This window comes from Bradyrhizobium sp. UNPA324, assembly GCF_006658635.1.
Lineage (GTDB): Bacteria > Pseudomonadota > Alphaproteobacteria > Rhizobiales > Xanthobacteraceae > Bradyrhizobium > Bradyrhizobium nanningense.
This window is the reverse complement of sequence record NZ_LFJD01000004.1, coordinates 4,700,715-5,152,818: the sequence shown is the minus strand read 5'-3', so window position 1 is coordinate 5,152,818 and position 452,104 is coordinate 4,700,715. Positions and strand designations below refer to the sequence as shown.

General features: G+C 64.1%; 420 protein-coding genes, 3 tRNA genes, 5 pseudogenes and 1 riboswitch (1 of these 429 running past the window's edge). Of the genes and pseudogenes, 208 read left to right on the top strand and 220 right to left on the bottom strand.

What is annotated here, in order from left to right; translation table 11 throughout:
• The 5 genes from UNPA324_RS24770 to UNPA324_RS24750 all read left to right on the top strand — a co-directional run.
• A protein-coding gene (locus UNPA324_RS24770; protein ID WP_128916819.1) for an avidin/streptavidin family protein crosses the window boundary here: on the top strand, window positions 1-352 show its 3' portion. 29 nt of this gene lie to the left of the window's left edge; the window shows 352 of its 381 coding nt (coding positions 30-381); its start codon lies off the left edge, out of view; its stop codon occupies window positions 350-352.
• 126 nt (window positions 353-478) lie between these two features.
• Window positions 479-1,726, top strand: coding sequence for an MFS transporter (locus tag UNPA324_RS24765; RefSeq protein ID WP_128916818.1), 1,248 nt, complete (start codon window positions 479-481; stop codon window positions 1,724-1,726).
• 31 nt (window positions 1,727-1,757) lie between these two features.
• Complete coding sequence (locus tag UNPA324_RS24760; RefSeq protein ID WP_128916817.1) at window positions 1,758-2,951, top strand: M20/M25/M40 family metallo-hydrolase; 1,194 nt, start codon at window positions 1,758-1,760, stop codon at window positions 2,949-2,951.
• A 93-nt stretch (window positions 2,952-3,044) separates the two neighbouring features.
• A complete protein-coding gene (locus tag UNPA324_RS24755) occupies window positions 3,045-4,133 on the top strand; it encodes a mandelate racemase/muconate lactonizing enzyme family protein (protein WP_141936422.1) in 1,089 nt (362 codons plus the stop codon).
• Window positions 4,134-4,409: 276 nt separating this feature from the next.
• A complete protein-coding gene (locus UNPA324_RS24750; RefSeq protein WP_181769675.1) occupies window positions 4,410-5,558 on the top strand; it encodes an amidohydrolase in 1,149 nt (382 codons plus the stop codon).
• A 1-nt stretch (window position 5,559) separates the two neighbouring features.
• Here UNPA324_RS24750 and UNPA324_RS24745 read toward each other — a convergent pair whose 3' ends face one another.
• Window positions 5,560-5,775 (bottom strand): hypothetical protein, encoded by a 216-nt coding sequence (locus UNPA324_RS24745; protein WP_128916814.1) that lies wholly within the window; start codon window positions 5,773-5,775, stop codon window positions 5,560-5,562.
• Window positions 5,776-5,867: 92 nt separating this feature from the next.
• Between UNPA324_RS24745 and UNPA324_RS24740 the strand changes: the two genes are divergently transcribed.
• Window positions 5,868-6,590 (top strand): DUF72 domain-containing protein, encoded by a 723-nt coding sequence (locus UNPA324_RS24740; RefSeq protein ID WP_128916813.1) that lies wholly within the window; start codon window positions 5,868-5,870, stop codon window positions 6,588-6,590.
• A 2-nt stretch (window positions 6,591-6,592) separates the two neighbouring features.
• On the opposite strand, the gene UNPA324_RS24735 is transcribed toward UNPA324_RS24740, so the two are convergent.
• Window positions 6,593-7,780: a CaiB/BaiF CoA transferase family protein gene (locus UNPA324_RS24735; RefSeq protein WP_141936418.1), complete on the bottom strand. Its 1,188-nt coding sequence runs from the start codon at window positions 7,778-7,780 to the stop codon at window positions 6,593-6,595.
• Between the two features lie 269 nt (window positions 7,781-8,049).
• Here UNPA324_RS24735 and UNPA324_RS24730 point away from each other — a divergent pair, with 269 nt between their 5' ends.
• The gene (locus UNPA324_RS24730) at window positions 8,050-8,526 is read left to right on the top strand and encodes a hypothetical protein (RefSeq protein WP_246667210.1); all 477 of its coding nucleotides are present in this window, start codon (window positions 8,050-8,052) and stop codon (window positions 8,524-8,526) included.
• A gap of 71 nt (window positions 8,527-8,597) precedes the next feature.
• On the opposite strand, the gene UNPA324_RS24725 is transcribed toward UNPA324_RS24730, so the two are convergent.
• From UNPA324_RS24725 to UNPA324_RS24705, 5 genes are all read right to left on the bottom strand, one after another.
• A complete protein-coding gene (locus UNPA324_RS24725; RefSeq protein WP_141936416.1) occupies window positions 8,598-10,883 on the bottom strand; it encodes a heavy metal translocating P-type ATPase in 2,286 nt (761 codons plus the stop codon).
• 33 nt (window positions 10,884-10,916) lie between these two features.
• On the bottom strand, window positions 10,917-11,348 hold the full coding sequence (locus UNPA324_RS24720; RefSeq protein ID WP_502705458.1) for an EF-hand domain-containing protein: 432 nt from the start codon (window positions 11,346-11,348) through the stop codon (window positions 10,917-10,919).
• Between the two features lie 249 nt (window positions 11,349-11,597).
• Window positions 11,598-11,792, bottom strand: a complete 195-nt coding sequence (locus tag UNPA324_RS24715; protein WP_100179269.1) for a DUF2783 domain-containing protein — start codon at window positions 11,790-11,792, stop codon at window positions 11,598-11,600.
• Entirely contained in the window at window positions 11,789-13,426 is a 1,638-nt protein-coding gene (locus tag UNPA324_RS24710) for an FAD-dependent oxidoreductase (protein ID WP_141936414.1), read from the bottom strand. The genes UNPA324_RS24715 and UNPA324_RS24710 overlap by 4 nt, the downstream gene beginning before the upstream one ends.
• 27 nt (window positions 13,427-13,453) lie before the next feature.
• Window positions 13,454-13,996 (bottom strand): VOC family protein, encoded by a 543-nt coding sequence (locus UNPA324_RS24705; RefSeq protein ID WP_141936412.1) that lies wholly within the window; start codon window positions 13,994-13,996, stop codon window positions 13,454-13,456.
• A gap of 123 nt (window positions 13,997-14,119) precedes the next feature.
• On the opposite strand from UNPA324_RS24705, the gene UNPA324_RS24700 reads away from it, so the two are divergent.
• The gene (locus tag UNPA324_RS24700; RefSeq protein ID WP_164935941.1) at window positions 14,120-14,611 is read left to right on the top strand and encodes a MarR family winged helix-turn-helix transcriptional regulator; all 492 of its coding nucleotides are present in this window, start codon (window positions 14,120-14,122) and stop codon (window positions 14,609-14,611) included.
• Here UNPA324_RS24700 and UNPA324_RS24695 read toward each other — a convergent pair.
• Window positions 14,608-15,147, bottom strand: coding sequence for an Lrp/AsnC family transcriptional regulator (locus UNPA324_RS24695; RefSeq protein ID WP_141936410.1), 540 nt, complete (start codon window positions 15,145-15,147; stop codon window positions 14,608-14,610). The two genes, UNPA324_RS24700 and UNPA324_RS24695, sit on opposite strands and share 4 nt — an antisense overlap.
• A 138-nt stretch (window positions 15,148-15,285) precedes the next feature.
• On the opposite strand from UNPA324_RS24695, the gene hppD reads away from it, so the two are divergent.
• Together hppD and UNPA324_RS24685 are read left to right on the top strand one after the other, a co-directional pair.
• On the top strand, window positions 15,286-16,389 hold the full coding sequence (gene hppD / locus UNPA324_RS24690; RefSeq protein ID WP_141936408.1) for a 4-hydroxyphenylpyruvate dioxygenase: 1,104 nt from the start codon (window positions 15,286-15,288) through the stop codon (window positions 16,387-16,389).
• Window positions 16,386-16,781: a Rieske (2Fe-2S) protein gene (locus UNPA324_RS24685; RefSeq protein ID WP_210246767.1), complete on the top strand. Its 396-nt coding sequence runs from the start codon at window positions 16,386-16,388 to the stop codon at window positions 16,779-16,781. The genes hppD and UNPA324_RS24685 overlap by 4 nt, the downstream gene beginning before the upstream one ends.
• 41 nt (window positions 16,782-16,822) lie before the next feature.
• On the opposite strand, the gene UNPA324_RS24680 is transcribed toward UNPA324_RS24685, so the two are convergent.
• From UNPA324_RS24680 to hpaE, 3 genes are read right to left on the bottom strand one after another with little or no spacing between them, the layout of a single operon-like run.
• Window positions 16,823-17,692 carry a fumarylacetoacetate hydrolase family protein gene (locus tag UNPA324_RS24680; RefSeq protein WP_141936405.1) on the bottom strand — a complete coding sequence of 290 codons (870 nt, stop codon included), beginning with the start codon at window positions 17,690-17,692 and terminating at the stop codon, window positions 16,823-16,825.
• A gap of 37 nt (window positions 17,693-17,729) precedes the next feature.
• Window positions 17,730-18,710: a 3,4-dihydroxyphenylacetate 2,3-dioxygenase gene (gene hpaD, locus UNPA324_RS24675; protein WP_141936403.1), complete on the bottom strand. Its 981-nt coding sequence runs from the start codon at window positions 18,708-18,710 to the stop codon at window positions 17,730-17,732.
• A gap of 29 nt (window positions 18,711-18,739) precedes the next feature.
• Complete coding sequence (gene hpaE, locus UNPA324_RS24670) at window positions 18,740-20,257, bottom strand: 5-carboxymethyl-2-hydroxymuconate semialdehyde dehydrogenase (protein ID WP_141936401.1); 1,518 nt, start codon at window positions 20,255-20,257, stop codon at window positions 18,740-18,742.
• Between the two features lie 744 nt (window positions 20,258-21,001).
• On the opposite strand from hpaE, the gene UNPA324_RS24665 reads away from it, so the two are divergent.
• Window positions 21,002-21,316 (top strand): hypothetical protein, encoded by a 315-nt coding sequence (locus tag UNPA324_RS24665; protein WP_141936399.1) that lies wholly within the window; start codon window positions 21,002-21,004, stop codon window positions 21,314-21,316.
• Between the two features lie 223 nt (window positions 21,317-21,539).
• On the opposite strand, the gene UNPA324_RS24660 is transcribed toward UNPA324_RS24665, so the two are convergent.
• Window positions 21,540-21,830 (bottom strand): DUF1488 family protein, encoded by a 291-nt coding sequence (locus UNPA324_RS24660; RefSeq protein WP_232208627.1) that lies wholly within the window; start codon window positions 21,828-21,830, stop codon window positions 21,540-21,542.
• An 855-nt stretch (window positions 21,831-22,685) separates the two neighbouring features.
• Here UNPA324_RS24660 and UNPA324_RS24655 point away from each other — a divergent pair.
• Together UNPA324_RS24655 and UNPA324_RS24650 are read left to right on the top strand one after the other, a co-directional pair.
• On the top strand, window positions 22,686-23,069 hold the full coding sequence (locus tag UNPA324_RS24655; RefSeq protein ID WP_141936397.1) for a response regulator: 384 nt from the start codon (window positions 22,686-22,688) through the stop codon (window positions 23,067-23,069).
• Between the two features lie 89 nt (window positions 23,070-23,158).
• Complete coding sequence (locus UNPA324_RS24650) at window positions 23,159-23,935, top strand: sensor histidine kinase (protein WP_141936395.1); 777 nt, start codon at window positions 23,159-23,161, stop codon at window positions 23,933-23,935.
• A gap of 51 nt (window positions 23,936-23,986) precedes the next feature.
• On the opposite strand, the gene UNPA324_RS24645 is transcribed toward UNPA324_RS24650, so the two are convergent.
• Window positions 23,987-24,187, bottom strand: a complete 201-nt coding sequence (locus UNPA324_RS24645; protein ID WP_039153451.1) for a hypothetical protein — start codon at window positions 24,185-24,187, stop codon at window positions 23,987-23,989.
• 424 nt (window positions 24,188-24,611) lie between these two features.
• On the opposite strand from UNPA324_RS24645, the gene UNPA324_RS24640 reads away from it, so the two are divergent.
• From UNPA324_RS24640 to UNPA324_RS24605, 7 genes are all read left to right on the top strand, one after another.
• The gene (locus tag UNPA324_RS24640; protein ID WP_141939005.1) at window positions 24,612-25,631 is read left to right on the top strand and encodes a fatty acid desaturase; all 1,020 of its coding nucleotides are present in this window, start codon (window positions 24,612-24,614) and stop codon (window positions 25,629-25,631) included.
• 107 nt (window positions 25,632-25,738) lie between these two features.
• Entirely contained in the window at window positions 25,739-26,245 is a 507-nt protein-coding gene (locus UNPA324_RS24635; protein WP_141939003.1) for a hypothetical protein, read from the top strand.
• A gap of 151 nt (window positions 26,246-26,396) precedes the next feature.
• Window positions 26,397-26,750, top strand: a complete 354-nt coding sequence (locus UNPA324_RS24630) for a CsbD family protein (protein WP_141936393.1) — start codon at window positions 26,397-26,399, stop codon at window positions 26,748-26,750.
• A gap of 48 nt (window positions 26,751-26,798) precedes the next feature.
• Complete coding sequence (locus tag UNPA324_RS24625) at window positions 26,799-27,047, top strand: hypothetical protein (RefSeq protein WP_141936390.1); 249 nt, start codon at window positions 26,799-26,801, stop codon at window positions 27,045-27,047.
• Window positions 27,048-27,174: 127 nt separating this feature from the next.
• Window positions 27,175-27,915, top strand: a complete 741-nt coding sequence (locus UNPA324_RS24615; RefSeq protein ID WP_502705470.1) for a DUF1236 domain-containing protein — start codon at window positions 27,175-27,177, stop codon at window positions 27,913-27,915.
• A gap of 226 nt (window positions 27,916-28,141) precedes the next feature.
• Window positions 28,142-29,026 (top strand): transglutaminase family protein, encoded by an 885-nt coding sequence (locus tag UNPA324_RS24610; RefSeq protein WP_038959674.1) that lies wholly within the window; start codon window positions 28,142-28,144, stop codon window positions 29,024-29,026.
• Between the two features lie 135 nt (window positions 29,027-29,161).
• Window positions 29,162-29,971 (top strand): transglutaminase-like domain-containing protein, encoded by an 810-nt coding sequence (locus tag UNPA324_RS24605; RefSeq protein WP_141936388.1) that lies wholly within the window; start codon window positions 29,162-29,164, stop codon window positions 29,969-29,971.
• Window positions 29,972-30,187: 216 nt separating this feature from the next.
• On the opposite strand, the gene UNPA324_RS24600 is transcribed toward UNPA324_RS24605, so the two are convergent.
• The gene (locus UNPA324_RS24600; RefSeq protein ID WP_228749543.1) at window positions 30,188-30,391 is read right to left on the bottom strand and encodes a hypothetical protein; all 204 of its coding nucleotides are present in this window, start codon (window positions 30,389-30,391) and stop codon (window positions 30,188-30,190) included.
• 416 nt (window positions 30,392-30,807) lie between these two features.
• Here UNPA324_RS24600 and UNPA324_RS24595 point away from each other — a divergent pair, with 416 nt between their 5' ends.
• The 6 genes from UNPA324_RS24595 to UNPA324_RS24570 all read left to right on the top strand — a co-directional run bounded on the left by UNPA324_RS24595 (window position 30,808) and on the right by UNPA324_RS24570 (window position 34,598).
• Window positions 30,808-31,209, top strand: a complete 402-nt coding sequence (locus UNPA324_RS24595; protein WP_141936385.1) for a hypothetical protein — start codon at window positions 30,808-30,810, stop codon at window positions 31,207-31,209.
• Between the two features lie 27 nt (window positions 31,210-31,236).
• Window positions 31,237-31,608, top strand: coding sequence for a signal transduction histidine kinase (locus UNPA324_RS24590; protein ID WP_181769505.1), 372 nt, complete (start codon window positions 31,237-31,239; stop codon window positions 31,606-31,608).
• Between the two features lie 121 nt (window positions 31,609-31,729).
• A complete protein-coding gene (locus UNPA324_RS24585) occupies window positions 31,730-32,086 on the top strand; it encodes a response regulator (protein WP_035632832.1) in 357 nt (118 codons plus the stop codon).
• An 86-nt stretch (window positions 32,087-32,172) separates the two neighbouring features.
• Window positions 32,173-32,571 (top strand): low affinity iron permease family protein, encoded by a 399-nt coding sequence (locus UNPA324_RS24580; RefSeq protein ID WP_039153463.1) that lies wholly within the window; start codon window positions 32,173-32,175, stop codon window positions 32,569-32,571.
• Window positions 32,572-32,685: 114 nt separating this feature from the next.
• Complete coding sequence (locus UNPA324_RS24575) at window positions 32,686-33,477, top strand: alpha/beta fold hydrolase (protein ID WP_141936381.1); 792 nt, start codon at window positions 32,686-32,688, stop codon at window positions 33,475-33,477.
• A 29-nt stretch (window positions 33,478-33,506) separates the two neighbouring features.
• The gene (locus tag UNPA324_RS24570) at window positions 33,507-34,598 is read left to right on the top strand and encodes a PAS domain-containing sensor histidine kinase (RefSeq protein ID WP_502705457.1); all 1,092 of its coding nucleotides are present in this window, start codon (window positions 33,507-33,509) and stop codon (window positions 34,596-34,598) included.
• Window positions 34,599-34,661: 63 nt separating this feature from the next.
• Here the strand turns inward: UNPA324_RS24570 and UNPA324_RS24565 are convergent, their stop codons facing one another.
• Together UNPA324_RS24565 and UNPA324_RS24560 are read right to left on the bottom strand one after the other, a co-directional pair.
• Window positions 34,662-35,840: an AI-2E family transporter gene (locus UNPA324_RS24565; RefSeq protein WP_141936375.1), complete on the bottom strand. Its 1,179-nt coding sequence runs from the start codon at window positions 35,838-35,840 to the stop codon at window positions 34,662-34,664.
• An 83-nt stretch (window positions 35,841-35,923) separates the two neighbouring features.
• Complete coding sequence (locus tag UNPA324_RS24560) at window positions 35,924-36,928, bottom strand: alpha/beta fold hydrolase (protein WP_038959683.1); 1,005 nt, start codon at window positions 36,926-36,928, stop codon at window positions 35,924-35,926.
• Between the two features lie 172 nt (window positions 36,929-37,100).
• Here UNPA324_RS24560 and UNPA324_RS35300 point away from each other — a divergent pair, with 172 nt between their 5' ends.
• From UNPA324_RS35300 to UNPA324_RS24535, 5 genes are all read left to right on the top strand, one after another.
• Complete coding sequence (locus UNPA324_RS35300; RefSeq protein WP_181769504.1) at window positions 37,101-37,265, top strand: hypothetical protein; 165 nt, start codon at window positions 37,101-37,103, stop codon at window positions 37,263-37,265.
• A gap of 487 nt (window positions 37,266-37,752) precedes the next feature.
• Entirely contained in the window at window positions 37,753-38,136 is a 384-nt protein-coding gene (locus UNPA324_RS24555) for a hypothetical protein (protein WP_181769503.1), read from the top strand.
• A 182-nt stretch (window positions 38,137-38,318) separates the two neighbouring features.
• Window positions 38,319-38,996: a Crp/Fnr family transcriptional regulator gene (locus tag UNPA324_RS24550; protein WP_141936368.1), complete on the top strand. Its 678-nt coding sequence runs from the start codon at window positions 38,319-38,321 to the stop codon at window positions 38,994-38,996.
• A gap of 975 nt (window positions 38,997-39,971) precedes the next feature.
• Entirely contained in the window at window positions 39,972-40,973 is a 1,002-nt protein-coding gene (locus UNPA324_RS24540; protein WP_181769502.1) for a sensor histidine kinase, read from the top strand.
• A 387-nt stretch (window positions 40,974-41,360) separates the two neighbouring features.
• On the top strand, window positions 41,361-41,654 hold the full coding sequence (locus tag UNPA324_RS24535; protein WP_246667208.1) for a hypothetical protein: 294 nt from the start codon (window positions 41,361-41,363) through the stop codon (window positions 41,652-41,654).
• Between the two features lie 60 nt (window positions 41,655-41,714).
• Here the strand turns inward: UNPA324_RS24535 and UNPA324_RS24530 are convergent, their stop codons facing one another.
• The 5 genes from UNPA324_RS24530 to UNPA324_RS24510 all read right to left on the bottom strand — a co-directional run bounded on the left by UNPA324_RS24530 (window position 41,715) and on the right by UNPA324_RS24510 (window position 47,315).
• Window positions 41,715-43,013, bottom strand: coding sequence for a glycoside hydrolase family 130 protein (locus UNPA324_RS24530; RefSeq protein ID WP_141936361.1), 1,299 nt, complete (start codon window positions 43,011-43,013; stop codon window positions 41,715-41,717).
• A 32-nt stretch (window positions 43,014-43,045) separates the two neighbouring features.
• Window positions 43,046-45,331: a glycosyltransferase family 4 protein gene (locus tag UNPA324_RS24525; RefSeq protein WP_141936357.1), complete on the bottom strand. Its 2,286-nt coding sequence runs from the start codon at window positions 45,329-45,331 to the stop codon at window positions 43,046-43,048.
• Window positions 45,328-46,266, bottom strand: coding sequence for a class I mannose-6-phosphate isomerase (locus UNPA324_RS24520; protein ID WP_141936354.1), 939 nt, complete (start codon window positions 46,264-46,266; stop codon window positions 45,328-45,330). The genes UNPA324_RS24525 and UNPA324_RS24520 overlap by 4 nt, the downstream gene beginning before the upstream one ends.
• Window positions 46,267-46,462: 196 nt before the next feature.
• Complete coding sequence (locus tag UNPA324_RS24515) at window positions 46,463-46,897, bottom strand: hypothetical protein (protein WP_141936351.1); 435 nt, start codon at window positions 46,895-46,897, stop codon at window positions 46,463-46,465.
• 238 nt (window positions 46,898-47,135) lie between these two features.
• A complete protein-coding gene (locus UNPA324_RS24510; RefSeq protein WP_141936349.1) occupies window positions 47,136-47,315 on the bottom strand; it encodes a hypothetical protein in 180 nt (59 codons plus the stop codon).
• Between the two features lie 904 nt (window positions 47,316-48,219).
• Here UNPA324_RS24510 and UNPA324_RS35295 point away from each other — a divergent pair.
• The 3 genes from UNPA324_RS35295 (at window position 48,220) to UNPA324_RS24495 (ending at window position 50,570) form a co-directional block, all read left to right on the top strand.
• Complete coding sequence (locus tag UNPA324_RS35295) at window positions 48,220-48,447, top strand: transcriptional regulator (RefSeq protein ID WP_155256740.1); 228 nt, start codon at window positions 48,220-48,222, stop codon at window positions 48,445-48,447.
• A 961-nt stretch (window positions 48,448-49,408) separates the two neighbouring features.
• Window positions 49,409-49,801, top strand: coding sequence for a hypothetical protein (locus tag UNPA324_RS24500; RefSeq protein ID WP_141936347.1), 393 nt, complete (start codon window positions 49,409-49,411; stop codon window positions 49,799-49,801).
• A gap of 538 nt (window positions 49,802-50,339) precedes the next feature.
• Window positions 50,340-50,570, top strand: coding sequence for a hypothetical protein (locus tag UNPA324_RS24495; protein WP_141936345.1), 231 nt, complete (start codon window positions 50,340-50,342; stop codon window positions 50,568-50,570).
• Window positions 50,571-51,059: 489 nt separating this feature from the next.
• Here the strand turns inward: UNPA324_RS24495 and UNPA324_RS24490 are convergent.
• Window positions 51,060-51,134, bottom strand: a tRNA-Gln gene (locus UNPA324_RS24490).
• A gap of 254 nt (window positions 51,135-51,388) precedes the next feature.
• Between UNPA324_RS24490 and UNPA324_RS24485 the strand changes: the two genes are divergently transcribed.
• The 9 genes from UNPA324_RS24485 (at window position 51,389) to UNPA324_RS24445 (ending at window position 62,904) form a co-directional block, all read left to right on the top strand.
• Window positions 51,389-53,167, top strand: a complete 1,779-nt coding sequence (locus UNPA324_RS24485) for an acyl-CoA dehydrogenase family protein (protein WP_128916804.1) — start codon at window positions 51,389-51,391, stop codon at window positions 53,165-53,167.
• 361 nt (window positions 53,168-53,528) lie between these two features.
• On the top strand, window positions 53,529-54,287 hold the full coding sequence (locus tag UNPA324_RS24480; protein ID WP_141936343.1) for an enoyl-CoA hydratase-related protein: 759 nt from the start codon (window positions 53,529-53,531) through the stop codon (window positions 54,285-54,287).
• Window positions 54,288-54,566: 279 nt separating this feature from the next.
• Window positions 54,567-56,222 carry a bifunctional metallophosphatase/5'-nucleotidase gene (locus UNPA324_RS24475; RefSeq protein ID WP_141936341.1) on the top strand — a complete coding sequence of 552 codons (1,656 nt, stop codon included), beginning with the start codon at window positions 54,567-54,569 and terminating at the stop codon, window positions 56,220-56,222.
• A gap of 132 nt (window positions 56,223-56,354) precedes the next feature.
• Window positions 56,355-57,284 (top strand): histone deacetylase family protein, encoded by a 930-nt coding sequence (locus UNPA324_RS24470; protein ID WP_141936339.1) that lies wholly within the window; start codon window positions 56,355-56,357, stop codon window positions 57,282-57,284.
• Between the two features lie 74 nt (window positions 57,285-57,358).
• Window positions 57,359-57,610, top strand: coding sequence for an exodeoxyribonuclease VII small subunit (locus UNPA324_RS24465; RefSeq protein ID WP_008132970.1), 252 nt, complete (start codon window positions 57,359-57,361; stop codon window positions 57,608-57,610).
• Window positions 57,611-58,195: 585 nt separating this feature from the next.
• Window positions 58,196-60,124: a 1-deoxy-D-xylulose-5-phosphate synthase gene (gene dxs, locus UNPA324_RS24460; RefSeq protein ID WP_128916800.1), complete on the top strand. Its 1,929-nt coding sequence runs from the start codon at window positions 58,196-58,198 to the stop codon at window positions 60,122-60,124.
• A gap of 211 nt (window positions 60,125-60,335) precedes the next feature.
• Entirely contained in the window at window positions 60,336-60,890 is a 555-nt protein-coding gene (locus UNPA324_RS24455; RefSeq protein ID WP_141936337.1) for a nucleoside 2-deoxyribosyltransferase, read from the top strand.
• Between the two features lie 39 nt (window positions 60,891-60,929).
• On the top strand, window positions 60,930-61,664 hold the full coding sequence (locus UNPA324_RS24450; RefSeq protein WP_164935906.1) for a TlyA family RNA methyltransferase: 735 nt from the start codon (window positions 60,930-60,932) through the stop codon (window positions 61,662-61,664).
• Entirely contained in the window at window positions 61,657-62,904 is a 1,248-nt protein-coding gene (locus UNPA324_RS24445) for a class I SAM-dependent RNA methyltransferase (protein ID WP_141936335.1), read from the top strand. The genes UNPA324_RS24450 and UNPA324_RS24445 overlap by 8 nt, the downstream gene beginning before the upstream one ends.
• A 3-nt stretch (window positions 62,905-62,907) precedes the next feature.
• On the opposite strand, the gene UNPA324_RS24440 is transcribed toward UNPA324_RS24445, so the two are convergent.
• Genes UNPA324_RS24440 through UNPA324_RS24420 form a run of 5 tightly spaced genes read right to left on the bottom strand, consistent with a single transcriptional unit; the run spans window position 62,908 to window position 67,842 of the window.
• On the bottom strand, window positions 62,908-63,759 hold the full coding sequence (locus tag UNPA324_RS24440; protein WP_141936333.1) for an ABC transporter permease: 852 nt from the start codon (window positions 63,757-63,759) through the stop codon (window positions 62,908-62,910).
• Window positions 63,760-63,761: 2 nt separating this feature from the next.
• Window positions 63,762-64,610: an ABC transporter ATP-binding protein gene (locus tag UNPA324_RS24435; RefSeq protein WP_141936331.1), complete on the bottom strand. Its 849-nt coding sequence runs from the start codon at window positions 64,608-64,610 to the stop codon at window positions 63,762-63,764.
• Window positions 64,607-65,653 carry an ABC transporter substrate-binding protein gene (locus UNPA324_RS24430; RefSeq protein WP_141936329.1) on the bottom strand — a complete coding sequence of 349 codons (1,047 nt, stop codon included), beginning with the start codon at window positions 65,651-65,653 and terminating at the stop codon, window positions 64,607-64,609. The genes UNPA324_RS24435 and UNPA324_RS24430 overlap by 4 nt, the downstream gene beginning before the upstream one ends.
• 42 nt (window positions 65,654-65,695) lie before the next feature.
• Window positions 65,696-66,910, bottom strand: a complete 1,215-nt coding sequence (locus UNPA324_RS24425) for a CaiB/BaiF CoA transferase family protein (protein WP_141936327.1) — start codon at window positions 66,908-66,910, stop codon at window positions 65,696-65,698.
• Entirely contained in the window at window positions 66,907-67,842 is a 936-nt protein-coding gene (locus UNPA324_RS24420; protein WP_141936326.1) for a hydroxymethylglutaryl-CoA lyase, read from the bottom strand. Before UNPA324_RS24420 ends, UNPA324_RS24425 begins: the two co-directional genes overlap by 4 nt.
• A 90-nt stretch (window positions 67,843-67,932) precedes the next feature.
• Here UNPA324_RS24420 and UNPA324_RS24415 point away from each other — a divergent pair, with 90 nt between their 5' ends.
• On the top strand, window positions 67,933-68,841 hold the full coding sequence (locus UNPA324_RS24415; RefSeq protein WP_246667206.1) for a GntR family transcriptional regulator: 909 nt from the start codon (window positions 67,933-67,935) through the stop codon (window positions 68,839-68,841).
• Between the two features lie 85 nt (window positions 68,842-68,926).
• Entirely contained in the window at window positions 68,927-70,027 is a 1,101-nt protein-coding gene (locus tag UNPA324_RS24410) for an Acg family FMN-binding oxidoreductase (protein ID WP_141936323.1), read from the top strand.
• Here UNPA324_RS24410 and UNPA324_RS24405 read toward each other — a convergent pair.
• Window positions 70,024-70,641 (bottom strand): hypothetical protein, encoded by a 618-nt coding sequence (locus tag UNPA324_RS24405; RefSeq protein ID WP_141936321.1) that lies wholly within the window; start codon window positions 70,639-70,641, stop codon window positions 70,024-70,026. The genes UNPA324_RS24410 and UNPA324_RS24405 overlap by 4 nt on opposite strands.
• A 200-nt stretch (window positions 70,642-70,841) precedes the next feature.
• Between UNPA324_RS24405 and UNPA324_RS24400 the strand changes: the two genes are divergently transcribed.
• Window positions 70,842-71,057 (top strand): hypothetical protein, encoded by a 216-nt coding sequence (locus UNPA324_RS24400; RefSeq protein ID WP_181769501.1) that lies wholly within the window; start codon window positions 70,842-70,844, stop codon window positions 71,055-71,057.
• A 3-nt stretch (window positions 71,058-71,060) separates the two neighbouring features.
• On the opposite strand, the gene UNPA324_RS24395 is transcribed toward UNPA324_RS24400, so the two are convergent.
• Window positions 71,061-71,696 carry a hypothetical protein gene (locus UNPA324_RS24395; RefSeq protein WP_141936319.1) on the bottom strand — a complete coding sequence of 212 codons (636 nt, stop codon included), beginning with the start codon at window positions 71,694-71,696 and terminating at the stop codon, window positions 71,061-71,063.
• Between the two features lie 165 nt (window positions 71,697-71,861).
• Window positions 71,862-72,725 carry a DUF1194 domain-containing protein gene (locus UNPA324_RS24390; protein WP_141936317.1) on the bottom strand — a complete coding sequence of 288 codons (864 nt, stop codon included), beginning with the start codon at window positions 72,723-72,725 and terminating at the stop codon, window positions 71,862-71,864.
• Between the two features lie 271 nt (window positions 72,726-72,996).
• Window positions 72,997-73,074, top strand: a riboswitch (Fluoride riboswitch).
• Between the two features lie 101 nt (window positions 73,075-73,175).
• Here UNPA324_RS24390 and UNPA324_RS24385 point away from each other — a divergent pair.
• The 6 genes from UNPA324_RS24385 to UNPA324_RS24360 all read left to right on the top strand — a co-directional run bounded on the left by UNPA324_RS24385 (window position 73,176) and on the right by UNPA324_RS24360 (window position 76,898).
• Window positions 73,176-74,387, top strand: a complete 1,212-nt coding sequence (locus tag UNPA324_RS24385) for an MFS transporter (protein WP_128916786.1) — start codon at window positions 73,176-73,178, stop codon at window positions 74,385-74,387.
• Window positions 74,384-74,794, top strand: a complete 411-nt coding sequence (gene crcB / locus UNPA324_RS24380; RefSeq protein ID WP_181769500.1) for a fluoride efflux transporter CrcB — start codon at window positions 74,384-74,386, stop codon at window positions 74,792-74,794. Before UNPA324_RS24385 ends, crcB (UNPA324_RS24380) begins: the two co-directional genes overlap by 4 nt.
• 146 nt (window positions 74,795-74,940) lie before the next feature.
• Window positions 74,941-75,366 carry a fluoride efflux transporter CrcB gene (gene crcB / locus UNPA324_RS24375; RefSeq protein ID WP_128916785.1) on the top strand — a complete coding sequence of 142 codons (426 nt, stop codon included), beginning with the start codon at window positions 74,941-74,943 and terminating at the stop codon, window positions 75,364-75,366.
• A 2-nt stretch (window positions 75,367-75,368) separates the two neighbouring features.
• A complete protein-coding gene (locus UNPA324_RS24370) occupies window positions 75,369-75,710 on the top strand; it encodes a DUF190 domain-containing protein (protein WP_128916784.1) in 342 nt (113 codons plus the stop codon).
• 43 nt (window positions 75,711-75,753) lie between these two features.
• A complete protein-coding gene (clpS, locus tag UNPA324_RS24365) occupies window positions 75,754-76,059 on the top strand; it encodes an ATP-dependent Clp protease adapter ClpS (RefSeq protein WP_141936315.1) in 306 nt (101 codons plus the stop codon).
• A 77-nt stretch (window positions 76,060-76,136) separates the two neighbouring features.
• On the top strand, window positions 76,137-76,898 hold the full coding sequence (locus UNPA324_RS24360) for a hypothetical protein (RefSeq protein WP_181769499.1): 762 nt from the start codon (window positions 76,137-76,139) through the stop codon (window positions 76,896-76,898).
• 28 nt (window positions 76,899-76,926) lie between these two features.
• Here UNPA324_RS24360 and UNPA324_RS24355 read toward each other — a convergent pair whose 3' ends face one another.
• From UNPA324_RS24355 to UNPA324_RS24345, 3 genes are all read right to left on the bottom strand, one after another.
• Window positions 76,927-78,117 carry an adenylate/guanylate cyclase domain-containing protein gene (locus UNPA324_RS24355; RefSeq protein WP_181769498.1) on the bottom strand — a complete coding sequence of 397 codons (1,191 nt, stop codon included), beginning with the start codon at window positions 78,115-78,117 and terminating at the stop codon, window positions 76,927-76,929.
• A gap of 134 nt (window positions 78,118-78,251) precedes the next feature.
• Complete coding sequence (locus tag UNPA324_RS24350; RefSeq protein ID WP_128916782.1) at window positions 78,252-78,677, bottom strand: hypothetical protein; 426 nt, start codon at window positions 78,675-78,677, stop codon at window positions 78,252-78,254.
• A gap of 22 nt (window positions 78,678-78,699) precedes the next feature.
• Entirely contained in the window at window positions 78,700-79,134 is a 435-nt protein-coding gene (locus tag UNPA324_RS24345) for an ester cyclase (RefSeq protein WP_141936311.1), read from the bottom strand.
• Between the two features lie 175 nt (window positions 79,135-79,309).
• Here UNPA324_RS24345 and UNPA324_RS24340 point away from each other — a divergent pair, with 175 nt between their 5' ends.
• The gene (locus UNPA324_RS24340) at window positions 79,310-79,858 is read left to right on the top strand and encodes a TetR/AcrR family transcriptional regulator (protein WP_210246766.1); all 549 of its coding nucleotides are present in this window, start codon (window positions 79,310-79,312) and stop codon (window positions 79,856-79,858) included.
• A 40-nt stretch (window positions 79,859-79,898) separates the two neighbouring features.
• Here the strand turns inward: UNPA324_RS24340 and aroC are convergent, their stop codons facing one another.
• The 3 genes from aroC to fabI form a co-directional block, all read right to left on the bottom strand.
• Window positions 79,899-80,987 (bottom strand): chorismate synthase, encoded by a 1,089-nt coding sequence (aroC, locus tag UNPA324_RS24335; RefSeq protein ID WP_128916780.1) that lies wholly within the window; start codon window positions 80,985-80,987, stop codon window positions 79,899-79,901.
• 184 nt (window positions 80,988-81,171) lie between these two features.
• Window positions 81,172-81,765 carry a histidine phosphatase family protein gene (locus UNPA324_RS24330; protein WP_128916779.1) on the bottom strand — a complete coding sequence of 198 codons (594 nt, stop codon included), beginning with the start codon at window positions 81,763-81,765 and terminating at the stop codon, window positions 81,172-81,174.
• A gap of 20 nt (window positions 81,766-81,785) precedes the next feature.
• The gene (fabI, locus tag UNPA324_RS24325) at window positions 81,786-82,601 is read right to left on the bottom strand and encodes an enoyl-ACP reductase FabI (protein WP_128916778.1); all 816 of its coding nucleotides are present in this window, start codon (window positions 82,599-82,601) and stop codon (window positions 81,786-81,788) included.
• Between the two features lie 173 nt (window positions 82,602-82,774).
• Here fabI and UNPA324_RS24320 point away from each other — a divergent pair, with 173 nt between their 5' ends.
• Both UNPA324_RS24320 and UNPA324_RS24315 read left to right on the top strand, forming a co-directional pair.
• A complete protein-coding gene (locus UNPA324_RS24320) occupies window positions 82,775-83,263 on the top strand; it encodes an RNA polymerase sigma factor (RefSeq protein ID WP_028144186.1) in 489 nt (162 codons plus the stop codon).
• Window positions 83,264-83,369: 106 nt separating this feature from the next.
• Window positions 83,370-84,140 (top strand): anti-sigma factor family protein, encoded by a 771-nt coding sequence (locus tag UNPA324_RS24315; protein WP_128916777.1) that lies wholly within the window; start codon window positions 83,370-83,372, stop codon window positions 84,138-84,140.
• Window positions 84,141-84,540: 400 nt separating this feature from the next.
• Here UNPA324_RS24315 and UNPA324_RS24310 read toward each other — a convergent pair whose 3' ends face one another.
• Together UNPA324_RS24310 and UNPA324_RS24305 are read right to left on the bottom strand one after the other, a co-directional pair.
• Window positions 84,541-85,503: a DnaJ C-terminal domain-containing protein gene (locus tag UNPA324_RS24310; RefSeq protein ID WP_128916776.1), complete on the bottom strand. Its 963-nt coding sequence runs from the start codon at window positions 85,501-85,503 to the stop codon at window positions 84,541-84,543.
• A gap of 109 nt (window positions 85,504-85,612) precedes the next feature.
• Window positions 85,613-86,176, bottom strand: coding sequence for an RT0821/Lpp0805 family surface protein (locus tag UNPA324_RS24305; RefSeq protein WP_128916775.1), 564 nt, complete (start codon window positions 86,174-86,176; stop codon window positions 85,613-85,615).
• Between UNPA324_RS24305 and pdxH the strand changes: the two genes are divergently transcribed.
• Entirely contained in the window at window positions 86,134-86,775 is a 642-nt protein-coding gene (gene pdxH / locus UNPA324_RS24300) for a pyridoxamine 5'-phosphate oxidase (RefSeq protein WP_141936308.1), read from the top strand. The genes UNPA324_RS24305 and pdxH overlap by 43 nt on opposite strands.
• 50 nt (window positions 86,776-86,825) lie before the next feature.
• Window positions 86,826-87,578, top strand: coding sequence for an SDR family NAD(P)-dependent oxidoreductase (locus UNPA324_RS24295; RefSeq protein ID WP_128916773.1), 753 nt, complete (start codon window positions 86,826-86,828; stop codon window positions 87,576-87,578).
• Between the two features lie 144 nt (window positions 87,579-87,722).
• Here UNPA324_RS24295 and UNPA324_RS24290 read toward each other — a convergent pair whose 3' ends face one another.
• Both UNPA324_RS24290 and UNPA324_RS24285 read right to left on the bottom strand, forming a co-directional pair.
• Entirely contained in the window at window positions 87,723-87,941 is a 219-nt protein-coding gene (locus UNPA324_RS24290; protein WP_128916772.1) for a hypothetical protein, read from the bottom strand.
• A gap of 206 nt (window positions 87,942-88,147) precedes the next feature.
• Window positions 88,148-89,125: a magnesium transporter CorA family protein gene (locus UNPA324_RS24285; RefSeq protein ID WP_128916771.1), complete on the bottom strand. Its 978-nt coding sequence runs from the start codon at window positions 89,123-89,125 to the stop codon at window positions 88,148-88,150.
• A 335-nt stretch (window positions 89,126-89,460) separates the two neighbouring features.
• On the opposite strand from UNPA324_RS24285, the gene UNPA324_RS24280 reads away from it, so the two are divergent.
• On the top strand, window positions 89,461-90,147 hold the full coding sequence (locus tag UNPA324_RS24280) for a L,D-transpeptidase (protein ID WP_128916770.1): 687 nt from the start codon (window positions 89,461-89,463) through the stop codon (window positions 90,145-90,147).
• Window positions 90,148-90,185: 38 nt separating this feature from the next.
• Here the strand turns inward: UNPA324_RS24280 and UNPA324_RS24275 are convergent, their stop codons facing one another.
• Complete coding sequence (locus UNPA324_RS24275) at window positions 90,186-91,283, bottom strand: extensin family protein (RefSeq protein WP_128916769.1); 1,098 nt, start codon at window positions 91,281-91,283, stop codon at window positions 90,186-90,188.
• Between the two features lie 65 nt (window positions 91,284-91,348).
• Between UNPA324_RS24275 and UNPA324_RS24270 the strand changes: the two genes are divergently transcribed.
• Complete coding sequence (locus UNPA324_RS24270) at window positions 91,349-92,977, top strand: fatty-acid--CoA ligase (RefSeq protein ID WP_141936306.1); 1,629 nt, start codon at window positions 91,349-91,351, stop codon at window positions 92,975-92,977.
• A 227-nt stretch (window positions 92,978-93,204) separates the two neighbouring features.
• Window positions 93,205-94,059, top strand: coding sequence for a DUF1499 domain-containing protein (locus UNPA324_RS24265; RefSeq protein ID WP_128916767.1), 855 nt, complete (start codon window positions 93,205-93,207; stop codon window positions 94,057-94,059).
• Window positions 94,060-94,131: 72 nt separating this feature from the next.
• On the opposite strand, the gene UNPA324_RS24260 is transcribed toward UNPA324_RS24265, so the two are convergent.
• From UNPA324_RS24260 to UNPA324_RS24245, 4 genes are all read right to left on the bottom strand, one after another.
• The gene (locus UNPA324_RS24260; RefSeq protein ID WP_141936304.1) at window positions 94,132-95,049 is read right to left on the bottom strand and encodes an MBL fold metallo-hydrolase; all 918 of its coding nucleotides are present in this window, start codon (window positions 95,047-95,049) and stop codon (window positions 94,132-94,134) included.
• 134 nt (window positions 95,050-95,183) lie between these two features.
• The gene (locus UNPA324_RS24255) at window positions 95,184-96,398 is read right to left on the bottom strand and encodes an acyl-CoA dehydrogenase (protein WP_141936302.1); all 1,215 of its coding nucleotides are present in this window, start codon (window positions 96,396-96,398) and stop codon (window positions 95,184-95,186) included.
• 127 nt (window positions 96,399-96,525) lie between these two features.
• Window positions 96,526-97,602 (bottom strand): 3,4-dihydroxy-2-butanone-4-phosphate synthase, encoded by a 1,077-nt coding sequence (ribB, locus tag UNPA324_RS24250; RefSeq protein WP_128916764.1) that lies wholly within the window; start codon window positions 97,600-97,602, stop codon window positions 96,526-96,528.
• 176 nt (window positions 97,603-97,778) lie between these two features.
• A complete protein-coding gene (locus tag UNPA324_RS24245; RefSeq protein ID WP_141936300.1) occupies window positions 97,779-99,509 on the bottom strand; it encodes a cation:proton antiporter domain-containing protein in 1,731 nt (576 codons plus the stop codon).
• Between the two features lie 67 nt (window positions 99,510-99,576).
• On the opposite strand from UNPA324_RS24245, the gene UNPA324_RS24240 reads away from it, so the two are divergent.
• Window positions 99,577-100,104 (top strand): DUF3124 domain-containing protein, encoded by a 528-nt coding sequence (locus tag UNPA324_RS24240; RefSeq protein WP_164935904.1) that lies wholly within the window; start codon window positions 99,577-99,579, stop codon window positions 100,102-100,104.
• An 88-nt stretch (window positions 100,105-100,192) separates the two neighbouring features.
• Window positions 100,193-101,425 carry an aminotransferase-like domain-containing protein gene (locus tag UNPA324_RS24235; protein WP_128916761.1) on the top strand — a complete coding sequence of 411 codons (1,233 nt, stop codon included), beginning with the start codon at window positions 100,193-100,195 and terminating at the stop codon, window positions 101,423-101,425.
• Window positions 101,426-101,434: 9 nt separating this feature from the next.
• Here UNPA324_RS24235 and hpaD (UNPA324_RS24230) read toward each other — a convergent pair whose 3' ends face one another.
• Window positions 101,435-102,289, bottom strand: coding sequence for a 3,4-dihydroxyphenylacetate 2,3-dioxygenase (gene hpaD, locus UNPA324_RS24230; RefSeq protein WP_141936299.1), 855 nt, complete (start codon window positions 102,287-102,289; stop codon window positions 101,435-101,437).
• Window positions 102,290-102,307: 18 nt separating this feature from the next.
• Window positions 102,308-102,580: a helix-turn-helix domain-containing protein gene (locus UNPA324_RS24225; RefSeq protein ID WP_128916759.1), complete on the bottom strand. Its 273-nt coding sequence runs from the start codon at window positions 102,578-102,580 to the stop codon at window positions 102,308-102,310.
• Window positions 102,581-102,739: 159 nt separating this feature from the next.
• On the opposite strand from UNPA324_RS24225, the gene UNPA324_RS24220 reads away from it, so the two are divergent.
• Both UNPA324_RS24220 and UNPA324_RS24215 read left to right on the top strand, forming a co-directional pair.
• Window positions 102,740-103,192: a hypothetical protein gene (locus UNPA324_RS24220; protein ID WP_128917159.1), complete on the top strand. Its 453-nt coding sequence runs from the start codon at window positions 102,740-102,742 to the stop codon at window positions 103,190-103,192.
• A 95-nt stretch (window positions 103,193-103,287) separates the two neighbouring features.
• Window positions 103,288-103,515 (top strand): hypothetical protein, encoded by a 228-nt coding sequence (locus tag UNPA324_RS24215; RefSeq protein WP_128916758.1) that lies wholly within the window; start codon window positions 103,288-103,290, stop codon window positions 103,513-103,515.
• A gap of 66 nt (window positions 103,516-103,581) precedes the next feature.
• Here the strand turns inward: UNPA324_RS24215 and UNPA324_RS24210 are convergent, their stop codons facing one another.
• The 5 genes from UNPA324_RS24210 to UNPA324_RS24190 form a co-directional block, all read right to left on the bottom strand.
• A complete protein-coding gene (locus UNPA324_RS24210) occupies window positions 103,582-104,400 on the bottom strand; it encodes an aldo/keto reductase (RefSeq protein ID WP_141938987.1) in 819 nt (272 codons plus the stop codon).
• A gap of 217 nt (window positions 104,401-104,617) precedes the next feature.
• The gene (locus UNPA324_RS24205) at window positions 104,618-106,192 is read right to left on the bottom strand and encodes an alkaline phosphatase D family protein (protein WP_141936297.1); all 1,575 of its coding nucleotides are present in this window, start codon (window positions 106,190-106,192) and stop codon (window positions 104,618-104,620) included.
• A 249-nt stretch (window positions 106,193-106,441) separates the two neighbouring features.
• Complete coding sequence (locus UNPA324_RS24200) at window positions 106,442-106,861, bottom strand: hypothetical protein (RefSeq protein ID WP_141936295.1); 420 nt, start codon at window positions 106,859-106,861, stop codon at window positions 106,442-106,444.
• Between the two features lie 109 nt (window positions 106,862-106,970).
• Window positions 106,971-107,972 (bottom strand): NAD(P)H-dependent flavin oxidoreductase, encoded by a 1,002-nt coding sequence (locus UNPA324_RS24195; protein ID WP_141936292.1) that lies wholly within the window; start codon window positions 107,970-107,972, stop codon window positions 106,971-106,973.
• 63 nt (window positions 107,973-108,035) lie between these two features.
• Window positions 108,036-108,773, bottom strand: a complete 738-nt coding sequence (locus UNPA324_RS24190) for an SDR family oxidoreductase (RefSeq protein ID WP_141936290.1) — start codon at window positions 108,771-108,773, stop codon at window positions 108,036-108,038.
• A gap of 160 nt (window positions 108,774-108,933) precedes the next feature.
• On the opposite strand from UNPA324_RS24190, the gene UNPA324_RS24185 reads away from it, so the two are divergent.
• Window positions 108,934-109,398 (top strand): winged helix-turn-helix transcriptional regulator, encoded by a 465-nt coding sequence (locus tag UNPA324_RS24185; protein WP_141936288.1) that lies wholly within the window; start codon window positions 108,934-108,936, stop codon window positions 109,396-109,398.
• A gap of 194 nt (window positions 109,399-109,592) precedes the next feature.
• Here the strand turns inward: UNPA324_RS24185 and UNPA324_RS24180 are convergent, their stop codons facing one another.
• From UNPA324_RS24180 to UNPA324_RS24170, 4 genes are all read right to left on the bottom strand, one after another.
• A complete protein-coding gene (locus UNPA324_RS24180; protein ID WP_141936286.1) occupies window positions 109,593-111,212 on the bottom strand; it encodes a DHA2 family efflux MFS transporter permease subunit in 1,620 nt (539 codons plus the stop codon).
• Window positions 111,209-112,360, bottom strand: coding sequence for an HlyD family secretion protein (locus UNPA324_RS24175; protein WP_141936284.1), 1,152 nt, complete (start codon window positions 112,358-112,360; stop codon window positions 111,209-111,211). The genes UNPA324_RS24180 and UNPA324_RS24175 overlap by 4 nt, the downstream gene beginning before the upstream one ends.
• Window positions 112,361-112,556: 196 nt before the next feature.
• Window positions 112,557-112,715: a hypothetical protein gene (locus UNPA324_RS35290; protein WP_164935903.1), complete on the bottom strand. Its 159-nt coding sequence runs from the start codon at window positions 112,713-112,715 to the stop codon at window positions 112,557-112,559.
• A 46-nt stretch (window positions 112,716-112,761) separates the two neighbouring features.
• On the bottom strand, window positions 112,762-113,136 hold the full coding sequence (locus UNPA324_RS24170) for a PRC-barrel domain-containing protein (protein ID WP_128916750.1): 375 nt from the start codon (window positions 113,134-113,136) through the stop codon (window positions 112,762-112,764).
• 138 nt (window positions 113,137-113,274) lie between these two features.
• Between UNPA324_RS24170 and UNPA324_RS24165 the strand changes: the two genes are divergently transcribed.
• From UNPA324_RS24165 to UNPA324_RS24140, 6 genes are all read left to right on the top strand, one after another.
• Complete coding sequence (locus UNPA324_RS24165; RefSeq protein ID WP_141936282.1) at window positions 113,275-115,062, top strand: thiamine pyrophosphate-requiring protein; 1,788 nt, start codon at window positions 113,275-113,277, stop codon at window positions 115,060-115,062.
• 8 nt (window positions 115,063-115,070) lie between these two features.
• Window positions 115,071-115,298, top strand: coding sequence for a hypothetical protein (locus UNPA324_RS24160; RefSeq protein WP_128916748.1), 228 nt, complete (start codon window positions 115,071-115,073; stop codon window positions 115,296-115,298).
• 86 nt (window positions 115,299-115,384) lie between these two features.
• On the top strand, window positions 115,385-115,936 hold the full coding sequence (locus UNPA324_RS24155) for a DUF4142 domain-containing protein (RefSeq protein ID WP_141936280.1): 552 nt from the start codon (window positions 115,385-115,387) through the stop codon (window positions 115,934-115,936).
• 148 nt (window positions 115,937-116,084) lie between these two features.
• Window positions 116,085-116,672, top strand: a complete 588-nt coding sequence (locus UNPA324_RS24150; RefSeq protein WP_128916746.1) for a phosphatase PAP2 family protein — start codon at window positions 116,085-116,087, stop codon at window positions 116,670-116,672.
• On the top strand, window positions 116,669-117,016 hold the full coding sequence (locus UNPA324_RS24145; RefSeq protein ID WP_141936278.1) for a DUF3147 family protein: 348 nt from the start codon (window positions 116,669-116,671) through the stop codon (window positions 117,014-117,016). The genes UNPA324_RS24150 and UNPA324_RS24145 overlap by 4 nt, the downstream gene beginning before the upstream one ends.
• A complete protein-coding gene (locus tag UNPA324_RS24140) occupies window positions 117,016-117,498 on the top strand; it encodes a DUF3147 family protein (RefSeq protein WP_128916744.1) in 483 nt (160 codons plus the stop codon). The genes UNPA324_RS24145 and UNPA324_RS24140 overlap by 1 nt, the downstream gene beginning before the upstream one ends.
• On the opposite strand, the gene UNPA324_RS24135 is transcribed toward UNPA324_RS24140, so the two are convergent.
• Together UNPA324_RS24135 and UNPA324_RS35285 are read right to left on the bottom strand one after the other, a co-directional pair.
• The gene (locus UNPA324_RS24135; protein WP_128916743.1) at window positions 117,469-117,663 is read right to left on the bottom strand and encodes a hypothetical protein; all 195 of its coding nucleotides are present in this window, start codon (window positions 117,661-117,663) and stop codon (window positions 117,469-117,471) included. The two genes, UNPA324_RS24140 and UNPA324_RS24135, sit on opposite strands and share 30 nt — an antisense overlap.
• Window positions 117,647-117,805 carry a hypothetical protein gene (locus tag UNPA324_RS35285; protein WP_164935902.1) on the bottom strand — a complete coding sequence of 53 codons (159 nt, stop codon included), beginning with the start codon at window positions 117,803-117,805 and terminating at the stop codon, window positions 117,647-117,649. The genes UNPA324_RS24135 and UNPA324_RS35285 overlap by 17 nt, the downstream gene beginning before the upstream one ends.
• A gap of 170 nt (window positions 117,806-117,975) precedes the next feature.
• Between UNPA324_RS35285 and UNPA324_RS24130 the strand changes: the two genes are divergently transcribed.
• On the top strand, window positions 117,976-118,224 hold the full coding sequence (locus UNPA324_RS24130) for a hypothetical protein (protein ID WP_141936277.1): 249 nt from the start codon (window positions 117,976-117,978) through the stop codon (window positions 118,222-118,224).
• Between the two features lie 256 nt (window positions 118,225-118,480).
• Here UNPA324_RS24130 and UNPA324_RS24125 read toward each other — a convergent pair whose 3' ends face one another.
• The 3 genes from UNPA324_RS24125 to UNPA324_RS24120 form a co-directional block, all read right to left on the bottom strand.
• Complete coding sequence (locus UNPA324_RS24125) at window positions 118,481-118,702, bottom strand: hypothetical protein (protein ID WP_128916742.1); 222 nt, start codon at window positions 118,700-118,702, stop codon at window positions 118,481-118,483.
• A 70-nt stretch (window positions 118,703-118,772) separates the two neighbouring features.
• The gene (locus UNPA324_RS35980) at window positions 118,773-118,904 is read right to left on the bottom strand and encodes a hypothetical protein (RefSeq protein WP_283810264.1); all 132 of its coding nucleotides are present in this window, start codon (window positions 118,902-118,904) and stop codon (window positions 118,773-118,775) included.
• A 117-nt stretch (window positions 118,905-119,021) separates the two neighbouring features.
• Window positions 119,022-119,216: a hypothetical protein gene (locus tag UNPA324_RS24120; protein ID WP_128916741.1), complete on the bottom strand. Its 195-nt coding sequence runs from the start codon at window positions 119,214-119,216 to the stop codon at window positions 119,022-119,024.
• A gap of 93 nt (window positions 119,217-119,309) precedes the next feature.
• Here UNPA324_RS24120 and UNPA324_RS24115 point away from each other — a divergent pair, with 93 nt between their 5' ends.
• Window positions 119,310-119,822, top strand: coding sequence for a DUF4142 domain-containing protein (locus UNPA324_RS24115; RefSeq protein WP_128916740.1), 513 nt, complete (start codon window positions 119,310-119,312; stop codon window positions 119,820-119,822).
• Between the two features lie 5 nt (window positions 119,823-119,827).
• Here UNPA324_RS24115 and UNPA324_RS35280 read toward each other — a convergent pair whose 3' ends face one another.
• The gene (locus UNPA324_RS35280; RefSeq protein WP_164935900.1) at window positions 119,828-120,121 is read right to left on the bottom strand and encodes a hypothetical protein; all 294 of its coding nucleotides are present in this window, start codon (window positions 120,119-120,121) and stop codon (window positions 119,828-119,830) included.
• A gap of 280 nt (window positions 120,122-120,401) precedes the next feature.
• Between UNPA324_RS35280 and UNPA324_RS24105 the strand changes: the two genes are divergently transcribed.
• A complete protein-coding gene (locus UNPA324_RS24105) occupies window positions 120,402-126,698 on the top strand; it encodes a HAMP domain-containing protein (RefSeq protein ID WP_128916738.1) in 6,297 nt (2,098 codons plus the stop codon).
• A gap of 13 nt (window positions 126,699-126,711) precedes the next feature.
• Window positions 126,712-128,202, top strand: a complete 1,491-nt coding sequence (locus UNPA324_RS24100; protein WP_128916737.1) for an HWE histidine kinase domain-containing protein — start codon at window positions 126,712-126,714, stop codon at window positions 128,200-128,202.
• Window positions 128,203-128,301: 99 nt separating this feature from the next.
• Here UNPA324_RS24100 and UNPA324_RS24095 read toward each other — a convergent pair whose 3' ends face one another.
• On the bottom strand, window positions 128,302-128,523 hold the full coding sequence (locus tag UNPA324_RS24095; RefSeq protein WP_128916736.1) for a hypothetical protein: 222 nt from the start codon (window positions 128,521-128,523) through the stop codon (window positions 128,302-128,304).
• Between the two features lie 142 nt (window positions 128,524-128,665).
• Here UNPA324_RS24095 and UNPA324_RS24090 point away from each other — a divergent pair, with 142 nt between their 5' ends.
• Both UNPA324_RS24090 and UNPA324_RS24085 read left to right on the top strand, forming a co-directional pair.
• On the top strand, window positions 128,666-128,923 hold the full coding sequence (locus UNPA324_RS24090; RefSeq protein WP_141936272.1) for a hypothetical protein: 258 nt from the start codon (window positions 128,666-128,668) through the stop codon (window positions 128,921-128,923).
• Between the two features lie 97 nt (window positions 128,924-129,020).
• Window positions 129,021-129,269 (top strand): hypothetical protein, encoded by a 249-nt coding sequence (locus UNPA324_RS24085; protein ID WP_128916734.1) that lies wholly within the window; start codon window positions 129,021-129,023, stop codon window positions 129,267-129,269.
• Between the two features lie 96 nt (window positions 129,270-129,365).
• On the opposite strand, the gene UNPA324_RS35775 is transcribed toward UNPA324_RS24085, so the two are convergent.
• Window positions 129,366-129,575: a hypothetical protein gene (locus UNPA324_RS35775; RefSeq protein WP_128916733.1), complete on the bottom strand. Its 210-nt coding sequence runs from the start codon at window positions 129,573-129,575 to the stop codon at window positions 129,366-129,368.
• A 19-nt stretch (window positions 129,576-129,594) separates the two neighbouring features.
• Complete coding sequence (locus tag UNPA324_RS24075; protein WP_141936270.1) at window positions 129,595-129,816, bottom strand: hypothetical protein; 222 nt, start codon at window positions 129,814-129,816, stop codon at window positions 129,595-129,597.
• Window positions 129,817-129,931: 115 nt separating this feature from the next.
• Between UNPA324_RS24075 and UNPA324_RS24070 the strand changes: the two genes are divergently transcribed.
• Together UNPA324_RS24070 and UNPA324_RS24065 are read left to right on the top strand one after the other, a co-directional pair.
• On the top strand, window positions 129,932-130,126 hold the full coding sequence (locus UNPA324_RS24070) for a DUF3072 domain-containing protein (RefSeq protein WP_128916732.1): 195 nt from the start codon (window positions 129,932-129,934) through the stop codon (window positions 130,124-130,126).
• Window positions 130,127-130,205: 79 nt separating this feature from the next.
• Complete coding sequence (locus tag UNPA324_RS24065) at window positions 130,206-130,481, top strand: DUF6496 domain-containing protein (protein ID WP_128916731.1); 276 nt, start codon at window positions 130,206-130,208, stop codon at window positions 130,479-130,481.
• 12 nt (window positions 130,482-130,493) lie between these two features.
• On the opposite strand, the gene UNPA324_RS24060 is transcribed toward UNPA324_RS24065, so the two are convergent.
• Both UNPA324_RS24060 and UNPA324_RS24055 read right to left on the bottom strand, forming a co-directional pair.
• On the bottom strand, window positions 130,494-130,856 hold the full coding sequence (locus tag UNPA324_RS24060) for a hypothetical protein (protein ID WP_128917156.1): 363 nt from the start codon (window positions 130,854-130,856) through the stop codon (window positions 130,494-130,496).
• A gap of 276 nt (window positions 130,857-131,132) precedes the next feature.
• On the bottom strand, window positions 131,133-132,680 hold the full coding sequence (locus UNPA324_RS24055) for a Do family serine endopeptidase (RefSeq protein ID WP_181769497.1): 1,548 nt from the start codon (window positions 132,678-132,680) through the stop codon (window positions 131,133-131,135).
• Window positions 132,681-132,893: 213 nt separating this feature from the next.
• Between UNPA324_RS24055 and UNPA324_RS24050 the strand changes: the two genes are divergently transcribed.
• Window positions 132,894-133,730 carry a universal stress protein gene (locus UNPA324_RS24050; protein ID WP_164935898.1) on the top strand — a complete coding sequence of 279 codons (837 nt, stop codon included), beginning with the start codon at window positions 132,894-132,896 and terminating at the stop codon, window positions 133,728-133,730.
• A gap of 15 nt (window positions 133,731-133,745) precedes the next feature.
• Here UNPA324_RS24050 and UNPA324_RS24045 read toward each other — a convergent pair whose 3' ends face one another.
• The 10 genes from UNPA324_RS24045 to UNPA324_RS24000 all read right to left on the bottom strand — a co-directional run bounded on the left by UNPA324_RS24045 (window position 133,746) and on the right by UNPA324_RS24000 (window position 143,976).
• Window positions 133,746-133,958, bottom strand: coding sequence for a hypothetical protein (locus tag UNPA324_RS24045; RefSeq protein WP_128916729.1), 213 nt, complete (start codon window positions 133,956-133,958; stop codon window positions 133,746-133,748).
• 228 nt (window positions 133,959-134,186) lie between these two features.
• Entirely contained in the window at window positions 134,187-134,924 is a 738-nt protein-coding gene (gene rpe / locus UNPA324_RS24040; RefSeq protein WP_128916728.1) for a ribulose-phosphate 3-epimerase, read from the bottom strand.
• A complete protein-coding gene (gene cbbX / locus UNPA324_RS24035; RefSeq protein ID WP_141936266.1) occupies window positions 134,921-135,853 on the bottom strand; it encodes a CbbX protein in 933 nt (310 codons plus the stop codon). The genes rpe and cbbX overlap by 4 nt, the downstream gene beginning before the upstream one ends.
• A 97-nt stretch (window positions 135,854-135,950) precedes the next feature.
• Window positions 135,951-136,358 carry a ribulose bisphosphate carboxylase small subunit gene (locus UNPA324_RS24030; RefSeq protein ID WP_128916726.1) on the bottom strand — a complete coding sequence of 136 codons (408 nt, stop codon included), beginning with the start codon at window positions 136,356-136,358 and terminating at the stop codon, window positions 135,951-135,953.
• A gap of 11 nt (window positions 136,359-136,369) precedes the next feature.
• Window positions 136,370-137,830: a form I ribulose bisphosphate carboxylase large subunit gene (locus tag UNPA324_RS24025; protein WP_128916725.1), complete on the bottom strand. Its 1,461-nt coding sequence runs from the start codon at window positions 137,828-137,830 to the stop codon at window positions 136,370-136,372.
• 39 nt (window positions 137,831-137,869) lie between these two features.
• Window positions 137,870-138,955 (bottom strand): class II fructose-bisphosphate aldolase, encoded by a 1,086-nt coding sequence (gene fba, locus UNPA324_RS24020; protein ID WP_141936264.1) that lies wholly within the window; start codon window positions 138,953-138,955, stop codon window positions 137,870-137,872.
• A gap of 32 nt (window positions 138,956-138,987) precedes the next feature.
• Window positions 138,988-139,995 carry a type I glyceraldehyde-3-phosphate dehydrogenase gene (gene gap / locus UNPA324_RS24015; protein WP_141936262.1) on the bottom strand — a complete coding sequence of 336 codons (1,008 nt, stop codon included), beginning with the start codon at window positions 139,993-139,995 and terminating at the stop codon, window positions 138,988-138,990.
• Window positions 139,992-142,022 (bottom strand): transketolase, encoded by a 2,031-nt coding sequence (gene tkt, locus UNPA324_RS24010; RefSeq protein ID WP_141936260.1) that lies wholly within the window; start codon window positions 142,020-142,022, stop codon window positions 139,992-139,994. The genes gap and tkt overlap by 4 nt, the downstream gene beginning before the upstream one ends.
• Window positions 142,023-142,050: 28 nt before the next feature.
• Entirely contained in the window at window positions 142,051-142,926 is an 876-nt protein-coding gene (locus UNPA324_RS24005; protein WP_128916721.1) for a phosphoribulokinase, read from the bottom strand.
• Between the two features lie 12 nt (window positions 142,927-142,938).
• A complete protein-coding gene (locus UNPA324_RS24000) occupies window positions 142,939-143,976 on the bottom strand; it encodes a class 1 fructose-bisphosphatase (RefSeq protein ID WP_141936257.1) in 1,038 nt (345 codons plus the stop codon).
• Between the two features lie 120 nt (window positions 143,977-144,096).
• On the opposite strand from UNPA324_RS24000, the gene UNPA324_RS23995 reads away from it, so the two are divergent.
• Window positions 144,097-145,074: a LysR family transcriptional regulator gene (locus tag UNPA324_RS23995; protein ID WP_128916719.1), complete on the top strand. Its 978-nt coding sequence runs from the start codon at window positions 144,097-144,099 to the stop codon at window positions 145,072-145,074.
• Window positions 145,075-145,316: 242 nt separating this feature from the next.
• On the opposite strand, the gene UNPA324_RS23990 is transcribed toward UNPA324_RS23995, so the two are convergent.
• From UNPA324_RS23990 to UNPA324_RS23980, 3 genes are all read right to left on the bottom strand, one after another.
• Window positions 145,317-145,514, bottom strand: coding sequence for a hypothetical protein (locus UNPA324_RS23990; protein WP_141936255.1), 198 nt, complete (start codon window positions 145,512-145,514; stop codon window positions 145,317-145,319).
• A 150-nt stretch (window positions 145,515-145,664) separates the two neighbouring features.
• Entirely contained in the window at window positions 145,665-146,084 is a 420-nt protein-coding gene (locus tag UNPA324_RS23985) for a DUF4118 domain-containing protein (protein ID WP_141936254.1), read from the bottom strand.
• A 681-nt stretch (window positions 146,085-146,765) separates the two neighbouring features.
• The gene (locus UNPA324_RS23980; protein ID WP_141936252.1) at window positions 146,766-147,722 is read right to left on the bottom strand and encodes an N-carbamoyl-D-amino-acid hydrolase; all 957 of its coding nucleotides are present in this window, start codon (window positions 147,720-147,722) and stop codon (window positions 146,766-146,768) included.
• A gap of 272 nt (window positions 147,723-147,994) precedes the next feature.
• Between UNPA324_RS23980 and UNPA324_RS23975 the strand changes: the two genes are divergently transcribed.
• Both UNPA324_RS23975 and UNPA324_RS23970 read left to right on the top strand, forming a co-directional pair.
• Complete coding sequence (locus UNPA324_RS23975; protein ID WP_128916715.1) at window positions 147,995-148,219, top strand: hypothetical protein; 225 nt, start codon at window positions 147,995-147,997, stop codon at window positions 148,217-148,219.
• Between the two features lie 227 nt (window positions 148,220-148,446).
• A complete protein-coding gene (locus tag UNPA324_RS23970; protein WP_128916714.1) occupies window positions 148,447-148,773 on the top strand; it encodes a hypothetical protein in 327 nt (108 codons plus the stop codon).
• A 31-nt stretch (window positions 148,774-148,804) separates the two neighbouring features.
• Here UNPA324_RS23970 and UNPA324_RS23965 read toward each other — a convergent pair whose 3' ends face one another.
• The 4 genes from UNPA324_RS23965 to UNPA324_RS23950 all read right to left on the bottom strand — a co-directional run bounded on the left by UNPA324_RS23965 (window position 148,805) and on the right by UNPA324_RS23950 (window position 153,846).
• A complete protein-coding gene (locus UNPA324_RS23965; RefSeq protein WP_141936250.1) occupies window positions 148,805-150,076 on the bottom strand; it encodes an MFS transporter in 1,272 nt (423 codons plus the stop codon).
• A gap of 283 nt (window positions 150,077-150,359) precedes the next feature.
• A complete protein-coding gene (locus UNPA324_RS23960; protein WP_141936248.1) occupies window positions 150,360-151,718 on the bottom strand; it encodes a sigma-54-dependent transcriptional regulator in 1,359 nt (452 codons plus the stop codon).
• Window positions 151,715-153,502 (bottom strand): sensor histidine kinase, encoded by a 1,788-nt coding sequence (locus UNPA324_RS23955; RefSeq protein WP_141936246.1) that lies wholly within the window; start codon window positions 153,500-153,502, stop codon window positions 151,715-151,717. Before UNPA324_RS23955 ends, UNPA324_RS23960 begins: the two co-directional genes overlap by 4 nt.
• A gap of 267 nt (window positions 153,503-153,769) precedes the next feature.
• Window positions 153,770-153,846 (bottom strand) — tRNA-Pro (locus tag UNPA324_RS23950).
• 68 nt (window positions 153,847-153,914) lie between these two features.
• Between UNPA324_RS23950 and UNPA324_RS23945 the strand changes: the two genes are divergently transcribed.
• The 6 genes from UNPA324_RS23945 (at window position 153,915) to UNPA324_RS23920 (ending at window position 159,710) form a co-directional block, all read left to right on the top strand.
• Window positions 153,915-154,904 (top strand): L-threonylcarbamoyladenylate synthase, encoded by a 990-nt coding sequence (locus tag UNPA324_RS23945; protein WP_181769496.1) that lies wholly within the window; start codon window positions 153,915-153,917, stop codon window positions 154,902-154,904.
• Between the two features lie 23 nt (window positions 154,905-154,927).
• Window positions 154,928-156,355, top strand: coding sequence for an FAD-binding oxidoreductase (locus UNPA324_RS23940; RefSeq protein WP_128916709.1), 1,428 nt, complete (start codon window positions 154,928-154,930; stop codon window positions 156,353-156,355).
• Window positions 156,352-156,798, top strand: coding sequence for a GNAT family acetyltransferase (locus tag UNPA324_RS23935; protein WP_141936242.1), 447 nt, complete (start codon window positions 156,352-156,354; stop codon window positions 156,796-156,798). The genes UNPA324_RS23940 and UNPA324_RS23935 overlap by 4 nt, the downstream gene beginning before the upstream one ends.
• A 9-nt stretch (window positions 156,799-156,807) precedes the next feature.
• Complete coding sequence (locus tag UNPA324_RS23930; RefSeq protein WP_128916708.1) at window positions 156,808-157,389, top strand: NUDIX hydrolase; 582 nt, start codon at window positions 156,808-156,810, stop codon at window positions 157,387-157,389.
• Window positions 157,390-157,550: 161 nt separating this feature from the next.
• Window positions 157,551-158,480, top strand: coding sequence for a glycine/sarcosine/betaine reductase selenoprotein B family protein (locus tag UNPA324_RS23925; RefSeq protein ID WP_141936240.1), 930 nt, complete (start codon window positions 157,551-157,553; stop codon window positions 158,478-158,480).
• A gap of 36 nt (window positions 158,481-158,516) precedes the next feature.
• Complete coding sequence (locus tag UNPA324_RS23920; protein WP_141936238.1) at window positions 158,517-159,710, top strand: CaiB/BaiF CoA transferase family protein; 1,194 nt, start codon at window positions 158,517-158,519, stop codon at window positions 159,708-159,710.
• A 107-nt stretch (window positions 159,711-159,817) separates the two neighbouring features.
• Here UNPA324_RS23920 and UNPA324_RS23915 read toward each other — a convergent pair whose 3' ends face one another.
• Window positions 159,818-160,582 carry an SOS response-associated peptidase gene (locus tag UNPA324_RS23915; RefSeq protein ID WP_141936236.1) on the bottom strand — a complete coding sequence of 255 codons (765 nt, stop codon included), beginning with the start codon at window positions 160,580-160,582 and terminating at the stop codon, window positions 159,818-159,820.
• A 63-nt stretch (window positions 160,583-160,645) separates the two neighbouring features.
• Here UNPA324_RS23915 and UNPA324_RS23910 point away from each other — a divergent pair, with 63 nt between their 5' ends.
• The 4 genes from UNPA324_RS23910 to UNPA324_RS23895 all read left to right on the top strand — a co-directional run bounded on the left by UNPA324_RS23910 (window position 160,646) and on the right by UNPA324_RS23895 (window position 162,452).
• Window positions 160,646-161,146 (top strand): hypothetical protein, encoded by a 501-nt coding sequence (locus UNPA324_RS23910; protein WP_128916704.1) that lies wholly within the window; start codon window positions 160,646-160,648, stop codon window positions 161,144-161,146.
• Between the two features lie 17 nt (window positions 161,147-161,163).
• Window positions 161,164-161,598, top strand: a complete 435-nt coding sequence (locus UNPA324_RS23905; RefSeq protein WP_141936234.1) for an NUDIX hydrolase — start codon at window positions 161,164-161,166, stop codon at window positions 161,596-161,598.
• A gap of 46 nt (window positions 161,599-161,644) precedes the next feature.
• Window positions 161,645-162,022 carry a TIGR02301 family protein gene (locus UNPA324_RS23900; RefSeq protein WP_128916702.1) on the top strand — a complete coding sequence of 126 codons (378 nt, stop codon included), beginning with the start codon at window positions 161,645-161,647 and terminating at the stop codon, window positions 162,020-162,022.
• A gap of 163 nt (window positions 162,023-162,185) precedes the next feature.
• Window positions 162,186-162,452, top strand: a complete 267-nt coding sequence (locus tag UNPA324_RS23895; RefSeq protein ID WP_128916701.1) for a hypothetical protein — start codon at window positions 162,186-162,188, stop codon at window positions 162,450-162,452.
• 57 nt (window positions 162,453-162,509) lie between these two features.
• Here UNPA324_RS23895 and UNPA324_RS23890 read toward each other — a convergent pair whose 3' ends face one another.
• The 5 genes from UNPA324_RS23890 to UNPA324_RS23870 form a co-directional block, all read right to left on the bottom strand.
• On the bottom strand, window positions 162,510-162,830 hold the full coding sequence (locus UNPA324_RS23890) for a cupredoxin domain-containing protein (RefSeq protein ID WP_128916700.1): 321 nt from the start codon (window positions 162,828-162,830) through the stop codon (window positions 162,510-162,512).
• 10 nt (window positions 162,831-162,840) lie between these two features.
• Window positions 162,841-163,374: a DUF4142 domain-containing protein gene (locus tag UNPA324_RS23885; RefSeq protein ID WP_128916699.1), complete on the bottom strand. Its 534-nt coding sequence runs from the start codon at window positions 163,372-163,374 to the stop codon at window positions 162,841-162,843.
• Between the two features lie 88 nt (window positions 163,375-163,462).
• Window positions 163,463-164,152, bottom strand: coding sequence for an RNA polymerase sigma factor (locus tag UNPA324_RS23880; RefSeq protein ID WP_164935896.1), 690 nt, complete (start codon window positions 164,150-164,152; stop codon window positions 163,463-163,465).
• Between the two features lie 290 nt (window positions 164,153-164,442).
• Entirely contained in the window at window positions 164,443-165,312 is an 870-nt protein-coding gene (locus UNPA324_RS23875) for a sulfurtransferase (RefSeq protein WP_141936232.1), read from the bottom strand.
• 154 nt (window positions 165,313-165,466) lie between these two features.
• Entirely contained in the window at window positions 165,467-166,801 is a 1,335-nt protein-coding gene (locus UNPA324_RS23870; protein WP_128916696.1) for a dihydroorotase, read from the bottom strand.
• 101 nt (window positions 166,802-166,902) lie between these two features.
• Here UNPA324_RS23870 and ygfZ point away from each other — a divergent pair, with 101 nt between their 5' ends.
• From ygfZ to UNPA324_RS23835, 6 genes are all read left to right on the top strand, one after another.
• On the top strand, window positions 166,903-167,778 hold the full coding sequence (gene ygfZ / locus UNPA324_RS23865) for a CAF17-like 4Fe-4S cluster assembly/insertion protein YgfZ (protein ID WP_141936230.1): 876 nt from the start codon (window positions 166,903-166,905) through the stop codon (window positions 167,776-167,778).
• Window positions 167,775-168,401 (top strand): DNA-3-methyladenine glycosylase I, encoded by a 627-nt coding sequence (locus UNPA324_RS23860; RefSeq protein ID WP_128916694.1) that lies wholly within the window; start codon window positions 167,775-167,777, stop codon window positions 168,399-168,401. The genes ygfZ and UNPA324_RS23860 overlap by 4 nt, the downstream gene beginning before the upstream one ends.
• Window positions 168,398-169,012, top strand: coding sequence for a YfbR-like 5'-deoxynucleotidase (locus tag UNPA324_RS23855; RefSeq protein WP_141936228.1), 615 nt, complete (start codon window positions 168,398-168,400; stop codon window positions 169,010-169,012). The genes UNPA324_RS23860 and UNPA324_RS23855 overlap by 4 nt, the downstream gene beginning before the upstream one ends.
• Before the next feature lie 215 nt (window positions 169,013-169,227).
• Window positions 169,228-169,734 carry a tyrosine phosphatase family protein gene (locus UNPA324_RS23850; RefSeq protein WP_141936227.1) on the top strand — a complete coding sequence of 169 codons (507 nt, stop codon included), beginning with the start codon at window positions 169,228-169,230 and terminating at the stop codon, window positions 169,732-169,734.
• A 220-nt stretch (window positions 169,735-169,954) separates the two neighbouring features.
• Window positions 169,955-170,923, top strand: a complete 969-nt coding sequence (locus UNPA324_RS23840; RefSeq protein ID WP_128916690.1) for an NUDIX hydrolase — start codon at window positions 169,955-169,957, stop codon at window positions 170,921-170,923.
• A gap of 49 nt (window positions 170,924-170,972) precedes the next feature.
• Window positions 170,973-173,693, top strand: coding sequence for a DUF2339 domain-containing protein (locus UNPA324_RS23835; RefSeq protein ID WP_141936225.1), 2,721 nt, complete (start codon window positions 170,973-170,975; stop codon window positions 173,691-173,693).
• 3 nt (window positions 173,694-173,696) lie between these two features.
• Here the strand turns inward: UNPA324_RS23835 and UNPA324_RS23830 are convergent, their stop codons facing one another.
• Window positions 173,697-175,385 carry a methyl-accepting chemotaxis protein gene (locus tag UNPA324_RS23830; protein WP_181769495.1) on the bottom strand — a complete coding sequence of 563 codons (1,689 nt, stop codon included), beginning with the start codon at window positions 175,383-175,385 and terminating at the stop codon, window positions 173,697-173,699.
• On the opposite strand from UNPA324_RS23830, the gene UNPA324_RS35270 reads away from it, so the two are divergent.
• Window positions 175,360-175,599 carry a hypothetical protein gene (locus UNPA324_RS35270; protein WP_164935894.1) on the top strand — a complete coding sequence of 80 codons (240 nt, stop codon included), beginning with the start codon at window positions 175,360-175,362 and terminating at the stop codon, window positions 175,597-175,599. The two genes, UNPA324_RS23830 and UNPA324_RS35270, sit on opposite strands and share 26 nt — an antisense overlap.
• Before the next feature lie 68 nt (window positions 175,600-175,667).
• Here UNPA324_RS35270 and UNPA324_RS23825 read toward each other — a convergent pair whose 3' ends face one another.
• From UNPA324_RS23825 to UNPA324_RS23800, 6 genes are all read right to left on the bottom strand, one after another.
• Window positions 175,668-177,638 (bottom strand): methyl-accepting chemotaxis protein, encoded by a 1,971-nt coding sequence (locus UNPA324_RS23825; RefSeq protein ID WP_128916687.1) that lies wholly within the window; start codon window positions 177,636-177,638, stop codon window positions 175,668-175,670.
• A gap of 198 nt (window positions 177,639-177,836) precedes the next feature.
• Window positions 177,837-179,579: a methyl-accepting chemotaxis protein gene (locus UNPA324_RS23820; RefSeq protein ID WP_164935893.1), complete on the bottom strand. Its 1,743-nt coding sequence runs from the start codon at window positions 179,577-179,579 to the stop codon at window positions 177,837-177,839.
• Between the two features lie 230 nt (window positions 179,580-179,809).
• Window positions 179,810-180,043 carry a DUF6894 family protein gene (locus tag UNPA324_RS23815; protein ID WP_128916685.1) on the bottom strand — a complete coding sequence of 78 codons (234 nt, stop codon included), beginning with the start codon at window positions 180,041-180,043 and terminating at the stop codon, window positions 179,810-179,812.
• Between the two features lie 166 nt (window positions 180,044-180,209).
• Window positions 180,210-180,809 (bottom strand): hypothetical protein, encoded by a 600-nt coding sequence (locus UNPA324_RS23810; RefSeq protein ID WP_128916684.1) that lies wholly within the window; start codon window positions 180,807-180,809, stop codon window positions 180,210-180,212.
• Between the two features lie 113 nt (window positions 180,810-180,922).
• The gene (gene acuI / locus UNPA324_RS23805) at window positions 180,923-181,909 is read right to left on the bottom strand and encodes an acrylyl-CoA reductase (NADPH) (protein ID WP_141936221.1); all 987 of its coding nucleotides are present in this window, start codon (window positions 181,907-181,909) and stop codon (window positions 180,923-180,925) included.
• 42 nt (window positions 181,910-181,951) lie between these two features.
• The gene (locus UNPA324_RS23800) at window positions 181,952-183,205 is read right to left on the bottom strand and encodes an MFS transporter (protein WP_128916682.1); all 1,254 of its coding nucleotides are present in this window, start codon (window positions 183,203-183,205) and stop codon (window positions 181,952-181,954) included.
• A 339-nt stretch (window positions 183,206-183,544) separates the two neighbouring features.
• Here UNPA324_RS23800 and nadA point away from each other — a divergent pair, with 339 nt between their 5' ends.
• The 3 genes from nadA to nadC all read left to right on the top strand — a co-directional run bounded on the left by nadA (window position 183,545) and on the right by nadC (window position 187,335).
• A complete protein-coding gene (nadA, locus tag UNPA324_RS23795) occupies window positions 183,545-184,651 on the top strand; it encodes a quinolinate synthase NadA (protein ID WP_128916681.1) in 1,107 nt (368 codons plus the stop codon).
• A 192-nt stretch (window positions 184,652-184,843) separates the two neighbouring features.
• On the top strand, window positions 184,844-186,448 hold the full coding sequence (locus UNPA324_RS23790) for an L-aspartate oxidase (protein WP_141936219.1): 1,605 nt from the start codon (window positions 184,844-184,846) through the stop codon (window positions 186,446-186,448).
• Between the two features lie 11 nt (window positions 186,449-186,459).
• A complete protein-coding gene (gene nadC, locus UNPA324_RS23785) occupies window positions 186,460-187,335 on the top strand; it encodes a carboxylating nicotinate-nucleotide diphosphorylase (RefSeq protein ID WP_141936217.1) in 876 nt (291 codons plus the stop codon).
• Window positions 187,336-187,460: 125 nt separating this feature from the next.
• Here the strand turns inward: nadC and UNPA324_RS23780 are convergent, their stop codons facing one another.
• From UNPA324_RS23780 to UNPA324_RS23765, 3 genes are all read right to left on the bottom strand, one after another.
• A complete protein-coding gene (locus UNPA324_RS23780; RefSeq protein ID WP_181769494.1) occupies window positions 187,461-188,915 on the bottom strand; it encodes a cell wall hydrolase in 1,455 nt (484 codons plus the stop codon).
• 605 nt (window positions 188,916-189,520) lie between these two features.
• Window positions 189,521-192,457: a pyruvate, phosphate dikinase gene (ppdK, locus tag UNPA324_RS23770; protein WP_181769493.1), complete on the bottom strand. Its 2,937-nt coding sequence runs from the start codon at window positions 192,455-192,457 to the stop codon at window positions 189,521-189,523.
• Between the two features lie 96 nt (window positions 192,458-192,553).
• Window positions 192,554-192,709 carry a DUF3096 domain-containing protein gene (locus tag UNPA324_RS23765; RefSeq protein WP_018648785.1) on the bottom strand — a complete coding sequence of 52 codons (156 nt, stop codon included), beginning with the start codon at window positions 192,707-192,709 and terminating at the stop codon, window positions 192,554-192,556.
• Window positions 192,710-192,936: 227 nt separating this feature from the next.
• Here UNPA324_RS23765 and UNPA324_RS23760 point away from each other — a divergent pair, with 227 nt between their 5' ends.
• Window positions 192,937-193,290, top strand: a complete 354-nt coding sequence (locus UNPA324_RS23760; protein WP_128916675.1) for a DUF1236 domain-containing protein — start codon at window positions 192,937-192,939, stop codon at window positions 193,288-193,290.
• A 291-nt stretch (window positions 193,291-193,581) separates the two neighbouring features.
• On the opposite strand, the gene glyS is transcribed toward UNPA324_RS23760, so the two are convergent.
• The 6 genes from glyS to UNPA324_RS23730 all read right to left on the bottom strand — a co-directional run bounded on the left by glyS (window position 193,582) and on the right by UNPA324_RS23730 (window position 199,222).
• Window positions 193,582-195,681 carry a glycine--tRNA ligase subunit beta gene (glyS, locus tag UNPA324_RS23755; RefSeq protein WP_128916674.1) on the bottom strand — a complete coding sequence of 700 codons (2,100 nt, stop codon included), beginning with the start codon at window positions 195,679-195,681 and terminating at the stop codon, window positions 193,582-193,584.
• On the bottom strand, window positions 195,681-196,619 hold the full coding sequence (locus UNPA324_RS23750; protein ID WP_128916673.1) for a glycine--tRNA ligase subunit alpha: 939 nt from the start codon (window positions 196,617-196,619) through the stop codon (window positions 195,681-195,683). Before UNPA324_RS23750 ends, glyS begins: the two co-directional genes overlap by 1 nt.
• Before the next feature lie 196 nt (window positions 196,620-196,815).
• Window positions 196,816-197,007, bottom strand: coding sequence for a hypothetical protein (locus UNPA324_RS23745; RefSeq protein ID WP_074122886.1), 192 nt, complete (start codon window positions 197,005-197,007; stop codon window positions 196,816-196,818).
• A gap of 104 nt (window positions 197,008-197,111) precedes the next feature.
• Window positions 197,112-198,020: a S49 family peptidase gene (locus UNPA324_RS23740; RefSeq protein WP_128916672.1), complete on the bottom strand. Its 909-nt coding sequence runs from the start codon at window positions 198,018-198,020 to the stop codon at window positions 197,112-197,114.
• A 214-nt stretch (window positions 198,021-198,234) separates the two neighbouring features.
• Window positions 198,235-199,002 carry a tRNA1(Val) (adenine(37)-N6)-methyltransferase gene (locus tag UNPA324_RS23735; RefSeq protein ID WP_128917154.1) on the bottom strand — a complete coding sequence of 256 codons (768 nt, stop codon included), beginning with the start codon at window positions 199,000-199,002 and terminating at the stop codon, window positions 198,235-198,237.
• Window positions 198,995-199,222 carry a putative signal transducing protein gene (locus tag UNPA324_RS23730; protein ID WP_126260423.1) on the bottom strand — a complete coding sequence of 76 codons (228 nt, stop codon included), beginning with the start codon at window positions 199,220-199,222 and terminating at the stop codon, window positions 198,995-198,997. Before UNPA324_RS23730 ends, UNPA324_RS23735 begins: the two co-directional genes overlap by 8 nt.
• A 132-nt stretch (window positions 199,223-199,354) precedes the next feature.
• On the opposite strand from UNPA324_RS23730, the gene UNPA324_RS23725 reads away from it, so the two are divergent.
• The 5 genes from UNPA324_RS23725 to UNPA324_RS23705 all read left to right on the top strand — a co-directional run bounded on the left by UNPA324_RS23725 (window position 199,355) and on the right by UNPA324_RS23705 (window position 204,144).
• Window positions 199,355-200,362 (top strand): polyprenyl synthetase family protein, encoded by a 1,008-nt coding sequence (locus UNPA324_RS23725; RefSeq protein WP_128916671.1) that lies wholly within the window; start codon window positions 199,355-199,357, stop codon window positions 200,360-200,362.
• 428 nt (window positions 200,363-200,790) lie between these two features.
• Window positions 200,791-201,306 (top strand): winged helix-turn-helix transcriptional regulator, encoded by a 516-nt coding sequence (locus UNPA324_RS23720; RefSeq protein ID WP_141936210.1) that lies wholly within the window; start codon window positions 200,791-200,793, stop codon window positions 201,304-201,306.
• Window position 201,307: 1 nt separating this feature from the next.
• Entirely contained in the window at window positions 201,308-202,570 is a 1,263-nt protein-coding gene (fabF, locus tag UNPA324_RS23715; RefSeq protein ID WP_141936208.1) for a beta-ketoacyl-ACP synthase II, read from the top strand.
• 58 nt (window positions 202,571-202,628) lie between these two features.
• Window positions 202,629-203,261: a LysE family translocator gene (locus tag UNPA324_RS23710; RefSeq protein ID WP_141936206.1), complete on the top strand. Its 633-nt coding sequence runs from the start codon at window positions 202,629-202,631 to the stop codon at window positions 203,259-203,261.
• 7 nt (window positions 203,262-203,268) lie between these two features.
• A complete protein-coding gene (locus tag UNPA324_RS23705) occupies window positions 203,269-204,144 on the top strand; it encodes an alpha/beta fold hydrolase (protein WP_141936204.1) in 876 nt (291 codons plus the stop codon).
• A 107-nt stretch (window positions 204,145-204,251) separates the two neighbouring features.
• Here UNPA324_RS23705 and UNPA324_RS23700 read toward each other — a convergent pair whose 3' ends face one another.
• The 3 genes from UNPA324_RS23700 to UNPA324_RS23690 all read right to left on the bottom strand — a co-directional run bounded on the left by UNPA324_RS23700 (window position 204,252) and on the right by UNPA324_RS23690 (window position 208,984).
• Window positions 204,252-205,136 (bottom strand): 4-(cytidine 5'-diphospho)-2-C-methyl-D-erythritol kinase, encoded by an 885-nt coding sequence (locus UNPA324_RS23700; protein ID WP_164935890.1) that lies wholly within the window; start codon window positions 205,134-205,136, stop codon window positions 204,252-204,254.
• Window positions 205,137-205,220: 84 nt separating this feature from the next.
• A complete protein-coding gene (locus UNPA324_RS23695; RefSeq protein ID WP_141936202.1) occupies window positions 205,221-207,017 on the bottom strand; it encodes a tetratricopeptide repeat protein in 1,797 nt (598 codons plus the stop codon).
• Window positions 207,018-207,322: 305 nt separating this feature from the next.
• Window positions 207,323-208,984 (bottom strand): electron transfer flavoprotein-ubiquinone oxidoreductase, encoded by a 1,662-nt coding sequence (locus UNPA324_RS23690; protein WP_128916664.1) that lies wholly within the window; start codon window positions 208,982-208,984, stop codon window positions 207,323-207,325.
• Window positions 208,985-209,120: 136 nt separating this feature from the next.
• On the opposite strand from UNPA324_RS23690, the gene UNPA324_RS23685 reads away from it, so the two are divergent.
• Entirely contained in the window at window positions 209,121-209,927 is an 807-nt protein-coding gene (locus UNPA324_RS23685; protein ID WP_141936201.1) for a uracil-DNA glycosylase, read from the top strand.
• A 151-nt stretch (window positions 209,928-210,078) separates the two neighbouring features.
• On the opposite strand, the gene UNPA324_RS23680 is transcribed toward UNPA324_RS23685, so the two are convergent.
• The 4 genes from UNPA324_RS23680 to UNPA324_RS23665 all read right to left on the bottom strand — a co-directional run bounded on the left by UNPA324_RS23680 (window position 210,079) and on the right by UNPA324_RS23665 (window position 214,402).
• Complete coding sequence (locus tag UNPA324_RS23680) at window positions 210,079-211,587, bottom strand: glycosyltransferase family 39 protein (protein WP_128916662.1); 1,509 nt, start codon at window positions 211,585-211,587, stop codon at window positions 210,079-210,081.
• Between the two features lie 248 nt (window positions 211,588-211,835).
• A complete protein-coding gene (rnhB, locus tag UNPA324_RS23675; RefSeq protein ID WP_128916661.1) occupies window positions 211,836-212,684 on the bottom strand; it encodes a ribonuclease HII in 849 nt (282 codons plus the stop codon).
• A gap of 73 nt (window positions 212,685-212,757) precedes the next feature.
• Window positions 212,758-213,213, bottom strand: a complete 456-nt coding sequence (locus UNPA324_RS23670; protein ID WP_128916660.1) for a VOC family protein — start codon at window positions 213,211-213,213, stop codon at window positions 212,758-212,760.
• Window positions 213,214-213,235: 22 nt separating this feature from the next.
• A complete protein-coding gene (locus UNPA324_RS23665; RefSeq protein ID WP_128916659.1) occupies window positions 213,236-214,402 on the bottom strand; it encodes a PA0069 family radical SAM protein in 1,167 nt (388 codons plus the stop codon).
• A gap of 220 nt (window positions 214,403-214,622) precedes the next feature.
• Here UNPA324_RS23665 and UNPA324_RS23660 point away from each other — a divergent pair, with 220 nt between their 5' ends.
• The 4 genes from UNPA324_RS23660 (at window position 214,623) to UNPA324_RS23645 (ending at window position 221,862) form a co-directional block, all read left to right on the top strand.
• Window positions 214,623-217,037: a phosphoketolase family protein gene (locus UNPA324_RS23660; RefSeq protein WP_141936198.1), complete on the top strand. Its 2,415-nt coding sequence runs from the start codon at window positions 214,623-214,625 to the stop codon at window positions 217,035-217,037.
• Window positions 217,038-217,039: 2 nt separating this feature from the next.
• A complete protein-coding gene (locus tag UNPA324_RS23655; RefSeq protein ID WP_141936196.1) occupies window positions 217,040-218,230 on the top strand; it encodes an acetate/propionate family kinase in 1,191 nt (396 codons plus the stop codon).
• Window positions 218,231-218,312: 82 nt separating this feature from the next.
• A complete protein-coding gene (locus UNPA324_RS23650; protein WP_141936183.1) occupies window positions 218,313-220,241 on the top strand; it encodes a hypothetical protein in 1,929 nt (642 codons plus the stop codon).
• A gap of 10 nt (window positions 220,242-220,251) precedes the next feature.
• On the top strand, window positions 220,252-221,862 hold the full coding sequence (locus UNPA324_RS23645; protein ID WP_141936181.1) for a PEP/pyruvate-binding domain-containing protein: 1,611 nt from the start codon (window positions 220,252-220,254) through the stop codon (window positions 221,860-221,862).
• Here UNPA324_RS23645 and UNPA324_RS23640 read toward each other — a convergent pair.
• Complete coding sequence (locus UNPA324_RS23640) at window positions 221,856-222,695, bottom strand: RMD1 family protein (RefSeq protein ID WP_141936177.1); 840 nt, start codon at window positions 222,693-222,695, stop codon at window positions 221,856-221,858. The two genes, UNPA324_RS23645 and UNPA324_RS23640, sit on opposite strands and share 7 nt — an antisense overlap.
• Before the next feature lie 322 nt (window positions 222,696-223,017).
• Between UNPA324_RS23640 and UNPA324_RS23635 the strand changes: the two genes are divergently transcribed.
• Both UNPA324_RS23635 and UNPA324_RS23630 read left to right on the top strand, forming a co-directional pair.
• On the top strand, window positions 223,018-223,593 hold the full coding sequence (locus tag UNPA324_RS23635) for a glycosyltransferase family protein (RefSeq protein WP_128916653.1): 576 nt from the start codon (window positions 223,018-223,020) through the stop codon (window positions 223,591-223,593).
• 62 nt (window positions 223,594-223,655) lie between these two features.
• The gene (locus tag UNPA324_RS23630; protein WP_141936174.1) at window positions 223,656-224,585 is read left to right on the top strand and encodes a bifunctional helix-turn-helix transcriptional regulator/GNAT family N-acetyltransferase; all 930 of its coding nucleotides are present in this window, start codon (window positions 223,656-223,658) and stop codon (window positions 224,583-224,585) included.
• A gap of 238 nt (window positions 224,586-224,823) precedes the next feature.
• On the opposite strand, the gene moaB is transcribed toward UNPA324_RS23630, so the two are convergent.
• A complete protein-coding gene (moaB, locus tag UNPA324_RS23625) occupies window positions 224,824-225,387 on the bottom strand; it encodes a molybdenum cofactor biosynthesis protein B (RefSeq protein WP_141936170.1) in 564 nt (187 codons plus the stop codon).
• 217 nt (window positions 225,388-225,604) lie between these two features.
• Window positions 225,605-226,546 carry a KPN_02809 family neutral zinc metallopeptidase gene (gene ypfJ / locus UNPA324_RS23620; RefSeq protein ID WP_141936167.1) on the bottom strand — a complete coding sequence of 314 codons (942 nt, stop codon included), beginning with the start codon at window positions 226,544-226,546 and terminating at the stop codon, window positions 225,605-225,607.
• Window positions 226,547-226,971: 425 nt separating this feature from the next.
• Here ypfJ and UNPA324_RS23615 point away from each other — a divergent pair, with 425 nt between their 5' ends.
• From UNPA324_RS23615 to UNPA324_RS23605, 3 genes are all read left to right on the top strand, one after another.
• Complete coding sequence (locus tag UNPA324_RS23615) at window positions 226,972-228,102, top strand: site-specific DNA-methyltransferase (RefSeq protein ID WP_128916649.1); 1,131 nt, start codon at window positions 226,972-226,974, stop codon at window positions 228,100-228,102.
• Between the two features lie 180 nt (window positions 228,103-228,282).
• Entirely contained in the window at window positions 228,283-228,609 is a 327-nt protein-coding gene (locus UNPA324_RS23610) for a hypothetical protein (RefSeq protein WP_141936163.1), read from the top strand.
• A gap of 125 nt (window positions 228,610-228,734) precedes the next feature.
• Window positions 228,735-229,421: a glutathione S-transferase family protein gene (locus UNPA324_RS23605; protein ID WP_128916647.1), complete on the top strand. Its 687-nt coding sequence runs from the start codon at window positions 228,735-228,737 to the stop codon at window positions 229,419-229,421.
• A gap of 58 nt (window positions 229,422-229,479) precedes the next feature.
• On the opposite strand, the gene UNPA324_RS23600 is transcribed toward UNPA324_RS23605, so the two are convergent.
• The 4 genes and pseudogenes from UNPA324_RS23600 to UNPA324_RS23585 form a co-directional block, all read right to left on the bottom strand.
• Window positions 229,480-231,489 carry a HAMP domain-containing methyl-accepting chemotaxis protein gene (locus UNPA324_RS23600; RefSeq protein WP_181769491.1) on the bottom strand — a complete coding sequence of 670 codons (2,010 nt, stop codon included), beginning with the start codon at window positions 231,487-231,489 and terminating at the stop codon, window positions 229,480-229,482.
• A 213-nt stretch (window positions 231,490-231,702) separates the two neighbouring features.
• A pseudogene (locus UNPA324_RS23595) lies at window positions 231,703-231,936 on the bottom strand (response regulator); the annotation flags it as partial.
• Between the two features lie 17 nt (window positions 231,937-231,953).
• The gene (locus tag UNPA324_RS23590) at window positions 231,954-232,109 is read right to left on the bottom strand and encodes a YjiS-like domain-containing protein (protein WP_128916645.1); all 156 of its coding nucleotides are present in this window, start codon (window positions 232,107-232,109) and stop codon (window positions 231,954-231,956) included.
• Window positions 232,110-232,174: 65 nt separating this feature from the next.
• Window positions 232,175-232,618: a nuclear transport factor 2 family protein gene (locus UNPA324_RS23585; protein WP_141936158.1), complete on the bottom strand. Its 444-nt coding sequence runs from the start codon at window positions 232,616-232,618 to the stop codon at window positions 232,175-232,177.
• A 92-nt stretch (window positions 232,619-232,710) separates the two neighbouring features.
• Between UNPA324_RS23585 and UNPA324_RS23580 the strand changes: the two genes are divergently transcribed.
• A complete protein-coding gene (locus UNPA324_RS23580; RefSeq protein WP_128916643.1) occupies window positions 232,711-233,634 on the top strand; it encodes a LysR family transcriptional regulator in 924 nt (307 codons plus the stop codon).
• Between the two features lie 297 nt (window positions 233,635-233,931).
• On the opposite strand, the gene UNPA324_RS23575 is transcribed toward UNPA324_RS23580, so the two are convergent.
• Window positions 233,932-234,552 carry a glutathione S-transferase family protein gene (locus UNPA324_RS23575; RefSeq protein ID WP_141936156.1) on the bottom strand — a complete coding sequence of 207 codons (621 nt, stop codon included), beginning with the start codon at window positions 234,550-234,552 and terminating at the stop codon, window positions 233,932-233,934.
• Window positions 234,553-234,678: 126 nt separating this feature from the next.
• Here UNPA324_RS23575 and UNPA324_RS23570 point away from each other — a divergent pair, with 126 nt between their 5' ends.
• The gene (locus UNPA324_RS23570) at window positions 234,679-235,953 is read left to right on the top strand and encodes a flavin-dependent oxidoreductase (protein ID WP_141936150.1); all 1,275 of its coding nucleotides are present in this window, start codon (window positions 234,679-234,681) and stop codon (window positions 235,951-235,953) included.
• A 201-nt stretch (window positions 235,954-236,154) separates the two neighbouring features.
• Here the strand turns inward: UNPA324_RS23570 and UNPA324_RS23565 are convergent, their stop codons facing one another.
• On the bottom strand, window positions 236,155-236,574 hold the full coding sequence (locus UNPA324_RS23565; protein ID WP_141936149.1) for a PaaI family thioesterase: 420 nt from the start codon (window positions 236,572-236,574) through the stop codon (window positions 236,155-236,157).
• A 52-nt stretch (window positions 236,575-236,626) separates the two neighbouring features.
• A complete protein-coding gene (gene mutY, locus UNPA324_RS23560; RefSeq protein ID WP_141936145.1) occupies window positions 236,627-237,745 on the bottom strand; it encodes an A/G-specific adenine glycosylase in 1,119 nt (372 codons plus the stop codon).
• A 161-nt stretch (window positions 237,746-237,906) separates the two neighbouring features.
• Between mutY and UNPA324_RS23555 the strand changes: the two genes are divergently transcribed.
• The 9 genes and pseudogenes from UNPA324_RS23555 to UNPA324_RS23515 all read left to right on the top strand — a co-directional run bounded on the left by UNPA324_RS23555 (window position 237,907) and on the right by UNPA324_RS23515 (window position 248,220).
• Window positions 237,907-238,404 (top strand): DUF721 domain-containing protein, encoded by a 498-nt coding sequence (locus UNPA324_RS23555; protein WP_128916638.1) that lies wholly within the window; start codon window positions 237,907-237,909, stop codon window positions 238,402-238,404.
• A gap of 138 nt (window positions 238,405-238,542) precedes the next feature.
• The gene (locus UNPA324_RS23550; protein ID WP_128916637.1) at window positions 238,543-239,214 is read left to right on the top strand and encodes a DsbA family protein; all 672 of its coding nucleotides are present in this window, start codon (window positions 238,543-238,545) and stop codon (window positions 239,212-239,214) included.
• A 219-nt stretch (window positions 239,215-239,433) separates the two neighbouring features.
• Entirely contained in the window at window positions 239,434-242,898 is a 3,465-nt protein-coding gene (smc, locus tag UNPA324_RS23545) for a chromosome segregation protein SMC (protein WP_141936143.1), read from the top strand.
• A gap of 149 nt (window positions 242,899-243,047) precedes the next feature.
• A complete protein-coding gene (locus UNPA324_RS23540; RefSeq protein WP_128916635.1) occupies window positions 243,048-244,028 on the top strand; it encodes a small ribosomal subunit Rsm22 family protein in 981 nt (326 codons plus the stop codon).
• A 138-nt stretch (window positions 244,029-244,166) separates the two neighbouring features.
• Complete coding sequence (locus tag UNPA324_RS23535) at window positions 244,167-244,727, top strand: LemA family protein (protein ID WP_128916634.1); 561 nt, start codon at window positions 244,167-244,169, stop codon at window positions 244,725-244,727.
• Between the two features lie 153 nt (window positions 244,728-244,880).
• Window positions 244,881-246,112, top strand: a pseudogene (locus UNPA324_RS23530) (M48 family metallopeptidase).
• A 206-nt stretch (window positions 246,113-246,318) separates the two neighbouring features.
• Window positions 246,319-247,071 carry a P-loop NTPase family protein gene (locus UNPA324_RS23525; protein ID WP_128916632.1) on the top strand — a complete coding sequence of 251 codons (753 nt, stop codon included), beginning with the start codon at window positions 246,319-246,321 and terminating at the stop codon, window positions 247,069-247,071.
• A gap of 62 nt (window positions 247,072-247,133) precedes the next feature.
• Window positions 247,134-247,802 (top strand): P-loop NTPase family protein, encoded by a 669-nt coding sequence (locus UNPA324_RS23520; protein ID WP_164935888.1) that lies wholly within the window; start codon window positions 247,134-247,136, stop codon window positions 247,800-247,802.
• 85 nt (window positions 247,803-247,887) lie between these two features.
• Window positions 247,888-248,220, top strand: coding sequence for a GIY-YIG nuclease family protein (locus UNPA324_RS23515; RefSeq protein WP_128916630.1), 333 nt, complete (start codon window positions 247,888-247,890; stop codon window positions 248,218-248,220).
• A gap of 13 nt (window positions 248,221-248,233) precedes the next feature.
• Here UNPA324_RS23515 and UNPA324_RS23510 read toward each other — a convergent pair whose 3' ends face one another.
• From UNPA324_RS23510 to petA, 6 genes are all read right to left on the bottom strand, one after another.
• A complete protein-coding gene (locus UNPA324_RS23510) occupies window positions 248,234-248,773 on the bottom strand; it encodes an adenine phosphoribosyltransferase (protein ID WP_018323310.1) in 540 nt (179 codons plus the stop codon).
• 9 nt (window positions 248,774-248,782) lie between these two features.
• On the bottom strand, window positions 248,783-250,948 hold the full coding sequence (locus tag UNPA324_RS23505) for an anthranilate synthase component I (RefSeq protein ID WP_141936142.1): 2,166 nt from the start codon (window positions 250,946-250,948) through the stop codon (window positions 248,783-248,785).
• A gap of 237 nt (window positions 250,949-251,185) precedes the next feature.
• The gene (locus tag UNPA324_RS23500) at window positions 251,186-251,473 is read right to left on the bottom strand and encodes a hypothetical protein (RefSeq protein WP_128916628.1); all 288 of its coding nucleotides are present in this window, start codon (window positions 251,471-251,473) and stop codon (window positions 251,186-251,188) included.
• A gap of 103 nt (window positions 251,474-251,576) precedes the next feature.
• The gene (locus UNPA324_RS23495) at window positions 251,577-252,251 is read right to left on the bottom strand and encodes a dienelactone hydrolase family protein (RefSeq protein WP_128916627.1); all 675 of its coding nucleotides are present in this window, start codon (window positions 252,249-252,251) and stop codon (window positions 251,577-251,579) included.
• 276 nt (window positions 252,252-252,527) lie between these two features.
• Window positions 252,528-254,600, bottom strand: a complete 2,073-nt coding sequence (gene fbcH / locus UNPA324_RS23490) for a cytochrome b/c1 (protein WP_141936140.1) — start codon at window positions 254,598-254,600, stop codon at window positions 252,528-252,530.
• A gap of 62 nt (window positions 254,601-254,662) precedes the next feature.
• On the bottom strand, window positions 254,663-255,193 hold the full coding sequence (gene petA, locus UNPA324_RS23485; RefSeq protein ID WP_128916625.1) for a ubiquinol-cytochrome c reductase iron-sulfur subunit: 531 nt from the start codon (window positions 255,191-255,193) through the stop codon (window positions 254,663-254,665).
• 278 nt (window positions 255,194-255,471) lie between these two features.
• Here petA and UNPA324_RS23480 point away from each other — a divergent pair, with 278 nt between their 5' ends.
• The 7 genes from UNPA324_RS23480 to UNPA324_RS23450 all read left to right on the top strand — a co-directional run bounded on the left by UNPA324_RS23480 (window position 255,472) and on the right by UNPA324_RS23450 (window position 260,610).
• Window positions 255,472-255,930, top strand: a complete 459-nt coding sequence (locus UNPA324_RS23480; protein ID WP_128916624.1) for a tRNA (cytidine(34)-2'-O)-methyltransferase — start codon at window positions 255,472-255,474, stop codon at window positions 255,928-255,930.
• Window positions 255,931-255,949: 19 nt separating this feature from the next.
• Window positions 255,950-256,582, top strand: a complete 633-nt coding sequence (gene queE / locus UNPA324_RS23475) for a 7-carboxy-7-deazaguanine synthase (RefSeq protein ID WP_128916623.1) — start codon at window positions 255,950-255,952, stop codon at window positions 256,580-256,582.
• A 133-nt stretch (window positions 256,583-256,715) separates the two neighbouring features.
• Window positions 256,716-257,603, top strand: coding sequence for an oxygen-dependent coproporphyrinogen oxidase (gene hemF / locus UNPA324_RS23470; protein ID WP_128917153.1), 888 nt, complete (start codon window positions 256,716-256,718; stop codon window positions 257,601-257,603).
• A gap of 5 nt (window positions 257,604-257,608) precedes the next feature.
• Window positions 257,609-258,352 carry an HAD family hydrolase gene (locus UNPA324_RS23465; RefSeq protein ID WP_181769674.1) on the top strand — a complete coding sequence of 248 codons (744 nt, stop codon included), beginning with the start codon at window positions 257,609-257,611 and terminating at the stop codon, window positions 258,350-258,352.
• Window positions 258,353-258,653: 301 nt separating this feature from the next.
• The gene (locus UNPA324_RS23460) at window positions 258,654-259,703 is read left to right on the top strand and encodes a hypothetical protein (protein ID WP_128916621.1); all 1,050 of its coding nucleotides are present in this window, start codon (window positions 258,654-258,656) and stop codon (window positions 259,701-259,703) included.
• Between the two features lie 151 nt (window positions 259,704-259,854).
• Window positions 259,855-260,355, top strand: a complete 501-nt coding sequence (locus UNPA324_RS23455) for a GNAT family N-acetyltransferase (RefSeq protein WP_181769490.1) — start codon at window positions 259,855-259,857, stop codon at window positions 260,353-260,355.
• Window positions 260,356-260,403: 48 nt separating this feature from the next.
• Window positions 260,404-260,610, top strand: coding sequence for a YodC family protein (locus UNPA324_RS23450; RefSeq protein ID WP_128916619.1), 207 nt, complete (start codon window positions 260,404-260,406; stop codon window positions 260,608-260,610).
• Window positions 260,611-260,764: 154 nt separating this feature from the next.
• Here UNPA324_RS23450 and UNPA324_RS35265 read toward each other — a convergent pair whose 3' ends face one another.
• The 6 genes from UNPA324_RS35265 to UNPA324_RS23425 all read right to left on the bottom strand — a co-directional run bounded on the left by UNPA324_RS35265 (window position 260,765) and on the right by UNPA324_RS23425 (window position 264,801).
• Complete coding sequence (locus UNPA324_RS35265) at window positions 260,765-260,935, bottom strand: hypothetical protein (RefSeq protein WP_164935885.1); 171 nt, start codon at window positions 260,933-260,935, stop codon at window positions 260,765-260,767.
• Window positions 260,936-261,203: 268 nt separating this feature from the next.
• Window positions 261,204-261,974, bottom strand: a complete 771-nt coding sequence (locus tag UNPA324_RS23445) for a sulfite exporter TauE/SafE family protein (protein WP_128916618.1) — start codon at window positions 261,972-261,974, stop codon at window positions 261,204-261,206.
• Window positions 261,971-263,239 carry a CCA tRNA nucleotidyltransferase gene (locus UNPA324_RS23440; protein WP_128916617.1) on the bottom strand — a complete coding sequence of 423 codons (1,269 nt, stop codon included), beginning with the start codon at window positions 263,237-263,239 and terminating at the stop codon, window positions 261,971-261,973. Before UNPA324_RS23440 ends, UNPA324_RS23445 begins: the two co-directional genes overlap by 4 nt.
• Before the next feature lie 10 nt (window positions 263,240-263,249).
• Window positions 263,250-263,513, bottom strand: a complete 264-nt coding sequence (locus UNPA324_RS23435) for a DUF6111 family protein (RefSeq protein WP_128916616.1) — start codon at window positions 263,511-263,513, stop codon at window positions 263,250-263,252.
• A complete protein-coding gene (locus UNPA324_RS23430) occupies window positions 263,510-264,181 on the bottom strand; it encodes a CoA pyrophosphatase (RefSeq protein WP_128916615.1) in 672 nt (223 codons plus the stop codon). Before UNPA324_RS23430 ends, UNPA324_RS23435 begins: the two co-directional genes overlap by 4 nt.
• Entirely contained in the window at window positions 264,178-264,801 is a 624-nt protein-coding gene (locus tag UNPA324_RS23425; RefSeq protein ID WP_141936136.1) for a DUF1285 domain-containing protein, read from the bottom strand. Before UNPA324_RS23425 ends, UNPA324_RS23430 begins: the two co-directional genes overlap by 4 nt.
• A 258-nt stretch (window positions 264,802-265,059) precedes the next feature.
• Between UNPA324_RS23425 and UNPA324_RS23420 the strand changes: the two genes are divergently transcribed.
• The 6 genes from UNPA324_RS23420 (at window position 265,060) to UNPA324_RS23395 (ending at window position 275,114) form a co-directional block, all read left to right on the top strand.
• A complete protein-coding gene (locus UNPA324_RS23420) occupies window positions 265,060-266,058 on the top strand; it encodes an AAA family ATPase (RefSeq protein ID WP_128916613.1) in 999 nt (332 codons plus the stop codon).
• Window positions 266,058-267,002 carry a DUF58 domain-containing protein gene (locus tag UNPA324_RS23415; RefSeq protein WP_141936134.1) on the top strand — a complete coding sequence of 315 codons (945 nt, stop codon included), beginning with the start codon at window positions 266,058-266,060 and terminating at the stop codon, window positions 267,000-267,002. The genes UNPA324_RS23420 and UNPA324_RS23415 overlap by 1 nt, the downstream gene beginning before the upstream one ends.
• Window positions 266,999-269,809, top strand: coding sequence for a DUF4159 domain-containing protein (locus UNPA324_RS23410; protein ID WP_128916611.1), 2,811 nt, complete (start codon window positions 266,999-267,001; stop codon window positions 269,807-269,809). Before UNPA324_RS23415 ends, UNPA324_RS23410 begins: the two co-directional genes overlap by 4 nt.
• A 142-nt stretch (window positions 269,810-269,951) precedes the next feature.
• The gene (locus tag UNPA324_RS23405; RefSeq protein ID WP_128916610.1) at window positions 269,952-272,015 is read left to right on the top strand and encodes a hypothetical protein; all 2,064 of its coding nucleotides are present in this window, start codon (window positions 269,952-269,954) and stop codon (window positions 272,013-272,015) included.
• A 153-nt stretch (window positions 272,016-272,168) separates the two neighbouring features.
• Window positions 272,169-272,585, top strand: coding sequence for a DUF2946 family protein (locus tag UNPA324_RS23400; RefSeq protein WP_128916609.1), 417 nt, complete (start codon window positions 272,169-272,171; stop codon window positions 272,583-272,585).
• A 147-nt stretch (window positions 272,586-272,732) separates the two neighbouring features.
• On the top strand, window positions 272,733-275,114 hold the full coding sequence (locus UNPA324_RS23395) for a TonB-dependent receptor (RefSeq protein WP_141936132.1): 2,382 nt from the start codon (window positions 272,733-272,735) through the stop codon (window positions 275,112-275,114).
• A gap of 165 nt (window positions 275,115-275,279) precedes the next feature.
• On the opposite strand, the gene UNPA324_RS23390 is transcribed toward UNPA324_RS23395, so the two are convergent.
• Window positions 275,280-275,795 (bottom strand): GNAT family N-acetyltransferase, encoded by a 516-nt coding sequence (locus UNPA324_RS23390; RefSeq protein ID WP_128916607.1) that lies wholly within the window; start codon window positions 275,793-275,795, stop codon window positions 275,280-275,282.
• A 149-nt stretch (window positions 275,796-275,944) separates the two neighbouring features.
• Window positions 275,945-276,436: an NUDIX domain-containing protein gene (locus UNPA324_RS23385; RefSeq protein ID WP_128916606.1), complete on the bottom strand. Its 492-nt coding sequence runs from the start codon at window positions 276,434-276,436 to the stop codon at window positions 275,945-275,947.
• Between the two features lie 92 nt (window positions 276,437-276,528).
• On the opposite strand from UNPA324_RS23385, the gene UNPA324_RS23380 reads away from it, so the two are divergent.
• Window positions 276,529-277,410, top strand: coding sequence for a metallophosphoesterase family protein (locus tag UNPA324_RS23380; protein WP_141936130.1), 882 nt, complete (start codon window positions 276,529-276,531; stop codon window positions 277,408-277,410).
• Between the two features lie 101 nt (window positions 277,411-277,511).
• On the opposite strand, the gene UNPA324_RS23375 is transcribed toward UNPA324_RS23380, so the two are convergent.
• The 3 genes from UNPA324_RS23375 to UNPA324_RS23365 form a co-directional block, all read right to left on the bottom strand.
• A complete protein-coding gene (locus tag UNPA324_RS23375) occupies window positions 277,512-278,066 on the bottom strand; it encodes a hypothetical protein (protein WP_128916604.1) in 555 nt (184 codons plus the stop codon).
• A 183-nt stretch (window positions 278,067-278,249) separates the two neighbouring features.
• Window positions 278,250-278,459 carry a DUF4170 domain-containing protein gene (locus UNPA324_RS23370; protein WP_028134831.1) on the bottom strand — a complete coding sequence of 70 codons (210 nt, stop codon included), beginning with the start codon at window positions 278,457-278,459 and terminating at the stop codon, window positions 278,250-278,252.
• Between the two features lie 30 nt (window positions 278,460-278,489).
• Window positions 278,490-280,124: an isocitrate lyase gene (locus UNPA324_RS23365; protein WP_141936127.1), complete on the bottom strand. Its 1,635-nt coding sequence runs from the start codon at window positions 280,122-280,124 to the stop codon at window positions 278,490-278,492.
• A 229-nt stretch (window positions 280,125-280,353) separates the two neighbouring features.
• Between UNPA324_RS23365 and UNPA324_RS23360 the strand changes: the two genes are divergently transcribed.
• Window positions 280,354-281,799: a helix-turn-helix domain-containing protein gene (locus UNPA324_RS23360; RefSeq protein WP_141936125.1), complete on the top strand. Its 1,446-nt coding sequence runs from the start codon at window positions 280,354-280,356 to the stop codon at window positions 281,797-281,799.
• Window positions 281,800-281,975: 176 nt separating this feature from the next.
• Here UNPA324_RS23360 and UNPA324_RS35260 read toward each other — a convergent pair whose 3' ends face one another.
• Entirely contained in the window at window positions 281,976-282,269 is a 294-nt protein-coding gene (locus tag UNPA324_RS35260) for an antibiotic biosynthesis monooxygenase (protein WP_014497428.1), read from the bottom strand.
• 381 nt (window positions 282,270-282,650) lie between these two features.
• On the opposite strand from UNPA324_RS35260, the gene UNPA324_RS23350 reads away from it, so the two are divergent.
• On the top strand, window positions 282,651-283,451 hold the full coding sequence (locus tag UNPA324_RS23350) for a hypothetical protein (protein WP_164935884.1): 801 nt from the start codon (window positions 282,651-282,653) through the stop codon (window positions 283,449-283,451).
• Window positions 283,452-283,614: 163 nt separating this feature from the next.
• Window positions 283,615-283,968: a hypothetical protein gene (locus UNPA324_RS23345; RefSeq protein WP_128916600.1), complete on the top strand. Its 354-nt coding sequence runs from the start codon at window positions 283,615-283,617 to the stop codon at window positions 283,966-283,968.
• Window positions 283,969-284,129: 161 nt separating this feature from the next.
• On the opposite strand, the gene UNPA324_RS23340 is transcribed toward UNPA324_RS23345, so the two are convergent.
• Window positions 284,130-284,771, bottom strand: a complete 642-nt coding sequence (locus UNPA324_RS23340; protein ID WP_181769489.1) for a tetratricopeptide repeat protein — start codon at window positions 284,769-284,771, stop codon at window positions 284,130-284,132.
• Between the two features lie 135 nt (window positions 284,772-284,906).
• Window positions 284,907-285,854, bottom strand: coding sequence for a zinc metalloprotease HtpX (htpX, locus tag UNPA324_RS23335; protein ID WP_141936123.1), 948 nt, complete (start codon window positions 285,852-285,854; stop codon window positions 284,907-284,909).
• A 387-nt stretch (window positions 285,855-286,241) separates the two neighbouring features.
• On the opposite strand from htpX, the gene UNPA324_RS23330 reads away from it, so the two are divergent.
• The 4 genes from UNPA324_RS23330 to UNPA324_RS23315 all read left to right on the top strand — a co-directional run bounded on the left by UNPA324_RS23330 (window position 286,242) and on the right by UNPA324_RS23315 (window position 289,698).
• Complete coding sequence (locus tag UNPA324_RS23330; RefSeq protein ID WP_141936121.1) at window positions 286,242-286,469, top strand: hypothetical protein; 228 nt, start codon at window positions 286,242-286,244, stop codon at window positions 286,467-286,469.
• Window positions 286,470-286,503: 34 nt separating this feature from the next.
• A complete protein-coding gene (locus tag UNPA324_RS23325; protein ID WP_502705469.1) occupies window positions 286,504-287,808 on the top strand; it encodes a lytic murein transglycosylase in 1,305 nt (434 codons plus the stop codon).
• A gap of 109 nt (window positions 287,809-287,917) precedes the next feature.
• Window positions 287,918-288,421, top strand: a complete 504-nt coding sequence (locus UNPA324_RS23320) for a DUF1993 domain-containing protein (RefSeq protein WP_141936117.1) — start codon at window positions 287,918-287,920, stop codon at window positions 288,419-288,421.
• A gap of 176 nt (window positions 288,422-288,597) precedes the next feature.
• Window positions 288,598-289,698, top strand: a complete 1,101-nt coding sequence (locus tag UNPA324_RS23315) for an alkene reductase (protein ID WP_141936115.1) — start codon at window positions 288,598-288,600, stop codon at window positions 289,696-289,698.
• Window positions 289,699-289,887: 189 nt separating this feature from the next.
• On the opposite strand, the gene UNPA324_RS23310 is transcribed toward UNPA324_RS23315, so the two are convergent.
• The 7 genes from UNPA324_RS23310 to glpD all read right to left on the bottom strand — a co-directional run bounded on the left by UNPA324_RS23310 (window position 289,888) and on the right by glpD (window position 297,601).
• Window positions 289,888-291,630: an ABC transporter substrate-binding protein gene (locus UNPA324_RS23310; RefSeq protein ID WP_164935934.1), complete on the bottom strand. Its 1,743-nt coding sequence runs from the start codon at window positions 291,628-291,630 to the stop codon at window positions 289,888-289,890.
• 130 nt (window positions 291,631-291,760) lie between these two features.
• Entirely contained in the window at window positions 291,761-292,090 is a 330-nt protein-coding gene (locus UNPA324_RS23305) for a DUF2160 domain-containing protein (RefSeq protein WP_128916593.1), read from the bottom strand.
• 10 nt (window positions 292,091-292,100) lie between these two features.
• Window positions 292,101-292,907, bottom strand: coding sequence for a carbohydrate ABC transporter permease (locus UNPA324_RS23300; RefSeq protein ID WP_128916592.1), 807 nt, complete (start codon window positions 292,905-292,907; stop codon window positions 292,101-292,103).
• A complete protein-coding gene (locus UNPA324_RS23295; protein ID WP_128916591.1) occupies window positions 292,907-293,881 on the bottom strand; it encodes a carbohydrate ABC transporter permease in 975 nt (324 codons plus the stop codon). Before UNPA324_RS23295 ends, UNPA324_RS23300 begins: the two co-directional genes overlap by 1 nt.
• Window positions 293,881-294,966 (bottom strand): ABC transporter ATP-binding protein, encoded by a 1,086-nt coding sequence (locus UNPA324_RS23290; protein WP_128916590.1) that lies wholly within the window; start codon window positions 294,964-294,966, stop codon window positions 293,881-293,883. Before UNPA324_RS23290 ends, UNPA324_RS23295 begins: the two co-directional genes overlap by 1 nt.
• A gap of 11 nt (window positions 294,967-294,977) precedes the next feature.
• Window positions 294,978-296,054 carry an ABC transporter ATP-binding protein gene (locus tag UNPA324_RS23285; RefSeq protein ID WP_141936113.1) on the bottom strand — a complete coding sequence of 359 codons (1,077 nt, stop codon included), beginning with the start codon at window positions 296,052-296,054 and terminating at the stop codon, window positions 294,978-294,980.
• Window positions 296,051-297,601: a glycerol-3-phosphate dehydrogenase gene (glpD, locus tag UNPA324_RS23280; RefSeq protein WP_128916588.1), complete on the bottom strand. Its 1,551-nt coding sequence runs from the start codon at window positions 297,599-297,601 to the stop codon at window positions 296,051-296,053. The genes UNPA324_RS23285 and glpD overlap by 4 nt, the downstream gene beginning before the upstream one ends.
• A gap of 229 nt (window positions 297,602-297,830) precedes the next feature.
• Here glpD and UNPA324_RS23275 point away from each other — a divergent pair, with 229 nt between their 5' ends.
• Window positions 297,831-298,115, top strand: coding sequence for a type II toxin-antitoxin system Phd/YefM family antitoxin (locus UNPA324_RS23275; RefSeq protein WP_128916587.1), 285 nt, complete (start codon window positions 297,831-297,833; stop codon window positions 298,113-298,115).
• On the top strand, window positions 298,112-298,537 hold the full coding sequence (locus UNPA324_RS23270) for a type II toxin-antitoxin system VapC family toxin (protein ID WP_128916586.1): 426 nt from the start codon (window positions 298,112-298,114) through the stop codon (window positions 298,535-298,537). Before UNPA324_RS23275 ends, UNPA324_RS23270 begins: the two co-directional genes overlap by 4 nt.
• 3 nt (window positions 298,538-298,540) lie before the next feature.
• On the opposite strand, the gene UNPA324_RS23265 is transcribed toward UNPA324_RS23270, so the two are convergent.
• Together UNPA324_RS23265 and UNPA324_RS23260 are read right to left on the bottom strand one after the other, a co-directional pair.
• A complete protein-coding gene (locus tag UNPA324_RS23265; RefSeq protein ID WP_128916585.1) occupies window positions 298,541-299,386 on the bottom strand; it encodes a DeoR/GlpR family DNA-binding transcription regulator in 846 nt (281 codons plus the stop codon).
• A gap of 92 nt (window positions 299,387-299,478) precedes the next feature.
• A complete protein-coding gene (locus UNPA324_RS23260) occupies window positions 299,479-300,153 on the bottom strand; it encodes an HAD family hydrolase (RefSeq protein WP_128916584.1) in 675 nt (224 codons plus the stop codon).
• Window positions 300,154-300,307: 154 nt separating this feature from the next.
• Between UNPA324_RS23260 and UNPA324_RS23255 the strand changes: the two genes are divergently transcribed.
• Window positions 300,308-300,757, top strand: coding sequence for a nuclear transport factor 2 family protein (locus UNPA324_RS23255; RefSeq protein ID WP_128916583.1), 450 nt, complete (start codon window positions 300,308-300,310; stop codon window positions 300,755-300,757).
• A 121-nt stretch (window positions 300,758-300,878) separates the two neighbouring features.
• Here UNPA324_RS23255 and UNPA324_RS23250 read toward each other — a convergent pair whose 3' ends face one another.
• The 10 genes and pseudogenes from UNPA324_RS23250 to UNPA324_RS23205 form a co-directional block, all read right to left on the bottom strand.
• Window positions 300,879-301,070 (bottom strand): hypothetical protein, encoded by a 192-nt coding sequence (locus UNPA324_RS23250; RefSeq protein WP_128916582.1) that lies wholly within the window; start codon window positions 301,068-301,070, stop codon window positions 300,879-300,881.
• Between the two features lie 290 nt (window positions 301,071-301,360).
• Window positions 301,361-301,792: an acyl-CoA thioesterase gene (locus UNPA324_RS23245; RefSeq protein WP_128916581.1), complete on the bottom strand. Its 432-nt coding sequence runs from the start codon at window positions 301,790-301,792 to the stop codon at window positions 301,361-301,363.
• Between the two features lie 209 nt (window positions 301,793-302,001).
• Window positions 302,002-302,625, bottom strand: a pseudogene (locus UNPA324_RS23240) (fatty acid desaturase CarF family protein); the annotation flags it as partial.
• 57 nt (window positions 302,626-302,682) lie between these two features.
• Window positions 302,683-304,779 (bottom strand): 3-hydroxyacyl-CoA dehydrogenase NAD-binding domain-containing protein, encoded by a 2,097-nt coding sequence (locus UNPA324_RS23235; RefSeq protein WP_181769487.1) that lies wholly within the window; start codon window positions 304,777-304,779, stop codon window positions 302,683-302,685.
• 2 nt (window positions 304,780-304,781) lie between these two features.
• Entirely contained in the window at window positions 304,782-306,065 is a 1,284-nt protein-coding gene (locus tag UNPA324_RS23230; RefSeq protein WP_141936109.1) for an acetyl-CoA C-acetyltransferase, read from the bottom strand.
• Window positions 306,065-308,332: an acyl-CoA dehydrogenase gene (locus tag UNPA324_RS23225; RefSeq protein WP_181769486.1), complete on the bottom strand. Its 2,268-nt coding sequence runs from the start codon at window positions 308,330-308,332 to the stop codon at window positions 306,065-306,067. The genes UNPA324_RS23230 and UNPA324_RS23225 overlap by 1 nt, the downstream gene beginning before the upstream one ends.
• Before the next feature lie 290 nt (window positions 308,333-308,622).
• Window positions 308,623-309,246: a flavin reductase family protein gene (locus UNPA324_RS23220; protein WP_128916576.1), complete on the bottom strand. Its 624-nt coding sequence runs from the start codon at window positions 309,244-309,246 to the stop codon at window positions 308,623-308,625.
• A gap of 177 nt (window positions 309,247-309,423) precedes the next feature.
• Entirely contained in the window at window positions 309,424-310,023 is a 600-nt protein-coding gene (locus UNPA324_RS23215; RefSeq protein ID WP_128916575.1) for a TetR/AcrR family transcriptional regulator, read from the bottom strand.
• Between the two features lie 34 nt (window positions 310,024-310,057).
• Window positions 310,058-313,195, bottom strand: coding sequence for an efflux RND transporter permease subunit (locus UNPA324_RS23210; RefSeq protein WP_128916574.1), 3,138 nt, complete (start codon window positions 313,193-313,195; stop codon window positions 310,058-310,060).
• A gap of 288 nt (window positions 313,196-313,483) precedes the next feature.
• The gene (locus tag UNPA324_RS23205) at window positions 313,484-314,590 is read right to left on the bottom strand and encodes an efflux RND transporter periplasmic adaptor subunit (RefSeq protein ID WP_141936105.1); all 1,107 of its coding nucleotides are present in this window, start codon (window positions 314,588-314,590) and stop codon (window positions 313,484-313,486) included.
• A gap of 167 nt (window positions 314,591-314,757) precedes the next feature.
• Here UNPA324_RS23205 and UNPA324_RS23200 point away from each other — a divergent pair, with 167 nt between their 5' ends.
• Window positions 314,758-314,988: an antitoxin MazE family protein gene (locus tag UNPA324_RS23200; protein ID WP_141936103.1), complete on the top strand. Its 231-nt coding sequence runs from the start codon at window positions 314,758-314,760 to the stop codon at window positions 314,986-314,988.
• Between the two features lie 153 nt (window positions 314,989-315,141).
• Window positions 315,142-315,495, top strand: a complete 354-nt coding sequence (locus UNPA324_RS23195) for a type II toxin-antitoxin system PemK/MazF family toxin (protein ID WP_141938985.1) — start codon at window positions 315,142-315,144, stop codon at window positions 315,493-315,495.
• Window positions 315,496-315,567: 72 nt separating this feature from the next.
• Here UNPA324_RS23195 and UNPA324_RS23190 read toward each other — a convergent pair whose 3' ends face one another.
• Window positions 315,568-316,908, bottom strand: a complete 1,341-nt coding sequence (locus UNPA324_RS23190; protein WP_141936101.1) for an MFS transporter — start codon at window positions 316,906-316,908, stop codon at window positions 315,568-315,570.
• An 81-nt stretch (window positions 316,909-316,989) separates the two neighbouring features.
• Here UNPA324_RS23190 and UNPA324_RS23185 point away from each other — a divergent pair, with 81 nt between their 5' ends.
• Window positions 316,990-317,418 (top strand): ribosomal maturation YjgA family protein, encoded by a 429-nt coding sequence (locus UNPA324_RS23185; RefSeq protein WP_164935881.1) that lies wholly within the window; start codon window positions 316,990-316,992, stop codon window positions 317,416-317,418.
• 84 nt (window positions 317,419-317,502) lie between these two features.
• Here the strand turns inward: UNPA324_RS23185 and UNPA324_RS23180 are convergent, their stop codons facing one another.
• The 3 genes from UNPA324_RS23180 to UNPA324_RS23170 all read right to left on the bottom strand — a co-directional run bounded on the left by UNPA324_RS23180 (window position 317,503) and on the right by UNPA324_RS23170 (window position 319,401).
• Window positions 317,503-318,669, bottom strand: coding sequence for a winged helix-turn-helix domain-containing protein (locus tag UNPA324_RS23180; RefSeq protein ID WP_141936099.1), 1,167 nt, complete (start codon window positions 318,667-318,669; stop codon window positions 317,503-317,505).
• Window positions 318,670-318,784: 115 nt separating this feature from the next.
• Window positions 318,785-319,036 carry a hypothetical protein gene (locus tag UNPA324_RS23175; RefSeq protein ID WP_128916568.1) on the bottom strand — a complete coding sequence of 84 codons (252 nt, stop codon included), beginning with the start codon at window positions 319,034-319,036 and terminating at the stop codon, window positions 318,785-318,787.
• Window positions 319,037-319,155: 119 nt separating this feature from the next.
• Entirely contained in the window at window positions 319,156-319,401 is a 246-nt protein-coding gene (locus UNPA324_RS23170; RefSeq protein WP_128917151.1) for a hypothetical protein, read from the bottom strand.
• Window positions 319,402-319,896: 495 nt separating this feature from the next.
• On the opposite strand from UNPA324_RS23170, the gene UNPA324_RS23165 reads away from it, so the two are divergent.
• The gene (locus tag UNPA324_RS23165; RefSeq protein WP_128916567.1) at window positions 319,897-320,538 is read left to right on the top strand and encodes an OmpA family protein; all 642 of its coding nucleotides are present in this window, start codon (window positions 319,897-319,899) and stop codon (window positions 320,536-320,538) included.
• Between the two features lie 52 nt (window positions 320,539-320,590).
• Here the strand turns inward: UNPA324_RS23165 and UNPA324_RS23160 are convergent, their stop codons facing one another.
• Window positions 320,591-322,021: a phospholipid carrier-dependent glycosyltransferase gene (locus UNPA324_RS23160; protein ID WP_128916566.1), complete on the bottom strand. Its 1,431-nt coding sequence runs from the start codon at window positions 322,019-322,021 to the stop codon at window positions 320,591-320,593.
• Window positions 322,022-322,072: 51 nt separating this feature from the next.
• Here UNPA324_RS23160 and UNPA324_RS23155 point away from each other — a divergent pair, with 51 nt between their 5' ends.
• Together UNPA324_RS23155 and UNPA324_RS23150 are read left to right on the top strand one after the other, a co-directional pair.
• Entirely contained in the window at window positions 322,073-322,774 is a 702-nt protein-coding gene (locus UNPA324_RS23155) for a FecR family protein (protein ID WP_164935880.1), read from the top strand.
• Between the two features lie 2 nt (window positions 322,775-322,776).
• The gene (locus UNPA324_RS23150; protein ID WP_164935879.1) at window positions 322,777-323,931 is read left to right on the top strand and encodes a hypothetical protein; all 1,155 of its coding nucleotides are present in this window, start codon (window positions 322,777-322,779) and stop codon (window positions 323,929-323,931) included.
• A gap of 121 nt (window positions 323,932-324,052) precedes the next feature.
• Here UNPA324_RS23150 and UNPA324_RS23145 read toward each other — a convergent pair whose 3' ends face one another.
• The 3 genes from UNPA324_RS23145 to UNPA324_RS23135 all read right to left on the bottom strand — a co-directional run bounded on the left by UNPA324_RS23145 (window position 324,053) and on the right by UNPA324_RS23135 (window position 325,639).
• The gene (locus UNPA324_RS23145) at window positions 324,053-324,541 is read right to left on the bottom strand and encodes a VOC family protein (RefSeq protein ID WP_128916563.1); all 489 of its coding nucleotides are present in this window, start codon (window positions 324,539-324,541) and stop codon (window positions 324,053-324,055) included.
• Window positions 324,542-324,582: 41 nt separating this feature from the next.
• Window positions 324,583-325,011, bottom strand: a complete 429-nt coding sequence (locus UNPA324_RS23140) for a VOC family protein (RefSeq protein WP_141936097.1) — start codon at window positions 325,009-325,011, stop codon at window positions 324,583-324,585.
• A gap of 115 nt (window positions 325,012-325,126) precedes the next feature.
• Entirely contained in the window at window positions 325,127-325,639 is a 513-nt protein-coding gene (locus UNPA324_RS23135) for a cupin domain-containing protein (RefSeq protein WP_080137629.1), read from the bottom strand.
• 128 nt (window positions 325,640-325,767) lie between these two features.
• Here UNPA324_RS23135 and UNPA324_RS23130 point away from each other — a divergent pair, with 128 nt between their 5' ends.
• Window positions 325,768-325,986, top strand: a complete 219-nt coding sequence (locus UNPA324_RS23130) for a CsbD family protein (RefSeq protein WP_128916560.1) — start codon at window positions 325,768-325,770, stop codon at window positions 325,984-325,986.
• A gap of 168 nt (window positions 325,987-326,154) precedes the next feature.
• Here UNPA324_RS23130 and UNPA324_RS23125 read toward each other — a convergent pair whose 3' ends face one another.
• The 5 genes from UNPA324_RS23125 to ggt form a co-directional block, all read right to left on the bottom strand.
• Window positions 326,155-326,619, bottom strand: coding sequence for an FKBP-type peptidyl-prolyl cis-trans isomerase (locus UNPA324_RS23125; protein ID WP_018323238.1), 465 nt, complete (start codon window positions 326,617-326,619; stop codon window positions 326,155-326,157).
• 61 nt (window positions 326,620-326,680) lie between these two features.
• Complete coding sequence (locus tag UNPA324_RS23120; protein WP_141936095.1) at window positions 326,681-328,972, bottom strand: xanthine dehydrogenase family protein molybdopterin-binding subunit; 2,292 nt, start codon at window positions 328,970-328,972, stop codon at window positions 326,681-326,683.
• Between the two features lie 2 nt (window positions 328,973-328,974).
• On the bottom strand, window positions 328,975-329,991 hold the full coding sequence (locus tag UNPA324_RS23115) for an FAD binding domain-containing protein (RefSeq protein WP_141936093.1): 1,017 nt from the start codon (window positions 329,989-329,991) through the stop codon (window positions 328,975-328,977).
• Between the two features lie 4 nt (window positions 329,992-329,995).
• The gene (locus UNPA324_RS23110; RefSeq protein ID WP_141936090.1) at window positions 329,996-330,610 is read right to left on the bottom strand and encodes a (2Fe-2S)-binding protein; all 615 of its coding nucleotides are present in this window, start codon (window positions 330,608-330,610) and stop codon (window positions 329,996-329,998) included.
• Between the two features lie 166 nt (window positions 330,611-330,776).
• On the bottom strand, window positions 330,777-332,363 hold the full coding sequence (gene ggt, locus UNPA324_RS23105; protein ID WP_141936088.1) for a gamma-glutamyltransferase: 1,587 nt from the start codon (window positions 332,361-332,363) through the stop codon (window positions 330,777-330,779).
• A gap of 196 nt (window positions 332,364-332,559) precedes the next feature.
• Between ggt and trhO the strand changes: the two genes are divergently transcribed.
• Both trhO and UNPA324_RS23095 read left to right on the top strand, forming a co-directional pair.
• Window positions 332,560-333,327, top strand: a complete 768-nt coding sequence (trhO, locus tag UNPA324_RS23100) for an oxygen-dependent tRNA uridine(34) hydroxylase TrhO (RefSeq protein WP_128916555.1) — start codon at window positions 332,560-332,562, stop codon at window positions 333,325-333,327.
• Window positions 333,317-333,535: a SlyX family protein gene (locus tag UNPA324_RS23095; protein ID WP_128916554.1), complete on the top strand. Its 219-nt coding sequence runs from the start codon at window positions 333,317-333,319 to the stop codon at window positions 333,533-333,535. Before trhO ends, UNPA324_RS23095 begins: the two co-directional genes overlap by 11 nt.
• A gap of 21 nt (window positions 333,536-333,556) precedes the next feature.
• Here UNPA324_RS23095 and UNPA324_RS23090 read toward each other — a convergent pair whose 3' ends face one another.
• Both UNPA324_RS23090 and UNPA324_RS23085 read right to left on the bottom strand, forming a co-directional pair.
• Window positions 333,557-335,461 (bottom strand): sensor domain-containing diguanylate cyclase, encoded by a 1,905-nt coding sequence (locus UNPA324_RS23090; RefSeq protein ID WP_141936086.1) that lies wholly within the window; start codon window positions 335,459-335,461, stop codon window positions 333,557-333,559.
• Between the two features lie 172 nt (window positions 335,462-335,633).
• The gene (locus UNPA324_RS23085; RefSeq protein WP_181769485.1) at window positions 335,634-335,849 is read right to left on the bottom strand and encodes a hypothetical protein; all 216 of its coding nucleotides are present in this window, start codon (window positions 335,847-335,849) and stop codon (window positions 335,634-335,636) included.
• Between the two features lie 106 nt (window positions 335,850-335,955).
• Between UNPA324_RS23085 and hemE the strand changes: the two genes are divergently transcribed.
• Entirely contained in the window at window positions 335,956-336,990 is a 1,035-nt protein-coding gene (gene hemE, locus UNPA324_RS23080) for a uroporphyrinogen decarboxylase (RefSeq protein WP_141936082.1), read from the top strand.
• A gap of 256 nt (window positions 336,991-337,246) precedes the next feature.
• Here the strand turns inward: hemE and hemC are convergent, their stop codons facing one another.
• The 3 genes from hemC to UNPA324_RS23065 are packed head-to-tail and all read right to left on the bottom strand — an operon-like array spanning window position 337,247 to window position 340,522.
• Entirely contained in the window at window positions 337,247-338,227 is a 981-nt protein-coding gene (hemC, locus tag UNPA324_RS23075) for a hydroxymethylbilane synthase (RefSeq protein ID WP_141936079.1), read from the bottom strand.
• A gap of 24 nt (window positions 338,228-338,251) precedes the next feature.
• Window positions 338,252-339,877, bottom strand: a complete 1,626-nt coding sequence (locus UNPA324_RS23070) for a GMC family oxidoreductase (RefSeq protein ID WP_141936077.1) — start codon at window positions 339,875-339,877, stop codon at window positions 338,252-338,254.
• Between the two features lie 54 nt (window positions 339,878-339,931).
• Window positions 339,932-340,522, bottom strand: coding sequence for a TetR/AcrR family transcriptional regulator (locus tag UNPA324_RS23065; RefSeq protein ID WP_128916548.1), 591 nt, complete (start codon window positions 340,520-340,522; stop codon window positions 339,932-339,934).
• A gap of 100 nt (window positions 340,523-340,622) precedes the next feature.
• Here UNPA324_RS23065 and UNPA324_RS23060 point away from each other — a divergent pair, with 100 nt between their 5' ends.
• Window positions 340,623-340,988, top strand: coding sequence for a nuclear transport factor 2 family protein (locus UNPA324_RS23060; protein ID WP_141936076.1), 366 nt, complete (start codon window positions 340,623-340,625; stop codon window positions 340,986-340,988).
• Window positions 340,989-340,994: 6 nt separating this feature from the next.
• Here UNPA324_RS23060 and UNPA324_RS23055 read toward each other — a convergent pair whose 3' ends face one another.
• A complete protein-coding gene (locus tag UNPA324_RS23055; protein ID WP_128916546.1) occupies window positions 340,995-341,237 on the bottom strand; it encodes a hypothetical protein in 243 nt (80 codons plus the stop codon).
• A 24-nt stretch (window positions 341,238-341,261) separates the two neighbouring features.
• Window positions 341,262-341,549 carry a hypothetical protein gene (locus UNPA324_RS23050; protein ID WP_128916545.1) on the bottom strand — a complete coding sequence of 96 codons (288 nt, stop codon included), beginning with the start codon at window positions 341,547-341,549 and terminating at the stop codon, window positions 341,262-341,264.
• 372 nt (window positions 341,550-341,921) lie between these two features.
• Here UNPA324_RS23050 and UNPA324_RS23045 point away from each other — a divergent pair, with 372 nt between their 5' ends.
• Complete coding sequence (locus UNPA324_RS23045; RefSeq protein WP_141936074.1) at window positions 341,922-343,883, top strand: putative bifunctional diguanylate cyclase/phosphodiesterase; 1,962 nt, start codon at window positions 341,922-341,924, stop codon at window positions 343,881-343,883.
• Between the two features lie 201 nt (window positions 343,884-344,084).
• Here the strand turns inward: UNPA324_RS23045 and UNPA324_RS23040 are convergent, their stop codons facing one another.
• The 4 genes from UNPA324_RS23040 to pgm form a co-directional block, all read right to left on the bottom strand.
• Window positions 344,085-345,065, bottom strand: a complete 981-nt coding sequence (locus UNPA324_RS23040) for a PDR/VanB family oxidoreductase (protein ID WP_141936072.1) — start codon at window positions 345,063-345,065, stop codon at window positions 344,085-344,087.
• Between the two features lie 11 nt (window positions 345,066-345,076).
• Window positions 345,077-345,829, bottom strand: a complete 753-nt coding sequence (locus UNPA324_RS23035) for a GntR family transcriptional regulator (protein WP_128916542.1) — start codon at window positions 345,827-345,829, stop codon at window positions 345,077-345,079.
• 3 nt (window positions 345,830-345,832) lie between these two features.
• Window positions 345,833-346,882, bottom strand: coding sequence for an aromatic ring-hydroxylating dioxygenase subunit alpha (locus tag UNPA324_RS23030; RefSeq protein WP_128916541.1), 1,050 nt, complete (start codon window positions 346,880-346,882; stop codon window positions 345,833-345,835).
• Between the two features lie 289 nt (window positions 346,883-347,171).
• Window positions 347,172-348,818 (bottom strand): phosphoglucomutase (alpha-D-glucose-1,6-bisphosphate-dependent), encoded by a 1,647-nt coding sequence (pgm, locus tag UNPA324_RS23025; protein WP_141936070.1) that lies wholly within the window; start codon window positions 348,816-348,818, stop codon window positions 347,172-347,174.
• A gap of 227 nt (window positions 348,819-349,045) precedes the next feature.
• On the opposite strand from pgm, the gene UNPA324_RS23020 reads away from it, so the two are divergent.
• The gene (locus UNPA324_RS23020; RefSeq protein ID WP_128916539.1) at window positions 349,046-350,182 is read left to right on the top strand and encodes an alpha/beta hydrolase family protein; all 1,137 of its coding nucleotides are present in this window, start codon (window positions 349,046-349,048) and stop codon (window positions 350,180-350,182) included.
• A gap of 49 nt (window positions 350,183-350,231) precedes the next feature.
• Window positions 350,232-351,008 carry a lytic transglycosylase domain-containing protein gene (locus UNPA324_RS23015; protein WP_141936068.1) on the top strand — a complete coding sequence of 259 codons (777 nt, stop codon included), beginning with the start codon at window positions 350,232-350,234 and terminating at the stop codon, window positions 351,006-351,008.
• Between the two features lie 10 nt (window positions 351,009-351,018).
• Here UNPA324_RS23015 and UNPA324_RS23010 read toward each other — a convergent pair whose 3' ends face one another.
• Window positions 351,019-351,855: a response regulator transcription factor gene (locus UNPA324_RS23010; RefSeq protein ID WP_141936066.1), complete on the bottom strand. Its 837-nt coding sequence runs from the start codon at window positions 351,853-351,855 to the stop codon at window positions 351,019-351,021.
• A gap of 314 nt (window positions 351,856-352,169) precedes the next feature.
• Here UNPA324_RS23010 and UNPA324_RS23005 point away from each other — a divergent pair, with 314 nt between their 5' ends.
• Window positions 352,170-353,312 carry an acyltransferase family protein gene (locus tag UNPA324_RS23005; RefSeq protein ID WP_246667204.1) on the top strand — a complete coding sequence of 381 codons (1,143 nt, stop codon included), beginning with the start codon at window positions 352,170-352,172 and terminating at the stop codon, window positions 353,310-353,312.
• Window positions 353,313-353,399: 87 nt separating this feature from the next.
• Window positions 353,400-354,248, top strand: a complete 849-nt coding sequence (locus UNPA324_RS23000) for an MBL fold metallo-hydrolase (protein ID WP_141936063.1) — start codon at window positions 353,400-353,402, stop codon at window positions 354,246-354,248.
• A 49-nt stretch (window positions 354,249-354,297) separates the two neighbouring features.
• Here the strand turns inward: UNPA324_RS23000 and UNPA324_RS22995 are convergent, their stop codons facing one another.
• Window positions 354,298-355,173, bottom strand: a complete 876-nt coding sequence (locus tag UNPA324_RS22995) for an aldose 1-epimerase family protein (protein ID WP_141936061.1) — start codon at window positions 355,171-355,173, stop codon at window positions 354,298-354,300.
• Between the two features lie 187 nt (window positions 355,174-355,360).
• Between UNPA324_RS22995 and UNPA324_RS22990 the strand changes: the two genes are divergently transcribed.
• The 7 genes from UNPA324_RS22990 (at window position 355,361) to UNPA324_RS22960 (ending at window position 367,705) form a co-directional block, all read left to right on the top strand.
• Window positions 355,361-356,464, top strand: coding sequence for a glycosyltransferase family 4 protein (locus tag UNPA324_RS22990; RefSeq protein ID WP_141936059.1), 1,104 nt, complete (start codon window positions 355,361-355,363; stop codon window positions 356,462-356,464).
• A 218-nt stretch (window positions 356,465-356,682) separates the two neighbouring features.
• A complete protein-coding gene (locus tag UNPA324_RS22985) occupies window positions 356,683-357,864 on the top strand; it encodes a glycosyltransferase (RefSeq protein ID WP_246667203.1) in 1,182 nt (393 codons plus the stop codon).
• The gene (locus tag UNPA324_RS22980) at window positions 357,864-359,201 is read left to right on the top strand and encodes a hypothetical protein (protein ID WP_128916532.1); all 1,338 of its coding nucleotides are present in this window, start codon (window positions 357,864-357,866) and stop codon (window positions 359,199-359,201) included. Before UNPA324_RS22985 ends, UNPA324_RS22980 begins: the two co-directional genes overlap by 1 nt.
• Window positions 359,202-359,231: 30 nt before the next feature.
• Window positions 359,232-360,509: a glycosyltransferase family 4 protein gene (locus tag UNPA324_RS22975; RefSeq protein ID WP_141936058.1), complete on the top strand. Its 1,278-nt coding sequence runs from the start codon at window positions 359,232-359,234 to the stop codon at window positions 360,507-360,509.
• Window positions 360,506-361,897, top strand: coding sequence for a hypothetical protein (locus UNPA324_RS22970; RefSeq protein WP_141936055.1), 1,392 nt, complete (start codon window positions 360,506-360,508; stop codon window positions 361,895-361,897). The genes UNPA324_RS22975 and UNPA324_RS22970 overlap by 4 nt, the downstream gene beginning before the upstream one ends.
• Before the next feature lie 519 nt (window positions 361,898-362,416).
• On the top strand, window positions 362,417-366,325 hold the full coding sequence (locus UNPA324_RS22965) for an RHS repeat protein (RefSeq protein WP_141936053.1): 3,909 nt from the start codon (window positions 362,417-362,419) through the stop codon (window positions 366,323-366,325).
• Between the two features lie 255 nt (window positions 366,326-366,580).
• The gene (locus tag UNPA324_RS22960; RefSeq protein ID WP_128916528.1) at window positions 366,581-367,705 is read left to right on the top strand and encodes an acyltransferase family protein; all 1,125 of its coding nucleotides are present in this window, start codon (window positions 366,581-366,583) and stop codon (window positions 367,703-367,705) included.
• A gap of 27 nt (window positions 367,706-367,732) precedes the next feature.
• Here the strand turns inward: UNPA324_RS22960 and UNPA324_RS22955 are convergent, their stop codons facing one another.
• On the bottom strand, window positions 367,733-369,094 hold the full coding sequence (locus UNPA324_RS22955; RefSeq protein ID WP_245508866.1) for a polysaccharide pyruvyl transferase family protein: 1,362 nt from the start codon (window positions 369,092-369,094) through the stop codon (window positions 367,733-367,735).
• A gap of 19 nt (window positions 369,095-369,113) precedes the next feature.
• Window positions 369,114-370,571, bottom strand: coding sequence for a lipopolysaccharide biosynthesis protein (locus UNPA324_RS22950; RefSeq protein WP_128916526.1), 1,458 nt, complete (start codon window positions 370,569-370,571; stop codon window positions 369,114-369,116).
• Between the two features lie 290 nt (window positions 370,572-370,861).
• Between UNPA324_RS22950 and UNPA324_RS22945 the strand changes: the two genes are divergently transcribed.
• A complete protein-coding gene (locus tag UNPA324_RS22945; protein WP_246667202.1) occupies window positions 370,862-371,959 on the top strand; it encodes a glycosyltransferase family 4 protein in 1,098 nt (365 codons plus the stop codon).
• Window positions 371,960-371,977: 18 nt separating this feature from the next.
• On the opposite strand, the gene UNPA324_RS22940 is transcribed toward UNPA324_RS22945, so the two are convergent.
• The 4 genes from UNPA324_RS22940 to UNPA324_RS22925 are packed head-to-tail and all read right to left on the bottom strand — an operon-like array spanning window position 371,978 to window position 376,738.
• Entirely contained in the window at window positions 371,978-373,069 is a 1,092-nt protein-coding gene (locus tag UNPA324_RS22940) for an acyltransferase family protein (RefSeq protein ID WP_141936049.1), read from the bottom strand.
• Window positions 373,066-374,172 (bottom strand): acyltransferase family protein, encoded by a 1,107-nt coding sequence (locus UNPA324_RS22935; protein ID WP_141936047.1) that lies wholly within the window; start codon window positions 374,170-374,172, stop codon window positions 373,066-373,068. Before UNPA324_RS22935 ends, UNPA324_RS22940 begins: the two co-directional genes overlap by 4 nt.
• 9 nt (window positions 374,173-374,181) lie before the next feature.
• The gene (locus tag UNPA324_RS22930; RefSeq protein ID WP_128916522.1) at window positions 374,182-375,519 is read right to left on the bottom strand and encodes a hypothetical protein; all 1,338 of its coding nucleotides are present in this window, start codon (window positions 375,517-375,519) and stop codon (window positions 374,182-374,184) included.
• A gap of 7 nt (window positions 375,520-375,526) precedes the next feature.
• Window positions 375,527-376,738 carry an acyltransferase family protein gene (locus UNPA324_RS22925; protein WP_245471568.1) on the bottom strand — a complete coding sequence of 404 codons (1,212 nt, stop codon included), beginning with the start codon at window positions 376,736-376,738 and terminating at the stop codon, window positions 375,527-375,529.
• A gap of 613 nt (window positions 376,739-377,351) precedes the next feature.
• Between UNPA324_RS22925 and UNPA324_RS22920 the strand changes: the two genes are divergently transcribed.
• The 3 genes from UNPA324_RS22920 (at window position 377,352) to UNPA324_RS22910 (ending at window position 380,973) form a co-directional block, all read left to right on the top strand.
• Entirely contained in the window at window positions 377,352-377,918 is a 567-nt protein-coding gene (locus tag UNPA324_RS22920) for a hypothetical protein (RefSeq protein WP_246667201.1), read from the top strand.
• A gap of 31 nt (window positions 377,919-377,949) precedes the next feature.
• Complete coding sequence (locus tag UNPA324_RS22915; RefSeq protein WP_128916521.1) at window positions 377,950-380,181, top strand: Wzz/FepE/Etk N-terminal domain-containing protein; 2,232 nt, start codon at window positions 377,950-377,952, stop codon at window positions 380,179-380,181.
• A gap of 501 nt (window positions 380,182-380,682) precedes the next feature.
• Complete coding sequence (locus tag UNPA324_RS22910) at window positions 380,683-380,973, top strand: hypothetical protein (protein WP_128916520.1); 291 nt, start codon at window positions 380,683-380,685, stop codon at window positions 380,971-380,973.
• 42 nt (window positions 380,974-381,015) lie between these two features.
• Here UNPA324_RS22910 and UNPA324_RS22905 read toward each other — a convergent pair whose 3' ends face one another.
• Entirely contained in the window at window positions 381,016-382,446 is a 1,431-nt protein-coding gene (locus UNPA324_RS22905) for an undecaprenyl-phosphate glucose phosphotransferase (RefSeq protein ID WP_128916519.1), read from the bottom strand.
• A 613-nt stretch (window positions 382,447-383,059) separates the two neighbouring features.
• Between UNPA324_RS22905 and UNPA324_RS22900 the strand changes: the two genes are divergently transcribed.
• Entirely contained in the window at window positions 383,060-383,797 is a 738-nt protein-coding gene (locus UNPA324_RS22900) for a metallophosphoesterase family protein (RefSeq protein ID WP_128917147.1), read from the top strand.
• A gap of 178 nt (window positions 383,798-383,975) precedes the next feature.
• On the opposite strand, the gene UNPA324_RS22895 is transcribed toward UNPA324_RS22900, so the two are convergent.
• The gene (locus UNPA324_RS22895) at window positions 383,976-384,254 is read right to left on the bottom strand and encodes a hypothetical protein (RefSeq protein WP_246667200.1); all 279 of its coding nucleotides are present in this window, start codon (window positions 384,252-384,254) and stop codon (window positions 383,976-383,978) included.
• A 581-nt stretch (window positions 384,255-384,835) separates the two neighbouring features.
• Here UNPA324_RS22895 and UNPA324_RS22890 point away from each other — a divergent pair.
• Window positions 384,836-385,099 (top strand): hypothetical protein, encoded by a 264-nt coding sequence (locus tag UNPA324_RS22890; protein ID WP_128916517.1) that lies wholly within the window; start codon window positions 384,836-384,838, stop codon window positions 385,097-385,099.
• A 302-nt stretch (window positions 385,100-385,401) separates the two neighbouring features.
• On the opposite strand, the gene UNPA324_RS22885 is transcribed toward UNPA324_RS22890, so the two are convergent.
• Complete coding sequence (locus tag UNPA324_RS22885; RefSeq protein ID WP_181769484.1) at window positions 385,402-396,117, bottom strand: VCBS domain-containing protein; 10,716 nt, start codon at window positions 396,115-396,117, stop codon at window positions 385,402-385,404.
• Between the two features lie 1,011 nt (window positions 396,118-397,128).
• Here UNPA324_RS22885 and UNPA324_RS22880 point away from each other — a divergent pair.
• On the top strand, window positions 397,129-398,229 hold the full coding sequence (locus tag UNPA324_RS22880; RefSeq protein ID WP_141936041.1) for a helix-turn-helix transcriptional regulator: 1,101 nt from the start codon (window positions 397,129-397,131) through the stop codon (window positions 398,227-398,229).
• Between the two features lie 1,665 nt (window positions 398,230-399,894).
• Here UNPA324_RS22880 and UNPA324_RS22870 read toward each other — a convergent pair.
• Window positions 399,895-401,346: an OpgC domain-containing protein gene (locus UNPA324_RS22870; protein WP_141936037.1), complete on the bottom strand. Its 1,452-nt coding sequence runs from the start codon at window positions 401,344-401,346 to the stop codon at window positions 399,895-399,897.
• 437 nt (window positions 401,347-401,783) lie between these two features.
• Here UNPA324_RS22870 and UNPA324_RS22865 point away from each other — a divergent pair, with 437 nt between their 5' ends.
• On the top strand, window positions 401,784-402,446 hold the full coding sequence (locus UNPA324_RS22865) for a response regulator transcription factor (protein WP_128916512.1): 663 nt from the start codon (window positions 401,784-401,786) through the stop codon (window positions 402,444-402,446).
• On the opposite strand, the gene UNPA324_RS22860 is transcribed toward UNPA324_RS22865, so the two are convergent.
• Both UNPA324_RS22860 and UNPA324_RS22850 read right to left on the bottom strand, forming a co-directional pair.
• The gene (locus UNPA324_RS22860; protein WP_181769483.1) at window positions 402,441-404,561 is read right to left on the bottom strand and encodes an MASE1 domain-containing protein; all 2,121 of its coding nucleotides are present in this window, start codon (window positions 404,559-404,561) and stop codon (window positions 402,441-402,443) included. The two genes, UNPA324_RS22865 and UNPA324_RS22860, sit on opposite strands and share 6 nt — an antisense overlap.
• A gap of 1,436 nt (window positions 404,562-405,997) precedes the next feature.
• Window positions 405,998-406,660 carry a phytochelatin synthase family protein gene (locus tag UNPA324_RS22850; RefSeq protein ID WP_141936035.1) on the bottom strand — a complete coding sequence of 221 codons (663 nt, stop codon included), beginning with the start codon at window positions 406,658-406,660 and terminating at the stop codon, window positions 405,998-406,000.
• Between the two features lie 205 nt (window positions 406,661-406,865).
• Between UNPA324_RS22850 and UNPA324_RS22845 the strand changes: the two genes are divergently transcribed.
• The 4 genes from UNPA324_RS22845 (at window position 406,866) to UNPA324_RS22830 (ending at window position 408,250) form a co-directional block, all read left to right on the top strand.
• Window positions 406,866-407,081 carry a dodecin family protein gene (locus tag UNPA324_RS22845; protein ID WP_126255636.1) on the top strand — a complete coding sequence of 72 codons (216 nt, stop codon included), beginning with the start codon at window positions 406,866-406,868 and terminating at the stop codon, window positions 407,079-407,081.
• A gap of 161 nt (window positions 407,082-407,242) precedes the next feature.
• On the top strand, window positions 407,243-407,554 hold the full coding sequence (locus UNPA324_RS22840) for a hypothetical protein (protein WP_141936033.1): 312 nt from the start codon (window positions 407,243-407,245) through the stop codon (window positions 407,552-407,554).
• A 148-nt stretch (window positions 407,555-407,702) separates the two neighbouring features.
• Entirely contained in the window at window positions 407,703-407,918 is a 216-nt protein-coding gene (locus tag UNPA324_RS22835; RefSeq protein ID WP_128916508.1) for a hypothetical protein, read from the top strand.
• A gap of 8 nt (window positions 407,919-407,926) precedes the next feature.
• Window positions 407,927-408,250 (top strand): GcrA family cell cycle regulator, encoded by a 324-nt coding sequence (locus tag UNPA324_RS22830; protein ID WP_128916507.1) that lies wholly within the window; start codon window positions 407,927-407,929, stop codon window positions 408,248-408,250.
• A 352-nt stretch (window positions 408,251-408,602) separates the two neighbouring features.
• Here the strand turns inward: UNPA324_RS22830 and UNPA324_RS35975 are convergent, their stop codons facing one another.
• The 6 genes and pseudogenes from UNPA324_RS35975 to UNPA324_RS22810 form a co-directional block, all read right to left on the bottom strand.
• Window positions 408,603-408,728 (bottom strand): hypothetical protein, encoded by a 126-nt coding sequence (locus UNPA324_RS35975; RefSeq protein ID WP_283810263.1) that lies wholly within the window; start codon window positions 408,726-408,728, stop codon window positions 408,603-408,605.
• Window positions 408,729-408,763: 35 nt separating this feature from the next.
• Window positions 408,764-408,997, bottom strand: coding sequence for a DUF6894 family protein (locus UNPA324_RS22825; RefSeq protein WP_128916505.1), 234 nt, complete (start codon window positions 408,995-408,997; stop codon window positions 408,764-408,766).
• 856 nt (window positions 408,998-409,853) lie between these two features.
• A pseudogene (locus UNPA324_RS22820) lies at window positions 409,854-410,885 on the bottom strand (IS110 family RNA-guided transposase).
• Between the two features lie 153 nt (window positions 410,886-411,038).
• Complete coding sequence (locus UNPA324_RS22815; RefSeq protein ID WP_246667199.1) at window positions 411,039-414,206, bottom strand: ATP-binding protein; 3,168 nt, start codon at window positions 414,204-414,206, stop codon at window positions 411,039-411,041.
• 75 nt (window positions 414,207-414,281) lie between these two features.
• Window positions 414,282-414,407: pseudogene (locus UNPA324_RS36200) on the bottom strand (double zinc ribbon domain-containing protein); the annotation flags it as partial.
• Between the two features lie 1,010 nt (window positions 414,408-415,417).
• Window positions 415,418-415,603 carry a hypothetical protein gene (locus UNPA324_RS22810; protein WP_141936028.1) on the bottom strand — a complete coding sequence of 62 codons (186 nt, stop codon included), beginning with the start codon at window positions 415,601-415,603 and terminating at the stop codon, window positions 415,418-415,420.
• A gap of 336 nt (window positions 415,604-415,939) precedes the next feature.
• On the opposite strand from UNPA324_RS22810, the gene UNPA324_RS22805 reads away from it, so the two are divergent.
• Window positions 415,940-416,287 carry an ABC transporter substrate binding protein gene (locus tag UNPA324_RS22805; RefSeq protein ID WP_141936027.1) on the top strand — a complete coding sequence of 116 codons (348 nt, stop codon included), beginning with the start codon at window positions 415,940-415,942 and terminating at the stop codon, window positions 416,285-416,287.
• 209 nt (window positions 416,288-416,496) lie between these two features.
• Here UNPA324_RS22805 and UNPA324_RS22800 read toward each other — a convergent pair whose 3' ends face one another.
• Together UNPA324_RS22800 and UNPA324_RS22795 are read right to left on the bottom strand one after the other, a co-directional pair.
• Entirely contained in the window at window positions 416,497-417,252 is a 756-nt protein-coding gene (locus UNPA324_RS22800; protein ID WP_128920935.1) for an alpha/beta fold hydrolase, read from the bottom strand.
• A 37-nt stretch (window positions 417,253-417,289) separates the two neighbouring features.
• Window positions 417,290-418,426, bottom strand: a complete 1,137-nt coding sequence (locus UNPA324_RS22795) for a hypothetical protein (protein WP_128920934.1) — start codon at window positions 418,424-418,426, stop codon at window positions 417,290-417,292.
• Between the two features lie 307 nt (window positions 418,427-418,733).
• On the opposite strand from UNPA324_RS22795, the gene UNPA324_RS22790 reads away from it, so the two are divergent.
• Together UNPA324_RS22790 and UNPA324_RS22785 are read left to right on the top strand one after the other, a co-directional pair.
• On the top strand, window positions 418,734-418,979 hold the full coding sequence (locus tag UNPA324_RS22790; RefSeq protein WP_007602543.1) for a zinc-finger domain-containing protein: 246 nt from the start codon (window positions 418,734-418,736) through the stop codon (window positions 418,977-418,979).
• A gap of 19 nt (window positions 418,980-418,998) precedes the next feature.
• Complete coding sequence (locus tag UNPA324_RS22785) at window positions 418,999-420,201, top strand: FAD-dependent monooxygenase (RefSeq protein ID WP_128920933.1); 1,203 nt, start codon at window positions 418,999-419,001, stop codon at window positions 420,199-420,201.
• 25 nt (window positions 420,202-420,226) lie between these two features.
• Here the strand turns inward: UNPA324_RS22785 and UNPA324_RS22780 are convergent, their stop codons facing one another.
• Window positions 420,227-420,637, bottom strand: coding sequence for a twin-arginine translocation pathway signal (locus tag UNPA324_RS22780; protein ID WP_128920932.1), 411 nt, complete (start codon window positions 420,635-420,637; stop codon window positions 420,227-420,229).
• Between the two features lie 173 nt (window positions 420,638-420,810).
• Between UNPA324_RS22780 and UNPA324_RS22775 the strand changes: the two genes are divergently transcribed.
• The 3 genes from UNPA324_RS22775 to UNPA324_RS22765 all read left to right on the top strand — a co-directional run bounded on the left by UNPA324_RS22775 (window position 420,811) and on the right by UNPA324_RS22765 (window position 424,039).
• Window positions 420,811-420,899 (top strand) — tRNA-Leu (locus tag UNPA324_RS22775).
• Window positions 420,900-421,139: 240 nt separating this feature from the next.
• The gene (locus UNPA324_RS22770; protein ID WP_128920982.1) at window positions 421,140-422,642 is read left to right on the top strand and encodes a hypothetical protein; all 1,503 of its coding nucleotides are present in this window, start codon (window positions 421,140-421,142) and stop codon (window positions 422,640-422,642) included.
• A 146-nt stretch (window positions 422,643-422,788) separates the two neighbouring features.
• A complete protein-coding gene (locus UNPA324_RS22765; RefSeq protein ID WP_128920931.1) occupies window positions 422,789-424,039 on the top strand; it encodes a multidrug effflux MFS transporter in 1,251 nt (416 codons plus the stop codon).
• Here the strand turns inward: UNPA324_RS22765 and UNPA324_RS35255 are convergent.
• The 4 genes from UNPA324_RS35255 to UNPA324_RS22750 form a co-directional block, all read right to left on the bottom strand.
• Window positions 424,011-424,229: a hypothetical protein gene (locus UNPA324_RS35255; RefSeq protein WP_164936446.1), complete on the bottom strand. Its 219-nt coding sequence runs from the start codon at window positions 424,227-424,229 to the stop codon at window positions 424,011-424,013. The genes UNPA324_RS22765 and UNPA324_RS35255 overlap by 29 nt on opposite strands.
• Before the next feature lie 15 nt (window positions 424,230-424,244).
• Window positions 424,245-425,828 carry a glycosyltransferase family 39 protein gene (locus UNPA324_RS22760; RefSeq protein WP_349630216.1) on the bottom strand — a complete coding sequence of 528 codons (1,584 nt, stop codon included), beginning with the start codon at window positions 425,826-425,828 and terminating at the stop codon, window positions 424,245-424,247.
• Window positions 425,829-426,061: 233 nt separating this feature from the next.
• The gene (locus UNPA324_RS22755) at window positions 426,062-427,669 is read right to left on the bottom strand and encodes an ABC transporter substrate-binding protein (RefSeq protein WP_141936023.1); all 1,608 of its coding nucleotides are present in this window, start codon (window positions 427,667-427,669) and stop codon (window positions 426,062-426,064) included.
• A 108-nt stretch (window positions 427,670-427,777) separates the two neighbouring features.
• Complete coding sequence (locus tag UNPA324_RS22750; protein ID WP_128920928.1) at window positions 427,778-429,388, bottom strand: ABC transporter substrate-binding protein; 1,611 nt, start codon at window positions 429,386-429,388, stop codon at window positions 427,778-427,780.
• Between the two features lie 269 nt (window positions 429,389-429,657).
• Here UNPA324_RS22750 and UNPA324_RS22745 point away from each other — a divergent pair, with 269 nt between their 5' ends.
• The 8 genes from UNPA324_RS22745 (at window position 429,658) to UNPA324_RS22710 (ending at window position 440,088) form a co-directional block, all read left to right on the top strand.
• Window positions 429,658-430,788 (top strand): M20/M25/M40 family metallo-hydrolase, encoded by a 1,131-nt coding sequence (locus tag UNPA324_RS22745; protein ID WP_128920927.1) that lies wholly within the window; start codon window positions 429,658-429,660, stop codon window positions 430,786-430,788.
• A gap of 231 nt (window positions 430,789-431,019) precedes the next feature.
• Complete coding sequence (locus UNPA324_RS22740; protein WP_164936445.1) at window positions 431,020-431,961, top strand: ABC transporter permease; 942 nt, start codon at window positions 431,020-431,022, stop codon at window positions 431,959-431,961.
• Window positions 431,962-431,980: 19 nt separating this feature from the next.
• The gene (locus UNPA324_RS22735) at window positions 431,981-432,868 is read left to right on the top strand and encodes an ABC transporter permease (RefSeq protein WP_128920926.1); all 888 of its coding nucleotides are present in this window, start codon (window positions 431,981-431,983) and stop codon (window positions 432,866-432,868) included.
• 157 nt (window positions 432,869-433,025) lie between these two features.
• A complete protein-coding gene (locus UNPA324_RS22730; RefSeq protein WP_128920925.1) occupies window positions 433,026-434,675 on the top strand; it encodes an ABC transporter ATP-binding protein in 1,650 nt (549 codons plus the stop codon).
• Between the two features lie 296 nt (window positions 434,676-434,971).
• Complete coding sequence (locus UNPA324_RS22725; protein ID WP_128920924.1) at window positions 434,972-436,477, top strand: M81 family metallopeptidase; 1,506 nt, start codon at window positions 434,972-434,974, stop codon at window positions 436,475-436,477.
• Between the two features lie 14 nt (window positions 436,478-436,491).
• Window positions 436,492-437,664, top strand: coding sequence for a M20 aminoacylase family protein (locus tag UNPA324_RS22720; RefSeq protein ID WP_128920923.1), 1,173 nt, complete (start codon window positions 436,492-436,494; stop codon window positions 437,662-437,664).
• A complete protein-coding gene (locus UNPA324_RS22715; RefSeq protein ID WP_141936021.1) occupies window positions 437,657-439,078 on the top strand; it encodes an amidase in 1,422 nt (473 codons plus the stop codon). Before UNPA324_RS22720 ends, UNPA324_RS22715 begins: the two co-directional genes overlap by 8 nt.
• A 119-nt stretch (window positions 439,079-439,197) precedes the next feature.
• Window positions 439,198-440,088, top strand: a complete 891-nt coding sequence (locus tag UNPA324_RS22710) for a crotonase/enoyl-CoA hydratase family protein (protein WP_141936020.1) — start codon at window positions 439,198-439,200, stop codon at window positions 440,086-440,088.
• Window positions 440,089-440,093: 5 nt separating this feature from the next.
• Here UNPA324_RS22710 and UNPA324_RS22705 read toward each other — a convergent pair whose 3' ends face one another.
• The 4 genes from UNPA324_RS22705 to UNPA324_RS22690 all read right to left on the bottom strand — a co-directional run bounded on the left by UNPA324_RS22705 (window position 440,094) and on the right by UNPA324_RS22690 (window position 444,708).
• Window positions 440,094-442,142 (bottom strand): methyl-accepting chemotaxis protein, encoded by a 2,049-nt coding sequence (locus UNPA324_RS22705; protein ID WP_245471706.1) that lies wholly within the window; start codon window positions 442,140-442,142, stop codon window positions 440,094-440,096.
• A gap of 108 nt (window positions 442,143-442,250) precedes the next feature.
• Complete coding sequence (locus UNPA324_RS22700; protein WP_128920920.1) at window positions 442,251-443,228, bottom strand: NADPH:quinone oxidoreductase family protein; 978 nt, start codon at window positions 443,226-443,228, stop codon at window positions 442,251-442,253.
• Window positions 443,228-443,836: a 2-hydroxychromene-2-carboxylate isomerase gene (locus UNPA324_RS22695; RefSeq protein ID WP_128920919.1), complete on the bottom strand. Its 609-nt coding sequence runs from the start codon at window positions 443,834-443,836 to the stop codon at window positions 443,228-443,230. Before UNPA324_RS22695 ends, UNPA324_RS22700 begins: the two co-directional genes overlap by 1 nt.
• 170 nt (window positions 443,837-444,006) lie before the next feature.
• Window positions 444,007-444,708 (bottom strand): glutathione S-transferase N-terminal domain-containing protein, encoded by a 702-nt coding sequence (locus tag UNPA324_RS22690; RefSeq protein ID WP_128920918.1) that lies wholly within the window; start codon window positions 444,706-444,708, stop codon window positions 444,007-444,009.
• Window positions 444,709-444,841: 133 nt separating this feature from the next.
• Between UNPA324_RS22690 and UNPA324_RS22685 the strand changes: the two genes are divergently transcribed.
• Entirely contained in the window at window positions 444,842-445,864 is a 1,023-nt protein-coding gene (locus UNPA324_RS22685; protein WP_128920917.1) for a methionine synthase, read from the top strand.
• Window positions 445,865-445,889: 25 nt separating this feature from the next.
• Here the strand turns inward: UNPA324_RS22685 and UNPA324_RS22680 are convergent, their stop codons facing one another.
• The 3 genes from UNPA324_RS22680 to UNPA324_RS22670 all read right to left on the bottom strand — a co-directional run bounded on the left by UNPA324_RS22680 (window position 445,890) and on the right by UNPA324_RS22670 (window position 447,980).
• The gene (locus tag UNPA324_RS22680) at window positions 445,890-446,507 is read right to left on the bottom strand and encodes a hypothetical protein (RefSeq protein WP_128920916.1); all 618 of its coding nucleotides are present in this window, start codon (window positions 446,505-446,507) and stop codon (window positions 445,890-445,892) included.
• Window positions 446,508-446,673: 166 nt separating this feature from the next.
• Window positions 446,674-447,201 (bottom strand): xanthine phosphoribosyltransferase, encoded by a 528-nt coding sequence (gene gpt, locus UNPA324_RS22675; protein ID WP_063195254.1) that lies wholly within the window; start codon window positions 447,199-447,201, stop codon window positions 446,674-446,676.
• 41 nt (window positions 447,202-447,242) lie between these two features.
• Window positions 447,243-447,980, bottom strand: a complete 738-nt coding sequence (locus tag UNPA324_RS22670) for a competence/damage-inducible protein A (RefSeq protein WP_128920915.1) — start codon at window positions 447,978-447,980, stop codon at window positions 447,243-447,245.
• Window positions 447,981-448,259: 279 nt separating this feature from the next.
• Here UNPA324_RS22670 and UNPA324_RS22665 point away from each other — a divergent pair, with 279 nt between their 5' ends.
• The 4 genes from UNPA324_RS22665 (at window position 448,260) to UNPA324_RS22650 (ending at window position 452,057) form a co-directional block, all read left to right on the top strand.
• Entirely contained in the window at window positions 448,260-449,678 is a 1,419-nt protein-coding gene (locus UNPA324_RS22665; RefSeq protein ID WP_128920914.1) for a circularly permuted type 2 ATP-grasp protein, read from the top strand.
• Window positions 449,679-449,682: 4 nt separating this feature from the next.
• On the top strand, window positions 449,683-450,627 hold the full coding sequence (locus UNPA324_RS22660; protein ID WP_128920913.1) for an alpha-E domain-containing protein: 945 nt from the start codon (window positions 449,683-449,685) through the stop codon (window positions 450,625-450,627).
• A gap of 111 nt (window positions 450,628-450,738) precedes the next feature.
• A complete protein-coding gene (locus UNPA324_RS22655) occupies window positions 450,739-451,587 on the top strand; it encodes a transglutaminase family protein (RefSeq protein WP_128920912.1) in 849 nt (282 codons plus the stop codon).
• Between the two features lie 62 nt (window positions 451,588-451,649).
• A complete protein-coding gene (locus UNPA324_RS22650; protein ID WP_128920911.1) occupies window positions 451,650-452,057 on the top strand; it encodes a carboxymuconolactone decarboxylase family protein in 408 nt (135 codons plus the stop codon).
• Window positions 452,058-452,104 lie beyond the last annotated feature (47 nt).

Below are 452,104 nucleotides of genomic sequence, written 5' to 3'. Positions count from 1 at the left end.
TTGGCGAAATCAATTCGGCTCGACCTTACGCATCACTGACGATGCCCACGGCCGTATCGAGGGGAATTTCGAGACTGCGCTCGAAGACAGCGGCTTTTACGGGCAAGCGGTGCCTATCACCGGGTTTCACAAGGGCAATTGCATCGCTTTTGTCGCGGTAGGCTCATCTGCGACGGGCGACCGCGCCGTCTCCTATACCGGACTGCTGCGTCACGGAAAGATGGAGACGGCCTGGTTCGTGATCGCAGACCAGGCGCTGAGCGCGTCCAGCGAAGGCGAGCCGGCGAAGCTGAAACCGCTGAATTGGTGGCGCGCCGTGACAACGAACGTCGATACGTTTGAACGAATCTAGCGCGCGGCTCCCCCGGCCGACGATGACAAGCCACGCAATCCGGAATAACGGGGCTGCCCGGCCCGCCATTGGCAGCGGACTTGCGATCGTGTAACCGCAGCGCAAAGCTTGCCGGGACGAACGCTCATGACGATGGCTGCCACGAACGAGGCGGGAGATGGCACCCGCGCGCTGATCTTTGCGCTGCTTGCGCTCGCCTGCGGCCACATGCTCTCGACCTTGCTGCGCACCATTCCGGCCGTCAGCCTCGATCTGATGGCGGCGGATTTCCATCTCGAGCCGCAGGCGCTGGCGAGCCTCACCTCGATCTATCCTTTCGCTTTCGCCGCGGCGCAGATCCCGGTCGGGGCGGCAATGGATCGGTTCGGCGTGCGACCGGTGTCGCTGAGCCTGCTCGCGGGGACCGTGCTCGGCGCGGTGGCGTCGGGATTTGCCACCGGCCCCGCGGGCTTTGCGGTCGGGCAGTTCATGCTGGGGGTCGCCACCTCGGGCATGCTGATGTGCCCGATGACGCTGGCGGCCAAGCAATTGTCCGCGGCGCGGTTCGGGCTGTGGTCGGGCGCGATCCTCTCGATCGGCAATATCGGCATGCTGCTGTCGGCGAGCCCGCTCGCCTTCGTGGTCGACACTTGGGGCTGGCGCGCCGGGTTCTGGATCTCCGCATCTGGCGGCGTCGCGGTCGCACTCGCCGTGTTCGCGCTGGTGCCGCACCAGCCGGCCGAACACAAGGACGATTCCTCGCCGCTGTCGCAGATGATCGAGGTGCTCAGGCTCGGCCTCTCGCGTCCCCTGCGCGGCCTGATCGCGCTCGCGCTGGTATCGCTGGCGACGTCGCTTGTGCTGCGCGGATTGTGGGGCGGGCCGTGGCTGATGCAGGTCAAGGGACTGTCGCGGGTCGAGGCCGGCAACCAGCTCGGTGCCTTCACGTTGGCGATGATCGCAGGTCCACTTCTCATCGGCATGATCGACCGCAGGCTCGGACGCCGCCGCGATCTGGTGGCGAGCGCGCATATGGCCGGGGCGCTGCTGCTGGCGCTGATGGCGCTCGGGGCGCCGCATTACGCGGTGGCCGCCTTGTTCGGAATCGCCGTGATGCCGCCGCAATACGATCTCGTGCTGTTCGTGCTGATCGGCCTTGCGACCTCCGCCCAGCCGCTGATCTTCGGCATGTCCCGGCAGCTGGTCGATGCACAAGTCGCGGGCAAAGCTCTGGCGGCCGTGAACCTCGCCTTCTTCCTCGGCGCGGCCTTGATGCAGTCGGTGACCGGGGCAGTCGCGGCGCTCGCGGGATTGCCGGCCGTGCTGCTGTTCATGGCTGCCATGCTGGCGCTCGGCGTGCTGATCTTTTTGACTTACACGTCGCCGCGTTCGTAAGGTGCAGGCCGGTTCGCCAAAGGAAAGAATCATGCCCGTCGACACCAAAGCCGCCACCGACCGTCTCATGCGCTTCCTCGCCGTCGAGGGCGTGACCGGACAGGAGGCGGCGATCGGGCGTGAACTCACGGCCGCCTTGAAAGAGGCCGGCGTGCCGGCGAAGGCGATCCGGCTCGACGACGCCAACACGCGCATTCCCGTGCCGACCGAGACCGGCAACCTCATCGTTGACCTGCCCGGCCGCGGCGCGCTGCACAACCAGCCGCGCATCATGTTCATGACGCACATGGACACCGTGCCGCTCTGCGCCGGCGCCAAGCCGAAGAAATCGGGACGCAAGATCGTCAACGAAGCGAAGACCGCGCTCGGCGGCGACAATCGCTGCGGCTGCGGCGTGCTGGTGACGCTGGCGGCCGAACTCGAAAAGCAGAAGCTCGACCATCCGCCGATCACGCTGCTTTTCTGCGTACGCGAGGAGAGCGGGCTCTACGGCGCGCGCCACGTCAAGCTGGACGAGCTCGGCTCGCCCGTGATGGCGTTCAACTATGACGGCGGCTCCGCCTCCAACGTCGTCATCGGCGCGGTCGGCGCCGACCGCTGGACCGTCGAGATCTTCGGCCGCGCCTCGCATGCCGGCGTCGCGCCGGAGCGCGGCATCTCCTCGACCATGATCATGGCACTGGCGCTCACTGAGGTGAAGTCCGGCGGCTGGTTCGGCAAGGTGGTGAAGGGCAAGCGGCAAGGCACCAGCAATGTCGGCCCCGTCACCGGCGGCGAGGGCCGCCCCGCGGGCGATGCCACCAACGTCGTCACCGACTACGTGCATGTGCGCGGCGAATGCCGCAGCCATGACGGAAAATTCTTCAAGGAGATCACCAAAGCCTACAAGGCCGCGTTCGAGAAGGCCGCCAAGAAGGTGACGAATGCGCAAGGCAAGTCCGGCAAGGTCAAGTTCAAGGCCGAGACCGACTACTATCCGTTCCGCATGAAGGACAGCCAGCCCGTCATCAAGCGCGCGGTCGAGGCTGTAAGCGCGGTCGGCGGCACTCCGAACGTCCGCACCGCCAACGGCGGCCTGGATGCCAACTGGATGGTCCGCCACGGCATTCCGACCGTGACCTTCGGCGCCGGTCAAAACGAGGCACACACGATCGACGAGTGGATCAACCTGGACGAATACGACCGCGCCTGTGCGCTGGCGCTGCAGCTTGCGACGACGCGGTGAGATAGATTCGTAGGTGGGTTACGCCAGCCGACTGCGCTTCGCGCAGGCGCTCGCTAACCCACTCTACGAAATAAAAAGAAAAAGGGAGGCCACATGCCACGCATCGCGACGATTGAGACCGGATTGTACCGGATCCCCCTCCCCGTCACGCTGTCCGACTCCACCCATGGCGAGATGGCGGCGTTCGAGCTGATCACCTGCCGCATCCGCGATGCCGATGGCGCCGAAGGCGTCGGCCACACCTACACCGTGGGCCGCAATGGCGGCGCTGTCGCCGACATTCTCAGGCGCGAGATCCCCGCGCTGGTCGAGGGCCGCGAGGCCGACGATACCGAAGCGATCTGGCATCACGTCTGGTGGGCGCTGCATTATGGCGGGCGCGGCGGGCCGGTGGTGCTGGCGCTCTCCGCGCTCGACATCGCGCTGTGGGATTTGAAGGCGCGGCGCGCCAAGCTGCCGCTGTATCAATTGCTCGGCGGCTTCGATGCGCGCGTGCCGTGCTATGCCGGCGGCATCGACCTCGATCTCTCCGTGGACGAGCTGCTCGCGCAGACCGACGGCAACCTCGCGAAAGGCTTTCGCGCCATCAAGATGAAGGTCGGCCGGCCCGACCTGAAATCCGACGTCGCAAAGGTCTCTGCCATGCGAGAACATCTCGGCGACGGCTTTCCGCTGATGGCGGATGCGAACATGAAGTGGACCGTGGAGGAAGCGATCCGCGCCGCGCGCGCTTTCGTTCCCTACGATCTCACCTGGCTGGAAGAGCCGACTATCCCCGATGACGTCGCAGGCCACGTCCGCATCATGCAGGCCGGCGGCGTGCCGATCGCGGCGGGCGAGAATTTGCGCTCGCTGTGGGAGTTCAAGAACTACATCACGAGTGGCGCGGTGTCCTATCCCGAGCCGGACGTCACCAATTGCGGCGGCGTTTCCGCCTTCATGAAGATCGCGCGGCTGGCGGAGGCGTTCAACCTGCCCGTCACCAGCCACGGCGCCCACGACATCACCGTGCATCTGCTCGCGGCCTGCCCGAACCGCTCCTATCTGGAGGCGCACGGGTTCGGGCTGGACAAATACATCGAGCACCCGCTGGTGCTTGAGGACGGCAAGGCGCTGGCACCGGACCGCCCCGGGCATGGCATCAGCTTCGATTGGGCGGGGCTTGCGAAGCTGGTGGGGTAAGCTCGGTGCCCTGAACCTCTCCCGCTTGCGGGAGAGGTCGCGCCGAAGGCGCGGGTGAGGGTTCTATCCTCTTGGGAAGTCCCACTGCGGAGACACCCTCTCCCCAGCCATCCCCCGCAAGCGGGGGAGGGAGCGCACCGTCTTCAGAGAGCTCGCACAGTGCTGACGACGGCGAAAAAGGACATTGTGCACGCGAGCCATTCCCCAACGCTTGATGCATGCGGCGGATAATCCGTTATGGTGGCGACAACCGACACCTTGCGAGAGACACCCGCCTTGACACCCGAGCTGCAGCAGAAACTGACCGAATGGCGCCGGCACCTTCATGCCCACCCGGAGCTGTCGCTCCAGGAAAAAGCCACTGCCGCCTTCGTGCAGGACAGGCTCACCGAGCTCGGCATTCCGTTCGAGGCAGGCATCGGCGGCCATGGCATCGTCGCGACCTTGACGCGCGGACATGCGCAAAGGCGGGTCGGCCTGCGTGCCGACATGGATGCGCTGCCAATCACCGAGGACACCGGCCTGCCCTATGCGTCCAAGACATCAGGCGTGATGCACGCCTGCGGCCATGACGGACACACCACTTCGCTGCTCGGCGCCGCCGCGCTGCTCGCCGCCGATACCAGCTGGAGCGGCGCGGTCGACTTCATCTTCCAGCCGGCCGAGGAAGGCTTTGGCGGCTCGCGCGCGATGGTCGCGGCCGGGCTGTTCGACCGCTTTCCGATGGAACGTGTGTTCGGCTTTCACAATTGGCCGGGCCTTGCCGCCGGCACCATTGCCGTGCATGACGGCGTCGTCATGGCCTCCGGCGGGCGCATCACCATCAGCATCGAGGGCCATGCGGGCCACGCCGGCATGCCGCATCTGACGCGCGATCCGGTGGTGGCGGCCGGCCATCTGATCGTGGCGCTGCAATCGGTCGTGGCGCGCGGCGTCGATCCGCTCGACACCGCCGTGCTCTCGCTCTGCACCATCGAAGGCGGCACCGCGCCGAACCAGATCGCCGGCCGCGTCACCATCCGCGGCACGCTGCGCTACCACCGCGAGGCGGTCAAGGACACCATCCTCGACGGCATCGAACGGACCTGCGCCGGCATTGCGACCAGCTTCGGCGTCAAGGTGACGCCCGAGATCGTCTGGGGTGTGGGTGTGGTGGTCAACACGCCCCTTGAGGCGGACCTGGCGCGCATCGCTGCCGAGAAGGTGCAAGCGCCCGTGCGGCGCGACCTCGCGCCCAGCATGGCCGGCGAGGATTTTGCCCATTACCTGCAGCAGCGGCCGGGCGCCTTCGTCTGGATCGGCAACGGCGAATTGCGCGACGGCGCCGAGCTGCACGGCCCGCGCTACGATTTCAACGACGCGATCTTACCCGTAGCGTCGAGCTGGATGGCCGAAGTTGCCAAGGCGGCGCTGGCGTCGAACTAGCTCACGAGATCTCGCGCGGCAGCTTCCAGTCCCGCTTCGGCTCGAACGTCTCCTCGACGCGTGCGACGTGATATCCGGCCGGCAGCAGCCGGCCGCCCTCCTCGTCCGCGACCGGAACGTCGGTCACGAGTCCCTCGATCAAGGCGGCTTCCCACACCTCTTTCTCGGTCGGAAAGGGATCGCCGATCTGCTTGCTCCCTTCGAACAGCGCGTACATCGGTTCCTGTCCTTGCGTTGGCGATTTCACCAGCAACGTATCGACCGCCTGGACGTTCCCCTCCGGCAAAGGCAACGGAGGGCACGAAGACAATGGCGCGCGTTCTGGTCGGAACTTCGGGCTGGCATTACGATTCCTGGCGCGGCCCGTTCTTCCCTGAAGGCGTGACGCTGAAGCAGCAGCTCAGCTACTACGCAGAACAGTTCGACACCACGGAGCTGAACGGCGTGTTCTATCGCACGCCGACGCCCGAAGCGGTGACGGGCTGGCGCGAGCAGACCGGCCGCGACTTCGTCTTCGCCTGGAAGGCGTCGAAATTCATCACGCACTGGAAGCGCCTGTCGGAGCGCTCCATCAACAGCCTCGAACTGCTGGAGGACCGCATCTCCAGGCTCGGCGGCAAGGCCGGGCCGATCCTGTTCCAGTTGCCGCCGCAATTCGAGGCGAACGCCGACCGCCTCGCATCCTTCTTCAAGCTGCTGTCGCGGAAACGGCGTTACAGTTTCGAATTCCGTCATCCGAGCTGGTATCAGCCGCGCATCCTGCGCATGCTGGCGGACGAGAACATCTCGCTCTGCCTGTCCGACCATCACGATGCGCCGGCGCCATGGAAGCGCACGGCGGATTTCGTCTATGTGCGCGGGCACGGCCCGAGCGGACGCTATCACGGGCACTACACCAAGGCCGCGCTGGCGCAATGGGCCAAGCGCATCAAATCCTGGAAGCGGCAGGGCTGCGACGTCTACGTCTATTTCGACAACGACCAGAAGAGCGCGGCACCGGCCGATGCGCTGGCGCTGAAGCAGTTGCTGTGACGCTAGACGATGCCGCCTCGCCGAAGCGCCGCGATCTCTGCTTCGTCATAACCGAGCTCGGCGAGGACAAGATTGGTATGCTCGCCGAGCGTCGGCGCACGGTGCGCGATTTCGCCCGGCGTCTCGGACAGCCGGACCGCGGCCCGTGTCACCGGCGCGGGCTTCGGCAGGCCGGGATAGTCGACATCCTGCATGAAGCCGGCGGCACGGATGTGCGGATGATCCAGCGCCTGTTGCGGTGAGAGCACGGGCCCGGTCGGAATCATCGCCTGGCCGAGCGTATCGACCGCCTCCTGCGTGGTGCGCTCGGCGCACCAGCGCGCCATCCGCTCGCTGATGACGGCGCCGTTGTTGCCGCGGCTGATATCGTCGGCAAAGCGCGGATCTTTCAGCCACACCTCCTCCTCGCCCATCAGCCGCGCCCAGCGCTTGAACAGCGGATGTCCGGTGACCTGACACAGCACCCAGCCGTCTTTGGTGCGGTAGATGTCGGCGGGAGCCGCGGTCTGGCCGAGATTGCCTGTCGGCACGCGATTGACTTTGATGATTGCCTGCTCGATCAGCGTGGCGTTGGTGAAGGACAAGGCGGTTGCGAGCAGCGCGCCCTCGACGACCTGCCCGCGTCCGGATTTGCCGCGCTCGATCAGGGCTGCGAGCGTGCCGAACGCGCAATGCAGCGCCGTGCCGAAATCGACCCAGTTCACCGCGGCGCGATAGGGCGGATCGCCAGCGCCCGTCATGTACACCGATCCCGACATGACCTGCCCGACACCGTCGAAGCCGACGCGGTCGGACCAGGGCCCCGGCCCGCCGAACGCGGTCGCCGTGGTCAGGATGATGTCGGGCTTGATCGCCTTCAAGGATTCGTAGTCGAGCTTCATCGCGCGCAAGGTCTGCGGCGGCAGATTGGCGACGACGACGTCCGCGGTCGCGATCAGGCGGCGCATCACCTCCTGCCCTTCAGGCTTCATCGGGTCGAGCGTGACGCACTTCTTGTTGCGGTTGACCTGGAGAAACAGCGCGCCTTCGCCGTTTTCGCCGACCGGCGCCACGAAGCGATCCTCGCTGCCCTCGCGCTTCTCGATGCGAATAACCTCGGCGCCGAATTCGGCCAGCAGCGTCGCGCAATAGGGCCCAGCGATATAGCGCCCGAAATCGAGCACACGCACGCCCTCCAAGACTCCTCCCATCGATCCCTTCCCTGTTGTTTGTTGCAGATTACAGGGAAAGGCTGCCAGGGCAAGCTGGGGAGCGGAAATGCACATGCGACTTTCATCATCGCATCGGAGCGTGGGTATTCCCATTCAGCCAAATGCTGACGACGGTCTGATGGTTGACTCCCGACGCATCCTGCGTCGCGGGGCCGCAGCTCATTCCGCTCGAGACTTTGCTCCAGCACAAACTCCCGCCCGTCGCGATCTTCCACCTGAAAGCAAGGAAATTTTTCGGAGGAAGTCCCGTGATCATCACAAACAAGTCGCTCATATTGGCAGTCCTCGCACTCGGCGTCGCCATGGGGCCGCCCGCTCTCGCCGCGGGTCCGCACGCGCATGACAAACCAGCGGCCGCAGTCCAGCTCCGGTTAGACCATGGCAAGAAATGGCCGACGGATGACGTCTTGCGCCGAGGCATGGATGACATCAGTCTCGCGATGAGACAATCGCTGGCCCCCATTCACAGCAATGTGTTCACGCCTGCGCAATACGAGGCTCTGGCGACGCGAATCCAGGCGCGGGTCGATGACGTGGTGGGAAACTGCAAGCTGCCCGAACAGGCCGACCAGCAACTCCACCTTGTCCTCGAGCAAATCATCGACGGCGCGGCCAAGATGAAGACTGGGACCGGCCGCGATCAAGGAGCCATCAAGATCGTGCGCGCGCTTGCTCAATACGGTGCGTATTTTGATCATGCCGGCTGGCGACCGCCGGAACATTGAGATCTCGTGGCGACGGCTGCCGCCGCCATCGCTGCGGAGCCAAGTTCCTCGGCCTACGGCCCGACTATCGCCTATGCAGCGACGGCCTCGTAGATATCCTCCTCCTGGGCCGTGTGCATGCGCACCAGCGTTTCGATCGCCTCGATCACGCGCTGGGCATCTCGAATGAGGTAGCGGTCGATCTTCTCTGACGGCAGATCCTCCGCGATCCGGGCGAGTAGCCGCGCAAGATGCAATATCTCGCGATGCGCACGGCTCATCGCAGCGAGCCCGTGGCGGTCGCGCAGCACTTCCGTGAGCTTCGGATAGACGCTGTCTTCATCCTCGCGTTCGTGCATCACGACGCTACTCTGGACCAGTCGGTGGGCCTCACCAATCAAACCAGCAACGGATTCGGGCACCGCATCGTCCAACGCGTCGACGATCTGGCGCAAGCGGTCTAGGTCCTTGAGCAGCGCCTGATGATCGTGATGCAGCGTCAACCCCTGCTCCGCGGTGAGGCGCGGACCACTCCTGACGAGGGGCGGATTGAGGGCTCGCAGCGCGTTCAGGATGACGGCAACATCGATCACCTCCTGAACGATCGCGGCGGGGACGGGATCGAGCCAGCCGAGACTGGCGGCGACCATCGCCGCTAATGACAATCCCATCCCGACAAAGATGCTTTGCAGCGCAATGCGCCGCGCGCGTTGCGCAATGACGATCGCTTCGCCGACCCGATCCAGCCGATCCGTGAGAATCACCACATCCGCCGCCTCGGAGGAGGCGCTTGCACCGCGCGCGCCGAGCGCGACCCCGGTGTCAGCCACGGCCAGCGCCGGGGCGTCATTGATGCCGTCGCCGACCATGATGGTCGGATGCAGCCGCTGTTCGCTACGCACCGCTTCGACTTTGTCCGAGGGAACGCGATCGGCCAGCACCGCATCGAGATCGAGCGCCGCTCCAACAGCCTGAGCAGCTGCGGCGCGATCACCCGTCACCATCACCATCCGCGCGATGCCGGCATCGCGCAGCAGCCGGATCGCCCGCGGCGTATCGGCTCGCAATTCATCTGCCAGCAGCAACGCGCCGACGAGACGGCCGTCCACCGCGACAAAGACGATCAGCGCCGACCGCCACGAGGCACGTCGAATCGCCCGCAACTCCCATGGCGAGAGCTCGGCGTGCGAGACAAGCATCTCTGGCGAGCCCGCGATAACTCGGCGTCCGTCGATCTGGCCGCTGAGGCCGGCCCCCATGGTCTCCTTGACATGTTCCGGCGGCTTCAGCTTGAGCCCTTGGGCGAGAGCCGCAGCGACGACAGCCTTCGCAAGCACGTGATGCGAAGCCTGCTCGAGGGACGCCCCGAGCGTGAGGACCTCATCCGGATTCTCGCCCGGCGCAACTTCTACGGACAGCAACCGCGCCCCGCCCACGGTCAGAGTACCGGTCTTGTCGAACAGCACGGTGTGCGCACGGGCCAACGCCTCCAGCGCCCTCCCGCCTTTGACCAGGATGCCGCGGCGGGCCGCTTGCGCCACCCCGGCGATGAAGGCGACGGGCGCGGCCAGAATCAGGGGACACGGCGTTGCCGCCACCAGCACGGCAAGGCTGCGGGTCACGTCACCGGAGATATGCCATGCCACATAGGAGATAACGAGTGTCACCGGCAGAAAGATCAGCGCATACCGGTCTGCCAACCGCACAAAGGGAGCTCTCGCTGTTTGCGCCGCAGTCACCATGCGCACGATGCCCGCGTAGGTACTCTCGCTGGCCGGCGCGGTCACGGTCACCTGGAAGGTCTCACCGGCGTTCAGAGAACCAGAAAGAACCGCGCTTCCGCGCGTCTTCTCCACCGGAATCGGTTCGCCGGTGACCGCGGACTCGTCGATCGTGGCGAAGGCCGACGCAACGACACCGTCGACCGGCACGATCTCGCCGGCATGCACCAGAAGCTCTTCGCCGATGCCGACTTCCTCGATCGGAATGTCCTCGATCCGCTCACTGGATTTGCGGTGGACCTGCCGCGGCGCCCGATCAACCAGGGATCGAAGATCATGCTCCGCCCGTGCGACCGCGATCTCCTCCAGGATGTTGCCACCGGAATACATCAGCGCGACCACAGCCCCGGCGAGCGGCTGTCCGAGCGCCAACGCCGCGCTCATCGACAGCAATGCGATCGCGTCCACTCCGACACGGCCTCTCAGCAGATCCTGGACGATCGAGACCGCCAATCCTGCAATGACGGGCCCCGTGCCGAGCGCCCAGGCGACATCGGCCAGGTCAGGCCGGCCTGCGGCTCGCGCGACAATACCCGCGCTCAATCCAGCGATTGCGATCGCAACCAAAGCCCATCGCAAGACCCGATCAAACGACATGGCTTGGCGCGCCCGTCCTTCGGTTTCCGCTCGCTATTTCTGCGGGAGGGAGCTCTTGCTCTTGTGCATGAACGTCATCATCTCTTCGAAAGTGAGTTTCCCGTCCTTGTCGCGATCCATCGCCTTGAAGATTCGTTCGTGAGCGACTTGAAACTCGGGCAAGGAGACGGTGCCGTCACCATCGGCATCCATCAGCGCGAAGATGATGCGGAAGACGACCGGCGGCTCCATGGCGTCACCGCCTGCCCCGCCTTGCCCCTTCATTCCTTGTCCCATCATTCCGCGCCCCATCATTCCCATCATATCTCCACCGCGCATCGGACTCTGCCGCTCGGCGGATGGGCTTGCAGGAGAATTCGACTGCGGCGACGCCGGCGCCTGCTCCTGCTCCTGTCCGGGATGATGGCCCTGGTGGTCCGCCGGCGATTGAGCCCAAGCCGGCTGGCCCAGGGTGACGACCAGCAACGCTGCAGCAATGGTTCGACCTAGCATGGTGCTTCCTCCGGCCTTGGTGTGGGGCCTAAGAAAGTGTCGAACTTCACCGAGTTTACCTTGAGCCAAGTCAAGAAAGCGGCTTCTGCCCCGATGGCTTTTCGGCGCGACTGACCCTCGGCGCCGAATTCAGCCGGCGAGATCGCGCAAAAAGGACCTGCCGCCGGCGCTGCCGGCGGCCTTCGTGCGACCTCCTCTCTCGCGAGGCGGAATTCCCGTGACCTAGCCGCCGCCCCTGCGGGCGCAGCCGATGGCCTCCGTCAGCACCTTGCGGTCGCCGATGTGATTGGCGAGCAACAGGATCAGCCGGGCATTCATGCGCAGCGCCTGCTCCTCGTCGAGATCGCGCTGGCTGTTGATCAACTCGGCGTAGAAGTCGTCGGGATCGGCGATGTTCGGTGACAAATTGAGCATCATGCCGCAAGCTCCGTCCGGTCGGCGATGTCATGGCCCGAGGCGCGCAGCATCGCCTCGGTGATCTTGGCCTCGTCGAATCCGCTCCAGCGCGCCGCGACATATTGATCGGGGCGGAACAAATAGGTGGTCCCGGGCGAAGCGCCGTAGCGCTGCGCAAGGAGACCTTTGGGATCCTCGATGTCGCGGCCGACGAGAATGAGTTTTGCCGCGAACGGCCCCACCGCGATCTCGATCTTGTCACTCACGTTGCCGAAGGCCACGACCGTGAAGCCGTCGCCGAGACAATGCAGGAACCAGGCGGGCTTGCCATCCACCGCAATCGGCGCATCCGCCGCATTCGTGCCGGGGCGCATGCCGCCCGGCACTGCGTCGTGGTCGGGGGTGTTGAGCGCCGACGTCACATAAGGGGTCGGGGTCGAGAGCCGGCCGCTGTTGACCAGCGGTCGCGCAAAGCCGTGATGCCGGGCGAGCTCCAGCACGGCGTCACGGAAATAACGGCTCGGTTTCGTCTTCGGGGTGATGAAGTCGGTGGCCCGCGTCGAGTTCAGGATGTTATCGTCCGCGGCATAGGCACGCTCCTCGTGATAGCTGTCGAGAAGGGCTTCCGAGGCCTCGCCGCGCAGCACCATCGCGAGCTTCCAGGCGAGATTGTCGATGTCCTGGACGCCGGTATTGGCGCCGCGTGCGCCGAACGGGGAGACCTGATGCGCGGCGTCGCCGGCGAACAGCACCCTACCTTGCCGGAAATTATCGATGCGCCGGCAGGCAAACTGATAGATCGAGACCCATTCGAGCACGAACTCGGTGTCCTCGCCGAGCATGGCGCGGATGCGCGGGATCACCCGCTCGGGCCGCTTTTCCTCCTCCGGATTGGCCTCCCAGCCGAGCTGGAAGTCGATCCGCCAGATATTGTCCGCCTGCCGGTGCAGCAGAACGGACTGGCCGGGATGGAACGGCGGATCGAACCAGAACCAGCGCTCGGTCGGGAAATCCGCCTTCATGGCGACGTCGGCGATCAGGAAGCGGTCCTGGAAGAACTGTCCGGTGAACTCGGCGCCCACCATCTTGCGCGCATCGGAGTTGGCTCCGTCACATGCGATCACCCATTGCGCCTCCATGGTGAAGATGCCGTCCGGCGTTTCCACCGCGAGCGTCGCATAATCGGCGGCCTGCTTGAGGCTGATGAGACGGTGCTTCCAGCGCAGCTCGATCAGCGGATTGGCCCTGCACTGGGCGACCAGCATCTCCTCCAGATGATATTGCTGCAGGTTGATCATGGCCGGCCATTGGTGATCGGCCTCGGGCAGGAGATCGAACTGGTAGGACAGCTGGCCCTGGAAGAACACCTTCCCGACATTCCAGCTGACGCCGCGCTCGACCATGGGCGCCGCGCAACCGAGGCGGTCCCATATCTCGAGCGGACGCTTGGCGTAGCAGACCGCGCGCGAGCCGATCGAGACGGTGTCGTTGTCGTCGAGCACCATGACCGGCTGGCCACGTGCTGCGCAGTCGAGCGCCGCGGTCAGGCCGATGGGACCTGCGCCGATCACCACGATCGGATGCCGCTTCACGATTCCCTCGGCCTGCTCCTGGGAACGCCGATAGCCGAACTTCGGATAAATATAGCTCGTCATGTTCGCTTCCTGATGCACGGCCAAGGATCAATGCGCGTCCGCGAATTCCTTCTCGTGCATCCAGGCGGTGTGGCGCGGCGGACGCTTGGTGCGCGACCATTCCTCGACCATCTCGTGCGCAACCGACTTCATGCGATCGATCTGCTCGGGCGTGGCGGTCCAGGCCGCGATCTCCAGGCGATGGCCGCTGGGGTCGCGGAAATAGATCGACTTGAAGATGGTGTGGTCTGTGACGCCGACGACGTCGAGACCGGCCGCCTCCGCGCGCGCCTTGGCCTCTTCGAGTTCGGCGAGGTCCTTGACCTGAAAGGCGATGTGCTGAGTCCAGTCCGGCGTGTTGGGATCGCGGCCCATCGGCGGCGAGTTCGGCAGCTCGAAAAAGGCGAGGATGTTGCCGTTCCCGGCATCGAGGAAGATGTGCATGTAGGGATCCGGCGCCTTGGTCGACGGCACCCGGTCCTCGGCGATGGCGCCGACAAGGTCCATGTTCATGACCTTCTTGTAGAACTCGACGGTGGCCTTGGCGTCGACGCAGCGATAGGCGACGTGATGGATCTTCTCGATCTTCATGATTTCGCTCCCTGGATTTGCGGTTGCGAAATTGGTATCAGATGTTACTATTTTCTGGATTTGATCTGGATCAAGTGGCTCGGAAGAATCTGCCATGTGGACGGGTGGGGCGGAAACGGCGTGATGGGACGTTCGGGCGAAGCGCGAGACCGGGAAACGGCCGGGCGCGGCACGGCGCAGGATGGTGGCGAGCTCGAGCTGCAGCAATATTTTCCGTACCGGCTGGCTCGCCTGGCCGAGCAGGTGTCGCTGGCGGTGGCCGAGGTCTATTCCGAGCGTTTTGCGCTGACGCGGCAGGAATGGCGCGTGCTTGCGATCCTCGGTGTACGCCCGGAAATTGCGACCAAGGAGATCGGTCCGCTGACGACGCTGGACAAGATGCAGGTCAGCCGCGCCGTCCAGGGACTGGAATCGCGCGGCATCGCGAGCCGTAAGCATCATGCCGGCGATCGCCGCGAGCTGATCGTCGCACTGACCCCGGCGGGCCGCGCCCTCTATCGCAAGATCGTGCCTTTCGCGCTGGCACGGGAGGCGGAGCTGCTCGGCGTGCTGACCGCCGAAGAGGCAAAAGTGCTCGATCGGGTGATGCACAAGCTGTCGGCAGCGTTGAGCTAGCTGGATCGTCTAGATCGTGGTGATGAACCTTTCCTTCGCGACCTGGAGCCTTCCGCAGCACGCGTCTCGGCAGGGATGAGGTGCCCAAGGGGCAATTGCGAGGTTTGCTTCAGGCGATCGAGAACGATGGATGAGCGCACATGCGCAACGCTGTCGTGCGGCAGAAACACCTCGTTGAGAAGCCGCGAGAGCGCCTTCAAGTCGGTGATCGTCGCCTTGATGAGGTAATCCGCTTCGCCTGTGAGCGCATACGCCTCCTGCACCTCCTCCAGGCTCTCGATCAGCTTGAGGAAGCGCCTCGAATTGTCCGGCGAGTGTGTTGCAAGCGTCACCTGCACGAAGACGACAATGCCGAGTCCGAGCGCTTCACGGTCGAGATGAGCGTGGTAGCTCGCAATCGCGCCGGCATCTTCGAGCGCGGCGCGGCGGCGCGAGCATTGCGATGCCGACAAACCGACGACGTCGGCCAGTTCGAAATTCGACAGACGTCCATCGGATTGAAGCGCCTGCAGCAATTTGACGTCGAACTGATCCATGCATGATCCTTGCGCCTAGATGCGGATCTCTGCATGTTTCACGCACTACCAGGCTTTGTCGAGCGGATTTTGCGGAGATCGTGCAGTCGGCCGGCAGTATATTTCCTGTCAGATCAGATACCATTCCAGGAGCTCGACATGGGTCCCTTCCCTCACGATGCCCCACCCGCCACGATTTCGGCAGCCAATCCGGCCGGCACCGATGGCTTCGAGTTCGTCGAGTTCGCCCATCCGGAGCCGCAGAAGCTCGCCAGGCTCTTCGAGCAGATGGGCTACACGGAGGTCGCCCGACACAAGACCAAGGACATCTCCCTTTGGCGTCAGGGCAAGATCAATTACGTCCTGAACCGGGAGCCGAACTCCCATGCAGCGCGCTTCGTCGGAGAACACGGACCTTGCGCGCCGGCGATGGCTTGGCGCGTCGTTGACGCCAAACACGCCCTGAAGCGCGTCCTGCAGCTCGGCGGCACCGAGTATACCGGCAACGACAAGTCGCTCGACGTGCCGGCCGTGGTCGGCATCGGCGGATCCCTGCTTTACCTGGTCGAGACCTATGGCGCGAAGGGCTCGCCCTACTCCGCCGAATATGACTGGACCGGTGAGGTCGATCCAACCCCGCAAGGCGTCGGGTTCTACTATCTCGATCACCTCACGCATAACGTCATGCGCGGCAACATGGACACCTGGTACAAGTTCTACAGCCAGACGTTCAATTTCCGCGAGATCCGCTACTTCGACATTTCGGGCAAGCTGACCGGCCTGACCTCGCGCGCCCTGACGTCTCCCTGCGGCAAGATTCGAATCCCGATCAACGAAAGCGCGGACGACAAGAGCCAGATCGAGGAATATCTGCGCCAGTACAACGGCGAGGGCATCCAGCACATCGCCGTTGGCACCGACGACATCTATGCAGCGACCGATGCCATCGCCGGTCGCGGGCTCGAGTTCATGCCGGGCCCGCCCTCGATCTACTACGACAAATCGTTCGACCGCGTGAAGGGCCACACCGAGCCGCTCGATCGCATGCGCAAACACGGCATCCTGATCGACGGCGAGGGTGTCGTGAATGGCGGGCTGACCCGCATCCTGCTTCAGATCTTCTCCAAGACCGTGATCGGCCCGATCTTCTTCGAGTTCATCCAGAGGAAGGGAGATGACGGCTTTGGCGAGGGCAACTTCAAGGCCCTGTTCGAGAGCATCGAGGCCGATCAGATTGAGCGCGGCGTGCTCAAGGCATCTTGAGGGAGGCAGCGATACCCGGCGCATGGAAGAGCTATCGCGGCGCGCCGGCCGAGGGAACCATCCTGTGTAGCGCCAGTGACATTGGCGAAGGCAGCTTCAAATCGATCAAATCCGGCCCAGCGGATTTTCCGATCCTGATCGTCAGATCGGCGGGCACCCTCGCGGCCTATGTCAACGCGTGTCCGCACCAGTACCTGCCGCTCGATCATCGCGGTGACCATTTGCTGAGCGCGGACGGCACGGTCCTTCGGTGCACCAATCACAGCGCCGGCTTTCGCGTTCAAGATGGCGCCGGCGTCGAAGGACTGGGCTTGAATTGCGCCCTCGATGCCATTCCGATCGCCGTGGACGACAACGGCCGAATCCGCGTGCATGCCGCATCAGCGGCCTGATCAAGCAAGATCCCATCGCTGGCCCTGGCGGCCGACGAATATCATGCCTCATCTGCAACCGTATTGCGGAGCACGCCAATGCCCTCCGCTTCCACCTCGACGACGTCGCCGGGCTTCAGCCAGATCGGCGGATCGAAGCGTGCGCCGGCTCCCGTCGGCGTGCCTGTGACGATGACGTCGCCGGGAACCAAGGTCGTGAACGTCGAGATGTAGTTGATGATCTTGCGGAAGGAGAAGATCATCCGGCTGGTGCGGTCCTGCTGGCGGACTTCGCCGTTGACGCGCGTCTCCAGTTTGATGTCGGAAAGCTGGCTCTCGTCGGTATAGGGGATGAGCCAGGGTCCCATCGAACCGGTCGCGTCGAAGTTCTTGCCCTGCGTCACGTTGAACTTGGCGTGCCTGACCCAATCGCGGATCGTGCCCTCGTTGCAGAGCGATAGCGCGGCGATGTGGCCCAGCGCCTCGGCTTTCGCAATCCTGCGACCGCCCTTGCCGATCACGATGACGATTTCGCCTTCGTAATCGAGCTGCGGACTCTCCGGGGGACGCAGCAGAGCCTGTTCATGGCCGGTGAACGAGCGCGGAAAGCGGATGAAGAGCGAGGGATTCGAGGGGGCCGCCTGCCCGTCCTTGTATTCCTCGTTGCGGTCGGGAAAGTTGACGCCGACGCAGATGATCTTTTCCGGTGCCGGCACCGGAATCTCATAGCGGATGTCTTCGACCAGAAAATCCGGCGCTAGCGCGGCGCTCGCCTCGGCCAGCGACAGCAGCGCGCCGTCCTCGATCACCTGGCGCAAGGTGGGCCAGCGCTTGCCGTGACGTCCGGACAGATCGACCACGCCACTTTCCAGCAACAAGCCGTAGCCGAGCGAACCGTTGCGGTTGAAACTGATGAACCTCGGACGAGACATGCGTGGGCCTTCCTTGTTGGCTGGGGCCCCGACCCGATCAGGGGGCGATGATCGGCTGGGCCGCCAGTTCGGCGTCGCGCGGCTGGATTCCGGCGAACAGGCTGCCATGCTCGAACCAGGATTTCGGCGCGGGCGCCCCCCATAGCGTCTGACGCTGCGGATCTTTCAGGTCCCATTTGATCGGCTCGAGATCGGGATCGACCGTCTGGTAATCCGAGCAGTAGATTTCGATCCGATGGCCATCCGGATCGAGGATATAAAGGAAGAAGGCATTCGAGATGCCGTGGCGGCCCGGACCACGTTCGATGTTGGAAACCCATCCGGTAGTCGCCATGAGGTCAAGAAGATCGATGATGTTGAGCGGAGTCGGCACCCAGAATGCCGTGTGGTGCAGGCGCGGGCCGCGGCCATTGGTGAACGCCAAGTCGTGAACGCCGCCTTTGCGGTGGGTCCAGGCTGCCCATAAGCGTCCGGTCTCCTCGTCCTCCGTGTACTCCGTCACGCGGAAGCCGATCTCGTTGTAGAAAGCGACGGATTCGTCGACGTTCGGCGAGAAGCAATTGAAGTGGTCGATGCGGAGCGGCTTCACACCCTTGTAAAGAGCGTACTTCTGATGGATCGGCGGCAACCGGTCCATCTTCGAATAGAACTCGAGCGGAATGCCGTGCGGATCGCGGGTGCGGAACGTGCGCGACTGATAGGGACGCTCCACCCATTCGACCGGCAATTCCTTGCTCTTGAAGAATTGGGCCGCTTTGTCGAGGTCCTGTTCGCCGAACACCTTGAAGCCGAGATCGCGGGCCTCGATCTTGTCGGACTTCTTCAGCACGATGCAATGGTGGCCGCGCTCTTCCATCGCCCGAAGATAGATTGCATCGGGGCTCTCGTCCGTCACCTGCAGACCGAGCGTGTCGACATAGAACGCGCGGGACTTGCCAAGGTCGCTCACGCCAAATTCGACGTGACTGAGACGCACGATATTGAATGGCGGATAAAGGTTGGGCGTCGGCAATGCCATGATGTCCTCCTTGGTTTGCTGCGGACCGCTTAGCCGCCCAATTTCTGGATCTTGTGCGCGGTGGTGGCGAACGCGACGTTCTTCGTCTCCATATAGAAATCGAACGACCAATCCCCGCCGTCGCGTCCAATGCCCGAGCTCTTCACGCCGCCAAAGGGCGTCGGCAGGTGGCGAACATTCTCCGAATTGACCCAGATCATTCCGGCTTGCAGCCGGTCGGTGAAGCGGAAGGCACGCGTGACGTCGGCAGTCCAGAGATAGCCGGTGAGGCCATACTGAACGTCGTTGGCGAGCGCGAGCGCCTCCGCCTCGTCGTTGAATGGAATCGCCGTCAGGACGGGGCCGAAGATTTCCTCCTGTGCGATGCGCATTTGGTTGTTGGCGCCGGTAAAGAGCGTCGGGGCGACGTAGCAGCCGCCGCCGGGACCATCGACCTTGCGGCCGCCGGTGGCAATCGTCGCGCCCTCCGATCTGCCGATCTCGACGTAATCCAGGACCTTCTTCTCGTGCACCGGATGGATCAACGGTCCGATGACGGTCTCGGGATCGAGCGGATGCCCCACTTTTATCCGGCCGGCCTTCTCGGCGACCGTCGCGGTGAATTTGTCGTAGATGCTCGCCTCGACGAGAAGACGCGAGGAGGAGGTGCAGCGTTCACCGTTGAGAGAGTAGATCATGAACAAAGCTGCGTCCGCGGCGCGATCGAGGTCGGCATCCGCGAACACGATCACCGGGTTTTTGCCGCCCAGTTCGAAATGAACGCGCTTCAGCGTATCGGCGCCCTGCTTCATGATCATCGAGCCGGTGCGGCTTTCTCCGACGAATCCGATCGCCTTGACGAGCGGGTGCTCGGTCAGCGCCTTGCCGGCGTCTTCGCCAAAACCGTTGACGAGATTCCAGACGCCTTTGGGCAGACCGGCCTCTTCCGCGATCTCGACCAGCAGACGCGCAGTCAGCGGCGAGAATTCGGCCGGCTTGTGAACGATGGTGCAGCCGGCCGCGAGCGCCGGCGCGATCTTCCACGTCGACAACATGAAGGGCGTATTCCAGGGCGTGATGATGCCCACCGGGCCGATCGGCACGCGGGTGGTCATGTTCACCTGGCCATCCGTCCGAAGCGACTTGCCATCGCGCGCCTCGGGGGCGCGGTCGGCAAAGAAGCGAAAATTCTCGGCTCCCCGCAGCGCCGCCTTGGCCATGAATTTGAGGGACTGCCCGGTATCCATGCATTCGACGAAGGCGATTTCTTCGGCGCGGGCGACGATGGCGTCGGCAACCCGGTGCAAGAGCGCTTTCCGGGCCTCCCCGGATGTCTCGGCCCATTGCGCAAAGGCCGCGTGCGCGGCCTTTGCGGCCCGATCAATGTCGGCCGCCTTTCCGTGCGACACCTTAGCGAGCGGCTTCAGATCGACCGGAGAGATCGTTTCGAAGACCGCACCGTCTGCGGCCGGAACGTCTTCGCCGCCGATCCGATTGAGCACCCCATGCTGCGTGAACCGGGCGAGGTAGCGTTCCGCCTTGGCGATGTTTTCCGCAAGCTTGGACATCACGGTTCACTCCCTCGTTCGAGCCGCTTGCGAGCGGCAGCATTTTACTTAACATGTTAAGTATTCCGGCCGCTGTCAAGGAGTTTTGCCTCGAGGCAGGCGCAAGCTGACTGAATAAGCCCCGCGGCCAGGCGGGAGCCCCCGCCTGCACGACCGAAGCGGCCACAATCGCCGGAGCGGCGCGTGAACGTGATTGTCAGCTTGAACATTGGCTGGGGCGGGAGGGATCGAACCTCCGAATGGCGGAATCAAAATCAGTTTGATTTTCCAATGATTTCAAAGCGCGTTTGGAAAAATAGCCGAATTCGGCCGCTAGTAACATCAATTGCTTAGCAAGCATTTCCAAATGATGAAGCTCCTCTCCCAGTGAGGATAGGGTCCGAACGCCACCGGGGGTTGCGCGCGTGGCAGCGGGTTACTGGCGGTAGATCGATGCATCCAAGGCGCGGGGGGTTCGTGCGCCATCATTGCGGTCTAATATGATCGCGAGCAGGCTCAAATCCCGGAGACGTAATCACCGATACCGACTTCCAGTCTAGGTCGCGATTAACCGAGGGGCCCCGCGCCCCTTCGCGTCCGACGTCAGGCGGGTTTTCTCGGGTGTGGGTATCAAGCCGCCATCAACTTGGAAACCCTGCTCCTCGCCAGCACCTGCGTTGAAAACATTCACAGTCGAGTTCCTGGAACAATCCTGTCGCGAGCCTATTGGCTCACTGACACAATCACTTTTGGAGAAATGCTATTATGAAAACCTTCGCAATCACTCTGGCAGCCGCCGCAAGTACGCTTATTGTGACCGCCGCTTCAGCCGCCCCACTTTCCGCCAGCGTTTCGATTGCGCCGGAGAGCAACATTCAAAACGTTCGCATGGTCTGCAATGAAGATGGTCGCTGCTGGCGCGAACGCGGCGAACGCCATGTTATCATGCGCGACGGGCGCGATGCTTACGGATATGCTCCTCGCGAGCGTTACATCGAGCGGCGCGGCTATGACGACCGTGCCGGCGTCGGCTTCCGCGCTCCCGGCGTGAGCGTCGGAATCGGGACCGACCGCTACTGAGGGACGAAAGGATATCTATGAATGGCCGCGGAGTACTCCGCGGCCATTTTCATTGAGGCCATCTTCAAATGGCATAGATCGAACGCTTCACTCGGCGTCTGACGCGCAGTCTCGGTTAAACTTTGCCGCTACCCCTCGTGGCCAGTGGAGAGTATTCAGATGGCCAGGTCGAAGCACATCGAGCAGTTTCGCCGATCAAGTGAAGTCCAGAAGCACGATCGGTTCAAAAATTTGCGGGGACCAGGTCGTAAGAGCCCCTGCTGCCGCGGACGTACACCTTGGCAGCGGCGGCGCATATCAAGTCGCGATTGGAATCGAACGCGCGCAGAAAACCCGACTCGTCGTAACCGATATCTGGTTGAATTCGCTTCAGCGCATTTTCGTTGATGAAAAACGATGCCTCAATAGCGCTGTCGTGTCCCCAAAATCGTACGGCACGCCGCGTGCGGTCATATGACCGGCTATGGTTCGGAAACTCGATCATGTTGTCGGGGCCGATCAGTTGTCGGAGCACGAGACCTCCGTGCCGGCTGCACGCGATTTGCGTCGCGGCATATTCGATGGCGATAGCCGATCCTGTCTCCGACGCACTCGCGTGCAACCGGTCGATACGCTGACAAGATGTGCGGTAGCCAAAGCTTGGCGCGAACGGAGGGAGTTTGGAGCGATCCGGTTGCGCCACCTTCCAAATGGCTATGCTGGAAGCGGATTACAACCCCGCTCGATCCTGTCGCAGCAAATAGTTGCGCCTGGCCTCGTTATTCTGCGGATCGGCACTATATCCTAGACATCACCGCCCGCCCCTCGGCTGTTATCGGTGACTGAGAGCATTGTGCTCCCGCCGCGACCTAGAGGCGGTTACTATGTCAAATATCTCCAAATTCAGCGTTCGCGAGTGGCTGGTGCCTCCGGTACTGCTGCCGATCTTCTTCGTGTTGCTGATCGCTGCTGCGATGCTCATTCAATGGTAACCCCCCACGGCGAGCCAGCGCAGTCGGCTCAAGCCGACAGCTCATTGCTGCCAGCCAAGCGAGTCCAATCGTCGTTAGCTTGCAGGCTGAACATCCGGGCGGCAGACGCCCTGGATAGAGCCCACAAGATGCCGCCGGGAGACGAGCGTGCGGATGCGATGAAAATGGCTACGATCCTGGAGAACGCCGCTGAAATGCTCGAACATTTCAGCGGCAGGGTCGGCGTGCCAGCAAAATGACGGTTGAGAGCTATGTTCTTCCCGCGCTCCACCGTTCAGGCCGAAACTCGGAGATCTAGGAAAACAGCACCTGGGCATGGATCGTAGGGGCACCGAGATGCTTGTCTCAGATCAATCGCTTGTTTCAGTCGCACCCGTTTTCCCGTGGATGCCCATCCGATGGTGCCCGATCTTTCACGCAGTCCGGCCGTCGTTCTCGTCGTAGAGGACGAGATGATGCTCCGCATGCGCGCGGTCGACATGGTGGAAGACGCCGGTTACACGCCGCTTGAAGCTCTGGATACCGACGAAGCCGTCGCAATCCTGGAATCCAGGTCCGACATCGCGCTCATGTGCACCGACATTCAGTTGCCCGGCAGCATGGACGGCCTAGGTCTTGCGCATACCGTGCATAACCGTTGGCCGGCGATCAAGATCATCCTGGTGTCGGGACAATTGAACCCATCGAGCATCGATCTTCCCCCCTGCAGCAGATTTTTTGGCAAACCACTCCAAGCCTGGCAAATCATAGCTGAGTTACGCAGCATGATTGGCCACGCCTGAATCTCGTCGTTCTTGGCGCCGGATGCCGCCAGAGGGAATGCTCGGCCGAAATCAAGTGCGGTACCCAGCCCAAGGTGATACAGTTGCAAATGCTTGAAGTTGATCTCCGTACGGACAAGCGCCCCGGCGGCGCAGAATTCCACCAGGACTTTCTGGCGGCGGAGAATGTCAGCCTGCGGCTACTCCTGGCGCAGGCTGAGATCAATACGAGGAGCCTGCTTGCCAAGGCCGGTATCGATGCCAAAGAACGCGAGGCATCCGACAAGCTGCAGAAGCTGATCCTCGAAGAGCTGCATCACCGCATCAAGAACACGCTCGCGACCGTCGCCGCAATCGTCTCCCAGAGCCTGCGCAACCTGCAGGGGGTTGAGCACGCGCAGCGCGCCATCGAGGGCCGGCTCTTGGCACTCGGCCGGGCGCACGATCTCCTTCTGCAGGCAAAATGGTCCAGCGCCGATCTTGGCACGGTCGTTCGCAGCGCCATCGAAGCCTTCGACAATCCCGACGAATCGAAATTCTCGATCACGGGACCCGATATCCGGATGGCGTCGGGTGCCGTCATCGCCGTCGCGATGACGCTCAACGAGCTTTGCACGAATACCACCAAGTTTGGCGCCCTGTCGGTCCCGGAGGGACGCGTCGACATCATCTGGACGGTGGACCAAGCGACACAACGCTTGCACCTCACCTGGACCGAAAAGAATGGCCCGATCGTCCAGCCGCCCGCAAGGCGCAGCTTCGGAACACGGCTGATCGAAACGCTCGGCAAGCAGTTGCGGGGCGACGTGCATTTTACCTATGCGTCGACGGGGTTCTCGTACACGTTCGATGCGCCGATAGCCGCACTGAGCACCCCGGCCACATAGCTGGTGCGCGACGTATCGCGTGAGTGGACTCCCTTTTCGGGCTTCGGGCCCCTAGGTCTTGAGCGATTTTACTTGTTCATCTGCCGTCAGCCGGCAGACGAGTTCGCAATTGGAGCATTCGAAAGTTCGCAGGTCGGGATGGCCGTGGTCCGATTCGATCCGGGTCAGCGTCATGCGGCCTTGGCACTTCGGACAGCGCGGTCTTGCGATCGGAATAAGCGAGGGCTCGGGGCGTGCGAAGATTTCGGGCATGTGATGCTCCTTTGCGGGGTCGTCACCTGTAGTCGTGAAGCGAATCGGACGGCAAAGCACCAAGATCGCGCACCACCTGACCGGCCGCTGATCAATATTGCTCACATTTTCGGAGAAGTGATTGCAAGATCGGTAAAGAGGTCCGGCCCGCATTCGCGGCATTCGTAGACCGTGCAGCCTCGTTCAACCCGCGTGCTTTCAAGCGCTGGCTCTGACTGAGCAATATTGCTCAGCAAGACATCCGGATGCGGATTAGCATTGGATCTGATCAACGCATGTCGTGCGATAGCACCGCGTCGCTTATCGGCGCGGTGCTCGGTGTCATTGGTTACCTCGTGCCGAACCCGGGCTCGTCGTGATCATTTCGGTCGTCGATAATGTCGCGGCCTTGGCTTTGGCGGGTCCACTCCGAAAGCAGCTAGAGATGGTTCAACATCCACCGGAAACCCGCGCGCTGGCAGCGCTGCTCGCCCGGTATCGCCAACCCGATGACGCGCGAGGCATTTTCGAGCTGGTGATCACGGCAGTACCCTTTTCTATCATCTGGGCTCTGATGCTCGTCGGCGTTGTCCGCGGCCATGGGATTGGCCTGCTGCTGGCCGTGCCCGCGGCAGGCCTGCTCGTTCGTCTCTTCATGATCCAGCATGACTGCGGCCATGGGTCTTTCTTTCGCAGTCGGCTTGCAAACGATTGGATCGGCCGAGCCATCGGCATTTTCACTTTAACTCCCTACGATTATTGGCGGCGCAACCATGCGCGACATCACGCGAGTTCTGGCAATCTCGATCATAGAGGTTCGGGCGACATCGACACATTGACCGTGAGCGAGTTTGCCGCTCAGTCTCGATGGCGCCAGATTCTCTATCGCCTGTACCGGCATCCGATCGTCATGTTTGGCGTGGGCCCGACATATCTGTTCATCTTGCGGCATCGATTGCCGATTGGGATGATGCGTAACGGCTGGCAGCCCTGGCTGAGCACAATGGGCACGAACGTCGCCATCGCGGTTCTGGTCGCCGGCATGATCCGACTGGTAGGCCTTGGGCCATTCCTGCTGGTGCATCTGCCGATCATGATTCTGGCTGCGTCGATCGGCGTCTGGCTGTTCTATGTTCAACACCAGTTCGAGAACACCTCATGGTCACGCGATGAAGCCTGGAGCTTTCACGAAGCTGCGCTCTATGGCAGTTCGCACTATCACTTGCCGTGGGTCTTGCGCTGGTTCACCGCGAACATCGGCGTCCACCACGTCCATCATCTATGCAGTCGAATTCCCTGCTATCGGCTGCCGGACGTGCTCCGGGATCATCCAGAACTCGCAAATGTGGGCCGAATCACCCTCGTCCAGAGCTTGCGATGTGTGCCGAAGGCCTTGTGGGACGAGAAGGAGCGACGGCTCATTTCGTTTCGGGACGCGGACATAAGGCTTGGTCGCGCGCCATAAGGGACGCAGAGCAATGGTTCCGTTGCGAGTCCTGGAATTCACCGCTTGAATTCGTGAACTTAACGATGGGTTCGCGCTTGGTTCATTGGAGAACCAGCTTGAGCCGCATGTTCAAACCCTTTGTGTTTCTGATCGCAGCCATCTACTTCCTGGTGGACGCGGTCTTTTTCACTCTCTTCAAACCTGTCTTTCGCCGGTTGGCGAACTGCTGGGTTTTCGAGCGCGTGCGAGCGTGGATCGAGTCGCTTCGCCCATATCCGGCTCTGGCACTGTTCCTCGTGCCGGTCATCTTGCTTGAACCTGTCAAGCCTCTTGCGGCTTACCTGACGGCGACCGGGCACATCGGTCGCGGGTTTGCGCTCCTCATCGTCGGCGAGCTTCTCAAACTCCTGCTCATCGAGCGGCTCTTCTGCGTCAACCGCGACAAGCTGATGTCAATTCCTGCTTTCGCCTGGTGCCACGACAGGTTTTGCCAAGGCCAGGACTGGGTCGCTTCCCTGCCGGCATGGCAACTCGTGCGCGGCTGGAGCTTCAATGCCAAGCGCGCTGTTCAACGACATGCCTTGGACTTCAAGGCTGCGCAGAAGCGAAAGCGGCTTTCCTGGCGATCTTGATCCGTCTCTTCGGCGCGGTCGAGCGGCAGGCGTGGACCGCTGGGAGCTCAGATCGCAACCACATTTGCAGGCCGCGCTCTGTGCGCGCAGGAACGTCGCGGGGTCCTGCCAGTTAGCTCGCCGAGACTTTCACCCCCAGGGAGTATCTGCTATGGAGAACGATCGCATTGCCGGTTCGGCGAAGGAATTCGCCGGTAAGCTCGAGGGCACCGTCGGCGATATCGCCGGAGATGCAAAGAGCCAGGCAGCGGGCCGCCTCCGCGAGGCGAAAGGCACCGCGCAGAACCTGTACGGCCAAGCCAAGGACGCAGCGCGCGACGTTACGGATGCCGCCGCCGACTACGCCAAGGACGCCTATGAGAATAGCGGCGAGACCTTCCGCGACGGCAAACAAGCGATCGCCAGGAAGGTGCAGGATAATCCGCTCGGTTCGATGCTGATCGCCGGCGCGATCGGATTTGTGTTGGCGCAATGGCTTGCGCGCCCGACGCGGCGCGCACGATAGCGTTTGGGACGGGTGCAGCCGAGCAATTGCTGGTTTGGAGATTGAATCATGAGTGACGACATCCCGCTCGCCCCCTTCCCCCACGAAAGCCTGGATCCTGCTTCAGAGCCGAAATCTCCTATCGCGGAAGTCTCCGACGCCGTGAAGGGAACGGCCAATCGGGTTGCGGGTGCGATAGAAGCAGGACGAAAGCCAGGAATGCCGCTGAGCATCCTGAGCAATATCGCGCGCGAAGCCCCTCTTGGCTCTCTGCTGGTCGCCTTCCTGCTGGGAGTTGCCATCGCCCGCCGTCGATGACGGCTTGCGCAGCTCGCGTGATGGTTCAATCGGAGAAAGCGGAACTCTAGGAGGTCGGAGCCGTTGCACCCTATGGCCGGCTCCGTCGGCATAGATTGAATTGGAAAATCAGATGAGAAAGTCATTAATGGTTTCTGCGGCCGTTGCGGCCCTATTGGCCACAACCGGGTTTGCGACAGCTCAAGGCGCCAACCAAGGAGCGGCGAAGGACTCTCCGACGGCCGCTTCGCCGAAAGGTGATCCCGCGGCGCCGATGAATGCACCGGCGGCAAAGGGAGTCGAGAAGGCTACCCCAGGTGCTGGGTCAAAGGAGATGGCGCCCCAACATGCGCAGGGCAAGCCGGATGCGAAAACGACCGTTGACATGAAGGCCGATGGCAAGTCGAAGGCCTCGGAGTCAACGACGCCGGCCGCCACGAAGGACCTGAAGAATCCGGCCGCCGAAACGACGTCGCCTTCGGGCGGCAAGGCGGCGAGCGAGATGAAAGCCGAAAGCAAGACAAAATCGTCAGATTCGGCCGCGACCTCGAAGGACTTGAAGACTCCGACTGCCGAGACCAAGCCCTCGACCTCGGACAACAAGACGACCGGCAACGCCGCAACCGCAGCGACAGCGACGCCTCCCGCCGAGAAGCGCACCCAGATCAGTTCGGCGATGAAGCAAGAGAAGGTCGAGGAAGTTGCAAACGTGAACTTCAACCTCTCGGTCGGAACAGCCGTGCCGGCGGGCGTCCGTTATTACCCGATGCCGGCACGTATCGTCGAGATCTATCCGGAATGGCGTGGATACGATTTCATCCTCGTGCACGGAAGGTACATCGTTCTTCGCCCGCGCACCCACGAGATCGTCTACATCATCGAAGGCTAGGCGACCACGCCAGGCGTATGACAGGCAGTTACGAGGGCGGCTCGAGAGCCGCCCTTGTTGTATGGGTCAACCAGACATGCGAACCTGCCCTGGCATCACTTGCGCCACGCCCTTCCGAAGATCTCGTCAGTTGTCGGCAAATTCAGATACATTTCCCGTGGGAATGCGATCGTCGCCATCAACCGAGCGAATCGTGAGCCCTTAACCCTCGTCGACCGGCGACATCATGGCGATCTTCATCGTCCGGCATAGTACAACGTACCGGTACGAGCGCGAGGTAAGGCTCGGCCGGCATCAGCTAATGGCGCGTCCGCGGGACAGCTTCGATCAACGACTGATTGACTTCTCGCTCGATGTGACGCCGAAGCCCTCAGAGGTGAGATGGCTTCATGATGTCTTTGGGAATTGCGTCGCGCACATCGAATTTGACCGCGCGAGCGATTACTTGCGATTCGACTGTGAAATCAAGGTTGACCACACTCCGGAGAACGCCCCGGACTTCAGGATTGAGGATTACGCGACGGACCATCCATTCACGTATCATGACGAAGAGGCGCCTGACCTGGCACCTTATGTTCAGAGATGGTTCTCCGACCCGGAAGATCATGTTGGCCGGTGGCTGGACACCTTTCTCACGCGGGGGACGAAACGTCCGACGGGCCAGCTCCTGATGACCCTCAATGAAGCAATCTCGGATGGCTTCGCATATGACCGCCGCACGGCGCCAGGAACTCAAATTCCCTCCACCACACTTGAACTGAGGAAAGGCACCTGCAGGGACTTTGCCGTTTTGATGATTGAAGCCGCACGCAGTCTGGGCTTCGCCGCGCGCTTTATCACGGGCTACATCTACGTACCGGATCGCGATGGACCTACCTGGCTGGGTGGGGGAGCCACTCATGCCTGGTGCCAGATTTACGTCCCCGGTTCGGGCTGGGTCGAGTTCGATCCGACCAACGGCATCGTCGGAAACCGGGACTTAATTCGCGTCGCGGTGGCCAGAATCCCGAGCCAGGCCATTCCCCTGTTCGGCACCTATTGGGGAAGTCGCGAGGACGAGCTTGGGATGAATGTGGAGGTCAACGTCAAAACGGCGTCGGCTCTATTGTAGCTGCTGTGATGACGTGGCTGGAACACAAGTACCACCAGGGCGTTGGGGTTCGCGCCGCGCTGTGTCGCGAGTGTAGGGTGAGCACACACAAGATCGAAGCGGTCGAGCAGCCTTCTCGACCTTGGAGGACGCCGAGTGAAGATCCGGGTCGGCTATGAGATGATCTACGAGTTTCCGCAGCCCACACCCATGATCATGGTCCTGGGCGTTCATTTTACCAGGGCTTCCGACGTTATCGTGCCTGACTATCTGACCACTGATCCTCCGGTGGCGATCAACCCATACCGCGATAGCTTCGGTAACTGGTGCAGCCGTATCGTTGCTCCAGCCGGTCGACTGCGGCTGGCGGCTGATGGCATCATTCGCGACACGGGCTTGCCAGACGCCACCGTGCCCTCGGCTTCCCAACACGCGGTCGAGGACTTGCCGGCAGAGACGATCGTGTATCTTCTCGGCAGTCGCTATTGCGAAACCGACCAGCTATCCGACACCGCGTGGAAGCTCTTCGAGAAGCGACCGCCCGGATGGGCGCGCGTTCAGGCGATCTGCGATTTCGTCCACAATCACATTCAATTCGGCTACGAGCACGCGCGCGCCACCAAGACCTCCCGGGAAGTGTACCACGAGGGCAAGGGCGTTTGTCGCGACTTTGCGCATCTGGCCATTACGTTCTGCCGCTGCATGAACATTCCGGCAAGGTACTGCACCGGGTATTTGGGCGACATCGGCATGCCACCCCCCTATGCCCCAGGAGACTTCGCCGGATGGTTCGAGGCCTACATTGGCGGACGTTGGTACGCGTTCGATCCGCGCAACAACGTGCCACGGATTGGACGCATCCTGATTGCCCAGGGACGTGACGCTGCTGACGTTCCGATTACGCAGACCTTCGGGCCCAACACCCTGGTGAGCTTTAAGGTGTGGACCGACGAGATCACTTCCTAGCAACGCGACTTGCGGCTTTCCTGGAACGAATGTCGGCGGCGTTGCTTGGTAACGGGCGACCGGATGCAAGTGCCCCCACGCATCCGATGAAATGACGGCCCCAGCGCGCCCCCACGCCCTGGGGCCGTTCCTTTAGGAAAGCCCTTCTGGTCTGCTCTCTGGGCCTGGGCTTCTCGCCCAAATCAGCACTTCACCGTTTCGAAACCGAGATCGCCGTCAGCCAGTCACTTTCGGGGCGCCGTTGGGCTTCTTCGGTATCAGCCATTTCCTCATCTCAGCGGCAAAGCCAAGTTGCTCGGCTTTTCTGATGGCTTCGAATCGCATCGCTCCAGGCGGCAACTGCCTTGCTTGCGCCAGAGCCTCGGATGCCCGGGTAGCCCAATCGTGACGATCCAGATCGTTCCACGGCAGCGTTTTCATTTCATCGTCCTCACTGTGGCACTCGAAAGCCAGCACCGGTCGCAGCGTCGCGCGAGGTGTTAGGGGTCCTGGCCTCTGACCCGAGCACGCTCGCCCCCTGCGGAATAAAGGTAGCGGCACTGTCGAACTCTCTCTCACCGATCGGCGCCCACGGCCGGTGCGATCGCAGCAGTATGGACCCGGCAGCGCCGCACGCTGGTCAATATTGCTCACGACAGGGAGTTCGACGGGATCATCGCAGTCCGCGGCAATGCTCTTTGCACCACGCTGGACGCCAAACGATGCCAACTATCGTGCAAGTTTATTTGGACCCTGGGCTCGTTGTCCGGACCTTTGATCCCCATATCTATTTGAGTCTGATCACCCCATCGGGGTTTGTTCGGAAGGGCCGCGACTTTCAACGAAAGGGGCCCGGCATGTTTAGATCTCAGCAATCTCGGGCGAGAGAAGCCAAGCACGGCGAACTGGCCGAGCACCCGCCCGATCCGGATGAGAACCGCTCGTATGGTGCAGCCCTTGCGGCCCAAGAAGAACGTGTTTTGCGGTGTCTGGGCGCGGCCATCATCATACGATGGAACGCCCTGCCGACGACGCTGCAACGGCCGATCTTCGACACTGCGGGGTCGGTCGGCAAGTTACTGGCGACATCGGCGCTCCGCAGCCAAATCGCCCGGTTTCTTCACAACCACAAGGATGATGCCGGTCGCGGCAAATTACCGGTGACAGAAGACTCGCCTGCCGATGCAAGATCAAGTGCCCTGGCGCTGTCGCGATGGGACAACGAGGGAGGAGCAGTCCACGACTGCCCGCCGATGTAGATGGACGCCGATAACAGGAGGACTCCCATGTCGCTTACACAGTTTCGGGTCGATGACGGACCACACGTCATGGATGGACTAAGGCTTCTCGCTCAGGATGGAAATGATTGCGTGGAAGCGTTTATTGGGCGGAAGGTGATGGACGTCTGGGCGGACTCCATCGAGCATGGTGGTGGGCGACAAAGCCTGTTTCGCGATCAATACAATGCGCTTGGCAGACTGAACCTTCCCGCACTTCAGCGGATCGTGAGCGCGAAATACCAGCGAGGCGCGGTATTCAACCGACAGCATCCCTTCGTCGAGGTTCTATTCTCCGACATTGCGGACAGCGGGGAGGCGCTGGATCTGAGTCAACTGGTTCGAGAGACGTTGCCACCGGCATTTCACAGGATGGCCTGAGTCTCTGATTCCGAGAATGCTGCGACGTTGGCAGCGTCGCCGCGGAACCCTCTCGAGCCTGGGCCGTTCCAGACTTGCAACAGTCGTCAAGAGTATTGAGGAGCCACCGGTGCGAATACTTATGGTCGAGGACGATCCACTTGTCCGCGAATTGGTGGTCGACGCTCTGCGCGAGGAAGGCTACGAGGTCTTTCACGCCTCCAATGGTGAGCAAGCGCTGGCATTGTGCAAGAGGCAGATCGCGGACGTTCTGGTCACCGACATCAGGCTGCCCGGCGGAGTTGACGGGTGGCAGATCGCCGAACGTTGTCGGGAGCATGATCCCCAGCTGCAGGTGATCTACGCGACCGGCTTCTCGCCCGTCGAGGCCCGTCCGGTGCCTGGCAGTCTCACCTTGCACAAGCCCTACCAACCCGACCGCATCGTCGAAGCGGTCAGACAAATGGGAAAAGAAAGACGGCCTCCTTCCATCAGCTGACGGCGCTCCTTGCGGTCCGTCGATCGCCAATAGCTGACTTGCAGACATCTGCGGTGTGGCTTCCGCTTCGCCAAGGAAATCATTCAATGCGCGCAAATCTGCCCATAGGCTCTACGTCCGCGAATGCTCAACCAAGCGGCAATTGGTTCGCCCGGCTGGCAGTTGCGACCTCGCGCATTTCCGGCCGACCGACGACCTTTCTGCTGGCAGTTGCCGTCGTACTCGTGTGGGCGATCACAGGTCCCTTATTCGGCTTCAGCGATACCTGGCAGCTCGTCATCAACACGGGCACGACAATCGTGACGTTCCTGATGGTCTTTCTGATCCAGGCAACGCAGAACCGCGACACGCTGGCCTTGCAGTTGAAACTCGACGAATTGATCCTGGCGACCAAGGCCGCAAGCAACCGCATTGCGGGCATCGAGGAGGCGTCGGATGAAGAAATCAAGCAAGCGAAAGTCGAGATGCTCGAGCGCGCCGGCTGATCCGGATCGGCTCGCAGGACCGGACATCTCCACTGCATTCAGGCCTCGCAAACCGGACCGCGGCCCGGCGACGTTGGAGGAACTGCACGATAAAGGGCGATTCAGGGAGTCCTGATGGCAGGCACAATCAAACGAAATAACGTTCGCGTTCGCGGCGCCGGCCACCGGACGATGATCTTCGCACACGGCTTCGGGTGCGACCAGAACATGTGGCGCTTTGTGGCTCCCGCGTTCGAAAAGGATTTCATGACCGTTGTGTTCGACCACGTCGGCGCCGGCGGCTCCGACCTTTCGGCCTACGACAGCGCCAAATATTCGACCCTGTCCGGCTACACCAAAGACGTGGTCGAAATCGGCACGGAGCTCGGATTGAAGGATTCCGTCTTCGTGGGACATTCCGTCAGCAGCATGATCGGCGTGCTGGCCGCCCGACAAGCCCCCGGGATGTTCGGCAAGCTCGTGCTTATCGGTCCGTCACCCCGTTACATCGACGACGACGGATACGTTGGTGGGTTCAGCGCTCAGCAGATCGAGGAATTGCTCAGGTTTCTCGACTCGAACCACATGGGTTGGTCGATGCAGATGGCGCCGATGATCATGGGCAATCCCGATCGACCGGAACTGGGTCAGGAGCTAACCAATAGCTTCTGCAGCGCGGATCCCGAAATCGCCAAAGCGTTCGCCCGGGTGACCTTCACCTCCGACAACCGCGAAGACCTCGCGGAGGTCTCCCTTCCGACCCTCGTTCTCCAGTGCAGCGAGGATATTATCGCCCCTCCGGAGGTCGGCGAGTTTGTCGCCCGCAATATTCCCAACAGCCGGATGATAGTCCTGGACGCGACCGGGCATTGCCCAAATCTGAGCGCGCCGGAAGAGGTCATCGCGGCGATGCGACCTTTTGTCTAGTGCGCGCCTCCGATCCCCAGTTCAAGGACATGATCGACAATGCGCCCTGCGGTTACGTCACCCTGCAGCCGAACGGCCGGATCGAGTACGTCAACCTCACCTTCCTGGAATGGAGCGGACATACGGCGCCACAGATGATCGGGACGCGCTTCAGCGATTTCCTGACCATGCCGGGCCGCATCTATTACGAAACCCATATCGCGCCGCTGCTCCGAATGCAGGGATCCTTCGACGAATTCGCCATCGACGTGTTGACCGCCGCCGGTACGCCGCTGCAGATGATCGCCAACGCGAACGAGCGCCGCGATCCGGAAGGAAGGCTGCTGCTCATCCGTCTAGCCCTGATCAAGGCGACGGATCGGCGGCGCTACGAGCACGAGCTTCTGGCCGCCCGAGAATTGGCGATTGGCGCCGAGAAGGCGACGCAAGAACTGCTGCGGCTCGAGCACGAAACCTCCGAGTTGCGCGAACAGTTCATCGCCGTGCTCGGTCACGATCTTCGCAATCCTCTCGCCTCCATTAGCGCCGGCGCGAGAATTCTCGACCGAACCGTCCATAGCGAAAAGGAACACCAGATCATCGCCATGATGCAGACCACGGTCATGCGAATGGCCTCGATGATCGACAACGTTCTCGACTTCGCGCGCGGTCGGCTGGGCGGCGGCATTACCCTGGAACGCGATGCAAGAGCGCCGCTCGAACCTGCCCTTGCCCAGGTGGTCGACGAACTGAGACTGGCCTCACCCGGCCGGGTCATCGAGACCGAATTTGCCATCCACGAGCCGGTGAACTGCGATCGCATCCGCATCGGCCAGCTCCTCTCCAACCTTCTCGGCAACGCGGTGACGCACGGGGCAACCGACAAACCCATCGTAGTTCACGCCGAGACGCGAAAGGGATCGTTCGAACTCTGGGTAGCCAATGCGGGTGAGGCGATTCCGGAAACGGTGATGGAGAAGTTGTTCGAACCGTTCTTCCGCGGCAAAGCTCGTGCGAGCAAGCAGGGGCTTGGATTGGGGCTCTACATCGCCTCTCAGATCGCAAAGGCCCATGGGGGCGCTTTGACCGTCGCATCGAACTCCGCTGGAACCCGCTTCACCTTCTCTATGCCTCTTTCGTAGCCTGCCAGCACTGGCCGTGCCCCGCCGGCGGTACGTCCTCAATCCATCACCAAGACGCTGCGATTATCCTTCGAGGACGTGCCCCAAAGCCTTTAGCGGACGGACGCGATCGCTGACGATCTTCAGAATGGCCAGCATTGGAACAGCCAGGATCGCGCCAGGCACCCCCCACATCCAGAACCAGAACACCAGCGACAGGATGATCAGCACGGGATTCAGGGTGAAGCGTCGCGCAAGCAGCATGGGAGTCAGGGTCTCGCCCTCGGCGAGGTGGATGCAGAAGTAAAGAATCGCCGGCAGCAAGGCCCACCACAAGCTGTCGAAACTCAACATTCCGGCGAGCAGGAAGATGACGGTTCCCAACAACGGCCCCAGAATTGGAACGTAGTTGAGCAGGAAAGCAGCGGCTCCCCACAACAAGGGATCTCCAAGCCCGCAGAGGTACATCGCAGCCGCCGTCGCAATTCCCACCGCAGCATTCATGGCCGTGATCGTGAGCAGATAGGCCGATATGTCCGCTTCGATCTGCTGGAAGATGTCCACAGCCTGCCTCTTGTCGGCAAAATTCGGCAGCACCTCGACGATGCGTCGCAGAAAAATGTCGCCTGCGACCAGAAGGAAATAGAGCACCAGAACCGTCGTGAACAGGCCGTCGAGCACGGCGCGCGTTCCGGCAAAGAGCACGCCGGTCAGACCGAGATCGCGGCGAACCGAAACGGTGGGCTCCTTTTTCCCGGGAGAGTCCGCGACGTGCTCCGCCTGCTGGACAACCTTTTGCAGCGCTTCGATCGGGCGCTTCAGGACGACCAGATGAGTTTCCAGGCGCGGTAAGCCGTCCGGCAACTTCTCCGCCCACGACGCGGCGGGTACTGACAAGGCTGCCACGAAGCCCACGAGCGCTCCCACGACCAGCAGGATCGCCAAGAGCGCGCCGACGGCTCGGGGTAGGCCGATACGCTCGAGAAGATCCACGGCAGGTTGCAGAATGAGTTGCAACACGAAGGCGAGCACCACGGGCAATATGATCGAGCTTGCCACGTATACGGCTGCCAGGACGGCCAATGTCAACAGGCTACCGAGAAAGAACGTCTGCGGACTGGACGGCAGCGGCATCTCGACATTGTCGACCGCCTGCGTTGGCAAGGCCCCCGATTCCGACGCGCCGGCGTCCTGCCCTGGCGACGTGGGGAGCTCCTGCGGCAACATCGAAAGCGAAACCAAGGGGTCTCCTCCATCCTCCACGCAAATCTGTCCTGCCGGCAGCCAGGTCTCCCTGCGCGGTCATGGCGAGCGGTACTCGCCACCGCATCGCCGCATCCGACGGACTAGTGCAGGGTCTCGGCAGCGGCTTCGTCGATAGCCGCCATCAGATCTCGCGTGGCAGATTGCTGGATCATATGTCCGGCTCCGGCAATGCGGTGCAGCTTGCTCTGCTTGACCTCGTCATGCAGCCTGGCCGATTGCTCATCGATATCGATCAAACGATCATCCTCGCCCGCGAGTATGATCGTCGGCATGTCGAGTTCGCCGTAGGTCTTCGAAGAAGCAAATGCAGCGGGAACCATCAACGTCGATTCCGCCGCACTGGCGCGGAGCTGTGATGGCCGGACGGCCATTTCCTTCGGAAAGCCGGCGAATTTGCCGGGGACTGGTTGCGGGCCAAACACCTTGCGCAACATTGCCGGCCACATCAATCGACCCAGGATCGGTGAGACGGTGTAGCTGATGATATCGCCAAGCGCGGGTGTGGCGGGTAGAGATGAGGCCACTGCGTCGGCTCGCGCGCTCGGAAAATAGTATCCCGATGCCAGCACCAGCGCTTCGACGAAGGAAGGATGCCTTATCGCCAGCGCAATCGCGACCGACGCCCCCCACGAATGCCCGAGCACGATGGCTCGCTGAACGCCCAGCCCATCAAATGCCTTCCTGAACAGGTCCGCCTGTGCCTCCGGCGTCCAAACCACGTTTCGCGGCCGCAGGCTATGCCCGAATCCCGGTCGGTCGAAGACGATGACCCTGTAATTCTCGGCTGCCAGATCGATCAGGCCGCTCGACTCGAAATCCTGGATCATGCTGCCATTGCCGTGGAAGAGAACCAGCGGCCGGCCATTGCCGCGCTCCACATAGTGCAGCCGAACCCCGTCGACGTCGATGAACCGACCCCGTGGCGGGTTATCACGCTGCGCTTTATCGGCAAGATGCCGGTTCGCGATCGCCGTCGCCGCCACAAGGGTAGCGGCCCCAGCAAACGCGGCGATGGCGGGATATCGCCTGAAGGCGGCCAGACAGTCGGACAGGAATGCGGAAGAACGTGTTTGCGAAAAAGCCATGTGCAACACCTCAAGTGGTCTGCACGACGCCTCACGCCAATGAGAAATGTTGCAGGTGATGCTCAACGGGGACGAGCGAGCTTTCGTTCCACGCGGTCAATCGCAGCTTTGGGAACATAGAGACCTCGGTCCCGTTCAACATTGTTACTCTTCCCAAGGAGTGACTGGTCCAATGACTAACAAGAAGAACTCGAATGAGAAGCAGCCCGGCGAGAACCCCGATGGCAAGTACCACTTCAATCCCGGAAATATGGCAGGGAAAACGCCGGAGGATGCGGAGCAGACCGACAAAAATCGCGGCACTCTGCATGATCACAAGGAAGAGCCCGGCGGTTAGAACTTGTCGATGAGGCCGCCGCTTGGCGGCCTCGCTTTCTCTCGCTGTGGCCGGTGAAGGGCACGGCCGCTGTGATTTTGCTCAGACTCAGACTGATGACCGTTCTACGCTAACAGAGACATCCATAGAGCCGGAACGAAAAGCCCGGCCACGAGGGCCGGGCCGATCGGAAGTATGAGTCCAAGTCAGGCAATCAAACAACAGAGCGCGGGTAGACAGCGCTGTCTGTTCAAAAAGGAACAGAATGCGCGGACCGCTGGCACTCGCCGTGCAACTGCGTGGGAATGTTGCTAGGGTCGTACAGGTCTGCGCAGGGCACCCGATTTGTGGAAGCCTTCGCCTAGGGTGACGTCGTGCGGCAATGTGTCCATCCATATTGTCCGAATGGTCTCCACGCAGGCTGAGTGAGCAAATTGGTACAGCCGCCCATCGATCGACATGCTTGGCTTCCTCGGCTATCTCGATCCTCCAAGTCAAAGGCGACACCATGGACATCTCCCAGGAGACAAAGGCGACCGCGCGCTCCGTTCTGTGGGGTGCTGTGGCTGGGGCGATCGCCCTGGCGATCGTTGGCTTCAGCTGGGGCGGCTGGGTAACCGGCGGGTCCGCAGAGACCCTCGCTGCAAGCCGCGCTGCGACGGCCGTCGTCGCAGCTCTCACACCCATCTGCGTTGAAAAGTTTCGACAGGCCGCTGATGCCTCGGCGAACCTGACCGAAATGAAGAAGACGACCTATGTATCGGAACAAGGCAAGTTCGTTGAAAAGGGAGGTTGGGCCACGATGCCGGGAAGCACCGAGCCAAATTCGGCCGTTGCAAGGGCTTGTGCCGAATCGCTCGGCCGCGAAAAAGCGGTTGAGCAACGCGGATAGCCGACCAACCTGCGCAGGGCGATCTGCGCAGTTTCTCGGGGTGTCCATACCTTGGGAGTCCCCCTGCGGGCCGGAATCCCCTGATGTGATTTCCGTTCCCGATCTCGCGCGCTGCGCCTTCCACGAAGCGGACATTCTGCTAATATTACGGGGCACTACACCTAGGGAATGAGAGCGTCCATTTGGCCAAGCCTGCGAAGGACAAGTTTGATCCCAAGACCTTCCTCGCCAAGGTTGGGACAGGAAAATCGATCTCGAAGCTTGGCAAGGGTCAGAACGTGTTCGTGCAGGGAGATGTCGCGGACGCGGTTTTCTACATTCAAAAAGGAAAAATCAAGCTCACGGTCGTCTCCGACCAGGGCAAGGAAGCCGTCGTCGGGATGTTGGAGCCGGGACAATTCTTTGGTGAAGGTTGTCTCAACGGCCAGCCATTGCGTATCGCGACGACTACGGCAATGGAAGACAGCGTCATCACCAGAATATCGAAGCCGGCAATGATTTCAGCGCTCGAAGGCAGGCCCAAGTTCTCCCAATTGTTCATGGCGTACCTGCTCACGCGCAATAGCCGAATCGAAGAAGATCTGATCGACCAACTATTCAACTCCAGCGAAAAACGTTTGGCGCGGCTGTTGCTTCTGCTCGCGAATTTCGGCAAGGAAACCAGCCCGCAGCCTATTGGGGTCAAGATCAGTCAGGAAACACTTGCCGAAATGATCGGCGCGACCCGATCGCGAGTTAGTTTCTTCATGAATAAATTCCGCAGGCTTGGGTTCATCAGCTACAATGGAAAAATCGAGGTCCATAGCTCGCTCCTGAACGCCGTTTTGATTGAGAAGTCGGAGCTGGGCCGGAAGGACTGACCGGCGCGCGACCGGTCGATTGATCGACTGCAGATGCGTGGCATCGCCATTTGGAGGTCGGGGACGTCGGCCCCCTCGCCGGTCTTTGGCATTCGCCCTCTCGCTGGATCGCTGCGATGCTGATCGCGATCCAGTATGGTTGTCATTTGGTATGATCGCGGCAGCATCGCTGCCGAGCGCGATCGAGATCAAGCCGAGGGAAGTCGTTTCAAGGTCGATCAAGCAAGGTGATGCGCTGAATGCATTCGGCGTACAGATCACGCATCGAGACGATTCCGCCGAACGAACACGGCGAGGACAGTCAGCCGACGTTTCAATTCGAAGGCACCTCAGACCGGTCTTACCTCGCGTGCCCTGCATCAGGGCGCGTGAGCAGGTGGGGACCAACAAGTGGCGCGTCGAAGAGTGAGCAAAATTGCACAGCGACCGCGAGCTGGATGTGATCGGATGACGCCGGGCGTCGCGGGCCGCCCCCGCGCCGTTCGGGCGGCCCGAGATCTCGACCAGTGCCGAACTCGGGCCGCTCTTGTTTGGCTTGGCGCAGGAGCGCGAGAAGCAGGACGGACCGCTGAACCGTGATCGATCATGGAAGCGCGCGATCTGTAATGAAATTGGTGGCCGCAGATCCGCGGAACCTGAAAGGTCGATATGACGCTAAAGATCAAAGAGCATACCTGCCCTGGATGCAGCGGAACGGGCTTCGCTCCGACGATGCAGCCGGTGGAACCGGGCCGAAAGATCTACCCAGCGAAATGCCAGTCATGCAAAGGCAAGGGCAGGATCACGGACGCCGACTAAGGCAAAGGCTCATTCTTATCCGCTCGCGGCGTGTATGTCGGAGTGCGCAGGCCGGCCGGCGCGCGGGCCGATCACGGAAATTGATTCCGCCAAGCCTCGTTCTTCCGCTCACATGCACTGCCTGGCACCACCGCGCCCCCTCAGCCGTTATCGGTGTACAAGATGGAAGCAAAGCGGATGTCGTCCGATAAGATATCGATGCCGGTTTGGCATGAAAAGCACTTGCGTGCTGCGACCGACGCCGCCGGCGTGGCCTTGTGGGCCTGGAACGTGGATACGGACGCTATTACGATGGACGAACGCGCCTACGACCTGTGGGACGTTCCGAAGAGTGAAAAACACATCACATTCGAGATCTTGTCCAGGAACATCCATCCTGCCGATCTGGAACGAGTCAGGTCTGCGTTTGCCGCTACTCGCGCAATAGTAGGCGCTTACGAGATTGACTTTCGCATCTTGTTCGACGGCGACATCCGTTGGATCTCCGCGCGCGGGCAAGGCGACGATGCGGACATCGCCGATCGAACCATGTTTGGCATCTTCCTCGATGTTACCCAACGCAAGCAAGCCGAAGAAGCGAACGAGTTGCTTGCCGGTGAGATGAGCCATCGCGTGAAGAACCTTCTGACTATCGCGACCGCGCTTACTCAATTTACATCGCGTTCGGCCGCAACCAAAGAAGACATGGCCCACGAGCTAACAAATCGGCTGATGGCCTTGGGACGTGCACAGGATCTCATTCGCCCCATACCGGGAAGGAAGAGCGAAGGAGCGCTTCTTGGTGACCTCGTCTCCATCTTGCTCGCGCCTTACGACGAAAGAGAGGCGAGCGTCCGCATTCGCGTTTCGGTGCCGAAGATGAATGTCGGCGAGATGTCGAGTACAACGCTCGCTCTTGTGCTGCACGAACTGGCAACGAACTCGGCGAAATACGGTTCGCTATCGCTGGCAAGCGGCACCTTGGACGTGTCGTGCAATGCCCATGGCGACGAAGTCGTCGTGACCTGGACCGAGCGGGGCGGCCCGCCTCTTAAGGCTCCCGCAATGCTCGATGGCTTTGGAAGCAAATTGGTGCAGCGGAGCATGGCGGCCCAACTCGGTGGCTCCATCGCATTCGACTGGTCGGAAGAGGGGCTGGTCGTTACGCTGATCATGAGCAAAGACCGCCTGGCAAGGTGAGGAACCTTGAGACCTTCGCACAGTAGCGTCCGGCGCAACGCGGAGCCTGGAAGACAGAGATCAGGTCCGCGTTCCGGAGTGGCTGACGCTTCCGGGAGACTGCATGGGGCGGCCTCGCACAATGCCCATCCGCTCGACCTCTGCGGCCAGCGCCTGCGCCTAACCCGGCAATCCGCCCGAAAGGCCAGCCCGGGACGCTGCAGATATGCCGCTTCCCGTGGACGACGCCAAGGCGTCGCCCACCATGCCACAGCAACCGCAACACGAAGCACAACAGTTTCAAGCCGCAATTCCAATTGACCGCGGCTCGCGCATGCCGGAGAGCAGCCAGAACGCTTCGCTCCCGGGCGAGACCAACTTGGAAAGGTGGGCGACAAGGAGATGCGCATGAATATGTTCGAGATTACGATCGCACGCATCGAGGTGATTCTGCCGAATGAACGTGGCGAGGACATTCGCCTGACGTTTCAGTTCGAAAGCCGTCAGACCACTTTTACCTTGCCAATTTTCCTGAAGTCTTGCGAATTCGACGATACCGAGATCGTCAGGGTAGCCCGAAGCCAATTACACGACGTTTTCGCGCAGCTTTGCAGCCAGTGCGAGGATTGGCAGCTGACAGAGGACGAGCGTCGCGAGCTCGCAAGGATAAGCGTGCGGCCTGGCGTCAAGGCGCAGGAGTAGCTCGGGAACAAAAGCAGCTATTGAACTGGATGTATGCTCCTGAGATCAGCTGGCCGCGCCCTAGCATTTCATGGCGTTTATGAGCTCGGAAATCTCGATCGTTGCGAAATTCGAGAATGTGTCGGACACGGCATATGGCAGGATGATCTGGTTATTGTGCCGCATCCCGCCGCACGTATAAACGACGTTAGGGACGTATCCTTCACGCTCGGATGGTTCAGGCCGCAATAGCGGCTCGCGCGAACGTGCCAGCACCTTGGATGGGTCGTGCTTGTCGAGCAGCGCCGCACCGATCGAGTACTTGCGGACCGGGCCGACACCGTGCGTCAGCAGCAGCCAACCCTCATCGAGTTCGATCGGCGACCCGCAATTGCCGATCTGGACGAACTCCCAGGGAAACTGCGGTTTCAAAATGGCTTGACCGCCATCCCACGTGTGGAGGTCGTCTGAATAGATTAGATACAGGTTCTCATTGTCCTGCCTCGCGATCATGGCATACTGGCCGCCGATCTTGCGCGGGAACAGTGCCATGCCCTTGTTCCGAGCCGCAGCCCCTCGCAGGGGCGCCAGTCGAAACGACGTGAAATCACTGGTCTCGATTAATTCGGAGCGGATGGCTCGACCGCTGTAAGCGGTATAGGTCGCGTAATACGTCTTTCGATCGCCGTCGCTGAATTCGACAAAGCGCGCGTCCTCTATGCCGTTCGATTGGGATTCTGTAACGGGAAAGATGACGCGCTCGGTCAGGTCTTCTTCGGGCTTGAAAATCAGCTCGACACGCTCGCCGTCCGGCCCCGATATGCGATGGCAAATCCTCGGAATCGACGCGAGCCGAGCCGTCGGATCAACAGCCAGACTGCCGTCAGCCGCGATGGTCCCGGTTCGAAACGTCAGTGACGATACATGCCCTTCGCCTATGGCACGGAGACTGAGGATGAAGCGCACGCCGCCCTTCGGCGCTCCCGATTGATCGGGGTGCGCCACGATGCTCGGATTGAACAAGGCAGAGGCTTCGAATGAATACTCATTGAGGAAATAGGCGCCGACCAGCTGGCGCTGCTTCTTTGAGAAGACGCCATGCGTCGCGAAAGCGTCCTCCATTTCGTCCGCGCGGACCTCGAATCTTTCCAACAGGTTGCGATGCCGCCCCTTGAAATTGTCCAGGACGTCCGCGAGCTGAGCGGCAACGGCTTCCTGATCGAGTGCGAGAACTCGCTCGACGATATGATTTGCGCGCATCTTGTCGGTGGGGTTGAGATCGCGCGGTTCAGTCGCCGGCTTGAATGGCCGCACGATGACTCGCGCGGGATCGGGACGCAGATGAAGCGCCTGCCGGTTCAGGAAGGTAGCTTGTGACACGGTATCCTCAGGTCGCTGGATGAAAGGGAAATTCAAGCGCCCACGGCGCGTAAGGACGTGGGCTTGTTCAGGCTGGTGTTGACGCGCGCGAGCTGACGAATCTCCGCAAGTCCAAGCAAATAGCAGACGACCGACTCGCCTCCACGGTTTTCGTTGGCGCGATCGGGATGCAATCCATCGCGGCAGCTCCCGGTGTGCGGATCGACCAGTGCTACGGACAGATCATTGCTGCCCAGAAACCAGCCAAAGGCGCGCATGGCCATGGTTTTCCACTCGGCATCGCCGTCCGCACGCCACGCCGTCAGGCAGGCAGCGATTGTTGCCGTGGCTTCCACGGGTTGCTGATCGAAGGCGCGGGGATGTTGCCGCTGTTCGCCGAAGCTGGCGGTGCCCACCGGCCGGAAATGACCTGCCACGCTCGTCTGCTGCGTCATCAGCCAGCGCAATGAGCGCAATCCGGCATCGCGGTATTGCGGCGTTTGAGTCGTCATCCCTGTCAGCATCAAGGCTTGCGGCAATCGCGCGTTGTCGTAAGCGAGCCCTTCCTCGAACCACACCCAGTCCGGCGTCTCTACCGACGCCAGACAGGACATCAACCTGTCAGCAAGCGCATGCCGGACTTCCCTTGCATGGAGATCATCCGGAGCAACAGTGCAATAAGCGTCCAGACCTAGCAGAATGAACGCCCACGCGCGGGGCGAGCTGAAGCTCTCGGCCGTCGACAAAGCCTGGGCGAACAAATCGGTGGCCCACCTGCGCCGCGACGGGCTTGCGTCTCCGCGCGCCGCCTCGCCCAATGCCCATAGCGTCCGCCCGTGACTGTCTTCCGAGCCTCTGTCCTCGAGCCAGGTTCGATTGAAGCCCATGAAGTTGCGAAATCGCCTGAGGTCGGGATTCCACGCATGCTGCACGAATGCTGCAAAGCGGGTCGTCAGGATTTCCGGCAACGCCTGTTCGCCGGGATTGTTGAGGGCGCAGGCCAAGAGTAACGCCCGGGCATTGTCATCGACGCAATAGCCGTGCGAGCGATCCGGCACCGACTGAACCGCGTGCTGGAACAAGCCGATGTCGTCGCACATCGTCATGAAATGGCCGATCTGCATGTCGGGCGCAGCGGGGCCGCGTGGTTCCGGCGCGCCGGAATCGGGACGCGCAAAGACCTTGAGCCGATGACCCTGCCGCGCGGCCTCGAAGGCGGACATGTAACGCTCGGCCGTGCGTTCCCACGTCATCATCCGGCTCATGGCGTATGCGCGTTGGCCCATCTCTTGCCGGCGCGCGTCGTCGGTGAGCAGTTTGGCGATCTCACCGCCGATCGCCGCCGCATCGCCGAATGGTACCAGAACTCCGCATCCGTCAGTAAGCAGCTCGCGTGCGTGCCAGTAGGGCGTCGACACCACCGCCTTCCCGAGCCCAAAACTGTAAGCCAAGGTTCCAGAGGTCATCTGGGCCTCATTGAGATAGGGCGTGACATAGACGTCGCACATAGAGATGAATTCGAGCAGCGTGGCCTGGTCCACGAACCGGTCGAGGAACACCACGTGGTCCTCGACGCCCAGCTCGCGGACCCGCGCCATCAGACTTTCGCGATAGGCTTCGCCCTGGTCTCGAACCAGATTGGGGTGCGTTGCGCCGAGCACGACATACACCGCATTCGCGCGGTGTTTCAAAATCGAGGGCATTGCATCGATCATGACTTCGACGCCTTTGTTGGGGGACAGCAGCCCGAACGTCAGAATGACCGACTTGCCGTCAAATCCGAGCCTGGCCTTCGCCGCATCGGGCCCCGCAAAGGCGACATCGGGAATGCCGTGAGCGATCACCTCGATCTTGTCGTCCGGCACGAGGTAGACGCTGCGCAGTAGCTCGCGGGCCTTGTTAGCCATCACCACCACCTTCGACGACGCATCGACGATGCGCTCCATGACCGCGCGTTGCTTGGCTGACGGGTTGGCCAATACGGTATGAAGCGTCGTCACGACCGGCATGGTCAGGCGCGCCAGCAGCGGGAGGATATGGGCGCCGGCTTCGCCGCCGAAAATGCCGAATTCGTGCTGCAGGCACACGGTCTCGAACCGGCCGGCATTCAGGAAATCCGCTGCACGCAGGTAGTCTTCGACATTGTCGTCCTTGATCTGGAAAGCGACCGCCGGCGGATAGTCGTAGGCCTGGCCGCGATCGGTCATCGCCACGATGCAGGTTTCCAGATCAGGGCGTGACGCCGATATCGCTCTCTGCAGGTCCGTCGTGAAGGTTGCGATTCCGCAACGGCGAGGCAGCGAGTTGCCGATAAGGGCGATGCGGCGGAGCGACGTCATGTCTGTGCCTCGATGATCTTGCCCGATTTCCTGGAGCCCGTGCCGGTGGATGCATCGGGAGACTTGGTCGCTCGTCCGGTGCAGTCCTGCAGCAGCGAAACCATGGGATCCGGTCCCGGATAGGCGACCAGGCCGCTCATTCCGTCCAGGCCAATCGCGATGCCGGCGCTGTCGGCCTCAATGAAGATCGCGTCACCGACGGTCGCATCCGTATGCCCGATGCGCGCCTTCCCCTCGATCACGAGCATCCAGGTTTCCCGATCGGCATCGAGCGCCCACTGCGAATTGGCGTGGAAGTCGACCCGCTCGAGCACGAATTGTGGGCGCGCGACGAGAACTCTTCGTGCGTCGGTGAGACGCCGCGGAGCGAATTGAGCCTGGGATGGCCCGGCGTCGGAAGCAGCCACCGCGTCGTCTTCGTGCAGTTCGCGGTGTCTGCCAAAGTCGAACAGGCGGAATGTCGTATCGCTGCGTTGCTGAATCTCGGCGAGCACGATACCGGCGCCGATGGCATGGATTGTGCCGCCGGGGACGCAGATGAAGTCGCCCTTCGCAACAGGGCGCCATTGCACGAGACCGGCGATCGAGCCGTCCCTGATCGCTGCGCGCAACGCCTGCGGCGTGAGGCGCCGCGTCAGTCCCAGCGCTACCCGCGCGCCCGGCGCTGCTGACAGGATGTACCATGCCTCGGTCTTCCCGTTCGGCAGATCGATGGCGTGCGCGAATTCATCGTTGGGGTGGACCTGGATCGACAGAGGTTGGCTGGTAAACAGGAGCTTGAGCAGCAGGGCGGAGCCTGGTGCATCTTTATCGATGCGCTCGAACCACAACTCCCCGACGGGGTCGCCCGAAACGTCGATGCAGCTCCATGGTCGGATGTCTGCGACCCCCCATGGTTTGCGCGCAACCTGCACCGAGGCATGTTCGATGGTCATGGATTGTCCTTACCCTTGACGCGCATCTCGAAGCGACTGCTGTTGGTCGGTGCGGTCGGTAAGATCTGGCGTGGCTAAAAAAACGTCGCGCTCGCGACGCGCGCTGTCACCGCGATCCGATCGTGTCCTCCATCAGGTGGCTACTCCGGCATCCGATAACAACCTTTGCGCGTTCATAAAGACGGGCGTGCCTTCATCAATGTTCGTTGCCGTTCGCGTCATTCTTGTGCTTGTGCAGAAATCGGGCGATCTGCCCACGAAGCTCCGCCGTCTCCAGCAACTTGCCGACCGATCCAGCGGTGTCGAAGATCTCCCGCTGCAACGTCGTCGGCAGAGCGTTCCATTGCAGGATGACAGCCGCGCCAAGACACCGCAGAACGCGTTCCTCTTCGCTTGCAAGGGCCGCGCCGCGAGATTGGTCCGGGCCTATGACATGAACTGCGTCGTGGTAGTCGTCCGCCAGTCTCTGCTCGTTATCAGCAAGCGAGACGAGGCGGTCCTGCAGTTCCTGAAGTTTGCGGCTTTCATCCAGATCGGTCGAACCCTTGACTCGTTCGCCGTATTTGGCCGCTTCTGCACGATATTGTTTAGACTTGAACATGTCCGGCCTTTCATAGGCGCAGCCATCCATTACGATCAAACTCGATAGTCGACCAGAACAGACACGGCGGCGTTGCCGCAAAATCCGGGCTGCTGTTGCAAAGCGGCAGCGACGCGTCGACAGCGCGCTCCTCGACTAAGGTCGCCGTCTCTTTGTCCAGCTGCCTTTCCGCACAACATTCACGCCGATCATCCCGCAACGTTTTCTTTCTGCCGAGGCGAAAACCATCTGCCCCCGTTTGCTCTGGCGCGGCAGCACAGCCGTTCCCTCAGGCTTCGAGCTTATCGAACTCGTCAGGCAGCAGGATCTGGCCTCGCGGCGTGCAGATCCGCACGTCCATAAAGCCTTCCTGCAAGAGTTCCCGCGCCTTCTTCAAGGCGGCAGCCGCCGTGTCGCGGCTTAGATTGACGCGGCCGGCTCCATTGTGGCCGCCAACCAGGTATTGCATTCGTGTTGCGCTATCCACGAAGGACAACCGCTGCAAATACCAGGCGCACAGGAGACAGCAGGAAGATCACCGGCGACACGATCCAGTCGACTGCCAAACGAGATCGAGACATGCACGCTCCTCTTCCTTTCTTTCGGCGGGAGCGTTCGTTACCCTCAGTCACCGGTGAAAGCCGCAGGATGGGCGGTGATGAGCAACTGTACGCTTACGTCCTGGGAATAGCGAGCGCTAAAACGTCGAGAAACAGCAGCGAGATCGAATTTGCAGGGCTCTCCGCCTCGGAGTGCCGGGCGATGCTTCTTGCACAAGCGACGAGGTCATCGAGTGATGCGAGTCGTTGGCTCGAATTCGAAGTCCGGAGCAGCTTCCACGAACGTCCCGAATGGCGATTGAGGTTCGCTCCACAACCAAGCAACTGTTCTGCGCCTCCCTGATCTATCGAAATAGGGACCCCGCAGCATTGAGGCTGCCTCCGTTGGCGGTCGTCGCCCTCGCCGCACCCGCAGAGTTGAATTGAATCATTTACTCCCCTGAGGCGGCGACGAAACAAAGTCAGACTTCTCAGCCGGCACGTGCTATGAGCAGGGATGAAGAGATTGTTCGTGGCGCTGATCGTTGCAGGGTCGCCACCACAGCCCAGACGATCGACCCGTCGACTGCTCCGGAAGAGGAGCCTTCCTTGCGCGAATTAGGCCGCCCGCGCCGAACAGAAGGCGGATGATGCCGGTGGCCCTAGAGAACGCTGCTGGGACTGAGGCACCGATGGGCGCGACATTGAGATACGCCCGTGAAACCATCGGACGGGTTTGCAAAGCCCTAAGCGGGCGCCTTCCTGCCCTCAACCGAGCGCCTAATGAGGTCCGCTAACCGTTCCAAGCCGCACGTCGAGACCGGAGACCATAAGATGAGTGACGATCGGGAACTTCATCGCGCTGCCAAAGCGAACCGAGAGCGCCTTGCGGTCGCGCATCGCGAGGTGGTCTTGCAAGAAGAGGCAAAAAATGCCGTTGATATTCGCGAAAACATGGCGCGCCTCAAGGAACTAAGATTGGCCAAGGAAGCACGAGAGACTCGAACGCAAATCTCCAAAGCGAACCAGCGCCCGGCGCCTAAGCCGGGACGATCCAGATAAAGCTGATTCAGTTAGCGGGACTTCCTGTTCAGGTGCGCCTTTCGCCGCCTTGCGTGAGCAGCCAGCTGCTGGCAGTCGCTCATTCTGTGCGACCCGCGCTTCTGCTTTTCCGCACCCATGACGCGCAGTAGATCGCGCGCGCAACGGTTCCCCCGTGAAAAGCCCGCCAGCGGTTGGTGCCAGGGCTCGAATTAGCTCGCGTTTGACTTCCCTGGGGCGCATAGTTGCACCATCACCGGTCCCGCACTTGGCATTACCGGTGACCGAGAGTTTTGTGCTCCCGCCTATTTGTGGGGAAGCACCCATGGCCCAATCTCAGCACCTGTCGTCCGCCGTTCTTCCGGCTCCATTTGAGCGCCCCGCCTGTCCGAAGTGCTACGCCGCGATGATGCTCGTCAGCATCGAGCCAGACCCCGCCAGGGACCTCGACTTGCATACGTTCAAATGCGCTGTCTGCAATCAGGTCTTTGAGACCCTTGCTGCATATGAAGACCCCATGAAGTCCAAGGCCCTTGGCCGCTGGCTTCAAGGCGATTTGCACCCATCGAGGTGAAAAGATGAAGCCCGCCGGAAGCGATCCCGCGGGCAATTTGGTCGTTACCTTCTCAAGCGTCGGCGATGGGCAGCCAGCCGCTGCCGGTCGCGCTTCATGTGAATTCGCCGCCGGCGCTTCATGCCGGATGCCCCTCGCGTTCCATCGTGTCGGATGCGCCTGTTGACGTAATTGACGGCACATCTCCTGCGGCGTCATCTCCACCTCCTCGACGATCTCCTGAGGAGAAGGCGGCCCTTGGGGCGCGGTGCGCGGCCGCGCTCTGGAAGTCGACGATTTTACTTGCAGACGAGCTTAGGGTGGCGTGCTGTGCGCGCGTCAGCTTTTGATTGACCCTTTCCTAGCTGGGATTAGAGCCGAGGCGGAGATCTCAGCTTCCCCCGGCTTGTTTCCATGGTACCATGGTTCATGGCTAAGACAGGTGTGGTACCAAAGAAAAAGCGAGGCCCGCCGCCGACCGGCAAGGGTATCCAAGTTGGCGAGCGCTGGCACCCTGCCGAGCTTACGGCGATCGATGCTTGGATCGCATCGTCACCCGACAAGAACATTACCCGAGCCCATGCGATTCGTCGGCTGGTCGCGCTCGGACTCAGGGTCAAGACCGAAAGCCCGCCCAAAAGCGAAGACAAAAAACGGCGCCGAGATACCAAACAACGCGCTCGCGAATTAGCTGTCGATGCGATCGACAAGATAACCGATACAGCGGCTAGCCCGGAGGACCAAGCAAACCGTAAGCAGCGGCTCGTCAAAGGGCCTGAGGAATTCCAGAAAGTCCGACGCGACCGGCCAAATCGGAAATGATAAGTGCGCGGTCGAGCTTGGGCTGGACTGCCAGGACCAAGTCAAAGAGGACGGCTTCGAGAGGAGCGCGTCGATTTGCCGGAGGTGAAAGGAAAATGAGCGAGCTCGAGCCGACGCCGGATCTGCCGGATAACATCTCACTCCGTGAAGTCCGCTTCCCAACGCGGATGAAGAAGCCTGTTCGCGGCCGGCTTGAAGACCGTTGGGAAGGTGCGCGAAATTTCGGACAACGCGTTGCTTAGTCTTCCGGATTTTGAAGACATATCGGTCGCCTATCTTCGCGATACGCCGGGACCGCCTTCAACCGACGGGGTGAGACCTTTGGGCAAAAAGCTCCTCTGACGAAAAGATATCGATCCCGTCGAACCGCGGTGGGGAGCGAGCCGCACGACATTGATTACCGCTGCCGGCGCTGCGGGTATGAAGAGACGACGGCCTTCGGTAGCTGAGGTGAAACCAGGACGATCAGCAGCCGGCCGCGAAGAGGATTCGCCATCCCGGCCATCAAATTGGAGAGCTTCCAATCAAGGAGCATCATATGACCGAACGACGAGAGCTTTACCGCGCCCCCAACGGCGACGCATGGTTTCTCGGGCGGGAACCTGGCAATGGCTACGCCTTTATAATCCACCAGCCAAATGCGCCTTCTGGCGGACGACTATCGCACATAGAGCTGGGCGATTTCCTGCGAAGCGAGCCGAGAGGGCCGGAACAGCAGGCATTGCTGCGCTTGATCGGCACCCTGGTGAACGTGCCACCCTACGCCTGACACTTTGGAATACTGGCGGTGACGGATGCGATCATGCGCACGAACCGCGGCTCCAGGTCAATTCAAAGGGCCCTTGGGTGGTTAGCCTAATGCAGCTGTCTGGCGGTACGCGGCGAACATGGGGGCCTCAATTACCGTATGTCCCAACGCCTGCAGCTCAAGGATCGCGCACGCTACCCCTGGCGATACTTGCGGCTCGTGAACTACTTCACGCCGTTTGCTCAAGCCCATCACACACGCGTGCGGGAGGGACGCCCGCCATGTGCCGATTTGTTCGCCGTAATGCGCCACCCTACTACGATGAGGGCGTAACAGACCTGCCCGAGGAGCTTCCGCAGTATATGTTGGAAGATGAGACCCACGCAGATAAGCCAAGACGGTCGTTTAGTTCGAGTCCAGACCGAGCACTAGAAGCTCCATTTCCAAACGCGCCCAAGAAACTGGCGGGAATAGAGCTGCTTATATAAGTGAACTCAGCAGCTTGAGAGCTGGCTGGGGCGGGAGGGATCGAACCTCCGAATGGCGGAATCAAAATCCGCTGCCTTACCGCTTGGCTACGCCCCATCAGGCGACCGAGGAATGACGGAAGAACTGGCACCCGCAGATTCCCTTCGGTCGCAGCCGGTCTATAGGGATGGGCGCGGCATTTCAACCGCCTGGAGGGTCAAAATACCACACGGCCCCGGCGATCCGCCGCGTCTCACTCTTATAGAGAAACCCGGAGGGATCCGGGCGGGCGCCCGCCCGGCCTTCCGGCCATTGAGACCGCCCCCGTTTCGTGAGAATACGGCGCCAATATTTGTCCTCGGGAGTGAGCCATGACCTACCGCGCGCCGATCAATGACATGTTGCTGTCGCTCAACCATGGCGCCGGCCTCAAGGCTGCCGTGGAGGCCGGTCATTACGGCGATTTCGACCTGGACATCGTCGCGGCCGTGCTGGAGGAAGCCGGCAAGTTCGCATCCGACGTGCTGGCGCCGCTCAACAAGGTCGGCGACCAGCACGGCATCAAGCTCGACGACGGCAAGGTCACGACCGCGCCGGGCTGGCCGGACGCCTACAAGCACTGGACCGAGGGCGGCTGGAATGCGGTATCCGGCCCCGAGGATTTCGGCGGCCAGGGCCTGCCGATCGCGATCAACGCCGCCTGCACCGAGATCTGGAGCGCCGCCAATGTCGCCTTCGGCCTCTGCCCGCTGCTGACGGCCTCGGCGATCGAGGCGCTGGACGCGCATGGCAGCGACGAGCTGAAGAAGATCTATCTCGAAAAACTCGTCTCCGGCGAATGGACTGGCACGATGCAACTCACCGAGCCACAGGCCGGCTCCGACGTCGGCGCGCTGCGCACCCGCGCCGAGAAGCAGGCCGACGGCACCTATCGCATCAAGGGGACGAAGATCTTCATCACCTATGGCGAGCACGATATGACCGACAACATCGTGCATTTCGTGCTGGCCCGCCTGCCCGATGCGCCCGCCGGCACCAAGGGCATCTCGCTGTTCCTCGTGCCCAAGTTCATGGTCAATGACGACGGCTCGCTTGGTGCACGCAACGACATCTTTGCGAGCGGCGTCGAGCACAAGCTCGGCATGCATGCCTCCCCGACCTGCACCATGACTATGGGCGATCATGGCGGCGCGATCGGCTTTTTGATCGGCGAAGAGAACCAGGGCATGCGCTGCATGTTCACGATGATGAACCAGGCCCGCCTCGGCGTCGGCCTCGAGGGCGTCGGCGTTGCCGATCGCGCCTACCAGCAGGCTTTGTCGTATGCCCAGGAGCGCAAGCAGGGCCGCGCGGTCGGCAAGAAGGGCGACGGCTCGGACGCCATCTTCGTCCATCCCGACGTCAAGCGCATGCTGATGCGGATGCGGGCGCAGACCGCCGCCGCGCGCACCATCTGCTATGCGACCGCGGTCGCGATCGACGTCTCGACACGCGCCAAGGACCCGAAGGTGCGAGCCGATGCCGCCGCGCGCGCGGCGTTGCTGACGCCGATGGCCAAGGCCTATTCCACCGACATCGGCAACGAAGTCGCCTATCTCGGCGTGCAGATCCATGGCGGCATGGGCTTCATCGAGGAGACCGGCGCGGCGCAACACTACCGCGACGCCCGCATCACCGCGATCTACGAGGGCACCAACGGCATCCAGGCCATCGACCTCGTCACGCGCAAGCTCGCGGCCAATGGCGGCGCCTCGGTGTGGGCGCTGCTCGACGAGCTGTCGGCAACCGTCAAGCAGGTCGAGGCGTCCAACGACCCCGCCTTCGGCACCACCGGGGCGAAGCTGCGCGAGGCGCTGGAGGCGCTGACGCGCAGCAGCAAATGGCTGCTGGAGCGCGTGACCTCCGCACCGAACGAGGCGCTGGCCGGCGCGACGCCCTATCTGCAGCAGTTCGGCGCCACGCTCGGCGGCTGCCTGCTCGCCGCCGAGGCGCTCGCCGCCAAAGCCGACGGCAACACGGACGCCGCGCGCTACGTCTCCCTCGCGCGCTTCTTCGCCGAGAACATCACCGTGCAGGCCGGCGCGCTGGAGCGCACCGTGACGGAGAGCGCGGAATCGGTCGCAGCGGCGGATGCGGTGCTGTTGGGGTAGGCTGCTCCACGTGTCCGGACGCGCTGCAACGCTTAGCGTCGCTGCGCAGAGCCGGGACCCAGGCCAAAAGAGCCTATCGCGGTGATATGGGCCCCGGCTCTGCAGCACAGCGCTGAACCGGACGATGCTTCGCAGCGCCGGGGGAGCGCCGCGCTGCGTCCGGGGCACGAGAGGTAATCCCCCGGCAACCACCGGTTTTCTTTACTTTTGTCGCCAATTGTCGCGATGCGCGATGGTGCCATGCGGGAACGGCGCCGAAAAGCTTGACCCAGCGCATTGGCACGCCTGCGAGATGATGTAGGCTGATGCTTGGCGAGGACTCGCGACGCGGCGAGCATCGCGGCGAGTGCAGGGGACTGTCATGCCGAATGGCAATATCATCGTCACCGAAGAGCGCGGAACACGCGTGATCACCCTGCGCCGCCCGGGCAAGAAGAACGCGATCACCCAGGACATGTACCGGGAGATGAGCCGCGCGATCGACACCGCGCAGAACAATTCCGATATCCGCTGCATGATCATCACCGGCGGCTCCGGCGTGTTCACCGCCGGCGACGACATCGACGATTTTCTCCACGCCGACGCCTCACGCCCCGAAATGCTGTCCGAAGGTGCGAAGTTCCTCTATTCGCTCGCCCTCAACGTCAAGCCGATCATCGCGGCGGTGGACGGCGCCTCGATCGGCATGGGCACGGTGATGCTGTTCCACTGCGACTACGTGCTGGCCTCGAACGCTGCCACCTTCTCCGCGCCCTATATTCATCTCGGGCTGGTGCCGGTCGGCGCAGCCAGCCTCTTGATGCCGAACACGATGGGATATCAGCGCGCCTTTGCCATGCTGGTGATGGGGCGGACTTTCTCCGCCGCCGAGGCGCATGCCGCCGGTTTCGTCAATACCGTGGTGTCGCCGGGACATACCGAGGTCGAGGCGCGCAAGGTGGCGCGCGAGATCTGCCGGCTGCCGGCCGAGGCGATCGCGACCTCCCGCAAGCTGCTGCGCGCGCCGGCCGAAGAACTCACCCGCCGCATCGACCAGGAAGGCCATCTGTTCGGCGAACGGCTCAAATCGGACGAAGCGGTGGCGGCGTTCAACGCGTTCGCGAACAGGAAGAAGCGGTAGAATGCACTTTGCGTCTCACCGTGCGGGAGACGCATCAAAGCTTTCTCCGCGAGTCCGGAATCGTAGGGTGGGCAAAGGCGCACTTGCGCCGTGCGCACCCTCTGCCGATGATGGCGAAAGACGTGGGCACGCTTCCGCCTTCGCTCTTTGAGCTTCGGCGGACAAGTCGCTTTGCCCACCGTACGAGACCGTGGTCGGGCACAGAAACCTCATCCGGCCGCGGCGCGTTCACGACAATGCTTCGTGAAAACTTCGCGCGGAACGATTAATCTTGGTTCCATGCGATACCGATCCATCCTTGCCGCACTCACCCTCACCTTCGCCCTCCCCGCCGCGGCCCAGACCGTAGCCCCCGTCGAGTTGCGCGTGCTCGCGATCAACGATTTCCACGGCAATCTGCGGCCGCCGCCGGGTGGCATCCGCATCGGAGATCCCGAGGACAAAAGCAAAAAAGTGATGGTGGCGGCTGGCGGCGCCGAGTACATGGCGACGCTGGTCAAGCAGCTACGCGAAGGGCACAAGAACACGATCTTCGTCGCCGCCGGCGACCTGATCGGCGCGAGCCCGTTCCTGTCGGCGATGTTTCACGACGAGCCCTCGATCGAATCGCTCTCGATGATGGGGCTTGCGATCACCTCGGTCGGCAATCACGAATTCGACGAGGGCAAGGCCGAGCTGCTCAGGATGCAGAATGGCGGCTGCCATCCGGTCGACGGCTGCCAGGGCCCGCATCCCTTCACCGGCGCCAAATTCCGCTATCTCGCGGCCTCCACCATCGAGACCGCGACCGGTAGAAGCGTGCTGCCGCCTTACGAGATCAGGGAATTCGACGGCATCCCGGTCGCCTTCATCGGGCTGACCTTGAAGGAGACCGCAGGCATCGTCTCGCCATCCGGCATCAAGGGGCTCGAATTCCGCGACGAAGCCGAGACGGTGAACGCGCTGGTGCCGCAGCTGAAGGCGCGCGGCGTCGAGGCGATCGTGGTGCTGATCCACCAGGGCGGCGAGCCCGCCGGCGACTACAATGAATGCCCTGCGATCACCGGGCCGATCGTCGATATCGTCAAGAAATTCGACCGCGCCGTCGACGTCGTCGTCAGCGGTCATACTCACCGCGCCTATGTCTGCGACATCGACGGGCGGCTCGTCACCAGCGGTGACAAATACGGCACGTTGGTCACCGCAATCGACCTGAAGCTCGATCCTGCAACGCGTGACATCGTCAGCGCAAGGGGCGAGAACGTACTCGTCGCCAATGCCTCGCTGGCGAGAGACCCGGAGCAGACCGCGCTGATCGAGGCCTATGACAGGCTCTCGGCGCCGATCGCCAACCGGCCTGCCGGATCGGTGACCCAGACGCTGTCGCGCGTACCGAACGAGGCCGGCGAGAGCGCGCTCGGCGACGTCATCGCGGATGCGCAGCTCGCCGCGACCAAAGACGCCAAGGATGGCAGCGCTGTCATCGCGCTCACCAATCCCGGCGGCATCCGCACCGACATCGTGCCGAAGGAGAACGGCGCGATTTCCTTCGGCGACGTCTTCGCCAGCCAGCCGTTCCGCAACCGCCTCGTTACGATGACGCTGACGGGCAGCCAGCTCAAGGACATGCTCGAGCAGCAATGGCTGGACCCGAAGCGGCCGCGGATCCTCCAGGTCTCGAACGGATTCAGCTATGCCTGGGATGCGTCGAAGCCATTCGGCGAGCGCGTGATCCCCGAGAAGATGACGCTGGGCGGCAGGCCGATCGAGCCTGGGAGCGGCTACCGCGTCACCCTCAACGATTACCTTGCCGTCGGTGGCGACGGTTTTTCCGTCGCCAAACAGGGCACCTCGCCGCAATATGGCGGTTACGACGCGGACGCGCTGTTCGCGTTCTTCCGGGCCCACGGGCCGATTGGTCCGCTACCGCCCAGCCGCATCCTGCGGGTGAATTGATCGGGATCAAACGACCAGGCCCGCACGCCCCTTTGCCATTGCCACCCAAGGGCATAGATTGGTTTTGCATTGCGTTTTGGCGCCGGATGCGCCAAGCGACGACGAAAGCCCGTTTCTTGTGAGGCCGACCTGATGAGCACGCTTCTCCTTTCCCACAAGGCCTGCCTCGACCATGTCACCCCACCGGGACACCCGGAAAGGCCCGATCGCCTGCGTGCGGTGGAGGAAGCGCTGTCGCATGAGCGCTTCCAGTTCCTGGCGCGCGACCAGGCGCCGGAAGGCGATCTCGATCTCGTCACGCTCTGTCACAACGAGCATTACGTCACCGAACTGCGCCACATCGCGCCGACCAGTGGGCAGGTCTATATCGACGGCGACACGTCGATGTCGCCAGGCACGTGGGAAGCGGTGATGCGCGGCGTCGGCGGCGCGGTCGCGGCGACCGAAGCGGTGATGGCGGGCGAGCACCGCAACGCCTTCGTCGCGGTGCGCCCGCCCGGACATCACGCCGAGATCGGCAAGCCGATGGGCTTCTGCTTCTTCGATAATGTCGCCATCGCCGCGCGCCATGCGCAGCGCAAATACGGCATCAAACGCGCGGCCATCGTCGATTTCGACGTGCATCACGGCAACGGCACCCAGGACATCTTCTGGTCGGACCCGACCGTGATGTACTGCTCGACGCACCAGATGCCGCTGTTTCCGGGCACCGGCGCCAAGAGCGAGCGCGGCGATCACGACACCATCGTCAACGCGCCGCTCGCCTCCGAGGACGGCGGGCCGGAATTCCGCTCCGCCTTCGAGAATTTGATCCTGCCGCAGCTCGAAAAATTCAGCCCCGAGCTGCTCGTCATCTCCGCCGGCTTCGACGCGCATTACCGCGATCCGCTGGCCTCGCTGAATTTGCGCGCGGAGGACTATGCGTGGGTGACGCGCAAGCTGGTGGATCTCGCCGACAAGACCGCCGGAGGACGTGTTGTCTCGGTGCTCGAGGGCGGCTATGACCTGCAAGGACTGAAAGAATCTGTTACGGCGCATGTCGGCGCCCTGATGGGCGCTTGAAAGCACTCGCCACATAAAGCCCGCAAAACCCGCCTTCATTGTGGGCGAAGCGAATCGGGCAATCGGAAACGGATATGGCCGAAAACACCCAAGTCGACGTCTCCAGGCTCACCTTCGAGCGCGCGATCGAGGAACTCGAAACGATCGTGAAGCGGCTCGAGGATGGCAAGGTGCCGCTCGAGGAATCCGTGACGATCTACGAGCGCGGCGAGGCGCTGAAGCGCCGCTGCGAGGAGTTGCTGCGCCAGGCCGAGGCGCGCGTCGACAAGATCACCACTGATGCCAGCGGCCAGGCCACCGGCACGGCTCCGCTCGACGTCCAGTAGGCCAAGGTCCCCGCTCCGTCTCTGATCGCACTCCCATGGAACGTCTTCGCTAGGGGCGCGGCGTCTGCCATTGCTTTCAGGATCGCACGGCGCAGCTTCTGCGACGGGCCGCGGTTCCATTGCTGTGGATCGGGAATTGTCCGGCTCCGAATCGGCCCCAATTGCACAAAAAAGCCTGACCAAGCACCAGGCAAGCCTGGAACCAGACGTCCTGCGCCACGGTTAACCACTCTGGCCCGCCGGTTGCATCTGCATACCCCTAATCGGTCCAGCGGGTTGGCTTTGGCCCCAGCTTTGGTGTAAAGCTGCGCCGAGTGTGGCTTTTTGCAAGCCTTGCGTGGGCACTGAATACCGACGACAAGCGCTTCAAACTGCTAATGAAATTGGCTTGGGACGGACGAAGCCGATCTAAGTGACAGGGATCACAGAGACTGAACCGGAGCGCACTTAAGCTTACCTAAGCTTGAAGACGGGGCTTTGCCCCATGCAGGTGGCTCCGACGGTTAGGACTCGCGCTGCGCCGATATTGTGCAAACCCATCGCGCCCCGGAATGACCTTCCGGGGCTGACAAATTGGAAATCGCCGTGAACGCATACAGTAAAACGCCGCTTCTCGACACCATCCGGACGCCGGACGACCTGCGCAAGCTCAAGATCGAGCAGGTTCGCCAGGTCGCCGACGAGCTGCGGCAGGAGACCATCGATGCCGTCTCGGTGACCGGCGGTCACTTCGGCGCGGGCCTCGGCGTGGTCGAGCTCACCACCGCGATCCATTACGTCTTCGACACGCCGCGCGATCGGCTGATCTGGGACGTCGGCCACCAGGCCTATCCGCACAAGATTCTCACCGGCCGGCGCGACCGCATCCGCACGCTGCGCACCGGCGGCGGCCTGTCCGGCTTCACCAAGCGCAGCGAGAGCGATTACGATCCGTTCGGCGCCGCACATTCCTCCACCTCGATCTCCGCCGGCCTCGGCATGGCGGTGGCGCGCGACCTCTCCGGCGGCAAGAACAACGTCATCGCCGTGATCGGCGACGGCGCAATGTCGGCCGGCATGGCCTATGAGGCCATGAACAATGCGGGTGCGATGAACTCGCGCCTGATCGTCATTCTCAACGACAACGACATGTCGATTGCGCCGCCGGTCGGCGCCATGAGCGCCTATCTGTCGCGCCTCTATTCCGGCAAGACCTATCGCACGCTGCGCGATGCGGCCAAGCAGATCAACAAGCGCCTGCCCAAGATCATCGCCAACCGCGCCAACCGCGTCGAGGAATATTCCCGCGGCTTCATGATGGACGGCGGCACGCTGTTCGAGGAGCTCGGCTTCTACTATGTCGGCCCGATCGACGGCCACAATCTCGACCATCTGCTGCCCGTGCTGAAGAACGTCCGCGACATGGAGACCGGCCCGATCCTGGTCCACGTCGTGACCCAGAAGGGCAAGGGCTACGGCCCGGCGGAAGCCTCCGCCGACAAGTACCACGCCGTCGTCAAGTTCGATGTTGCCACCGGCACCCAGGCCAAGGCCAAGCCGAACGCGCCGGCCTATCAGAACGTGTTCGGCCAGAGCCTGGTCAAGGAAGCCGAGAAGGACGACAAGATCGTCGCCATCACCGCGGCGATGCCGTCGGGCACCGGCGTCGACATCTTCAACAAGGCCTTCCCCGACCGCACCTTCGACGTCGGCATCGCCGAGCAGCACGCGGTGACCTTCGCAGCAGGTCTTGCGACCGAAGGCTACAAGCCGTTCTGCGCGATCTACTCGACCTTCCTGCAGCGCGGCTACGACCAGATCGTGCATGACGTCGCGATCCAGAGCCTGCCCGTCCGCTTCGCGATCGACCGCGCCGGCCTCGTCGGCGCCGACGGCGCCACGCATGCCGGCTCGTTCGACAACGCCTATCTCGGCTGTCTGCCGAACATGGTGATCATGGCGGCGGCCGATGAGGCCGAGCTAGTCCACATGGTAGCGACCCAGGTCGCGATCGACGACCGTCCGAGCTCGCTGCGCTATCCGCGCGGCGAAGGCCGTGGCGTCGAGATGCCCGAGGTCGGCATTCCGCTCGAGATCGGCAAGGGCCGCATGATCCGCCAGGGCAGCAAGATCGCCCTGCTCTCGTTCGGCACGCGCCTCGCCGAATGCGAGAAGGCCGCCGACGAGCTCGCCGCCCACGGCCTCTCCACCACGATCGCCGATGCGCGCTTCATGAAGCCGCTCGACACCGAGCTGGTGCTCAAGCTCGCCCGTGACCACGAGATCCTGATCACGATCGAGGAAGGCTCGGTCGGCGGCTTCGGCTCGCATGTCGCGCAATTCCTGACCGACCAGGGCGTGCTCGACAGCGGCATGGTCAAGTTCCGCTCGATGGTGCTGCCCGACGTGTTCCAGGACCACGACACGCCCGCCGCGATGTACGGCCGTGCCGGTCTCGACGCCAAGGGCATCGTCGCCAAGGTGTTCGAAGCGCTCGGCAAGGACGTGAAGGCCGAGACGGTCAAGTTGGCCTGATAGTGAGTTCACCTCTCCGGCTTGCGGGAGAGGTCGGATCGCTCCTGGCGATGCGAAGCATCGTCCAGTGCGATCCGGGTGAGGGTTTTCTCTTCTTGGGGGCCTCGCTAGCTGAGACACCCTCTCCCCACCCCTCCCCCGCAAGCGGGGGAGGGAGCAGACCGGGCACCCTCCGGCTTGCTCCTCGACCCAGATTTTCCGGTACTGACGCATGAAAATCTATCTGGCAGGTCCCGACGTGTTCCTGCCGGATGCGATCGAGATCGGCCGACGGAAGGTCGCGATTTGCGCGGCTCGTGGCCTCACCGGCCTCTATCCCCTCGACAACGCCATCGATCTCACCGCGCCTGATGCCGCACGGCAGATCTTCTCCGGCAACGAGGCGATGATGGACGAGGCCGATGCCATCATCGCCAACCTCACCCCGTTCCGCGGCGCCGGCGCCGATCCCGGCACCGTCTACGAGCTGGGCTACATGGCCGGGCGCCGCAAGTTCTGTCTCGCCTATTCCAACGACGGCGCCACCTATGCCGACCGCGTGGGCCGCTTCATGGACGTGACGTCCGAGGACGGGCGGCTGGTCGACGCGCAGGGGCTGACCGTCGAGGATTTCGGCCTCGTCGACAATCTCATGATGATCCATGCGCTGGAGCTGCATGGCTGCCCCCTGGTGACGCCGGCCGTGATGCCGATCGACGTCTGGCACGATCTGGCGGCGTTCGAGGCTTGCGTCCGGATGGCGGCCGCGCGATTGATGGCTACATAAGCCCATCAACCGTCCCAAGAAGCGGACCATGAGAGCGTGATGTCCCCTGCCCGCAAGCGCGCAGATGTATTGCTGGTCGAGCGCGGCCTGTTCGAGAGCCGGGCGCGGGCGCGCGCGGCGATCGAGGCCGGCCTCGTCACGGCCGACGACAAGCAGGTTTCAAAACCGTCGGAGACGATTGCCGAGAACGCCGTGATCCAGGCCGAACCGGCGCACCCCTACGTCTCGCGCGGCGGCGTCAAGCTCGCCGGCGCACTGGAACGCTACAGAATCGAGATCGAGGATCATGTCTGCCTCGACGTCGGCGCGTCCACGGGCGGCTTCACCGAGGTGCTGCTGGCCAACGGCGCGAGCCTGGTGTTCGCCATCGACGTCGGCACCAGCCAGCTGCATCCCTCGCTGCGCGATCATCCCAAGATCGTGTCGATGGAGGAGACCGACATCCGCAGCTACGACGGCAAGCGGCTGCCGGCGCGGCCCGATGTCGTCGTCATCGACGTCAGCTTCATCTCGCTCAAGACGGTGCTGCCGGTGGCACTGTCCCTCGCCGCCGCGCCGATGAGCCTGCTGGCGCTGATCAAGCCGCAATTCGAGGCTGACAGGAAGCACAACAAGAAGGGCATCGTCCGCGACGCCGCCGTGCACCAGGAGATCTGCGACGACATCGCGGCCTTTGCCGCGTCGCTCGGCTGCACCGATATCGAGGTCTTTCCCTCCTCGATCGCGGGCGGTGACGGCAATATCGAATTCTTCCTGGGCGCGCGCCGTGGTTGAGCGTCTGACCATCGATCATGTCGGTCATCGCGGCGACGGCGTTTGCCTCACCGCGGGCGATGCGATCTACGTGCCCTACACGCTCGGCGGCGAGACCGTCGAGGTCGACCACGTCGTGGGGCATCATCCCGACCGCCGCAAGCTGCTCGCGGTGGAGGTCGCAAGCCCGGAACGCATCGAACCGTTCTGCCCGCATTTCGGCGTCTGCGGCGGCTGCGCGATCCAGCACTGGGCGGCAGAGCCCTATCACGCCTGGAAGCGCGGCATCGTGGTGGAGACGCTGGCACAGGCCGGCATCGATTGTGAGGTGGCGCCGCTGGTCGACGCCCACGGCGCCGGCCGCCGGCGCATCACCCTGCACGGCCGGTTCGGCACGCACGACATCCTCAAGGTCGGTTTCTCCGCGACGAGCTCGCACGACGTCATTCCCATTGATCGCTGCCCGATCCTCGATCCCGCGCTCGACGGCGCGCTCGATGCCGCCTGGGCGATCGCCGAACCGCTGACGTCGAAGATGCCGGTGACCAAGCCGCTCGACATCCAGGTTACCGCCACCGCCAACGGCCTCGATATCGACGTGCGCGGCTCCGGGCCGCTGCCGACGCCGCTGGTCACTGCGCTGTCGCGCGTCGCCGAGCAGCATCGCCTGGCACGGCTGACGCGGCATGGCGAGCTGGTGCTGCAACGCTTGCCGCCAATTGTGAAGATGGGCCGCGCCGAGGTGACGCTGCCGCCGGGCTCATTCCTGCAGGCAACCGTCGCGGGCGAAGACACGCTGGCCGCACTCGTTGTCGAACGCGTCGGCAAGGCCAAGGAGGTCGCTGATCTGTTCTGCGGCGTCGGCCCGTTCGCGCTACGGCTCGCCGAGAAGGCGCGCATCACCGCGTACGACAGCGACGCCGGCGCCGTCGCAGCACTGGCGAAAGCAGCGCGCACACCAGGCCTGAAACCGATCAAGTGCGAATCGCGCGACCTGTTTCGCCGCCCCCTGGTGCCGCAGGAGCTGCGCGACTTCGACGCCGTGGTCTTTGATCCGCCGCGCCAGGGCGCGCAGGCGCAGGCCCTGAAGCTCGCTGCAAGCAAAGTGCCCGTGGTGGTCGCGGTGTCCTGCAATGTCGCGACCTTCGCTCGCGACGCGCGACTGCTGATCGACGGCGGCTACCGGCTGGAGGCGGTGGTGCCGGTCGATCAGTTCCGCCACACGCCGCATGTGGAGCTGGTGGCGCGGTTCAGCCGATGACTTCTACGCCGACGGCTCAAATTGCGGCTGCCATCGCAGCAGATAGGATTGCAGCGAGCGCACCGCGATCGCGAGCAGGATGCCGACGAACATCATGACGAAGATGGCAACCATCATCTCGCTGGCATTGGCCCGCGCCTCGGCTTCGATGATGAGCTTGCCGAGGCCGCGCTCGGCGCCGATGAACTCGCCGACGATGACGCCGATCAGCGCAAAAGATACGGCCGGTAGCAGCGAAGCGAACACCCAGGCTAGCGCGGACGGGATCACGACGGTGCGCAGCACGGTGAATTCGCTGGCGCCGAGCAGACGGGCAGCGGCGATCTGGTCGCGGTCGACCGCACGCGTCCCTTCGAAGGTGTTGAAGAACACCACGAAGAAGACGACGAGCCAGGCGGTGGCGATCTTGGAGAGGTCGCCGAGGCCGAAGATCAGGATGACGAGCGGTACCAGCGCAATGCGCGGTATCGAGTTGAGCGCCACGACGTAGGGCCCGAACACGCGGGCAAGGAAATCCGAACGGCCGAGGACGAGGCCCGCCGCGATGCCGCTCGCCGCGCCGAATAGAAAGCCCCACCAGGTGTTCTTCAAGGTGACGAGCGTGGCGAGCCACAGATTGTTGTCGTTGCTCTTGATGCAGGTGGCGAAGCCGCCTGCATCGGCGAAGCAGCCGAGCCGCAAAAAACTCTGCCAGATCAGCGACGGCTTCGCGACGAAATAAGGATCGAGGATCTTCGGCACGTAGGCCTTCGGCAGCAGCGCCCTGCTCCACTCGAAGCCCCACTGCCAGACGACGAGAATAGCTGCGAGAATGGCCAGTTGCCAGAACAGGATGACGGCGCGGCTGTTGGACATGGTTAGTCAGCCCTGGTGCGGCGGAACTCTTCGCCGAGGGAATGCCAGACGTGCGAATAGAGGCGGCCGAATTCGGCGGTCTCGCGCACGGAAACGGGGTCGCGCGGACGCGGGATGGCGACGTCGAAGTCTTCCTTGAGACGTCCGGGCCGCGCCGAGAGCAGGATGATGCGGCTCGCCAAGGTCAAGGCTTCGCCGAGATCGTGCGTCACGAACAGCACGGTCTGCCGCTCGCGTTCCCAGATCTCCAGCAGCGTCTTGTGCATTTCCAGCTTGGTGTGGGTGTCGAGCGCGCCGAATGGCTCGTCCATCAGCAGGATCTCAGGCTCGAGGATCAGCGTGCGCATCAAGGCGACGCGCTGGCGCATGCCGCCGGACAGCATGCGCGGAAAGCTCTGCCCAAAACCCGAGAGACCAGCCTTCTCGACGGCCGAAGCAACGCGCCCCGTGCGCTCAGTCTTGGGCAATCCGGCGATCTCCAGCCCGTAGCCGATGTTCTGCTCCACGGTGCGCCAGGGAAACAGCGTATCGCGCTGGAAGACGTAGCCGACCCTGGGGTTGACCTTGCCGGTCTCGACCGTGTCCTGGTCGATCAGGATGCGTCCGCCGGAGCGCGGCAGCAGCCCCGCGACCATGTTGAGGATGGTGCTCTTGCCGCAGCCGGATGGACCGAGCAGCGCAACGAACTCGCCCTGCTTGACCTCGAAGGAGACGTTATCCACCGCCACGAACTCGCGGCCGGACGCGTTGAAGCGCTTGACAAGACGCTGCACGGCGATGCGGGTGCGCGCCGCCGATGTTCGATCCTCCTCGCGCGCGATCGCAAGGCCCTGACCTGGCGCGGCGATCATTTGTATTTCGCCCTGGCCGCCTGGAGGAAGCTCATATCGACGACATCCTCGTATTTGGTCTCGGGAATATCCGTGCCCTTGCGGTACCAGGCCTTGGCGCCGCGTTCGAACGCGGCCTTGTCGATGACACCGTCGTAGGCCCAGGTCGACTTGTCGAAGCCGAGTTCGGCACTGACCGCGTCGGGATCGATCCCTGAGAAATATTTCGGCGTGACCAGCGCCTGTACTTCCGCGAGCGGCGTCGCCTTCACGAAGGCCATGGCGCGGTAGATCGCGTTGACATAGGCCTGCACCATCGCCTTGTCCTGCTCGACCGTGTCCTGGAGCGTGTAGATCACCAGAACCGGCAGCGTCCCGCCGAAATCCTTCTCGAACACGCCCGGCTTGGACGTGTCGTAAATCGTCCTGCCGAAGCCCTTCTTCTCGACCTCGACGATCCAGCTCGGCGGCGCCATGATGGCGTCGAACTGCTTGGTCTGGAGCGAAGGGAACATCGTGTTGGGCCCGCCGCCGGCGACCCAATTCACCTTGCTGCCCAGCCCGCGCGCTTCGAACACATAAGTGCCGAACACCCAGGTGCCGGACCCGATCGCGGTCGCGGCGACGATCGGCTTGGCGCCATCGGGGCGCTTGTAGTCGGCGAGCTTCTCGACCGAATTGATGCCGCTGCCGTAGAGGTCCTGCCGGACCATGATGTTGGCGTAGGAGCACACCATCTCGGTCGCGAGCAGGATCTTGCAGGGCTTGCCGCGCGCACCGAGCTGGAGCGGGTGGCTGGCATCGCCATGGGCAAACAGCGCCTGCCCTGCCGCCAGCGTCTGGCGACCGAATGTGCCGGCATTGCCGGTGACGAGCTTGGAATCGAGCCCTTCGTCTTTGAAGTACCCCTTCAGCTCCGCAATCATGCCGATGGCGTAGACCGGCGATACCGGTCCGAAAGCGAGCGAGACCTGCTTGGCCTCGGCGCGCAATTGTCCCGGCAGCAGCGATGCGCCGGCCCATGCGGAGCCCGCGATCAGCGCCTGGCGCCTGGTGATGCTCATGTGCTCCTCCTCCCCTGGTTCTTGTTCGATAGCGCCGACCGATCAGGACGGCGCGACCTTGACCGTCCCTGCTTGTCGCAGCGCTTCGATCTCATTCGACGACATGCCGATCTCGCTCAGGATCTCGTCGCTGTGCTCGCCGATCCCAGGTGGATCGTAGCGGTTGGGCAGGCGCCTTCCGTCCATCGAAATCGGCAACAGCGGCGTCTTGGCCTCTCTGCCGTCAGGCAGACGAATGTCGGTCAGGCCGCCCGACTGGTTGAGATGCGGATCATCGAAGAGATCGCCGGGCTTGTTCACCGGCGCGTAGGGCAGATCGAGCTGCTCGAGACGGGCGGCGAGATCGGCCTTGTCCCATTGCTTGAAGATCTTCGCGATCTCGGGGATCAGCCAGCTGCGATGATCGACGCGGTCGTTGCTTGTCGCAAAGCGCGGATCAGCGAGCCAGGTTTGGCGATCGAAGGCCCGACAGAATGCCTCCCACTGCTCTTCGCCGACGATGGTGACGAACAGCTTCGAGCCGTCCCTTGTGTCGAACAGATCGTAGACCGGCCACGGGCTGTCCTTGATCGAATACGGGATCGACGGCTGGCCGCTGACCACCTCGCACATCATGGCCTGCGCCATCAGGAACACGTTGTTTTCGTAGAGCGCACTCTGGATGTAACGACCTCGCCCGGTCCGCTGCCGCTCGGCGAGCGCAGCCTGGATCGCGATCACGCCGAACATGCCGCCCATGACGTCGTTGACCGAGGCGCCGGCGCGCATGGGACGATCGGGCAAGCCGGTCATGTAGGCGAGGCCACCCATCATCTGCACGACCTCGTCGAGTGCGAGGCGGTTCTCGTAGGGCCCCGGCAGATACCCCTTGAGCGAGCAATAGATCAGGCGCGGTGCGAAGGCCGCGACGCTCTCGTAGTCGAGGCCGATCCGCTTCAAGAGGCCCGGCCGGAAATTCTCGATCAGGACGTCGCTGTTCTCGATCAACCTGCGTGCGACGCTCTGGCCTTCCGCGGTCGACGTATCCAGCGCGATGCTGCGCTTGTTGCGGCTGTAGGTGGCGAAGAAGCCGGCGGCAGGTCCCTTGAAGGTGCGGGTGCGGTCGCCCTTGGGCGGCTCGACCTTGATCACGTCGGCGCCGAGATCGGCGAGGATCAAGCCGCAGCTCGGTCCCATCACCATCTGGCTGAATTCGATGACCCGAACGCCTGCCAGCGGACGAAGCTCCGAAGCCGTCTCACGCGCAGCATTGTTCATGCCGCGCTCCGCAGGACTTTGGGGATGCCGGCCTCGTGCAGATGTCCGGTCAAATGTTTCGCCGGGATATGGCGGGCGAGAATCTCGCGCGTCTGCATCAGGCGATCGAGGTCGATGCCGGTGGACAATCCCATGCGCTCCAGCATGAACACGAGGTCCTCGGTGACGATGTTGCCGCGCGCACCGGGAGCAAAGGGACAGCCTCCGAGGCCGCACACCGCGGCGTCGAAGCGGCGGATGCCGGCTTCGAGACCGGCGACCGCATTGGCGAGGCCGGCGCCGAGCGTGTCGTGCAGATGCAGCCGCAGCGTCATGTGCGATCCGACCTCGCGCTGTACCGCCGTGACGATCTGCCCGATCGATTTTGGCGTCGCATAACCGACGGTGTCGGCAAGCCCGATCTCGTCGGCGCGGGCCTCGGCAAAAGCGCGCGCCACACGGCACACGGCCGCTTCGCTCACTTCACCTTCCAACGAGCAGCCGAAGGAGGTTGAGATCGCGCCCATCAATTGCGGTCGCTGGCCCACGGGCCGGGCGTCGATCGCGGCGCGGACCGCGCGAAATGCTTCGATTTGCTCGTCGACCGAGCGGCGCACGTTGGCCTGGTTGTGCGTCTCGCTCGCCGAGATGACGAAATAGACGGCGTCGACGCCTGCCGCGATGGCGCGTTCGGCGCCCTTCGGGTTCGGGACCAGCGCGCCGATGGCCGTCATCTCGTGCGTGAGCGCATGCGCCATCACCGCGTCGACGTCGGCGAACTGCGGCACCACCTTTGGCGGCACGAACGATCCGGCATCGATCTCGCGCACGCCGGCGGCAGCGATCACGTCGATCAGCGCGCATTTCGCTTCGGTCGGAACGAAGATGTCCAGATTCTGGAGACCATCGCGCGGAGCAACCTCGCAAATGTAGACATCGGGCGCGCGCGCCATCGGCTCTCTCCCTGCGTCGATTGTATATTGTTGCACCAAAGAACAATCTGTGGGACAGTCTGTCAAGCCCTAAAACTTGCGTGCACTGCAATGAGCGCACCCGACAGTTCCCGACCACGCAGCGACAAGAACGGTTCCGAACGCGCCGAACATCTCGCCGGCCTGATCATGGCGCTTGCCCGACGCGAAGGCATGAAAGCCGGGGACCGCCTGATCGAGCAAAGGCTTGCGGATGCGCTGGACCTTTCGCGCGCGCCGATCCGGCTCGGTCTCAAGGCGCTGGAAGCGGCAGGGCTGGCGCGCGGCGAGCCACATCGCGGCTTTGTGCTGGCGAAGAATCCAACCAGCATCGCGGCCCAACCCGCGCTCGCCGCGGTCAGGCGCAACGAGCAGGTCTATGCGACCATCGCCGGCGACGTGCTCGCAACACGGCTGCCGGCCGACGTCACCGAGGCGGAGCTGATGCGCCGATACGACGTCACGCGCGCCGAACTGCAGCGGCTGCTGGATCGGATCGCCGCCGAGGGCTGGATCGCGCGCCTGCCGGGCTATGGCTGGCGCTTTGCGGAGACGGTCTCAAGTCCCGAAGCTCAGGCGCAGGCCAAGGCATTTCGCGCGGTAATCGAGCCGGCGGCAATTGCGCAGCCCGGCTTTGCGCTGACGCAGGAGGTGATCATACGCCTGCGCGAGCGCCAGCAACGCGTGTTCGAAGGCGAGATCGAGAAGATGACAATCGGCGAGATCTTTCAGTCCGGCTGCGAATTCCACGAAGAGATCATTCGCGGCGCCGGCAATCCATTCTTTCTCGAAGCGCTCAGGCGCGTGAACTCGATCAGACGTCTGTTCGCCTATCGCAGCTTCGCCGACCGCGACGGCATGCGGCGGCATGTGCGCGAGCATTTGCGCCTGCTCGACGTGCTGGAGACGCGACGCTACACCGAGGCGGCCGACCTGATGGCCCGGCACCTGCAACGGCCGCTGGTGGCGGGTCTGTCGTGATACCCGAACCAGGATTCGCCACCCGGTTTTGATTCCGGTCAATCGCTCTGAAGTCCGTTGCTTTAAACGTATCCTGCGCAACGGCATGGAGCGGACGCCTGTGGTTGACCGACGACAGTTCATCGCGACCGCGCTGCGATTGTCCGCGGCTGGTGTCAGCGGATTCCCTGCTTCTGCTGCTGCTACAACGATGACCTACGACGAGGCGGTGACGGCGTCACGGGCTCCGCTGCGGACCGTGCCGCGGGATCGCGAGCTCGTGCGCTTTGCCACCCTCGCCGCCAACAGCCATAACACCCAGCCGTGGATGTTCTCCGCTCGTGGCAACGAAATCGCGATTACGCCGGATTTTTCGCGCCGCTGTCCGGCCGTCGATCCGGACGACCATCACCTCTTTGTCAGCCTTGGCTGCGCCGCCGAAAACCTCATCTTCGCTGCCTCCACGCTGGGCTGGCACGCCGACCCGGTCATCGACGGCGACCGGATCGTGATCGCGCTCGAGCAAGCCCCGCCGGAGGCATCAGCGTTGGCGGCCGCGATTCCGGTCAGGCAATGCACCCGCGCGGCGTTCGACGGCAGGCCGGTTGCGCCGGAGACCTTGCGCCGGCTCGAAAACGCCTGTCGCGAACCCAACGTCACGGCCATCCTGATGACCGAGCGCGCCGCCATTGCCGGCGTCGCCGACTACGTGCTCGAAGGTAACTCCGCGCAAATGCGCGACAAGGCCTTCATGCGCGAGCTCGTGAGCTGGATTCGCTTCAACGAGGCGGAGGCGCTCGCGACCATGGACGGGTTGTTCGCGCCCGCCTCGGGAAATCCCTCCCTGCCGTCATGGCTGGCGCGACCGCTTATGAGTCTCGTCTTCACCGAGAGCGGGGAAAACAAGAAATACCGCGAGCAGCTCGCCAGCTCCGCGGGTGTCGTTGTGCTCGCTGCCGAGCGCAGTGACAAGTCGCATTGGATCGCTGTCGGCCGCGCCTGCCAGCGCTTCGGCTTGCAGGCGACCTCGCTGGGACTCAAATATTCCTTCGTCAACCAACCGGTCGAGGTGGCGACGCTGAGGCCGCAATTTGCGACCTCACTCGGACTCGGCGAACGGCGGTGCGATATCGTGATGCGTTTCGGAACCGGCCCGGATCTGCCGAAATCGCTGCGGCGTCCGCCGGAGCTCGTGATGCAGCTCTAACGACGCAGACCGCTCAATGCCGGTGACTCCCCGGGCAGCATCGACGAGTTGATATCGCTGTCCATGCGCCCCGATTGCTGCTGGATGAAACCGGCGCCGAACGACAGGCTGAGATTCGAGGTCGGCTTGAATTCGACACCCGCAAACGCGCTGTAGCCGGGTGCCGCGCCGGAGGTCAGGGGTGCAACCGAGCTGCCGATGCCATTGCCAAATTTCAACGTGTCGAAACCGGCAAAGAACGTCACCGGCAAGCCGCCCGCGGTCTTGGTGGTGTAGCCGAACTGCGTGCTGTCATAGGAGAGCGCGCTGAAATTGCCGGCAAGTCCGGTCTGACTGAGTCCGGTCTGACTGAGACCGCTCCAATTGAGGCTGCCGCGCTGACTGCCGACGAAGAAGCCGTTGGTCGCGCCGCCGCGCCGGTCCGCATCGCCGGCATTGAAGCTGGTGAAATTGCCGTAAGTATCGGAACTCTGGCCGGCGCCGCCGCTGAGGCCGAAAGGCCCGCCGGGGATCCAATATCTCAGCGGCGCGACCTGTGCGTGAGCCGGTGCTGCGGTCAGGCACAGTACAGAGAGCAGAGCTGCAAGAACGGGAGAACGGGCGAGGCTGGACATTGAAGCTACCGTCAACACTTTTGTAGATTATACTCCCCTGATATCATCAATGCCAGCGCAGCGGCCGCGCCAACGTTACGCCCACGGGCCTCCCCGATAACCGAACCCGATGCCGCACGAACGCCGAGCTCGCCATTGCGCGCGGTGACCGAACCCACATCGCGGGATCTCTCTACAGATCGATCGCGTGCATCGCACAGGTGCTGTTCGCGCTCAACGAACGCTATCTCATCAACGAAAAGGGCGCGCTGCACGAAGCGGCCCTCTTGCCGCTGACGATTCCGCGCCTTGTGGAGCAATCCGACGAGATCTGGCGATTGATCGGTGTTGGCGGCTTCGCACAGGCCTGCGCGATCCTGCGACAGGTCGACCGGCAGTTGAAGGCACTGACGCAGCCCGGTGGACCGAGGTCGTGAAAGTTATGCGGTCCGGTCCACGGAGGACGATGAATCGGCCGGCGGATATTTCGTCACCGGCACCATGAAGGATTTCGTGCCGACCTGGTAGATGATCTTGCCGTTCCGCCCGTCATCGGTCGCGATCTGCGCCTGCCCGAACATGATGACATTCTTGTAGACGTAACCGGTGCCCTTACGGGTGACGCCGTCGGTGGTGACGCTGACCTGGGCTTCCTTGCCATCGACCGAGAGCACCTTGAAGCTCGCACTCTTGCCGTTGGCGCTGGAATAGCCGCCCCAGCTTCCCATCAGGCGGCTGTCGGAGACCGGCGGGTCCTGCTTCTCGAGATTCGCGGTCTGCTTGCCGGCGCCCCCGAAGGAGAACAGCATCACCATGTTCTTGCCGTCCTTGGTCCCGACCGTGAGCCCGCCAAAGTTGATAAGCGTGCCCTTGACCTCGGCGAAGCCGCGCTCGGTGTGGCCGTTATGGGTGTACTCGACCTGCGCCCGGGCGCCGCGGATGTTCACGACCTTGAATTCGACGGGCTGGTTGTTGCCCACCCAATTGCCCTTCCAGTCGCCGACCAGAGCACTCTGGTGATACAGCCGCTCGTTGGCGGGCGAAATCTGGTTGGTGCTCGATGAGACGATGGCCATTGGATTGCTCGGAGACGGGCCTGACAAACCCGCTTTCGTTCGCTTCGGCAATGTCAGGATGCCGACCGGAAACGAACAGAAACCATGCGATTAGGGCCACGCACCGGTTAACGAGCCGTTAAGCTCGAGCATCGGACGGACGGGCAAAAGGTCTCAGCCGGAGCCTCAGCGGCCCCAGCGGTCCGACCAGATCTTCTCGCCGATCAGGCAACTGACGCGCGGCTCCTTGTCGGCGACCCGCATCACGGGACGCTCCGGCGTGCGGCCGGCGACCTCCATCAGCAGCTTGGTGCGGATCGCCTCCTTGAACTGGCCGCGGTCCTTGATCGTGATGACGAAGGCGCCGGGGCCGCCGATGACGCAATCCTCGTAGTAGAAATCGAGATTGTCGATATCCATGGTCGAATAGGACGGCTCCTTGACCATGATCGGCAGGCCGTTGATGACGATGCCCTTCTCGAGCGCGGCATCGCGCGCCACCGTGACCGGGCCGCCATTGTTGTTGGGACCGTCGCCGGAAATGTCGACCACGCGGCGCAGGCCCCGATAGGGATCCTCGTCGAACAGCGGCATCGCGAAAGTGATCGCACCCGAGATCGAGGTGCGCGAGGCGCGCCGGATCGGCGTCTTCAGGATCTCGGCGGCGACCGCATCCGCCGTCTCGGGACCATCGATCAGCCGCCAGGGGATGATGATCTTCTGGTCGCTGGAGGCAGCCCACTCGAAATAGGTCACCGCGATCCGGCCGTTCGGACCGAGCTTCAGCGCCTGGAGGAACTCCTTCGACTGGATCGCCTGCGCATAGCCCTCGCGCTGGATCGCGAGCTCGTCCATGTCCATGGAGTAGGACACGTCGACCGCGAGGACCAGCTCGACATCGACCATCTGCGCGTCTCTGTCGACCGCCGGCCGCTGCGGCTCATTCTTGGGCGATTCAAATTTTGGTCCTGGTGCCGCGATGCCCGCGACGTCCCCTCCGGCAAACATGCCGGCCACCAGCACAGCCCCGATCGAGAACAGCAAGCGCATCGCAGCCTCCCGTCGTATGACGTGATGGTGACATGCAATCGCGTTGCCGCAAAGCGCGAAGATCGCCTGCGCTTCACATTCGAGTTAAGGATCTGCGGCTTAGGCGTACACGCGCCTTGCGCAATGCTGCCGCCGTGTTGCCGCGCTTGCGCCGCTGGAACACGCTCGTGCGCTCGCGCCATCGGGCTCGTGATGCGCGAAGCGGGAGCGACGCGCACGGGGACAGAACTCCCCGCCCACTTGTCCGAAGCGATTTCCGTGCTAGGTTGGCCGCACAGATGGGGAAGGAGTCTCCCCGATAACCGCCCGGCGGTCGATGACCTTGTGGGCTGATGACTCCTGCTTGAGGAGGGGCAATCTTTGAGCCTCTGCCTTCGGCGGGAGCCTGGACAAACCCGCCCGTGGCGGGTTTTTTGTTGTCCGGCGACGAAGGCCGGAGAAGGCGAAGACGTGACGACGACGACACCGAATGCCGCGAGTGCGGGGCTGCCCAGAGGAATCTGGGTGCTCGGCTTCGTCTCGATGCTGATGGACATCTCCTCCGAGATGATCCACGCGCTCCTGCCGGTCTATCTCGTCACCGTGCTCGGCGCTTCGACGCTGACCGTCGGCTTCATCGAGGGCATTGCGGAGGCGACGGCCTCGATCACCAAGATCTTTTCCGGCGCGCTGTCGGACTGGCTCGGCCGCCGCAAGCTGCTCGCCGCACTAGGCTATGGCCTCGCCGCCTTGACCAAGCCGCTGTTCCCGCTTGCGCCCAGCGTCGGATGGCTGGTGGCCGCGCGCTTCGTCGATCGTGTCGGCAAGGGCATTCGCGGCGCGCCGCGCGATGCGCTGATCGCCGATATCGCCCCCGTCGGCCTGCGCGGCGCGAGCTTTGGCCTGCGGCAATCGCTCGACACCATCGGCGCCTTCGTCGGGCCGCTGGTGGCGATCGGCCTGATGTGGTGGACCGCCGACAATTTCACCGCCGTGTTCTGGGTGGCGGTGCTGCCGGCCTTCCTGTCCTTCGGCTTGATCGCGTTCGCGGTGAGCGAGCCGGATCCGGATCCGAGCCGGCAGCCCGCAGAGAATCCGCTCAACCTCGCCGCAATGCGGCAGCTCGGAGCGATCTATTGGCGCGTCGTGGCCGTCGGAATCGTCTTCACGCTGGCGCGCTTCAGCGAGGCCTTTCTGATCCTGCGCGCACAGAACATCGGGCTCAATGCGATGTGGGTGCCGGCGGTGCTGGTGCTGATGAACATCGTCTACGCCCTGTCGGCCTATCCGGCCGGCGTGCTCTCTGACCGGATCAACCGGACCGGCCTGCTCGCGCTCGGGCTCGTCTTCCTCGCCGGTGCCGATCTCGCGCTTGCGCTGCTGCCGAATCTGGGAGGCCTTGCACTCGGCGTCGTGCTGTGGGGGTTGCATATGGGACTGACGCAAGGCCTGCTCTCGGCCCTCGTCGCCGACGCCGCGCCGCCCAGCCTGCGCGGCACCGCGTTCGGCTATTTCAACCTGTTCACCGGCCTTGCCCTGCTGGCCGCGAGCGTGATCGCGGGCGCGCTGTGGGATGCCTATGGTCCGGCGGGAACGTTCCTTGCGGGGCTCGGCTTCGCGCTGGTCTCGCTGCTGGGGTTGCTCGCCGTCGGCGACGGTCTCGCGCCGGAGGACAAATCATGACGGGGGGGGCGTTCGTCGTGCTGAGCGGGGCAATCGCGATCATGATCGGCAGCGCCCTGGGCGGCTGCGCGCGCTATTTCGTCTCCGGTGTGATCGCGCGGCGGCTGGGCGAAACGTTCCCGTGGGGCACCATGACCATCAACGTCACCGGCGCCTTCCTGATCGGCATCTTTGGCGCGCTGGCGACCCATCCCGGCTCGGCCTTCGCCGCGCCCACGCCGTGGCTGTTCGCGGTGACCGGCTTTCTCGGCTGCTACACCACGGTGTCCTCGTTCAGCCTGCAAACGCTGACGCTCGCGCGGAGCGGCGAGCCGACGCATGCGCTCGGCAATATCGTGTTCTCGGTCGGGCTGTGCCTTGCCGCCGTCAGTTGCGGCTTCCTCCTTGCGGATCGTCTGGGAGGCTAGCGGATGGAATTTGGAGACGTATCGGCAGCGCGGCACCTTCACCAGGGGGGCTCTCCGCGCGTCCGACTCTCACCTCCCTCGCGGAGAGCCCCCCTCACCCCGACCCTCTCCCCGCGCGCGGGGAGAGGGAGAACAGGCCGCGGCTGATGAACTTCCCTTCCGCCGAGCGCTGGCGCACTGCGATGCTCTATGCCTGGGTTGCCGCGGGCAGCGTCGTCGGCGGCTTGACGCGTTATCTGGTCGGGCTTGCGCTCGATACCGGACCGGGCTTTCCCGTCGCGACGCTGTTCATCAACGCGATGGGATCGCTGATCATCGGTTTCTACGCGACGCTGACCGGCCCCGACGGCCGCATGCTGGCGCGGCCCGAGCACCGGCAGTTCGTCATGACCGGGTTCTGCGGCGGCTACACCACCTTTTCGACCTTTAGCTTGGAGACCTTCCGCTTGTTCCACGGCGGCATGAAATACACGGCGCTCGCCTACATCGTCGCATCCGTGATCTGCTGGCTGGTGTCGGTCTGGATCGGCCATATGATGGCGAGCCGCTACAACCGCTTGACAAGGAGCTGAGCATGCAAATTCCCAATCAGGCCGTTTTGCTCCGGATCTTCATCGGCGAGAGCGATCACTTCGACGGCAAGCCCCTCTATGAAGCCATCGTGATGACGGCGCGCGAGCGGCACCTTGCGGGCGCCACCGTGCTGCGCGGGCCGATGGGGTTCGGTAAATCGAGCCGGCTGCACACCTCGAAGATCCTGCGGCTTTCGGAAGACCTGCCGCTGCTGATCGAGATCGTCGACAGCGAAGACAACATCAACGCATTCCTGCCCATCCTGGACGGCATGATGTCGAGCGGGCTGATCACCTTGGAGAAGGTCCAGGTCCTGCAATATGGTGCGAAGGCCGCGAGCTGATCGCCGCGGCTGGGAACCGAGCCCGCCGATTCCAGGAGGCGGAATGAACGACACCGTCACCAGGCCGAAAACCAGGACCAAGACCAAGGTCGAGCGGCCGAAGCTGCACAAGGTCATCCTGATCAACGACGACTACACGCCGCGCGAATTCGTCACCATGGTGCTCAAGGCCGAATTCCGCATGACGGAGGATCAGGCCTATAAGGTCATGATCACCGCGCACAAGCTGGGTGCCTGCGTTGTCGCGGTGTTCACCAAGGACGTCGCCGAGACCAAGGCGACGCGCGCCACCGACGCCGGCCGCGCCAAGGGCTACCCATTGCTGTTCACGACCGAGCCGGAGGAATAGGCGCCGCCTGCCCGCTTCGGGACAATTTTAGCGATCCGCACTACCGCAGGTTTAATCTCCTGTGTCACCACGATGCAATGACGGTCGCACTACGCAAACAGCTCGCGCTCAAGCCGGCCCGCCCCGAAACCTCGTTCGGTCCGTTCAGGCTCCTGCACGCCCTACCCTGGCTGATCCTGGCGGCTGCGATGCGCGTGATCGCGTTCGGCGGCGGCGCGACGGCGCTGCCCGCGATCATCGTTGCGGACATTGCGGTGCTGCTGGCCTTCTTTGCGACGGCACAACAATCGATCGAGGCGGCGGGTGGCCAATCCTCGCTCGGTACGCTGACATTGGGCGAGCAGTTCAAGCTTTCCTTCTCGATCCTGTGGCGGATCATGCTCGTGATGATCGCGGCGGCGCTCGGCGCCGCAGCGGCCGGCTACGAGACTTCGTATCATCTCTTGGCGGGCCTCGACGGCATGGCGTTCGACCAGTTCACCCATCCCGGGCGATTCTGGAGCGCATGGATCGCTGCCATCGTGCTGCTCATGATCGTTCGCGCCGAACGCGATAACGGCAGGGTCGCCCTGTTCGCCGCGATCGGCGAATTCGCACGGCGCGGGCTGTGGCTCGGCGCCGCCGTCATCATCCTCGGCGTCGTCAACATCGCGCTCGCCCATGGACAGGAAGCGGTGCGGACTGCGATCTGGAATTTCTGGCAGACCTCATCGGCGACGCAGTTCACCAAGAACCTGATCTATTTCGTCTTCATCTTCAGCTTCGCCATGCTGCGGCTGTGGATCACCTTGAGCGTCCTCACGCTCGGGCTGAAGCAGTCCTATGTTCGCGACAGCTGACGCCGCCGACAGCTAACGGCGCCGACCGCTAGGCCATCACGACCGGCGTTTCCTCCACCAACCCGTATACGCGCTGCGCCTTGGAAAAGCCCGCGATCGGAAATTCGCCGAGTTCGTGCCAGTCGTGGCGGCAGACATTGGCAAAACCTTCCGAGGCGACGACGGTCCGTCCCAGGCGCCCCGTGATCTTCTCGAGCCTTGCGGCAAGGTTGACGGCGGGGCCGATGCAGGTGAAGTCGAGCCGGTTGCCGCCGCCGATATTGCCGTAAAGGATGTTGCCGACGTGCAGCGCGACGCCGAAGCGGAAGCGCTCGATGGCCTCGCCGACTGGAAAAGCCAGCGCCTCGACGCTGGCGCGGGATTCACGCGCGGCCTCCAGCACGCGCGAACAGACGTGGGCGGCATCGCCGACATATTCGTCGATCGGGAACACGGCGAGCAGGCCGTCGCCCATGAACTTCAGCACCTCGCCGCCATGGCCCCGGATCGCGGTGACCTGGCAGTCGAAATAGTGATTGAGGATCTGGACGACGGTCTCGGCCGGCAGGCGGTCCGACAGCGCGGTGTAGCCGCGCAGGTCCGACAGCCAGATCGCAGCCTGCATGGTGTCGTTGTGGCCACGGCGGATCTGACCGCCGAGGATGCGCGCGCCGGCGCGATTGCCGACATAGGTGTCGAGCAGCATCTCGGCGGTGCGGCGCAGGCTGATGATCTCGCTGACGCGCGCCAGCGGCGTCACGATGGTCCGGATCGCCGCGATGTCGTCGTCGCTGAAGCCGCCGGGACGGCGCGTGACCCAACTCGTCGCGTGGATCGAGCCGTCGAGATACGGCATCGGCATCGCGACATAGTCGGTGACGCCTTCAGCCCGCATGTCATCGAGGAACGGAAAGCGCTTGCTGTCGGGATCGTCCATCCGTCCGCGGACCTCGATCCCCTGCTCGAACACGATGCGGAGCGGGCTTGCGGCGAATTCAGGCGTGTCCAGAATGTCGAAATCGACGGTGCCGATTTCGACCTCCTCGCCCTGCCGCCAGATGAAGTTCCGGCCGAAGATTTCCGGATGCAGCGTGCGGATGAAGATGCCGAACCGCCATAGCGGCAGGCCGGCTTCGACCAGATGCTCGCAAACGTCCGCGATCATCTCGGCCGGGGTTCCCGACGATCTCGCGCCGTCGATCAGCCAGTTGGTGATGCGCTGGAGCTCGGAGCTTTCCATGCCAGCATTTGCGGACGAAGTTGCGGGATCGTCAAGCTGCGCGGTGGGCTGGTGGGTTTCGAAGGCAACTCTGATATGTCAATCTCGGCAATCCTGATCGACGTCCCGGTCGTTTCGGCCGGGACGTCGATGGACTAGGTCACGGCGCTTCGCTGGCTGGCAGACTGCGCTGGCCGGCTCTGCGAGCCGATGCGCGTAAACACCAGCCAGGCGAACAGCAATACGCTGAGGCCCACGATGATGGACGCGACGCCGACCACGGGCTCGGCGGCCTCGGTGCCCTTGAGCTTGAACGCCAGCGCACCCAGCATCACCGGCAGGCCGACGTTGTGCATCCAGAACTGCGCGGTGGCGATCCGCCCTACGCTGACGGACGGACAGACGATGCCGATCAGCCCGAACAGCGCCATCGAGACCCAGCCAAGCAGGTTGATATGGGCGTGCAGCGGGAACAGCGAATGGTCGCCTGACGCGCCCATCACCACCCCGAGGATCACCCCGACGGCAAAGTACAAGGTCGCCAGCCGGAGCCAGGCGCGAGCGCGCGGGTTGTCGTTCATGGCACTTTCTCCTCGATGATCCTCAGGAGGCCAGCGGCGCATTGAGCTGTTGCAGGATCGACGCGAAATCGAGCCAAACGTTTTCGCGCTTGATCTGGCCGTCCGGTGCCATTTCGAACACATGCAGCAGTCGGAAACTCAACTTGCGTCCATGACCGGGAATTCCGAACGGCGCGCCGGGTGCGGTCCCGGCCCACAGGCTCTCGTCGACCACGAAATCCGCTCCGTAGTAGCGCCGCAGCGTCGTGACCTTCTCGCCCGAGAGGTCAGCGAACAAAGTATCGTAGAAGCCGCGAGCGGCAGTCTTACCGTGCACCGGGCCGGTCGGATAGCCGACGACATCGTGCTCGACATCGTCGACCATCGTGCTCAGGACGCCATCGACGTCATCTTCGGCCTCGAAGCGAAAGTGGCGGTCGATCATGCGATCAAAGGTCCTCTTCAATTCGTCGTTCATCCATTTCCCTTTTATTGGATTAGTGTCTATAATGAGACTAACGCCTCTTAATAAGACAAGTGTCTCACATATGCCAAATCGAAAGTCAAGCCGGCGCGCGGATGGAGATCAGGTCGAGAGCGATGGCCGCGCAAACCAGAAGCGCCGCACGCGCCAGGCTCTGATCAGCGCCGCGATGGCGTTTCGTGACGAGGGTTACAACCCGACATTGGCCGAGGTGGCCGAGCGCGCGCTGGTGTCGCGCGCCACCGCTTATCGCTACTTCTCGTCAGTCGAAGCGCTGATCAGTGAGACGGCGACGGAACGCGGGCTGCTGCCTTTGGAGCACTTCTGGCGCCCTGGCGACGATCCTGCCGGCGGCATCTCACGCGCCGCGCGCGACATGATGAAGCTCATGCTGAACGACGAAGTCGGCCTGCACGTGATGGAACGCTCGTTCATGGCCGTCTGGATCGACAACGATCCAAGCGCGCGGCCGCCGCGGCCCGGTCGCCGCATGAAATACATCGGACCGATCGTCGAGTCGCTGAAAGGGGAGCTGTCACCTTCGGCGCGCAAGCGCCTGGCGCACGCACTGTCGATGGTGATGGGCAGCGAGGCCGCACTGGCGATCCGGGACATCGGCGGCGCGAGCGTCGATGAGGCGCTCGCTGCCGCGGCGTGGGCGGCGCAGGCGCTGCTGAACCAGGCGCGGATCGATGCTGGGGAGGCGCGCCGCAAGTAAGCTGCTGGCGCTTGGCGAAGCGCCCTGGTTCAGCGTCCTCCTAGCGCCCCACTTGCCCGCGGTCGCGCAGAAAGTGGTCGGCCAGCACGCAGGCCATCATGGCTTCGCCGACCGGGACGGCGCGGATGCCGACGCAGGGGTCGTGGCGGCCTTTCGTGAAGATTTCGGTGTCTGCGCCCTTGCGATCGACAGTCCGGCGGGGCTGCAGGATCGAGGACGTCGGCTTCACCGCGAAACGCACCACCACCGGCTGCCCCGTGGAGATTCCGCCCAGCACGCCGCCGGCATGGTTGGACAGGAAGCGCGTGCCATCGTTTCCAGTGCGCATCTCGTCCGCGTTTTCCTCCCCAGTCAACTCTGCCGCGCCAAAACCGGCGCCGATCTCGACGCCTTTCACCGCGTTGATGGTCATCATCGCACCCGCCAGATCGGAATCGAGCTTGGCGTAGATCGGCGCGCCAAGTCCGGCGGGCACGCCTTCGGCGACGATTTCGATCACCGCGCCGATCGATGAGCCGCTCTTGCGGATGCCGTCGAGATAGGTCTCGAAGAACGCGGCCTTGTCCTTGTCCGGACAGAAGAACGGATTCCTTGCGATCTCGTCCCAGTCCCACTTCGCGCGGTCGATCTTGTGCGGGCCGATCTGCACCAGAGCGCCGCGCACCCTGACGTCGGGCAGCACCTTGCGCGCGATGGCGCCGGCGGCAACGCGCGTCGCGGTCTCGCGCGCGGAGGAACGGCCGCCGCCGCGATAATCGCGCAGACCGTATTTGGCCTCATAGGTGAAGTCGGCGTGGCCGGGCCGAAACTTGTCCTTGATCTCGGAATAGTCCTTCGAGCGCTGGTCGGTGTTCTCGATCAGGAGCCCGATCGGCGTCCCCGTCGTCACCTGCACGCCAGTCTCCGGATGCGCCATCACGCCGGAGAGGATTTTGACCTGGTCCGGCTCCTGGCGCTGGGTGGTGAAGCGCGATTGGCCGGGCCGGCGGCGGTCGAGGTCACCCTGGATGTCGGCCTCGGTGAGCGGGATCATGGGCGGACAGCCGTCGACCACGCAGCCGATGGCCACCCCATGGCTTTCGCCGAAGGTGGTGACGCGGAACATGTGGCCGAAGGTGTTGAAGGACATCCGTCTCTAGCTCGTAAGTCAGTGCTGACTTGTGGTAACGCGCCCTGAAATGAGGGTCAAATGCCCACCGCAGTCGTCATGGCCGGGCTTGTCCCGGCCATCCACGTTCTTTGCTGCCAAAAACAAGAAAGCTCGTGGATGCCCGGGACAGGCCCGGGCATGACGGCGAGGACGGGCGCCGCCGTCAACTAAATTTCTCCAGCCGGCCGTCGCGGAACACGTAGACGGCGCCCTGCTGGATATAGAGTTCTGCGGCGCTGGCGGGGGTCTCGATGCCGAGGGCGACCATCAGGGCCCGGCAGGTCCCGCCATGGGCGACCGCAACAGTGTCGACCAGCAGTGACTCGTACCAATCCAGCATGCGCAGCTGCACCGCCGCGTAGGTCTCGCCGCCGGCGGGCGCGACCGTCCATTTGTCGGCGAGGCGCCTCGCATAGACGTCCGGATCGGACGCCTCGCTTTCGGCCAGCGTCAACCCCTCCCAGGAGCCGTAGCCGATCTCGCGCAGGCGATCGTCGAGCGAATAGTCGGAAGGCGGCAATTCGAGCTTGCCGCGCGCGAGTTCCATGGTCTGCCGCGCGCGGCCGAGCGGGCTCGACACGTAAGGCAGCGCCGCTCGGTCCTTGCCCTCGCGCCTGAAGAGATCCGCCAATACGCCGGCGGCGTGCACGGCCTGACCGCGGCCGCGCGCATTCAACGGAACGTCCTGGGTGCCCTGGAGCCGTCCGAGTGCATTCCACTCAGTCTCGCCGTGGCGAAGGAAGTAGATGGTGGGCACGGGCGTTCCAGAGCTAACGGCTAGTCCTTGCCGCCGAACGAAATGTCCGGCGCATCGGGCCGCTTCATGCCCAGCACGTGATAGCCGGAATCGACGTGGTGCACCTCGCCGGTGACGCCGCGCGAGAGGTCAGAGAGCAGATACAGCGCGCTGCCGCCGACGTCCTCGGTCGACACGTTGCGCCGCATCGGCGCGTTGTATTCATTCCACTTCAGAATATAGCGGAAGTCGCCGATGCCGGAGGCGGCGAGCGTCTTGATGGGACCTGCCGAGATCGCGTTGACGCGGATGTTCTTCTCGCCGAGATCGGCGGCGAGATAGCGCACGCTGGCCTCCAGCGCCGCCTTCGCGACGCCCATCACGTTGTAATGCGGCATCCACTTCTCGGCGCCGTAATAGCTTAGCGTGATCAGCGAGCCGCCATCCGTCATCAGCTTCTCGGCGCGCTGCGCCACGGCCGTGAACGAGTAGCAAGAGATCAGCATCGACTTGGAGAAATTCTCCGGCGTGGTGTCGACGTAGCGGCCGTCGAGTTGCTCGCCATAGGCGATCGCGTGCACCAGGAAGTCGATCTTGCCCCACTTCTCCTTCAGCACCGCGAACGCCGCATCGATGGTCGCGGCATCGGTGACGTCGCAATGGCCGAGGACGAGACCACCGATCTCGGCGGCCAGCGGCTCGACGCGCTTCTTCAGCGCATCGCCCTGATAGGTGAAGGCGAGCTCGGCGCCGGCGGCGTGGCATGCCTTGGCGATGCCCCAGGCGATCGAGCGGTTGTTGGCAAGGCCGAGGATCACCCCGCGCTTTCCCTGCATCAGACCTGAATTCTGCGCCATGTTTGAACGTCCCGTCGAACTCTTGCTGAAGTCTGGAGGTACACCAGCCCTCCCCTGCGGTACAGCCCTAATACGTCGCGTTAACGCTGTTTCGAGCACCGGAATAGCCGTTCCATTCGGGTGTTATGATCGCTATAGGCGCTCGCGCCTGACACCAGGACGTCAAGACCGCAATGAGTGCGTTTCGCCAGAGTGTGGAAGCCATGATCCCGGCGTTGCGCCGCTACGCCCGTGCGCTCACGCGCGACGCGGATGCGGCCGACGATCTGGTGCAGGACACGCTGGTGCGGGCACTGCGTTCGGAGCGATTGTTTCTCGGAGGCGACGTCAGGAGCTGGCTCTACACGATCCTGACCAACCTCAACAAGAACCGGCGGCGCTCGCTGGCAAGGCGGCCGCAGTTCATGCAGCTGACGGAGAACAACCCGGATGCCAGCGGCACCGAAGCCGAAGGGCGCGACATCGAGAGGGCGCTGGCGACGCTCGTCGAGGAGCAGCGTTCGGTGCTGCTCCTGGTCATGCTGGAAGGCATGAGCTACCGCGAGGTCGCCGACATCCAGGGCGTGCCGATCGGCACCGTGATGTCGCGCCTCGCCCGCGCCCGTGCCCACGTCAAGGCCTCGCTGGAAGGCGAGCGCCCGACACTCAGGCGAGTGAAATGATGGCAGGGTTGATGCATCGCATATTGTCCGCCTGCAGCATGCCGGTGAGCTACGCGAAGTTGAACTTTGAACGACATTTAGGGCCACAGAGCCAGAGACGATCGAAATGAACGAGCGCAAGATCCCAGTGACCGAGGACGAACTGCACGCCTATGTCGACGGCGAGCTGCCGGCCGAGCGCCGCGCCGACGTCGAGGCCTGGCTGGCCGCCCATCCTGAAGAGGCCGAGCGCGTGCAGTCCTGGCGCGCCATGGCGGAGATGCTGCACGCCCGCTACGATTCCATCGCCCAGGAGCCGGTGCCGGCGCGGCTGGAGCTTGAGCGGCTGGAGCGCCGCCCGCGGCAATGGCTCTATGGCGCCGCCGCGGCTGTGCTGGTTGCTTTCGTCGCCGGCGGCACGGCTGGCTGGGTCGCGCATGGCGCCGCCAGCGCCCCCTCGACTTTCCAGAACTTCACCGCGGACGCGCTCGACGCTCACCGCCTCTATGTCGTCGAGGTCCGCCACCCCGTCGAGGTCGGCGGCAATGAGCGCGACCACCTCCAGGCCTGGCTGACCCGGCGCTGCGGCTGGACCGTGTTCGCGCCGAACCTGGAGGCCAGCGGGCTGAAGCTCGTCGGCGGCCGGCTCTTGCCGGGGCCGAGCGGTCCGGCCTCGTTCCTGATGTACGAGGGCGCCTCGGGCGAACGCTATACGATCTACACCGCCAAGACCGAGAATGGTGCAACGCAAATGCGCTATGCCAAAACGGACAAGGATGGCGCGCTGTTCTGGGCAGAGCGCGGCGTCGGCTACGTGGTCAGCGGCGGCGGTGATCGCGACCGGCTGACCAAGGTGGCGCAGGCGGTCTACGACCAGGCCGAGAAAAACGGCACCTGAGGGACCGCTCAATCACGGTGCCCAGATTCCGACATTGAAAATTTCAAATGAAGACATCGGCGCGTCTCATTATCGCACCGGATGATCACGCGAAAATGAGCAGCGTTCGATCCGCCGATCGACGCGGGCGGCCTCGATTGGGGTTTTTGGTACCGCGCTGGTCCCCCTCTCGAGGCCGCACCTTTTTATCGGCTGCCCCGCCGGACAGCCGACACGTCGAGTTCATGAAGCGCTACCACGCCTCAGGCATATGATGAGCATCATCTCCAGGACGATGCCCTAGGCCTTTAGGAGAACCCCTTCAGTTCGATCGCGCCCTAAAGCGCGATGCCTCGCGCTCTAACTCTTTGTTTGCGCATGATCTTTCCGGAAAACCGCTACGCACTTTTCCGGATCATGCTTAGCCAAGCCCGCTACGTGGATTGTAGGGGTGTTGATCCCGCCACTTCTCCATCAATGCTTCAAGCTCGGCGTCGTTCCCGTCCGGTAGCATAATCCTGATGGTGACGAAGAGATCCCCGGTTCCGCCAGATTTCGGCAGGCCCTTGCCCTTGAGGCGGAAGGTCCGGCCACTGGAGGTGTTTTTCGGGACCGAAAGATCGACCGCGTTGCCGAGGGTCGGCACGCGGACCTTCCCGCCGAGCACCGCCTCGTAGAGCGTGACTGGCAAGTCGATCCTGAGGTCGGCGCCCTCGACCTTGAAGAACGGGTGCGGCGCGATGCTGATGGTGATCAGGAGATCGCCGGGCGGATGGCCCTGCGCGCTCTCGCCCTGCCCGCGCAGCCGGATCTGCTGGCCCTCGGTGACGCCAGCGGGAATCTTGACGTTGAGCTCCTTGCCCGTCGGCAACCGGACGCGCTTCTCGCCGCCCTTGACCGACTCTTCCAGCGAGACGGACATGGCAACATTCACGTCGAGATCGAGTCCGATGCCGCCAGTGTCGAATTCGAACTGGGCGCCGCCGCCGGCCCCAGGCCGCGCGCCGCGCGTCCCGCCGCCGAACATGCTGTTGAGGATGTCCTCGAATGCGCCGCCGCCCTGGCCAGGGCCGCCGCCGGAGCGGAACGTATAGCTTTCGAACCCGCCGGGGCCGGCGCGGCCGCGCGGCCCGCCACCTCCCGGAAACCCCTGGAAGCGCGGCTTGCCCTCGGCGTCGATCTCGCCGCGGTCGAACTGCTTGCGCTTGTCCTCGTCGCCGATGATCTCGTTCGCCGAGTTGATCTCGGAGAAGCGCTCGGCGGCTTTCGGGTCGTCCTTGTTGCTGTCGGGATGATGCTTCTTGGCAAGCTTGCGATAGGCGCTTTTGATCGCGGCAGCGCTAGCGCTCCGCGGCACCCCCAAGACCTCATAGGGGTCGCGCATCCGTCACGTCTCCTTCAAGAAATCGAATTGTTCAAAGGGCTCCCCGCCCCACCTGCGATCCATGTGGGAAGAGAGTGGCATTTTTGCAACTAGGGGCGTGCGCCGATTCCTAGCTCCGCCACGGCTTTAGCGTATGAATCTCCCAACGGCCACGGCTGCTTTGGCAACCGGCGCCCTGGAGCCAGCTCTCGGTCGCCCCGTTGACGTAGCTCGCCAGGAAATCGCGGCATTTGCGGCCGTCCTCGGCGGCATAGGATTGCGCGATCGGCGTCACCGAGCCGCGCGCCCCGGTCGCCGGATTCTCCCAATGCTGGCTGGAATCCTTGTCGCCTTTGCTGAGGACGTCGGAGGCGGCGTTGCGGGCGAAGGCGAGATCGGTCTCGGTCGGCGGGGCGTCCTTCGCCGGTCGCCCGATCGAGCCGGTGAGGTCGCTGTCGTCGGCCTTGGCGTAGGCGCTCTGGTCGTTGCGGGAAAAGCTGCATCCCCCCGCCCCGAGCCCGACGAGAATGATCGTGATGACAAAGCCTGACGGCCGGATCGCCGATAGGCCAACGCGTCCCCATGCCCTATATAGGGCGGTAGCGGACAACAACGCGTTTTGGGCCGCGGGACGCAACTCGGACTCCAGACATGACCGACACGACCTCGATGAAACACCAGACACCCTTAACATCCGGTGATTTCACCGCCGCCGACGAGCCATTTGCGCTGTTCGAGAGCTGGCTGAACGAGGCGATCAAGAGCGAGCCGAACGATCCGAACGCCATGGCGCTCGCAACCGTCGACCCCGACGGCTTGCCTGACGTGCGCATGGTGCTGATGAAGGGCTTCGATACCGAGGGTTTCGTCTTCTACGGTCACATCGCCAGCCAGAAGGGCCGAGAACTCGCCGCAAATCCTAAGGCAGCGTTACTTTTTCACTGGAAGTCGCTGCGCCGTCAGGTCCGCATCCGCGGCAACGTGACGCCGGTGACGGACGCCGAGGCCGACGCCTATTTCGCCACCCGGCCCAAGCAGGCCCAGATCGGCGCCTGGGCGAGCAAGCAGTCGCAGGCGCTGGAGAGCCGCTTCGCTTTCGAACAAGCCATCGCGAAAGTCGCGGCCAGATACGTCATCGGCGAAGTGCCGCGGCCGCCGGGCTGGAGCGGCTGGCGCATCACGCCCTCCCGGATCGAGTTCTGGCACGACCGCCCATTCCGTCTGCACGACCGCATCGAATTTCGCCGTGACGCGGCCGGCCAGAAGTGGTCCAAGACGCGGATGTACCCTTGAGCCTCATCTCGATCCTCGTCTTGAGCTCTAGGCCGACCTGAAAGATGTCCATGCCGCATTCGTCCAATGCGCCGCGCCGCACGCTGCTCCTGACCGGAGCCAGCCGCGGCATTGGCCACGCCACCGTGATCCGCTTCTCCTCCGCGGGCTGGCGCGTCATCACCTGCTCGCGGCACCCCTTCCCCGAGGACTGCCCGTGGGACGCCGGCCCCGAGGACCACATCCAGGTCGACCTCGGCGATCCCCAGGACACCACGCGCGCGATCGCCGAGATCCGCAACCGGCTCGAGGGCGGCATGCTGCATGCGCTGGTCAACAACGCTGCGATCTCGCCCAAGGGCCCCGGCGGCTCCCGGCTCGGCTCGGTCGACACCGATCTCGACACCTGGACGCATGTCTTCCACGTCAATTTCTTCGCCCCGATCATGATCGCGCGCGGGCTGATCGAGGAATTGAAGGCGGCCAAGGGCTCGGTCGTGAACGTCACCTCGATCGCCGGCTCGCGCGTGCATCCGTTCGCGGGCGCCGCCTACGCCACCTCGAAGGCCGCGCTCGCCTCGCTGACGCGCGAGATGGCCTCCGATTTCGGCCGCGTCGGCGTGCGCGTCAACGCGATCGCCCCGGGCGAGATCGACACCTCGATCCTGTCGCCGGGTACCGAGAAGATCGTCGAGCAGCAGATCCCGATGCACCGCCTCGGCACGCCCGACGAGGTCGCCAAGATCATCTACGTGCTGTGCACGGAGACCAGCTCTTACGTCAACGGCGCCGAGATCCACATCAACGGCGGCCAGCACGTGTAGGCAAGGCGCGAAAGACGGCGCGATCGCCGAGACCCTTATCTCAACGGCGCAGATCGTGACGCGATAGCTGGTTTGCCGAAGGACGGAGCAAGGCGATCCAGACAACGCCGCCGCAAGACCTGGATCGCCCTCGCCTTCCGTTCCTCAATCGATTCGAATCCGACGTGACCTGTCGCGCGGCCGCGGGGCGGCCGAGCTGAACGCAGTCGAGCAGTCGTCGTCGTTCTCACCGTCGAGCAGCGGAGCACCACAGTGCCGGCACATCCGCGCCGACATCGACGACGCCTTGCCGCTCGCCAGGACCTGACGGTAGTTCGCCAGATCGATGACGTTGCGGGGCGACGTTATGTGTTTTTCAACCATGGTTGTTCCTCGCGGCTACGCACTGCTTATCGCAGACAAGTTTCGCGCAAACGTTCAGCCCACCGCTCAAATTTTACCGGAGGAATTGCGGCCCGGTGCACCCATCACCGCGACGCCTCAATCCCGATCTATTCTGCGACACGATTCACCGTGTCTCTGCGTCCGGCGTAAGGTCTCGGTAGCTATTTTCCGAGAGCGCGAGGCGATCAGAGCCACTTCTTCCACTTGAAGATCCAGTACGGGACGATCGCGGCGATCAGCATCATCACCAGCGCCATCGGATAGCCGTGCACCCATTCGAGTTCCGGCATCACCTTGAAGTTCATGCCGTAGATCGAGGCGATCAGGGTCGGCGGCATCAGGACGACGGCCATGACCGAGAACAGCTTGATGATGTTGTTCTGCTCGAGATTGACGACGCCCAGCATGGCGTCGAGCACGAAGGTGATCTTGTTGGAGAGATAGGAGGCATGGTCGGTCAGTGACGCCACGTCGCGCTGCATGGTCTTGAGCTGCTCGCGCATGTCCTTTGACCATTTCACGCCCTCCACCACCGCGGACAGGAACGTCACGACGCGGCCGATCGAGACGAGGCTTTCGCGAACCTTCGAGGTCAGGTCGCCCTTGCGGCCAATCGAGATCAGGATCTGGGAATATCTCTTTGCCTGCCCGTGGCGCTCGCTCTCCGGCTCGAAGATGTCGTGGCTGACCTGGTCGATCTCGGCGCCGCATCGCTCCAGGATGTCGGCGCAACGGTCGATCACGGCGTCCAGCAGTTCCATCAGCACCGCCTCGCCGGTAATGGACGGCGTGCAGGAGCGGGCCAGCTTGGCCTCGACCAGGGCGAACGGCTTCGGCAGATCGTAGCGCACCGTCACCAGGCGGTGGTCGCCGAGGATGAAGGTCACCGCCGTGGTCCTGGGCATGTCGGTATCGGAGTGGCACATCAGCGTCGCGGTCATGTAGCGCGCGCCATTCTCGATATAGAGGCGGCTGGAGATCTCGATCTCCTGCATGTCTTCCCGGGTCGGGATGGCGATGCCCGCGAGCCGTTCCACCGCCTTGTCCTCAGCCGCGGTCGGATTGACGAGATCGATCCAGACAGCGCTTTCGGGCAATGCGGAAAGATCCTCGATCACGACCTTCTTCAGGGCGGACTCGGAGGGAACAAACACCGAAAACATGCACGACTCCGGAGACCTGCGACAGAATGACAGCCCTTAGCGCGATTCTGGCCGTTTCACGATGACAACTGCATTAAGGAAGCGTTTGCATTTGTGGCGACGCCATGGCTCAACTGTGGCACGGAATCGACACTCCGCCATTCCCCGCCCCAAAACCTCCACGGGGCCGTAAAAATTGCGGCAGAAAAGCCACAGCTGGGCTCTCGCAACGCGGAAGAAAGGCTTCAGTGCTGGAATTGTGGCAGATTTCAACGATAATGGGATTAATGGAGTCGAGGAACTTGGGCGTTAAGCTCAGGCATTCCGCACGGTATTGTTTTGATTGGAACCAAACCATGTCGTCGCTGAAAGTTAAGTTTGGGATTTTGGCCGCTGGCCTGATGCTGTCGGGCTGCATGCAGGCCACGCATTTCGAGGCGACCGACACCAAAGCCTTCAAGCCGAAGGACAAGGAACTGCTCGCCAAGGTTCGGTACGAGAACACCCCGGTTGCGGAGCCGTTCCGCCGTGCCATCGTCGAATACCACCGCAAGGAGTCGCCGGGCTCGATCGTGGTCGATTCCGACAATCACTATCTCTATTACGTGCTGGATGGCGGCAAGGCGATCCGCTACGGCATCACCGTCGGCGAAGAGGCCATGGCCTGGTCCGGCATCGCCAAGGTCGGCAGCATGACCGAATGGCCGGCCTGGCATCCGACCCCGGGCGAGATCTCACGCCTGGGCGTTCCGACCTATGTTGCGCCCGGTCCGGACAATCCGATGGGCTCCCGCGCGATGTACCTCTATTCCGGCGGCAAGGACACGCTGTTCCGCATCCACGGAACCAACCAGCCGGAATATATCGGTGCCTCGATCTCGTCGGGCTGCATCCGCTTGACCAACGAGGACGCGATCGACCTCTACAGCCGGGTCAAGGTCGGCACCATCGTCGTGGTGCTCGAGCCGAAGCACGGCGACTCGCCCTACAATTCGCGGCTTGCGCTCGGCAGCGGCCAAACTGGCCAGGCGGGCAGCTACTGATCGCCTCCTGATCCCCTGACATCCAAGAGCGCCGGTTTTCACCGGCGCTTTTTTGTTGCCGGCTTGTGCGAGTGGGACTTGCTGCTCTCGGCCGCCGGCTTCTCCGCAGGCGCTGGAGCCTTCTCCACCGCCTCGTCGTCAGCTCCTTCCTTGGCCTCGGGCTTGGCCGCGACCTCGCGCGGCGGCGCCTCCTCGGGACGTTCGGCCGGCAGCAGCGGAGCGACCTGCGGCAGTGGGTCCCAGACATTCCACTGGCAGATCCGGTAGTCGTTGCGCCGCTGCGCCAGGTCGAGATGGATATGGTCCTCATGGTACCAATCCGAGCCCGGGCCGAGCACGGTGGAAAACCGCGCGCAGACCGAGTGCAGCACGCGCTCGCGCACGTCGCGGGACAGGGTGCGATCGGTGAGGCCGATCGACTGCCCGTTGGCCAGCTTGATGGCGCGGACGTCGATGGCGTTGGCCTTGCCGTGCTCCGACAGCAGCGCGCCGGCGACGCGGTTGCGGCCGCGGCACTCGAAGGAATCGAAATTATCGAGGTCGCTGATGGTCGAACCGAGGCTGCTGGCCAGCGGCACCATGTCCTTGCGCAGCCAATCGGCGATCGCGGATGCCATGGGGCAGCGAAGGATCGCCGCCGGCTTGACCGTCACCTTGCGCTTGTCCGGCAGCACGACGGCTTCCAGCCGCACCAGATCCTCGCCGCCGCAGGCGCCGGGGCCGCGGATATCCGGAATCGAGGGCGCGATCGCGATCTCCTCGGTCAGCGCGAGACGGCAGGCCGAGGCCTGCTTCTCGGGCGGTGCCGCGGCCTCGGCGGGCTTGTCCGCTGGCTTATCGGGAGACGGCTTGTCTGGGGAAGGTTTGCCCTCGGCCTCGGCCGGGGCCTCTTCCGGCGCTTTGGGCGCCTCCTTGGGGCGCGGTCTGGGGAGCGGGATCTTGGCGGAATGAACCGTTGTGCGCGGCCGTGGTGCGGCGATACCGAATATGTCCAGCGGGGACGTATATTTCCGCGCCTCTGCCCTTTCGGCCAGCACGAGCGATAGTCCGAGCGCGGCAGTAACCATCGCCGCGCCGGCGGACATATAGCCGCGACAAGACCATTTGCGGCGAAAGTCCGGCAGGCTAAAACTCATGGCAATCTTTGGCCCAACGCTGAGAGCGACAACGCGCCCAGCGACTTTCTCGGAGGAACGTCGGAATGCTTGGTTTGATGCAAGATTGGCCCCTGCTCTGCCACCGGATCATCGAACACGCCGCCAAAATTCATGGCAAGCAAGAGGTGGTCACTCGCTCGGTCGAGGGACCGATCCATCGCACCACTTACGCCGAGATCCACAAGCGCGCGCTCAAAGTCTCGCAGATGCTGGAGCGCGACGGCATCAAGCTCGGCGACCGTGTCGCAACGATCGCCTGGAACACCTGGCGCCATCTCGAGGTGTGGTACGGCATCATGGGGATCGGCGCCATCTGCCATACCGTCAATCCTCGCCTTTTCCCCGAGCAGATCGCCTGGATCATCAACCATGCGCAGGACCGCATCGTGATGGCCGACATCACCTTCGTTCCGATCCTGGAGAAGATCGCCGACAAGCTGCCGAGCGTGGAGCGCTACGTCGTGCTCACCGACAAGGCGCACATGCCTGAGACCACGCTCAAGAACGTGATCGCCTACGAGGATTGGATTGCGCAAGCGGACGGCAAATTCAAATGGAAGGAGTTTGACGAGAACACGGCAGCCGCGATGTGTTACACCTCCGGCACCACCGGTGATCCCAAGGGTGTGCTGTATTCGCATCGCTCCAACGTGTTGCACGCGCTGATGGCCAACAATGTCGACGCCCTCGGCACGAGTGCGTCCGAGACAATGCTGCCGGTGGTTCCGCTGTTCCATGCCAACAGCTGGGGCATCGCCTTCTCCGCCCCCTCGCAGGGCACCAAGCTGGTAATGCCCGGCGCCAAGCTCGACGGCGCCTCGGTCTATGAGCTGCTCTCGACCGAGAAGGTGACGCACACCGCCGGCGTGCCGACGGTGTGGCTGATGCTGCTCCAGCACATGGCCGCCAATAATCTCAAGTTGCCGGACCTGAAGATGGTGATCTGCGGCGGCTCGGCGATGCCGCGCTCGATGATCAAGGCGTTCCTCGACATGGGCTCGAACGTGCGTCACGCCTGGGGCATGACAGAGATGAGCCCGATCGGCAGCGTCGCGGCGCTGAAGCCGCCGTTCCAGAATGCCACTGGCGATGCCAGGCTCGACGTGCTGCAGATGCAGGGCTACGCACCCTTCGCCGTGCAGATGAAGATCACCGACGACGCCGGCAAGGAGCTGCCCTGGGACGGCAAGACCTTCGGGCGCCTCAAGGTCTCCGGCCCCGCCGTCGCCAAGGGCTATTACCGTGTCGACACCAACATCCTCGACGAGGACGGCTTCTTCGACACCGGCGACGTCTCGACCATCGACGAGGACGGCTACATGCGGATCACCGACCGCTCCAAGGACGTCATCAAGTCCGGCGGCGAGTGGATCTCCTCGATCGACCTCGAAAATCTCGCGGTCGGCCATCCGGCCGTGGCGGAAGCCGCCGTGATCGGCGTGTTCCACCCCAAATGGGACGAGCGGCCGCTTCTGATCGTGCAGCTCAAGCAGGGCCAGCAGGCCACGCGCGAGGAGATCCTAAAATACATGGACGGCAAGATCGCCAAATGGTGGATGCCCGACGACGTCGCCTTCGTCGAAGGTATTCCGCACACGGCCACCGGCAAGATCCTGAAAACGGCGCTACGCGACCAGTTCAAGGATTATCGCTTCCCGAACGCGGCAGCGTAACGGGCCCAAGCACGCCGTCATTCCGGGGCGATGCCAACGGCATCGAACCCAGAATCTCGAGATTCTCAGGTGCGCCACAGGGCGCACCTGAGTTCGCCCTTCGGGCGCCCCGGAATGACGGGCCGTAACAGCCCGGTATCCCTTGAATTTGCCCCCGCGCCGTGGTCTCAACGGCTCATCGTCGCGCCCAACCGGCCGGCATCGCCAACCCCGGCAGAGCTCACTCGATGGCCCGCAGGTTTTCCGCTCCCTATCAGTCGGAGCCCGTGTCCAGCCTCGCGAGCTGGGCGCGCAATCTGGCCGTGTTCGCGGTGGTGGCGGTGGTGGTGTCGATCATCATCGTCCGCTTCGACTTCCTGGAGCCGAAACCGGCGCTTGCGACCTTCTTCGGCGGGCTTGCGATCGCCGGCCTCTCGATCCTGTTCGGGCTCGCCGGCTTTGCCGCGATCTGGCAGAACGGCTCGCGCGGCATGGCGCGCATCCTGCTCGCTTTCCTGATCGACGGAGCGATCCTCGCCTATCCCGCCTATCTGGGCCTGCAATATCGCAAACTGCCGGCGATCTACGACATCACCACCGACCCGATCGACCCGCCGCGTTTCGAGGCGCTGGCGCGCCTGCGCACCGGCGATGGCACCAATCCCGCGGTCTATGCCGGCCTCTATTCGGCGGAGCAGCAGCGCCACTTTTACCCCGATATCGAGCCCGTCGAGCTCGAGATTTCCGTCGACCGCGCCTATGCGATCGCGCTCCAGCTCGTCAACAAGCGCAAATGGATCGTCATCGACGAGCGAGCGCCGCAGCCGCCGCGCCGGATCGGCCGCATCGAAGCGGTGGCCCGCACGCCGATCATGGGTTTCCGCGAGGACATTTCGATGAGGTTCGTGGCGGACGGCGATGATTCCCGCGTCGATATCCGCTCGGCCTCGCGCAATTTCGACAGCGATCTCGGCAGCAACGCCGCGCTCGTCAAGAAATTCATCGACGATCTCAATACCGCCGCCGATGCCGACGCGCTGAAGCCGGTGAAGAAGACGCCGGTGACGCCGCCGAAGGCACCGGCGAAGACGGTGAAGAAGTGAAATTGGCGAATGCTGAGTAGCGAATAGCGAATGGAAGCCTCCTACTCGCTACTCCCCATTCGCTATTCGCCCTCAGGCCATCCGATACGTCCCCGTGATCACGGGATCGCCCTCGGTCGCGACCACGCCGCGGGCGACTAGATCTTCCAGATGCGCCAGCACGGAATAGCCGGCGGCCGTCGTCAGCCTGGGATCGATGCCGATATAGATCGCGCGAACCATGGTCGGGATGTCGGTCTCGCCCTTGGCGAGGCGGTGCAGGATCGAGGCCTCACGCGCCTTGCGGTGCCGGATCAGGAAGCGGACGAAGCGCTGGCCGTCGGGAATCTCCGGGCCGTGGCCGGAGAAATAGAGATCTTCCTCGCGTGCAGCGAGGCGGTCGAGCGAGTCCATGTAGTCGATCATCGAGCCATCAGGCGGCGCCACGATCGAAGTCGACCAGCCCATCACGTGATCGCCGACGAAGTTGAACTTTCGCTCCGGCCAGGCGAATGCCAGATGATTGGCGGTGTGCCCCGGCGTCGCCACGGCCTCGAGCCGCCAGCCGTCGCCTTCGACGACGTCGCCATGGGCGACGTTGACGTCCGGTGCAAAATCGCGGTCGGCGCCCGATTCCGGATTGTGCTTCTCGCTCTCGAACCGCGGCCGCGAGGCCCGGTGCGGACCCTCGGCATAAACCGGCGCGCCCGTCGCCTGCTTGATCCGTGCGGTGTTCGGCGAATGGTCGCGATGGGTGTGGGTGACGAAGATATGGCTCACTGTCTCGCCGCGCACGGCATCGAGCAGAGCAGCCGCATGCGCCTCATCGTCCGGACCGGGATCGATGATCGCGACATTGCCTTGGCCTACGATGTAGCTGACCGTGCCAGTGAAGGTGAACGGGCTCGGATTGTTGCAGAGCACCCGGCGCACGCCGGGTCGGACTTCCTCGACGATGCCGGGCTTCAGCGGGAAATTGCGGTTGAACGGGACGTCGTCGTTGTCGGACATGGCTTCTTCTTTGTTCTTGGCGTCATTCCGGGGCGCCCAAAGGGCGACCCCGGAATCTCGGCGAACACGAGCTATGCGGCTCCGAGATTCCGGGTTCGATGCTTCGCATCGCCCCGGAATGACGAAGAGCCAAATCAGAAAAATGCCTGAATGCCCGTGATCGCGCGGCCTAGGATCAGGGCGTGGACGTCGTGGGTGCCCTCGTAGGTGTTGACCGTTTCTAGGTTATGGACGTGGCGCATCACGTGGTACTCGATCGAGATGCCGTTGCCGCCGTGCATGTCGCGGGCGGTGCGGGCGATGTCGAGGGCCTTGCCGCAATTGTTGCGCTTCATGATCGAGATCATCTCGGGCGCGAACTTGCCCTCATCCATCAGGCGGCCGACGCGAAGCGAGCCCTGAAGACCCAGCGCGATCTCGGTCTCCATGTCCGCGAGCTTCTTCTGCACGAGCTGGGTTGCGGCGAGCGGCTTTCCGAACTGCTTGCGGTCGAGCGTGTACTGGCGGGCGCGATGCATGCAGTCCTCGGCCGCGCCGAGCGCGCCCCAGGAGATGCCGTAGCGGGCGCGGTTGAGACAGCCGAACGGACCCTTCAGGCCCGAGACGTTGGGCAGCAGCGCGTCTTCGGGAACCACGACGCCGTCCATCACGACCTCGCCGGTGATGGAGGCGCGAAGCGAGAGCTTGCCGCCGATCTTCGGTGCGGACAGGCCCTTCATGCCCTTCTCCAGCACGAAGCCGCGGATCTGGTTGTCGTGCGCGGCCGACTTGGCCCAGATCACGAACACGTCGGCGATCGGCGCGTTCGAGATCCACATCTTGCTTCCGGTGAGGCGATAGCCGTCCGAGACCTTCTCGGCGCGCGTCTTCATGCCGGCCGGATCGGAGCCCGCGTCCGGCTCGGTCAGGCCGAAGCAGCCGACCCACTCGCCGCTGGCGAGCTTCGGCAGGTACTTCTTGCGCTGGTTCTCGTCGCCATAGGCGTAGATCGGGTACATCACCAGCGAGGACTGCACCGAGTTCATCGAGCGGTAGCCGGAATCGACCCGCTCGATCTCGCGTGCGACCAGGCCATAGGCGACGTAGCTCGCATTGGCGCAGCCATATTCCTCCGGCAGCGTGATGCCGATCAGGCCGAGCTCACCCATCTCGTTGAAGATCTCGCGATCCGTCGTCTCTTCGAGATAGGCCTTGGTGACGCGCGGCAGCAACTTGTCCTGGGCGTAGGCGCGGGCGGTGTCGCGCACCATGCGCTCGTCTTCGGTCAGCTGCTCGTCGAGCAGGAACGGATCGTCCCACTGGAAAGAAGCCGCAGCCGGCTTGTCCTTGGCCTGAGGGCGCACGCTCATGAAACGTCCTTTCGTCTGGTTCCGTCAAAATTTGCCCGACAAACTAGAGCGCCGCGGCAACAAGTGCAATTGCGTCCTGGTGCGGTCCTTCCGGGTCGCGCAACAACGCGAACCGGAAATGCCGTTGTCAGCTTTCGAGCTGCTCGTTGGCGACGATCTCGATGCCGAAGCCCGACAGGCCCTTGTAGTCGTGCACCGAGGAGGTGAGATGCCGGATCGAGGTGACGCCGAGGTCGCGCAATATCTGCGCGCCGACGCCGACCTCGCGCCACTGGCGGTTGCGGTCGGCCTCCGTCGCCGACTCGTCCGGCAGCGGCGCCACGGGGACACCGGCCGCGCCATCGCGCAAGTAGACCAGAACGCCACGGCCGGATTTCTTGAAATGCTCGAGCACGGCCGCCATGCGCTTGTGGCCGGTGAAGGTGTCCCTGACGATGTTCGGCTTGTGGAAGCGCGTCAGCACGTTCTTGCCGTCACCGACGCCGTTGTAGACGAACGCGACGTGGGCGATGGAATCGAACGGCGAACGGTAGGCATAGCCTTGCAGCGGTCCGATCGGGCTTTCGGTGACGAAGGTCGAGACCCGCTCGATCAGCTTCTCGCGCGCCTGGCGATAGGCGATCATGTCCGCGATGGTGACGTGCTTCAGCTTGTGCCTGGCCGCGAACTGCGCGACCTGCTCGCCCTTCATCACGCTGCCGTCGTCGTTCATCAATTCGCTGATGACGCCGACCGGCGGCAGGCCGGAGAGCTTGCAGAGATCGACGGCGGCCTCGGTATGGCCCGAGCGCAAGAGCACGCCGCCATCCTTGGCAATCAGCGGGAAGATGTGGCCGGGCCGGGCAAAATCGTTGGCGCCGACATTGGGATTGGACAGCGCGCGGCAGCAGGAGGCGCGCTCCTCGGCGGAGATGCCGGTGCCGCCGTCGGGCTTGTAGTCGATCGACACCGTGAACGCGGTGGTGTGCGCGGAATCGTTGTGGGCCACCATCGGATCGAGCCGCAGGCGGCGCGCGTCCTCGGTGGTCACCGGCGCGCAGACGATGCCGGAGGTGTGGCGGATGATGAACGCCATCTTCTCGGCGGTGCAGAGCGAGGCGGCGACGATCAAATCGCCTTCGCCCTCGCGGTCCTCGTCGTCGGTGACGACGACGAGCTCACCCCGGGCAAAGGCCTGCAAGACTTCCTGAACGCTATCGGGCATTTCCCAATCTCTATCGGTTATGGCGGGAGGCTTAGCCGGACTTGGGCCGGGGCGCTAGTGTCCTGGACGCAACCGCATATGCCGCTGGCAGGCCTGCCAAGGCGGGGCAGGCTTGCACCGAAGATACCAGGGATATAGGCGCGGACGGGCCGGGTAAAAGGCTGGCGCAGACACCCTCAGGGCAACACTTCTCGCCGCTCGCCGAGCCGTTGATCGAGCTCAGCGCGCTTGTCGTCCAGGAGGCCGGCCTGGGCCGCCTCAATGACCGTGAACAGCTCGTGCGCATCGCTGAGCCGGGTCACGGTGACGTAGTTGGCGCCGGCCTCGTAGAGGGCGCCGACGTCGGCCAAGAGGTCGGCGGTGGAGACGATCAGGGCGGCCGGATTGAGCGCGCGGACGTGGCGGACCAGCTTCTCGTTGGTGGCCCCCTTCAGCAGCGAATCCGGCACGCTGAGGATGATCATCTCGGATTTGCCGATACCGGCATGGAGCAGCGTATCGACATTGCTGATATCGCCGTAGATCACGTGCAGGCCGCGCGAAAGCAGGGTCTGGTACACATTGGGGTTGAAATCGACCACGGTGATCTGCTCGAGCAGGACCGGCGTCTGCCGCTCGATCTCGGCCAGCAGCGCGCTCGCCGCACGGAAAAAGCCGAGGATGACGATACGGCGGGCCTCGCCGTGGCCGCCCTCGTGCCCCTCCTCGGCGTGGCCGCTGCCGTGGTCGAGGTCGCGCAGGCCGATCCGCTTCAAGGGACCGATCGCCCAGCGGGTGATCTCGTCGCTGCGGCTCATCGCGAAGGTCGAGAGCACCGCCAGCACCACGAAGGCGAAGGAGGTGGCGTTCGCCGTCTCGGCTGCAATGTGGTGATCGGTGACGCCGGTCTGGATCACCACCAGCGAGAACTCGGAGACCTGCGCAAGGTTCAGCGCCGGCAACAGGCTGGCGCGCAAGCCCTGCTTCATCAGATAGAGCGGCGTGAAGGTGGTGACGAGGCGGCTCACGACCGTGAAGGCTGCGATCATCAGCGCCAGCCCGATCACGGAGAGACCTGGCACGGGAATGGTCATGCCGAGCGCGACGAAGAACAGGGTGATGAAGAAGTCGCGGAGCGTGGTGACCTTGGCGGTGACGTCGAGCGCGTAGGGAAAAGTCGAGAGCGAGACGCCGGCAATCAGGGCGCCCATCTCGCGCGACAGCGACAGCCGTTCGGCGGTCTCGGCGACGAGAAAGCACCAGGCCAGCGCGCCGAGCAGGATCAGCTCGGGGCGCCGGGCGATCTGGTGGAACAGCCGCGGCAGCACATAACGGCTGACCAGCAGCGCGGCGGCGACCAGCACCGCGACGCGGCCAATCGAGAGCAGGATGACGCTGGCCTGCAGATTGGCAAGACTGGGCTGCACCGCCAGGAACAGGATCGCGAAGATGTCCTGAAGCACCAGCACGCCGAGCGTGATGCGCCCCGGCAGCGTGTCGAGCTCGCGCTTCTCATACAGCACCTTGACGATGATGACGGTGCTCGACAGCGCGCAAGCGACGCAGAGATAGACCGCATCGAAGTGCCCGCCGCCGAGCGACAGGCCGATGCCGACGAAGAACAGCACCCCGAGCAGGCAGCCGCCGAGCAGCTGGCCGCCCGCCGCGAACAGGATCACCTTTCCCGCCCGCACGATCTTCTTCAGGTCGATCTCCAGCCCGATCATGAACAGCATGAAGATCAGGCCGAGCTCGGAGATGACGCCGATCGATTCCTGCGACTTGACCCAGCCGGCGCCGAATGGACCTATGAAGAAGCCGGCGATAAGATAGGCCAGGATGAGCGGCTGCCGGGAGAAATGGGCGAGCAGGCCCAGCATCCAGGCAAACAAGATACAGAGAGTGATGTCGCGAATGAGCTCGTGCATACCAAATTGGTCCGTTTTGCCGCACCCTAGAGACGGGTTGCGGCGCGGCAAGCGAGCAATTCGTCACATGCGAAAAGGGCTGTTCGCAGCAATGCTGCTAGGCCCCCTCGCCTTCGCCGTGCCGGCCGCCGCACAATCCAAGGTCAATATCGAACAGAACTTTGCCGATTCCCTCACCGCAATGCCGAAGGAGGAGCTCGCCGTCTCCGGCGGGTTCTACGTGCCCGCTTACTCCAGCGTCGCGATGAGCCAGGGCAAGCTGCGCGTCGACTTCTCGGTGACCTTGAGTGTTCACAACGCCTCCGAGACCCAGCCGCTGGTGATCAAACGCATCGCCTATTTCGACACCGCAGGCAAGCAGGTCGAGAGCTATCTGAAAGCGCCGGTGGCCTTGCAGCCGCTGGCCACCGTCTCGATCTTCATTCCGACCGACGACGTGCGTGGCGGGACCGGGGCCAATTTCCTGGTCGACTGGGCCGCGACTGGCGAGATCGCCGAGCCCGTGGTCGAGGCCCTGATGGTTGGCGGCGTCGCCAATGCGCACTACGCTTTCATCAGCCAGGGACGTCCGACCCGGACGGCCACAAAAAAGTAAGGCCGTCCGACCCGGACGGCTGGCAGGAAGTAAGGCTGGCCGGTGCAACGCCGGCCGGCTCAACAAGAACAGAAACGAGGAACGCCCCATGACGTCCAGCTTCGATTTCGCGCCCCTGTTTCCGGCAGGGCTGCCGGCCCCCTCTGCGCGCTGGACAGGCCTTGCCAAATACAGCTTCGTCGGCGGCAACAACGATTCCGAACAAGTGCCGCTCGACGAGTTGATCGAAGCGACCAACACGGTCCTGCGGCGAGAGGGCCGCTCGCTCGCCACTTACGGGCTGGCACATGGCCCGCAGGGTTACCTGCCTCTGCGCGAATTCCTGGTCACCAAGCTCAAGCGCGATGCCGGCTTCACCTGCACCGTCGACGATCTCCTGATCGTCTCCGGCTCGCTGCAGGCGCTCGACCTCGTCAACGCGACGCTGCTGACCCGCGGCGACACCGTGATCTTCGAGCAGGACAGCTATCAGGGCTCGCTGACCCGGCTGGCCCGGCTCGGTGTCAACGTGGTCGGCGTCCCCCTCGACAAGGACGGCATGCGCATGGACCTGCTGGCCGCGACGCTGGCCGATCTGAAGAGCCGCGGCATCCGCCCGAAATACGTCTACACCATTCCGACCGTCCAGAACCCGACCGGCAGCATCATGCCGGAGAGCCGCCGCGCCGAGCTGGTACGGCTCGCAACCGAGTATGGTGTGCCCATCTTCGAGGACGATTGCTATGCCGACCTCGTCTGGTCGGGGCAGCGGCCGCCGGCGATCTACGCGATGAGCCCGAACGGCGGCGTGATCCATATCGGCTCGTTCTCGAAATCGATCGCGCCGGCGCTGCGCGTCGGCTTCATCGTCGCGCCCTGGGATGTGATGTCGCGGATGCTGGCGCTGAAGACGGATGCCGGCTCAGGCGCGCTGGAGCAGATGGTGCTGGCGGCGTATTGCAAACCGCATTTCGCAAGCCACGTGCCGGCTCTGACCAAGGCTCTGCGCACCAAGCTCGACACACTGATGGAAGCGCTGAACGAGCAGTTCGGCACGGCCGCCGAGTTCGAGGAGCCCAAGGGCGGCATCTTCCTCTGGGTGAAGCTGCCCGACCAGGTCGATGCGCTGAAGCTGTATCAGGCCGCGCTCGCGGCGGGCGTCTCGATCAATCCGGGGCCGGAATGGTCGACCAACAAGGGCCATTCCAGCTCGCGGCTCAGGCTGTGCTTTGCGAGTCCGACGCATCAGCAGATCCGCGAGGGCGTCGCCGTGCTGGCCGAGGTCTGCCGCAAGGAATTCGGCGTGCCGGCCCGCAGCGCCAACGTGGAGAAGCGGGCCTGAGGCGCCGCCTCACGCCTCGACGTGAAATTCCACGTTGACCTGGCCGGAGCCGGAGGACGGAAAATAGTCGCAAAGCTGCTCGGCGGCGCCGCAATAGTCGTACCAGCCGAGCGCGGCGAACAGCATGATGGCGTCGGCCATGCCGCCCTCGCCGTTGCACTTGGTGGCGTAGTCCGGAAGCATGTCGAGAAATTCGCGATAGCGGCGGCTCTGCCACAGCTCGAGCACGCGCAGGTCGACCTGGCGGTTGAACTCGCTGGCGATTGAGGTCCACGCCTCGGGGCCCAGCTTCTTGTTCGGCCAGAGCCGATGCGAGAGCGAACCGCTGGCGATGACGGCGACCCGTTCATCGGATGCATCGATCGCCCGGCGGGTCGCTTCACCGAGGATCCGGCTCTCCTCGAATGAGGTGAAGAGCGGCGAGGCCACCGAGACGACCTTCGCGAAGCCGTCCGGGTTCATATAGTGCATCGGCACGATCGTGCCGTATTCGAGCCCGAGGCTCGCCACCTGATGGGCGATCACGTTCAGGCCCGCATCCCCGGCCCTATCAGCGATGGCTTTCGCCAAGCCCGTATCGCCCGGCAGATCGTAGCGCAGATCCTGGATCATTTGCGGCGCCTCGTGGCTCGTGAACGAGCCGCGATGCCGCGCATTGGCATTGATGTGGTAGCCGAAATTGGAGAGCCAGTGGGTGTCGAACACCACGAAGCAGGTCACGCCGCGCTCTTTGGCCCGCCGGCCCAGTTCGCGCAAGGACCTGACCGCCGGCTCGCGCGCGGCGCGCAACGGGCTGCCGGGTTGCTCCGACAGCATCAATGATGGAACGTGGGTGACCTTGGCGGCGAGTACGAGCTGCCCCATGGCGGTCACCTCGAAATGTCAGGCCGCCTGGGGCTGACTGCCGTGGATCGCGGAGGCCAGCCGCAGCAACAGGACGATCGAGACGTTGCCCTTGCCGGCCTCGATCTGGGCGATATAGCGCTCGGAAATCCCCGAACGACGGGCCAGCTCGCGGCGCGACAGGTCGCAGCGCATGCGCGAGGACCGCAGGCGATCGCCCAGCTCGGTCAGAAACTCGGTCTCGGAATAAGGCGGCACGGCACAGCTCCCCGGCAGCACTTCGCCCGCAAAATCCATGACTTGATTCAGCATTGGTCTATCCAGGTTCGCCTTCGGGAAGCGTCATCTTACGCGGGAAAAGACCGCCCTCATTGACGCGGATCAAATTCGCGAGCGATCGGCGGCTGCCATGGACGGAAGCGGGCGGGATGCTACACTTTGGAATTCTTCGAGGCGGGGTTTCTTCAGGACATGACGCGTTGTATGAGCCGCTGGATCGCGGCTGCCCTACTGTGGGCGGCGATCGCCCCCGCGGCGGGTGCCGAGACACTGGCCGCGACGGTCGAGCAATGGGGCCTGCTCGGATCATGGGCGGTCGACTGCGCCGCCCGGCCCGACCGCGACAAGGGCGCGCTGCTGACCTACGAGATCCGGCAGGACGGCCGGGTGATGTACCGGCGCAATTTCGGCGAGGCCAGGGACGAGAGCGAGGTGGTGTCGGCCACGGTCAACGCCGAGGGCTTGCTCAATGTGATGGTGTACTTCCCCTCGCTGCGCCAGGCGCGTGAGTTCGGGCTGCTGCTCCTAAAGGACGGCAGCCTGCGCGCGATCTACAATCGCAGCGAGCGCGGCGAGTACACGATCCGGGACGGCAAATACGTCGCGACGGGCGCCCCGACGCCGACACAACAGCGTTGCGAATAGTCACCTGAACAGCTGTTCAGAATTCTCCTGCGATTCGCCCGGAACGTTCGCGTGAATGCCCGGTTTAGATGTGCATTCGATTGGAGGAGGACATCATGAAGAAGCTTGGTTATGTGGTTGCGGCCCTGGGCGCGCTCGTGATCGCGGCGCCGACGTTGGCAAGCGCGGAGACGGTGGTGATCAAGCGCGGCTATCATCATCACGGGCCGTACGGCGCCCGCGCCGAATTCCGCGAGCATCGCGACTATGGCTGGCATCGCGGCTGGCGTCACCATGGCGACAGGGTCGTCGTGGTCAAGCGCAGCCACCATCACTGGGACTAATTCAGAGCGCAACGTGGAAATGGCCCCTCGCGGGGTCATTTCTTTGCGTATTGAAAGCCCTTCGGACTAGTCCCACGCCGGCGCAAAGCTCGGATTGACGCAGCGGCGATCCTTCGGCAGCGCGGCGATCTTGCGGCGATCGGCATCGTCCAGCGTGATCTTCAGCGCATCGAGGTTGGCCTGCTGGCTCTCGCGGCGCGAGGCCTTGGGGATCGCGGCGACACCGTCCTGGTCGAGCAGCCATTTCAGCGCGACTTGCGCGGCGGTCGCGTTGTGCCTGGCGCCGATCTCGGCCAGCACCGGATCCGAGGCAATGCGCCCCTGCGCCAGCGGACAATAAGCGACGAGCGGAATCGATTTCGCCGCGAGATAGGCCAGCACCTTCGATTGATCGAGCATCGCGTGATATTCGACCTGGTTGCAGGCGATCGGCGCCCCGAAATCCTCGACCGCGATCTTGAGCAGCGCCGTGGTGAAATTGGCGACGCCAATGGCGCGCATGCTCCCCTCCTCCTTGAGCGTCATCAAGGTCTCGAACACCGCGCCCCAGTCCGCAGCCCTGGAGGGCCAGTGCACGAGATAGAGATCGACATGGTCAAGCCGAAGCTTGTTCAGGCTGGCATCGAAAGCGCGACGGATCGCGTCGGGGCTGAGGTTCTCGTGCCAGACCTTTGTCGTGACGTGAAGCTCGCCGCGCGGCAGGCGGGACGCGGCGATGGCTGATCCGATCGGCTCCTCATTGGCATACATCTCGGCGGTGTCGATGTGGCGATAGCCGATCGACAGCGCGGTCTCGACCGCGGCGCGGCAGACATCGCCTTGCATGCGAAAGGTGCCGAGGCCGAGCTTGGGCATGCTGATGCCTTGTGTCTTCAGATTGTCCATGAACAGGCTCCTGACGTCGTTCATCCCACCGGATTCGCGCGGCGTTGCCGCGTCAGCAGACCTTTCGGTGATGGAAAAGAGATGGCGGGGCGGACAGTATAGCCCGGGAGACGCAGCGCGGCCAATCAAGATCGGGTTAGATGCGGTGCCTCTCCATCGTTATGGCCTGGCTTGTCACGGCCATCCACGCCTCACCGCCGGAGCGCATCGTGCCCCCTCACGAATGCTGCGCGACCACTGCCGGACGCGCCTGCGACTCCGGCGCGATGTCGACCGACCAGAGGCTGCGATTGTCCACGTCCTTCAAGGTCACGGTCATCACACAGCTCCCGCCGTCGATGTCGACGCGGCCAAAGAATTGCAGGCCGAAACAGGGCGCCAGATTATCGCCCTGCGCTGCGCTACAGCCGTTCTGGTACATCACGACCGGCCCAAAGGTGTTATCGAGCTCGGCCGGGCCCCAGGTCCCGGCATGCAGCGGTCCGGAGACGAACTCCCAGAACGGCTCGAAATCCCTAAATTGCGCCTTGTTCGGATCGTAATAATGCCCGGCCGTGTAGTGCATGTCGGCGGTGAGCCAGACGATGTTGCGCACACCGGCGCGCTTGATGAAGCAGAGAAGATCGGCGATCTCGTGTTCGCGCCGGTCGGGCGGCCCGTCGCCGAGCGCGACGGCGTCCAGGCTGATCAGACCGATCGGCAAGTCGGCCGCGATCACCTTCCAGGTCGCGCGCGAGGCGGCGAACTCGCGCTTCAGCCAGGCGAGCTGTTCGGCACCAAGGATCCAGCCGCGATGGTCGCTGCCCTTGTTCCAGTTATCGTCGCGATAGCTGCGCATGTCGATCATGAAGATGTCGAGCAGCGGGCCATAGCCGATCTTCCGATAAACCCGGCGCTGCTGCGCGCCGATATTGCGGATCGGCATGAAGTCGAAGAAGGCACGGCGGGCGCGCGCGACCAGGCGCGGGGTACCGTCATCCTCGAAGCCAGCGTCATCATAGCTGCCGGTCGGCGACCAGTCGTTGGTGACTTCGTGGTCGTCCCATTGTGCGAACATCGGCACCTCCGCGTGGAAGGCGCGAAAATTCTCGTCGAGATGGTTGTATTTGTAATTGCCGCGGAACTGCGCCAGCGTATGCGCGACTTCGGACTTCTCCTCCACCACGAGGTTGCGCCAGGTCTCGCCGTTCGGCAGCTTCTGCTCGGCCGGAATCGTGCAGTCGGCGTAGATGTGATCGCCGGAATGGATGAAGAAATCGGGGCGGTTGTCGAGCATGGTACGATAGCTGCGATAGCCGCCGCGCGCGACGTCGATGCCCCAGCCCTGCCCTCCGACGTCGCCGGACCACACGAACGAGATCGACTGGCTGGCTGCCGGCGCAGTGCGGAAATGGCCGAGGCGGCTTTCGCCGCGAAGGCCGGTTGCGATGTCGTCGAAGCGGACGCGATAGAAGATGTCCTGCCCGGACGGCAGGTCGTCGAGCTGCAGCTTTGCGGTGAAATCCGCGTCCGGCAGCGCGTTGCGCGAGGACGACGCGATGATGGACTTGAAGCTCTCGACGGTCGAGCACTCCACGTGCATTCGGGCGGGACGGTCCGCGCGCGCCCAGATCACGGCAGAGCCATCACAGACGTCGCCGGACTGCATGCCGCCGGCGATCCGCGGACGATCGGCGGCGCGGCTGAGGTACGGTGTCGCGAGCGCGCCGAGCGAGGCAACCGCCAGGCTTGAAGTCGAGCGGACCAGGAATTGCCGCCGGGTCCATGCGCGCGAAGCGCGGAGCGTTGCCATTCAGGAAACCTTCGTCGAATCGCGACGGAAGGTGCCTGCGCTCCTTGACTTCCAGCTTACGTTTTCTTGACACTCCCCGCCGACGGTTTTGCGACGCGAGGATGACGGGCGAGGTGAAGCGGCCGCAGCGTCGCTGCCTAGCGCGGAATGGGTTTAGGTCAAATCGACTGCCGCGGTCGTTCACCTCTCCCGCAAGCGGGAGAGGGAGCGCACCTGCCTTGGAGCAATCAAGTCTGATCCCATCACGCCTCAGCGCTTCCAGTTGCAGATGCCGCCGGTGCGGCAGGGCCAGGTCTGGATGCGGGTGTCCATCGCTTGTGCGTCGAGCGGGTTGCCGTGGCGGTGCGCTAGCTTCGCGCGGGCTGCGCCGCGCGGCTGCGCGGGCCTCGCATGCGCGACCTTCGGCTCGGCCACGCGGACGCGTTCGGCGGCGACCTTCTTCGGCACATCGACGGGCTCCGCGCGCGCTTGCGCCTCGTTGCCGCCGCGCGCTTCGAGTGCGACCGGTGCGAACTGCGTCTCGGGCCCGAGACGTTTTGGAGACAGCACAGCCTTGGAGAGATCGAGACCGAGATATTCGTCTGGCTTGTAGTCGTCGGCGCGCGCCATGCCGCCCCATGCGATAACGAGGGCAACGGCAATTGCAAAAGAACCGCTTTTCAGGACCACGGACGCCTCCTGAAATTCCATGATGAAAGGGGTAATTTACCCCTATTTAGGAGGCGTCGCGCGCAATTCCAGCGGCCAAGTGCCGCCGTGGTTAAGAAGTTTGGCGGTGTCAGGCGACCTTTCGCGTCGCCCCCGTCCCATCCAGGAAACCCATCAGACGGCTGCGGATGATCTGTTCCGCCTCAGCCATGACTCGGTCGACGAGTTCCTTGCAGGAGGGGATGTCGTGGATCAAGCCTGCGACCATGCCGCAGCTCCAGGCGCCGGCGTCCATCTGGCCTTCCAGCATGATCTTGGGGTAGACGCCCGCAACCTGGTCGTGGATGTCGTCGATCTTCAGCTTCTCGCCCTTCTCGCGCTCGATCTCGATGAGGCGATCGACATTGGCATTTCTCAGCACGCGCTCGGTGTTGCGCAAGCTGCGCATGATCAGGCGGGTGTCGAGCTCGGTTGCCGCGACCAGCGCGTTCTTCACGTTCTGATGCACCGGCGCCTCCTTGGTGGCGATGAAGCGCGTGCCCATGTTCATGCCGGCCGCGCCCAGCGACAGCGCAGCAACGAGGCTGCGTCCGTCAGCCATGCCGCCGGAGGCGACGAACGGGATCTTCAATTCCTCCGCCGCACGCGGCAGCAGGATCATGTTCGGAATGTCGTCCTCGCCGGGATGACCGCCGCACTCGAAGCCGTCGACACTGACGGCGTCGCAGCCGATGCGCTCGGCCTTCAGCGAGTGGCGGACCGAGGTGCACTTGTGGATGACCTTGATGCCGGCCGCCTTCAGCGCCGGCATGTACGGTTCGGGACTGCGGCCCGCGGTCTCCACCGCCTTGATGCCGCCCTCGACGATGGCGGCGATGTATTCCGGATAAGGCGGCGCCGAGAAGGTCGGCAGGAACGTGAGGTTCACGCCGAACGGCTTGTCGGTCATGTCGCGGCAGCGCGCGATCTCCTTCGCGAGCAATTCCGGCGTCTTCTGGGTGAGACCGGTGATGATGCCGAGCCCACCGGCATTGGAGACGGCGGCGGCAAGCTCCGCAAAGCCGACGAAATGCATGCCGCCCTGGATGATGGGATGCTCGATGCCGAACAGTTCGGTGATCGCGGTCTTCACGTAAGTTCTCCTCCCGGAATTTGCTTAGGTTGGATTCAGTCTAGCCGGACTTTTGCGCCGCGGTCACCATTTCTCTCCAAACGGACGGATCTCCATTTCGAAGGTCCAGGCGCTCTTCGGCTGCTGATACAGCTGCCAATAGGCGTCCGCGACCGACGACGGCGGCATCAACAGATCGGGATTATCGAGCGCGTTCGGACCGAGCGCCTCCAGCCGACGCTGCCGCACCCATTCGGTGTCGACGCCGGAATCGATGATGAGATGGGCGACATGGATGTTCTCCGGCCCGAGCTCGCGCGCCATCGCCTGCGCCACCGCACGCAGGCCGAATTTGGCACTGGCAAAGGCCGCAAATCCGCTGCCACCGCGCAACGAGGCGGTGGCGCCCGTGAAGAAGATGTGGCCGCCACCGCGCGGCAGCATCAGCCGCGCCGCCTCGCGCCCTGCGAGGAAGCCAGAATAGCAGGCCATCTCCCACACTTTCCGGAACACGCGCTCGGTGGTGTCGAGGATCGGGAAATTGACGTTGGCGCCGACGTTGAAGATGCAGACTTCGAGCGGTGCGTGCTTGTCGGCGTCGTTGAGGAAGGAGATGACCTCATCCTCCTTCCGCGCGTCAAGCGAGCGGGCGTGGATCTCGCCACCGGCGGCCTCGATGTCGCTCACCAGCGGCGCCAGCTTGTCGCCGTTGCGGCGGCCAGCGAAAACCGTGAACCCCTCCGCCGCGAATTTCTTGGCGATCTCGGAGCCGATGAAATCGCCGGCCCCGATCACGGCGGCTGTCGCGTTTCGCTTGGGCAAGGTCGCCTCCTCCGGTGAGCGTGGTGGTGTGATTGGCAAGAGGCTATCGTTCTAAAATAGAACTGTCAAATTATGAGCTTTAGTGATAGCCTTATTTCGAAATTGATCTGATATTTCACATCAGTTCCTTTTTCAAACTTATGACGGCGGAGTCGGGATCATGAAGTGGGACATGTTGGACGAGGAGACCTGCTCGCTCTCCCGCACAGTAGCCGTGGTCGGCGATCGCTGGACGCTGCTGATCCTGCGCGAATGTTTTCTGCGGGTGCGCCGGTTCGAGGCGTTCCAGTCTTCGCTCCAGATCACGCGCCATCTGCTCTCGGAGCGGCTGAAGAAGCTGGTCCGGTGCGGCATCCTGCGTCGCGTTCCCTATTCCGACGCGCCGAAGCGCTACGAATACATCCTCACGCAAAAGGGCCTCGACCTCTACCCGATCATCATGGCGATGGTGCATTGGGGCGACACCCATATGGGCGACGAGCGCGGCCGCCCGCTGCTGCATCAGCACAAGACCTGCGGCAAGCTGTTCGATCCGGTCATGGTGTGCTCGGAATGCGGCGAGGTGCTGCATGCCAAGCAAGTGCACGTGCATGCGGGGCCAGGGCAAAAGCAGGCGGTGGGGTGAGTGCCAGGTTTGAGCTGCAGCCCCGTCATCCTGAGGTGCGAGGCATGGGACGCAACGCGTCCCATGGGGAGCCTCGAGGAATGTACGGCCAAGCTATGACAGGGCCGTCGCCCTTCGAGGGCCGCTGAAGAAGCGGCCACCTCAGTGTGACGGGATAGAGCGTTGGGTGCGGTAAGATCAGGACCCCGAATCCCTCAATGCCCCCGCGCCGGCGCACCCAGCTTGATCGGCCGCAGCACCGCCGCCGTGGGGATCATCAGCACCGCGATGATCGCAAGCGTCCAGAACACGTCGACATAGGCGAGCAGATCCACTTGCTGCTGCAAGGTGCGGCCGACCCAGGCGAGCGCTTGTGAGGCCGCATCGCTCGCATTGGAGCCTTGCGCCTGGAAGTAGCGCGTCATCGCGTCGATGGTCTGCTGGTAGCCGAGATCTGACGGCGCGGCGTGCTCGACCAGGCGGCTCTGGTGGAATTGCTGGCGCTGCGCCAGGATCGTCTGCGCCAGCGCGACGCCCATGGATCCCCCGATGTTGCGGGCGACATTGATCAGGGCCGAGGCCTGATTGGTCTTGTCCGGCGGAACGCCATCATATGAGGCTGTCGTCACCGGCAGGAACAGGAAGGGCAGACCGACCGCAAGGAAGATACGCGACAACGCAGCGTAGCCGTAGGTGATGTCGCCGGTGAGCCCTGTGAGATGCCACATCGAGAACGCGACGATGGCAGCGCCGAACATGATCAGGTATTTCGGCTGAACTGTACCAACCAAACGGCCGACCACCGGCATCAACACCAGGGTCGCGATGCCGCCAGGCGACAGCGCGAGGCCCGCCAGCATCGCCGTGTAGTTCAGCTCGGTCTGGAGCAATTGCGGCAGCAGCTGGGTGGTCGAGATCAGCACCGCGCCGGTGCCGAGCATGACGAGGAAGCAGGCGGCGAACTGGCGTCGGCCGAGCAGGCGAAGATCGACGATCGGATCCTCCCGCGTCAGCTCCCACGGGATCAGCGCCAGCAGCGAGACCGCGGCCAGCAGCGCGAAGACGATGATCATGTTCGATCCGAACCAGTCGTTGCGCTGGCCTTCATCGAGCACGAATTCGAGCGAACCGAGTCCGAGGGCGACAAGGGCGAAGCCGACATAGTCGACCCGCAGGCCCCTGCTCAGCAGCTGCTCCCTCTCCGCCTCCGCGCCTGAGGGCTCCTTGACCAGCGTGCCGACCAGGAGGAGCGAGAGCAGCCCCATCGGCACGTTGATCAGGAACACCCAGTGCCAGCTGTAGGTGTCGGTGATCCAGCCGCCCAGCGTTGGACCGATCACCGGCGCGACCACGACGGCCACGCCGTAGATCGCGAAAGCCTGGCCACGCTTGTGCGGCGGGAAGGAGTCGGCGAGGATCGCCTGCTCGCTGGTGGCCATGCCGCCACCGCCGAGGCCCTGAAGAATGCGAAACAGCACCAGCGACTGCAAATTCCAGGCGAATCCGCACAGCAGCGAGGCGATTGAGAACGTCGCAACGCACATCATGTAGAAGCGCTTGCGGCCGATCACCGTCGACAACCAGCCCGAGATCGACAGCACGATCGCGTTGGCGACCAGATAACTGGTGATGACGTAGGTGCTCTCGTCGATGCCGACCGCGAGCCCGCCGGCGATGTGGCGCAGCGCGACGTTGGCGATGGTGGTGTCGAGCACCTCCATGAAGGTCGCGATCGAGACCACGAAGGCGATCAAATAGGGATTGTGCCCGCCGGCCGCCGAACGCTCCGGCGACCAGCCGCCCGCTGACGCGCCGCCTTGCACAACGTCGGTCATCTCACCCTGGTCCAGGGCACGACCGACATGCCGGGACCGACCGGCAGATCGGCCTGCCAGCTGTCGACCACGATCTTCACCGGCACGCGTTGCACGACCTTGACGTAATTGCCGGTCGCGTTCTCAGCCGGCAGCAGACTGAAGGCGGTGCCGGAGCCCGGCTGCACCGAATCGACATGGCCGGTGAGCTTGCGACCGGGATAGGCATCGATGCGAATCTCGACCGGTTGGCCCGGTCGCATGTCGTTCAGCTGCGTCTCCTTGTAGTTCGCGACGATCCAGACCTCATCGGGGACGAACATCATGAGGCTCTGTCCCGCCGTGACGTACGTGCCCTTGGCGCCCGAGAGCTTGACGACGCGGCCGGACTGGGCCGCGACGACGCTGGTGTACTGCAGGTTCAGCCTGGCCTGATCGAGCTGCGCCTGCGACTGCGCGAGCTGCGCCTTGGCGCCTTCGAGCTGGGCCTGCAGCGTCTTGATACCGAGTTGCGCCGAAGTCACGGCCGTCTTGGCGCGTTCGGTGTTGGCTTGCTGCGCCTGGAGATCCGAGCGGGTCTGCTGCTGGCGCTGCACGGTGCCGGCGCCTTTCTCGACCAGATCCTGGGCGCGCGCGAATTCCTCCTGCGAGAATTGAAGCTGGGCCTCGGCCTGTTCGAGCTGGGCCTGAGCCTGCTTGATCTGCTCCTGCTGCGAATCGATCTGCGCCTCGACATTGGCGTTGTTCGCCTTGGCATTGGCAACCTGCGCATTGGCCTGATCGACGGCGATGCGATAGTCGCGCTCGTCGATCTTGGCGAGAAGATCGCCGGCGCTGACGTGCTGATTGTCCGTAACCGGGATGTCGGTCACATAGCCGCCGACCTTCGAGGCCACCGAAAAGCTGCGCGCCGCGACGAATGCATCGTCAGTGGATTCGTAATGGCGTACCTCGAGCCAGTAGCGCAGACCGCCGACGAGCGCGGCGATCAGCACGATGGTGCCGAGAGCTGCGATCAGCCAATGCTCGCGAAGCCGGTCACGCAGCGAAGGCGTTTTCGCCGACTTCTCCTGGGCGTCCTGCGCCGGACCTGGGCCGGTCGTTGGAGCTTCCTTCGTCCGCAGCGGCTGCTCCGCGGACGGTCCACGCTCCCGTGTCTGAGCATCCACGGCCGATACCTCTCTCGGGATTTGAACCGGCGATCAGCGGCTTGAGCCGGACCCGCACGCCGGGAGCCCAACGACCGCGCGGAAGCATGGTTCCGCGCTGCAAGACCAGCGCGATCATTCGTGATCGCACCGCTCAAAAAGCGCGGCATCGTTCATGCCGCGCTCGCTTTAAAGCTGCAGGACGAGAACAGCTTCGTCAGTGCGTCTTGGTCTCGTGCCACTTCTCGAGATCGGGCTTCACCTCGCCCGATCCCTGCTCTTTCTCGGGATTGCCCTTCCAGGGCTTGTCCGTCTGTCTGTGCGAACCCCAGTCGTTCTGTTGCCGGGGATCGTCATTGGGCCGTTCTTTGCTCATCGATCTATCTTTCCCTGAAACCTCAAGCGAAGCGTTCCCTGAAACCTCAAGCGAGGGGAACGCCGTAATAGGCGTTGATGCCGCGCACCGCGGCATCGTCACCCCAGTTCCAATCGCTTCGTTCGCCGTATTTCGGCGCCCCTTCCAGCTCCTTGGTGGTAATGCCGGTGACGTACCCGCCGAGCTCCGTGTCGTATTTCAGCGATTGCCAGGGCAACGGATAGTGGTCGTTGCCGAGGCCAAGGAACCCTCCGAATCCGAGCACGGCGTACGACACCTTGCCGCTGACCTTGTCGATCATCACGCGTTCGATCGAACCGATCCGATTGCGATCGGCGCCGTAGACCGACGTTCCCTCGACCTTATCGCTGCCGATCAGCCGCCCCATCTCGCTGCGGCCCAGCTCGCCTTGATTCAGCATCTCGATCCTCCACTCAGCCAATGTGAATCAACCGGATCAACCAGCGATCGTTCCGGCACCGATGTTCCAGCGGCGAGCCAGGAACATCGCAGGGAAGGAGCCGTTCTCTGAGCTTCATGCACAACCAAGGACCGCGCGATGTCCCAGACCGTCTCCGACTTCATCGTCCAGCGTCTGCATCAATGGGGCGTGCGCCACATCTTTGGCTATCCCGGCGACGGCATTAACGGGGTATTCGGCGCGATGAACCGGGCCGAAGGCAAGATCGGCTTCGTGCAGGCGCGGCACGAGGAGATGGCGGCATTCATGGCGAGTGCTTACGCAAAGTTCTCCGGTCGGCTCGGCGTTTGTATCGCGACCTCCGGACCCGGCGCCTCGCATCTCATCACCGGGCTCTACGATGCGCTGCTCGATCACCAGCCGGTGCTGGCGATTGTCGGTCAGCAGGCACGCAACGCCCTCGGCGGGCACTACCAGCAGGAGCTCGACCTTCTCTCGATGTTCAAGGACGTCGCCGGAGCCTACGTCATGCAGGCATCTTCGCCCGCACAAGTGCGGCACGTGATCGATCGCGCGGTTCGGATCGCGCTGGCGCGGCGAACCCCCACCGTCATCATCCTGCCCAACGACCTGCAGGAGGAGCCTTACGAAAGCCCGCCCCACGCACACGGCACCCTGCATTCCGGCATCGGCTACAGCGCACCCAGCATTACGCCGCACGAGGCCGATCTCGATCGCGCCGCGGAGGTCCTCAATGCCGGCAAGAAGGTTGCGATGCTGGTCGGCGCCGGCGCGCTTGGCGCCACCGACGAGGTGATCGCCGTCGCCGACCGGCTGTCGGCCGGCTGCGCCAAGGCGCTACTCGGCAAGGCCGCGCTGCCCGACGACCTGCCATGGGTCACCGGCTCGATCGGCCTGCTCGGCACCGAGCCCAGCTACAACATGATGATGGAATGCGACACGCTGCTGATGGTCGGCTCCGCCTTTCCCTATGCCGAATTCCTGCCCAAGGAGAGCGCCGTGCGCGGCGTGCAGATCGACATCGACGCCAGCATGCTCTCGATCCGCTTTCCCATGGAGGTCGGCCTCGTCGGCGATGCCGCCGAGACACTGCGCGCATTGTTGCCGCGACTGAAACCCAAGAGTGACGGCGCCTGGCGTCAGCGGATCGAAGATGACGTCGCAAAATGGTGGAAGACGCTGGACGGCCAGGCACATCAGCCGGCGGCGCCGGTCAATCCACAACTCGTCGCCTGGGAATTGTCCCCGCGCCTGCCCGACCGCGCGATCGTCACCAGCGATTCCGGCTCTTGCGCCAACTGGTTCGCGCGCGATCTGAAGATGCGACGCGGCATGACGGCCTCGCTCTCCGGCGGCCTCGCCTCGATGGGTGCCGCCGTACCCTATGCGCTCGCCGCGAAGTACGCCCATCCGGATCGGCCAGTGATCGCCCTCGTCGGCGACGGCGCGATGCAGATGAACAACATGGCCGAATTGATCACTGCCGCGAAGTACTGGCGCAACTGGAAGGATCCGCGCTTCGTCGTCTGCGTTTTCAACAACGAGGACCTCAACCAGGTGACCTGGGAGCAGCGCATCATCAACGGCGATCCGAAATTCGAGGCCTCGCAGCGCATTCCCGACGTCTCCTACTCCCGCTTCGCCGAGCTCATCGGCCTGCGCGGCATCTTCGTCGATAGCTCAGAGCTGCTCGGCTCGGCCTGGGAGCAGGCGTTGGGATACGAGATGCCGGTCGTGCTGGAGGTGAAGACCGATCCCGAAGTGCCGCCGCTGCCGCCGCATATCACGCTGCAACAGGCCAAGAACTTCTCCCTCGCGCTGATGAAGGGCGATCCGGACGAAGGCGGGATGATCAGGGGAGCAGCGCGGCAGGTGCTCGAAACGATCCTGCCCGGAAAGGAATGAGGTGAACCATGAGCGATTTCCGCGATATCCAGCACGGCGTCAACGATCCCGTCGATGGCGTCGACGTGAAGTACCACTTCAACGACAACAGGACGCCGCACGAGCGCGCGCAGCGCCATGCCGACGTGCGTGCCGACGCCACGGCCGCCCCCGCCGAGCCGTTCCTGCCCGAGCGGCTTCGACGCAAACCGACCGACCCGATCAATCCGCGCACCGGACGAAATCCCGCGGATTAGTCGTTAGGAACCACGGCCCCTGCGGCGTGTTGATCGGCGCAACATGGCGCGGCAAGCGGCCGCGCGTCCAATTGGAGGGACTAGACATGAAACGTGCCGTCATCGCCCTTGCTTGCGTGCTCTTCGCAGGCCCCGCACTCGCCCAGTCGCTGGGCGAGAAGACCGGCGTCAATTCGGCGCTCGGCGTCGCGCCTGCGACCGCCGACTTCGTCAAGGAGGTCGCGATCAGCGACATGTTCGAGATCGAGTCGAGCAAGCTCGCCGAGCAGAAGGGTAACGCGCAGGAGAAGAGCTTCGCGCAGCAGATGGTGACCGACCACACCAAGACCAGCACCGAACTCAAAGGCCTGGTCGGCGACAAGAAGGTTGATGCGACGCTTCCGACGGCGCTCGACAGCTCGCACCAGAGCAAGCTCGACAAGCTCAAGAGCGCCACGGGCAAGGACTTCAGCTCGGACTACAATTCCTATCAGGTCAGCGCCCATGAGGATGCCGTGTCGCTGTTCGAACGCTACGCCAAGGGTGGCGACAATTCCGCGCTGAAGGATTGGGCCGGCAAGACTCTGCCGGCGCTCAAGCACCATCTCGACATGGCCAAGGAGCTCGGCAAGGCGCCGAGCGTCGGCCAGTCCAAATAACGGGGTCGCTGAGGAGGCCGCCGCTCGGCGTCCTCCTCGTCCCGCAACGACGCCGACCAACGGGAGATATGCGAGGCGGCACGTCACCGGAACATTCATTGTCATACAGAATTTACAAGACAGCCACGAAAGATATCTCGCCAGACCGATGGCACTCGTGAAAGTAAAACCCACTCGGATCGATCAGGCGCTCGCAAGCGAAATCGCGCACGACACCAATTCAGGCATCGAGCAAGCCGCCCAGACTTTGACTTGGGCTGCGGACGAGCACGTGCTGCTCGCGCTCGCTGCGGCTGGATGGCTTTATGCCCAGATCCGGCGACCCGAAGCGCGCCCAGCAGCAAATCACGTGTTGGCGGTCTCCTTGGCGACTGCGGTGCTGCCGCACCTGCTGAAGTCCCTGTTTGACCAGACAAGGCCCGACCGACTGACGGTGCGCGGTCATGCACACGGCGTTCCCATTTCGGGGCGGTCCCGCGATGCGTTCCCTTCCGGCCATGCCTTGCACATGGGCGCGCTGGCCTCGGCGGCCGGGCTGCTGAACCCCGTCCCACGCCGGCTGGTGCGCTCGCTCGCCGTGGCTCTGTCATTGACGCGCGTCGTCGTGCTTGCCCACTGGGCCAGCGACGTGGTGGCGGGCTTCACCCTCGGCATCGTCATCGAGCGACTGTTGAGGCCGTTCACGCTCGCAAAGCTACGGCAGCAGCGGCCTGCTGCCTCGCGGGTGCGGTCATGACGGAATATCTCCTGCGCTTCATCGCGGGCGGGGTCATCGTCTCCGCCTTCGCGATCCTGGGAGACATGCTCAAACCGAAGAGTTTTGCCGGGCTGCTCGGCGCGGCGCCGTCGGTCGCGCTGGCCACTCTCAGCATTGCCGTCGTCCAGCACGGCCCAAAATATGCCGTCGCCGAAAGCTGGACGATGATCTATGGTGCCATTGCGCTCGCCTGCTACAGCGTCGCCGTCTGCCAGCTCCTGATGAGATTTCATCTCAGCGCGCTACCAGCCACCATCGCCGCTTTTGCCGTATGGCTCGTCGTCGCCTTCGGCCTGCTCGCGGGTTTCGGAGGCGCGGCCTGATGCCGATCAAGCTGTCTTCGTCGGCGCTCAAACAGACCCGATGGTACGAGTATGGCGTTCGCTTTGTGCTCGGCGGGCTGGCAACGGTCCTCACGGGGATCTTGAGTTCACGTTTCGGCGTCTCCGTCGGCGGGCTCTTCCTCGCGCTCCCTGCCATCTTCTGCGCCAGCGCAACGCTGATCGAAAGTCATGAGCGCCGCGCCAAGGAAAAGGCCGGCCTCAGTGGGAGCAGGCGCGGACAGCAGGCCGCAGCGCTCGATGCTGCGGGCGCTGGCCTTGGAAGCATCGGTCTTGCGGCATTCGCCATGGTCTTTTACGTCGTGGTTCCGACGACCACAATCGGCGCGTTCGTCGCCGCCATTCTGGTGTGGGCGGCCGTGTCGGTCTTGGCGTGGTGGCTGAGACGAAAGCTTCGCATCACCCGTACGCTGCAGACCGGGCGCATCGCGCGATCAGCGAAGGGCCGCGGCATCTTCCCGTAGCATCAGAAAGCCATACATCTCGGCAGCCGTCTGAAGCTGATCGATGCGCGCAAGAACGACGTTGCGCTGATGGCCGTCCGGCAAACCCGAGAGCTCGTGCTCGAGCCGCAGCTTCTGCGCCTCGAGACGCTGTTCGAACGTATGTGGCTCAGATCGTCTTCGCATCTTCCGTCCTCGGTGGCTGCAGCTCCGGGCTGTTGGCCCAGCGCTCGACTTGTTCCATGACCTTCTGGTGGCTTGGCCGCACCGGCTTGGAAGCTTCGGGCTCTTCGGAAAGCTTACGGGGCAACCTGACTTCGTCGGTCATGACTTCTCTCCCTTTCCAGGAGAATGCGCTCAGGCGAAAGTCGTTCATAATAACGCATTGATTTTATTGCATATTCATACTCATTTGGGGGCTTCCTCGCCTCTTATGGAACTACCGCCAAATTGGCTCGTTGAGTAAACTACTCAACCTACTCAATTTGCGTGATCACCATGAACGAGCTTCGCGCCGACCGCCTCCAGGTCATGCTCTCGCCGGAAGAGTTGGCCGCCGTTGACAATTTCCGGTTCAAACATCGCATGCCGACGAGAGCAGCGGCGGTCCGCGAGCTCCTCAAGTTCGGACTGGCTGCCGCAGGCGTCTACGCAGCCGCCGGTGTGAAGTCGAGCAGCTTCGGCGTGTTCGGCCGCGGACCTCAGGGACATACTCAGGCAGATTCCGAGGGCGGTACCGAGGACTGAGCCCGGAGGCCTTCCACGAGCGAACGGCCCCGGCACGGTGGGTGCCGGGGCCGTCCTTGGAGATTGCTTCCGGCGCACCGGGGGCATGACAACCGGAAGCAACCTGTCGACTCCACGCGCGGGGATTCGTTCCTCGTGCGAAACCTGCCGTTTCGTCTAAAGCGCGATGAGTTTAGAGGAATCGTCATCGCGCTTTGGGTTATTGTTTGAGCATGATCTTTTCGGAAAACCGCTGCGCACTTTTCCGGATCATGCTTTAGCCGCTCGGCGCGTCGCCGGAATCGTCCGGCGTCATGCCGGACCCCGGCGTCTTGCTATTGTCGTTCAGCTTGGGATCGCGCGTCGCCTCTCGCGACGGCGAGCCCTTCGAATTCGGCTTTTGCGGATCAGTCTTGTGCACGGACTGCGCGCGCTGCTTGTCGCGCGGCTGCTGCTCCGCCCGCTTGTCCCTGACGATGCCGTGGTCGGAATGGGCCATGATGTGCCTTCGCCTCTTCTGATGTCTCGAAGCGCTTACGCATAGTGGCGCCGAATGTTCCGGCGCGGTGTTAGCTGTGCGTTGCGTGGACCGCGGCCGATGCATTCTCCAGATGCACCTGACGCACCGTCGTCACCGTCGCAAATGCGACCGAGACGCCAAAGGCGAGAACGAATGAAAGCAGAGCCAGACGTGGAGCCATCGCAAAACCTCCTTCTGGAATGAAAACCGACGCGATTGACGATTTCCCGATCATCCTGGATTGGTCGCTTGCATTCCGTGAGCGGTCTCACACGCGGATTCACGAAACCGAGAGCGTTCACGCGTCCCGCTGGTGAGGGAAACGACCCGCAATGGGCGGAATCTCGCCATCCAGCCAATCCTGCTCGTGGGCGAGCGCCGTCCAGGCGTCCGCCATGCGCGAATAGCGCTTGTGGGCGGGTTGTCCTTCGGCGCGCTCGGCGAGCTGAAGGCAATTGTCGGCGTTGTCCCTGAAGATGTCAGACTGTTTCATGAGAAAGACGTGGGGACGGAACTCCCGGGTCGCAATGCCCTTACCGCATCGTAACGTCAGGGGAACTTCGCCCGCCATCCGCAGTTGATCGCGATGCGAGTTCTCGTCGCCATCATTCTGGCATTGATCAGCACCGTTGCGCTTGCCGACAGCAATGGCGAACGAAAGCTTGGCGACCGCCCGCCGGGCGCAACCGAAGTCATCAGCGGCCTATATAATTTCAGCCGCTTTCAGCAGGGCCTGCTGGAGAGCACCGATCTGAAGGGCAACGCCGAGGTCAGGAACCTCGCCGCCTTGCGCGCCGAGGAAGCGGCCAAACGCGACAAGGCGCTGAAGCAGATTCAGGAGGCGATCGGCGCGGAGCCCCGCGTCGGCAAGACGACGTCCGTCGGCGCCAGCCTGATCGAGCCCGAAACTTCGGACGGACCGACTTACGTCCGAAGCTTCTATGCCTCGCAGATTCCCGAATATGAATCGGCCATCCAGCTGCTCGAAAGCTACCTGAAGGCGCCCGACAACACTGCGCTCGCAGCCTTCGCGCGCGAGCAGCTCCCGCTGCTGCGCGCGCAGGTCAAGGATGCCGAGCGGACCATGGCGGACAAGTAGCCTCCTTACTTGTCGTTCGGATGATGTTGCTGGCTCTGCGGCCGCACGGTGCGGTCGCTCTCCGGCATCTTGTCCCGGCCCGCATCGCCATTGTCGTCCTTGCCGCCCGACGTCGAGGTACCGCTCCCGCTCGGGTTGGACCGGGTCGCCGCCCCCGTGGTCGGTGGATCCGCCTGCGGGCTGGCGGAGCTGGCGGCGGGATCGCCAGTCACCGCCCCGCGGCCGCTGGGCGCACCGCCCTGCGCCAAGGCCGACCCGGCAAATAGCATGACGACGATCGCGACAAGTGCTGATTTCATATCCGTTCTCCTCATTTGCGGGCTAACCGCGAGGCTTGGCGCTCCGTTCCGGGGCAGGCGTGGATAGACCAACGGAGACGTCCGGGATGGCCGGCGTCATTCTTTTGGGCCCGCAGGGAACCAATCCGGCGGATCGCTGTTGTTTTCGTTGGGCTGAGCAAGACAGGTTCCATTTCCTCGCGTCGCAACCTTGGCGCTTGATTTCGAATTTGGCTGACGCTCTATTTTGACCAATCGCGTCTTGCCTGGATTCGGCCGACGCCTGCGGGGGAAAAATCGTATGAGCGACCTCGATCCCGGAACTGCATCACGCTCCGGTCGTCGCGTCCCAAAGCCAAAAACCAACGGTCTGTCGGATCCGGATTCTCGGGCCGAATTGCTGCAGGCCCTGCAGGCCATGCGCAGCGGCGATTTCTCGGTGCGCATGAGCGGCGACTATCTCGGCATCGACGGCAAGATCGCCGATACTTTAAATGAAATCATCGCCGCCAATCAGCGCATGGCGCAGCAGCTCGAGCTGGTCGGCCAGGTGGTCGGCCGCGAAGGCAAGACCCGGCAGCGCGTGAAGTTCGGCCTCGCCTCGGGCTCCTGGGCCGATATGGAAGGTTCGGTCAACACGCTGATCGACGATTTGTTGTGGCCGACGCGCGAGGTGACGCGCGCTGTCGCCGCCGTCGCCCAGGGCGACCTGCTCCAGACCGTCAAGCTCGACGTCGACGGCCGTCCGCTCCGCGGTGAGTTCTTGCAGTCGGCGACCATCGTCAACACCATGATCAAGCAGCTCGGCGTGTTCACCTCCGAGGTGACGCGCGTGGCGCGCGAGGTCGGCACCGAAGGTAAGCTCGGCGGACAGGCCCAGGTGCCTGAGGTGACCGGCGTCTGGAAGGACCTCACCGAGAGCGTCAACTCGATGGCGAACAACCTGACCAACCAGGTTCGCAACATCGCCGAGGTGACGATCGCGGTGGCGAACGGCGACCTCTCCAAGAAGATCACGGTCGACGTCCGCGGCGAGATCCTCCAGCTCAAAGAAGCCATCAACACGATGGTGGATCAGCTCCGCTCGTTCGCCTCGGAAGTGACGCGCGTGGCGCGCGAGGTCGGCACCGACGGCAAGCTCGGCGGCCAGGCCATCGTGCCCGGCGTCGCCGGCACCTGGAAGGACCTGACCGACTCCGTCAACGCGATGTGCGGCAACCTGACCGCGCAGGTCCGCAACATCGCCAACGTCACCACCGCCGTGGCGCGCGGCGACCTGTCGCGCAAGATCACGGTGGACGTGCGCGGCGAAATCCTGGAGCTGAAGGACACCATCAACACCATGGTGGACCAGCTCAACTCCTTTGCCTCGGAAGTGACGCGCGTGGCGCGCGAGGTCGGCACCGAGGGCAAGCTCGGCGGACAGGCCCAGGTGCCCGGTGTGGCCGGCACCTGGAAGGACCTCACCGACAACGTCAACTTCATGGCCTCGAACCTGACCGCGCAGGTCCGCAACATCGCCGACGTCGCAACCGCCATCGCGAGCGGCGATCTGTCGAAGAAGATCACGGTGAACGTCTCGGGCGAAATCCTTCAGCTGAAGGAGACGCTCAACACCATGGTCGATCAGCTCAACGCCTTCGCCGGCGAAGTCACGCGCGTCGCCCGCGAAGTCGGCACCGAAGGCCGGCTCGGCGGACAGGCCAACGTGCTCGGCGTCGCCGGCACCTGGAAGGACCTCACCGAGAGCGTCAACTCGATGGCGTCGAACCTGACCGCCCAGGTCCGCAACATCGCCGAGGTGACGACCGCTGTCGCCGGCGGCGACTTGTCGAAGAAGATCACGGTGGACGTGCGCGGCGAGATCCTGGAGCTGAAGGACACCATCAACACCATGGTGGACCAGCTCAACGCCTTCGCCGGCGAGGTCACGCGCGTCGCGCGCGAGGTCGGCACCGAAGGCAAGCTCGGCGGACAGGCGGTCGTGCGCGGCGTCGGCGGAACCTGGAAGGATCTCACCGACAGCGTCAACTCGATGGCCTCGAACCTGACCGGCCAGGTCCGCAACATCGCCGAGGTCGCGACCGCGGTCGCCAAGGGCGATTTGTCGAAGAAGATCACGGTGAACGTGTCGGGTGAAATCCTTCAGCTGAAGGAAACGCTGAACACGATGGTCGACCAGCTCAACGCCTTCGCCGGCGAAGTGACGCGCGTCGCCCGCGAGGTCGGCACCGACGGCAAGCTCGGCGGTCAGGCCGGCGTGCCCGGCGTCGCCGGCACCTGGAAGGACTTGACCGACTCCGTGAACTCGATGGCGGGCAACCTCACCGCCCAGGTCCGCAACATCGCCGAAGTCGCGACCGCGATCGCGGGCGGCGACTTGTCGCGCAAGATCACCGTGGACGTGCGCGGCGAGATCCTTCAGCTCAAGGACACGCTGAACACGATGGTCGACCAGCTCAACCGCTTCGCGGGCGAGGTGACGCGCGTCGCGCGCGAGGTCGGCACCGAGGGCCGCCTCGGCGGTCAGGCCAACGTGCCCGGCGTCGCCGGCACCTGGAAGGACCTCACCGACAGCGTGAACTCGATGGCGGGCAACCTCACCGCCCAGGTCCGCAACATCGCCGAAGTGACCACCGCCGTGGCGCGCGGCGACTTGTCGCGCAAGATCACCGTCGACGTGAAGGGCGAAATCCTCGAGCTCAAGAATACCATCAACACCATGGTGGACCAGCTCAACGGCTTTGCCGGCGAAGTCACGCGCGTGGCGCGCGAGGTCGGCACCGAAGGCAAGCTCGGCGGCCAGGCCGAGGTGCCCGGCGTCGCCGGCACCTGGAAGGACCTCACCGACAACGTCAACTTCATGGCCTCGAACCTCACCGCCCAGGTCCGCAACATCGCCGAAGTCGCGACCGCAATCGCCGGCGGCGACCTGTCGAAGAAGATCACGGTGGACGTGCGCGGCGAGATCCTGCTGCTCAAGGACACCTTGAACACCATGGTCGAGCAGCTCCGCTCCTTCGCCGCCGAAGTGACGCGCGTCGCGCGCGAGGTCGGCACCGAGGGCCGGCTCGGCGGTCAGGCCGTCGTCCCCGGCGTCGGCGGCACCTGGAAGGACCTCACCGACAACGTCAACCTCTTGGCCGCGAACCTCACCACCCAGGTCCGCAACATCGCCGAAGTGACCACGGCGGTGGCGCGCGGCGACCTCTCCCGCAAGATCACCGTCGACGTGAAGGGCGAAATCCTCGAGCTCAAGAACACCATCAACACCATGGTGGACCAGCTCAACGCCTTCGCCGGCGAAGTCACGCGCGTGGCGCGCGAGGTCGGCACCGAAGGCAAGCTCGGCGGCCAGGCCCAGGTGCCCGGCGTCGCCGGCACCTGGAAGGACCTCACCGACACCGTGAACTTCATGGCGGCCAACCTGACCGAGCAGGTGCGCGGCATCGTCAAGGTCGTCACGGCCGTCGCCAATGGCGATCTGAAGCAGAATCTCACCGTTAAATCGAAGGGCGAGGTCGCCGCCCTCGCCGACACCATCAACAACATGACCGAGACACTGGCAACCTTCGCCGACCAGGTGACGTCGGTGGCGCGCGAAGTCGGCGTCGAAGGCCGGCTCGGCGGTCAGGCCAACGTGCCGGGCGCCGCCGGCACCTGGAAGGATCTCACCGGTAACGTCAACCTGCTCGCCGCCAACCTCACCTCGCAGGTCCGCGCGATCGCCGAGGTCGCGACCGCCGTCACCAAGGGCGACCTGACGCGATCGATTCAGGTCGACGCCCGCGGCGAGGTGGCCGAGCTGAAAGACAACATCAACACGATGATCACGAATCTCCGTCTGACGACGGACGTGAACACCGAGCAGGACTGGCTGAAGACCAATCTGGCGAAATTCACCAACATGCTTCAGGGCCAGCGCGATCTCGCCACCGTCGGCCGGCTGCTGCTCACCGAGCTGTCGCCGCTGGTCAACGCGCATACCGGCGTGATCTACCAGGTCGAGAGCGAGGACAACCCGCAGCTTCTGCTGCTGGCTTCCTACGCCAGCGACGGCGTCTATCCGTATCCGCGCGTGCTGCAGTTCGGCGAAGGCCTGATCGGCCAGTGCGCGCTCGACAAGCGGCCGCGCGTCGTCGGCGACATTCCGTCCGACGTGGTGCCGATCAACTCGGCGCTGTTCCGCGTCGCGCCGAAGAACCTCGTCGTGCTGCCGGTGCTGTTCGAGGGTCAGGTCAAGGCCGTGATCGAGCTCGCCTCGCTCGTCTCCTTCACGACCTCGCAGATGACGTTCCTGGAGCAGCTCACCGACTCCATCGGCATCGTGCTCAATTCGATCGAGGCGACGATGCAGACCGAAGGCCTGCTCAAGCAGTCGCAGCAGCTCGCCGGCGAGCTCCAGACCCAGCAGCGCGAATTGCAGCAGACCAACGACCAGCTCGAGCAGAAGGCGCAGCAGCTCGCCGAGCGCAACGTCGAGGTCGAACGCAAGAACCAGGAGATCGAGCAGGCCCGCCGCGCCTTGGAAGAAAAGGCGACCGAGCTCGCGCTGACCTCTAAGTACAAGTCCGAGTTCCTCGCCAACATGAGCCACGAGCTGCGCACGCCGCTGAACTCGATCCTGATCCTCGGACAGCAGCTCACCGACAATCCGGACGGCAACCTCTCGGCCAAGCAGGTCGAATTCGCCCGCACCATCCACGGTGCCGGCACGGACCTGCTCAATCTCATCAGCGACATTCTGGATCTGTCCAAGATCGAATCCGGCACGGTGACGGTCGACGCCGAGGAAATCCTGACCGCGAACCTGCTCGAGACCGTCGGGCGGCCGTTCCGGCACGAGGCGGACAACCGCAATCTGTCGTTCAAGATCGACGTCGATCCGACCCTTCCACGCAGCATCGTCACCGACTCCAAGCGTCTGCAGCAGGTCCTGAAGAACCTGCTCTCCAACGCTTTCAAGTTCACCGCCGAAGGCGAGGTGCGCCTGAAGGTCACCGCCGCGGTCGGCGGCTGGGGAACGGATCACCCGGTGCTGAACTCCGCACCGGCCGTGATCGCGTTCGAAGTGTCCGATACCGGCATCGGCATTCCCCTGGAGAAGCAGAAGCTGATCTTCGAGGCGTTCCAGCAAGCCGACGCCGGCACCAGCCGCAAATACGGCGGCACCGGCCTCGGACTTGCGATCAGCCGCGAGCTCGCTAGCCTGCTCGGCGGCGAGATTCATCTGCGCAGTTCGCCCGGCAAGGGCTCGTCCTTCACGCTTTATCTGCCGCTCAAATATTCCGGCCCGACGCTCGCGCCGCGCGCGACGCCCGCGTCACAGCAACACAGCCAGCCGCCGGCGCTGCAGACGGCCGCACCTGAGCAGCAGCGTGTCATCGAGCAGCTTCCCGACGACCGGCTCAACCTCGAGCCCGGTGACACCATCCTCCTGATCGTCGAGGACGATCCGCACTACGCCCGCGTGCTGGTCGACCTGGCCCGCGACAAGGGTTTCAAGGTGCTTGTCGCCGCCCGCGGCGCGGAGGCGCTCGAGCTCGCCAAGCAATACCAGCCGAGAGCCGTCTCGCTCGACGTGTTCCTGCCTGACATGCTCGGCTGGACCGTGCTGAGCCAGCTCAAGCACAATCCGCTGACCCGCCACATCCCCGTGCAGATCATCACGCTGGACGAGGATCGCCAGCATGCGCTGGCGCGTGGGGCGTTCTCCTTCGTCAACAAGCCGACCACCACCGAAGGCGTTTCCGCCGCGCTGACGCAGATCAAGGAATATGCACGGCCGCGGCGCAAGCGGCTCTTGATCGTCGAGGACAACGAGGCTGAGCAGCTCTCGATCCGCGAGCTGCTGCATCACGACGATATCGAGATCGTGACGACGGACACCGGCGCCGGTGCGCTCTCGACGCTGCGTGAGACCCCCTGCGACTGCGTGGTGCTCGACCTCCGCCTGCCCGATATGAGCGGCTTCGAGGTGCTGGACCAGATCCGCAACGACGAGGCGCTGTCGAACGTTCCGGTGGTCGTCTTCACCGGCCGCGAGCTTTCGGCGGAGGAGGACGCGGAACTCCACACCATGGCACGCAGCATCGTTGTCAAAGGCGTGGAATCGCCGGAACGGCTGCTCGACGAGACCGCACTGTTCCTGCACCGCGTGATCACCGAACTTCCGGTCGAGAAGCAGCGCATGCTGGAGAAGCTGAACAGCTCCGACGAGGACCTGATCGGCAAGACCGCCCTGCTCGTCGACGACGACGCCCGCAACATCTTCGCGCTGTCGAGCGTGCTGGAACGGCGCGGCATGAAAGTGCTGACGGCCACGACCGGCAGCGAGGCGGTGGCGCTGGTCGAATCCAATCCGGAAATCGCCATCGTCCTGATGGACATCATGATGCCGCAGATGGATGGCTATCAGACCATCGGTGTCATTCGCGAAAACCCGGCTTTCGCCCGCCTTCCGATCATCGCGCTGACCGCCAAGGCGATGAAGGGTGACCGCGAGAAGTGTCTGGAGGCCGGCGCGTCCGACTATCTCGCCAAGCCCGTCAACACCGATCAATTGCTGCTTGCGATCCGCATGTGGCTGCACCGCTGAGTTGGATCCGCGTATGGACCACGAAAAGGTCAACATCCTCCTCGTCGACGACCAGCCGGCCAAGCTGCTCGCCTATGAGGTGATCTTGAAGGAGCTCGGTGAGAACCTCGTGATCGCCTCGTCGGGGCGCGAGGCGCTGGAGGTCCTGCTCAAGACCGAGATCGCGGTGATCCTGGTCGACGTCTGCATGCCCGAGCTCGACGGCTTCGAGCTCGCCGCGATGATCCGCGAGCATCCACGCTTCCAGAAGACCGCGATGATCTTCATCTCCGCCATCCAGGTCAGCGACATCGACCGATTGCGCGGCTACGAGATGGGCGCGGTCGATTACGTACCGGTCCCGGTCGTGCCCGAGGTGCTGCGCGCCAAGATCAAGGTGTTTGCCGAGCTCTACCGCAAGACCCGCGAGCTCGAACGGCTGAACCAGGAGCTCGAGGACCGCGTCCGCGCCCGCACGGCGGAACTGGAGAACTCCACGGCGAAGCTGCGCGAGAGCGAACAACGGCGCAGCATGGCTATCGCGGCCGGCAAGATGGGATCCTGGGACTGGGACTGGATCAGCGGCGACTGGATGTGGGACGAAGGGCAATATCGCATCTTTGGCGTCAGCCCCGAGAGCTTCGAGGTCAACCCGGCCAACGTTCAGGCGCTGCTGCATCCCGATGACGTCGATCAGTTGCGCAAGGCGATCGCCGAGTTCAACAGGGGCACGCGGGCCTACGAGACCGAGTTCCGCATCATGCGCCCCGACGGAGAAGTGCGCTGGTGCGTCGGCACGGCGGCGGCGACGGTGGACGATAGCGGTCGCGTCGTGCGCGTGAGCGGCGTCACCGTGGACATCACCGAACGCAAGCGCGCCGAGGAACGGCAGAATCTGCTGGCGCGGGAAGTGGATCATCGCGCCAAGAATGCGCTGGCGCTGGCGCAGTCGATCGTGCGTCTCACCCGGGCCGACGAGGTCAAGGCCTATGTCAACGCCGTCGAGGGACGCATCAATGCGCTCGCGCGCGTGCACACCATCCTGTCGCTGTCGAGCTGGCAGGGTGCCGAGCTCTCCAGGCTGATCGACGAGGAGCTGGCGCCCTATTCGCTCGGCGGCCAGATCATCTTGGCAGGTCCGGAGGTCCAGTTGCTGCCGGCGACGGCCCAGACGCTGGCGCTCGCCCTGCACGAGCTCTTCACGAACTCGGCCAAGTACGGCGCCCTCTCGACCAGGTCTGGACGGCTCACGATCGGCTGGCAGGTCGAGGACCAATTGTTGACGCTGAGCTGGGATGAATCCGGCGGTCCGCTCGTCATGACTCCGAAATCGCGCGGGTTCGGCACGCGGAGCCTGCTTGCGAGCGTCGAGTCCCAGCTCGGCGGACAAGCGCGGTTCGATTGGCGAGCCGAAGGCCTGTTGTGCCGCCTGGAGGTGCCGTTGACACGCAAGACGGTGGCGACGACCGCATCCGCCAAGTTCGAGGACGCCAGCTCCGCCGAATTGCAGCGCGCATCCGGTTAGAGCGTTTTCCGGCGAAAGGACGAGCCGTTCACTTCGAGAGAATGCGTCAAGGCGAGACGCGAGAGCTTCCGTTCCGATTCTGACGGAGCGAAAAAACCATTAGCCGGACGCCGCACTCGTCATGCGTCGCGCCGTCCGCGGTTCGCGCGCGACCCGCCCCTCGAGCCAGGCTTCCGTCTGGGCGAGATCGCGTAGCGCCCTGGCATAGCGGCGCGCGGCGCTTCGCTCCGCGCCGCGCGGCAGCTTGCGCGCCTTGCGAAGAATGTCCGCAGCCGCGTTGCGATAGGCCAGCGAGCGGTAAAGAAAGACAACCTTACCCATATCGATGTTCCCGTTTTGCTGGCGCCTATCCTCGCAAGCCCGGCATGAACGTCCGATGAAGCCAGCGATGACAATTCCTTCATTCATATGGAACCAGCGGATTATCGCCCGCGTTTGCATGTCAGATCGGGATACAGTTCCCATGCGCGCAAAAAAGTCGTCGGACCTGATCTCTGCGACCGGCCTCATCAAGCTGATGACGCATACCATGATGGGCGCAGCCCTCGGCCTCGCCTTCAGTCTCGCGCTGATCCTGTGCAATCCCGCCGTCGCCAGCTTGCTCAATCACGGCGGGAGCCAGGCCGCGATCGTCTTCGCTCTCACATTGGTGACGACGTTCGCCATCGGCGCGACACTCACCGGCGTGGTGTTCATCTTGGCCGAAGACAAGCGGTCTTGAAACGGGCGCCATGCGTGACGGCGAACCTTTGTTGGGAACTCCTGCGCTCCAGGGCGGTTGGCTGCCTGCGTCAATTTAACCCAGGGAGTTCCCTCGCATGACAACGACCAAGCTCGTTCTCACCGCAATGGTGGCCGCCGGCCTCGCCGCCGCGCCGCTCGCCGCACAGGCCAAGTCGCACAAGGCGAAACATGGGTCTTCGATGTCGTCGTCGCAGACCACCGGCGCCAACACCAAGGCGTCCAAGGGCGCCGATCCCTCCGGCCAGGGCGGTTCGGGTCCCGGATCAGACCAGGGCGGCACCATGACGAACAAGACCAGCAAGGGCATGAGCAACACCAAGTGAGCTCAGGCCGGCACGCCATCAAAAGCCCCGCGGCGACGCGGGGCCTTCTTCTTGATGCTCGATCGGCGACCGAGCGTCACATCGTCGGGCGTCAGCTCATTGCGGCCGGCGCGTTTCAAGGTTGAGCCCGCGGCCCGCAGCATTCGTCTTCACGAGATGCTCGAGCTGCGCCCGCTTGCGTCCGATCAGAAGTTGGGCCGCAGCATCATCGAGACCTGCGCGCTGCAATTGCCGGATGGCAGAGCCCAGTTCGAGAATCTCGGCGCGTAACCTCAAGATCCGGTAAGTGTCCGGGTCCCCATCCACGGCGCCCCCCTTAGAGATTTCAGCGCCGTGTGCCCGTGCGGCCGGGAATACCAACTGTCTTCACGAGACGAAGGCGCACCCTGTCGCGCCCGTCAGGCAGGACATCGCCGCCGCCGGCAGCCTTCCATTCGCCGATCAGCAAGTTGATCTTTCGGCGCAGATCCATCTGCGCCAGGGCCTGTTCGGTGCAATCGCGATCGCCGTTGATGCGATCGCGCACGGAAGCCTCGACGTCGGCCATCTCCAGCCTCAAGGCACTGATTTTACGTCGAATTTCATTAATTCGGTTGTCCATAGCTTGTTAGAACAAAATAAGAACATATAGTCAAGCCACGATTTCAGGATGGAGAAGCCAGATGCAGGTTCAAGGTAAGTACAACGCCCGGATCTTTCTCGCCGAGCAGATGACCCGGGCACAAGGGCTGCGGCTGAAACGACTGAGCGAAGAGGCCTATCAGCCCGCACAATATGCGCGCGATCTGTCCTTCACCGAGGCCGCGCGGCGCATCCAGGTGCTGGAAGCGGAGATCGAGCTGGCGAACTCTTTCTAGGCTTTCGCCTGGAAGGCCGTTCGCTGTTTCGGAACCATGCCCGTGTCGAATGGTTCTCCTCGGCCAAGGGAGAACATGCATGGCACGTAAGGCAAAGAAGCGCCGCTACTCACGCAGCTCTGGCAGCGATGTCGAAAGCGAGATGCGCCGCTACAAGAAGGGCACGGCCAAGAGCGGTCGCAAAGGCCGCGGCGGACGCGTGAAGAGTCGCAAGCAGGCGATCGCGATCGGGCTGTCGAAGGCGCGCAAGAAGGGCAAGAAGGTCCCGAAGAAGGCCAGCAAGAAGACGTCCAAGAAGAGGACGACGAAGAAGAAAACAGCCAAGAAATCGAAGCGCAAATCCAGCAAGCGTTGACGCTGACCTGTCTCAGATCATGCTGCCCGGCATGAAGCAGCGGATCGAGACCCCGAAGGCCGTCTTCACCGGCCACACCATGGTGCGGCCGGCGCGGTTCGGCTCGGTGATGACGGCTTCATCCGGGACTTCGACCCATTCCCCGTCCAGACGCACGCGATAATGTCCGTTGTGGGATTCCCAGTCGGGATCAGCGACGGCAAAACCATCGGCGTCCGAGCAGCACGGACCGAGATGGCTGCGCAGGCTGTCGAACCACGGCTTGAGGGGCGAGTCCGCATAGCGGCCGTCATCCCGCCCGAGCGCGCTGCCACCCCAAAGCAGCAACGGCGCCGCAAGCAGCGCCCCCCTCAGCGAGAGCTTCAATCGATCCATGTCGGCACCGATCAAATGCGAACCACCGGCCAGTTCCACAAAGCGGCTAGGGGGTTCGAAGTTCCACGCTTGCAACTCAGTCTGGACGGCGTCATTGCCGCGCCAGACTTGCACGATCCGGAACTGTGATGAGCGAACACGGCTTTTTCGGACGAACCGGGTCACCATCTCTGCCGTTAACGAGAATGTTATCGAGTGGCCCTCGCAGATCCCAAGGGCGAACGGAAAAGGCGGCCCGGGGGCCGCCTTTTTGATTTTGGCTGATAGATGTTCGCCTCAGGCGAGCGGCACCGCGACGAACCTCGTCGCCTCGGCGCTTCTGACCTGCAACAGCACGCTGCGCTTGCCGGACGATTTGGCATGCGCCAGCTCCGAGCGGACGTCGCCGACATTGGCGACGGCCTTGCCGCCGACATTGAGGATGACGTCGCCGGTCTGGATGCCGCGCTGCGCCGCAGGTCCTTGCGGATCGACTTCGGTGACGACAACGCCCTTCTGGCCAGCGCCCTGGACGTCGCCGGCCCGAGCCAGGCCAAGCCCGAGACGCGGCGCGCCGGCGCTCGGCTGCCCTCTGCCCTCGTCGGCGCCGCCATTAGCTTTGGCCTGCCGCTCGTTCGGCAACTCGCCGAGTGCAAGCGTCAACGTCTTGGTCGTGCCGTTGTGGAAGACGTCGAGCTTCACCGAGCTGCCCGGCGCCAGGGTGGCGATGGTACGGGCGAGGTCGCGGGAGTCCTTGATCGCGGTGCCGTTGACGGCGGTGATGACGTCACCCGCCTCGATGCCAGCCTTCGCCGCCGGGCTGCCATCCTGCGGATTGTCGACGATGGCGCCACGCGCCTCCTTCAGGCCGAGGCTGTCGGCAATCTCCGACGTCACCGGCTGCACCTGCACGCCGAGCCAGCCGCGGGTCACCGCGCCTTTGTCCTTCAGCTGCGCGACGACGAGTTTTGCGGTCGAAGCCGGAATGTCGAAGCCGATGCCGACCGAGCCGCCGGAGGGCGAGAAGATCGCGGTGTTCACGCCGATCACGTTGCCGCTCATGTCGAAGGCCGGGCCCCCGGAATTACCCTTGTTGATGGGCGCGTCGATCTGGATGAAGTCGTCATAGGGACCGTTGCCGATGTCGCGGCCACTGGCCGAGACGATGCCGGCGGTCACGGTGCCGCCGAGACCGAAGGGATTGCCGACCGCGACCACCCAGTCGCCGATCCGCGGTTTCTGGTCGGAGAATTTGACGAACGGAAAGTCCGTCTTGCCGTCGACCTTGATCAGCGCGAGATCGGTCTTCGGATCGATGCCGACGACCTTCGCGGTGTAGCTCGTGCCGTCGTCCATCGTCACCTGCACCGACGCAGCGTGGTCGACGACGTGGTTGTTGGTCACGGCGTAGCCGTCGGCGGAGATGAAGAAGCCGGAGCCTTCGCCCGTGATCATCTGATGGCGCTGGCGCGGCATGCCATTCGGGCCGCCGGGGAAGCGGAAGCCGAACTGCCGCGAGAACTGGTCGAACGGCGTCGCCTCGTCCTGGTCCATCCGGTTCTGTTGCAGCATGGCGCTCTTGTCGTTGTCCTGCTCGATCCTGACCCGCACCGAGATGACGGCCGGCTTGACCTTGCCGACAAGATCACCGAAGCCCGGCGGCGTCGCGGCGGATTCGGCGGCCTGGGCTGGCGCGATGAAGGAGCTCGTACCGAAATTTGAAGAGCCGGGAGAAGCCGCCAGCACGGCCACGCCGAGCGCGGCCACGGTGCCGAGCAGCGCGAGCCGGCGTGGCTTCAAGATCTTGCGGGACGTCGTGGTGTCGGAATTGGCGCGATCGTTCATGTCGAAATGTCCATGTTGGATAAGGTGTCGCCTTGCACCCAACATGGACATCGTCACCTTACGACGTCCCGTCCGTCCGATTAAATCTTGGCAAACAACATGCGAGCGGACACAAGCGGGAAGATCGTCCCCGCGCATTTGATGCAGCTCAACGCAGGTCTTGCGGGCAGTGAAAAACTGCGGCCACCGGATGATATTCATCGGAGGCGCCCCATGTACAAAGACATTCTCGTCCACATCCCCACCGAACGTCCCATGCGTTCCGCGATCGATGGCTCGATTTCGCTGGCGGCGCAGCTCAACGCCCATCTCGACGCGGTCGCGATCGGCTATGTCGCGACAAGTGCAGCTTACGTGATGGAGGGCGGCGCCGCGGTGGCGGCCGTGTTCGAGCTGGAACGCGAGCGCGCCGTGGAGCGGGCCGAGGCCGCGCTCTCAGTGTTCGGGATCGAAGCGGCGAACGCCGGCATTTCCTACGCCTGCCACCCGCTCGGCGCGATCCCGGTGGACGCAGCCGGCTCGCTCGGCGAGATGGCGCGGCTGCACGACCTCAGCGTCGTGCTTCAGCCGGAGCCTGCGCACGGCTCGTTCGACAACGACGTGCCGGGCGAAATCCTGTTTCAGTCAGGCGGCCCGGTGTTGTTCCTGCCCTACACCTTCCATGGAGCGTTCAAGGCGGGGCGGATCGGCATCTGCTGGGACGGCAGCCGCGTCGCGGCGCGGGCCGTGCACGACGCCGCACCGTTCCTGGCACGCGCCGAGGAGATCGTGATCATCACCATCAACGAAACCAGAGCGGTCTCGGACGAAGCTTCAGCGAGCAATCTGGCAAGACATCTCGGCCGGCGTGGACTGTCGACCCGCACGGTCGGCCTGTCGGCGACGCGCGCCGACATCCAGCCCACCATCCTGTCGCTGGCGGCCGACGAGGGGCTCGATCTCCTGGTGATGGGCGGCTATGGCCATTCGCGATTGCAGGAACGCGTTCTCGGCGGCGTCACCCGCGCCATGCTGGAAGCCATGACGGTCCCGACGCTGATGTCGCATTGAGACGAACAGGCGCCGTCATGCCGCGACTGGGGCCTCCCATGTCGCGGGCGCCGCGGCGCCATCGTCGTGCTTCACGTTGCAGGCGTCGAAATGCGCCTTGAGCTCGACCTCGGCGAGATATTCGAAATGCTCGGCCTGGCCGAGGAGTTGCCAGTTCTGGAGCGGCCGGTAGGCCGCCTGCTGACGACAGAGGGACGCCAGCGCCCGGTAGCGACGTACGTTCTCCATGAGACCCTCCCTCGCATTTGCAGAGCTTATTGCCCTTATTTGCGTCAGGCAAATGGCGGTTATGCAAAAGATTTGCTGCGCCCACCGCGCGCCTGGCCTCGGCCCGCTCTTGAAATGCGTATTCAGGCGAAAGTTCCAATTGGCGCCGACCGACACTCGGCCCCCCCCCCCCCGCCAAGGGCGGACAGTCTCGGCCGATTGCGGCGTCGCCTCGAGATTGGACATAGTCTACCGGAGACGACCTCCATCGCCTACGCGTACCCGCTGCGCAGAACTGACTTGCACGTGCGGAACTCGGCCGGCCTCGGCAGCGAGGCGAATGGCCGCAATATTGGTGGCGTAGTCGGCGGCGCCCTTGCCGCGGAACACGGCCGAACCCGCCACCAGCGTATCGGCGCCCGCGGCCGCCACGGCAGCCGCATTGTCGCGCGTGATACCGCCGTCGACCTCGATCCGGATCGGCCGGTCGCCGATCATGGCCTTGATCCGTTCGATCTTCGCGAGCTGGGATTCGAGGAAGGACTGGCCGCCAAATCCCGGATTGACCGTCATCACCAGCACGAGATCGACGCGATCGAGCACGTAGGCGATCGCGCTCTCGGGCGTGGCGGGACACAGACTGACACCGGCCTTCTTGCCGAGCGCACGGATCGCCTGCAGCGAGCGGTCGAGATGGGCGCCGGCTTCGGCGTGCACCGTGATGACGTCGGCTCCGGCCTTCGCGAACGATTCCAGATAAGGATCGACAGGCGCGATCATGAGATGCACGTCGAAGATCTTCTTGGTCGTCGGCCGGATCGCCTTGATGACGTCGGCACCGAAGCTGATGTTCGGCACGAAGTGTCCGTCCATGACGTCGCAATGGATCCAGTCGGCGCCGGCCGTGTCGATTGCCGCGACCTCCTCGCCGAGACGCGCAAAATCCGCAGCCAGGATCGAGGGGGCGATGATGATCTCTCTGGTCATGGCTTTGCACTCCGCGCATCGGCGCCGCCGCTGAAAACGCGGCTCGCCAGGACGTCCATGGGATCGATGGTTTCGAGGTCGGCGACATCGAGCATGCGATCGAGATCGGACACCAGGCGATCGGCCTGCCGCAGCCGGATGCGGTCGACGGCATTGCGGATCGAGCGCGCATTGGAGAAGAACGGCTGGGTCCGGCGCAGCGCGATGTATTTTTCGAACGCCTCCCGTGCCGCGGCCGAGAAGCGATAACCCCGCTCCTTCAGCATCAGCTCGGCAATGACGAGCAGCTCGGCCTCCGCATAGTCGGGGAATTCGATGTGGTGGGCGATGCGCGAGCGGAAGCCGGGATTGGAAGCGAAGAAGCTCGTCATTCGCTCGCCATAGCCGGCGAGGATCACGACGAGGTCCTCGCGCTGGTTCTCCATCACCTGGAGCAGGATCTCGATGGCCTCCTGGCCGTAGTCGCGCTCGTTGTCGGGGCGATGGAGGTAATAGGCCTCGTCGATGAACAACACGCCGCCCATCGCCTTCTTCAGGATCTCCTTGGTCTTCGGCGCGGTGTGGCCGATATATTGGCCGACGAGATCGTCACGTGTGACCGAGATCACCTGCCCGCGCCGCACGAAGCCGAGGCCGTGGAGGATCTTGGCCATGCGCAGCGCCACCGTGGTCTTGCCGGTGCCGGGATTGCCTGTGAACGACATGTGCAGCGTCGGCGGCGCGGAGGCCAGGCCCGCGCGCTGCCTGATACGTTCGATCAGCAGCAGTGAGGCAATCTGGCGCACGCGGCTCTTCACCGGCCTCAATCCGACCAGCTCCCGCTCGAGCTGCTGAAGCGTGTCGGTGATCCCAGCCGCTTCAGCTTCCTTGCGGAGATCGAAATGGGTCTCGCCGGGCTCGGTCGTGGTTGCGTGGGGAACATCCAGCATAGCTACCCTCGAAGAAAAGAGCTTCGCCGCGGGGAGCGGCGAAGCAGTGGTCCGCCAAGGATACGGAGCAGGGAGAGCTCCGCGCGGAAGAGAATGGCTATTGAGAGGCGTGGGCGGCCGGCTTCCGAACCGTGGTGTAACGGATCGCGCGGCCGCCGACTTCCTGCCGCACCAGCTCGAACTCCGCCTCTTGCGGCGGCCGGTTGACGAGGAAGGAGATCCGCACCGATTCCCAGCCATGGCTGGAATCGAAGCCGCTGATGCGGATGTAGCTGTTACCGTACACCCTGCGGCATTCGGCGAGCTCCATCATCACGCCGGCGGCGTCCTGAAGGTCGAACATCGGCAGGCCCCACATCTCCCAATAAGTATTGCGGGGATGCGGATCGTCAGTGAACTCGATGTTCACCGCCCAACCCTTGGTCAGGCAATATTGCACCTGCTTGGTGATCTGATCGTCGGTGAGATCGGGCAGGAACGAGAAGCAGCCTTGAGTCAGCTTCATGTCAAATCTCCTCAAACGGTTTCGAGCGCCGTCGGCACGAAGTCCGGCGTGTCGGTGGATTGATAGTTGAAGGTGACGTCCTTCCAGACCTCGAGCGCGGCCTTCAGCGGCGTGCAGGTCTCGGCCGCCTTGGCCAGGATCTCCGGGCCCTCGTGGACGTAGTCGCGGCCCTCGTTCCGGGCGAGGATCATCGCTTCCAGCGCTACGCGGTTGGCTATCGCGCCGGCCGCAATTCCCATGGGGTGACCGATGGTGCCGCCGCCGAACTGCAGCACGACGTCTTCGCCCAGAAGGTCGAGCAGCTGATGCATCTGGCCGGCATGGATGCCGCCGGAGGCAACCGGCATCATCTTGTTCAGGCTCGCCCAGTGCTGGTCGAAGAACAGGCCGTGCTCGAGCTTGGTCGGATTGAAGTCCTCGCGGCAAACGTCGTAGTAGCCGCGCGTGGTGTTGGGATCGCCTTCGAGCTTGCCGACCACCGTGCCGGCATGGATGTGGTCGACGCCGGCAAGGCGCATCCATTTGGCGATGACGCGGAACGACACGCCATGGCTCTTCTGCCGCGTATAGGTCGAGTGGCCGGCGCGGTGCAGATGCAGGATCATGTCGTTGCGCCGCGCCCATTTGGCCATCGACTGGATCGCGGTGTAACCGATCACGAGGTCGATCATGACGACGCACGACCCCAGCTCCTTCGCGAACTCGGCGCGCTCGTACATGTCCTCCATCGTGCCCGCGGTGATGTTCAAGTACGTGCCCTTCACCTCACCGGAGGCGGCCTGCGCGCGGTTCACGGCTTCCATGCAGTAGAGAAAACGATCGCGCCAGTGCATGAAGGGCTGCGAGTTGATGTTCTCGTCGTCCTTGGTGAAATCGAGCCCGCCCTTCAGTGCCTCATAGACCACGCGGCCATAGTTGCGGCCCGAAAGCCCGAGCTTCGGTTTCACCGTCGCGCCGAGCAGCGGCCGGCCGAACTTGTCGAGCCGCTCGCGCTCGACCACGATGCCGGTCGCCGGCCCCTGAAACGTCTTCACATAGGCGACGGGGAATCGCATGTCCTCCAACCGCAGCGCCTTGAGCGGCTTGAAGCCGAACACGTTGCCGATGATCGAGGCCGAGAGGTTCGCGATCGAGCCCGGCTCGAACAGGTCGAGGTCATAGGCGATGTAGGCGAAATACGAACCCGGCGCACCCGGGACCGGATCGACGCGGTAGCATTTGGCGCGATACTTCTCGGCGGCGGTCAGGCGATCGGTCCACACCACGGTCCAGGTCGCGGTCGAAGATTCACCGGCCACCGCGGCCGACGCCTCGATCGGGTCGACGCCTTCCTGCGGCGTCACGCGAAACAGTGCGATGACGTCGGTGTCCTTTGGCGTGTAATCGGGCTCCCAATAGCCCATGCGCTTATATTCCATCACGCCGGAGCGATAGCGCTCTTTGCCGCGGACCGTACCTGCATGTGCGTTCATGTCTCTCTCCTGTTCTTCTTCTCTGCTCTTTCTGATTGATCAGGCCGCAACCGGCTCGCGGGCGTCGACGCGCGGATCGAGCTCGCCCGCGCGATAGCGCCGTGCCATTTCGCTCAAGGGAATGACCTTGATCTTGCTCGCGTTGCCGGCCGAGCCGAACTGCTCGAAACGTTCGCGGCAAAGCTCGCGCATCGCATCCATCGCGGGCTTGAGGAATTTGCGCGGATCGAACTCCGAGCGCGTTTGCGCGGCGACCTTGCGGAACACCGCGGTCATCGCCAGCCGACAATCGGTGTCGATGTTGACCTTGCGTACGCCGCTCTTGATGCCACGGACGATCTCCTCGACCGGCACGCCCCAGGTCTGCGGCATCTCGCCGCCGAACTGGTTGAACATGTCCTGCAGCGGCTGCGGCACCGAGGAGGAGCCGTGCATCACCAGATGCGTGTTTGGCAGACGGCGGTGGATCTCCTCGACCACTCGCATCGCCAGGATGTCGCCGTCCGGCTTGCGGCTGAACTTGTAGGCGCCGTGCGAGGTACCCATCGCGATGGCGAGCGCATCGACCTTGGTGGCCTGGACGAAGTCGACCGCCTGGTCGGGATCGGTCAAGAGCTGGTCATGACTGACCTTGCCCTCGACCCCGTGACCATCTTCCTGCTCGCCGCCGCCGTGCTCCAGCGAGCCGAGCACGCCGAGCTCGCCTTCGACGGAGGCGCCGACCCAATGGGCGAGATCGACGACGCGGCGGGTGATCGCGACATTGTAGTCGTAATCGGCCGCCGTCTTGGCATCGGCTTTGAGCGAGCCGTCCATCATGACGGACGTGAAGCCGTGGGCGATCGCGGACGCGCAGGTCGCTTCGTCATTGCCGTGATCCTGGTGCATGCAAAGCGGGATGTCCGGATAGGTCCGCTCCAGCGCGTCGATCATGTGCGAGAGCATGAGATCGCCGGCGTAGCTGCGCGCGCCGCGCGAGGCCTGGATGATCACGGGCGCATCGACCTCGGCGGCTGCCTGCATGATCGCGATGCCCTGCTCCATGTTGTTGATGTTGAATGCCGGCACCGCGTAGCCATGAGACGCGGCGTGGTCGAGCAATTGTCGAAGGGTAATACGTGCCAAGGGAATTCTCCGTTTCCTGTCTTTCCGTCAGCTCAGATCAGCCGGCCCATCGCAGCGGCGGTGTCGGCCATGCGGTTGGAAAAGCCCCATTCGTTGTCGTACCAGCTCATGACCCGCACCAGATTGCCGTCCATGACTTTGGTCTGGTCGAGATGCACGATGCTCGAGCGCGGATCGTGGTTGAAGTCGGTGGAGACATTCGGCGCGTCGGTCGCTCCCAGAATGTCCTTCAACCGTCCCTTGGCAGCTGCCTGAAACGCCTCGTTGACCTCCTTCGCGCTCGTTGCGCGCCTGGCGACGAACTTGAAATCGACCACCGAAACGTTCGGCGTCGGCACACGGATCGCCACACCGTCGAGCTTGCCCTTCAGGGCCGGCAGCACCAGCCCCACCGCCTTGGCCGCACCGGTCGTGGTCGGGATCATCGACAGCGCCGCGGCGCGGGCGCGATAGAGGTCCTTGTGAAACGTATCGAGCGTCGGTTGGTCGCCGGTGTAAGAGTGGATCGTGGTCATGAAGCCCTTCTCGATCCCGACGGCCTCGTCCAGCACCTGCGCGAGCGGCGCGAGGCAGTTGGTCGAGCACGAGGCATTGGAGACCACGATGTGATCACCGGTCAGCGCGAGATGGTTGACACCGAATACGACGGTGAGATCGACCTCGCTCGCCGGCGCCGAGACCAGCACGCGCTTTGCGCCGGCCTCAAGATGCGCGGCGGCCTTCTCCCGCGAGGTGAACAAGCCCGTGCATTCCAATGCGATGTCGATGCCGAGCGCACGATGCGGCAGCTGCGCCGGATCTTTGATCGCAGTCACCTTGATCGGACCGCCTCCGATATCGATCGTATCGCCGTCGACTTTGACGTCGCCCGGAAAGCGGCCATGGACCGAGTCGAAGCGCAACAGATGCGCATTGGTCTCGACCGAACCGAGATCGTTGATCGCGACCACCTCGATATCGTTGCGGCGGGACTCGACGATCGCACGCAGCACGTTGCGACCGATCCGGCCAAACCCGTTGATGGCGACACGCAAGCTCATGCTGATTTTCCCTGGTTCCGACGTGCGACGGAGCGCCTGGCCGCCTCTGCAATACTCTGCGGCGTGATGCCGAATTCGCGATACAGCACCGGCGCCGGCGCCGAGGCGCCGAAGCCGCGCATGCCGACGAATTCGGCCTCGGCGCCGAGCCAGCGATGCCAATCACCGGCGACGGCCGCCTCGATTCCGACGCGCGGCGCGGTGCCGAGCACCGTGGCGCGGTAATCGTCCGGCTGCTCCTCGAACAGGGCGAAGCAGGGTGCGGACACCACGGCTGCACGGATGTACTCAGTCGCAAGCAAGCGAGCGGCTTCCGAGGCAATCGACACTTCCGAGCCGGTCGCAATCAGCGTCACGTCGCGGCCGCCGTCCGGCGAGACGACGAGATAGGCGCCGCGTGACACACGGTTTCTGCCGCGCGCATCGCTGCGGAAGGTCGGCAGCGCCTGCCGCGACAGGCACAGCACGGACGGACGGTTCTCGGAGCTGAGCGCGCAGTCCCAGGCCTCGAGTGTCTCCACCGCGTCGGCGGGACGGAACACCAGAAGATTCGGAATGACGCGCAGCGAGGCGAGATGCTCGACCGGCTGGTGCGTCGGGCCGTCCTCGCCGAGGCCGATCGAGTCGTGGGTCATCACGTGGATGACCCGCAGCCGCATCAGCGCCGCAAGGCGGATCGCGGGCCGGCTGTAATCGGAGAACGCCAGGAAGGTGCCGCCATAGGGAATGAAGCCGCCATGGAGCGCGAGGCCGTTCATCGCGGCGGCCATGCCGTGCTCGCGGATGCCGTAGTGGATGTAGTCGCCGGCGAAAGCGCCGCGCTTGACGGGAGCTTGCGCCTTGGCGTGCGTGAGGTTCGAATGCGTCAGGTCCGCGGAGCCGCCGACCAAACCGGCAATCGTCCCGGCGATGCCATCGAGCACCTGTTGCGAGGCCTGCCGTGTCGCGAGCTTCGGACGTTCGCTAGCAAAGCGCTCCCGTAATTTCGCGGCGGCCAGCGCATAGGCGGCAGGCAGAGCGACGGCCTTGCCCTCGACGAACAGATCGCGCTGCTCGGGTGTCGCGCGTTCATAGCGATCGAGCCAGGCGAGCCGATCGACTTGTCCGCGCTGCCCGATCATCCGCCACGCCTTGAGCACCGGCATCGGCACCACGAAGGGTTGATAGTCCCAGCCGAGCGCCCGCCGCGCTGCCGCGGCCTGCTCGATCCCAAGCGGCGCGCCATGGGCCTTCTCCGTGCCTTGCCGATCCGGCGCGCCGTAGCCGATGATGGTGCGGCAGGCGATCAGCGACGGTTTTGCAGTCTCGCGCTCCTCTGCGATCGCCTGCGCAATCGCTTCGGGATCGTGCCCGTCGATGCTGCGTACCGACCAGCCAGAGGCGGCGAAACGCGCGAGCTGATCGTCGGACGTGGCCAGCGAGGTCGCTCCGTCGATCGAGATCCCGTTGTCGTCGAACAGCACGATCAGTCGGCCGAGCCCGAGATGGCCGGCGAGCGAGATCGCCTCCTGGCTGAGGCCTTCCATGAGACAGCCGTCGCCGGCGATCACATAAGTGAAGTGATCGACGAGGCCGTCGCCATGCCGCGCATTGGCCATCCGTTCGGCGAGCGCCATGCCGACCGCGGTTGCGATCCCCTGCCCCAGCGGCCCTGTCGTGGTCTCCACGCCCGGCGTATGGCCGTATTCCGGATGGCCCGGCGTTTTCGAGCCCCATTGCCGGAAGGCCTTGATATCGTCGAGGCTGACGTCGCCGCCGGTCAGATGCAGCAGGGCATAGAGCAGCATCGAGCCATGACCGGCCGACAGCACGAAGCGATCGCGGTCCGGCCAATTGGGATGCGCCGAGTCGAATTTCAGGAAGCGCGAGAACAGTACGGTCGCGACATCGGCCATGCCCATGGGCAGGCCGGGATGGCCCGACTGCGACGTCTCGATGGCATCGACCGCGAGGAAGCGGACGGCGTTCGCGAGATCATTGTGCGCGACCGCATTGAGGTCGGCTTCGGCATGAACCGAGATGTTCATCGGATCCTCCCATTGTTGTTGGTGTTCGTCACTTCAGGTTCCGCTTGCGCTCGATGAGCTGCATGATCAGCGGCGTCAGGATCAGCTGCATCGCGAGATCGAGCTTCGCGCCGGGGCAGACGATGGAATTCGCGCGCGACATCCAGCTCTGCGGCAGCATCGACAGCAGATAAGGGAAGTCGATGCCGCGCGGGTTCTTGAAGCGGATCACCACCATCGATTCGTCCGGCGTCGGGATCCAGCGCGCGACGAACGGATTGGAGGTGTCCACCGTCGGCACGCGCTGGAAGTTGATGTCGGTCTCGGTGAATTGCGGGCAGATGTAGTGGATGTAGTCGGGCATCCGCCGCAGGATGGTGTCGGTGACCGCCTCGGTCGAATAGCCGCGCGCGCTGCGATCGCGATGCAGCTTCTGGATCCATTCGAGATTGATGACCGGAACGACGCCGATCTTGAGGTCGGCATAGCGCGCGACATTGACCTTGTCGGTAACCACGGCGCCGTGCAGGCCCTCGTAGAACAACAGGTCCGAGTTCTCCGGCAGCTTCTCCCAATCGGTGAATGTGCCGGGCGCCACGCCGTGCAGCGCCGATTCCTCGGCGTCGTGAACATAGTGCCGCGTCACCGCCGTGCCGGTCTCGCCATAATCTCGGAACGCACGCTCCAGCTCCTCGAACAGGTTGGTCTCGGGGCTGAAATGGCTGAAATGCTTGTTGCCTCGATCAGCCTCCTTGGCCATCTGCGCGCGCATCTCGGCGCGGTCGTAGCGGTGGAAGGCGTCACCCTCGATGTAGGCCGCGTTGACCTTCTCGCGGAAAAAAATCTGCTCGAACGTCTTCTTCACCGAGGTGGTGCCGGCGCCGGAGGAGCCGGTGATCGAGATGATCGGATGCTTCCTGGACATGGGACGCCTCGCTCACAACCGGAAGAAGCCGCGCCGCGCGAACAGCGGTGCGGAGACGCTGGCGACCAGCAGCGGATCGCAATGCAGCTCCTCGACGCGGCGCACCTCGTTGCTTGAGCCCATGATCAGCGGCACGCGCTGGTGCAGGCTCTGCGCCGAGAGGTCGAGGATGCGCTCGCGTCCCGTCGTGGCGGAGCCGCCGGCCTGCTCGATGATCATCGCCATCGGGTGCGCCTCGTAAGTCAGGCGCAAGCGGCCGTCGCCGTAGCCGGGACGCGCGTCGGAAGGGTAGAGGAAGATGCCGCCGCGGGTGAGGATGCGATAGGCCTCGGCAACCAGCGAGCCGACCCAGCGCATGTTGAAATCGTGGTTGGCGGGCCCATCGACGCCGGCGAGACATTCGTCGATGAAGGCACGCACCGGCGGATCCCAGTGCCTACGGTTCGACGAATTGATCGCGAATTCCTCGCAGGCCTCGGCGATCTGCACGCCGCTGCGCGCGAGGCGGAAGCAGCCCGCCTTGCGGTCGAGCGTGAAGATGTCGACGCCCTCGCCGAGCGTCAGCACCAGGGAGGTCTGCGGACCGTAGGTGACGAAGCCCGCCGCGAGCTGCGCCGAGCCGCGCTGATGGAAGGCGAGCGTCAGGTCGTCCGGGGCGGGCAGGATCGAGAAGATCGTGCCCACGGTCATGTTGATGTCGATGTTGGAGGAGCCGTCGAGCGGATCAATCGCGATGCAGATCTTTGCCTCGCGATCGCCGATCTGAGCCTCGCGCATCTCTTCCGAGGCGAGCGCTGCGATCGGCATCTTGCTGAGGCAGCGGCGCAGGATCGCATCGGCCTGCACGTCGAGGTCGCGCTGGAGGTCGCCGTCGCTGTTGCGGCCGGTGGTCAGGCCGGAGGCGTCCGCAAGATCGCCCGCGGCGATGAGGTCGGCGATCTCGATGGCTGCCGCCGCGATGGCATCGACCGCAGCTGCCACGGCCAGCGCATGCGGCGCGGTCTCGGAATACCGTTGAAGGTGATCGTCCAGCCTGAGTTGCCCGGTCATCTGCGTCCATCCCCTTTGCCGGCGCCGCCTCCAATTGCCTCCCCGCTGGAGGTTGGTGCGATCAGTCCCGGCATCAGGAGCTTGACAGGGGCAGCTTAATAAGGAAAATTTCTATTCATAATGAGCGTCAAAGAATTTTCTTATAATGGCCCCAGCCATGCGGCGGCTCAGCTCCGGCATCTGACGATCCGGCAGCTGCGCTCGCTTGCGGCGCTCTCGGTCAAGGGCAGCGTGACGGCGGCCTCCGGGCATCTCGGGCTGACCCAGCCGGCCGTGACCCAGCAGCTGCGGCAGCTTCAGGATCTCGCCGGCCTGCCGCTGGTGCAGCGGACCGGCGACGGCATGCTGCTGACCGAGGCGGGCAAGGAGGTGCTGACGCTGGCCGAGCGGGTCGAGGCCGCCATCATGGACTGTCAGGGCGCGCTCGACCTGCTCGCGGGCCGGACCGGCGGCACCGTGCATCTCGGCGCGGTCTCGACCGCGAAATATTTCGTGCCGCATGCGATCGCGGCGTTCTCCAAGCGGTACCCCAAGATCGAGATCAAGCTCGCCATCGGCAATCGCGAGGAGATCCGCGAGGCCATGCACGGCTACGACCTCGATTTCGCGGTGATGGGTCGGCCACCGGCCGACGTCTCCGTCGACGTCCGCCAGCTCGGGCGCAACCCGCACATCATCGTCGCGCGCAAGGGGCACTGGCTGGAGAAGGATTCCGGCCTCAACCTGACCGATCTCGTGCACGAAACCTTCCTCACCCGCGAGCCCGGCTCGGGCACGCGGACGCTGATGGAGGGCATGTTCCAGAAGTCCGACCTCGAGCCGATCATCGGCATGGAGATGAGCAGCAACGAAACCATCAAGCAGGCGGTCATCGCCGGGCTCGGCATCGCCTTCATCTCGGCCCACACGGTGGCGCATGAGCTCGCCGAGGGCCGGCTCGTCGTGCTCGACGTCGCGGGCCTGCCGATCGTGCGGCAATGGTACGTGATCCGCCGCAGCGACAAGGTACTGCTGCCGCCGGCGCAGGCGATGTTCGATTTTCTGGGCTCGGAAGGGTCGAACTACCTGCCCGACGTGCCCGAGTTCGGCGGAGGATAATCCGCCGGCGCTCAGCTCATCAGCTTCATCGCGACGGTGGCCGCCAGGATCACGATGATCTGGAGCAGGCGCTCCGTCGTGAAGATGCGGTTGAAGGTGGTCATTGCTTGCCCCGGCCGGCGTGAAGGAGATTTCGATCGGCCCGTTGCTAGCACAGGCGCCGCGCGAGACAACTCCGTAATTGCCACGAGGGCGATCGCGCCTGCGGCGGGCCGGTTCACGGCTGCGCCGGTCGTTAACGATCAGGCTGCGAGCGGAGCGGCGTAGTCCGTGCGCAACGCGAAATAGGCTTCCAGCTCCGACAGCGCCCGCGCTTCCCACTCCCGCGCCTGCTCCAGCAGCGACCAGCTCTGGCCCGGGCGGAATGCAGCGGTCTGGCGATAGAGCGATGCGATGCCGCGATAGCGTCGCACGTTCTCAAAGATGGCGTGACCGTTCATGTCCGAAAACTCCCTCGTCATTCCCGCGGGAGAAATTGCGGTCAAATCTTTTTCGAAAAGTTAGCGGCGCGCGACAAGCTCGCGGATGGTTGCCGGACTGTTGCGCGCACGCAACGCGCAACGTCGTGCCAGGACGATCTCGATAGCGATTTATTGCGGATTCGTTGCCGCGCTCTCGCCCGGGGGATTCAGCCCGCCACGGCGGATGATCCTGATCGTCTCGCGGCAGAGATCGGCAAAGCCGATCAGCAGCACGGCGAGCAGGCAGAACAGGTTGATGGAATCGGTATTTGCGCTGGATAGCGCGTTGAATTCGAAGAAGGGCGGAATGAATGCCCACCACACCAGCGGAACGGTGAACAGCGCGGCGAACACCGCCGCCGGCGCGCCCGCTATCAGGCCGAGCACGAACAGGGCGGGCAGGAATACTGCAAAATACAGCTTTGCGCCGAGCGCGACGCAGATGCCCTGAAGCACAGCCGACACAGCGACAACGACGCATCCAAGCAGAAACGCCTGCCACGACCACGGCCGTACCCGCGGTACGCCAAACAGCCCCGCACGCTTCATCAGTCTCCCCCTGCTGCCCGTTAACCGGGTCCGATTGAGACGAAAGTACTACAGCGGCAGGCAAACCGCGAGATGGAAATTGCACCCCCACGGGATTGGTAAACGAGCCGCAAAGCACCACTCCGGGAGGCCTGCAGGCTGGCTCGGGTGCGCGTGTCCCGGACAAGCTGCAACGCGTTGAGCGTTGCGGCGCAGAGCCGGGACCCAGGGCGACACGGCACAATGCGGATGGATGGGCCCCGGCTCTGCAGCGCACCACCCCCGACGATGCTTCGCATCGCCGGGCCGCTGCACCTGCGTCCGGGGCACGAGAGCGAAGTGGGACGCAGGCGTTCTCCGCGCCGTCATTGCGAGGAGCTCGCGACAAAATTGGCTGGCAATCGCGGCGCGTTTCGCCCGAGGTTTGATTGATCACTCCGCCCTCAAAGCCAAGAGCAACTGTGCTGGAGTTAGACCGGTGAGCGGCCAGCCTCAAGGCTGGCGCTGGCGCGCCCCCGCCTTCGGCGGCTAACGGCCTTGACCCCGTCCGCTCACCGGTCTGTTGGCTTTGCAAGCGCTCGGTCGGAGACGAGCGCCTCAGGGTGACGGAACCGTAGCCCGGATGAGCGCAGCGACATCCGGGTCTGCGCAAGCACTGTCCCGGGTATCGCTGCGCTCACCCGGGCTACCAAGAAGAGATCATCACCTCACTCGCACCGGCGTTCCATCCGCCATCGTCGTCACACCCTTCCGCTCCACGATCATCCCATAGGCGCGCGGCTGGCGGTGGACGTCGAAATTGAAGGTGGTGCGCTTGTAGGAATTGCAGAGGTCGAGATCGCAGCGGGCGAGCGCGAGCTCGTCGCCCTTGGTCGTGCACCGCGCGATGATTTCGCCCGAAGGCGCGATGACGCAGCTGCCGCCGATGTGGTCCACGCCCTCCTCGACGCCGGCCTTGGCGACGCCGACCACGAAGGTGCCGTTCTGATAGGCGCCGGCCTGCATGACCAGATGGTTGTGGAACAGCGAGAGATCGTCATGCTCGGGCGCGGGCGGATTGTGCACCGGCGTGTTGTAGCCGATCATCACCATCTCGACGCCCTGCAGGCCCATCACCCGATAGGTCTCGCTCCAGCGGCGATCATTGCAGATCGCCATGCCCATTACGCCGCCGAAGGCATCGACGACACCGAAGCCGCTGCCCGGCTCGAAATAGCGCTTCTCCAGATGCTGAAATTTTCGCCACGGCTCATGCTCGGCATGGCCTGGCAGATGGACCTTGCGATATCTGGCGACGATGGCGCCGTTCTTGTCGACGAGAATGGAGGTGTTGTAGCGCCTGACAATTCCGGCCTCGACCGTCAGCTCGGCATAGCCGAGGGTGAAGCCGATGCCGGTCGCGCGCGCAAGGTCGAACAGGGCCTGCGTCTCCGGACCCGGCATCTCGCGCTCGAAGAAGCCGTCGATCTCGGCTTGATCCTCGAAATACCAGCGCGGGAAAAACGTCGTCAGCGCAAGCTCGGGATAGACGATCAGGTCGCAGCCGCAAGCCTTCGCCTCGCGCATCAAGGCCATCAGCCGGGCCACGACCTGGGTCCTGTTCTCGGTCCTGGCGATCGGGCCAAGCTGGCCGGCTGCAACAGTCACAACTCTCGCCACGCGTCATTCCTTCGTTTCCGAGTGCGTCGGGTCTGAGCCTATCGAGCGGCGCACCGCACGCACAGGCCGGCTTCCCCATCGTCCTGACGGGACACAATCAAATTCCATGCCTATGGGTATCATCGTGCGGCGCCGCGCGATCATTCGCGAAAGTCCGGGAACTTCGTTGCGGATATGCAACGGTTCCCCACCGTCTGAAGCCGGACAAAACAAACTCCCATTCCGGCCACGAACCGCTCTCACAAGGCCGTGAGACTATCAGGGGAACGACGATGCGTGCACAACGCGTTTGGAAAGTGAATGGGGACGCCAGCATCGGGCAGCTCCAATCCAGACTGGACGATCTGAACAAGCGTCTGGGTCAGCTCGAAAGCCAGCATCCGGAGAGCTGGAAGCTCGAAGAGCTGAGAGCGAGCGCGCTCAGCCTGTCGCGCGAGATCGACGACATCCGCTGCGCCGAGGCGACGGCGGCCTTGAGCGAGCTGCTGCGGAAATAATCAGCACACGGCGAGTTCGTCGATTCGGGGCGCTGAAGGAACCAACGTCACGTGCCGCCATTTCCATGAGAGCATGGAGCACGATCATGACCAGGCACCTGACAAGAGCCCATCTCGCGCGCGGCGTGGCCGGTGCGGTGTCCACGCTGGTCCTGTGCGCGACGGCCGCCTTCGCCCTCGCGCGCCACTTCGCGTTGTGAAGAATTTGGCGCTGTGAGGGATTTCACATGACGTCCGATCCCGAGGAGCAGGTGAGGCTGCAAGGTTTTGGCGAAATGACGTTGCGCACGGCCGTCGCGACACTGATGCAGCTCGCGCCGCGCGAGCGCGCGGAGGCCGCGATCTTCCGCGTGCGCGACGACGTGCGGCTGGCGTCGAGCGAAGTTGCCGAGCTCGCATCACACTGGGGCATCGCGCCGGCGCCGAACGTGCGATCGCCAAGACTGGTCCCCGAGCAGCACTGGCCGGACGTCCTTCGCGGCATGGTCCGCGAGGCGCCGCTGCCGGCACTGATGGTGGCGTTTCTGGTGGGGGTGTTGGTGGCGAGGCGGTGAGAAGATCCACCGCCCGCCGGACGTCCCCGCCCTATTCGTGACGGTCCATTGCAGACGTCGCCTTGGTGTCGCGCATCGTCAGATAGACCAGCAGCGAAACCGCGATGCAGCCGGTCAGATACCAGTAGAACCAGCTTTCGTGACCGATGGACTTGAACCACAACGCGATCGATTCGGCGGTGCCGCCGAAGATCGAGACGGTCAGCGCATAGGGCACGCCGACGCCCGTCGCGCGCACGCTGGTCGGAAACAGTTCCGCCTTCACCACCGCATTGATCGCGGTATAGCCTGATACGATCATCCAGGCAGCGGCAATCAGCAGGAAGGCGGAAAATGCATCGTGCGTGGCCTGCAGCGTCGTCAACAGGGGGATGGTGAACAGCGTGCCGGACACGCCGAAGCCGATCAGCAGCCATTTGCGCCCGATGCGGTCGGAGATCGCACCGTAAACCGGTTGCAGCACCATCGCGAAGACGAGGCTTCCTGCCGTCACCATGGTGGTCTGGTCGTCGGTCAGCTTCACCGAGAGGCGAAGGAATTTCTGCATGTAGGTGGTGTAGGTATAGAAGGCCGCCGTACCGCCCATCGTCAGTCCCACCACCAGCATCAGCTCGCGCGGATAGTTCAGCAACGCGCGGATCGAGCTGGATTTCTTCACCGCGGCCTGGCTGCTCTTGAAGGCATCGGTTTCGTGCAGATTGCTGCGCATCAAGGCCGCGACGACGGCGAGAACGGCGCCGAACGCAAACGGCACGCGCCAGCCCCAGGCGCGGATTTCGTCAGTCGACAGAAAGACTTTCTGCAACAGAAGCAGCACGAGGATGGCGCAGAGCTGGCCGCCGATCAGGGTCACGTACTGAAAGCTGGAGTAGAAGCCGCGGTTCTTCTCGTCGGCGACCTCGCTGAGATAGGTGGCGCTGGTGCCGTATTCGCCGCCGAGACTCAGCCCCTGCAGCACCCGCGCCAGGCCGAGGATGACAGGAGCGGCCAGGCCGATCGAAGCATAAGTCGGCGTCACCGCGATGATCAGCGAACCGAAGCACATCATCACGACCGACAGTGTCAGTGCATTGCGCCGGCCATAGCGATCAGCGAGATGGCCGAACAGCCAGCCACCGAGCGGACGTACCAGGAAGCCCGCCGCAAACAGCAACGCCGCGTTGAGCTGCTGCACCACCTCGTCGCCATCAGGGAAGAACGCCTTGGCGAAATAGAGGGAGAACGCCGCATAGGCGTAGAAATCGTACCACTCGACGAGATTGCCGACCGAGCCGACGAAGATCGCGCGCAACCGGCGCTTCATGTCGCTGACATCGGCACGCGATTCCGTGAGGGGCGCTCCGACAGTCTGAATTGAGGCTTCCTGTGAACTCACGACGTCCTCCGCAGATTTATTGGAAAACCGGATGGTTTCGGCACGCCTTCAGCAACGGCTGTGCCAATCGCGTGCGGAGTGCGGAAACGCGGAGAATTGCGGGGAACTGCGCGGATTCTGGGGGAATACGGCCTCGCGAGGGCCAAAACATCGGCAGGAATCCGCCGACGCGAATGTCGACATCGGCGGATTTCCGCCGATCGCCGCCGGCTCAGGACTCCTTGCGGCCGGGCCGTGTCAGCGCGTATTTCGCCATCTTCTCGTTCAACGTTCGGCGTGGCACGCCGAGATCCTCGGTGACGGCAGCGATCGACCAGTCATGCTCGCGCAAGGCAGCCTCGATCAGCGCGCGCTCATAGGCCGCAACACGGTCGGCGAGCGACCGCTGCGGCGCTCCCGGTTCGCCGCGCCGAAGGATCTCGGCAACGCTGCGGCCGGTCGCGACCAGTCCCAGCGCATAACGTTCGGCAACGTTCTTCAGCTCGCGCACATTGCCGGGCCAGTCATGTGCAAGCAGCGCGTCGAGATCGTCCGCCCGCAGCGGCGACATCGTGCGGCCCGCGCCCTTGGCGGCAGCGGCGGCAAAATGCTCGAACAGCAGCAGGACATCATTGTCGCGCTCGCGCAGCGCCGGCAGGCGGATCTCCGCCGCGGCAAGACGGAAGTAAAGATCGGAGCGGAAACGTCCCTGGCGGCTGTCCGCCGCGAGATCGCCCTTGGCAGCCGCGATGATCCGAACGTCGATGGGCAGGAGCTTGTTGGACCCGACCCGCTCGATCGCGCGCTCCTGGAGCGCCCGCAGGATCTTGGCCTGGAACGGAAGCGGCATGCTTTCGATCTCGTCGAGCAGCAGCGTGCCGCCGCTGGCGTGCTCGAACTTTCCGATGCGGGCGCCACGGGCGCCGGTGAAGGCACCGGCCTCGTGGCCGAACAATTCGCTTTCGAACAATTCGGCCGGAATCGCGGCGCAGTTCACGGCGACGAAAGGCGCCTTCGCGCGCGGTCCGAAATCGTGCAACGCGCGCGCCACGACCTCCTTGCCGGTTCCGGTCTCGCCCGTGACGATCACGTCGCGATCGTGACCGGCGAGCTCGAGCACGCTGGCGCGCACCGCGGCCATCGGCTTCGACAGGCCGATCAGGCGGGCATCGATCGCGCCAGGAGCGGCGAGACGATCGGCGAGCTGGCTGAGCTGCACTTTCAACCGCCGCCGCTCGATTGCGCGGGTGATGACCGCCGAAAGCAGTTCGGGATCGTGAGGCTTCTGCAGGAAGTCGTAGGCGCCCTCCCGCATCGCAGCCACGGCCAGCGGCACGTCGCCATGCGCGGTCAGGAGCACCACGGGAATATCAGGGTCGGCGCGATGAATGTCACCCATCAATTCGAGCCCGGATCGGTGCGGCATGCGAAAATCGGTCAGCACGGCCTCGGGCGGAGCTTCCTTCACGAGGCGAATGGCCTCGTCCGCGCCGGCGGCAACCCGGACCGTGAAGCCGCCGAGCTCCAGCCATTGCCGCACCGAATTGCGGACGATCTCCTCATCGTCGACGACGAGCACGGAGCCGCTCATGCCTGCAATTCCCGATGTTCCGGGGCCGGCGCGGCATCCATGACCGGAATGACGACCTTGAAGGTCGAGCCCCTGCCGGGCGCGCTGTCCACCAAGATATTTCCTCCGAACTCCCTGACGATTCCGTACGAAATCGAAAGCCCGAGGCCAAGCCCCTCGCCGATCTCCTTGGTGGTGAAGAACGGGTCGAACAGCGATTTGATGTGCTCGGGCGCAATGCCGGCACCGGTATCGCTGATCTCGATCACGGCGCTGTCGCCCCGCCGGCCGAGCGCGACCTCGAGCACCCGCCGCTCGGAATCGCGCATCGCGTCGATCGCATTCGACAACAGGTTGACGATCACCTGCTCGAGCCGGATCGAATTGGCAAGACTATGCAGCGGCTCGGCGGGCGCAGTGCGCACCATCTCGATATGCTCGTTGTTGATCCGGTATTGCAGCAGGCGAACCGCATTGTCGATGACAGGCGCGAGCTCGACGGCGCTGCGTGTGCCGGTCTCCTTGCGCGCGAACATCCGTAAGTGATCGATCAGCGCCATCATGCGTTCGGCGATCGAAGACATCAGATCGAGGTTGGCGGCGGCACGATCGACCTCGTTGCGACGGAGCAGGACGCGACTGCTCGCGACATAGGTGATCAGCGCCGCGAGCGGCTGGTTGATCTCGTGCGCGACACCGGCGAGCGCCTGACCGAGGCTCGCGAGCTTGGCGCTCTGCACGAGACTTTCGAGGGTGCGGCGCAGCTCTTCCGTGCGTTCGGCCACGCGCCGCTCGAGAACGTCATGCGCCTCGAGCTTCGTCCTGACGGCCTGCCGCCGCTGATAGGCAACCAGCACGACCAGCAGCGAAGCGACGAGAGCGAGGACGCCCGCGATCGCAACAGTCGCCGCACTGCGCCGTGCATCCGCGACGTCCGAGAACAGCAGCAGCTTCCAGCCCTGGTCATGCGGATGGACCTGAAGTGCGTATTCGCCGAGCTCCACATTGCCGCTGCCGCGCGCGCGACCGATCTGAACGCGCTGCCGGTCCCGCTCGGGCACGAAGACCGGAGCTGCATCGATCGCCTGACCGAATTGCTGCACGGCGTTCAATTCAGCGAGCCGCTCGGCGGGGACCGGGAGCAGCGGACGATATTTCCAGTCCTCGCGGCTGGCGAGGAAGATCACGCCGTTCTCGTCCTCCATCGCCACGAGGTCGCCGGCCCGCGCCCAGTCGGCCTCGAGCGCGCTGAGATCGATCTTGACCACGGCGACGCCGAGGGTTTTGCCCCCCTCCACGATCCGGTGCGACAGGAAATAGCCGGGCTGTCCCGTGGTGGCGCCGACGGCGTAGTAATGGCCCTCGCCGGTTCGCATCGCATCGACGAAATAGGCGCGGAAGGCGTAATTGTGTCCGACGAAGCTCGAATCCTGGTCGAAATTGCTCGCCGCCAGCGCAAGGCCTGTGCTGTCGAGAACATACAGCTCGGCAGATCGCGCGCCCTGGTTGAGCGATTTGAGGTAGCGATTGGCGGCGGCAGTCGCTGCCGCATCGTGGGGATCGCGGTAGAGCTCGCGGATGGGATCGGCGAGCGACAGGACCGCCGGCAAATAGCGATAGCGCGCGACCGTTGCGTCGAAGGTGCTGGCGATCAGCGCGAGCCGGTCCTTGGCCTCCCGCTGCATGCGCGCAAACCCCGCATCCAGGGCAAGAACGTAGGTCAGCCAGCCCACCGCCGCGATCGCCGCGAGCGCAAGGGCGCCCATCAGCGTTTGCCGCAGCAGGGCTGGACGAGGAGGTTGCATCTGCGCTCCGGATCGGGACGATATCGCTAGGTATCACATCGCGCGACCGGCGCCGCGGCGGATAACGGGGCTTGCCAAGGGAACGCCGAGCCGTCCGTTCATTGGTGGACAGCTAACGGGAGCGGCCGCAAGCCATGCCGCCGCGACAAGCCGCCCTGCCCGGCCAAATCCGCCGTGGACCCGCCCCGAAAATCGTTGCAGAAAGGCGCTCCGAGGTGCCGGCGGCCGGTCGGCCAAGCCTCTGGAAAACGTCGACTTTTGGAAGAATGGTCGGAGTGGCAGGATTCGAACCTGCGACCCCTGCGTCCCGAACGCAGTGCTCTACCGGGCTGAGCCACACTCCGACAAGAAGGCGGCTTATAGCGTTGGGTTTGACGCACCGCAAGCGGCCGAGATGAGGAATTTTGTCCCTGTGAAAACGGGTGTTGAAACGCTGATTTTACCGGCCGGCGTGGCCGGCGCGGAAGCCGCTGCCCGGACCCTGGCGGCCGGCGGGCTGGTCGCGTTTCCGACCGAGACGGTCTACGGGCTCGGGGCCGATGCCGCCAACGCCACCGCGATCGCCCACCTCTACGCCGCCAAGGGGCGGCCGGCGTTCAATCCGCTGATCGCGCATGTCGCCGGCCTCTCGGCCGCGCAACGGATCGGGCGGTTCGACGCGCGCGCGTTGAAGCTTGCGGAGGCGTTCTGGCCGGGGCCGCTGACGCTGGTGGTGCCGAAGACGGAGGGCTGCCCGGTGGCGGATCTCGCCACCGCCGGCCTCGACACGGTCGCGATCCGCATTCCCGCCCATCCTGTCGCGCAGGCGATCCTGCGCGCCTTTGGCGGGGCGGTGGTGGCGCCGTCCGCCAACATCTCCGGTCACGTCTCGCCGACGCTGGCCGCCCATGTCGAAAGCGATTTATCGGGGCGGATCGACCTGATCGTCGACGGCGGGCCTGTGACGGTCGGCGTCGAATCGACCATTATCGGCTGCTTCGAGACGGCGATGCTGCTGCGACCCGGCGGGCTGTCGCGCGAGCGGATCGAGGCGGTGCTGGGTGCGAGCCTAGTGCGACCGACGGCCGAGGGCGAGAGCGACGACAGCCAACCGTTGGCGCCGGGCATGCTGGCCTCGCATTACGCACCGCGCGCTCCCGTGCGGCTCAACGCGCAGGAGGTGGCGCCCGGCGAAGCGCTGCTGGGGTTCGGACCGGCGCGCCTGCCCGGTATGGAGGCCGCAGCCGCCGTCATGAATCTGTCGCCCACCGGTGATCTCGATGAAGCCGCCGCCAATCTGTTCGGCTATCTTCGCAGCCTGGATGCGAAGGGGCCGCGGACGATCGCGGTGATGACGATTCCCGAGGAAGGCCTCGGCGAAGCGATCAACGACCGGCTGCGCCGGGCCGCGGTTGCGCGATAAGAAGCTTGAGAAGAGACACGAGAATGAACGTCAATCAACCTGCCACCCCTCCGCTTGCGCCCGAGCTGATCGAGCAATTCCGCAAGATCGTCGGCGAGCGCCACGCCATCACCGATGCGAATGACATCGAGCCCTACGTCACCGAGGAGCGCAATTTGTTCCACGGCCGCTCGCCGCTGGTGCTGCGCCCGGGCTCGACGGCCGAAGTCTCCGAAATCTGCAAGCTCGCCTTCGCGCACAAGATCGCGCTGGTGCCACAGGGCGGCAATACCGGCCTCGTCGGCGGCCAGACCCCGCACAATGGCGAAGTCGTGGTGTCGCTGCGGCGGCTCGACAAGATTCGCGAGGTCGATACCGCCTCCAACACCATGACGGTCGAAGCCGGCGTGGTGTTGCAGGTGGCGCAAGCGAAGGCCTCCGATGTGGACCGGCTGTTTCCGCTGTCGCTGGGCGCGGAAGGCAGCTGCACCATCGGCGGCAATCTCTCCACCAATGCCGGCGGCACCGCCGCGCTCGCCTATGGCGTGGCGCGCGAGATGGCGCTGGGCTTGGAGGTGGTGCTCGCCGACGGGCGCGTGCTCAACGTGCTCTCGAAGCTGAAAAAGGACAACACCGGCTACAATCTGCACAATCTCTTCATCGGCGCCGAAGGCACGCTCGGCATCATCACGGCGGCGACGCTGAAACTGTTCCCGAAACCTCGGGCGGTCGAGACCGCTTTCGTCGGCCTGAAGTCGCCGGACGCGGCCTTGAAGCTGCTGACGATCGCACAAGGCGAAGCCGCCAATGCGCTGACGAGTTTTGAGCTGCTGTCGGAGATGGCGGTCGACTTCTCGGTGCGGCACGGCATCGATGTGCGCGATCCGCTCGCAGAGAAGCATCCCTGGTACGTGCTGATGGAATTGTCCTCTCCCGGTGACGACGCCCGTACGCCGCTGGAGACGATCCTCGCCCGCGCCATGGAAGAGGAGATCGTCGACGATGCCGTGATCGCGTCGAGCCTTTCCCAGCGCAACGATTTCTGGAAGCTGCGCGAGGAGATGTCGGCGGCGCAGAAGCCCGAGGGCGGCTCGATCAAGCACGACATTTCGGTTCCCGTAGCCGCCGTGCCCGCCTTCATCGCCGAGGCCGACGCCGCCGTGGTGAGGCTGATCTCCGGCGCGCGCCCCGTTCCGTTCGGCCATCTCGGCGACGGCAATCTTCATTACAATGTCAGCCAGCCGATCGGGGCCGACACCGCCGATTATCTGGCGCGCTGGCACGAGGTGAACGCCGTGGTGTTCGAGATCGTGCTGCGCATGGGCGGCTCGATCTCCGCCGAGCACGGCATCGGCGTGCTCAAGCGCGACGAGCTGCCCGACGTCAAGGACAAGACCGCGATCGAGCTGATGCGCGCGATCAAGGCGATGCTCGATCCGCACGGCATCATGAACCCGGGGAAGGTGCTGTGAGCGTGTCGCTTGCGATCTCTGCGATCACCGACGCCGATGTCGAGAAGGTCGTCGCGCTGTGGCAGCGCTGCGGCCTGACGCGGCCCTGGAACAATCCGCATGCTGACATCGACCTGGCGCGGCGGCGCGACAATTCCACCGTGCTGATCGGCCGCGACAATGGCGCGATCGTCGCGAGCGTCATGGTCGGCCATGACGGCCATCGCGGCTGGGTCTATTACGTCGCGGTCGATCCAGACTGCCAGAAGCGCGGCTTCGGCCGCGTCATCATGGCAGCGGCCGAGGATTGGCTGCGCGGAGCCGGCATTGCCAAGCTGCAGCTCCTGGTCCGCCGCGAGAACGCGCAGGCCAATGCGTTCTACGGCTCGCTGGGCTTCGAGCTATCGACGTCCGTGATGTACCAGAAGTGGCTCGACGGCCGCGCGACCACGCCAAGCAATTGAGATCCCGCCATGACCATTTCCGACCGCGTCCGCATCAAGGACGTCCGTGTGCTCTCGGACGGCTGGACCACGCTGAAGACCACCACGTTCGAGTACCGCCGCGCCAGCGGCGAATGGCAGACGCAGCACCGCGAGACCTATGAGCGCGACAACGCCGCCGCCGTGCTGCCGTACAATCGCGCACGGCGGACAGTGATCCTGGTGAAGCAATTCCGCCTGCCGGCCTTCATCCGCGGCTACGACGATCTGCTGATCGAGGCGGCCGCCGGCGTTTTGGACAATGCCGAGCCCGAGGAGCGCATCCGCGCCGAGGCCGAGGAGGAAACCGGCTATCGCCTGCATCACGTCCACAAGGTGTTCGAGGCCTTCATGAGCCCGGGCGCCATCACCGAGAAGCTGCATTTCTTCGTCGCCGAATACGAGCCCGAGATGCGCGTCAGCGACGGCGGCGGTCTCGAGCACGAGGGCGAGGACATCGAGGTGCTGGAGCTTTCCATCGACGAGGCCCTGGCGATGATCGCCGACGGCCGCATCATCGACGCCAAGGCGATCATGCTGCTGCAATATGCGGCGCTGCATGTGTTCAGGTAGGTGCTTTCTTCGCCTCTCCCCGCGTGCGGGGCGAGGGAGCGCACCTGCCGCGCGGCGAGGCATTGCGCAATGCAATTCAGGCCTGCATCCTCCCACCCCCCGTTGAGCAATCCCAGAACTATCTCTAGTCTGGTCCCAACCAGGAACCAGGAGACGCGCCCATGTCCGCTTCGCGCGACGACGAATTCGGCTTTGCGCCCGACTACGATGCCCCCATCCCCTACATGCAGCGCACCCGCGATTACTATGCGGCGATCGGTTACACCACGGCGTATCGCTGGGCGCATTACACTTCGGCACCGTTCCAGGCGCTGAAGAAGCCGCTGGCAAAGTCGCGCGTGACCATCATCACGACCGCCGCGCCGTACGATCCTGATAAGGGCGACCAGGGGCCGGGCGCGGCGTATAACGGCAGCGCGAAATTCTATCAGGTCTATGACGGCGACACGTCGAAAGAGCACGACCTTCGCATCTCGCATATCGGCTACGACCGCAAGCACACGAGCGCCACCGACAGCGGCACCTGGTTTCCGCTGCCACAGCTGTTGAAGGCGTCCGCGGCCGGGCGCATTGGCGAGGTCGCCCCGCGCTTCCTCGGCGCGCCGACCAACCGCAGCCACCGCGTCACGCTCGACACCGACGCGCCGGAGATTTTGGCGCGCTGCCTTGCCGACAAGGTCGATGCCGCGGTGCTGGTGCCGAACTGCCCGGTCTGCCACCAGACCACGGCGCTGGTGGCGCGGCATCTGGAGCGCAACGGCATTCCGACCGTGATCATGGGCTGCGCCAAGGACATCGTCGAGCACGCCGCTGTGCCGCGCTTCCTGTTCTCCGACTTCCCGCTCGGCAATTCCGCCGGCAAGCCGCACGACGTCGCCTCGCAGGCACAGACGCTCGAGCTGGCGCTCAAGCTGCTGGAGACCGCGAGCGGCCCGCAAACGACGATGCAGTCGCCGCTGCGCTGGAGCGAGGATGCCTCCTGGAAGCTCGACTACAACAACGTCGCGCAGCTTTCCCCGGAAGAGCTGGCGCGCCGCCGCGCCGAATTCGACAAGCAGAAGGAGATCGCGCGCGGCAACCGCGCCGCCTGACGTCCTCCGACAACCAAAACAAAAAGGGAGAGCGACGTGACGCGACCGTTCGAGGGCGTGAAGATCCTGGATTTCACGCAAGTGCTGGCCGGCCCCTATGCGAGCTACCAGCTCGCGCTGCTGGGCGCCGAAATCATCAAGGTCGAGCGGCGCGAGGGCGAAGACATGCGCCGCACGCCGCTCTCACGCGAATGGGCCGAACGTGGCCTCGCGCCCGCGTTCCAGGCCATCAACGGCAACAAGCGCAGCCTGACGCTCGATCTGCAGAAGCCCGAGGCGATCGCGATCGTGAAGAAGCTCGCAGAGACCGTCGACGTCGTCATGGAGAATTTCCGCCCCGGCGTGATGGACAAGCTCGGCATCGGCTATGAGGCGCTCTCCGCGATCAATCCAAAGCTGATCTATTGCGCGGTGTCAGGTTTCGGCCAGACCGGCCCGGATCGCTTGCGGCCCGGCTATGACGGCAAGATGCAGGCGCTCTCGGGCATCATGGCCATCACCGGCCATCCCGAAACCGGGCCGACGCGCGCGGGCTTTGCCGTGTGCGACGTGCTCTCGGGCGCGACCGCCGCGTTCGGCGTCTCGAGCGCGCTGTACCAGCGCGACCGCACCGGCAAGGGCCAGCTCGTCGACGTCTCGATGCTGGAGGCGACGCTGGCGTTTCTGTCGGGCCAGATCGCGGACTGGTCGGTCGCCGGCCATCGCCAGACACTCTCGGGCAACCAGGCGGTGAGCCGCAGGACCACGGCAAACCTTTTCAAATGCGGCGACGGCCACATCCTGCTTGCCGTCAACAACGAGAAGCAGTATCGCGCGCTGATGGCTGCGCTCGGCCGCGAGGACACGCTTGCCGACCCGCGCTTTGCCGACTGGTTTTCGCGCAACGAGAACGAACCTGCGCTACGCGCCATCATCGAGGAAGCGCTCGCCGCCAAGCCCGCGCGCGAATGGGAGAGCATTTTGGAAGACGCCGGCGCACCCTGCGCCAGCATCTGGAAGGTCGAGGAAGTGATCGATCATCCGCAAATCAAGGCGCGCGGCGCGATCCAGGAGCTGGACACACCCTATGGCCGCCTGCGCTTTGCCGGCAGCGGTTTCAAGCTCGCGCATGGCGGCGGGAAGCTCGACCGGATGGCGCCGGAATTGGGCGCGGATACGGATGCGGTGCTGGGCGAGCTGGGATTCGATGCGGCGGAGATCGCGGGGTTGAGGGCGAAGGAGATTGTGTGAGGCGGCGCTTCACACTCGATGTCGTCCCGGACAAGCGTAGCGAAGCGGAGCGCTGATCCGGGACGACAGCGGAGTGAATGGCGGCAGCTCGGCTAAAGCAAACCCGCCTAAAACAACGATCCCTGCCCATCATCCGCCGAGCTGGCCGCGGCCTTCCGCGGTGCCTTCTTCGGCTTCGCAGCCTCTGCCTCCGCCTCCATCTCCTCCGCGCTGATCGGCAAGAGCAGCTGCTCGTCGTCGTTGGCGACGCGGTTGACGCGGGTGGAGATCGGGTGCCAGGCGAACTCGCCGATGCGCGGTGCGGCCATCAGCGGCAGGATCGAATCGATCTCGTCACTGCGGCAATCGAGCCAGCGCTCGAAATCGCGCTCGCTGATGGTGACGGGCACGCGGTCATGCAGCGCCGCGAGATCCTCGTCCGCCGCGGCCGTGACGATCGCGATGGTGTCGAGTTCCTCGCCGTTCGGCCCGGCCCAGGTCTCGAACACAGCAGCGAAGCCGAGCGGCGCACCGTCGGCGCGGTGGATGAAGAACGGCTGCTTGCGGCCGCCCTCCACCTTCCATTCGTAATAGCCGTCGGCCGGGATCAGGCCGCGCCGCCGGCGTATCGCCTTTTTGAACGCGGGCTTCTCCAGCACCGTCTCGGAACGGGCATTGATCAGGAGCGTAAAACCCTTGGGGTCCTTGACCCAGCTAGGCAAGAGGCCCCAGCGCATCAGGCGGAAATGGCGCGCGCCGTTCTCGACCAGCACGACCGGAATAGGCTGCGTCGGGGCGACATTGTACCGGGGCGGGAAGTTCGGCTGCTCGACATAGCCGAACAATTGCCGCAAAGCCGCGGGGGCCGAAGTTATGACGAAGCGTCCACACATCCCAAGGCGTCTATATAGGGTTCGTTCAGGTCCTTTTAACCCCGAACGTTAACACTGCGGCAGATGAGCTCAACGGCCTCCCAACCCGCGCGGACGCATGTACAGACGGGCCCCGAGGCCACCGCCTGGGCCGAGCGGCTGCGCGTGGCCAATATCAATCCGCGGACCGGGCTTGCCACCGACTATCTCAACCATTTCAATGAAGCCGTGATGCTGCTGGAAATGGTTCCCGACATGCCGGAATGCGCGGAAGATTTTTTGACCTGGACGCCGCTGTCCTATGCCGAGCATTTCACGGCGTCGAATTTCAAGGCGCGCGATCTCGCCATCGAAGCCTATGAGAAGGCCGATCCCAACCTGCGCGCCCAGTTCGACCACCTCACGGACACCATGACCTCGATTTTAACGGCGGTCGGCTCGGCCATGCGCGAGGTCGAGAAGGACACGACCCGCGTCCGCCTCGCCGAGCAGGCCGCCCTCTGGGTCAAGCCGCTGATCGCCGCCTGCGGCGGCATCATCAATGGCGGCGCGGAAGCGGACGTCGACACCATCATGTCGAACTAAGCCAGATCGTTGAAGAGATGCCGGCCGTCGTCCAGCCCACCCACCCCCAGATCGCGGTCAGTGCGGCGATCTTCCGTGACGGCAGGGTGCTTCTGACCCGCCGCGCGCGCTCGCCGGCGAAGGGGTTCTATTCGCTGCCCGGCGGCCGGGTCGAGTTCGGCGAATCGCTGCACAAGGCACTGAGCCGCGAGGTTGACGAGGAGACCGGGCTCCGAATCGAGATCGTCGGCCTTGCCGGCTGGCGCGAGGTGCTGCCCGCCGCGCCCGGCGCCGGCCATTACATAATCATGTCCTTTGCCGCCCGCTGGGTGGCCCGGGAGCCCTCGCTCAACGACGAGCTCGACGATTACCGCTGGATCGCCCCGGATGCCCTCGCCAGCCTCGGCGACCTCAAGCTGACCGGGGGGCTGGAGGAGGTCATCCAGTCCGCCGCGCGCCTGATCGGCCCCTGACCACCCGCCTTGCGTCATCAGCCCCGAGGAGGCATACACCCCGCCGATGTCCACGCGATTTCTGGCCATTTTTGCCCTGATTCTCGCCTGCGCCTCCGGACCCATGCGGGCCCAGGACGTGGCGGCGCCGTTCGACGCCGATTTGCAGCGGCTGGCCGAGATCCTCGGCGGGCTGCACTATCTGCGCGGCATCTGCGGATCCAACGAGGGCAACAAATGGCGCAACGAGATGCAGGCGCTGATCGATGCCGAAACCCCCTCCGGTGAGCGCCGCACCCGCATGATCGCCGGTTTCAACCGCGGCTATAACGGCTTTCAGCAGACCTACCGCAGCTGCACGCCGGCCGCGACGGTGGCGATCCGCCGCTATATCGAGGAAGGCTCGAAGATCTCACGGGATCTGACGGCGCGTTACGCGAACTGATTTCTTGGCGCGCCACGCATGACGGCGGCTGGAACCCTGTCATCGACTTTGTTCACAGCCGTTAACCGTTCTTAAAGATGTGGCCTAGCGGTCGTTAACGCCCGTGCTAAACCTCTCGCACAGCGCATCGCCGTGGATCGCGCCCCAGCCCTGATCGAGTTTCATGAGCCAGCCGATTTCCTACGCCCCCGCCCGCGCGCCGCTGCCCGATCACGAGCAGAAGCAGGCCGCACTGGGCTATCTCAACGAAGCCTGGGCCGAGGCGCGCCATGACGGCGTCGACGGCGACTGCCTGGCACAGGCGAGCCTGTTTGCGGCTTTTGCCGAGCTCGTCGGCACCTATGGCGAGGACGCGGTCGCCAAGTTCGTCGAAGGCTTTCCCGGCCGCATCCGCAATGGCGAATTTTCGGTCACGCTCGCGAGGCAGTAGTCTTTCGCGAAAAGGACCCCGCCACGCGGGCGGGGCCTGTGAACGCTCCCTCCTCCCTCAAGGCTCGATCTTGAGCGTCGCCTTCATGTTGGGATGATAGCGGCAGTAATACTCGACCGTTCCCGCCTTCTTCAGAACTGACGTCGCCGATTTCTTCGGCGGCAGTGTCACGTCGAAATCGCCGTTCTTCGCGGTGGCGGTATGGGCGAAGACGTCCTTGTTGACCCAGTTGACGGTATCGCCGACCTTGGCCGATATCTCAGCCGGAGAGATCACGAGATTCTCCATCGTGATCTCTATCGTCGCGGCGTGCGCCGGGACGACCATCGCCGCGCAGACGAGCGCGAGTGGAAGCGAAAACAGCCGTCCCGACATCATCGCACGCTCCCTATTTCAGCTCGGTCGCGACATGCTCGGCGTGCTGCTGATGGCCCTGGAAGATCTTCAGGCCGGTCTGCAGCAGGCTCTTCAGCTCGGCATTGCTGGCCGAGGGAATGAGCTGAGTCTCCAGCGCGCCGTTGACCTGCTTGTGGTAGGCCACCTCGTTGGCGACATAGGCCTTGTCGAAGGCAGCGCCGCTCAGCTTGTCGAGCTCGGCGAGCTTGTCGCTGGCCTGCTTGGACAGCGCCTTGCTGGTGTCGTTGTCTTCAGGGGTGACGTTCAGCTTCTTGACCAGCGCGAGCGCCTGCTTGTTGACGGCCTCGTGGTCGCGCAGCATGTCCTCGGCAAACGCCTTGACGTCCTTGCTCTTCGCCTTCTTCTGCGCCTGCTTGGCGGCGTTGATGTCGATGACTCCAGCGGTATAGGCGATATGGGCGATCTGCGGATCGGTGGGCTTGTCGGCTGCACTGGCGCTTTGCAGCAGCGCCGGACTGGACAACAGAATTGCGGCAGCGATCGCCGCGCTCCAACGGACAAACATGGTTTGACACTCCTGTGCTGCCGGACGTTTGCCGGCGTTGCTTCACAGGAGTTGGATGGGCGTCTTATGCGAACGTTCCCGAAAAATTTCAGCCGCCGACACCAAGGCGCTTCAACACCGCTTCGGTCAGACGCTCGCAGCGCCAGCCGGCGAACGGGAACGCGTCCATCATCACCGGACCGATCTCCTTCTCGACATTCTCGCGCAGCATGGTGCGGGCGCGATGCAGCCGCGTCTTCACGGTTTCCGGCTTCACGCCGAGCAGATCTGCGGTCTCCTCGATGTTCATGCCCTCCATGACCCGCGCGATGAAGACCATGCGGAAGACGTCCGGCAACTCGTCGATGGCGCGTTCGACGACGCGCTGGATTTCACGTTGAGCCATGGTCCTTTCCGGATCGCCTGCGGGAGAAACGGGAAATTTGATGATCTGCGCCTCGAGCGCCTCTTCCGGCACCGCGCCAAGCTCGACATGCGGCTTTGCGCTTCGCACCCGGCCAAGCGCCTCGTTGATGGCAATACGCGACAACCAGGTCGACAGTCCCGACTCGCCACGGAAGCCATCGAGATGGGTGAAGGCGCGGACATAGGTTTCCTGCACCACGTCCTCGGCCTCGCTGTCGCTGCGCAATATCCCGCGCGCGAGGCGATAGAGCCTGCGATTGTTGGCCTGCATGATCTCGCGGATTGCGGCCTCGTTCCGGTGCCGCGCGCGGTCGATCAGCTCGGCTTCCGACGTCCTGATACCGGCGGTCAGGCCGGCTGCGGTCCCTGGCATGGCGGGTATCCTGTCTCCATTGGTTCCGGACATTGGATGCAGGCCGGGAAGAAAGGTTCCGAGATTTCTTACCCTCCCCTGGAGAGGACGGCCATCGCATATAGCATTTTGCACGAGCTGAGCGCGCGCCTCGTCCTTCGAGACGACCGCTTCGCGGTCTCCTCAGGATGAGGCTAAGCAGCATCGATCCTCGTTAAAACTAGCGCACAGCACTCGGTCCTCATCCTGAGGGCCCGCCAAAGGTGGGCGTCTCGAAGGATGGCCACAGGCGAAATCGCTCCCGAGCCAACCTAATCCGTCTCGATCGGCAGCGCCGGATCCCTCGCCCATTCGCCCATCGAGGCGTCGTAGAGCGTCAGCTTGTCGTAGCCGAGCTGCGTCAGCAGGAACAGGTCGATGGTCGCCGAAATGCCGCCGCCGCAATAGCAGATCACGGTCTTGTCGCGCGTGACGCCCTGGGCCGCGAATTTGGCTTCGGCATCCGCAAGCGTCGTCAACGTCTTGTCGGCATTGGTGAGCGTCGCAGCTGATACGTTGACGCTGCCGGGAACGCGGCCGGGCCGGCCGTAGCGGCTCGGCTCGAGGCCGCGATGAAACTGCGGCCCGAGCGCGTTGACGATCACCGTCGCGGGATCGCCGATCCGCGCCTTCACATTGGTCTTGTCGACGAAGAAGCCCGTGCGCGGCGTGGCCTTGAAGGTCGTCGCGGGATAGCCTTTCGGTGCGCCTGTTGCGACCGGCCGCCCCTCCTCCTTCCATTTGTCGAAGCCGCCATCGAGCACAAGCGCGTCGATGCCGAGCGAGCGCAGCATCCACCAGAACCGCGTCGCCCACATCATGGTGCCGATGCTGTAGAGCACGACGGACTTGCCCGCATCGAGGCCATGCCGGCCGAAGGCGGCCTCCAGCTGGGCAACATCAGGCATCATGAAGAAGTGTTGCGACGAGGTGTCGGAGAACTCGCCTTGCAGGTCGAGGAAATCGGCGCCCGGAATGTGCCCGGCTGCGAAGGTCTTGTCGCCGGGCACGGCGCGATACGGCACGTCGCTGCCGGGTGGGACCGGCTCGTTGTAGGTCGTGCAGTCGTAGAGGCGAAGGTTGGGATCGCCGAGAATGGCGGTGAGTTGCTCGGTGGTGATGAGGGCGGCTGGCTGGGACATCGGACTGCACTCCCATTCGAGAGGAAATGTAGACCCATCCCCTCGTCATTGCGAGCGCAGCGAAGCAATCCAGGCTGCCGCCGCGGATGGATTCTGGATTGCTTCGCTGCGCTCGCAAGACGGGTGGGGAAACAGTGTGCATCCCCACATCAACCTACGGCTTCAGCGTCTCCAGAAACCGCACCGCTTCGCCTTGCGCGGGCGTCACCAGCTCGCCCTGCCACATCACCCGGCGGCCGCGGACGAAGGTGCCCACGGGCCAGCCGGTGACACGCACGCCGTCATAGGGCGTCCAGCCGGCTTTCGACGCCACCCATTTGTTGGTGATGGTCTCGCTGCGCTTGAGATCAACGACCGTGAAATCGGCGTCGTAGCCGGCAGCGATGCGGCCCTTGCAGGCCATGTTGTAGAGGCGCGCGGGACCGGCGCTGGTGAGGTCGACAAAGCGCGCCAGCGACAGCCGGCCCGCGTTGACGTGGTCGAGCATCAGAGGCACCAGCGTCTGCACGCCGGTCATGCCGGAGGGCGAGGCGGGATAGGTCTTCTGCTTCTCCTCCAGCGTGTGCGGAGCGTGGTCGGAGCCGAGCACGTCGATGATGCCCTGCTCGATGCCGCGCCAGATGCCGGCACGGTGATCGGCCCCCCGCACCGGCGGGTTCATCTGCGCGAGCGTGCCGAGTTGCTCATAGCATTCGGGCGCGACCAGCGTCAGATGGTGCGGCGTCGCCTCGCAGGAGGCAACGTCCTTGTGGTCGCGCAGGAACTCGATCTCTTCCCTGGTCGAGATGTGCAGCACGTGGATGCGCTTGCCGGTCTCGTGCGCGAGCTTGACCAGGCGCTGCGTCGCCATCAGCGCCGCGGTCTCGTCGCGCCACACCGGATGCGACCGGGCATCGCCCTCGATGCGCAGCGATTTGCGATCGTTGAGGCGGTATTCGTCCTCGGCATGGAACGCGGCGCGGCGGCGGATCACCTGGAAGATGCGGCGGAGACTCTCGTCGTCCTCTACCAGCAGCGCACCGGTCGAGGAGCCGATGAACACCTTGACCCCCGCGCAGCCGGGCGCGCGCTCCAGTACCGGCAGGTCCTGCACGTTCTCACGAGTGCCGCCGATGAAGAAGGCGAAATCGCAATGCATGCGGTGATGGGCGCGCTTGACCTTGTCGGTGAATTCGGCCTCCGTCACCGTCAGCGGCGCGGTGTTCGGCATCTCGAACACGGCGGTGACGCCGCCCATCACGGCGCTGCGCGAACCGGTCTCGAGGTCTTCCTTGTGCGTCAGGCCGGGCTCGCGGAAATGCACCTGCGTGTCCATCACGCCGGGCAGGATGTGCAGGCCCTTGCAGTCGATCACCTCCGCGGCGCTGTCTTGCGACAGCGGACCCAGCTCGGCAATGCGCCCCTCCGTGATGCCGATATCGCGAACAATCTCGCCGTCCTGGTTGACGACGGTGCCATTCTTGAGGATCACATCGAAGCGCTGGGTCATGGCTGAAGGCCTCTCTCGTCCCCAAGCGCAGGGCTCGAGGTCTTGTCGTTTGTGCCTCGCGGGCTTACGTTCCGGAGCAGCATGTCGCAAGAGATTTTCGCATGAAATCAGCGTTTCTTCCCGACCGGGGCGTGATCAAGGTCGCGGGCGAGGATGCGCGCAACTTCCTCAACGGCCTGGTCACGACCGACGTCGACAGGCTGAAGCCGGGCCTGGGGCGATTCGGCGCGCTGCTGACGCCGCAGGGCAAGATCATCGTCGATTTCCTGATCACCGAGGTGCCCGCAGGCCATGGCGGCGGGTTCCTGATCGACTGCCCGAAAGCGCTGGCAGACAACCTCGCCACCAAGCTGAAATTCTACAAGCTGCGCGCCAAGGTCACGGTGGAAAACCTCGATCTCGGCGTGCTCGCCGCCTGGGACGGCCAGCCCGCGACGCAGCCAGACCTTGCCTTCGCCGATCCGCGTCAAGACGGGCTCGGCTTTCGCATCCTGATCCCTGAAGATCTCAAGCAGAAGCTCTCCGACCTCATCGGGGCCGAACTGGTCGATGCGAGCGAATATGAGGCGCACCGCATCGCGCTCGGCGTGCCGCGCGGCGGGCTCGATTTCACGTACAGCGATGCGTTTCCGCACGAGACCAATATGGACCGTCTCGCCGGGGTCGATTTCGACAAGGGCTGCTATGTCGGCCAGGAGGTCGTCTCGCGCATGCAACATCGCGGCACCGCGCGCACCCGCAGCGTGAAGGTGCTGCTCGACGGCCCCTCGCCCGAAGCCGGCGCGACCATTCTCGCCGGCGACAAGCCGGTCGGCACCATCGGCTCGACGTCCGGGGGCAAGGGCATCGCTTTGGTGCGCATTGACCGTGTCGCCGACGCGCTCGATGCCGGCCAGCCGCTCACCGCCGGTGGTCTCGCGTTGAAGCTGGCAGAACCTGAGGTCGTCCGTATCCCCGCGAAGCAGCCTACCGCATGAGCCGAGCCCCCCGCCTACATCCCGACGGAAAGACCCGCTGTCCCTGGCCGGGCGACGATCCGCTCTACGTCGCCTATCACGACACCGAATGGGGCGTGCCGGAATATGATGACCGCGCGCTGTACGAGAAGCTGATCCTCGACGGCTTCCAGGCCGGCCTGTCCTGGATCACGATCCTGCGCAAGCGCGACAATTTCCGCAAAGCCTTCGACGATTTCCAGCCGGAGAAGATCGCGCGCTACGATGCCAAAAAGGTTCATGCCCTCATGAACGATGCCGGCATCGTCCGCAACAAGGCCAAGATCGACGGCGCGATTCTGAGCGCGAAGTCGTATCTCGACATCATGGAGAAGGGCCCCGGCTTCTCGAAGCTGCTGTGGAACTTCATGGACGGCAAGCCCAAGGTCAATCATTTCAAGACCACGGGAAGCGTGCCCGCCTCGACGCCGCTGTCGACGCAGATCTCGAAAGAGCTGTCCTCCCGCGGCTTCAAATTCGTCGGCCCGACCATCGTCTATGCCTTCATGCAGGCGACCGGCATGGTCAACGACCATCTCGTCGACTGCCATTGCCACGCGACCTGCGGCAAGACGCAGCGCAAGCCGCGCCTCAAGGCCAAATGACGGCGAAGAAGACCGCGCGCAACGCGCAGTCCCGTGCCTGGCAGCGCATGCTGTCGGGCCGGCGGCTCGATCTGCTCGATCCCTCCCCGCTCGATGTCGAGATCGCCGACATCGCGCACGGGCTCGCGCGCGTCGCGCGCTGGAACGGGCAGACCATCGGCGCGCATATCTTTTCGGTCGCGCAGCACACGCTGCTGGTGGAGACCGTGCTGCGGCACGAAATGCCGCGCGTCGATCTTCGCATGCGGCTCGCCGCATTGCTGCATGATGCGCCGGAATACGTGATCGGCGACATGATCTCGCCGTTCAAGGCCGTGCTCGACGGCCATTACAAGGCGGTCGAGAAGCGCCTGCTCGGCGCCATCCATATCCGCTTCGGACTGCCGCCGGTCTTGCCGGAGGAGATCACGTTAGCCATCAAGGCCGCCGACCGCGGCGCGGCCTATCTGGAAGCGACCGAGCTTGCCGGCTTCAGCGAAAGCGAGGCAAGGCGGCTGTTCGGCAAGGATCCCGGCCTCACCGACAGCGTCCGGCGCGACTATCTGACGCCCTGGACCGCGGCACGGGCCGAGAAGCAGTTTCTGGAGCGGTTTGGCGCGGTGTTTGCGTAGGGCATTGTCGCGGATTGGTGGCGCCTATTATTCCGGTGTCATCCCTGCGAAAGCAGTCCTGTAGGGCGGGCAAAGGCGCTCTTGCGCCGTGCCCACCGTCCTTTCGCATTTGCGACAAAGTAGTGGGCACGCGTCCGCCTTCGCTCTGCGAGCTACGGCGGACGCTTTGCCCACTCTACAAGCACCGGCTATAGTTAGCGGCAAAAAGGTCCGCCATGATCCACGTCTGTTCCCTCGCCGCGCTTCCCGAAACCGTCCGTCTCACAGGGGCCAGCCATGTGTTGACCGTGATGGCCAATGTCGAGCAGGTGGCGAGGCCGGTCTCCGTGCTGCCGGCCAATCACCTCAAGGTCTCGATGGACGACATCACCGAGGAGATGGACGGTTTCGTCGCACCGTCCGAGACGCATATCGATCAGGTGCTGACTTTCGTGCGCGGCTGGGACCGCAGCGCACCGCTGGTTGTCCATTGCTATGCCGGCATCAGCCGCTCCACCGCGAGCGCGTTTGCCGCGGTCTGCGCGCTCAATCCAAACCGCGACGAACTTGAGATCGCCAGGAAGATCCGCGCGGCCTCGCCGATCGCCTCGCCGAACCGGCGCATCGTCGGCCTTGCCGACCGTGCGCTGGGACGCAGCGGCCGCATGCTGCGCGCCCTCGACGAGATCGGCCCGGGCGCGATGATGGTCGAGGGCCGCCCCTTCGTGATCGAGCTCGAATGACAGCTGGGCGCTACAAGGTAGGTGCGCCCCCTCTCCCGCTTGCGGGAGAGGGTCAGGGAGAGGGTGTCTCCGCATCGGGACAGCCCCCTAGAGGAAAAAGCCCTCTCCCGGCGCTACGCGCCGACCTCTCCCGCAAGCGGGAGAGGTTGCAGCGAGCCCGCGGAGAGCCCGCCGTTATTGATTGGCATATCTCTTCCTCACCCCCCGCGATCGCCAACGCATGAGCGAGACCCTGCTGACGCCGATCGAGATCGGGCTGACTGCGGCGATCGTCGCGATCGAGGGCCACGAGCCCCTGATCCTCACTGCGCGCGGCAGTGACGGGCTCGCCGGCCTGCCGTTCGGCCCGTTCGACGCCCTCGCGCACCGCACCTTCGAGATCGGCCTGCGCGCCTGGGTCGAGGAACAGGCGGGCTTGCGGCTCGGCTATGTCGAGCAGCTCTACACCTTCGGCGATCGCGGCCGCCATGCCGAAGCCGGCGATATCGGGGCGCATATGGTGTCGATCGGTTATCTCGCACTGACGCGCGCGGTGGACGGCGAGCTTGCAGCAAACGCGGCGAGCTTCGCGCCATGGTATCGTTTCTTCCCCTGGGAAGACTGGCGCGAGGAGCCGCCAGCGATCATCGCCAGCGACATCATTCCCGCGCTGACCGAGTGGGCCGCGGAGGAGACCCCGGAGACAACGCGCGCGCTGCCGCGCAAGGATCGCGTGCGGTTCTATTTCGGCCTCGACGGAGCGGCCTGGGACGAGGAGCGCGTGCTCGACCGCTACGAGCTTCTGTACGAGGCCGGGCTGGTCGAGGAAGCCCGGCGCGACGGCCGCCCTGCGGCATTAGCGCGCAAGACGCTTCCCCCGCTCGGGACCTCGATGCGGTTCGACCACCGCCGGATTCTCGCGACAGCGATCGCCCGGCTGCGTGCAAAACTGAAGTATCGTCCTGTGGTCTTTGAACTTTTGCCGCCCGAATTCACACTTACCGAACTGCAGCATACGGTGGAGGCGATTTCCGGCCGGCACCTGCACAAGCAGAATTTCCGCCGTCTGGTCGAAATGGAAGCCCTGGTCGAACCGACCGGGGTGATGTCGACACAGACGGGCGGACGGCCGGCGGCGCTCTACCGCTTCCGCCGCGACGTGCTCCAGGAGCGGCCCGCGCCGGGCTTGCGCGTCCGCTCCCGGCGCTAACTCGAGATTTGCGTGATCGGCCCCTGCCCGTCGATCGCCTGGAGGCTTCATGTTCGACGGCCCGTTTGACGTCTTTGCGCTGATCATCGCGATCATCGCCATCCTGATCGCAATCAAGGCCTCCAGCCAGGCGGCCGAGCTGCGCCGGCGATTCAACGCGCTGGAGGAGAGGTTCTACGCGCAACGGCAGGTCCAGCCGCCACCGCTGATGCCGATGCAGGAGCAGGCGCCCGCCCCCGCGACAATGGCCGCCGAGCCGCCGCCGCTTGCGCCTGAAGCCGAGCCGGCGCCGCCTTCGCTCGTCACTGAACAGGCGTCCCCGCCTCCGCTCGCGGCGAGCGCCTCCGCCGATGCACCGCCTCCCCTGCTGCCGCCGGCACCTCATATTCGAGAACCTGGCTTCGAGGAGCAGCTCGGCACGCGCTGGGTGGTGTGGATCGGCGGGCTTGCGCTCGCGCTCGGCGGCTTCTTCATGGTGCGCTATTCGATCGAGGCCGGTCTTCTCGGCCCCGGCGTGCGCGTGTTCCTGGGCGGCCTGTTCGCAGCGGCGCTGCTGGCAGCTGGCGAATGGACGCGGCGCAAGGAGAGCATCTCCAACATCGCGGCGCTGCCGATCGCCAACATTCCCGCGATCCTCACCGCGGCGGGGACCGCGGTGGCGTTCGCCACCATCTATGCCGCCTATGCGCTGTACGGCTTCCTCGTGCCCGCCACCGCCTTCGTGCTCCTCGGCATCGTGGCCATGGGCACGCTTGCTGCCGCCCTGCTGCACGGACCGGCGCTCGCCGGCCTCGGCGTGGTCGGCGCGTTCGTGACGCCGGTGCTCGTCTCCAGCGGCAAGCCGGACTATTGGGCGCTCTACATCTATCTTGCCGTCGTCACCGCCGCGAGCTTCGGCCTCGCCCGCATCCGGCTGTGGCGCTGGCTGGCGGTCACGACGATCGCCTTCGCCGTGCTCTGGCTCTTCCCGGGCCTCGACACCGAGCAAGTCCAGGTCGCGCCGCACGCCTTCCATGTCGTCGCGGGCTTCGCGCTGGCCGCACTGCTCGTCGTCTGCGGCTTCATGTTCGGACCTGCAATCGAGGACGGCGAAATCGAGCCGATCTCGTCGGGCTCGCTCGGCGCCTATCTGTTCGGCGCGATGCTGATCGTGCTGTCGAGCGCGCATGCGGACCTGGCGCTGATCGCGTTTGCGCTGCTCGTCGGCGCAACCCTGCTCGTCGCCTGGCGCGCACCGGCGGCGACCGGCGCCATCGGTGCCGCCGCGGCTGCCGTCTTCATCGTGTTCGCCGAATGGGCCGTGCGCGCCAATCCCGACATGCTGGTGCTGCCGGGCGGCGCGATGTCCGGCATCGGGCCCAGCGCGATCGACAGCTCCGTGACGCTGCATCTGGTGACGGCCGCGATCTTCGCCGCCGGCTTCGGCATTGCGGGCTTCCTCGCGCAGGGCCGGTCGAATTCGGCGGTCATCCCGGTGGTGTGGTCGGCGGCAGGCGTCGCCACGCCGATCGCGATCCTGGTTGCGCTCTACGCGCGTATTGCTCATCTCGACCGCTCGATCCCGTTTGCGATCCTCGCCGTGCTGCTCGCCGCGGCCTTCGGCGCCGCGACCGAGGCGCTCACGCGCCGCGAGACCCGGCCGGGGACCATGATCTCCACCGCCTTGTTCGCGACCGGCACGCTCGGTGCGCTGGCGCTGGCGCTGACCTTCGCGCTGGAGAAGGGCTGGCTGACGATCGCGCTGGCGCTGATGTCGCTCGGCACCGCCTGGATCTCGATGCAGCGGCCGATCCCGTTCCTGCGCTGGCTCGCCGCGATCTTCGCCGGGCTCGTCACCGCGCGCATCGCCTATGATCCGCGCATCGTCGGCGATGCCGTCGGCACCACGCCGATCTTCAATTGGCTGCTCTGGGGCTACGGCCTTCCGGCGGCCTCGTTCTGGGGCGCGAGCATCTTCCTGCGCCGTCGCGCCGACGATCCGCCGCTGCGCATGGTCGAGACCGCCGCGATCCTGTTCACCGCGTTGCTCGCCTTCATGGAGATCCGGCACTTTGCGACCGGTGGCGACATGATCTCACCGCCGTCGCTGCTCGAGTTCGCGCTGCAAGTCTGCATCACGCTCGCGATGGCGATCGGGCTGGAGCGCCTGCGGCTGCGCAGCCACAGCATCGTGCACAATGTCGGCGCCGTCGCGCTCACGGCGATCGCCGGGCTCATCAGCGTGTTCGGTCTTCTGATCCTGGAGAATCCGCTGCTGTTCTCCAGCGTCAATGTCGGCGGCTTCGCCTTCAACCTGCTGCTGCTCGGCTATGCGCTGCCGGCGGTGCTGATGCTGCTGCTCTCTTACGCCGTCGCCGGCCATCGCCCTGTCGCCTACGCCAACACGATCGCGGGTGGCGCCCTGGTGTTCGCGCTCACCTATGTGACGCTGGAGATCCGCCGCTTCTATCACGGCCCGGTGCTGCTCTACGGCGGCACCACGAGCGCCGAGCAATATACCTATTCGATCGGCTGGCTCGCGTTCGGGGTGGTGCTGCTCGGCGTGGGAATCCTGGTCAATTCGGAGCGTGCGCGGCTGGCCTCGGCCGCCGTCATCGCGCTGACGATCCTGAAGGCCTTCGCCATCGACGTGTGGACGCTGACAGGCGTCTATCGCGCGCTGTCGTTCATGTGCCTCGGCGTCGTGCTGGTCGCGATCGGCTGGCTCTACCAGCGCATCCTGTTCCGGCGGCAGGTCGCACCGCCGCCGGCTCCGCAAACAGGCGCGTGAAGATCAGGCCGCGCGGACCGATTCCAGGAACTGCGCGACCTCGACTTTCAGACGGGTGCTGTCGGTCGCCAGCGATTTCGCGGCCGAAAGCACTTCGCCCGAGGCCGAGCCGGTGTCGATCGCGCCGCGCTGCACGTCGGTGATGTTGGACGAGACTTCCTGGGTGCCGAGCGCGGCCTGTTGGACGTTGCGCGAAATCTCCTGCGTCGCAGCGCCCTGCTCCTCGACAGCGGCGGCGATGGCTGAGGACACCTCGGACAACCGCTCGATGGTACCGCCGATCTCTTGGATGGCGGTGACGGATTCCTGCGTCGCGGCCTGAATCCCCGCGACCTGCGCCCCGATCTCGCCGGTTGCCTTCGCGGTCTGCTCGGCCAGCGCCTTGACTTCGGATGCGACAACGGCAAAGCCGCGGCCGGCTTCGCCGGCGCGCGCCGCCTCGATGGTCGCATTCAGCGCCAGGAGGTTGGTCTGGCCCGCAATGGTGTTGATGAGCTCGACGACGTCGCCGATGCGGGAGGCCGCCTGCGACAGCGCGTTGACGCGGTCGTTGGTCCGCGCCGCCTGCTCGACGGCTTCCGCGGCCATCCGCGCCGAATCCTGCACGCGGCGGCTGATCTCGGTGATGGAGGACGACAGCTCTTCCGAGGCGGACGCCACCGCCTGGACGTTGGTGGAGGCTTCCTCGGACGCAGCGGCAACGACGGTTGCGAGTTGCTGGCCGCGCTGCGCCGTGCCGCTCAGCGTGGCCGCGGAGGCCTCGAGTTCGGTCGAGGCCGAGGACACGGTCTCGACGACCTCGCCGATCATGGCTTCGAAATTGCGGGTGATGGCATCGACGCGGCGGCCGCGTTCGATCTTGGCCTCGGCGTCCCGCGCAGCCGCCTCGTCGGCGGCCTTCTTGGCGATCAGCGCCTCCTTGAAGATCTGCAGCGCATCCGCCATCGATCCGATCTCGGTCTTCTCGCCGCGATGCGGCACCTCGGCCGAGAGGTCCCCCTCGCCGAGGGACTTCATCGGACGGATGATCGAGGCTATGCCGCGAGACACATCGCGCACGAGATAATAGGCGGCGCCGATCGCGATCACGACGGAGAGCACGATGATGCCGACCAACACGCGGAAAATCGTGGCGTAGCTGTCGGCCGCCTGCTTCGTCTCCAGCTCGGCACCTTGGTTATTGAGCTCGATGCCCTTCTGAAGCAGGGGATCGGCGGCCTGGGCCATCTTGGCGACCTTGGTCTGCAACATCTCGTTGGCGTCGGTCGGGAAGCGGCCGACGCTCTTGCGCGACAGCGCCATCGTCTCCTGAACGCCATTCAGGTATTCGGCCCAAGCCTTGACCCACTGCCCGTAAATCGAGCGTTCCTCCGGCGAGGTGATCAGGCCTTCATAGACCTTACGCGTCTTCTCGATGCGCTCGCGGAGGGGAGCCATGCGCTTCTCAGCGGCGTCCTTGCCTTCAATACTCTCCTGCATCAGGTGAAGTCGCAAGACGACGCGCAGCTCGTTGATGTCGGCGCGCATCGAGCCGAGTGCACGCACGCTCGGCAGCCAGCTCTGCGCAATCTCGACCGTGTGGGCGTTGATGTTCTGCATGGTGCCGATCGCCGTCACGCCGACACCGGCGAGCGAGAGAACGAGAACTGACAACACGGTCAGAAGCTTGAAGACGATCGACAACTTCGACATCACACAAATCCCAACGATGCCTGGCAATGCGCACGTCACCTGCGCCACGGGTGTCACGACGGACGACCGGGCGGGGGTCAGTTTCAACAATGCTGGCTGGTTCTTATTCCGTAAGATTGCGCCCCATAATTGCAAGCAGGCGTTAACAGGAGCCTACGCAAAACTACGGGCCGGCCTCGTCGGGCGTTATTTTCTCCGCAACCGTCTGTTGTAGCTGCACGAACACCTGGTGCTGCGGCGCCAAATACCACGCGCCGCCACGTTCGCCTTGCGGCGGCCGCCTCAGGCCGCCCGCACCGTCTCCAGGAAGCGCGCGACCTCGCTCTTGAGCCGGTTGCTCTCCTGCGACAGCGACTTCGCGGCCGAATGCACCTGCGCCGAGGCGGCCCCGGTCTCGCCGGCGCCGCGCTGGACGTCGGCGATGTTCGACGAAACTGCCGAGGTACCTTGCGCCGCGTGCTGGATGTTGCGGGAGATCTCCTGCGTGGCAGCCCCTTGTTCCTCCACCGCGGCGGCAATGGTCGACGAGATCTCCGACATCTTCGCGATGGTGTCGCCGACCTCCTTGATTGCGCCGACGGACTCTTCCGTCGCGGCCTGGATCGCGCCGATGTGCTGACCGATCTCTCCGGTGGCTTTCGCGGTCTGCTCGGCGAGCGCCTTCACTTCGGTCGCGACCACTGCGAAACCCTTGCCGGCTTCACCCGCCCGCGCCGCCTCGATCGTCGCGTTGAGCGCCAGGAGGTTGGTCTGTGCGGCGATGGTGTTGATCAGCTCGACCACGTCGCCGATGCGGGAGGCAGCCTTCGTCAGTTCGGCGACCCGCGCATTGGTGCGCTGGGCCTGCCCGACCGCGACGTCGGCGACACGCGCTGATTCCTGCACCTGGCGGCTGATCTCGGAGATCGATGAAGTCATCTCCTCGCTCGCGGAGGATACCGACTGCACGTTGGCGGACGCCTCCTCCGAGGCCGCCGCCACGGCAGTGGCAAGCCCGTTGCCGCGCTCGGCGGCGTGGGTCAGCGTGTTCGATGACGCCTCGAGTTCGGTTGCCGCCGACGACACCGTCTCGATGATCTCACCGACCGCGCCCTCGAAGTTATCGGCAAGCCGCTGCATGTCGGCCTTGCGCTGCTCGCGACCCCGCGCGTCCGCTTCGGTCTGCTCGGTGCGCAGCCGCTCGGCTTCCGCCATGTTGCTCCTGAACACCTCGACGGCACCGGCCATCTCGCCGATTTCATCCTTGCGCCCGATACCGGGAACGGAAATCGAGAGCTCGCCGCGCGCAAGCCGCGTCATCGCGCCGACCATCGCTGCGAGCGCCTTCGAGATCGCACGTCCGAGCAGGAAGCCAACCGCGGCGAGCACCACGAGGGTGACGCCGAAGGCGACCGCCATCCATAGCCGCACGGCGTCACGTGTTGCAGCCTCGGCGGTCCCGGCCTGCTTATGCTGGGCATCGACGGCAGCCTGCACCTCGGCCATGACAGGCTCGATCTCGCGGAAGGTCTTCATCATGCTGGCATCGAGGGCCGCGCTCTGCTGCGCCGCCTCCGCCCAGGCCATGAATCCGGATTGGTATTTCTGGAGCTTAGCCGTGATGTCGTCCATCACGGCCGTAGGGACTGCGACAACTTCGATTGCCTTGGAGAATTCCGCCGCGGCCTTCCTTATCTCGGCAATGTATTTCGGATCGCGCCGCAGCATGAAGTCCTTCTCGTGCCGGCGCATCATCAGCATCCAGCTCGTCGTCCTGGGATCGTCGATCTCTTTCAGCTTGGCCTCGATGTCGTGCACGGCGGTACGAAGCGAGCCGGACAGGCCGAGCGTCTCGTTGAGCCCGAGCCTGGTCTCGGCCGCCACCTGTGCGGCGAAGTCCGACGCGTAGTGCCTGAAGCCGTCTTGGGCCTGCTTCACCCTGTCGGATAGCGCATTCATGCCGCTGGCCGCCATCAACCGCCCCATCTCGTCGAAATCGCGGTTGATCGGCCCGATCAGTTCGGCATGCGCCTTGGCGAAGCTCTCGTTCCGGCGCTGCTGAAAATTCTTCTCGTTGCGGCGCGCCTCAAGCATCTCGATCGAGAGCTGCTTGTTGAGGTCGGCGATTGCGCGGGCGCGGTCAGCAGTGCTGCGGGAGGCGTCCTGGGAGAGGCTGCCGATCTGGTAGATCGCGCCGAAGGCGACGAGCCCGATGAGGCCGAACAGTCCGATCGCCATGACCTTGTGGGTTAGGCGAATGGAAATGCCACTCATGAATGTGCTCCAACGATTGAGACGCAATACGCGAAAGGCGACTCAGCGCCCGGAATATTGCGGGCATCATGACTGCCTCGCTTTTCCGGAAGGTTAACCTTGTGCGCAGGGGGTCGTGGTGTGGAAATACGAACGCGCGCAGCCGCCGCGCAGTCACGCGCGACGGTTGCAAGCGGATCTGCCGAGCAATATCGGCCATCAGGCGGCGCGCACGGTGCCGAGAAACTTGCCGACCTCGAGCTTGAGGCGATTGCTGTCACCCGACAGCATCTGAGCGGCGGACAGCACCTGCGAGGAGGCCGAGCCGGTCTCGCTCGCGCCGTGCTGCACATCGGTGATGTTGGACGACACCTGATGGGTGCCCTCCGCCGCCTGCTGCACGTTGCGGGAAATCTCCTGCGTCGCCGCGCCCTGCTCTTCGACGGCAGCTGCGATCGTCGAAGAGATCTCCGACAGCTTCTCGATGGTGTGGCTGATGTCCTTGATGGCGCCGACGGAGTGCTCGGTGGCGGTCTGGATGCTGGCGATTTGCTGGCCGATCTCGCCGGTCGCCTTCGCGGTCTGTTCGGCGAGCGCCTTGACCTCGGAGGCGACGACGGCAAAGCCGCGGCCCGCCTCGCCGGCGCGCGCGGCCTCGATGGTTGCATTGAGCGCCAGGAGATTGGTCTGGCCGGCGATGGTGTTGATCAGCTCGACCACGTCACCGATCCGCGACGCGGCCGCGGAAAGCTCGCCGACGCGGTCGGTCGTGGTGCGGGCCTGGCTCACCGCCTCGCTGGCGACGCGCGCGGATTCCTGCACCTGCCGGCTTATCTCGGTGATCGACGACGACAGCTCCTCGGTCGCCGATGCTACCGACTGCACGTTGGTGGAGGCTTCTTCCGACGCCGCGGCGACCAGGGCGGTGAGCTTTTGCGTGCGCTCGGCGGTCGAGGTCAGCGTGGTGGCGGATGCCTCGAGCTCGGTCGAAGCCGAGGACACCGTGCCGACGATCTCGCCCACCGCCGCCTCGAAAGTGTCCGCGAGCTTCTGCATCTCGGCCTTGCGCTGCTCGGCCGCGATCTGATCCTGCCGCACCTTGGCTTCCGCTTCCTCGCGGGCCTTCTGCTCGGACACGACCTTGAATTTCTCCACGGCGCCAGCGACCTCGCCGACTTCGTCCTTGCGGCCGAGGCCCGGGAGCACCACTGAGAAGTCGCCGCCGGCGAGCTTCTCCATCGCCAAGGTCAGCGCGCGCATGGGCCGCGCGATGCTGAAGACGGAGAAGATGCACGCGCCGATCAAGACGAGCGCGACCAGCACGCCGGTGACCAGCGACGTCCGGGCAACCGACGCGGCCTCGGCTTCCGCTTCCGCGCGCGCCTCGAGGCTCTTCTGCTTGGCGAAATCGGTGATCTGGTTGGCCAGCTCGGTGATCTCTTCGTTGATCGGCGCAAGCGTTCCCTTGCGAAAGCGATCGACCTCGGCCACGAACTTGGCGATCTGCGCCACCGCCTCGGCGTCCTTCTTGCCGTCGAGCGCGAGCTCCTGCTTGCGGATGGCCTCGATCTGCTGCTCGCCCTTGCCGAAATTTCCGATCAGGACGGTCAGGCGATCGATCCGCTTGTGATTTTCGGCCGAGTGCGACAGCTTTGCCATCTCGCCGGAGAATTTCAGCGCCGCTGTCTGGCGGTCGTTGAAATAGGTGACCGCCTTCTGCATCTCGACCGGAGAGGACGACGTCAGGATATCGCGAATGCCGATTTGCATGCCCCGGACCGACGCCTTCGCTTCCGCAGCGTTTTGCGCGATCGCCTGCTGTCCGGACGCTTCACTGCCGAGCTTCTGAACCTCGGCGCTCCCGCTCATCTGGAGAAAGATCATGAGCGCGACGAGCCCGATGGTCAGCGCGGAGGTGACGGCGAGCTTGGTGCCAATTCGCAGGTTCTGAATGAACATCATCGAAGTATCCCCGGAGGTACGCATCTGCCGCGACGAAGCGCGTGCACAACCCGGGAAGGCTAACAGCGAAGTTCCTCATTAACGTTAAGCAGGAACTCGGCGCGCTAGGTAGAAGTACTGGAAAAGCCGCCCAACCTTTTTGGCTCCTCGCAGCTTTTGCGTGCAATGAAATCCACTTCGCGGATTTGCACGCATGGGCATCGTTAACGCCGCTCGCACCATCGCAATCGTCAGCGCACGTTCTCGCCGACGAGGCTGATGCGAAAGACCGGCTTCTTGTTCTCGTCGAGCAGCTCCATGCACCACTCGGCGTTCGGCTTCAGGCTGCGCGCGATGCCGCCGAGCAAATTGGCGCACACCTCCGTCATCTCGGTCCAGGCGGCCGCGCGATCCTCGAACTCGTACGGCTGGTCGGCGGCGCCGGAATAGCGACCGGTACTGATGCGGAAAAAGTACAGCGACATCGTTGAACCCTTTTATCGGGCCGCGCCCCCCCGGCCGTACGCAAACTGGAGCGCGAACAGCTACCAACGCATGAAAGCCGCCGTCCGTATGACTACGGCGCGGCGGCTTCATGTTCGATCGAGGTCTGCAACGATTAAGGCGTGCGGGCAGTCCCGCAGGGCCGTCTCACTGGGTCGAGCGGCGCAGCTCCAGCGGGGCCTCGTTCTTGGCGGGCTCCGACTTGATTTCCGACTTCACCGGCTCGAGCCGGCTGGTCTCGACCCGCGGCGTCTCCACGCGGGCGGCGACTTCGGTGTTGGCCGGGCCGACCGAACCGGTGTGCTCCAACCTGTGCAGCGAGCGCGGCCGCGCCGCAGCGCGCGCCATCAGCATCTGATTGCCGCCCTGGTGATGGAAATCGCAATAGGCGAAGCCCATTCCCGACACCGAGCCGCGGAAGCTGCGATCGTCGGTCTTTTCCAGGTTGAAACAGGGCTCGAACGGAATGCCCTTGATCGAGGCGCAGACATTCTGGCCGCGGATCTGGAGCGTATTGCCGGGCAGGCGGAGATGCTTGACCGGGCCTGCGCCCGAGAACTGCACCGCACCGGCGGCGCCGAGATCGTCGAGTATGCGGCCTGCACCGCGGGTGCCGTCGAAACAGGTGAAGGCAAACACTTTGCCGGCCACGAAGCGACGCGCCTCGTCGGCGTTCATGCTCCCGGCAATGGCCGGCGCAAACGTCGCTGCCGCCGTGACAGCCCCCAACACAATACGCGCAAGCATGCTCAACTCCGAACCCAACCCCGCAGCGGGCGATGCCTTATCTCTTTACCCGCTGCTTACCATACTAACCATGGCAACATTGGAGCAGCTTGGTTGGTAAAGTCTAAACGTCCTTAAGCGATTTTTACCACGATGCGCCCGCGCACTTCACCGGCCAGGATTTTCGCGCCCCAATCCGAAACCTCGGCGAGCGGAATTTCCTTAGTAATTTCAGCCAGTTTTGTCCGATCCAGATCGGATGCGAGGCGCTGCCATGCGGCCTTTCTGGGCTCGATCGGACACATCACGGAATCGATGCCGAGAAGGCACACTCCGCGCAAAATAAACGGCGCCACGGAGGACGGCAGGTCCATGCCCGCCGCCAGGCCGCAGGCCGCTATCGCTCCGCCATATCTCGTCATCGAGAGCAGATTGGCGAGGGTGGTCGAGCCGACGCTATCGACGCCACCGGCCCAGCGCTCCTTGGCGAGAGGTTTGGCCGGCGCCGACAATTCGTTGCGATCGATGATTTCGGCAGCTCCCAGGTGTTTCAGATAGTCGGCCTCCGAGGCCCGGCCGGTCGAGGCGATGACGTGGTAGCCGAGCTTCGAGAGCACGGCGATCGCGACCGAGCCGACACCGCCGGCGGCGCCGGTCACCACCACCGGGCCGCTCTTCGGCGACAGACCGTGCTTCTCCAGTGCCAGCACCGAGAGCATCGCCGTGAAGCCGGCGGTGCCGATCGCCATGGCATCGCGCGCCGAGAGCCCTTGCGGAAGTGCGACCAGCCAGTCGCCCTTCACCCGCGCCTTCTCGGCATAGGCGCCGAGATGGGTCTCACCCATGCCCCATCCGGTGCAGACCACCTTGTCGCCCGCCTTCCACTGGGGATGCGAGGATGCCTCGACCGTACCGGCGAAGTCGATGCCGGCGATCATCGGGAAGCGGCGCACCACCGGCGCCTTGCCGGTGAGCGCAAGGCCGTCCTTGTAGTTCAGCGTCGACCATTCCACGCGGACCGTGACGTCGCCGTCCATCAGTTCGGCTTCATCGAACTGCGTGAGCGCGGCTTTGGTGCCCTTGTCCGCCTTGTCGATCCGGATCGCCTTGAATGTGGCCACGACTGAACTCCCTGACTTTGTTGGTCGGGGATGTTTAGCCGATCAGGCAGGCTGCGCAACCGCCCGTGCGACGGGTTTTTCCACGATCGGAAGATTGATCAGCGCGGAGAGCACGCCGAACAGGATCGAGAGCCACCAGATCGGCGTGTAGGAACCGAAGCGCTCGAACACGATGCCGCCTAACCAGACGCCGAGGAAGCCGCCGACCTGATGGCTGACGAACGCGAAGCCGTAGAGCGTCGCAAGCCAGCGCGTGCCGAACATCAGCGCCACCAGCGCCGAGGTCGGCGGCACCGTGGAGAGCCAGGTCAGGCCGGAGATCGCACCGAACGCGATCGCCGAGGACGGCGTGATCGGGAACGAAATGAAGGCGAGTGTCGCAAGCGCGCGCGTCAAGTAGATGGTCGAGAGGATGTAGCGCTTGGGAAGTGAGTTCTGGAGATAGCCGACGCTCAAGGAGCCGATGATGTTGAACAGGCCGATCGCCGCGATCACCCAGCCACCGGTTTGCGCGGAGATGCCGCGATCGACCAGGAAGGCCGGCAGATGCACGGTGATGAAGGCGAGCTGGAATCCGCACGTGAAGAAGCCGAGCACAAGCAGCACGTAGGAACGGTGACCGAAGGCTTCGGCGAGCGCCTTCGTGAAGGTCTGCTCGTCCGCCGGCGTCGCGTTCGCCGCGTGTGCGACCGGCGGCGTCGAGAGCGCCAGTGACAGCGGGATGATCAGCAACATCAGGAAGCCGAACACGGAGAGCGCCTGCTGCCAGCCGAAATTGTCGATCAACGCGACGCCGATCGGCGCGAACAGAAACTGCCCGAACGAGCCCGCCGCCGTGCCGGCACCAAGCGCAAGGCCGCGCTTCTCGGCCGGCAGGAGCTTGGTGAACGCCGACAGCACCAGATTGAACGAGCAGCCGGCAAGACCAAAACCGACCATGACGCCGGCACCGATGTCGAGCGACAACGGCGTCGTGGAGTAGCGCATCAACAAGAGGCCGCCGGCATAGAGCAGAGCTCCGACGCACATCACCCGAAACAGTCCGAAGCGATCCGCGACCGCACCGGCGAACGGCTGGCCCAAGCCCCACAACAGATTCTGCACGGCGATCGCGAGGCCAAACACGTCGCGGCCCCAGGAGAATTCGTGGCTCATCGGCTGCACGAAGAAGCCCAGCGCCGAGCGCGGACCGAAGCCGAGCATGCCGATCGCACAACCGCAGAGAATGATGACGGCCGGGGTGCGCCAGTTGGAGGAACGTGAGGCGGGAGCAAATTCGCTCGCTGATGTCGACATGGTGCTCCTCATCTGTCATTGGCGGATTCGCAAGGCGACCGCCGCGAATGTGCCATTTAATGCACTTGCATGAAAATCCCAAGCCAAAAACGGTTGCATTTCACGGGGAGCTGTCGCGGGAGCATTGCATTTCAATGTGGCCTCGGCCGACGCGTCAGGCCCGGTCTGACGGAAATGTGTGCGGACGGATCTGGCGATCCCTGGCACAGCATGTTATCTTTGATTTGCTCAGACTGAGTATATATGACCTTGAGGAAATCCGCGCCGGCCTCTCGGCCGCATTATTCAGGACTCATATATACTCAATATGAGTACAACTGAAATGCAAGGGAGGCTTCGATGCCGATCGCTGGAATTTACGGCCCCGACGACTTTGCCAACCGGCCCCAGGGCCACGTCACCGCCTCCCCTCGTGCCGCGCCGGGGCGGACCGTACCCGCGCTGCCGATGCCTTCGCTGGAATGGACGCCGGAGGTCGCACGCGCCACCGCGCCGCTCTACGAGCGCGTGAAGCATGTGATCCCGCCGATCGAGTGGCCGCTGATGGCGCCGACGATCCTGGCGATCAACGAGCTGAAGCGCGCGCGCGGCGCGGTGATCCTCGCGCACAATTACCAGGCGCCCGAGATCTTCCACTGCGTCGCCGATATCGGCGGCGATTCGCTTCAGCTCGCCGTCGAGGCCACCAAGGTGAAGGCCGGCATCATCGTCCAGTGTGGCGTGCACTTCATGGCGGAGACGTCAAAACTGCTCAACCCGCACAAGACGGTGCTGATCCCGGATTCGCGTGCCGGCTGCTCGCTCGCCGCCAGCATCACCGGCGCCGACGTGCGGCTGCTGCGCGAAAAATTCCCCGGCGTGCCTGTGGTCGCCTATGTCAACACGTCCGCGGAGGTGAAGGCCGAGGTCGACATCTGCTGCACCTCGTCGAATGCGGTGCAGGTGGTCGAGAGCCTGGGCGCGCCAAGCGTGATCTTCCTGCCCGACCGCTATCTCGCCACCTACGTGGCTTCGAAGACCGACGTGAGGATCATCGCCTGGAAGGGCGCCTGCGAGGTGCACGAGCGTTTCAAGGGCGAAGAGCTGCGCGCTTTCCGCGAGGCCGATCCATCGGTGCAGATCATCGCGCATCCAGAATGTCCGCCGGACGTGCTGGCGGAGGCCGACTTCACCGGCTCGACCGCGCACATGATCAACTGGGTGCGCGAGAATCGACCGCGACGGCTGGTGATGATCACGGAGTGCTCGATGGCCGACAATGTGCGCGCCGAGCTGCCCGGCGTCGAGATGCTGCGCCCCTGCAATCTCTGCCCGCATATGAAGCGCATCACGCTCGCCAACATCCTGGACAGTCTGCTCACGCTCCGTGAGGAGGTAACGATCGATCCCGCGCTCGCAGTGCGCGCGCGGCATTCGGTCGAGCGCATGATCAACCTGAAGAATTGAAGGCACCCCGCCGCAGCAAACACCGCTGTCGTCCCGGACAAGCGTAGCGAAGCGAAGCGCAGATCCGGGACCCATAACCACAGGGAGAAGTGGTTGCGAAGGAAGGCAAGACGCAGCTTCGCGCAACAACTTCCGTCGCAGCGTATGGATCCCTGCCTCGCAGGGACGACAGCGGAGTGAATGGAGAGAACGATGACCAACAACATCCACAACCTCACCCGCACCGACGACGTCGTCATCGTCGGCGGCGGCCTCGCTGGACTGTTCTGCGCGCTGACGCTCGCGCCGCGGCCGGTGACCTTGATCTCGGCCGCGCCGCTCGGACAGGGCGCATCATCCGCATGGGCCCAGGGCGGCATCGCCGCAGCCGTGGCCGAGGACGACACGCCGGAAGCGCATGCCGCTGACACGATCGCGGTCGGCGGTGGCCTCGTCGACGAGGCGGTCGCACTTGCGATCGCGCGCGAGGCCGCGCCTCGCATTCACGACCTGCTCGCTTACGGCGTGCCGTTCGATCGCGATCTCGAAGGCAGGCTCGCCGTCGGACGCGAGGCGGCACATTCGGCCCGGCGCATCGTGCATGTGCGGGGCGACGGCGCGGGTGCCGCGATCATCGTGGCGTTGGGCGAAGCGGTGCGCCGCACGCCGTCGATCCGCCTGGTGGAGGGATTTGTCGCCGAGGCGTTGTTGACAGAGAACGGTGCCGTCACCGGACTTCAGTTGCGCGAAGCGGGCAGTCCCTCTGCGCTGCCGCTCCTGCTCGCCTCGCGCGCGGTGGTGCTTGCCACCGGCGGCATCGGACATCTCTATGCCGTCACCACCAATCCGCTCGAGGCCAGCGGCTCCGGCCTTGCCATCGCCGCCCGTGCGGGTGCCGTGATCGCCGACCCCGAATTCGTGCAATTCCACCCGACCGCCATCATGACCGGAGGCGATCCGGCGCCCCTCGCCACCGAAGCCTTGCGCGGCGAAGGCGCGACGCTGGTCAACGGCAACGGCGAGCGCTTCATGACGGCGCGCCATCCGCTCGCGGAGCTCGCGCCACGCGACATCGTGGCCCGCGGCGTGTTCGCCGAGATCGCGGCTGGGCGCGGCGCCTTCCTCGATGCACGCCAGGCGCTCGGCGCGCGCTTCGCCGACAAATTTCCGACCGTGCATGCGAGCTGCATCGCCGCCGGCATCGATCCAGAGACACAAATCATCCCGATTGCGCCCGCAGCGCATTACCACATGGGCGGCATCGCGGTGGACGGGCGCGGCCGCAGCTCGATCGACGGGCTCTGGGCCGGCGGCGAGGTGTCGTCGACCGGCGCACACGGCGCCAACCGGCTCGCCTCGAATTCGCTGCTTGAGGCCGTGGTCTACGCCGCGCGCATCGCCGACGACATCGCCGGCCGCGTTCTCCCCTCGCCTGCCCGCCTCCCCGACGCACCGATCGCTCCGCGCGGCGGCACGCCCGATGCCGCAATCGTGAAACGGCTGCGGGCAATGATGAGCGCGGATGTCGGCGTGGTCCGCCAGGGCGACGGTCTCACGGAAGCCGTGCACCACTTCGCCACGCTCGAACGCGAGGCGACGAGCATCGCACTGCGCAACATGGCGACGTCCGCCCTGCTTGTCGCAGCCTCGGCGTGGAGCCGGCGCGAAAGCCGCGGCGCGCATTTCCGTATCGACCACCCGACGGATGTGCCCGCGCTGGCGCAGCGAACGATGACCAATCTCGCCGCCGCGCGCAAGGTCGCCGAAAGCCTGAGCGAGCGGCCAGTACCACGCACCGCCCAGCCCATGATTGCCTGAAGGAAGCCCAGATGACCCCGACCTCACTGCTCTATCCCGACGCCTTCCTCTCGCCGCTCGCAATGGACACGGCCGTGCAGCGCGCGCTCGACGAGGACCTCGGCCGCGCCGGCGACATCACCTCGCTCGCGACCATCCCGGAAGCGACGAGGGCCCAGGCGATCCTCGTTGCGCGCGAGTCCGGCGTGATCGCAGGTCTGCCGCTCGCGCTTGTGACGCTGCAAAGACTGTCGCCCGACATCGAGGTGCGCGCGCATGTCCGTGACGCCGCACGCGTTGCCCGCGGACAGCAGGTGCTGACGATCTCCGGGCCCGCGCGCGCCATTCTCACCGCGGAGCGGTGTGCGCTGAACTTCGTCGGCCGCCTGTCGGGCGTTGCGACGCTCACGGCGGACTATGTCGCACGCACCGAAGGCACCAGCATGCGCATCTGCTGCACGCGCAAGACCACGCCGGGGCTCAGGGCGCTGGAAAAATACGCGGTGCGGTGTGGCGGCGGCTTCAACCACCGCTTCGGCCTCGACGATGCGATCCTGATCAAGGACAACCACGTCGCGGTTGCCGGCGGCATTCGTCCGGTGCTGGAGCGCGCCCGCAGCCACGCCGGCCATCTCGTCAAGATCGAGATCGAGGTCGATACGTTGTCGCAACTGCGCGAGGTGCTCGACACCGGGCTGGCCGACGCCGTGCTGCTCGACAACATGGATCTTGCGACGCTGCGTGAGGCTGTCAGGCTCAATCAGGGCCGCCTCAAGCTGGAGGCGTCCGGCGGAGTCACGCTGGACTCGATCGCCGCCATCGCCGCGACCGGCGTCGACTATGCGTCGGCCGGTGCGCTGACGCATTCGGCCCCGAATTTCGACTGCGCGCTGGATATCGAGATGTGATTGGCGCTCTAACGCCTCCACAACGTCTTGGCCGGGCTTGTCCCGGCCATCCACGCATTGCCACACGGCACGGAGAACGTGGATGCCCGGGACAAGCCCGGGCATGACGACCTCTTTTTGAACGTTTACCTCCGCTCGCTCACGCCCATCTCCGCGGAGCTCTTGGCTTCCTGCACGAGCTCGGCGGAGAGCGCGGCGGTCTGGGCCGGCGTGCCCCAGCTCGGTTCCTCGCTGCCGTCGCCCCAGGCGCGCGGGCGGTAGAAGGTGTGCACGCCGGTCTTGTACATCTTCTTCATCTCGGCGACCCAGGACGGGCGCACCCAATAGGCGTGGTAGTGCGTGGACTTGCCGACCTCGGGCAGCCAGATCTGGCCGTCGAGCATGGCCTTCGCGATCTTCTTGGCACGCTCCCACATCTCGGGCTCGCGGATCACGTCGGGATTGTTGTCGCAGGCAAAGGTGAACTGACAGGCAAGATGACGGTGCTTGTTCTGATAGACCGCCCCGCACACGGTGTCGGGATATTTGCCTGAGAACACGCGGTTCATCACGACTTGCGCCACGGCCATCTGGCCGCGGACGGCCTCGCCGCGGGATTCGAAATAGACCGCTTCGGCAAGGCACTTCTCGGACTTCGCGCGCGACTTGTCGTCGAGCCCGAGCCGCTCCGCCGGCGACCTCGTGCGCTGGTTGTCGGCATTGACCTCGCCCTTCGGCGCAACGCTCTCGCCGCTCTCGATGTCCTTGGCGATCTCCGCTGTAGGCGGCGACAGCGAGGACGTCACCTTCATATCGGGGTCAGGCATCACGATCAGCGGCTCGGCGCCGGGTTGCCAGCTCTCGATGCTCTCCAGATTGCCGCCGAGCGAGGAGCTGCCGAAGAACAGGTTGGAGGTCTTGACGCTGAAGGGATCACGCACCGGCGTCGTCGGCGCGGTGGTCCGCTTGAGCGCCTCGAGCGGCGCGGTCGCGAGCGCGCGCGCAGCGTCGCTGGCCCGCGGCGCATTGGTGTATTGCGGCAGCGGCGGCGCGCGGAGCGCCTCCTGCAGTTCCGGATCGAGCGCGGCCGCGGATTCCGGCGACATCACCTGTGGCAGGGCGGCAGTCTTGGCGCCGAACACCGAACTGTTCGACGTCGCGGGATCTTCCTGCGCCGGTGCCGCTGCGGGCGCGGTCGCCTCGGGAGCTTGACCCGGTGTCATTGTTGCGAGGCGATCACCCTTCATGGAGCGATCGACCTTCGGAAAGTCGGAAGCCTGGTAGCGCGGCGCAGCCTGCAGCGCCGGATTGCGGCTGATCGCGCCGGTGACGTCGCGGCCATCGAGGCTCGCCAGGCGAACCATCGCGCTCTGTGGAACCGAGGTGCCAAGGGGACGCGAAAAACTGTAGGTGGCGAGCTGGATCGAGGACGCCGCGGAGAACACCTGCTTCTGCCAACGCTCGGCGACGCCGGGTTGGCGCGCCAGCAAGGAGGCAATGTCCTGATAGCCGGTCTCTCTCGGCATCAATGCGAAGATGCAGAGACCGATGCCGAAGGACGCGAACCGCGCGCCCTTCGGATGGTTACGCAACACTGACATCAACACGCTCACGCTACGCTTACGCCAGAAAAATCGAAACGCAGTACATCCGTGCAATTCGATCTTTATCGTAAGTATCCAATTTAGGTTGCCGGGGCGTTAATCGGCGTTGCGCGTGCAGCACACTCAAGCGCACACAGGTGTTTTCACGGAGCGATCACGCACGGTGGTAAATGCGTCGTCACGTGAAGCGGTAAACAAGAAGTCAACGCGAATGGTGAAGGAACTCTTGCCGGCGCGTATCATTACGGGACGCGTGTGAGTTCCGTATTCGCGACAACAACAGGTGTCGTGCCCCGGCTTGACCGGGGCATCCAGTACGCCGCGGCTGATCCTCGCGCTGCCTCTGGAATACTGGATCGCCCGGTCAAGCCGGACGATGACACCGAGTGTGGGGGGCCCACAATCGCGTCATTGCGAGGAGCTCTTGCGACGAAGCAATCCAGGCTGCCTCCGCGGAAAGATTCTGGCTTGCTTCCGCCTTCGCTAAGGCTACGGCGGACAAGTCGCAGCGCTCGCAATGACGATGTGGCGAGAGTATCGCCTCAAACGAAAAGAGGCGGAGCTTGCGCTCCGCCTCTTTCATTCCAGCATTTTAATTCCGCTTACGCCTGGCTCGCGATCTCCTTGCCGAGCGCGGCTTGCGCGGCGGCAAGGCGGGCGATCGGCACGCGGTAGGGCGAGCAGGAGACATAGTCGAGGCCGATATTGTGGCAGAAGGCGACGGAAGCGGGATCGCCGCCGTGCTCGCCGCAGATACCGACCTTGAGCTTCGGGCGCGTCTTGCGGCCGCGCGCGACGCCGATCTTGACCAGCTCACCAACGCCTTCCTGGTCGAGCACGATGAATGGATCCACCGACAGGATGCCCTTCGCCACGTAGGGGCCGAGGAAGCTCGCCGCGTCGTCGCGGCTGATGCCGTAGGTCGTCTGCGTGAGGTCGTTGGTGCCGAACGAGAAGAACTCGGCCGACTGCGCGATCTCGGCCGCGAGCAGACAGGCGCGCGGCAGCTCGATCATGGTACCGACCTGATAGGCCAGCTTGGTGTTGGTGTCGCGCATCACGGCCTGTGCGGTGGCATCGATCCGCGCCTTGACGAGGTCCAGCTCGGCCTTGGTCGCGATCAGCGGCACCATCACCTCGAGGCCAACGGCCTTGCCGGTGCGCCTCTCGGCTTCGACCGCCGCCTCGAAGATCGCACGCGCCTGCATCTCGGCGATCTCCGGATAGGCGATCGCGATGCGGCAGCCGCGGAAGCCGAGCATCGGATTGAACTCCGAGAGCTCGCGCGCGCGGTCAGCCAGGCGCCGCGGGTCGGTGTTCATGGCGCGCGCCACTTCCTCGACCTCGGCGTGGGTGTGCGGCAGGAACTCGTGCAGCGGCGGGTCGAGCAGACGGATCGTGACCGGCAGGCCCTTCATGATCTCGAACAGCTCGACGAAGTCGGCGCGCTGCATCGGCAGCAGTTTTGCGAGCGCCGCGCGGCGGGACTGCTCGTCCTCGGAGAGGATCATCTCGCGCACGGTGCGGATGCGCGTCTCTTCGAAGAACATGTGCTCGGTGCGGCACAGGCCGATGCCTTCCGCGCCGAACTTGATCGCGGTGCGCGCGTCGTCGGGCGTGTCGCCATTGACGCGGACGCCGATCTTGCGGACCTGGTCGGCCCAGGTCATCAGCGTTCCGAACTCGCCGGACAGCTCCGGCTCGATCATCGGCATGCGGCCGGCCAGCACTTGGCCGAGCGAGCCGTCGATGGTGATGACGTCGCCGGTCTTGAACGTGCGCGAGCCGATGCTCATGGTGCCGCGGCCGTAATCGACGCGGATGGTGCCGCAGCCGGAGACGCAGGGCTTGCCCATGCCGCGGGCGACCACCGCCGCGTGCGAGGTCATGCCGCCGCGCGTGGTCAAAATGCCTTCGGCGGCGTGCATGCCGTGGATGTCTTCCGGGCTGGTCTCGATGCGGACCAGGATCACCTTGCGCCCATCGGCCTGAAGCTTGGCCGCCTCATCCGAGGAGAACACGATCTCGCCGGAGGCAGCTCCGGGCGAAGCCGGCAAGCCGGTCGCGATCACGTCGCGCTTGGCGTTGGGATCGATGGTCGGATGCAAGAGCTGATCGAGCGAAGCCGGATCGATGCGGGTGACCGCTTCCTTCTTGGTGATCAGGCCTTCATTGGCGAGCTCGACCGCGATGCGCAGCGCGGCTTTCGCGGTGCGCTTGCCGCCGCGGGTCTGCAGCATCCACAGCTTGCCCTGCTCGACCGTGAACTCCATGTCCTGCATGTCGCGGTAGTGCTTCTCGAGCAGCGTATAGATCCGCGTCAGCTCCTTGAAGGCCTCCGGCATCGCCGATTCCATCGACGCCTTGTCGGAGCCCGATTCTCTCCGCGCTTCCTCGGTGATGTCCTGCGGCGTGCGGATGCCCGCTACCACGTCCTCGCCCTGCGCGTTGATCAGGAACTCGCCGTAGAGCTTGCTCTCGCCGGTCGAGGGGTTGCGGGTGAAGGCAACGCCGGTCGCCGAAGTCTCGCCCATGTTGCCGAACACCATGGCCTGCACGTTGACCGCGGTGCCCCAGGATTCCGGAATGTCGTGCAGCTTGCGGTAGGTCACCGCGCGCGCGTTCATCCAGGATGAGAACACCGCACCGATCGCGCCCCAGAGCTGATCGTGCGGATCCTGCGGGAAGTCCTTGCCGGTCTCGCGAGCGACGGCGTCCTTGTACTTGCCGACCAGCTCGACCCAGTCGTCGGCGGACAGGTCGGTGTCGAGCGTGTAGCCCTGGCTGTCCTTGAAGGTGTCGAGGATTTCCTCGAAGTGATGATGCTCGAAGCCGAGCACCACGTCCGAATACATGGTGATGAAGCGGCGATAGCTGTCATAGGCGAAGCGGCGGTCGCCCGACAATTCCGCCAGCGCTTCCACGGTCTGGTCGTTGAGGCCGAGATTGAGCACCGTGTCCATCATGCCCGGCATCGAGGCACGCGCGCCGGAGCGCACTGAAACGAGCAGCGGGTTCTTGGTGTCGCCGAAAACCTTGCCGGTCAACTTGCCGACATGGTCGAGCGCCTTCTCAACCTGCGACTGCAATTCCTTCGGATAGGATTTGTCGTGGGCGTAGAAGTAGGTGCAGACCGAGGTTGGAAGGGTGAAGCCCGGAGGCACCGGCAGGCCGAGATTGGCCATTTCGGCAAGATTCGCGCCCTTGCCGCCGAGCAGGTCGCGCATCTCCGTCCGGCCTTCGGCCTTGCCGTCACCGAATGTGTACACCCATTTGCCGGCCTTGATGGCTGCTGGCGCCGCCTTTTTCGGTGCGGGCTTTGCGGCGACCTTCGGCAGAGCCGCCTTGGTCACAGCCTTTGCCGCCGGTTTGGCGGCAGGCTTCGCAGCGGGCTTGGCAGCTGGTTTGGCAGCAGCTTTGGAGACCGGCTTCGGCGCTCTCTTGGCCAGCGCCTTGCGGGCCGGCGGCGCGGCCTTCGCGGCGGCGGAGGACTTTGATTTCGCTGGCATTTTTTTAGGCTTCGAGGCGGCTTTGGCCATAGCTTGCACACAACCTGCGAGAGGAATGGGAAATCGCGGGCCTTACACCATTTTGGGCGGGCCCGCGCAAGTCGGACAGTTCCGAAAAGTGAACGCCTAGAGGTGGAGCCACTTCAGGAGCCCAAGCCCGATCGCGCCGTTCACGATCAGGAAGATCGCGACAATGAGGTTCAACAGCCGCGGCATGATCAGGATGAGCACGCCCGCAATCAACGACAGGATCGGCGAAATGTGGGCGACGGTGATGTGCATGAATTATCTTTCTGTGGAGGGGACGAATCGCAGGCGGATCATAGCGGCCCCGGTTCCGCGAGTAGAGACGCGCAACGGGCGAGGTGAGTTCCGGCCCCACGAAAACTGCCTGAAATTGCCGCGAATGCGGCAGGGCTTTTCCCGGAACATTGCCAACACGCATGCATTGGCCAACCGGCTGCGCCATTGGCGCGTCCGAAAATAGAATCACGTCGAAGGAGTTGTCCATGCGGAACAGGATTCTTGCTCTTGCAGCGCTCGCGGCCGCGATCGGCTCGCCTCTGGCGGCGCAGGCGCAAACCAGTATCACCGTCGGACGCGCGCCCGCCGTGGTCGACAGCGGCCCAACCATCGCCGTCGAGCAGCGGCCGGCCTTCCGCGACTACGTCGTCGAACAGCGTGTGCCGGCCTTCAGCATTCCCGATCGCGTCGTGGTCGGGACCACCTTACCCGAGGCGGGCGTCACCTATTATGACGTGCCGCAACGCTTCGGCGCCACCACCTATCGCTACACCGTCGTGAACGGCGAGACCGTGCTGGTCGAGCCGCGCTCACGCCGCATCGTCGAGGTGCTGGACTGAGGCGGCATCGGACTGAGATCGACTAGATGTCCGGCGCGTCACATCAGGCTGGCGCGAGCAGTTTAGATCGGACATCAGGCCCCGCCCGGTCTTCCCCCCGCCGGGCGGGGCACTTTTTGTGCGGCTCTCGCGTGTGCACGCTCGTGTCCCGGGCAAGCGAAGCGCGACCCGGGATCCAGAAGCCAAATGCACCGGACGCGGGATGGGCCCCGGCTCTGCAGCGCACCGCTACTGGACGATGCTGCGCATCGCCAGGGCAGCGCTGCGCTGCGTCCGGGGCACGAGACCAACTTAATCCTGGATCTTCGAGAAATCCGCCACCGCGCGCGTGGCGCTGCGGATCTCGTTCAGGAGCTTCAGGCGGTTCTCCCGCACCTTGGCATCGTCGTCGTTGACGCGAACCTTGTCGAAGAACGCATCGACCGGCGGACGCAGCTTCGCCATCGCACTCATCGCGGCGGCAAAATCCTCCTTGGCGACCGCAGCATTGGCTTCCGCTTTCACCTCGCCGATCGCTTTCGCCAACGCCTTCTCCTCAGCGAGGCTGTAAAGTGCAGCATCCGGCGCGCCGTCGAAGCTGCGCTTGTCCTTTTTTTCCTCGATGGAGAGGATGTTGCCGGCGCGCTTGGTGCCGGCAAGCAGGTTCTTGCCATCGTCGCTGTCGAGGAATTTGCCGAGCGCTTCGACGCGGCGGACGATCACGAGGAGATCGTCCTGACCGCCGAGCGCGAACACGGCATCGACGAGATCGTGACGCGCGCCCTGCTCGCGGAGTTGGACCTTGAGGCGATCTGCGAAGAAGGCGAGCAGATCGCTCGGAAGCCTCGAGGCATCGGCCGGCTTCACCGACAAGCCGGCGAGCGCGGACGCGGCCACCTTCATGAGCGACAGACGCAACGCGTTCTCGGCAATCAGCCTGATCACGCCCAGCGCTGCACGGCGCAGCGCATAGGGGTCCTTGCTGCCCGTCGGCTTCTCGTCGATCGCCCAGAATCCAACCAACGTGTCGATCTTGTCGGCGAGCGCCACCGCCACGCTCACCGGATCGGTCGGCACGCGGTCCGCAGGCCCTTGCGGCTTGTAGTGCTCCTCCGACGCTGCGGCGACGGACGCATCCTCGCCCTGCGCCAGCGCGTAATACTTGCCCATCAGGCCCTGGACCTCGGGGAATTCGCCGACGACCTCGGTCAGCAAGTCGGCCTTGGCGAGATGCGCGGCACGCGTGGTCTTAGCGACATCGGCGCCGACCAGCGGTGCGATCTCCGCGGCGAGGCGCTCGATGCGCTTGATGCGTGCAGCCTGGGTGCCCAGCTTCTCATGGAACACGATCTGCTCGAACTTCGGCAGACGCTCCTCGAGCTTCGTCTTCAGGTCTGTCTCGTAGAAGAACTTCGCATCGCTCAAGCGCGCGCGGATCACGCGCTCGTTGCCGGCGATGATGGTCGCACCACCGTCGGTCGCCTCGATGTTGGCGACCAGGATGAACTTGTTGGCGAGCTTGCCCGTTTTGGGATCGCTGACCACGAAGCACTTCTGGTTGTTGCGGATGGTGGCGCGGATCACTTCGCCCGGAGTCGCCAGGAATTCTGGCTCGAACGAGCCCATCAGCACGACCGGCCATTCGACCAGGCCCGCGACCTCGTCGAGCAGGTTCTGGTCCTCGACCAGCTCGAAGCCTTGCGCGAAGGCGAGCTGCTTGGCATCGGTGAGAATCGCGTCCTTGCGTCTTTCAGGGTCGAGCACGACCTTGGCGTCGAGCAGTTTTGCCTCGTAATCCTCGAAGCGGCGCAGCTGAATTGGCGCCGGCGCGAGGAAGCGGTGGCCGCATGTCGTCTGGCCGGCTTCGACGCCATCCACCGAGAACTTCACGACATCCGGCTCCTCGGTCTCGAGCCCGAAGGTCGCGGTGATCGCGTGCAGCGGGCGCACCCAGTTGAGCGAGCCGGGCTTGCCCGAGCGCGCGCCCCAGCGCATCGATTTCGGCCAGGGGAAGGTGCGGATGATGACGGGCAGGATTTCGGCGAGCACGTCGATCGCATCGCGGCCGGGCTTCTCGATCAATCCGATGTAGAAATCGCCCTTGGGGTCGCGCTGGATCTTGGCCTCATCCAGCGACTTCAGACCCGTTGCCTTCAGAAAGCCCTGCACGGCCGCATCGGGCGCGCCGATTTTCGGTCCGCGGCGCTCGGTCTTCAGATCAGGCTGGCGCGCAGGAATGCCGTGCACGGTGAGCGCAAGCCGCCGCGGCGTCGCGAACGCCTTCGCGCCCTCGTAGACGAGGCCTTCGGCAACGAGCTTGTCGGTGACCATGCGGCGCAGATCGTCCGCCGCCTTCGCCTGCATGCGCGCGGGGATCTCTTCCGAGAACAGTTCAAGCAAAAGATCGGGCATCAGGCCGCTCCGCCCGCTTCAGTGTGGATCCAGGCCTCGCCGCAGGCCTTGGCCAGCTCGCGCACGCGAAGAATGTAGCTCTGCCGCTCGGTCACCGAGATCACGCCGCGCGCGTCGAGCAGGTTGAACACGTGGCTCGCCTTGATGCACTGGTCATAGGCCGGCAGCGCCATCAAATGCTGCTTCTTGTTGCCGCCGTCGCGCCAGCCGGCGTCGAGATATTTCTTGCAGGCCGCTTCCGCCATCTTGAACTGCTCGAACAGCATCGCGGTGTCGGCATATTCAAAGTTATGGCGGGAGTATTCCTGCTCGGCCTGCAGGAAGACGTCGCCATAGGTGACCTTGGCATCACCATCGCGACCGTTGAAGTTGAGGTCGTAGACGCGGTCGACGCCCTGCACATACATCGCAAGGCGCTCGAGCCCGTAGGTGAGCTCGCCCGCAACCGGCGCGCATTCGAAGCCCGCGACCTGCTGGAAATAGGTGAACTGGCTCACCTCCATACCGTCGCACCAGCACTCCCAACCGAGGCCCCAGGCGCCCAGCGTCGGGCTCTCCCAATCGTCCTCGACGAAGCGGATATCGTGCACGGCGGAATCGATGCCGATCGCGGCGAGCGACTTCAGGTACAGCTCCTGAAGATTCGGCGGCGACGGCTTCATGATCACCTGGAACTGGTAGTAATGCTGCATCCGATTCGGATTCTCGCCGTAGCGGCCGTCCTTCGGCCGGCGCGAGGGCTGCACATAGGCGGCGTTCCACGGCTTGGGCCCGAGCGCGCGCAGCGTGGTCGCCGGATGGAAGGTGCCCGCACCCATCTCCATGTCGTAGGGCTGCAGGATCACGCAGCCCTGCTCGGCCCAGAACCGCTGGAGCGCGAGGATGAAGCCCTGGAACGAGCGTTCCGGGCGCATATGGGCGGGCAATGAGGCGTCCATCGTCAGATCAGGCTCTCGCGGGGGTTTTGAATCGCGCGGGACCGTATCGACGGCGGGGGTGGGAATCAAGGCAAAGGGGGCGGATTCGGGCCCAGTTCTCCGTCATGGCCGGGCTTGTCCCGGCCATCCACGACCTTTCTCGATGCACGAAGAACGTGGATGCCCGGGACAAGCCCGGGCATGACGACCAGCGCGGCTAACCCGGCCGATAAGCCCCGGTCACGGGGTCACGTTTCAGCGTCTGGATATCCCCCATGCGGGCGGTTTCAGCGACACGCGACAGGCGCATCTCCTCCAGCTCCTGGTTGATCCTGACAGCGGTCTTGTAGGCCCAGCGGACCACGGCAAGCCCGCCCAGCACGCCCGCGAAAGCGACGAACGGCGGCATCGGTCGATCCTTGTCTAGTGCTCAGCCCCCACGCGCATTCTCGCGCAGTCCGGGCCGCGCCGCAATTGGTATGGCGAGGGCGAAATGGCGCGGGAGGGCGCCGGCTAGAACCCGAATTTCGCCCAAATCGCCCGCGTCTCGACCGCCGAGATCAGATCGTCCGGCAGCCCGGCCATCGATTCCAGGGCCGAAAGCTGCCCCGCGCCGGGCGATTTCCGACCCAAAAGACCGGACAGCAGCCCGGTTGGCTGCGCGATCACGGGGGTGAGAACCTTCTCGCCGTAGCGGGCACGAAGAGTTGAGCGGAGATCGCCGATGCTGTCGGCAAGCCCCAGCGCGACCGAACTGTCGCCGGCCCAGTATTCGCCCGTGAACAGAGTGTCGTCGGAGCCCTTGAGGCGCGCAGCGCGGCTCTCCTTCACCAGCGAAATGAAGATCTGGTGGATCTCGCGCTGGATCGCCTTCAGCTTGGCGACGTCATCAGGATTTTCGGGCAGGAACGGATCGAGCATCGCCTTGTGCGCGCCGGCCGTATAGAGACGCCGCTCGATGCCGAGCCGCTTGATCGCCTCCTGGAAACCGAAGCTGCCGCCGACCACGCCGATCGAGCCGAGGATCGAAGACGGATCGCAAATGATCTCGTCGCCGGCGCAGGCGATCATGTAGCCGCCGGAGGCCGCAACGTCCTCGACGAACACGAGCACCGGCAGCTTCTTTTCCGCGGCGAGCTGCTTGATGCGCAGATAGATCTGGCGCGACTGCACCGGCGAGCCGCCGGGCGAATTGATCACCAGCGCCACCGCCTTGGCGTGACGATACGAGAACGCGCGCTCCAGCACTTTCGCGACTCCTGCAAGCGTCAGGCCGGGGCGCAGCGGCGTCACCGCGCCGATCACACCGGAGAGCCGCACTACCGGCACCACCGCGGCGCCGGGGCGGAAGCGCGCCGGCAGATATTGCATGAGCTTGTCGGCCAGGCCGGAACTCTCACGATCGTTCAATTGTTCGGCCATGCCGTTACCTCTGCTTAACCATTTCTTATCACGCGACTGTCATTGGAAGTGCCCGGAACGTGTTTTGCAGAAACTCCGTTGGGAGGCTGCAATGGGGCAGCGGAGAACACCATGAAAGTCTACCTGCTGATGCTGCTGATCGGTGCGCTGTTCATGGCGATTCGCCTGACGTCTCCACAAGAGCAGCAATCGGAATCGCTTCCCCAATAAGTCGTCAAGGTTCCACCAGCGGCAAGGCCGCTCTCCCCTGCAAAATCTCCGTCATCTCGCTTTTTGACACGCGCGCCTCGTCGTTGAGCATGAGGCCCGGCAGCAATCGCGTCGGGGCCCGGCCACCTTTGACCGCACGCACCAGCACGCGGATCGCGGGCCGCCCCGCTTCGCCGTGAACCGGCAGGATCGAGAGGCTGCCGAAGCCGCGCGACAGTGCCGCCAGGACAGTGGCCAGGCCATCTGCACGCCAGATCAATGTCAGCACACCATTCGATCGGAGGATGCGCCGCGCTGCATGCACCCACGCATGCAGGGTCTCTTCCGTCGCCACATGCGCGATGTGACGCGCCTGATCGGGCGAGCCGCGATGCCGGGCCGGATCGTTGAATGGCGGATTCATCAGCACCACGTCGACGCTGTCGGGCGACAACCCGTTTGACGCAAAAGCGTCGGCGCCGGCCGTGACGTCGAGCACGATCGTCTCGGCGGCAATCGCATTTGCCGCCGCGTTGCCGCGCGCGAGCTCGGCCAGTTCCGGATCGATCTCGACCAGGCTGAGGCCGACACCGGGGACGCGGCGGGCCAGCGCCAGTCCGGCCGCGCCGACGCCGGCTCCGAAATCGACCACGCGATCTCCGGGGCGGGCCTCGGTCGCCGCAGCGAGCAGGATGGCATCATGCCCGGCACGATGGCCGGATCGCTTCTGCTTCAGGCGCAACTGCCCGCCGAGAAAGGCGTCCTCGGTAATATCTGCCGGCGCCTCACTCATCGCCGCGCAGTTCGTGACTGAGGCCGGCTTGGGTGAGGAGTTCCCTCGCCTCCTGGGCATCGTCCTCATGGACGAGGATCCGCCGCGGCAAGATGCCGAGCGAGCCCTCGATGATGCTCATGTTCTGGTCCAGCACCAGATGATGGATATTGGCGCCATCGAGCAGCGCGCCGATCGCCGACACCAGCACCATGTCGTTGGTCCGAACCAGCTCACGCAAATTGCAGGTCTCCTGCCTAAAAAGGGGGCAACGGCAAATGTCAATGGTTCCGCAGCACTTGCCGCATCCGCCGCCAGTTTCTATTGTCTTTCCGTCAGAATAGCCCTTCCGGGGCAAATATTGGAGACCGGCGTGGCCGTCATCGTACCTTTCGAAACTCCCGGCGCGTCGATCGAAGAGCTGGTTGCCCTTGTCGCCCCTGACATGGAGCGCGTCAACGCCACGATCCTGTCGCGGACCGGTTCGGACGTGACCATGATCCCGGAAGTCGCCAACCATCTGATCTCCTCGGGGGGCAAGCGGCTGCGGCCGATGCTGACGCTCGCCATGGCCAACCTCGCCGGCTACACCGGCGACGGTCACATCAAGCTCGCTGCCTCCGTCGAGTTCATGCATACCGCCACGCTCCTGCATGACGACGTCGTGGACGAGAGCGAGATGCGCCGCGGCAAGCTGTCGGCGCGCATGCTCTGGGGCAACGAGGCGAGCGTCTTGGTCGGCGACTTCCTGCTCGGCCAGGCCTTCCGCATGATGGTCGAGGTCGGCTCGCTCCGTGCGCTCGACATCCTCTCCGCGGCGGCCGCCACCATCGCCGAGGGCGAGGTGATGCAGCTTGCCGCCGCCAAGAACACCGCGACCACCGAGGACGAATATCTCGCCGTGATCCGCGGCAAGACCGCCGAGCTGTTCGCCGCCGCCTGCGAGGTCGGCCCCGTCATCGCCAACCGCCCGAAGGCCGAGCAGACCGCCTGCCGCTCGGTCGGCATGAATCTCGGCATCGCCTTCCAGCTCGTCGACGACGTGCTCGACTATGGCGGCAAGAGCGCCAAGCTCGGCAAGAACACTGGCGACGATTTCCGCGAGGGCAAGATCACGCTGCCCGTCGTGCTCGCCTTCCGCCGCGGCAACGACACCGAGCGCGCCTTCTGGATCCGGGCGCTGGAGCGCGGCGAGATCGGCGACAGCGATCTCGATCACGCCCTCGGGCTGATGAACAAGCACCGCGCGCTCGAGGACACGTTGAGCCGCGCCCAGCACTACGGCGCCATGGCCGTCGACGCGCTGGCGCTATTCCCGTCCTCGCCGATGAAGAGCGCGCTGGAGCAGGTCGTGGCGTTCTGTCTGGCACGGTCGCATTAGGCTTTCTGAGTTTCGGCGCACCGCTAGCGAAACACTCGGTGTCGTCCCGGCGAACGCCGGGACCCATACCGCGTGATCTATCGACACAGTGTCGGTGCGAGTACCGATAATAACCAATCTTCGCCAAACCACCCTGTGGTTATGGGTCCCGGCGTTCGCCGGGACGACACCGGTGAGATAGGTCCCAGCTGCGTCAACACCGTCATTGCGAGCGCAGCGAAGCAATCCAGAATCCCACCGCGGCGACGGTCTGGATTGCGTCGCTGCGCTCGCAATGACGAATACGGCGCCCGGCCGTCGTGCGCAGTCTCGCATTTCAAATCGCTGCGCAACTCTCGCTATAGCAGCCCCCTCCCGTCCTCCCTCGGCCCGTATCGCTCATCTACGGTCACTTGCATTTTGCAAGTTACTCACCTATCTTCCGCCTCATGCAGCCCAAATCTCCCTCCATCCTGGAATGCCCGGTCGGCCGCGCCGTGGAGACGGTCGGCGAATGGTGGAGCATCCTGATCCTGCGGGATGCGTTTCAGGGGGCGACCAAGTTCGACGAGTTCTCGCAAAGCCTCGGCATCGCGCCGAACATCCTGTCGCGGCGACTTGCCCATCTCACCGCATCGGGCATGTTCGTGCGTCGCCGCTACAACGAACGCCCGCCGCGCTACGAATATGTGCTGACGGACAAGGCGCGGGATTTCTTTCCCGTCATCGTGGCGCTGCTGGCCTGGGGCAACAAGCATCTCGCGCCCAAAGGCGAGTCCATCGTGCTGGCAAACCGGAGCAACGTTCGCCCGGTCGATCCGATCGTGGTCGACGCTACCGACATGCAGCCGATCACGCTCGCCAATACCGTCGCCGTCCCCGGGCCGCGCGCCAGCCGCGGCATGCGCAAGCACCTCGCTTCACTCAAGGCCATGAACCCGGCCGTCGCGCCGGCTGGAGAATAACATGCGTCGGATCGTCGTGACAGGCATGGGCGCGGTGTCACCGCTCGGTTGCGGTGTCGAACTGTCCTGGCGCCGGCTGCTCGCCGGTCAAAGCGGGCTGCGCCCGCTGCCGGAATGGGCGCAAGCACTGCCGGCGCGCATCGCCGGTCTTGTGCCCGACAAGGCCGACGATGCCGAAGGCGGCTTCGATCCGGCAGAGGCCGCCGCGCCAAAAGACCAGCGCAAGATGGACCGCTTCATCCTGTTCGCATTGCTCGCCACGGCAGAAGCGGTCGCGCAGGCCAAATGGACGCCGCTGGACACTTCCGCGCTGGAGCGGACCGTGACGATCATCGCCTCCGGCGTCGGGGGCTTCCCGGCGATGGCGGAAGCGGTGCGCATCACCGGGCAGCGCGGGGTGCGCCGGCTCTCGCCGTTCACGATCCCCTCGTTCCTCGCCAATCTCGCCGCCGGCCACATCTCGATCAAATACGGCTACAAGGGCGCGCTGGGCACGCCCGTCACGGCCTGCGCCGCCGGCGTCCAGGCGATCGGCGATGCCGCGCGCATGATCCGCGCGGGCGAAGCCGACATTGCGATCTGCGGCGGCGCGGAGGCCTGCATCGATATCGTCAGCCTCGGCGGCTTTGCCGCCGCGCGCGCCCTCTCGAGCAGCTTCAACGACGCGCCCGCGCGCGCCTCGCGCCCGTTCGATCGGGATCGCGACGGCTTCGTCATGGGCGAAGGCGCCGGCATCCTCGTGATCGAGGAGCTGGAGCATGCGCTGGCGCGCGGCGCTTCGCCGATCGCGGAGATCGTCGGCTACGGCACGACGGCGGACGCCTATCACATGACGTCGGGGCCGCCCGACGGCGAGGGTGCCCGCCGCGCCATGGAGATCGCGCTGCGCCAGGCGAAGCTTACACCGGCAGATTTGCAGCATCTGAATGCGCATGCGACCTCGACGCCGGCCGGCGACGAGAGCGAGCTCGGCGCGATCGCCGCGCTGTTCGGGCGCAACCGCGGCATCGCGGTGAGCGCGACCAAATCGGCCACCGGCCATCTGCTCGGCGCCGCCGGCGGCCTCGAGGCGATCTTCACGGTGCTCGCTTTGCGCGACCAGATCGCGCCGCCGACGCTCAATCTCGAAAACCCCGATGCGGGCGCTGACGGCATCGATATCGTCACCGGCAGCGCGCGGCCGATGCTGGTGCAGCATGCCATCTCCAACGGTTTCGGCTTTGGCGGGGTGAATGCCAGCGTCATCTTCCGCCGCATGGGCTAAACGACGGGCCCTGAACCGGAAGACTTGCAATCGCGGTCCGCTGCGCTACGAAAACAGGATGATCGAAACCAACATCTGGCTGTTCCTGGCCGCAGCCTGTCTCATTGCCGCCGTTCCTGGACCCGGCATCTTCTACGTCGCGGCATGGACTTTATCCGAGGGGCGCGCCAGCGGCTTTGCATCGACCGCGGGCACAGCGCTGGGCGGGCTGGTTCATGTGGTGGCGGGCAGCCTCGGCATCTCCGCAATCATCCTCGCGAGTGCAGAATTGTTCGCCGCAGTCAAATTCGTCGGCGCGCTCTATTTGGTCTGGCTCGGCATCAAGACCTTCCGCAGCGCCGGCCGCGCGCTGTCGCTCGGGAGCGAGCCAGCCAGTGACAAGCGCGCGTTCCGCGACGGCGTGCTGGTCGAGGCGCTGAACCCGAAGACCGCCGCGTTCTTCCTCGCCTTCATCCCGCAATTCCTCGATCCCGCGGGACCGAACCCCACGCTGCAATTCGTCATGTTCGGCGCGATCTCGGTGGCGTTGAACACGTTCGCCGACGTCGTCGTGGTGCTGATGGCCTCCGCAACACGCGCCCAACTGATTGGACGGCCGCATCTGATGCGGCGTCTCACCCAGGGCTCCGGCATCTTCATCGCGGGCCTCGGCCTGTCGCTGGCTCTGGTCCGACGGCCGGCGAATGGATAGCGCCGCGATGCTCGCCCCGCAAAGCCGCTTCTACGAGTCACATGGTCTGCGGCTGCATTACGCCGATTGGGGCAATGAGAGCGCGCCGCCTCTCATCCTGATTCACGGCGGCCGCGATCATTGCCGGAGCTGGGACGTCATCGCCCGGTCGTTGCAGCCGCATTTTCACGTGCTCGCACCCGACCTTCGCGGCCATGGTGATTCCGACTGGACCAGGGGCGGCAGCTACGCCCTGACCGAATATGTCTACGATCTCACCCAGCTCATCCGCGTCGTCGCAGCGTCTCAGGTCACTCTGATCGGCCATTCGATGGGCGGCATGGTGAGCCTGATCTTTTCAGGATCGTTCCCCGACCAGGTCTCCAAGCTGGTCGTGCTCGACGGCGTGACCATGCTGCCGGATACGCCGAAGGCGCCAGTGCATGAGCGCATCGGCAAATGGGTCGGCCAGCTCGACAAGCTGCACGACCGCACACCCCGCCGCTACACGACGCTCGAGGACGCAGCGGCGCAGATGGTGCTCCACAACAAGCGTCTGTCCCGCGATCTCGCGCTGCACCTCGCCACCCACGGCGCCCGACGGAATGAGGACGGCAGCTACAGCTGGAAGTTCGATCCGTACCAGCGCGCCTCGGCGCCGCACCGGCTCTGGCCCGACGATCATGTCGCGCTGTGGGCCCGCATCGCCTGCCCGACGTTGCTGCTCAACGCCGGTGAGAGCTTTCTCGCCGGCGCCAGGGCGGCGGGCCTGGAGCGGTATTTCTCGCAAGCCCACGTCGAGACCATCGCCGGCGCCGGACACTGGCTGCAGCACGACAAGCCGCAGGAGGTGTTGGGCGAGATCCGACGGTTTCTTGGGTTGGCTGAGGAAAGCGGCGGCTAGCTCGATATCGTAGCCCGCATGAGCGCAGCGACATGCGGGACGCCGCAAGAAAGAATCCCGGATATCGCTTCGCTCATCCGGGCTACGCAGTATCGTTTGGGAAATACCTAGCTCAACGTCCCCGCATGCACCCACCAACCAGGGTGGTCGCGCCGGATCCTTTCGGCGGCGGCATGCGCTTCGTTTGCCGCGCCATAGATCGCAAAGCACGTCGCGCCGGAGCCGGACATGCGGGCCAGCTTGACGCCGGCGGAGTCGCGCAAGGCTTCGAGCACCTCGCCGATCACGGGCTGGATGCGCAGCGCAGGCGCTTCGAGATCGTTGGGGACGCGTTCGAGCACTGCGACCCAATCGGCAATCGACCCGCCCTCCTCCGGCCAGGCCGGGGCGCGGATAACGTCGGTGACGCCGACCAAGAGTTCACCGTTGCGCAGGCCGAGCTCCTGGAACACGTCCTTTGTGGCGACGGGCACGCGCGGATTGACCATCACGCAAGGCATGCTCGGCAGCTTGAGCGGCAATAGCTGCTCGCCGACGCCGGTCATGTCGCAGGCGCGCGAAACGAGGCACACCGGCACGTCGGCGCCGGTCGCGAGCGCGACCTTCTGCAGCCTGGGATCATCGAGCGACAGATCGTTGAGACGCGCCAACAGCCGCAGCGCCGCCGCGGCGTCGGCCGAGCCGCCACCAATGCCGGCGGCCACCGGCAGCACCTTGTCGAGCGCGAACGCGCCCAGCTTCAGGCCCGGCACCGCCCCGGCGAGCAGCCTGGCGGCCTTGAGCACGAGATTGTCGGACGTATCGCCGCAAGCCGCAGCCAGCGGGCCGGTGGTGGTGAGCTTCAGCTCGCCGCCCGGCTCCAGCGTGAGCCGGTCGGCGCAATCGGCGAACGCGACCACGCTTTCGAGATCGTGATAACCGTCGGCACGACGGCCGACCACGCGAAGGCTCAGATTGACCTTCGCGCGCCCTTCTTCAATCAACGCCGGCATCGGCGACACGCCCCCAACTTCGCTTGATTGGGCGCATGATCTTGTCGGAAAACCGCTCCGCACTTTTCCGGATCATGCGCCAGACTAGCCGCCCTTGCCGTCGTCCTTCTTCTTGTCCGCCTGCGCGGCCGAAGAGTTCGAATTGTCGTCGGTCAGCCCGTTCGCGATCTTGGCCTCGATCTTCGGCAACTCGTCCGGCTCGGGCTTGAGATCGCGGGCGTGCGACCACTGGAATTTGGCTTCCAGCGTGCGCCCGACGCGCCAATAAGCATCGCCGAGATGGTCGTTGATGGTGGGGTCCTCAGGCTTGAGGTCGATCGCGCGCTCGAGATTCTTCACCGCTTCCTCGTAATTGCCGATGCGGTAATAGGCCCAGCCGAGCGAGTCGACGATGTAGCCGTCGTCGGGACGCTGCTCGACGGCGCGCTTGATCATCTTCATGCCTTCGTCGAGATTCACGCCCTGGTCGATCCAGGAATAGCCGAGATAGTTCAGGACATGCGGCTGGTCAGGCTGCAGCTCGAGCGCCTTCTTCATATCGGCTTCAGCCTTGGCCCACTCCTTGGAGCGCTCCTCGCAGATGCCGCGATAATAATACCAGACGCTGTTGGCCTTGTCGTTGCCGGCGGACAACGCATCGATGCCTTGCGAATAGGTCGCGCCGCAGTCGCCGAACTTCTTGCGGCCGCGCTCGATATTGCCGAGCGCCATGATGGCTTCGAGGTCCTTGGCATCCTCCGTGGTGACGCCCTTGAGGATCTTGATCGCCTCGTCGGTGCGGTCGGCGGAATCAAGATCAATGGCGAGCTGGATCTGCGCGTTGCGCTTGAGCGGCGAGCTCGCGGGCACGCGCTCATAGACCTTGATCGCCATCTGCGGCCGCTTCACCGATTCATAGAGATCGGCGAGCGAGAGCAGCGCCAGCGGATGCGTCGGCTGGAGGTAGAGCGAGAGCTGGAGATAGACCAGCGCCAGATCCTCGCCGCCGCGGCGGGTCAGCGTGGCGCCGATGCCGTAGAGCGCTTCGGCGGCGCCGGCCTGGGCGGAATCGACCAGCGGCGGCATCTTCTTGCCGGCCTTGGTGTCGCGCAGGCCTTCCTGGATCAGCGGATGGCGCGCGAGCTTCTTGTCGAAGGCCTGATAGACGGTAGTGGCGGCGGCGGAGTCCTTGTTGCGCGACAGCCAGCGCGCATAGGCCTCGGTCACGCGCAGCATGGAATCGTCGAGCTTGTAGGCGCGCTCGAAGCGGGTGCCGGCGTCCTTCTCCTTGCCGGAGAGTTCGAGGATCATGCCGGCGTGAAGGTCCTTGAACAGCGGATACCATTCGGGACCTGCCAGCTTGTCGATGGTGGCGACACCGCCCTTGGCATCGCCCGCACCATAGGCGGCCCATCCCGACAGCAGCGTGGCGACGAGATCGGTGATCGGACCGCGGATCGACTGGTTGATGTTGGTCTGCGCAGCCGCGTACTTCTTCACCTTGAGATCGTGCACGCCGACGACGAGACGCGCGACGCGGTTGGTCTTGTCGATGGTGAGGACGCGCTCGGCGAGCTTGACGGCTTCTTCGATGTCGCCGTCGGCGACCGAGGAGATGAAGGCGCGGTCGAGCAGCTCGTTGTTCTTCGGATCGGTGCGCAGCGCCGAGCGGTAGAACGCGGCGGCGGAGGCGGCATCGCGCTCGACGCTGGCGTGGCGGGCGGCGAGATAGCTGCCGGCGGTGGTGAGCGACTTCAGATCGTTTCGGCTCGGAAACTGCGCCGCCGTGTCGGAGGGATGATCCGGCGTCTGCGCCAGGACCCCGCCGGGGACGGTCGCGATCGCTGTGCCCATGAGGGCGATGGCGGCAACAGTCCAGCGGTTGAAACGTTTTGAAAACATCAGGGCTCGCCTTGAGTTGGTAGTGCCTGGGTTTACAGCAGAGGGCCGTATCGCATGCGAACGCGGCCGGAGGCATCCGGACCCGGAACCGTCGGGCCGACAATGCCGCTTTTGACGCTTCGCCGCAAGGATTCGGACCGGACGCCGGCCTCCGAGAGGCCCAAATCAGCCAAGTATCCGGTCATGAGCAGCCCAAGACGCCGCTACTATGGCCTTATCGTGGCCGCGACCGGTAGCCGCGGCCCCATCCTCACGCGAACGTGCATCGGATCACCTTGTGACCCGATCCGCTTGCCCGGCCGCTCTTACATCGCCTCGTAGTTCGGGCCGCCGCCGCCCTCCGGGGGAACCCAGGTGATGTTACCATTGGGATCCTTCACGTCGCAGGTTTTGCAATGGACGCAGTTCTGGGCGTTGATCTGGAAACGTGGCCCCGATCCCTCCTCGATCCACTCATAGACGCCGGCCGGACAATAGCGATTCGAAGGACCGGCGAAGACGTCGTGCTCTGAGGTCTTCTGCAGGTTCATGTCCGTGACCTTCAGATGGACCGGCTGGTCCTCCTCATGGTTGGTGTTGGACAGGAACACGGAGGACAGCTTGTCGAACGAGATCTTGCCGTCCGGCTTCGGGTAGTTTTTAGGCGCGTGGCTCTTCGCCGCGTCGAGCGTGGCGCGATCGGGCTTGGCATGAGACTGGGTGCCGAACAGCGAGGCGCCGAACAGCGTATTGCACCACATGTCGAAGATGCCGAGCCCGGCACCGATGAAGGTGCCGAACTTCGACAAGAGCGGCTTGGCGTTGCGGACCGGGTAAAGGTCCTTGCCGACGACGGAGTCGCGCCATGCATTCTCGTATTCGACGAGCTCATCATTGGCGCGGCCAGCAACAAGCGCGGCGCTCACATGCTCGGCGGCGAGCATGCCGGTGCCCATCGCATTGTGCACGCCCTTGATGCGCGGGACGTTGACGAATCCGGCGGCGCAGCCGATCAGCGCGCCACCGGGGAAGCTCAGCCGCGGCACCGACTGGTACCCGCCTTCGGTGATCGCGCGGGCGCCATAGGCCAGCCGCTTGCCGCCTTCGAGCGTGGTCCGCACCGCAGGATGGTTCTTGACGCGCTGGAATTCGTCGAACGGCGACAGATAAGGATCGTTGTAGTTGAGATGGACGACGAAGCCGATCGACACCAGGTTCTCGTCGTAATGGTAGAAGAACAGGCCACCGCCGGTATCGTTCTTCAGCGGCCAGCCGACCGCGTGCTGGACCAGACCCTTCTGGTGCTTGGCGGGATCGATCTGCCAGACCTCCTTGAGGCCGATGCCGAATTTCGGCGGCTCGCTCTTGGCGTCGAGCGCGTATTTCGCGATGAGCTGCTTGGACAGGCTGCCGCGGGCGCCTTCCGCAAACAGGGTGTACTTGCCGAGCAATTCCATGCCGCGGGTAAAGGAGTCCTTCGGCTTGCCGTCGCGGCCGATTCCCATGTCGCCGGTGGCGATGCCGCGCACTGCGCCACTGTCGTCATAGAGCACCTCGGCTGCGGCAAAGCCGGGATAGATCTCGACGCCGAGCGCCTCGGCCTTCCGTGCCAGCCAGCGGCAGACATTGCCGAGCGAGCCGATGTAGCAGTGATGGTTGTTCATCAGCGGCGGCATGACGAAATTCGGCAGCTTGATCGCGCTGGTCTCGGTGAACCAGAAGAAGCGGTCGTCCTTCACCTGGGTCTTGAGCGAGCAATCGGGATCGTCGCGCCAGTCCGGGACCAGCTTGTCGAGACCCGCCGGATCGATCACCGCGCCGGAGAGAATATGCGCGCCGACCTCGGAGCCCTTCTCCACCACGACGACGTTGAGATCGGCGTTGAGCTGCTTCAGCCGGATCGCGGCCGACAGGCCCGAGGGGCCGGCGCCGACGATGACGACGTCGAATTCCATGGATTCGCGCGGGGGAAGTTCTTCGGTGCTCATCTGATCTCAGCCCTTGAGACGGTCCTCGGTCGTTTGCGCCCCCTTGTTTCCGATTTTTCCGGGCAGGACAACAGCGGAAATGCGTTTCGCTGGGATGCAAGGCGCCCCAAAGTGATATAAAAGTCCGACTTTCCAAATGATCCCCGAACCCGCACCCACCGTCCGAGAGCTTCTTGCCTTCTATCTGGAGGCCGGAGTCGACTGCGCGCTCGCCGAGGAACCGATCGACCGCCTGGCGGAATTGGATGCTCCCCCCGCGGCGCCGCGCACGGCAGCTGCGATCGAGCCACCGCGGCCGCTCGCCGCGCCGGCGGTGATGCGCGGCGAGGCCGCGCCTGCTCCCGACATCGCGATTGCCTCCGCGCGCGAGGCCGCGCGCACCGCGCCGACGCTGGAGGCGCTGCGCGAGCTGATGCAAAACTTCGAGGGCTGCGCGCTGAAGCATACGGCGACGCGGCTGGTGTTCGCCGACGGCAATCCGCAGGCACGCATCATGTTCGTCGGCGAGGCGCCGGGCCGCGACGAGGACATCGAGGGCCTGCCCTTCGTCGGGCGCAGCGGCAAGCTGCTCGATCTGATGATAGGGGCCATCGGCCTCAACCGCAGCACCGCCTACATCGCCAACGTGATTCCCTGGCGGCCGCCCGGCAATCGCACGCCGACGCCGCAGGAAACGCAAGTGTGCCTGCCCTTCATCCAGCGCCAGATCGAGCTGGTGAATCCCGACGTGCTGGTGACGCTCGGCAACCCCTCGACGCAGACGCTGCTGGGAACGCGCGAGGGCATCATGCGCACCCGCGGGCGCTGGTTCGACTACGAAACGGGCGCGCGCACCATCCGAGCGCTGCCGACGTTCCATCCGGCCTATCTCTTGCGCTCACCGTCCTACAAGCGGCTGGCCTGGCAGGATCTGCGGGCGATCGCGAAGGTGCTGGCGGGGTAGCGAGCTCTCGTGTCCCGGACGCGGTGCGGCACGCAGTGACGCTCCGCAGAGCCGGGATCCAGAAAGCTACACAGCACCCTAAGGAAGCATGGGCCCCGGCTCTGCAGCGCATCATTTCGTGCTGCGCAGCGTCCGGGGCACGAGACTTACCTTACGTCCCCTTCGGCCGCACGATGGCCCAGCCGATGCGCAGGAGCTGCTGGCGTCCGGTCACCAGCCATTCGAAGGCACGCGGCACTTCGGGCACGATGCCGGGAAAGCGCTTGAGGATGTCCGGCGGCGGGGTGCCGGCGGTGTCGGAAGCGCGCCAGACCACGACGCCGCCGGTCTCGCTGAACTTGGCCTGATTGATCCACGGCGTGCGCGCAGGGTCGGCGTCGATGAAAAGATGGGGCCGGCCGGAATGCAGCGTGATCAGGCTCGCAAGCTGTGTCTCGCCGGCAACTGCGCGGAGGCGCTGGTTGGTGCGGCGGGCAAAGCTGTCGTCGAAGAAGCCCGAGATCGCGCGCGCCGGCATCGAGGTCGCGATCTCCGTGCTGCCGGTCCAGGGCAGCAGCAGGACGCCGAGCACGACGCCGACGGCCGGGGCCACGACGGCCGCGGACCACACCATGCGCAGCATCCGCGCGCGGCGCATCGCAATGAGATCGCCGGCCGCGACCACCACGGCCAGCCCGGACACGACCAGCACGACGCCAGGGCCGCCGACGACGGAGTCGAGCCCGAGCAGGCCGGAGATCAGCACCCCGCCCAGCACCGGGGCCAGCGCGAAGAAATAGACGAAGTTGCGCGCCAGCGGCTCGACCGGCGGTCGGTAGATGATCGGCGGCTCCTCACCCTTGCCGGCAAACAGGCCGGTGTTGAGGAAGGTCAGCGCCGGAATCGCGGCGGCCCCGAGCACGAGGCCGCCGAGCAGCCAGGCCACGTGCAGGGCGCGGGCACTCAGCTCGGAGATTTGCGGCAGGGCCGGCATCGCAAGCGTCTCCGCCCGCATCAGCCAGGCCGCATAGGGCAGCGCCAGCACCGCGACGACGATCAGCGCGAACAGCGGATCGAGCGCGCGCAGCGTCCGGCGGCCGCCGGCGGTCGAGACCGCGAACACGACGAGCAGCAACAGCAGAAAGATCGCCGCGGGCGTCGTCAGCAACAAGAGGCCGGCCTCGATCGACCAGGCAAACCAGGCATTGCCGCGACGCTGGCCGATGATCTGCCAGGAATGCAGCAGCAGCAGCGCCCACAGCGGCCGGGCCAGGACGAGGGGGCCGAAATCGAGCGCCGACGAGGAGAAGGCGAGCACCGTCATGGTCAAGAGCACGGCGAGCACCGCCTGCTGCGAGCCGATTACGGCGCGGGACAGATGATAGAGCGCAATGAAAGTCGCGATCTCGCACAGCTCGGCCAGCACATAGACGCCGAGCATGTGGCCGCCCGCGGCGCGATAGGCGATGTCGGCGAGCCAAACCGGCAAGGGCGGACCGAGGTCGGTGCCGACCTGATATTCGCGTCCGAAAGCCAGGAGCGTCGCGAGGGTACCGGGCGGGCTGCGGTAGAACACCAGCGCCACGAACAGCCACATCGCGGCCTGGAGCAGCACGACGATCCACACGATCAGCCGCGGCCGGGCGCGGATGAGCTCGATGACCAGGGAGGTAAACCGCATGCAACGCCCGAAAGATGCAGCCAACCCATCCAGCCGGCCTATTCGCTCACATCTGTTTTGATAAAGGGCGTCACGCGTTGTGGCAACGACGGTTTGCTCGTCATGCCCGGGCTTGTCCCGCCTGCGCGGGCGAAGCCGCTCCGGCGCGGCGAAGGCCCGGGCATCCACGTTCTTCGTGCAGCAGCAAAGACGTGGATGGCCGGATCAGGCCCGGCCATGACGGAGAGAGAGAGAGCTGGGTTAGGTACTTAGAGCCCAGCCGACGCGTCGATCTCGACGCTGGCTTCCACCTGCACCTCGACCTCGGTCACCGCAAACAGATCCTGCACCGGCTCGACAGTCCATGGCATGTGCTTGGCGCGCGCGGCCGCGACCGGGGCAAAGAAGCGGCGATGATGGATGGTGGGGCCGAGGCGGTCGAGCGCGTCGAGGTGTTCCGGGACGGCGTAGCCTTTGTGCTGCTCGAAGCCGTAGCCGGGGCAGTCCTGCGCCAGCGCACACATCAGGCGGTCCCGCGTCACCTTGGCGACGATGGAGGCCGCGGCGATCGACAGGACGATGCCGTCGCCGCCGATCACCGCCTCGCAGTCGCATTCGGTATCGAGCCGGTCGCGGCCATCGACGAAGACATGCCTGGGCGCCTCCGGCAGCGCCACCACGGCGCGCTTCAGCGCCCAGAGCGAGGCACGCAGGATGTTGTCGCGATCGATTCGCGAGGGCGAGGCGACGGCGACCGAGACCTGCGCGGTGGCGCAGATCTTGTCGAACAGCCTTTCCCGCTCCTCGGCCGTCAGGCGCTTGGAATCGTCGATGCCGCGCGGGATGCGGTCGGGGTCGAGAATCACCGCAGCTGCCACCACGGGACCTGCGAGCGGCCCGCGGCCGGCCTCGTCGCAGCCGGCGACCGGCCAGACGCCGCGCTTGATCAGCGCGCGCTCGCGGCGAAAGCTTGGGGGAGCGACGGCAATGATACCTTTCTTGCCGGCGGGAGCGACCGTTGCTTTGGCCGCAGCCGTTTTGGCGGGCGCTGCCTTCTTCGCAGCTGCCTTCTGAGGCGCATCTTTGGCCGGCTTCGTCGCGGACTTGTCCCGAATCATGGCCGCGATCGTGCGCAAGCGGCCCGGCCTGCGCAACCGGGAACCTCTCGCAATTCCCGTTATTCAGGCCGCCCTACACGGCCAGATGCACCCGCCTGTCGGCGCCGACATCGATGCCGGGGGCAACTACGACCTCCCAAGGATGGCCGTCGGGGTCGGCGAAATACCCGGAATAGCCGCCATAATCCGTCTCGTGCGCCGCCTTCACCAGCTTCGCCCCCTTGCCGAGGGCGAAGGCCATGACCGCATCGACCTCCTCACGCGTAGCGCAGTTCCAGGCGAGCGTCATGCCGCGGAAGGCCTGCGGCCTCGGCTGGTCCGGCAACGCCGCGTCGGCCGCGAGCTGATCCCAGCGATACAAGGCGAGCACCGGACCACCGGTGTCGTAGAACGCAACCGCCTCGCCGGTCGCCTTCAGCCGGCGCGAGAAACCGAGCGCGTCGTAAAAAGCGATGCTGGCGCGGATGTTGCTGACGCCGAGCGTAATGACGGTCAGCCGCGGCACCGGCATGTTGAGTTGATTGACCATGCGACGCCTCTTCCACTCCCGATCAGAACAGGCTGAGCTGATCGCCGTTCCGCTTCGGCCGCGCAAAGTGATCCGTCGTCAGCTTGGAGCGCCGCTTGTTGAGGCCGAGCCGCTCGCAGGCGATCTCGAAGCGGCGGCCGATGGTCCAGGCCATCGGTCCCGTACCCTTCATCCGCTCGCCCCATTTCGCGTCGTAGTCGCGCCCCCCGCGCATGTCGCGGATCAGGGTGAAGACGTGACGGTAGCGGTCCGGATAGTTCGCCATCAGCCATTCGCGGAAGAGATCGCGCACCTCCAGCGGCAGCCGCAGCAGCACATAGGAGGCTTCCTTGACGCCGGCATGGGCGGCGGCATCGAGAATGCGCTCGATCTCGGAATCGTTCAGCGCGGGGATCACGGGCGCGACCATCACGGTGGTCGGGATGCCGGCATCCGACAGCTGCTTCAGCGCCTCCAGCCGCTTCGGCGGCGTCGCGGCGCGCGGCTCCATGGTGCGCGCCAGTTTCGGATCGAGCGAGGTCACGGAGATCGCGACCTTGGCGAGGTTGCGCTTGGCCATCCGCGCGAGAATGTCGATGTCGCGCAGCACCAGCGCCGACTTGGTGACGATGCCTACGGGATGGCCAGCACGTTCCAGCACCTCGAGGAGGCCGCGCATGATTTTGTGCTCGCGCTCGATCGGCTGGTAGGGATCGGTGTTGGTGCCGATCGCGATCATCCGCGGCTCGTAACCGGGCGCGGCGAGTTCCTTCTCCAGCAGCGAAGGCGCCTCCGGCTTCACGAACAGTTTCGACTCGAAGTCGAGTCCCGGCGACAGGCCGAGATAAGCGTGGGTCGGCCGGGCGAAGCAGTAGACACAACCGTGCTCGCAGCCGCGATAGGGATTGATCGAGCGGTCGAAGCCGATGTCGGGTGAGTCGTTGCGGGTGATCACCTTGCGCGACGTGTCGACTGCGACCGTCGTCTTGAACGGCGGCAGCTCCTCCAGGCTCTGCCAGCCGTCGTCGAATGCGACGCGTGCCTCGGCCTCGTAGCGGCCGCTGGCATTGGACTGCGCGCCCCGCCCTCGCCGGCGCGCGCGGTCGATGGCGACGCCGAGTTCCGGAAAATCAGAGTCCGCACCCGCCGGCTCGGAGGGCGCCTTGACCGGCGGGTGCTTGAGAGCATGAGAGGATGCTGCTGGACTCATGTAGCCAAGATAGCATGCAAAAAGAACAAATCAAGAACGCAAACAAAAAACTGAAGAACAACCCCATGCAAAGTAGGCGCGCCCAAATTTCGAGCGCGGTCCCTTGACCTCACGCAACATGCCTGTCGCAACGATTCCGTTTGATGCCGTTCGGATCGATCGCGCCGGAACCTCGTTGGTGACGATCGCGGGGCTTCGCTCGGCAACAATCGGCAAGAACATGACAAATCAACAACAATCGGCTGCCGCGAGCAGCAATCTCGATCTGCTCGATCGCTACTGGCGCGCCGCAAACTACCTCTCCGTCGGGCAAATCTACCTGCTCGACAATCCCCTGCTGCGCGAGCCGTTGCGGGCCGAGCACATCAAGCCGCGCTTGCTCGGCCATTGGGGCACGACGCCCGGCCTGAACTTCATCTATGCCCATCTCAACCGCGTGATCGGCGCGCTTGATATCGACGTGATCTATGTCTGCGGCCCCGGCCATGGCGGGCCGGGCATGGTCGCCAACACCTATCTGGAAGGCAGCTACAGCGAGATCTATCCCGACATCGCCCGCGATGCGGACGGAATGCGCAAGCTGTTCAGGCAATTCTCATTCCCAGGTGGCATTCCGAGCCACGCCGCGCCGGAAACGCCCGGCTCGATCCACGAAGGCGGCGAGCTCGGCTACGCGCTGGTGCACGCCTATGGCGCGGCGCTGGACAACCCTGATTTGATCGTCGCCTGCGTGGTCGGCGACGGCGAGGCCGAGACCGGCCCGTTGGCTGCGTCCTGGCACTCCAACAAGTTCATAAATCCCGCCCATGACGGCGCGGTGCTGCCGATCCTGCATCTCAACGGCTACAAGATCGCCAATCCGACCGTGCTGGGCCGGATGCCGGACGCCGAAATCCGCGATCTCTTTCGCGGCTTCGGCCACGAGCCGCTGTTCGTCGAGGGCGACAATCCCAAATTGATGCACCAGGCCATGGCGGACGCGCTCGACGTCGCGCTCGCCAGCATCCGTTCGATTCAGCAGCACGCACGCGACGGGCGCGGAAGCGTCGAGCGGCCGCGCTGGCCGATGATCGTGCTGCGCAGCCCGAAGGGTTGGACCGGTCCGAAAGAAGTCGATGGCAAGAAGGTCGAGGGCTTTTGGCGCGCCCATCAGGTCCCCGTCGCGGGCTGCCGCGAAAATCCGGCGCACCGACAAGTGCTCGAAGACTGGATGCGCAGCTACGAGCCGGAAAAGCTGTTCGACCGGAACGGCGCGCTGCTCCCCGAGCTTCAGGCACTGGCGCCCGGCGGCGACCGCCGCATGGGCGCCAATCCGCATGCCAATGGCGGCGTGCTCAAGAGGGAGCTTAAGCTGCCGGACTTCCGCAGCTTCGCCGTGGAGGTGCCGCAGCCAGGCGGCGCCGTCGCCGAGGCGACGCGCGAGCTCGGCAAATTCCTGCGCGACGTCATCAGCCTCAACGCGAAGGAGCGCAACTTCCGTATCATGGGCCCGGACGAGACCGCGTCAAACCGGTTGGATGCGGTGTTCGAGGCGACCGAACGCGTCTGGATGGAGCCGATCGAATCTTACGACGTGCATCTCGCGCAAGATGGCCGCGTCATGGAGGTGCTGAGCGAGCATCTCTGCCAGGGCTGGCTCGAGGGCTATCTGCTCACGGGCAGGCACGGCTTCTTCTCCTGCTACGAGGCCTTCATCCACATCGTCGATTCCATGTTCAACCAGCACGCCAAATGGCTGAAGGTCACGCGCGACCTGTCATGGCGGCGCCCGATCGCCTCGCTCAATTATCTCCTGACCTCGCATGTCTGGCGTCAGGATCACAACGGCTTCAGCCATCAGGACCCCGGCTTCGTCGATCTCGTCGCCAACAAGAAGGCCGACATCGTCCGCATCTACTTCCCGCCGGATGCCAACACGCTGCTGTGGATCGCCGACCATTGCCTGCGCACCTACAACCGCATCAACGTCATCGTCGCCGGCAAGCAGCCGGCGCCGCAATGGCTGTCGATGCGGGACGCCGCCACGCATTGCGATGCCGGGATCGGCATCTGGAGCTGGGCGGGGACGGAGAAAGCTGGCAGCGAACCGGACGTCGTGATGGCCTGCGCCGGCGATGTACCGACGCTGGAGACGCTCGCCGCCGTCGACCTCTTGCGCAAGGCAATTCCGGATTTGAACATCCGCGTCGTCAACGTCGTCGACCTCATGACGCTGCAACCGAAGGATCAGCATCCGCACGGCCTGTCCGACCGCGACTTCGACAGCCTGTTCACGCGCGACAAGCCTGTCATCTTTGCCTATCACGGCTATCCCTATTTGATCCATCGGCTGACCTATAACCGCACCAACCATAGCGGCATGCATGTGCGCGGCTTTGCCGAGGAAGGCACCACGACGACGCCGTTCGACATGGTCGTGCTCAACGAGCTCGACCGCTACCACCTCGCGATCGAGGCGATCGAGCGCGTGCCCGGACTCGCGGCCAAGGCCGCGCAGGCCAAGCAGCAGTTCCGCGACAAGTTGATCGAGCATTCGCGCTATGTGCGGGAGCACGGCGAGGACATGCCGGAGATCCGCGACTGGGTCTGGTCCAACAGTTCCGGCGGCAACACGCCTTCCGAAGCCGGCGACTAGCCATGTCGGACACAGTCCTCGTCCTCAACTCGGGATCGTCGAGCATCAAGTTCGGCCTGTTCGACATCTCGGCGGCTGAGCCCATCCTGCTTTGCAAGGGCCTGCTCGACGAGCACGAGGCAAAACCCCGCCTCGTCGTCAAGAGTCCGGCGGGCGAAGACCTGTTCGCGACACGAAAGGAGGCACCGGATGCCGACGGCGGCCATTTGTTCGCCGAGGTGCTCGCCTTCATCGAGGAGAGGTTCGGCACACACAGCCTGCGCGCCGCTGGTCACCGTATCGTCCATGGCGGACCGGATTATTCAGGTCCGGTCGCACTGACCGACGAGGTCACCGCGAAGCTGGCGGCATTGACGCCGCTGGCGCCGCTGCACCAGCCGCGGAGCCTCGCGCCCGTTCGCGCGCTTGCGGCGATCCGGCCTGAGCTGACGCAGATCGCCTGCTTCGACACCGCCTTCCACCATGGCCTCGCGCCGCCCGCACGCCGCTTCGCGATTCCGCGGCGCTATGAGCAGCGCGGCGTCCGACGCTGCGGTTTCCACGGCCTCTCCTTCGAATATGTCGCAGGCCGCCTTGCCGAGATTGCGCCGGAGCTCGTCGCCAAGCGCAGCGTCATCGCGCATCTCGGCAACGGTGCCAGCCTGTGCGCGTTGCGCCACGGCCGCAGCGTCGACACCACGATGGCACTGACGCCGCTGGACGGTCTCGTGATGGGCACCCGATGCGGCACGATCGATCCCGGCGTGCTGCTCTATCTGCAACAGCACGAGAAGATGTCGGTGGAGCAGGTCCAGCACCTGCTCTATCACGAGTCCGGTCTCCTCGGCGTCTCCGGCATCTCTGCCGACATGCGAACGTTGCTGGCGAGCGGTGAGGTCGGAGCGCGGGAGGCTGTCGATCTCTTTACTTTCCGCGCGGCGCAGCAAGTCGCGATGATGGCCACCACACTCGGCGGGCTCGATTGCCTGGTCTTCACCGGCGGCATCGGCGAGCACGCCAAGGAGATTCGCAGTGCGATCTGCGAGCGGCTCGGCTGGCTCGGCGTGCACATCGATGCTGCGGCGAATGACGCGGCGCGCGAGCGCATCAACAGCGGCGGCAGCGCTGTCGATGTGTTCGCCATCCCGACCGATGAAGAGATGACGATTGCGCGGCATTGCGCTGCTCTGATCCGCGAACGTCACGTCACGTGACATTTTTATGAATGATCTGCCGCAATGATGCCGCCGCGGTTTCGCGGCATAGAGAGCGCATCAATCATCGAGCGGATGGATCATGAAGACCCACATCATCGAAGAGCTCGGACAAGGCGGCATCCTGCTGCCCGCACTGGTGGCAGAGGGGCTCGCCGCCAACGACCGCATCAAGGTGCGGATGAGCGCACTGCAGGCGGCAGCCCAACATGCGCAAGACCCGGACCGGCCCGCAAGTGACCTTGGCGTCGAAAGCCGGACTGCGGGCATCGCCCCCGCCAGGATCGCGGCGCTGATCGGCGGCGCACATCTGATCGGACAGGGCCGGCTCGCAGCCCCTGATCTTGCGACGCTGATGCAGGAGATTTCGGACGATACGGCGACCATGATCCGCGCCGTCGGCGCTGGCGCAGCGAGCGAAGGTGAGCGAGCGCAGGCGCGCCTCGACACGATCCGCGCGGCCGGCCTGCTAGACCCCGCCGGGGAGATCGCGATGTCCCACATCGCGCGTCTGACCGGCGTGGCTGATGCAGGCGGCGACAGCCTGCATCGACTCGTCATGGATCTGCACAAGCAGCTCAACAGGCTGGCAACAAGTTGCTCGGAAGAGGCGCTTGACGGCGCCCACGTCTTCGGCCTGCACAGCGAGGACCGGCCGGCTGTCGCTGCTTTCATGAAAGGCCTGAACGCGACGCGCGGCCTCAAGTTCAATCATCCAGGCCTCGATACCATGGCCACGCGCGCCGATGGCCGGCTGCTGATCCAGAACGACATCGGCACTACGGACGCCCATGTCGTCGTGATCGCGGTGAAGAAGAACGCGGTCACGGTCACCTACACCGACGTGCATCTGGCACGCGCGAAATTCTTCATTTCCCTGTTCGACAAATTCGAGGCGATTTGGAGCGGGCTCGATCGTCACACCGCAGCTGGCATCGGCGAAGACAATTCCTTCTATCTCGTCACCGGCCAGTATCAGGCCGGAAACGCCGCCGATCGCAACGAATTCCTCGCGACGGTCGGTGCCGCGCTGGTCTTTCTGATCGACTGGAATAAGGCGCGCAAGCTGCTCAGAACCTGGGTTGCCAAGGAGGACGCGGCACACATCCTGGAATGGGCTGCGGGTCAGCGGATCGGCCATCGCGGCTTTCTCGAGCTTGGCGGCAACGATCTGCTGGGTTCGGCGGTCCGGAACGCCGCCCCGACGCGGATCGGCTTCGGCGAGCGGCTCGACCAGGCGCTCGGCCGCAGCGCCGCGATCGATTTTCTGAAGGCGTCGCTGCGCGCCTCCACCGAGGCATTGCTCGCGGGCCGCTCGGTCCGGACGGTGCGCGACCAGATCGAAGCTGATCTGATGCGGCACCTGGATCGCGTCGATGGGGCTTTGCTGGCAGCGGTGTTGCGTCAGATCGGCCTCGCCCAGGATCTGGTCGCGGCGATCTCGCGCCATCTCGCCGCGTTGCGGGCCGGTCAGGCTGCCGACGGACGGCTGCTGACGCAGCGCTGCGGCGCAATCGAGCGGAAGGCCGACAGAATCGCCTTCGAGAGCCGCAACGAGGTCGACCGCCTCAATGCGCGGCCGCTGATCGGACAATTGATCGATCGCGCCGAGGAAGCCGTCGACGAACTGGAGCAGGCCGCATTCATCGCCTCGCTGATGCCGGAGAAGACCGATCCAGCCCTGCTGACATCGTTAGCTGAACTTTGCGCGGTGGCGGCGACCGCGACCGAAGTCGCCGCGAGCGGCGTCGCCGCCGCGATCGACGTGCCGGAGGGACAGCACGCCGATTCGGAGGACGCGCTCTCCGCTGTGACCCGTCTGATCGATGCCGAACATGCCGCCGACGACCGCGAACGTGCGACGACGGCACTGGTCTTCTGCGGCGGCTTCGACGTCGCGACCTCGCTGTCGGTGATCGAGCTCGCTCGTGCCGCCGAACGCGCCACCGACCGCTTCGCCGCGTTCGGTCATCTGCTCCGCCGTCATATCATGATCGATCTCGCAGCTTGAGGAAGCCAAAATGCATATCGTACGTATCGGCGCTGAAGCTTCCGAATTGCGGCCCGCCGAGGAGATCGGCGCCAAGGCCGCCAACCTCGCCCGCATGGCGGCGCTGGGCCTGCCGGTGCCGCCAGCCTTCGTGTTACCGGTCAAGCTCTGCGCCGACGTCATTGCCGGCCATGCGCACGCCACGCGGCACCTGCGCGATGGCTTGGCGGAGGGAATCTCGTTCCTGGAGAGCGCCACCGGAAAGCGCTTCGGCGACCGCCGGCAACCGCTCCTGGTATCGGTGCGCTCGGGTTCGGCGCGATCGATGCCGGGCATGCTCGACACCGTTCTCAATGTCGGTTGCACGCCCGATGCCGTGCATGGCCTGATCCGTGCGACCGGCCGACCGCGGCTCGCCTGGGATTGCCGGCGCCGTTTCCTGGAGAGCTTCGGCGAGACCGTGCTCGAGATCGACCAGGCCGCCTTTGCCGCGCACATCTCGGAACTCGTCGCAGCCGAATACGCCGGCAGCGACCGCGAGCTCGACAGTGAAGCGCTGGAGCGGCTCGCCAGCCGCGAGCAGACGCTGATCGAGAATCGCGCCGATGGCTTGCTGGAGGATGCCTTCGCGCAGCTCGAGGCCGCAGCCCAGGCGGTCTATCGCTCCTGGACGAGCGAGCGCGCGCAGACTTATCGAAGCCTCCAGCACCTCGAAACGCTCGAGGGTACCGCCGTGACCGTGCAGGCGATGGTCTTCGGCAATAGCGGTCTTGCCTCCGGCGCAGGCGTGGCCTTTTCGCGCGATCCGTCGACGGGCGCACCGCGCCCAATGGTCGACCTCGTGCTCGATGCGCAGGGCGAAGACGTCGTTTCCGGAAAGCGCGCACCCGATACGGCCGAGGCGATCGCGCGCGAGTTGCCGAAACTGGAATCGGAACTCGGCGATATCCTGAGGCAACTGGAACTCGCATTCGCGGATGTTCAGGATGTCGAGTTCACGGTCGAGAACGGTAGGCTCTGGATCCTCCAAACCCGGACGGCCAAGCGCACGCCGCGCGCCGCCGCAAGGATCGCGATCGACTTCGTGCACGAAGGGCTGATCTCGAAAGACGAAGCATTGGGGCGGATTGCGGAGATCGACCTCACCTCGCTCGCCGAGACCCATTTGGTTTCCTCGGGCAAACCCGCTACGACCGGCATCGGCGCATCCGGCGGCATCGGTATTGGACGGGCGGCGTTCTCGTCCGAAAGCGCTCAGCGCCTGTCGGCCGCGGGCGAGCCGGTCATCCTGCTGCGTCCCGATACCAGCACAGCCGATGTCGCCGGCTTCGCTCTGGCCGCCGGCATCGTCACTGCGGTCGGTGCGCGCACCTCGCATGCAGCCTTGGTGGCGCGGCAAATGGGCAAGCCGTGCGTGGTCGGCTGCCGTGAGTTGAAGATCGACCCTGTCGCGAAGCGGGCTCAGCTCGGAAATGCCGCTCTCGCCGAAGGCGAATGGATTACGATCGAAGGCGACGCCGGGGCTCTCTATCTCGGACGCTGCGAGACGATCCGGACGCAGCCCGAAGCCGAGCTTGCCGAGATCGCCGCGTGGAAGGCGCAATCCGGCCGACATGGCAGGCTCGCCGCCGCGCCTCAGTGAGTACCGGTCAGGATCTGAAGACATCCGATCGCGATCTCGATCACGATCAGCACCACGACGGCGATTTCGAGGCGGAGCGAGCGCTGGGTGTCGATGATGTCGGTCAGCGCGTTGGCGGTCTCCGACACCGCGGTGAGCTTGCGCTCGAGCGTGTCGAGGCGCTCCTTCAGCTCGTACTCGTCCTCGAGACGGGAATAGAGCCGGTCGAGCTCGGGCTTCTCCCAGAGCACGTCGGGCTTCTCGGCGATCGCGACACGGCCGGCGACGCGCTGCTGCACCAGCAGTGCGTTGCCGATCAGTTGCAGGATGCCCTTGCGCCGACGCGGCGTGCGGCCACGTTCGGCAAGCTCTCGCGCGAAAGGTTCGATCACGTCGAACACCGCCGCGACGCGGCGCTCGTCGCGCGCCAGCGACGTGCTCTTGGCGAGCGCATCGGCAACCAGCAGCAGCCGGTCGTCGGAGAATTTGGCGAGGCAGATCGGTCCGCCCGGCTGGATCGCCTCGGCGGCCTCATCGCTGCAGAGCTGGGCCTGCGCGATCTCCTCCTCGTAGGGGCTGAGCTCTCCGGTCACGCGTGATTTCAGGTTGTCGATGAGAACCTTCTCTTCCGAAGGGAGCAGGCCGATCAGCACCACGACGCCGTAGCGGAAGATCACAGCAAGACCGGCATGGACACGGAAGGCCGCCGGCGTGGACGAGACCAGCGCCCCGATCTCCAGGCCGGAAGCATTGATGCGGTCCCCCAGCATCAGCGCGCGGATCCGCAAGCTCGGCGCAGCCTCCTGCCTCGGCGATGTTGGCGCCGCGCCAACGGCGAGTTGATCGGCGTTCATGTGAAGCCTCCGCCGGCACCAAAGTCACACATTTTCCTGCTCCAGCCTTTCTCGCAAGGCGCACCTTCTGCCGAAGTCGTTGCCGCGCGCTGCGCAGCGTCGCCGTAAAACCACGGATGGACTACCCACGGGATGAGCTCGTGCCGGAACATTCGGCAATATTGCCAGCCTGCTTGTGACACAAACGGCTACGGTGACCGGTTGCGATTTACCATCCATGCCGAAGCGCCGCCAGAAAGTTGCACTCGGCAACGCGACCGGTTTATGACAGCATTGTAGCGAGCTACGCTTCTCCCGAAATGCAGACACTGAAGCCTCAATCATGCTGAGCGTCATCATTCCGACCGAAGGCGTCGAGCAGACGGCGGTGGCGACTCTGGCCGCGCTGGTGCCCGGAGCCGCCGCCGGAATCGTCCGGGAAGTGCTCCTGGTCGACGGCACCCGCAACGGCGTCATCGAGCGCGTTGCCGACGTCGCAGGCTGCCGTTTCGTCGGCTTCGAGGGATCCTCGCAGGGCGCCGCGCTCGCGGCCGGCGCGCTCCAGGCGCGTTCGCCCTGGTTGATGTTCCTGCCTGCGGGCGCCGTGCTGGAAACCGGCTGGATCGAGGAAACCACCCAGTTCATCCAGGCCGTTGCGACCAGCGGACGGGACCGGGCCGCGGTGTTCCGCTATGCGCGCTCGCCCTATGCAGATACTGGATTGCGCGACATCCTCCGGGCCGTGGCACGCGGGCTGATCGGCCCGCTCGGCGATCAGGGGCTTCTGATTGCCCGTGGCCATTACGACCGGGTCGGCGGCTACCCGCCGCAGGCCCGCCGGTCCGAGGCGCAGCTGCTCCGGCGGCTCGGCCGCTCGTCCCGGACCATGCTGCGCAGCCGGATCGTCATGGTCGGCTGAGGCCCTCCGATACTTGCCAAAGTCAAATAATTATTTGACAATGGCAAGTATCGAGGTGACCCATGCAAATCAACGATACCGACGACCACGTTGCAGCAGTCCGCGCGTTCAACCGCTTCTATACCCGCAAGCTTGGTGTGCTCGACCAGCATCTCGGAAAGAGCCCGTTTTCCCTCAGCGAGGCCCGGGTGCTGTATGAGCTCGCGCATCGCGACGATCTGGCGGCAAAAGAGATCGGCAACGAGCTTGGTCTCGACCCCGGCTATCTCAGCCGCATCGTCCAGAGCTTCGATGAAAAGGGGCTCATCACGCGAAGGCCCCTGCCCGCAGATCGCAGACAATACCAACTAAGCCTCACCGCCAAGGGCCGCCAGACGTTCGCCAAGCTGAACCTGAGCTCGCAGAACGAGGTCGCCGCAATGCTGGCTCAGCTTTCGGCCAGCGACGCATCGCGGCTCACGCAGGCCATGGCGACCATCGAGTCCGTGCTGGAGCAACGCCGAACCCAGCCCGCGGCTTTCATGCTGCGCAGCCATCGCGTCGGCGACATGGGCTGGGTCATCTCCCGACAGGGTGCTGCCTATGCCGCGGACTACAATTGGGACATCAGCTACGAGGCTCTGGTCGCCGAGATCTGTGCACAGTTCATCAAGAATTACGACGCCGCGCGCGAGCACTGCTGGATCGCGGAATTGGGCGGCGAGCCGGTCGGCTCGGTCTTTCTGGTCAAAGCCACGGACGAGATCGCCAAGCTGCGCCTGTTGCAGGTGGAGAAGAAGGCGCGGGGGCTCGGCGTCGGCCGCGCACTGGTCCAGCAGTGCATCCAGGGCGCACGCGAGCGGGGCTACAGCAAGATGACGCTGTGGACCCAGAGCATCCTGGTCGCCGCACGCGGCATCTACAAAAGCGCCGGCTTCAAGCTCGTCGTCACCGAGCCGCATCACAGCTTCGGGCAGGATCTGATTGGCGAGACCTGGGAGCGGGATCTGTGATCATCTCGCAACGAGCACGATGCGCATGACTGTGCCCTCGCCCCTTGTGGGAGAAGGCAGCAGAGGGATCGTAGGGTGGGCAAAGGCACGCTCTTCGCGCGCAGTGCCCACCACCTTTCAGCAATGGGCAAAATCGAGGGCACGCTTCCGCCTTCGCTCTTCGAGCTACGGCGGACAAGTCGCTTTGCCCACCCTACGAGGCTGTCGGCGTGGAGCGATACCGGTCAGCTATCCGCAACTACGCCGTCGCACCCTGCGCCTTCGGGCGACGCAGATGTTCGTCAAGCCGCGGCATGATCTCGACGAAATTGCATGGCCGCGTACGGTAGTCGAGCTGGGCCGCAAGGATGCCGTCCCAGCCGTCGCGGCAGGCGCCGGGGGAGCCAGGCAGGCAGAAGATGTAGGTCGCACCCGCAACCCCCGCAGTCGCGCGGCTCTGGATCGTCGACGTCCCGATCTTGGCGTGGCTCAGCATGTGGAACGCGATCGAGAAACCGTCCATGCGCTTCTCGAATAACGGCTCGATCGCCTCCGGCGTGACGTCGCGTCCGGTGAAGCCGGTGCCGCCGGTGGTGATGACGACGTCGACACCGCTATCTGCGATCCAGCGGCGAACGACGTCACGGATCGCCTCGACGTCGTCGGTGACGATCTCGCGCGCGGCAAGATGATGGCCGGCAGCGGAGAGACGATCGACCAGTGTTTGGCCGGACTTGTCGTCCGCAAGCACGCGCGTGTCGGACACGGTGAGCACCGCGATGTTGAGCGGGATGAACTGCTTGGATTCGTCAGTGGAGGCCATGACTCGCTCCTGTTTCCCCAATCACCGCCGTCATCCTGAGGTGCTCACCTGCGGTGCAAGCGCACCGCAGACGCGCCTCGAAGGATGGGCCGGGGTTCGTCCTCCTTCGAGGCCCGCCGAAGAGGCGGGCACCTCAGGATGACGCCACTACTTCTGAATTCTAAGATGCGCAATCCCGCATCATATTTCGTGCCGCGTCCGGGGCACGAACTCGTGCCTACTGCGCCCCCGCTCCAAACGTATTGCAGGCCTGGACCGTGCCTTGCTGGTAGCCGGTCATGAACCATTGCTTGCGCTGCGCGGCCGAGCCGTGGGTGAAGGAGTCAGGCACGACGCGCCCCGTCGCCTGGCGCTGCAGCGTATCGTCGCCGATCGCGCTCGCCGTGGTCAGCGCGGCGTCGATGTCGCCCGGCTCGAGGAAGTTGGGACGCTTCTTCGCCTCGCGATTGACCCAGACGCCGGACAGGCAGTCGGCCTGCAATTCGACCTTGACCTGAAGCGCATTCGCCTCCGCCTTCGAGCCCGCCTGCTGCTGCAGCCGCGTCACCCGCGGAATGATGCCGAGCAGGTTCTGGATGTGATGGCCGGCCTCGTGCGCGATGATGTAGGCGGTGGTGAAATTGCAGGCGGACTTGCCGGAGCAGCCGCGGAAGCGCGTCTCGACCTCGCGGAAGAAGCCGGTGTCGAGGAAGATGGTGCGGTCCGGCGGACAATAGAACGGGCCCATCGCCGACTGCGCCATGCCGCAGCGCCCGCCATTGGTGGCGTTGCGAAACAGCACGATCTTCGGACCGGTGTAGGACTGGCCCGAGGCCTGGAAGATCTCGCTCCAGCGGTCGTCGATCTCGCCGAGAATGCCGGAGATCATGCTGCCCATCTCGTCGGTCGGCGCGCCGCGCTTGCCGGAGGAGGCCTGACGGTCGGTCTGGTAGCTCGGCGCCTGGCCGCCCCCGGTGAGGATCTCGGCGCCGCCGATCAGGATGCGCGGATCGATGCCGAAGGCGTAGCCGACCAGGCCGAGGATGATGATGGTGCCGATGCCGAGCCCGCCACCGCCCATGGGCAGGCCGAACCCGCCACCTCCGCCGCCGCCAAACCCACCACCTTCGTCGCGACGATCCTCGATGTCGTCGCTGCGGCGGAAGTCATCGTAACGCATGGCGGCCTTTCCTTTGGGGTCCCTGATCTAGGTTCGTCGGCTTCGTCGGGCGCATACACGCGAAAGCTCAACGCGCCACACACGTAAAATTTCCGTTGCTTTTATCAATATCGTGGCCGGCAAAAATTGCCTAGTGCGGCGGCATGCCGATGCCAGCAATATTTTCCGAGGGAAGAGCAAATTTTTCCGAGAGAAATTTGCGGCCTTTTTGCAGCCATGATTGCTTCCGCGACGCGGGCGAAGGCGAAATCCCCCGTAAAACACAGCGAATGCGCACGACGACATGCACGCAGAACGCGATGCGAGGCCTGCTCACCAAAGCGGCGGGTTAAGTCGATTTTTACTTTGCCGCTTCAATGTAACGGTCAGTCGGTTGTTTGGTCCCGCGTCGCCGACAGCGTCGCCTGAGTCAGAGTTCTTGAGTCATGGTAGAGTCGCGTCGCGGGGCGTCTGCAAGGGCGCCCCGCACAAATTTCGAGTCTCCGTCGCATCGCATCGTCCTCGGCGATTGCGTCGCCGAGATGTCGAAGCTTCAGGCCGGTTCGGTCGATCTCGTGTTCGCCGATCCGCCCTACAATCTCCAGCTCAAGGGCGATCTCAAGCGCCCTGACGAATCCCACGTCGACGCCGTCGACGACGACTGGGACAAGTTCGATTCGTTCTCCGCCTATGACGATTTCACCCGCGCCTGGCTGCTTGCCGCCCGCCGCGCGATGAAGCCGTCGGCGACGATCTGGGTGATCGGCTCCTATCACAACATCTTCCGCGTCGGCGCGATCATGCAGGACCTCGGCTTCTGGCTCCTGAACGACATCGTCTGGCGCAAGTCGAACCCGATGCCGAATTTCCGCGGCCGCCGCTTCACCAATGCGCACGAGACCATGATCTGGGCTGCGCGCGACGAGAAGGCCAAGGGCTACACGTTCAATTACGAGGCGCTGAAGGCCGCCAACGAGGACGTGCAGGCACGGTCCGACTGGCTGATTCCGCTCTGCACCGGCGAGGAGCGCCTCAAGGGCGCCGACGGCAAGAAAGTGCATCCGACGCAGAAGCCGGAAGGCCTGCTCGCGCGCGTGCTGCTGTCCTCGTCGAAGCCCGGCGATCTCGTGATCGATCCGTTCAACGGCACCGGCACCACCGGTGCGGTCGCAAAACGCCTCGGCCGCTCCTATATCGGCTTCGAGCGCGACAAGACCTACGCCAAGGCCGCCGAAGCGCGCATCGCCGCGGTCGAGCCGCTGCCGGAAGCGAGCCTCGCCCCGTTCATGACTGCGCGCGAGGCGCCGCGGGTCGCGTTCTCCGAACTGATCGAGCGCGGCATGATCATGCCCGGCACGAAGCTGTTCGACGCCAAGAAGAAGCTCGGCGCCCTGGTGCGCGCCGACGGCGCCATCATGTTCGGCGACAAGGTCGGCTCGATCCACCGCATCGGCGCGGTGGCACAAGGCGCGCAAGCCTGCAACGGCTGGACCTTCTGGCACGTCGAGACCAAGAAAGGTCTCAAGCTGATAGACGAGCTGCGCGCCGAGATCCGCGCCGGCATGGCGGCGGAGTAGCCGCTTTCGGCGGTCCTGTAGGGTGGGCAAAGGCGCCCTCGCGCCGTGCCCACCATCTCTCCAAGACACACAGATTTCGTGGGCACGGCGCTTCGCGCCTTTGCCCACCCTACGGCACCTTGAACGGGGCGACAGCCAGCACTAGATTCGCCCGATCAGCCTCCTGGCCGGCCTGCTCCCATGCGACGACAGTCCGAGACATTGCTGCTGGTGCCGCTGCTGCCGATCTTTCTGGTCGGCATGTTTCCGATGTTCCTGATCGCCCTGCTCGGATTCTTCAGCCTCGCATTGTTCGGCGTGCTCGTCATCTCTGTCGGGCTCGCCAGCAGCAACGAGGCTCACGACAATTTCAATCACGACGTCATCGTCCACGGCTATGCCCGCGGATCGGAGCGCAAGGCGCGCGCCTCCGACATGCACCTCGCCGCGCGGCTCGGGCTGCGCCTGGAGGCGGTCGGCGCGGCGATGGTCCTTACGGCGGCGATCGGGCTTTGTTACGCCGGCTGATCTGCGTGGCGCGCAGGTGCCGCCCGGCAAACTCGCCGGTTGCCCTCTCCGACGCGGTTCGGGCAAGAGAAGCGGCGCGGCAATGACGCTGCATTCGCGTCTGGCAACAAACCCTGGGGAGATCGATGCTCAAATTCTATTTCAACGGATCGCCGAACCCGACCAAGGTCGCGCTCTACCTGGAAGAAGCCGGCCTGCCTTTCGAGCCGGTGAAGATCGACACCCGCAAGGGCGAGCAGTTCACGCCGGAATTTCTCAAGATCAATCCGAACGCCAAGGTGCCGGCGATCGACGATGGCGGCACCATCGTGTTCGACAGCAACGCCATCCTGCTCTACCTCGCCGAGAAGACCGGCAAGTTCCTGCCCGCCGCGAGCGTGCGCGGCGAGACGCTGTCATGGCTGATGTTCATCGCAACCGGCGTCGGCCCATATTCGGGCCAGGCGGTGCACTTCAAGCATTTTGCGCCGAAGGACCAGAACCACGACTACGCCCATAACCGCTACCAGTACGAGACCGACCGCCACTACAAGATTCTCGACGGCCACCTCAAAGGCCGCCGCTACATGGTCGGCGACGACTATTCGATCGTCGACATGGCGCTGTGGGGCTGGGCGCGGATGCTGCCGTTCAAGCTCGGCGACGACGCCTTCGCGCGATACCCGAACGTGAAGCGGCTGGTCGACGAGATCTCGGCGCGCCCCGCAGCAGCGCGCGCGATCGCCTTGAAGGACAAGTTCACCTTCAAGGCCGAGATGGACGACGAGGCGCGCGCCAACATGTTCAAGCACATGACGACCAAGGTCGCCTGATCGCGCGACGACGCTGTTCGGGCCACGCGCATGCGCGTGGCCCATTTGCTTTCAGGACTCAGGCGGCGTGGACCGAGCTGAGGAACTTGGCGACTTCCTGCTTCAGCCTGTTGCTGTCGGCCGACAGCGACCGTGCCGCGGACAGCACTTGCGACGAGGCCGATCCGGTCTCCGACGCGCCGCGCTGCACGTCGCCGATATTGGTCGAGACGCGCTGCGTGCCATGCGCCGCCTGCTGGACGTTGCGGGAAATCTCCTGCGTCGCCGCGCCCTGCTGCTCCACGGCGGCGGCCACCGTCGACGATATCTCCGACAGCCGCTCGATGGTGCCGCTGATCTCCCTGATGGCGCCGACCGATTGCTCGGTCGCAGCCTGGATGTTGGAGATCTGCTGGCCGATCTCGCCGGTGGCCCTTGCGGTCTGCTCGGCCAGCGCCTTGACCTCGGAAGCGACCACGGCAAAGCCGCGGCCGGCATCGCCGGCGCGCGCCGCCTCGATGGTGGCATTCAGTGCCAACAGGTTGGTCTGGCCGGCGATGGTGCTGATCAGCTCGACCACGTCGCCGATCCGCGCCGCGGCCTTGGAGAGCTCGCCGACGTGCGCGTTGGTCCTGCTCGCCTGACCGACGGCCTCGCCGGCGATCCGGGCGGATTCCTGCACCTGGCGCGCGATCTCGGACACCGAGGAGGAGAGCTCCTCGGTCGCCGAGGCAACCGCCTGCACATTGGCCGAGGCCTCCTGCGAGGCGCTGGCGACCTCCGTCGACAGGTCCTGCGCCCGCGAGGCGGTCGTGGTCAAGGTGCCGGCGGAGGCTTCGAGCTCGTTCGATGCCGACGACACCGTGTTGACGATCTCGCCGACCGCCTGCTCGAACTGGTCCGCCAGCCTGACCATGTCCTTCTTGCGGCTTTCGGCCTGCCGCGCCTCGAGCTCGGTCTGCTCCGCGCGCATGCGCTCGGTGTCGATCATGTTGTCCTTGAACACCTGGATCGCCTTGGCCATGTCGCCGATCTCGTCGGTCTTGCCACGACCGGGGACCTCGACCTCGAGATTGCCGCCGGCAATCAGCCCCATCGCGCGTGTCATCGAAGTCAGAGGACCGACGATGCTGCGGGCGATCAGGAACGCGACGATGCCGCCGAACAGGACGGCAAGACCGCCCGCAACCTCCTGGACGGTCGTCGTGCCGGCGATCACCGCTTCGGCATGGGTGCGGGAGTCCTGATAGTCCTTCTTCAGGGTCGTTTCCGCGGCCTTGAGCCTGCCGATGCTGTCGACGATGAGCGGCGCGAGGTTCTTGTGATAGATCTCGTCGGCCTGGAGCATCGCGGCGGAGGTCGTCTCGAACGCGGATTTGTAGATACCGAGCGCGGTCTTCACCGACGCGAGCGTGGATCGCAATTCCGTGGCCTGCGGGCTCTTTTCGATCGCCGCGAGCCGTTGCGCCGCCCTGTCGACACTGGCCCGGAAGTTGGCGGGCCCCTGGGCGTCGCGCAGCGCCAGGAAGCGCCAATTTGCGATCCGGACGAGGAGGACCCTGGATTCGAGGTCGGCGACGAGCGCCGCGGTATCTTCATCGACCGCTGCGCGCGCCGCATCGACCAGCTTGCCCATCTTGACGGCCAGATCCTCGCCGCTCGGCAGCAGCGTCGCCTTGCCCGTTCTCGCCTCGTTGACGGCGTCCCCGAGATTGTCACGCAGACTACGCATCTTGGCGACATCTTCAATAAGGCCGTTGTAGAGCGCCCGCCGCTCCTCCGAGAGCGTTCCCTTGGCGCCGACCCGCAACAGCTCGGTCGCCGCGGTTTCGCGCTCTTGCGCCTCCTTCATCGCGGGTTCGTTGGCATCGTAGACGTAGCGCAGATTGGCGCGCTGGATCGCCTGAAGGTGGGTCGAGATCTCCAGCACCCGCGCCGTGCTGTCCGAGAGCGCGGATTGTCTTGCGACCTGATCCTGCACCGCCCGCAAATTCCAGACGGCAACCACCGCCATCACGAGACCAACCGCCACCAGGGCCATGAAGCCTGCGTACAGGCGTCCCCTGATCCGCAAACGAAACTTCGGCATTCCCACTGTCCACCAAGATGCATTTCACTTCGAGCGGCCGAACGATTCCGGCGATCGTCACCGGCCACCCTGGCAGCCGCGCGTCGCGTCCTTGCGACCCACGCTGCACCGCGACACAATGGGGGACACTCGTTAATTGAACCTTCAAATTCTTCGCGCGTGCGCGCATCGTCGCACATAAGATCTGCTGATTTTATCGGCAGCTATGCGAAGTCATGCAAGAATCCGCAGCGTCATGCATAGCGTGGCACGCGATCTATTAAAGGGCGCCTGCAGTTTGCCGAGTGCGCTCCCGACCACTTCGAGTGTGTACGGCTTCTGGACGACCGGCGCCGACGAGGCAAGCTCGGCCGGAAGCGGCGCGCGCTCGCCATAGCCGGTTGCGAAGATGAAGGGCACGCCGATCTCCTTCAGTTTCTGCGCCACCTTGATGCTGCTCTCGCTGCCGCTTCCTCGTCGTCGATTTATTTCCGCCGCACAGGCTTGTTCAGTTCGTAGGCAATCTCGGCGCGGGTCATCCCGCAGTCCTGAAGCTCCCGCTCGGTCATCGCAGCGAGTTGGCACCGGACCCGGGACCGCTGTCGCCGGACCCGCACGAGGTCCACCAGCGTTCGCCACATCCGCACACGCGTTGCGAGGTGTGGCGGACAGGGCCGGCCGGTGGACCCGACATCGTCCAATCCGGTCAGCTCGCAGCCCTCACGGGTGCTTGCGGAAACGAGCCCAGCGCCCTCTCGGTCAGGATCGAGTCGCAATACTCGCGGATCTCCTTGATCTTGCCGCCTTCGAGACGAAACACCAGGCAATAGTCGTTGTCGTAGCGCACGCCCTCGGGCGTGACGTTGTCGCCCTTGGCCTCCACGACGACCACATCGCCGTCGGCGATGAAGCGGTGCGCGACCGTGCGTGTGCGGTCGCGCAGGCGGGTGCGCACATAGCCGTGCAGATCATTGACGATCGCCTCCTTGCCCGAAAAGGTGCGCGACCAGGAATACTGGCCGGTGACGACCCATTTGGCATCCTCGGCAAGGCTTGCGGTGAACAGGGCGCGATCGCGCGCGGCCGGATCGGGATTGGCGGCGGCGGCGAAAATATCCTGCATCAGTTTCTTGTTGGCGCTCGCGCTCATGGCGGCATCTCCGTTTGGTGGGCAACACGGAGATCATCGCGGTCGAACGAGAATTCTTCAAATCGATAGAGAATATGATATCTATTCACTTCATGAATTTGAATTCGCTTGACCTCAACCTGCTGACCGCACTCGATGCGCTGCTGCGCGAGGCCAGTGTCAGCCGCGCCGCCATGCGTATCCGGCTGTCGCAGCCGGCGACGAGCCACGCGCTGCAACGCCTGCGCGACATCTTTGGCGATCCGCTGCTGGTGCGCACCGGCGCGCGGATGGAGCTGACCCCGCGGGCGCTGGCCCTGCGCGCGCCGCTCGCGCAGGCGCTCGACCAGGTGCGCGGGCTGTTCGTGCCAGACGACTTCGATGCCGCGCGCAGCGAGCGGCAATTCCGTCTGATGATGCCGGACCTCGCGGTCGAGCTGTTGATGCCGCCTTTGATGGAGAAGGTGACGCGGGCCGCGCCCAGCGTCCGGATCGACGTCGTGCCGTGGCGAGGGTCGGCGATCTTCCACGCCGAGTTCGCCCGCACCATCGATCTCGTGATCTCGATCGGCAACGCCTTCAAGGGATTCCATCGCCAGCTGCTCTACACCGACAGCGACGCCCTCGCCGTGCGGCGCGGCCATCCAATGGCTGCGAAGCTGAAGCGACGCGAGACGTTCCTGGCCGCGCGCCATGTCGGCGTGATCATCCGGGGCGCCAACGAGGATCTGATCGATACCTGGCTGCGGGCCAAGGGCATCGAGCGGCACATCTCGCTGGTCGTGTCAGGCTATCTCGAGGCACTGCACGTCGCTGCCCGTACCGACCTCGTCGCCTTCGTGCCGCGTCGGCTGATCGCGGCACTGTCGAAGCAGCTTGGGCTCGTCACGGTGACGCCGCCGCTCGACCCCGGCGTCGACGAGCAGTTCATGTTCCATCCGACCCGGGCCCAGATGGACCCTGGCTCGATCTGGCTGCGGCGGCTGATGCTGGAGACGGGACGGGAGCTGGAGCAAGCCAAGCGCAAGCTCTCGTAGGATGGGCAAGGCGGAAGCGTGCTCACCACACTCGTCGACGTGGAAAGATGGTGGGCACGACGCAGAGCGCCTTTGCCCACCTTACAAGAGCTGCGCGCTGGGTCGAACGTCCTCCCAACACACTCGATGTCGTCCCGGACAAGCGCGCCAAAGCGCGCGTAGATCCGGGACCCATAGCACAGGCAGGAATTTGGCGAAGACTGTTCGTTCGGGACTACGACCGAGCGAAATCGACAGAATCCGCGGTATGGGTCCCGGGTCTGCGCTGACGCTTGCCCGAGACGACACCGCCTTTTGTTACGCCTTCTGGGCAGCCATGACCTTTGCCACCGCAGGGCGGTCGGACATGCGCTTGAAATGGTCGGCAATCCTGGGCGTGGCATTGATGTCGACGCTGTCGCCTTCGAGCCAAGTAGACAGGGTGTAAAGATAGGGATCGCAGATCGTGTACTGCTCGCCCATCACCCAGGGTCCCCTGAACATCTTCTGCTCGATCAGCGCGAAGCAAGCGGCCATGGTCTTCGGAACCATCGCCTTCATGTCGGCGAACGAGCTCTCCTGGGTCGCCCAGCGCACGCCGCGCATCTTGTGGGCATGATTGATGTGCACGGTCGAGCACAGATAGGAGTTGAACGACTGCACCTGGGCGAAGTCGAAGGGATCGTCGAGCGGTGCGAGCTTCGCCTTGGGGAAGGTCTGCGCGACGTAAGCCAGCATCGCGGGCGTCTCGGTCAGGATGCCGCGATCGGTCACCAGCGCCGGCACGCGGCCCTTCGGGTTGATCTTGAGATAATCCGGGCTGTTCTGCTGGTTGTCCTTGAAGCTCAGCCGCTCGGCCGTGTAGTCGGCGCCGGCCTCCTCCAGCGTGATGTAGGTGGCGAGCGCGCAGGTGCCGGTGGCGTAGTAGAGCTTGAGCATGTCGGACCTCGTGGGGAAAATCCGAGGTTAGCGGCCCACCGCCGCGCCGTCCATAGGCGACCTCTTCGCAGTTGCCCACGGCCGCCCGGCTGTGCGAAGACGCCGTCAATCGGAGGGGGATTTGTTATGACGGTACTCATCGCCGGTGGCGGCATCGGCGGGCTGACGCTTGCGCTCAGCCTGCACGGAATCGGCGTTCCCGTAAAAGTGTTCGAGAGCGTCGCCGAGCTGAAGCCGCTCGGCGTCGGCATCAACGTGCTGCCGCATGCGGTGCGCGAGCTGATCGAGCTCGGGCTGCTGGACAAGCTCGACGCCAGCGGCGTGCGGACGCGCGAGCTCGCCTATTTCTCCAAGCACGGCAAGCCGATCTGGAGCGAGCCGCGCGGGCTGGAGGCCGGCTACAAATGGCCGCAATTCTCGATCCATCGCGGCACGCTGCAACAGCTCCTGCTCGACACCGCGGTCGAGCGGCTCGGCCGCGACAATATCCTCACCAGCCATCATCTGACCGGATGGACCGAGACTGCAGACGGCGTGCGCGCCGAGTTCATCGACCGGGCAACCGGCAAGGCCGCAGGGACCTATGAGGGCGCTATCCTGATCGCCGCCGACGGCATCCATTCCGCCGCGCGAGAAAAGCTCTATCCAAACGAAGGCCCGCCGATCTGGAACGGCCGCATCCTCTGGCGCGGCGTCACGCCGGCGAAAGCCTTCCTCACCGGGCGCACCATGATCATGGCCGGGCATGAGATCCTGAAATTCGTCTGCTATCCGATCAGCAAGGAGCCGGACGCGTCCGGCAACCATCTGATCAACTGGGTCGCCGAGCGGCACATGCCGCCGACCTATCAGTGGCGGCGCGAAGACTATAACCGCACCGCGCGGCTGGAAGAGTTCCTGCCCTGGTTCGAGAGCTGGCGCTTCGACTGGCTCGACGTGCCCGGTCTGATCAGAAACTGCCCGCATGCCTATGAATATCCGCTGGTCGACCGCGATCCGGTCTCGCAATGGACCTTTGGCAAGGTCACGCTGATGGGCGACGCCGCGCACCCGATGTACCCGATCGGCTCGAACGGCGCCTCGCAGGCGATCCTCGATGCCCGCGTCATCACCCGCGAGATTCTCGCGCATGGCCCGACGACCGCGGCGCTGCTTGCCTATGAGGCCGAGCGCCGGCCCGCCACCACCGATCTCGTCCTGCTCAACCGCAAGAACGGTCCCGAGCAGGTGATGCAGCTGGTCGAGGAGCGCGCGCCCGACGGGTATAAGGTCGTCACCGACGTGCTGTCGCAACAGGAGCTTGAAGACATCGCCGCGAATTACAAGCGCGTTGCGGGATTCCAGGTGGAAGCGTTGAACGCGAAGCCGCCGATCGTGAGCAAGGACGCGCGGGCGGGTTAGCCCATTATCCCACGGCGGACTTCCCTTCACCTCGCCCCGCTTGCGGGGAGAGGTCGGATTGCATCGAAGATGCAATCCGGGTGAGCGGGGTACAGGCCTCACGACAGTCTCACGTTTGGAGAGAGGCCCCTCACCCCACCCTCTCAGCGCGAGCGAAGCTCGTCGCGGCCCCGTAAGAACGGGGCGGGAGCGAGACCCGCCTTACTTCAGCACCCTCGCCGCTTCGAGCAGCCGCTCGCTGGCGCTCGCCGTCGCCAGCACCGTGCCATCCTCCGCCATCAGCTTCGCCTCGACGAACGCAATGGTCCTGCCAAGCTGGATCACCTTGGCTTCGCCAATAACCGTACCGGGCTTTGCCGGGCTGAGGAAATTCACGGTCATGCTGATGGTGGTGGTGTAGAGCCGGCCCTCGCTCATCACCAGCACGGCCGGGCCCATGGTGTCGTCGAGCATGGCCGAGAGCATGCCGCCCTGAATGAAGCCCGCCGGATTGCAGAACTCCGGCCTGCCCGCGAAGGCGAGCTTGATCCAGCCTTCCTCCGGACGGGCATCGAGCAGACGCCATCCCAGCAGCTCGGCACAGGGCGGTCTTGGAAAGTTGTCGAGTGCGGTCTTGACCATTGGCAGCCTCCGTTGCGCAATCTCGTAGCGCAACGCTGCTGCCAACGTGCTGTCAGGAGGATCGGCCCGGTGGAAGGTCCAGTGCGTGTGCGATCACCTTGCGCATGACGTTGGGCAGCGCTTCACCGGCCAGGGTCGCGGTCGGCACCCAGCGCATGCCCTCGGGTGCGCGCGTGCGCGCTTCGGCCTTCGCCGTGTAGACCACGAGTTCCAGCGGAAAATGCGTAAAGACGTGGGTGACCACGCCTACCTTGCGCTGCCAGCGCGACAACCCCTTCAACTCCGGCGCACGCCGCTTCGCGGTGGCGTCGTCCTGGCCGGCAACCCAATCCGAACCCGGCACCTCAGTCATGCCGCCGAGAAGCCCCTTTTCCGGCCGGCTGCGGACCAGCAGCTCGTCGCCGCGCGTCACCACGAAAGCGGCGCCGCGGCGCAACGTGCCGCTCTTCTTCGGCGCCTTGCGCGGAAAGGTCTCCTGCGTGCCTTGCGCACGTGCGATGCAATCCTCGTTGAACGGACACAGCGAGCAGGCCGGCTTCTTCGGCGTGCAGATCGAGGCGCCGAGATCCATCGAGGCCTGCGCACTGTCGCCGGCCCGGCTGTCGGCCAGCAACGTCGCCGCCAATTGCTGGATCAGCGGCTTGGCCTGCGGAAGTTCTTCCTCGACGGCAAAGAGCCGCGATACCACGCGCTCGATATTGCCGTCGACCGGCATGGTGCGGCGGTCGAACGCAATGGCCGCAATCGCCGCCGCCGTGTACGGCCCGATCCCCGGCAGCGCGCGCAGGCCCTCCTCAGTGTCCGGAAAGACGCCGCCATGCTCGCCCGTCACCGCGACGGCGCAAGCATAGAGGTTGCGCGCGCGCGAGTAATAGCCGAGCCCGGCCCACATCCGCAGCACGTCGTCCTGCGAGGCCCGTCCGAGCGCGGTGACATCCGGCCAGCGCGCGACGAATTTTTCGAAGTAAGGCCCGACCGCCTTCACCGTGGTCTGCTGCAGCATGATCTCCGACAGCCAGACGCGGTACGGGTCCGACGCCTGCCCCGGCCCGGCGCGCCAGGGTAGCCGGCGGCGGTGGCGGTCGTACCAGGCGAGCAGCAGTGCCGGGCGCGATGTTGCTTTCGACGGCGCGGGTTCCGGCTTGGCCTTAAGGGCAGATTTGGGGCTCATGCTCTCACCCTAACGACGTTACGTCGATCTCTCCACGCCATGCCCGCGCTCGTCGTGGGCATCCACGTCTTTCTTCGCGGGAGAACGTGGATGGCCGGGACAAAGCCCGGCCATGACGGCGAAGCACATGTGGCCCGCCCGCCGAAATGCTATAAGGGCCCATGTCCAAATCCGGTCCCATCTACAAACCCGGCCCGATCAGCGCCAAGCCGCTCGGGATCCTGCTCAACGACGTCTTTGCCGAGGCCTATGCCAAGCAGGGGTTCGCGGCGCGCGAGCTGGTGACGCGATGGGCGCAGATTGCGGGAGCCGAGATCGCGGCTCATGCCGAGCCGCTGAAGATGCAATGGCCACGGCCGGTCGAGGGCCAGCCGCAGGAGCCGGCGACCCTGGTACTACGGGTCGAGGGGCCGATGGCGCTGGAGATCCAGCATTCCGCCGATGTGATCCTGGAGCGGGTCAACCGCTTCTTCGGCTGGAGCGCGGTCGGCAAGCTCGCCTTCCGCCAGGCGCCCCTGTCGCGGCCCCGGGCCCGGAAGCGGCCCGGCCCGCCGGATCCCAAAAGCGTTGCCAAGGTGGCGGAGAGCCTGGGAGATATCGAAGATGAAGACCTGAAGACGGCGCTGGCCCGGCTCGGGGCTGCCATCAAGCGAAATTGAGCCTTATTTCGCGGCCAATCTGGACCTGTCCTGGCCGCACGCCATTGCCTCAAACCACGTTTCAAGCTAGCGACAGGCCGCCCGTGTGGGAACTCGATAAACCCCTTGGGCACGACCACGCCAATTCGGGAGCCGACCGTGATCATCACCCGCCGCGCCTTCACCACGATGCTGTCGCTGACCGGGCTTGCCGCAATCGCCGGGTTCTCGCCATTGCGGTTCATCTCCGAGGCCATGGTCCCTGAAGCATCGGCACAAGCTGCTGCCGACGTGGCCAAGCCGGTGTCGCTGCCCGACATGGCGCTGGGTCCGAAGGACGCCGCCGTCACTATCACCGAATACGCCTCGATGACCTGCCCGCACTGCGCCGCCTTCAACGAGCAGGTGTTCCCCAAGATCAAGAAGGAATACATCGACGCCGGCAAGGTGCGTTACATCTTCCGCGAGTTCCCGCTCGACATCAAAGCCGCCGCCGGCTCGATGCTGTCGCGCTGCGTCGCCAAGGACGATGCGCCGAAATACTTCGCGGTCACCGACATGCTGTTCCGCCAGCAGAACGACTGGGTGGTGAAGAACACCACCGAGACCTTGACGCGGATCGGCAAGCAGGCCGGCCTCACCCAGCAGCAGGTCGAAGCCTGCCTGAAGGACCAGGCGCTGCTCGACAAGATCGCCGCCGACCAGAAATACGCCAGCGACGTGCTCAAGGTCGATTCGACGCCGACCTTCTTCATCAACGGCGAGAAGATCAAGGGCGAAGCCTCGTTCGAGGAGTTCGCCAAGAAGATCAATCCGCTGCTGAAGAGCTGATTCGCAAACGCTACAAATCTGATTCGCGCATCCAAAGCCGTATCTTTCCCGGCATAAATCCCTTGGGAAAAGCGGCTTTCGCCGGTTGCCCTCGCAGCATACCGCGGCCATTGTCCAGCCGCATGAGGCGCCTCGCGCGACTCGCCCGGATAGCGACATTGCCTTCCATGGTATTGTCCCGGCAGGGGGATTCGCGCCTGCCAACAGAGATGCGTGCTTATGAAAATCACCCGCCTGCGCCTTCACGGCTTCAAGTCCTTCGTTGAGCCCACGGACTTCGTCATCGAGCCCGGCCTGACCGGCGTGGTCGGCCCCAACGGCTGCGGCAAGTCGAATCTCGTCGAGGCGCTGCGCTGGGCGATGGGCGAGACCTCCTACAAGAGCTTGCGCGCGGCCGACATGGACGCGGTGATCTTCGCCGGCTCCGGCAACCGTCCGGCGCGCAACCACGCCGAAGTGACGATGACGATCGACAACGCCGATCGCACCGCGCCGGCGGCAATGAACGACAGCCAGCTTCTCGAAATCTCCCGCCGCATCGAGCGCGAAGCGGGCTCGGTCTACCGCATCAACGGCCGCGACGTGCGCGCGCGTGACGTGCAGATCCTGTTCGCGGACGCTGCCACCGGCGCGCGCTCGCCTGCTCTCGTCCACCAGGGCAAGATCGGCGAGATCATCCAGGCCAAGCCCGAGCAGCGCCGCCGCGTGCTGGAAGACGCCGCCGGCGTCGCCGGTCTGCATGCCCGCCGCCACGAGGCCGAGCTGCGGCTGAAGGCCGCCGAAACCAACCTCACCCGCGTCGAGGACGTGATCGGCCAGCTCGCAGGCCAGATGGAGGGTCTGAAGAAGCAGGCCCGGCAGGCGGTGCGCTATCGCGAGGTCGCGGCCAAGGTCCGTAAAGCCGAGGCCACCCTGTTCCACCTGCGCTGGATCGGCGCCCATGCCGACGTCAACGAGTCCGGCCAGACCCACGATCTCGCCGTGCGCGAGATGGCGGAACGCACCCAGCACCAGGCCGAAGCCGCCCGCATCCAGGCGATCCGCGCCGCGGAGATGCCTGCGCTGCGCGATGCGGAAGCGCGCGCCGCGGCCGGGCTGCAGCGCCTCACCAATGCCCGCGAGCTGCTCGACCGCGAGGAAGAGCGCGCCAAGGAGCGCGTCGCCGAGCTCGAGCGCCGCCTTGCCCAGTTCGAGGGCGACATCTCCCGCGCCCAGCAGCAGACCATGGATGCCGACGTCGCGCTGCAGCGGCTCGACACCGAAGATTCCGAGCTGAAGGAAGAGATCAAGTCGCGCGTCGAGAAGCGCTCCGGCGTCGACGAGCGTGTCGCCGAGGCCGAGGCGGTGCTGACCGAAACCGAGCAGCGCTTCGCCGAGCTCACCACCGCGCTCGCGGACCTCACCGCCAAGCGCAATCAGCTCGAGGCCAATGTCCGCACCCATCGTGACAAGCTCGCCCGGCTCGACCAGGAGATCGCCAACGTCGCCGCGGAAGAGCAGAAGCTTGCCGCCGAGACCGGCGGCTTCGGCGACCTCGACGAGCTGACGGCGACGGTCGAGACCGCAGAGCAGACACTGGCGGCTTCGGAAGCAGCCGCGCAAGCCAGCGAAGCTGCCCACGTCGCCGCCCGCCAGACGCTGGAATCCTCGCGCTCGCCGCTGGTCGAGGCCGACAAGCGCGTGCAGCGACTCGAGACCGAGGCGCGCACGATCTCGAAGATCGTCAACGGCGAGACCAAGAATCTGTGGCCGCCGATCATCGACGGCATCACCGTCGACAAGGGCTTTGAAAAAGCGATCGGCGCCGCCCTCGGCGACGATCTCGACGCCCCGATCGACCCGTCGGCGCCGATGCGCTGGACCAATGTCGGCCACGCCGAAGGCGATCCGGAGCTGCCCGAAGGCGCCGTGCCGCTCGCCAATCACGTGCAGGCGCCGGCCGAGCTGGCCCGCCGCCTCGCCCAGATCGGCGTGGTGCCGCGCGAGCGCGGTGCCGAGCTGGTCTCGCAGCTCAAGACCGGACAGCGTCTGGTCTCGCCCGAAGGCGATGTCTGGCGCTGGGACGGCTTTGTCGCGGCGGCTCATGCCCCGACCGGCGCCGCCCGCCGCCTCGCCGAGCGCGCCCGCCTCGTCGACATCGAGAACGAGCTCGAGCAGGCGCGCATCGACGCCCAGATCAAGCGCCAGGCACTGGAGAACGCAGAGTCCGAGTTGCAGATGGCGGCCAGCACCGAGGGTGCCAGTCGCGAAGCCTGGCGCGCCGCACAGCGCGAGCTGAACGTCGCACGCGAGCGCCATGCCAACGCCGAGCGCGAGATCAGCCGCCATGCCGCGCGCAAGGCGACGCTGTCGGAAGCGCACAGCCGCCTCGCCGCCGACCGCGCCGAGGCCGAAGCCGCCTACGAATATGCCGAAGCCGGCATCAGTGAGCTGCCGTCCAGCGAGGACACCGAGACCCAGCTCGCCGCCGTCCGCAGCGACATCGAAGGCCACCGCCGCATGGCCGCCCAGGTCCGCGCCGAAGCGCAGGCGCTGGCGCGCGAGGCCGAGCTCGCCGACCGCCGCGTGCAGGCGATTCTCGCCGAACGCACCGAGTGGCAGAACCGCAAGGAGAGCGCGGCCTCCCATATCGACACCATCCAGGCCCGCATCGCCGAGCTCACGATCGAGCGCAGCGAGCTCGAAAACGCACCGGCCGTGTTCGCCGAGAAGCGCAGCGCGCTGATCACCGAGATCGAGTACGCGGAGAACGACCGCCGCATGGCCGCCGACGCGCTCGCCACCGCGGAAAGCGCGATGGCCGAGACCGACCGCGTCGCCAAGCTGACGCTGGAGGCGCTCTCCAGCGCCCGCGAGGCCACCGCGCGCGCCGAGGAGCGCATGGAAGGCGCACGGCGCCGGCTCGAAGACATCGAGCGCGAGATCCGCGACATGCTCGAGGTCGAGCCGCAGGCCGTCGCAGGCCTTGCCGAGATCGAGCCCGGCGCCGAGCTGCCGCCGCTGCACGACATCGAGGAAGACCTCGAAAAGATGCGCCGCGACCGCGAGCGCCTCGGTGCCGTCAATCTGCGCGCCGAGGAAGAGCTGCGCGAGGTCGAGACCCAGCACACCGGTCTGGTCACCGAACGCGACGACCTGGTCGAAGCCATCAAGCGGCTGCGCCAGGGCATCCAGAGCCTCAACAAGGAGGCGCGCGAGCGCCTGCTGACCTCGTTCGAGGTCGTCAACAACCACTTCAAGCGCCTGTTCGTCGAGCTGTTCGGCGGCGGCGAAGCCGCGCTGCACCTGATCGAAAGCGACGACCCGCTGGAAGCGGGCCTCGAAATCATCGCCAAGCCGCCGGGCAAGAAGCCGCAGACGCTGTCTTTGCTGTCGGGCGGCGAGCAGGCGCTGACGGCGATGGCACTGATCTTCGCGGTGTTCTTGACCAACCCTTCGCCGATCTGCGTGCTGGACGAAGTCGACGCGCCGCTCGACGATCACAACGTCGAACGGTACTGCAACCTTTTGCACGAGATGACCGGCTCGACCGACACGCGCTTCATCATCATCACGCACAACCCGATCACGATGGCGCGGATGAACCGTCTGTTCGGCGTCACCATGGCCGAGCGCGGCGTGTCGCAGCTGGTGTCGGTGAGCCTCGCCGAGGCCGTGGACATTCTCGACCAGAACGTGGCGTGACGCGGCGGTCGCGCCACACCCATTGACGTCATCATCCGCCTTGTGCGCAAATTGCGCACTGGAGCGGATGATCCAGTACGCCGCGGCTTCTCGGTTGACGGCGCTGTCTCGGAGTACTGGATGCCCCGCCTGCGCGGGCATGACTGCGGATGATGATAGCCCCCACCCTCCCCGCTGAACTCAAAGCCGCCCTCGACGGCAAGCTGCAAGGCTTCTCCCGCACCGACGCGGCCCAGCGCTCGCAAAAAATCTCGACCACCTATCGCGCCGGTGGCGGCTCCGGCGCGATCAAATCCGAGGCCGATGCGCTCGCCTACGCGCTCGCCCGCATGCCGGCGACCTACGCGGCTGTGGCGGCCAGCCTGAATGCACTCACCGAGATCGCACCGGACCTCGCGCCGGAGACGCTGCTCGACGTCGGCGCCGGTCCCGGCACCGCGAGCTGGGCGGCCGCGGAGGCCTTTCCCTCGCTGCAAGACGTCACCCTGCTCGACGCCAATGCCACCCTGAGCCGGCTCGCGCTCGAACTCGCACGTGACAGTTCGCGATTGGCGGAGTGCCGCTATCTGCCGGGCGATGCCGGCGGCAACCTCGCCGAGGTCTCGCAAGCCGATCTCGTCGTCGCCAGCTACGTCATCGGCGAGCTCGGCGAGAGCGAGCAGCGCGCGCTGACCGCGGCGATGTGGGCCAAAGCGCGCCACGCGCTGGTCGTGATCGAGCCCGGCACCCCCGCCGGCTACGCCCGCATCCTCGCGCTGCGTCAGCAATTGATCGCGGCCGGCGCCTTCGTCGCCGCGCCCTGCCCGCACGAAAGGCCCTGCCCGCTCGTCGCGCCGGACTGGTGCCATTTCTCCCAACGCCTGCCGCGCTCCCAAGCGCACCGCCAGATCAAGGGCGCCGAGGTGCCATTCGAGGACGAGCGCTTCATCTACGTCGCCCTGACCCGCACCCCGCCTGCCACGCGCGCCACGCGCGTGCTGGCGCCACCGGACGTCGGCAAGGCCGAGATCGCGGCGAAGCTCTGCACCGAGGAAGGTGTCGCGCTGGCGAAAGTCCCACGACGCGACAAGGCGGCCTATGCAAGTGCCCGGCGCTGGCGCTGGGGCGACGCCGTCATTGCCGAAAGTTAACCTCGTCCGGGGCTTTTGCCTTGAACGCGGGGGACTTCTCATCCGACCAAGTCTCACCTCCCCCTGTACCGGGCTCTCGTTCGGCGCCAATTTGGTCTATCCTAGCGGCCCGCCTTCTTCCCCCTTCAGGAGTTCTCCATGTCGACCGGCTGGATCGTTCTCGGCGTCATCGTCGTCCTCGTGTTTCTGGCGTTCAGCGCCTACAACCGCCTGGTGGCGCTGAGCCAGCGCGTCGGCCAGGCCTTTGCCGATATCGACGTGCAGCTCAAGCAGCGTCACGATCTGGTCCCGAACTTGGTCGAGACGGTGAAGGGCTATGCCTCGCATGAGCGCGGCACGCTCGACGACGTCATCAAGGCGCGCAATTCGGCGATGTCGGCGCAGGGTCCGGCGCAGGTCTCCGCGGCCGAGAACCAGCTGTCCGGCGCGCTCGGCCGGCTGATCGCGTTGTCGGAGGCCTATCCGGACCTCAAGGCCAATGCCAATTTCCAGCAGCTCGCATCCGAGCTCTCCGACCTCGAGAACAAGATCGCAGCAAGCCGCCGCTTCTTCAACAGCGCGGTCCAGGAATACAACACCGGCATCCAGCAGATGCCCGCCGCCTTGTTCGCCGGCATGTTCGGCTTCACCAGGAAGGACTTCTTCGATCTCGGTGCTAGCCGCACCGAGGTCGAGGCGGCGCCGCAGGTGAAGTTCTGACGTTATCTCACCTTCGTCATTCCGGGGCGCGTCGCAGACGCGAACTATGGTGCGCAGTTGCGCACCTGAGAATCTCGATCGAGCGACTGAGCTCGGGATTCCGGGTTCGATGCTGTCGCATCGCCCCGGAATGACGAGGATTAGGAAGCAGTCATGGCCGCGTATGGTCTCTACACGCACATCGCCTCGAACAAATTTCGTTCGATGCTGCTGCTCGGCGGCCTGTTCGCGCTGGTCTACGTGCTGGTCTATGCCGGTGCGCTGGTTGCCGAGGTCGTCATCAACGGCAATGGCACGGTCGCCTATTATCTGAGCCGTGCCTTCACCGACCTGCTCAAGGCCGCGCCCGTCGCGACGGTCGTGGCGGCGGCCTGGATCGTGATCGCCTATTTCTTCCACCAGTCGATGATCGATGCCGTGACCGGCGGCCACGACGTCACCCGGCAGGAAGAGCCGCGGCTCTACAACCTGCTTGAAAACCTCTGCATCTCGCGCGGCATCACCATGCCGAAGCTGAAGATCATGGAGAGCCCGGCGCTGAACGCGTTCGCGACCGGCCTCAATCCCAGGCAATATTCCATCACCGTCACTACGGGTCTGCTCGATGCGCTGAATGACAAGGAGATCGAGGCGGTGCTGGGCCACGAGCTGACCCACATCAAGAACGGCGACGTCCAGATGATGGTGGTCGCCGTCATCATCGCTGGCGTGGTCGGCTTCTTCGGCGAATTGTTCTTCCGCCTGTTCACGAATTTCAATTGGAGCTCCGGCTCCGGCGGCTCATGGTCTTCGGGCTCCTCCTCGTCGTCGCGGTCGTCCTCGTCATCGAGCGACAGCAAGAATTCCGGCGGCGGCGCGGTGATCGTGATCATCATCGCGATCGTGCTGATCGTGGTGGCCTGGCTGCTGTCTCAGGTGGTCAAGCTCGCGCTGTCGCGGTCGCGCGAATATCTCGCTGACGCCGGCTCCGTTGAGCTGACCAAAGATCCTGACGCCATGATCTCGGCGCTGCGCAAGATCGAGAATCGCGGCGAGCTGCCCGGCGCGACCTCGGCCGTGATGGAGCTCTGCGTCGATAATCCCCGCGAAGGCTTTGCCGATCTGTTCGCAACCCACCCTTCGGTGCAATCGAGGGTCGATGCACTGGTCAAGTTTGCCGGCGGCCATGATCCGGGTCCGCTACCGCCGGCCGAGGAAACGGACGAGCCCGAGGCGCAAGCCGACCAGCAGGACGCCCCGCCGCCGCTCAATCACGGCCCCTGGAACGATGCCAGCGGCCCACACGCTCCGCCGCACCCGGCCCCTCCGGAACAGCGAACAGCAACCCGGGCAATCCGATCGGCAATCCCATAGGCAATCCCATGGGTCCTTGGGGCCGTCATTAAGCATGCGGTGTGCCGCCATGCGCGGCAGTTTCGCCGCGATTGGGAAAAACTTCGGGAATTGCCGTTTCGACATGCCAAGGAATTGAATTCTCCCTTGTTTCTGCCATGTTCGCGCCCAACAGCAGACTTGGGACATCCTTGGGACATCGATTTGGGGCCCGGCCGATTGCGACCTCGCGATCGGGGGCGCGCGTTAGGGGACAGCAATGGCAAAGCCGGCAGTGGTTGTGGTGGGCGCGGACAAGGGCGGGGTCGGCAAGACCACGGTGTCGCGCACCTTGCTCGATTATTTCTCAGCCAACAACGTGCCGACGCGCGCCTTCGACACGGAGTCGCCGCGCGGAACCCTGAAACGCTTCCACCCCGACATCACCGAGATCGTCGACATGACGACGACGTCGGATCAGATGAAGATCTTCGACACACTCAACGCGGTGAGCCCGTCGGTGACGGTGATCGACGTCCGCGCCGGCCTGCTCTCGCCGGCCCTCGCCTCGCTGCGCGACATCGGCTTCCTCGACGCCGCCAAGGCTGGCCAGATCACGTTTGCCGTGTTCCACATCCTGGGACCGTCGATCGCCTCGCTGGAGGAGATCGCCGAGACGGCGGGCTTCATGACCGGCGCAAAATATTTCCTGGTGAAGAACTTCATCAACGACACCCAGTTCTTCCAGTGGGACCAGGCGACCTATAATTCCTATTTCCACCGCATCAAGGACGCGACCGAGCTGACCATTCCCAAGCTCAACGAAATGGCCTACGAGCAGGTCGAGGTGTCGTCCGTCCCGTTCCTGAAATTCGTCGCGAACAAGGGCATCAACGACGAGGCCGCGAACTATTCCTTCGTGTTGCGCGGCTATGTCCGGCACTGGCTTGCCAACGTCTGGAGCGAATTCGACCGCATCCGCCTGACCGACATCGTCGGTTCGAAGCCCGCCACCCGCAACAGCGAAAAATAGTTGCGGACCCCGGGCGGATACGGCTGGATTGGGCGGTGACTTCGCTCAGATAATAGTTCGTGATGCCCGCGACGCCCGTTTACATCATCTGCTCGCCCCGCCCGCAGGTCGGCAAGACCCTGCTGGCGCGGCTGCTCGCCGAATTCCTGCTGCTCAAGAACGGGAATGTCGCGGCCTTCGACGTCAATCTGAAGGAGCCGTCGCTGCTCGACTATCTGCCTGGGGTCACCGAGACCGCCGACGTGATCGACACCTACGGCAAGATGCAGCTGATGGACCGCGTCATCGTCGATGACGGAATTGCCAAGGTGATCGACCTCGGCTTCCACGCCTTCGACGAGTTCTTCAAGATGACCGACGAGATCGGCCTGTTGAAGGAAGCAGCACGCCGCCATGTCGCGCCCCAGATCCTGTTCGTTGCCGACACCGACCGCGCCTCGACCCGTGCCCATGAGATGCTGCGCGGGCAGATCCCGCGCATGAACCTGATCACGGTCGACAACGAATATGTGGTGCGCGGCGAGCTGCCGGCCGCGATGGCCGGCGGCCGGCTGTTGCGCCTGCCCGCGCTGCCCGGCTTCCTCAAGACCTATATCGATCGGCTGAACTTCTCCTTCACCGGCTATCTGCGCCAGGAGAAGGACGCCTCAACCGAGCTGCACCAATGGACCCGGCGGAATTACCTCGCTTTCCGCGAGCTTGAGCTCAGCCTGATCCTGCAACGGTCCTGAATTATTTTACCCGGGTAATATTGACAGAAGGCAGGCCTGCCGCTACTCGGGTTGCGCATCAACGTCCTCAACAAGGCCCGCCCCCATGAGCATCGACCGGAAGGCAGCGATCGCCGCCTACAAGGAGCGCAGGACCATTGCGGGCGTTTTCGTCGTGCGCTGCGCGGCCTCGGGCGAGGCCTGGGTCGGCCAGGCGCCCAATCTGGAGACGATTCAGAACCGCATCTGGTTCTCGCTGCGCCAGGGCAGCCACCCCTGCCGCGGCCTCCAGGCCGCCTGGACCGCGCATGGCGAGGCCGGCCTGACGTTTGGCGAATGCGAGCGTCTGGACGACGAGGAGAGCGCCTATGTCAGGAACGCGCTCCTGAAGGAGCGCCTGCTGCATTGGCGGGCCGAACTGAAGGCCGAGCTGATTTGACCGCTGCGGCGGCTCAGTGCCCTTCGAACGTCATCAGCGTGCGCACCGGCACGTCCATGGCGCGCAGCTTGGCGGCGCCGCCGAGCTCGGGCAGGTCGATGATGAAGCAGGCAGCGACGACGTTTGCGCCGATCTGGCGCAGCAGCTTCACCGCGCCTTCCGCGGTGCCGCCGGTGGCGATGAGGTCGTCGACCAGGATCACACGCTCGCCGGGCTGGATCGCGTCGACATGCATCTCCATCTCATCGATGCCGTATTCGAGCGAATAAGCGATGCGCACCGTGGTGTGCGGCAGCTTGCCTTTTTTCCGGATCGGCACGAAGCCGGCCGAGAGTTGATGCGCCACCGCCCCGCCGATGATGAACCCCCTCGCCTCCATGCCCGCGACTTTGTCGATCTTGTTGCCGGCCCAGGGATTGACGAGTTCGTCGACCGCGCGGCGGAAGGCCCGCGCATCCGCGAGCAAGGTCGTGATGTCGCGGAACATGATCCCCGGCTTGGGATAGTCGGGGATGGTGCGGACGCTCGCCTTGATGTCATGGTCAAAGGTCATTGGTGCCTCTCAATCGACACGCGCATCCAGCCGGAACGCGTTTTCAACAATACGTAGCCCCACCTCATTGCCGAGCGACATCAGCGATTCCGGATGGAATTGCACGCCGGCGACCGGCAGGGTCTTGTGTTCCAGCGCCATGGCGACGCCGTCCTCGGTGCTGGCGGTGACGGACAGCACCTCCGGCATGCTGTCGCGTTCGACATACAGCGAGTGATAGCGGCCGATGATGATCTCGTTCGGCAGATTGCGCATCAGGCGCCCGCCGCGCACCTGCACCCGCGAGGGCCGGCCGTGGGCGGGATGGGTGAGCTGCCCGAGCTCGCCGCCGAAATATTCGCCGATCGCCTGCACGCCGAGGCAGACGCCGAACACCGGCAGCTTCCTCTCAAGCGCCGCGTCGATCGTTGTCTTGATCCCGAAATCCTCGGGACGTCCGGGACCGGGCGACAGCACCAGCAAATCCCATGTCTTCTGCTTGAGCATGTCGAGCGCATGCACATAACGGACCACGGTGACCTCCGCGCCGACCTGACGGAAGTAATCGGCCAGCATGTGCACGAAGCTGTCGTCGTGGTCGATCAGCAGCACCCGCTTACCTGAACCGGTCGCATCCGGTGCGAAGGTCGACAGCGGCTTCGGCGGATCGCCACGCAGCGCCTGGAACAGTGCGGCGGCCTTGACCTGGCACTCGCGGTCTTCTGCGGCCGGATCGGAATCAAACAGGCAGGTGGCGCCGACGCGCACTTCGGCGAGGCCGTCCTTCATGCGGATGGTGCGGATGGTGAGGCCGGTATTGATGCTGCCGTCGAAGTTCACCGCACCGATCGCGCCGGCATACCAGCGCCGCGGCGAGCGCTCGTGATCCTCGACGAACTGCATCGCCCAGAGTTTTGGCGCGCCGGTGACGGTCACGGCCCAGGCGTGGGTGAGGAACGCATCGAGCGCGTCGAAGCCGGGGCGCAGCATGCCCTCGACATGATCGACGGTGTGAAACAGCTTCGAATAAGTCTCGATCTGCCGGCGCGCCAGCACCTTGATGGTGCCGGGGACGCAGACGCGCGCCTTGTCGTTGCGATCGACGTCGGTGCACATGTTGAGCTCGAACTCGTCCTTCTCCGAGTTCAGCAATTGGCGGATCTGCTCGGCATCGCCGATCGCATCGGTGCCGCGCGCGATGGTGCCCGAGATCGGGCAGGTCTCGACGCGACGTCCGTCGGAGCGCACGAACATTTCCGGCGAGGCGGAGACGAGAAACTCTCCCTCTCCCAGATTCATCAGCGCGCCGTAGGGCGAGGGGTTGATGACGCAGAGGCGCTGGAAGACTTCGGCCGGCGAGCGGTCGCAGGGCTCGGCGAACAGCTGTCCCGGCACGGCTTCAAAGAGATCGCCACGCGCGAAGGCGGCGCGCGCCGTCTCCACGGTGGCCTGATATTCGCCGGGCGCGTGATCGGCAAAGCCCTGGCGCGGCGTCTTCAGGTACGGGCTCTCGGCGGTCTCGCGCGGCAGGCCTGCGGTGGATTTGCCATTCCAGGCGAAATCGTAAGCGAGCACGACGCCGCGGCCGGTGGCGCGGTCATAGGCCAGCAGGCGATCGGGCACATAGAGCACGATGTCGCGCTGGTCCTGCTCGCGCGCGCGCTTCTGCTCGAGATCCTCGATCTGGAACACGAGGTCGTAGGCGAAGGCGCCGCACAGGCCGAGCAGCCCGTCGTCATTGGCGGAGAAGGCGGCGATGATGTCGCGCACCAGCGACATCACGCTGGCGCGCCGCGTGCGCTGGTCCTCATCGACCGGCGCATCGCCGCGGACGATGTGGCCGGCAAGGCGCACGGGCGTCTTCTCGGAGATCACGACGCAGGGCTCGCGCAGGACGTCGCCGAGGAAGGCGATCAGCACCTCTCCTCGCGCGTTGAGCGCTTCGAGCTTGAAATTGACGCCCGTAGTCTCGAGCTTGAGCGGCGGATCGGAGAAGCCGAGGTCAAAACTCTCGTAACGACCGGGAACGGTCGTGCCCGATGACAGCACCACGCCGCGGCGGCGGTCGAGCAGATTGATCAGGTCGTCGAGCCGGCTCGCGCCGCCGGTAAACTGCTCAGCCACGCGCGTGATCGCAAGCCCCGCGCGGGTCACATAGTCGCTTCTGGCCGGGAGGGCAAAGACTGTCCTGTTCATGTCGTCCTCTTACGAAACTTGCCGAGGGAACGCCACACAGGACAAACGATCAGGCCGCCGCACTGCGTTGGCGACCTCAGACGATTTGGGAAAGGAAAATCGCACCGGCCACCTCGTTAGGAGGTGCGCCACCAAAGACGGGCTGGGCGGACGGCGGTGCTCATGGGGGAACTAACACCACGGCGCGGGGGCGGCGTCAAGGGCGCTACCTGGGCTACCGGCTGGGGGGGCACGTCTTCAAACTGATCGATCGCGGGCACCGCCGATTGCTCGATGCGATGCAGCAGCGAAAGAATTTCCGTTTGTGGCAGTCAGCGTCTTGTTCTCAGGAAGCGCGATGTCGCTCTTGATCTCGGTCAGGTCCCGGCGAACTTCCGCGACGTCGCGCTCCAGACGTCCCAAACGCTCGGTATGGCGGGCCTGAGTTTCCAGAACCAAGTCCATCTTCCTGTCGAGCGAACGCAGAAACGCCAAGGTGTGGCTTGCCACCTTAGCGACATCATCATGCGTGTCTGGCTCGGCCATGACTCTAGCTCCGCTCCACTGCGGCAATATAGCGGAACGGATCCAGTGTAGTTGGTCTACATCGAGACGGAAAGTCGCTCTCACCGGAAGACCTTAGGGCCTCCTACCCCAAATGCCTGCGGAAAAACTCGGTCGCCCGGCCCCAGGCCAGCTCGGCGGCCTCGCGGTCGTGCACGGCCTGGCGCTGCTCGTTGACAAAGGCGTGCTCGGCGTCATAGCGGAAAAGCTCCAGCGACTTGCCGGCCGCCTTCATGGCCTTTTCGAAGCCGTTGACCAGCTCCGGCGTGCACCAATCGTCCTTGTTGGCGAAATGGGCCTGGAGCGGGATCTTGACGTCGGCAGGCTTGGCCGCCTGCTCCGGCGGGATGCCGTAGAACACGACGCCGGCCGCGAGCTCCGGAATCTTGGTCGCGCCGATGATGGTCACGGCCCCACCGAGGCAGAATCCGGTCAGACCGACCTTGGCGCCGTTGCGCGACAGATATTGCGTGGCGCCGCGCACCGTCTGCGTGGTGGCGTCCATGAAGTCGAGCGAATTCATCTCCTTGTTGGCGCTGTCCGTGTCGTGATACGGCACCACCTTGCCCTTGTAGAGATCGGGCGCCAGCGCATCGAAGCCGGCCAGCGCAAAGCGGTCGCACAGGCCCTTGATCTGATCCGACAATCCCCACCATTCCTGGATCACGACCACGCCCGGCGCGTTGCCTCGCGCGGCATTGGCGAGATAGCCCGAGGCGTCCTTGCCATCCGGGCGCTTGAAGGTGATGGCGGTTCCCATGATGTCCTCCGATGAGTTTCTGGGGGAGCGGTTGACGGGCATTTTGGCCGGTGCGAGCGGATGACGCAATCACCGCGCAAACAAACTCTCGTGCCCCGGATGCAATGCAGCGCGCCCCTGGCGATGCGGAGCATCGTCCAGTGCGACGTGATGCGTTGCTGATCTGGGGCAGCTATCGGCATTCCGGGTCCCGGCTCGCGCTTCGCGCGTCCGGGACACGGCCAACAAAAAAGCCCCTTTGCGGGGGCTTTTTCATTTGGTCTCGTCCATCGCCGCTCAATGCGAGTCGGCCCAGACCTTCTTCTTGGTGAAGTACATCAGGCCCGCGAATAGGATCAGGAACACGAACACCTGGAAGCCGAGGCGCTTGCGCGCTTCCATGTGCGGCTCGGCGGTCCACATCAGGAACGTGGTGACGTCCTTGGCATATTGCGCGACGGTGGCCGGCGAGCCGTCGTCATAGGTCACCTGGCCATCGCTGAGCGGCTTCGGCATCTTGATGGCATGGCCCGGGAAGTACTTGTTGTAGTATGAGCCCTCCGGAATGGTGACGCCCTCGGGGACGTGATCGTCAAAACCCTGCAGCACCGCCGAGACGTAGTCCGGGCCCTGCTCCTGGTACTGGCTGAAGAAGTCGAAGACGAACCAGGGGAAGCCGCGCTTATAGGAACGCGCCTTGGTGATCAGGGAGAGGTCCGGCGGCGCAGCGCCGCCGTTCGCCGCACGAGCGGCCTGCTCGTTCGGGAACGGCGACGGGAAATAATCCGCCGGTCGCCCCGCACGCTCGAACATGTCGCCCGCATCGTTCGGGCCGTCCTTGAGCTTGTATTCGGAGGCGAAGGCTGCCGCCTGCGCCACGGAATAGCCGGGCCCACCGGGCTCGGCGAGGTTGCGGAAGGCGACATACGACAGTCCGTGGCAGCTGGCGCAGACCTCCTTGTAGACCTTCAGGCCGCGCTGCAGCGCACCGCGGTCGAACTTACCGAAAGGGCCCGAGAACGACCATTTATTGCCGGGCGGCTGGTCGCTGCCCTCAGACGCCTTCGCACTGTCGACGGAGCCTGCGAACAACGAACCGGCGAGCGCCAGGACGATCGCGGTCGATACCATCGGCGTCGATCGGCTGCCGGTCTTGGCCAGCACCGCATCCGAAATCGAGTTCGGCACCGGCCGCGGCTTCTCGATCCGCGAGAGCAGCGGCAGCACGATCAGGAAGTAGGCGAAGTAGCACACCGTCAGGACCCGGCCGGCAACGACGTAGATGCCTTCCGGCGGCTGCGCGCCGAGATAGCCGAGCAGGATGCAGACCACGACGAAGATCCAGAAGAATTGCTTGGCCAGCGGGCGATATTTCGACGACTTCGTCTTCGCTGCGTCCAGCCAGGGCAGGAAGCACAGGATGATGATCGCGCCGAACATCGCGATGACGCCCGCGAGCTTGTTCGGGATCGAGCGCAGGATCGCGTAGAACGGCAGGTAATACCATTCCGGCACGATGTGCGGCGGCGTCACGCCCGGATTCGCCGGAATGTAGTTGTCGGCGTCGCCGAGATAGTTCGGCATGTAGAAGATGAACCAGGCGTAGAGCAGCATGAAGCAGGCCACGCCGAACATGTCCTTGATGGTGGCATGCGGCGTGAACGGGACCGTGTCCTTTTCCGACTTCGGCTCGACGCCGTCAGGATTGTTCTGGCCGGCGACGTGCAGCGCCCAGACGTGGAGCACCACGACGCCCGCGATCAGGAACGGCAGCAGGTAATGCAGCGAGAAGAAGCGGTTCAGCGTCGGGTTGCCGACCGAATAGCCGCCCCACAGCAGCGTCACGATGCTCTCGCCGAAATAGGGAATGGCGGAGAACAGGTTGGTGATGACGGTGGCGCCCCAGAAGCTCATCTGCCCCCAGGGGAGCACGTAGCCCATGAAGCCCGTGGCCATCATCAGGAGGTAGATGATGACGCCGAGGATCCACAGCACCTCGCGCGGCTCCTTGTACGACCCGTAATAAAGGCCGCGGAACATATGGACATAGACGGCGACGAAGAACATCGACGCGCCGACCGCGTGCATGTTGCGCAGCAGCCAGCCGTAGTTCACGTCGCGGACGATCAGCTCGACCGACTTGAAGGCGAGATCGGCATGCGGCGTATAGTGCATCGCCAGGATCACGCCGGTCAGGATCTGAATCCCCAGCATGAAGGAGAGGATGGCGCCGAAGGTCCACCAATAGTTCAGGTTACGCGGGGTGGGATAGGCGACGAACGAGGAGTGCATGAGGCCGAAGATCGGCAGGCGCCGCTCGATCCATTGCAGGGCCGGATTGCTCGGCTGGTAGTCGGATGGTCCGCTCATGATGCGATCCTGAGGAAATAGTACGACGAGACGGCGCGAAGCTTCGGACGAAGGCCCAAAGCTCAGCCGATCTGGATTTTGGTGTCGGAAACGAACTGATACGGCGGCACCGGCAGGTTCGCGGGCGCGGGCCCCTGGCGGATGCGGCCGGACGAATCGTATTGCGAACCATGGCAGGGGCAGAAGAACCCGTCGTAATTGCCTTCATGGGCGATCGGGATGCAGCCGAGATGGGTGCAGATGCCGATCACGACCAGCCACTGGTCGTGGCCCGACTTGACCCGGGCCTCGTCGGTCTCCGGATCGGGCAGGCTCGCGACGTTGACGCCGCGCGCCTCGTCGATCTGCTTCTTGGTGCGGTGGCTGATGTAGATCGGCTTGCCGCGCCAGAACACCTTGATGTCCTGGCCTTCGGCGACCGGGCTGAGATCGACCTCGATCGGCGCACCGGCGGCGATGGTCGAGGCGTCAGGATTCATTTGGGAGATGAAGGGCCAGAGCGCGGCCGCGCTCCCTACTGCTGCAGCTGCCCCGGTTGCAACGAATAAGAAATCACGGCGTGTCGGATGGTCCGCCGAAGACGCTGTCGTCACGATTCCAACCCTTTCTTCTTGCGCAACCGGTGGAACCGCTCCAGAGGGCGCCCATGAGGTCCCCGGAAAGGCTGCCGGCGCCCGCGGCCCCCCGCGGCGGCAGAACTTCGCTTATTCACCTCTAAACAGGCGAAACAGCAGTCCAGAATCGTTCTATTGGCACCCTTGCCGGGCGAGCGCAAGCCCGCTATCGGCGCGGGAGCGTGCCAAGCACGAATTCCCGGGCAGGCGATGTTTTATTGAGACATTTCCGCTCCACAACCAAGCCGCCACCCCCGATGCAGATAGCGCTTTTCCAGCCCGACATCCCTCAGAACACCGGCACGATTCTCAGGCTCTGTGCCTGCCTCGGACTCGACGCCCATATCATCGAACCGGCGGGGTTCCCGGTCTCCGACCGCGCGTTCCGCCGGGCGGGAATGGACTACCTCGGCCATGTCAGCATCGTCAGGCACGATTCCTGGCTGAAATTCGAGGAGTGGCGCGCCGGGCATGGCTACCGCCTGCTGCTGTTCACCACCAAGGCCGCCACCGACTATCGCGATTTCCGTTACCAGACGTCGGACATCCTGCTATTCGGGCGCGAGAGCGCCGGCGTCACCGACGCGGTGGTCGAGGCCGCGGATGCGCGGCTGGTGATCCCGATCAAAGCGGGGCTGCGGTCGCTCAATGTCGCCATGACCGCGGCCATGGCCGCAGGCGAGGCACTGCGACAGATCCGGAACCCGCAAGTTTGAAGGTTTAAAGGAGAGACGATTGAGTTACGCGGTCAAGGAAATCTTCCTGACCCTGCAAGGCGAAGGCGCCCATGCCGGGCGCGCCTCCGTGTTCTGCCGCTTTGCCGGCTGCAACCTCTGGAGCGGGCGCGAGGCGGACCGCCTTGAGGCCACTTGCAAGTTCTGCGACACGGACTTCGTCGGGACCGACGGCACCCTCGGCGGCCGCTACGGCTCGGCCGCCGAGCTCGCCGACACCATCGCCGCGCAATGGCGCGGCACCGAAGCCAACCGCTATGTGGTGCTCACCGGCGGCGAGCCCCTGCTTCAGGTCGACACCGCGCTGATCGACGCTCTCCACGCCCGCGGCTTCGAGATCGGCGTCGAGACCAACGGCACCATTGCCGCGCCTGATGGCCTCGACTGGATCTGCGTCAGCCCCAAGGGCGGCAGCGAGCTGGTGCTGCGCCAGGGGCATGAACTCAAGCTGGTCTATCCGCAGGCCCTCGCCGCGCCTGAAACCTTCGAGAACCTCGCCTTCGAGCGCTTCTCGCTGCAGCCGATGGACGGACCCGAGGTGATCGAGAACACCGCGCGCGCAATCGACTATTGCCTGCGCCATCCGCAATGGCGGCTCAGCGTGCAGACACATAAGTCGCTCGGCATCAGATAGGGACAGTTTTGTAGGGTGGGCAAAGCGAAGCGTGCCCACCATTCAGGATGACGATAAAAGACGTGGGCACGGCGCAAGGGCGCCTTTGCCCATCCTACGGCACACTCCGCGTGGTAAGCGACCGGGAATGAAGATGGACATGTCGACGATCGAAGACCGCAAGACCCACGCCCGCACCTGGTTCGAAGCCTTGCGCGACGATATCTGCGCGAGCTTCGAGCGGCTCGAGGACGACGCCCCGCAAAGTCTCTATCCGGGCGAAGCCGGCCGCTTCAAGCGCACGCCCTGGCAGCGTGCCGACCATACCGGCGCGCCCGGCGGCGGCGGGGTGATGTCAATGATGCATGGCCGGCTGTTCGAGAAGGTCGGCGTGCACTGCTCGACCGTGCACGGCGAGTTCGCGCCCGAATTTCGCGCCCAGATTCCCGGCGCGGCGGACGACCCGAAATTCTGGGCCTCGGGCATCTCGCTGATCGCGCATATGCGCAATCCGAACGTGCCCGCCGTGCACATGAACACCCGCTTCGTCGTCACCACCAAAGCCTGGTTCGGCGGCGGCGCCGATCTGACGCCGGTGCTCGACCGGCGGCGCACGCAGGACGATGCCGACACCATCGCCTTCCACGCCGCGATGAAAGTGGCCTGCGCGCAGAACAGCGGCGTTGCCGATTACGACAAGTACAAGAAATGGTGCGACGAGTATTTCTACCTGCCCCACCGCAAGGAGGCGCGCGGCATCGGCGGCATCTTCTACGACTGGCACGACAGCGGCGACTGGGAGGCCGACCTCGCCTTCACCAAGGACGTCGGCCGCGCCTTCCTGAAGATCTACCCCGAGATCGTCAGGCGCAATTTCGCCAGCGCCTGGACCACCGCCGACCGCGAGGAGCAATTGATCCGACGCGGCCGCTATGTCGAGTTCAACCTGCTCTATGACCGCGGCACCATCTTCGGGCTCAAGACCGGCGGCAATGTCGATTCGATCCTGTCGTCGATGCCGCCGGAGGTGAAGTGGCCGTGACGACGATGAAGCCCGCCCTGAAGCCGCTCCCCCGCGCCATGCTGATCGACATGGACGACACCATCCTGTCGGCCTATGGCCGGCCCGAGATCGCCTGGAACACGATCGCGAACGAGTTTGCCGAGGAGCTTGCGCCGCTGCCGCCGCCGCAGGTCGCGACCGCAGTGCTCGCCTATGCGCGGCAGTTCTGGTCGACCGCGGAGCCGATCTGGCGGATGAAGCTCGGCGAAGCGCGGCGGCTCACGGTGCGCGGCGGCTTTGCCGCGCTCGCCGCAGAGGGCCATCGCGCCCTGCCCGACGATCTCGCCGATCGCATCGCCGACCGCTTCACCACCTACCGCGAGGAAGCGATCTTCGTCTTCCCCGGCGCGCATGACGCGATCGACGCGTTCAGGGCACGCGGCGTCAAGCTCGCGCTGGTCACCAATGGCGCCGCCGAGATGCAGCGCGCCAAGGTCGAGCGGTTCGAGCTGACCCATCGCTTCGACCACATTCAGATCGAGGGCGAGCACGGCTTCGGCAAGCCTGAGGAGCGCGCCTATCTGCACGCGATGGAAGCGCTCGGCGTCACGCCTGCGGACACCTGGATGATCGGCGACAATCTGGAATGGGAAGTCGTGACGCCGCAGCGCCTCGGCATCTATTCGATCTGGATCGACGTCCATGGCGACGGCCTGCCCGAAGGCTCGACCGTCAAGCCCGACCGCATCATCCGCTCGCTGACCGAGCTGGTGCCGGGCCGCTCCTGAGCGGGCCATGAGACAAAAATCGAAAAACAACCCCATGCACAGTAGACGGCCCCTGCAAGATCAAGGGGTTACGGATTTTACGAATCGCCTTTGATCCGCCGGGCAAAACAGGGGTATGACGCCATCGTCGAAATTTGCGATGGACGGATTTTTGTCTGAGCCGCAGCCGCCGGCCCGGCGAGGTGGGCCAGCGCAATTTGCGGCAGCCCGCCTGCCTCACTTGACGTGAAATGCTTCACAAGCCGCAATCCGGGATTGCGGTAGCCTCTCCACCATGGGGCGTGGTGAGTTGGAGGCGACAATGGAGCAGGACCTTCCGAAGCAGACAGCGCGCACGCAACCGACGAATGAGGCGCCGGGCGTCTGGCAAAAGATCCAGGTCTGGGACAGCCGTCTGTCGGTCACCAAGGGCCTGACGGCCGTCACTCTGCTGACGGGCCTCGTCGGTGGATACTTCCAGTACATAAGCTCTTACGAGCAGAAGATAGGTGAGCAAGCCAAGGCCGACATGGACATGGCGACGCGAACCTTTCTCGAGATTTCGGACGCTTTCGCCGAAGTGCAGACCCAGCAGGAGACCATGCTGCCCGAACAATTCGGCTCGCTGAAGGCGCAGGTCAATCCGGCCTTCATCCCCGTGGACACGAAAGCGCTGGAGACATTCCCGGATTATTGGAAGGCACGCACGGCCCTGCTGCGGAACGGCGCCATCTTCGCACGCAAGGCGGAGATCTACATCGATTGGCCCAGCGACCTCGGGCGCGATGCGGCGGCGGAGCACACCCTCGACCAGGATCCCCTGACGGCGACGCTGCTGACGAAGTACAATTTCGATTGCGACGCCGAAGCCAATCTCCCGCAGTTCAAGGGAGCCATCTACAACGGAGGCGAGGCGAAGCGCCCCAGCGAAGAACTCTGCAACGACCCGACGGCCAATGGGCTGAAATCCTATGTCGATCTCTGTGCCCGGCGCGCGGACGGCGAGATCGACCCGCTGCAGAAGGTCGTGACCATCAACTGGTGGAGCGCCAAGCACCACGTCCTGGTGATGCACCATTGCTTCGAGGTGCTCCGGGACCAGCTGAATCCGCTGCAAGCCCAGGCGTTGGGCGGCGGCGACGGACCCAACGACCGCAAGCTCGACAGCATGAAGCCGCGGGACAGCAACGAGCACAGGCTGCAGCTTCAGGCCCGCCGGCTCGACGCGTTCATGACCTTGACCATGTCACAGCTGGACCGGATCAGGGTGCGCTACCGCCCGACCGGGTTCGTCTGCCACGTTCCGCTCGTTCGTGGCGCCGTCGGCTATTTCAGCAATCAGTGCCTGCCGAACCAGCCGATCACGGGCTAGCGCCCCTAGGACGGGACCGTAAGCTCGCCCAAATTCCTCCACCTGCCGACGTAACAACCCGCCGACCCTGCCCGTAGATGACCCTGCGGGCGCTTTCAGGCCAGGAAGCCAAAGGAAGGCGCGAGGGAGGCACGGCATCGTGAGTGGACAATTGAGCATCCGGCGAGCTCAGGCGGACGATTATGTCGCCGTTCGCGGTCTCGCGGACGCATTGGCGGCCCATATCGAAGAGCCGCCACCGCCTCTGACGCTCGACCGCTATCTCGCCTTCTATGTCCGAGAGCATGCGCCAGTGCACCTCTTCGTCGCGCTGCTGGAAGATCGCGTTGTCGGCATGATCGCGTGGATCCTGACCCACGAGCTCTACAGCGCCCAGGCCGGCATCTACATCAGCGACATTGCGGTGCATGCCGATGCGCGCAGGAAGGGCGTCGGCAGAGCGTTGATGACGAAGGCAAGGGAATGGGCCTCCGATCACGGCGTGACGAAGCTCGGCTGGGATGTCTGGAAGCACAATGCGTCGGCCATGGAATTCTATGAGCACCTGGGCGCGACCGTCGACACCGAGGCCGTGCCGCATCTCCTACTGCTGACGAACGTCCCAACCCATCCTGCGAACGGCCCCGCTCCCCCCGTTTTCCGGGTGTCATGACAACTTGCTAGCCTCGCGTCCGCTCGATCAAACTCGAAAGGACAATCCATGGAATTGAAAGCCGGCGATGTGGTGATGCTGAAATCCGGCGGCCAGCCGCTGACGGTTGCGGAAGTGAAGCAGGACGAGGTGCTCTGCCTCTGGATGGGCATGGAAGGCGACCTGTTCCGCGAGACGCTGCCTCTGGCCGTGCTCGACCGCGTGGAAATCGAAGACGAGGAAGAAGAGGACGACGAGGACGAGGACGAGGAGTAGGCACGCCTGAGACCGCATTCCGGTCAGGCTGGCCAGGCGTAAGCCAGGTGCGGTGTACCCCAACTTGCCGACATCCGATGACGGCGCCCGGACTTCGTTCACGGGCCACAAGGCGACATCATATCGTATGACTAGGCCGCCAACTGAGGCGGCCTCAGTCGTTCCAGATGCGTTCGCCGCATTCGCATTCGAACAGGTGGATGAGATTTCCGGTTTCCATGTTCAGTATCGCGCGAACCAGCACTAGCTGCTTGTCGCAGACACGACATTTCCGGTCCGAATTATTTTCGATCTCTGCGATCTTCTCTGCGCGGAGCAGGTCCATAGTAAAGTCCCCTCAAGACAGCAGCGATGCTACTCCATGAGCTCCGCAATTGGATCATACAGAGGTATACTTGCCGGTGCTTCGCCACCACCAAGGGGCCGATGGAACAGACAGGCAACCAGGTCCTGCGAACCTAGGCCCGCGTCGCCTCTGGGTCGTAAACTGTCGCGGACAGATGAGCCGGACGAACCCGTTTCGCGCTCGGAGGCCGACGCTTATGAGTGCCGGGCTCGATACTCAGTTTAGGCGCCAACGCCAATTGGGCCCGCTAGATCAAGAGTTGCCTCGCCGCCGCCGAGATCATCACCAGCCCGCCGGTGACGACAGCCACATCGAGGATCGCGGTGTGAATGTGCACCGGCATCCGCTCGACAAAGGCTTTTGCCAGGAACGCGCCGGGGATCGCGATCGCGCCGATCAGCAGCGCAAAGGCGAGCACCTGCGCGGTGACGGCGCCAGCGAGGCCGAACACGGAGATCTTGATCAGGCCGGTGCCGAGCGAGATCATCGCGTCGGTCGCGATCACGGCGGCGCCCTCCAAGCCGGCGGCCATCAACAGCGAGAGCAGGATCACGCCGGAGCCGGAGGTGCCGCCGACCAAGACGCCATAGCCGACAGAGCCGGCGGCAAGGCCGCTGTCGGAGATCTTGACCTCTCGGCGGCGGAGCACGCGGCGCAGCGGCACGCTCAGAATCAGCATGGTGCCGATCACGAGCGCGGCGCCCGCATTGGTCAGCCGCGTGTAGCCGTAGGCGCCGAGCGCGGTCGTGAGCGCGGCGCAGGCAAGCACGATCAGCGCGCGACGGCGGTCGGCGTAGCGCAAATAAGCAACCGCGCGGCTGCAATTGGTGAAGATGGCTGAGATCGCGATGATCGGCACCACGGGCTCGGCGCCGACCAGCGGCACCAGCACCAGCGGCATCAAGGCGCCGGTGCCATAGCCGGCGAGACCACCGATGATCGAAGCAAACAGCGCCATCAACGCGACCAGCAGGAGCTGAAAAATCGAGATGTCGGCGAAGGCTGAGACGATGGTCACGTTCTCTCGTCGCGGCTGATGCGGGCCGCAGCTTGATCGGCGATGGCAGCGAGTGCGGCTTGCTCTAAGGGAAAATCCGCCGCAAGCCAAGCGTCCTCGGCGAGTGTCAACACATGCCCGAGCCCGGGCCCTTCCGCCATGCCGCGGGCGATGAAGTCGGCGGCCTTCAGCGGAAATTTCGGCGCAGTCCAGCGCTGCGGCAGCTCAGCGAGCGCGCGCCAGCGCGTGGAGGTGACATCGCCGCCGCTCCTCGCCCAGCCGAGCAACACGCGGTCGTGATAGCGCTCGGCGCCGAGCCGGTAGAGCAATCGCCGTGCATTGGCTTCGTCCTTGATGGCGAGGCGCCACCAGCGGTGGCCCATCGAATCCAGCGCCTTGGTCTCGGCATTGGAGAGCCGCAGCCGCGCGGCGACGCGCTTGGCATCCTCGGTCACGGCGACGGTCAGCGCGGCGAGGCGCCGCGTGCTGCTCGCCGCGAGGCCGAGCTCGCGCTCGATCGCGATCATCGTCGTCAGCGGCCCGGTGTAGACGACGCCGCCGACCAGCGTCTGCAGCAGGCCGCCCTCGGCCATGGCCAGCGCGGCCGCGGATGCGCCCGATGCCACCAAGAGCTTCAACATCTCCATCCGCACCCGCTCGGCCGAGAGGCTGGCAAGGCCGGCGCGGCCGCGGATGCAGGCGAGATAGCCGTAGCGGTCGGGCTCGCCCGCGCCGAAAGCGGCGTGGATGCGGAAGAAGCGCAGGATGCGCAAATAATCCTCGGCGATGCGCTGGTCGGGATCGCCGATGAAGCGCACGCGGCGCGCTTTGGCATCCGCGATGCCGCCGACATAGTCGTAGACCACGCCCCTTGCGTCGACCGACAGGCCGTTCATGGTAAAGTCGCGCCGCTCGGCGTCCTTCACCCAGTCGCGGCCGAACGCGACCTTGGCCTTGCGGCCGAAGGTTTCGGTGTCCTCGCGCAACGTCGTGACTTCATAGGGGTGGCTGTCGATGACGAGCGTGACGGTGCCGTGATCGATCCCGGTCGGCACGCCCTTGATGCCGGCGGCCTTGGCGCGCCGCATCACCTCCTCAGGCCGCGCCGTGGTCGCGATGTCGATGTCGCCGGGCACGAGGCCGAGCAGCGCGTTGCGCACGGCGCCGCCGACCACCCGCGCCTCCTCGCCGTCAGAGTTGAGCAATTGCAGAACGCGCGCGGTCCCGCCCGAGATCAGCCAGGGCGCATCGGCAAGAACCGGCGCAAGTAACGGCTCTGCGCTCATCGTGCTGCCCCTATTTTTCCACGCCCGGCACCAGCCTGCCGTTCTCGATATGGGCGGGAACGTAGGTCGAATCTGGCGCGGCGCCGGAGAAATGCGCGAAGCCGATCAGGCCCGCGATCACCAGCGCGAGCGCCACCAAGGCAAGGCGGGCGACGACATAGACCGGCCAGGACGAGCGTGCGAACAGGCCGGAGCGCGTCGCGGCCACAAACAGTGCATAGACGGCAAAGGGAATGAGGAAGATTCCGATCTCGGTCAGAACCGGCCGGATCATGATGAATAGATCCGCTCATACAGCACACGCAGCATTCCGGCCGTGGCCCCCCAGATGTAGCGCTCCGCGAACGGCATGGCGTAGTAGAACCGCTCCATGCCGCGGAATTCCTTGCTGTGCACCTGATGGTTCACCGGGTTCATCAGGAAGGATAGCGGCACCTCGAAGGCGTCATCAACCTCGGAATGGTTGATGGTGAGCGAAAAGCCGGGCCGCACCTTAGCTACGGTCGGCAGGATGCGGAAGCCGAAGGCGGTGCCGTAGAGATCGAGATAGCCGAGCGGCTCGACGAAGTCCCTGGACAGCCCGACCTCCTCCTCGGCCTCGCGCAGCGCCGCGTCCAGCGGCGAGGAATCGGTCACGTCGATCTTGCCGCCGGGAAAGGCGATCTGGCCGGCATGGTCGTTGAGATGCGCCGCGCGCTGCGTCAAGAGGATGGTCGGCTCGGGATGGTCGACCACGGCGATCAGGACCGCCGCCGGTCGCACCGGCTGCTCGCGCGCGACGATCTCGAGCATCTTGTCGGTGCCGGGATCGCCCGAGGCGGGAATGATGTTGGGATCGTAGAGGCCGGCCGGGACGTCGAAGCCGAGCTTCGCCTTCGAGCGGGCGAAGAAATCCGCCGCGCCGAGCGCAACCGGGTCGGTCGTCAGCGTAGGCTTGTTCAAAGCGCGGCCCTCACCTGCTCCGCATCGGCCATGGCGAAGAATTCGCCGGATGATTCGACGCCGAACATCGGCTGGCCATCGACCATCCGCTCCTCACCCATGTCAACCAGATCGTAATAGAGCGCCCTCGTGACCTTGGCCCAGAGATCGGCACGGACATGCAAGTAGGGCGTCAGCCCGCCATCCGCCGCCTGCTCGAAGCGTAGCCGGTGCGCGGCATCGCAGGTGACCCAGTCGTCGACATTGGTACGGAAGCTCAGCACGCGATGGTGGCCCTCGCCGTGCTTCTGCATCTCGACCGCCATGAACGGCGCATCGTCGACGCGAATGCCGACCTTCTCCACCGGCGTCACGAGAAAATGCTTGTCGCCCTCGCGCTTGAGGATGGTCGAGAACAGCCGCACCAGCGCGGGACGCCCGATTGGCGTGCCCAAGTAGAACCAAGTACCGTCGGAGGCGATTCGCATGTCGAGATCGCCGCAAAACGGCGGATTCCACAGATGCACCGGCGGCAGGCCCTTCTTGGCGCCTTCGGCATTGGCAGCATTCTTGGCAGCGTTCTTGGCAGCGGTCGTCAGCCCTTCGAGACCGTGATTGGCGCTCTGCCCTTGGTTCGCCATGGTTTGCCCTGACTTTGTCCTTGGCACGATTGGTGCAGGTCTACGTTGTACTTAGGTGCACGGTTCCATCCGGAATAGTCCGGTGTGGGAGGTCGCCACTTCGTGATGCCGTACATAACCCGAAGCCGATAAGGTGGGGATAGGTTAATTCAACGAATACATGGCCTTCCTGCAAGTCTAGCATAGGCCCATGATCTGACGTGATGCGATGACATGACGGCCCAGGCAAGCCGCATGGCGGGCTGAAGGAGCGAACGGATGGCGGAGAGTGTCGAGAAACTCGAGGACGGGATCGTTCGTTCGGCCGAGCAGGTGTCGAGCCAGATTCGCGCAGCGAAGGATGCGATTGCGTCCGTCATCTTCGGCCAGGATCGCGTGATCGAAAACACGCTGGTCACCATCCTCTCCGGCGGCCATGCGCTCTTGATCGGCGTACCCGGCCTTGCCAAGACCAAGCTGGTCGAGACGCTCGGCGTCACGCTCGGCCTCGATGCCAAGCGCATCCAGTTCACGCCTGATTTGATGCCGTCGGACATTCTCGGCGCCGAGGTGCTGGATGAGAGCACGACGGGCAAGCGCGCCTTCCGCTTCATTTCGGGTCCGGTGTTCGCGCAGCTGCTGATGGCGGACGAGATCAACCGCGCCAGCCCGCGCACGCAGTCGGCGCTGCTGCAGGCGATGCAGGAGCAGCACATCACCGTCGCCGGTGCGCGCCACGACCTGCCAAAGCCCTTCCACGTGCTCGCCACGCAAAACCCGCTGGAGCAGGAAGGCACCTACCCGCTGCCCGAAGCGCAGCTCGACCGCTTCCTGATGGAGATCGACGTCGACTATCCCGATCGCGACGCCGAGCGCCGCATCCTGTTCGAGACCACCGGCGCGGAAGAGACACTTGCCAAGGGCGCGATGACGGCGGATGCGCTGATCACCGCGCAGCGGCTGATCCGGCGCCTGCCGGTCGGCGATTCCGTGGTCGAGGCGATCCTGTCGCTGGTGCGCTCGGCCCGTCCGGGTCCCGACGCCGGTGAGGCCGGCAAGTTCATCGCCTGGGGCCCCGGCCCGCGCGCCAGCCAATCCCTGATGCTGGCCGTGCGCGCGCGTGCGCTGATCGACGGGCGCCTCGCGCCTTCGGTCGACGACGTGCTCGATCTCGCCGAGCCCGTGCTGAAGCACCGCATGGCGCTGACGTTCCAGGCGCGCGCCGAAGGCCGCACGATTCCGGACGTGATCCGGCAATTGAAGACACGGATCGGTTGATGGCAGCGGAGAACGGGCACACGGCGAAGGAGATACTCGCGATCCGACGTGCCGATGGCGAAAGCCGCACGCTCGCCGCGTCCTTGCCACGCCTGGTGCTCGAAGCCCGCCGTATCGCCGCCAACGTCATCCACGGCCTGCATGGCAGGCGCCGCGCCGGCTCCGGCGAAAATTTCTGGCAATATCGCCGCTTCGTCTCCGGCGAGCCGTCGCAGAACGTCGACTGGCGGCGCTCGGCGCGCGACGACCATCTCTACGTCCGCGAGCTCGAATGGGAAGCCTCGCACACGGTCTGGATCTGGCCCGACCGCTCGCCCTCGATGGCGTTCGCCTCGAAGACCGCGCGCGAGTCCAAGCTCGAACGGACGCTGATCGTTGCCTTCGCGCTGGCCGAACTCTTGGTCTCCGGCGGCGAACGCGTCGGGATTCCCGGGCTGATGGCGCCGACGGCGAGCCGCAGCGTCATCGACAAGATGGCGCAGGCGATGCTGCATGACGATGCCGATCGTCTCAGCCTGCCGCCGTCCTTCGTGCCTGCCGCGCTCGCCGAGACCATCGTGCTGTCGGATTTCTGGTCGCCGATCTCCGAGATCAGGACGACGCTCGCAGGGCTCTCCGGCTCGGGCGCGCATGGCACGCTGGTGCAGATCGTCGATCCCGCCGAAGAATCGTTCCCCTATTCCGGCCGCGTCGAGTTCGTCGAGCCCGAAGGGTTCGGCGTGGTCACCGCCGGCCGCGCCGAGAGCTGGGCGCAGGATTACACCGCGCGGCTCGCGCTGCACCGCGACCAGATCCGCGCCGAGACCAACAAGCTGGACTGGCTGTTCACGACGCACGCCACCGACCGCTCCGCCGCCGAGCTGCTGCTGTTCCTGCATGCCGGCATGCAGGTGAGCAAGTCCGGCGCCCGCACCACGACCATCAAGGCGGGGCCGGTCGCATGATGGGACTGCCGCTCGCCTTCACCGAACCGCTGCTGCTGATCGGCCTCGTCAGCCTCCCGGTGCTATGGTGGCTGCTGCGTGTGATGCCGCCGCGGCCGCGCCGCATCGAGTTTCCGCCGACGCGCCTGTTGTTCGACATCGCCCCACGCGAGGAGACGCCCTCGCGGACGCCATGGTGGCTGACCGCATTGCGCCTGCTTGCCGCGGCGCTGGTTATCTTCGCCGCCGCCGGCCCGATCTGGAATCCGCAAACGGGCCTCGCCGGCAGCAAGGCGCCGCTGATGATCATGTTCGACGACGGCTGGAGCGCCGCATCGCACTGGGACGTCAGGATCAGGGCTGCGGACGAGCTGATCGCCAATGCCGATAACGACCGCCGCGCCATCGCGCTGGTGCCGCTGTCCGAGCCGAACCGCGACATCACCCTGATGCCGGCGGGCGCGGCGCGCGTCGCGCTGCGGCAGCTCGCGCCAAAGCCCTATTCGATCGACCGCGTCGAGACGCTCACCGCGGTCGACCGTTTCCTGAAAGCCACCGGCGATTGCGAGATCGCCTGGCTGTCCGACGGCGTCGACACCGGCCGCGGCGAGGACTTCGTGACCGGCCTCGGCAAGACCATCGGCGAGCGCAGCCTGACCATCTTCGAAGGCGGCACCTCCTCGCCGCTGGCGCTGGTCGCGGCCGAGAACGCCGCCGCCAGGATGACGGTGAAGGTGCTGCGCACCGACAGCGGCATCGCGATCGGCACCGTGCGCGCGCTGGACCAGAAGGCCTCGCCGATCGGCGAAGCGCGTTTCTCATTCGGTCCGCAGGACAAGGAGACCGACGCCGCGTTCGATCTGCCGGTCGAGCTGCGCAACGACATCACGCGGCTCGAGATCTCGGGCGAGCGCTCTGCCGGCGCGGTGCAGCTGCTCGACAAGCGCTGGCGCCGCCGCGCCATCGGCATCGTCTCGGGCTCGACCAGCGAGACCGCGCAGCCGCTGCTGGCGCCGACCTTCTACCTCACCCGCGCGCTGGCGCCATTCGCCGACGTCAGGCTCGCCGACAAGGGGGCGCCGCAGCAGGGCATCACACAATTCCTGGACCAGAAGCTGCCGATGATCATCCTCGCCGATGTCGGCACCATCGCGCCGGAGCTGCGCGAGCGTCTCAACGCCTGGATCGACCAGGGTGGCGTGCTGGTACGGTTCGCAGGTCCAAGGCTGGCGCAGGCCGAAGACGACCTCGTGCCGGTCAAGCTGCGCAAGGGCGGCCGCACGCTCGGCGGCAGCCTGACCTGGGAAAAGCCGCAGCATCTTGCGACCTTTGCGGCCGACGGCCCGTTTGCCGGCATCGCGGTCCCCAAGGACGTCACCGTGAGCCGCCAGGTGCTGGCCGAGCCCGACGCGGTGCTCGCCACCAAGAGCTGGGCCTCGCTGGAAGACGGCACGCCGCTCGTCACCGGCGAGCATCGCGGCAAGGGGCTGGTCAGCCTGTTCCACGTCAGCGCCGACATGCGCTGGTCGGATTTGCCGATGTCCGGCACCTTCGTCGAAATGCTGCGGCGGGTGGTCGACATGTCCGGCTACACGTCCAAGCCCGGCGCAGGCGCTGCCAGCGAAGCGACCACCGAGACGGTGGCGCCGCTGCACATCCTCGACGGTTTTGGCGCCTTCGGTCCGCCGCCGGCGACCGCAAAGCCGCTGCCCGCGGATTACCGCGACCGCGCCACATCCGATCATCCGCCGGGCTTCTACGGCCCGGCAGAAGGACCGCTCGCCGTGAACACGCTTGCCAGCGCCGACCGCATCGCGGCCCTCAACACCGCGAGCCTGCGCGCCCGGCACGCCACCTACACCAATGCCGAGCCGCGGGACCTGCGCGGCTGGCTGCTGTCGACGGCACTCGCGCTGTTCCTGATCGACGCCATCATCGTCGCGGTGCTCGGCGGGGGAATCGCCGCTCTGCTGCGCCGCCGCGCCGCGCCTGCAATGATCGTGCTTGGCCTGCTATTCGCATCGCTCTCGCCGACGCCGTCACGCGCCGACAGCACCACGGACGATTTCGCGATGAGAGCGACGGCGCAAACCCGCCTCGCGTATGTCGTAACCGGCAATGCCGACGTCGATTCCATCGTCAAAGCGGGGATGAACGGGCTGACGCTGTTTTTGGCCCAGCGCACCGCGCTCGAGGCCGGCGATCCCGTCGGGGTCGATCCCGCGCGCGACGAGCTCGCCTTCTTCCCGCTGATCTACTGGCCGATCGTGCCGGGCGCGCCCAAGCCGCCGCAGGACGCCATCAACAAGATCGACGCTTATATGAAGCAGGGCGGCACCGTGCTGTTCGACACCCGCGATGCGATCGAGGCCCCGCCCGGTGCGAACGGCGCGGCGCAGACCCCCGCCATGCAGACGCTGCGCGAGATCCTGTCCTCGCTCGACGTGCCCGAGCTCGAGCCGGTACCGCGCGAGCACGTGCTGACCAAGACCTTCTATCTGCTGCGCGACTTCCCCGGACGCTTCGTTACCGGCCAGACCTGGGTCGAGACCCTGCCGCGCGAAGACGAGGACGAGGACGCCGCCGCGCAGCGGCCGGCCCGCGGCGGCGACGGCGTCTCGCCGATCATCATCACCTCGAATGATCTTGCCGGCGCCTGGGCCGTGCGGCCCGACGGCCAGGCCATGCTGCCGGTGACCGGCGGCGACACCCGCCAGCGCGAATTCGCCTACCGCGCCGGCGCCAACATCGTGATGTACACGCTGACCGGCAATTACAAGGCCGACCAGGTGCACGCACCGGCCCTGATCGAACGGCTGGGGCAATGATGCGGGTTTCGAATTGGGTGTTCGCCAAACAGAAAGCCGTCATGCCCGGCCTTGTGCCGAGCATCCACGTTCTTCGTGCCGCGTGGCAAGGCGTGGATGGCCGGGACAAGCCCGGCCATGACGATGCCGAGAAAGTGACGCCATGAATTACGGTATCGCCTTCACGCCGCTTGTCCCCGCGATCGTGCTGTGGCTCGCGCTCGCCGCGATCGTCGTCGTCGCGCTCGTGCTGCTGGTGGCACGGGCGCGCGGCGCCGCCGTGCGCGTGGCCGCGCTGGCGCTGTTCCTGCTGGCGCTCGCCAACCCCTCGTTTACCCGCGAGGACCGCGATCCCCTCACCTCGGTCGCCGCAATCGTCGTGGACAAGAGTCCGAGCCAGAATTTCGGCAGCCGCAATCGTGAAGCCGCGCAAGCGCAGGAAGCGCTGGTCGACAGCCTGAAGAAGATCAAGGGGCTGGAGGTGCGCGTCGTCGATGCCGGACAGGCCGATGGCGAGACCGACGGCACCAAGCTGTTCGGCGCCCTCGCCTCGGCATTGTCCGACGTGCCGGTCGACCGTGTCGCCGGCGCGTTCCTGATCACCGACGGCCGCGTCCACGACATTCCGGCGAGCGCCGCCGCGCTCGGCTTCCAGGCGCCGGTGCATGCGCTCGTGACCGGCCAGAAGGACGAGCGCGACCGCCGCATCGCGATCACGGCCGCGCCGCGCTTCGGCATCGTCGGACAGACCCAGACCATCAGCTACCGCCTCGACGACCAGGGCGTCACGGGCGAGCGCGCCAAGGTCACGATCCGCAGGGACGGCGAGGTCATCAACGAGCGCACGCTGTCGAGCGGCCAGGCCGCGAGTGTCGACGTCGACATCAAGCATGCCGGTCCGAACATCGTCGAGATCGAGGCCTCCCCGCTCGAGCGAGAGCTGACGCCGGTGAACAACCGCGCCGTCGTCGCCATCGACGGCGTGCGCGACAAGCTGCGGGTGCTCCTGGTCTCCGGCGAGCCGCATTCTGGCGAGCGCACCTGGCGCAACCTCTTGAAGTCCGACGCCAGCGTCGACCTCGTGCACTTCACCATTCTGCGTCCGCCGGAGAAGCAGGACGGCACGCCGATCAACGAATTGTCGCTGATCGCGTTTCCGACCCGCGAATTGTTCCAGCAGAAGATCAACGAATTCCAGCTGATCATCTTCGACCGCTACGCCCGTCAGGGCGTGCTGCCGATCGCCTATTTCGACAACATCGCGCGCTATGTGCGCTCGGGCGGCGCGGTGCTGGTCTCGGCCGGCCCCGACTACGCCTCCAACACCAGCATCTGGCGCACGCCGCTGGATACGGTGCTGCCGGCCGAACCGGTCGGCGTGACGGAAAAGCCGTTCTACGCGCATCTGTCCGATCTCGGCAAACGCCACCCGGTCACGCGCGCCCTGGAGGGCTCGGCCTCCGAGCCGCCGCGTTGGAGCCGTTTCTTCAGGACGGTCGACACCCGCAATTCCGTCAATCCGCCGGTGATGACGGGCGCCGACGGCAAGCCGCTCCTGTTCCTGTCGCGCTTCGGTGACGGCCGCGTCGCGCTGCTGCTCTCCGACCACATCTGGCTGTGGGCGCGCGGCTATGAGGGCGGCGGCCCGCATCTGGACCTGCTTAGGCGGATGTCGCACTGGCTGATGAAGCAGCCCGACCTCGACGAGGAGGCGCTGCGCCTCCAGGTCCAGGGCAAGGACCTCGTCGTGGTGCGCCAGACCATGGCGGACAGCGTCCAGCCGGTGAACGTGACCTCGCCATCAGGCGTGTCGCACGATTTGACGCTGAGCGCCGGCGATCCCGGCGAATGGCGCGCCAGCTTGCCGGCGAGCGAGCTCGGTCTGTGGCAGGCGACCGATGGCACGCTGAAGGCACTGATCAATGTCGGGCCGACCAATCCGAAGGAGTTTTCGGAAGTCACCTCCACCGTCGATACCTTGCAGCCGCTGACGCAAGCGACCGGCGGCAACGCCGTGCGCGTGGCGAGTGGCGCCAGCGTCGAGCTGCCGCGCATCCTGCCGGTGCGTTCGGCCAGCGTCTTTGCCGGCGACGGCTGGATGGGGGTCAGGATGCGTGATGCCAGCGTCGTGAAGGGCGTCGGCGTGCTGCCGATCTTTGCCGGCCTGATCGGCCTCCTGCTGCTGCTCGGCGCGTTTGCTGCGACATGGGTCCGCGAGGGGAGGTAAGCTCTCCGTTGCCCTAACGCCACATCGGTCCGCCAGCCACGCTGGGTGGGCCGGAGTGCGGTTGACATCAGCTGACCGTTCGAGCGATGTTACATTATAACATCGCGACGCCCCGGGATTTGGCGCCTCGCGATGTGGGGGTAGCTCTTTCAGATGAAGTGGTTCCGGTCGCATATCAGGCACGGCGCCCGGCTCGCGTTGTTCGCGATGCTGGTGCAGTTCGCGCTGACGTTCGGCCACAGCCATTGGTTCGCGCAGGCCGCACCGCTTGCGCAAGGGACGCTCCAGCAGACCGACGGCGCCAAGGACAGTGCCAAGGACCAAGCTGCGGTCGATCGTGCGGCGGTTCACAAGCAATCGCCCTCAAGCCCCCACCGCGAGCAACCGGGCGAAGACAATTGCGCCATTTGTGCCGTCGTCGCGATGGCGGGCACGATCCTGTTCGCGACGCCGCCCCTGCTGCAGCTGCCGCAGGCGATCGACCTGCTCTACCGCACCACCGATGCCGAGTTTCTCCATCTGAAATCGGCCGGCGCGGCATTCCAGCCGCGCGCCCCTCCCGCGTCCTGACTCTCAACATCACTTGATCACGCCCGCCCTCGCCGCTTCAGGCGATCAGCCGGGAGAAGTTGAAGTCGAATTCCGTCGCACCGCGACGGCAGGCCGCCTCTGATCAGCAGACCATCGTGCGGACGGCGCCTGACTGGAATCAGGACCATGTCATTTCAATTGCGACGCGCGCAGCGTCTTGGCGGAGCAAGCCTGCTCCTGCTCGGTGCCGCCGCGACATCCGCATTCGCGCAAGAGTCGGCCCAAGCGCCTGTGCAAGACAAATCGTCGACCGAGATCCCTGCCGTCACCGTGACGGCCCCAAGCCCGATCGTGCGCAGAGCGGTGGTGCCATCCCGCAACGCAGGCCGCGGTACGCGGACCGCGCGGGTGCGCAGCCGCGAGCAAGCGGCCGAAGCAACGCCGGCAGCCGCCGCGCCCGCCGCGCCTCAGCAGGGTGTGCTGCCTGTCGTGACCAACCAGTTCGCCACCGTCACGGTGGTGCCAAACGAGGAGATCCGCCGCGAGGGCGGTGGCCAGCTCGGCGATCTCCTGTTCTCCAAGCCCGGAATCACCGGATCGAGTTTTGCTCCCGGCGCGTCCAGCCGGCCGATCATCAGGGGTCTGGACGTCAATCGCGTCGGCATCGTCGAGAACGGTACCAATGGCGGCGGCGCCTCCGATCTCGGCGAAGATCATTTCGTCCCGATCGATCCGCTCGCGACCAACCAGGTCGAGGTGGTGCGCGGGCCCGCCGCGCTGCGCTACGGCTCGACCTCGATCGGTGGCGTCGTCAGCGCCACCAACAACCGGATTCCGGATGCGCTGCCTGCCTGCGCGCCATCGTTTCAGGCTTACGGCCTGCCGACCAAGGCGCCGCTCGCAAGCGCCGCGACCTCGCCCTGCGTCACCGCCGAGACCCGCACCGCCTTCAGCTCGGTCGATCGCGGCGTCGAGAGCGGCGTGCTGCTCGACACCGGCGGCGGCAATTTTGCCTTCCATGCCGATGCCTATGGCCGCACGACCTCGGACTATTCCATTCCGAGCTATCCCTATCTGAACGATCAGTCGCGCCCGGTGAACGGGCGCCAGCCCAACTCGGCAACGCGTTCGGACGGCGCCTCGATCGGCGGTTCCTACTTCTTCCAGGGCGGCTATATCGGCGCGTCGATCACGCAGAACGACTCGCTCTATCACATCCCGGGCATCGACGGCGCCGACCACAAGACGCGGATCGACGGCCACCAGACCAAGATCAACGTCAAGGGCGAGTACCACCCTGATGCGGCCGCGATCGACACAGTCCGCTTCTGGGCCGGCGCGACCGACTACCGGCACAACGAGATCGGCCTTGCCGATCCCGCCGATCTCAACAGCGACGGCATCAGGCAGACCTTCACCAACAAGGAGCAGGAGATCCGCACCGAGGTGCAGCTGACGCCGTTCAACGCGCGCTTCGCCGAGGTGACGACCGCGCTGGGCTTTCAGGTCGGGCATCAGGAATTGAGCGCGCCGAGCCCTGACAATCCCGGCACGCTATTCAACGGCCTGTGGGACCCGAACAACAGCAACCGCGTTGCCGGTTACGCCTTCAACGAGTTCAAGTTCACGGAGGCGACACGGGCGCAGGTCGCCGGCCGCATCGAGCACGTCGAGCTGCACGGCACGACGCCGGACTTCCCGGCCGATTATTTGCCCGACGGCACGCCGCAGGCGGCGGTCTCGCGCAATCCGTCCTTCACGCCGAAGAGCGGCAGCATCGGCTTGCTGCAGGACCTGCCGGGCGGCATGGTCGGAAGCATCACCGCACAATATGTCGAGCGCGCGCCGAAGGCGGCCGAATTGTTCTCGCGCGGCGGCCACGATGCGACCGCGACGTTCGACATCGGCAATCCGAACCTCACGATCGAAACCGCGAAATCCCTCGAGCTCGGCGTGCGCAGGGCGGCGGCACCGTTCCGCTTCGAGGCGACCGTCTACTACACGCATTTCGACAATTTCATCTACCGCCGCCTCACCGGCGTGTCCTGCAATGACGACTTTGCCTCCTGCGGCACGCCGGGCGCCGAGTTGAACCAGGCGGTCTACTCGCAGCGCAATGCGAATTTCCGCGGCGGCGAATTCCAGTCGCAGCTCGACGTCGGCGCCTTCCAGGGCGGCATCTGGGGTATCGAGAACCAGCTCGACTTCGTCCGCGCCACCTTCTCTGACGGCACTAACGTGCCGCGCATTCCACCCTTGCGGATGGGCGGCGGCGTGTTCTGGCGCGACGATAATTGGCTGATGCGCGTCAACCTGCTGCACGCCTTCACGCAGAACAACGTCGCCGCGATCGCGGAGACGCCGACGGCGGGTTACAATCTGTTGAAGGCCGAAATCAGCTACAAGACCAAGCTCGACCGCAATTGGTTCGGCGCACGCGAGATGATGGCCGGCATCGTCGGCAACAATCTCCTCAACGAGAACATCCGCAACCACGTGTCCTACACCAAGGACGAGGTGCTGATGCCCGGTATCGGCGTGCGGGCGTTTGCGAACTTCAAGTTCTGACGTCGAGCCGGTCGGGGGCTGCGGGCCCCGACATACACGCCGTCATTGCGAAGCAGCGAAGCAATTCAGACCGTCTCTGCGGAAAGATGCTGGATTGCTTCGCTGCGCTCGCAATGACGGAGTATCAGGCGGCGCCGCGGCGCCCTCAATCCACAGGGGCGCAATCTACCCCCGCGCCTTGCTCCAGTCCGGACCCACCGCTCCCGACACGCCCTCGAAGGCGCCGTCGACGAGCTCGAATACCAGGATGCGGGCGGCGTCGACCGGGCCCGGCATGGTGACGCGGCCCTTGGGGACCTGCTTGAAGCCGACGCGGCTGTAATAGGGCTCGTCGCCGACCAGCAGCACGATGGCGTGGCCCTTCGCCTTCGCGTCCTTCAGCGCGCGCTCCATCAACAGCCGGCCAATGCCGCGATCGCGGAATGGCGGCTCGACGGTGAGCGGCCCGAGCAGCAGTGCCGGTGTCTCGCCGATCAGGATCGGCAACTGCCGGACCGAGCCAACCAGCAGCGTGCCGATGCGGGCGGTGAAGGACAATTCGAGCAGATGGTCGACGTGCTCGCGAATTCGGTAGGCGCTGAGCACGAAACGGCCTGGGCCGAAGGTGCGTTCGTGCAGCCGTTCGATCGCCTGGGCATCGCCGGCGGCTTCGGGAAGGATGGTCAGTGAGAGATCGGTCATGTCGATCGCGGGATAGCACCTGAACGCGGCGCGGTCCATTGGGCAGCGAAGGCGCTCAGGTCCATTTCTGGCGCCGATCCGACAGGTGTTCCGAGACCTCAGCTTGCTCGTGTCGAATGACAATCCTCATGCGCAAGCACAGCCCGCCGTCAGCGCCACGTCGCAATCAGGGGCCGGCCGTCCAGCACTTCCGCGATCCGCAGCCGCGTACCGGGCGTGGTCCCCTCGGGCAGCGCCGTGATCGCGAAGAATCCGCATTCGACGATCTCGCGATTGGGCTCAGGGACGCGGTTCTGCCTGAACTGCCTGACCACATAGACTGCAACGTGGTCGCGGCGGGAGACGTGGCTGTTGAGGAAGATGCCATGCAGCTCGGCAGCACCGGTGAGGTCGATGTCGCCCTCCTCCTTGAGCTCACGCCGCATCGCCTGTTCCATGGTCTCGCCGTGGTCGACGCCGCCGCCGGGCAGGTACCAGCCGCTGACGTAACTGTGCCGGACCAGAAACACCCGGTTCTCGGCATCCAGCACCACGGCGCGGACGCCGAGCGTCATGGCGCGCACGACCAGGAAATAAGCGTGGAAGACTCGCCGCAACAGCGGCTCGCATGTCCGTCGGATCCGGTTCAGACGTTCTCCCATCAGGCTTCCTTGACGCGGCGGTTCAGGCTCTGCTTGCGCGTTCCTTGCGACCTTGCCATTACAGCGGAGCAATAGCGAGGCAATCGCGCCCCATGGCTCCCTTTACGCTCGCCCATCTGTCCGATCCGCATCTCGCGCCCCTGCCGAAACCGCGGCTGATCGAGCTCGCGGGCAAGCGCGCGCTCGGCTACGTCAACTGGACGCGCAACCGCCACAAGTACCAGCGCCGCGAGGTGCTCGACGCGCTGGTCGCGGACATGAAGGCGCAGGCGCCCGACCACATCGCGGTGACGGGCGACCTCGTCAACCTGGCGCTCGAAGCCGAGTTCGCGCCCGCCCGCGCCTGGCTCGACGGTGTCGGCCCGCCCGACCGCGTCACCACGATTCCCGGCAATCACGATGCCTACGTCCGCGCGACCTCGCACCGCTTCGGCGAGACCTTTGCACCCTATCTTGCGGGTGACGACGGCCGCATCGGCTTTCCCTCGGTGCGCCGGCGCGGGCCGCTCGCACTGATCAGCCTGTCGACGGCGGTGCCGACGCTGCCGCTGATGGCGACGGGCACGCTCGGACGCGATCAGCTCGCCTCGCTCGAAGGGGTCCTCGAACGGCTCGCGGCCGAGGACGTATTCCGCGTGCTGCTGGTGCATCATCCGCTGAAATCCGACGCGCGTCAGAAGCGGATGACCGACGCAGCCGCACTGCTGGCGCTGCTCAAGCGCCACGGCGTCGAGCTGATCCTGCACGGACATGACCACGTTCATTCGACCGTGTGGTTCGAGGGCCCCAACGGCAACATTCCCGCGCTCGGCGTGCCCTCGGCCTCCGCGCTCGCGCACGGACGCTACCCGGCGGCGGCGTATAATCTGTTCAGGATCGAGAAGGACAATGCCGGCTGGCGCTGCGATCAGACGGTGCGAAGCCTCGGCGCTGGATTTCAGATCGGGCAGATCAAGCATGTGCGGTTAATTTAGTCCCACGCCGTCATTGCGAGCGCAGCGAAGCAATCCAGACTGCCTCCCCGGAAAGATTCCTGGATTGCTTCGCTGCGCTCGCAATGACAATGGAGAGAGCTTCACCAGCTCCGCAAGACCGCCAGCACGGCGAGCCCGAACAGCGCGGCGGCACCGAGGATGAAGCCGAACACGAACGGCCAGAAGCGTGAACGGCGCGGCAGCGCGGTGACCGGCGCCTGCGGTTCGGGCGGGACCACCATGGCCCGCTCGCGCTCGACCATGCGGCGCGCGACGTAGTCGGTGACGGCCTCGACGATCGCCGCGGTGTCGTGCGATTCGGCGAGCACGATGCGTCCGAACCGGGTGTCCTGGACGAAGCGGTACATCCGCTTGTCGCGTCCCATCACGATGTGGGCGACGACGTCGATCCAGAGCCGCGGCGTATCGCCCTGGCTGATGCCGCGGTCGAACAGGTCGATCTGATCAGGCACCTGCGCGAACAGGGGATCGAGCGCGTCGTTGAGGATCTCGAGCCGCGCCACCTCGGCGTCCCTGAGATCGACCACGACGCCGGTGCGGTCGGCGGCCTCGATGCGCGCGCGCAACAGCGCATCGCGCAGCCGCACCGGGCGCGGCTGGCCGGGATGGGTCCCGCTGGTCTCGGGCTCTGACATTGTCGGCCTCGTCCTCGACTTTCCGCCATTAACCTATCAGCAACCACACCCTCCGCAAAGGCCTACAATTCCAGAGACTTACGGCGCCCACAGCCGTTTCACCTGTACCAAAAACAGACGATCCCACCCAGGCAGAGCCTGGATGGGACCATCCGTCCTTGGACGTCTTCTTGAGTGAGGCGATCAGGCCGAGACGCGCGAGGGCTCTTCCACGATCGAGAAGCGGACACCGGCCTTGTGGCGGCTCTCTTCCGAGACCTCCTTCCAGCAGTCCTCGGCTTCCTTGCGGGTCTTGAACGGACCCTTGACCTGGGCGGAGCCTTCCACGAGCTTGTGGAAGTTCATCGAGCCGAACTCGCCGCCGATCACCCAGAAATTGCTGCCTTTGGTCATTGTCGGTCTCCTATCCAATAGCGTGCTGCGTTAGCCGAACTGGTTCATCGTGTTGTGGACGCCGCCCGCCTTCAGGGCCGCCTCGCCCGCGAAGTACTCCTTGTGGTCGTCGCCGATGTCGGAACCGGCCATGTTCTGGTGCCTCACGCAGGCGATGCCCTGACGGATCTCGGCGCGCTGGACGTTCTTGACGTAGCCCAGCATGCCCTGCTCGCCGAAATACTCCCGAGCGAGGTTGTCGGTCGAGAGCGCCGCCGTGTGATAGGTCGGCAACGTGATCAGATGGTGGAAGATGCCGGCGCGCTTGGCCGAATCCGCCTGGAAGGTGCGGATGCGCTCGTCGGCTTCCTGCGCCAGCGGCGTGTCGTCGTACTCCGCCTTCATCAGCTCGGCACGGTTGTACTTGCTGACGTCCTTGCCGGCTTCCTTCATCGCGTCGTAGACCTGCCAACGGAAGTTCAGCGTCCAGTTGAAGGACGGCGAGTTGTTGTAGGCCAGCTTCGCGTTCGGGACGACCTTGCGGATGCGGTCGACCATCTTGGCGATCTGCTCGATATGCGGCTTCTCGGTCTCGATCCAGAGCAGGTCGGCGCCGTTCTGCAGCGAGGTGATGCAGTCGAGCACGCAACGGTCCTCACCCGTGCCCGGGCGGAACTGGTAGAGGTTCGAGGGCAGCCGCTTCGGGCGCATCATCTTGCCGTTGCGGCTGATGATGACGTCACCGTTGCGGGCGTTCTCCGCAGTGATTTCCTCGCAGTCGAGGAAGCTGTTGTACTGGTCGCCGATGTCACCGGGCTTGTGGCTGACCGCGATCTGCTGCGTCAGGCCGGCGCCGAGCGAGTCGGTGCGGGTCACGACGATGCCGTCTTCGACGCCGAGCTCGAGGAACGCATGGCGGCAAGCGCGGATCTTCGCGAGGAAGACTTCATGCGGCACGGTGACCTTGCCGTCCTGGTGGCCGCACTGCTTCTCGTCCGAGACCTGGTTCTCGATCTGCAGGGCGCAGGCGCCCGCCTCGATCATCTTCTTGGCGAGCAGATAGGTCGCTTCCGCATTGCCGAAGCCGGCATCGATGTCGGCGATGACGGGGACGACATGGGTCTGGAAGTTGTCGATCTTCGCAATCAGCTCCTTCTCGCGGGTCTTGTCGCCTTCCTTGCGCGCCTTGTCGAGCAGACGGAAGATATCGTTGAGCTCACGGGAGTCCGCCTGACGCAGGAAGGTGTAGAGCTCCTCGATCAGCGCCGGCACCGAGGTCTTCTCGTGCATCGACTGGTCGGGCAGCGGACCGAACTCGGAGCGCAGCGCCGCGATCATCCAGCCCGAGAGGTACAGATAGGTGCGATCGGTCTTGCCGCCGAAGTGCTTCTTGACCGAGATCAGCTTCTGCTGGGCGATGAAGCCGTGCCAGCAACCCAGCGACTGGGTGTACTTGGTCGGATCGTTGTCATAGGCCGCCATGTCGGCGCGCATCAGCGCCGCGGTGTAGCGGGCGACGTCGAGGCCGGTCTTGAAGCGGTTCTGCAGGCGCATGCGGGCGACGGCCTCGGCCGACACGCCGTTCCAGGTCGGCTGGGTCTCGAGGAGCGCCTGGGCCGCCTTGACCTCGTCCTGATACGACGACGGGCCCTGGAGGGTGCTGATGCCGCGGGGCTGGTAGTTCATGTGCCTGATCCTTTCGCTGACGATGGCGATGGCTGGCCATCGACATTCTTGACACTGCATTGCGAGATACGTGTCAGGAGCTAAACGCGAAAACAGAAACTTCGTATAGATGGCTTGTCTTTTATTGGTGATGTCATGTAACATCAGAACATGTAATAGATGTTATTTTGTAAAGTTTGTAAAAAATAGGTCAGAATAGCTGTCCTGATGCAGATGGAGATCTCAAGACATGGCCGCCGAATCCGGGAAGAAACTGTTCGTCGGCCCGCGCTTCCGGAGGATCCGGCAGCAATTGGGGCTGTCACAGACCCAGATCGCCGAGGGGCTCGGGATCTCACCGAGCTATGTCAACCTGATCGAGCGGAACCAGCGGCCGGTGACGGCGCAGATCCTGCTGCGGCTGGCCGAGACTTATGACCTCGATCTGCGCGATCTCGCCACCGCCGACGAGGACCGCTTCTTCGCCGAGCTCAACGAGATCTTCTCCGATCCCTTGTTCCGCCAAATCGACGTTCCCAAGCAGGAGCTGCGCGACCTCGCCGAGCTCTGCCCGGGCGTCACCCATGCGCTGCAGCGGCTCTATGCGGCCTATACCGAAGCCCGGCAGGGCGAGACACTGGCCGCCGCCCAGATGGCCGACCGCGACGTCGGCACGCGCTATGAGGGCAACCCGGTCGAGCGCGTGCGCGAGCTGATCGAGGCCAATCGCAACTATTTTCCGGAGCTGGAGCAGGCCGCCGAGAACTTGCGCGATGAATTGAACGTGCCGGCCGAAGGGCTCTATGCGGCCCTGGCCGCGCGGCTGCGGGAAAAGCATTCGATCCAGACCCGCATCATGCCTGTCGACGTGATGCGAGAGACGCTCCGGCGTTTCGATCGCCACCGCCGCCAGCTCTTGATCTCCGAGCTGGTCGACCCGCCCGGCCGCGCCTTCCAGCTCGCCTTCCAGCTTGGCTTGGGTGAATGCGCGCAAGCCCTGGAGAGCATCATCGGCCGTGCCGGACCGCTCGACGACGCGCCGCGCCGGCTGTTCCGCATCACGCTCGGCAACTACTTCGCAGCTGCCGTGATGATGCCCTATCCGGCTTTCCTGGCTGCGGCCGAAGCCCTGAATTACGACATCCACGTGCTGGCGCAGCGCTTCAATTCCGGCTTCGAGCAGGTCTGTCACCGGCTCACCACCTTGCAGCGGCCGAACGCGCGCGGCATTCCGTTCTTCCTGTTGCGCGTCGACAATGCCGGCAACGTCTCCAAGCGCTTCTCCTCCGGCACCTTCCCGTTCTCGAAGTTCGGCGGCACCTGCCCGCTGTGGAACGTGCATTCGACCTTCGACACGCCGGACCGCCTGCTCAAGCAGGTGATCGAGCTGTCCGACGGCACGCGCTATTTCTCGATCGCACAGATGGTGCGCCGCCCGGTCGCGCCGCACCCGCTGCCGCAACCGCGCTTCGCCATCGGCCTCGGCTGCGAGATCCGTCACGCCGCGCGCCTGACCTATGCCGCCGGCATGGACCTCGAGAAAACCGAGGGCACGCCGATCGGTGTCAATTGCCGCCTGTGCGAGCGCGAGAACTGCGCGCAGCGCGCCGAACCGCCGATCACGCGCACGCTGATTTTGGACGAGACGACGCGGCGGGTGTCGAGCTTTGCATTCTCGAACGCACGGGAGTTGTGAGGATATTCGTCTCTCGTGTCCCGGACGCGCTACGGCGCTCTCGCGCTGCTGCGCAGAGCCGGGACCCAGCGAGCCACGCATACACACCACATGGGCCCCGGCTCTGCAGCGCACCGCACGATGCCTCGCATCGCCGGGGGCGCTGCGCTGCGTCCGGGGCACGAGACTGCCGCACCTCACGCCAGCGTATGCACGATCACCGGCCCGGCGGCGGCGCTCGCATGGCCGGCGAGCAGGGGGCCGAGATCCTTTTCAATCCAGGCAATGGCCCGTCTGTTCGCTTCCTCGGCCTGCTCGAACTTGTCAAAGATCGAGATCGCGGTGACCGTGTCGTCGCCGGCATAGACGACGTAATAGGCGCGGAAGCCGTCGACGTCGCTGATGATCGGAACGGCGCCGTCCTTGATGCGGCGCGCCAGCTCTTCCGCGCTCCCGCTTTTCGCCTTGGCCTGACGGATGGCGGCATACATGGCATCCTCCCCTTCCGGCTGTCTGTGTTAGGGCGTGCTGCCCTCAAAGTGAATCTACACCCGACTGCCCGACCCGTCATCCTGAGGTGCGAGGCATGGGACGCAACGCGTCCCATGGGGAGCCTCGAAGGATACACGGCCCCCGCTGCTGCAGCTGGGCCGTCGCCCTTCGAGGGCCGCTGAAGAAGCGGCCACCTCAGGGTGACGGGGATAGGCTAGCTCGCGATATTGGCCTTGGTTAACCCGACCCTAATCCGCGCGCACGATCTGCAACCAGCGGTTAAGCACGCCTCAACATCGGTGCCTTAGTCTTGCCCCACTCACTTTTCGCAAACAACGGTGGCCTATTCTGCCGGGCGAAGTGACATCAGGGGGTTCATCATGCGCATTGCGTTGCTGCTGACCGCAACCATCGTCGGCGCGCTCTTCGCCAGTCCATCCCGTGCCGGATCGCTCGATGCCGATGCAGCGCAGCCGCTGCCGCCGGGGTTCCAGAGCTATCGCGGCTACATGTTCGACCTGTCGGAGAATTCCGATCGCAAGGACGTCGACAAGCTCACCGACAATCTGAAGCAGCAGATCGACCTTGTCGAAGGCGCCGGCCTCTCACCGCGCGTGCTGCGCTTCTTCCACACCGTTCCGATCGTCGCGAGCGAGCTGGCTTGCCTGGACGAAGGCGCGGCAACCGCGTGCTACGGCCGGGTCACGCCGGACATCCACCGCACCGCGCCGCGGACGCTCACGGTGTGGGACCCGGACAAGCAGCGCTGGACCAATCCGAATGCCGTCGATCTTGCGGTCGATTCCGGGCTCGGCGTGATCATGCTGCGCCCGGACATGATGCGCTACGAAAAGGAGGCCGTGCTGCTGCACGAGCTGCTTCATGCCTATCATGCGCGGCTGCTGCCGGACGGCTACGCCAACAAGGGCGTGATCTCCTATTACGCCCTGGCCAAGTCCAAGGACCTGTTGCCCAAGGACACCTATGCGATGAAGAACCCGATGGAGTTCTTCGCGGTGACCGCCAGCATTTTCCTGGCCGGAAAGAGCGAATTCCACGATCCGAAGTCGCGCGAGGCGCTCAAGGAGAAGATGCCGGACTATTACAAATATCTGGTCGGCGTGTTCGGCTTCGACCCTGAGCCGGCGGCGTCGAACGGCCCGGTTGCCTCGCTGAAATAAGGCGCCCCGACGAAACTTTCAAAAAGCCGCGCGGCATGCGCGGCTTTTTCAGTTTTGGCTGGCTGGAAGCTGCGGATGACGCACAGCCGGGAATTGCCAAGGCGGGGCCCGATCTGCATAGTCCCGCCCGCATCGATACCTGATTTCAAGAGGATAGAACAACATGGCGGACGCCGACCTGGATGTCGTGATCCGGCAACTGGCCAGACAGCTGCATACGGGCCTGATGACCCGCGCCAAGGAGCGGCGGGATCGCTTCAACGGCCTGGCGGCCAAGGCCAAGAGCAAGGACGCCGCCGACCGCTTCAAGATGATGGCCAAGGCCACGCTGGAGCAGGCCACCGCCGCCGCCAAGCGCCTGCAGATGTCCGCCGATAACGTCGCCGACAGCTACGCGCGGTCGATGCGGATCGCCGCCAGCACGCCGGTTGCGGCCAAACCGGAGAAGAAGGCCAAGGAAGAGAAGCCGGCGAAGAAGGCTCCGAAGGCGAAGAAGGCCAAGGCGAAGAAGAAGTAAGGCGAGGTGCCTTCACCTCTCCCCGCTTGCGGGGAGAGGTCGGAATTTGCGTCAGAAAATTCCGGGTGAGGGGGTACAGGTGCCTCGATAGTCGAGAGTGTGGAGAGAGCCCCTCACCCCACCCCTCTCCCCGTAAGAACAGGAGAGGGAGAGAGACTCCCTCACCTTCTCGACGCGGCGATCGGGGTCGGCTCGGCGCTCGCGAGTTCGGCGAGCTTGGCGCGCGCGGCTTCGCGGGCGCGGCCATCCTTGCCGGCGGGCAGCGCCAACGCCGCCTCGAAATCGGCGCGCGCATCGTCAGTCTGGCCACGGGCCAGGAATGCCAGGCCACGGTCGAGGCGAGCCTCGGCATCCCTGGGATCAAGGCGGATCGCCGTGTTGTAACTCAGGATGGCGCGATCGAGATCGCCGGTGGCAGCGAGCGCGAGACCGCGCTCGTGATAGGGCGCAGCGAGCTTGGGGTCCTGCGCGATCGCCTCGTCATAGTCGGCGATGGCGAGCTCGAGATCGCCGTTCTGACGGCGCGCGAGCGCGCGGTCCCGATAGAGCGCAGCGCGGTTAGGATTGAGGTGAATGGCCTCGTCGAAATCGGCGATCGCCCGCCTGAAGTCGCCATGGCGCAGCGCGATCCGTCCGCGCCCTTCATAGGCAAAGGCGATCAGCGAGCCGCGCAGCGGCGAGAAGCCGATCACGGCCGAGCAGATGTCGGGATCGTCCTCGTCACCGCAATTGACGACCATGTGCGTGGACAGGCCAACGAGCACACACAGGACGAGCAGCAATGGCACGGCTGTTCTGGTCATCTTCGACGGCGGCCGGCATTGGGCCGGCCACGCATCCCCTTTCGAAGAAAGCATCATCCGCGCGTGGTAGCACCGGCTCTGGCGATCCTGTGTGCGCCAGCTCACAAAGCCGGTTTCAAATCCTGACGGGTTCCGTCAGCCCCAAGGACCGCGGGAAGGACCGCGTGGGGACGAACGCCCCCACGGGCTGCGAGGGGGATAATTCTCGTTGGCGCCGACCGACGGCGCGCCCCGCGTGCCGAGCTCGGCCGCGAGTTGCTGGAGCGCGGCAATGCGGTTCTGGGTCGAGGGATGAGTGGCGAACAGGTTGTCGACACCATGGCCCGACAGCGGGTTGATGATGAACATGTGCGCGGTCGCAGGGTTTCGCTCGGCCTCGTAGTTCGGGACCTGGTGCGCGGCACCCTCGATCTTCACCAGCGCGGAGGCCAGCCACATCGGTTGTCCCGCGATGCGCGCACCGAGATTGTCCGCGGCGTATTCACGGGTGCGGCTGATCGCCATCTGCACCAGCATGGCGCCGAGCGGAGCGAGGATCATCATCAGGATCGAGCCGACGATGCCGAGACCATTGTTGTTGTCGCGATTGCCGCCGAAGAACATGCCGAACTGCGCCAGCATCGAGATCGCGCCTGCAATGGTCGCGGTAACAGTCATCAGCAGCGTGTCGTGGTTTTTGATATGGGCGAGCTCGTGCGCGATCACGCCGGCGAGCTCCTCGCGGCTGAGCTGGCGCATCAGGCCGGTGGTGACGGCGACCGCGGCATTTTCCGGGTTTCGTCCGGTCGCGAATGCGTTGGGCTGCGGCTCATCCATCAGGAACACGCGCGGCATCGGCAGGCCCGCACGGCCCGCGAGCTCGGCGACGAGACCGACCAGCTCCGGCGCGGTCGAACGGTCGACCTCATGGGCGCCGTACATCGAGAGCACCATGCGGTCGGAGTTCCAGTAGGTGAAGAGATTGGTCGCCGCCGCGATGATGAGCGCGATCATGGCGCCGGAGGCGCCGCCGATCAGATAGCCGACGCCCATGAACAGGGCGGTCAGGCCTGCAAGCAGCATTGCGGTACGAAGATAGTTCATGGCCGTCTCCCGGGGCCGGCCGCGGCAGGCTGGAAGCGCCAGCGGGCCGGCAGACATGAGGTAGGGATGATCCCGGTCGGGGCGCAAGGTTTCAAGGTGCGTCGCGGAGCCGCGGCACTTGACCCAGCCTGAGCCCCCCGGCCACTATCGTTCATGCATTTCGAGATTCTCGGCGGAATTACCGAGGTCGAGACCTTCGCGAGCGGCTCGGGCATCCGCGAGGTCGCGCGGCTGCGACGAATTTATCGGCGGGGACGTTGGCGCAAGCGCAAGGGCGTCGCTCAAGTGATTATCCGATGGCTCTACCCATCTTGCCGAGTTACATTAGTATGAGGCCGCCGGCATCGGCCGCAAGGAATTCAAGATCAAGAACCTGCTCCGGGAATCATGACGAAATCGCGAAGCAAACAATTGGTGATCTGCGTGGACAACGAGGGCTACGAGACCTCCCTCGAGAAGCGCAAGATCTACGTGACGCTGCGCGATCCCGTGGCAGACAAACTTGACATGCTGCGGATCATCGACGAGTCCGGCGAGGATTACCTTTATCCGAAAACCTTCTTTCGCGAGATCGCCCTTCCTCTCGCTGTGAAACGCGCCGTATTGGCCGCCTAGCAGCGCCCTGCCAGCACCAGAGATGTCGATGCCGATGAACTGCTTTGGTTCTCGCCTTGCGGTCGCAATGATCGCGGTCTCGTTTGCCCTTCCCGCCTTCGCCCAGTTTGCACCGCCGCCAGCCAAGCCCGCTGCCCCCAAGGCGACGGCCCCCTCGCCCCGCGCCGCCTCATGCCACAACGGCGCGAGCTTCGATCGCTTTCTGGCCGAGGTGAAGCAACAGGCGGTCGCGGCCGGCGTATCGCAGCGGACGATCGCGGAGGCTTCGCCCTATCTCGTCTACGACCAGGGCATCGTCAACCGCGACCGCGGCCAGCGCGTGTTCGGCCAGCTCTTCACCGAATTCGCCGGCCGCATGGCCGCGCCCTATCGCATGCAGAACGGCCAGCAGCACATCAAGCAATATGCGGCCGCATTCGCGCGCGCCGAGAAGGAATATGGCGTGCCGCCGGCGGTGATCGCCGCGTTCTGGGGGCTGGAGAGCGACTTCGGTGCCAACATGGGCAATCTGCCGACGCTGAGATCGCTGGTGTCACTGGCCTATGACTGCCGCCGCTCGGAGATGTTCGTGAACGAGACCATCGCCGCGTTGAAGATCATCGACCGCGGCGATTTGCATCCCGACGAGATGATCGGCTCCTGGGCCGGCGAGCTCGGGCAGACGCAGTTCCTGCCCGTGCATTACGTCAACTACGCCGTCGACTATGACGGCGACGGACGGCGCGACCTGCTGCGCTCGGGAGCCGACGTGATCGGCTCGACCGCGAACTACATCGCCAACGGCTTGAAGTGGCGGCGCGGCGAGCCGTGGCTGGAAGAGATCAAGGTGCCGCCGAACCTGCCGTGGGAGAAGACCGATCTCACGGTACGAGAGCCGCGCTCGACCTGGGCGCAGCTCGGCGTCACCTATCCCGACGGCCGTCCGTTGCCGAACGACAATCTGCCGGCCTCCGTGCTGCTGCCAATGGGACGCTTTGGCCCGGCCTTCATGGCCTACGCGAATTTCGCCGCCTACACCGAGTGGAATAACTCGCTGATCTATTCGACCACGGCCGGCTATCTCGCCTCGCGCATTGCAGGCGCAGCCCCCATGCGCAAGCCGGCCCAACCGGTGCCGCAGCTGCCGCTCAACGAGCTCAAGGAATTGCAGCAGCTGCTGGTGCGTGCCGGCTTCAATGTCGGCAAGATCGACGGCGTGCTGGGCCAGCAGAGCCGAACTGCGGTGAAGGCGATGCAGATCAAGTTCGGCTTGCCCGCCGATTCCTGGCCGACGGCGGAGCTGCTGACGCGGATGCGCGGCGGCACGGCGCAGGCGCAGCCGGCGGGGGTGGTGCGGTAGAATTTTCGCATCGCACAAGCCGCTTTGCGCGATTGTATTTTTCCATGAGGCCCCCATGTGAGTGGCTCAGGTTTTCTCCTGAGATTTCCCATTCACAAGCGAGCCTCACATGTCCTTCTACGACGCCGTCGTCCCCGCCTATCTGCAAATGCTGAACAGCATGGTCGGACTGGTCACCAAAGCCGAGGCGCATTGCGCGGCGAAAAAGATCGACCCGAGCGTCCTGCTCGGCTCCCGCCTCTTCCCGGACATGCTGCCGCTGTCGAAGCAGATCCAGCTCGTCAGCGATTTCGCCGCCAAGGGCTGTGCGCGGCTCACCCACAGCGAGGTGCCCTCGACGCCCGACACCGAAACGAGCTTTGCGGAATTGAAGCAGCGGCTGGCGAAGACCGTCGACTATGTGAAGTCGTTCAAGCCGGAGCAATTCGACGGCGCGGATTCCAAGGACGTCACCTTCCCGACTGGACCTGATAAGACCACGACTCTGAAGGGCCAGCAGTTTCTGAGCGCGTTCTCGCTGCCGAACTTCTATTTCCACTGCGCGACCGCCCACGGCATCCTGCGTCATAATGGCATCGAAATCGGCAAGCGCGATTTCATGGGCTTGAGCTGATTTGCCAAGTCGCACGCGGCAGTCAAAATCCGCTGCCGCGACCGGAATTGCACATGAATTATGCTACGCGGTCGCCGCCGCGTAGCTCGCCTGCACTTTCCGTATGGCTCATCCCTTGCGCCTGATGTCGCGATGCACAAGTGTTCCTGACCTTTCACCGTCTGGAACATCCGAAAATGAGCCGTTCGACCAAATTGTTTGAGACCTACAAACTCGGCCCGATCACGCTGGCCAACCGCCTCGTCATGGCGCCGCTGACGCGCAACCGCGCCGTGCCCGGCACCTTCGTACCCGGCGCGCTCGCCGCCGACTATTACGGCCAGCGCGCCTCCGCGGGGCTTCTGATCACCGAAGCGAGCCAGGTCTCGCAGCAGGGGCAAGGCTACCAGGACACGCCCGGCATCTACAGCAAGGGCCAGGTCGCCGGCTGGCGCGAGGTCACCGACCGCGTACACGAGCGCGGCGGCAAGATCTTCATCCAGCTCTGGCATGTCGGCCGCATCTCGCATGTCGATCTCCAGGCGAATGGCGCCGCCCCGGTGGCGCCGAGCGCGATCCGCGCCAAGGGCAAGACCTTCGTGAACGGCATCTTCGCCGACGTCTCCGAGCCGCGCGCGCTCGAGCTCTCCGAGATTCCAGCCATCATCGACGATTTCAAGCGCGCGACGAAGAACGCGCTGGAGGCCGGATTCGACGGCGTCGAGATCCACGGCGCCAACGGCTATCTGCTCGACCAGTTCGCCAAGGACGGCGCCAACAAGCGCAACGATGCCTATGGCGGCTCGATCGAAAACCGCGCGAGGCTGATGCTCGAAGTGTCCAAGGCCGTTGCGACTGAAGCCGGCGCCGATCGCACCGGCATCCGCATCTCGCCGGTGACGCCCGCCAACGACATCTCCGACAGCAATCCGCAAGCCCTGTTCGATCACATCGTCGACGGTCTCAGCGCGCTGAAGCTCGTCTATCTCCACGTCGTCGAAGGCGCCACCGGCGGGCCGCGCGACTTCGCGCCGTTCAACTACGCATCCTTGCGCAAGCGCTTCACCGGCGCCTACATCGCCAACAACGGCTATGATTTCGATCTCGCCACCAAGGTGCTGAACGCGAACGCGGCCGATCTCATCGCCTTCGGCAAGCCGTTCATCTCCAATCCCGACCTTGTCGAGCGGCTGAAGACGGGCGCAGCGCTGAACGACTGGGACAAGAATACGTTCTATGGCGGCGGCGCGAAGGGATACACGGACTATCCGACGCTGGCGGCCGAGCCGGCGGAGTAAGCGGCGCGCTCTCCGCCGTCATTGCGAGGAGCTCTCGCGACGAAGCAATCCAGACTGCCTCCATGGAAAGACTCTGGATTGCTTCGCTGCGCTCGCAATGACGGTGTGGAGAGAGCGCACCGAATGCTCAGAACAAGAATAAAGGCCGGGATCGCTCCCGGCCTTTCGTTTTGGTGACTCTCTACGCGCTTACTTGGCTTCCGCGCGCTTCGGGGGAGTGGCCGGCCACGACTTGATCAGGGTGTCGTAATCGACCGTCTCGCCCTTCGGCTTCTCGTTGGCGAGCTTGCGCTGGGGCGCGATGGTGCCGTCCTTCTCGGCCTTCGCGAACCAGTACTCCGGCTTCTCCTTCTTGTGCAGCTTCGGGCCGCAGGCGCCCTGCACGCCGGACTTCTCCAGGCGCTCCATGACGGAATCCTGAGCGGCCGCGAGGGCATCCATCGCCTGTTGCGGCGTCTTCGCACCGGACGACGCATCGCCGATGTTCTGCCACCACAGCTGGGCGAGCTTCGGATAGTCGGGCACGTTGTTGCCGGTCGGGGTCCACTGCACGCGCGCGGGCGAGCGGTAGAACTCGATCAAGCCGCCGAGCTTCGGCGCACGCTCGGTGAAGGACTTGTCCCAGATGTCGGATTCACGGATGAAGGTGAGACCGACATGGCTCTTCTTCAAGCTCACCGACTTGGAGATGATGAACTGGAGATAGAGCCAGGCCGCCTTGCGGCGATCCGGCGGGGTCGACTTCAGCAGGGTCACGGAGCCGGCGTCCTGATAGCCGAGCTTCATGCCTTCCTTCCAGTAGGCGCCGTGCGGCGACGGAGCCATACGCCATTTCGGCGTACCGTCCGCGTTCATCACGGCGATGCCCGGCTTCACCATGTCGGCGGTGAAGGCGGTGTACCAGAACATCTGCTGGGCAATGTTGCCCTGAGCGGGCACCGGGCCTGCCTCGGAGAACGTCATGCCCTGCGCCTGCGGCGGCGCATACTTCTTCAGCCACTCGAGGTATTTGGTGATCGAATAGACCGCGGCCGGACCGTTGGTGTCGCCACCACGTTCCACCGAGGAGCCGACCGGGCGGCAGCCTTCCATGCGGATGCCCCACTCGTCGACCGGCAGGCCGTTCGGAATGCCCTTGTCGCCGTTGCCGGCCATCGAGAGCCAGGCGTCGGTGAAGCGCCATCCGAGCGAGGGGTCCTTCTTGCCATAGTCCATATGGCCATAGACCTTGACGCCGTTGATCTCCTTGATGTCGTTGGTGAAGAACTCGGCGATGTCTTCATACGCCGACCAGTTCACGGGCACGCCGAGATCGTAGCCATACTTGGCCTTGAACTTGGCCTTGTAGTCGGGGTTGGTGAACCAGTCGTAGCGGAACCAGTAGAGATTCGCGAACTGCTGGTCGGGCAGCTGGTAGAGCTTGCCGTCCGGCGCGGTCGTGAACGACTTGCCGATAAAGTCGTTGACGTCGAGCATGGGGTCGGTGACGTCCTTGCCCTCGCCGGTCATGTAGTCGGACAGAACGATGGTCTGGCCGTAGCGGAAGTGGGTGCCGATCAGGTCGGAGTCGTTGATCCAGCCGTCATAGACGTTCTTGCCGGACTGCATCTGGGTCTGGAGCTTCTCGACGACGTCACCTTCCTGGATGATGTCGTGCTTGAGCTTGATGCCGGTGAGCTCGGAGAACGCCTTGGCCAGCGTCTGCGATTCATATTCGTGGGTGGTGATGGTCTCGGAGACGACGTTGATCTCCATGCCCTTGAAGGGCTCGGCCGCCTTGGCGAACCACTCCAGCTCCTTCTTCTGGTCTTCCTTCGACAGCGTCGAGGGCTGGAATTCCGCAATCCATTTCTGGATCACGGCGTCGTCGGCGGCGCGGACTGGCGCCGAGACGGCGAACGACACCGCGATGATGGCGGCGGCGCTGGACATGGTCAGAAAACTGCTCTTGGTCAATGGACCTTTCCTTCTCCTAAACTGTCGCATGTTGTTCCTCCGTTGCAGCGACAAACTTTTATACAGGCCCGGGTTGCCCCCCGGATCTGCCGTCCCTTCGCGGGCTTCAGACCGTGCGGAAAATGAGCACGGCCGTCACCAGCGAAATTCCACTTGCGAGCCACAGGCGCGAGATTTCAACGCCGTCCTCGCCGATCGGCAGCGTTGCGATCGCATCGGTGCCGAAGAAGCCGATCCAGAGAAGGTGGATGACGGCCGCTGATATCAGCGAAATGAACAGGCGATCGCCGCGCGTGGTCGGGATGCGCAACACGCCGACGCGCTCGGCTTCGGGATAGACCGCCGCGAGCCACGTCATCACGGCAAGCGTGCAGGCAAGCGCAGCGAAGAAGATCGCCGTCGGCAGTGTCCAGGCCATCCATGCGATGGATTCCATTGATGCCTCCTTACACGCGACCGAGCGCAAAACCGCTCGCGATGTAGTTGCGGACGAACCAGATCACGAGCGCGCCCGGGATGATGGTGAGCACGCCGGCTGCTGCCAGGAGGCCCCAGTCCATGCCCGATGCCGACACCGTGCGCGTCATGATCGCCGCGATCGGCTTGGCCGACACCGAGGTCAAGGTGCGCGCGAGCAAGAGCTCGACCCAGGAGAACATGAAGCAGAAGAAGGCGGCGACGCCGATGCCGCTCGCGATCAACGGCACCAGGATCTTGATGAAGAAGCGCGGGAAGGAATAGCCGTCCAGGAATGCCGTTTCATCGATCTCGCGCGGCACGCCGGAAACAAAACCTTCGAGGATCCACACCGCCAGCGGCACGTTGAAGATGCAATGCGCGAGCGCCACCGCCCACGGCGTATCGAACAGGCCGATCGCCGAATAGAGATTGAAGAACGGAAGCGCATAGACCGCGGCCGGCGCCATGCGATTCGACAACAGCCAGAAGAACAGGTGCTTGTCGCCGAGGAAGCGGTAGCGCGAGAATGCATAAGCCGCCGGCAGCGCCACCGAGATCGAGATGATGGTGTTGAGCACGACATATTCCAGCGAGTGGATGTAACCGGAATACCAGCTCTCGTCGGTGAAGATGCGCTTGTAGTGCTGCAGCGTCGGCGTGTGCGGCCACAGCGTCATCGTAGAGACGATCTCGCTGTTGGTCTTGAAGCTCATGTTGACGAGCCAGTAGATCGGCAGCAGCAGGAAGATCAGGAACAGCCCCATGATGAGGCGGCGGCCGGGGATCGAATGCATCAGGCCACTCCTTCCTTTGGCTTGAGCGCGGGCACGGGCTTAATCGCGGTCGCAGGCTTCGGCTCCGCCGCCGGCTCACTTTCTGCCTGAACCTTCCGTTCGACGCCCGCGTTGGTCATGACGGTGTAGAAGATCCAGCAGACGATCAGGATGATCAGGTTGTAGACCAGCGACAGCGCCGCGGCCTTGCCGAGGTCGAACTGGCCGAGCGCGATCTTGACGAGCTCGATCGACACGAAGGTCGTGGAATTGCCGGGTCCGCCGCCGGTGACGACGAACGGCTCGGTGTAGATCATGAAGCTGTCCATGAAGCGCAGCAGCACCGCAATCAGCAGCACGCGGTTCATCTTCGGCAGCTGAATCGCCTTGAATACGGCCCAGCGCGAGGCGCCGTCGATCTGCGCGGCCTGGTAATAGGCTTCGGGGATCGACTTCAGGCCGGCGTAGCAGAGCAGCGCGACGAGGCTGGTCCAGTGCCAGACGTCCATCACGATGACGGTGACCCAGGCGTCGATGTCGTTGGAGACGTAATTGTAATCGAAGCCCGCGGCGTTGAGGACATAGCCGAGCAGCCCGATGTCGGGACGCCCGAAGATCTGCCAGATCGTGCCGACCACGTTCCACGGAATCAATAGCGGCAGCGCGAGGATGACGAGGCAGGCCGCCACCGTCCAGCCCTGGCGCGGCATCGACAAAGCGACGACGATGCCGAGCGGCACCTCGATGGCGAGGATCACCAGCGAGAAGAACAGGTTGCGGCCGAGCGAGGCGAGGAAACGGCCGCCGAGATCGGTCGAGGGATCGAGCAATTCCTTGAACCAGCCGACGCCGTTCCAGAAGAACTGGTTGTTGCCGAAGGTGTCCTGCATCGAATAGTTCACCACCGTCATCAGCGGCAGCACGGCCGAGAAGGCGACCACCAGGAACACCGGCAGCACCAGGAACCAGGCTTTTTGGTTGACGGTCTTGTCCATCAGGCGGCTCCCTCCACCAGAAGGCTGTCGGCATAGACGTGGACGTGCGACGGATCGAACTTCAGTCCGGCCATGCCGTCCGCACTCGTGAAGCCGGCCGGCGCGCGGGCCGCGAGCTTGGCGTCGCCGAAGCGCGCGCGTGCGAAACGGATGCGGCCGAGATCGTCGAGACGCTCGATCTTCGCCGTGAGCAGACCGGGCGCGGGCGCGACGACCTCGACGAATTCCGGCCGCACGCCGATCTCGATCTTCGCGGCGGCAGACAGATTGTCGTAAGCGCGGTTGAGCGCGATGACGTGGCCGCCGACCCTGGCCTCGCGCCCCCTCACCTCGGCCGGCAGGATATTCATGCCGGGCGAACCGATGAAATAGCCGACGAAGGTGTGCGCCGGCTTGTCGAACAGCTCGGCCGGGGTGCCGCTCTGCACCACACGGCCGTCGTGCATGACGACGACGGTGTCGGCGAAGGTCAGCGCCTCGGTCTGGTCGTGGGTGACGTAGATCATCGTGAGGTCGAGCTCGCGATGCAACGCCTTCAGCTTGGAGCGCAGCTGCCATTTCAGCTCGGGGTCGATCACCGTCAGCGGCTCGTCGAACAGCACCGCGGCGACGTCGGAACGGACGAGGCCACGGCCGAGCGAAATCTTCTGCTTGGCGTCGGCGGTCAGCCGCGTCGCTTTGCGATTCAGATAGGGCTCGAGATCGAGCAGACGGCCGATCTCGGCGACGCGCTTGTCGATCTCGGCCTTCGGCACGCCGCGGTTCTTCAGAGGAAACGCCAGATTCTGCCCCACCGTCATGGTGTCGTAGATCACCGGAAACTGGAACACCTGGGCGATGTTGCGCTTCTGGGTTGACAGCGGTGTGATGTCCACCTCGTCGAACAGGATTTTCCCGCGCGACGGCGTGATGATGCCGGAGATGACGTTGAGCAGCGTGGTCTTGCCGCAGCCGGATGGCCCAAGCAGCGCATAGGCGCCGCCCTGCCGCCAGGTCATGGTCACCGGCTTCAGCGCAAAGCTCTCCTGCGGCGCGTCATTGCCGCCGTAGGAGTGCGCGAGATCGACGAGGTCAATGCGGGCCATGGCGCATCTCCTCAGGAGTTCGGTGCTGCGACGAGGCGGTCAGCCGCGTCGAACACGAAGACGTCGTTGGGATCGAGCACGGCATCGAGCGTCTGGCCCGGCTCGAACTCGTGTACGCCATGCAGCACCGCCACCCAGTTCGATCCGTCGCGGGTCAGATGCACGAAACTCTCCGAACCGGTGATCTCGGTCACCGTGACAATGGCGTGGAACGCATGGCGGTCGGCCTCGCCATTGGCGAGCGCGAGCTGATGCGCGCGGAAGCCGACGCGATAGGCCCCGTCGGCAAGGCCTGAATAGAGACCGGAGGCCGGCGAAGCGGTGCCGCCGGCATATTGCACCGAGCCGTTCTTCTTCTCGATGCCGACGAGATTGAGCGGCGGATCCGAGAACACCTGGGCGACGCGAAGCGTCTGCGGGCGGCGATAGACGTTGGTGGTCTCGCCCATCTGAAGCGCCTGGCCTTCCCACATGCAGACCGTGTTGCCGCCGAGCAGCAGCGCTTCGGTCGGCTCGGTGGTGGCATAGACGAAGATCGCGCCCGAGGCCTCGAAGATGCGCGGCAGCTCGGCGCGCAGCTCCTCGCGGAGCTTGTAGTCGAGATTGGCGAGCGGCTCGTCGAGCAGCACGAGATCGGCGCCCTTGACCAGCGCCCGCGCGATCGCGGTGCGCTGCTGCTGGCCCCCGGAGAGCTGCAGCGGCGTGCGCTTCAGGAACGGCTCGAGCCGCAGCAGCTTTGCGGCCTCCGCCACCCGCGCCTCGATCTCGTCGCGCGGCTTGCCCTGCACACGCAGGGGCGAAGCGATGTTCTCGTAAACGGTGAGCGAGGGGTAGTTGATGAACTGCTGGTAGACCATCGCGACCGAACGCTGGCGCACGTCGGCGCCGGTGACGTCCCTGCCGTTCACCACGACCTTGCCACTGGTCGGCTTGTCGAGACCGGCGAGCAGCCGCATGATCGAGGTCTTGCCCGACAGCGTCGGCCCGAGCAGCACGTTCAGCGTGCCGCTCTCGAGCGTCAGCGAGACGTCGCGGATGTGCGGGATCCCATCGACGGTCCGGGTCACATGATCAAGTGTCACAGTCATGAGCGTCCTCCCGCTTCCAGCAGGGGACTTTGCGACACAGCGCGGGTCCTGATCCAGTCGTCAAGCACGGCGATCTCGTCGGCAGTTAGTCGCAGGCCGAGCTTGGAGCGGCGCCAGACCACGTCTTCGGCGGTGACGGCCCATTCATTGGCGATGAGGTAGCGGACCTCGCGCTCGGTGAGCGTCGCGCCAAAGGACTGGCCGAGATCGGCGGCCGCCTTGGCATCGCCGAGCAGCTTGATCGCCCTCGTCCCATAGGCGCGCGCGAGGCGCCGCGCATGCTCGTGGCTGAGGAAAGGATAGCCACGCTGGAGCTCGGCAATCAGCCCGTCGATGTCGGACACGTTCATGTCGCCGCCGGGCAGCGGCCATTTGCCGGTCCAGCCCTCGCGCGCCTTCGCGCTCCGCAAGTAAGGCGCGAGCCGCTCCAGCGCCTCTTCGGCAAGGCGGCGATAGGTCGTGATCTTGCCGCCATAGATCGACAGCAGCGGCGCCCCGCCGGGCGTGTCGAGCTCGAACACGTAATCGCGGGTGGCGGCCTTGGCTTCGCTGGCGCCGTCGTCATAGAGCGGGCGCACGCCGGAATAGGTCCAGACCACCTCGTCCGGCGTCACCGGCTTGGCCAGATATTCGCTCGCCGCCGTGCAGAGATACTGGATTTCCTCGGGCGTCGCCTTCACCTTGGCGGGATCGCCGTCATAGTCGCGGTCTGTGGTGCCGATCAGCGTGAAATCGTCCTGGTACGGGATCACGAAAATGATGCGGCCGTCGGCATTCTGGAACATGTACGCGCGGTCGTGGTCGTAGAGCTTTCTGACCACGATGTGCGAGCCTTGCACCAGCCGCACCTTGGCCTTCGCGTTGACGCCGGCGCCGCGGCCGAGCACGTCCTCGACCCAGGGGCCGCCGGCATTGACCAGCGCCTTCGCCTGGATCTGCGAGCGCTCGCCGGTCAGCGTGTTGACCATGCCGACGGTCCAGAGGCCATTGGCCTGGCGGATCTCGGTGGCGCGGGTGCGGGTGCGAATCTCGGCGCCCTTGTCGGCGGCATCGCGCGCGTTGAGCACGACGAGGCGGGCATCGTCGACGAAGCAATCCGAATATTCGAAGGCGCGGCTGTAGCGATTCGGGATCAGCGGCTTGCCGACCTCGTCACGCCTAAGATCAACCGAGCGGGTCGCCGGCAGCAGGTGCCGGCCGCCGATGTGGTCATAGAGGAAAAGGCCGAGACGCAGCAGCCAGGCCGGGCGCAAGCCGGCATGATGCGGCAGAACGAAACGCAAGGGGCGGATGATGTGGGGGGCGATTCCCCAGAGGATCTCGCGCTCGATCAGCGCCTCGCGGACCAGGCGAAACTCGTAATATTCGAGATAGCGCAGGCCGCCATGCACCAGCTTGGTCGACCAAGACGATGTCCCGCTCGCCAGATCGTTCATTTCGCACAGGAAAACGGTATTGCCGCGGCCCACCGCGTCACGCGCGATGCCGCAGCCGTTCACACCGCCTCCAATAATGGCGAGGTCGAAAATACGCTCCAACAGACGCATCCCCCGAACGCCGCCCGTTCCTTCGGACGGCTACTTTCGCTTTTGATTAGATCACACCGCAAAACGAAAGCAAGATGAAAGAGAGGCGAGAGGAAGCGAAAGCGGAACTTTTTCGGGGGCAAAGGGGGCGCGAAAACGAGCAGCTTGGACGGCAGTCCCGGAGCACCCGTCACTTGAATAGCCAACCCGGCGGCGATATAGTCATATTAGTCATTTTGGTTCTTCGCTCATGACCGATCACAATACTGCTTCCGATACTCTTCCCACGGAGGACACCTGGACGTTGGCGAACGCCAAGGCGCGGCTGTCCGAGGTGATTGATCGCGCTCAAGCCGGCCCGCAGGTCATCACTCGACACGGCAAACCCAATGCGGTCGTTGTTTCCGCCGAGGAATGGGCGCGCAAGACCGCACGCAAGGGCACGCTGGCCGAATTCCTGCTGGCCTCGCCACTGCGCGGCGCTGAGCTCGAGCTTGAACGGGTGCACGACGCGCCACGCGACGAACTACCGTGAACCTGCTGCTCGATACCAACGTGCTGTCGGAGGTCCGGCGGCCGACGCCCTCCCCGCGAGTTTTGGCGTGGCTTGATACGATCGACGAAGATCGTGCATTCATCAGCGTTGCCTCGATCGCGGAGCTTCGCCGCGGCATCGCATTGCTGGAAGATGGCCGTCGGCGCACGGCGCTGGCTGCTTGGCTTGCCCATGATCTCCCGACACGGTTCGCCGAACGCGTCCTGCCGATCGACCAGGCGGTGGCCGAGCGCTGGGGCGACCTGATGGCGCAGAGCCGCAGAAGTGGCGTCGCATTGTCTGTGATGGATGGCTTCTTTGCGGCGACCGCGCTCGTCAACAACCTCACCCTCGTCACGCGCAACGTGAAGGATTTTGCGGCGTTCGGCGTCCCGCTGCTCAATCCATGGGACGACGTATAAGCTCTACCTCAGCCGCACCACCGGCGCGGCTTCCGGTGCCGCATCCTGGGCGTCGGCCGGCGCATCGTCGATGTCCGCCCCCTTCGGCATCGCCGCCATCACCTCGATGCCCTTGCTGTGGCAGATGGTGGCGAGACGCTCGGGAAGCTCCTGGTCGGTGACGAAGGTCTGGATCTGCGTGATATGGGCGATGCGCACCGGCGCGCTGCGACGGAGCTTGGTGGAATCGGCAACAAGCATGACGCTGCGGGCATTGGCGATGATGGCCTGAGCGACCTGCACCTCGCGATAGTCGAAGTCGAGCAGCGCGCCCTCTTCGTCGATCGCGGATGCGCCGATGATGGCATAGTCGACCTTGAACTGGCCGATCAGCTGCGTCGCAGTGGAGCCGACGACCGCGCCGTCGGCGCGCCGTACCGTACCGCCGGCGACCACGACCTCGATACGGGGATGGCGGTAGAGCAGCATCGCGACGTTGAGATTGTTGGTGATGACGAGGAGATCCTCGTGCGAGGTCAACGCGCTCGCGACCTCCTCCGTCGTGGTGCCGATGTTGATGAAGAGCGAGCAGCCGTTCGGGATCAGCGAGGCGGCGGCGGCTCCAATCGCCTTCTTCTCGTCGGCGGCGACGAAGCGACGCGCCTCATAGGCGAGGTTCTCGACGCCGGAGGCGATGATGGCGCCGCCGTGAATGCGGGTCAGCGATCTCCGCTCGCAGAGATCGTTGAGATCTTTCCGGATGGTCTGCGCCGAGACCTCGAAGCGGCGCGCGAGCTCCTCGACCATGACGCGGCCCGAGGCGCGCGCGATGTTGAGGATTTCGGCTTGGCGATGGGTCAGTCCGGTCACGGCAAGGGCCTCAAATCAGGAAGCTGCATGGTGCGGCGGTTCGCAGCTGCGGTCAATGCACGCCTCGATCACGGTTAACGGATAAGGCGGCCTCACCATGCCATCGCGGCGGCAAGGCGCACGAGCAGGTCCGGATCGTCGAAGGCGCTTGCAGAGGCAACGGCGCCGGCACCGACAAGATCGTCATGGCTGAGGCTCGTCCGGATTCCGATCGTCGGAATGCCGGCGGCGGCCGCCGATTGCACGCCGGAGCGGGAATCCTCGAACGCAACCGAGGCCGCAGCACTGCCTCCGACGAAACGCAGCCCCTCCTGATAGGGCAGCGGATGCGGCTTGCCGTGCGGCAGTTCGTCGCCGATCACGATCGCCTTGAACCGCTCGGTGATGCCGAGGCCCGAGAGCAGCAGTTCGGCGTTGAGACGCGGCGCATTGGTCACGGCGACCATGGGAACGCCGGCCGCGTCGGCGCGGTCGAGCAATGCCAGCAACCCGGCCAACGGTTCGATCTGCCCGGCCACGAGCGTACGGAAGATCGCTTCCTTCTCGGCGAGGATCGCGGCGCGCCGCTCCGGCGTTTCGTCGGGCAGAAAGCGCTCGCCAATCGATACGTTGGCGAAGCCTTGCAGCTCCCTGGAGAAGCGGGCGTGATCGAATACGTGGCCCCGGGGCCCGAGCACCTGGTTGAAGGCCTTGAGATGCAGCGGGTCGGTGTTGGCGAGCGTGCCGTCGATGTCGAACAACAATGCCCTGCCGATTGCCTCGATCATTTCCCTACTTTCCCAAATCCGCGACGCATCGATGCGGAAGACGTATCAATACGGCCTCGCACGCGCAATGACGCATCCACATGACGACAATGCACCACTCGACAAAGTCGCGCGCGGCTGCAACACTCGTCGCAAGATCAAAAAGGAGGAAACGATGATCAACCGACGCGACCTGGCTCTTTCGACTCTCGCCGTCTCCGCGCTTGCGCTCACGGCACCGGCGTTCGCCGCCTCGGCGGACGAAGAGGCGGTGGCGAAAAAGGTCGAAGCCTTCCGCCTCGCCCAGATCGCGGCTGACCCGAAGGCGCTCGGCGCGCTATGCTGGGACGATCTCAGCTACAGCCATTCCAGCGGCAAGGTCGAGGACAAGGCGACCTTCGTCGCCAACGCCACCGACGGCAAATCGAAATTCCTCTCGATCGAGTACAAGGACCCGACCATCAAGGTCGTCGGCCCCGCAGCAATCGTACGCTTCCACTGGATCGCCGAACAGGAGATGGCGGCCGATGGGAAAAAAGTGCCGACTAATCTTCACATCCTGATGAACTGGCAGAAGCAAGGCGACGAGTGGAAGCTGCTGTCGCGCGCCGCGACGAAGTTGTGACCGACAACGTCATTCCGGGATGCGCCGAAAGGCGCGCCCGGAATGACGTTAGTCGGCAATTTCTGCAGCATGATAGATTCCGGATTCGCGCTTCGCGCGCCCCGGAACGACCAGCAGGCGCTTACGCCGCCTCCTTCACATCGCCATTCGCGAGCTTGCGCGCGGCGCGCTCGGCTTCGCGGGCGTTGCGGAAGAGCTGGCCTTCGAGACGGTTGAAGCGAGGGGACGAGGCAAAAAAGCAATAGCCTCCGGAAGAACGAACGACGATACCCGCGGTCTGCGAATCGACTTCGATGATGTAGCTGTCCGGCATGGTCCGTGGATTCCTCAGCGCGGGCAAATAACGGTGCTCCTGCCCAAAGGTTCCAGGCATTTGAGGCCGTTTCCACCCCGAATCGACACGCAACTGAGTACGCCGAGACCTCATCCGTTTTATGACTGGTTCTTGGCGAAGCCGCGACGCGGGAACGCGTCATCTGTCATCATCCGCGAAGCGGACGATCCAATACGCGGCAGCGGCAAGATGTTGCACGACCGCTACTGGAATACTGGATTGCCTGCCTTCGCAGGCAATGACGGTTACACATATAATCAGGCGCGTCGTTACGTCGCGATGACAGGATCGGTCGATCGAACCGCTTGCGGGCGACCGTGTTCGTCGATCGAGACGTAGGTGAAATTGCCGTCGGTGACGAGAAACGGATGCTCCTCGCCGCGACGCAGCGCCCACGCTTCCAGATGCACGGTGAGCGAGGTGCGGCCCACGCGCACGAGATTGGCATAGACCGACACGAGATCGCCGACATAGACCGCTTTGCGAAAATTCATCGCCTCGATCGCGACCGTCACGGTCCGCGACTTCGCGGCCTTTGAGGCAAACACGCCGCCGCCGACATCCATCTGGCTCAGCAGCCAGCCGCCGAAGATATCGCCATTCGCATTGGTGTCGGCGGGCATCGCCAGCGTACGGATGCAGAGATCGCCGCTCGGCCCAGTGCCGGAGCTGATAGGGGCGTGGACGTGCGTGTCGGTCATATGGCAAATCTCCCGCGGCTCTCGCCTCTCGATACAGAGCCGCGACGCCTCGCGCAACATCGACACGCGACAAGCTTGCGCTATCCAATCGGCCGCGGCGCCCCGACCAAGATGCCGGTATCGTTCAGTTTGCGTTGCCACTCCGCATCGTCGGCCCGCGGCGCGCGTCCGGTCGTTGCCGTTACCAGCCGTTCCAGCCTGCTCCAAAGCCGGAGACGGTCGCATGGATAATTGGCCCATCCATTGATGACGCAATAGCGGATGGTGTGGTCACGGTGATGACGCCAATGATGCTCGGGTGAGCAGACCAGATGCAGCCGCTGCGCCATGCGCAGGAGCGGCGGGCGGACCGGCCGGTGCGCCAGATTGTGAAAGCTCATGCCAAACAGCATGCAGGTCGCGATCACGAACCAGACGATCATCAGCGCATAAGTGAGCGCGGAAAGCGGAAACAACGCCGTAACGGCCGCCGCAATTCCGACCATGACGGCGCTCGGTGCCGCACCGAGCGACGCCTGGTCGAGGAAGTCGTAGAGCAGGACGTGGCTAGGATGGGTGTGATGCTCTCGCGTGATCGCGATGCCGCGGCCGAGCATCTCCTCGTCGAGCCAGGTGTCGACCACCCAATGCACCAACCCCGAAAAGAGGTCAGCGAGGAAATACCCGGCCAGAAGCGGCACGATCAGCCACGGCCAGCGCAATCCACCCGCGGAATAACGCCCGACGAGATAACCTGCGCAGCACAGGATCACGACGACATTGGCCCCGCAGCACAGTCGCGTGATGATGATCTCGCGCAGGGTCGCATGCTTGAAGAACGGGATTGTCGACATCGGCGATACTCCCTGCGGGCTCCACCACCCATGATAGCATCTTTCGCCGACGGCTCCCTATTGCAAACTGTCCCAGCCCGCATCCGGCGCGAAACGTCCGCCGAACCTCTCGGCGAGCCCGCGCAAGGTGGACACGACATTCTCCACGCCGCGCGTGCGCGCATAGTTCAGCGGACCGCCGCGGAACGGCGCATAACCCGTGCCGAAGATCATGGCGCCATCGACTGCATCAGGATCGTCGACGATGCCTTCGCGAAGCGCCGCAACGCAGACATTGGACATCGGCAGCACCAGGCGGTCGATCAACTGGTCGGTGACGCGCGGGCCGGTCTCCGGCAGCGGCATCTTCTCCGCCTTGCCGTCCTTCCAGGTGTAAAAGCCCTTGCCGGTCTTGCGGCCGAGCTCGCCCTTGGCGACCTTGTCGCGTAACCAGGCCGGCGTCGGCGGCAGGAGATCGCCGAACTTGGTGCGCAGCATGTCGCCGACGTCGAGGCAGATGTCGAGCCCGACCTGATCGGCGAGCTCGATCGGCCCCATCGGCATGCCGAACTGCTCGGCCGCAGCGTCGATAAGGCGCTGGTCGATCTTCTCATCCAACATCACCATGGCTTCCAGCATGTAGGGCGTCAGCGCGCGGTTGACGAGGAAGCCGGGCGAGCTCTTCACAGGCAACGGCAGGCGGTCAATCGCACCGACGAAGGCGAGCGCTTGCTTCAGCACCTGTTGGTCGTTGCCGTCGTGACTGACGACTTCGACCAATTGCAGCCGCGATACCGGATTGAAGAAATGCAGGCCGACCAGCCGCTCCGGCCGCGCCAGCATCGTTCGCAGATCCTGAAGCGGGATGCTGGACGTGTTGGTCGCCAGGATCGCCCCCGGCTTCATCCGCGGCTCGAGCCCGGCATAGACCTTCTGCTTGAGCTCGAGCTTTTCCGGCACCGCCTCGATGATGAGATCGGCATTGCGGACGCCCTCCCCGTCCATGTCGGGGACGAGACGGTCGAGTGCGTCGCGCACCTCGGTCGGCTTGCGGATGATCTTGCCATAGAGCTCGGCGGCGCGCTTCACCGCGCCCGCGATCGGCTCGGCCTTCATGTCGGCGAGCGAGACACGCAGCCCCTGCCCCGCACACCAGGCTGCGATATCGCCGCCCATGGCGCCGGCGCCGATGACATGGACGTGCTTGATCGCGTTGCCGGAGCCTGCCGCCTTCTTCATCTGCTCGCGCAGGAAGAACACGCGGATCAGATTCTGGGCGGTCGGCGTCACCATCAGCCTGGCGAAGGAGGCCTGCTCGGCGTTCAGCATCGCGGCCTTGCTGCCGCCATGGGTTTCCCAGAGGTCGATCAGCACATAAGGCGCGGGATAATGCTCGCGGGACGCGGCCTTGGCCGCCTCCGAGCGCATGCGTTTTGCCAGGAGCCCGCGCACGGGGCCGAAATTGGCTGCGCGCGTCAGGAAACCCGGGCGCGCCCGCTTCAGGCGGCCGAACAGCGCATCCTTCACCGCGCCCCGAACGTGCCGCTCCTGCGTCACGGTATCGACGAGGCCGATCGACTTGGCGCGGCGCGCATCGATGGTGCGGCCGGTCAGCATCAAGGCCATCGACTGGGTCGGGTTGACCAGCGCGGTGAACCGCGCGGTACCGCCGAGGCCGGGATGCAGACCGAGCATCACCTCCGGGAAGCCGAAGCGCGCGCCGTCGATCGCGATGCGCGATTGGCAGGCCAGCGCAACCTCGAGCCCACCGCCGAGGCAGAAGCCGTGGATCACCGCGACCGTCGGCAGCTTCAACGCTTCCAGATGGTCGATCACGGCGTGCGCGGCGCGGATACGGGTCTCGACCATGTCCGGATCGGACGCGCCACGGAATTCGTTGACGTCGGCACCCGCGATGAAGCCCGACGGCTTTGCGGAGCGGATCACGAGGCCGGCCGGACGCTCGGTCTCGATCGCCGCGAGCACGGCGTCGAACTCCTCTATCACGTCGGAGGACAGCGTGTTGGCGCTTGCGTCAGTGCGGTCGAACAGCAGCCAAGCAACGCCATCGGCATCGCGCGTCAGCTTGAAGTGCTTGTACGGACTGTCCGTCGCGGGCCTGGGCCCGAGTTCAAGGACGCGGTCGCCAAGCGCGGTCATGATCTTGGAATCCATGGTCACACCGCCTCGATCAGCATGGCCCCGCCAAGCCCGCCACCGATGCATTCGGTGGCCACACCACGGCGCGTACCGAGCCGCTTCATCGCGTTGACGAGATGCAGCACGATGCGGTTGCCGGAGGTGCCGACGGGATGACCGAGCGAGATCGCACCGCCATCGACGTTGAGCTTGTCACGGTCGATCTCGCCGGCGGCGCCCTCGAGTCCCAAAATTTCGCGGCAGAATTTATCGTCGTTCCAGGCAGCCAAGCAGCCGAGCACTTGCGTGGCGAACGCCTCGTTCAGCTCCCAGGTCTCGACGTCCTTGATGGTAAGGCCATTGCGCTGGAGCAGCGACGTCGCTGACATCACCGGACCGAGGCCCATGATGCTGGGATCGAGCGCCGCCCAGTTGCTGTCGACGATCGCGGCCTTCGGCGTGAGCTTGTGTTTTGCGACCGCGGCGTCGGAAGCCAGGATCACCCAGGAGGCGCCGTCGGTGATCTGCGAGGAATTGCCGGCGGTGACCTGGCCCCAGGGGCGCTCGAACACCGGCTTCAGCTTTGCCAGCGTCTCGGCCGTCGAGTCCGGGCGCACGCCGTCATCGTGGTCGAAGAACTTGCCGTCGCGCGAGAACGCGGTCTCGACTTCGCCTTTCAGATAGCCCGCGCCTTGCGCATGCGCGAGCCGGCGATGGCTCTCGGCGGCATAGGCATCGGACTGCGCCCGCGTAATGCCGAAGAGATGACCGACGACCTCGGCGGTCTGCCCCATGTTCAGGTCGGTGACGGGATCGGTCAGCCCGCGTTCGAGGCCGATGATCGGCTTGAGATAGCGGGGACGGAGCTTGAAGGCCGCGGCGAGCTTCGCGGCCACGCCCTTGCCGGTGGCGAGGCCGGCGAACCAGCGCACACCCGAATTCGACCAGACCAGCGGCGCGTGGCTCAACGCCTCGGTGCCGCCGGCGAGGATCATGTCGGCATGGCCTTCGCGAATGTAGCGATAGGCGGTGTCGATCGACTGCATGCCGGAGCCGCAATTGATCTGCACGGTGAAGGCGACCATGTCCTCGCCCATGCCGAGCCGGAGCGCGGCAACGCGGGCCGGATTCATCTCGTCCGCAATCACGTTGACGCAGCCGAGAATGACCTGGTCGAAGCTATCGGGCGCAAACGGCTGGCGCGCCAACAGCGGCCGGCCGCATTGCACGGCGAGATCGACCGGCGTGAACGGTCCTGGCCCCGAGCGTGCCTTCAGAAACGGCGTCCGGCTGCCGTCGACGATGAATACCGGTCGTGCCATCAGCCCGTCGCCCTCTGTTCACCGAGTTCCTGGAAGAACTGATGCACATTGACGGTTTTCTTGTAAATCGGCGACAGCGCCTCCGGGGCAAAATCGTCGACCTCGATCACGTCTTTGACGGCCTGATGGGCCGCGGCAAGCTGCTCGCCTTCGGCCTGCGTGATCACGCCCTTGGCGACCGCATCATTCCAGTCGCGCAGCTGCGCGGCGCGCATGCGCTTGGCGATCGCATCGCTGCCGGTGGCCAGCATAAAGGCGCGCTCCAACCGGGCAAAGCCGCCATCGTCGTCGACATGGGCCAGATCCGGCGTCAGACGCTCACGCGCCGCCGAGGGCTCCAGCACGATGCCCGCGCATTGATGCACGACGCGGTCGGACGGGCCGAGCACGCGGGCACCGAACGGCTGGACCACCAGCTTGAGAAACATTGCGACGAAGCGATTGGGCAGGTTGGCGAGAATTTCGGCGAGCCGGTTCTCGATCGTCCTGAAGCCGCTGGCCATGCACCATTCCAGCGCGGCAAAGTCCTCCTTCTGCCGGCCCTCGTCGTGCCAGCGCTTCAGCGCCGCGGAGAGCAGATACAGCTCGGACAGGATGTCGCCGAAGCGCGCCGACAGCATCTCCTTGCGCTTGAGCGCGCCGCCGAGCGTCAGCAGCGCCATGTCGGCGCAGAGCGCAAACGCCGCCGCATAGCGCGAGAGCTGGCGATAGAACGGCGTGGCGTCGCCCGCATCAGGCGCAAGCGCGAAGGCGCCAAAAGTCCAGCTCCGGCCGATGGCGCGAAACAGCGTCCGGAAGCTGTGGCCGACATGCTTCCAGAAGGCTTTGTCGAACGCGGTGAGGCCACGCTCGCGATCGGCGTCGGCGAGCGCGTTCATCTCGTCGAGCAGATAGGGATGCGCGCGGATCGCGCCCTGCCCGAACACGATGAGATTGCGCGTCAGGATGTTGGCACCCTCCACCGTAATCCCGACCGGCACGGCGCGGTGCAGATTGCCAAGATAGTTTTGCGGACCGTCGATCACGGCCTTGCCGCCATGGATGTCCATGGCATCGTCGATCGCGATCCGCATCCGTTCGGTCGCCTGCAGCTTCATAATGCCGGAAATGACGGCGGGATGAACGCCGGCGTTGAGCGCCGCACAGGTCAGCCGCCGCGCCGCGTCGAGTTGATAGGCGGTGGCGACGATGCGCGCGAGCGGCTCCTCGACGCCTTCAAACTTGGAGATCGAGATCCCGAACTGCTCGCGGATGCGCGCGTAGGCGCCGGTGGTCCGCGCGGCATAGGCGGCACCCGCGGCCGAGAGCGATGGCAGCGAGATGCCACGACCGGCGGCAAGCGCCGTCATCAGCATCTTCCAGCCCTGCCCGAGCCGCTCCTTGCCACCGATGACATAATCCAGCGGGATGAAGACGTCGCGGCCCCGGTTCGGGCCGTTCTGGAACACCTGCATCGATGGCAGATGGCGCTGGCCGATCTCGACGCCGGGCAGATCGGTCGGGATCAGCGCGACGGTGATGCCGAGCTCTTCCTGCTGGCCGGCGAGATGATCGGGATCATAGGCCTTGAAGGCGAGGCCCAGCAGCGTCGCGACCGGGCCTAGCGTGATGTAGCGCTTGTGCCAGTTGAGCCTGAGCCCGATGACCTCGCGGCCATCGAACTCTCCCTTGCAGATGATGCCGCTGTCGACCATCGAGGCGGCATCGGAGCCGGCTTCAGGGCTGGTGAGGCCGAAGCAGGGAATGTCGCGGCCGTCGGCGAGACGCGGCAGCCAGTGCGCCTGCTGCTCTTTTGTGCCGAAACGCATCAGGAGCTCGCCAGGCCCCAGCGAGTTCGGCACCATCACGGTGACGGCGGCGGCGATCGAGCGGGTCGAGATCTTGCGCACCACTTCCGAATGGGCGTAGGGCGAGAAGCCAAGGCCGCCGAACTCCTTCGGGATGATCATGCCGAAGAATCTCTCGCGCTTGACGAAGTGCCAGACGTCCTGCGGCAGGTCGCGCCATTCCCAGAAGATCTTCCACTCGTCGAGCATGGCGCAGAGCTCGTCGACGGGACCGTTGAGGAAGGCCCGCTCCTCCTCGGTCAATCTGGCTGGCGCAATTTTCAGCAGTTTCGACCAGTCAGGATTGCCGGTGAAGAGATCCGCGTCCCACCAGACGTCGCCCGCCTCCAGCGCTTCGCGCTCGGTGTCGGACATCGCGGGCAGCACACCGCGCGCCCAGGAGAAGATCGGCTTTGTCAGGGTGTCGCGGCGGAAGCTCATGGCTGACCTCATGCATCGGCGCGGTTATCGGCATTTTAGCGGAAACTGGCTGGCGGAGGCGAACACTTCGCCTGCAAAATTGACGCGGCCGGGCGGCCGCCCCCAGGACCATAACGGCGGGGGCGCGGGTGCAGTTCCGGGGAGGGAGATTGGGGCTAGATGTCTCTCCGCCTCATTCCGGGGCGACGCGCAGCGTCGAGCCCGGGATTCATAACCACCATCGGGAGTATGGATTCCGGGTTCGCGCCTCGCGGCGCGCCCCGGAATGACGGCGTGAGAGAGGCGCCTGCCTAGTCCGGCCGAACCATCTCGAACATGTTTTCGGGCTTGATCTCGAAATAATCGCCGCGGCGGCCGGCGCGGACGATCGGGCGGGCGGCGGCCGTCTGGTAGACACCGTCCTTGATCATGGCCTTGTCGATGTGCACGGCGACCACCTCCCCTAGCGTCAGCCAGGCGTCGGCGGCTTTGCCATCGGCGCCTTTGAGACGGACGATGTCGGACACCCTGCACTCGAAGGCGACCGGGCTTTCGCCGACCCGCGGCACGTTGACGAGCTTGCCGGGAACGGCGGTGAGCCCCGCAAGCTTGAACTCATCGACCTCGGGCGCGACATGCGCGGCGGTCGCGTTCATATGCTTGGCCAGATCCATCGTCGCGAGATTCCAGACGAACTCGCCGGTCTGCTGGAGATTCTCGACCGTGTCCTTCCAATTGGTGGAGGAGAAACCGATGATCGGCGGCACGTAGCAGAAGGCGTTGAAGAAGCTGTAAGGCGCGAGATTGACGTGACCCTTGGCATCGCGCGAGGAGATCCAGCCGATCGGCCGCGGCGCGATGATGGCGTTGAAGGGATCGTGCTTGAGGCCATGGCCCTTGGAGGGCTCGTAGAAATACAGGTCTTTGTCGGTCACGCGCTGCTTCCTTTTCGTCATTGCGAGCGCAGCGAAGCAATCCAGAATCCCTCCGCGGAGACAGTCTGGATTGCTTCGCTGCGCTCGCAATGACAGAATTTGCTGGTCCGTCCTGCGCCGCCACCAACCGGTCAGCCGAGGCGGTCGACTGCTTATAGGGAGAAACTTCCCGCCCCGTCAGTGGCGCGGCGACAGACCCGCGATGACGAAATCGATCATCTGGTCGATGGTCGGGCCCGGCTTGGTGGCACACTGGGCAATCATCTGGGGGTGGAAGAACCGCATCATCGCGGTGCAGGCGCACAGCGAGGCCAGCTGGAGGTCCGGCGCTTCGAACTCGCCGGAGGCCACGCCCTGCGCGATCATCTGGCCGACGACGCCGGCGATGCACTCCATATGATTGACGCAGACCTGCCAATCCTCCTGCATCGCGATCTCGACCATCTCGTGCAACTTGTTGTCGCCGACATAGCGCTCGGTGTTCATGCGATGGATGGTGGTGAGCAGTTCGCGGAAGCGCTCCGGCACCGGCCCTGGCCTCGCCACGATCCGCTGCGCCTCGAGCTCGACCTCGCCCATCAGCCCGCTGGCCACCGCCTGATGGATCGCCTTCTTCGATTCGAAGAAGCGATAGACATTGGCGGGGCTCATCCTGAGCTCCTTGGCGATGTCGCCGACCGTGGTCTTCTGGTACCCGATCTGGCGGAACAGCCGTTCGGCCACCTCGAGGATACGATCCCGGGTGTCGCCTTCGATATGTTCCGCAACCAGTGTCATCTGTCAGGACTCGTCAACCAGCACTTCATCTCACCTATTCAGCCGCTTCAGCAAGCGGAATTGCGCGGGGGTCATCGCTCCCATGCTGCGGCGCGGCAGGCTGCTCGGGGTTGCCCGCCTCGTCCAGGCTCTTCCTGAACCACAGCGCATAGAGGCCCGGCAGGTACAGCAGGGTGAGGAAGGTCGCCACGAACAGGCCGCCCATGATGGTGATCGCCATCGGACCCCAGAAGGCCGAGCGCGACAGCGGGATCATGGCGAGGATAGCGGCGAGCGCCGTCAGCACCACCGGACGGGCGCGGCGGACGGTTGCCTCCACGATCGCCTCGCGCCGGGTCAGGCCGTGGGAGACGTCGGTCTCGATCTGGTCGACCAGGATGACCGTGTTGCGCATGATCATGCCGGCGAGCGCGATCAGGCCGAGCAGCGCCACGAAGCCGAACGGGGCGTTGGCGACGTTGAGGCCGAGCGAGGCGCCGACGATGCCGAGCGGCGCGGTCAGGAACACCAGGATCAGGCGCGAGAAGCTCTGCAGCTGGATCATCAGCAGCGTCAGCATCACCATGACCATCACCGGAAAGAGGATGAAGATCGAGGCGTTGCCCTTGGCCGATTCCTCGAACGCGCCGCCCGCCTCGATGCGGTAGGCCGGCTCGAGGTGATCCTTGATCGCCTTCAGCTTCGGCGCGATCTGGTTGGTCACGTCGGGCGCCTGCACGCCGTCGACGACGTCGGAGCGCACGGTGATGGCCATGTCACGGTTGCGCCGCCACATGATCGGCTCCTCGTGCGCATACTCGATCTTGGCGATCTGCTGCAGCGGCACGGCAACGCCATTGCGCGAGGTGATGGTGAGGTCGCCGACACCGCCGAGGTCAAGGCGCTCGGACGGAACCGCACGCGCGACCACGCCGATCTTCTCGATGCCGTCGCGCACGGTCGTGACCTGCGAGCCCGAGATCAGCATCGCGAGCGCCTGTGAGACGTCCTGCGGGGTCAGGCCCATAGCGCGGGCGCGATCCTGATCGACGACGAGCTTGAGGTATGGCGACTGCTCGTTCCAGTCGAGCTGGACGTCCTTGACGCTCTTGTTCTGCCGCATGACGTCGCGAACCTGGTAGGCGATCTCGCGCACCGTGTTGGCGTCGGGGCCGATCACGCGGAACTGCACGGGGAAGCCGACGGGAGGACCGAAATTGAAGCGGTCGACGCGGACGCGCGCCTCGGACAGGAAGCCCTCGGCAGCCGCGTTCTCGATCTTGGCCTTGATGCGCTCGCGCGCCTCGACGCCCTTGGCGACGACGACGATCTCGGCAAAGGCCTCGTTCGGCAGCTGCGGATTGAGGCCGAGCCAGAAGCGCGGCGAGCCCTGGCCGACATAGGACGTATAGGTCTCGATGTCCTTGTCGTCCTTCAGCAATGTCTCGGCCTTCTTCACCGCCTTTTCGGTGACGTTGAAGGCGGTGCCCTCGGGCAGGCGCAGCTGGAAGAACAGCTCGGGCCGCTCCGACAGCGGGAAGAATTGCTGTTGGACATGGCCGAATCCGACGATCGAGGCGACGAAGACGCCGACGGTCGCGGCCACCACGGTGATGCGATGGTTGACGCACCATTGCACGATGGCGCGCAGGCCCCGATACATGCGGGTCTCGTAGACCGCGTGCGGATCGTGGTTGTGGTGCACCTTGATCTCCGGCAGCAGCTTGACGCCGATATAGGGCGTGAAGATTACCGCCACGAACCAGGAAGCGACCAGCGCGATCGCCACGATCCAGAAGATGCTGCCGGCATATTCGCCGACCGCGGAATTGGCAAAGCCGATGGGGAGGAAGCCAGCGGCCGTGACCAGCGTTCCCGTGAGCATCGGAAACGCAGTTGATTCCCAGGCAAAGGACGCCGCACGCATGCGGTCCCAGCCCTGCTCCATCTTCACCACCATCATCTCGACCGCGATGATGGCGTCGTCGACGAGCAGGCCGAGCGCGATGATCAGCGCGCCGAGCGTGATGCGATGCAGGTCGAGCGACATCGTGTTCATGACGACGAAGACGATGCCGAGCACCAAAGGCACCGACAGCGCGACCACGATGCCGGTGCGCCAGCCGAGCGCCAGGAACGAGACGAACAGCACGATGACGAGCGCTTCCATGAAGGAGTGCACGAACTCGCCGACGGCGTGCTCGACCACCTTGGGCTGGTCGGCGATCAGCTTGACGTCGATGCCCTGCGGCACCGCCTTCATGAAGTCAGCCGTCGCCTTCTCGACCTCCTTGCCGAGGTCGAGGATGTTGGCACCCTTGGCGGTGACGACGCCGATGCCGATCGCGGCCTTGCCTTCCTGGCGGACGACGAAGCTCGGCGGATCGACATAGCCGTGGGTGACGGTGGCGATATCCCCTAAGCGGAACACGCGGCCGTTGCTCTCGACCGGCGTTTCGGCAACGGCCTTGGCACCGTCGAGCGCGCCGGTGACACGGAGCGGCACGCGCTGCGAGGAGGTCTCAACCGTGCCGGCGGGGGTCACGTTGTTCTGCTTGGCGAGCGAATCGAACAGCGCCTGCGGCGTGATGCCGAGGGTGGCGAGTTTGGCGTGGCTGAACTCGACGAAGATGCGCTCGTCCTGGTTGCCGTAGACGTCGACCTTGGTCACACCGGGCACCTTGAGCAGGCGCTGGCGGAAGCCTTCCGAAACCTTCTTGAGCTGGGCGTAGTCCGTCCCGTCGCCGGTCATCATGTAGAGGATGGAATCGACGTCGGAGAACTCGTCGTTGACGACGGGTCCCAGGATGCCCGATGGCAGCTGACCCTGCACGTCGACCAGCTTCTTGCGCAGCAGATAAAAGAGATAAGGCACGTCCTTCGGCGGCGTGCTGTCGCGGAAGGTCACCTGCAGCGCGGTGAAGGCGGGCTTGGAATAAGTCTGCACCTTCTCGAAATAGGGCAGCTCCTGGATCTTCTTCTCGATGGGATCGGCGACTTGCGTCTGCATCTCCTGCGCGGTCGCGCCCGGCCAGATCACGGAGACGTTGACCACCTTCACCGTGAAGAACGGATCCTCGGCGCGGCCGAGCTTCTCATAGGAGAAGAAGCCGGCGACGCCGAGAATGATCATCAGGAAGAGAACCAGCGTCGGATGGCTGACGGCCCAGGCCGAAAGGTTGAAGCGCTTCATCGCTCTCTCCGAAAAGACGATCCAATTGCCAAAAACACGACAGTCACTCTGTTCAACCCGTCGTCGCGAGGCAGCGAAGCAATCCAGGGGGCTGGGCAGGTTCTGGATCGCTTCGCCGCTTCAGCCCAAGCATTGGCGCCGGGGCCGAAACTCGCCTTGCAACGACGGAACTCGACTTCTCTTGTCATTCCGGGATGGTCCGAAGGACCAGACCCGGAATCTCGAGATTCTCAGGTGCGCAATTGCGCACCTTAGTTCACGCTACGCGTGCCCCCGGAATGACGAGAGTTAAAACGACAGTGACGACACGACCCGCACCCGCTGGCCCGGATCAAGCTTCTGCACACCGAGGGCAACGATCTTGGCGCCCTCTTCCACGCCGCTGGTGATGACGACGTCGTTGCTCTCGTAGGACTTCACCGTCACCGGCTTCAGCGTAAGCGCGCCGTTGTCGTCGACGACGTAGAAGGACGGCTTGCCGCCTTCGTTGAACAGGGCCGACAGCGGCAGTCGCGCGACGCGCTCGGTCGCGGCATCCGACAGCGTCAGCGTCGCGGTCATGCCGAGCGCGACCTTGTCGTCGGCCTCGGGCAACGAGAATTTCGCAAGATAGGTGCGGGTGGCCGGATCGGCCGCCGGCGCGATCTCGCGCAGCTTGGCTGTGTATTTCTTGTTCGGCTCGGACCAAAGAGTGACGCTGGCGACGCCCGACTTGGCACGTCCAACCAGCGTCTCAGGGATCGCGACGACCGCTTCCTTCTCGGCAAAGCGGGCGACACGGATCGAAGCCTGGCCCGCGGCGACCACCTGGCCGGGCTCGATCAGCGTTGCGGTGACGACGCCACGGGCGTCGGCAACGAGCGTCGCGTAGGAAAGGGAATTCTTGCTCAATTCGAGCGCGCGCTCGGCGCGGTTCAAGCGCGCGCGGGCTTCGTCGGCGGCGGCGCGGCTCGAATCCATCTGTGCGTCCGTGGTCCAGCCCTTGGCCTTCAGATCCTTTGCGCGCTGCTCGGCGGCCGCCGCCTGGGCCAGCACGCCGGTGGCCGCGGTCTGTTCGGCGAGGGCCTGCTCGGCCTGCAGCTTCAAATCGACCTCGTCGAGGGTCGCGAGCGGCTGGCCGATTTCGACGGTCTGACCGACCTCCACGAGGCGCTTGGCGACCTTACCGGCGACGCGAAAGCCGAGGTCACTCTCGATCCGCGGCCTGACGGTGCCGACGAAGCTCCGCTCCGGCGTCTCGGAATCATAATGTGCGGTTGCGACCAGAACCGGCCGCGGCGGCTCGGCCTTCTCGGCGACGGTGTCATTGCACCCGGCCAGGGTCGCGGCCATCAGGGCCAGCGATACACCCACCAACAGCCTGGAATAACTCGACAAAACCGACCGGACGAACATCGAAGGACACTCCTGTATCTCGAATGAGAGGAATGTCGACTAATCACTGATGAAAGTCAATAATCGTCAGTCATCAGAAAAGCGTGATCGTTAAAGTGGTGAGTTCCTACCGGATTGGCAGAGTTCTCCCATCTTGATATGGTTACATGTAACCATTGGAGGGACCCATGCCGTCCTCGTCTAAGCCAAAGTTGTCTCGGGCCAAGGTCCGCGAGCATAGAGAGCGACTGCGCGCTCAGGGACTGCGTCCGATCCAGATCTGGGTCCCAGATGTCCGTTCAGCGTCCTTCAAGGCCGAAGCCCACCGCCAGTCACTGGCGGTCGCGACGAGCCCCCACGAGCAAGAGGATCAGGCCTTCGTTGATGCGATCTCCGATTGGCCTGGCGAACCGGAATGACCTGTAGACAGATCCCAGAATTCAGTCGGCAGGGTCTCAGGTACGAAACATTTTCGCAGGAAGCTTTGTCCAAAACTCGCCCCACTGAAACCCGTCCGCGCGCGGACGGACGTCCAGCAACGGAGCACGCCCAAGATGGCGGTTTATCGAGCAATGCGGAGAGGCGACGTTTGGACAGCAGCCGGCGGAAAGGACTATGCAGGGAAACCACGTCCGGTTGTCATCGTGCAGGACGACGATTTCGACGCAACAGAGTCGGTCACGGTTTTCCCAATAACAACATACGAAACTGAGGCGCCGATCTTCCGCCTGCTGCTTGAACCGAACGATCGTAATGGCCTCCGGGTGGCATGCCGCCTGATGGTCGACAAGATCACCACAGTGCCGAAATCCAAGATGGGGACGTCGATCGGGCGGCTCGATGACGAGGATCTCTTACGCCTCAATCGCGCCTTGCTGGTGTTTCTCGGACTAGCTGGCTCACAAAAAGCCCGTGGCGCAGATTAGCAGCCCGTACGCCACAGCAGCATCGTCCTTCCGGGATGGTCCCGAAGGCCACCCCGGAATGGCAGCCAATTCCTACTGTCGCTGCTCCACAAACTCGTGCTTGCTGTCGTGACCTCCCACAAACACCAGGATGCCGGCAAGCAGAGGCAGCACGGCGAGCACCAAGAGACCGGTCGAGGTCTGGCCCGTGGCTTCCTTGACCCAGCCGATCAGGTACGGCCCGCCGAAGCCGGCGAGGTTGCCGACCGAGTTGATCAGGGCGATCGCGCCGGCGGCCGCGGTGCCGGAGAGCCAGGCGGTCGGCAGGGTCCAGAACACACCGAAGCAGCAGAACACGCCGATGGCCGCGACAGTCAACACCACCATCGTCAGCGTGGGATCGGTGAGGTAGCTGGAGACGGCGAGCGCGACGGCGGTGAGCAGCAGCGGCGCGCCGACATGCATCACGCGCTCGCGCGTCGCATCGGAGTGCCGCGCCCACAGGATCATGGCGATGGTGCCGAACAGATATGGGATCGCGGTGACGAAGCCGGTCTGGGCGTTGGTGAGGCCGAACGCCTTGACGATCTGCGGCAGCCAGAACTGCATGCCATAGAGCGCGCCGACGAAGCCGAAATAGATCAGGCTGAGCGCGATCACCTTCGGCGACGACAGCGCCTGGCCGAGCGAGGGATGCTTCACCGCCTGCTTGATGGCGATCTCCGAATCGAGCTTCGCCTTGAGCCAGGCCTTCTGCTCGCCCGACAGCCAATCCGCCTTCCCCGGCTTGTCGGTGAGATAGAACCAGGTGACGATGCCGAGCAGTACGGAGGGGATACCCTCGACGATGAACAGCCACTGCCAGCCCTTCAGGCCCATCAAGCCGTCGAGCCCGAGCAAGAGTCCCGAGATCGGCGCGCCAATCACGGTCGAGACCGGCACCGCGATGGCGAAGGCCGCGAGAAAGCGGGCGCGATATTCGGCCGGATACCAATAGGTGAGATAGAGGATGATGCCGGGAAAGAAGCCGGCCTCGGCGACACCGAGCAGGAAGCGCAGGACGTAGAAGCTCGTCACGCCGCTCGTCAGCGCCATCAGCGCCGAGATGATGCCCCAAGTCACCATGATGCGGGCGATCCAGCGGCTGGCGCCAAACTTCTCCAGCGCCAGATTGCTCGGCACCTCGAAGATGAAATAGCCGATGAAGAAGATGCCGGCGCCCCAGGAGAAGATCAGCGGCGTGAACCTCAGCTCGGCGTTCATGGTCAGCGCGGCGAAACCGAGATTGACGCGGTCGAGATAGGAGAAGAAGTAGGCCAGCACCAGGAACGGAATCAGGCGCCAGGAGATGGCGCGGATGGTCGAGGTCTCGATTTCGCTCTTGGCGTTCTTGGCGCCGCCGGCGGAACCGGCATAGGTGGTGGTCTGGCTCATGGCTTCCCCCCGGGGTTGTTGCTTTTCTAGGGCCGAGTGGCGGTTTTGAGCATCGTGGGCGAAGAGTCAATGGAGCGAGCAATGCACGGGACGCAGCCGGATCACGCCATTGCGCCGATGCAGATGGCGATGATCCGCGCCATCCTCGCTCTGCTCGCGATCGCTTGCGGGCTATCGTTGCGCTGGTACGGCTTTTCGCTCGGCCTCCCCGCTTTCGCGGTGAAGTATGGCGGCTCGCTATTGTGGGCCACGATGGTGTTTCTACTGGCCGGCGTTTTGCTGCCGCGACTCACGCGGACGCGGATCGCAGCCGTCGCGGCGATCATCGCAGTCGTCGTGGAATTCTCCCGCCTGGTGCACGCGCCATGGCTCGATGCATTCCGGCTGACGACGGCCGGCGCGCTGCTACTGGGGCGAATCTTCTCGCTGTGGAATCTGGTGGCATATGCGGTCGGGATTGCGGTTGCCGTGTGGATCGATCGGCTAGCCGAGAAACGTAGGGTGGATTAGCGAAGCGTAATCCACCGCTTTCGTCTCTGCAGAAACAGACAGTGGTGGATTACGCCTTCGGCTGATCCACCCTACGATCCGCCTTCACTCCGCGAGCTGAAACCGCTCGAAGCGATCGAGCTCCTCCTCGATCCTTTGCTTGAGCTCCTTGCGGCCCGCAGTCTTCTTCCCCTGCCCGATCCAGGTCCATTTCTGCATCAAGAGCTTCTTGGCCTGCCGATCGGTCTTCAGATCGAGCGCGGCGACGATCTCGTCGCCGACCAGCACGGGCAGCGCGAAATAGCCGAGCTTGCGCTTGGCCTTCGGCACATAGGCCTCGAACAGATGGTTGTAGCCGAAGATGAGATTGGTGCGCTTGCGCTGGATGATCAGGGGATCGAACGGCGAGAGGATGTGGACGAGATCGGGTGAGACCGCCTCACCGCCCGCCTCGAGCGCGGCCGGCACCGCCCAATGCTCCTGCTTGCCGGCGCCGTCGATCGCAACAGGCACGAGTTCGCCGCGGCGCACGCGCGAGGCGATCAGGCCGGCCACCGCCTTCTTGCGCGGCGCGTCGAGGTGGCAGATGGAATCGAGGCTCACCACACCTTGCGACCGCAATGCGCGCTCGAGCAGATAGGTCGTGATCTCCTTTGCCGAGGCCGGCCTCGGCAGCTTGTCCCAGCCGAAATGGCGCGTCATCAGCTCGTAGGTCTTGAGCATGCCCTGCCGCTCGCTGATGGTCACGGCGCCGGTATAGAAGGCGAGCTGCAGCGCCCGCTTCGAAGGCTTGCGGCTCTGCCACAGATGCTCCTTCTCGGTGAGCACGTCATCCTCGATGTCGCGGATCGTCAGCGGACCGGCACGCACCAGCCGCATCACCTTGCGCATGTCGGCCGGCTGCACCGAGGCGAACCATTTGTGCCCCTCGCGCTGATGTTCGCGCATCGCCGGCAGGAACATGCGGAAGTCGCCGGTCGGCACGTAAGAGAGCGCATGCGTCCAATACTCAAACACGCTTCTGTCGACGCTCTGGGCATGACGCAAATCGGTGCGGCGATAGGAAGGGATACGGCTGAACAGGATGTGATGATGGCAGCGCTCGATGACGTTGATGGTGTCGATCTGCACATAACCGAGATGGGCGACCGCATCCGCGACGGCCTTTGCTCCCTCGCCGAACGGGGTGCGCTCATCCAGCCGCTGGGCATGCAGCCAGATCTGCCGGGCCTGTGTCGTGGTGAGGGGGTGGGGTTTGGGCGTGCGTGACATTGCAGAACGCAATGTAACGGGATTCGCGCCGGGAGAAAGAAGCGCAGGCAAAACGCCGAAAGAAAAGACCGCGCTGCCATCTGCTGACAGCGCGGCCGTTCGACGCCGCCCAGGCCTACTTCGCCATCATGGCCTTCTGCGACTTCATGTAATGCATGCAGGCGCTCTTCATCTTGCCATTGCTCATGTCGGCGTTGGCCATGGCCATTTCCTTGTTCGACGCCATCTTGGCCGGGGTATCGGGCGCGCCCATCATCGCGGCGGACTTCATCATGTTGTCCTTGGTGCACGCCATCATCGCGGCAGATGCCGGGGACAGCGAAAGGGTGAAGGCGACCAAGGCTGCGGCCGTGAGCAAGATCTTCATCGAAAGTCTCCTCCGTAAAACGAAACCGGCGTCATGCCGGCCTTCGCAATTACGTACTTTCTCGCGCCGACGTTTCGCGGAGAAGACAATTTTCTTGCTGCGGTGCGAAGACGGAGGGCCTAGCGGCCATCCTTCGGTGCCTTGGGCCGGTCACCGAGGCTTCCGGTGGCGACCTCGGGCTCGCACAAGGCCTTGCCGCGCCTCTCCGCCTGGCAGCGATAGATGCTGCCGGTGAGGCGGTCGACCAGCCACACGTTCTCCTCGGTCGGACCTTCGAGCCCGACATAACGCGAGGTCAGCCCGGTGATCAGCGTCGACAGCAGGATCGCCACCGCGATCATGGCTGCACCGACATAGATGGGCATCGAGTTCAGGGACACTGTCCGATCCGGCGGGCCACCGCGATAGAATTGATAGTCACGTTGATAGTCGTTGGGCCTCGGCACTGGACGGAACTCGGCTCCTTCGTTCGCGATTGCAGGGCAAGCGCCCTGCTATGCGGGCATCTTGCCGATTTCCTGTTCGCGGCCGGGCCACGCGGCGACGGCTTTGCGACGATCGGTGTGCGGAGGCTTCGGTCCAAGAGCCCGTGCACCTCAACGTGATTTCAAGCACACCGGGCCCGCCGCCGCGTGAACCTATCCCGCGGAGATTGCGACCACTGCTATTGGACGATCGGCCCTGCCTCCCGAGCGGCCGCGAAACGTGCCGGTCCGCCACGCCGGAACGCCGGGACATACTCGAAAAATGAGCCTGGAAGCGGTTGTGGCCACCGTGACCAAGGTCACATCAGGGCCTTTGAACCCGCCCTATGCTCGCAGCATCAAATCGCCATCAGGCGTAATAACGAGGATACGACAATGAGCCGTTTTGATAAGTTCTTTGGACTGAAGGCGATTGCTTTCTCGGCCGCGCTGTCGATGACGGCCGGCGTGGCTCTTGCCGGCGACAACAACGTCTCCACCGGCCAGATCCTGGATGCGCTGAAGCCGAAGCCGGCGACCCGCGGCCTGTCCGTCGATTCGCAGCCCGACGCGGCCGCGCAGGCCAAGGAAGCGACGTTCCTGAGTACCTTGCGCAACCGCTCGACCCGCTCGCTCTCGACGGGCGAGCGCGAGCAGATCGCCGAGCTCGCGGCGACCAAGCCGAAGATCGACCTGGAAATCCAGTTCGACTACAACTCGGCCGATATCGCCAAGACCTCGATGCCGTCGGTGCAGGCGCTCGGCAAGGCCCTGTCCGATCCGGCGCTCAAGGGTTCGACCTTCGTGGTCGCTGGCCACACCGACGCGATCGGCGGCGAAGAATACAATCAAGGACTCTCCGAGCGGCGCGCCGACACCATCAAGAAGTACCTGGTGCAGAACTACGGCCTCAACGGCACAGATCTCGTTACCGTCGGCTACGGCAAGACCAAGCTGAAGGATACCGCCAACGGCGCCGACCCGATCAATCGCCGCGTCCAGGTCGTGAACATGGACACCAAGACCGCGTCGAAATAACTCGCCATCATCGCTCGAAACACGCCGCCTGCCGCCTCGGCAGGCAGCGATGTCATATCCAGCTCTGGAACAGCATCAGCCGGCCGAAAGTCCGCATCGAGGTGCCGATGAAGGCCGCCGAGATCGGCAGCATGACCGCAAAACCGATCCCCGCCACGCCGACATAGACCCAAAGCAGCCAGCGCGGCAGGCCGTCCCGGCGCAGTACGTAGACCAGGGCGAGCGACGCTGCGGTGGCGGCCGGCAGATAATAGTAGATGAAACCCAGCGTGCGCGGCAGCAACGCCCAGGCGAGCCAGGGACCGAAATAGAACGCCGCGATCAGGAACGCGTCCCAGCGGCGCTCGACGACGAAGTCGCGCAGCACGAGCGCGAGCGCGAGCAGAGCCGGCCACAACACCAGCGGATTGCCGAGGAAGACGACCGCGGAGACGTTGTCTTCCGCGATCTTGTCGAACAGGAACCACACCGGGCGCGCGAGCAGCGGCCAGGATGGCCATGAACTCATATAGGTGTGGCCGGCAATCGCGGTCGTGGTGTTGTCGGCGAAGATCCGGCGCTGCGCCTCGATCAGATCCGGCAACGACAATCCATAGAGCGGAACGAAAGCGGCAAGGTAAGCCACGGCGGGCAAGACGGCGAAGCACAGCGCGACATGATGCAGCCGGAGGCCGGGCCAAAGGTCCGGCCGATACCAGTCGTCCGGCTTCGGGTCGGCGAACAGCGTGCGCCAGCTCTGCATCAGGCGGATCATTGCAACGATCGCGATGCAGACGCCGAGCGGAAACAGGCCACTCCATTTGCAGGCTGCAGCACAGCCGAACAGGCTGCCGGCGAGCGCGAACAGCGCCTGCGGCCGCTCTCGTCGAAACCCGTGCATGAAGGCGGCGGTCGCGAGCAGACCGAATCCGAGCGCAAAGATGTCGAGCATGGCGATGCGCGCCTGCACGTACAGCATCTGGTTGAGCCCCGCGATCAGCGCCGCCGCGATCGCGGGGCCTTGCCCCGAGAACAGCGCGAGGCCGCATAGATAGATCGCGACGATCGCCAATGCGCCTAACAATGTCGCGGGATAGCGCCAGCCAAGCGCGTTGTCGCCGAAGGCCGCGATCGAGATCGCGATCAGCTCCTTGCCCAGCGGCGGATGCATCGGATTGAGCATCGGTTGCGACATCGCCGGCGCCAGCATCTGCCGCGCCGCCGGCACGTAGTGCACCTCATCGAAGACGAACTTCTCCGGCGTCGTCAGTCCGATCAGCAGCGCGAGATGCGCGACCAGGAAAATCGCGACAGCGATCACTGCGCTTCGCGACATCATCGGAACCGCGGACAATTCGAGCGGCTGCTGAGGGGATATTTTGCGTGGCAAATTTGCGTCACCGCGGACAAAAATAGAAGTCTCGTTTTTCATTGAACGCATTCTGCCGCAACTGTCACTAAGCATGACGCACGTCCCGCGCCGCTTGTGATAATTCCGCCACATCACAAGCACGCGCGATCCGGTACGATCAGGGACATATCGATCGGTTGCGAAATGAATTTGCGTTTCTGGCTTTTCCCCACCCTGTTGTCGGCGGCACTCGGCGCCGCGCCCTGCGCAATGGCGCAGACGCGCATCGGCGAAGCCGTCGTGATCCGGAACGAGGTGGTGCGCGTTGCCGCGGCCACCACGCCGATCAATGTCGGCGACAGCATGCTGCGCGACGAGACCGTGCGTACCGGCGCCGACAGCGCTGCGCGCTTCGTGATGGCCGACAGCACCAATCTGTCACTCGGTCCCAGCGCCACGCTGAAGCTCGACCGCACCGTCTTCAACGACGAGCACAGCTATCGCGACGTCGCGATCCGCATGACCACGGGCGCATTCCGTTTCGTCACCGGACACTCCGAGAAGACCGCCTACAAGATCACGACGCCGCTTGCGACCATCGGCGTGCGCGGTACCACGCTCGACATCCTCTCGCAGCGCGGACGCTCCGTCGTCGTGCTTCAGGACGGCGCGGCCAGCGTCTGCACGACGAGCTTCCAGTGCGTGCAGCTGACCCAGCCGGGCGACACTGCAATCATCACCTCGACCGGCGGCAAGGTCAGCATCACCAAAACCAACTCGCCGCCTTGGACCTTCGCCGCCAACTGCGCCGCAAGTGCCGGGCTGTGCGCGGTGAACCAGTATGCCGACGCCTCGCCGACCATCACGCCCGCCGTCCATGACGACGGCATGCTGTGCGGGCGCTGACGATGGCGAAATTCAACTTTCGGCTCTTCGTTCTCACCGGCCTGCTGACCGTGGTCGCTGCGCTTGCGTTTGTCGCACTTGAGATTCGCCCAGCGGCGGCTCAGGGGACCTGCGAAATCGAATGCGGCGAGCCGACGCCTGACCCGAGCTATTCACCGTCCCCAACGCCGACATATTCTCCTTCGCCCTCTCCTTCGCCGAGCCCCTATCCCTCGCCCTCGCCCTCGCCGAGTCCAAGTCCATCACCGAGCCCGACGCCGACCGGCGCAGATTCCAGCGGCAATTCGATCGGCGGTCTCGCGGGCCAGCGCTTCAACCAGATGATCACCAACCGGGTGCTCGGCACGGTGCTGCTCGGCGTCAACGAGCAGGTCAATTGCAGCGACTGCATCAGCGCATTCGGCTCGGCCGGCTCGTTCTCGGCCGGCATCCACGGCCGCAAGGAATTGACCAACAATTTGTCGCTGCTCGCCGGCATCGCCTACACGCAATACAACGAGGGCGGCTACAAGATCACGAGCGCACCGATCGGCGCCTTCGCGCTGCGCTATGACTTCACCGACTGGGGCTCGTCGCGTCCGTTCTTCGACGTCGGCACGATCCTGACGCCGTGGGAGAAGGCGCGCTACACCCGCAGCTACGACACCAGCCTCGGCCCGGTGAGCGTGACGAGCTCGACCAACGCCTCGAACTACGCGGTCTACGGCCGCGCCGGCTGGATCAGCCGCGTGTCACCGCGCGACGAAGTCGCAGCCTCGATCGAGGTCTGGCAGCTCTGGCAGCGCGTGTCCGGCTATAGCGACAATGCGGTGGCATTCAATCCATTCGACGCCACTATCGCGACCGGCACCGACCGCACCAGCCTGGTCAAGATCGGCGGGCAGTGGACGCATCTGTTCGGCAGCAACATCGAGACCAATGTCAACGGTGGCTGGGTGCAGTCGTTCGCAAGCCACAGCGGCATCGTCGCCACCGTGACCGGCAACGGCGTGGTGGTGCCGACCATGGGCAACCAGGGCTGGTTCGAATATGGCGGCCGCCTCGGTTTCCGCGTGCAAAAGGGCTGGATCGTGGATCTCTTCGCCAACGGCACGCTGGGCCCGCAGCCGGTGGGCAACACCATCCACGGCGGCGTCGGGCTAAGGATCAATTATTAGCTGCAGGCGCGGTCTCGTAGGGTGGGCAAAGCGAAGCGTGCCCACTAACTCCCTCACGCAGGGATGGATGGTGGGCACGGCGCAAGAGCGTCCTTGCCCACCCTACGACACCTGTGTCGGCTCACGCCGCCGACTTGCCCTCGAACGCGCGCCGCAACGCGTCGACATCCAGCTTCACCATCTTCATCATCGCCTGCATCGCGCGTGCAGCCGCCGCCCTGTCCGGGCTCGACAGGAATTCGAACATCACCTTCGGCACCACCTGCCAGGCCACGCCCCAGCGATCCCTGAGCCAGCCGCACTGCTCTTCCTTGCCGCCATGAGCGAGGAAGGCATTCCAGACGCTATCGACCTGGGTCTGGTCGTCGCAATGGATCATCAGCGAGATGGCGTGGGTGTACTCCATCTTCATGCCGCCGTTGAGCGCGACCAGGGGCTGCCCGGCCACCGTGAACTCGACGACCAGCACGGAGCCTTCCTTGCCGGATGGACCGTCCGAGACGTTGCGCTGGACGTGCGTGATTGCCGAATTCGGCACGAGCGCGGTGTATAACTTCGCGGCTTCCTCGGCATCGCCGTTGAACCACATGCAGGGGACGACCTTAGGCATCGTGAATGCTCCTCTTGGATTTAGTGTTCGGGGGACGGCGGTCAGGCATTGGCCATCGCGGGCTGCGGAGGGACAGCCGCCATGTCGAGCCAGTTCACGCCCCACATGTGGCCATCCGGATCCTCGAAGCTGCGGCCGTACATGAAGCTGTATTCGTCCTTGGGGCTGGGATCGGCCACCCCGCCAGCGGCCTCGGCCTTGCCGACGATCTCGTCGACCTCGTTGCGGGTGTCGGCGGACAGGCAGAACAGAGCCTGGTTCGAAGTCTTTGCATCGGCGATCGGCTTCGGCGTGAACTGACGGAATTTGTCGTGGGTCGTCAGCATCGCGTAGATGGTCTCGGAAAAGACCATGCAGCTCGCCGTATCGTCGCTGAATTGCGGGTTTCGGGTCGCGCCGATCGCCTCATAAAAGGCAGTCGCGCGCTTGAGGTCGGTCACTGGCAGATTGAGGAAGATCATCCTGGGCATCGGAAGCTCCTTGGGCGGGGTTCTGCCCAAGGACGGATGGGCCGACAGCCATCCGACAGCGCTTCCGGATATTTTTTCAGCCCCTGGGGACGATCGGCCGCCCCCCAGGGCAGTCTTACTTCTTCTCGTTCGGATCCCGATGCACCGGATCGATCCACAGCACGGTCTCGGGCTTCTCGACGGGTTCGATGTCGAGGTTGATCGCCACGGCCTCGCCGTCGCTTCGCACCAGCACGCATTCCAGCACCTCGTCGGGGCTCGCGTTGATCTCCTGGTGCGGCACGTAGGGCGGGACGAAAATGAAATCGCCGGGGCCAGCCTCCGCAGTGAATTGCAGGCTCTCGCCCCAGCGCATCCGCGCCTTGCCCTTCACCACGTAGATGACACTTTCGAGATGGCCGTGGTGATGCGCGCCGGTCTTGGCATCGGGCTTGATGCTGACCGTGCCTGCCCACAATTTCTGCGCGCCGACGCGCGCGAAATTGATCGCGGCCGCGCGGTCCATGCCGGCCGTCGACGGCACGTTGGTATCGAGCTGATTGCCGGGAATGACGCGCACGCCGTCATGTTTCCAGCGATCGTCGTGATCGTGGTCATGGTGGGAATGCGAATGGTCATGGCCGGTCATGGGACTTGCTTTCTGTTGGTTCCGTGCGCGGCAAACTAACCCGAAGCCGCGCCCGCGAGCCATACCAAAATCGGAACCCTCATAGCTGCGGGACGTTACCTTTGCGAGCAAAATGCAAGGAGAGTTTCATGGGCAGCACGACCGACAAGATCAAGGGCAACGCCAACGAAGCGATCGGCAAGGCCAAGCAGGGCATCGGTGAAGCCACCGGTTCCGACCGCATGAAGGGCGAAGGCGCGGTCCAGGAAGTGAAGGGCAAGGGCCAGCAGGCCATGGGCGATGCCAAGGACGCCGCCAAGGACGCGATCGATCGCGCCGCGGCATCCGCAAAGCGCGCGGCGGAGTGACTCGCGTAGAAGCTGAAAGCGAAAAGACCGGCCGAAAGGCCGGTCCTTTTGTTTTGTCTTGCTCACTTCGTCATGGCCGGGCTTGTCCCGGCCAACCACGTCTTCGCATGCGGTATAAGAACGTGGATGCCCGGGACAAGCCCGGGCATGACGACGTGGAAACGTCAGTTACTTCACCGCGAGCAATTCCACGTCGAACATCAGCGTCGCATTCGGCGGGATCACGCCGCCGGCGCCGCGCGCGCCGTAGCCGAGCTGCGGCGGGATGATCAGCGTGCGCTTGCCGCCGACCTTCATGGAGGCAACGCCCTCGTCCCATCCGGCGATGACGCGGCCCTTGCCGATCGGGAATTCGAACGGCTCCTTGCGATCGACGGAGCTGTCGAATTTCTTGCCCTTCTGGCCGTTCTCATAGAGCCAGCCGGTGTAGTGCATCACGCAGATCTGGCCGGGCTGCGGCGAGGCGCCGGTGCCGACGGTGGAATCGATGATCTGCAAGCCTGAGGCTGTGGTCATGGTCTTTCCTGCGGTCTGGGCCGAGGCCGTGGTGGAAACGAAATGCGACACGCCTGCGATCACGGTGATCGCGAGCGCCGACATCAGGGTGAGGAGCGCGCGCTGGAAACGCTGCATAAAGACACCTTCCGTTTGTGGCGGGAGGTGTCTAGCGCAACGCGGGTGGGGTTTCCACCCCTCACACCTCGATATTTTCCAGCCGAACCGGGAGCTTGCGGATGCGCTGGCCAGTGGCGTGGTGGATCGCGTTGCAGATGGCCGCATTGGTGCCGACATTGGCGAGCTCGCCGACACCCTTCACGCCGACTGGATTGATGTGGTCATCCTGCTCCGACAGCAGAATGACCTCGACGTCGGCGACGTCCGCATTCACGGGCACGAGGTAGTCGGCGAGATTGTCGTTGACGTAACGCGCATTGCGTTCGTCGATCTCGGTGGCCTCCAGCAGCGCCGACGACATGCCCCAGATCAGCCCGCCCATCAGCTGGCTGCGCGCGGTGCGCGGGTTCATGATGCGGCCCGCAGCGAAGGCGCCGACCAGGCGGGGGCAGCGAATCTCGTGCGTGAAGCGATTGACGCGAACCTCGACGAACTCCGCGCCGAACGCATAGGCGATCTGGTCCTTCATTGCGTGACCGCCCACGAGCCGCACCTGCCCGCTATGCATGGCGCGGAAGGAATCCAGCGGCGCGCCTTCCGGCTTCCACTCGCCATATTCCTCGACGACGCCGACACCGAGCGCGTCGAACGCCTTCTCCAGGTCGAGCGGCCGGTCGCCCTTCGCCGCCTGCGTGGCCGGCGTCTGGCCGATGCCCACGGTCTCCTTGGCCTTGTCCGTCAGGCTTTGGCTGGGCATCACCGCCTTGAACAGGCGCTGCCGGATCTGATCGCACACCATCGTCACCACGGAGCAGGTGCTGGCCGTGGAGTTCGAGCCTCCGGCAACGGGCGCCGGCGGCAGATCGCTGTCGCCGATGAAGACCGCGACCTTCTCCAGCGGCACGCCGAGCCTTTCGGCCGCAGTCTGGGCAATGACGGTGTAGGCGCCGGTCCCGATCTCGTGGCCGGCGATCTCGACGCGGGTGCGGCCGTCGCGCTGCAGACGTACGCGTGCTGCGGCGGGTCCCATCTGCGTCGGATAGCAGGTTGCGGCACAGCCATAGCCGATCAGCCAATCCCCGTCCGACATCGACTTAGGCTGAGGCGAGCGCTGCGCCCAGCCGAACGCCTTGGCGGCCTCGTCGAAACAGGCCATCAGCGAGCGCGAGGTGTAGGGCTTGCCACTAATGGGCTCGTTGGTGGTGTCGTTGATGCGGCGAAGCTCGACCGGATCCATGTTCAGCTTGACCGCGAGCTCGTCCATGGCGCTTTCCAGCGCGAACAGATACGGCACCTCCGGCGGCGAGCGCATGAAGCCGGGCGTGTTGCGGTCGGCCCGGACGATCGAAACGAGACTATCGACATTCGGACAGGCATAGAGCCGCGTCGTCGTCTTGGTGCCGCCGACGCAATAGGCGTCAGGCCGTGAAGACACCTCGGCGCCCTCGTGCCTGAGCGCGACCAGCTTGCCGTCGCGGCGCGCACCGAGCTTGATCTCGTGGCGGGTCTCTGCACGATAGGTGGCGATGGTAAAGCCCTGGTCGCGGGTCGGGACCAGCTTGACCGGCCGGTTCAGGCGCTTGGCAATGCCGGCGATGATGGCGGTGCGGGGCGTCATCGAGCCGCGCGAGCCGAAGCCGCCACCGACATAGGGATTGACCACGCGCACCTTGTCGGCGTCGATGCCGAGCTGTTCGGCGACCCCGTACTTCAGGCCGTAGACGAACTGGCTTGGCTCGTAGATGACGAGCTCGTCGCCCATCCAGGCGCAGCTCGTCGAGAACAGCTCCATCGGATTGTGATGCTGGGTCGGCGTCTCGTAGGAAGCGGTCAGATTGACCTCGGCCTCGTCGAACGCCTTGGCGAAATCGCCGACTTTCGGGTCTTCCTTGAACTGGGCATTCTGCCCCTTCGCAGCCGCAACGGTCGTCCCCGGCGAATCGAAGGTCGCGGTTGGCGCAGAGGCCGTGTAGCTGACCTTGACGCGGTTGGCGGCCTCGCGCGCCGCCTCGTAGGTTTCGGCAACGACCACCGCGATGATCTGGCCGTCATGGGCGATCTCGGCCGTCTTCAGCGGCTGGATCGTCGTGCCCGCATAGCCGCCATTGCTGAAGAGCTTCGAGTCCTTCAGCTTCGGTGCGTTCTCGTGGGTGACGACATCGATCACGCCGCGGACACGCCTGGCATCATCGAGATCGAAGGTGTCGATCCGCCCCTTGGCGATGGCGCTGGTGACGAGGAACGCATAGGCGGGATCGACGAGCGGCATGTCGGACGCGTAGGTCGCGCGTCCCGTCACCTTTACGACCGCGTCATAGCGCGGCACAGGCTGGCCCATGTTCGTCTTCGGCTCGGGAGCAGCAGCGGTCATGATCAGATCTCCATCGTTACGGCCTGCTGGAGCGCACGTGCCACGACGCGCTTGCCGAGCGCGATCTTGAAGCTGTTGTGCCGCCGCCCCTTGGCGTCGGCGAAGGCGGCATCGGCAACACGCTGCGCCAGGCCGTCATCGAATTTCTGTCCTTTCAATAGCGCCTCCGCCTCTCGCGCCCGCCAGGGCACGGTGGCGACGCCGCCGAGCGCAACACGCGCGTCCCTGATCATGCCATCCTGCACGTCGAGGGCGACAGCAGCCGAGGACAGCGCGAACTCGTAGGACTGCCGGTCGCGCGCCTTGAGATACACCGAACGGGGCCAGCGTCCGGAAATGGAGAACGCCGAGATCAGCTCACCCGGTTGCAGCGTGGTCTCGATCTCGGGTGTGTTACCGGGCGCCTTGTGCAGCTGGGCAAAGGGCAGGCTGCGGGCACCGGATTTTCCGGTGATTTCGACGATTGCATCCAGAGCGATCAGCGCCTGCGCGAAATCGCCGGGATAGGTCGCGATGCACTGGTCGGAAACGCCGAGCACCGCATGCATGCGGTTGACGCCGTCCATGGCGGCACAGCCGGAGCCGGGATTGCGCTTGTTGCAATTCTCGTAGGACACGTCGCGGAAATAGCTGCAACGCGTCCGCTGCATCACGTTGCCGCCGAGCGTCGCCATGTTGCGCAACTGGGCGCTGGCCGCCAGCTTCAGGGAATTGGCGATGACCGGATAATTGCGCTGGATCTCATCGTGCGCGGCAACATCCGACATCTTCGCGAGCGCGCTGAGGCGCACGCCGTCGCCCTTGGGCTCGATCGCCGACCAGTCGCGTGCGAGCGGATTGATGTCGACGAGCGCGGCAGGCCGCATCACGTCGAGCTTCATCAAATCGATCAGCGTGGTGCCGCCGGCGAGCGGCTGCGCGCGGGCCTGGGTCAGCGGATTGTTCGCGGCCGCAGCGGCGCTGAGCGCCTGCACGGCCGTATCAGGGTCTGTTGCCCTTTGATATGAAAACGGTCGCATGCGCCTAGCCTTTCATGATCTCGGGCGCGGCCTGCTTTACCGCCGCGACGATGTTGGGATAGGCGGCACAGCGGCAGATATTTCCGCTCATATATTCGCGGATGTCGGCCTCGCTCTTGGCATGGCCCTCCTTGACGCAGGCAATTGCGGACATGATCTGGCCGGGCGTGCAATAGCCGCACTGGAACGCGTCGTTGTCGATGAAGGCCTGCTGCATCGGATGCAGGCGATCGTCGGTAGCGAGGCCCTCGATCGTCGTGATCTCCTGCCCCTCGGCCGCGAGCGCGAGCGTCAGGCACGACACCACCCGCCGGTCGTCGATCAGCACCGTACAGGCGCCGCACTGGCCGTGGTCGCAGCCCTTCTTGCTCCCCGTGAGCTTGAGATGGTCGCGCAGCGCATCGAGCACCGTAGTTCGTGCGTCGACGTGCAGGCGCTTGTCCTTGCCGTTGACGCGCAACGTGACGTCGACGGGAAGTGCCGGATCCTGTGCAGCTGGGGCCCTGGCCTCCTCTGCGGCCGCGCGCGCCGTGATCGGGACGAGTACACTGCCGGCCGCCCCCGCCATGAAGGCGCGCCGATCGAATGCTGATCGTTTGGAACTTGATGAATCGGACATCGACGCCTCCGCCGCTGATCTTCAAAGCAGCGCACGCCTGCACCGCTCATCGCCCCTTAACCTGAAGCAATGAGCTCCGTTCCGAACGGGAAAGGGCGATGCGGCAAATGCCGCATCGCCCTTCGTCAACTTTTCCTGATCTCGCGCGGGGAACTAGCGCTGGCGATCAATAACCCAACGCGCAGCCGTCCTTACGCGGATCGGAACCGCCGGTGAGCGTGCCCTTGTCCCAATCGATCCAGATCGCCTGGGCGCCGCCGAGCGGACCAACCACGCTGGTGGTCTTGTGGCCGAGCTTCTGCAGGCCCTGGACGATTGCGGCCGGCACGCCGTCCTCGAGCTGATACTGGCCCTCGTAGTGCAGGCCGCGCGGCATGTCGATCGCCTCCTGCACGTCGCAGCCGTAATCGAGGATGTTGGTCAACAGATGGGTCTGGCCGGTCGGCTGGTACTGTCCGCCCATCACGGCGAACGGCATCACGGAGCGGCCGCCCTTGGTCAGCAGACCCGGCATGATCGTGTGCAGCGGGCGCTTGCCACCTTCGATGCAGTTGGGATGACCCGGCTGGATGCGGAAACCGCCGGCGCGGTTCTGGAACAGGACGCCGGTCTTGTTCGAGACGATGGCCGAGCCGAAGGAATGCGCGACCGAGTTGATGAACGAGCAGACGTTGCGGTCCTTGTCGACGACGGTGATGTAGATCGTCGACGGATTCATCGGCGGTGCGACGTTCGGCAGGTCGAGCATGCCGTCCATGCGGATCTTGCTGATGTACTCGTCGGCAAAACCCTTCTCGAGCATCTCGGCGACGTTGATCTTCATGTGCTCGGGAGAGGCGACATGCATCTCGCGGTTCATGTAGGCGATGCGCGCGGCTTCCGCCTCGAGATGGAAACGCTCGACGCTGACGGGCGCGTACTTGGTCAGATCGAAGCGCGACAGAATGTTGAGCATCAAGAGCGCGGTGACGCCCGGGCCGTTCGGCGGGCACTGCCAGAAATCATAGCCCTTGTACATGGTGCCGATCGGCGTCGTCGTCTCGGTGGTATGCGCGGCGAAATCGTCGAGCGTGTGCAGGCCGCCGATCCCACGCAGAGTCTCGACCAGGTCTTCCGCGATCGGGCCCTTGTAGAAGGCATCGCGGCCGTCCTTGGCGATCGCGCGCAGAGTCTTGCCGAGCTCGGGCTGACGGATGACGTCGCCGGCCACCGGCGGCTTGCCGCCCGGCAACAGGTAGCGGACGGTGTTGGTGCCGGCCTTCAGTTTCTCGAACTGGTTCTTCCAGTCGAAGGCGACGCGGGGCGCGACGACGTAACCTTCCTCGGCTGCCTTGATCGCGGGCTGGAGCAGGCGGTCGAAGCCGAACTTGCCGTGATCGCGCAAGACGGTGGCGAAGGCATCGACCACGCCGGGGATCGAGACCGCATGCGCCGAGGTCAGCGGCACGGAGTTGATCTTGCGTTCGAGATACCAGTCGGCGTTCGCCGCCTTCGGCGCGCGGCCGGAGCCGTTATAGGCGACGATCTTGCCCTCGCCGCGCGGCTGGACCAGCGCAAAACAGTCTCCGCCGATACCGGTCGATTGCGGCTCGATCACGCCGAGCACCGCCGAGCCCGCCACGGCCGCGTCCACCGCCGTGCCGCCCTCACGCAGCACCTCGATCGCCGCGAGCGAGGCCTGCGGGTGCGAGGTCGCAACCATAGCGTTGGTGGCGTGGACCGTGGACCTGCCGGGGAAATGGAAGTTTCTCATCGAATTTCTTGCTTTCTTGGCGTGGGCGCAGGTGGCGCGCCATCTCGGGAAAAACCGGGTCTACATGACACATTCCCGCGGCCCTCGGCAATGCTGGCATACCAGAGAAATGGCTGCCATCCGCTGGGCGTATAGACCTTCGAGGCCAGCGGCATGTGGGTTTTCCGAGCGGCGGTCGCCTGCTAAACGAGCCGCCATGTCTGATCCGAATTCGGTTACCAAGGTCGCCGCCTTCTACCAATTCGCCGCCCTCCCGGATTACCGCGAGCTGCGCGAGCCCCTGCGCGCGTTCTGCGCCGACCTTGAGCTGAAGGGCAGCGTGCTGCTGGCGCAGGAGGGCATCAACGGCACCCTCGCCGGCGCGCCGGAGGCGATTACCGCCCTCGCCCATGAGCTGGCGCGCGGCGGCATGTTCGGCGGCAGGCTCGACAATCTCGAATTGAAATTCTCGACCGCCGAAGCCATGCCGTTCGGGCGGCTCAAAGTGCGGTTGAAGAAGGAGATCGTCACGCTCGGCGATGCGGCTGCCGATCCGACCCGTCAGGTCGGCACCTACGTCGATGCGAGCGAATGGAACGCGCTGATCTCTGCGCCCGACACGCTGCTGCTCGACACCCGCAACGCCTTTGAGGTGGCGATGGGCACGTTCGAGGGCGCGATCGACCCCGGCATCAGGAGCTTTGGCCAGTTCAAGGATTTTGCCGCAATCAAGCTCGACCCGGCAAAGCACCGCAGGATCGCGATGTTCTGCACCGGCGGCATCCGCTGCGAGAAGGCGAGCGCGCATCTGCTCGCGCGCGGCTTTGCCGAGGTCTATCACCTCAAAGGCGGCATCCTCAAATATCTGGAAGAGGTGCCGGAGGCGCAGAGCCGCTGGCGCGGCGAATGCTTCGTGTTCGACGAGCGCGTCGCGCTCGGCCACGGTCTGCGCGAACGGAATAAGGACGCAACGCGTGACGAATGACATCAAGACGCTGAGCGAGCGCATCGACACGCTGGAGACGCGCCTCGCCTATCAGGACGACACGATCGAGACGCTGAACCAGACCATCACCGCGCAGTGGAAGCAGATCGACGTGCTGACGCGGAAGATCGCGGAGCTCGGCGAGCGGCTGCAGGAGGCCGAGGTCAATGCGCCCGGACCTGCCAACGAGCCTCCGCCGCATTACTGAGCTCTGGTCCCCCCCGGCGTCCTACTGACCGGACGCCCGGGGCATCAAATTCATGAGCTCGCCGGACATCATCAGCCGGTCGCGGCCTGCCTCCTTGGCGGCATAGAGCGCCCGGTCGGCAGCCTCAACCAGCGAGGTCACGCCGGCCGTGCGCTCCAGCGCCGGCCGGCAAGTCGCACCGCCGACCGAGGCGGTGACACATCCAGACGCCAGATTGCTGCCATGAACGAGGCCGGCCTCGTGAATGGCCTTGAGGATCCGGTCGCCGACCAGGGCGCAGCCGTCGGCATCGGTGTTCGGCAGCAGCATGGCGAATTCCTCGCCGCCATAGCGCGCCGCCAGATCGCCGGCGCGCTGCGTCTCGGCCGCGATGATCTTTGCGACCACACGCAGGCAGGCATCGCCCGCGGGGTGGCCGTATTCGTCGTTATAGGCCTTGAAGTGATCGACATCGATCATCAGCAAAGCGAGGCTGGAGCGGTCGCGATAGGCCCGCGCCCATTCCTCCTTCAACCGCTCATCGAAGCGGCGGCGGTTGGCAAGGCCGGTGAGGCTGTCCTCGATCGCCAGCGTCTCGAGCCTGGTTTCCAGCTTCTTGTGCTCGGTGATGTCACGGGAGATTGCGACCACGCCGTCGACGCGGCCGTTGTCCTTGCGCGTCACCCGCATGGTCGATTCCAGCCAGACTTCGCCGTTCTGCCGGGTCGAGTTGCGGTAGGTGAGGCGCGCCTCCTCCCGCTCGCCGCGCTTCATGGCGTCGACGATGGCCTGGACCGCCGGCAGATCCTCCGGATTGATGCCAGCCAGTGCTGGGGTGCCGATCAACTGGCTGGCGCGCCAGCCGACCACGCGCACGGACGAGGGCGAGACATAGCGCAGCCGCTCGTCGAGCCCGATGCGGGTCACCATGTCGCTGGAGCCTTCGGCGAGCAGGCGGAAATGCGCCTCTTTCTCGATCAGGGCCGCAGCCATTCTCTGGCCGCGCTGGAGCTGCCGCACCAGCACGGCGCCGATCACCGCGATCAGCATCACCAGCGCGAGCACGTAGAGCATGCGGGAGACGGCCGCGGCGCGCCAAGGCGCAAGCAACTCCTCCTTGTCGACAGTGGCGAGCAGAAGGAGCGGGAAACGGCTGCTGCGCTTGAAGAAGCTGACACGCTCGACACCGTCCAGCGGCGACTTGAAATGATAGGCGCCGCTCGGCCGTTGCAGGCCGGCGTCGCGGAACAACGGCTTGTCGGCAACGCTGCGTCCGACGAATGATTCGTTGCGGGGATTGCGCGCGATCATCAGGCCGTCGCCATGCGTGAGCGACACCGAGCTGTTGCGGCCGATCTCGAACTGCTCATAGAAATGCGAAAGATATCTTGAACTGATGGTCGCGAGCACCACGCCGCCGAAGCTGCCGTCGGGCTTGTTGAAGCGGCGCGACAGGGTGACGACCCATTCGCCGTCCAAGAGGCTCTTTACGGGACGGCCGACATGGGGCTCTCGTTTCGGGGAGAGCTGATGATAGCGGAAGAACGCATCGTCGCTGAGCGTCGAGCCGATCGTGCCAGGCGAGGTCAGCCAATTGCCCTGGTCGTCGATGATGGCGAGGCTGTGAATGCGCTCAATGGCCTTCTTGCGTACTTCCAGCAGGGTGCGCAGCTTGGCGATCGTGGCCGGTGCCGTGCCGTCCATCTCAAGCCGGCTGACGACGCCGACGACACCGGAATCCAGCAGATCGAGGCTGTCCTCGGCATGCTGGGTCAGCGACCGGGCGACGTTCGCCATCTCGGCCTCGGCGCCCCTGAGCACTGCATCGCGCGCAGCCCATTCGCGCCAGCCGCTGACGCCGAGGATGGTCGCGCAGGTCAGCACGACAAACGCCGCCGCGCGCAGCGGCAGACGGCTCCATCCGGTTCGTTGGGTCGCAGCGCTCATGCGGCAGGGGTCTCCGATGTTCCGGAACCTCTGCCGCTTCTGTTAGTGAACTCTGAAATCCCTACTGGAATACGCGGCGAATCCGCCCGTTCCCGGTAGTCCTACGGAGGCCGCAATCAGCGCATCGCTAACAAGATATTAGCGAGCCTATCGGAATCCGGCGTGCCTCGCGCTAGCTGAAGATCGCCTTGACCTTGTCCCAGAGCGAGGGACTGTCCGCCTCCGCATCGGCCTTCGAGGGCGTCGGCTGCGCCGCGCTCACGGGATCAGACGCTGGGAACGTATCCCTGAGCCCGGCATCGAGCTTGGACTGCCGGTCGGCGGCGAGCGCTTCATGCAGATCGTCGGCGTGCTTGTCATGCGGCGCAGGATTGAATCTCTCAGCCATGATCTCCTCCATCGGCTGGTCAACGCGGCCCTGTTGCGCTGGTTCCCCTGTTCCGCTGAGGGCCGAGGCGGTGTATCAGGGGCGATAACCCTGTTCAGGACCATTCGTGCCCCAGTCTGCAAAAAAGCCCTTCATCGACGTGCTCTCCGGTCAGCGCCAGAGCATCCCGCCCATGTGGATGATGCGGCAGGCCGGCCGCTATTTGCCGGAATATCGCGAGGTGCGCGCCAAGGCCGGCGGCTTCCTCGATCTCTGCTTCAACCCGGAGCTTGCGGCCGAGGTGACGCTGCAGCCGATCCGAAGGTTCGGCTTCGATGCCGCGATCATCTTCTCGGACATCCTGGTGATCCCCTACGCGCTCGGGCGCTCGGTACGGTTCGAGGTCGGCGAGGGCCCGCGGCTGGATCCGCTGGATGATCCCGCCAAGGTCGCGACGCTGGCGCCGCGCGCCGACTTCGGCAAGCTCGAGCCGGTGTTCGAGGCGCTCAAGCTCGTGCGCGGCGCTCTGGACCCGAAGATCGCGTTGATCGGCTTCTGCGGCGCGCCGTGGACGGTCGCGACCTATATGGTCGCAGGCCAGGGCACGCCCGACCAGGCGCCGGCACGGATGATGGCCTACCGGCATCCGGAGGCGTTCGCTGAAATCATCGACGTGCTGGTCGACAACTCCATTCAGTATTTGCTGGCCCAGCTCGACGCCGGCGCCAACGCCTTGCAGATCTTCGACACCTGGGCCGGCGTGCTGCCGCCGACCGAATTCGCGCGCTGGTCGGTCGAGCCGACGCGGCGCATCGTCGAGGGCGTGCGGGCCAAGGTGCCCGATGCGAAAATCATCGGCTTCCCCCGCGGCGCCGGCGCGCTGCTGCCCGCCTATGTCGAGGCGACCGGCGTCAATGCGGTCAGCATCGACTGGACCGCGGAGCCGGCCTTCATCCGCGAGCGCGTGCAGAGCAAGGTCGCCGTGCAGGGCAATCTCGATCCGCTGGTGTTGATCACGGGCGGTGCCGCGCTCGACCGCGCGGTCGACAACGTGCTGGCCAATTTTGCGCAAGGGCGCCTGATCTTCAACCTCGGCCACGGCATCCAGCCGGAAACGCCGATCGCCCATGTCGAACAGATGATCAAGCGCGTGTGGGGCTGATCGCGGACGGTCTGTCCGCATCGTCATGGCCGGGCTCGTCCCGGCCATCCACGCCTTGCCACGCTGCACGAAGAACGTGGATGCCCGGGACGAGCCCGGGCATGACGAGCTGTTGAGGTCGGCTCAAACATGAAAACGCGAAAACAACCCCATGCACAGTAGACAAGTCATTGAAAAAGCTGGGTCCGGCATGAGGCGGCTCTGACCCGCGTTTGACACGTCGGGCAAAACAGGCGCGGTGTTTTCGCAATGAGGCTCAGCGCGGCCGGCTGCGCTCGATGATCTCGGCGGCGCCCTTCATCAAGAGATCAAGACCCACCGCACGGCCGAGCTCGCGCGGGCGATTGGCGGGACCTTCGCGCGAAGCCTCGATGATGGTGTTGCCGGAGAGGTCGAGCACGGACGCGGTCAGCGACATCCGATCGCCCGCGATGGTCGAGAAGCCCGCCACCGGCGAATTGCAGTGGCCGTTCAGCACCCACAGTACTTCGCGCTCGGCATCCGCAGAGGCATGCGCGGCGGGATCGTCGATCGATGACAGGATTTTTCGCGTTTGCCAGTCCTGCGCCGCGCATTCGACGGCGACGATGCCCTGCCCCGCCGCGGGCAGCATCTCCGCCGCTGTGAATTCGTAGCCGATGCGGCCGGCGAGGCCGACACGGTCGAGCCCCGAACGCGCCATGATCAGCGCATCGGCCGGCCCCACGGTGCCGCCATCCGGCAGGCGCTGCTTCTCGCCATTATCGAGCTTGCGCACCCGCGTATCGGCCGCGCCGCGGAAGTGGATGACTTCGACATCCGGAAACAATCGGCGCGCATAGGCGGCACGGCGCACGGCGTTGGTGCCGATCTTGAACCCTTTGCCGCCGGACTGACGCAGCGCCTGCAATGTCACGCCGTCGCGCAGCACCAGAGCGTCGGTCGGCGGATCGCGCGACAGCGTGGCGCCGATGACGAGGCCGGGCGTATCCTCGTTGCCGGGCATGTCCTTCAGCGAGTGCATCGCCGCCTGCAATTCCCCTGATAGCACGGCGGCCCGGATCTGCGCCACGAAGGCGCCGCCCTTGCCGCCGTGGGGCAGCAGCTTGCTGGTCTGGTCGAGATCACCCGTGGTGTCGAACTTGACGATCTCGACATCGAGACCGGGCACGGCAGCGGTCAGGCGGCGCGCGATCTCTTCCGTCTGTGCCAGCGCCATCGCGCTCTTGCGGGTGCCGATCTTCAGTCGCGTGGCCAAGCAATTGTCCTTTCGAGCCGCGAATTACCGCGCATCCTCCAATATCATGTCGGAGGCCTTTTCGGCGATCATGATGATCGGCGCGTTGGTGTTCCCCGAGACGAGGTCCGGCATGATCGAGCCGTCGACGACGCGGAGGCCTTCGAGGCCCCGCACCTTCAGCCGCTGATCGACCACCGCGAGCGCGTCGTTGCCCATACGACAGGTCGAGGTCGGATGGTAGATGGTGCTGCCGCGCTCGCGGCAATAATCCAGTATTTCGGCATCCGTGGATACCTTCGCCCCGGGGTCGTACTCGCTGACCACGAACGGCTTCAGCGCCGGCGCATTTAGGATCTTGCGCAGGATCTTGATGCCCTCGACGTTGGTGGCGCGGTCGGTCTCGGTCGACATGTAGTTGATGCGGATCTCAGGCGGCACCGTCGGGTCGGCGCTCCGGATGCGCAGGGAACCGCGACTCTCGGGACGGAGCTGGCACACCGAGGCCGTAAAACCGGAGAAATCGTGCAGCTTCTCCCCCATCTTGTCGGTCGAGAACGGCAGGAAATGCACCTGGATATCGGGCGAGGCCAGCCGCGGGCTGGTCTTGAAGAACGCGCCGGCCGTGCCGGCGGCAATCGTCAGCCAGCCCTTGCGGAACAGCGCATAGCGCGCGCCCGCCATGGTGCGGCGGAGTGGATGATTGACGGTGTCGTTGAGCGTGATCTTCTGCGAGCAGCGCATGACGATGCGGACCTGCATGTGGTCCTGGAGGTCGTGACCGACACCAGCTGCGTCCAGCACCACGTCGATGCCGTGCTTGCGCAAGAGATCAGCGGGACCGACGCCGGAGAGCTGCAACAGCTGCGGAGAGTTGTAGGCGCCGCTCGACAGTACGATTTCCTTCCGCGCCCGGGCGCGGCGTACGTTCGCGCCTTGCCGATATTCGACGCCAACGGCGCGGCGGCCCTCGAATAGCACGCGCTGGCCGAGCGCGCCCGTTTCGATCCTGAGATTGCTGCGCGCCTTGGCGGGGCCGAGATAGGCCACCGAGGTCGAGGCGCGGCGGCCGTTGCGCGTCGTGGTCTGAAACAGGCCGACGCCTTCCTGCGTGGCACCGTTGAAATCAGGGTTGTAGGGCAGACCGGTCTCGACCGCGGCGTCGATGAAGGCTTTCGACAGCGGGTCGGTGACGATCATGTTAGAGACCGGCAGCGGCCCGTCCGTGCCGTGATACTGATCGGCGCCGCGCGACTGGTTCTCGGCCTTCCTGAAATAGGGCAGCACGTCGTCATAGCCCCAGCCGGTGTTGCCGAGCTGGCGCCAGCGGTCGTAATCCTCGTGCTGGCCGCGGACATAGAGCAGACCGTTGATCGAGCTCGAGCCGCCCAGCGTCTTGCCGCGCGGCTGAAACACCTGGCGGCCCTTCAGCTCGGGCTCGGGCTCAGTCTGGTACATCCAGTTGACGCTCTTCTCCTTGAACAGCTTGCCGTAGCCGAGCGGCACGTGGATCCAGATGTTGGTATCCTTTGGGCCAGCCTCGAGCAGCAGGACGCTGTGCTTGCCGTTCGCGGAGAGCCGGTTGGCAAGCACGCAGCCGGCGGAGCCGGCGCCGACGATGATGTAATCGAATTCGGGATCGGATGGCATAAGGGCGGAGTTTGCGTTCATGCGCTACTGTTCTTCTTGTTGGTGCGGGGCGTTTCCGTATCGTCACTAGCACAATCATGCAGCGGCGCGCAGCGCCTCGACCAGCGACTTGAACGCACGGGCATATTCCGCGCCCGCCCTTGCGATATCGGCCCGACCGGCGCAGGCGACGGCGGCCTCCGTGACCGCGCCAAGCAGCAGTCGCGCCAAGGGCTCGACCGGCTGTCGCGCGATCAGGCCGGCGTCCATCGCCGCGGACAGCGCGCGCGGGAGCTTGCCGCCGAAGTGCTTTGCGTCGATCTCGCGCCAGCGCTCCCAGCCGAGCACCGCCGGGCCATCGTGCAGGATGATCTGGCCGGTCGGGCCGTTCGCGGTCGCGGCGAAGTAATGCTGGGTGCCGGCGACCATCGCGGCAAGCACGTCCTTCTCGGCGCGGGCGGCACCGTCGATCTCGACGACGAGGTCGCGCGAGACCTGATCGAACACGGCCTCGAACACCGCCTCTTTGGTCTTGAAGTGGTGATAGACCGCGCCCTTGGCGATGCGGGCTCCATCCGCGATCTCATCCATGGTGGTGGCGGCAAAGCCTTTCGTCCCGAACAGGCGGCGCGCCGCCGTCAGGATCGCCTCCAATGTCGCGGCCCGCCGCTCCGCCTGCTTCGCCATGAGTCTCGTCTAATCCAATCGCGCTCAGGCCGCCAGTTGACTTTTCGACCACCAGTCGGTATTTACCGACTATCAGTCGGTTTTCATCCTGAGGTACGCCATGCCGAACCGTGACATCGTCGAAGCGTTTGCCAAGCGCCTGGAGGCCGGGGATTTCATCGGCGCGATCGAACACTTCTATGCGCCGGATGCCGCGACCTACGAGAACAACGTCGCCCCGACGGTCGGGCGGGAAAAACTGGTAGCGAAAGAGCGCGGCGTGCTGGCGGCGACCAAGGAGGTCAAGGCGGCACGCATCGGTCCGAGCCTGATCGAGGGCGACCATGTCGCCACACGCTGGACCTTCAGCTTCACCAATGCCGAAGGCGTCACGCGGACGCTGGACGAGATCGCGTGGCAAACCTGGCGCGGCGACAAGCTGGTCGAGGAACGCTTTTACTATGACCCGAAGCAGCTGGGGCGCTGACGCTGCTTACGCGGCGCGTTCCTTGCCCGACCGTTCGTCCGGCTGTTCGTCTCCGGAGATCGTGGTCTCCTCCAGCCCCTTATCGTAATTGCCGGCGAACCTCTCGATACTATCCGCCCACATCCTCAGCATTGAGATCTGAAAGTTCATGATCGGCTTCAAGGCGTTCATGCCGATGGCCGTCGCCGCGGTAATGCCCCCTTGGGGATTGCGCGCGAAACGATCTGCGTTAGCGGTTTTGTCTGCCATGTCGTTTGCTCCTTCGATCCAGTGTCACGACCTACGTGTCGGTTGTGCACTGCGTGATTCCAAACACTCGGCCAAGACCTGATCTGCCGCGAGTCTCGCACTTCGGTCGTCATGCAATTCATCAAGTTTTTTCAAGTAAGCGACTGCCGCTATTTGCAGGAGATCGAAATTATCTTCGCCGGTATCGCGGAGGTTGGTGACGTAGCGATGGAGTGCGGAACGCCTGTTGTCGTTCTCGCTGATGCCGCTGTGGAGCAGCAGGTAGTTCCGCCAAGCGAACGCACACGCGCCTTCTATGGCCTGAGAAGTCATGTGCACCTCCCAAAGGCCGAGAAAGACTGACGACAGAATTCGTTCCGTCAGTTTCGCAGATGTAACGTTGTTCCGTAGCTGCGCTGCAGCGCGTTTGCAGGCCCCAGGTCGGCGGCGCAACGTGCGGATCTGAACCGATTTGGCCCAACTCGGACCTCTGGCTAGGCCCGCCGGCCTCATGCGTGAACCAAGATACCCAGGCATAGGGCCATCGCCGCGCATTTGTATCGATTTGTTAGCGATGCAACGACTTGAACACGCAGAAGTGGCCGCGCCGGCTGCCGCAGCTAAGGATAATTCATAGTTCGTCAAAGGTTTGCGGCGAATTCTTCCGATCGGGCCGGACAAGCGGCCCATGCTGCAGGCTCTGAAATGCGGACTCAAACGACCAGCTATGTCGCGCGGCTGTTCGCCGGCGATCTGTCGGCCTTTGGCGGTCCCGCGACGGACGAAGCCGTGGCCGGCCATATCCGCGCCGAGCAGATGTCGCTCGTGCTCGGCTATTCGGTCGGCATCATGCTCGCCAATGCCTGCAACGCCATCGTGCTCGCGATCGCATTGTGGCAATCGCCGGATAGAATCTCCGCCCTGATATGGGCGACCGCCGTCGCCAGCGCCGCCATCGGGTTCGGTCTGCAATCCCGCGCCGCGCGCCGCATCACCAAGCCGCAATTCGTCTCGCGCCGCGCCATGCATCGGCTGGTGCGAAACGCCTTCGTCCTCGGTGCCGCCTGGGGCATCGTCCCCGTCGCCTTCTTCACCGACGCTTCGACCGGCGGCCAGCTCGTCATCACCTGCCTGTGCTCGGGCATGCTGGCCGGCGGCGCACTCGCCTTCGCCACCATCCCGATCGCGGCCATCGCCTTCACGGCCCCGATCTTCGTCGGGATCGCCATCTGCCTCGGCAGGAACGGCGATCTGGCCTTTCTCCTGATCGCCTTCCTCGTCGTGGTCTATGGCAGCGTGCTGATCCGCGGCGTGTTCGTCAATTCATTCTCGTTCGCGCGGCGCGTCACGCAGCAGATCGAGGCGGAGCGCACGGTGCGCCTCGATCCTCTGACCCACCTGCCCAACCGCGTCGCCTTCAACGAGACGCTCGAGGCTGCGCTGAAGCGGCTGGCGCTGTCCGGCGAGGAGTTTGCGGTGCTCCTGCTCGATCTCGATCGTTTCAAGGAGGTCAACGACAAGTTCGGCCATCCCGCTGGCGACGAATTCCTGGTCCAGGTCGCAAGCCGCCTGCAACGCTGCACGCGCGCCGCCGAGCATGTCGCGCGCATCGGCGGCGACGAGTTCGCGCTGGTGATGGCCAATCTGGCGCGCCCGGAAGATGCGCTCGAGATCGCCGAACGCTTCGTCGCGGCCTTCGACGAGCCGTTCCGCATCGAAGGCCGGCAGATTGTGGGCGCGACCAGCGTCGGCATCGTGCTGGCGCCACGCGACGGCACCGTGCCGCTTGACATCATGAAGAACGCCGACGCCGCGCTCTACCGCGCCAAGAAGGCGGGATCTGGCACGGTCCGTTTCTTCGAGGCAAGCGACGACAGGGTGTCACGCGATCGCAAGGCGCTGCAATCGGACCTCGAAGGCGCGATCGCGCGAAACGAGCTGTTCCTCGTGTTCCAGCCTTTCCTCGATCTCGACGGAAGCCGGATCACCGGCTTCGAGGCGCTGCTGCGCTGGCAACATCCTGGGCGCGGCTTGGTGCCGCCGAGCGAATTCATCCCGATCGCGGAGGAGACCGGGCTGATCCACGAGATCGGCGAATGGGTCATCCGACGCGCCTGCGCAATGGTTGCCAAGTGGCCTGACGAGATCAGGATCGCCGTGAACTTCTCCGCAGCGCAGTTTCACAACGCCGGCATCCTCCAGGTCATCGTGCAGGCGCTCCGCGACGCGAAGATTGCCCCGCACCGGCTCGAGATCGAGATCACGGAATCGATGCTGCTGTCGAAATACGGCTCGGCCGAGCCGGTCCTGAACGCGCTGCTGCAGCTCGGCGTCACCGTGGCGCTGGACGATTTCGGAACGGGCTTCTCCTCCCTCACCTATCTGCGCAAGCTGCCGTTCAGCCGCATCAAGGTCGACCAGTCCTTTATCCGCGACATGCTGGTGCAGCCCGACTGCGCGGCCATCGTGAAATCGGTGATCGGCCTTGCGCGCGACCTCAACATTAGCGTGGTCGCCGAAGGCGTGGAGACCGCCGACCAGCTCGAATATCTCAGGCAGATCAATTGCGACGAGGTTCAGGGCTATCTGATCAGCCGGCCGGTGTCGGCGGATGGTGTGCTGGCGCTGCTGGAGACGAAGAAGTATCGGGCGACGTTCGCGGCATAGGCGGAATTGAGCCTTGGTGCCGACGACACGGGAGGCGCGCCCTCCCCCGCTTGCGGGGGAGGATTGGGAGAGGGTGCCTCCGCAGAGAACCCCCCTAGAGGAGAGAGCCCTCACCCGCGCCTTCGGCGCGACCTCTCCCGCAAGCGGAAGAGGCGGAGCCCGCAGCGCCGCCCAGTACTCCTGACAGGCTTCGGAGCTCGCTTAAATCGCATCCGCCCGCAGCAGCGTGTCCACCGTGATGGTGCCCCGTGCGCGGGAAACGCAGGCGCAGATCTTCTGGTTGGTCTCTTTCTGATGATCGCTGAAGAAGACGTCGCGGTGGTCGATCTCGCCGTCGACCTCTACCACGTCGATGGCGCACAGGCCACATTCGCCGCGCCTGCAGTCGGACATCACGTCGTGACCGCTGGCGTTAAGCACATCCAGCATCGAGCGCTCGCGCGGGATTTCCAGCTCGACATCGGAGCCCTTCAAGCGCACACGGAATGTCTCGGTCGGGAGCGTGCCGCTGGAGCCGAAGGTCTCGTAGCGAAGTTCAGTCAGCGGATGGCCGGCCCCAATCCAGGCATGGCGCGCGGCATCGAGCATGCGCATCGGGCCGCAGAACAGCGCCAGCGCGCCTTTCGGGACGGAGGCGAACAGGGCCTCGAGGTCGAGCCGCCGGCCTTCGTCGCCGGCATGAACAACCAGGCGATCGCCGAGCAGCGCGGCGAGATCGTCGAGATATGCGGCCTCGCTCCGCGAGCGCACCGCATAATGCAGCGTGACGTCGGCGCCGCGCCGCGCCAGCGCCTGCGCGGCGCCGAGGATTGGCGTGATGCCGATGCCGCCGGCGATCAGACAATAGCTTTCGCGGGACCAGTCCACCGCGAGCAGCGAGGCCGGCTGCGTGATATCGAGCCGCGCGCCCGGTGCGAGCTGCCACATGTAGCGCGAGCCGCCGCGGGAATCCCCGGCACGACGCACGGCGATCTTGAAGCCGGCCGCGGAGGCCTCACCAACCAGCGAATAAGACCGCGTCTCCGGCAGACCGTCGATGGTCACGCTGACGTTGATGTGGCTGCCGACCGGATAGGCCGCGCCGTCAAACTGATCGGGCCGGATCAGGAATTCACGGATGCCGGGGGCGAGATCGCGCGTCGATACGAGCGTCGCCGGAGTCCAGGTTTCGATGAAGCGCATGATGATTGCCCTCAGTCGGTTGCGGACTTGATCAGCGCGAGCGCCGGTAAGAGGTCGAGATGAGTGCGGTTGCGCAACGCGAGGCGCAAATTCCGCACCGCGAGCCGTGCATGCTCCCGCATGATGGCTTCGGCGCGCGCGCCTTCGCGGTTCTCGATCGCGTCGATCACGACGCGATGGTGCTCCTGCCCGATGATCAGGATCTGCTGCGCCTCGGGCAAGGCCGATTGCGCCATCACGAAGCCGCTTGGCGAAGCGAACGGCAACGCCGAGGCGCGGTCGATCTGGCGGATCAGCGGCGGGCTGCGCGACAATTCGGTGAGCAGCGCGTGGAAGCGCGCGTTCAGCGTGACATAGGACGAGAAGGCCTCGATCGAGATCGGCACCTGGCGCAGCAATTCGTCGATCGCAGCCAAGCACTCCTTCAGCGGCTCGAGCTCGCGCGCGGAGACGCCGCGCTCGGCCGCGAAGCGCGCCGCCAAGCCTTCCAGCGTGCCGCGCAGCTCGATGGAATCGGAGATGTCGCGCTCCGAAAACGCCTTCACCATGAAGCCGCCGGACGGGATCGCCTCCAGCAGGCCCTCCTCTTCCAAGCGCACCAGCGCCATGCGCACCGGAGTGCGTGAGGCGCCGGTGGTTTCCACCGCCTGGAGCTCGGAGATGCGCTCGCCCGGGCGCAAGGCGCCCGACAGGATCTGGTCGCGCAGCGCGAGCTGCGCCTTCACGGTCTGCGAGACGGAGCGGTCGACTTCACGCTCGGCCATGACCTACTCCGCGGCCTGAAGGCGCGGCGGTGCGCTTTCCTTCGCCACCATCCTGTCGATCAGCTTGCGCGACCACATCGCGCCGGCATCGATATTGAGGTTGTAGAAGATGCGGTCCGGGTTCTCGTCCATGGCGCGCTGCTGCGCTTCGAGGATCAATTCGTCCTCGCGGAAGATGGTGGAGACGCCCTCGCGGATCTCGGACGTGATGCGCTGCTCGCCGAGCTGGTAGTTGCGCACGAAGGCCCAGAAATAGTGGCAGGTCTTCTCGGTCTCCGGCGTGATGGTGTTGAGCACGAAGCCGTTGACGCCCTGCGAGCGGTCGCCTTCCGGCGCGCCGGTGCCAGCAGGCGCGACGCCGACGTCGATCGCGATGGTGCAGGGCGCTTCGAAACGGATGATCTGCCAGCGATCGACCAGGCCGGGCTTGCCGAGCTGCTTGGCCCAGAACGGCGGCGGCTCGATATTCCGCATCCAGCGCGTCACCGTCACCGTCTTCTCGCCATGGGTGACGTCGAACGGCGCCTCGGCGACCGCTTCGTTGCCGATGGACGAGCCGTGCACGAAGGTCTCGTGGGTAAGGTCCATGAGATTGTCGAGCACGAGGCGATAGTCGCATTTGACGTGGATGGTCTTGCCGTCACCGGCCCAGGCCGGATCGTGATTCCAGTGCATGTCGGGGACGAGCGCGGGATCGGCCAGCGCGGGATCGCCCATCCAGAGCCAGATGTAGCGGTGGCGCTCGACCACAGGATAGGAGCGCACGCAGGCCGACGGGTTGATGGTCTCCTGCGAGGGCATGAAGGTGCAGCGCCCCTGCGCGTTGAACTTCAGACCGTGATAGCCGCAGACGACGGTGTCGCCTTCGAGCCGGCCCTTGGACAGCGGCACCAGGCGATGCCAGCAGGCATCCTCGAGCGCAGCGACGGAGCCATCGGCCTTGCGATACATCACGACATGCTTGCCGCAGATCGTCCGCGGCAGCAGTGCCGGCTTCACCTCGGCATCCCAGGCGGCGGCGTACCAGGCGTTCATCGGGAAGGGTTTTGTCATCGGTCTCACTCCCACGGCTTTATGTATGCGTTATGTATACAATAACGGAGAGAAAGAATTGTTCAAGGCCTTATTACACCTATCTAAATACCTATATGGCACATAATGTATACATCTTATCTTGCGTAGATGGGTCAGCAGGGGGAGGCAACCCCTCAGCAGCCCTCATGGCCGGGCTTGTCCCGGCCATCCACGCGCTTGTCGTCCAAGAACGTGGATGCCCGGGACAAGCCCGGGCATGACGACCTCTCGCGAACCTTCAGTTGGCGATCCCCTGCCGATCAGGGCCTTACGCCCCGAACACCTTCGCCAAGCCCGCCTGAGCCTCCTCCTGAATTCGCTTCAGGTGCGCGGGACTGCGAAAACTCTCGGCGTAGATCTTGTAGACGTCCTCGGTGCCGGAAGGCCGCGCGGCGAACCAGCCGAAATCGGTCTCGACCTTGATGCCGCCGAACGGCTGGCCGTTGCCGGGTGCCTTGCTCAGGGTGCTGCGGACGGGATCGCCGGCGAGATCCTTCAGGCCGAGTTGCTCGGGCGTGACGGACTTCAGGATGTTCTTCTGCGGCCCTGTGGCGGCGACGTCGATGCGGGCGTAATGCGGCACGCCGAACTCGGCGGTGAGGTCGCCAAACAGCTGGCTCGGATCGCGGCCGGTCTTGGCCATGATCTCGGCGGCGAGCAGGCCGAGGATGATTCCGTCCTTGTCGGTGGTCCAGACCGTACCGTCGCGACGCAGGAATGAGGCCCCTGCACTCTCCTCGCCGCCGAAGCCGAAGCCCCCGGTGAGAAGGCCGTCGACGAACCATTTGAAGCCGACCGGCGTCTCGACCAGCTTGCGGCCGAGCTTCCTGGCGACGCGATCGATGATCGAGCTCGACACCACGGTCTTGCCGATCGCGGCATCCTTGCTCCAATTCGGGCGGTGCGCGAACAGATAGAAGATCGCGGTCGCCAGATAATGGTTCGGGTTCATCAGGCCGCCGGTGCGCGTGACGATGCCGTGGCGGTCGGCGTCGGTGTCGTTGGCAAACGCAACGTCGAAGTGGTCGCGCATCCCGATCAGGCTCGCCATCGCGTAGGGCGAGGAGCAGTCCATGCGGATCTTGCCGTCCCAATCCACTGTCATGAAGCGGAAGGTCGGGTCGATCGCCTCGTTCACCACCGTCGCCTTCAGGCCGTAGCGCTCGATGATCGGATGCCAATAATGCACGGCGGCGCCGCCGAGCGGGTCGATGCCGATATTGATGCCGGCGGATTTGACGAGTTCGAGATCGACGACGTTGCCGAGATCGGCGACGTAGGGCGTGACGAAATCGGTGGCGCGGACGTTCGAGGATTTAAGCGCCTTGGCATAGTCCATGCGCTTCACGCCCTTGAGGCCGTCGGCGAGATAGGCATTGGCGTGCTTCTCGACGACGCCCGTGACATCGGTGTCGGCCGGGCCGCCATGCGGCGGATTATATTTGTAGCCGCCGTCCTCCGGCGGGTTGTGCGAGGGCGTGATGACGATTCCGTCGGCAAGGCCGCTGGTGCGCCCCTTGTTGTAGGTGAGGATCGCGTGCGAGATCACAGGCGTCGGCGTGTAGCCGCCGTCCTTGTCGATCATGACGTCGACGCCGTTGGCAGCGAACACTTCGACGGCGCTGACCAGTGCCGGCTCGGCCAGCGCATGGGTGTCGATGCCGATGAAGAGCGGACCGGTGAGGCCCTTTTCCTTTCGATAGTCGCAGATCGCCTGCGTGGTCGCGAGGATATGGCCCTCGTTGAAGGTGTTCTTGAAGGAGGTACCGCGATGGCCGGAGGTGCCGAACGCCACGCGCTGCGCAGGATCCGTGACATCGGGCTTGCCGGCGAAATAGGCCGTCACCAGCCGCGGAATATTGGTGAGCGCGTCCGGCGAAGCCTGCTTGCCCGCCGCGGGATGAACATCAGCCACTGGATTATCCTCGTTCCGTCGCAACAGAGATAGCGGAGCACCATAGCATTGGCGGGCCCCCCGCCAAGGGCACAACACGCGCGAGGGGAATGGCGTTCCTTTAAGGGATTGCCGTAGCCCGCATGAGCGCAGCGATATGCGGGACCATCTGCCCCGGATGTCGCTTCGCTCAACCGGGCCACAGGACGTGCTATGCTTCCCGCCATCGAGGCCCGTCGAATCGTCTTATGGCTCTGTCCCGCAAGCTGCTTCTGCTGTTCGCCGGCCTCGTCGCAGCGGTGACGCCGGCGCGCGCCGCGGAGTTCTACACCGAGGACCTGCGCATCCCCATGGCGGAGGCGGGGCCGCAAGGGCTCGAGGCCTTCCTGGTCCGCCCGGCGGGAGGAAAGCGCTATCCGCTGGCACTGCTCAGCCACGGCTCGCCGCGCAGTTTCGACGACCGCGCGAGCATGTCCGCGCACAAATATTACGGCATCGCGCTGGAATATGCCCGGCGCGGCTTTGCCGCGCTGATCGTGATGCGGCGCGGCTACGGCACCTCGCCCGGCGGACGCGCCGACAGCGTCGGTGGTTGCGCGAAGGCCGCTTATTTGCCCGCGGCCGCGGTCGCCGTTGCCGATCTGCGCGCCGCGATCGATGCGATGGCGCGCCGCGCCGACGTGACGACGTCGGGCATGATCGCGGCCGGCCATTCCGCCGGCGGGCTCGCAACGATCGCACTGACCGCGCAGGCTCCGCCCGGTCTCGTCGTCGCGATCAATTTTGCCGGCGGCCGCGGCTCGCGCGACGACGACGACGTCTGCAATCCGGACGGGCTGGTGCAGGCCTTCACCGCCTTCGGCAAGACCTCGCGCGTGCCGACGCTGTGGATCTATGCGACCAACGATTCCTATTTCGGTCCCGAGCTCGCGCGACGCTTTCATGACGGGTTTCGCGCCGGTGGCGGCAACGCGACATTCATCGCGGCGCCGGCTTACGGCGATGACGGTCACTACCTCTATTCGGTGGCAGGCCGTCCGCAATGGACGCCCTATGTCGACGCCTTCCTGCGCGAGCCCGGCCTCCTCGGCCGCGACATCCTGAGCCCACCCGATTCCTTGCCGCCGCCGCGCCAGCTGAACGAGGCGGCTAGAGGCGAGTTCGCGCGCTATCTCGCCAGCATGCTGCCGCACAAGGCCTTTGCGGTGTCGCCGAACGGCGGCTACGGCTGGCGCGCGGGACGCATCACGGCCGACGACGCCCAGCGTGACTCGCTGGCGGCCTGCATGAAATGGTCGCCCACCTGCACGCTCTATGCGATCGACGACCACTTGGCCGGCCCCTCGCAAACGACATCCACCGACCAGAGCGCCCGTGCGCGATAGTAACGGCGCGAGAAGCCGGTTGTTAACTCCGGCGCCTTATGACGGACCCATGCTGTGGGATCGGGCACGCTTCAATCTCGGCGCGACGTGGAGACACGTGGCGGTCATCCTGCTGCTGTCGGCCCCGCTCTGCGCGCATGCGGCGGACGGCAGCACGGAGCTCGGCGCCGGCGAAACGCCGTCGTCCCGGGCCATGATCCGGAAGATCATCGAGAGAGAAACCGCAAACACCAATTTACCAGCCGACATCGCCGAATCGGTCGTCTTCGTCGAAAGCGGCTACAATTCGGCCGTCATCGGCAGCGTGGGCGAGATCGGCCTGATGCAGGTGCGGCCCGAGACTGCGGCGATGCTGGGCTTCCGAGGCAGCGAGGCGGAACTCGCCGACCCCGACGTCAACATTCATTATGGCGTGCTCTATCTCAGCCAAGCTTGGCGTCTGGCCGGCGGGGACGTCTGCCGCGCCCTGATGAAATACCGGGCAGGCCATGGCGAGGAAGCGATGACGCCGCGGTCGCAGGTCTATTGCAACCGGGCCCGCAACCGTCTTGCCGCCATGAAGTCGACCTCGGTCGGGGCCGAAGCGGCTGCCGCTCCGGATTCCGCGCCCCCGCCTCCGGTCGCAGCTGTTGCTGTGGCTGTGGCTGCAGCTCCGGCCAAACCGGCGAGCCGCCCGAAGGTGGCGGCGCAGCCCAAAGCCGTCTATGCCCGCTATCGTCAAGGCACCGCGGCCGCCAGCCGCGCCTATTGGGCCGCCCACGAGGCGCGTATCAGCCAGATCAAGGCTCGCATCGAAGCGCGATGGAAGCGCGTCGCATCGCGTTGACGACGATGCTCTACAGCCGCTCGCTGAGCGCGAGCTTGTAGCCGACCCCGGTGACGGTCGCGATCACGGGCGTGCCGCTGCCGACGAGCTTGCGGCGCAGCCGCGCCACCAGCGCGTCGACCGTGCGGATGTCGACCTCGGCCTGGCGGTTGCTGACGACCTCGATCAGATAGTCGCGACTGAGCGGCCGTCCGTCGGCGCCGACCAGCGCCGCGAGCAGATCGAATTCGGCGCGCGTCAACGCGACCGGCTTGCCGTCGCTGCCGAGCAATTCGCGCCGGGTCAGGTCGATGATCCAGTCGCCGAAGGCGATCGAATTGTGGTTGCGCGCCGCCTTGCGGTCGAGCGACCGCCGCCGCAGCACGCTGCGGGCGCGCGCGAGCAGATCGCGCAGATTGATCGGCTTGGTGACGTAGTGGTCGCCCGCGATCTCGAGGCCGAGGATGCGGTCGACGTCGGTGTCGCGGCGCGTCACGAAGATGATGCCCGCGTTGCTGGTCGCCTGGATCTCCTTGGCGAGCTCGAAGCCGTCGCCGTCGGGCAGCTGCAGGTCGAGGAAGACGAGATCGGTGCGCCCGCGCAGCGCCTGGCGGCATTCCGCGCAAGAGCCGGCGCCGACGACGTCGAAATTGTTGTCGCTGAAATAGCCGACCAGCATGGTCCGCGTCACCGGATCGTCCTCGACGACGATCAGCCGCTCGCGGCCGGCGGGACGCAATTCCCGAAGTGCGGTATCAACCACGGTCTTGGCTGTCCTGTGTGCCTGCGGCCCGCCTTGGATTGCCTGCGGCCCACCTTGGAAATTCAAGCCGCCGCGCAATGCGCTGTCATGTGAACGGACATTCACGACTTGTTGGAGCCCCCGAAATTAGCCGTCGGAATATTAGGCGCGTTGTGACGCACAAACAATATTGCTCATGGTCTTGGAGCATTAAGTATGAATTGGCCCACAATTCTCATTCTGCGCATCAAATGCGCAGAGATGGCTCCGGCAGGCAGCCCTGCGCCGACCGTGGCAACCGATTCCGCACATTCGGCCCAGGGCTCAGCCGCCGGTTAACGTAAAGAAAGCCTTCGGCTTCGGAAAGCCCACCTGCCCCTCTATTGTCAGGCCTGCACGATGAGAACCACGGAGCAGGCGTGATGCAGGAGCGGGCCCGATTGGCTGCCGGTCGAACCGAGCAAGGCACAGTGCCGTTGGCTCGTTCGCACACCCTCGACGTCCTGCGCGGCCTCGCCATCGCCGGCGTCATGGCGATCCACGTTTCGCAGTCTTTTCCATCGAATATCCACGCCGTCGACTACGCCTTCATGTGCGGCTGGACCGGCGTCAACGTGTTCTACTTCGTCAGCGCCATGACGATGTGCCTGATGTGGACGCAGCGTAGCGGCGAGACGAATCCGACCGGCAAGTTCTATATCCGGCGCTTCCTTCGCATCGCCCCGCTGTTCTGGCTCGCGATCCCCGTCTACCTCGCCATTAACGGCACCGGGCCGAGCGACAATGCACCTGCCGGCATCGGGCCGGTTCAAGTGGTCCTGACCGCGACGTTCCTGCACGGCTTCTGGCCGGACAGCGTCAACAGCGTGGTGCCTGGCGACTGGTCGATCGCAGCGGAGATGACCTTCTATCTCGTCTTCCCGCTTCTGATCACCGCGTTCGGGTCGCGCCGTCATCTCTATCTCGCGCTGGCGATCGTGCTGCATCTCGTCAATGTCTGCCTGTTCAAGCCGTGGGCCTTCGCGCTGTTCTCGGCCTATTACGGCCCGGGCCACGAGGGATTTGTCTGGACCACGCTACATCTCAGCTTCCTGAACCAGCTCCCAGTCTTCCTGGTCGGATGCGCGCTGTTCTTTGCGCTGCGCGACGGCTTCACCAGATCCGACGGTGCGATCTATGTCGCCTTCATCGCGCTGTCCTTCGCCGCCGACCGCGCGACCGGCTCACACGAATTCAACTACCTCATGATCAATCTCGTGCTCGGGGCGCTGGTTGCGGGTTGCATCAAGCTTGCCATCCGCTTCCAACCGATCGAGGCGCTCGGCCGCAATTCCTATTCGATGTACCTGTCGCACTTCGCGGTGATCTATGGCCTACGTCAGATCTGGCCGCTCGCGGACGGGCTGATCTCGCTGCTCATCGCCTATGTCGTCACCGCCACGCTGAGCTATCTCGTCGCACGCGCGACATGGCATCTGGTCGAACGGCGCGCGCACGACCTGGCGCATCGCCTGACAATGGCGGGATCGGACCGGTCAAGTCTCCGGCCGGCCATCGCCGCCACTGCGGTGGTCATAAGCTGACCGGCCGCCCGACCCTGCCGGCCGACGGCTTGCTTCATGGCCGCCTTCGAATCTACTGTGAAGACTCTTCACACTGGAGTGGGCACCATGGAGGTCATACTGCTCGGCACCGGCGGCCCGCGCCCGGACCCGCGCCGCATGGCGACGACCACGCTGATCAGGCTCGGTGACGAGAATATCCTGTTCGACGCAGGCCGGGGCGTCGTGGTGCAGCTCAGCAAGGCCGGCGTTCCGCTCGGCGCCATCAACACGGTCTTTCTCACGCACCATCACTTCGACCACATCGGCGACCTCTACGATGTGATGCTGAATTCGTGGATGCACGGACGCAAGGACGCGTTGCGCGTCTATGGACCGCCGGATACCGAGCGGCTCGTCAACGCGCTGGTCACGCAGGTCTACGACAAGGACATCGCCTGGCGAGATCAGGGCGAGCCGACGTTTGGCGGCTGGAAGCCTGTCGTTGCAACGGACATCATACCCGGTCCCATTCTCGACACCGGACGCTGGAAGATCAGCGCCGAGCTGGTCTCGCATGGCGATGGTCTCGACATGCAGCCGGCCTTCCTCGCGCGGTGGATGTGTCTCGGCTACCGCTTCGAGGCGGACGGCAAGATCATTGCAATTTCCGGCGACACGGTCCCCTGCCCCGGGCTCGAGCGGCTGGCACAGGGAGCCGACCTGCTCGTCCAGTGCTGTTTCCTCGCAACGCCGGAGATCAACAACGAGCATCTTCGCCGCCTTGCGAAATTCACGATCGCCTGCGGCGACACCGTCGGCAAGGTGGCGGCCAAGGCCGGCGTCAAGAAGCTCGCGCTGACCCATCACCGGCCCCGCACCGACGATGCCATGCTGAACGCACTCCTTGAAGACGTCAGGCAGGACTATTCGGGCCCTGTCGTGATCGGTGAGGATCTCACGCGGATCGAAGTCTGAAAGCCGTCGCTCAACAAGCAACGGGATGTGCGCGGAAGGCCTTCCGGCGTCAGGACGATCCGACCTCGATCCGGAACGACAAGCGCTCTTCCGTGCCTGGTGCAATGTGCATCAGGCCGGGCTTGTCGCTGAACTCGCCGTCGAATCCGGCTGGACTGGCATAACCGTGCCAGGGCTCGATGCAGAGAAACGGCGCGCCAGATGGCTTGGACCAGACGCCGAGTTCGCGAAAGCCGCGCCAGGACATCTTGAGCCAGGGGCCGGTGGGCGCGGCATAGCGGACCGCGTTGCTCGCGATCCGGTCGAAAATGACGGCGTCGTCGGTGAACAGGGCTTCGGACAAGGGGAGCACCGCACCTTTGACCGGGCTCGGCTCTGTGGCCGCGCGTAGCAATCCGCCATCGAGACGACGGACGGGAGACGATTCGGCACTCGCAAAGGTCAGCGAATAGCTCTCCTTGGCCAGTCCCGGCTGGAGCGGCCAGTTGAATGCGGGATGACCGCCGATCGAAGCCGGCAATGTCTCCTTGCCGGTGTTGGCGATCACGAGCGTCAGATCCAGACCGGCATCATCGAGCGTATAGATTGCGGCCAGCCGGAACGCGAACGGATAGAGCGCACGCGTCGTCTCGCTGTCTTCGAGCACCAGCGTGCAGCGGTGCTCGCCGCGTTCTGTCCACGCAAAGCGGTTGTCGCGCGCAAAGCCGTGCTGGGTCATCCGGTAGGTCTTGCCCCGATGCCGCAATTCGTCCCTGGCGAGGCGCCCGACGATCGGAAACAGCAACGGCGCATGGCGCAGCCATTCCGGCCCCGCCTGCCAGACGAATTCGGTGGTGCCGTCCTTCAACGAGCACAGCTCGGCGCCGTGCGCCTTGATGGTGGTGGTCAATCCGCCGCTGCGGAGAGTGTGGGTATCGTCACTCATGGCCGACATCTACACCGCGCCCCCACACGCAGCAAGGCGGCTCCCCTCGTGCAATCGGAGGGTTTTGGCGTCGGGCAGTGAGCTGCGTCATATTTCTGTACCTTACGATTGCTCCTGTGGTGCGCGTCCACCACCTGCCTCCGAGCCATATCCGGCCTGAAGGCCGAGGAACCCCTATGGTAGCCAATTGAAGTTCTTCATCAACGGCCGCTTTCTGTCGCAAAAGCTCACCGGCGTTCAGCGCTATGCCGCCGAAATGGTCAAGGCGATCGACACGCTCCTGGCGTGGGAGCAAACGCCTGTCTCGCTGCGGAACGCGGATTGGCAATTGCTGACGCCAAGTGATGCAAGCGAGAGCCTCGATCTCAAGCGGATCAAGATTCGCGCCGTCGGCTCCTTGCGTGGCCACGCCTGGGACCAAATCGATCTGGCGCGCGCCGCTGCAGGGGGACGCCTGATCAGCCTGGCCAATGCCGGTCCCGTCTTCCATCGCGACCACATTGTCGTGATCCACGACGCTCAGGTCTTTCGCAGGCCCGATTTCTTCAACTGGCAATATCTGACCGTCCATCGGACGATGGGGCGACTGCTCGCCCGCCACGCTGCCATCGCAACGGTGTCGGCCTTTTCCCGCCGAGAACTTTCCCAAGTGCTAAATCTATCGGCACCGCGCATTCCGGTATTTCCCAACAGCGCCGAACACTTCGCGGCGACGAAGCCCGATCCCGGCATTCTCGCCAGACTGGACGTTCAGCCGCAGAAGTTCTTCCTCTTCGTCGGCTCGAAGACCAAGAACAAGAATCTTTCCGTGGCGATCCGTGCCGTCCAGTTGCTCGATCGAGCCGACGTTCCGCTGGTCATCGTCGGAGGAGATAACAGCAAGGTCTTTCAGGACAATTCGGGCGAGGGGGTTTCCGGCCTGCTGCTGGCCGGACGACTGACGGACAGCGAGATTGCCGCTCTCTATGCGCATGCATCGGCATTCGTGTTTCCCTCGCTCTATGAAGGTTTTGGCGTGCCGCCGCTCGAAGCCATGATCTTCGGTTGCCCGGTCATCGCCTCGACGGCCGATGCGGTCGTGGAGACGTGCGGTGACGCCGCTGCGTATTTTGACGCCAGCGATGCCGAAGCATTGAAACAACTCATGCTCGAAAGATTGGCAGCCGGCGCAATCTCGGATCAGGAACGGCGACGGCAGCAGGAACGCGTTGCGTTTTATTCGTGGCAAAAGTCGGCTAAGTCATTGCTCGACCATCTCGCGCCGCCGGCAAGGGTTGCCAGCGCTGCTTGAAGTTCAAGGCACTTCGCTTATCGCGCGCATCGGTTCTCGCGCAAACAATTTGCAACCGGCTGCAACTCGCGTGCCTTCGCATTGTTCCACGAAATGTTTTCTTTCGCATGACATTCGTGCCGCAAAGGCACGGGCGCAACATCACCACATCGCTGCCCCAATATCGCTACGTATTCGAGGAACTGTGCCGGTATCAGCGAAGCTCAGACCAAGGATACATGATGTCCGGATCTCCGACGCAGCCCTTTGCAAGGCAACCGATCAAAGTGCTGCACGTCGCCGAGACGATTCGAGGCGGGATTGCGAGCTACCTGAACGAGTTGCATCCACAGCAACAGGCAAGCTTCGGCGCGGATAGCGTGCATTACGTCGTGCCTTCGGATCATCGTCGCGATCTCCCCGGGATCGATGACGATCAGATCACGACGTTCGAGCGGCCCCGCCGCGGCGTCGCCGGATTATTCCAGATGCTGCGCGCGAGCATGCGGGCCCTGGATGCCTTCCGTCCTGATGTCGTGCACCTGCATTCCTCCTTCGCTGGCCTCGTGCTCCGCCCAGCGCTCGCGGCCCGCTCGGACGGACCGCGCGTCGTCTATTGTCCGCACGGCTGGGCGTTTTCGCGCGAGACCGGCCGCCTCAGTCACGTGGTGACGAAGGCGGCGGAGAACCTTCTCGCACGGACGTCGGACCGGATCATCTGCATCTCCGGCGATGAGTTCAACGAAGCGGTCCGCGCGGGAATTCCCGCCGACCGGCTCACGCTGGTCCATAACGGCATCTCGAAGACGCGCTCGCCGCAGCCCGTCGCGGCGGACTGGACGTCCAAGAAGGTCAAGGTTCTCTTCATCGGACGCCTTGACCGTCAGAAGGGCTTTGATCTCCTGATCGAGGCGGCGCGAACGCTCGAAGACGTGCTTGATATCCGGATGATCGGCGCCTCCGTCGTCAACAAGTACGAAGGCCCGAGCGTACCGTCCAACGTATCCCTGCTGGGCTGGCTCGACCGCCCGACCATCGAGACCCAGCTCGAGGCCGCCGATCTCGTCGTGATCCCGTCACGATGGGAAGCCTTCGGCCTCGTTGCGCTGGAAGCGATGCGCGCAGCAAAACCCATCCTAGCGTTCCGCAGCGGGGCATTGCCCGAGATCGTCGTCGACGGCGTCACCGGCGTGCTTTGCGAGCCCGTCGCCGTTCAGCCGCTCGTGGACGGTTTTCGGCGGGCGCTCGATTTCGATCTCAGGGTATTGGGACAGCGCGGCTACGACCGGTTCAAGCAGCTGTATGACGTTCAGAAGACGCATGGGCAGTTGCAGCAGGTCTATGTCGAGCTGCTGCAGAACGACCGGATACCGGTCGAGGCGAAGGCGGGACTGCAATCGGATCTCTCCAAGAATTTCTGATGGCTCCGCACCTCCCACGCACCTTGGTTCGCGACAGTGTCCGCCTCGCGAGCCTCATCGCATCCATTTTCTTGCCGGTCTCCGTCTGTGCGCAGCAGCCGAAACCGCTCGATGCCCGATTCCTGCTGGGGGTCGGCACGCATCAGGGACTGGGCGGCCCGGTCAGCACGCGCGGATACGTGCCTTCGGAGAACATCGCCCAGATCAAGCAGCTCGGCCTCAACGCCTTCCGCGATGATTTTCCCTGGTCCGATTTCGAGGTGGGGGGACGCCGGATGGGGTTCACGCCCAGGCTCGGCAGGCTCGAAGCGCAAGTCAGGTCCGGCGTCGCGCGCCCACTTCTGATCCTTGCGTTCGGTCATCATCTGGTTCCGAATTCCTCGCCGCCGACGACCGATGAGGCGCGGCAGCGGTTCGCCGATTATGCGGCGGCGGCGGCGCAATCGGTCTTGCCGCAGCATCCGCTCTTCGAACTCTGGAACGAATGGAACCTGGCGGCGAAGAAAGATGCGGCGTTCTCGCCGGAGAATTATCTGGCGCTGGCGCAAGTCGCGAGGCCGGCGGTCAAGCGGGTTGCACCGAATGCGCCGTTCCTGGTCGGCGCGCTCGGCGACGATCCGGGCTGGACATGGACGGAGAAGATGCTGCGAACCGGCATCCTTCAATATGCCGACGGCGCTTCGATCCATCTCTACAATTTCTGCATGGGCCCGAGCAAACGCACCTCGGCCGAGATCATCGACCGACTCACGGCGTTTCACCGCCTCGTCGGCCAGGCGAGCGGAAACCCCGACTTCCCGATCTATGTCACCGAGACGGGCTGGACCACGGCGACCAACAAATGCGGCGTCAGTGAGCAGGCCCAGGCCGACAATACGGCGCAGCTGATCCTGTGGGCGTCGACCGCGGCCCGCTGGCTCAAGGGCATGTGGCTCTATGAGCTCAAGGACAGTGGACAGAATCCATCGGAGCTGGAGCACAATTTCGGACTCTATCGTTTCGACAATACGCCGAAACCGGTCGCCTGCGCGGCTCAGGGCGCCTGGGCCTTTATTCGCTCCAGCCGGAGTGCAGAGCGTCGCGAGCTCGCCAGCGGCGTCGTGTCGATCAATGCATCAACGACGTCTGGCGGCAGAATTGCGGTCTGGTCCGAGGCTCCGGACCGGCGCTACGAAATTCGGCTCAAGGGCGATCAGCAAGGCGCAACCTTTGCGATGCCGTGCGACCAGGCGGCAAAGCCTGCCTCCGGGGTCTGGATCCCCGTCTCGAGCACACCTGTTCTGATTGCAGCCAATGACAGTGCCGTTCCCGCCCTGGAGATAAGGCCGGCGCGGTAAAGCCGATTTTGCAGACATGAGGTTGACGCGATGAAAGTTCTTTTGACGTCCACGCTTTATCCGACGCCTCAGGCTCCCAAGATCGTCGGCGGCGCGGAGATCTTCGCCCGTCGTTTTGCCGAAGGCCTGGTGCAACGCGGTGACGAGGTGGAGGTGATCCGGGCCGCATCCACACCCGGGCAGGCTCCGGAAGCCTGCGACGGCATCAACGTCTATTCCGCGCCCGTGCAGAACATCTATCTACCCTTCACCGAGCAGAAGAACGTCGCGTTGCGCAGCATTTGGCACGCGATCGACGACTGGCAGATGGAGGCTCCCCTGATCGCGGAACGCATCCGGGCCTTCAAGCCGGACGTGCTGCACTCCAACAATTTGTCGGGTCTCACCACCGCGATCTGGCGCGTTGCCGCCCAGCTCGGCGTTCCCGTGCTGCATACGCTTCACGACTATTATCTGACCTGCCCGCGCTGCTCCCGCTTCGACAACGGACGATCCTGCGAGCACACCTGCACGAGCTGCGGAATTCTGACCTTTCATCGCAAGCGCGCCACGCATTGGCTCAGCGCCGTGGTGGGCGTGAGCGAGCGCGTCCTGTCCATTCATACCGACATGGGCATGTTCGCGGAGACGCCGATCCGCACCGTGATCCGCAATGCCTCGACCGAACCGCCGCATGCGCCCTATCCCCGCCCCATCTGCACCACGGAGGTGACGTTCGGATTCATCGGCCGCCTCACGGAGGAAAAAGGCATCGACAACCTGATGCGGGCTCTGGCTCTGCTGCCCCGGGATCGCATCCGTATGTTGATCGCCGGCCGGGTCAGCGACGAGGAGCAACGACGCCTCAGGACGCTCGCGCCGGATGCGCGAATAGAGTTCATGGGCTTCGTCGCGCCGGACGATTTCTACAAGCAGGTCGACGTGGTGGTCGCGCCCTCCATCTGGCATGATCCCGGTCCACTGGTCGTCGCGGACGCCAAGGCGGCCGGCAGGCCGCTGCTCGGAACGCGCTTTGGCGGAATGCCTGAGGTCATCGAGCACGGCGTGACGGGCTGGCTGACCGAAGCCGATCCGCAATCCCTGGCCAGGAGCATGCTCGCGGTCGCAGCCGATCCGTACAAGATCGACGAGATCAGCAGGCGCCTGATCGCCGATACCAACAAGTGGATCTTCTCCGACGTGCTGTCTTCATACAAGAATCTGTATGAACAATTGCGCGAGCAGCGGATGTCACACGTGCGCGCGGCAACGGCCGAAGCGCCACAGGGAGCGGCGATCGTCGGTAAGGAGCGCCTCATTCCGCGATGACACGCCTCTTCGCGATGGCGGGCTACGTCTATCAGAGCGCCGCGGCGATCATCCTGATCTTCGCGATCAGTCATCTGCTGCCCGCCGCCGACTACACCAACTTTTCCCTCGCACTGGCCTCGAGCCAATTGCTCTGCGTCCTGATGTTCGAATGGCTGCAGCTGGCTGGATTGCGCTTTCTGGCGGCAGCCCGGGAGACCGAGGCGGCCCGGCTGAGGTGGTCTCTCCTTGCAGCCGGCCTGTCGAGCGCGGCCGCGCTCGTCGTGGTCGGGAGCTGCGCGTCTCTGGCCAGCGCGCTCCCGACGGGGATCATCGCGTTGGGCCTGAGCATCTCCGTCCTTCAGGGCCTGACGGACCTCTATTTCCTGTCGGTCCGTCTGTCCGACCGGCTCGGCATTGCCTCCTTCCTTCTCGCGCTGCGGGCCACCGCCCTTCTGGCCGGTGCCGCCGCGGGAGGCGTGATCTCGGGAACGGCCGAAGCGGCGCTGCTCGGCATCGCGTCGGGGCACGCCCTGGGCCTCCTCGCCGGCCTCGTCGCATATCGCACGCCGATGGAGCGCGTGTCCTTGCAGGCGATGCTGGCCGACTGGAAGGACTTCTCCCGCTACGGCATGCTCGCGGCGGGCGCGTCCGTCATCCATTTGTCGGTACCGGTGCTGCTCCGTGTCATCGTCCTCGGCCGGCTGGGCGCGACGGGCGCCGGCGCCGGCTTTTCGATTGCGCTCGACCTCCTGCAACGTCCCTTCTGGGTCCTCAATGCGGCGATCCACACCGTGAGCTATCCGGAGGTGGTCAACGACTTCGAACACGGAGGCAGCGCAAAATCGGTGCAGTCTGCGCGGCGGATGTTCGAATTCATGATCTGCACGACCCTCGTGCTGCTTGGCGGTCTGATTGGATTCATTCCAGATGCAGCCCGTATCCTGGTGCCGCAGGCGAGCCTGGCTGGCTTTCTCGAGACGGCGCCAATTGTCGCCGCCTTCTATTTCCTGCACACCCATTTGCAGGCGACGATCGCGGTCGTCCCCCACCTCGAGAAGCTGGCGACCAGGCTCGTCCTCGTCGCGGCCGGCCAGCTCACCATCGTTGTGTCCTTCTCCCTGGTCGCGGTGTCGGCCGGCCTGTCGCCGCGAGGGGCGGTCGGCTGCGCTGCGGTCGCCACGCTCGCGACGATCCTGGTCGCACTCGGTCCGACCCTGCGGTTTGAGGCGTTCCCGCGCTGGCCGCTGGTCATGCAGGCCGGGGTGGCCGCAATCCTGATCGGATCGCTCGGCTCGATACCGACGGAGCCCGCGACATGGCTCGCCGGCAAGATCGCGATCGCCGCGATTGCAACCGCGCTCGTCGGATGGCGCGGCGACTTTCTGATGCTGGCCCGCCGCGGCTGATTCTCGCACCGACGGTCTGCGACGCAGCTCCGGTTCCGATACGGAACCGGACTGTCGCATTCATCAGCAGCGAGCGCCTGCACCCTCTCTGAGCATCTACAACTAATGCGCGTAAATCCTATACTTTAACCGCCCATGGAAGCGGCATCTGCGAACTTCTCGTGCAGGAAAAGAGAGTGAGCTGTGCGAAGGCAGTCGACGAAGATACTCCGAACCGCGGACAAGCGAGCCGCGTCGTCCCTTCCCAACACCGTCATATGAAATCTTTCGCGCCGCCTGCGCATACATTCAGCAGTGAAAATCGAGAAAATCTTGAAAGCGCCTTCCTCGCGCCACGCTGAACCGGCATCGCATTCATATTCTGCTGCAGCAGCCGAGCAAGTCTGTCTGTTCCTCCACAAGGAACCTCGTTTCGCTCGCGATTTGTAGCTTCGATTTTTATCTGAAATTCACACTCGATAGAGAAGCTTGAACGCAAATCCTGCGAGCAATTTCGTTCGCGCTGAAATCGAGTGTGCAATGTCCGATCAAACCATCTTGTCCGCCAGCGGCTTCATCAACTCCATTGGCGTCAACACGCACGCCGGCTTCGGGTGGACCGGCTACAACGATCTCGCGCTGATGGTCGATGACCTCAAGTATCTCGGCGTCAGCCATCTCCGCGACGCGATGGGAACCAGCCCGGCTGCGCAACCCGTCGTCGATGGTCTGGCCGCTGCCGGCTACAAATTCGACTTCCTGGTGTCGTCCGCCCTGCCCCAGACGGGCACAACCGGACTGCAGAACTACATCGTATCGCTCGAGAAGTTCGTGGCGAGCCATCCGGGCAGCATCAGCGCCATCGAAGGGCTCAACGAGGCCAATCACCAGCCCTTCAGCTACAATGGCAGCTCGAGCCTCACAGCCGCGGCTCAGTTCCAGAGCGCGCTCTATCAGGCCGTCAATGCCGACGCCGCGCTCGCCAGCATTCCCGTCTACAATCTGTCACTGGCCTACAACGATCCGCAAGGCTACAGCCAGCTCGGCAACATGTCGGGCTCGGTCGACTACGCCAACGCCCATGCCTATGTCAGCACCAGCCTGACGACCAGCAGCTCAATCTCGGCAACGCTGAGCGCCGTGATGACCGCGGCACCCGGCAAGCCCGTCGTCATCACCGAGACCGGCTACACCACGCAAGCCAACACCCAATATCTCGGCGTCGACGAAACCGTGCAGGCCAAGTCGATCCTGAATACCCTGGTCGATGCCTACAAGGCGAGCGTCAGCGCCACCTATCTCTACGAACTGCTCGACCGCGACTCGTCTGCCAGCAATACCAATCCCGAGGCCAATTTCGGACTGTTCAATTCCGACGGGACGCCGAAGCTCGCCGCCACCGCCATTCACAACCTGACGACCATTCTGGCCGACGATGGCACCGGGGGCCTGCAGCCGACTAATCCGTTGAACTACACCCTGAGCAACATGCCGGCTACCGGCAATAGCATGGTGCTCGGCAAGAGCAACGGCGCCTACGAGCTCGTCGTGTGGGCGGAGCCGAAGCTCTGGAACGATTCCACCGATACCGAGGTGTCAAATACGGCCCAGACGGTCACCGTGAACCTCGGCGCCGTGCATCATTCGGTGAAGGTGTACGATACCCTGACCGGAACCACGGCGATCGCCAGCTACACCGACGTCAGCTCGATCACGATTCCGGTCAGCGACCACCCGCTGATCATCGAGATCGACGCGCCCCCGACCACTTCGACTCCGCCGGACACAAGGACCAGCATCACGGGCACGGCTGCCGAGATCGTGCCGCAACTGTCCGACCTGAGCGAGTCCACGGCACTGCAGACCATCACGTTGACCGACTCGCACGTCCTGCCGGTCGCCTCGAAGGCGACCATGGACTACATCATTGCCCATTACGGCAGCGCCCTCTCCAAGATCCAGGGCGGCTACTCGTTCTCGGTGACGAACTCGACCTCGACCTGGAGCAGCACGAAGACCTATAATTCCAGCGGAACGCTTCTGTCGAAATCGGATACCGGCCTGAATTCGAGCGGGCAGCCGACCTCGACCACCGTGGCCTACACCGACGGCTCCAAGGACCTGATCAGCTACACCGGCGGTGTGAAGACGAAATTCGTTCATGTCGGCACCGACGGAACCACAACCACCGACACCTACAACACGGCCGGAACCCTTCTGAGCGAAGTCGTCCAGAAGTCCGACGGCTATTACTCCACCACGCTCTACTCGAGCGGCGTGAAGACCGCCGCCTACGTCAAGAATGCCGACGGCTCGCAGGACAATTACACCTACGGCATCACGGGCAAGAGCTTCACCACGCAGGTTCAGCATCTCGACGCCTCGGGGAAGGTCACCTCGGTGACCCGCAGCCATGCCGACGGCTCGCTGGACTCGACGCAGGTCTACAACAGCGACGGCAGCAGCGTGATCACCACCTATAGCGCCACAGGCGTCAAGCTGGTCGAGACTGCCTATCATGCCGATCACAGCAAGGATGTCTGGACCTACAACATCACGGGGCAGACCTACACGACCGAGCACGACGTCTACAACACCACCGGCTTCCTCACCGGCCTGACGCGTCTGCACAGCGACGGCAGTCTCGCCTTCAAGCTCGCTCAGACGACCGACGGCACCAAGACGACCGACTGGTACAATGCCGCCGGCAGCCTGACCAGCGAGGTGATCCAGAAAGCGGACGGCACCACCTCGACCACCGTCTACAGCAACGGCGTCAAGACCAATACCTATATCAAGAATGCCGACGGCAGCCAGGACAATTACGCCTTTGGCATCACCGGCCAGAGCTACACCACGCTGATCCAGCACGTCGATCCCTCCGGCAAGGTCACGGCCGTGACCCGCAAGCATGCCGATGGCACGCTCGACTATACCCAGGTCATCAACGCCGACGGCAGCAGCGTCGTCACCAACTACGATGCTGCGGGGACGCGAACCAAGGAAGCCGACTTCCATGCCGATGGCAGCAAGGACGTCTTCCTCTTCAACATCACCGGCCAGACCTACACGACCGAGCACGACATCTACGATGCGACCGGATTCCTCACCACGCTGATTCGCGAGCATGCCGACGGCAGCATGGCGTTCCAGCTGGTGCAGAGCGCCGACGGCACCAAGACGACCGACTGGTACGATGCCAGCGGCGTCCTCACCAGCGAGGTGTTCCAGAAGCCGACCGGCTACAGCTCGACCACGGTGTACACCAATGGCGTGAAGACGGCGGCCTATATCACCAATGCCGACCAGAGCCACGACAATTACAGCTACAACATCACCGGTCAGAGCTACACCACGCAGTATCAGCACCTCGACCCAACAGGCCAGACGACCGAGGTGATCCGCTGGCATGCGGACAACTCGTTCGACTACACCCAGGTCATCAACAGCGACGGCAGCAGCGTGGTCACCAACTACGATGCGTCGGGCGTCAAGAAGACCGAGACCGACTACCACGCCGACGGGTCGAAGGACGTCTTCCAGTTCAACGTCGTCGGCCAGACCTACACGAACGAGCACGACAGCTACGATTCGACCGGCTTCCTCACCGATATCGTTCGCACCCACGCCGACAACAGCCTGGCCTTCACGCTGGTGCAGAGCGCCGACGGCACCAAGACCTCCGACTGGTACGATGCGAGCGGCGTCATCACCAGCGAGGTGACGACCAAGATCGATGGTTACAACTCCACGACCGTCTATACCGGCGGCGTGAAGACCGCCGCCTATATCAAGAATGCCGATGGCACGTCGGACAACTGGAACTACAACGTCACCGGGCAGTCCTACACCACCCAGCATCAGCACCTCGATGCCTCGGGCAAGATGGTCGAACTCACCCGGACCCACGCCGACGGCACTCTGGACTATACCCAGGTCATCCACGACGACGGCAGCAAGCTGACCGACATCTACGACAGCGTCGGCACCAAGACCCAGGAGATCGCCAACAACACCGACGGCTCGAAGGACGTCTTCCTGTTCAACTTCAACGGACAGACCGGCACCACGCAGCACGAGAACTACAACTCCGCCAACGCGCTGCAATTCTTCGATCAGACCAAGACCGACGGCACCCACAACGTCACGGCCGTCGCCAGCGGCGTAACGATCCACGGCGGGGCGGTCAACGACGTGTTCTCGGCTGCACCGGACTCGACCACCGTCGCCTACGACCACGGCCAAGACCAGATCCTCAACTTCCAGGCCGGCGATGGTACGACTCACGACGTGGTCCAGATCTCGAAACTGCTGGCCGCGGACTATAGTCACTTGCAAGTCACGCAGTCCGGCACGAACGCGCTCATCACGTTCTCCGCCACCGACTCGATCCTACTGAAGAACGTCTATGTCTCCAGCCTGACGAGCCACGACTTCGTGTTCGTCTGAGCGCGGCGAATGAGAGCCCGGACGGGCATCAGCACCGCTTCGGGGGCCGGGACCATACAGGGTTCCGGCCCCGTCGTTTGTTGGGCGCCTGCCTGATCGATAAGCAGCGTGCCGGCCGCCATCCGCAATTGGATAGCCCCCATGAATTCGGACGAGCTGCCGCGATTGCGCCGCATCGGTCAACGCGCTCAGCGAACTTGCGTCACAATTCGCCGCTAGACACTCAGACGAACCGCGCAAGGACTCCGAGGCCCGATGCAAGCCAGTGAAGCAAGACGTTTCGTCGTTCTCGACTTCTACCGCTTCGTCGCCGCGCTCGGGGTCTTCATCTTCCACCTGAAGCTGATCGACACGGGGATCTCTCCGGCGTGGAACGGGTCCTATGGCCTGTTCGTGGACATGTTCTTCATCCTGTCCGGCTTCGTGATCTCGTACTCCTACCCGTCCGACGCGCGTGGCGTGGCTGCCTATTCCCGCTTCATGATCCGGCGCATTGCGCGGATCTATCCACTGCACCTCTTGAGCCTGCTCATCTTCGTGGTGCTCATCGGCGTCGGGCTGGAGCGCACGGCCCGCTCGACCCCGCTGGACTTCCTGTACAACATCCTGCTGCTCCAGGCCTGGGGCGTCACCGATCACCTCAGCTTCAACTCGCCGTCCTGGTCGATCAGCGCGGAATTCTTCTGCTACCTGATATTTCCGCTGCTGATGCTGTTCGCGCGCAAGGTCCAGCCGATCATGCTCGGCGCCATCGTGGCGGCGCTCTATCTGGTCCTTGCCCACGGCCATCTGCCGATCTGGCAGGAGCGGTCGCAGATGTATGGCGCCAATTTCGATTACGGAATGCTCCGCGCACTGCCGAGCTTCCTGAATGGAATCCTGCTCGCCATTCTGTTCCGGATGTCGCATCCCTACCGGAATAAGCGGATGATCTTCGCCGGCATCGGCGTGTTCGGCCTTTCCGTGCTGGTCCTCAACGTCTTCGCCAAGCCCGACCTCGCCATCCTGCTGTTCTCCTGCGCCATCCTGCTCACGGCGGTCGGCGAAAGCGCCTTCAAGGAGTTTCCGGGCGCGCGCCTGCTCGGTCGGCTCGGCAACACCTCATATGCGATCTACATGCTGCACGATGCCGTTCTCATTGCCGTGTTCAAGCCGCTATGGACCTGGCTCGGACTGCGCCCTGATCAGTTCGGCCTGTTCGCCCTGGCGTGCTGCGCGGTCCTCACCGTCATCGCGGACCGCACCTACGCCTATTTCGAAAATCCCGCGCGGCGCCTGATCAATCGCTGGGCCGACACCTCTCCCTCCTCGCGCAAGGTCCAGACGGCCAGCGCCGAGGCATCCATGCGTTTCGACAACACCGAGCGGGCAGTCAACTGACTGCCCTGCCGATGACGTGAGGGACGTTCAGGCGACCTTACCGTCGGCCGCCGGCACCATCCGCATGGCACTCTCGCCCAGCAGAGGTGCGATGTTGGCGCGGGACAATTCCATGACTCCCGGCAGCGCCTGGCGGACCTGCTGGCCGACGGAGTCGTACGCACCGAGGAAGTGCAGCAGGAACTTCTCAAAGCTGTCACCGACCAGGAATTGCGACGGCGACAGCAGCAGCTGCTCGCTGACGCCGAAATGCGCGAACAGGCCCTGGAATTTGTCCTGGTAGGTAATCGCTGCGACGGGCGTTCCCTGCCCGAGCGCCGCAATCGCCAGATGCATGCGGCCGGTGATCACGCCGTCGACCAGACCGACGACGGCCTTGATCTCGCCAGCCGACAGCGCCTGATCGACGTGATGCACACGATCGCCGAGCGCGGGCTTGAGGCGGTCGGCCAGCGGTCGAAGGCAATTGTCGTCGGCGATCTCGGGACGGTAGTCGTGCGCCAGCAACACCCAGCTCGCATTGTGCTCGCGAGACAGCCGCTCCATGGCACCCGCCGCGAGGTCTATCATTTGCCGCAGCTTGGCCGGCTCCGGCCGCTTGAACAACATCGGATGAATGTTGAAGACGAAGACCTTGCGACCCTGCTCGCGCTGTCGCGCGATCGTAGCCGCGATCTGCTTCACGGCGGCGGTATCGGCCCGCGGCGTCAACATGAACGCCGCATCGGTGACGAGATGGGCGCGCTTCCGGGCGAAATCGTCGAACCGCTGAAGAGACATCGCATCGCGCAGGTTCAGGACCACGTCCGGATCCAGCAGTCGGAACACCTCGCGCAGCGCCTTCGCCGGGTGGGAGTTGAAGCTGAAGCCGAGCACGCTGACCTTGGCGCCGAACGCAGCCATCAGATCGGCAACCAGCAGCATGCGCGCGGCATCCACCGGCGAATAATAGCCGTCGAGCACGTCGGCCCCGAGAACCAACCCGAAGTCCGGCCTGGTGAGCGACAACTCCTGCGCCACCGTCTCGTAGGAGAACGGCTGTCTCCAGAGTTCGAGCGGCTTGAAGCCCATCGCGCGGACGTCCGCGCTGGCCGCTGGGGTCGCGGTAATGATGTAGACCTCGAGGTTCGGATAGGCCCGCTTCATCTCCCCGGTGGCCGCTTCGATCATGGCCTCATCGCCGCGCGACTGATGGACGCTCCAGGGATCGGAAGGAAGCACGACGAGCCGACGCGGATTGTTGCGCGGCGCGACGTTGACGCCGATATCCTTCCGGGCGATCTGCCACCTGCGCAGCTCGAGCAGATCGAGCGCCAACGGCGTATTCTTCGCGCTGTTGAGCCAGCCTCGGAGCTGCCTGCGTACGGGCACGGGGATCAATTGCTTCACGACATCCTCCTCGTCTTCATCAAGCGGTCGCACCGCGCTTCACGACGAAATCAATCAGGGACAGGGCCTGCTTCCGCCAGAACAGCAGAAGGCCCGTCAGGTAGGTCGCTCCAAAACAGGACGACAGCAGTCCAATCCGCAAATAGGGGTTCATGCCCGGCGTCGCCTCGCGGCACAGCACGACCGCGCCGTAAGCCAGGACGATGGCACAAAGGCAGCCCGCAATGGGGCGCAGAAACTGGCTCCAGCTCAAGCCCAGCAGCCGGAGCGCCAGCGCGAACGTCACGGGAGTCACCACGAGCTGGGAGAACGCGAAGATCGTGGCCAGTTGGCCTATGTCGCGCGAGGGCAGCAGGAACATGGCCGGCACGACCGTGCAGAACTTCAGAATATTGAGCAGGAAGACGTAGTTCGGCTTGCCCAGAGCGCCAAAATAGGCGCTGTTGACGAACTGCACGGTCTGGACCGCGCCAATCAGCATCAACGGCCGCATCACCGCTTCGCTGCCGCCCCACTTGGCGCCGAACAGCAGCAGGGAGAATTCCGGCGCGATCGCCGCGAGCAGCACGAAGACCGGAGATCCGATCAGCGCGCCGAGGCTGACGCTGCGCAGATACGCGCCGGCGATACGGTCCCGCTCGTGCGCGATCTTGGACAATGCGCTCAGCGCGACGTCCATGACCGCCTGGGTGAGCAGCTGCATCAGGATGATGTAGACCCGCGCACCGACCGTGTAGATGCCGAGGGCCGCAACGCCGTAGAGCGACAAGATGATCATGTCGATCGTCCGCACGATGGCGAAGTCCAGCAGCCTGTTCAGCACGACGTGGATGCTGTAGCCCGAGAGCTCGCGAAAGCTCTTCATATCGTGGCCGCGCATCGGCAGCCATCGCGGTTGGCTCCAAAGCCACAAGCCGCTGATCGCGCTCTGAACGACCACCTGGATCACGAGGCTCAGGGCGCCAAACCCGGCATAAGCGCAAGCGATGCCCACCACGCCGGACACGGCGGTTGCCACCATGGTCCTGAGCGCAAGCACGCGAAAATCCATCTTGCGCTTGTAGAGCGCTTCCTGGAACAGAGTTGCGGTCCCGATCGGAAGCGAGAGACTGGCCGCGGCGAGCAGCGGCGCGAGCCCCTTCACGCCAAGCCAATGCTCGATATGCCTCGCAAGCAGCGCAATCAGGACGGCCAGGAGCACAGAGGCTGCAAACGAGCAGAAAAAGGGCAGCGTCACGTCGGCGGCCTCGAGCGTCCGCCGCTGGATCAACGCATCGCCGAAGCCGAATTCCGCGATCGAGCTCAAGAGCAGCAGGATGAAGGCGACCAGCGCGGCAAGGCCGAAATCGGCGGGATTGAGCAGCCGCGCCAGCACCAGGAACAGCACGAACGACAACGCGCGGCCGCCCCAATTCTGTGCGAGCGACCAAAACAACGCCACCACGACCTGATGTTGTTTGCCCTGAATGACGTTCATCAACAATTCGACCCAATTCCGACAGATCCAATCACAATCGCAGACTAGACGACGTGACACGCGATGCTGCCGCACCGTCACCATCTCCGATCACAGCGGAGCAGTGATTGCTCGCGACATTACGACGGAGTGATGGCAATCAGATGAGTGCCGTCACGATTCCGATTTAGAGTGGAAGTGAGTTCAAATCGTGGACTACACTCCAATCAACCTTTGCGATGTGATGCAAAATGGATGCCTTGATGAATTCGCCCGCTCCGCGTTCTCTCCGTAGCTCCAAGCGTTTGCGCGTGGCGATCTACGCACCGCATTTTGCAGAATATTCCTATCGGCTCGCCTCGGGATTGGCTCACCATTGCGACGTCCGGCTCGTGCTCAACCGCAAAGACGCTAATCAGCAATGGGAACTGGCCGATATCGCCGTGGCAGCTCCCTTCGAGACACGCATTCGCGACCTGAGCCTGCGCCGCGGCGGCGCGATCGGCATCCCGGCCTCGTTCCTCGACATAATTTCGTTTCGTCCGGACGTGATTCATTGTCACGAAGTTCCGGAGATCTACACGTCCAAGCTGATCCAGCTCCTTCGTCCGCTCGGCATTCCGCTCGTGTTGACCGTTCACGATGCGATTCCGCATTCGGAAGGCGGCTCCGGCACCTCGCCACGTGAAGATGCCTGGCGCGAACGCATGCGCGCGGCTGCATCGGTCGTCACAACGCATGGCGAAAGCTGCATTGCCGATTTTTGCCGCGCTTCGCCTGACTTCAAGGGGCAAACGGTTTCCAGCATGCACGGCGTGCTCATGGTTCCGCCAGCGACGGGTGCGATCACCGCGCCCGACACCGCACGCATCCTGTTTTTTGGACGGATGTGGGCCTACAAGGGCCTGGACGTCTTCGTCGACGCGATCGACATGTTGGCCCGGCGCGGCGTGCCACATGAAGCGATCGTCGCCGGCCGCGGCCCCGAGATGACGCGGCTCGGCGCGCGAATGGAGGCGATGCCGACGGTCAAGACCATCAACGCCTACATTTCGCCTGCGGATACCGGGCGGCTGTTTCAATCCGCCACCGTGGTCGCCCTGCCCTATAAGGATGCAACGCAGAGCGGCGTGCTCGCCTCCGCATACGGCAATTCTCGTCCCGTCGTTGCCAGCGCCACCGGCGGCATTCCCGATGTCGTGACAGACGGCGTCAACGGGCTGCTTGTTCCTCCGGGCGACGCTGCTGCGCTGGCCGTTGCGCTCGAACGCGTGCTGACCTCGAAGCCTCTTGCCGCGACATTAACTGATGGCGCACGGCAAACCGCGGCCGGCATTTTGAACTGGGACCGGATCGCCGAGCAATTGCTGGGGTCCTATCAGAAGCTCGCCGGTCGTACCGTGAGCTGACCGCGGGCACGCGGTCTCTCAGATCGATTGCCCGATCTTCAGCGGTCGAAAGAACATGCCGCGGATCGCTCCGTCCAACAGGCGCCTCAGCCTCACCTCGATCAGCTCATAGCTGATTGCGCTCGCGACCAACGACATCACCAGCCCGAGCGCGATGAAGGCGGTCCACAGCAGCCAGCGGTCGACGCCGACGGCGACCAACTTCAGGCCGATCACCTGCAAGGGGAAGAGCACGAAAGGATGCACGAGATAGAGGCTGTAGCTGATCTTGCCGACATATTGCAGGGCCGGCGCGCTCAGAGCCTTGCCCAGGCCCGACCCCGGGGCAAGCACCATGCCGAACAGCAGGAAGCCGGGAAGCAGCCCCACGAACGGGTGGAACAGCACCAGGCTCGCATACATCGCCGCTCCGCAAGCAAGCCCCGCGATCAAGCCGAGACGCCCCGGAATCGCAATGCGAAAGCCGGTTGCGCTGAAGAGCATGCCAATGCAGAAGAAGGCCGTGATCGGCCAATGCATTAGACAGGCGATGCCCAGCAGGATCAGGGGCGCGGCCAGCAGCTTGCCGCCGATGCGCAGCATTGAAAACGTGGCTGCAAACCAGATGTAGAAGGCCCACTCATAGGTCAGCGTCCAGGCATTCTGCTGGGCAATGGGCAGGCCGAGCGCATCCTGCACGAAAAACAGATTGGCAGTGAAGATGGCGAGATAGCTCGGTAGATCGATCCCGCGGAAGAACTTGTAAGCGACGATCGGACCTATCGCGAACAGCGCGAGATGCAGGACGACGAATACCGGCATGATGCGCAGGACGCGATCGAAAAAGAACCGCGGCAGCGACCCGTGCCGTACCAGGCTCGCCGGGATCAGAAAGCCGCTGATCATGAAGAACAGCTCGACGCCATGCCCGCCGACATTGATCACCGATTGTAGCCAGGGCCAGAGCGGCGGCAGGAAGCCGGGATCCGGAATGTCGTACATGCCGCCCTTCGGCATGTCGTAGAAATGATCCATCAGCACGCTCAGCGCCGCAATGCCGCGGAGCCCCTGGACCGACGGAACGAACGATCCGTCGTAGGCTCCGCCCGGCTGGTGCGGAAGCTGGGTCACTCTGCGGCTCCCTGGGTGCTGAGCGCAGGCTCGAGAACGACGGCCTTTCGCCGCGCAGAGCGGAACCTCTGCCCGAACGAAATGCAGGGCTTCTCGATGAATGCGTACGTCATCCAGCTGACAAGAACCGACAACGCCAGGATCAAGACCATGAAGATCGACCATCCAAGCGGCCCGTCGCCGAACCAGACGAGGCGATGAATGAAGACGATCACGAACGGCGACATCAGGTAGATCGAATAGCTGATCACGCCGACGAACGCCATCGGGCGCCACGCCATTCTCTCGCCGAAGACGGCAAAGCCGATGAAGACCAGCGCCGCGCAGACATAGGCCGATCCGATCGAATAGCTGTAAAAGAAATTCTCGTGATACACGCCCCCGAACCGCCGGTCGGACAGTGTGGCGGCAAAGACCGCATACAGCAGCGTACAGACCGCCACGTGAGTCCATCGCAATTTTCCGCCGATGACGGTGTCGCGGATGATCTTGCCCAGGAACATCGCCGACAGGTTGAGCCCGACTTCCATCACGGAGGAAACGGTCCTGCTCTCCACCAGGAGTGCAGCGGTGGTTCCGACCAGCGCGGCCGCAACGACAATCGTCACTGCCGTGAACCGCTGGTTCAGCAGCCCCATCGCGAACAGAATGGTGCATCCGACGTAGAACAGCAGCTCGATCGCCAGCGTCCAGTAGAACACCCAGAGGTTCGGTACGTTCACGAAGGTCTGCAACATCGTCACGTTCGCAGCGACCTGTCCGAGCGGATAGACCTTCGACTCCAGCAGCTGCATCGTCACGAGCCCGACCACGAGCGAGGTCCAGTAGGCCGGATAGAGCCGGAAGAAGCGGCTGATCGCGAAGTCCCGCATGGGCGTGGCGCTGTTCGGGAAGCTGAACGGAATGACGAAGCCGCTGACGAAGAAGAACAGCACCACGCCGAACCGGCCGAAATTCATGTAGTAGCCGAACACGTCGTGGATCGGCCAGTAATAGGCACCTGTCGGGTGCTTTTCGACGATGATCTCGAAGACATGCTGGACCAGGACCGACAACACGGCAATACCGCGCAGCGTATCGATGAATGCGAGCCGTTTATGCATCGTTCGTTCTCACCTGCTTCCGCTCGCCGCCGGTATATCCGGGCGGAAGCCTTCCAATGACGGCATGGGCTGCCGCAAGACAATCGGCACGGTGTCGCCCGCCCGTGCGGACGCTGTACGGCGCGAGAACACCTCGCTGAAGCTCAATGCGATGATCAGGAGGCCAGACGCCGGGCCGTAATTCAGCACCGTGATCGTGAAAAGGTTGACGACGAAGATCAGCGTCAGCTTGTAGACGTCGGTCGCTCCGAATGTCGCCCGGAACACCATCACCATGAATGCGGCGAACGGGAGACCGAACATCAAATAGGTCCCGATGTAGAAATTGTCGACGGGCACCCAAAAAGACGCGAGCGGCGAGAACAGCTGTTGCGGATAGTTGAAGCAACCCGCACCGCAGCCAGTCACGAGGCCGACCGGCATGAGCTGGGTCAGGTAGATGAACGGCTTTTGCCAGCTGTTGTTGATGCGATCGACGATGCTGAACAGCGTCGAGTGCGGCACCGCGGCGGTACCGGAAGCGACCACGATCATGAAGAACGGCACGAAGATCGAGGCGAAAGACCACAGCGCGATGGTCCGGATGGCAGGAAAGCGCGACTTCTCCGGCAGCATCCGCACGAACACCAGCAGAATCAAGTAGAGCACGAGGACAATCATAGTCGTCTTGCTCGTGGTCAGCTTGATGGCATAGATCGCGATGGAGCCGAACAGGAGACACCACGTGGTGCTCATGCGAATGGACGTGATCGCGAACGACACCAGGATGAAGAAGGCGGCCATGGTGTTGTCGGCCGCAAAACCCATGAGGCGCTGGTCGTCGCCGCCATAAGCCCACCACAACCGGCCGGCCTCGCGTACCGCGCCGAAGGACTCGTATTTGTAGCCGACCCAAGGCATCAGGTAGAATTTCGTCAGGAAAACACCGATCACGGACAGGTAGAAGGTCACGGCAATGACCGACAGAAGCTTTCGGTATGAGCCGAGGCTCGAATCGCAGAAGCAGAATCCGACGAACACCGGCAGCATCATCTTGAACGACGAGACCGCTGCGTTGACCGTACCCAGCATGAAATAGCCGAGCACGAGCGACAGCATGATCTGCACCAACACCAGCAGGGCCAGGGTGCTGCGATTGCGCAGGATACAATGGACAAAGAACTGGACGAGGCACAGAAGCGCAACGGCGTCTGGCACGTACCAGAGCGCATTCATGTGATAGATGCTGGTGTAATAGCGGATCACGCCGCCGAAGGCGTCGCGGATCAGATAGACCGCGAGCGCGATGGCCTCGATGTTGAGGCTGATCAGCGTCATCTGGGGTCGATGCAGCGCAGAGATCGTCATGTCCGGCTCAGTTCGTCAGCCGCGCCGACCGCGCGGGAGAGCGCGCGAAATCCCGGCGGCTTCCGAGTGCATTTCGCATGAACTTGCCGCCGGGAATTTCGACGTAGAGATAAGTGAAGTGAGACACCGCCAGGACGGCGGCCAGCGAGACCACGAGGTTCAGCGTCGCCGGCAGGCCCGTCCAGACCGAATCCAGCGCGGCGATCCGCCCTGCCCCCACCGCCCGTACGAAATATTCAGCGAGCAGCACCACGAGGGCGTGCACCATATAGATCGAGTAGGAACGTTTCCCGAGCCAGACCAGCGGCCCAGCCACCAGGATCCGCGGCACCAGCAGCGCATCCGGAAAGGCCAATAGGCTGCCGAGGAAGATCGCAAACGTCACGGGCGCGAGGAAGGTTGAGGCAGGACTGGACTCCGCCAAGGACACCAGCACGATGCTGGCTATCATGGCGACGAATTGCAGCGCGCCCTGCACGGCAGGGCCCGGCTTGGCCGGCAGGCGATCAACGATCCTGACGGTCAACACGCCCAGAAAGAAGCTGACGAAGCAGCGGAGGATACCGAAGTCGGTCTGAAGCCCGAGGCTCCTCTTGTCGAGCACGAAGATGATGAAGACCAGGCTTCCGACCGCGAGCGCGCCGCAGAGGACGTAGAACCACAACAGGGAACGCATGCGCTGGGCAAAGAGGACGATCAGGCCGAACACCAGATAAGTGTAGAACTCGACGCTGATGCTCCAGCTCGGCGCGTTCCAGCTGAGATAGTCGATGAACCCCATCGAATGCAGCAGCAGGACGTTGAGACCGAAGGAATAGGCGTTGTTCACTTCGAAGGCCGCCGGCGCGGCCACAACGACACCCGTCATGACCAGGCTGATACGCAGCAGGCGAAACAACAGATTTGCCATCAGCACGACGATGTGCAGCGGATAGACCCTCGCCAGGCGCCGCACCATGAACTCACGCAGCGAGAAACGCCCGAAGTCGCTCTCGACGTAGCTGAGCGACATGACCATCCCGCTGAGAACGAAGAACAGATCGACCAGCAGCCAGGAGCTTCTGAAGAACGAGCAGTTGATCCACGCATTGTGCGGGAACGCAGCGAGGAACGTCGGCATCAGCAGGAGATGGTGAATCACCACCGATGTCGCAGCAATGCCCCGGATACTGTCGAGCGGCAGGACATGCGCCTTCTCACGATGAACCAACTCCGTCACATCAACATTCCCAGCTATTGCACCGCAGCAGTGTGTATCAGGACTCGCGCGCGTTCAATCTCCGCGATGGCGGACTCGCATTCGACGCATGACGATCGACGATAATTTCAACGCTCGCAGTTCGTTCGGACATGCGAGCGCCAAGTTCACGCCACTTTTTGCTTGAGACCGCCGTGCGTCGGCGCGCAAATCAATTCGGGCGCGATGATGGCGGGTATTTGCGTGCAAAGTGTGCGCGAAATTCGGCGCTGTTGCGGTCAAGCCGAACGCAACGGCGCTGATTTATCCGCGTGCAGGTGGTCATGCATGTCGCACCAATAATTCTTCACGGCGGGAACTAATGTCTCGCCCGGCGACTTGTGTCGGTTTTGCGACGCGACCGGCGGCGCCGGATGGAAGACGCCTCATATGTTTTCAAGTTGCAACATTCTTGGGCGCGAGCATGCCGATCTCGCAGGCATTGCATATCGTCATTTTGCAACCGATTGGGAAACGACAACGCAGCGGTTGCAATCGACGACATGGACTCCTCTTTTGCGTCGCACAAAAATTGACACAGTTACCTGCCAGGTTTCGCGTGTTCTCCTAATGCAACAAGGAGCAAGGGATACGGATGGGCTGCGGACTGACACGTCGTCATGCAAGGCCACGATGGCTAACGATCGTCTTGGCGAGCTTTGCCTTGACCGTGTCGAGCATCGATGCTTGCCGCGCTCAGTGCGTCGAATTTACAGATCGTGCCTCGCAGCTCGAGCTCGACACGTTCGTCAAGTCGCCCTCCTCGCTGCTGGAGCGACTGCGCAATGACAAGGAGAAGCTGAGATATCGGCTCTCCACCTATATCGCCACGACTACGTCGGTGTTGCCGTCCGTGCAGACACTGATCTCCGCATCGGCTTCGACCGATCGGTCCTCCATCGGCGCCGCGCTGCGCATTGCCGAAGGGCGATGCACGTCGACGAAGCCGGACGCTGCACGCAAGATCAAGGATTTCGTGCAGCGGATTGGCGATCTCAACGTGCAAGCAGGTTATTCCGCCGCGGGAGACGACGCCTCCGGCGTCCAGGCTCAAGCGCAAGACAAAGGCCCGACGCAACCGTCCCGGGGTGGGGCGCTGCTCGACGGCGAATGGAAGACCAAGCTGGCCAATCCTTTCAAACCCGTCCCCCTTCCGAACTGATCAGCGATCGTCAGAGGCAGCGAATTAGACAATGTACCAACCCAGAGAACATTTCCAGTCGGGACACCGATTTGGCATCGAGTTTGGCGGAGCGGTCCTCAGCTTCGAGCGCGTGGCCGACGTCCTGCGCCGGCAGTGGCCGATCATCGCGGCGTGCACCGGAGCTGCGCTGGCCCTGGTGGTCGTCTATCTGGTTCTGGCGCAACCCATGTACACGGCGAACGCCCGCATCATGATGGATACGCGTCAGGCGCAGGTGCTGGACAAGGACAGCAACGCCAACAGCGCCCTCATCGACACCGGCTACGTCGACAGCCAGGTCGAGGTCATCAATTCGGACGACCTGATTCTTTCGGTCGTTCGTCGGCTGAAGCTGACGGACGATCCGGAGTTCAATGGCTCCGATCCGGGCCTGCTGTCCATCGTCCTCGGCAAAGTCATGTCGCTGTTTGGCTCCGGCGAACCGGCGTCCCAGGATCGTCTCGAGCATGCGGTGGTGGAGCAGGTTCAGAAGAACCTGAGGACGGAACGCGTCCTGACGACGTATGTCTTGTCGTTGAACTATCGCGCGCGGAGCCCAGACAAGGCCGCCAAGATCGCCAACGCCATCGCCAAGGCCTACCTGGTCGGCGCCCTGGAAGCCAAATATGAATCCACCAAGCGGGCGACCGAGTGGCTTCAGCAGCGCAGCATCGAGCTGAGCGAGCAGGCTACGGCCAGCGACCGCGCCGTACAAACCTTCAAGGCCGAGCACAATATCGTCGGAACCAGCCGCGGCCTGATGTCCGAACAGCAATTGTCGGACCTCAACACCCAGCTGGTTCAAGCGCGTGCGGCGACGGCCGAAGCCAAGGCCCGGCTCGACCGGATCACCGCGATTTCGGATCAGGACGTCGCACAGTCGACGGTGACCGACGCTCTCAACAACTCGGTCATCACCCGCCTCCGCGCCCAATATCTCGACCTTCAGGCCCAATATGCCGACTGGTCGAGGCGCTATGGCAAGCAACATCTTGCTGCGGTCAATCTGGCCAACAAGATGGAGGAGCTGCGCAAGAACATCGCCGACGAGCTACATCGGATCGGAGACGCCTATCGCAGCGACTATGAGATCGCGAAGAGCCGAGAAGCCTCGCTCGAGAAGAACGTGAAGGAGCTCGTCGCCCAGGCCGGCCACACCGGCCAGGCCGAAGTCAAGCTGCGCGATCTTGAAAGCGCCGCGGACACTTACCGCAACCTCTACAACAACTTCCTCGAGAAGCTGCAGAGCGCGACGCAGAATCAGAGCTTTCCGCTCAGCGAGGCACGCCTGATCAGCACCGCCACCAACCCGGATCGCAAGAGCTCGCCGCGCACGGTGCTGGCGCTGGTGGGAGGCCTGGTAGGCGGTCTCTGCCTCGGCTTCGGTATCGCATTCGGGCGTGAACTGCTCAGCGACGTCCTGCGGACCCCCGGCGAGGTCGAGGAGGAGCTTGGCGTCAAGTGTCTCGGGGTCCTGCCCGACATTCGTCCGCCAACGACGACCGGCGCCTTGCTTTCGACGTCGGCCAAAACAAGCTCAGCCGATCTGTCCCGCTACGTCGTCGATCATCCGTTCTCGCGGTTCGCCGAGACGTTGCGCAACATCAAGGTGTCGATCGATGTTGCGCGCCTGACCCGCGAGATCAAGGTGATTGGCATCGTGTCTTCCCTTCCCAAGGAAGGAAAAACGACGGTGGCGGCCAACTTCGCACAGTTGATCGCCCTCACCGGACATCGCACGGTCCTGATCGACGGCGATCTGCACACGCGCTCGCTCACCCGGGAGCTCGCACCCAACGCCAAGAGCGGATTGGTCGAGGCTCTGAGCGATCCGGCGAGCCTCGGCTACCATGTGCAGCGAAGCAAAGAGACGGGCCTGGATTTCCTGCCCTCCGTCGTGGCGTCCCGCATGGTCAATTCGGCCGACGTCATTGGATCGAAGGCGATGGCCGAGTTGCTCAAGGTGCTGCGAGAGCACTACGAGTACATCGTGATCGACCTTGCCCCGGTGATGCCGGTGGCGGACTCGAAGGCTGTCAGCCTCCTGATCGACGCCATGGTCTACGTGATCGAATGGGGGCAGACGACACGAAGCGCTCTTCAGGAGTCGGTTTCCGGGTCGGAAGTCCTCCAGAAGAAGCTCCTCGGTGCCGTGCTCAACCGCGCCAACCCGAAGATGCTCAAGCGTATCGAGGCGTATAAGGGCAAGCACCACAACAGCTATTACGTCGAGCACGCCTAAAGCATGATCCGGAAAAGTGCGAAGCGGTTTTCCGGAAAGATCATGCGCAAACAATAAACTAAGGCGCGATGACGATTCATCCAAATCTCTTCGCGCTTTAGACTGGAGGCGCGCAGCGCCACGCCAACCGAACTTGAACGATTTCGGGCCCGTTGCCGTTGGCAGCGGGCCTTTTCTCGTGCTTTGCGGAATTGTCGCGTGAAGGCGATCGAACGCGCCTTCGTTTACGGGACCGAAGATTGCACCAAACCACTCAGACCTTGCTCAGGCCTCCGTATTCGCCCGGAATCCACAACTTGCAGTTCTTGCTCTAGCCAAAAGCAAGGATTGACGAAGCCGGTGATGGCTAAGACAGTACGCCAATTGGCAGCCATCCATCGATAAGACGAGACAATCCGGTCCTTGAGGCCTCAAAATGCCGAAACCTTGGGCATCTTTCTTTTTGGGTTCCCTGGGGCTAACCTCGGCTTATATTTGCAGTTCTTTTCCGGCGGGCTCGGAATGCTGATCGTCCTGACGATTTTGACTATTTGGGTGCTGCTCAACATCCTGTTCGTGTTGATCGTGGTTCCTCCACGCAAGGCGCGCCGGCAGCCGATGGCGGCGCCGACGCTCTCACCCGCGCCCATCGATCCGAGCCGACGGGAAATCGAGCAGGACGAACCTTTCTCGATTCGCCATGTCATCGTTTCCGTTGCGATGGGGGCTTTCTTCGTACTCGTGCCGCCGTTGCTCGCCTTGCGGGATGCGATCATGCGGCTCTTCGGCAGGTCGTCGCGAGATGGAACCTGAGCTCCAGCGCCTGCCGCTTCAGATCAACGGGACATTGAGCGGTCAGTAGGCTTCCTGGAACATCACCGCCGACGCCGTGCGGGCCATGATCTTGAGGTCGAGCCAGATACTCCAATTGCTGACGTACCAGACGTCGTACTCGACCCGCTTTTCCATCAGATCGATCGTCGGCGTCTCCCCTCTGAACCCGTTCACCTGAGCCCAGCCCGTCAGGCCCGGTTTCATGTGGTGCCGGTAAACGTACTTGCTGATCAGCTCGTCATAATAATTGTCATGGGCCAGCGCATGCGGGCGCGGCCCGACCAGCGACATATCCCCGCGCAGCACGTTCCAGAGCTGCGGCAGTTCGTCAATGCTCGTCATGCGAAGGAAGCGCCCGATCTTGGTGACCCGGGCATCCCGCTTGGTCGCCTGGGCAATCGTCTCACCGTTCTCGCAAACGGTCATGGTTCTGAACTTCCAGATCTCGAACGGCCTGCCGTTGAAGCCGCGGCGTGATTGCCGGAATATGACGGTTCCCGGGGAGTCCAGCTTGATCAGCATGGCAACGGTCAGCAGCAACGGCGTCAGCATCACGAGTGCGAACAAGGCCACGCCAATGTCGAGACAGCGCTTTTGCAACCGCTCGAGAATGGTGAGAGGCGGCCGCTGGATTTCGACCGCTACGGTTCCACTGACCGGCAGAAATGGACGGGCCACGAGATCCGCGACCGGGTCGTCAGGCAGCAGGCGTATAGGCTGCGGGACGGCGCGCAAGTATGGCCCCAGCTTGCGAAGCATCGGCAATTCGTTCCAGTCGATCGCAAGCAGATATTCGTCGACGTCGGCCGAACGCGACTGACGGATTACGTCACGAATCTGCCGCTCCCAATGGCCGTCATCCTGATCGGCTCCGAGCACGAAATGGCGCATCACGTCGAAGCCATTCCTCCGCAGATCCTTGAAGCGGCTCGAAGTGAAGTCGAGCGGCTTGAGGCTGAGCAGGACCACCTTGCGGTCGACCAGCCGGCTTCTCGCAAAGCTCGTGCCGAACACCGCCTGCCAGAGGAAACGGAGGCTGATCAAACCAAGTCCGCCGATCACAGCGAACACGATGACCGTGCCGCGGGATAGATTATCCGTCGATTTCAGCAAGAAGGCCGCAACGGCAAGGATCGTCAGCGACGTCAGCCAGATAAGCACCGCCTTTCGAAGCTGCCAGACGATGTTGAGCAAACGGTGCGTGGCATAGACGTCGCGAAAATAGGCGACAGCCACGAACACCGCGCCGACAAACAATCCGGCTCCCAGCGAAGCGCCATCTGTGGGCGAAGCGACGGCCGCGCCGTACAGCGAAGCCCCGGCGGCATAGCTCAACAGGATCAGCAGAAAGTCAGCAGCCATGACGACGATCTGAAACGGCCTCTGAAGAGAGCCACCGCGCGTCGACGACAGCGTGTGAGCGTTTTCAGAACCATAAGTTGCAACAGCCATTCGAACCTCTGCCTATCGAGAGAGTGCCTGACGCTCATCGTGATGCTGAAGACTCGTCACTTCCCCGCACGGAAAGTGTTGGTTGATCGCAGCGACATTGTGGCGCTGCACGCAAAACTTTTGCGGCGCAAGGATCATGCGCCGCGTTGAAATGCGCAGCGAAATTGGTCGCGCCGAAAATGTGGTCACAGTGATGACATATGAGCGAACGCGTTGCCCTATTTTGAATCAAGTTCCACATCCAGCGCGATGCGTGATCGTCGCGCGAGCGCCCATCGCTCATCTTTCAGGCGAAGCGAGTCCCCGCGAGGAGGCGAAACGAGTCAGTTGCGAGAATTTCGATGGATTTCCATCTAGGCGTGCGTCTGAAAAATTGGCTCAGGCATGCAACTTTGCCGCACTCTCGCACGCAGCAATGCAATCATGCGGACCGATCATTCGCGCCGCCCGTCGCATAACCAGGTCGGCAAAAAATGCCGCGCCCTTCTTTTGGCGTGATCGAGCCGGAGAACAGGAACGCTCCCTCACCGAATTCACGTTGTTCGTGTTGGATGGAAGTTCTCCGGTGCCGGCGACTTGGGGAAATTTTTCAACCACCCGTCGATTGAGCGCCATGATATCTCTCGCCCGACCACGCCCGACCCTTCCCAAACCGCAATTGCCGGAGGGAGTCCGCATCTATGCGATCTCCGATATTCACGGATGCGCGCATCTGCTCGAGCCCATGTTGCGGGTGATCGACGCCGACGTTACCCGCAGCCGGCCGCGCTATGCGGTCGAGGTCTTCATGGGCGATTACATCGATCGCGGCCCGGATACGCGCGCCACTCTCGACGTCCTGGTCGAACGGAGCCGTCGGGGAAACGCGGTTTTCCTCAAGGGAAACCACGAGGAATTTCTTGTGAGGGTGTTTGAGGATCCTTCACTGTTCGAAGATTGGATTGCCGTCGGCGGGGCCCAGACGTTGATGTCCTACGGGCTCGCCCCGCCGGACCTGAAGCGCGACGAGCCCGCATCGATCATGCGCGATTTGATTCGGGCAATGCCCACCGAACATCTGGAATTCCTCGACAATCTGCGGCTGAGCTTCAGTTGCGGGGACTTCTTCTTCGTTCACGCCGGCGTTCGCCCGGGCGTTCCACTTGCCGAGCAGACCGAGCGCGATCTGCTCTGGATTCGCGAAGAATTCCTGCGGAGCGAGGAACAGTTCGGCAAATATATCGTGCATGGTCACACGCCGGTCCGCAGCGCCGAATTCCTGGCGAACCGGGTCAACATCGACACCGGTGCCTATGCGACCGGCAACCTTACCCTGATGAGTATCCAGGGCAGCCGCATGCTCGCAGTGTGAGGTGACGGCGGCTTGCCATCAGCCTGCCGAAGCTGGCGCGCCTCGGAAGGCTGCTGCTCACATTTCCTGATCAGACTCTAAAGCGCGATGAGATTTGGAGGAATCATCATCGCGCTTTCGGTCGTTGTTTGCGCACGATCTTTCCGGAAAACCGCTTCGCACTTCTCCGGATCATGCTTTAGTTGAGCAAGCAGGGCTTCTCCAGCCGCGCACGCGTTGCGGCCATCCAATCGTTCCAGGCTCGCTCGTGCTTGACGTAGAGTTCCAGCCAACGTTCGCCATGCCTGTCCTGACGGACACGGTGCGCCTCGACAAGCAAGTCGGCGCCATGGCGGGCGCTTGGATTATCGAGGGCTTCGAACTCGACCGTCTCCGAGATCGTCAGCCCGACAAGCACACGTTGTCCCGCGCCATCCACGATGTAGCGCCGGGGCGCGTCCCTCTTGGGTTCGCTCATCTCGTCATGCCCCATTCGTATCCGTGAGATCCCGCGTCCTGCCAGCGCATCGGACGTTGCCTAAAAGGCTCGTCGGGCGTGGCCGAACGTTGAGGTCGGAGTCGGCCCAGTCCTTCGGCGCGAGGCGCCACGGGATGAGTTCGCAGGACTTCGTTGGACGCGCCAAGCCCGCAACGCGTAGCCCAAGATGAGACCAGCGCTGAAAATGAAAGCGGAGACGAATGCAGAAGTCATGGGAGGTGCCTTGGATAGTCCAGGACTTATCAAGAGCGAGCAGTGTGTCGACATCATGATTCTTGCCGACCCTGGACGCCGAAAGATTGTTCATGCCTGACCTCTCGCGTGCATCCAGCGTAGTCTCGCGTGCATCGATCGCAACGATCAAGATTCTTCCATGAGAAGCACTCTATATAGAGAGATGTCCTCGCGCCCCCCACCCTCCAACACCGTTGCAGTCGGGCAAGCCTGACGCGCCTTCCCTCGCACCGGAAGATTCGGGTCAACCGGCCAGCCCACGGCCTTGCAACCGACCGGAACCCGTCGCATTATTTCGCATCGCATTTCAGAGGGATTCAAATCCAATGACCTTCCGCGCCCTTATTCCATCCATTGCCCTGGCCGCTCTTGGCCTCGCCGTAACGGTCTCGGTTGCGCCGGCCGCCGAGCTCGCGCTTGCTCCGTCACACCGGGCCGCCGTCGTCCAAGGCGGCCTTGTGCTGTGGGATGATGTCTACCCGCCCGCGATCTATGGTCCCCAGCTTCGTCCGGTAGAGGAAGTCGCCGCCATGAAGGCGCAGGCACGGCCCGTATCCCAGCGCTGGTGGGGATATTGGTACGTCCGGTAAATGCGACTGCGCTGAGCTGAGCTCGACTAACAACTGCCGCCCTACCGGCCAACGGGGGGCGGCAGGTTTGTTTGAGAGAGGCCATCGGCCGCGGCCCTCAAAAGCGCCACGCGTTTGGGCTCCAAGGCCGGGAAGGCCAAATTGTTCCGGCCGCCCGAAGCCTGCGCGCTTTCCCCTTCCGTTATCCATGGGCGCTCCCAGAAGTCCTTCGATGGCCCAATTGGAGGCGCTTCGGCGGTCGCAGCTCGCGGGACGCAGGTACCGGAGCCAGATGGACCGGAACCTCCAAGGCCGATGAGCCGCTAGGCTATCAAGAAGTTGCTATTGTGCAGCGTGCCGCCCGCATTTTGCAGGCTCACGTCCATGTCACTCGTTCCGTCGCCATCGATATCGATCTGGAGATAGTCGTTACCCGGCCCGAAATTCTGCAGGTGGGCTGAAGCCTGGTTACCGCCGAGCAAAGGTGCACCATCCACATACTCGATGTGACCGCCGGCGACGCTGATGCCCGAGAACGTGAAGCTATCATTGTTCGCATCGAAATTGTGGATGGTGTCGGCAGCACCGGCGGCGGAATCTGCGGTGCCGACGAAACGGAAGTTGTCATGACCTGCGCTGGCGAAGATCTCGTCCGCGCCCGCGCCGGCAGTGATGGTGGTATTGCCCGACGAGTTGCCGATCGTGATCAGGTCGAAATTAGCGGCGGCATTGATGGTCTCGACGTTGGTCACGGTCACGCCGTAGACATTCGCGTTGAAGTTCAGCGTGTCGTTGCCGTCGCCGAGATCGATCACGTTCGCCGGGCTGCCCTGCAGCGTCAGTGTGTCGTCGGACGAGCTGCCGTTGAGCAGATTCACGTTCCACAGATTGTCGAGCGAATTGCTGCCTGCGGCGAGATTGAGGACGTTGGCCGTTCCCTCTCCGAGATTGACCGTTACGCCGGACACTGTGTTCAGCAGCGTGACCGTATCGTCCGACGGATTGAGATTGCCGGTAAAGTCGCTGCCGTTGAGGTTTTCGACGCCACTGATGCTGAGCGAATTGACGCCGTTGGCGAGCGACACGAAGTCGTTTCCACCGCCCAAATCGATGGTGATGCCGGCGACGTTGTTCGTCAAGCTGAGCGAATTGTCGCCCGAATTGCCGTTGATGTGTTCGATACCCGTTGCGGCAAAGGCAGCGAAGTTTCCGTCGAGGACGATCGTATCATCGCCATTGCCGAGGTCGATCGCGACGCCGTTGGCCGCCGCGATCGCACCGGTGACGGTCAGGGTGTCGTCGCTCGCCGTGCCGTTCACGTGGTTGACATCGTAGATGTTCACGAACGAGTTGGCGCCGGCAGCGAGGTTCATCGTGTTGTCGCCGTTGCCGAGGCTGATGTTCAGGCCCGCGACCGTCGTCGACAAGGTGAGCACGTCGTTGACGCCCGGCGCCGCACCGAAATCGGATCCGCTGATTCCCTCGACACCAATCAGGCTCAGCGTGTTGGCGCCGCCCGCGAGACTGAGCTGATCATTGCCGCCACCGAGGTCGACGACCAGTCCGTTGGCGTTCGTCGTGAGGTTGACGAACTCGTCGTTGCCGTTGCCGACAAGATTTTCGACACCTGCGAGATTGAGCGTGTAACCGTTACCAAAGATGCCATTGAGCAGGACGGTATCTCCCGTCCCCCCTCCCAGATTGATCACGTGTCCGAAGATATTGGCTCCGACGCGAAGGTAGTCGTCTCCAGCCGTTCCGATCACGGGGGCAGCGCCAGAAAGCTGCTGCGTCGAGAGGTCGATCGGACTTCCCGAAGCGCCCGAGGACAGCAGCATGATGGCATCGCTGAACTGCAGCACTTCGACGTTGGCCAGAATGTCGGCGCCGTCACGGCCCGCAACATTATCTTGAACCTGGATCGTTCCTGCCGTCGCGACGGTGTACTGCGATTGCGTGCCGGAGAAGGTCACCATGTCGGTGCCGGTGCCACCGTCGATCACATCGTCGCCGCCCTGACCGGTGATGCCATCGTTGCCACCACCCGCGTTGATCGTGTCGCCGCCGCCGCCGCCGAAGAAGAACTCGTTATTGGAGCCACCGACCAACGTGTCGGCCTGGTTCGAACCCTGCACGCTGTTGACGCCACCCGTGATGACATCGGCACCCGCTGCGCCGCTCACAATTCCCGTCGAAAGGTCGACGGAAACTCCGCCTCCGCTCGCCTGAGAATACGAGACCCGCGTATTGCCGTTACCGGTGATGGTGTCGTTGCCGAGGAGGCCCTCGAACAGGTTGAAGGTGCCGAACGACCCGGCCGAGGTCACACCGGTGAAGCCTGCGGCATTGTAAGTGTCGTTCAGGTTGCTGCCGGCCGCACTGTTGACGCCGGCATAGGTGTCGGTGCCGATGGAGCCGCCGCCGGTCGCAGTCCCCGCCTGCAGGTTGATCGTCACGGCATCGATCGCGCTGGAATAGATGATACGGGTGTTGCCGTTGCCGGTGATCGTATCGTTGCCGGCGAGGCCTTCGAACTGATTGAAATTACCGCTGTTGCCCACGTTGTAAACGGCACCGTTCTGGAAGCCGGCGGCGCCGAAATTCGTGGAGGTGAAGACGTCATTGAACGTGGTGCCCTGGGCACCCTCGATGCCGCGGAACGTATCGTTGCCGATCGAAGCGTCACCGGTCGCGGTGCCCGCCGTGAAGTTGATGGTGACCGGGCCGGTCGAGAAGTAGAGGTTGTTGTAGCTGATGATGTCGAAGCCACCGCGGCCATCGATGAAGTCGTCGCCGGCAAGGCCGGTGAACGTCTCTGTAGCCGTGGTGATATTGCTGCCGCGGATGGTGTCGTTGTACATCGAGGCCATCACGGCGTTGACGCCGCTAAACGTGTCGAGGCCCGTGGATGCGTCACCGCTTGCGGTTCCTGTGCCGGGCGTCGCGCCAGTTTGCAGGTCAACGACCACGGCCCCGGTCGCGTTCGTGAACGCAATACGGGTGTTGCCGTTACCTGTGATGCTGTCGTTGCCTCCCATGCCGATGAATTCGTTGAAGGTGCCGTTTGACCCGGCATTGGTGCTGCCCGAACCGAAGCCGGTGGCGTTGAACGTATCGACGTCGTTTGATCCGCGCACGGATTCAATCGATCGAAGCGTGTCGGTGCCGACCGTGGAAGTATCACCCGTCACGATTCCCGAGGCCAGCTGAACGTTGATCCCGCCCACGGCAGCCGGATCGAGCGCGTAGTCGGCCCGGTCGAAGCCAGCCCGGCCGTCGATGAAGTCGTTCCCGGCCCGGCCTTCAAAGATCTCCACGGTGCCGGGACCATTGGTGCTGCCGAGCAGCTGGTCGGCAAATCCAGAACCGACGACACCCGCAAAGCCCGAGCCTATCAGAGTGTCGGTGCCGACCGAGCTATCTCCGGTCGCCGAATGGGCCGCCAAATCGACGGTCACGCTGCCCGTCGCGCTGCCATAAGAGATGCGTGTCAGCAGCGCACCCAGGCTGTTCATTGCTCCCGTGATGGTGTCGTTCCCTCCGCGGCCCTCGAACTCGTTGAAGCCCACATTGGTGCCGGCAATGCTGGTATCGCCCGCAAAGCCGGTCGCGTTGAACGTGTCGGCGTAGTCGCTGCCCACGATGCCCTCGATGTTCACGAGCGTATCGGTGCCGACCCCTGGACCTGTCACGGAGCCTGCCGCGAGATTTGCGGTAATGCCTCCCGTTGCAGCGGTATAGTCGGCGCGGTCGAAGCCGAGGCCGCCATCGAGCAAATCGTTGCCATCGAGGCCCTTCAGGCGATCGTTACCGGCTAGGCCGCTCAGGCTGTCGGCGTAGGCGGTCCCGACCAGCGTATTCGCGCCGGCATCGCCGATCAGGTGAACGCCAGGCGCGAAGATGAAATCCGCAGCCGTGAGGTTCGACGGATCAACGTTCTGCAGCGTCAGGCTATCGCCATTGCCGAAGTTGATGAACGTATTCAGTCCCTGCTGCGAGGCGATCGCCTGGACGTCAGCGAGGTTGTAGATGCCTGCGACGCCCGATAGGTCGATCTTGTCGGCTTGCGCATGCGAGAAGTCGCCGATGAAATCGGCGCCGCCGCCGCTCACATAAACAAAGGTGTCGGCTCCGCCGTTACCGAACAGATTGTCGGCACCGTTGCCCCCCTTCAGCGTATCGTTGAAGCCCGATCCGGACACGCTGTTCACGCCGCCGGTGATGGCGTCATGCCCGACCGAGGCATCTCCATTGACGGTGCCGCTGGCGAGATCGACGACAACGCCACCGGTTGCGTTGGCGAACAGCAGCTGCGTGCTACCGTTGCCGGTGATAACATCGTTGCCGGCAAGGCCCTGGAAGGAATTGAACCCGATAAAGCCTGTTGCATCGTACACGTCGGCAGAATTGCTGCCATAGACGCTGTTGACGCCCGTGAAGGTATCGTGCCCGACGGACACGTCCCCCGTTATCGAACCGGCGTTCAGGCTGACCGTGACGCCGCTGGTGGCATTCGAGTAGAGCAGTCGTGTGTTGCCGTTGCCGGTGATCTGGTCATCACCGCCCAGGCCTTCAAACTGGTTAAAATCGCCGAACGAGCCGGCATTGGCGCTGCCCCCGTTGAAGCCCGCTGCCACATAGGTGTCGGCATAACCCGTGCCCTGAATGCCCTCGATCGAGCGCAGCGCGTCGGTGCCGATCGACGCGTCGCCGGTCGCCGTGCCTGCCGCCATGTCGACTGTGACGCCACTCGTGACTGTGCTGAGGCTGTTGTAGACGGCAACGTCGAAGCCGCCGCGGCCGTCGATATAGTCGTCGCCGCCAAGACCGGTGAAGTTGTTGTTAAAGCTGCTGCCCAGCAGCGTGTCGGAGAACGTTGAGCCCTGCACAGCGTTGACGCCGGTGAAGGTATCGGTGCCCTCGGTTGCGCCGGTGGCGCTTCCGGCAACCGTGACCGCATTGGTGGTCCCGACAGCGCTGGTCTCGAGGTCGACGCTGACGCTCGAAGCCGCGATCTGGTAGTTCAGGCGGGTGAAGCCGTTGCCGATGATGGTGTCGTTGCCGCCGGCGCCGGCGAAGTCGTTGAAGGTGCCGGAGGACCCGACATTGGTCGCCCCGGCCCCACCGAACCCGGTCGCGTCGAACGTGTCGTCGAAATTGGTGCCGCGGGCGGCCTCCACGCTGCGAATCGTATCGGTGCCGACCGTCGCATCGCCGTTCACGATGCCCGCGGCGAGGTGAACATAGATGCCCGACGTGGTCGTCGTATCCGAATTGTAGGTGACCTGGTCGTAGCCACCGCGGCCATCGATATAGTCGTCGCCGCCGCGCCCCTCATAGGTCTCGTAAGTGAAGGCCGCATTATCGCTGCCATAGAGCGTGTCGTTGTAGGCCGATCCCCAGATCGTCGAGACGTTGGAGAAGCTGTCGTGGCCGACGGAGGCGTCGCCATCCGCGGTCCCCGCGCCAATGTCGACGGTGACCGCACTGGTGGCTCCCAGATACGACAGCCGGGTGACGATCTGCCCGAGAGCGTTGACATCGCCGATCACAATGTCGTCGCCGCCACGCCCTTCAAACTCGCTCTGACCGGCGGCCACACCGGGCAGACCGGTCGAGCCGGTAAACCCGGCTGCATTGAACGTGTCCGCATAGTTGCTGCCGACCACCCCTTCGATGTTGACGAGCGTGTCCGTCCCGACGCCAGGTCCCGAGGCGGTGCCGGCTGCGAGGTTGACGGCAATGCCGCCGGTCGCATCCGTATAGATGGCGCGGTCGAAGCCCTGGCCGCCATCCAGGAGGTCGCTGCCGCCGAGACCCTGCAAGCGGTCGTTGCCGCCGAGACCGCTGATGGATTCGGCATTGGCCGTGCCGACGAGGTCGTTCGCGTTGTCGTCACCGACGATCGGTGCAGCCGGCGTGCCGAACAGGAAATCGCTGGCCGTCAAGCTGCTCAGATTGACGTTCTGAAGCGTGAGGCCGTCACCCGAATCGAACGTGATGACGGTATTGGAGCCGTTCTGAACCGTGTGCGATTGCAGATCGGCAAGACTGAAGATGCCGTAGACGCCGGTCAGGTCGATCTGGTCCTGGCCATGAACGAAGTCCTGGATGAAGTCGAAGCCGCCGCCGGTCGCATAGACAAAGGTGTCTGTGCCGCCGCCACCGCTGAGGAAGTCGTTGCCGGCACGACCGTCCAGAATGTCGTTGCCGACGCTGCCGGAGAGGCCGTCGTTGCCGGCGCTGCCGATGATGGTGTCGTTGAAGTTGGAGCCCAGGACGTTGAACACGCCACCGGTGATGGTATCGTGGCCAACCGAGCCGTCGCCGTCGGCCGTACCCGCGGTGAGATTGATGCTCACACCGCCGGTCGCGTTGCCATACTGGATTTGCGTATTGCCATTGCCGGAGATGATGTCATTTCCGGCATTGCCCTGGAATGAGTTGAAGTTCGCGTTGAGACCGGTGAAACCCGTTGCGTCATAAACGTCGTCGAAACCGCTGCCGGTCGCGCTGTTCACCCCGCTGAACGTATCGTGCCCGACCGAAGCATCGCCGGTCGCGCTGCCGCCCGCGAGATTGATTGTCACCCCGCCGGTCGCATTGGCGAAAATGAGGCGCGTGTTGCCGTTACCGGTGACGAGGTCGTCGCCACCGAGGCCTTCGAACTGGTTGAAAGTGCCGTTGTTGCCGGTATTGGCCCCGGTCACACCGTAACCGGTCGCATCATAGGTATCGTTGAAGTTGGTGCCCTGAATACCCTCGATCGAACGAAGCGTGTCCGAGCCGTTCGACGCATCTCCGGTGACCATGCCGGCCGCCATATTGACGGTGATGCTTCCCGTGATGAAAAAGATGTTGTTGTAGGACGAGACGTCGAAGCCGCCGCGGCCGTCGATATAATCGTTGCCGGCAAGGCCGGTAAAGGTATCGTTGGTCGCGCCGCCGAGCAGCGTGTCGTCGAACATCGATGCCTGGACGGCGTTGACGCCGGTAAAATGATCGGTGCCGACGGATGAATCGCCGGTGGCAACGCCGGTGACGAAGTCGACGTGGACACCGGCGGTCGCGTTGTTGAAACCGAGCCGCGTGAAGCCGTTGCCGGTGATGGTGTCGTCGCCGCCGTTGCCGGTGAACTCGTTGAACGTCCCGTTGGAGCCGGGATTGACGCTGCCCGAGCCGAAACCAGCGGCATTGTAAGTGTCAGCGAAGTTAGTGCCACGGATCGCTTCGATCCCGCGCAACGTGTCCGTTCCGACGGTCGAATCGCCGGTCACGAATCCGGCGGCGAGATTGACCGTAATCCCCGTCGTGGTGTTGGGATCGACGTTGTAGTCCACGCGGTCATAGCCACCGCGGCCGTCGATGTAGTCGTTGCCCGCAAAGCCCGCATACACCTCGGCGGTGAACATCGGATTGTTGCTGCCCAGAATCGTGTCGTTGTAGGCGGAGCCCCAGACGCCGTTGAAGCCGGAACCGACGAGGGTGTCGTGGCCCACCGATGCATCACCCTGGGCATACCCCGCGGCGAGATCCACCGTCACCGCCCCGGTCGCGCTGACATAGGAGACGCGCGTCAGCTCGGCGCCCTGGCTGTTGGTGTTGCTGATGATGGTGTCGTCGCCGCCTTTGCCTTCGAACTCGTTGTACCCGACCGGGCTACCCGGGACATGCGCATCGCCGGTGAAGCCGGCCCCGTTGAACGTATCGTCAAAATCGCTGCCGATGGCGGCTTCGATGTTGACGAGCGTGTCTGTCCCCACGCCTGCGCCGGACGCCGTTCCCGCCGCGAGATTGATCGTGACTCCGCCCGTTGCGTCGGTATAGACGGCGCGGTCGAAGCCCTGGCCACCGTCGAGAAGGTCGTTGCCGTCACCACCCGTCAGATAGTCCTTGCCAGCACCGCCATAAAGGAAATCGTTGCTGGCGCCGCCGCTGACGCGGTCGTTACCGTCGAGTCCGTCGATCGAGTCGCTGCCATTGCCGCCAGCGAGCACGTTGTCGCCGAGCGTGCCGAGCTGGGCGCCGTCGACGTCGCCGACCACGGCGGTCGTCACCTTGGTGTTGAGGTCGGTGACAAAAGCCTGCTGGAGCTGGGTCACCTCGGTTGGATTGCCGAAGTCGGTGTTGGCGAGCTGATCGGCGGCCGCGCCCTGTGCGACCTGCCCGGCCTGCGCCAGTTCGGTGAGAGTCGTTGCCGATTGGATGCTGACGTTGGCCGCCGAGACGACGTTGGTGACGGCGTCGAGAGTCGTCTGGTCGACGTTGGCGATCGCACCGGTAATCACGGCCGACACGGTCGAGGTTGCGCTCAGGTTGATCGCAGTTGCGGGTGCGTCGATGATCACCTCTGCAATGGCCGCGACCACTGCATCCGGCGAGCCGCCTACCGCCGACACCTGCGCAATGGTGCTCTGGACCTGAATCGCGGCCGACAAGACCGTGGTCGCAGCGGCAATGGCCGTCGCATCGGTTCCATTGACGACCGCTTCTACCGGATCGAACGTCTTCAAGTCGATACCGGCACTGAGACCGAACGCCGTCTTGATCGCGCTTTCCGCGTCCGCCGCGCTCAGCGGCGTGGGATCGTTGGCCGTTGAATCCACCAGCGCCGTGATCAGCGTGGTGAGCGGCGTGATGACAGTCGATCCGGCCGGCGCCTTCAGCACGCCGGTTATTGCAAGGCCGGTCGACAGGTCTGTGCCGCCGATGCTGACGAGCGTACCTGTGCCGCCCACGAGCGAAAAGCTTCCGTCGGCATTCGTCGTCGTATGGGCCTCGTCGGCATCGAGTACGCCATCGTTGTCCGCATCAGCGAAGACAGTCGCGCCTGCGATATAGCCGTCGAGAAGTTGACCGACCTGAACGTTCGCGCCGGCCGAAATATCAACCGCGATGTTCAAGATCGCGCTGCTCGCCTGATGGAGGCCGTCATTCGAGATCGCCGTGACCTGAAGCGTGAACGAACCGGGCAGAACGGCGGGATCCGGAATCAGTGCGAGGTCCGCATGCACCAGATCGGCGGCCGACAGCCCCCAGACGCCTTCGTCGATCGCGGCCCCGTAATTCAGCGTGAAGCCGGATGGCAGGCCGGTGATCTTGACCAGCAATGTGCTGCTGGTGTCGATCAGCGTGGCGGAAATCGACAGAGGAATGGACGAATCACTCGCGCCCGACGTGCTGCTGCCGACCGTAAGATCTGGCGCATCCTGCGCGCCGTGGATCGTGAAGCTGATGTCCTTCGAGGTTCCATCCAGGGATTTGACGGTGAACGTGTCGACCTTGGTCTCCGTCGCACTCAGATACTGAGTGGTGGCGTTCGCGACCGAATAGGTATAGCTGCCGTCCACAGCAAGGCTGAGAGAACCGAGATTGCCGTTCGCCGACACGACGCTGGTCTGAAACGCGCTCTGGTTCTGGTCGGCATCGCTGATGGACAATTGCCCGGACGCCGTGAGCGTGCCGTCCTCGGTGACATCATGCTGCGCGGGGCCGCCGATATCGGCGGCATCGTTGACACCGTGGATCGTGAACGTCACGTCCTTGGCCGTGCCGTCCAGAGCCTTGACGGTGAAGGTCTCGTCGCGGGTCTCGCCCTGGCCGAGATACTGAACGAGGTCGTTGGCGACCGAATAGCTGTAGGCGCCGTCGGCGCCGATCGTCAGCGTCCCGAGATTGCCGGGCGCCGAGACGACGGCGGTCTGGAACGAATTCTGGTTCTGGTCGACGTCGTTGATCGACAGCGTGCCGGCCGCCGCCAGGGCGCCGTCCTCGGTGACGTCATGCTGGACGGGATTTCCGATCATTGCTGCGTCGTTGGCGCCCGTGATGTTCACCACGATATCGTGGGTGGCAGTGCCGTCGACTGAAGCGACCGTCAGGGTATCGGTGACATGCTGTCCTGCGACAAGCGAATCCGACTTCAGCGGATCGAGCGTATAGGTCCAGGCGCCCGACGCCGCATTGAAGGTGAAGTTGCCGTAGGTGCCGGCCAGCGAGGCCGGGACCGCGAAATGGTCTTGGCCGTTGTCGACGTCCTGCACCGCAAGCTGGCCCGACGCGCTGGGATCGCCGGCGACGCTCCCGGCCTCGGTCACCGAGATGTCCTGGCTCCCCGACACCGCGATCGTGGCCGCGTCGTTGCTGCCGGTAATTGTCACCGTGAGCGTCGAAGATCCCGTTCCGCCGTGGTTGTCGGCATTCGTGTAGGTGAACTGCTCCGTCACCTGCTGGCCTTCGGCGAGCCCTTGCACCGACGCGCTGGAATTGTTGAGCGCATAGGAGTAGGCGCCGCTCGCCTTGGTGACGACCAGCGTTCCATAGGCGCCGACGACGGTGATCGTGGTGCCGTTGTCCGTGCCTCCCGCGACGGCCGACACGATGTGGGTATCGCCGGCATCGACGTCCGTGTCGTTTGCAAGCAGATTGCCGTTGGCAACCGTCGTCAAGTCCTCCTTGACGGAGATGATATCCGCGACTGCGACCGGCGCATGATTGACCGCACCTTCGATGACGACCTCGACCTTCTCGATCGAGGCGATCGCCAGGTTGAAGCTCCTGAACGCGTAGTCCGCACTGCCATAGCGCGCGATGAGGGTCTGGATTGCCGCAAGATCGGACCTGAACGAGGCCGAGTCCGCGAACTCTTGCGTGACGACGAGGCGGAGCGTGTCCTGGCCTTTGCCGCCGTCGTAGATATCGATAGAACCCACATTCTCGGAAACGCGGTAGATCAGGATGTCATTGCCGTTGCCGCCGCTGACGATATCGGTGCCGGCGCCGCCATCGATGATATCGTCGCCGTTGTCACCGGAAATCAGATCGTTGCCCGCCCCGCCGAGCAGCGTATCGTTGCCGTTGCCGCCGAGAATGATGTCGTTACCGGTGCCGCCATCCACCGTGTCGTTGCCATTGCCGCCCAGTATCAGATCATTCCCCGCGCCGGCGTCGACGGTATCGTCGCCATTTCCTGCATTGATGATGTCAGCCGAGCCGGTGCCGGTGAGCTGGTCGTTTGCATTGGTGCCGTTAATGATCATGGCGATTCATCTCTCTCGATAGGGCAACAGGCATTGCTCGCGAGCGCGCGGAGCGGCTTGCGTTGTGCGGATGCAGGAATCTTCAATCGTCGAAAGCGGAACGCGATATGCACGCGACGCGTGACGTCGTGCGGTCGCTCATGGTGAGCCCCCTCCCGTAACCTTCTGATTTTTCAGGTTCGCCGTCAGCCCAACGGCGCGAGTTTGAAATGACGTGGTCTTGTTATTGTTCGACGCCTTGCGCCGTTGGTCGGCGTCGCCTGAATTCTCGAAGTCGAAATTCCCGACCGTCGAAAAACTTTTCTGATAATTGCAAATTGTTTCCACTGTTGCGGGACTGCGTCAAGCCGCCACGGTTGCTAACCTTAAGCAGGGTGTGAACTGAACGGTGCAGCTGCGAAAGCGTGTGGCGCCGATCTGCATTCGCGCCCGGGTTCAACAAACTGGAGGGTCGAAGCTTTGCCGGGGTGCAGCTCAATGAAGGCTGGAACGAAGCCAGCGCCTTCCCTCGCCCACTTGACGCGAGGACATCGTTGAAGCTGCCAAGCAAGGGAGCTACCACCGCTGATAGCGACGGCCTGCAAGTCGCGGCCGCTCGCGCTGGATTGCATGCGACACTCTGACACACCGAGATCTCACCCCGGATCGATATCGGGAGCGGAGACCCAACACCGAAACTCATCTGGCTCGAGCGGAGCAGCGTCATCTCAAAATCCTGGACCGGAAAGTATTCCTCGCCCATGGAATAGCGCCGGCACAGCTTGGCGCATGACCCGAATGGGTCATCGGATCGTGGGGACCGCGCCCTCGCCGGAATTATCTTGTTAGACTTTGGTCGAGCACCATTTTTCAGGAAAAACACGCAAGGAGGCTTGCGTCGAGCCGCCCTCTCGCGAAGCATGACCAGTCGGGGAAACGCGGCGGGAAGGCTCCAATATCAGGGGGTCTTCTGCATGGCATGGAGCGCCGGCTCACAGCAACGCCAGGGGCTCAGCGGAAGGGGGACCGCTCTTGAAAGCCAATAAAATCGACAGTGAGGAGCTATCGAAGGTTCTCAATCGACTTGGCGAGGCCGCCGTGAATCCGGAAGCATGGCGCGCCATCATGGATGACATCTGCAAGGCGGTCGGAGCGTCAGCGGCCTTACTCCTTCAGAGCGATATCAGGACCTCGGACGTTCCACGCACGGAATCGATCGACGAAGGGACCAAGTTCTACTTCAGGAATAACTGGCATCTGAGGGATCCCCGGGCCAGGGCCTTTCCGCGCATGATGGCGGGCGAGGTCGTGACCGACCTCGACGTGATGACCCCTGAGCAGATTCGCGCCGATCCCATGTACAACGAGGTGCTGTTTCCATATGGATACCGGTGGTTTGCCGGCATCGGCTTCTGGGCTGACCGCGCAGCATGGGCGTTGACGATCCAGCGAACCGGCCGCGAAGGCGCATTCGAGGCGCGCGACAAGCAAATGCTTGCCCAATTGGCGCCGCGCCTGACCGAGACCGCGACGCTGGCAACAGCCATCGGACGGGTCGCGCTGACCTCGATGACCGACGTTCTCGACCGGGTTCGACAGCCCGCCTTGGTCCTCAACCGGGAAGGAATGGTCCTGCGCACGAACGAGGCGGCCGACCGTGGGTTCGACGATGAGATCCGCATCAGGGAACGGCGTCTCGTTCTCCGTGACAAGCAGGCGATGGCAAGGCTCGACCAACTGATCAGCCTGATCCGATCGACGCCGGATGCCGCCGCCGTCCCCGCTTCTCCGATCCTCGTGCGCCGGACGGCAAAGCCACCGGTCGTCCTGCGGGTCCTGCCAGTGGACGGCGCTGCGCGCTCCGTCTTCCTTGGCGCGCGCGCCATGCTGATCCTGTCCAACCTCACCCCACGCGCGGCGCCGGACCCGGGACTGATCGGCCAGGCCTTCGATCTCACCCCGGCAGAATCCCGACTGGCCGCCCTGCTTGCAACCGGCACATCGATTGCGAGCGCCGCCGAACACCTGCGCATCTCGCGCGAAACCGCGCGCAACCACCTCAAGTCGATCTTCTCGAAGACGGGAGCCCACCGCCAGTCGGAGCTGGTTACGCTGGTTTCGCAGCTGGTGTGAGCATTGGGTTTGCGCCGGTCGGCGGTCACAAATTTCGCCTGAGGCCGAACGAAAGACCTCGGCCTTTCCGGTGCTTCAGCTGAAAGGTGTGGTCTTATGGTTTGCGCTCCCCTTTTCATTTTCGGCTCCGAGGCGCCACGGATACGTTCATAAGCAAGAGAAACAACGCGCTGGTCGCCTGATATCTCGCCACCACGCGTTTCCTCGCTCTTCCTCGCATGATGGCTTTTCCGTCCCGGGAGCCGATACGCCACTCCCAGCTCCGCGAACGTTTACGCATCTCGAGCTCGAAGAACGAGAAGTCGTCCAAGCCCAACAGATCGTCTCCCAACGAGTTCGACGTCATTTCGCTACTTAACGAGGTGCCGGCATCTTGTCCCACACGAGGGCAAGAGCGCCGCCGTACATTGGAGGTTCGTAAGGCGATAGGATAAAACCCCTTGAGTGCGCCTCCCCCAAATGGGCTAGGCCGGCAGAATCAGTGGGCAGAGTTCAGTTTCTGCCCGCCGCGATCTATGGCCTCGACTCTGCCTGGTAAGGAAGTCGCAGGCAGCGCAGGCCCGGCCCGTCTCCCAGGGCTGGCGGGGGATATCGGGACGTCCGCCCACAGGCGGGATCGGCCTGTCACGGCGCGGGCGAGGAGCTTAGCGCAGGCACGCCATGAGCGCCCGAACCAGACTTGCGCGGGTCCGAAGACTCCTCCAGGCCACCGGCCCTAACCTTAAGGCCGCCGACATTCAATTCCCTGGTTACAGGGAATTCTGCAGGGAAACGTATCTGCCGCAGGGGGGCGCTACCGGGCATGAAATTGCGAAAGGAGCGCTGGAATCGTGGCATTGCGGCGCCATGCATTAGAGTCGGAACAGGGAAAATTCCGCTGATGATCAGGGAATATGCTCGCGCCAAGCAGGTAACATGTCCGCCCTTCGTAAAGCACCCATTTTCTCGAGCACGCCGCATCGGCGTCGCCTGCCCGGTGAGCCGCCACGCCGCCGATGCCGGCTCCGCCCAACTTATCCACCCAGCGTCGTAAGCAGCGAGTCGCGCAGACCCGTCCTTGCCAGCGTCGATCTCGCAGCTGGCCGAGTGACGCTCAAAAGACCCACACTTGGCTCTGGCTTGCTTGCAACGTCAGAAGCCAACCATACCAGCTTAAAAGCACGACGATAATCGCGGCGGAGGTCACAAGGTATGGCAACTTGCTTTGGTTCATCGGCAGCGGGCACTCTAATCAGGCTCGTTTGGGTCGAATGCGACAATGGCTTGCATAACATCGATCGGGATCGATGCTTTACGGCGAAGGTCTTCGCGCCGAGATCATCGAGAGCGATGAGTTCGACGGCGGACCTCAAACCTCTGAAAGAAGCTGAGTAGCCGATCCAGCCTGAATGGCCACTGAACCAGATACGATTCCCGTTGCTGAGACCTTCCGCATCCCGCCGCGAAGAAACGCGATCCTTCCCACCCGGACTTCGTTCCAGATAATATGGCCGGCATAGAGTTCACTAAAAATGGGCCCGGCACCGCGGCAGGCATTGCCATTGATCGTCGACGCGTTCCATCGCCGGCCGGTGGACCTTGGCCTCAAAACAGCAAAAGCGGACTTCTTGCTCCTGAGACGTGATCTCTCAGCGCGGCTGGAGGTCTGCCGGAACTTTCCCGTGCCTAGGTGCCAAAGCGATATTCCGCCGATGGAATGGTCGCGGTTGCATTCCTGGCCGTCATGGCTGCAGGCTTCGGCGAGGGCGCGATGACGTCCGCCCTCGGTCGTACCAATCGGTCTGCGAGGCGAAATACCCGGTGGGATTGCCTATCCGCGAACCGGCAATCGATGACGGAATTCCGGCTGCCGGCCCATCCGAACTCGCGCAGTCCGAACTCGCGTATTCCACGGCGAAACGCTTTCAGGGGGCACCAGTCAACGGTGCCCCAGGCGTCCGGCTGGGCGGGCACGCCCGCAGCCAGTGCAACGGTCGGCTGCAGCCCGGGCGGCGTGATCTTGACCAAGTTCAGCAGCGTCGCCGCCACGATCATCATGAGGATCCCGCCAACGCTGAGCGTGATCTGCATCGCAAGCCCTTCCGATATGTCGAGCAGCGCCAGCAGGCTAGCGAGCGTCAGCAGGACGCCGAGGCAGAAGATTGGCAACGAGTGCTTGCCACAGAGGATGGCGCCGCGCATCACCGCAGTTGTCAATGCTTGCCGATTGGGCGGCACGAACCACACCGCCACAACCGCAAGAGCCAAGAAATGCAACAGACGCAACGGATCGAGATTGGATTTGTCTAGCGAGTAAGCCAACTTGGTCAACCCCTGCGGGACTAACGCTTCCAGTGGCTTGATCCTCCAACTCAATGCGATGACAAGGCTGAAGACCAGATAGAGAGCGGCGGGCACGAGCGCCTTGCGAGATGTTAGCCAGGGGCGCACTCTTTCGCCCTCGATTATCATCCACGCGCCAAGGACCGCCAATAGCTGCCAGGCCAGTGGATTGAAAGCCCAATGGCCGCTCGGCCACGCCGGCATGGACCAGCCGAACATATGCACCAGCGCATAAAGCGTCAGCGAGGCGCCAAGCGTTACGTTCGGCATTCGGAACAGCAACCACAGCAACGGCGCGAAGAAGAGGTGGAGAAGCACAAAGATCGGCAATACGTCGGTATTGACCGGACGGTATTGCAGGATCGCTGCGTGCGCGAGCGCCGAGCCCGGCTGGTCCAACAGAATGCGCGTATTGCTCTCATCAGCAAGACGGTCTCCGCCTGCAAGGTGAACCAAGATGGCGCAGGCGAGCGTCAGCAGCAGAAATGCGACATAGATGTCCCAACTTCGCCGCAGTGTCCGGCGGATCACGCTGGTCCACCCCTCGCAGCTCCGTACCTTGCCGTAGGCCAGCGCGCATGTGACGCCCGAAACGAACATGAACACTTCCGCGGCGTCGCTGAAGCCGTAGTTCCGCAGCGTCAGCCAGCTTCCAATGTTATTGGGGACATGATCAAGAAAGATGCACCAGAGCGCGATGCCGCGGCAGGCATCAATGCGCAGGTCGCGGCTGTTGACTTTGAGCTCCGGCAGAGCGCCCGCAAATGGCTTCGGGGATGCGGTCCGATCCTGCATGGCTTACCTCGTCCAGGGTACGCAGGCTTCGAGAGAAACGATCGAAAGGAACCGAATGTGACAAAAAGCACGCTGCGGCAGCGCCGCCGTCCAGAATTGCTTCACACCGACCGGCCACGACAGCAATGCGACAATGATGATATGGCCGCGCTGCGCACAACCTTCTGGTGGAGAGGCCGACCGTCGTCATCATCGTGCAAGCGCCGCAGCCTGTAAATCGGCCGGAGGTCGGTACAGCGAGGTGCCTAGGTCCTATGACCAAGGTACGGTCCGCCCTGTCGTCTATTTGGTCAGAGCGGCTGGTTCCCGTAGTCCAAGCTCCCTTCTTACCTGACGGCGAACTGCTGCCGAGCCCGAGATGGAAGATGGACGTATTCGAAGGTGGGTGTATGATTTTCCATTGATCTCCGGGCGATCAGAGGACGGAGAGCTTTTTCGTGAAAGTGCTTGTTGTTGACGATCACACATTGATTCGGGCGGCGTTGCACGCCGTCTTGAAGCAATTAAAGCGAGAAGCCGTCATATTCGAAGCTTCGAGCGGTCGAGAGGCCATGCACATCGTCGAGGAGCATCCCGACATCAGCCTCATTTTGCTTGATATCAATTTGCCTGATCGCGACGGCTTCTCTGTCCTTTGCGAACTGCGCGATCGCTATGCGACCATTGCTGTCGTCATTCTCTCGTCCTCCGACGATCAAGACACGGTCAAGCGCGCATTCAAACTCGGCGCGCTGGGTTTCATTCCGAAAACCACGGAACGCGAGGTGATGCTCAACGCTATTGAGCTGGTGTTCTCCGGCGGAGTTTACATCCCCTTGGAGATACTGGAGAAGACAGCGGGCCCGCGGCTTGCAAACAAGCCAGTAGCGCCCGACCCGCTCAAGGGGCTCGGATTGACCGATCGGCAGATTGAAGTACTTGCGCTGCTGATGAAGGCAAAGAGCAACAAGGTTATTGCCAAGATGCTCAATATGGCAGTGCCAACGGTGAAGAATCACATCACGGTCGTTCTCAAAGCGCTTGGCGTAGCGACACGCACCGAGGCCGTCATCAAGGTCGGAAAAATGGGCTGGGAGTGGCCGCCGAAATCGGGATCATGAAACTGCCCCAGCGTCTCTCCCACCATCGTGATCCCTAAAGAGTTCGTGCATGACAGCGCGGAGCTGCATTGGGTCGACCGGCTTGTGCAGCAAGACGTATCCTCTATCTTTTGCGTCCCTCAATGGTTCAGCTGCCGTATCGCCGCTGATGAGAATAGCGGGAATCGACGAGCCAAACGCCGCATTGATTTGTTCAATTGCCCTGATTCCGGTCTTCCCGCGTGCGAGATGATAGTCCGAGATTATGAGATCTGGGCGTTGTTCGCGCTCGGCAAGTCGGACCAGTGCGGCTTCATCGGATCCGGCGGCAACAACCGAGCATCCCCATTTGCTGAGCAATCCGCCCGTTCCCTCCTGCACGATGGGACTATCGGCAATAACAAGAATTGCCTTACCATCGACTGCAAAAACACCGGGGTGTGGTAAGGCGGTGGGCGCTACGGATCTGACGCATTCGTCGACCTTCGGAACCAGGACCGTGAATCGCGAACCGCGACCTACCGTCGAAGCGAGCTCGATTTGATGATTGAGTAGCAGGCGAAGCCTGTCGACAATGGCAAGGCCGAGCCCCAGTCCGCCGCACCGGTTCTGCTCCGGAGCGGGAATTTGAAAAAACTCGCCAAAAATATTCTGCTTTTGATCCTCGGGAATGCCGGGACCGGTATCGTATACTTCGATGCGCAGCATTTCACCGCGCCGGCGGCATCCGACCAGGATCCCGCCCTGCAAGGTATAGCGCACAGCATTGGATACCAGATTCAGCAATATGCGTTCGAGCAGCATGGCGTCGCTCCGTACCCAGGCGTCACTTGGCCTGACGCGTAAGCGCAAGCCTTTTTCTCGCGTCGCCTGATCAAACGCCGTCTCGATTTTTTGCAACAGGCGTCCGATCGGAAATTCGGTAATGTTGGGGACGAGCATCCCGGCATCGAGTCTCGAAATGTCCAGCAGCGAATTGAACATTTCATCCATTTCCTTGCGCGTTGCGTCGACTCGCTCGATCGTCCTTGCCCTCTCCGCCGGTTCGAGCGGCGTGCGCAGCTGGGCAACGAACAGCCCTAAGGCATGTAACGGTTGCCGCAAATCATGGCTTGCCATGGCAAAAAAGCGTGATTTTGCTGCACTGGCGAGCTCCAGTTCTTGCGTCCGCTCTGCGACCTTCCGCTCGAGCTCGACGCGCGCGCGGCGCAGACGCTCCTCTGCTTTCTTGCGCACCTCGACATCGGCGCTCAGCAACAAGCTAGGAACGGTAATGCTGATCAAGAACATCAACACCAGCAGAAACGATGCGTTAAGGTCCGCAGTTGTGAACGGACCGCCGCCCGTGAGCGTGCCCCAGATCGTGATGCCTGCAAGCACCAGGGCGACCGTCGCGGTATCGCGCGGACCGCGGCGCAGCGCCGCCCACAACATTGGCACGATCGCCAGAAAACCCAGTGGATCTCGGCCGGGCGTTTGCTCGATCAGGGGGCTGAAAGCAATGAGTCCAACAACCGCCGCTGTCGTGAGGACGCCGGCCGTCTCCAGAAAAGCATCGCATTCGAAGTCACGATAGCGGCTTGATACCCAAAGCACGATAACGGGGGCAATGACCAATGCGCCTGTCACATCTCCCAGCCACCAAGTGATCCACGCGTCCGCGAAACTCTTCTGTTCGATGTACCCGAAGATTGTCAGGCTGGTCAGTCCAATGCTGGCGCTGATCGGTGTCGCGATCACGACGCAGATCACAGCAAACTTTGCGACAGAATCGGGGCTTGAAAACGTGTTACACCCGCCCGACCACCGATTAATGAGATAAGCGCCCACAACGGCTTCAAGCGCGTTACCGGCCGCAATCGCGATTGCGGTGGCAACCGAGCCTGCCGTCGTCGCATTAGCGATTAACGCTGCCGCAAAAATTGCTGGCCAGGTCCGATATCCCCCCAACAGCACCGCCGCCAGCGCGACACCTGTCGGCGGCCAAATTGGCGTTGAACTGGGATGAATGGACGCGAGGGCAAGCCCGCCTTTGGCTAAGACGAGATAGACGGCTCCGATTGCGACCAGACTACCGACGTAGCTTACGCCCCGGCTAGAGTTTGTCGCGGGAGCTAATGATCGAGGGTTGGACATCGTCGACGTCCTGGACTAAGCAATTGGTTGGTGCACCGAAACTGACTTTTGACCTCTGGATCCAAGATCGCTTGGTCGACACGGCAGATGCGCTCAGATCGAATTAATCACAACAGTCTGCTGGCGAACTAAGAGACGGCGCATGCGATGGAGCTGGCCGACTTGCTGTTCAATCCCCGTGGATCGCATCAAGATCCACTGCGACGAACAGGGCGCCGTTGCACCCCGGCGAATTCGCACCATCTGATGTTCACCCCGAGCCTTGGGGGGACGCATCGTACGACGAAGCTAGGCGCTCCGAAAGGCGGGAAAATTTGGACCTGGACTGGGTCGCCATATGCGACCTAGACCCATCTCTCGTTGGATTCTCGGGACTGAACCACTTACACGATAGCTTGCTGCGGCGTGTGACGAGGAAGCGGAAGCTTCGCTCAGAAACAGAAGAATCTCCACGACCGATGACGCGACGAGTGCGCTGCATCCCGCGGCGTTTGCGATGGCCGTGGAATTCTCCTTGATCGAACTACAGTAACGAAGTCTTTGCTTGGTTCCGTGATCGAGTGGCCTCGTCTACGACCTGCACGGCAATCATCATGCTTGAAGCGCTGCGTGCTTTGTTCGCTATCGCTGACTAAACAGCGCAGTCGCGTCACCGCATCCGAGCACCTTCGAAAGCGCGGCGATAGTCCGGCGTGCTCACGCCGGTCAGAGGGCGCCAATTATCACCTGCGTGGGCGACCGCCCGATCCGAAGACGAATGCGCCGTACGACACGGCCTTCGTCCGGATTGATCGAAGCGAATTGGCGGGCATGCCGAACATTCGCCCGTATCCTGGCATGCCGGCGATCGTCCTGAGCGCGACCGTTCACTGAACCGCGTTCGAGCACATCGTCGGGCCGCTCGCAATGTCATTCGATCAATCATTCCGGCACAAATGACGCGACCCGTAGCGGTTAGGAGCCGCATCATCAACTGAGGTGAGCGACGTCCTGTTCGCGCGCCTGTTGAACGCTGCGCACCCCGGGCGCACTCTCAGGAATCGACGTCCGGACTCAGGCGGGCTTCAGCCGAACCGTTCCCGCGGGTGCTCGCTCGGCCAGCCGCTCTTCAAGAGAGCGCGTCTGCTTCACTCGACGGCGGTGCTGGGTCATTGCGAGCCTCTTGGAGCAACGGCGAGGCGACTCTTGACGAAAACGGAGCATTCAGTTCCGGGAATGGAAACTAGGACAAGCACGATTTAACTTCGGACACTTGGAGTCAAATACGGACAGTACCGACAGCTAGATAGGAAGACTCATGACCCGGGCCAGTCCGCTCTGGGTCAGGAGCGCCCGTCGACGCGCCCGTCGTGCAAGGTCCGGTCTCCCACTGACGACCGACATGGCCGCAGCCCGTTCGCTGTTCAGGTGAGGGCCAAGAGGTGACATCCGGGATATTATTCTATCAACAGCAGCCCCCGCTTCTTATCGCCGTCGAACGTATTTGTGGCGTCGAACAGCCGCTTCCGCTCGACGAGCCATGGCTGGAAATCGAAATTCACATCGAGTACGAAAACGAGGTCCTCGGCTTCCAAATAGCCCCCAATTGGGGAATGGTGTCCACTCCCAGCACCAAAAATTTGAGCGCGATCAAAATTCACGATGTAGCGTCGCCCCGGATCGTTGGAGCGGTGGAGATGCTCCAGAAACTGGGTCTCGCCGAGATCGCGCAGGACCGTAACTTTCCGGCTGGTGTGGGACTGGGCGACCTTGGCCAGCTCGTCAAGCGTGAGACCCATTATGCATACGCCTGTCCAGCAGCTCCAGGTGTCGGCCACGACCTTGCCCTCCGTGCTCGCCGCCTCGCCAAGGGAGCGGTATGCATTCGCGACAGCGGCAGGTCCGCAGCGAGAGCCATTTGACTGCCAATCAACGTGTCTTTGGAACGTGGCTGCCACGGGCAGGTGCCACGCACGCTCTACAAGCTCGGGAGTACGCGTTACCGATGAAGCTATGGCTTCTGCTGGAACGTGCGATCGACTGACCACCAGGGCCCCGGCACACACCAGGCCCACGGCGATAACCAAGCTGCTGATGCTGACGCGGTGCCATCGCTTCATGGGTCAAAACCTTTGGTAGCAATGACGATATCGGCCGGCAAAGTTATATTCAGAAGCCAACTGGCAGGAAGCAGATTCCATGTGCGCGTCGATCAACAGGAAAAGTGGCAGCCTATCGGACCCTTTTCGGCAGCATCCCTCCGACACGTATCGGTGTCGGGATCCAGATGCTAGATTTCCGGCCCCTACCGAATAGGAGGACGACATGCCCGATAGCGTCTACAAGGTCATTGAACTTATCGGCACCAGCACCGACTCGTGGGAGAAGGCGGCTGCCAATGCGGTCGAGCAAGCCGCTAAATCTCTCCGAGATCTTCGCATTGCAGAGGTCGTCAAGCTCGATATGCAACTGGATGACAAAGGAAAAGTCGAGGCCTATCGCGCCAAGCTCAACGTGTCGTTCAAGTTTGAGGGCACCTGAGTCTCAAGCACCTCGCCCTTGCGGGCGAGGATGGCTCATTGGAAAAAGTGCGTTGCACGGACCGACCAACCGGGCGCCATGGCCTATCCCGGAAGTTGGCACTAGTCCGACCGAGACCGATATGCTCTGATGCGAGGGAGCGCATGGCGCGTGGTGGCCCCATGTACATGGTCATTCGCAAGTACACGAAGGTTCGTTCGGTAGCGGACGTCGCTCGTCGCGCCAAGAGCGGCGTCGGTGAGATCCTGAGGCAATCGCAGGGATTTAGATCTTACCATGTGCTGGATGCGTGCGACGGCGTCGGTATCGCCGTGATGATATTCGATGACCGCGAGAGCGCCAACGCAGCGAACGCCAAGATACTGGCGTTTGTTCAGGCAAGTCTGCATGACCTCGATCTTGGGGTCCCCGAAATAACCAGCGGCGAAGTTTTGGTGGACATAGAGCCTGATGGATCTTCCGGCATAAAGTAGCGTCGCCAGTTCCATGGCGGGTGCTGCCCTTGCTCATGTCATCGAGCTGATGTCCACCCTCGCGTTTGCTACAATCGCGCCCTGAACCTACGCGTGTCGCCGCTCAGGAACATCCGACCGCGAGGGCTTTTCGAGGAGCAGCAACGACATGAAGCAACATGCCTTCGAAGCATTTTCCATCCCGGCGATCTGCTGGACACCGCTCGTACTTATAGGCACCGCGAAGCCGCCAAGAGATCCTGATGAAGAGGAAGAAGATGAGGAGGACGAAGACGACGAAGGGGAAGATGACGCCGACGAACCGGCGGTCGTGCGGGAGCCGGACGAAGACAGATTGACGCGTGTTCGGAAATCGGCGCTATAATATTCCCCATGAGCTGGGATGCGAAAGACATAGGGCTCCTCACCAGGCTCTGGTCTGCAGGACAGAGCGCGGCGCAGATAGCGCGTCGGCTCGGATGCAGTCGTAACGCGGTCTGCGGGATGCTTACCCGTCAGGGGCTGAAGCGAGGCCACAAGCCGCCCACGGCAAGGCCCAAGATAAGGCCATCCCCGAAGCTCAGGCCAACGTCGGCAGCTTGCGTCCGTCCAGCCGTAAAGAAGGTGTCGCCGAACGCACCTGAGAAGCGGCAGCCCAAGCTCAGCAAGCAGCAGCTTTACGAGATTCTGGCTGAGGCGGTCAAAAATACTGGCTAAGAGTTCACCGCGAACACCTGTTGCGCTGCAGTCAGTTGTCTGTCTCGGCTCGTCGGTTTCGGAGGCGTGCACCTTGTTCGTCTGGTTCGAATGTCCGCTGTGGGTCAAAGGCTGCCTTAGCTCGCCGCATCGCCTTGTTCAGATCACCTTCAGTAAGCGGACCTCGCGGTGCTCCGGGCTGAGGTCTGGCACGGGCCAATTCCGGACTCGAGAACAGCAAAGCGACGGCTTGGCGGGATCACTACGGCGAGCGCCGCGACAGCTATGATAATGAGGTCTAAGCAAACGATTTTCCAAACTCGCGTCCTTGAGTTGACTGATTCCGTGCAGTGACATAACCGTTCTCGCGATATTAAATTTCACGAACCTTGCGAGCATATGTCAGGTATCTGTTGACAAGATCGTTGTCGTTCGGATTGAACTGAATTTGCTTTTCCATAACGGCAAGATCTTCGCGCAGAGTTGCAGCGTCCAACATGAATTACGCCTCGCTGAAGTGGCACCCGTAGACGCTTAGTGCGGTTTGCCGAGCACTGTTACGAACGGCACGTCAAAGATTTGATCGCCGTCATTATCGGTAACGTGGAGGACCCAACCGCGCCAATCTTCCGCGCTCGCTGTCATGATGAGCGACCGCACCACACGATCCGCGCGCTCGCATGCCTCCACCAAGTCGTCCACGACAGTGCCGCCTGGATCAATCAACAAGCCGCGCGCATTGGAGTAATGGAAATAGACCTCCGTCATATTCCGACTCCTACATCAGCCGAGCGCATGGTCACCCAATAGCAGGAGAAGAAACATCAGAACATTCAGGTCGATACCCTAAGGGGATATACGGAAAAAGCCGAAGGGGGGCTGCTCAATCGTGTTTCCAGTTGCGCAAAGCCGTCCGACCGACGCTGTCACTCGCAAATGTCCTTAAGCAACCCACCGGAATTTCGCAAAGAGGCTTCTTGCGATATGAGAATCAAAGCGTTGACCGCGCCTAGCAGCTTAGCTCAGGAGGCCAGCATGATCTCGAAGCTTTCAAGTTTGCAGAGCAGCTCACACAATGCCACGAATCGTCCGTCCGCGAAGCAGCGATTCCTCAACTTTGACCTTGATCGATCCCGCGCCTCTCGTCGCCGTTATCGGGTCCTTTCAAGCGCCAGAAGGATAGCTGCATTGTTTCACCACGATATTAAAGCTCGCCAGAGCCTCTACTAAAGCAAGGTCTGATCGAACAAGACTCCCAGGACCGCTCTGGGTCACAAGCGGCGGTCGGCGCGAGCGGGCTCGTCCGCTCTACTCTCGATAACCGACAGCACAGCCGCACCACCGTGGTTCGGCTAAGGGCCATGTGTGGACGGCTCCGGGTTGGCAAGGAGAATCTTCACGTCGCAGTATTGGTCGGAGCAGCCATGTGTTCGGCCTGTTAGCGCGGTTCACGTGACCGCTGGCCATAATGCCCTCCGCGGATCAGGTCCCGGTCAAAAGCACGCATTCGATGATGCTGTGGCCCATGTGGGTTGTCCTGATCGCCGGATCGACCGGCACTGCATTACGTGCTGTTCGCCCTCCCAACCGTTACGTCACGCCGGCGATGTCGACGCGATCTCGTTTAGGCCGCCAGCGCGGCCGGCTCCTGGTAGCGTTCGTTCCTCGCCATCATCGCCCAAGCCATCCTGGCGAGCTTGTTGGCAAGCGCGATGGCCGCGACCTTGGTGGGCCGCCGGGCCAACAATCGCGTGAGTCATGGCCGATGCCCCGTGCCATGGATCTTGGCGTAGCGGATTACGGCGAGCGCGCCAGCAGTGAACAGGCTACGCAAATAGCGATCGCCCTGCTTGCTGATGCTGCCAAGCTTGTCTTTGCCCCCGCTCGAGCTCTGCTTTGGCACGAGACCAACCCAGGCCGAGAAGTCCCGCCCGGATCGGAAGGCTTTGGGATCGGCAATGCTGGCGACCAGCGCTGTTGCCAGCGCCGGACCGACGCCAGGGATCGCGTCCAGCTGTTTGCTCGTCGCATTTGATCGATGCCAGGCGATGATGCGGCGGTCAAACTCAAGGATCTGACCTTTAGGGGCGCGCAATTGACCACCGAGGGCAGTAAGACATGCTCGGGCCACCTCGGGCAGACGACCATCGGCTGGATCAGCGACAACTTCCAGCAATTGCTCGACACCTCGGCGCCCGACAGGGGCAACGATCCCGAACTCGGCAAGATAGGCACGGATCGAGTTGATCACTGCTGTCTGTTGACGGATGAAAAGATGGCGCGCTCGATGCAGCATCAGGCAGCTCTGCTGCTCGACTGTCTTGGTCGGCACAAATCGCATGTTGGGTCGCGTGACCGCTTCACAGATCGCCTCAGCGTCCATCGCGTCGTTCTTCTGCCGCTTGACGTAGGGCTTCACATAGGCCGGAGGCATCAATCGAACCGTGTGCCCCAACGCCTGCAGCTCGCGCGACCAATAGTGCGATGATGGGCAAGCCTCGATTCCCACCAGGCATGGCGGCAACTTCTGGAAAAACGCCAAGACGTGGCGGCGCCTCAACTGACGGCGTACGATCACCTGGCCGGCTGCATCAACGCCATGCACTTGGAAGACCGACTTCGCAATATCAAGACCAATCGTCGAAATTGACTGCATAGGCTGCTCCTCCGAATCGTGGAGCCTCAAAACGGCACCCACTCCTTGGCACTCTCGTGCCGGTGGAGGAGCCGTCCACAGCATCAGAAGCGGACGCCCAGTTTTCGCTCTTGACCCACCACTTGTCGCCTGCTCCGGCCGATTGATGTGGTTCTAAGTGCAGAGTTCTTCTAACAGTGCCTTGCCTTCCTTCAAGTCGCGGATATCGAAGCCCTCGTCGAACCAACCGTAGACCGACGCAAGAAGATCGCGTGCTTCATCATCCTTGCCCTGACGGCGCCAGAGCCGGGCGAGAGCGACGGCAGAGCGAAGCTCCCAGAGTCTCGCCTCCTGTTGGCGAGCAATCGCGATGGCGTGGCGAAATTCGGCCTCCGCCTCGACCTCGGCGCCCGGCCGAGCCGTCAGCATCAACTCGCCTCGTCGCCGGTGCAGCTCGGCCTCGAACCACCGCACCCCCAATTTCTGGGTTAGTGCCAAGGCGTCGGAGAGTTGGCCGAGCCCGGTTTCAAATCGTGCTCTCTTTGCCTCGGCTGCCGCGAGCTGCGCGAGGTAGAATGGAAGAGTCCACGCTGCGCCGGAGGCCTGGAATCCCTCGATACCGCGCCGCAGTAAGTCCACCCCGGCTTCGGCGTCGCCGGCCTCGGCCAGCGTCCAGCCGCGATATGCCGTCCCCATCGCGAGAAAGAAGGCAAAGCCCTGCTCGGTGGTGAGCGCAACTAGCTCCTCCGCCCGTCGCCCAACCATGCCCGCATCATCGAGCACGAAATGCAATCGGCACGCGACGCTCAGCGCAAATGCGAGGCTGATCGGGTGCGACGAATCGCGCGCCTCTGCCAGGGCGTCACTGCTCTGCACGCGCGCCTGATCGGCGAAGCCAAGCAGGCCACACGTCAGCGACAGGAACGAAAGCATCGCCACGCGGGCGTTTTCTGCGAACAGGGCCGTCAGAGAGCGTTGCTGCGCCGGATCATACAGGGCGAGTCCCCGCTCGAGATGGGCGCGCGCCAAGGCCAATTGTCCGCGATGAAGCCAGCTATCGCCGACTGCCCGATGACCGGCGACAAGAATGGCCGCATCGTTCTGTCGTCCGGCCAAATCGAGCAGATTCTCGGCGATGCGATGCGATCGGTCCGTTTCACCACGAACGTGATAATGCACGAACTCGCCCCAGAGTGCCTTGAGCAGGTTCGGAGTGTCGTTCAGTGCCTCGCAGAGGCAACGCGCCCGGGCGTAGGCCCTGCCAGTCTCTTCGGCCGCATGGCCCTTCGCGGCGATCAGTGCACCGCCGAGCGCGAGTTGAAGTTCAGTTTCGGTGCGCTGGCGCCCGGAGGTGTCCGGCAGATGGGATAGCAGATCGAGCGCCTTTCGCATCTGCGCGATTGCTTCGGTCATTGCCGATCGAGCCTTTGAACGCTCACCAGCCTCCCGCCAATAGGAAACCGCCTTTTCGGCCAGGCCCGCATGCCCACAGTGATGGGCGAGGATTTCCGGCTGCTCTTGGATGCCCCTGGCGAGCCTCTCCTCGAGCGCGCCAGCGATCCGCGCGTGCAGCTCGCGACGTTGGCTGCGCAACAGTGTGCCGTATGCCGCATCCTGGACCAGTGCGTGTTTGAACAAGAAATTGGCGTCGGGCGGCTCGCCACTCCCAAACACGAGGCCGGTGCTGATCAGCCGACCGAGCGCCGCCCGCAACTCGTTGTCGCACCGCTGTGCGACCGAGGCTAGCAGGTCGTAGGAGAACTCGCGGCCAATAGCCGCGCCGATTTGCGCCACCTCCTTGGCTATCGGACCAATCCGGTCGAGCCGCGCCATCAACGAAGCATGTAGCGTGGCCGGTACGGCAAGTCCGGGCAGCGGCGCGAAGGAGATCGCTCGCGCAATACCCTCGGGGCTTGTTTCGAGCACCGCTTTGGTCAACTCCTCAACGAACAGCGGCACACCATCCGTTCGTTCAGCAATTTCATTGACGATTTCGGTCGGCAGCGTCCGGCCGCCTGCCACGCTCCGGATCAGCGCAGCGCCCGCTTTCTGGTCAAGCCGGCTCAGCGTGAGCAAGCTGACATGCGACTTTCCGGTCCATACTAACTGGAACTCGGGGCGGTAGGTGATCAAGACCAAAACCGGTAGGCTTGCTACGCGATCGACGGTTCGGTCCAGCAGCTCGCGCGAGCTTGGATCGATCCATTGCATGTCCTCGAACACGATCATGATTGGACGTCTTTGCGCGAGAGCTTCAAGCTGGCGAACCAGAGCGGCGAAGATTCTCTCCTTCTTTTGTTGCGGCGTACTCGTAACTGGCGGGTACAGATTATCGTTCGGGATCGACAGCAACTCGGCCAGGATCGTCACGTCTTCATCGGGCGGCAATGCAGGTGACAGGAGCGCTCGAAGTTTGTCGAGCTTCGCCCTCGGTGTGTCCTCACGATCGAAGCCAGCCGCTCGCTGGAGTTGTGCGGTGAAGGGGTAAAGCGCGCTTTCCTGATGATGAGGAGAGCAGAAGTAGCGCAAGCAGGTGCGCGGCTCCCGGTCGATACGCTCCTGAAGAGCCGCCACGAGGCGCGACTTGCCGATCCCAGCCTCGCCGACGAGCAGTATGACTTGACCGGTACCCGCCCGCGCACCGTGCCAGCTTCCCTCCAGCCGCGCGAGTTCTTCTTCACGCCCAATCAGCGGGGCGAGGACTGAAGGGTGCAACGCTTCGAAGCGGCTTTCCACTGTTCCCTCATGAAGTACCCGCCAGGCTTGCACCGGTGCGGCGAAGCCCTTTAGCGTCGCCGCGCCGAGATTCTCGTAGTCAAAGAGCCCGCCGATGAGCCGCCGCGTGTCCTCAGCGATGACTACCCCATCCGGTTCGGCGAGCGTTTGCAGTCGTGCGGCAAGGTTCGGTGTCTCGCCAAGGACCGCCTGCGCCTCCGCCGCTTCGCTGCCGATAAGATCACCTACGACGACGAGACCAGTCGCGAGCCCAAGGCGAACCCGCAGCTCGAGCTCGGGTGGGGCTCCCGACGCGTGCCTGGTCGCGGCGATCTCAAGCGCAGCGCGCACTGCGCGTTCGGCATCGTCCTCATGCGCTGAAGGATGGCCGAACAGGATGAGCATGCCGTCGCCGATGTAGCGGCTGACGGTGCCACCGTACTTGCGGACGACCGCCGCTACGCTGTCGCGGTACTCAGCAATTATATCTCGTAGATCTTCCGGATCGAGCTTTGTCGCAAGTGCCGTCGAGTCGACGAGGTCGCAGAACATCACCGTGAGCTGACGGCGCTCGGCGGAAGAACTTGGTGCGGCTAACAAGCCTGAGCGCTCCGTGCCCCGTGCCACGATGGACCTCGATGCGCCGGCCCCCGCTGTCACTTGCGGCGGTACTGTCGGCGTGAGCGCGGCACCGCAGTCGCCACAGAAGTTCTTGCCTGTCGGATTATCGCCCCCGCACGCGGGGCAGCGAAAGAATAGCGGCGCGCCGCAATCGCCGCAGACCTTCGTTCCCTCTGGCTCGACTCTGCCGCAATTCGGACAATCCATGCCGCACCCAATCGAATTTCGACCGACATGAGTTCGGTCCAGGGCGACTCTTCAGTACACGCTTTCCAACGCTTCTCTTCGTCAGCAGGGTAAGCCACTCGTCCGATCGGACGGGCAAGCAGTCGGTCCCCAATCGTTGGACTCGTCGATTGGATTTCCGCCAGTCTTGCTGACAGAAATTCCATCGCTCTGCCCAATACCCCGTCGTACGCAGGTATTTAGGAAGTCCCTCGGTCTGGGTTGGGGACCCATTCCTCCGCGGTTGAGTCCCAATGATGAGTGTCGTCGAAATGCTTCCAGAGGGGCTGTCTTTGCTTCCTTTCGCCGTTCTGCCGGGTTGCCCGTGTGCGGACGACAAGCGCCACAGCCATCGTTACCCATTCGCGAGCACTATGTCGGGAGTTCCATTTGGATTGCTGCGAGCATTGGAGGCCTCCGTCAAGGCGAGAACCTTTCGTCACATTAGCGCGCGCCACGAGCGAAGGGATGTAAGCTACTTCACAGGCATCTTCGACAGAGTCGAGATCGATCCCGGCGCGGCGAACGCGAGCAAATCGTCGGCTTGCCCTTTCCGTTAAGCCTCAAGGCAGCGGTCGGCGGCCCTGGGCGGGGATTCATCGTAAGGGAGCTGCAGGCGGCCCGAAAAGCCAATCCACGTTCCATTGCAGAGGAGCAGATCGAAGCCGACAACCTGTTGGCGCGCGGGCGAGCTTCGGTTTGGTCGGCCCGGCACCTGCAAGTGTCCTTTCCGTCGCAAGATGGAATGGGCCGGGAATAGAAGCAGCAATCCCTGCAACAATGGGCTCGCCCAACGATACCGCTGCGATCGTGATTGTCATCAAAGATATGGCGACTACAAGCACATCGATCACAATGCGCTTCGAAAAGTTTTTCGTCATGAATTGAGCCCTCACAACCGAGATGAAGTACTGCGCAGTTACAATCTTAGTTCGTACGCAAAATGGGTGCCCGAGCATCGCCGCTTGTGCGTTATTGCGGCCGCGGCCGCTTCAATTCGACGCGCCGTGGCTGATTTCGTACTGCGTGTCTGTTCTGCCAACGCTTCCCTGATCAGCACGATCACAATCGGCCTGTAGGCCTTCAGGATCTTGTCCCACGATCAGAAGCTGTTTCCGCATTTCAGCGAGGCGGGCGCGGCAGTATTCGCGATAGAGCAGGTCGAATATGGCGGGCATGGTTGCCCCCGTCGTTTGAAAATGATCGTAGAATTTCCAGTACCTAATTTTCGGATGACCTTGGCCCGTTGATCGCTGCCCGATGTGAGCCCATTCACAGCTTATGTTTGAGCGTCGGCATGGCGCGATTGGCTGACTTGGAATGTCGGCACAAAAAAGAACAGGGCTAGTTACCTAAGATATATTGTAGCAGCGCTTTGTTTCAGCAAAATTTCGTCAAACAACCTAAGAGCGCTGCTGCGCGAATAAGATCCAACTACAGCGCGAAATGACTAATACCTCCGGGTGCACAACCACTACCACCACGCAGAACAACGGCGGGCATAACAGTGACTGGTGGTCCGACAGCGCATTGACGGCCTCGTCGTTGGGGCAGACGGTCTCACCCAAATGTATCAACAAAAGATCGTTGAATGGGTGGCCCGCAATCGTGTGCCCGCCGTCTTCCCAGCCCGCGAGTTCGTCGAAGCCGGGGGACTGATCGCCTATGCGGTAAATTATTCTGACCTCTATTTTCAGCTCGCAGCCTTTGTCGAGAAGATCTTCAATGGCGCAAAGCCAGGTGATTTGCCGGTGCAACAGCCTACCAAGTTCGAGTTGGTGATCAATCTTAGGACCGCGAACGTGCTCGGCCTCGAGGTCCCGCCGACGCTACTCGCCCGAGCCGACAAGGTGATCGAATAGAGAGCCTGTTTGCTGCGGTGCATGAGTCGGGAATTGGCCCCTTGCCGACGTACGTACCCGCTGCGATCTGACGTCTCATCAGCGCCCTTAGCGGACTCCAGAACGCTGTGCATGAAGGAGTGGACGGTTATCGCGAAGGGGGTGGATGTCCCTCGTGATGGGACATTTCAGGATAATCAGGCACCCCCCTCGCCTCAAACAACGCTGCCTCAGCCGCGGCGCGACAGGAAATCCAGCACGCCGGTCTTGTAGACCTTGTCGCCGACTGCGCGCATGTGGTCGCGGTTCGGAATGTCGAGCACTTCCGAGCCGGGGATGATCGCGCCGAGCGCGCTGGCGGAGCCGGCGACGTCGTCGGTGGAGCCGACCGCGATCAGCACCGGCACGTCGATGCGCGCGGCTTCGTCCCTGGTCATGAGATCGCGCGTGCCGCGCAGGCAGGCGGCGAGCGCACGATGATCGGAGCGGGTCTGGTCGGCGAACGCACGGAAGGTGCGCCCCACGGGATCGCTGACGTCATCCAGCGAGGGCGCCTCCAGCGCTTTCGCCACGTTCTCGCCGGGACCGGTGCCCTCGATCAGGCCGCCGATGCCGATGCCGCCGAGGATCGCCGAGCGCAAGCGCTGCGGCTCGTTGAGGGAGAGCCACGCCGCCATCCGCCCGCCCATCGAATAGCCCATGATGTCGGCCTGGGGGATGGCGAGGTGATCCATCAGCGCGAGCACGTCGCCGGCCATCACGGGTATAGAATATTGCGCGGGCTCGTAGAGCTTCGCGCTGTCGCCATGGCCGCGATTGTCGAGCGCAATCACGCGGCGGCCGTTCTTGCGCAGCTCCGAAACCCAAGTCGGATAGACCCAGTTCACGTTCTTGCTCGAGGCAAAGCCGTGCACCAGGATGATCGGATCGCCCTCGCCTTCGTCGAGATAGGCAATTTCAACGGCGCCGTTGTGAAAGCTCGGCATCATCAGTTCCGTGAGGTCTTGAGGGGAATGGTTGATCTTAGGCCGTGACGGCGGAGTTCGCCAGCGCAGCTTCAGCTGCGATCTGCGCCCGGCGAAGCCGCCGCGCCCTCTTGCGATCGCACCAGGCCTGGGTCAGGCGCTCGGTGGTCGCCTTGATGGACGAAAGAAGACCAAACAGCGTCAGCATCGCGCCGAACAGCCACATCGCCAGATCGAACGCACCGCCGATCAGCAGCAGCGCGCCCCGGCCCAAGAGCTTCATGATCGCGCGCGTCTTGCCGCCTTGCGCTTCCGCAAGCCGCGCCGCGCGCGCGACGTCCTTCGGACCTTCGGCGATGCGCAACGTATCCATCGCCCCGCGCGTGCCGGTCTTCTCGGCGACGCGTGTGACGTCCTTGCCGAGCCGCACCAGCGCGCCGGCCTTCTCGGCCCGGAACGCAGCCTTGATCGCGCTGACGGTCTCGCCCGGGCGGAACACGGAGCCCTTGGCCACGGCGTTCTGCAGCATCGGCGTGTCGACGACCTCACGCGCGGAACGGCCGGCCCAGACGGCGAGCCCCTCGCCGAGCCGCCCGACCTTGCGCGCATCCTTCACCAGCGTCAGTCCGGCGCGCACCGGCGCGGCACCACCGACGGAGACGTAGGTTGCCGCCGTCACCGCGAGGCCGGCGGCCGCAAGCCCGAGCACGAGGCGGTCGGTTCCCTCGCCCATTGCGAGATGTTTGCCCTCGCGGACGACGTCCCTGATGTCGCCGATCACGAAGAGATCACCGGCCACCGTTCCCGACAGGCTCGCCACGTCGTCGGCATTGCCGGTGACGAGGCCGGTGACAAATCGTTTGGCGAAATGGGAGGTGGAGCTCTCGGCTTTGACCGCATCGCTGACGCGGTTCAGGAGGTCGTCCGGAAGCGCGATGTTGCGGTCGCGCGCCAGCGCGACGAAACTGTCGGCGAGGTTGGCATCGCCTGCGGCGAGCGCGGCCTCGATGTTGCCCTGAACCAAGCCGTCGTTCTGCCGCAGCACTTGATCGAGCTTGAGCTCGGAGAGCGCGGCCGGATCGTCCTGGGCGGCGAGGATCGCGCCGGCCTCACGGGCGTGCGGTGCTACCTGCGCGAGCATGAAGCCGCAGGCCGCGATACCGGTCAACGCTGTGGTGATTCGCAGCCACTTCATGTGGAAAAGCCTAGCGGTCCTTGGGATCGTTTGCGCCTGATGATCGTCTTTCGCCGCAATTGCGCTCGTCCACAGACATAGTATGCCAAAATTGCGACACAACGTCCCCGACGAAAGAAGGGCTTCTCTCAGGCCTCAAGATTGTGTCGAATTTGCATGAGCAAATGAGCATGGGGCGATTGCGGAGCTTTCGGTTCCGCCGGACTAGCAATCATCTGCACCCGCCAGTATGGTCCGCGGCGCCTTAAAGATGCCGCGTCAGTTCTTGATTGTGTCTGCCGCCATTGCCACTCCAGGATGAGTTACGATGTCCGACCATGTCGTCCCGCACTTCCATAACGATGCCGGTGTTCCCGTCATCGAGATCGGCTCGCAAGAGTTCATGTGCGTGGGCGCCAACCCTCCGTTCGACCATCCGCACGTGTTCCTCGACCTCGGCAACGACAACGAGATCATCTGCCCCTATTGCTCGACGCTATACCGCTTCGCGGCCGACCTGAAGGCGGGCGAAGCCCGCCCGCCGGAATGCGTCCTGAAGGACAAGGTGGCCTGACCGCGTCCATCGGTCAGGGGTGGCGCTCTCCCGAACGATTGTCATCGCCGGTGCCGGCATCGGTGGACTGACGGCCGCGCTTGCGCTCGCCGCCCGCGGATTCCGCATCGTCGTGCTGGAAAAGGCCGAACGCCTCGAGGAAGTCGGCGCCGGCCTGCAGCTCTCCCCCAACGCCAGCCGCGTGCTGGTCGAGCTCGGGCTCACCGAACGTCTCAAGCTGCGCGCCGTCGTCCCGGAGGCGCTCTCGATCATGAGCGCGCGGGCCGGCGGCGAGCTGCTGCGCATGCCGCTCGGCGAAGCCGCCTCGCTGCGGGCCGGTGCCCCCTATTGGGTGGTGCACCGCGCCGACCTGCAATCGGCGCTGGCCGGCGCCGTTGCCGATCATCCCGATATCGACCTGAAGCTGGGCGCGACCTTCGAAGGCGTCGCGCCTCATGCCAAGGGACTGACGGTGGTCCATCGCAGCGGCACGATCCGCCGCAGCGATCTCGCCAGCGCGCTGATCGGCGCCGACGGCATCTGGTCGACGGTGCGCCAGCATCTGTTTCCCGAGGTGCAGCCGCGCTTCTCCGGGCTGATCGCCTGGCGCGGCACGCTCGATGCCACGCAACTGCCAAAGGACTACACCGCGCGCCGGGTGCAGCTCTGGATGGGCCCGAACGCCCATCTGGTCGCCTATCCGATCGCGGGCGGACGCCAGATCAACGTGGTCGCGGTGCTGCCGGGCACCTGGAACAGGCCGGGCTGGAGCACGCCCGGCGATTCCCGCGAGGTGATGGACGCTTTCGCCGCCCCGCGCTGGCCGCCGTCGGCGCGGATGCTGCTCGCCCCGGTCGACAGCTGGCGGAAATGGGCGCTGTTCGGCGTGCCCGACGGCTGTCCCTGGAGCAAAGGGCCGATGGCCCTGCTCGGCGACGCCGTGCATGCGATGCTGCCTTTTGCAGCCCAGGGCGCCGGCATGGCGATCGAGGATGCTGCGGTGCTCGCCCGTCATCTGAGCCTCGAGACCGCCGAGAGCGCCGCGGGCATCGCCGCGGCGCTGAAGCAATACGGCCGTGCGCGCGAGGCGCGGGTGCGGCGGGTGCAGCGGACCGCGCGGCAACAGGGCCGCATCTATCATTTCAGCGGGCCGCTCGCGCTCGCGCGCGATCTTGCCATCCGCGCGCTCGGCCCGGACCGCATGCTGGCGCGGCAGGATTGGATCTACGGCTGGCGGCCTTGATGCGAAGCACGGCCGGCATGGCACCTCAGCGGGATGCTCTTCCCGATTTCGACGCGGGCTTGGCAGGGGCCGCGGGCGGCGTCGCCTCTGGCGGAGTTTCCCGGCACCTGTTGCGGCGCCAGGCGTCCTCGGCCAGTTGTGCCTGCCCGCGCACCGCGATGTAGTCGTTGCGATAAGCGAGCTCCGACACGACAGCGCCTCCGGCTCCGGTCTCGGCCTTTTCCATCAGCGCCCGCAAGTCGTCAGTGCGCTTGGCGAGCGCCTTGCGCTCACCCTCCAGCTGCTTGCAGTCGTACAATTCGTATTTGGCGGGATCGGCAAAGGCCGGCGCGACCGTCTCGCTCATGCTGGCGCAGCCCGACAGCGCGGCGGCGGCCGCAAGCAGCGCAAGGAGCGCGCCAAAGCCGCGCAGGGAAGAGGAAAACGAAGCAGCCATGCCGGATGAATAGTCCCCGTGGATTGAGAATGCCTAAAGCAACACCAGATGTCCGGATTGAGGCTTTGCCTTGTGCGCCCGGCTCGCTTAAGGAAGAACCGTCCCCCGGTGACGCAAAACACCAATTCCAGACGGCCGGAGATGGACTTAAGTGTTTGATCTCGTTGGATCAAGCGGGCATGGCGGAATTGGTAGACGCAAGGGACTTAAAATCCCTCGGTGCGCAAGCGCTGTGCCGGTTCGACCCCGGCTGCCCGCACCACGAGATCTGACGTTTGCACAGCCGCCGCCTCGGCGAGCGCGCCTGTAGCTCATGACGCGCACGGAGCACGCAATCGTTCGTTTACCAAGCTCCCTTTCCGCGCGCGGAGCCCGCGCGGCGCGGCTGGCCTTTACTCCACTTTAGATCGTCTTCCCCTAAAGCGAACGATGTCTGCCCCGTCGATGCAGACCCAGGGACATGCAAGGCCTGGAGCGGCTGGCTTCGATGGTGAGAGCTCCGATGGACGCGCGCGAGGATTGGTCCCGGTCCGGGATCGGGGGAACAGAAGCGGCGTCCGCACCTCGCCTCCACGGGGTCGAGGTCTACGTCTTCCTGATCGCCTTCCTCTCCGTGTTTTACCTGTCGAACGGACCGCTTCTGCTCGGCCATTATGATCTGGGTTGGCACCTCGCCGCCGGAGACCTGATCAGGCAGCGGGGCGAAGTCCCCTTGCAGGATCCGTGGGCATTCACCGTTGGCGACAAGCGATGGTACAATCTGTCCTGGCTCTGGGACGTGATGGCCAGCGCGCTGTATCAGCAGGCCGGCTTTGCCGGGATCGTCCTCATGGTCGTCGCCTGCGGCGCGGTCATCGCCGGCTACCTCACCTTCTGCGGCTTAAGCAGCGGCGCTTCGGCCCCGGCGGTTTGCATTGCGGTCTTCGCCGCGTGCCTGCTCTACCCCTGCTACGAAGCCTCGCCCAACATGTATCTGGCGGCATCGCCGAACATCGCGACGATGTTGTTCGCGGTCGTCTTTTACGGGGAATGCCTGCGGCGGCGACGATGGTTGCTGTTGCCGCCGATGATGATCGTCTGGGTCAACCTGCATGGCGGCTTCATGCTCGCCTTTCCGATTCTCGGCGTCTTCTGCGGCATCGCTTTGCTGCGGCGGGACTGGACAGACTTTCGCAATTACTGCCTGGCGGGCGTCGGGTGCTTCATCGCGATCTTCGTCAATCCGCTGGGATGGCATGTCTATGACGGCGTGACGGCGACGCTCGGTCATTTCGTCCAGGCCGATATCAGCGAATGGCGATCCTATCTTCACAACATGGAGCTGCCGGGCAGCATTCCCGGCATCGCCTATGCGCTGATATTCGTCGCCCTGGAGCTGCGAGACCGCAACGCCACGCACGTTCCGCTCGAGGCGCGCGTGCTGGCGTGGCTCTTCCTGGTTCTGGGTCTCTATCAGTTCAGATACACCGCGTTCTTCTTCATCTTCTCAAGCGTCCCGATGGCCCTGCACATCGACCGGCTGCTGCCGAAGCGCCGCAGCTTCGAGGTCCAGCGCGCGATGCTGGCGGCAGGCGTCGTCGGCATCTTGTTGCTGCCATTCACATTCATGCAGGTGAGACCGGCGCTGGCATTGCCCGACATGCTCTCGGAAGAGGATGCCCGCTATCTCGAGACGCACACCTCGCGCGGGCACCTGCTGAACCACTGGAACCTCGGCGGGCTCCTGATCTTCAGAACGCAGGGATCAGTGCCCCTCTTCGTCGACGGCCGGGCGGCGACCGCCTACCCCGACGAATTGCTGCGGGACTATCTCAAGCTGATCCGGCGGGACATCAACGCGACGACCTGGGACATGGTGATCGGCAAGTACAAGATCGACGCGGTGCTCTGGATCAGAGCACATGACCAGCTGCGGCACTTCCTGGTCGGCGAGAGGGGTTGGAAAGAGGAATATACCGGCGGGTATGTCAGCCTCTACACCCGGCAAGGGGCCGCTTCCCGGTAAGATCAGGTCTGCTGGGGCTCGCGCGGGGACCGGCTCCTCACCAATTCTTGTCCGCACCTGCTCCGCCTGCCAGCCATCCCGAAACATGGGTTGTGCAACGCAGCATGAACGATGGATAAGGTTGCTCGATTTCAGAGGTGAGCTGCTTGTCCGACGTCAATGCCGATTCCTGGGTGTCCACGGGACACCGTCCAATGGGTTTTCCGGAATTCGTCATCGTGATCGCGTCCATCATGGCGCTGAATCCGCTCGCCATGGACATGATGTTGCCGGCGCTGCCCAATATCGGGTCCGCCTTCAACATTCCCGTCGCCAACCATCTCCAGCTGGTGCTGTCGACCTTCTTGATCGGATTCGGCGCCGGCCAGTTCGTCATGGGGCCCTTGTCGGATCGCTTCGGCCGCCGGCCGGTGCTGCTCGGCGGGATGGCGGTCTACGCGGTGGCAAGTGTGCTGGCGGTCGCAGCGCCCTCGTTCGAGACGCTGCTGCTGGCGCGCGCGCTGCAGGGACTAGGCACTTCGGCGACGCGCGTGATCGCGACCTCGATCGTGCGCGACTGCTACGTCGGCCGCCGCATGGCGAGCGTGATGTCACTCGCCATGATGGTGTTCATCGCGGTGCCCGTGATCGCTCCCTCGTTCGGACAGGCGGTGCTGCTGGTGACGGCGTGGCGCGGCATCTTCGTGGTGTTGATGCTGTACGGCCTGCTCGCGCTCGCATGGTGCGTGCTGCGGCTGCCTGAAACCCTCCCCGAATCCGGACGCAGGTCGCTGGCGCCCGCCGACGTGCTCGCCGCGTTCCGCCAGACCGTGACCAATCGCCAGACCATCGGCTATGCCACGGCGGCCGGCAGCGTCATCGGCGCGCTGTTCGCCTATGTCTTCTGCGCCCAGCAGGTCTTCACCGGCATCTATCACCTCGGCCATTACTTCCCGCTCGCCTTCGCCGCGATTGCGGCCGGCACCGCCGTCGCCGGTTTCCTCAATGCGCGGCTGGTCGGGCGGCTCGGCATGCGCGTGATCTCGCACGGCGCGCTGATGCTCTACACAATCGTGGCGGGCGTGATGCTGTTGACGGAAAGCCTCGGCATGCTGCCGCTGAGCTTGTTCATGGTGCTCTCCGCCCTGATGATGTTCTCGTTCGGCATGATGGTCGCGAACTTCACCGCGCTCGCCATGGAGCCGCAGGGCCACATCGCGGGCACCGCCTCCTCGCTCTATGGCTCGATCACGACGCTGATCGGAATCGTGGTGGGCATGGCCATCGGACAGAGCTTCGACGGCACGCTATTGCCGTTCTCGGTCGGCTTCTTCCTGTCGACGCTCACTGCGCTCCCGATCGTGCTGGTGGTCGAGAAGGGTCGGCTGTTCAAGCCGCATCATCGTCCCGTCGCCTGAGGAACTTCCGGACGGCCGCAATGTTGTCCTGCAGCAATTTTGAAGGGCCGCTGCGATGGAACTGGAACACCGCGAAGATCACGCCGACGTCGAACAGCAGAGCACGGAAGGTTCCGAGCCAGGCACCGGCCAGGCCGCGTTGACAACGCCTTTTGCGAGCGAGGGCCTCGAGCAATTGCGCGACAGCCATTGCTGAGCGCGACGTCTACTCGGTCGCGCGCCGGCTGGCGCTGAAATCATCCGCAGCGCTCTTGGGGATCATCCGGATTCCCCTGGGCCGCACCATCAGCACAACCACCTCCCGCGAAAGACCGGGCCGCCCCCACAGCGTGGCCTGCACGCTGAACTCGCGCCTGACGAAATGTCCGGTCCGAGAGGACGCCAGCTCCATCCATCGGATGCAAGGCTCCTGGTCGCGGAAACACAGCGCGGCCCAGCCACGATCGAGCAATGTCTTGCGGGCCAATCCCAATACATCCTCGTGTCCGAAGCGTGGATGGTCCGGGCTGTAGAACGCGGTAGCAAAAGCCAGCGCCTCATCGCCACTCACGGTCGTCATGGGCTCGCCGGTGAACTCCCGCCACTGGCGCGTCACTTCGCTGGCCGCCTGGGCGTAGAGATTCCGGCCCTCCTCATAGCCGTGATCGTTGCGCCAGACGGCATGGATCGGGGCGGCGATCGAAACCGCCGCGAGCGCGACGCCGGCCACGGTCACGGTGAGGTTGACGGTGTAGAAGCGCTCGATCGGGTAGCTTGTGCCGCAGACCACGAGAACGGCGAACAGGAACAGCCCCTGCAACGCCCACAGCGACGGCAGATCAGTGCCCATCACAAGCGACGTCGTGACCGGCAGCACGATCGTGCCGATCGTGACGTAGAACAATAGCCGCAGGCCCGGGCTCATCGCCGCGAAGTCGGCCGGAAACTGCTTCAAGCGCGTTCCTGCGACGAGTACCCAGAGCACGGCTGACACGCTCATCGCCGCCACGAGCCCCAGCAGAAAGTATCTCACCTCCCTGAACGAGGTCGCAGCGTTTCCGCCTGCGTGCGCCAGCGCGTAGGTGAAAGTCGGCGCGCCCGTGGTCGCAAGCCAATAGATGTGAGGTGACAGGGCCGCGAGCCCGATGACGACCGAGATCCAGGGCGAAGCGGAAGTGAAATAGGCGCGCCGCGCCGGGTGCGCCAGTGCGGCAAGCGCAAAGCTGGTGACGAGAAAGATCGAATAATATTTGCCGACCATCGCCAGCGCCGTCGTGCATCCGGCCGCCGCCGCCCACAGCGGGGCGCGCGTCTCGAATGCGCGCAGGAAGCACCAGGTGGCCAGCGGCCAGGTCGCGAGCAGCACCGAATTGGCGTTGAAGCGCTGGGCATGGAATTGATAAGCCGGCGTCAGCATCAGAAGCAAGAGCACCAGGATGCGCTTGTGTCCAGTGACGAACTGCCGCGAGATCAGATCGACGAAGATCAGCGCGAGCCCCGCATTGACCATCGCCATCAATTGCAATGACCGGTCGCTGAGCGGAAAGACGGCGGTCCAGCCCGCGGCAATCCAGCCGCTCAAGGGCGGATGCTTGTGATAGCCCCAGGCGAAATGCTGCCCCAGGGTCCACGCCTCGAGCGTATCAGGGTGCAGGCCGCCGCCGGCATAGGCGATCGCCAGATAGAGCGTCCAGACCGCAACGAAACTGCCGACGAGAAGCGGAACCGCCCAGCCCGCCTCAACGCCGTCGAGCCAACGCAGGAAAGGCCGCCGCCAACGCGCCGGCGCGCGATCGGATCGTTCGGCCATAGCCTGGAATGCAAAATCGATCGGCACGGGGATCAAATGGAGAAAGGGAAACGATGCGTGAAGACGACACATCTATTTCAATATTGAAACAAATAGCAATGATTGGAAATCGGCAGGGTTAAGAGCTCCACCGGTTTCCAGCTGACGCGAAGCTGACAAATGGCAACGGCGCCGCTGATGACAGCCGCGCCGCTGGATGAAGACAGCAAAAGGTGGGAGAATCGCCTCCCCGCTTACTCCGATTTGTCGACGTTCCAAAACACCGGCGTCGCGGGGCCGTCGAGCACGCCGGTCAGCGACTTGCGCCAGGCGCTCGGCGCCTGATACTGGCCGAGCGGCATGTAGAGCACCTGATCGTAGGCCTCTTTCTGGATTTCTGTCGCGATCTTCTTTCGCTCCTCGAGCGAGGCAGCACGAACGAAGGCATCCTTGAGCTGCTCGATCCTGGCATCCTCCGCCCAGCCGAACCAGCCGCCCTTCTTGCCCTGCCCGCCGACGGCGACGTTGGTAATCGGGTTGTCCACGTCCGCGCTCACCCAATTGGTGATGAACATGTTCCAGCCGCCCTCCTTCGGGGGCTTCTGGCTGGCGCGACGGCTCACCACCGTCTGCCAGTCGGTGGCCTGCAGGTCGACCTTGAAGCCGGCTTCGCGCAGTTGCTGTGCGACGACAATGGGTTGCGCCTTCAGCGTCAGCACGTCGCCCGGCGCCATCAGCACGACAGGTGTTCCGTCGTAACCGGATTCGGCCAGCGCCTTCCTGGCCGCGGCAATGTCGCCGCCCTTGGCCAGGGTTTCACCGCCAACGTCCGTCGCGAGCGGCGTGTCGCAGATGAAGGCCGCCGCGCAGGTCTTGTAATACTTGGGATCGCCGATCAACGCATCGAGCACGTCCTTCTGCTTGATCGCAAGAAACGCCGCGCGGCGAACCTTGACGTTGTCGAAGGGCGCGTGAAGGAAGTTCATCCGTGCGCCCGTCTGGAATCCGAACTTGTTGAGAATTTCGAGCTTGAGCCCCTTGTCGGCTTCGATGGTGGGCAACATCTCGATGGCGGGATTTTCCATGAAATCGATGTCGCCCGACTGAAGCGCGTTCAACGCCGTCTGCGCGTCCGGCATCGTAATCCATTCGACGCGGTCGACCTTCGCCACCTTGCCGCCCGCCGTCCAGCTCGCCGGCTCCTTGCGCGGCACGTAATCGGTGTTCTTGACATAGATCGCCTTCACGCCCGGCTGGAATTCAGCCTGCACGAATTTGAAGGGACCGGAGCCGATCTGCTCGGGAATCTGCTTGTCCACCGGCGTGTCGGCAAGACGCTTCGGCATCATGAAAGCGACCCGCGAGGACGGCTTTCCGATCGATTCCAGCACGAGCGCGTAAGGCTCCTTCAGCTTCAGTGTGATGGTCTTGGGATCGGTCGCTTCGATGCTCGCGGTGAACAGCATCATCTGCTGTCCCATGCCATCGACCACGGCCCAGCGCTTCAGGGAGGCAACACAATCTTCCGCCGTGACCGGCGTCCCATCGTGCCACTTCAGGCCGTCGCGCAGCGTGAAGGTATAGGTCAGCTTGTCGTCGGAGATATTCCAATCCGCCATCTGCGGCTGGATCTTGAAGTTGGAATCGGTCGCGATCAGCGTGTCGTAGACCATGTAGCCATGGTCACGCGAGATATAGGCACTGGTGAAGATCGGATCGAGGATACGCAGATCCGAATGCATCACAGCGGTAATGGTCTTGCCTGCGGCAAGCACTGGCGAGGCCAGTGCCGAAAGGGCCGCGATCGACAGCGCAAGTTTGGAGGCGAACGACAGACGCCCCCGACGCATGAGTTGGAACATCGACGTTCTCCTGGCGAGCGGCTGGCGCACGACGCCGCTGATGAAAGCGGCGCCGCGTAACGTTCGGCGTGAAAGGCGCGCGAGGCGCCTTCCTTGTTCGACTTGGCCTTACTCCGACTTGTCGACGTTCCAGAACAGCGGCGTCGCCGGGCCATCGAGCACGCCGGTCAGGGATTTGCGCCAGCCGCTCGGCAGCAGGTACTGCCCGAGCGGGATGTAGATAACCTGCTCGTAGGCTTCCTTCTGGATGTCGGCCGCGATCTTCTTCTGCTCGTCGATCGAAGGCGCGCGGACGAAGGCGTCCTTGAGCTGCTCGATCTTGGCGTCTTCCGCCCAGCCGAACCAGCCGCCCTTCTTGCCCTGGCCGCCGATCGAGAGATTGGCGATCGGGTTGGAGACGTCGGCCGCGACCCAGTTGGTGAAGAACATGTTCCAGCCGCCCTCCTTAGGCGGCTTCTGGCTGGCGCGACGGCTCACCACCGTCTGCCAATCGGTCGCCTGCAGGTCGACCTTGAAGCCGGCCTCGCGCAGCAACTGGGCGGCGACGATCGGCTGGGCCTTCAGGGTCGTGACGTCGCCGGGGGCCATGACCACGACCGGCGTACCGTCATAGCCGGACTCGGCGAGGGCCTTCTTGGCTTCCGCCATGCCGTTGCCCTTGATGAGGGTCTCGGCGCCGACGTCGGTTGCGAACGGGGTGTCGCACACGAAGAAGGCACCACAGATCTTCTGGTACTTGGCATTGCCGACCAGCGCGTCGAGAACGTCCTTCTGGTTCATGGCCAAGAGAGCGGCACGTCGCACCTTCACGTTATCGAACGGCGGATAGAGGAAGTTCATGCGGCCGAGCGTCTGAAAGCCGAACTTGTTGGAGACCTCGATCGTGATCTCCTTGTTCGCTTCCAGCACCGGCAGCATGTCGTACGGCAGGTTCTCCATGAAATCGATGTCGCCCGACTGCAGCGCGTTCACCGCGGTCTGCGAGTCCGGCATCGTGATCCATTCGACGCGGTCGACCTTCGCCACCTTGCCGCCGGAGGTCCAGCTCGCCGGCTCCTTGCGCGGCACGTAGTCGGTGTTCTTGACGTAGACCGCCTTCACCCCGGGCTGGAATTCCGAGGCCACGAACTTGAAGGGACCCGAGCCGATCTGCTCGGGGATCTGCTTGTCCGGCGGCGTCTCGGCGAGGCGCTTCGGCATCATGAAGGCGACGCGCGAGGACGGCTTGCCGATGGAATCGAGCACGAGTCCGTAGGGCTCCTTCAGCTTCAACGTGATGGTCTTGGCATCGGTCGCCTCGATGCTCGCGGTGAAGTCCATCAGCTTCTGGCCCATGCCGTCGACCGCGGCCCAGCGCTTCAGCGAAGCGACGCAGTCTTCCGCCGTCACCGGTGCGCCGTCATGCCACTTCAGGCCGTCGCGCAGTGTGAAGGTGTAGGTGAGCTTGTCGTCGGAGATCTTCCAATCCGCCATCTGCGGCTGGATCTTGAAGCTCGAATCGGGGGCCACCAGCGTGTCGTAGACCATGTAGCCGTGGTCACGCGTGATGTAGGCCGTGGTGAAGATCGGATCGATGATGCGCAGATCGGAATGCATCACCGCCGTGATGGTCTTGCCGGCCGCGAGCACCGGCGAGGCGAACGCCGTCGAAAGCGCGACGACAGACAGCGCAAGTTTGGAGGCAAGCGCGCGAGGCCCCCGGCGCATGAAGTGCAACATAAAAAGTTTCTCCTGACGTGAAACTGTTCAAAGGCGGCTTATTGATTAAGCATGCGGTTCGTTCCTTGGGCGAACTAACCTCATGCAATGCCTTTATCTTTCGAGACTTGCAGACAGTGCCGAGCGCGTCAATCCGGTTTCGCTGCAGGCCCTGGCGGCGCGGGCAAGGGCTCCACAAGGATCGGTTTGGCTCTACAACACTCTCCACTCGTCTCGCGCTGCGGCGATGCAATGCGCGTTCCATCTTTCGAAGCTTGAGAGACATTAGGATGAATCCAGCCAATCTTCCCTTCGATTCCGAGGCCATGCTCGAAGGCCTGCGCACCTGGGTGGAATGCGAGAGCCCGACCTGGGATGCCGATGCCGTTAACCGCATGCTCGATATCGCAGCGCGGGATATGGCGATCATGGGTGCGACGATCGAGCGCATCGCGGGCCGGCAGGGCTTTGGCAGCGTGATCCGCGCGCGCTTTGCGCATCCGAAACAGGGTGAGCCCGGCATCCTGATCGCCGGCCACATGGATACCGTCCACCCGGTCGGCACCATCGAGAAGCTGAAATGGCGGCGCGAAGGCAACAAGTGCTACGGCCCCGGCATCTACGACATGAAGGGCGGCAACTACCTCTCGCTGGAAGCGATCCGGCAGCTGGCGCGCGCATCCTTCACCACACCGCTGCCGATCACCGTGCTGTTCACGCCGGACGAGGAAGTCGGCACGCCCTCGACGCGCGACATCATCGAGGCGGAAGCCGCGCGCAACAAATATGTGCTGGTGCCCGAGCCCGGCCGCGCCGACAACGGCGTCACCACCGGACGTTACGCCATCGCACGGTTCAATCTCGAGGCGACGGGCCGGCCGAGTCATGCCGGCGCGACGTTGTCGGCGGGACGCTCGGCAATCCGAGAGATGGCGCGGCAGATCCTTAGCATCGACGCGATGACGACGGAGGACTGCACCTTCTCGGTCGGCGTCGTGCATGGCGGGCAATGGGTCAATTGCGTTGCCACGACCGCCACCGGCGAAGCACTCTCCATGGCCAAGCGGCAGGCCGATCTCGACCGCGGGGTCGAGCGGATGCTGGCGCTGTCAGGCACGACCAACGACGTCGCCTTCAAGGTGACGCGCGGCGTGACACGGCCGGTGTGGGAGCCGGATGCCGGCACGATGGCGCTGTACGAAAAGGCGCGCGGCATCGCCAAATCTCTCGGCGCGGAATTGCCGCACGCGAGCTCCGGCGGCGGCTCCGACGGCAACTTCACCGGTGCGATGGGCATCCCGACGCTCGACGGCCTGGGCGTGCGCGGCGGCAATGGCCACACGCTGGAGGAGTATATCGAAGTCGAGAGTCTCGTTGAGCGCGGTCGCTTGATGGCGGGACTGCTGGCGACGCTGGAGTGATGGCGCGGCTATTCCGTAGCTATTTCCGTAGGGTGGGCAAACGCGCGTAGCGCCGTGCCCGCCATTCTGCCAAATGGAGGAAGGGTGGGCACGCTGCGCTTTGCCCACCCTACGAGCTTAGCCGCACTGCAAAAACTGTGTCCCGGATGGCACGGGAATTGCTGAAATGTTAGGCTGATGGCAGAACAGACCATCGCTGCCGCCGATTGACTCTAATCAGACGGATCCAACTTGCTCGGATATCTCCTTCGCCGAATTTTCGCCGCCGTGCCCGTGATGGGCGTCGTCGCGCTGTTCGTCTTCCTCCTGCTCCGCCTCACCCCGGGCGATCCCGCCGCAATTCTCGCCGGCGACAATGCGACGCCCGAGCGACTGGAGCGCATCCGCACCTCGCTCGGCCTCAACGAGCCCCTGATCGTGCAGTTCATCACCTGGGTGAACAAGCTGCTGCATGGCGATCTCGGGACCTCGCTGATCTCCAATCTGCCTGTCATGAAGATGATCGGCCAGCGGGTCGAGCCGTCGATCTCGATCGCGCTGTCGACCATCATCCTCGCCGTGATCGTCGCGGTTCCCTTGGGCGTGATCGCGGCGTGGAAGCATGGCACCTGGATCGACCGTTTCGTGATGGGGCTGTCGGTGCTCGGCTTTTCGGTGCCGGTGTTCGTGGTCGGCTACATCCTGATCCAGATCTTCGCGATCGACCTGCGCTGGGTTCCGGTGCAGGGATTCAAGAGCATCAGCGCCGGCTTCGGACCGTTCTTCGAGCGCATGATCCTGCCGACCTGCGCACTCTCCTTCATCTACATCGCGCTGATCGCGCGTATGACGCGCGCGGCGATGCTCGACGTGCTCGGCGAGGACTACGTGCGCACCGCGCGGGCCAAGGGCATCAACGAGGTCGCCGTGATGATGCGCCACGCGCTGCGCAACGCCGCCGTGCCCGTGATCACCGTGATCGGCACCGGCTTTGCGCTTCTGATCTCGGGCGTCGTCGTCACCGAGAGCGTGTTCAATATTCCCGGCATCGGCCGCCTCACCGTGGACGCGGTGCTGGCACGCGACTATCCGGTGATCCAGGCGATGATCCTGCTGACGTCGCTGATCTATGTCGTCGTCAATCTTCTCATCGACGTCGCCTACACCCTGCTCGATCCCCGGATCCGGTACTGAGGCAAGGATAAGGACAAACATGTCGGTCGATACCCTTCCCCAGTCGTCCATTCCGATCACGTCGCCACTGCGGCCGCGTTTCGGTTTCCTCACCTCGACGCCGATCATCGCCACGGCGACGGTCCTGCTGGCGCTGATCGTGCTGATCTCGATACTCGCGCCGTTGATCGCGCCGCATGATCCGATCCAGCTCGCGCCGTCGCAACGGCTCAAGCCGTCGTCCGCGCAATTCCTGCTCGGCACCGATGCCTATGGCCGTGACCTGGCGTCGCGCGTCCTCTATGGCGGCCGCATCTCGCTGCTGATCGGCATTGGTTCGGCCATCCTGTCCATCGTCATCGGGCTCGCGATCGGCCTCGTCTCCGGCTTCTTCAAGCTGATCGATGCCGTGCTGATGCGCGTCATGGACGGCCTGATGGCGATGCCGAGCATCCTGCTCGCGATCGCCGTGGTGTCGCTGTCCGGTGCCAGCCTCTGGACCGTGCTGATCGCGATCACCATCCCCGAGATTCCGCGCGTGGCGCGCCTGGTGCGCTCCGTCGTGCTGTCGGCGCGCGAGGAGCCTTACGTCGAGGCGGCGATCTCGGTCGGCTCGTCCCTGCCGAAGATCATGTGGCGGCATCTGATGCCGAACACGATCGCGCCGCTGATCGTCCAGGGCACCTATGTCTGCGCCTCCGCAATCCTGACCGAAGCGATCCTCTCCTTCCTCGGTGCCGGCATCTCGCCGGAAACGCCGACCTGGGGCAACATCATGGCCGAGGGCCGCCAGTACTTTCAGATCAAGCCGTCGCTGATCTTCTGGCCCGGCCTCCTGCTCTCGATCGCCATCCTCAGCATCAACCTGATCGGCGACGCCGCCCGCGACGCACTCGATCCGCGCATGAAGCAGCGGGAGGGGAAGTGATCTGGTTTGCCGACCCGTCCCCTTGTTCCGTCATTGCGAGCGAAGCGAAGCAATCCAGTCTGCCTCCGCGGACAGATTTCTGGATTGCTTCGTCGCCAGCGCAAAATTGCTTTGCAATTTTGTCGCGGGCTCCTCGCAATGACGACGGAGTAACCTCATGACCAACACCATCCTCGACATCAACAATCTCGTCGTCTCCGTCGGCAAGAAGCCGGGCGGGCACAAGATCATCGACGGCATCTCGATCCAGGTGCGCGAGCGCGAGACGCTGTGTCTCGTTGGCGAAAGCGGCTCGGGCAAGTCGGTAACCTCGCTCACCACGATGGGCCTCCTGCCGAAGGGCACGCTGGTTCCCACCGCCGGCAGCATCAAGCTGGTCGGCGAGGAGCTGCTCACCGCCACCGACCGGCGGCTGCGCCAGCTGCGCGCCACGCAGATGGCGATGATCTTCCAGGAGCCGATGACCGCGCTCAATCCGGTGGTGCCGGTCGGCCGCCAGATCGACGAGGTGCTGCGCACGCACACCAACCTCGACGCAAGAGCGCGCAAGAAGCGCATTCTCGACATGATGGAGCAGGTCCATCTGCCCCAGGTCGAGCGCATCTTCGCCTCCTATCCGCACCGGCTCTCCGGCGGCCAGCGCCAGCGCATCATGATCGCGATGGCGCTGGTGCTGGAGCCGAAGCTGCTCATTGCCGACGAGCCGACCACCGCGCTCGACGTCACCACACAGAAGCAAATCCTGAGCCTGATCCGCGAGCTGCAGCGCGATCACGGCACCGCCGTGCTGTTCATCACCCACGACATGGGCGTGGTCGCCGAGATCGCCGACCGCGTTGCAGTGATGCGGCAGGGCCGGCTGGTCGAGACCGGCCCGCTCGACGCCGTGCTGCGCAATCCCACCATGGAGTACACCCGTAACCTGCTGGCGTCGGTGCCGAGCCTGGTGCCGCGGCCGCCGCGCGAGGAGAGCCGCGAGCCGATCGTACTGGAAGCCAACGAGCTCAGCAAAGTCTACAAGGAACGCGCCTTCTTCGGCAAAGGCCGCGAGGTCGTTGCCGCCGACAAGGTGACGCTGACACTGCGCAAGGGTCGCACGCTCGGCATCGTCGGCGAAAGCGGCTCGGGCAAGTCGACGGTGGCGCGCTGCATCGTGCGCCTGATCGACCCGACCTCCGGCGGCGTGCGGCTTGCCGGCCGCGAGATCGCCGACATCTCGCGCCGCTTGCTGCAGCCGCACCGGCAAAAGATCCAGATCGTGTTCCAGGATCCCTACCGCTCGCTCAACCCGCGCGTCACCGTCGGCGAGAGCATCGCCGAAGGCCCGATCAATTACGGCGTCGCGCACCCTGAGGCGATGAAACGCGCCCGCGAGCTGCTCGAGCTGGTCGGCCTGCCCGCCGATGCGGTGTCGCGCTATCCGCACCAGTTCTCCGGCGGCCAGCGCCAGCGCATCGCCATTGCGCGCGCGCTCGCGCTCGATCCGGACGTGCTGGTCGCGGACGAAGCGGTCTCCGCGCTCGACGTCTCGGTGCAGGCGCAGGTGCTGGAGCTGCTCGACGAGATCCAGACTAGGCTCGGCATCGCCATCCTGTTCATCACCCACGATTTGCGCGTCGCGGCACAGATCTGCGACGAGGTCGTGGTGATGCAGCACGGCCGCGTCGTCGAACAGGGTCCCGCCGCCGAGGTGCTGACGCATCCGAAGCAGGCCTACACCAAGGCGCTGCTCGATGCGGCTCCGGGGCGCGACTGGGACTTTGCGAACTTCCGGCCGGTGGCCGAAGACGTGGGGGCGACGCTGTAGCAGCACTTTCAGTGTCGTCCCTGCGAAAGCAGGGACCCATACCGCGGAAGCTATCGACCGCGCGTGGCGCTAATCCCGAACGACCAGCTTTCGCCAAACTCCTTCCTGGGATTATGGGTCCCCGCGTTCGCGGGGACGACACCGAGAATGTGGAAGTGTCGCCGCTCACAAAGGCATCGCATCCGCAGCATTCCCAAAACAGCTTGAGGCCATGCATGGCGCGATGGCCTCTCACCTTGCTCTCGCAGCAAAGCCAAGGCTAACGTCGCGCACTCTCCAACGCTGGACTTGAATTGATGATACGTATCGCCGTCGGCGGCTTCCTGCACGAGACCAACACTTTCGCTCCCACCAAGGCGACCTTCGCCGATTTCCAGCATGGCGGCGGCTGGCCGGCGATGACGGAAGGAGCCGACGTGCTGAAGGTGATGCGGCGCATCAATGTCGGCCTTGCCGGCTTCGTCGACAGCGCCGAAGCGAACGGCTGGGAACTCATCCCGACCATTGCCTGCGGTGCGAGCCCGTCGGCGCACGTCACCAGGGACGCTTACGAGCGCATCGTCAAGGTGATGGTCGACGGCATCAAAGCCGCGGGCCCGATCGATGCGGTCTATCTCGATCTGCACGGCGCGATGGTGACCGAGCATCTCGACGACGGCGAAGGCGAGATTCTCGCGCGCGTGCGCCGCGTCATCGGCAGGGATGTTCCGCTGGTCACGAGCCTCGACCTCCACGCCAACGTCACGCCGGAGATGATCGAGCATGCCGACGCGCTGATCGCCTATCGCACCTATCCCCATGTCGACATGGCCGCGACCGGCCGCGCCTCGGCACGGCATCTCGCGCTGCTGCTGAAGCGGAAGCAGCGCTTCGCAAAAGCGTTCCGGCAATTGCCGTTCCTGATTCCGATCAGCTGGCAATGCACCAACGACCAGCCCACCAAAGGCATCTACGAAAAGCTCGCCGCCCTGGAGGACGATGCGGTTCCGACGCTCTCGTTCGCGCCGGGCTTTCCTGCCGCCGACTTCCGCGATTGCGGCCCGAGCGTGTTCGCCTATGGCCGGACGCAGGAAGATGCCGATCGTGCCGCGGATGCGCTTCTCAAGCTGATCGAAGGCCACGAGGACGATTTCGACGGCAAGATCTGGACGCCTGACGATGGCGTTCGCCATGCCATGGAACTTTCGAAGGGCGCAAGCAAGCCGATCATCATCGCGGACACCCAGGACAATCCCGGCGCCGGTGGCGATTCCGACACGACAGGCATGCTGCGCGCGTTGGTACGCAACAAGGCGAGCGCCGCAACCGGCGCGATCTACGATCCGGAATCGGCCAAGTCTGCGCATGAAGCCGGCGTCGGCGCCACCGTGACGCTGTCGCTCGGCGGCAAGTCCGGCATTCCCGGCGACGAGCCCTATCGCGAGACCTTCGTGGTCGAAAAGCTCTCCGACGGCCGCTTCATTGCGCCCGGTCCCTATTATGGCGGCCGCGAGATGGAGATGGGCCCCTCGGCGTGCCTGCGCATCGGCGACGTCCGCGTCGTAGTTAGCTCGCACAAGGCGCAGCTCGCCGACCAGGCGATGTACCGCTACGTCGGCATCGAGCCGACGCAAGAGAAGATCCTGGTCAACAAAAGCTCGGTGCACTTCCGCGCCGATTTCGAGCCGATCGCGGAGCAGCTGATGATCTGCGCCGCGCCCGGCGCGATGCCGGCCGACACCGCCTCCCTGCCCTGGACGAAGCTGCGCCCGGGAATCCGCATCAAGCCGAACGGCCCTGTTTTCAATCCTTCTTCACGCTAACTGGACAGAAACACATGCCCACGATCGACCGCATCGACGGATATGCCGACGAACTCACCGCCATCCGCCGCGACCTCCACGCCCATCCCGAGATCGGCTTCGAGGAAGTACGCACCTCCGGCATCGTCGCCGACAAGCTGAAGAGCTGGGGCATCGAGGTGCATCGGGGTCTCGGCGGCACCGGCGTGATCGGCGTCATCAAGGGCAAGGGCTCGGGCAGCAAGCGCATTGGCCTGCGCGCCGACATGGACGCGCTGCCGATGGAAGAGAATACCAATCTGAAATGGAGCTCGAAAATCCCCGGCCGCTTCCACGGCTGCGGCCATGACGGCCACACCACCATGCTGCTCGGCACCGCGCGCTACCTCGCCGAGACCAGGAATTTCGACGGTACCGTGCATCTGATCTTCCAGCCGGCCGAGGAAGGCCTCGGCGGCGCCCGCGCGATGATCAAGGACGGCCTGTTCGAGAAGTTCCCCTGCGACGAGCTCTACGGCTTGCACAACGCGCCCGATCTGAACCACGGCGAGATCGCGATCCTGCCCGGCCCCGCGATGGCCAGCGCCGACTTCTTCGACCTGCGCATCACCGGCTATGGCGCGCACGGCGCGATGCCCGAGCGTTCCAAAGACGCGGTGATCATCGCGACCACGCTGGCGCAGGCGATCCAGACCATCGTCAGCCGCAACGTCGAGCCGCTGCAGGCCGCGGTAGTGTCGATCACCCAGATCCACGCCGGCTCCGCCTATAACGTCATTCCCGGCGACGCGCATCTCTGCGGCACCATCCGTACCTTCTCGAAGGAAGTCCGCACCCTGGTCAGCGAACGCATCCGCACGATCTGCGCCGGCATCGCAAGCGCCTATCAATGCGTGATCGACGTCGACATCCGCGACACCTTCGACGTACTGGTCAACCAGGTCGAGCAGTCCAAGGTGGTCGAGGAAGTCGCACGCACCATCGTCGATCCCGCCAACGTGATCACCCGCGCGCAGCCCAAGATGGGCAGCGAGGATTTTGCCGACATGCTGCAGACCATTCCCGGCGCCTATTTCTGGGTCGGCCATGACGGTTCGGTGCCGGTGCACAATCCCGGCTTCGTGCTCGACGACAAGATCCTGCCGATCGGTGCCAGCATGTTCGCCCGCATCATCGAGACCCGCATGCCGGTGGGTGCCAATGCATAAAAAGAGCGTCGAGGAAGCGGTCACCTCGCTGCACGATCTGTCCGCGGTCGATCTGATCGCGGGCTATCGCGCCAAGCAATTCTCGCCGAGCGAAGTGCTGGAAGACGTGCTCGCGCACGTCGCGGCATGGGAACCGCATCTGAAGGCGCTCTATGCATTCGATCCCGACGGCGCGCGCGAGGCCGCCAAAGCCTCGACCTCGCGCTGGAGCGGCGGCGAACCCTCCGGCGCGCTCGATGGCGTGCCCGTCACGGTGAAGGACAACATCGCGACCAAGGGCGTGCCGGTGCCGCTCGGCGCGGCCAGCGTCAAGCTGGTGCCGGCCGAGAAGGATGCCCCGCCCGCCGCGCGCCTGCGCGAAGCCGGTGCGGTCATCTTCGCCAAGACCACCATGCCCGATTACGGCATGCTGTCCTCCGGGCTCTCCAGCTTTCACCCGCTCGCGCGTAACCCTTGGGACCTCTCCAAGAATCCCGGCGGCTCCAGCGCGGGCGCAGGCGCGGCTGCCGCGGCCGGCTATGGCCCACTGCATCTCGGCACCGATATCGGCGGCTCGGTGCGCCTGCCCGCCGCTTGGTGCGGCCTCGTCGGCCTGAAGCCGAGCTTTGGCCGCGTGCCGATCGATCCCACCTATGTCGGCCGTGTCGCCGGGCCCATGACCCGCACCGTCGATGATTGCGCGCTGATGATGAGCGTGATCGCAAAGCCCGACCGGCGCGACGGCATGAGCCTGCCAGCCGAGCCGCTCAACTGGAAGGGGCTCGAAAAATCTCCCCGCAAGCTGCGCATCGGCCTGATGCTTGATCCGGGCTGCGGGCTGGCGCTGGAGAAGCCGGTGCGCGAGGTCGCGGTGAAGGCGGCGAAAGCATTTGAATCTGCCGGCGCGGTCGTGACCGAGGTCGACGGCATCCTCACGCGCGAGATGCTCGACGGCCTCGACAATTTCTGGCGTGCGCGGATGTGGGACGATCTGGCGAAACTGACCCCGGCCGAGCAGGCCAAGGTGCTGCCCTACATCTTCAAATGGGGCGAGTCCGGCGCGAAGCTCTCGGGCGTCGACGTGATCCGCGGCTTCAACCAGACCATGGCGATCCGGGCCGCGGCAGGAAAATTGTTCTGCGAGCTCGACTATGTGATCTCGCCGACCGCGCCGAACGTGAACTATGCGGCGGAATGGGCTTCCCCGACCAACGATCCGATGAAGCCGTTCGAGCACATCGCCTATACCGTGTCGTGGAATATGTCGGAGAACCCTGCGATCTCTCTCAACGGCGGCTTCGACGCCAAGGGCTTCCCCATCGGCGTGCAGATCGTCGGCCGCCGCTTCGACGATATCGGCGTGCTCGGCATGGCCAAGGCGTTCGAGGGCCTGCGCGGCGCGCAGCGGCCCTGGCCGAAGCCGCCGGCGAAGTAGCGTCTGAGCACAAGCGCGGGCTCGCCCCGCGCATCCATCCTCTTCAGGAAACATGGATTGCCGGGTCAAGCCCGGCAATGACACAACCGATTCAAGAATGACAGGGAAGGAAACCAGCCATGGCGTATGAGACGATCAAATACGAGGTCGCCGAGCAGATCCTCACCATCACGCTGAACCGGCCCGACAAGCTCAACGCCTTCAACGCGCAGATGCAGTCCGAGCTGATCCACGCATTCGACGCCGCCGACAAGGACGACAATGTCCGCGCCATCATCGTCACCGGCACAGGCCGCGGCTTTTGCGCGGGCGCCGATCTCTCCTCCGGCGCCGACACGTTCGATCGCGACGCACGGCGCGGGCCAGTGAAGCGCCTCGCCGACGGCAAGGTCGACTACAGCGATCCGCAGGTGCGCGACGGCGGCGGCCAGGTGACCTTGCGCATCTTCAAGTGCCTGAAGCCTGTCATCGCCGCGGTCAACGGCCCCGCGGTCGGCATTGGCGTCACCATGCAGCTCGCGATGGACATCCGCATTGCCTCGGACACCGCGCGGTTCGGCTTCGTGTTCTCCCAGCGCGGCATCGTGCCGGAGGCGGCTTCGAGCTGGTTCCTGCCGCGCATCGTCGGCATCTCGCAGGCGCTGGAATGGTGCTATTCCGGCCGCGTCTTCCCGGCCCAGGAGGCACTCGCCGGCCGTCTCGTCAGCAAGGTCGTTGCCCCCGACGATCTCCTGCCGACAGCCCGCGCGCTCGCCACGGAATTCTGCGCCAAGACCGCGCCGGTCTCGGTGGCGCTGATCCGCCAGATGATGTGGCGCATGATGGGCGCTGACGACCCCATGGAAGCCCACAAGGTCGACAGCCGCGGCATCTACGCCCGGGGCCGCTCGGACGACGTGAAGGAAGGCGTGGTGTCGTTCCTGGAAAAGCGCCCCGCGCAGTTCAAGAACAAGGTGTCCAGCGATATGCCGGACTATTTCCCGTGGTGGACCGAGCGGGAGTACAAGTGACGAAACTACGCCGTCTTGACGGCGCGGAGGAAGGTCTCGACGAACTGACGCATGTTTTCCGACTGCCGCGTCAGCTCCTCCGAGGCATCGAGCACGTCGCCGGCCGCCGCGCTGGACTCGCTCGAGCCGACCTTGACGCCCTGGATGCTCTGTGAGATTTCGCCGGTCCCTCGCGCGGCCTCCTGAACGTTGCGGGCGATTTCGCGCGTGGCAGCGTCCTGCTCGACGACCGCAGCGGCGATCGACGACGTGATCTCGTTGATCTCTTCGATCGTCGCCGTGATGCCGTGGATCGCGCTCACCGCCTGTTCGGAGGTCGTCTGGATGGCGGCGATTTGATCGCGAATGTCGAGGGTCGCCTTGGACGTCTGTTCGGCAAGGCTCTTCACCTCGCCCGCCACGACGGCAAATCCCCTGCCCGCTTGTCCCGCGCGTGCCGCCTCGATCGCCGCGTTCAACGCCAGCAGGTTGGTCTGCCGCGCGATCTCGTTGATCAGCTTGAGCACATCGCCGACCCTCTCCGCCGCCGACGACAGCCCCTGCACGGTTTCGTTGGTGCACCGGCCTTCGGCAACGGCCTTCTCCGCGATCTGCGCCGACTGTGTCGCACGGCGTCCGATCTCGGCGACTGAACTGGACAATTCCTCGGTCGCCGCGGCGACGGTCTGCATGTTTGCCGACGCCACCTCGGTCACGCCTGCCACGCTCGCCGCCTCATCGCTGGTCTGACCGGCGGACCGGCTCATCCTGGCCGCCGTCGCCTCCAGTTGGGAAGATGCAGATATGACGGTCTCGATCACCTCGGCGACGTCGATGTCGAAACGATCGGAGAGCTCGTCGATGCGGCTTGCACGGGCGGCCTGTTGCGCAGCAGCCTCGCGTTCTCTCGCGTTCAGCTCGACACTCCGGACCAGGCCCTCCTTGAAGAACTGAACCGCACACGCCATGGCCCCGATCTCGTCGGCACGGTCGGTGCCGTCGACCTGCTGGCCGAGCTTGCCGTCGGCAAGATGCGTCATGGTGCCGGCAAGCTTACCGATCGGCACAGTGATGCCGCGCGCCATGACCGCCGCGGTCACCATGCTCGTCAGCAGAGCAAGCAGGGACAGGCTGGTCACAAGACCAAGGCTCATGGTGGCTTCGGACTTCTTCTTCGCCATCAAGCTGGTGAGCTGCGTCGCCAGCCCATCCTCGACCTTCTTCAGGAGATTGATCCGAGCCGTCGCGGCGTCGAACCAGGACTTGCTGTCGAGCGAGCCGAACTCTCCCGCGAGCCCGCCGCGCTCGACCGCCTTGCGCATGCCCTCGAACTTGTCGATCGCTGGTCCCGACAATTCCGAGCCGAGCAGATCCTTCGCCTCAGGCGAGGCAACTGCGCGGAAGGAGGCAAGGAAGCTGTCCTGCGCGGCTGCAAGGCCAATCGCCCTGACATAGGCCTGCGGCTCGAAACGTCCGGCGGCGATCGCGCCGGCGACGGTGGCCCGCTCCAGGCCGGCCCGTTCCTTGGCTTCCACCAAATTGGCATGCGCGGCGATCGACCGCGATATCTCATCGTCCGTTGCAAGCTTGGAAATGCCTGAAGTCACCGCGATCAGGCGCCCCACAATATCCGACAGGGCCCCCGTCGCGGCCGCCGGCGCGATGGCCTGGCGATCGATCTGCGCGCGCAGCGAATCCAGGCGTCCAAGGCTCTCCGTTGCTGCCTGACTTGCAGAGGTAAGCCGGCCGCTGCCTTCACGCGTGAGATCCGCCAACGCCCCCAGCGCCATTGCGCGGCCGGCGTCGGTGCGACGACGCTGTTGCTGGAGCTCGGCACCCAATTGGGTGCCCTTGCTGCTCAGAAAGGTCAGCGACAGCCCACGTTCGCGCTGGAGCTCGTGGACCAAGCCGCTCAACTTGCCGACCCCATCCACGACCGGCTGCATATCCACCATTTCCGAACGCACGGACCATTTGGCGGAAATATCGTACAGGGCCAGCGCGGCGAGCGTCGCGAGAGGCAGCAGCGCCGCCAGAGCGATGCGATGAAGTATTTTTACATTCCTGAACATCATCAGAGTTCGCGATTGCGCACTCGTGATAGGATCAGACTGGTAAAGAAAACTCCTTATACGAGTGAGAAAAAGATAGGCGGCACCTGCTCACGAATACGGCAGGGCCGATCACTCCATCATCAGCGCCACGCGTCCGATCGCCTTGCGATCGATCAAGAGCCGCATTGCCTTGGCATAATCCTGCAGCGGCAAGCGGTGCGAGACGTTGGGGCGCAGCTTGCCCTCCTCCGCCCATTGTAGCAGCGCCTTCAGGCGGACTGCGCCGAGCACAGGGTTCTTGCGCACGGCCTCTCCGGCGCGGACGCCGAGTACGCTGGCGCCTTTGATCAGCAGCAGATTGGTCTTCGCCGAGCCGATGCCGCCGGTGAAGCCGATCACCAGCAGCCGCGCGCCCCAGGCGATGCAGCGCATCGAGTCTTCAAAGACCTGGCCGCCGACGGGATCGAACACGACGTCTGCGCCGCGACCATCGGTGATGCGCTTGACGGCATCGCGAAACGGCTCGCGGTCGTAGCGGACGAGATGATCGGCGCCGCGCGATTTCGCAATGGCGAGCTTCTCGTCGCTGGAGGCGGTCGCGATCACGATCGCACCCAGCATCTTGCCGATCTCGACGGCGGCCAATCCCGTGCCGCCGCCGGCGCCATGCACCAGCAGCACCTCGCCCGGCTCGATCCGGCCCCGATCGATCAGCGCATGATAGGCCGTGCCGTGACCGGCAAGATAGGTCGCAGCCTCGGCGTAGTCGAACGTCGACGGCTTAGGGGTGAGCTGCGACGGCGTGACGACGGCTTCGTCCGCAAACGCGCCGTGGCGCATCTTGACGATGACCTTGTCACCGACGGCAACACCTTTTGCCTCGGCGCCAATCTCGGTGACCTCACCGGCCGCTTCCATGCCGGGCGTGAACGGCAATTCCGGCTTGAGCTGATATTGGCCCGCGACCATCAGCACGTCGGGAAAGTTCAGCCCGGCGGCGCGGATCGCGACGCGCACCTCGCCCGGGTTCAGGGGGCGCGACGGAAACTCCTCCAGCCGCAACGCCTCGGGCTCGCCGAGCGTGCGGCAGACGACGGCGCGGACCATCAGGCCGCGCTCGCCTTGCTGCGCGAAAGCGCCTCGCGGATCAGCGGCAGGCGGTCGTTCCCAAAATACATGTCGGTCTTGCCCACGAAAATCGTCGGCGAGCCGAAGCCGCCGCGGGCGACGACCTCTTCGGTATTCGCCTTGAGCTGATCCTTGATCCCCTGCTCGGAGATGCCCGCGAAGAATTTTGGCTCGTCGATGCCGACCTGCTTGCAGATGTCGGCAAGCACCGCGTCCTGCGAGATGTCCTTGTCACCGCCCCAATAGGCCTGGAACACGGCCGTCGCAAACGGCACCATCTCCTTGCCAAGCCAGATGCAGCCGCGCATCGCCTTCACGCTGTTCACCGGGAACACCGTCGGCGGCATCTTGATCTCAAGGCCCGCCGCGCGCGCCCAGTCCTGAAGATCTTTCTTCATGTAACGGGCCTTCAGCGGCACCGGCTTCTCCCGCTGCGCATAGACGCTCGGGTTGACGGTGTTGAAGATGCCGCCGACCAGGATCGGCCGCCAGACGATCTCGGCGCCCAACTCCTTGGCGAGCGGCTGGATGTTGTGGAAGGCGAGATAGGTCCAGGGGCTGGAGCAGTCGAAGAAGAATTCGATCATGGCGTTTCCTTTTTCTTTTATCCGCTAGACTCTATCTTCCGTCATTGCGAGCGAAGCGAAGCAATCCGGAAACTTTCCGCGGCGACAGTCTGGATTGCTTCGTCGCCCGCGCAAAATTGCTTCGCAATTTTGTCGCGAGCTCCTCGCAATGACGAGGAGGGAGCGGAGGCCTACTTCCTTCCCAACACTTCCTTAGCCCTCTGCCCGAACATGATCTTGCGTGATTCCTCGTCGAACGGCTCTTTGACGAATTTGCCGATCGCGAGCCCCGCCTGCACCTGCGGCCTGGCTCGGACCTCGGCATACCAGCGTTTGACGTTCGGATAGTCGTCCAGCGTAAAGCCTTGCGCCTTGTGGGTCATGGTCCAGGGGAAGCAGGCGATGTCGGCGATGGAATAATCGCCGGCGACATGGGCGCCGGTCTTCTCGAGCTGCCGGTCGAGCACCCCGTAGAGCCGGGCCGCCTCGTCGCGGTAGCGCTCGATTGCGTAAGGAATCTTCTCCGCCGCATAGAGCGCGAAGTGGCCGTGCTGGCCGAGCATCGGTCCGAGGCCGGCCATCTGCCACATCACCCACTGGATCGTCGCGGAGCGGCCCCGCAAGTCGGCAGGCAAGAAACGGCCGGTCTTTTCCGCGAGATAGATCAGGATTGCGCCGGTCTCGAAGATCGAGAACGGTCCACCGCCGTCGGCGGGTGCGTGGTCGACGATGGCAGGGATGCGGTTGTTCGGGGAGATCGCCAGAAACTCAGGAGCGAACTGCTCGCCAGCGCGGATGTTGACGGGCTTCACGTCATAGGGAAGCCCGAGCTCCTCCAGCATGATCGAGATCTTCCAGCCGTTCGGCGTCGGCGCATAATAGAGGTCGATCATGACCTTTCCCTTGGCATTTCCTTCTGGCCTTCCCTGTCGATGCCGCCAGCCAAATGACGACTTTTGTTGTTCTGTACCTCGACGTTAAGACATGGCAGGAAGGGGCGCAACACAACCCGCCGGGAGGGCCGCCATGCTGTTTCCAACCACGATCGCCGGCTCCTTGCCGAAGCCGGAATGGCTCGCCGAGCCCAACATGCTCTGGGCGCCCTGGAAGTCGCAAGGCGATGAGCTGCTCCGTGCCAAGCGCGATGCGACGCTGATCTGGCTGAAGATCCAGGAGGACGCCGGCATCGACATCCTCACCGAGGGCGAGCAGGCCCGCCAGCATTTCGTCCACGGTTTCCTGGAGAAGATCGACGGCATCGATTTCGCCCACAAGGTCGAGATGGGCATCCGGAAAGATCGCTACAAGGCGATGGTGCCGCAGGTGGTCGCACCGCTTCGCTTGAAGGATCGCGTGCATGCCTTCGAGGCGCGGGTGGCCCGCACCCACACCCGGAAGAAGCTGAAGTTCACCCTGCCCGGCCCGATGACCATCATAGACACCATCGCCGATCGCTATTATGGCGATCGCGTCAAGATGGCGTTTGCCTTCGCCGAGCTGCTCAACGAGGAAGCCAAGGCATTGCAGGCCGACGGCGTCGATCTCGTGCAGTTCGACGAGCCCGCTTTCAACGTCTACATGGACGAGGTCAACGATTGGGGCATCAAGGCGCTGGAGCGCGCCGCGCAGGGGCTGACCTGCGCCACTGCCGTGCACATCTGCTACGGCTACGGCATCAAGGCCAACACCGACTGGAAGGAGACGTTAGGCAGCCAATGGCGGCAGTATGAGCAGATCTTTCCCGCAATCGACGCCAGCCCGATCCAGCAGGTCGCGATCGAATGTCGCAATTCGAAGGTCCCGCTCGACCTGCTCGCGCTCCTGAAGAACAAGATCGTGCAGGCCGGCGTGATCGACGTCGCCAGCGATGCGGTGGAGACCGCCGAGGATGTCGTGCAGGTGATCGACGCCGTGTCGAAGTTCGTGCCCAAGAGCAACATCATCGCCACCACCAATTGCGGCATGGCGCCGATGCGGCGCGAGATCGCCGAAGCCAAGCTGATGGCGCTCGGCGCAGGCGCGGCGCTGGCGCGCGAGAAGCTCGGGTGATGGCGGTGACCCGCAAGTCCCTCTGCTAGTCCAGAGCGGTTGGATGCAGCGCCGGCTGATAGCCGGCGCTTAGCGCCCGCAATGTGGACGGGGGCGTCAGCAGCATTGGCCCCTCAAGCCCGTGCTCGGCCTGCAAATAGCCGGCTGGCGACCATAGCAGCGGCCGGCCTTTCATCATCAGAAAGCTCTGCTCGCCCTGCTGCAGCATCGCGCCATCGGGCAGGTCTGCGAGCCGTCCTGGCAACGCGTGCAGGCGCTTGCGGCCGTGGTCCAGACGCTCCAGGTGCAGCCTTGTGTCCATCGCCTTTGCGCTCACCTTGCTTGCGCCATTGCCCCGCTCCCATGCCGCGCGAAAGCGGTTGGCATCGTCGCGGCGGCAGAAGAAGCAGGGGCGGTGCCCCGCGGCGAAGGCAGTGGCTTCGTCGAGAAAGAACAGCTCGGTCCAGCTCCGCCGCGCCATCACCGGCCGCCGCCAGCCGCGGAATTCGCATAGGCAAATAATCCAGGCCGGCGACGACCAGCGCTTCTTCAGCAGCGTCTTGGTCGCGGGATCGTGGATGATGCCGCGATTGCCGGTGAACCTGCCGCGATGCGGAGTGGCGATGATGTCGCCGGTGGGCGTGACGCGGTTTTGCAGGGGCATGGTGCGAGTCTACTCCCTCTCCCCATTCTTACGGGGAGAGGGTTGGGGCGAGGGGCTGCCTCTACAGATAAGGTGACAGACGGACTCGCGGAAGCTCCCCCTCACCCGGATTGCATCTTCGATGCAATCCGACCTCTCCCCGCAAGCGGGGCGAGGTGAAGAAAACTCACGCCGCCCCGTCGCGCAGCGGCGGGTGGTAGGACAGCGCGGTGTCCCAGGGGAAGAAGATCCAGGTATCCTGCGAGACCTCCGTGATGAAGGTGTCGACCAGCGGGCGCCCCTTCGGCTTGGCGTAGACGGTGGCGAAATGCGCGTCCGGCAGCATCTCGCGCACCAGCCTGCCGGTCTTGCCGGTGTCGACGAGGTCGTCGACGATCAGCAGCCCCTTGCCGGTGCCGCCGCCGAGCTTCATGGCCTGTTCCGAAATGCCCTTGAGCACCTGGAGCTCGCCCTGCTTGTCGTGATCGTAGCTCGCGATACAGACCGTATCGATCACGCGCACGCCGAGCTCGCGCGCCACGATCGCGGCCGGCACGAGGCCGCCGCGCGTGATCGCGATCACCGCGTGGAACGGACCGACCTCGTTGAGCCGCCAGGTCAGCGCCCGGCAGTCCCGGTGGAACTGGTCCCACGAGACCGGAAAGGCCCTGCCCGCCCGCTCCTGTGCGCTCAGTTCCGGTGCTTCACCAGCCATTGTCGTCTCCTGCGTCGTAAAACGTCCAGCAAGCCGGGGCTTTAACGGCTGACGTTCAATCCTGCCAGCATCTCCTTCACCGCAGCCATTGCTGCCGCCAGCTTCTCCGAATCGCGCGAGCGCACCACCAGGTTGGTGTTCGGCTTCGAGTCCTCGTCCATGAAGGGATAGCTGCCGATGATGGTGTCGGGATGGGCGGCGGCGATCGCCCGCAGCGGACTGCCGATGTCGCCCTCGCGCGCATTGGCGCGCACCGTGTCGGAGAGCATGCGCACGCCCGATTTCAGCTTGGGCGCAACGATGTCCATCATCGCCTGCATGATCGACGGCACACCCGCCATGACGATGACATTGCCGATCTTGAAGCCGGGGGCGAGGATGGTCGCGCTCTGGATCAGCTCGGCACCGGCAGGAATCCGGGCCATGCGCAGACGGGCCTCGTTGAGGTCCTGCTCGCTCCAGCGCTCGCGGAAACGGGCGACGACTTCCGGATGGTGGTCGATGCCGACGCCGAACGCCTTGGCGACGCTGTCGGCGGTGATGTCGTCATGGGTCGGCCCGATGCCGCCGGTGGTGAAGACGTAAGTGTAGCGATGCCGCAGTGCGTTCAAGGCCGCGATGATGTCGGCCTCGTCGTCGGAGACGACCCGGACTTCCTTCAAGTCGATGCCGATATTGGTCAGGTATTCGGCGATGAAGCCGATATTCTTGTCCTTGGTCCGGCCGGACAGGATTTCGTCGCCAATGACCAGAATGCCCGCCGTGACGATCTCGCTCATGCCTTAAGTCCCTCACCTGTGACGCCGACTTTGCCGGGGTAACGCGTTGAAGTCACGCGGTTTTGCTGCCGAAATAAGCAGTCCTCCGCCATTTTTTCGGGCAAGCCGCCAGCCACCCCCGGCAAATGCTGCCAGTCCATGCTTATCGCGCTGGCCCGGCCCTTGCTACCACATGAAAGTCATGCACTCTTGCCGCATGGCCACAGGACGTTGCGGTCTTCACCAAGGCCTTGCGGCCTGTCCAATGGCGCAACGCCTTGCGGAGACAAGTCGGGATCTATGGCAGTCGCGTTTGATGAAATGAACATTCCCGGCGGGGATCTGCGCCCTGCCTATCAGGAGCTGGCGCGCTGGCTCAAGGAGACGCCCCCTGAGGCGCTCGAATATCGCCGCCAGGAGGCCGAGCTCCTGTTCCGCCGAATCGGCATCACCTTCGCGGTCTACGGCGAGGCCGAGTCCACCGAGCGCCTGATCCCCTTCGACGTGATCCCGCGGATCATGTCCGGCAAGGAATGGGCACTGCTGGAGAAGGGCCTGAAGCAGCGCGTGCGCGCGCTCAACATGTTCCTGCGCGACATCTATCACGGCCGCGACATCCTCCGCGCCGAAATCGTGCCCGACGATCTGATCTTTCAGAACCCGGTGTTCCGGCCCGAGATGAACGGCCAGCAGGTGCCTCACGACGTCTATGTGCACATCGCCGGCATCGACATCGTCCGGGTCGATGCCGAGGACTTCATCGTGCTGGAAGACAATGCCCGCACGCCGTCCGGCGTCTCCTACATGCTGGAAAACCGCGAGATCATGATGCGGCTGTTTCCGGATCTGTTCGCCCGCCACAGGGTGGCGCCGGTCGAACGCTATCCGGACGAACTGCTCGCCGCGCTGCGCTCGGTCGCGCCGCAAAGCGCCTCCGGCGAGCCGACGGTGGCCCTGCTCACCCCCGGCGTCTACAACTCGGCCTATTACGAGCACTCCTTCCTCGCCGACAAGCTCGGCATCGAGCTGGTCGAGGGCCGCGATCTCATCGTCAAGAACAACGAAGTGTTCATGCGGACGACGGAAGGCTTGAAGCGGGTCGACGTGATCTATCGCCGCGTCGACGACGACTTCCTCGATCCCCTCACCTTCCGTCCCGATTCCGTGCTGGGCGTGCCCGGGCTGATGTCCGCCTATGCGGCCGGCAACATCACGCTCGCCAACGCCGTCGGCACCGGCATCGCCGACGACAAGGCGATCTACTCCTACATGCCGGACATCGTGAAATTCTATCTCGGCGAGGAGCCGATCCTGAAGAACGTGCCGACCTGGCGCTGCCGCGAGCCGAAGGATCTCGCCTACGTGCTGGACAATTTGAGCGAGCTCGTCGTCAAGGAGGTTCACGGCTCCGGCGGCTACGGCATGCTGATCGGCCCCGCTGCGACCAAAGCCACGATCGAAGCGTTCCGCGAGAAGCTCAAGCGCGAGCCGGAAGGTTTTATCGCGCAGCCGACGCTGGCGCTCTCGACCTGTCCGACCTGCACGGCATCAGGCCTTGCGCCACGCCACGTCGATTTGCGGCCCTTCGTGCTCACCGGCAGCAAGCGCACCACCATTGTGCCGGGCGGACTGACACGTGTTGCGCTGAAGGAAGGTTCCCTGGTGGTGAATTCGAGCCAGGGCGGCGGCACCAAAGACACCTGGATCCTGGACGAGTAGACAGATGCTGTCGCGTACCGCCGAAAACCTCTACTGGCTCGCCCGCTACGTCGAACGGGCCGAATATCTCGCGCGCACCATCGATGCGACCTTGCGCGTCACCGCGCTTCCCGCCGCCTATATCGGCAAGACCAACGAATGGGACTCGGCGCTGCTCACCGCCGGCGTCGCCGCCAGCTTCTATCAGACCTATGAGGAAGCCAACGAGCACAACGTCGTCGACTATCTCTCTTTCTCCGTCGACAACCCGTCCTCGATCAGGAACTGCATCGAGGCGGCGCGGCTGAACTCGCGTTCGGTGCGCACCGCGCTGACCAGCGAGATGTGGGACACCATCAACTCGGCCTGGATCGAGCTTCAGGCGGTCTGGAGCAAGGGCACCTCGACGCGCGAAGACCTCGCCAAATTTTTGCGCTTCGTGCAGGAGACCTCGCTGCGCTTCGACGGCTCGGCCTACCGGACCATGCTTCGCAACGACGCCTACTGGTTCTCGCGGATGGGCGTGCACCTGGAGCGCGCCGACAACACCGCGCGCATTCTCGACGTGAAGTATCACGTGCTGCTGCCCGAGGAGGAGCATGTCGGCGGCCCGCTCGACTTCTATCAATGGAGCTCGATCCTGCGCTCGGTCTCGGCGCTGACGGCCTATCACTGGGTCTATCGCGAGACGCTCAAACCCTGGCTGATCGCGGACCTGCTCATCCTCAACGATACGCTGCCGCGCTCGCTGGCCAGCTGCTACGGCAATCTCGTGCGCAACCTCGACCAGATCGGCGTCGCCTATGGCCGCCAGGGCGCGGCCCAGCGCCACGCCCGCGGCATCCGCAACCGGCTGGAGCACAGCAACATGAACGACATTTTCCAGCACGGCGTCCATGAATTCATTCAGGAATTCATCACGGACAATTCCAGGCTGGGCGAAATCATCACGAAGCAGTATTTGATCTGATGAACGTCGTCATTCCGGGATGGTCCGAAGGACCAGACCCGGAATCTCGAGATTCCGGGCTCGATGCTCGCGCATCGCCCCGGAATGACGACGCAAGCACAACGGTTCCTCATGCGCCTGCGAATCCTGCACACCACGACTTATCGCTACGAGCCGCCGGCCACGAGCGTGATCCAGATCCTGCGCATGACGCCCGGCAGCCATGACGGGCAATATGTGGCGGAATGGCAGATCGACGTCTCCACGGACACCAAGCTCGACATGCACGAGGATGCGTTCGGCAACGTCACCCATGTGCTGTCCTGCGGTCCTGTCGGCGACATCCAGATCACCGCCGAAGGGCTGATCGAGACCCACGACACCGGCGGCGTGCTGCGCGGCACCGACGAACGCTTTCCGGCGGGCATGTTCTTGCGCCCAACCGACCTCACCTCGGTGAATCCCGCGATGATGGCGGTGGCGCGTCAGTTGCGCAGCGAGGCCGAGAGCGACACGCTCGGCTTCCTGCATACGCTGATGACTGAGATTGCCGATCACATGACGTTCGACGAGGACCCGACCCATAGCGGCACCTCGGCGGCGGAGGCGTTCACGCTCAAGCGCGGGGTCTGCCAGGACTATGCGCACATCTTCATTGCCTGCGCCCGCGCCGCCGGCGTGCCGGCGCGCTTCGTCTCCGGCCACTTCCTGCGCGCGGACGGTCTCTTGCATCAGGACGCCGGGCACGCCTGGGCGGAAGCCTTCGTGCCCGATCTCGGCTGGGTCGGCTTCGATCCCGCCAACAGCATCTGCGCCACCGACGCCCATGTCCGCGTCGCGATCGGGCTCGACTATCTCGGCGCGGCCCCGGTGCGCGGCACCCGCTATGGCGGCGGCACGGAGACGCTGACGGTGGCCGTGAAGGTCGAGCAGGCCGGCCGCGGCGGGCCGTCGCAATCGCAATCCCAGCGGCAGGGCTAGGCGCAGCCGTCGGATCGCATCGGCCGTGCTACACTCGCGAAATCAGCCCCCGCGAGGTACCCATGGCCACTGTAAAGCTGCTTTCGGACGATGAACTCTCCGCTGAAGCACGCGCCGTCTTCGACGATATCCGCAAGGTGCGGAAGTCGGACTTCATCAACAATTTTTGGCGCGCGCTGGCGCATGATCCGAAGACGCTGCGGCGGACCTGGGAGAGCATCAAGGAGGTGATGGCGCCCGGCGCGCTCGATCCCAGGGTCAAGGAGATGCTCTATGTCGCGGTTTCGATCGCGCATGGCTGCAGCTACTGCATTCATTCTCACACCGCCGCCGCACGAGCCAAGGGCATGAGCGAGGCCGAATATGCCGAGATGCTCGCCATCGTCGGCATGGCCGCGGAGACCAACCGGCTGGTCACGGCGCTCGGCGTGCCGGTCGACGAGGCGTTTCTGATCGATGCTGCTGACTGAGGTCCCGCCCCGGTAATCGGGGGTTTCATGCCTCCTTGAAATTGGCT

Bases quoted from the DNA above. Each gene is read 5' to 3' on its own strand.
- aroC (WP_128916780.1), bottom strand. From the start codon at position 80,987: ATGTCCTTCAACACCTTCGGCCACATGTTCCGCGTCACCACCTTCGGC.
- UNPA324_RS24285 (WP_128916771.1), bottom strand. From the start codon at position 89,125: ATGTTTTCGGTGTTTGTTCCCTCCGAGTCCGCCCTGAAGAAGGTCGTG.
- UNPA324_RS24155 (WP_141936280.1), top strand. From the start codon at position 115,385: ATGAAACGTGCCGTCATCGCCCTTGCTTGCGTGCTCTTCGCAGGCCCC.
- UNPA324_RS24540 (WP_181769502.1), top strand. From the start codon at position 39,972: ATGTCGTCCGATAAGATATCGATGCCGGTTTGGCATGAAAAGCACTTG.
- UNPA324_RS23215 (WP_128916575.1), bottom strand. From the start codon at position 310,023: ATGACACTGGTTGCGGAACATATCGAAGGCGACACCCGGGATCGTATC.
- UNPA324_RS23135 (WP_080137629.1), bottom strand. From the start codon at position 325,639: ATGACCGGCCATGACCATTCGCATTCCCACCATGACCACGATCACGAC.
- glyS (WP_128916674.1), bottom strand. From the start codon at position 195,681: ATGCCCGATCTTTTGCTTGAACTGTTCTCGGAAGAGATCCCCGCGCGC.
- UNPA324_RS24500 (WP_141936347.1), top strand. From the start codon at position 49,409: ATGGCTAAGACAGGTGTGGTACCAAAGAAAAAGCGAGGCCCGCCGCCG.
- htpX (WP_141936123.1), bottom strand. From the start codon at position 285,854: ATGAACTATCTTCGTACCGCAATGCTGCTTGCAGGCCTGACCGCCCTG.
- UNPA324_RS24450 (WP_164935906.1), top strand. From the start codon at position 60,930: ATGTCCCCTGCCCGCAAGCGCGCAGATGTATTGCTGGTCGAGCGCGGC.
- UNPA324_RS22735 (WP_128920926.1), top strand. From the start codon at position 431,981: ATGTCGGTCGATACCCTTCCCCAGTCGTCCATTCCGATCACGTCGCCA.
- UNPA324_RS24715 (WP_100179269.1), bottom strand. From the start codon at position 11,792: ATGATGCTCAATTTGTCACCGAACATCGCCGATCCCGACGACTTCTAC.
- ggt (WP_141936088.1), bottom strand. From the start codon at position 332,363: ATGAGAAACTTCCATTTCCCCGGCAGGTCCACGGTCCACGCCACCAAC.
- UNPA324_RS24585 (WP_035632832.1), top strand. From the start codon at position 31,730: ATGGTCGAGGACGATCCACTTGTCCGCGAATTGGTGGTCGACGCTCTG.
- UNPA324_RS23370 (WP_028134831.1), bottom strand. From the start codon at position 278,459: ATGACCAAAGGCAGCAATTTCTGGGTGATCGGCGGCGAGTTCGGCTCG.
- UNPA324_RS24705 (WP_141936412.1), bottom strand. From the start codon at position 13,996: ATGAAGATCGAGAAGATCCATCACGTCGCCTATCGCTGCGTCGACGCC.
- UNPA324_RS23180 (WP_141936099.1), bottom strand. From the start codon at position 318,669: ATGTCACGCACGCCCAAACCCCACCCCCTCACCACGACACAGGCCCGG.
- UNPA324_RS23305 (WP_128916593.1), bottom strand. From the start codon at position 292,090: ATGGAATCCATCGCATGGATGGCCTGGACACTGCCGACGGCGATCTTC.
- fabI (WP_128916778.1), bottom strand. From the start codon at position 82,601: ATGGCGCAGAATTCAGGTCTGATGCAGGGAAAGCGCGGGGTGATCCTC.
- UNPA324_RS24025 (WP_128916725.1), bottom strand. From the start codon at position 137,830: ATGAACGCACATGCAGGTACGGTCCGCGGCAAAGAGCGCTATCGCTCC.
- UNPA324_RS24065 (WP_128916731.1), top strand. From the start codon at position 130,206: ATGGCACGTAAGGCAAAGAAGCGCCGCTACTCACGCAGCTCTGGCAGC.
- UNPA324_RS23835 (WP_141936225.1), top strand. From the start codon at position 170,973: ATGTTCGACGGCCCGTTTGACGTCTTTGCGCTGATCATCGCGATCATC.
- UNPA324_RS23765 (WP_018648785.1), bottom strand. From the start codon at position 192,709: ATGCACATCACCGTCGCCCACATTTCGCCGATCCTGTCGTTGATTGCG.
- UNPA324_RS24145 (WP_141936278.1), top strand. From the start codon at position 116,669: ATGACGGAATATCTCCTGCGCTTCATCGCGGGCGGGGTCATCGTCTCC.
- UNPA324_RS23585 (WP_141936158.1), bottom strand. From the start codon at position 232,618: ATGAGCGCGAGCGCCAACAAGAAACTGATGCAGGATATTTTCGCCGCC.
- ppdK (WP_181769493.1), bottom strand. From the start codon at position 192,457: ATGGCCAAAGCCGCCTCGAAGCCTAAAAAAATGCCAGCGAAATCAAAG.
- fabF (WP_141936208.1), top strand. From the start codon at position 201,308: ATGCGTCGGATCGTCGTGACAGGCATGGGCGCGGTGTCACCGCTCGGT.
- UNPA324_RS23575 (WP_141936156.1), bottom strand. From the start codon at position 234,552: ATGCTCAAGCTCTACTACGCCACCGGCACCTGCGCGCTCGCCACCTAC.
- UNPA324_RS23955 (WP_141936246.1), bottom strand. From the start codon at position 153,502: ATGCAACCTCCTCGTCCAGCCCTGCTGCGGCAAACGCTGATGGGCGCC.
- UNPA324_RS23000 (WP_141936063.1), top strand. From the start codon at position 353,400: ATGGAGGTCATACTGCTCGGCACCGGCGGCCCGCGCCCGGACCCGCGC.
- UNPA324_RS24600 (WP_228749543.1), bottom strand. From the start codon at position 30,391: ATGAAAACGCTGCCGTGGAACGATCTGGATCGTCACGATTGGGCTACC.
- moaB (WP_141936170.1), bottom strand. From the start codon at position 225,387: ATGGCCTCCACTGACGAATCCAAGCAGTTCATCCCGCTCAACATCGCG.
- UNPA324_RS35285 (WP_164935902.1), bottom strand. From the start codon at position 117,805: ATGACCGACGAAGTCAGGTTGCCCCGTAAGCTTTCCGAAGAGCCCGAA.
- UNPA324_RS24595 (WP_141936385.1), top strand. From the start codon at position 30,808: ATGTTTAGATCTCAGCAATCTCGGGCGAGAGAAGCCAAGCACGGCGAA.
- UNPA324_RS23050 (WP_128916545.1), bottom strand. From the start codon at position 341,549: ATGACTTCTCAGGCCATAGAAGGCGCGTGTGCGTTCGCTTGGCGGAAC.
- UNPA324_RS22985 (WP_246667203.1), top strand. From the start codon at position 356,683: ATGATGTCCGGATCTCCGACGCAGCCCTTTGCAAGGCAACCGATCAAA.
- UNPA324_RS24510 (WP_141936349.1), bottom strand. From the start codon at position 47,315: ATGCAATACCTGGTTGGCGGCCACAATGGAGCCGGCCGCGTCAATCTA.
- UNPA324_RS24255 (WP_141936302.1), bottom strand. From the start codon at position 96,398: ATGAGCGTGCGCCCTCAGGCCAAGGACAAGCCGGCTGCGGCTTCTTTC.
- UNPA324_RS23660 (WP_141936198.1), top strand. From the start codon at position 214,623: ATGACAAATCAACAACAATCGGCTGCCGCGAGCAGCAATCTCGATCTG.
- UNPA324_RS22920 (WP_246667201.1), top strand. From the start codon at position 377,352: ATGGGCTGCGGACTGACACGTCGTCATGCAAGGCCACGATGGCTAACG.
- UNPA324_RS23900 (WP_128916702.1), top strand. From the start codon at position 161,645: ATGTCCACGCGATTTCTGGCCATTTTTGCCCTGATTCTCGCCTGCGCC.
- crcB (WP_181769500.1), top strand. From the start codon at position 74,384: ATGACGGGGGGGGCGTTCGTCGTGCTGAGCGGGGCAATCGCGATCATG.
- hpaD (WP_141936403.1), bottom strand. From the start codon at position 18,710: ATGGCATTGCCGACGCCCAACCTTTATCCGCCATTCAATATCGTGCGT.
- UNPA324_RS22695 (WP_128920919.1), bottom strand. From the start codon at position 443,836: ATGATCGAATTCTTCTTCGACTGCTCCAGCCCCTGGACCTATCTCGCC.
- UNPA324_RS22770 (WP_128920982.1), top strand. From the start codon at position 421,140: ATGGACGCGCGCGAGGATTGGTCCCGGTCCGGGATCGGGGGAACAGAA.
- UNPA324_RS24130 (WP_141936277.1), top strand. From the start codon at position 117,976: ATGAACGAGCTTCGCGCCGACCGCCTCCAGGTCATGCTCTCGCCGGAA.
- UNPA324_RS23925 (WP_141936240.1), top strand. From the start codon at position 157,551: ATGTCCGCTTCGCGCGACGACGAATTCGGCTTTGCGCCCGACTACGAT.
- UNPA324_RS23840 (WP_128916690.1), top strand. From the start codon at position 169,955: ATGAGCGAGACCCTGCTGACGCCGATCGAGATCGGGCTGACTGCGGCG.
- UNPA324_RS23245 (WP_128916581.1), bottom strand. From the start codon at position 301,792: ATGACCGACACGCACGTCCACGCCCCTATCAGCTCCGGCACTGGGCCG.
- UNPA324_RS24205 (WP_141936297.1), bottom strand. From the start codon at position 106,192: ATGGCAACGCTCCGCGCTTCGCGCGCATGGACCCGGCGGCAATTCCTG.
- UNPA324_RS24320 (WP_028144186.1), top strand. From the start codon at position 82,775: ATGAGTGCGTTTCGCCAGAGTGTGGAAGCCATGATCCCGGCGTTGCGC.
- UNPA324_RS23415 (WP_141936134.1), top strand. From the start codon at position 266,058: ATGGCAGCGGAGAACGGGCACACGGCGAAGGAGATACTCGCGATCCGA.
- UNPA324_RS24310 (WP_128916776.1), bottom strand. From the start codon at position 85,503: ATGCGCGACCCCTATGAGGTCTTGGGGGTGCCGCGGAGCGCTAGCGCT.
- UNPA324_RS23895 (WP_128916701.1), top strand. From the start codon at position 162,186: ATGAGCCAGCCGATTTCCTACGCCCCCGCCCGCGCGCCGCTGCCCGAT.
- UNPA324_RS23800 (WP_128916682.1), bottom strand. From the start codon at position 183,205: ATGTCGACATCAGCGAGCGAATTTGCTCCCGCCTCACGTTCCTCCAAC.
- UNPA324_RS24085 (WP_128916734.1), top strand. From the start codon at position 129,021: ATGACAACGACCAAGCTCGTTCTCACCGCAATGGTGGCCGCCGGCCTC.
- UNPA324_RS22960 (WP_128916528.1), top strand. From the start codon at position 366,581: ATGCAAGCCAGTGAAGCAAGACGTTTCGTCGTTCTCGACTTCTACCGC.
- UNPA324_RS24665 (WP_141936399.1), top strand. From the start codon at position 21,002: ATGAAAACCTTCGCAATCACTCTGGCAGCCGCCGCAAGTACGCTTATT.
- UNPA324_RS24045 (WP_128916729.1), bottom strand. From the start codon at position 133,958: ATGGAGAACGTACGTCGCTACCGGGCGCTGGCGTCCCTCTGTCGTCAG.
- UNPA324_RS23645 (WP_141936181.1), top strand. From the start codon at position 220,252: ATGCATATCGTACGTATCGGCGCTGAAGCTTCCGAATTGCGGCCCGCC.
- UNPA324_RS23515 (WP_128916630.1), top strand. From the start codon at position 247,888: ATGAGCATCGACCGGAAGGCAGCGATCGCCGCCTACAAGGAGCGCAGG.
- UNPA324_RS24470 (WP_141936339.1), top strand. From the start codon at position 56,355: ATGAGCACGCTTCTCCTTTCCCACAAGGCCTGCCTCGACCATGTCACC.
- UNPA324_RS23740 (WP_128916672.1), bottom strand. From the start codon at position 198,020: ATGGCCGAACAATTGAACGATCGTGAGAGTTCCGGCCTGGCCGACAAG.
- UNPA324_RS24350 (WP_128916782.1), bottom strand. From the start codon at position 78,677: ATGAACGACAACCCGCGCGCTCGCGCCTGGCTCCGGCTGGCGACCTTG.
- UNPA324_RS22810 (WP_141936028.1), bottom strand. From the start codon at position 415,603: ATGCCCGCCATATTCGACCTGCTCTATCGCGAATACTGCCGCGCCCGC.
- UNPA324_RS22755 (WP_141936023.1), bottom strand. From the start codon at position 427,669: ATGTTCCAACTCATGCGTCGGGGGCGTCTGTCGTTCGCCTCCAAACTT.
- UNPA324_RS23410 (WP_128916611.1), top strand. From the start codon at position 266,999: ATGATGGGACTGCCGCTCGCCTTCACCGAACCGCTGCTGCTGATCGGC.
- UNPA324_RS24425 (WP_141936327.1), bottom strand. From the start codon at position 66,910: ATGAACAATGCTGCGCGTGAGACGGCTTCGGAGCTTCGTCCGCTGGCA.
- UNPA324_RS24060 (WP_128917156.1), bottom strand. From the start codon at position 130,856: ATGGATCGATTGAAGCTCTCGCTGAGGGGGGCGCTGCTTGCGGCGCCG.
- UNPA324_RS23130 (WP_128916560.1), top strand. From the start codon at position 325,768: ATGGGCAGCACGACCGACAAGATCAAGGGCAACGCCAACGAAGCGATC.
- UNPA324_RS23340 (WP_181769489.1), bottom strand. From the start codon at position 284,771: ATGACCAGAACAGCCGTGCCATTGCTGCTCGTCCTGTGTGTGCTCGTT.
- UNPA324_RS24745 (WP_128916814.1), bottom strand. From the start codon at position 5,775: ATGTACGCGCTGTTCGAAGGGAGCAAGCAGATCGGCGATCCCTTTCCG.
- rpe (WP_128916728.1), bottom strand. From the start codon at position 134,924: ATGACCAGAGAGATCATCATCGCCCCCTCGATCCTGGCTGCGGATTTT.
- UNPA324_RS24055 (WP_181769497.1), bottom strand. From the start codon at position 132,680: ATGAACGATCGCGCCAATTCCGACACCACGACGTCCCGCAAGATCTTG.
- UNPA324_RS24575 (WP_141936381.1), top strand. From the start codon at position 32,686: ATGGCAGGCACAATCAAACGAAATAACGTTCGCGTTCGCGGCGCCGGC.
- UNPA324_RS24555 (WP_181769503.1), top strand. From the start codon at position 37,753: ATGGACATCTCCCAGGAGACAAAGGCGACCGCGCGCTCCGTTCTGTGG.
- ypfJ (WP_141936167.1), bottom strand. From the start codon at position 226,546: ATGCGTTACGATGACTTCCGCCGCAGCGACGACATCGAGGATCGTCGC.
- UNPA324_RS24560 (WP_038959683.1), bottom strand. From the start codon at position 36,928: ATGGCTTTTTCGCAAACACGTTCTTCCGCATTCCTGTCCGACTGTCTG.
- UNPA324_RS24225 (WP_128916759.1), bottom strand. From the start codon at position 102,580: ATGCTGAATCAAGTCATGGATTTTGCGGGCGAAGTGCTGCCGGGGAGC.
- glpD (WP_128916588.1), bottom strand. From the start codon at position 297,601: ATGCGTCTGTTGGAGCGTATTTTCGACCTCGCCATTATTGGAGGCGGT.
- UNPA324_RS23940 (WP_128916709.1), top strand. From the start codon at position 154,928: ATGAACGTCAATCAACCTGCCACCCCTCCGCTTGCGCCCGAGCTGATC.
- UNPA324_RS24440 (WP_141936333.1), bottom strand. From the start codon at position 63,759: ATGTCCAACAGCCGCGCCGTCATCCTGTTCTGGCAACTGGCCATTCTC.
- UNPA324_RS24580 (WP_039153463.1), top strand. From the start codon at position 32,173: ATGCGCGCAAATCTGCCCATAGGCTCTACGTCCGCGAATGCTCAACCA.
- UNPA324_RS22715 (WP_141936021.1), top strand. From the start codon at position 437,657: ATGCATAAAAAGAGCGTCGAGGAAGCGGTCACCTCGCTGCACGATCTG.
- UNPA324_RS22845 (WP_126255636.1), top strand. From the start codon at position 406,866: ATGCCCGATAGCGTCTACAAGGTCATTGAACTTATCGGCACCAGCACC.
- UNPA324_RS22870 (WP_141936037.1), bottom strand. From the start codon at position 401,346: ATGCAGGATCGGACCGCATCCCCGAAGCCATTTGCGGGCGCTCTGCCG.
- UNPA324_RS23630 (WP_141936174.1), top strand. From the start codon at position 223,656: ATGCAAATCAACGATACCGACGACCACGTTGCAGCAGTCCGCGCGTTC.
- UNPA324_RS24315 (WP_128916777.1), top strand. From the start codon at position 83,370: ATGAACGAGCGCAAGATCCCAGTGACCGAGGACGAACTGCACGCCTAT.
- UNPA324_RS23685 (WP_141936201.1), top strand. From the start codon at position 209,121: ATGATCCCCGAACCCGCACCCACCGTCCGAGAGCTTCTTGCCTTCTAT.
- UNPA324_RS23210 (WP_128916574.1), bottom strand. From the start codon at position 313,195: ATGAAGCGCTTCAACCTTTCGGCCTGGGCCGTCAGCCATCCGACGCTG.
- UNPA324_RS22650 (WP_128920911.1), top strand. From the start codon at position 451,650: ATGGCCACTGTAAAGCTGCTTTCGGACGATGAACTCTCCGCTGAAGCA.
- UNPA324_RS23815 (WP_128916685.1), bottom strand. From the start codon at position 180,043: ATGTCGCTGTACTTTTTCCGCATCAGTACCGGTCGCTATTCCGGCGCC.
- pdxH (WP_141936308.1), top strand. From the start codon at position 86,134: ATGACCGACACGACCTCGATGAAACACCAGACACCCTTAACATCCGGT.
- UNPA324_RS22700 (WP_128920920.1), bottom strand. From the start codon at position 443,228: ATGGTCCGCGCCGTCGTCTGCCGCACGCTCGGCGAGCCCGAGGCGTTG.
- UNPA324_RS24570 (WP_502705457.1), top strand. From the start codon at position 33,507: ATGATCGACAATGCGCCCTGCGGTTACGTCACCCTGCAGCCGAACGGC.
- UNPA324_RS23420 (WP_128916613.1), top strand. From the start codon at position 265,060: ATGGCGGAGAGTGTCGAGAAACTCGAGGACGGGATCGTTCGTTCGGCC.
- UNPA324_RS22745 (WP_128920927.1), top strand. From the start codon at position 429,658: ATGAATCCAGCCAATCTTCCCTTCGATTCCGAGGCCATGCTCGAAGGC.
- UNPA324_RS23190 (WP_141936101.1), bottom strand. From the start codon at position 316,908: ATGAGCCAGACCACCACCTATGCCGGTTCCGCCGGCGGCGCCAAGAAC.
- UNPA324_RS23655 (WP_141936196.1), top strand. From the start codon at position 217,040: ATGTCGGACACAGTCCTCGTCCTCAACTCGGGATCGTCGAGCATCAAG.
- UNPA324_RS24390 (WP_141936317.1), bottom strand. From the start codon at position 72,725: ATGCGCTTGCTGTTCTCGATCGGGGCTGTGCTGGTGGCCGGCATGTTT.
- UNPA324_RS22975 (WP_141936058.1), top strand. From the start codon at position 359,232: ATGAAAGTTCTTTTGACGTCCACGCTTTATCCGACGCCTCAGGCTCCC.
- UNPA324_RS22795 (WP_128920934.1), bottom strand. From the start codon at position 418,426: ATGAAGTGGCTGCGAATCACCACAGCGTTGACCGGTATCGCGGCCTGC.
- UNPA324_RS24135 (WP_128916743.1), bottom strand. From the start codon at position 117,663: ATGCGAAGACGATCTGAGCCACATACGTTCGAACAGCGTCTCGAGGCG.
- UNPA324_RS24635 (WP_141939003.1), top strand. From the start codon at position 25,739: ATGTTCAAACCCTTTGTGTTTCTGATCGCAGCCATCTACTTCCTGGTG.
- UNPA324_RS22830 (WP_128916507.1), top strand. From the start codon at position 407,927: ATGAGCTGGGATGCGAAAGACATAGGGCTCCTCACCAGGCTCTGGTCT.
- trhO (WP_128916555.1), top strand. From the start codon at position 332,560: ATGTCTGATCCGAATTCGGTTACCAAGGTCGCCGCCTTCTACCAATTC.
- UNPA324_RS24345 (WP_141936311.1), bottom strand. From the start codon at position 79,134: ATGAACGACGAATTGAAGAGGACCTTTGATCGCATGATCGACCGCCAC.
- UNPA324_RS23480 (WP_128916624.1), top strand. From the start codon at position 255,472: ATGCAGATAGCGCTTTTCCAGCCCGACATCCCTCAGAACACCGGCACG.
- UNPA324_RS23160 (WP_128916566.1), bottom strand. From the start codon at position 322,021: ATGTGGCGGAATTATCACAAGCGGCGCGGGACGTGCGTCATGCTTAGT.
- UNPA324_RS23965 (WP_141936250.1), bottom strand. From the start codon at position 150,076: ATGAAGCGCCGGTTGCGCGCGATCTTCGTCGGCTCGGTCGGCAATCTC.
- UNPA324_RS24515 (WP_141936351.1), bottom strand. From the start codon at position 46,897: ATGGATGGCTGCGCCTATGAAAGGCCGGACATGTTCAAGTCTAAACAA.
- UNPA324_RS23435 (WP_128916616.1), bottom strand. From the start codon at position 263,513: ATGATCCGGCCGGTTCTGACCGAGATCGGAATCTTCCTCATTCCCTTT.
- hemF (WP_128917153.1), top strand. From the start codon at position 256,716: ATGGACATGTCGACGATCGAAGACCGCAAGACCCACGCCCGCACCTGG.
- UNPA324_RS23315 (WP_141936115.1), top strand. From the start codon at position 288,598: ATGAGCCGTTCGACCAAATTGTTTGAGACCTACAAACTCGGCCCGATC.
- UNPA324_RS24645 (WP_039153451.1), bottom strand. From the start codon at position 24,187: ATGCCCGAAATCTTCGCACGCCCCGAGCCCTCGCTTATTCCGATCGCA.
- UNPA324_RS24005 (WP_128916721.1), bottom strand. From the start codon at position 142,926: ATGTCCAGGAAGCATCCGATCATCTCGATCACCGGCTCCTCCGGCGCC.
- UNPA324_RS23960 (WP_141936248.1), bottom strand. From the start codon at position 151,718: ATGAGCGGCTCCGTGCTCGTCGTCGACGATGAGGAGATCGTCCGCAAT.
- UNPA324_RS23015 (WP_141936068.1), top strand. From the start codon at position 350,232: ATGCTGTGGGATCGGGCACGCTTCAATCTCGGCGCGACGTGGAGACAC.
- UNPA324_RS35280 (WP_164935900.1), bottom strand. From the start codon at position 120,121: ATGAAATCAGCACTTGTCGCGATCGTCGTCATGCTATTTGCCGGGTCG.
- UNPA324_RS23695 (WP_141936202.1), bottom strand. From the start codon at position 207,017: ATGTTTTCAAAACGTTTCAACCGCTGGACTGTTGCCGCCATCGCCCTC.
- UNPA324_RS23745 (WP_074122886.1), bottom strand. From the start codon at position 197,007: ATGCCGCCGTTCGTCGCTTTCGCGGGCGTGCTGGGCGGGCTTGCCGTG.
- UNPA324_RS22705 (WP_245471706.1), bottom strand. From the start codon at position 442,142: ATGATGTTCAGGAATGTAAAAATACTTCATCGCATCGCTCTGGCGGCG.
- UNPA324_RS24760 (WP_128916817.1), top strand. From the start codon at position 1,758: ATGCCCGTCGACACCAAAGCCGCCACCGACCGTCTCATGCGCTTCCTC.
- UNPA324_RS23365 (WP_141936127.1), bottom strand. From the start codon at position 280,124: ATGAACTACCAGCCCCGCGGCATCAGCACCCTCCAGGGCCCGTCGTCG.
- UNPA324_RS23145 (WP_128916563.1), bottom strand. From the start codon at position 324,541: ATGCCTAAGGTCGTCCCCTGCATGTGGTTCAACGGCGATGCCGAGGAA.
- UNPA324_RS23155 (WP_164935880.1), top strand. From the start codon at position 322,073: ATGAATTTGCGTTTCTGGCTTTTCCCCACCCTGTTGTCGGCGGCACTC.
- UNPA324_RS22890 (WP_128916517.1), top strand. From the start codon at position 384,836: ATGACCTTCCGCGCCCTTATTCCATCCATTGCCCTGGCCGCTCTTGGC.
- UNPA324_RS22685 (WP_128920917.1), top strand. From the start codon at position 444,842: ATGCTGTTTCCAACCACGATCGCCGGCTCCTTGCCGAAGCCGGAATGG.
- UNPA324_RS23820 (WP_164935893.1), bottom strand. From the start codon at position 179,579: ATGATGTTCATTCAGAACCTGCGAATTGGCACCAAGCTCGCCGTCACC.
- UNPA324_RS24170 (WP_128916750.1), bottom strand. From the start codon at position 113,136: ATGCTGAATCAAGGCGAGCTGGGCCGCAGCGAGATGGGGCGGCTGATC.
- UNPA324_RS24150 (WP_128916746.1), top strand. From the start codon at position 116,085: ATGGCACTCGTGAAAGTAAAACCCACTCGGATCGATCAGGCGCTCGCA.
- UNPA324_RS23225 (WP_181769486.1), bottom strand. From the start codon at position 308,332: ATGAGCTTCCGCCGCGACACCCTGACAAAGCCGATCTTCTCCTGGGCG.
- UNPA324_RS23465 (WP_181769674.1), top strand. From the start codon at position 257,609: ATGAAGCCCGCCCTGAAGCCGCTCCCCCGCGCCATGCTGATCGACATG.
- UNPA324_RS23665 (WP_128916659.1), bottom strand. From the start codon at position 214,402: ATGAGTCCAGCAGCATCCTCTCATGCTCTCAAGCACCCGCCGGTCAAG.
- UNPA324_RS24120 (WP_128916741.1), bottom strand. From the start codon at position 119,216: ATGAAACAGTCTGACATCTTCAGGGACAACGCCGACAATTGCCTTCAG.
- UNPA324_RS23170 (WP_128917151.1), bottom strand. From the start codon at position 319,401: ATGCCCATCTATGTCGGTGCAGCCATGATCGCGGTGGCGATCCTGCTG.
- UNPA324_RS23525 (WP_128916632.1), top strand. From the start codon at position 246,319: ATGGCAAAGCCGGCAGTGGTTGTGGTGGGCGCGGACAAGGGCGGGGTC.
- UNPA324_RS24270 (WP_141936306.1), top strand. From the start codon at position 91,349: ATGCTTGGTTTGATGCAAGATTGGCCCCTGCTCTGCCACCGGATCATC.
- UNPA324_RS24050 (WP_164935898.1), top strand. From the start codon at position 132,894: ATGTACAAAGACATTCTCGTCCACATCCCCACCGAACGTCCCATGCGT.
- UNPA324_RS23495 (WP_128916627.1), bottom strand. From the start codon at position 252,251: ATGGGAACCGCCATCACCTTCAAGCGCCCGGATGGCAAGGACGCCTCG.
- UNPA324_RS24590 (WP_181769505.1), top strand. From the start codon at position 31,237: ATGTCGCTTACACAGTTTCGGGTCGATGACGGACCACACGTCATGGAT.
- UNPA324_RS23885 (WP_128916699.1), bottom strand. From the start codon at position 163,374: ATGTTTGTCCGTTGGAGCGCGGCGATCGCTGCCGCAATTCTGTTGTCC.
- UNPA324_RS24210 (WP_141938987.1), bottom strand. From the start codon at position 104,400: ATGGACAATCTGAAGACACAAGGCATCAGCATGCCCAAGCTCGGCCTC.
- UNPA324_RS24700 (WP_164935941.1), top strand. From the start codon at position 14,120: ATGGGACGTTCGGGCGAAGCGCGAGACCGGGAAACGGCCGGGCGCGGC.
- UNPA324_RS23200 (WP_141936103.1), top strand. From the start codon at position 314,758: ATGCCGTCCTCGTCTAAGCCAAAGTTGTCTCGGGCCAAGGTCCGCGAG.
- UNPA324_RS22660 (WP_128920913.1), top strand. From the start codon at position 449,683: ATGCTGTCGCGTACCGCCGAAAACCTCTACTGGCTCGCCCGCTACGTC.
- UNPA324_RS23185 (WP_164935881.1), top strand. From the start codon at position 316,990: ATGCACGGGACGCAGCCGGATCACGCCATTGCGCCGATGCAGATGGCG.
- UNPA324_RS23610 (WP_141936163.1), top strand. From the start codon at position 228,283: ATGCGACGACAGTCCGAGACATTGCTGCTGGTGCCGCTGCTGCCGATC.
- UNPA324_RS23275 (WP_128916587.1), top strand. From the start codon at position 297,831: ATGACCGATCACAATACTGCTTCCGATACTCTTCCCACGGAGGACACC.
- UNPA324_RS24280 (WP_128916770.1), top strand. From the start codon at position 89,461: ATGTCGTCGCTGAAAGTTAAGTTTGGGATTTTGGCCGCTGGCCTGATG.
- UNPA324_RS23540 (WP_128916635.1), top strand. From the start codon at position 243,048: ATGATGATAGCCCCCACCCTCCCCGCTGAACTCAAAGCCGCCCTCGAC.
- UNPA324_RS24625 (WP_141936390.1), top strand. From the start codon at position 26,799: ATGAGTGACGACATCCCGCTCGCCCCCTTCCCCCACGAAAGCCTGGAT.
- UNPA324_RS23055 (WP_128916546.1), bottom strand. From the start codon at position 341,237: ATGGCAGACAAAACCGCTAACGCAGATCGTTTCGCGCGCAATCCCCAA.
- UNPA324_RS23165 (WP_128916567.1), top strand. From the start codon at position 319,897: ATGAGCCGTTTTGATAAGTTCTTTGGACTGAAGGCGATTGCTTTCTCG.
- hpaD (WP_141936299.1), bottom strand. From the start codon at position 102,289: ATGGGGCAGCTCGTACTCGCCGCCAAGGTCACCCACGTTCCATCATTG.
- UNPA324_RS24090 (WP_141936272.1), top strand. From the start codon at position 128,666: ATGCGCGCAAAAAAGTCGTCGGACCTGATCTCTGCGACCGGCCTCATC.
- UNPA324_RS24355 (WP_181769498.1), bottom strand. From the start codon at position 78,117: ATGGAAAGCTCCGAGCTCCAGCGCATCACCAACTGGCTGATCGACGGC.
- UNPA324_RS23235 (WP_181769487.1), bottom strand. From the start codon at position 304,779: ATGGATTCCAAGATCATGACCGCGCTTGGCGACCGCGTCCTTGAACTC.
- rnhB (WP_128916661.1), bottom strand. From the start codon at position 212,684: ATGATTCGGGACAAGTCCGCGACGAAGCCGGCCAAAGATGCGCCTCAG.
- UNPA324_RS24115 (WP_128916740.1), top strand. From the start codon at position 119,310: ATGCGAGTTCTCGTCGCCATCATTCTGGCATTGATCAGCACCGTTGCG.
- UNPA324_RS22950 (WP_128916526.1), bottom strand. From the start codon at position 370,571: ATGAACGTCATTCAGGGCAAACAACATCAGGTCGTGGTGGCGTTGTTT.
- UNPA324_RS23930 (WP_128916708.1), top strand. From the start codon at position 156,808: ATGACCATTTCCGACCGCGTCCGCATCAAGGACGTCCGTGTGCTCTCG.
- UNPA324_RS22730 (WP_128920925.1), top strand. From the start codon at position 433,026: ATGACCAACACCATCCTCGACATCAACAATCTCGTCGTCTCCGTCGGC.
- UNPA324_RS23905 (WP_141936234.1), top strand. From the start codon at position 161,164: ATGCCGGCCGTCGTCCAGCCCACCCACCCCCAGATCGCGGTCAGTGCG.
- UNPA324_RS22760 (WP_349630216.1), bottom strand. From the start codon at position 425,828: ATGGCCGAACGATCCGATCGCGCGCCGGCGCGTTGGCGGCGGCCTTTC.
- UNPA324_RS24275 (WP_128916769.1), bottom strand. From the start codon at position 91,283: ATGAGTTTTAGCCTGCCGGACTTTCGCCGCAAATGGTCTTGTCGCGGC.
- UNPA324_RS24075 (WP_141936270.1), bottom strand. From the start codon at position 129,816: ATGGCCGACGTCGAGGCTTCCGTGCGCGATCGCATCAACGGCGATCGC.
- gap (WP_141936262.1), bottom strand. From the start codon at position 139,995: ATGAGCTTGCGTGTCGCCATCAACGGGTTTGGCCGGATCGGTCGCAAC.
- UNPA324_RS24220 (WP_128917159.1), top strand. From the start codon at position 102,740: ATGACGCGTTGTATGAGCCGCTGGATCGCGGCTGCCCTACTGTGGGCG.
- UNPA324_RS22970 (WP_141936055.1), top strand. From the start codon at position 360,506: ATGACACGCCTCTTCGCGATGGCGGGCTACGTCTATCAGAGCGCCGCG.
- UNPA324_RS23425 (WP_141936136.1), bottom strand. From the start codon at position 264,801: ATGGCGAACCAAGGGCAGAGCGCCAATCACGGTCTCGAAGGGCTGACG.
- UNPA324_RS24420 (WP_141936326.1), bottom strand. From the start codon at position 67,842: ATGGCGCGCGCGCCCGATGTCTACATTTGCGAGGTTGCTCCGCGCGAT.
- UNPA324_RS23970 (WP_128916714.1), top strand. From the start codon at position 148,447: ATGACGTCCGATCCCGAGGAGCAGGTGAGGCTGCAAGGTTTTGGCGAA.
- UNPA324_RS22690 (WP_128920918.1), bottom strand. From the start codon at position 444,708: ATGATCGACCTCTATTATGCGCCGACGCCGAACGGCTGGAAGATCTCG.
- UNPA324_RS23085 (WP_181769485.1), bottom strand. From the start codon at position 335,849: ATGGCTGAGAGATTCAATCCTGCGCCGCATGACAAGCACGCCGACGAT.
- UNPA324_RS35265 (WP_164935885.1), bottom strand. From the start codon at position 260,935: ATGGACCTGCTCCGCGCAGAGAAGATCGCAGAGATCGAAAATAATTCG.
- UNPA324_RS24415 (WP_246667206.1), top strand. From the start codon at position 67,933: ATGAGCGCACCCGACAGTTCCCGACCACGCAGCGACAAGAACGGTTCC.
- UNPA324_RS22895 (WP_246667200.1), bottom strand. From the start codon at position 384,254: ATGAGCGAACCCAAGAGGGACGCGCCCCGGCGCTACATCGTGGATGGC.
- UNPA324_RS23985 (WP_141936254.1), bottom strand. From the start codon at position 146,084: ATGAAGCGTGCGGGGCTGTTTGGCGTACCGCGGGTACGGCCGTGGTCG.
- UNPA324_RS23615 (WP_128916649.1), top strand. From the start codon at position 226,972: ATGGTAGAGTCGCGTCGCGGGGCGTCTGCAAGGGCGCCCCGCACAAAT.
- UNPA324_RS23570 (WP_141936150.1), top strand. From the start codon at position 234,679: ATGACGGTACTCATCGCCGGTGGCGGCATCGGCGGGCTGACGCTTGCG.
- UNPA324_RS22725 (WP_128920924.1), top strand. From the start codon at position 434,972: ATGATACGTATCGCCGTCGGCGGCTTCCTGCACGAGACCAACACTTTC.
- UNPA324_RS23710 (WP_141936206.1), top strand. From the start codon at position 202,629: ATGATCGAAACCAACATCTGGCTGTTCCTGGCCGCAGCCTGTCTCATT.
- UNPA324_RS23195 (WP_141938985.1), top strand. From the start codon at position 315,142: ATGCGGAGAGGCGACGTTTGGACAGCAGCCGGCGGAAAGGACTATGCA.
- UNPA324_RS24160 (WP_128916748.1), top strand. From the start codon at position 115,071: ATGAGCGATTTCCGCGATATCCAGCACGGCGTCAACGATCCCGTCGAT.
- UNPA324_RS23825 (WP_128916687.1), bottom strand. From the start codon at position 177,638: ATGAGTGGCATTTCCATTCGCCTAACCCACAAGGTCATGGCGATCGGA.
- UNPA324_RS24710 (WP_141936414.1), bottom strand. From the start codon at position 13,426: ATGACGAGCTATATTTATCCGAAGTTCGGCTATCGGCGTTCCCAGGAG.
- UNPA324_RS24265 (WP_128916767.1), top strand. From the start codon at position 93,205: ATGGCCCGCAGGTTTTCCGCTCCCTATCAGTCGGAGCCCGTGTCCAGC.
- gpt (WP_063195254.1), bottom strand. From the start codon at position 447,201: ATGGCTGGTGAAGCACCGGAACTGAGCGCACAGGAGCGGGCGGGCAGG.
- UNPA324_RS24295 (WP_128916773.1), top strand. From the start codon at position 86,826: ATGCCGCATTCGTCCAATGCGCCGCGCCGCACGCTGCTCCTGACCGGA.
- UNPA324_RS24455 (WP_141936337.1), top strand. From the start codon at position 60,336: ATGAAAATCTATCTGGCAGGTCCCGACGTGTTCCTGCCGGATGCGATC.
- UNPA324_RS24125 (WP_128916742.1), bottom strand. From the start codon at position 118,702: ATGGCCCATTCCGACCACGGCATCGTCAGGGACAAGCGGGCGGAGCAG.
- UNPA324_RS22885 (WP_181769484.1), bottom strand. From the start codon at position 396,117: ATGATCATTAACGGCACCAATGCAAACGACCAGCTCACCGGCACCGGC.
- UNPA324_RS23700 (WP_164935890.1), bottom strand. From the start codon at position 205,136: ATGCCGGCGTTGATTGAAGAAGGGCGCGCGAAGGTCAATCTGAGCCTT.
- UNPA324_RS23030 (WP_128916541.1), bottom strand. From the start codon at position 346,882: ATGACAAAACCCTTCCCGATGAACGCCTGGTACGCCGCCGCCTGGGAT.
- UNPA324_RS23150 (WP_164935879.1), top strand. From the start codon at position 322,777: ATGGCGAAATTCAACTTTCGGCTCTTCGTTCTCACCGGCCTGCTGACC.
- UNPA324_RS23300 (WP_128916592.1), bottom strand. From the start codon at position 292,907: ATGCATTCGATCCCCGGCCGCCGCCTCATCATGGGGCTGTTCCTGATC.
- UNPA324_RS24395 (WP_141936319.1), bottom strand. From the start codon at position 71,696: ATGGCCATCGTCTCATCGAGCACCAACCAGATTTCGCCCGCCAACGAG.
- UNPA324_RS23045 (WP_141936074.1), top strand. From the start codon at position 341,922: ATGCGGACTCAAACGACCAGCTATGTCGCGCGGCTGTTCGCCGGCGAT.
- UNPA324_RS22900 (WP_128917147.1), top strand. From the start codon at position 383,060: ATGATATCTCTCGCCCGACCACGCCCGACCCTTCCCAAACCGCAATTG.
- UNPA324_RS23175 (WP_128916568.1), bottom strand. From the start codon at position 319,036: ATGAAGATCTTGCTCACGGCCGCAGCCTTGGTCGCCTTCACCCTTTCG.
- UNPA324_RS23390 (WP_128916607.1), bottom strand. From the start codon at position 275,795: ATGACCGATCTCTCACTGACCATCCTTCCCGAAGCCGCCGGCGATGCC.
- UNPA324_RS23230 (WP_141936109.1), bottom strand. From the start codon at position 306,065: ATGGCACGACCGGTATTCATCGTCGACGGCAGCCGGACGCCGTTTCTG.
- UNPA324_RS23705 (WP_141936204.1), top strand. From the start codon at position 203,269: ATGCTCGCCCCGCAAAGCCGCTTCTACGAGTCACATGGTCTGCGGCTG.
- UNPA324_RS23790 (WP_141936219.1), top strand. From the start codon at position 184,844: ATGACCAACAACATCCACAACCTCACCCGCACCGACGACGTCGTCATC.
- UNPA324_RS24410 (WP_141936323.1), top strand. From the start codon at position 68,927: ATGGAGCGGACGCCTGTGGTTGACCGACGACAGTTCATCGCGACCGCG.
- UNPA324_RS22850 (WP_141936035.1), bottom strand. From the start codon at position 406,660: ATGAAGCGATGGCACCGCGTCAGCATCAGCAGCTTGGTTATCGCCGTG.
- UNPA324_RS23780 (WP_181769494.1), bottom strand. From the start codon at position 188,915: ATGTCAGTGTTGCGTAACCATCCGAAGGGCGCGCGGTTCGCGTCCTTC.
- UNPA324_RS23260 (WP_128916584.1), bottom strand. From the start codon at position 300,153: ATGATCGAGGCAATCGGCAGGGCATTGTTGTTCGACATCGACGGCACG.
- UNPA324_RS24240 (WP_164935904.1), top strand. From the start codon at position 99,577: ATGCGAAAAGGGCTGTTCGCAGCAATGCTGCTAGGCCCCCTCGCCTTC.
- UNPA324_RS24520 (WP_141936354.1), bottom strand. From the start codon at position 46,266: ATGACCATCGAACATGCCTCGGTGCAGGTTGCGCGCAAACCATGGGGG.
- UNPA324_RS23505 (WP_141936142.1), bottom strand. From the start codon at position 250,948: ATGAACAGGACAGTCTTTGCCCTCCCGGCCAGAAGCGACTATGTGACC.
- UNPA324_RS23385 (WP_128916606.1), bottom strand. From the start codon at position 276,436: ATGGGAGAACGTCTGAACCGGATCCGACGGACATGCGAGCCGCTGTTG.
- UNPA324_RS23590 (WP_128916645.1), bottom strand. From the start codon at position 232,109: ATGTGGCGAACGCTGGTGGACCTCGTGCGGGTCCGGCGACAGCGGTCC.
- UNPA324_RS22780 (WP_128920932.1), bottom strand. From the start codon at position 420,637: ATGGCTGCTTCGTTTTCCTCTTCCCTGCGCGGCTTTGGCGCGCTCCTT.
- UNPA324_RS23565 (WP_141936149.1), bottom strand. From the start codon at position 236,574: ATGGTCAAGACCGCACTCGACAACTTTCCAAGACCGCCCTGTGCCGAG.
- UNPA324_RS22965 (WP_141936053.1), top strand. From the start codon at position 362,417: ATGTCCGATCAAACCATCTTGTCCGCCAGCGGCTTCATCAACTCCATT.
- UNPA324_RS23120 (WP_141936095.1), bottom strand. From the start codon at position 328,972: ATGACCGCTGCTGCTCCCGAGCCGAAGACGAACATGGGCCAGCCTGTG.
- UNPA324_RS23810 (WP_128916684.1), bottom strand. From the start codon at position 180,809: ATGCTTGCGCGTATTGTGTTGGGGGCTGTCACGGCGGCAGCGACGTTT.
- UNPA324_RS23020 (WP_128916539.1), top strand. From the start codon at position 349,046: ATGGCTCTGTCCCGCAAGCTGCTTCTGCTGTTCGCCGGCCTCGTCGCA.
- UNPA324_RS22790 (WP_007602543.1), top strand. From the start codon at position 418,734: ATGTCCGACCATGTCGTCCCGCACTTCCATAACGATGCCGGTGTTCCC.
- UNPA324_RS23870 (WP_128916696.1), bottom strand. From the start codon at position 166,801: ATGACCCAGCGCTTCGATGTGATCCTCAAGAATGGCACCGTCGTCAAC.
- UNPA324_RS23450 (WP_128916619.1), top strand. From the start codon at position 260,404: ATGGAATTGAAAGCCGGCGATGTGGTGATGCTGAAATCCGGCGGCCAG.
- UNPA324_RS23735 (WP_128917154.1), bottom strand. From the start codon at position 199,002: ATGAGTGAGGCGCCGGCAGATATTACCGAGGACGCCTTTCTCGGCGGG.
- UNPA324_RS24495 (WP_141936345.1), top strand. From the start codon at position 50,340: ATGACCGAACGACGAGAGCTTTACCGCGCCCCCAACGGCGACGCATGG.
- UNPA324_RS24735 (WP_141936418.1), bottom strand. From the start codon at position 7,780: ATGGGAGGAGTCTTGGAGGGCGTGCGTGTGCTCGATTTCGGGCGCTAT.
- UNPA324_RS24290 (WP_128916772.1), bottom strand. From the start codon at position 87,941: ATGGTTGAAAAACACATAACGTCGCCCCGCAACGTCATCGATCTGGCG.
- UNPA324_RS23360 (WP_141936125.1), top strand. From the start codon at position 280,354: ATGGCCGCCGAATCCGGGAAGAAACTGTTCGTCGGCCCGCGCTTCCGG.
- UNPA324_RS23405 (WP_128916610.1), top strand. From the start codon at position 269,952: ATGAATTACGGTATCGCCTTCACGCCGCTTGTCCCCGCGATCGTGCTG.
- UNPA324_RS24465 (WP_008132970.1), top strand. From the start codon at position 57,359: ATGGCCGAAAACACCCAAGTCGACGTCTCCAGGCTCACCTTCGAGCGC.
- UNPA324_RS24640 (WP_141939005.1), top strand. From the start codon at position 24,612: ATGGTTCAACATCCACCGGAAACCCGCGCGCTGGCAGCGCTGCTCGCC.
- hppD (WP_141936408.1), top strand. From the start codon at position 15,286: ATGGGTCCCTTCCCTCACGATGCCCCACCCGCCACGATTTCGGCAGCC.
- UNPA324_RS23345 (WP_128916600.1), top strand. From the start codon at position 283,615: ATGGCGGACGCCGACCTGGATGTCGTGATCCGGCAACTGGCCAGACAG.
- UNPA324_RS24650 (WP_141936395.1), top strand. From the start codon at position 23,159: ATGCTTGAAGTTGATCTCCGTACGGACAAGCGCCCCGGCGGCGCAGAA.
- UNPA324_RS23320 (WP_141936117.1), top strand. From the start codon at position 287,918: ATGTCCTTCTACGACGCCGTCGTCCCCGCCTATCTGCAAATGCTGAAC.
- UNPA324_RS22930 (WP_128916522.1), bottom strand. From the start codon at position 375,519: ATGACGATCTCTGCGCTGCATCGACCCCAGATGACGCTGATCAGCCTC.
- UNPA324_RS23890 (WP_128916700.1), bottom strand. From the start codon at position 162,830: ATGATGTCGGGACGGCTGTTTTCGCTTCCACTCGCGCTCGTCTGCGCG.
- tkt (WP_141936260.1), bottom strand. From the start codon at position 142,022: ATGAACATCTCGGTTCATGCCGAAGCCGACCTCAATGCGGTCGCGCAC.
- UNPA324_RS23295 (WP_128916591.1), bottom strand. From the start codon at position 293,881: ATGGACAAGACCGTCAACCAAAAAGCCTGGTTCCTGGTGCTGCCGGTG.
- UNPA324_RS35260 (WP_014497428.1), bottom strand. From the start codon at position 282,269: ATGTATGCCGCCATCCGTCAGGCCAAGGCGAAAAGCGGGAGCGCGGAA.
- UNPA324_RS23750 (WP_128916673.1), bottom strand. From the start codon at position 196,619: ATGGACGCCTCATTGCCCGCCCATATGCGCCCGGAACGCTCGTTCCAG.
- UNPA324_RS24000 (WP_141936257.1), bottom strand. From the start codon at position 143,976: ATGACCGGGCAACTCAGGCTGGACGATCACCTTCAACGGTATTCCGAG.
- UNPA324_RS24360 (WP_181769499.1), top strand. From the start codon at position 76,137: ATGACGGTCGCACTACGCAAACAGCTCGCGCTCAAGCCGGCCCGCCCC.
- UNPA324_RS24485 (WP_128916804.1), top strand. From the start codon at position 51,389: ATGACCTACCGCGCGCCGATCAATGACATGTTGCTGTCGCTCAACCAT.
- UNPA324_RS24615 (WP_502705470.1), top strand. From the start codon at position 27,175: ATGGTTTCTGCGGCCGTTGCGGCCCTATTGGCCACAACCGGGTTTGCG.
- UNPA324_RS23460 (WP_128916621.1), top strand. From the start codon at position 258,654: ATGGAGCAGGACCTTCCGAAGCAGACAGCGCGCACGCAACCGACGAAT.
- UNPA324_RS24185 (WP_141936288.1), top strand. From the start codon at position 108,934: ATGAAGTGGGACATGTTGGACGAGGAGACCTGCTCGCTCTCCCGCACA.
- UNPA324_RS23880 (WP_164935896.1), bottom strand. From the start codon at position 164,152: ATGCCAGGGACCGCAGCCGGCCTGACCGCCGGTATCAGGACGTCGGAA.
- crcB (WP_128916785.1), top strand. From the start codon at position 74,941: ATGAACTTCCCTTCCGCCGAGCGCTGGCGCACTGCGATGCTCTATGCC.
- UNPA324_RS24655 (WP_141936397.1), top strand. From the start codon at position 22,686: ATGGTGCCCGATCTTTCACGCAGTCCGGCCGTCGTTCTCGTCGTAGAG.
- UNPA324_RS35300 (WP_181769504.1), top strand. From the start codon at position 37,101: ATGACTAACAAGAAGAACTCGAATGAGAAGCAGCCCGGCGAGAACCCC.
- UNPA324_RS24680 (WP_141936405.1), bottom strand. From the start codon at position 17,692: ATGTCTCGTCCGAGGTTCATCAGTTTCAACCGCAACGGTTCGCTCGGC.
- UNPA324_RS23330 (WP_141936121.1), top strand. From the start codon at position 286,242: ATGACGAAATCGCGAAGCAAACAATTGGTGATCTGCGTGGACAACGAG.
- hpaE (WP_141936401.1), bottom strand. From the start codon at position 20,257: ATGTCCAAGCTTGCGGAAAACATCGCCAAGGCGGAACGCTACCTCGCC.
- UNPA324_RS24245 (WP_141936300.1), bottom strand. From the start codon at position 99,509: ATGCACGAGCTCATTCGCGACATCACTCTCTGTATCTTGTTTGCCTGG.
- UNPA324_RS23070 (WP_141936077.1), bottom strand. From the start codon at position 339,877: ATGAACGCAAACTCCGCCCTTATGCCATCCGATCCCGAATTCGATTAC.
- UNPA324_RS23760 (WP_128916675.1), top strand. From the start codon at position 192,937: ATGCGGAACAGGATTCTTGCTCTTGCAGCGCTCGCGGCCGCGATCGGC.
- fbcH (WP_141936140.1), bottom strand. From the start codon at position 254,600: ATGAGCGGACCATCCGACTACCAGCCGAGCAATCCGGCCCTGCAATGG.
- UNPA324_RS23520 (WP_164935888.1), top strand. From the start codon at position 247,134: ATGCCCGCGACGCCCGTTTACATCATCTGCTCGCCCCGCCCGCAGGTC.
- UNPA324_RS23040 (WP_141936072.1), bottom strand. From the start codon at position 345,065: ATGCGCTTCATCGAAACCTGGACTCCGGCGACGCTCGTATCGACGCGC.
- UNPA324_RS24370 (WP_128916784.1), top strand. From the start codon at position 75,369: ATGCAAATTCCCAATCAGGCCGTTTTGCTCCGGATCTTCATCGGCGAG.
- UNPA324_RS24435 (WP_141936331.1), bottom strand. From the start codon at position 64,610: ATGATCGCCGCGCCAGGTCAGGGCCTTGCGATCGCGCGCGAGGAGGAT.
- UNPA324_RS23125 (WP_018323238.1), bottom strand. From the start codon at position 326,619: ATGCAGCGTTTCCAGCGCGCGCTCCTCACCCTGATGTCGGCGCTCGCG.
- UNPA324_RS22860 (WP_181769483.1), bottom strand. From the start codon at position 404,561: ATGTCCAACCCTCGATCATTAGCTCCCGCGACAAACTCTAGCCGGGGC.
- UNPA324_RS23060 (WP_141936076.1), top strand. From the start codon at position 340,623: ATGCCGAACCGTGACATCGTCGAAGCGTTTGCCAAGCGCCTGGAGGCC.
- UNPA324_RS24215 (WP_128916758.1), top strand. From the start codon at position 103,288: ATGAAGAAGCTTGGTTATGTGGTTGCGGCCCTGGGCGCGCTCGTGATC.
- UNPA324_RS23910 (WP_128916704.1), top strand. From the start codon at position 160,646: ATGAGCTCAACGGCCTCCCAACCCGCGCGGACGCATGTACAGACGGGC.
- UNPA324_RS23400 (WP_128916609.1), top strand. From the start codon at position 272,169: ATGAAGTGGTTCCGGTCGCATATCAGGCACGGCGCCCGGCTCGCGTTG.
- UNPA324_RS23860 (WP_128916694.1), top strand. From the start codon at position 167,775: ATGAGCCGAGCCCCCCGCCTACATCCCGACGGAAAGACCCGCTGTCCC.
- UNPA324_RS23855 (WP_141936228.1), top strand. From the start codon at position 168,398: ATGACGGCGAAGAAGACCGCGCGCAACGCGCAGTCCCGTGCCTGGCAG.
- UNPA324_RS22825 (WP_128916505.1), bottom strand. From the start codon at position 408,997: ATGACGGAGGTCTATTTCCATTACTCCAATGCGCGCGGCTTGTTGATT.
- UNPA324_RS23290 (WP_128916590.1), bottom strand. From the start codon at position 294,966: ATGGCCCGCATTGACCTCGTCGATCTCGCGCACTCCTACGGCGGCAAT.
- UNPA324_RS23535 (WP_128916634.1), top strand. From the start codon at position 244,167: ATGTCGACCGGCTGGATCGTTCTCGGCGTCATCGTCGTCCTCGTGTTT.
- UNPA324_RS23830 (WP_181769495.1), bottom strand. From the start codon at position 175,385: ATGTCGAAGTTGTCGATCGTCTTCAAGCTTCTGACCGTGTTGTCAGTT.
- UNPA324_RS23395 (WP_141936132.1), top strand. From the start codon at position 272,733: ATGTCATTTCAATTGCGACGCGCGCAGCGTCTTGGCGGAGCAAGCCTG.
- UNPA324_RS22910 (WP_128916520.1), top strand. From the start codon at position 380,683: ATGCTGATCGTCCTGACGATTTTGACTATTTGGGTGCTGCTCAACATC.
- UNPA324_RS23640 (WP_141936177.1), bottom strand. From the start codon at position 222,695: ATGAACGCCGATCAACTCGCCGTTGGCGCGGCGCCAACATCGCCGAGG.
- UNPA324_RS24105 (WP_128916738.1), top strand. From the start codon at position 120,402: ATGAGCGACCTCGATCCCGGAACTGCATCACGCTCCGGTCGTCGCGTC.
- UNPA324_RS22905 (WP_128916519.1), bottom strand. From the start codon at position 382,446: ATGGCTGTTGCAACTTATGGTTCTGAAAACGCTCACACGCTGTCGTCG.
- UNPA324_RS22720 (WP_128920923.1), top strand. From the start codon at position 436,492: ATGCCCACGATCGACCGCATCGACGGATATGCCGACGAACTCACCGCC.
- clpS (WP_141936315.1), top strand. From the start codon at position 75,754: ATGAACGACACCGTCACCAGGCCGAAAACCAGGACCAAGACCAAGGTC.
- UNPA324_RS24765 (WP_128916818.1), top strand. From the start codon at position 479: ATGACGATGGCTGCCACGAACGAGGCGGGAGATGGCACCCGCGCGCTG.
- UNPA324_RS23325 (WP_502705469.1), top strand. From the start codon at position 286,504: ATGAACTGCTTTGGTTCTCGCCTTGCGGTCGCAATGATCGCGGTCTCG.
- UNPA324_RS23915 (WP_141936236.1), bottom strand. From the start codon at position 160,582: ATGTGTGGACGCTTCGTCATAACTTCGGCCCCCGCGGCTTTGCGGCAA.
- smc (WP_141936143.1), top strand. From the start codon at position 239,434: ATGAAAATCACCCGCCTGCGCCTTCACGGCTTCAAGTCCTTCGTTGAG.
- UNPA324_RS24525 (WP_141936357.1), bottom strand. From the start codon at position 45,331: ATGACGTCGCTCCGCCGCATCGCCCTTATCGGCAACTCGCTGCCTCGC.
- UNPA324_RS23690 (WP_128916664.1), bottom strand. From the start codon at position 208,984: ATGAGCACCGAAGAACTTCCCCCGCGCGAATCCATGGAATTCGACGTC.
- UNPA324_RS24405 (WP_141936321.1), bottom strand. From the start codon at position 70,641: ATGTCCAGCCTCGCCCGTTCTCCCGTTCTTGCAGCTCTGCTCTCTGTA.
- UNPA324_RS22750 (WP_128920928.1), bottom strand. From the start codon at position 429,388: ATGTTGCACTTCATGCGCCGGGGGCCTCGCGCGCTTGCCTCCAAACTT.
- UNPA324_RS23310 (WP_164935934.1), bottom strand. From the start codon at position 291,630: ATGTCCAGCGCCGCCGCCATCATCGCGGTGTCGTTCGCCGTCTCGGCG.
- UNPA324_RS23850 (WP_141936227.1), top strand. From the start codon at position 169,228: ATGATCCACGTCTGTTCCCTCGCCGCGCTTCCCGAAACCGTCCGTCTC.
- UNPA324_RS23975 (WP_128916715.1), top strand. From the start codon at position 147,995: ATGCGTGCACAACGCGTTTGGAAAGTGAATGGGGACGCCAGCATCGGG.
- UNPA324_RS24165 (WP_141936282.1), top strand. From the start codon at position 113,275: ATGTCCCAGACCGTCTCCGACTTCATCGTCCAGCGTCTGCATCAATGG.
- UNPA324_RS24180 (WP_141936286.1), bottom strand. From the start codon at position 111,212: ATGACCGACGTTGTGCAAGGCGGCGCGTCAGCGGGCGGCTGGTCGCCG.
- UNPA324_RS23580 (WP_128916643.1), top strand. From the start codon at position 232,711: ATGAATTTGAATTCGCTTGACCTCAACCTGCTGACCGCACTCGATGCG.
- nadC (WP_141936217.1), top strand. From the start codon at position 186,460: ATGACCCCGACCTCACTGCTCTATCCCGACGCCTTCCTCTCGCCGCTC.
- UNPA324_RS35975 (WP_283810263.1), bottom strand. From the start codon at position 408,728: ATGTTGGACGCTGCAACTCTGCGCGAAGATCTTGCCGTTATGGAAAAG.
- UNPA324_RS23440 (WP_128916617.1), bottom strand. From the start codon at position 263,239: ATGAGCGCAGAGCCGTTACTTGCGCCGGTTCTTGCCGATGCGCCCTGG.
- UNPA324_RS24305 (WP_128916775.1), bottom strand. From the start codon at position 86,176: ATGTTAAGGGTGTCTGGTGTTTCATCGAGGTCGTGTCGGTCATGTCTG.
- UNPA324_RS23035 (WP_128916542.1), bottom strand. From the start codon at position 345,829: ATGGCCGAGCGTGAAGTCGACCGCTCCGTCTCGCAGACCGTGAAGGCG.
- mutY (WP_141936145.1), bottom strand. From the start codon at position 237,745: ATGAGCCCCAAATCTGCCCTTAAGGCCAAGCCGGAACCCGCGCCGTCG.
- UNPA324_RS22670 (WP_128920915.1), bottom strand. From the start codon at position 447,980: ATGAGCGAGATCGTCACGGCGGGCATTCTGGTCATTGGCGACGAAATC.
- UNPA324_RS22995 (WP_141936061.1), bottom strand. From the start codon at position 355,173: ATGAGTGACGATACCCACACTCTCCGCAGCGGCGGATTGACCACCACC.
- UNPA324_RS23680 (WP_128916662.1), bottom strand. From the start codon at position 211,587: ATGCGGTTTACCTCCCTGGTCATCGAGCTCATCCGCGCCCGGCCGCGG.
- UNPA324_RS24340 (WP_210246766.1), top strand. From the start codon at position 79,310: ATGGCGTTTCGTGACGAGGGTTACAACCCGACATTGGCCGAGGTGGCC.
- UNPA324_RS24095 (WP_128916736.1), bottom strand. From the start codon at position 128,523: ATGGGTAAGGTTGTCTTTCTTTACCGCTCGCTGGCCTATCGCAACGCG.
- nadA (WP_128916681.1), top strand. From the start codon at position 183,545: ATGCCGATCGCTGGAATTTACGGCCCCGACGACTTTGCCAACCGGCCC.
- UNPA324_RS35255 (WP_164936446.1), bottom strand. From the start codon at position 424,229: ATGGCTGTCGCGCAATTGCTCGAGGCCCTCGCTCGCAAAAGGCGTTGT.
- UNPA324_RS22710 (WP_141936020.1), top strand. From the start codon at position 439,198: ATGGCGTATGAGACGATCAAATACGAGGTCGCCGAGCAGATCCTCACC.
- UNPA324_RS23605 (WP_128916647.1), top strand. From the start codon at position 228,735: ATGCTCAAATTCTATTTCAACGGATCGCCGAACCCGACCAAGGTCGCG.
- UNPA324_RS24070 (WP_128916732.1), top strand. From the start codon at position 129,932: ATGCAGGTTCAAGGTAAGTACAACGCCCGGATCTTTCTCGCCGAGCAG.
- UNPA324_RS23555 (WP_128916638.1), top strand. From the start codon at position 237,907: ATGTCCAAATCCGGTCCCATCTACAAACCCGGCCCGATCAGCGCCAAG.
- ygfZ (WP_141936230.1), top strand. From the start codon at position 166,903: ATGAAATCAGCGTTTCTTCCCGACCGGGGCGTGATCAAGGTCGCGGGC.
- UNPA324_RS22980 (WP_128916532.1), top strand. From the start codon at position 357,864: ATGGCTCCGCACCTCCCACGCACCTTGGTTCGCGACAGTGTCCGCCTC.
- UNPA324_RS24475 (WP_141936341.1), top strand. From the start codon at position 54,567: ATGCGATACCGATCCATCCTTGCCGCACTCACCCTCACCTTCGCCCTC.
- UNPA324_RS22935 (WP_141936047.1), bottom strand. From the start codon at position 374,172: ATGCATAAACGGCTCGCATTCATCGATACGCTGCGCGGTATTGCCGTG.
- UNPA324_RS23875 (WP_141936232.1), bottom strand. From the start codon at position 165,312: ATGTCCCAGCCAGCCGCCCTCATCACCACCGAGCAACTCACCGCCATT.
- UNPA324_RS23510 (WP_018323310.1), bottom strand. From the start codon at position 248,773: ATGACCTTTGACCATGACATCAAGGCGAGCGTCCGCACCATCCCCGAC.
- UNPA324_RS23065 (WP_128916548.1), bottom strand. From the start codon at position 340,522: ATGGCGAAGCAGGCGGAGCGGCGGGCCGCGACATTGGAGGCGATCCTG.
- UNPA324_RS23670 (WP_128916660.1), bottom strand. From the start codon at position 213,213: ATGGTCAATCAACTCAACATGCCGGTGCCGCGGCTGACCGTCATTACG.
- UNPA324_RS22840 (WP_141936033.1), top strand. From the start codon at position 407,243: ATGTACATGGTCATTCGCAAGTACACGAAGGTTCGTTCGGTAGCGGAC.
- UNPA324_RS24630 (WP_141936393.1), top strand. From the start codon at position 26,397: ATGGAGAACGATCGCATTGCCGGTTCGGCGAAGGAATTCGCCGGTAAG.
- UNPA324_RS24430 (WP_141936329.1), bottom strand. From the start codon at position 65,653: ATGAGCATCACCAGGCGCCAGGCGCTGATCGCGGGCTCCGCATGGGCC.
- UNPA324_RS23255 (WP_128916583.1), top strand. From the start codon at position 300,308: ATGATCAACCGACGCGACCTGGCTCTTTCGACTCTCGCCGTCTCCGCG.
- UNPA324_RS24740 (WP_128916813.1), top strand. From the start codon at position 5,868: ATGGCGCGCGTTCTGGTCGGAACTTCGGGCTGGCATTACGATTCCTGG.
- UNPA324_RS24535 (WP_246667208.1), top strand. From the start codon at position 41,361: ATGAATATGTTCGAGATTACGATCGCACGCATCGAGGTGATTCTGCCG.
- cbbX (WP_141936266.1), bottom strand. From the start codon at position 135,853: ATGCTGGATGTTCCCCACGCAACCACGACCGAGCCCGGCGAGACCCAT.
- UNPA324_RS23720 (WP_141936210.1), top strand. From the start codon at position 200,791: ATGCAGCCCAAATCTCCCTCCATCCTGGAATGCCCGGTCGGCCGCGCC.
- UNPA324_RS23115 (WP_141936093.1), bottom strand. From the start codon at position 329,991: ATGCGACCGTTTTCATATCAAAGGGCAACAGACCCTGATACGGCCGTG.
- UNPA324_RS23110 (WP_141936090.1), bottom strand. From the start codon at position 330,610: ATGTCCGATTCATCAAGTTCCAAACGATCAGCATTCGATCGGCGCGCC.
- UNPA324_RS22665 (WP_128920914.1), top strand. From the start codon at position 448,260: ATGGCAGTCGCGTTTGATGAAATGAACATTCCCGGCGGGGATCTGCGC.
- UNPA324_RS24260 (WP_141936304.1), bottom strand. From the start codon at position 95,049: ATGTCCGACAACGACGACGTCCCGTTCAACCGCAATTTCCCGCTGAAG.
- UNPA324_RS23650 (WP_141936183.1), top strand. From the start codon at position 218,313: ATGAAGACCCACATCATCGAAGAGCTCGGACAAGGCGGCATCCTGCTG.
- UNPA324_RS24480 (WP_141936343.1), top strand. From the start codon at position 53,529: ATGCCGAATGGCAATATCATCGTCACCGAAGAGCGCGGAACACGCGTG.
- UNPA324_RS23140 (WP_141936097.1), bottom strand. From the start codon at position 325,011: ATGCCCAGGATGATCTTCCTCAATCTGCCAGTGACCGACCTCAAGCGC.
- UNPA324_RS24140 (WP_128916744.1), top strand. From the start codon at position 117,016: ATGCCGATCAAGCTGTCTTCGTCGGCGCTCAAACAGACCCGATGGTAC.
- UNPA324_RS23285 (WP_141936113.1), bottom strand. From the start codon at position 296,054: ATGACTGTGACACTTGATCATGTGACCCGGACCGTCGATGGGATCCCG.
- UNPA324_RS24695 (WP_141936410.1), bottom strand. From the start codon at position 15,147: ATGGATCAGTTCGACGTCAAATTGCTGCAGGCGCTTCAATCCGATGGA.
- UNPA324_RS23205 (WP_141936105.1), bottom strand. From the start codon at position 314,590: ATGTTCGTCCGGTCGGTTTTGTCGAGTTATTCCAGGCTGTTGGTGGGT.
- UNPA324_RS24100 (WP_128916737.1), top strand. From the start codon at position 126,712: ATGGACCACGAAAAGGTCAACATCCTCCTCGTCGACGACCAGCCGGCC.
- UNPA324_RS23600 (WP_181769491.1), bottom strand. From the start codon at position 231,489: ATGCCGAAGTTTCGTTTGCGGATCAGGGGACGCCTGTACGCAGGCTTC.
- UNPA324_RS24610 (WP_038959674.1), top strand. From the start codon at position 28,142: ATGGCGATCTTCATCGTCCGGCATAGTACAACGTACCGGTACGAGCGC.
- UNPA324_RS35295 (WP_155256740.1), top strand. From the start codon at position 48,220: ATGAGTGACGATCGGGAACTTCATCGCGCTGCCAAAGCGAACCGAGAG.
- UNPA324_RS22915 (WP_128916521.1), top strand. From the start codon at position 377,950: ATGTACCAACCCAGAGAACATTTCCAGTCGGGACACCGATTTGGCATC.
- UNPA324_RS23250 (WP_128916582.1), bottom strand. From the start codon at position 301,070: ATGCCGGACAGCTACATCATCGAAGTCGATTCGCAGACCGCGGGTATC.
- UNPA324_RS24725 (WP_141936416.1), bottom strand. From the start codon at position 10,883: ATGTCGTTTGATCGGGTCTTGCGATGGGCTTTGGTTGCGATCGCAATC.
- UNPA324_RS24235 (WP_128916761.1), top strand. From the start codon at position 100,193: ATGACGTCCAGCTTCGATTTCGCGCCCCTGTTTCCGGCAGGGCTGCCG.
- UNPA324_RS35980 (WP_283810264.1), bottom strand. From the start codon at position 118,904: ATGGCTCCACGTCTGGCTCTGCTTTCATTCGTTCTCGCCTTTGGCGTC.
- ribB (WP_128916764.1), bottom strand. From the start codon at position 97,602: ATGCCCGATAGCGTTCAGGAAGTCTTGCAGGCCTTTGCCCGGGGTGAG.
- UNPA324_RS23500 (WP_128916628.1), bottom strand. From the start codon at position 251,473: ATGGCCGAGCCAGACACGCATGATGATGTCGCTAAGGTGGCAAGCCAC.
- UNPA324_RS23380 (WP_141936130.1), top strand. From the start codon at position 276,529: ATGGCTCCCTTTACGCTCGCCCATCTGTCCGATCCGCATCTCGCGCCC.
- UNPA324_RS23090 (WP_141936086.1), bottom strand. From the start codon at position 335,461: ATGAGCGCTGCGACCCAACGAACCGGATGGAGCCGTCTGCCGCTGCGC.
- UNPA324_RS22655 (WP_128920912.1), top strand. From the start codon at position 450,739: ATGCGCCTGCGAATCCTGCACACCACGACTTATCGCTACGAGCCGCCG.
- UNPA324_RS24030 (WP_128916726.1), bottom strand. From the start codon at position 136,358: ATGAAGCTGACTCAAGGCTGCTTCTCGTTCCTGCCCGATCTCACCGAC.
- UNPA324_RS23375 (WP_128916604.1), bottom strand. From the start codon at position 278,066: ATGTCAGAGCCCGAGACCAGCGGGACCCATCCCGGCCAGCCGCGCCCG.
- UNPA324_RS22800 (WP_128920935.1), bottom strand. From the start codon at position 417,252: ATGCCGAGCTTTCACAACGGCGCCGTTGAAATTGCCTATCTCGACGAA.
- UNPA324_RS22680 (WP_128920916.1), bottom strand. From the start codon at position 446,507: ATGCCCCTGCAAAACCGCGTCACGCCCACCGGCGACATCATCGCCACT.
- UNPA324_RS23990 (WP_141936255.1), bottom strand. From the start codon at position 145,514: ATGAACGGTCACGCCATCTTTGAGAACGTGCGACGCTATCGCGGCATC.
- UNPA324_RS22835 (WP_128916508.1), top strand. From the start codon at position 407,703: ATGAAGCAACATGCCTTCGAAGCATTTTCCATCCCGGCGATCTGCTGG.
- UNPA324_RS23635 (WP_128916653.1), top strand. From the start codon at position 223,018: ATGCTGAGCGTCATCATTCCGACCGAAGGCGTCGAGCAGACGGCGGTG.
- UNPA324_RS23995 (WP_128916719.1), top strand. From the start codon at position 144,097: ATGAGCGTCAAAGAATTTTCTTATAATGGCCCCAGCCATGCGGCGGCT.
- UNPA324_RS35290 (WP_164935903.1), bottom strand. From the start codon at position 112,715: ATGAGCAAAGAACGGCCCAATGACGATCCCCGGCAACAGAACGACTGG.
- UNPA324_RS24755 (WP_141936422.1), top strand. From the start codon at position 3,045: ATGCCACGCATCGCGACGATTGAGACCGGATTGTACCGGATCCCCCTC.
- UNPA324_RS23350 (WP_164935884.1), top strand. From the start codon at position 282,651: ATGCGCATTGCGTTGCTGCTGACCGCAACCATCGTCGGCGCGCTCTTC.